This window comes from Sphingomonas sp. P3_C5 (genome assembly GCF_056402635.1).
This window is the reverse complement of the sequence record NZ_JBFUHA010000003.1, coordinates 109,349-495,507: the sequence shown is the minus strand read 5'-3', so window position 1 is coordinate 495,507 and position 386,159 is coordinate 109,349. Positions and strand designations below refer to the sequence as shown.

The following is a 386,159-nucleotide window of genomic DNA, read 5'->3' as shown; positions in this document are numbered from 1 at the left end:
TCACCGACGCCGAGCTCGGCCGCCACCTCCTTGCTTTGCAGGCCATCGGCGCAACGCAAGACGATACGGCAGCGCTCCGACAGTGAGCGCGCTACCCGATGGCGCCGAACCTGCCGCTCCAAATAGCTACGCTCATCTGCCGTCAAAATCAGTGGTTCAACAGCCCGACCACGCGCCATCCCGTTCGCTCCCGTCGTTCAGACAGGATCAGTCTACAATGTAACTTACTTCAGTTCCAGGTGACTAGCGCTGCAGCCCGTGCAGCTCGCGGTGATCACCCCAGATTTTGCCCAGCAGCGCTTGCGGGCTGAACGGCTCGACAACCTTGCGCACCACGTCGGGCTTGATCGTACCGTCGGCAATCAACGCGCGAACGTCCACCAGCCGCTTGGCCAGTTCCTCAATCTGATCGGTTCCGCGCGGCACCAGATAGCCGCTCACACTGTCGAGTACGACCGGCTCCAGCTGCGGCAGGTGCAGCGCAACGACGGGCCGGCCGGAGCTCAGCATCTCCATGACGAAGCGGGGCATGCCCTCGAATTCGGAGGTCAGGATGCCGACATGCACGTCCCGCATCAACGCGGCCACCTCGGCGCTTGATTTGCTGCCATGGCAGGTCGTGATGTCGCGGATCGCGGCGAATTCGGGGAACTGCTCGACGTCCCCATCCCCGACATAATGGAACCGGACATTCCCGCTGAGCTGCTGCGCTGCGGCGACGACGGAGAACATGATGTCGGGTCGTTTGAACCTGTCCATCCGGCCCGCATAGAGAATATCGAGCGTGTCGCCCGCCTTGAGCGGTGTCGGCGCGAAGGTCTCGGTGTTCGCCCAGGTCGTCAGCGTATCGAATTTCTTCCGGAGCATCGGATAACGCCGTTTGAACATCGCGGTCAGGTCCGGGTTGACCGCGTAGAATTTCTTGCCGGTCAGTGCGGCGGCGAGATCGGCCGCGTCACGGATATACCAATATTTGCCGAGCACGCTGCTCTGCTGCTGGCCCTTGCCGCCCCAGACATGAAGCATGGGAATAACCGGCACGCCCATGGTCCAGATGATCGGCGCATATTCGGAGCGATGCACTTCGGCGGAATAATTGCCGTCGCGCAGGATTTTGCGGATTTTGCCCCAGTTCTTCATCAACAGGCGTGCAAATGTCATGGTTTCAGAACGGGTTATCGTTCCGGTATAATTGTTCACCGAGTTTTCGAGGAAATACAGCGGGAGGAATTTGACCCGCCGGCCCCGGAATTCGATTTCCGTGATTTCGCCGATTGTCAGATCGCCGATCTCATCGGCGCCGATGAACAGGATGTCCATGTCGTCGGGATGGTAGAAGATATAGTCGCGAAAATAGGTCTCGATCCCGCCGACCTTTGAGCCGCGCGGATCGGCGCTGTTGAAAAGCGCAACATTGTATCTGCCGGTTTTGTTCGAGCCATTTGTCAGCAAAGCCAAAATCCCCAATTTTGTACCTATGCCGGTCGCGCCGGCCCTATCCTCAAATGCGTCCACGTCAGCAAGTAAAAAGCCAGATTGGCGGCCTAGGTTTGGCTCGCCGAACCTCCTGCCCGCAGCCGCCGTGATTGCAGCAAATTATTGATTTCGCGAGCATAACAGAGCCCAAGTACAATAACATAGGTCACGCCACCCACCGCGATGCGCAACGCCAATCCCCATATGTCGTGATCGACCCGTACCGCCAAAACCGCCAAGGCCATCGCAGCCGCGGCCAGGCTGACACGGGCCATCGCTGACCACGGCATGATCAATCCGACACCCCGCGCCATAACAAAAGTAGCCAGCATGCTTGTGGCGGAGGTGCCGGCGAGCGCAATTGCGCCGCCGACCGGCCCCACGAGCGGCACGATGACCACCACGAGAACCACAGCAATCACGGCCTCGATTACCGCGACGGTGGCGATGGGGTGCGTTTGGCCGTCAAGCAGGAAGAACTGATTCAGGAAATGCTGGCGAAAGCAGATGAACCCGCCCGCCAGGAGGGACCAGAGCATGATCGGTCCCACGGGGCCGCTCATTTGCCGGGAGACCAGCAGGTGCAGCACATCATAGGAGATCACGGCGAGCCCGACCAGCGATGCCGCAAGGATCGCGAACAGCAGCGCACCGTTGGCGGCGATCTGGCGCCGGGCTGCATCCATGTCACCAGCATTGGCCAGTCGTACGACAAGCGGAAAAGCGGCAGCGGTCACGATCATCGTGGAGACAACCGCCGCGCGATAGCCAAGGCCAAAGCCGAGCGAGTAAACGCCCGCAGCCCCCAGCCCAAGGAAATAGCTCACAGCAATTCGGGATGCGTTCTGCGTGACCCAGGACAAAACCCCGCTCACAATCAACGGGCTACCATAGGCGGCAGCGTGACGGATCAGCTTTAGATCGGGCACCCCAAGGCCGACCCAGCTGGCGTCGCGCACCAACCCCAATGCCACGCCCGCAAGCTGCGCGATCGCGAAACCCAGAAAGATAACGAACGCACTGCTGCCGAAATGCGCAAGTAGGCCGAGGCCAATGGCCAGGCCGAGCAGGGGACCGCTCATCGATACGAACGAATACCCCAGCACATCATGCCGAGCGCGCGCGCGCTCGCCTTCGTAGAGGTTGAGCGCCCTGCCGCACGTCGAGCCGGCCAGCACCAGCCCCGTGGCGAGGGACATGTGCGGGTCGATCGCCACGGCATAGATGGTCAGGGCAATCAGGACCTGGAGGCAGAGCGACGCCGCGACGATTGCTGTAGAGGTATAGCGGAGCCGCAGTCGGTCCGCCTCGGTTTCGGAGAGCTTCATCGAAAAGCGCTGTGTGTACTGATTCCAGAAGGCGATGAACGCGATGCCGAGGAATTCCTGGATCGATATGAACAGCGTCACCACGCCGATCACTTCGGGCGAGGCCAGATGAGACCAGACGATCAACTGGGCAAACTGGCACAACGCTGGAAGCAATTGCGCCGGCAGGTAGAGCATAGTGTGCCGGAAAAGCATGGCGTCCCGATTGATCTCCGCGCAGTCGCGGCAAAATGATATTGCAGCGCAGCATAAGGTGGTTCACTATGCGAAAGCGCGACGCGGCGCTACGGCAAAGTTCGATCCGCATCCGCCCGCCGGAGCGGTTTTTGAGGCGGGACGACACACAATGCAGCCACGGAATGCAGCTGGTGTGATGGCCAGGGAATTTTGGAGCATTCAATATCTTCGCGGCCTCGCTGCGACGATGGTCGTGATCTACCATCTCGGCCAACCGCTTGCGAGGATGGGCTATTCAGGCGGCTGGCCCTCGGGCTTGTCAGCTGGCGTAGACATATTTTTCGTGATCAGCGGCTTCGTGATGTGGGTGACCACGCGCGCGCGCCCCCTCAGCACCTCGCAATTCTATATCAAACGCCTGGTCCGGATTGTGCCGCTATACTGGATCATGACCAGCGTCATGCTCGCAATCCTGCTGATTGCGCCCACCGTCATGCAAACCTCTGTCTTTCAATTGCGCCATGTCGTTGCGTCATATCTTTTCTTCCCGGTGAAGAACCCGGGCAAGGAAGCGATGGAGCCGCTCCTGTTCGCGGGATGGACGCTCAACTATGAAATGCTCTTCTACGCCATATTTGGCATCTTCCTGATGGCCCGACCGACGGTGCGGCTGTGGGGGACCATCGCCGTGCTTGCCGGTCTCGTTGCGATAGGATCCTTGGCGGGCGTACCGAAACTGTCGGCCTTCGGCTTCTACACGTCCGATATATTGCTGGAATTCGCGGCCGGTATGCTCATCGGTGAGCTGACCCTTCGTCGCGACGGAGCTGCCGTATCGGGCATCCCGATGCCGCTCGCTCTATCGCTTCTTGTGGGCGGCCTCGCGGTTCTGTTGTGGAATCCGATTCCGCCCGAACTTACGCGTGCCATTTGCTTTGGGCTTGCGAGCGTCGCCATTGTCCTTGGTGCATTGGCGATAGAGCTCCAGGGCAAACTGCCAGGGTGGCGTTTGGCCCGCCTCATCGGCGACGCGTCCTACTCGATCTACCTGTCGCAGCTGATGACGATGGCAGCGTTCTTTTTTGTGTGGAAGCGGCTGCACCTGACTGCACTGCCAGGTGCAACGCTGCTATTCTCCATACTGGACGTTCTGGTCGCGGTGACTGGCGGTATCGCCTGCTACTTCCTCGTGGAACGTCCGCTGACCGCCCTGTTTCGCCGCCGCCGCCCCGCACCAATCAGCGCTCCGATTGCGGCCTGAGCGCTTTGGAACCTTTTCCCGTTCGCTCGGCTATTACACCATCGCCGCGGTCCAGGATGGAGAAGTTTATGTACGACCAAATCGGGCGGCGGGATTTTATGGCTGCCGCGGCTGCGGCGTGCGCGGCAGGCGTGACCGTCCCCTTCTTGTCGAATGTGGGAGGCTCGGATTCGCCCCTGCCGCCGGTGTCGGGCACGTTGCGCGAGCGCGCCGATCGCAAGGGCCTGTTGTGTGGAACAGCCGTCGCTGCGGACCAGCTGGAAAATGATCCGCGGCTGCGCGCGACGCTGCTCGCCGATGCCAATGTTCTGGTCAGCGAGAACGAGTTGAAATGGGGTCGGATCCAGCCAACGCCGGATCGGCCGCTCGACTTCACGCAGGCCGAGAAAATCTACGATTTCGCCGTCAAGAACCAGATGGCGATGCGCGGCCACAATCTCGTCTGGTGGGAATCCAAGCCGCCATGGGCGGCCGAACGCGTTGCCGCGATGTCATCAAAACAGACCGGTGATTTCCTGACCAAATATATCACTGAGGTCGTCAGCCATTGGCGCGGCAGGCTGATTCAGTGGGACGTAGTCAACGAGCCGATCGGCGCCAACGATGTCATTCTCGACAAGATGTTCGGCCCCAAGCTCGGCGAGCAATATATGGATCTCGCCTTCGAAGCGACCGCCGCCGCTGATCCATCCGCCCTGCGCGTACTCAATCAGGATCTGATCGCGCAGGATTGGTCTTATGAGACGCGTCAGCGCGATTCGACGTTGCGACTCCTCGAGCGGATGATGAAGCGGGGCGCTAAAGTCCAATGCCTCGGTTTCGAGGCGCATCTGACCACCTCGTTCGGTCTTTCGGAGATCAACTGGCGCCGCTTCCTCGACGAAGTGACCGGCATGGGGTTGAAGCTCATGATCACGGAGCTCGACGTCAACGATAAGGGCACGCTCGGAGGCGTGCCCGCCCGAGACGCCCGGACCGCCGCGCTGGCAAAGGACGTGCTCGACATCATGTTCAGCTATCCGGCGTGCCTTGGCGTCGTCACCTGKGGTCCGGCGGATCGCTATAGCTGGCTGCGCAAGATGGCTGACCGGCAGCGCAAGGACGGCTCACCGCTCCGGCCGACCCCGCGAGACGACAACTACCAACCCAAGCCTCTGTGGCAGGCGATGGCGGGCGCGCTCGACCAGGCCGCCCCCAGGCCAAAGACATGAATTCGCGCTTGGCTTAACCCGCCTCACCGCTAAGGTCGGATTGTTCGCTCGGCCGAAGCTCCCGCGCCGGGACGCCGGCCAGGATCGCATCGGCGGGGAATGATTTGCTCACCACTGCATTTGCACCGATGCGGACACGATCACCAAGCGCAATGGCGCCGATCAGCTTCGCGCCCGGCCCGATATAACAATCGTCACCCAGTTGCGGAACGCCCGTCGCCTTGGCCCCGATAACGGTGCACGGATGGAGCCGGCAGCGTGCGCCTACCCGCGCCTTGTCGTTTACGACGATCGTGCCCCAGTGCACGATGCACAGACCGGGCCCAAAAACATTGGGTGGAATCGAGAAGCCCAGCCGGATGCCGGCACTTCGGGCGCGATGGCGGAAAAAGAGCGCAGTCACGCGTGATAGCGGTCCCCTGGCGCGATTGATCATGAATTCAGCGCGCCGCAACTTTCTCTGCCAGGCCAATGTCGGATATTTTATCGCGTGCCATGGTCGCCACGAGACAAGCGCCGGATCAAAGGCCCGCATGTCTTCGGCGAGATAGTGTCGATAATCAGCCTTGGTGCGGATCGTCATCAGTGGGATACCATAGCGGAGGGGTTGGACCAGATTGGCGATCAAACGCGGTGAATACCAGTTCTCGTTGATCGAAACCTGCACTCCGCACTGAACCATCGATTCCGATGCTGGCGCAACGTTAATCCGCGCAATCGTCCGAAGTACCGACTCGATTCAACCCTATCGGGCTTTGCCATGGCCCGGCCGGATTCGGTGGGCGCTCTCGCCCATAGTCGGCACAGTCGAAAAGCCGCCGCTCAGCCCAGCCTAGGCGGCCAATTTGCCAATCGTGGTTTTTAGTGTCGCCACTGATTCCGTCGGAACGAACAGAAAATTGTTGATGTAGCGCCCGGACTTGCCCGAATAGCCAACGCTCTCGATCGGCTGGTCGCGGGCTGGAGAAAACTCTTCCAGCGGACGCAATTCACCGTCCGAAAGATAGAAGCCGCTGAACCCCTTGGACGCAAGATACGCTGGTATCCTGGAAGTGGAGCCGGGATTGTGGCGCTCCTCGGTCTCGATCAGTAGGTTCGGCCTGCTCTCCAGCAGCTTGCTCGCACCCTTCAGAACGTCTTCCTCATGGCCTTCGACGTCGATTTTCAGGAAGCCCACATTCTTGAACTCATAGCTGTCGAGGGTTTTCAGCGGAACTTCGATCTCTTCGATTGTCGCGTCGGTGCCGCTTGAAAGGTCCAATCTATTAGTCGGCGCGATGGTTGCCCAGGAGTAATTGCCGCGGGGAAAGCGGATGACTGCGGCCCCTTCCGCGTCGGAAAGCGCGACATGCTCGAGGCGAATCCTGCCGCCATAGTTTCGGCGCAACCACCGCTGCATCGGGGGCAACGGCTCGAAAGCGACGACATCGCGCGTGATCTTCAGCAAATGGTGAACATACAGGCCGCGATTTGCTCCGACATCGATCGCGATTTTTCCAGCTGGCACCAGGGCGGGGAGAAGTCGGATTTCAGGTTCGCCATTCGTGTAGCGATTCAGATAGCGGGAATTTGTGATGCCAGGCGCTAGGGCATTCAAGACACGACCGATTTGCGTCTTAACCCACATAGGCTTTCCTCATGCTGGTCTACCCCCACGCAATCGGCTGCCACCCCAGACTTGTGTTCTTGCTTGGGCGCCAGTTTCCTGAGGACACATTCGGGTAGATCGAGTGGAGCGTTAACCCTGAACCCCGGCGTCACGGATTGGTTCCAGCCTTTTATGCCCCGCCTGACGACGGCGATGATATCATCTGAATCGAAGCACGGCACGACCACGCGAAGCCGCGAATCAGGCCGGGTGCCGGGTGGATTCAACCCTGTCTAGGCCTTGCTATGGTCCTGCCGGGATACGGCCGGCCCCACTACGTTGTCAGCGCAAGCGAGATACCGCCGCTCAGCCACCGGCGAGCTCCCTCACCGCAGCGCAATCGGCGCGGCGCGAAAAAGGAACTATAAAAACGTGATTCTCATAACCCTATACTTGACTGAAAAGCATAGCGACAGCTCTGCCTCGCGGCCTTGCAAGAGTCATTCACCAAGAAAAGTTGGAAAATCGCCTCGCTCGAGCCTAAATCGCCGACTCGACTGCCGGCAGTTTGAAAATGCGAGTATAGACGTCGACTCGCATAAATGCCGTCTCGCGACTCGCTCTACTTGGTGTCCGACACAGGGGATACCATCACTAGCCTTAGCAACCCGGCGCAACCGAAATTTTAGTTCTGATATACTTGCATATCGCAGCCGGTTTTCGGCAGCGAATAATGCGAGACATCAAGCCTTTCAATTCACTGCCGAATACGACTCCGCCGGACCGAGCGCCGCATCCATACGGCGCCCGCTCCGGCGATATCGTTCAGTTGGCTGGCATACCGATGCCGACCAGCGTCAGACCGGCGCGCTGCACTTCGCTCGCGGGGTAGACATTGCGCAGATCGACAAGCAACGGGCTCTTGAGAAGGCTCGCGATGCGGTTGAGGTCGAGCGCACGGAACTCGTCCCATTCCGTCACGATCACCAGCGCATCGGCGCCGTCGGCCGCGGCATAGGCGCTTTCTGAGAACTCGACGCCGGTCAGCATCTTCTCGGCCTGCTCGACGCCCTCGGGATCATAGGCCTTCACCTTGGCGCCCGCGTCCTGCAGTGCCGCGATGACCGAGAGGCTCGGCGCGTCGCGCATGTCGTCGGTATTGGGTTTGAAGGTCAGCCCAAGCACGCCCACGGTCTTGCCGCGCACGTCGCCACCCATCGCCTTGATTACCTTGCGCCCCATGGCGCGCTTCCGGGCGTCGTTGACCTGCACCGTCGCCTCGACGATGCGCAGCGGCGTCTCGTTGTCGGCCGCCGTCTTGAGCAGCGCCAGCGTGTCCTTGGGGAAGCACGAGCCGCCATAGCCCGGTCCGGCATGGAGGAACTTGCCGCCGATGCGGTTGTCGAGCCCGATGCCCTTCGACACCTGCTGGACGTCCGCGCCGACCTGCTCGCACAGGTCAGCGATCTCGTTGATGAAGGTGATCTTCACGGCCAGGAACGCGTTCGCCGCATATTTGATCAGCTCGGCCGTGCGCCGTCCGGTGAACAGGAGTGGCGCCGACTGGTTCAACGAGAGCGGGCGATAAATGTCGCGCATCACCTGCGTTGCCTCGGCATCGTCGGTCCCGACGACGACCCGGTCCGGCCGCTTGAAATCGGCGATCGCCGCGCCTTCACGCAGGAATTCGGGGTTCGAAACCACCTTGGCCCCGCTGTTCGGCGCCTTCGCCGCAATGATGCGCTCGACTTCGTCACCGGTGCCGACCGGAACCGTCGATTTGGTGACGATGACCGAGTTCTTGGTCAGCACGCCGGCAATCTCTTCTGCGGCCGCGAACACATAGGAAAGGTCGGCGTGGCCGTCGCCGCGCCGGCTCGGCGTTCCGACAGCGATGAAGACAGCGTCCGCATCCCGCACGCCTTCGGCCAGGTCGGTCGTGAAGGTCAGCCGGCCCGCGCGCACGTTCGAGGCGACCAGTTCAGCCAGGCCCGGCTCATAAATGGGCATGACATTCTGGTGCAGCAGCTCGATCTTCCGGACATCCTTGTCGACGCACACGACGTCGTGGCCGAAATCGGAGAAGCAAGCTCCCGACACCAGGCCGACATAACCCGTTCCAATCATCGCAATGCGCATACGGAAATCCCCAATCTCAAGAAGCCATCTCGTTTAAATAGACTTTGCTGCAGTGCAAGCGCTTCACGACAAAATATGTTGCACTGCGGCACGAATTTGGTTCGCGGCGCCTTTACCATTCGGCGTCAAGCGGAACGCGACGGCCCCTCGTCGACGAGGGCCGGCTGGGTCGTTGTATGACGGTCTCGCTTGATGCAGGCGTTCAGCGCGGCTGCCAGCGCGGAGGCACAGCGGCTCCAGTCATAATCGGCGCGGACACGCGCGGCTGTTTCGGTGCGAGAGGCCCGGAGCGCAACGAGGTCGCAGGCGCGCAGCCACTCGACCGTTTCCTCGACTGTGTTGGCGGCGCCCACGACCTTGCCGCAATAGGTTTCGACCATGTCCCGAACGCCCGGCAGTTCCAGCGCGATCGGCGTCGCCGAGCACGCCATCGCCTCGAGGACGATGAGTGGATAGGAATCGATACGGGACAGATGCACGAGGACGTCCGACTGGCGCAGATGATCGAGAAGCTCGGCTTCGGGCACCCTCCCCAGCACCAGCACCTGATCACCCAGATCGCGTTCCGCGATCATCGCGTGCAGCCGGTCCATCGTCGCGGCATCCCCGATTCCCGTGATCCGGGCGGTGAACGGCACTCCCATGTCGCGCAGCCGGCCGCACACCTCGACCACCATGAACGTGCCCTTCCCTTCGGAGAGCCGGCTCGAATGGATGAGCTGGAGCTCCGGAGGCATGGCCGCGGTGTCGGCGAGCGGCGCTGTCAGCACCTCGAGCGGCAGGAAGTTCCGGATCAGCGAGCGTGGAAGCAGCCGCGGCAGGCCGATCTCGACTTCCTGAGTCCAGGAAATCAGCGCCAGGCGCTCGGCGAGCCGCAAGGTGCGTTCACTGATGCGGCGCAGAAAGCGGTTGGATTGCGAGCGCCAGTTACTCCCGAGATGCGGCGTCACCATCACCCGCATGCCCAGGAGGCGGGCAGTGATGAGATAAAGGAGATCGGGAAGGTTCACATATTGCAGCCAGACGATGTCGGGCCGGTTTACACGCCGGTGCGCGGCGAGCTGCGCCAGGCCGTGGAAAAGCGCTGGCAGCCGGCGCATCGTGAGATAGGCAGTGCTCGCCGCGATGCGCTCGCTCTGCCATGCCCCGCCGGCAGCCCGCAGCGCCTCGGCCGCACGATCGCAGAACGCCTCGACGCCGCCGAGATGATCAAGCGATCCCCCGACGACCAGGACTTTCCTCGGAGCCGACGGCCCCTCCACTTTCTCTTTGCTCCCAACCAATTCGCGGCGCTCCCCCCCCGGGTTTCCGTCGCCCATAGAGCAGTCTTGCCCGGACATGATCAAGGCATGATTATGCATCGGCCGCGTCCATATCGCCCCGGCGCGAGACCAGCGCCGCGATGCGGGCAATCGCAGCACCGTCGCGCGTTTTCGCCAGCCGGGCCATGTTTGATTCAAGATGATGCGGATCGAACATAGACATCAACACCACGTCGACGCCCGATTCGACAAAGGCGAAATCGGCGAGAAACGCTTGCGCCTTTTGGCGGGAGGTTCCCGCATAGCCGCCGTCATCCATCGCGGCCGCCACATCGGCGCGGGTATCGATCTGTCGCGCGATGATGTCAGCCATGCCCTGTGCACCGAAGACGCTGTGTGTCACGATCCTTGGATCCGAAGGCAGCGCCCCCCCTGCCCGCAACCTCGCGACACCCCGCTCGAACGGGTTATTGGCGACCTGCACGACCGTGTAGAGCGGCGATGCGCCAAGTCCGGCCAGCGCGGCTTCAGGCGACGAAGCAATGGAGAATCGTTCCACCTTGCCCGCCGTCCGCAACGTGTCGAGCGCGGCGATGATCGTCAGGTCAGTCACTTCGGCAGGCGTCGCGTCGTGGAGCGCGAGCACATCGATCCGGTCGACGCCAAGGCGGATCAAGCTGGCGTCGACGCTTTGGCGGATCAGTTCCGCCGACAGCGGCTGCTTCATCGCGGCGGGGCGGCGTGCCTTGACGGCAGAGCGGAGCCCCGGCGCTATCTCGATCGCGAAGCGGAGTGCCGGGCGCAGCATGCGCTTCAACGGCGATACATGGCCCGGCAGGATTCCCACCTTGGTGCAGATCGTAATGCCGGGAAGGTCGGCACGCGCGAACTCGCCAAGCACCGCTTCAGCCGCGCCATCGCCATAGGACGGCGCGACATCGAACCAGCGAACGCCCGCCGCGTAGGCACGCCGCAACGCTTCGCCACTGGCCTTGACGGATTTGCGCGATCCCATGGACGCGCATCCCAAACCAAGCGCCGGCGATGTCATGACCCGGGGTCCCCGTCGGCCTGAGGGTGGCGTCGGGTTACGAGCTTGAAGGCAAGCACGGCCGGCTCGACAAGATAGCGGTAGCCAAGCCGCCGCGGCGAACTGGCCAGCCGGTGCGCCCATTCCAACCCCATTCGCCCCATCCAGCGCGGCGGCAGCTTCTGCACGCCGACCTGATACTCAAGATAGGCACCCGTCGGCACAAGCACCGTGGTCTTCACCCGCGACTGGATCCGCTCGATCCACTCCTCCTGGCGCGGCATGCCCATGCCGACAATGACGACATCATGGGCACGCTCGTTCATCCACTCCAGAATTGCCGTCTGTCGCGACCCAGGCGTGTCATCCGAAATGTCGAAAAAACCATCAACCCCATCGATATCGAGACCGGGGATTCGCGCCCGCAACGTCGCCAACCCTTTTTCGAGGGTTTCGGGTGTCGTGCCGACATAGCCAAACTTCCAGCCAGCCGACTGGCCGAGATGGAACAGGCGGTCATAGAAATCGAGCGACGTCACCCTTTTGTCACGCGTCAGGCGATGGCCAAACAGGTTGGCCATCATGACGATCGGCATACCGTCGATCATCACCTGCGCATCGGGCTGCTTGAGCAGCCGGGCCATGGCGGAGTTCTCAAACATGACCGCCATCGCGTGCACATTGAGGTTCGCCATGACGAGGCGACGTTTTCCTGCGACTGCCGCGGCGATCTGTTCGATCACCTCATCACCGGTCAGTGGATGGACGCGGTATCCGAGAACCCGGATCTCGCTGGGAGACGCCAGCTGCGGTGTGCTCACATAGTTCATTCCGCCGCTCCTGCGGTCGTGAGTATCGAAACCTGCGCCGGCTGCTGAAGCTCAGCTGCGAGATGATCGGCAAGGCGCAAGGCAAGCGCTATCGCGGTCAGTGTCGGGTTGGCCTGGCTCGAGGTTGGCAGGACTGACGTACTCGCGACATAGAGGTTGGATGCGTCGAAACTGCGCAAATCGCCATCGACCACACCGCTTCGCCTATCCGCACCCATGCGCGTCAGGCCGATCTGGTGCGTCCCGTGCATGGCTTGAGCAAGCACGGCCGCATGTCGCTCCGCCTTCGGCATACGAAATTCGAGCCGTCCGATGCCGCTTCGCACAAGCCACGCTTCGAGCAGGTCATGTGTCCTGACAACTGAATCGACGTCCTGCTCGCTGAAGCGCAGGTCGATCTCCAGGGAGGGAACGCCGAGGCGATCAGCGCGACCATTGAGGCAAACGCGGCTCGTCGGAGCGGGTGCGTGTTCGGAATGGTAAGACAAACCGTATCGGTTAGCCCTGTTCAACACAAAGAAACCAGGCTGGCGATATTTGCTGAAGTACCGCCTTTGCAGGAACCGTGCGGCAAAGCTAACTGCACTCGGCACGCCGGTCAGCACGTTTGCTATGTGCGCGAGAAACTGATCGGGCGTGTCGGGGATGTGACGGCGCCGGATAGCTTCGGCCGTAATGAGGCGGCCCAAAGGACCGTAGCTCAAAGCGAGGAACACCATCGACAGGATCGAACTGCGATGCCGCGGATCGGCAACCGGCGCCACCACCGGCCAGAAAGCAGCATTGAGCAACTGGTGCTCGCGCTGGGTCTCGGCACTCGGGACCAGGCGTCGCCGGACATAAGATCCGCCGTCGATCTGGAAATCGAATGCCCTGGACAGGGCGGGCGAACTGAACACGATATCGGCGATTTCGCCCAGAACATGCCCCATATAATAGCGCCCCAGCGGGCCGTCTGCGCCGCCGAATCGGTTCGCTGACTGACACTGAGCGCTAAGCAAAAGGCGCGCGGTTTCGAGCCCGCCCGAGGCGAGCACCAGAGATTTGACCGGAACCTCCACCCGCTCCCCACTGAGCGAGTGGGATACCTCCAAAACAGCAACACGGCCATTTTCGGCAAAACGGAACCCGGTAACCGTGGTCAGAGAGCGAACCTCCAGCGTCGGTTCCGAGCGGATCGCCTCTTTGTGGATGACCTGCGCACTTTGAATATTCGCCCAACGCTCAAGCGTGTCGGCCGAGAAGGTGGAATCGCCTGTCGGATTCAGCGTTGGTTCGGATTTGAAGACCGCCTCGCCCGCGCATGCCGCGCGTAACGCGGGCGCCCAATAGGGCGCGACATCTTCATAGGCGAGGGGCCAGCGCGCTGCGACGAAAGGGCGTGCTTCGAAATCCACGGGGTCGAACGGCAAGCAGCGCGCACCCCAAAGATTCGAAGTGCCGCCCAGGCGCCGAGCGACCGCAATGCTCATGTCGTCATGCCTGCTCGGGTCGGAAAGCGAAGCGTCAGACAGCGCCTGTATCGAGGCATTGCCACCGACCGACCCTGATTCGAGCACGAGAACCTTTATGCCGCGCCGCGCAAGGTCGGTCGCCAGCGCGAGCCCGACAGGGCCGCTGCCAACGACGATCACATCCGCAACCGTCTCTCTAAGGCCGGCAATGCCTTCCGTCAGCATTGGGTTCGCCCTCGCACATCACTTGGCGCCCCACGACCGCTGCGGTCGAGTGCCACTGCGTCGGGATTTTGCTGCGCTCGATCTGGAACTGACAGTGACATCGAGGATCTATTCGCCTCCCGGCAGGCTGGGGTTCTTCGGTGGAGCACTCCACACGTCACGGCTCGAGGGAGCACATGCGGCTTCGCGAAATCAGATACTTTGGGTCCGAATAAAATCGCGGACAGCGGGTCCCACGTCGGGTCGCGATAAGGCGAGCGCGATGTTCGCCTGGATGTACCCGGCTTTATCGCCGCAATCGAAGCGCTGGCCGCCAAACTTATAGGCATGGAAGGGTTGAACGCCGATCATTTTGGCCATCGCATCCGTCAGCTGGATCTCGCCTCCCGCACCTTTTTCCTGTGTCTCTAAAACCCGCATGACATCGGGCTGGAGAATGTACCGACCCGGTATCATCAGATTCGACGGCGCCGTTCCGAGAGGTGGCTTTTCAACAAGGGCTGTTACCTCGACCAAAGGGCCGGTCTGTTTGCCCGGCGATATGATCCCATAGCGATCCGTTTCGGCGCTCGGCACTTCAAAACCACAGACCAGGTTTCCGCCTACCTGATTATAAGCATCGACCATCTGTTTCATGCAGCCCGGCTGACCGATCATCAGCTCGTCCGCGAGGAAAATGGCGAACGGCTCGTCGCCCACGATGTCGCGCGCGCACCATATCGCATGGCCGAGGCCGACCGGCTCCTGCTGGCGGACATAAGCCACGGCACCGGGCTTGAGACGCGTCTGGTGGAGCAGTTCCATCGACTTGCCGCGCTGCCGCATCGTCGCCTCAAGCTCATAGGCAATGTCGAAATGGTCCTCGATCGCGGATTTGCCGCGGCCGGTCACGAAGATCATCTGCTCAATGCCGGCTTCCAGCGCCTCGTCCACCGCGTACTGGATCAGCGGACGGTCGACGACCGGCAGCATTTCCTTGGGAAGCGCCTTGGTCGCAGGCAGAAAGCGCGTGCCAAGGCCTCCAACTGGGAAAACGGCTTTGCGAAGCGGCTTAACGTTCATTCAGACACCCCTGATGCAAAAGCAGCCTAAAATAATTTGTGCAGCGCAGCAATATGAATGTGCGTGCCTGGCCGGGACAAATCTCTCTTGCGGCAGGAATTTCGGGCGAGTGGCGCGCGGCGGCTCCTGGCGCCGCGACAGATTCGACGCCTGCGATTGCGCAACGCAAGGTAAGGTTAACTCGAGGAGTTGACAGAGATAATGTTTAGCTGGACCACCAGCGGGTCAGCGCATTGTGCATATTAGCGATGGGCCGATAACTGAAGCGTCACTCGCGTCCGATGAACAGAGTGCCGTCCGGGGATGCCATTATGGGAGCACGGGTGTCGCTTTGGCTGGTTCGAGAAGTTTTCGATGCCGTTGATGTCGTTCGCTGGTCGGCGAACAGCTTCGAGTAGTTGATCTCCATTTGATTGAATTCCGACACGTCCAGAATATCATAGCTGCCCCAGGCATGAGTAGAACCCACGCTGTCGGACATGATTCTCACGGGTGATCGGAAGCAGCGTGTCCGATCGCGCATCCGAAACCCACGGCGACTGTCAATCAATCTGTCGTCACTGCCGCTGAACCGCGTTGTTGAAACGATCTCAAATTTCGCCGGCACGCGCGAATTTGGCGATGTGATCCGCGGCGCGGAAAGCCAGCGCTTCGATGGTCTGCGTCGGCTGACCGCGGCCGGACGTCACCATGCTCGAACCGTCGCAGAGGAAGAGGTTACGCACGTCGTGGGTGCGATGATATTTGTCGATCACTGACGTGGACGGATCGTTGCCCATGCGGCAGGTGCCGAGCAGGTGGACGCCGCCAGTGGCCGCGCCGACATCGCCGGCATCGATCTGCTTGGCGCCGGCCGCGTCCATGATCTCCACGGCGCGCTGGACCAGCCATTTCGCGTGCTTGATATCGTCTTCATGGTCCTTGTAGGTGACCCGCATCGCCGGCACGCCCCAGGCGTCCTTCAGCTCCGGATCGATATCGATGCGATTGGTCTCCTGCGCCAGCGACGTGCCATGCCCCGAGCAGTTCATCCAGTATGTGTAGGATTCGAGATATTCCTTGAACGCAGGGCCCCAGGTCGGCGTCCCCTCGGGCACGCTCTGGCCCCAGGTCAGCGGGCCGCCGGAGCGCGCGTCGAAGCCACCGCCACCGTAGAAGCCGCGCTTGGGATCGGAATCGTAGAAATCGTGAAGGACACGCGTGACGTTGGCGCCCTTATACTCGTTGAGCGGGTTCTCGAACCGCGCCGCCGCGCCGCCACCCTTGTTGAACATCAGATAGCGACCCACCGCCCCACTGGAATTGGCGAGGCCATCTGCGTTGGTGCCCGAATTGAGCAGCAGTTTCGGGGTCTCGGAGCCGTTGGCGCACACCACCACGGCGCGCGCGTTCTGGAACTGCTCCGTGCGGTTGCGGTCGAAGTAATGGACGCCGGTGGCACGGCCGGCGCGATTCATGCCGATGCGGAACACATAGCTTTCGGAGCGCACCTCGCAGCGGCCGGTGGCCTCCGCTTCGGGGATGACGGTCCATACGGATGACGATTTGGCCATCACCTCGCAGCCAAAACCGCCACACAAACCGCACTGCGCGCAGGGCGGGCGGCCTTTGTACATCACCGAATTGATCGCCATTGGCGCAGGATACGGGTGCAAGCCGAGCTTGCGCGCGCCGCGCTCGAACAGCACGCCGGACGATTTCACTGGCAGTGGCGGCATCGGGTAGGGCTTGCTACGCGGCGGATCGAAGGGGCTCGAGCCGGCGAGCCCCGAGACGCCGACTTCCCATTCCACCTTGGTGTAATATGGCTCGAGTTCGGCGTAGGTGATGGGCCAGTCAACTAGGCTCGCGCCCGCGATGGGTCCGAGCCGGCTGCCCTCGATGAAGTCGATCTCGTGCAGACGCCAGAAGTTGGCATTGAAGTGCGCACTGCTGCCACCGACGATGCGCGCGTACGTCAGCGGGTTCCTGCCGGCCACGCGTTGGGCCTTCTGGCTCGGATCGCTGCGGAAGGTCTGGGGATTGGTGGCCGGGTTGTTGGTAATCCCGGAAAGATTGCGGTACTTCAATTCATCGTGCTCGAAGTCTTCGGGCGCCATGCGCGGGCCCTGCTCCATCACGACGACGCTGTAGCCGGCGCGCGATAGCTCCCGCGCCATGATGCCGCCCGAGGCGCCAGAGCCTACGACGATGAAATCGACTGTTTCACTGGTCTTATATGTCTTGCGCGGCATGGGGCGGCTCCGTCAGGCGGTGTAAGGCTTGGTACCGGGATAGGGCTCGAACCCAGGGTAATCCTTGTCGTAATAGCCGAAGGGGGGCTCCCAATAATGGTTGTCCTCCACGCCGAGCAGCTTCCAGCCAAGGTTGTCGCGGTTGCCGCCATATTTCGGCAAGGCGATCAGGCCGAGCACGGTGAGTCGCCGTACCGCGGTGAAAAAGGGCGTCTTCTCGACCTCTTGCAGCCAGGCGGTCTGCTGCGCCTCGGGTGCTTCGGAGAATGGCTTGTCGGCACCATAGCGCGTGGCATAGGCGCCCGCGAATTCGGCCAGGCCCTTGCGGAAGGATGGCAGCTGCGCCGCGAAGAAACTGCCAAGCGCGTTATCGATGAAATAGATGACGCGGGCGTCCCGAGCGCCTGGCGTGGCGCCGCCGGGCACGATCCGGTTTGCGATGGCGTCGACTTCGGCCGCTTCGGCGGGGCTCAGCGTGGTGAGTGTGGTGGGCGGCGCTGTCATGTCAGCCATGTTATGGCCGGCGTGACCGGCATGGCCCGCATGCTCGGCGGCAGCCGCGATCTCCGGCCAATTCATGGCAATCCAGCTGGCGCTGGCCAGGCTACCTATAGCCGCCAGGAATTGGCGACGCTGGGGGATCGGTTGGTCCATGGGTCACTCCGAAACTGGCTTTGAACGCCACCGATTTCAGAGCACGCCATTTCCGGCCGGGGAATACGCCAAACTGCGCATAGACTGGTAAGCTGTGCGGATGGCGCCAACGGATCCACGCGGCTCCAATGATCGGCTTCATAGCCAAATTGGCGCGATTCCCAGATCATGGAAAGGAATTGGGCAAGCCCGTGGTCGCCAACTAGGGCAAACATCCCATAGTCCTGGCAACAAGGTTTGGCTGACGGGGAATGATCCCCTCTATAATGTGATGAGCAAGGCTGACAGCCTGTTCTATTTCGCGAATGGGCGGCTCACCCATTCCGACTGGCAGGAGAGGCGTACTGTCCGTCCGTCCCTAGGTCGCGGCGATCGACACGCGCCTCCACGAGGCCAGGGTTTAGCGTCTTTCCGGTTCAGGCGCTGCCGGTCGCATCTTCCGCGACATCCGTGACGATATGATCCCGAACTCGTTCGAGGCCACTTTCAGGCCTATCCCAAGGGAGCGAAACAGGCGCATCGAACATGAGGGCAGGGTCCCCGTCAGCGCATCGCCTTGACCTCGTCCGCAGTCAGCACATCTTTGTATTTGTTGCCGAAATGGGTCCGCACATGGTTGACGACGTCGGCAACCTGCTGGTCGGTCATCATGCTGCCGATCGGCGGCATGCCATTGAGACCGTGCAAGACGACATAGGCAGGATAGGTTTTGACTGCGAGCTTCTTGTTGCCGGCGAGTGCCGGGTAGGCGCCGGCACCGACGGCACCCTTGGCATCGGACATGTGGCAGGCGGTGCATACGCGCCGGTACATTTTCTCGCCGGTTGGTTCACCGAACTGACGCCCGGTGAAGGCGCCGTCCGGATCAACGCTGGGCACCGCGGGAGACGACTGGGCAACGGCGACCGTCACCGCACTAAGCGCGACGGCGGCTATGGCCATGAACGTGAAGATCTGGATTTTCATGGTCTTAGCTCGCCTGAACACGTTGATGGAGCCGTGTGATCGCGTCGATTGCGGAGGTGATGCCGCCTTCCTGCCAGCCGCCATAATAAGAGGCATGTTCACCGGCCAGCATGATCCGCCCGTCCATCGTACACAGGTTCGTGTAGTGCTTGGCGCGGCTTTCCTCAGTCCATGTGCCGAAACACCCAAGTACCCACGGTACGCGATGCCAGCCAACGGCAACACCGTTCATGAACTCCGCCCTGTATTGCGGGTGGATCTGCGAGCCCCATTCCAGCGCCCGCGCCACGCGTTCCTCCGGCGGCAGCGCGGTAAGCTCGAAGCCGGCGGCGCCGCCGGTATAGGCGCCGAGCAACACGCCCGGTCCCTTGTCACCATATCGGCTGCTTGGGTAGCTGATTGAGCCGATCGGCAAATCGGTGGCGGTGATGCCGCCATAGATTTGTTCGTCCTGCTCCCAGAAACGCCGCTTGAACTCCAGCCCGACCTTGACGCTCGTCGAATAGGGCACCGCGCGGATCGCGGCCGCCAGCTCAGGGCCGACGTTCATGTCGATCTGCGCAAGCACCGGCAGCGGGATAGTACAGATGCAATAGTCAGCGCTGGCCGTCATCCTGGCGCCGGTCTTAGTGTCGACATAGTCGACAGTAACACCCTGCTCACCCTGCTTGATCGCGGTCACCTTGCTATTGAACCGCACGAGATGGCCCATTGCCCGCTCGAAGCCCCTGCCGACCTGGATCATCCCGCCGACCGGCTGGAAGATGGTGAATTCATGATCCCACTGCAGGTTGCCGCCGATGGCGCGCCACATGCCCGACTGGAGCACCGTCTCCACCGACATCGGGTCGGAAGGGATTGGCACCGCGCTCAGGCCGCCGCCCGGTTCCTTGTCCCAGCCGCGACGGTTGCTTGAATCGCGCCCCTTCACATAGCGAAAATTCTTGTCGAGCGCGCCCCAGCTTCTGAGTGACTCGAGCAGGATCTCGCCATCTTCCTTGGCAAGCGTGTCAGTGAGCGCGCCCTTGTTTACCGCCTTGGCCAGCAATTCGCCGACATGGCCGTAGTAATCGGCCTGGATATGGCGATAGCGCTGCGGCTTGCCGCCGAACTTCTTGGTGTCGTGGACATAGGCGTTGTAGTTCACCTGCATGAACGGTTCGAGCCCGACGCCCAGTTCATGGCAGTAATGGATCAGGCCGTGATGGTGCCACGGGATGCGCCATGGACCGGGGTTGATGTAATTGCCGGGCGCGAACTGGCAGTGCTGCGTCGCGCCGCCGAGCTCGGTAAAGGTGTCGCCGCCCTGCAGCGTCCAGGATCGGCCGCCGACATGGTCGTTATATTCGAGCACCTTCACCTTGTAGCCCGCGCGACTAAGCTCCAGGGCCGCAGTCGCGCCGGCGACACCCGCACCGAGAATCAGGACCGACTTGCCCTTGGCATCGCCGCTGAGCTTGACTGGCCCCTTGAACGTCGACGCCTGGGCCTGCCCAAAGCTGTTCATCGCCATGTACATGGCCGAAGCCCCGGCGGTCTTGCCGATGAAGGCGAGAAGATCGCGCTTGCTCATCGGTGGAATGATGTTGCCTGTCATAATCCGTTTCTCATGCGCGGCGCCCCCATCTCGACCATTTCCCGAACGGCTCGACCCGGTCCCATTCCACTGGGTGCGCGTCCAGACGAGGAAATCGCCTTCATTCTTTGTACGGCCATTGGTGGTCGATCCGAGCGGTGCGTCGATACGCTATTTGGCGTATCCCCACCTTCCGGCGTCATATCCGCGCGCGTCTGGTCAGCGCTGTCACCCGGCCCTACCTCACGGAATGAGACCCGAAATTTGCGCGTAATTTTATTGCGCCATTAAATAACGTTCCGTTGGCTGGAGTGCGTCGAGTCCAGACAGAGTTTCAGAATCTTACGCTGTTCAAATCCCATTTTGATCCAGGGAACAGCAGCTATCACTTATAATAAGCCCGGCTCGTCGAGTCGGGAATCACTTCGGAGTCATTGCGGATCTGTGATATAAGATATTGTGAAACAACACTATTCTGCACAGCAGAGGTGTTTCCGCGGATCAAATGGCTCAAGCGTTTTGGACATAATCCGCGAGGATTCAACGCGCTGAATCACACGCCTTGCGTTTCGTTTCGCTGCAGTGCACAATAAACTCGTAGCGTACGGCCATGAGTCGCGCGCTGCCGGGGGTCGAAACAAGACGATGACGCATCGCGACAGGGATGGGTCCGGCGCTTCACGCGACGGTCCTTTGCATTTTTGTAGTTTGCACACGCGCTCCAATGGATTGGGCGCGCAGTGAGCGTGCACGTTCGCCGGATTCAGCCCCCGCGGCGAGTACAATTCGGCGCGCGTTTACGCGGACTGAAACTGGCGGCCGAAGGCTGGCGTCTACTGGCCCTGCCGGTGTTGATATGCTGCCTCGCGGCGACCGCCCTTGCGCTGGTCATCGGCGCCGAAAGCTCTTCTGATGGCGACACGCCACTGCATTTCGCCGCGGCCGTTGCGTTGTTAGCTATTGCTGTGGTTTCCGTCGTGGCGCATCGGTTTCGCGAGCGTGGGAAGCCAGAAGGCGCGACTGCCGAATTGGCGTTCGACGACCCCTCCCCGTTTCTGCAATTGCTGCGCGACAAGGAGTCCGCAGAGGCTGCCAATGCCGCCAAGAGCCGCCATCTGGTGAGTGTCAGCCACGAGATACTGTCACCGCTCAACGCGATATACGGTTACGCGCAGCTGGTGGAACGCGGGGACGGGGTAAGTCCCAAAGAGGCTGCCCGGGTCATCCGGAGAAGCACCGAGCATCTGACCAGCCTGGTCGAAGGCCTGCTCGATATATCGCTGGTCGAAAACGGCGTCCTTAGCCTCGAAAGCGACACCGTTCGTCTGGTCGCGTTTCTCGATCAGATAGCGAGCATGTTTCGCCCCAGCGCTATAGCCAAGGGATTGAAATTCAATTATGAATTAACGGGCAGACTGCCCGAGTCCGTTCGCATGGACCAAAAACGGGTGCGGCAGATACTGATCAACCTGCTGTCCAACGCCATCAAGTTCACCGCTGTCGGTTCGGTCACCCTGCGGGTTTCCTATGCCGCGCAAATCGCCGTATTCGAAGTCACCGACACTGGGCCGGGAATAGCACCGGAAGATCGCGATGCAGTCTTCGAGCGCTTCGAGCGCGGCGGGGATGCCAAGGCGCACGTCCAGCCGGGTTTTGGCCTGGGGCTGTCGATAACGCGGGCTCTTGTCCAGATCCTAGGCGGCAATCTGGAAATGGAGAGCGAGGTCGGCAGCGGAACCCGCTTTCGCGTGACCATGATGTTGAGCCACGTTGCCGGCCAAATGATGGAAGCGGCGCCAGCCTGTCGCGTGACCGGTTATGAAGGTCAACGTCGCTCGATCCTCGTCGTCGATGACGACATTCAGCAACTGGCGCTCATGCGCCACCTGCTCGAATCGCTCGGATTCGATATTGCGACAGCGCCGAACGGTGAAACCGCGATCGACCTGTGCAGAGCGGCGCCGTTCGACCTTGTAATTCTGGACGTTTCGATGCCGGGTCTCTCGGGTTGGGAAACCGCGGGACGCTTGAGATCGCAATGGGGATCGTCGCTGCATATCGTCATGCTCTCCGCCAATGCGCTGGAAGCTCGCCAGCCGGATGTCGGAACACGGGCGCACGACCTGTTCATCGCGAAACCGTTCGAGATCGAGGAGGTGATCGACGCGATCGGGGCGCAGCTCGATCTGCACTGGCTTCGCGACGTTCCAGATGAAAGCGCGCCACATACCGACACCGCGTCCGATCAGCCATTGATGCTGTCGGATGCCGCTCTGCTGCATGTCGCGCGCCTGGGGGACCTTCTGCGCATCGGCCACGTTCGTGGGATCGAGGCTGAAATAGAGAAGTTCGCGGCCGCGGCACCCGACGCCCAGGCCGTTGTAGCGCGCCTCTATGACTGTCTCGACCATTTCGATCTCTCCGCACTCTCCAAAATGCTGGAAAACATGTCCGATGGGCGGCTCAACTAACCACAGGGACACAGTATTGATCGTCGATGACGAGCGTGATTCGCTGCGTCTGATGACTGATGCACTTGAAGCCGCTGACATTACGGTCCTCATCGCCACCTCCGGGGCCGCAGCATTGCAATTGCTGGCACATATTCCGCCCGACCTCATCCTCATGGACGCCGTGATGCCGGATATGGACGGGTTCGAGACGACGCTGGCGATCAAGAAAAATCCGAAACTTGCGCATATTCCCATCATCTTCATGACCGGCCTGACCGCGAGCGAACATGTCGTCGAGGCGTTTGAGGTTGGCGGTGTGGATTATGTCCGCAAGCCCGCCAACATCCAGGAGCTGCTGGCCAGGGTCCGTGTGCACGTGGCGCAAGGGCGCGCCCAGCATGCAAGCGTCGCCAGCCTCGACGCGACGGGGCGCCTGATGCTGGCAACCGACACACGCGGCCGGTTTCTCTGGTGCTCGCCACTGGCTGAACGGGCGATCACGCGGATCACGCCCGGTTGGAGCAAGGATGACGTGATGTTGCCCCTCCAATTCAGAATGGCCGTTGAGCGCCTGTTGGCACGGCGCGCGATGGGGGTGAGTTCCGTCCGGATCGAGCAGCCAGTAGGAACGCTCGAACTCGTCCTGATCGCGCAGCATCGCGAGAACGAAGTGCTGATCCGCCTCAACGAACTCAATCCCGATGAACATGCGGCGCAGTTGAAGCTGCGACTGCAGATCACTGATCGGGAGGCCGAGGTCCTGCTTTGGCTAAGCTATGGAAAGTCCAGCGGCGACATCAGCGACGTTCTCAGCATCAGCCCGCGGACCGTGCAAAAGCATCTCGAGCGCATCTTCGAAAAGCTGGGCGTTGAAACTCGCTCGGCGGCGGCGGCCATGGCGATTCGCGCCATCGACCAGTGACAATACCGGGCTCGGGGCCGGGTTCGGAGCCGGCGTCGGGACTGACGGCCGGTTTTCGCCGGCCGTCATCCAGCGATTTCCCGGCCGCTATTTTCCCGGCTTTTTAGCGGCGATCGCCTCTATCTCGATCAGGAAATAAGGTCCGACGAGAGCGCCCACCTGAAAGGCCGAGCGTGCGACCGTCTCGGGATTCTCGGGCGTCTTGAAGTAGGCCTTGAAGCCTTCATTGACTCCGGCGAAATCCAGTTTGCCAAGCTTGGGGTCAGGGGCGATGAACAGGGTGAGCTTGACGAGATCGGACATGGCATAGCCTTGTTTCGCCAGAATCGCCTTGATCTTGCCAAGGACGCTGATCGTCTGGGCCTTGCTATCACCCATCTCATCAAGGCTCTTGACCTCGCTCATGGGCTTGGCGGGATCGAGGGGGGCGGGAAGCTGTCCGGACACGAAGAGCAGGTCGGTTCCAGCGCTCACCTTCGCCGCTTCAAGAATCAAGGCCGAGGGGTTGCTCGTGATCCTCGCTACCTGTGCCTCGGCTTGCGTGGCCGGTATCAGGGCAGTCACCAGGGCGGCAAGGGGCAGAATCTTCCTAAGCATGAACGTTCCTTCCGGGATAAAAACGGGTGCGCTAGCCGGCTGCCCCGGCCTTTGGCGCGAACATCAGCGCGGCCGCATCGATCGCCTCGTGCGCCGCTGCATAATCGGGCGATTCATTGTGATCGTTGAAGCCATAGGTTTCATCCGAACCGCCCGGCTGCACCACGATGCCGTCGCGACGCGCGAGGACCGAGAGATGATTATATTGAACGCCGTAGTTCACGCCGGCCTGTGGCAGCAGCCAGGCGATCTGGCCGCGCACCGGAATTACGCTCTCATCCTTGAGCAGGTCGCGTGCGCCAAAGCCGGTGCAGTTGATGATCGTCTTTTCCTTGATTTTGGAAAAATCGTCCGGACCGTGCAGATCGAGCGGCACGAAACGGCCGCCAGCAAGCTGAAAATCGCTTTCGAGCTGGTGGAAATAGTCGGCGACATTATACATCAAACTGGTCGTCTGACGGACAAACGGCGCGCGAAATGGATGCATGCCGGCCGGCACCGCCTGTTGGGTCGGCGTGAGGTCCTTCACCAACTCCTCATAGTCGACAAAATAGTCGGTGCCGCCATTCGGCATGGTTATGGGCGTATGCGGCCGTTTCTCGAAAGGCGTGTCCGACAGCGAATAGCGGTCGACCCATTCCACCGGATTACCCGGCAGCCCGAGAAAGCTCTGGTAAATGGCGAAGGAACGCCGCGCCATCCGCTCCCATTTCTCGCGAAATGCAGCGTCGGTGGCTCCCTCCATCGCGACACGGCTGTGCGGTGACCAGGTCCCTGTCGCGCGTGCCGAACGGATATCGGGGTAGCGCGCCTTGGTGTAGACAGTGACCTTCGCGCCCATGCGCTGTGCCGTGATCGCCGTCGTCATGCCAATCGCACCGGCGCCAATGACGGCGATTTCCCTGGCACCCGTCGCAAGCGCCAGCGGCACCGCCTCCGCCGCCGATCCCCAGGACAGTGAAATGCCGCTGCCGCCGTGCCCGTAGTGATGGAGGACATGCTTTGCACCGAACTGCTCCATTTCGATGCGTGGACCTGCTGCGCGAAACGGCCGGAGGCAGACGGTTACCCGAAAAACGCGATCGGGCCGCGCGATGATCGGTGTCAGCCCCGGCGACGGCACGAAGGCGCCGGCCTGTGCCAGCAATCTGCCGGGTCGCAACGCCGCAAGGCCAGCCGCCCCCACGAGCCCGCCGCGCAGAATCTCACGACGATCGACCATTTTGGTCCTCCGCAAAAGCGTTTCGCTAGGCTGTATCCTAGTCGCGGCGCGGCGAAACCTCGTACGCAAATCGGCGTATGGGCAAGGCAGGGCTTTTAAGGTGAGTTGAGCCGCGCGGCACAAAAACAGGTCCACCAAGGCACATTGGTGAACCCCATCGCCGCGAGAAAAAGAAGGCCGAGACCGCGATGTAACGATCGCTCAGACCAAAGGCCCTGAATCGAACAAGGGAGGCATGCGGAAAAATCAACCGGGGGGAATCCAATGTTACGCGTCGCCAAGATTACCTGCTTTACGCTCCTCGCTTCCACCGCGCTGTCCACAGCGCACGCTCAGACGGTGGAACCAGCCGCCCAGACCACTGATGCCGCGCCCAGTGGCGACATCATCGTCACCGGCACGCGCGCCGTCGGCACCAAGGCGGCAGATAGTGCCGCGCCGATCCAGGTTCTTGACGACTCGGCGCTGGTCCATGTCGGCCAGCCTAACCTCAACCAGGCGCTGACCCAGTTGGTGCCCTCCTTCACGGCGCAGACCCAGGGCACCGACATGGCGAGCTTCTCGCTCAGCGCCCGACTGCGCGGCGTCAGCCCCAATCACACGCTGGTGCTGGTCAACGGCAAGCGCCGGCACGGTAATTCCATTCTCCAGGTCATCAACGGCGCCTTTGGTGGTTCAGCGGCGCCCAGCATCGACCTCGTCCCGCCGGACGCGGTGGGGCATATCGAAATCCTGCAGGACGGCGCCGCCGCCCAATATGGCTCGGACGCGATCGCCGGCGTCATCAACATCATCCTCAAGAGCAACACGTCGGGCGTGTCGGCCAAGGGCACGATCGGTGAATATGGCGATGGCGAGGGCCGCACCTACAGCGCCAGCGGCAATTTCGGCCTGCCGATCGGCGAGAGCGGCTTCCTCAGCGTGACGCTGTTCCAGCGCAGCAACACCTACACCACTGTCGGCGAGGGCCAGTTCACCGCAGTCAATCTGAACGGCTCGACCAACACCTCGGTGTCGGCGGCTTTCAAGCCGGTCTACGACGCGCTCAACGCACGCAATGGCACCGCGAACATCAATGGCGGCCAGCCCAAGTCGAAGCTCTATGTGGGCTCGTACAACGCCGGTTATGATTTCGGCGGAGTCGAACTCTACTCCTTCGGCGACATTTCCTACCGTCACGGCGACGCCCTGCAGGGTTATCGCCCACCGAATCGTGTATGCGCCTCCTTCAAGGACCCGATAACCAACACCTCGGTGCCGTCCGCGCCTGAATACTGCCTGGCATCCACCGTCGCGAACGGCATGGTGCCGCATATCGAGGTCAAGCAGGACGAATTCTCGTTCACCAATGGTGTGAGAGGTGAATCCAGCGGTTGGCACTGGGATTTGTCAGCTACCTATGCCGAAGACAAGTCGAAAATCTATACGACGGGCTCGGCGAACGCCTCGCTTTTTTCGGACACCTTCAAGGCCGCGTACAGCGCGGCGCGCCTGGCGGGTGCCACCGTCCCCGCAGCGGTCATTGCGGGTCAAGCGGGCGCGTTTACCCCGACCGATTTCTATGACGGCTCGTTCAAGTTCACCCAGTTCGTCGGTACGCTTGACGTCCGCAAGGAAGTCGAGGTCGGTTTCTCGGAGCCGCTGACGTTTGCGTTCGGCGGTGAATATCGCAAGGAAACCTATGCGATCACCGCGGGTGATGCGGGTTCTCGCTATTTCGAAGGGGGCCAGTCCTTCCCCGGCTACACACCAAGCGACGCCAGCAACCTGAAGCGCAATGCCGAGTCGGGCTACGTCGATCTCATCGCCAAGCCGGTGGACGGCTGGCAGGTCGACCTTGCCGGCCGGTTCGAACACTATAGCGACTTCGGCAATACGGTGATCGGCAAAGTCACGACGCGTTATGATTTCAGCCCGGCCTTCGCGCTTCGTGCGACCGCAAGCACTGGCTTCCGTGCCCCGGCTTTGGCGGAATCGGGCTACTCGTCAACCAATGTCGGCCCGACCAGCGCGACGCTCCAGCTCGCGCCGAGCTCGCCGGGCTCGGCGGCAGCCGGCTTCGGCGCACTTAAACCTGAAAAGTCGACCAACTTCTCGGCTGGCATCGTTTTGCGTCCGGCGCGCAGGCTGGTCGTGACGCTCGATGGCTACTACATCAAGATCAAGGATCGCATCGTTTCCTCGGGCACCATCACTGGGCAGGATGCGGTTCCACCCCCAGGGGACGCGGTCAAGCGGACCAACATCATCAACGGCGTCACCGCCTATCAGCTCGTCCAGGACGCGATCGCGGCGAGCGGCAAGAATCTCGATCCCACGGTCGTGAAATCGGGCTCGCTCGCCATTCAGACCTTCACCAACGGCATCGATACGCGCACGGTGGGCATCGAACTGTCGGCGCGCTATCCGGTCGATCTGAGCTTCGGCAAACTCGATCTGACGCTCGGCGCCAATTACAATGACACCAAGGTGACCAAGAGCCGTCTCGGCGCGCTGTTCAATCTCCAGTCCGAAGCGATCATCGAGCTGGCCAGCCCCAAGTTCAAGAGCGTGTTTGGGGCGCTGTTCACCAGCGGCGGCTTCAGCGCCAACGCGCGTGCCACCTATTACAGCAAGACGACGGCACTGGTTACGCCCAACGCCTTTTCGACCACCGTTCGGCCGATCAAGGGCGATGGCACGCCAGGCTATTATGAGGGTATCGTGAAGCCTGCGGTGATCGTCGATCTCGAATTGAGCTATGACCTCACAAAGTTCATGAACGTCGCGATCGGCGCGAACAATCTGTTCAACAAGACCCCGGAAATTCCACCGCTGGTCGCCGACTATAATTCGGCCTCGCCCGCAGCAGGCTGGCTGGCTGGCCGTTCACCCTACATCAACGGCGGCTCGATCAACGCGCCGTACGGCCATGGACCATATGGCAGCAATGGCGGGTATTACTACGCTCGCGTCAGTTTCAACTTCTGATCTAGCGGGCGGCGAGCAACGGTTCGCCGCCCTTTTTCATAAAATCAATTCGCATTTGAAGGAGACGGATCAATGAAATTCAAGCTCATGCTTGGCGCCGCTATGGTGCTGCTCGCGACCGGCGCCCAGGCGAAGGACAAAGCGCCCAAACCGAAGATCGAACGCGCCGTCGCCAGCCCCACCGCGGTCATTTCCAGCAACGTCTCGATCCCGCCCGGCAGCCGCATCATTTATCTTTCCGGTTCGACCGCCTCGCCGGTCGATCCGGCCAAGCCAGAGGAATTCGGCGACACCAAAGCGCAAACGCTGAGCATCCTGACCAAGATGAAGGCGAGCCTCGAAGCCATGGGCCTCGGTATGGGCGACATAGTCAAGATGAACGTCTTCCTGGTATCCCCGACACCGGGCGGGCACATGGACTCGCCAGCCATGAACGAGGTGTTCAAGACCTTCTTCGGCACGCCCGAACAGCCCAATCGCCCGGCCCGCACCACCGTTCAGGTCGCCGCGCTTGGCCGGGCCACCACTCTGGTCGAGATCGAGGCGGTTGTCGCCAAGGCTCCCTAGCGAAGCGGTCAACAGTCGGGCGTCGCAGGCGACGCCCGACTGCTGCGCCACCTGGACCGAGGAAACAGGTGCGCAACAATATCAGAATCTCGCCGCCATGGACGGCCGGATCGGCCTCGCCGGCGAGCCTGCTCCTGTTCCGGACGCTGGATTGGGCGCGCGTTCCTGTCGTCGATCCACGCGATCGCGCACCCACACCAGAGCGCTCGGCGGATTGGCGACATGCACACAAAGAATGAAGGACGCCCGATGAAAACTTTGCGGTACCTGAGCATGCTGCCCGCGGTCGCGCTCGCGGCAGCCAGTCCCGCCGTCGCGCAAGGCGATGCGAAGAAGGGCAAGCTGGTCTTCGCCCAATGCGCGGTCTGCCACAAGATCGACAAGGCGGGAGGCAACGGGATCGGTCCCAATCTCTTCGGGGTCGTGGGGCGTCCATCGGGCAGCGCCCCGGGCTTTTCCTATTCACCGGCGCTGAGCAAGCTCAAGATAACCTGGACCGTGGAAAAGCTCGACGGATTCCTGACCCATCCGGCTGGTGCGGTACCGGGTACTCGCATGCCTTTCGCGGGCATCAAGGATCCCGCCAGCCGGCAGAACCTGATCGCCTATCTCATCGCGGCGGCCCGCTAGAGCATCGTGCGAAAAAGTGGGTACCGGTTTTTCGCAAAAACGATGCGACAACAAACAACTAGAGCAGGCGGTGCGCGTCAGATTTTACGCAGCCTGCTCTAGAAAAACAGGACCTGATCTTCAATGACGGCGTCCCACATTCTGCTGACCGGGGGTTCCGGTCGTCGCGAGATCCTTCGTCCACTGCCTTCGCGCGGCGACGCCGCAAGCCCATGGCGGGCCGCTGTCCGGACGATCGTGCTGATGCTGGCACTGTCGTCAGTATCGGCCTGCACCCGCCAGGGTGGCGATGGAGCGAAAAAGCGCCCACCGCCGCTGGTCGGTGCCGCCCCCGCCCTGTCGCATGTCTTCAGCGAGGATATCGAGACGATCGGCACCGCCCGCGCCAATGAGCAGGTGACGCTTGCCGCCAACGTCACTGAACGGGTGGACCGCCTCCTGTTCGACGACGGCATGGTCGTCCGGCGCGGACAATTGCTGGCGGTGCTGTCGCACAGCCAGGAACAGGCCTCGCTTGCCGGCGCGGAGGCCAGTGAGGTGCAGGCGCGCGCGCAGCTGAACCGCGTCGAGCGACTGAGCGAACTGGGATTTGTCACCCGGTCCATGCTTGACCAGCAAACCGCCACGCTCGGCAAGGCGCGCGCTGATGCGACATCGATTCGTGCTCAGATCAACGACCGGATGATCCGTGCTCCCTTCTCGGGCAGTGTTTCATTGCGGACGATGTCCGAAGGTTCAATCGTTACCAGCGGCACGCCGATCGTCACCATCAGCGACCTGTCCCGCATCAAGCTCGATTTCACCGTGCCGGAGACGAAGCTGAAGGCGCTGCGTACCGGCCAGACCATCAAGGCCGTCGCCGCCGCCTTTCCCGATGCTCCCCTCACCGGCACCATCTCGGTCATCGATCCGGTCATCGATCTGCAGAGCCGCGCCGCCATGGTCCGCGCCATTCTCCCCAATCCCGGCGGCAGGATCAAACCCGGCATGTTGCTCACCGTGCGGATCGAAACTGGTCAGCGGACTGGCTCAGCGGTCCCGGAAATCGCAATCGTGAGCGAAGGGGCGGACCGCTATGTCTTTGTCGTCGGCCCGGACGGCAAGGCGAAGCGGATCGTTGTTCAGACAGGTCTGCGCGACAACGGCCTTGTCGAGGTCGGCGGCCTACCCCAGGCGGCCCGGGTGATAACCGAGGGTGTCGTCAAGGTGACGGACGGCATGAAGGTGCGTCTCGCCGGCGGTAAGCGCAAACCGGCTGCGTCGTGATCCTGTCCGATCTTTCGATTCGCCGCCCGGTCGTCGCGGCGGTCATGGCGCTCCTGCTCACCATCGTCGGTGTCGTCGGTTTCCTGCGTCTGTCCGTCCGCGAATATCCCGATACGGATCCTCCAGTCGTTTCGGTGCAGACACTCTATACCGGCGCGAGCGCAAGCGTTGTGGAAAGCCGGATCACCCAGCCGCTGGAAGACCGGCTGGCTGGTGTCGAGGGGATCGAGACGATCAGTTCGACCTCCACCGACGGGCGATCCGACATCACGATCGAGTTCCGGCCCGGTCGCGACGTTGATTCCGCGGCCAATGACGTGCGCGACCGCGTCGCCGCGGGTGCGTCGCAACGGCCACCCGACGCCTTTCCACCCGAGGTGCGCAAGGTCGACTCCGACGCCCAGCCGATCATGTTCTTCGCGGTTCTCGCGCCCGACTGGGACAGCACCCGGCTTGGCGATTATGTCAATCGCGTGATTATCGACCGGTTGTCGACGATTGACGGCGTGGCGCAGATCCAGCCGCTAGGCCTCGCCCGACCTGCGATGCGGGTGTGGCTGAACACCAGCCGGCTTGCTGCCTTTCGCCTCACGCCCAAGGACATTGAATCGGCGCTGCGCAGCCAGAATGTGGAACTGCCGGCTGGGCGGATCGAGGCCAGGCAGCAAAATCTGTCCTTGCGCGTACAGCGCGGCTTTACCACTCCGGCTGATTTCAGGACACTCGTGGTCGGCCGCGGCCCCGATGGCTATCTGGTCCGGCTGGGCGATGTGGCGCGGGTCGAGGAGGGACCTGAAAATCCCTACACGCTCTACCGTTACAACGGGCAGAACGGGGTCGGCCTGGGGATCGTCCGGCAATCGGGTGCGAATACGCTCGCTGTCGCGCAGGCGGCCAAGGCGATGATGGCCGACCTCTCCAAAGAGCTGCCGCCCGGCGTGACCATCCAGATGGGCGGAGACAGTTCGCTCTTTATCGATGAGGCGATCAAGGGGGTCTGGCATACGCTGATCGAGGCGGCGCTGCTGGTCACGGCGGTGATTTACCTCTTCCTGGGCAGCGGGCGCGCGACCCTGATCCCGGCCGTAACAGTCCCGATTTGCCTGCTCGCGACCTGCGCGGTGCTGTGGGCGATGGGATATTCGATCAACCTGCTGACCCTGCTGGCACTGGTTCTGGCGATCGGGCTCGTTGTCGACGATGCGATCGTCGTCCTTGAAAATATCTATCATCGCATCGAGCAAGGTGAGGCACCGCTCTATGCCGCTTATGCCGGCACGCGTCAGGTGGGTTTCGCGGTGATCGCGACGACGCTGGTGGTCTGCGCCGTGTTCGTGCCGGTGATGTTCCTCTCCGGTCAGACGGGCCTGCTGTTTCGGGAACTGGCCGTGGCGTTGATCGCGGCGCTGGCGATCTCCGGCGTGCTTGCCCTCAGCCTCGCGCCCATGCTGTGCTCCAAGCTTCTGAAGCATTCGGAACGCGGCGGTCTGACCGGCAGGATCGATCGCCTGATGGATAGCTGCGAATCCGGCTATGGGCGTTCGCTCAACTGGTCGCTGCGCCGGCCACTTCCGGTCATCCTCGGGATTGCCGTGTTCCTCGCCTTTTCCGCCTGGGTGTTTACCAGCCTCGACGCCGAGCTTGTGCCACCAGAGGATACGGGTGTGTTTCAGATCCGCATCAATGCGCCGGAAGGGACCGGCTTCGCGCAGCTCGATCGCTATACCAAACAGGTCGAAGACATGGTTGCGCCGATGATCGGCAAAGGCGCCGTGCGGGGCACGAATTCCCGTGTTCCCGGCACCCCCGGCGTTTCCGAAGACTTCGACACCTCCAATGTCTCGGTGTTCCTGCGCCCCTGGGACGAGCGCAAGCTGAGTTCTCAGGATGTCGCCAAACGCGTCAATGCGAAGCTTCTCGACATCGCCGCGGTCAGGGGGAATGCCACAGTAAATTCCCGGCTGAGCCGGGGCCGGGGACAGCCGGTCAATTTCGTTATCGCCGGCTCCAGCTATGAGGGCCTTGCCCGGGCTCGGGACAGGCTGCTGGCGGCCGCGCGCGACAATCCCGGCCTGGTGAACGTCGATGCCGACTATGTGGAAAGCAAGCCGCAGTTGCTGATCGACGTCGATCGGCAGCGCGCCGGCGACCTGGGTGTTTCCGTCGACGATGTCAGCCAGGCGCTGCAGACGATGATGGGGTCCCGCCGCGCGTCGACCTATGTGCGCGACGGCGAGGAATATTACGTCGTCCTGCAGGCCGAAGCTGATAACCGCGACACTGAGGCGAGCCTGTCGACCGTCTATGTGCGATCGCGTGGCGGAGGGCTGATTCCGCTGTCGAGCGTGGTTCATGTGCGAGAAACGGCGACCGCGCAGGCACTCGGCCGTTTCAACAAGATGCGGGCCATCACGCTGCAGGGCGGCCTCGCGCCGGGCTATTCGCTGGGCCGGGCGCTCGCTTTTCTGGACGACAAGGCGCGTACCATGCCGGAAATCCAGGCGACAGGCTATCGCGGCGAGAGCCAGGCCTTCAAGCAGACCGGCGGATCGATCTGGCTTGCATTCGGGCTTACGATCCTGGTCATCTACCTTCTGCTCGCGGCTCAGTTTGAAAGCTTCATCCATCCGGCCGTGATCATCTCGGCAGTGCCGCTTGCCGTGGCAGGGGGTGCGCTGGGGTTGGCGCTGACCGGCACGAGCATCAATCTGTTCAGCCAGATTGGCATTGTGATGCTGGTCGGGCTTGCCGCCAAGAACGGCATCCTGATTGTCGAATATGCCAATCAGCTGCGGGACGAGGGGATCGCGCTGGAGGCGGCGATCCGGCAGGCGGCGGGGCGGCGGCTCCGTCCGATCCTGATGACCTCGATTGCGACCGTGGCGGGGGCGGTTCCCCTCGCGTTCAGCCATGGCGCCGGTGCCGGCGCGCGCTCGGCGATCGGCGTCGTCATCGTGTTTGGCGTGACCATCGCCACCGGGGTCACGCTCTATATCGTGCCGCTGCTCTATCGCTGGCTGGCGCCGTACACATCCTCTCCGCAATCGGTCGGGCGGCTGTTGCAGACGCTGATCCACGCCCGTCCCGCGGCCCCCGCAGCTATGGCCGAAGTCATGACCGAAATCGCGTGACGCGGATACGACAACGCCGGGGTGCATGGTGCACCCCGGCGTTGTTATCGCGACAGGCTGTCCCGTTCACCACCGCGCGCGCCAATGGCCTTTGCGGTGGCGAGCGCGGATCAGTTGCTGGCGAGGCTTTGGGACCCGCCTCGACGCGCGAGCGAGTATAATGTCGCGGTAGCATTGGCACCCATTTCCCGGCGGCACTGCCAGTCCGGCGACAGGTCGGCATTGATCCGGTTGCCGGGATTGCAGGCGGTTTCGATCGCTTTGGTAAGGCGCGCGCGCAGCCGCTCGAGGTTCTGAGGATTGCGGAGGTCGAGACCGGCAGTGGACACGCGAAGCTCGATAGGTTCGCGGGAGTGTTGTGCCGGCGCCAGCACGTTAATTTCAACATTGCCCACGTCCTGGGCCGTTGCGGCCATCGCGACGGAGGGTGCGGCAAGCGCACACGCCACCGCAAGTGCGGCGTTGAGGGTTTTCATGACATTCTCTCCTGTATTCCTACGGACATTATTTTGCATTTTTGTTGCTGTCAGGCCGTGCCGAAATTGCCTCCCGGTCGCGCTCCTGCAAAGCATCGTTCTCGATGCTCAACCGCTATTTAGTCCGCTGCAAGGCAGTCAACAAGTGTAACCCTGCCCTCGAGCCCCTGTCCGCGAGAAGATCACCGCCGAGGATCAGTGTGGCGCGCTCTACGCGATGGTATCCGCTACTCCCACGCGATTGTTCAAATTGGCTGTAACTAGCTTAGTTATATGTACAAAATGTCAAATAACCCATTCCGCTCTTGCGACAATAACTTAAGCCGGGTCTTTCGTTCAATTCGATGCTGAAAAGTACCGACTGCAAACCATTTTTCGACAGGATACCTCGCGGCGCCGACTTACGCCGCATCCCGGCATTCCTGTTGCTGTTCGCCCAGTCCGCCGATGCCAAGCCGGACGGTGTCGCCGGGTTTGAGATACCAGGGGGCGGGTTTCTGGCCGAGACCGACGCCCGGCGGAGTGCCCGTCGTGATGATGTCGCCCGGCTCGAGCATCATGAAGCGGGAGCAATAGGCTACAATCTCTGCAACGGTGAAGATCATCGTCGCAGTGCTGCCGTTCTGGACGCGTTTGCCGTTCACATCGAGCCAGAGCGACAGTCTTTGCGGGTCGCCAATCTCGTCGGCGGTGACAAGCCAAGGCCCGACGGGGCCAAATGTCGGAAAGCCCTTCCCCTTGTCCCATGTGGGTCCCCGCTCCTGCTGCCAATGGCGTTCGGAGACGTCGTTGACGACGCAATAGCCGGCAACATGGGCGAGCGCATCGGTCTCGGCGATGTCATGGGCATGCGCGCCGATGACGACGCCGAGCTCAACCTCCCAGTCGGTCTTTTTCGAGCCGCGCGGGATGATGATCGGGTCGTTTGCGCCTTGCAGGCAGTTCACCCATTTGTTGAACACCACAGGCTCGGCCGGGATGGGCAAGTTCGATTCAGCGGCATGGTCGGCATAGTTGAGGCCGATGGCGACGAATTTGCGGGTGCCTGCGACGGGCACGCCGTAGCGCGACCTTTCGGGCGCCAGCGGCAGACTTTCGATGGCGACCCCACGCAATCGCGCGAGACCTTCCGCAGAAAGAGCCTCGGGGCCGATATCGGTCACCACTGACGACAGATCACGGATCGCGCCGTTGGCATCGACGATGCCGGGTTTTTCCTGTCCGACCGGGCCGTAGCGGCAGAGTTTCATCTCATCGGGTCCTTTCCAAGGCGGTAAATTGGGGCTGCGCGAGCACCGATCGGTCGATCGCCGCGATCGAGGAACAGCCGGCGAGCGACATCACGACCCTGAGTTCCCGGGCCAGCATCGCAAGCAGCTGATCGACGCCCGCTTCTCCGCCTGCGGCGAGCGCCCAGAGCCATGCGCGGCCAAGCAACACGCCCTGCGCGCCAAGCGCCAGCATCCGCAGGACGTCCAATCCGGAGCGCACGCCGCCATCGGCCAATATGGTCAGCCGATCGCCGACCGCATCGGCAATTGCGGGCAGTGCTCTGGCTACGGAAAGCACGCCGTCAAGCTGACGGCCGCCATGGTTCGACACGACAATCCCTTCAGCTCCATAGTCGGCGGCCTCCCGCGCATCGATCGGATCCAGGATACCCTTCACGACAAGTGGCCCGTCCCATGCCGCGCGTAGCCAGTCGAGGTCCTTCCAGCGGATGCCGGGATCGAAATTGTCGGCCATCCACGCGATATAGTCGTCCATGCCGCTGTCGGCGCCGAGGACCGGGACGAGGTTGCCGAGCTGGTGCGGCCGGCCAAGAAGGCCGACATCCCAGGCCCAGCCCAGCTTGCCCAGTGCCTGCAGCGCGCGGCGCATGGGACCGCGCGGTCCCGACATGCCGGAGCGGAGATCGCGGTGGCGGATACCGGGCGTCGGCATGTCGACGGTGAAGACAAGCGTCTCCACGCCTTTCTCCTTCGCGAGCGCAAGCAGCTCCAGCATGAACCCGCGGTCGCGGATCACATAGAGCTGAAACCAGAGCGGCACATCCGGCGCGGCACGCCGCACTTCGCCAAGCGAGCAGATGCCGACTGTGGAAAGCGTGAATGGAACCTGATGCCGCGTGGCGGCGCGCGCGGCCTGCGCCTCTCCGCGCCGACGGAACATGCCGCCGATACCGATCGGGCCAAGCGCGACCGGTAACGGCCGATCCCGTCCAAACCAGCTGGTCGAAAGATCGATCTCGGCAACGTCCCGAAGCACACGTTGCCGGACGATCACCTCCGCCAGGTCGGCACGGTTGCTCCTCATCGTCTGTTCGTCGAGCGCGCCACCGTCCGCATAGTCGAACAGAAAGCGCGGCAATCGACGCCGGGCGACCTCGCGGAAATCATCAATCGCAGCAATCGTGGCTGGCATGGTCAGGCCATCGTCCACCCGCCGTCGATCGCGACAGCCGTGCCGGTCGTATAGGCACTCTCGTCGCTCGCGAGGTACAGAGCGAGCAGGGCTACTTCCTCGGCACTGCCGATCCGCCCCATCGGTTGGCGCGCGATGAAGGCGGTCCGGGCTTCAGCAGCATTCCCCGTCGCTGCCAGCCTGTCGTCGAGCGACGGCGATTGAACGGTCCCCGGGCAGATCGCATTGCAGCGGATGCCGTCCCCCACGAAATCGAGCGCGATCGATCGGGTCAGCCCGACCACCGCGCCCTTGGACGCGCAGTAGGCGAGGCGATTGGGCACGCCGATCATCGCGCCCGCCACCGAGGCGATGTTGACGATCGAGCCACGACCAGCCGCGATCATCGCCGGCAGCACAGCCTGCGTCATGCGGATCGTGGCGCGTACGTTCAGGTCGAACGACAGGTCGAGCCCATGATCGGTCGTGGCGAGGAGGTTGCCAGCATCGACATAGCCTGCGCAGTTCACCAATATATCGAGCGTTCCCGCCGCTCCGCCTGCGGCGGCGACAGCGGCAGGGTCGAGCAGATCGACCACGCGCGTCTCGCACTGATCGAGGGTCGCGAGCGCATCAGCCTGGATGTCGAGCGCGATCACGGCGGCGCCCTCGCGGACGAACAACTCGGCGATCGAGCGACCGATCCCTTGGGCGGCGCCCGTGACGAGCACCTTCTTGTTTGCGAGACGTGGCATTTCCATGGTTCCTGGACGGGCGGTTAGGAGTGATCGCTCTGACAATTGCCTGCCTGGCTTCAGGCCAATTCGAAGCGTTCGACGGCGCCGTTGCAGTGCCGGGCCGTGTGCCTTGTCATCGCACTGAGCGGATGGGCAGCACCAGCGCCGCCCCGAACACGACGATGATCGCCGCGAGGATGAACAGCAGGGGATAATTGTTGCCCGTGAGGCTCAGCAATAACGCCGCCAGGGCCGGGCTGAGAATTTGCGGAATGTTGATCGCGGTGGTCAGGATGCCGAGATCCTTGCCCGTCGCGTCTTCGCCTGCGGGCCGCGGCGGAAGCACACGCGTCATGAGCGCGAGATCGACCGACATGAAGGCGCCGTAGCCGAGCCCGATCAGCACGGCATAGCCGAACATGCCGGGGATGTTGCGTGAGACCAGCGGCGCGACCACGGCCAGCGCCATGATGACGCCGGCGATGAAAACGAGCGGCTTCAGCCGTCCGATCCGGTCCGAAAGCCATCCGGACAACAGGCTGGATATGATGAGCGCCACCAGCGTGACCGACGACATGCGCGCGATCATGGCATTGGCATCGGCCTGGCTGAGGCCGATATGATCCTCCAGTATGTAGAGCAGATAGGTCAGAATGGCCTGGTAGCCCATGTAGATCGAGAAGCGCCCGAAAAAGGCCCAGGCGAAATCGGGATGCTGGCGCGGGCTGATCCAGAATCCGCGCAGGAACGATCCCAGGTCGAAGGGCGGTGGTTTGCCGAAGCTGGCCGGGAGCGGAGGTTCGGGGTTAAGCAGGACGAACAGCGTGCAGGCGAACATGACCCCGCCGCCGAGTATCGCATAGGCGAGGAACAGGTGAGCCGCGAGCAACCCGCCAAAGATTGTCCCCGCGGACAGGCCCGAGGTCATCGTCGCCCCGACCACACCCGACACCATGCCGCGCTCGTCCGGCTGAAACCTGTCAGCGACGACAGCGGTGATCGGCGGCAGCATGCAGTTGAGAGTAATGGTTGCCAGCACCCAGAACGCGGTGACGCCGGCGATGGTGCCGCCATGCGGGATCAGAATCGTCGCAATGCCGCCTGCCAGGCCTCCTCCGAGGATCCAGGGAGTACGCCTTCCGAACCGGCTGCGGGTACGGTCGGAAAGTGCACCGGAGACAGGGGTTATGGTCGTGCTGAAGACCGAGGTGATCGCGAACACGATCCCGAGCGTGGTGGTTTTGTTGACCGGGTCCATGTCCTGGATCTGGTTGGGCAGCAACACGCCCAGGATCGCCGCGAACAAGGCGAAGAGAACGAAAAACACCAGGCCCAGGCTCACCACCAGCACCCATTTCCGCGTGCCCTGGATTGGGGCGGCCGCCCCGGCGGCGATGGGCTGTGCGGCGGGCGTCACGCCGCGATCCCGGTACGTGCCGGCAACGCGCCGGAGGTCGCGCGAGCCCCGGCGCTCAGCGTCAGCCCGTGACCCGGCGCTTCGCGTCCGTAAATGAGGCCATCGGCCATGACAAAGGGTTCGTCCACGAGGTGATCGAAGTTCTGGAAGCTGTATTCGAGCCACCGGACGCCAGGCAGCGCGAGCGCCATGTTTACGCCGACTTCAAGGAACGTGTTGCCCAGCGTCACCTCCACATTGGCTTCGTCGGCCAGCCAGCCGGCACGCATGACATCCGATACCTGGCCGTGCACGTTGAGCATGTCGCACGCGCGAGCCTCGAGGAGCTTCCGCTTGCCGGTCAGGTCCAGATACTCGCCAGCGTTGATCCTGCTGAGGCCGAGATGGCGAAGCATCCTCAAACCGTCGAAGTCTTCGCGGGGAATCGGATCCTCGAGCCAGTAGATCGAATGGCCGGCACGTTCGAACAGGCGGAGCGCCTGGATCGTCTCCTGCGCAGTCCAGGCCTCGTTCGCATCGATCATGACGGGCCCTTCACCGCCCGTAACCTGGCGAAGCAGGTCAAGCCGGTGCAGGTCGCGCTGCACGTCGGGATGCCCGACCTTGATCTTATATCCTCGAAAGCCGCGGTCGCGCGCATTGCCGAAGAGCTCGCTGAAGTCGTGATCGGACAGGTGAAAATCGAGGCCGCTGGCATAAACCGGAACGGAGTTTCGTTCCGCCCCGAGCATCTGCCACAGGGGCAGCCCCGCCTGCTTCGCGTGCAGGTCCCAGACCGCGTGCTGGATCGACTCCTCGAAGGGAAAGCTCAGGCGCCGCACATTGCCGCCGCGGACTCGCCGAACCGCCAGCGCCAGCGACGCGGGGTGGCGGCCTTCGAGAGTCGGCCACACTTCGGAAGCGAAGATCCGCTCGATTTCGGCCTGGGTGGGAAGCGCCACGAAGAGTGATTGCGCGAAACCGAGACCGACATTGCCATCGGCGTCGATCAGTTCGAGCGCGACCAGTTGCGTGGTCTTCGCTTGCACCTGGGAATCGCCGATCGTCCGGTCGCGGTCGAACGCCAGCTGCGTAAGGCGGTACTCGACAATTCGCGACGCCGACATTTTACGCCCTTTCTGAGATATCAACTGAGTGACCTACTATTCGAATACTGACAAGCCGGCCCTTGATGGGTTGACCGGGGGCTCAGGAGGAGCCCGCCGCCGAGCCTCGGGTGGATCGGCGGCGATGGCGCGGTTGGACAGATCGAGCCCGGCGGAGTGGAACGAGGCGCGGTGCATCCGGAGCAATGGGGCGGCGCTGGCCTGTCTCAGAACCTCACCCGAGCGCCTGCGCTGAAGCGCCGCCCTACCCGCCGATATTCCTGCGTGTTCCCGACGACGTTCGCATAGTGGAACTCGTCCGAGTTGGTCAGGTTCGTTGCGTCGGCCGTGAGGATGAAGTTCTTCGTCAGGGAGACCTGAATGCCGGCGTCGAGCTGGCCATAGCTGTCGCTGAACTCCGGCACGCCAGTCTGCGTTTGCGGCGCCACGAGATAGCGATCACGCCACGTATAGGAGGCGCGCAACTGGAGCGGGCCCTTCTCGTAAAATCCTACCACCGTGTAGGAATTCTTGGACAGGCCCTGCAGCGAATAGTGCGTCGTTGCCTTGGCGGCGTTGGCGTAGTCCGCGTCGCTGTCGGTATACGTATAACTCAGCTGGGTTCCCAGGCCGTCCAGGAAACTGGGCAGGAATTTGAAGACGGTGCGGTAGTTGAGCTCGATACCCTTCACGCTCGCCCCCTTGCCGTTGACCGGCTGGTCGATGATGAAAGTGACCTGATCGACTTGCTGGGTGCTGACCCCGCGGGTGATGAACGAGTCGATCGACTTGTAGAAGAAGGTCGCCGACAGCAGCGAGTCGGGGCTGTAATACCATTCGAGCCCCATTTCCGCCTGAGATGCCCTGAATGGCAGCAGATTGGGATTGCCGTGCGAGATGCGCTCGTTTCCAGGGTTGCTGGTGATGCTTTGCGCTGACGAAAGGTCGGTCAGGGTCGGGCGCGAGATGACGCGGGATGCGGCGGCGCGGAGGATCAGCTTGGGCGTCAGGTTGAGGCGGGCGTTTATCGACGGCAATATGTCGGTATAATGTCCGTTGAAGCTGATCGCCGTCAGGGGCGACAGAACAATGACGTTCTGGCCGGTGCCATTGGGCTTCGCGCTCAGGATCGTCTGGCCGAAGCCGCTCGAGGTGAAGTGCGTGTCTTCGATCCGTGCGCCGGCGTTGATCGCAAGCGGCATGCCTCCCAGGTCGCCTTTGAACTCGAACATCAGGTAGCCGAGCGCGACCTTCTCGCTGACTGAGGAACTGGCGGCGGGATCGACTACGATCGGTAACAGGCTGCCGCTGTGCAGAGCGGGATTGGCGGTGCTGTTCAGGCCGACCATGGCCTGGAAAAGCTTGTCCGCGTCGTAATCAACCCAGTCAGCGGTATTGCCGCCCGCGGCGCCATTGAAGAAGTTGAAATTCGTCGGCGTGAACAGGCTTGAGGGCAGCACTACATCGCTGCCGCAATAGGCGCAGGCATTCGGCTCCGTGAAGCCGGTGGTCTTCTTGGTCCGCGACGAATAGCCCACGCCGCCATAGGCAGAAATCTGGTCGCCAGCCCATGAGCCGTCGAGATGACCTTCCTTGATCGTGTCGTCGAAATTCTGCGCCTCCGCCTGCATATAGTGCGCGAGCCGATGGTTCACGTCGGTCGCGACATTGGCGTAACCAGGATTGCTGACGTCGAACCGGGCGATCGGTGACCCGGTGCGACGGTCATAGCTATAATCGATATGTTTCAGGCGGACGGTCGTGAACAAGCCGCCAGGATCACGGAGCTGGGCGCGCGACATGTCCAGGTCGAGGGCGAGCGTGAACGGCCCGTTCGACCATTTGGCGTTGAATCCGGCAACATAGGTGGTGGATTTCGCTGGCCGGTTCTCGACGATCTCGTCGACTGTGCCATCGTGGAAGCTCTCCGACATCGCCGTGCCGCCGACATGCACCGTTCGGTTCTGGCCTGCAACGAGCTCCGTCGCGTCGGCGCCGCCAACCACGACCTGGTTGACCAGCGTGCCGCTGCTGAAATCCGGAACGATGCCCGATCCGTGATAATGCTCGTCGTCGCTGGACAGCAATCCGTCCACGGTGAGGACGAGATTATCGGTCGGCTTGTATTGGATGGTGCCGTCGACGCCCCATCGCTTGCGGTGCGAGAATTCCACCTGGTTCACGAAGTTGTGATACATGTCGACGTTGCGGAAAAGCGCGACCTTGCTGGTGTCGACGCGCGGAGCGCAGGTGCCGGCGGTCACGCTGCCGACGCATGGGCCGCCCGCGGTGGAGGAGACGGAGCCGTAATAGCCATCGTCGAAGCTGCGCGGGTAGGAGCTCGCGCCGACGAAGAAATTGTCGGTCCGCTCATTCCTTTCGTCATAGGAAACCACGAACGAGGCGCCCAGCTGGCCCGAAGCGCTCTTCCACGTCATATAGGCGGCGCCCGAAGGCGTCGTGTTCCTGCCGAGTTCGTCATAATTTGCGCGCAATGACCCGCCGCCGAAGAAGCCGGTCCGCTGCTCCAGCGGGCGCAGCGTGTGGATGTCGATCGTCGCGCCAATGCTGGCGCCGTTCAGGTTGGCCTGTGGGCTCTTGAACACGTTGGCGCCGGCGATCAGCTCGGAGGGCAGCACGTCGAAGTTGAATTCACGGCCGGCACCGTCAGTGGCAATCACGCGCCCGTTCACCGTCACCGTGTTGAACTGAGGTCCCAGGCCCCGCACGGTGACGCCGTTGCCGACGCCGCGATTGTGATCGATGGTGATGCCGGGCACCCGCTGCAGGGACTCCGCGACATTCTGATCCGGCATTTTGCCGAGATCTTCGCTCGCGATCGCATCAACCGAGTTGATCGCGTTCCGCTTGATATCGATCGAGTGTCGTTGGCTGGCGCGGATGCCGGTGACGATGATTTCTTCCGAGGCGGCGCTGTCAGCTGTCTCCGAGCCGCTTGGAGCGACCTGTGCCTGAGCCCCGGAGACGAGTGAAAACGCGACGACTGCTATCGCAGTGGTGCCGTACGGGCGTGCCGAACCGACCATTATCCCTCTCCCTGATTCTCGTTGCGATATTCCAATATGCATGTTTTAAGATATGAGCAATCCCATTGTAGATTTCTATTGGAGCGAAATGCAGCGCATTCACCGAGCGAGCCCGGGCGCGGACGGGCTTTTTGGCAGATCGAGCGCCTCACGCTGGTCTCGGAACGTGCGCACATGAAGGTGTCAGCAAAGGCTTTGGCGGCAGGCCGCACGAGGCGACCGGCCGTTCGCCGCTGGCGTAACCTGGCCGCTCGCACTATGTTCATATTTCAGATTACGCTCACTCGCTCGTGAGCGTCACCGAAGACAAAAGGGAGAATTTCTTCATGCGGCTGGCGTCCGGCAAGGCTGCGAAGGGTCGCCCAAAGCTGAAAGGTGTAGCGCTGACCGAGGTTGAGGATGAGGCAAGCCTGGCCGACAAGGCCTATGCCGCGATCCTCAAAGGGCTGTTCGACAAATCCATTCCTTCAGGCGCCGAGCTTTCGCAGACCGACCTCGTCAACCTTCTCGGCACCACCGTCCAGCCGTTGCGCGACGCGCTGCGACGGCTGAAGGCGGAAGGCCTTGTCACAATTCATGCCCGGTCCTGTATCCGCTTCGTCCGGGCAGATCTCGAACTCTCCCGGTCCACATATCAATTTCGGTCCCTGATCGAGCGGGCTGGCGCGCGCACGCTGGCGGAATCGGGGAACGCCAGTGAAATCAAGACTTTAGTGGATGATCACATGGCACTCCTCGCCAAACTCGAGTCTGGCGCTTGGGATCCCGAGGTGGAAAGGGAGCTCGATGAACTGGAGGAACGCCTCCACGGCGCGCTCATATCCGCCTTGCGCAACGAGTTGATCGCCGCCACCGCCAGCCGCCTGAAAAACTATGTAACGCTGGTGCGACTGGACTGGCTCACGACCAGGCCGCTGGCGATCCGCACGATCCGCGAGCACATCGAAATACTGAATGCCTGCGCAGCCCGCGATGCCGATGCCGCCGAAGCTGCTCTCGTGTCGCACTTCCAGCTGGCCCTGAACAGATTGATTGGAATGGGTTAGGCCGTGGGCCGTAGCTGATGTCGCGATTCAACTGCATCCCTGCATCGGCCATAGAATAGGCACGGGACGTCGCAGAAGCCCGAGCTGCTCTTTCTTATCGTCGGATTTGAATGCCTTTCGCGGCGCCGCGGACCGTTCCGGGGCGCTGAATTTCCCTGTTATTCCCTGTTAATTCCCTGTTCCGGGAAGAGCGGATCGATGAGAAATTCTGTAAGATGCTTCAAAATAACAATAATTTAGAAATCTCGGCTAGGGCACCGTCAAAAAAAAGAAAAATTCCCTGTTCCGACGAGATAACAGGGAATTTGCGAGCCCTGAACGCACGCGCAAGCTCTTATATCAGTTGCGCCAGTAGATATTTCTAATCATAGCTCTCGTGGTGATGCGAGTAATGACGCGATTGCCGGCGGGCCTCAATGCTTACGATTCTGACGAGTGAGCGATATGGATCGCATGCTGTTCCTGGCCGGCAGCGCGAAGATGGTCCGCGCGGAGAAGGCAGCCCCCGCTCAGCTTTTAACGAATGCGCTATCCGATTGGCAGCAGGAGCAGATATGACAAACGAGGGCCGGGCCAAGCCCCGAATTTGCGTGACGCGCCGTTTACCGGCTCCGGTCGAGGACCGTCTCGGGCAGCTATTCGATCTCACTCTCAATTCCGATGACTGCCCGATGGACAGGGAAGCGCTGCGATCGGCGATGCTGACCTGCGATGCCCTGCTTCCCACAATCACCGACCGCATCGACGGCGATCTCGTCGCGACGCCCGGGGGCCGGGTCCGAATAGTCGCCAATTTCGGAGCCGGCACTGATCACATTGATCTGGACGCAGCCCGTGCGGCCGGTCTTGCGGTAACGAACACTCCGGACGCTCTCACCGAGGCGACGGCGGAACTCGCGATATTGCTGATGCTGATGGCGGCAAGGCGCGCCGGAGAAGGCGAGCGGGAGCTGCGCAGCAGCCGCTGGACCGGCTGGCGGCCTACGCACCTCATGGGCCAGGGATTGACAGGCCGCACACTGGGGCTGGTCGGGTTTGGGCGGATCGCCCAGCGCACTGCGTTCAAGGCGTTGGGCCTTGGCATGAAGGTCCAATACTTCGCCCGATCGCCTGTACCACCAATGATTGAGGAAGCGCTGGACGCGATACGAGCACCCAGTGTCGAGGCGCTGGCCGCCGAAGCCGATATCCTGTCGCTGCATGTGCCAGGTGGAGAGGCGACCCGGCATCTCGTCAACGGTGCCCTGCTCTCGTGCATGAAATCGACTGCTATCCTCGTCAATACGGCGCGCGGATCGGTAGTCGACGAGGCCGCGTTGGCGGATGCGTTGGCGCGTGGACGTCTGGCGGCAGTCGGACTCGACGTTTACGAGCGCGAGCCGAAAGTCCATCCCAGGCTATTGGCGAGTCCGCGCGCAGTCCTGCTGCCTCATCTCGGCAGCGCAACGGAGGAAGCTCGGACAGCCATGGGGATGCAGGCCATCGAAAATTTACAGGCCTTCCTCGCTGGAAAAGAGCCGCCGAACCGTGTCGCCTGAGCAGATCCTGCTCGCAGCTGCGGAACGGCTCTTGGAGAGCACGTTCGAACGGCCGATCGTGATGGGCCTGTGCGGTGCGCAGGGCAGCGGAAAATCGACGCTTGCGGCTGCCCTTGCCGGCCGCCTTCCCGACACGGTCGTGCTCTCGCTCGACGATTTCTATCTGACGAGGGCGCAGCGCGCATCCCTTGCGGCCGAAGTCCATCCTCTCTTCGCGACCCGTGGGCCGCCGGCTACTCATGATCTCCCGCTCGCGCTGCAGACCTTCGCTGCACTCGACCGGGGAGAGCCCGCGCCGTTGCCGCAATTCGACAAGGCCGTGGACGACCGGATCGACCCCGCCCTGTGGCCGATCGCACCCTCGCGCTGCCCGCTGATCATCTTCGAAGGCTGGTGCGTCGGCGCGATTCCGCAGCCCGAGGCGGAGCTCACGATACCGGTCAACCAGCTTGAGCGCGAGCGCGACCCAATGGGGATCTGGCGTCGCCATGCCAATGAGGCGCTGGCGGCGTACCAGCCGCTCTTTGCGAGAATGGACATGCTAGCTCTCCTGCGCGCGCCCGATTGGGAAACCGTGCTGGGGTGGCGGATCGAGCAGGAGCACGCCCTTCGCAGATCCCGCGGCGATGGCGTTCGCATAATGGACGATGCGGCCGTGACAGAGTTCGTCAGCCATTATGAGAGGCTCACTCGCCACATCCTGAATGAGATGCCGAGCCGTGCCGATCTTGTGCTGCAGCTTGCCGGAGATCGTTCGTGCGTGAATGTCCCCGCTAAAACAAAGTAAGGACTGGGCGCCCGCTGCTGGACATCGACCTGAATCGCGGCCGGGTACGATCCGGTTTCAGTTCGCTGGCACCGCGACCGGGTCGTGGCTGCCTTTCAGCAGGACGACGAGGAACTTCGCTGGCTTGGTCCGGCTCGCGTTGCGGCCGATCGTGTGCACGTCGGTGGGGCCTTCGTAGAAAGTCTGCCCCGCTCTGAGCGTGACGGTCTTGCCGCCACGCACCCCCATCACGATCGAGCCCTCGAGCACATAGACGAAAGCGTGCGCGTTGTGACGATGCACGGGATCGACGGAGCCCGGCGGATACACGACCGTAACCACCAGCGCTTCCTTGCCGGGATAGTCAGCGAGCGCTTTGGTCATCAGCTCGGTGAAGATCGCTGCGCGGGGCGCCGGCTCCGCATCGGCGGTGCCCGTGGTCAGCGACGCACTCAACGCCAACCTCGAGGTTGCCGGCCAGGAGCAATTTCGCCTCGACGAAGTCGCGATGGAGATCGCGACCGCCCACGAAGACGGCCGCCGGATCGTCGCTGACGCTCATGCCCGGTATTTCGGTGCGGAGCTCGAGGGGAGATCCCTGTTGCCGGGGCCCGATGCCCGTATCGCCTCACTTAGGTTCGACGATTGGCTACGCGATAGTCTGCGGCCGAGCTGGTCCTCAATGCCCGCAAATGAGAATTGCGGGTGCGGGCAGCAGATAATATGCTGTCGGTGTGGATGAATTTGTTTTGGTGTCCGTGGTCGCTCGTTGTGGGCCTTTGTCGCTGTCCGCCTCCGGGCCTCAGCCGCTTTTACGGCCGACAACGCGACGGAAGACCAGCAGGCCGCCCAGTCCTGCGCCGGTCGCGGCGGCAATCAGACCATACGGTGTCCGCCCATCGCTGGTAGCGGTCGCGTCTGCATCGGCCACGTCGGCTCGTCTCGCGCCGGGCGCCGCCTCGTTGCTGCCGCGCTGGATCGGGACGAATCCATCTTCAGTCAGTTCCATCATACCGAGATCGATCCCCATGCCGCGGGCACCCTTGGCGACGGCCGCGCCGATCGCCGCCAACCGGGCGCGATCCCCCTTTGCCTGCTCGACCGCGGTATCGATCAGTGCCGCCTGGACCAGCAGCGATTCAGCGAGTTCCTGTTTTGCGGCGTCGTCCGCGCCCGTGAACTTGGCTGAGGCGGTCAGCGCGCGCGCGGCCTGGCCGCGGACAGCCTCGTTCTTGGCGCGACTGGGCGTCGCGTTGCTGCCGCGGGTGGCCTGCCAGGCATTGATCCACCAGACCGTGTAGGCATCCGCGACATTGTCCACGCGCAGACCGGCCGGTGCGAGTGCGTGGCCGATCTTGTCGATGAAGTCACCCGAGGCGAACAGGCCAGCGAGATCCTTCGCGCCCGCCGGATCGACCGCGCGGGTCTTCTCGAGAAAATGCGCGAGGTTGGCGGTGCGGCGCGCCCTCGAAGGCTGGTAGCGCAGTACCATCGCATCCGGCGCAACGGCACGAGGTACGTCCGAAAACGGGCGTCCCGTCCGATGCGGGGGCGGACGTCGCACCTGTTCGCGCAATACGATACCGAGCTGGTCGGTCCCCGTAACCGACGGGATGATCGTGCTCCAGCCCATATCCTGGGCCGCCGCCGTTATCGGGCAGAGCGCGCCGACTGCCATGACCAACGCCAAAGTCCGCTTCATCCGACCCTCCTCTTTCGCAACGCAAAAAAGGGAGAGCGGGTGATACCCGCCCTCCCCGGCTTGAAAACCGCGAAGCTTACTGCTTGCGCGCCATACCGCTGAGACCTTCGCCGATCGTCTTGATGACCGTGCTGCTCGCATTCATCAGATAGGAGAATTCCTGGCCGGCGACCTGCAGATCGGTCGAAGCCTTGACCGACTTGTTGCTGCCCTGCTTGTCGAGCGCCTGCGCCATCTTGTCCATGTCCTGAACCTTCTTGTCGAGCGCCTGCGCCATGGCGTCCGCGATCGCCTGCAGCCAGCTCCCGCTGCCCTTGCTGCCACGCGACTTGCGGGCCTCGGCCATGTCCTTGCCGCTCTTGAAGGCTTCTGCGAGCTTCGTGTACATGTCGCGCGAGTCCTGCTGCGCCGAACGCTGCAATTCGCCCTGCTCCGCCGGCGACAGGCCGAACTGCTGGGCCAGATCCGACACAGCTTCCGCGATCGTTGCCGGGCCGCCGGTCGTGCCGGTCGCAGCCGAGAAGGCGTTCTGCGCCATATTGATCATGCCCTGCGGCAGGCCCAACTCCTGGCCCAACTGCTGGATCACTTCCTTTGCGATCGCCGTACCGATCGTGCGCACGGCCAGCGAGGCCCATCCGGCCGGCCCCATCGCCAGCTGCGCGAGACTGACCGGATTGACCAACGAACCCGCGATACCGCTCAAGAAACTCATGACCGTTCCTTCCAGAATTTCGCGCTCCTTCGGGGAGCGGACCGGTCGCAGCTGGCCGCCGCGACAGGGGCAAAACTGCCCCGGATCCGTGCGTCGCGCGCTCGACGATTCGTTTAGTTCGCCTAAACGATTCGCTTAGGCTCCTCCTCATTCGATCGGCAGGAACAGCAGGCCCGCGAGGCTGTTGAGCTCGCGGACGCCATCCAGCTCCAACTTTCGGATCGCGTTATTCATATGCGTGCGAACAGTGTTCTCCGTCATGTTGAGCAGGAGGGCGATGTCGCCATTCGCGCGTCCCCAACCGAGAAAGCGCAGCACCGCGGCCTCGTTGCGCGTCAGCGTCTGCAGCCCGGCGATATGCAGCAGTGGCACGCGCGCACCGGTCACGCTGAACTCGCCGATCACGATATCGCGGGCATGCGCGTCGCGACGCGTCTCGGACTCGCGCAGCCTTTCGACCAGCCTGGTCAGTTCCTCGGTATCGGTCACGCCCTCGCCGGCGAGGTCTGCAGACGCGAGCGGCGGCCGGGGGGCGGGAAACCCGCTCATTTCGGCTGGCCCACGCGCTGGAGCACCCCGCCCGCGATTTCCTCGCGCGTGCCGAGATCGGCGATAACCGCCTGAGCGAACAGGGGGAGCGTCAGGATGAGGACGAAGATCGCCGCCGCCGCCTTGATCGGCATCGACAGCGCGAACACGTTGAATTGCTGCGCGAAGCGGTTGAGAAAGCCGAGTCCGGCATCGATCACGTAGAGGACAGTGAGGACGGGCGCTGCGAAGAGGAAGGCCAGCGCGAACAGCCGACCGAACTCGCCCTCGAAGAACTGCAGCGCGCGCATATCGAGCACGATGCCGCCAGGCCCGAGCGGCCATACCAGATAGCTTCCCATCACTGTGCCGACGAGCAAGGTGAGCCCACCCGCGGTCACGAAAACCACTTCGGCGAAGCGGCCGAGCAGGATACCGGTCAGCGACGTTGTCGACCCGCTCAGCGGATCGACCAGCTGGCCGATCGTCGCCCCGACTTTTGTGTCGATGATCTCGCCCGCCGATGCCAGCGCCCACAGCACAGTGCCGAAGAACAGCCCGATGATCCCGCCTGCCGCCGCCTCCTTCAGCAGCATCTTTGCCCAGTCCATAGCAGTCAGGCTGGCTGGCGCGAAATCGGGCTGGAGCGCAAGCGCGACCAGGCCGAAGGTAACGATGATGCTGTTGCGCACGGTCGTCGGCATCGCCTCGCGCGAGAAGACAGGCACGAAAACAAAAGCAAAGGCGAAGCGCGTCGAGGCGATGCCGACAGTGAGCAGCTGATCGAGCCAGGGCATCGCCGCGAAGAGCGGCACGCCGATCCCGGGCGGCGCCGCCTCGATCATCGGCCGACTCCCGCAATATCCGAGAAGATTCCGTCGGCATAGCTGAACAACGTGCCCGCCATCAGCCCCGCGGTGATGAAAATGCTGACCACGATCGCGAAGAACTTCAGCGTATATTGCAGCGTCTGCTCTTGCAGCTGCGTCGCTGCCTGAATGATCGCGACGAGCAGCCCGACCACCGACGCGGCAATGATCGGCGGCGCCGACAGCAACAACACCAGCCACAGCGCCTGGGTGGTCAGCGCGACGACATCGTCGCTCATTTCGGCCGCCGCCTATACATAGGACAGCACCAGCCCGTGGCTGAGCTTCACCCAGCCGTCGACGAGCACGAACAGCAGGATCTTGAACGGCAGCGAGATCGTCACCGGCGACAGCATCATCATGCCCATCGCGAGCAGGATGTTGGAGATCACCATATCGATCACCAGGAACGGCAGGAAAATCAGGAACCCGATCTGGAAGGCGATCTTGAGCTCCTTCACCACGAAGGCGGGGATGACGATGACGAAGTCGCTCTCCTTGAGAAGCTGCACCTTCGCCGGATCGCCAATGCGCTGCTGGGTGCGAAGGAAGAAGGCGCGCTCGCGCGGATCGCTGTGCTTCATCAGGAACTCGCGCAGCGGCTCCTTGGCGCGATCCGCGGTCGCGAAGATATCCCCCGTGCTCTCGATCGGGTTCTCCGCCTGTTGCGGATCGCCGGGCATGGTCGGCGCCGCGGGCGCTTCGATCGCAGCGGCCGCCTGCATCTTTTCGAGCGTCGGATACATCACGAACACCGACAGGATCAGCGCGAGCCCGTTGAGGACCAAATTGGGCGGCACCTGCTGCAGACCGAGCGCATTGCGCACAAGGCTGAGCACGACCGCGATCTTGGTGAAACTGGTCACCATCACCGCAAAGAACGGCGCCAGCGCGATGAGGACGACCGTGATCAGGGCCGAGCCCGGGGTGAATTGCGCCAGGTTCATGCGTCCGCCTCCGCGGAATCGCCATCGCCCTCGATGTCCAGCGGGGGAGCGTCGCTGACATCGGCGATCGACGCCCGCTCCTCGATCAGCACCGCAAAGCGATCGCCGAGCTGGACCAGCTCGCCACGCGCGAGCATCCGGCCCGCGACGAGCAGATCGATCGGCATGCCTTCCGTCAGGGGACCCAGCGGCAACGCCATGCCGGGCCGTAACGCGGCGAGGCTGGCGGCGCTGGTCAGGCGGTCCGGCAGGCGCAGCGTCAACGGCACCGCGAAATCGCGCGGCGCCCCGGCGAGGGGTGTCTCGGTAGCCATTGGCCCTCCTTGTGGATCGAGCGTGAAATATCCCGTCGAAAGCGTGATCGCTCCCGCAAGCCTGATGTCGTCGGCGGCGCTCAGGATCGCAGAGGGCGCCGCGCCGACCAGCACCAGATCGCCAGCCGCCAGTTCTCCCGCTTCGGCGATGCCAAGGCGAGGGCCATCGACCAGAACCCGCACGATCACCGGAAGGGCCGAAGCCGGCGGCGCGAGCGTGCGAGCCCGTGCTTCCCAGCCGTCGCGACCGGCATGGTGCGGCGGCACGGCGATCAGCCCAGCCGTCCCCTCATCCTCGAACGACAGAATCACGCCTTGCGGAAGATCGGCCCCGAGCGCATCGGGCTCCAGCACAAGATCCAGCACCTGCTCGATCCGCGCGAGGACCGGATCGATCCGGTCGAGCAACGCCACCGCATCCCCGATCCGGCCTTCGTCGAGCGGTACGGCCTGGCCGCCGCACCGGAGGATCCGGAAGCGGATGCCATCCGGGCAGGCAAACCACGATGCCGCCACCGGCGTCTCCCGAACGATCGCGACATCGAACCCGGCATCGCCGATCAGCGCACATAATGTGCCGCCGAGCGCGGCCGCATCCGGGTCGAGGCGGCGCAGAGACGTCAGTCCGTCGAGCGAAAGCGCGGTCGCCATCAGGGCACCGGCCGGCCGACTTCGTCAGGCCAGCGTGCCAACAGCGTAATGCCGCCGGTGGTAACCCCGACCAGCATCGTCTCGCCCCGCGCTTCGATCAGCACGACGCGCTCGCGCTGCCCGAGCGGCATTGAACGCAGGAACCGGATCGGCGGTTCGCCCACCCCGTTCGAGGCCACCCCCAGCTGGCGATCCTGCAGCTTCTTGAGCATCCAGATGACGCCCCACGCCATGCCGAGGACCACGGCGAGCGCCACCACGACCGCCACGATCGACGACAATATGGCTCCAATTCCCATGGGGTTCGGTTCTCCTTTAATCGTCAGCCGGCGGCGGGGGCGGGCAATCGGGCGGGGCCATCCATGTCCTGCCACATCGGCGCGTCGCCGCTGCGCGCCTTGGCCGCCCACAGGATGATCGCGGCGATCGCGTCGAACATGTCCTCCGGTACGATCTCGCCAATCTCGCCGCGTGCCCATAGCGCACGCGCCGTCGTGATGTTGCGAATGATCGGCACGCCCGCGCGCTCGGCTTCGGTCCGCATCGCCGCGGCCAGCGGGCCTGCCCCCTTGGCCGCGATCACCGGGACCGGGCAACTCTCGAGATCATAGTCGAGCGCGATCGCGATGTGGGTGGGATTGACCAGCAGTGCGGCCGAGCCGCGCGTTGCGCCGATCGCATTCTGGTTCGCCCATTCCTGATGCATCTCGCGCCGCATCGACTTGATCTGCGGATCGCCCTCGTCCTCCTTGTGCTCCTGGCGAATGTCGCGCCGACTCATCTTCATCTTCTTTATGAAGCTCGCCTTGGCGTAGAGCCGATCCGCCACTGCGACGAACAGGAACACGCAGACCACCATCGCGAACATCTGCAACGTCAGCGACCAGGTCTGGCTGAGCGAGGCCATCGCCGCGGCGGGTCCGCTGGCATCGATCGGAGAGCTGCCGGCAAGGGCGATGAGCTGGGTCGAACTCGCCAATGCATTGCGGATGACGATCCATGCGATCGTGCAGATCAGGGCGACCTTAACCAGGGTCTTGGCCAGCTCGAACAATCCGTCCTTGCCGAACATCCGTTTCAGACCCTCGATCGGATTCATCTTCTCGAGCCCGAACTTCAATTTTTCCGTGGTCAGGATCGGACCAACCTGCAGGAATTCGGCGAATGTCGCGATGAGGGCGACCGGCACAAGGGTCACGAGCGAGATGCGCATGAGCGTGCCGAGCGCATCCCATCCAGCGGTCGCGGCGGCGCGTTCGAACGGCAACGTCGTCGCCCCGGCGATCGTGTCGGTCGCGAGGCGCGCAAGTTCTTTCGCGACATACCCCGAGGCGGCGAGAAAGAGAATCAGCCAGGCCAGTGTCAGCAAGCCGGCACCGAGGTCCTTGGACTTGGCGACATCCCCCTTTCTACGCGCGTCGCGCAGTTTTTTCGGCGTCGGCAGCTCGCTTTTGTCGGCACCGTCATTCTTCTGGGCCATGCGGGGGCACATTCTCCAGCGACGACTGGACTGTTCGACGCGATATTACGTCGACTATCCGATCTCGTCAGCCGGGCAGGCCTAAAAACAACGCAGTCCGTGGGGCACGACAGCGTCTTATCCACAATTCATCAATAATTCGGGACTCGTCAACACTTCGACTCAGAAATTTTACAGTTGTTACCCATCTGTTTACTGACAGCGTAGAGTGTAACGCCGATGAGTCGTGCAAAATTTACGTTGAATAGAAAAATTATCTTTCTGTTACGTGTGCAAAACGATAAAAAGGTTCCCAGTCTTTGCGTCAACTCGTCGTGTATTTGACCCGGCACATCGTGTGTGGCGAAATTTGAACTAAACTGGTGCCAATGTCTTGAAAATGCAAAAAAACTCTCGCAAACTCAGAACCGCGCACGGTTCGGGCAGGCTCCGAGCGCAGTGGGGCATCGTGAAGTCCATCGGCTGTGTTCAGCCAGTGGCCGGGAGAGCGATGCAACATGGGAACTCTGTTCAACGAGCGCGCTAGCGCCAGATTTATCTTTATCCTCGGGGCCGCAGCGCTTGGGCAGCCGGCTGCCGCAAGAGACCGCGCGCCGCCACCGCCGCCCTGCCCGCTTGCCGAGATGCTGCGTGTCGCCAGTGCAGCATCGCTCGCGGGGCTCCAGACCCTCAGCCAGTGTGCAAATATCGTCGTCGCGCCGGCCTCACCAACGGAATATGTCCCGCCGTCGAATCGCAGGATCGCACCTGAGCCTCCGCAACTCCGCCGCGTCGCGTCACCCGCCACGGCCATCGCCGATGCTGCCGACGCGCGGTCCGCCAACTTCCAAGTCGCCGCGATCGCCCCGAAGGCGCTGGAACCGGCCGAACTGACGGCCGACGCGCTCTCGCTCAGTGCCGACTCGATCCTGGCCATGCGCCCGGTCTCCTACAGCACGCCTTACGACTCGATGATCCAGCGGGTTGCCGCTCGGCAGCGGATCGATCCGCTGTTGTTGCACGCGGTGATCGCCCAGGAATCCCGCTACCACGCGGGCGCAACCAGCTCGGCCGGCGCACGCGGCCTGATGCAGTTGATGCCCGGCACCGCCCGCATGCTCAGCGTCCACGGCGCGGCGATCGTCGATGCCGAGGCCAATGTCGATGGCGGCGCGCGTCTGCTTCGCCAACTCTATGGCCGGTTCAACGATTTCTCGCTGACGCTCGCGGCCTACAACGCCGGCGAAGGCGCGGTCCGCAAATATGGCAACCGCATCCCGCCCTATGCCGAGACGCAGAATTATGTGCGCCAGGTAAGCGCTAATTATCAGCGACTCGTCGCCGAACAGGGAATGACGGGCCGCTGAATATGGCACGAGCCATTCCCTTCCAGCGCCTGCGGGCGCTGCCGATTCGAGCGGCGGACATCCTGCTGATCGGCGTCGTCGTAGCCGTCGTCATGCTGATGATCGTGCCGATGCCGCCGCTTGCGCTCGATGTCCTGATCGCAACCAACATGACGATCGGCATCCTGCTGCTGCTGAGCGCGATGTACGTCACTAAGCCGCTCGATTTCTCGACCTTCCCGACCGTACTGCTGCTGTCGACCCTGTTCCGGCTCGCGATCAGCATTTCCACCACCCGCATGATCCTGACCGAGATGAACGGCGGCGCGATCATCCAGCAATTCGGCGAGATGGTCGCCGGTGGCAACCTGATCGTTGGGCTCGTCGTGTTCCTGATCATCACGATCGTCCAGTTCATCGTCATCTCGAAGGGTGCCGAGCGAGTCGCCGAGGTGGCGGCGCGCTTCAGCCTCGACGCGATGCCAGGCAAACAGCTGTCGATCGACAGTGACCTGCGCTCCGGCATCCTGAGCAAGGACGAAGCGCGCGAAAAGCGGCGCACGCTTGAGATGGAGAGCAAGCTGCACGGCAGCCTCGACGGCGCGATGAAGTTCGTAAAGGGCGACGCGATTGCCTCGATCGTGATCGTGCTGGTCAATCTGATCGGCGGGCTCGCGATCGGCATGCTTTATCACGGCATGTCGGCGGGCGCTGCCGCCACGACCTTTTCGATCCTGACGATCGGCGACGGGCTGGTAGCACAGGTGCCCGCCTTGTTCTCGGCGATGGCCGCCGGCCTGCTCGTCACCCGCACGACCGACGAGGAACGCGACCGCGATCTTGGCCCTGCCATTTCGCGCCAGCTGCTCGGCAAGCCGCATGTGCTGCTGATCGCGGGTGGCCTCGCGATCATGCTCGGGCTGGTCCCTGGGTTCCCGACGCTCATCTTCTTCGCGCTTGCCACTGCGCTTCTCGCTGGCGGGGTGCTCGGCCATCCGACGTCGGGCCGCTGGGTCCGCCTGCGGCTGGGCTTCGTGGTGAACGATCCGGCAAGCCCGGCGGGCGAGACGATGATCGCCGCACAGGCGCTGCCCCGGCTCGATGCGCTGCGGTTGACCGTCGGCATGTCCGCGGAACAACCGGCCTTCCCGCTCCTGGCGGAAAGCGTTCGCGCCGGCATCGCCCGTTTGCAGGAACGCAGCGGCGTCGCGATCCCCGACCTGCGCATCGTTGCCGATGCTGATAGCCGGGTGCCCGAAGGAAGCTGGGTGCTGGTCGCGCATGATGCGCCACTCGGGGACGGGATTGGCGCGGGTGCCGATAGCGCGCGGCAGGTGGGCGACCATGTCGAGCGGTTGCTCGAACGCAATCTCGTCCTGTTCCTGGGACTGCAGGAAATCACCGATCAGCTCAACCGGCTCGGCGAAAGCCATCCTGAAGTGGTCAAGGAGGCGGTGCGTGCCGTGCCGACCGGCCGCATCGGAGAGGTGCTGCGGCTCCTCGCCGAAGAGAGGGTCCCACTGCGCAATTTCCGCGACGCGATCGAGGCGATCGGCGAGGTCGGCCAATATGAGCGCGAGGCCGTGCCGATGGCAGAGCGCGTTCGCATTGCGATGCGCCGCCATCTGATCGCACCAATGTGTGATCAGGGTCGGCTGCGCGTGCTGATCGTCGGCAGCAACTTGGAGGAGATCATCCGCCATACGCTGACCCCGGTCGACGGCCAGATGCGGCTGGCGATCAATCCGCACCAGATGCGCGCGCTCAACGCCCTGCTCGCCGAGCAGGTCAGCGCCAGCGGCGCTCGCGCGATCCTGACCGCACAGGATCTGCGGCGGCCGCTCCGGCTGCTGATCGCCGGCGACCTGTTCGACGTGCCGGTTATTTCGTTCAACGAGCTCAACCCCGCGGTCCCGCTGGACATCGTCGGCGAGCTCAATTCCGCCCCCGAGAGCCTGGCCGACCAGGTGCAACGCGAGTTTGCCGAATGACCCGTTTGTCGTGGCGTTCCCTGCTTATCGCCGCGTGCGCGGCACTGGTGCCGCTGCCGGCGGCGGCCGAGGCGCCGCCTTTTACCGAGAAGCCCGTGACCATCACCGCCCGCAACCAGCGCGTGGACGCGGCGATTGCCGATCTCTTCGGTCAGGCGGGGCTCAAGGTAAAGACCAGCTCGGCGATCACGGGCAAGGTCAACGGCGTGTTCGCCGGCACGCCGCGCACGATCTGGGAGCAGTTCGCCCGCGCCTTCAATCTTGTCGCTTATTATGACGGCGCTGTCGTGCGGGTCTATACCAGCGGCGAGATCCAATCGCGCAGCTTCGCGGCCGCCGATCCGGCTGGTGTCGTGCGCGACGCGCAACGTATGCGCATGATCGACGGCGCAAACTCGATCAGCGCCGCGAGCAACGCAGTGAGCGCCACCGGCGTACCGGCCTTTCTCGATCGCGTCGCGCAGATCGCCGGTACGACCAAGGCGAGTGCGGTGATGATCCCAGCATCGACCACCCCGTCGGATGCGGGAGTCATTTCGCCGCTGCTGGGTCCGGCGGCGCTCGACACCGTCGTCAGCACGCCGTTGCGCTCGCGCATCCTCGCCTCGGTCACGACCCGGTCGCCCTATGAGGTGCGCATCTTCTATCTCCGCTATGCGCGGGCTGACGACACCATCCAGAAGAGTTTCGACCGCACTGTGGTGATCCCGGGCGTCGCCTCGATCCTGCGCGGGATGATGGGTGATGGGCGGCCGTCCAACACAGTCTCGACCAGCGGCAATTTCGATCTCGAACGCCAGTCGATGCCCCGGCTCGGCGGGCGCGGCCTCAATGCCGTGGCGCCGGACGAGGCACAGCGGAGCTTCGATCAGCAGGGCACGCCGGGCCTCGACACCACCGTCGTCCGCGAGGCAGCACCGCGCGACATCAACGGGCCGCGCGTCGAGGTCGATCCGACCAACAATGCGGTGTTGATCCGCGACCGTCCCGAATCGATGACCGTCTACGAGGACATCGTGAAGGCGCTCGACGTCGAGCCGCGCGGCGTCGAGATCGAGGCGACGATCCTGGAACTCGATACCAGCCGCTTGAAGGATCTGGGCATCGACATGGGATTTCGCGACGGCGGTTTCGCGGCGCTGTTCGGGGGAACCTCGTCCAATCCGACCAGCAATTTTTCGGGGTCGAACCTGGCTGCGACCTACCTCACCGGATCGCTCAACGGCTTTGCGCTGCGCATCACCGCGCTCGAGAAGAGCGGTATCCTGCACGTCGTCTCGCGGCCCCGGCTGAGCACGCTCAACAATATCCCGGCGGTGTTCAACAATCAGGTGCAATATTATGTCCGTGTCGCCGGGGATCGCCAGGTCGATCTCTTCCCGGTCACCGCGGGCATGGTCATGCGCGTCAACCCCTCGGTGCTGTTCGACGGCGGGGAGTTGCGTACCCGCCTTGCGATCGAGATTCTCGACGGATCGCCGACTGGCCTGATCGTCGATGGCATCCCGGCGGTGAAGCAGTCGAGCATCAACACCAGCGCCGTCGTACGGCAGGGCGAGAGCCTGCTGATCGGCGGCATGACCGTCGAAACGCAATATGACTATAAATCGAAGGTTCCGGGCGTCGGCGACATCCCGATCGTCGGCCAGGCCTTCCGCAAGCGCAGCAAGGGGGCGCAGCATATCGAGCGGATCTTCCTGATCACGCCCCGCATCGTCTCGCAGGGCGCAGGCGCCGGCCGGCTGCAGCCGGCTTCCGCCCAGACTCCGATTCCCCTGGAGAATATCCAGAAGCTTGCCAGCAAGCGGAGGAAGAAGCGGTGAACGCCCCCTTCGCCCCGCCGGCCACCGGCGCCACGGTGCTGCGCGTGCTGAGCGGACGCCTCCAGGGTGCGGAGCACCGGCTGCACAGCGGCAAGTTCGTGCGCGTGGGGCACGGCTTCGACCATGACATCGTGCTGCGCGATTCCTCGACGCGCGGCCTGTCGCTCGAACTGCACCTCGGCGAAGACGTCGCGACGATCCGCGTCGTGGCCGGCCAGGCAAACCTGTTCGGCCGTCCGGTCGGCGCGGGCGAGGAAGCGACCCTGCCGGCGTTCATTCCGATGGTGCTCGGCGGGATCACTGTGGCGGTGGGCGATACCGGCTCGGAACGATGGACGGAGACAGCGCGGCTCTGCTCGATGCTCGCCCCGTGCGAGGACGTGGACGGCAATCTCGACCGTCGGCGTGCGGCGCTGGGCGAACGTTTCGCGACGCGTCTCTATCCGATGCGTGACGCGTTCTCGTTCGAACGCCGCTGGCCGCTCTATGCGATGCTGGTGGCGGGGCTGCTGCTGCTCACCGCGCTGACCGGGCCGGCGACGCGCTGGATCGGCCGGCAGCTGCACAATAGCGAAAGCGACCGGGCGATGCTCGCCGCCGCCGGCTTCGGCGGCCTGACCGTGACCGAAAGCACGACCGGGCCGGTGATCCACGGCATCGTCAAGGATGATGCGGCGCTGGGCCGCCTTCGCCAGCTGGTCGCCGGCAGCATGGCCTCGGCCGTGCTCGACGTGGACACGATGCAGGGACTCGCGGCCGCCGCCACGGACCTGCTGCGCGCGCAGGGCATTGAAGGAGAGGCGAAACCCGGCCGCGGCAATGCGCTGCTGGTCACCGCCGAGTTCCTTCCGGCCGACCGCCAGACCGAACTCGCCCGGCTGATCAAGCGCGACGTGCCCGGTATTTCGCGCGTGGTGTTCGCGGCTGACGGCAGCCGGGGCGACCGCGACCTGCAATATTTCTTCTCGGGCTCGGAATCCGGGCTCGCCACCTTCGTCGATGGCAATCCCGGCTACATCACCACCGCCGACGGCACGCGCTGGTTCGCCGGTGCACAGGTGCCGACCGGACACAAGATCATCGCCATCGGCAATGGCCGCGTCAGTTTCGAGCGCGACGGCCAGATCGAGGAACTCCTCCTGGGCCCCAGCACGCCGCCCGCCCAGGTCGAGACACACACCACCGGCGGCCGTACCGAAGGGACGCAATCATGACGAACCCGATCAACAGTGCCACGCTCGGCACGCTCGCCGCGATGGGCGGCATGGGCAATACCGAAGTCCGCGACGGCAAGAGCAATTGGTTCGAGGCCTTTGCCGATGCCTGGGGCAAGGCGCTCGATACCCAGGCCGATGTCATCACCGCCCAGTCGGACGTCGTCTCGCAAGGCGGCGACAAGCCTTCCGACATCACCCAGCTGACCGCAGAATCGATGCGGATGAGCTTCATGGCCAACAGCTCGCACAGCTCGATCGACAGCGTCTCCAAGGCGCTCGAGACCATGGCGAGGAAGAACTGACCATGAGCATCGATGCGATCGGTGCGCTTGCCGCACCCGCCGCCGGAGCGCTCGGATCGGGCGGACGCGCCTTCGATCTGCTGCCGCCGGGCGGCACGTCGGGCGCGAACCCCGCGCTCGAAGGACGCTTCCATCAGGCGCTGGAGCGCATGGGGTCAGTCGAGGGCACGGTGCCCGCCGGTCAGATCCCGCCAGCGCTAAAGGGCATGTTCAGCGCGCTCGACCAGGTCAATGTCCAGGCGCGCGCGGTCTCGCGCTATGCCGAATCCGCCGCGGCGAGCGGCGGGCAGCTGACCCCGGGAGAAATGGTCCAGCTGACCATGAAATGCTCGGAATTCATGTTCCAGGCCCAGCTCACTTCCAACATCGCCAACCGCAGTTCGGATGGCGTCCAGCAGCTGTTCAAGCAGCAATGACCGCGCCCGCACGCCGCCGGTCGTCATGGCGGGGGCGCCTCGCCGCGCCCCTGCTGTTGCTGGCGGCGCTCGGTCTCGCCGGCTGCGGCAACCAGGAGGTCTATGGCAAGCTGACCGAACCGGCGGCGAACGAGATGCTGGCGGTGCTCAGTCAGGCCGGCATCCAGGCGCGCAAGGTCGCGGGCGAGAAGGACAATTGGAGCATCACCGTCGACCAGGGCGAATTCGCCCGCGCGATCGAGACGCTGCGCGCCCATGGCCTGCCGCACGAGAATTACGAATCGCTCGGCACGGTGTTCAAGAAGGAAGGCTTCACCTCGACACCGCTCGAGGAACGCGCAAGGCTGATCTACGGCCTGTCGCAGGAACTGAGCCGCACGATCAGCGACATCGACGGCGTGGTACAGGCGCGCGTCCACCTGACCATGCCCGAGGCCGATCCGCTTTCTCGCGAGGCCAAGCCCTCGGCTGCATCGGTTTTCGTCAAATACCGCACCGGGTTCGATCTGCGCAGCCAGACCGGCGCGATCAAGGCGCTCGTCACCAACGCGATCGACGGCCTGACCTATGATCGCGTTTCGGTGGTGATGGTGCCCGCTCAGGCATTGCCGGTGATGCCAGCCGATGAAGGCATGATCTCCGTGTCGACTCTCGTGCGGACGCTCGCGGCGATCGTGGCGGCGCTGCTGCTCGCCTTTGCCGGGCGGGCCTTGTGGCGCATGCGGCGGCTGAAGCCTGGTCTGCCGGGCACGGTGCGGCCTTGAGGGGAGAGGAACGCCGGCGGCGCCACGCCCTCCTCGCGGAAACGACGGGCGATGGGCGCGGAACGCGCTTCGCCCGGCGCCGATCCGGGCAGGCCGGCCCCCGCTTCGCGGATCTGGCCAATGTGCCTGATTGGCTGGCGGAGCCGGCCGAATACCAGCATAAGGTCGCGCTGCTCGCGGCGCTGTTGCGGCATCGCCCTGCGATCGACGCTGAACTGTCAGGCCCCCGGCTGGCGGCTCTCGCAGCGGCGGTGGGTGAGGATCTGTTCGACGCTGCCTGCGAGGCCCCTGTCCCGGACACCGCCGCCGATGCGAGCCTGCCGCCACCCGAACGCCTCGCCGCCGAAGGACAGGCACTGCTGCATGCCGCACTCCCTGTTCCCTTCGCCGATCGCTTCCCCGGTGCGCGCGACGACGCGGCCGCTCGCGATCTGGTCCGGCGGGCGAGCGCGATCGCCGAGGCACTGGCATGACCTTCCATCTCGTTCATGCCGATGCGAACGGCTTGCTCGCCAGCGACAGGGCGGTGATCAAGCGTGCGGAGCGAATCGACTTCACCGATGCCGCCGCCCTGCTCGAGGCCGCTTCGGCGATCCGTGACCGTGCCTCCGCCGAGGCTGAACAAGCGCGCGCCGCCGGCCGCGCGGAAGGGCTCGCCGAGGCGAAAGTTGAGATCGAAACCCGTATCGCCGAACAGGTCGCCGGTTTCGCCGCCGCCGTGGAGCGGCATGCGGAGGCACGCCGTGCCGATGTCGCGGAGGCGGCCTATGCCGCAGTCCGCGCGATCGTCGGCGAGCTCGACGATGAATTCCTCCTCGCCCGCATCGTAGACCGCACGCTCGCCCGCCTGCCCACCGAGGGACCGGTGGCGATCGCCGTCGCGCCGGCAATGGCCACACGGCTCGGCGTACACATCGCGGCGCTGAGCCACGTCACCATCGCCGGTGATCCGGCTCTGGGCTCGACCGAATGTCATTTGCGCACCAGCGCCGGCCAGGTGATCGCCAGCCTCGACGTGCAGCTGGATAGCCTCGCGCGGCGCTGGGGGGTGGCGCCATGACCGCCCGGCTCGACACGCTTTCCCTCGTCCGCGCGCTCGATGCCGCGCCGATGTTCGAGCAACATGGCCGCATCGTCGGCGCCCTCGGCACGACCCTTCGCGTCACCGGAGTCCGTGCGCGGATCGGCGAGACGTGCGAGATCGTGGATGCCGAGACGGGCTTTGCGCTGTTTGCCGAGGTAGTCGGCCTTGCGGATGGCGGAGCGATCCTGACGCCGCTCGGCGATCTGCGCGGCCTGTCGCTCGACAGCGACGTGATCCTGCGCAGCGGCGACGATCGCACCCCTTGCGGCCCCGACATGTTCGGGCGCGTGCTCGATGCGCGGCTCCAGCCGCTGGACGGACTGGGGCCGATCCGGCGCGGCGGGGACCGGCCGATCCACGGCGCCGCACCCAATCCGATGGCGCGCCGGCCGATCGATGCAGCGATGGAGACCGGCATCCGCGCGATCGACGGTCTTTTGACGATCGGTGTTGGCCAGCGGGTCGGTATTTTCGCCAGCGCCGGCGTCGGCAAGAGCAATTTGCTCGCCAATCTCGCGCGCGGGGCGCGCTGCGACGCGATTGTCATCGCGATGATCGGCGAACGAGGCCGGGAGGTGCGCGAATTCATCGAAGAGACCCTTGGGCCGGAAGGCCTGGCCCGATCGGTGGTGATCGTCGCGACCTCCGACCGCCCGGCGATGGAGCGCGTGCGCGCCGCCCATGTCGCCACCGCCATTGCCGAGGGGCTGCGCGAAGAGGGCCGTCATGTCCTGCTCCTGATGGACAGCGTCACGCGCTTCGCGCGTGCACTGCGCGAGATCGGCCTGGCGGCCGGCGAGCCGGCGGTGCGGCGCGGTTTCCCGCCATCGGTCTTCGCCGAACTCCCGCGACTGTTCGAACGCACCGGCGCATCGGCCGAGGGCGCGATCACCGCGCTCTACACCGTGCTGCTCGAGGAGGAGGACGGTGACCCCATCGGAGAGGAGGTCCGATCCTTGCTTGACGGCCATATCGTCCTGTCACGAAAGCTTGCCGCGCGCGGCCATTATCCCGCGATCGATGTCCTCGGCAGCCTGTCGCGGCTGTTCCCGCGCCTCGCCTCACAGGCGCAGCAGCGTGCCGCCACCGGGCTGCGCGCGATGCTCGCCCGGCTGGATGAGATCGAACTGCTCGTCCAGATGGGCGAATATGAGCCAGGCCGCGACCGTCTCGCCGATCGTGCGCTGGCGGAGCGGGATTCCATCAGCGCCTTTCTGCGCCAGTCCCGCGACGATCATAGTGCTTTGGCGGAATGCATCGCGAGGCTGCGCACTTTCGAGGAGATCGACCATGGCCGCCGTTGAACAGGGCGAAAAGCTGGTGCGCATCGCCCATGTGCGCGGCCTGCGGCTTGCCCGGGCCGCGGCCGACGCGCGCGCCACCGCGGAGCAGGCAGACGACGTGGCCGAACGTGCGCGCGCGCATCACGCGGCTGCTGCGGCGGAGCGCCTGGAGGCCAGGCGTGCATTCGAGAAGACACCCGGCTGCAGCCAGGCTCGGCTCTGGCTCGACCGGACGATCGCACTGGAGGCGAGCGCAGCGGCGCAGCTTGCCGACCGATTGGCGCGGTGCGATCTGGCGCGCGACGCCCATGTCGAAGCCGTGCGTGCCGTCGGGCGCCACCAGTTGCGCAGCGACACCATCGCGGATCACCGGCGTTTGGCCATCCGGGCGCGGCAACGGGTTGCGGAAGACCGGTTGGAGGCTGATTTGCCGCCGCGCCGGCAAGCGGGCCTGGCATGACCGCCGCCCCGCCGCCGCGCCCGCAGATGGCGCCCGCAATCCGACCCGGGCGGGACAACCGGCCGGCCGAACCCCAGCCTGCGCACCAGCGCGCCTTTGCCGACGCGCTCGCGCGCAACGGCGCAAAGGCCTCCAAAAAGCCGCTTGCGGAGGACAATGGCATCCTCTCCGCGGTTGCCATGCCGCGCGACTTCGCCGCAGTGCCCGTACAGGAATCGACTGCCACCGCGGGCGACGTCGACGCGATGCTCCACGCCCATCTCGATCGGATTGCCGCGGCCATCGCGGAAGTCGCGAAGAGCGGTGCCGAGCCGCAGGTGCAGCTCTCCTTGCCGCTTGGCGCCTATCGCATCGAGGGCGCGGTGCTGGGGCGCGATCTGGCCGGGCAGATCAACGTGCTGCTGATCCCCACTGGCGCGGTGCCGCCAGCCATGGCCGCGCAGTGGAGCGAACAGCTCAACGAACGCCTGCTGAGGCGGGATATCCGGGTCGGACGGGTCGGGGTTCAGGCCCCGGCGCGGCGGCCCGTCTCCCCGGCATAGAGCGCGATCGCGCGGTGCACTTCCGTGCTGCTGTCGCGCCGCGCTGCCGCACTGCTGTTGTTGCGACCGATCGTCAGCATCAGCGAATCGATCTGGTTGTACGTCACGAAGCTGGAGATCGCGCGGGAGATCTCGCCGAGGCTGAGCGTCGTCCTGCCTGGGCCGTAGCGTCGGCCTGGTCGGGTCTGGTCCATCACGGTCTGCGTGATCGCGCGGCCATATTCGTCGCTCCACCGACCGGTCAGGTCAGTGACAATGGTCAGGCCATCGCGGGTGGCAGCGTCGATCGCTTCGCCGTCGAGGCTCTGGACCACCGCGAGATCGCCCAGCGTCTCCTGCGAGACGCCGGTGATCACCATCGCGCGGTCGGCCTGGGTGACGGTCAGCCGGTCGAGCCGGAACAGGTCGGCGATCGCGGCGTCGGCCGCGGTCTCCATGGTGATCTTGGTGCCGTTGCCGAGCTCGACGCTGGTCGTGCCCCAGAAGCGCGCGGCGTCGGCACCGTCCAGGGCGATCTGCGCTGCGCCCCACACCAGCAGCGATTCCCCCGTTGCGGCGTTGGCCACGAACACCGCCGATTGTCCCTCGTCGATCGTCAACGAATAGCCGTCGCTGAGATCGAAGACGATTCCGCCGACGGAGATCGCCTTCACCTCGAACGCCGGCGGCCCCGACACCGCCGGCAGGTCCTCCGACGGAGCGACATACAGCGCGATGTCCGTAGCGTCGGGCAATGCCGCCGTGGCGCTGGCCGGCGCGGCGATCGGATCGAGCAGCACCACGCTCGCCACCAACGGCGCCGATCCGTCCGACAGAAGGATGGCGATGCTGTCAGGTGCCGATGCCGAAGCGATCGGGTCGCTCACCAAGGGGCGTCCTCGCGCAACCGGAAGATCCCGGCATTGATCGCGGCGAGCGCATAATCCGAGTCGGTCGAACCGGCGCGGCCATCACTGTCGACCAGGTCGAAGTGCAATCCAGCGACGGCGCCGACCGCGCGGCTGCCCGGCTTGGCCGCGATCAGGGCGGCCGCCTCGGCGGCGAATTCGTGGAGCGCCCTGCTCAGCCGTCCGGCATCCGCCGGCGTGCCGCCGAGCGCGGTGGCGAGCTCCGCCGCGATCTCGCCGACACCATATGCGTCGTTCGCCGATCCGCCGGGATAGCCACCCCGCGCGTCGGGATCGACGAGGCCGAACTCCCGGCTCAGGGTCGTCGCAACGCGGTTGGCGATCCTGGTCATTGCCGACGTTGCCTGCGCGCCGGGCCCGCCGTCACCGCCGTCGATTCCCGAGAGGGAGACCCGCTCGCTGCGGCCCGTGTTGATGGGATTGATCATCGGTCAGAACTCGTCGGACGGTTGGAACATGTTGTCGTAAATAGCGCTTTCGGCCGCTCCGCGCGCTCAACGAATCGCTTAGGGCATAGTATGTCGAGATCCTGGCCGCATGCGCAGGAGCAGGACATGATCGGTGCCGTCGTCGCGACCATTCTGGCCAGCACTCCCCTGCACGGGGCGGAGCGTGCGGCGGTTCTGAACGCCGCGCGCCAGCCGGTCGTCAGTCGCCTTGGCAAACCGGTCAAGTTTCTCGTGCGGACGCTCGGTCGCGATGGCGACTGGGCCTTTCTCATTGCCGCGATGCAGGACCAGGCCGGGCGGCCGATCTCCTATGCCGGCACGGCGCTCGCCTCCGCGGAGGCGGAGGGGGCCGTTTCGAAGGATTATGTGGCGCTGCTGCGGCTTACCGGCGGGCGCTGGCGCGTGGTGGATCAGGCCGTCGGCCCGACGGATGCTGCCTGGGAGGATTGGCCGACGCGGCATGGCGCGCCGCGGGCATTGTTCCCCTGATCAGCCTCTGATCAATAGGTCCCATGCTCGTTGCCGCGCGTCCAATATTGGAAGCTGCGGTTGAGCGTGCGGGCGGAAAAGGTCACGTTGCCGCGGTTGAGCTCATAGCCCATCGCCGGCGCGCCATCGAGCGTGCCCGACCACCACCCCGAACCGCGCTTGCCGACGAACACCGTTCGGTGCCCGCCCTTGGCGCGCGCGCGCAACGTCGTCGCGCCGTCCTTTCCGACCGAGAAAGTAACCACGCAGGGCTCGGGCGCGGCGGTGTCGAACACGCAGGTCGCCAGCTCGGGCGGCGCCGCGGCGAGCACCAGCAACAAAGCGCCGATCACCGCTGGAAGATCGCGTTGGCCAGTTGCGCCCGGTGCGCCGAATCCCCGACGATATCGGCTGGCCGCTCATAATAACGGCACACGGTCGCCGCGGCATCGCCGGCGTTGTTGGCTTGGCGCAGCCTGTCGCCTGCGCCCCGTTCCGACGTGGTCAGCTCATGCTGGACGAAGCGCAGCTGCTCCTCAAAGGTCGAGCTGCGAATGTCATGGCCGGACCAGGCCTGGAAATCCGCCTGGCGCGGCCCTTCCCATTGGCCGAGCCCATAGCCGGGTCCGCCGCCATGTTGACGGATATTGGCCTCCATTCCGCTCTCGGCATCCAGGTTGGCGACGATCCCCGCCGCCTGCGCGCGGGTCCAGCCCTGGCCCTGGAAATAGGCCATGGCCTGGTCGATGCGGCCTTGGCGGCTGGCCGAGGCGGGACCGACCGGTCCGGTATCGTTCGCGGCAGCGGGGGTGCTGGCTTGTGCACTGGCCGGCGCCCGCAGGATCTTGCCACCGTTCGACAGCGCCCAGGAGAGGCTGCCATAGGACACTTGCTGGGTGCCGTCGGCATTGCGGTTGTTGGACCCGATCGTCTGGCCATTGCCGGCATAGAGCACGGTATGCGACACGCCCCCGCCCTGGATGATGACGACATCGCCGGGCCGCGCCTGCGACGCGCTCACCTCGGTCCAGCCGCGCTCGCGCAAGGTGCTGTTGAGCTGCGCAACCGAATCCGTGTGAAGGTTGCCGGGCAGTTGCCCTGCCTCGGTCAACACCGCCGACACGAAATTCGCGCAGCACACATTGGCCGGGACATTGGCGTTCATCGGCAGATTGTCGCTGCGGTCGCCCCGCAGGTCGGCGGCATTGCGGCCGAGATACTGTTTCGCGATGTCGGCTGGATTGCGTCCGCCCCCGGCCGGCGCCGGTCCGTCGACTCCATCGGCTGCACCGGTGCCGCGCGTTCCCGATCCCCCGAGCTGCAATATCTGGCCGGGCCGGATCAGGTTCGGATTGACCAGCCCATTGTCGAGCGCGAGCGTATGCCAGTCGAGGCCGAATTGCGCCGCGATGCCCGAGAGTGTCTCCCCGGCATGCACCGTATAGGTGCCGCGCGCTGCTGCGCCGCTGGGGATCGACACAGTCTGCCCGGGGAAGATCAGGTTGGGATTGGCGATCTGCGGGTTGGCCGCCCGCAACGCGGCGAGCGAGACGCCGTGCATGGCGGCGATGCCGGACAGCGTGTCGCCACGCTGAACCGGATAGCGCGAACTGTCACCGACGCTCTGTGTTTGCGGGCGTGCCGCAGTGACCGATTCGACCAATGTCGCCTCCATCGATTGTCGCAGCAGAGGTCCCACAGCGAGCGCCGGCTGTCTCTCAACGAATCGTTTAGAGCGGGCTGCGCAAAACCTGCTCCGGCGACCGGGAATGCGCTGGATCGATTCAATTGTGGCTGAGAGTGTGGGAGGGCGAGAGCGGGCGGGATGCTGTCTCGGTTCCGCTGCTCTTTGAAATGACCGTTTTAGTATCTGCCAGCCCGGCGGCGCTGCCACGCCGGCAATCCCGCTGTTATCGCCGCTGTTATTCCGCTGTTATTCCGCTGTTATCGCCGCTGTTCCCCGCTGTTATTCCGCTGTTCCCCGCTGTTCCCCGCTGTTCCCCGCTGTTATTCAATAACAGCGGGATCGCATACAAGCCATTGATAATGCATGATGAAATGGCCAGAAATCCAGCATAACAGCGGCGAAAAATAAAAGTCGCCGTTAACAGCAAGGAACAGCGGGAAATCTCGTTGTCGGATGCAAGCCCGTGGCTCGAAACAGCCTGCGCAAAATCGGTGATCCAGATTTCATGCACGGTGCTCTGGGATGCGCTCGGTTCGTCGTACGACGGGCGGAAACAAGGTTTTACAGGCTGGCCTCAGTTCGTTTTCCGCAACCGCGCCAGAACCTCCGGCGCCACGGTCATGCCCGCTTTCGCCATCGCCTGGGTCGGCCATTGGCCCGAGGCCACCATGTCACGAACGACCGCGCGATCAGGCGGCGGCCAGGCGAGACCGCTCGCTTTCGCCCGCTCGACGAGCCGCGCGCGCGCCGCCTGTATCTCCGGGCCGGTAAAGGCGATGGGCGCGGCGAGCAGTTCGTGCGCCGCCATGCTGCCGTCACCGGCCACGCTCCACAAAGTGCCGCCCTTCTCCACCAGCAACTCAGCGATGTCGGCCTGCTCCGCGTCGAGCGCCATGCGCACGCGATCGATGCCGAAATCGTCATGCCAGCGCGGGTCCGCACCATGCCGCAGCAGCGTCATCACACCGCCGATATGCGAAAAGGCGATTGCCGATCGCATCGCATCCTCGCCCCCCGGCAATCGCTGCGGATCGGGCGAGGCGCCGGCGCGCAGCAGCATCTCCGCCATGTCGGGCGTATCGGCGAGCAGGGCGAGCGTCAGCGCGTTGCCGGGTTTCACGCCGTTCGCGGGCATGCCCGCCTCGATCAGCATCGCGATGGCATCCCGGTCGCAGCGGGACACCGCCAGGGCGAGCAGATCGCCATATTGGCCGTCGGGCGGCGAGGTCGTACGCGCATCCTGCACGACCATGGTGCCGATCAGCCGCGGATCGCGGGCGAGCATGGCGCGCGCATCCTCGACCCGCCCGTCGAGAACGGCCTCGGCGAGAGCCCGTCCCGAACCGCCATTGCTCATATGGGCCAGCACCCGGGTTCGATCGGGCAGCACGACGGTATTGCGGCGGGTGAAGCAGGAAGTTTCGCTGGCCATGCCGCATCCCCCGGTCGCCACGATCGCCAGCATCATGGCGATGCCGATGCAACGATAGCGGTTCATCACCCGATCCCTAGGACGGCGCCGGACCGGCGTGAACCATCAATTTCCATGTCGTGACGGAGCTCCCCGTTACTGCGACGGCATGCTGCTCAGCACCCAATTCATGCCGTGACGGGCGACGGGATTGTCCTGATACCAGTGCGTGCCCTCGGGCCGAACCGCATCGAGCGGAATGCGGGTGCCATAGGCTTCCGGCGCGTCGGCCAGGATCGCCCCGGGCACCCCGCCGAAGATCGCCCCGAGCACGCGGTCGCCACCATCCTGCACCGCCGAGAGAATCTCGCCGCGCACGTAGAAAGCGCTGATCTCTCCAGCGCGCCCGATCCCCGCCGCGCTGCGGACCGTCTCTGCCTGGCGGATCGTCGTTGCGCTCAGGCCCGCGGCGTTGAACGTCGTCGCATCGCGCCCGCTCGCCAGTGCCGCCGCCGAGGCGAGCCCGCCGCCCAGCGAATGGCCGGTCAGCGTCACGTCCGCTTCCGAATTGCGGGCCAGCGCCTTCCCGATCAGCAATGCGCGCGCATATTGGTCGGACGGCAGGCCCACCGCCTGCTGTGCGTTGGCTTTCCAGTCGCTGCCGTCGGTCGAGCCGCGAAAGCTGACGACGTAGCGTGCCCCTTCCCCCTCGGCGACATAGACGCGTGCCCGAAAGGCGCTTTGCGCGGAGCTCAGATCCTGGCTCCGCAAACCGAGCTGCGACAGATCGGCGTCGGTCGCGACGCGATAGCCCGCCGGCGGCGCCGCCACGTCATTGTAGACATCGGCCGCCATCGCCGCGAGTTCACGTGCTGCCGGGCCACCCGCGCGGGCGATCGCTTCCGTGGGCGCTGCCTGGTTCAGCTGGATCGGTGGCGGCGATTGTTGCCACACCAGCGCTTCGCGCGCGGGAATCAGGTGCGCCTGGAATTCGCTGTTCGCCGTCTCGCGCAGCCGGGCAGCCACCGCACCGGACGGGGCGATACCGTGAATACCGCGGACCACATTGGGGGCCAGGCTGGCGGCTGTCGTCATCCGTCCGCGATCCTTTCGTCGCACCCCGCAAAGCGGGCAGGTTCGTCAGGTCGGTGCCATGCGCCGCCGCCTCTGTCGCTAGACGATTCGTTTAGGCGATCTAAGCGATCCGTTGAGTGAAGCGCCTGCCCTGTCATGCCACCTCTTCCGTCGATGGCGGCCGTCCCGGGCCGTTGCGATGGAGAAATGGCATGACGACGATTGCCACGGGCCAGACGGCCCAGTTCGCCACGAACGCCGATCTGGCGCTGCGCGGCAGTTCGCTGATGTTCGCCGCGGGCATCCTCGCCGGCGCCTCTCGACCGCTCGGTGCGGGACCCTTCGCCTTCGCGGCGCTGCCGGCTGCGTTCGCCATCCGCCTCGGCACGCTGGCACAGGGAACCAGCCTCGCCCAGCTGCAAAAGACGCCGGGCTTCACCGCGCAGGTTACTGGCCAGAGCACGGCGAAGATCGACCTCGGCGACGGCTATCGGCTCGAGATCGACGAGCGCAACAGCCAGATGACCATCTTCAACGAAAAGACTGGCGAGAACACGCGCATCTGGGGCGATCCGCATGTCGATGTGAACGGGTCGCACCAGTTCGACTTCTATGGGACCACGACTTTCGAGCTCGCCAACGGCACGAAGATCACGATCAATACGGAACCCTATGCCGCAAACCCCAATGCCTATCTCGCCAGCCAGGTCGTGGTGACGAAAGGCAGCAACGCAGTCGTCATCGACGGGATCAGCCAGAACCGGATCGGCGATCTCGCCGTTTCCGTCTCGACCAACGGCTACGCGATCGACGCTGCGCATCGCGACGGCTTCACTGTGCACGAACAGACCGGCGGCTGGCAGACAGAATTCGGCCAGACCGTGACCCAGGCGGAGGCCGACATCACGCGACCGGGCCAGATGTACGGCCCCGACAGCACAGCGTTGAGCCTCGCCGAGGCGGGCACCGCGATCGGCACCTTCCTGTTCCTCGGGAGCCTGTTCGGCGGCATCGGCTTCGACGCCTCGGCACGAGCAAGATTCGGCAATCCGGAATCCACCCGGGTGCTGCGCCAGCTGCTCCTCGCCTGAATTCTCGATCGACAGGAGAACCCCATGGTTGGCGGCGTTAACAGCATCACCGACGCGGCAAGAAGCCTCAGCAACGCCAGTGGCCTGGGCGAGGCGCTGGTCGTGGCGAATCGCACCTCTCACGGCGTCGATGTGGGCGGCCTGACCCGCGACCTTGCTGAACTGTCGCTGCGCGATCCGAAGGGCGCGGCGAACGCGATCGAGGCTGCCCGCAAGGATCTCTCGCCGGTCCAGCAGGGCGAGTTCGACCGGCTGATGCCCGACGCGATCTCGACCCGACAGCGTGCGAACAATGCCGCGCCGGGCGGGCTCACCGATGCGCAGAAGGAGCTCGCGCTCGACCTGACCCAAATGGGTCTCGACGTGGCCGGGCTGTTCGATCCGACGCCGATCTCGGACGGCGCCAACGGGGTCATCTCGCTGCTGCGCGGTGACTGGCTCGGTGCCGGCATCTCAGCCGTCAGCATGATCCCCTATCTCGGCGACGCAGCCAAGCTGGGCAAGCTCGGCAAATGGGGCGAGACGGTGATGAAGGCGGTTCAACTCGCCAAGACCGACAGCGCCTTCGCCAAGGCCGTGGGCCCGGCCCTGAGCAAGATCTCGGACGCGATCGGCGCCGCGCCCCAGGCGGTGCTTGATCGGCTTCCGCAATCCGCGCGCGACACCCTTGGCGGCATGAAGCGCGAGATCGACCAGCTTGGGGCTGTTGCAGCGAAGAAGGCGGACGACGTCGCCGCCGCTGGCGTACATAGCGCAAAGGTCGGCGACAACAGCGTCACCTGGACGCTCGATGCGAGCGGCCGGCCGACGTCAGCCTCGGCCACCCTGTCCGAACTCCAGCCCAAGGGGGCCGCGCGCGGGAGCGACGAGCTATCCGCGCAGGACAAGGTGCGCGGCCGCGGGCTCGACGACGACGATGCCGGCCACATCATCGGACACCGCTTCCTCGGCGATCAGGGCGTGCGGAACATGTTCCCGCAGAATTTCAACTTCAACCGCTCCGCCTACAAGACAATGGAGAATGAATGGGCCGCCTGGATCGACGCCGGCGGCACGGTCAAGGTCAACGTCGCGCTGAAAGGCGGCACCGCCGACCGACCCGCACAGGTCGGCGTCGTCTACGAGGTCCTGAACGCCCAAGGGAAACGGGTCTTCAAGAACAGCGAACTTTTCGATAATGCCGCGGGGCAGGTATTCGATCGTGTCTCGACCGCGGATATCCGCAAGTTGCTCGGCAAGTGAGCGGCGCCCCGGTTGCGACGTTTCTGGAGATGGTGGCGATGACCAGCGTGGCATTCGATCAGACCCGCGCCGATGCGCTGGTGAACGACATCGGCCAGATGGTGATCGCTGATGCCAATTATGCCACGCGCGACTGGACCGGCATCGCGCTGGTTATCGAGGTCGCCCAGCGCAAGCGCATGTACGGCTTCGTCTATCTCGCCGACGGCGAGTGGGAGGCCGAGACGCCCGACAGCTTCGATGTCATCGAGCGCGCGGTCGAGCTCAACGAGGTGATGGCGGGAGGAGGCAATGGCTGGACGCGCTGTCTTGTGCAAATCAGCCGCCCGGGACCGAAGGTGACGATCCGCTTCGACTACGACGATACTGGCGAATGGGTCGTGACGCCGGCCAATCACGCCGAGTTGGTCGACCGCCTCAAGCCGTGACAGTTCGCGACGATCGGCCGACACTCGAACCCGCAGGCTATCGATTTGAGTGTCAAATCGGATCACTTTAAATTCAGTATTTTACGCGAAGGGCAGCCGAGTTGATCATAGGGGCCAGATCCTGAATGAAAACAACGCAAACCTTGTAAACTCTACGAAACATGACGCAAACCTACGCTAGGCCGCTACTCCCACTCGATCGTGCCGGGCGGCTTCGAGGTGTAGTCATAGGTCACGCGGTTGATGCCCTTGACCTCGTTGACGATGCGGGTCGCCACGCGCGGGAGGAAGTCGCCGGGGAACTGGAAGGCGACCGCGGTCATGCCGTCGGTCGAGGTGACGGCGCGCAGTGCCAGGACATTGTCGTAGGTGCGGCCATCGCCCATCACGCCGACGCTCCGCACCGGCAGCAGCACCGCGAAAGCCTGCCAGATCGCGTCGTAGAGCCCGGCGTTGCGGATCTCCTCGAGATAGATCGCGTCTGCCTTGCGCAGGATATCGCAGCGCTCCTTCGTGACCTCCCCGGGGATGCGGATCGCGAGGCCCGGGCCAGGGAAGGGATGCCGGCCGACGAAAATCTCGGGCAGGCCGAGCTCGCGGCCGAGGACGCGGACTTCGTCCTTGAACAGTTCGCGGAGCGGCTCGACGAGCTTCATGTTCATCCGCTCAGGCAGGCCGCCGACATTGTGGTGGCTCTTGATCGTCACCGAGGGACCGCCGGTGAAGCTGACGCTCTCGATCACGTCGGGATAGAGGGTGCCCTGGGCGAGGAAGTCAGCGCCGCCGATCTTGCGCGCTTCCTCCTCGAACAGCTCGATGAACGCGCCGCCGATGAACTTGCGCTTGGCCTCGGGATCAGTCAGCCCGGCCAGGCCGCCGAGGAAGGCGGCCTCCGCATTCACATGGACGAGCGGGATATTGTAGCTGTTGCGGAACAGGCTGACGACCTGATCGGCCTCACCGCTCCGCATCAGGCCGTGGTCGACGAACACGCAGGTGAGCTGTTCGCCGATCGCCTCATGGATCAGCACTGCGGCCACCGCTGAATCGACGCCGCCAGACAGGCCGCAGATCACCCTGCCCTTGCCGACCTGCGCGCGGATCTCGGCGATCTTGGCGGCGCGGAATTCGGCCATGGTCCAGTCGCCGGTGAGGCCGCAGACGTGGCGGGCGAAATTGGCGATCAGCTTCGCGCCGTCCGGGGTGTGGACGACCTCGGGGTGGAACTGCATCGCGTAATAATGGCGCGCATCATCGGCGATCACCGCGAAGGGTGCGCCCTTGCTCGCGGCGACCGGGCGGAAGCCGGGGGCGAGCGCGGTCACCTTGTCGCCGTGGCTCATCCAGACCTGATGGGTTTCGCCTTCTGTCCAGAGGCCGTCGAACAGAGTGCAGCTATCGGTCACCTCGATCACCGCGCTGCCGAATTCGCCGCTGTCGCCGAGCGTCACCGTGCCGCCGAGCTGCGCCATCAGCACCTGCTGGCCGTAGCAGATGCCCATGATCGGCAGGCCGCTGTCGAGAATCGCCTGGGGGATGCGGGGGCTGCCCTGCTCGAGCACCGAGGCGGGGCTGCCCGACAGGATGATGCCCTTGGGCGCCATGCGGGCAAAGGCTTCGTCGGCGCTGTTGAACGGCGCGATCTCGCTATAGACCCCCGCTTCACGTACGCGGCGGGCGATGAGCTGAGTCACCTGGCTGCCGAAATCGACAATGAGGATCGAGTCGCTGGGCTGTGTCATGCGGCCAGATACCAGATGCGCGGCTGACGGGAAGCCCCGGTGGACAGAGGCAGGAGGGTCGATCGCTGTTCGCTCCCGGCAATGAGATGCATTGTCACCGGGATCCACCGGGATCCTCCACGAGCGCAACGCCGTGCCCGGCAGCAGCGCGGGGTGCCGCGGTTGCGCGTGTCACCCTATGGGATCGGGCGATAGACGGGGGCGTAGACAATGGCGCAGCCGTCCCGCGGGGCAGAGGTGGGCGAGGTCGTTCCGGGGAACAGCGGCCCGGGCTCCGGCTCGGGCAGAGGCTCCGGCTCGGGCGGTGGCTCCGGCTCGGGCGGTGGCTCCGGCTCGGGCGGGGGTGCTGGCCTGGCGTCCGGCTCGGGTGGTGGCTGCGGCTCTGGCGGGGGCTCCGGCGCGGCGGCCGGTGGCGGTGGCTGGCGTGAGGGTATGGCTGGCGGCTGGTGATCCGCGACGCGGGCGAGCGCCCTTTCGATCATTTCCTTGGCAGTGGGATCGCTCTTAACCTCCTCGCGGATCTGCCATTTCCTCGGCTGGCGGACGCGGAGCCAGTGCAGCGCGGCGTTGGGATCGGGCGGGAAATGGTGCGTGTAGGTGGCGTAGACCGGCTTGTCGTCGCCGGCGTGCTTGAAGACCTTGGTGCGCTCGACGCTGCACCCCACGGCGCGGGAATAGAGCGCGCGTTCGACCCGAGCATCGGCGTGCTCCTTGCCGACGACCACGGCTTCGGCGAACTCCTCATGGGTGTTGCGCCAGCGATAGATGGTCCGCACGCAGACCTCGAAATGCTCGGCGAGTTCCTCGTCGGTGGCGCCGAGTTGGCACATCCTGCGGGCTTGCTCCACGAATTCTGGTTTGTAGATCATGGCGCTGTGGATAGCGCGGGTGGGGTTGGGGTTGAATCAAGGGCGGCGGAGGCAAAATGTCAGTAGGGTTCTGACTGTTTTGGTTGGGCATGTCTTGAATAATTATTATTATAATTCAATTATATAAGGGTAATATAAGTGCACTGTCACGGAATTCGCATGGCGCTGCAATCCAGGCCATCGATTGTGCTAGGCGTTTGCGATATCTCTAAGAGGCGGCCGCCATGATCAATTATCTCGACGAATTCCCGATCCCTGCTGAGTTGCTGCCTCCGCGCCTTCTCGCGTTGCTGAAACCTGTGGGGACTGGGGGAGATCTCAGAGTTGATGTGACGACTCGTTTCGAGGTCGATCCGTACGGCCCGGGCCGCGAGTACGTCCACATGATCATGGCGCTCGATACGGATCCAGGGCCGGGGAAAGTTTCGAAATTCGATGAGACGGGGCACGGCGTGGTCTATTTCTCGCAGCCCGACGTGAACGAACTCGGACAGATCAAGGAATTCCAGCCGTCAGTTTCTGGCCTCGACTACCTTGTAGCGTCACAGGGGGGTGGGTCCTTTTATGGCTACCATTTGGCAGAAAAGGCGTGGATCGCTCTTGGTCTCACTCCGCGGGTGCTCGGCGGGGACACGCAAAAACTCGTCTACGACGACCTGTCGCTGCCCGAGTTCGGTGTCGCCGAAGGAGAGGTCTCCACCGAATACCACTATACGTCCAAGCGTAACGTGAACTGGTCTATGTCCAACGAGTATCTGCGTAGATATCTCTGGATGCGTGGAGCATATGGGGCTCGACTGTTCTTTTATCAAACACTGCTTCCGGACTGCGCCCAAATTCGGGATTTAATGCAGGGGAAACGGCACATCGCCCTAAGGCCTGAGGACAGTTGGTACGACGTCGACATCCGCGAACATAGCGGACGCCTTCTCATCCAGGTATGGGCGATGGTACACGCGGTCGCACCAGCCCTTTGCCCAACGCCCACCGCGGAAGGGCTTATTTGGCCGGGCATAGATGGAGCGATGACTCACGCGCGCGCCAATGCGCTGATCGCATCAACGCCTGTTTATCTCAACGACCGTTTTCTCGAGCGCTACGAGCAAAGCGGCTTCTTCGACACCGTTCCTACGAATGTCGAAAAAGCCTGGTTCTGCAGTCCCTCGTATCTTGGGCAATGGAGTTTCACCGACTGCATCCGGGTCGGCCGGAACATGATCCGCGTACCCATGCGCGAGCTCTACAAACCCAAGCCGGATCGTGAGATTCTTCATGCGCACGCACACGCGTTGACACCTGCAAAAGTCGCCGAGTTCGACCCAGGAGAGGAGCACATCGTCGCGAAGACAGGCCGACTTGCGTCCGAGTTGCTCAGGTTCGGAGAGGTGTTCGCTGCGATTGGGCAGAGTTTCGGAGATGACCGCGAGCCTGTCGACGTCGTCGGCATCTCGCGCACGGAAATTAATGCGAACGGTTGGCTCCACTACCCGGAATTGGTTAAGTTAGCTCAAGTCGCACCGATTGAAATGACTGAGCAGGCGTTCCTTTCGCGATGCAAGAGCATTCATGAGATCTGGCAAAAGATTCCAAACGCCTTCTTGCGCAATCTCTTGGTGGGAGCTGGGCACACTCGGGCAGACATAAAGGAACTTGGCAGCCTCAAGCTCCTCCAGGCCCTCACTAACGTCCTCGAGCGTCTCAACGGCGATGGTGAAGATCTCGATGCCTTCGGTGCAGGCGCCGATCCAGACGATCTGACGCGGCGAAACGCTTCGCTCGCCGCTCTCTTCATTAACAACAACCTCCGTATTGGCGATGCTCATGACGCAGGCGAAACGCTAGTACATCTAGAGGGCCTAGGTTTTGACATCGCCGCATTGAATCAGGGCTTCGGAAAGGCGCTCGACCACGTGTTCGACGGGACCATCTCCGCTTTCTCGCACATGAACGGACAAGCGGAAGCGATACTCGACCGTTGAGATTGATCATCGGCAAGGTCAGGCGTTGTTTTGACCGACGTAACCCGATTACAAGTGGAGCATGCCTGAACATCTCATTCCTTTTCGCGGAAAACGTTACTCTGGGTCGATCAACCAGAATCTCCTATGGCGCGACGGCAATATCTATCTGATGGACAATCATCGCGCCGCCTTATGGTGCTGGCAACAGGAGATTGACCTCTATCACACGCAGCATTCGGTACTGCACATCGATCGTCATACAGATTGCCTGGGTGCCAATCTTGCCGCTCATCTAGCTGCGATGCCCGATTTACGAGGGCTGTCCATAGAAGGCTATCTGGGCGCGACAGTCGCCTTGCAAGGCAGTAATGTACCATTGTTCCGCTGGGACAATTACCTCTCCATCCACCTTACAAGTTTTGGTGGGCGGGTCAGCGCAGTAAAGAGCGTCGATCACGGTGACGGTGACGCACCTCAGCATTCACAAACTATCCGACCCCGCGCAGACGAGGTTCCGCCGAATCTTCTCTACTGGCTGCAGAGCGGTTCAAATCTTTGGATCGTGAATGTCGATCTTGACTACTTCTTCTTTGAAGGAGCCGTTGGGCCGAGCGGAGACCCGGAATGGCTCCCAATGTTTTCCGATGCATTTATCGACACCGTTTTTCAAGAAATCAGAAAAGCAATGGATCAAAAACTGGTGGGTGTCGTCACATTGTGCCTCACCCCCACTAACTTTACTGCAGGATGGGATAAATGCCTGGAACTCAGCTCTAAAATCTTCGAGATTTTGGGCGCACGCCATCCAACGTTGTGATCGCGACCTCGCCTTCGCTGGTCTTCGGCGCTTAAGGAAAAGCTCACAACGGGACTGGCATTACGGTGGCACCGCAATCGTAGTCCTTCGACCGCTTCTCAAGTGCCCGATGGCACCGCACGCTACCCCCCTTGGTCCGCGGCGAGATGGCATTTCTTGTACTTCTTTCCGCTCCCGCAGTGGCAAGGATCGTTGCGACCCAGTCTCGGGCCCGCCAGCGGCATCGGCATGGAGGCTGGGCCTCGAGCCCGCTGAATTTCCCTTGCGATGCGGTCAAGCTTGCTGTCGAACTTCCAGGGAAACGCGACCTTCTTGCCGAATCTAACGCTGCCGTCGGTGGGCCACAGCGCTAGGCCATACCAGCTTTCCCTTCGCTGGCGGTATTTGCGGAGCATCATATGGGCTTCAAGCCGTGGCTCCGCTTCGCTGCGAGGCGCGAAGTTGGCGTGAACCGTCAAGCCGGTATCTGCGAAGCCCAGCGAGAAGTCCGATTGCCCATTGGCGCGCGCAGAAGCGAGGACGCGATCGATTCCGTCGAGCAGTTCCTTCATCGCGTTTCCGCTGAGTTGGTAGATGAGCAGCACGAGGTCGATCATCGCACCCATCGGTTCGACCTCTATCCCGTGGATGATGGCGTCGAGCTTTCGCCCCTGGGTCACGGTAAGGATGCCGTCCGGCGTCCGTTTGCCGGGCAAGCCAAAACGCCGCGCACCCATCGCGATCTCGATGTCGGCCGCGAAGTCGTCTTCTAGCGCGACGAAATCATATTCGTCGTCGAGCCACAGATTATATTTGATGTGGTAAGCGAGCAGCGTAATCTCGTGGTGGATATGGATCTTGCTGGCCGCGCGAGCGCGCAGCTCGAGATAGCTCAAGAACCGCAGGGGACGATCCAGCGTCTCGGCCATCACGTCGAGCGTGAACACGTCGATGATGAGCGGCGCCACCACGCCATCCACATCGCGCCGAACGAGGAACTGGTCCGCCTGGAATGCCAGCGCAGGATAGTGGTCAGCGACAAGGCATACCGGGAATATCTGGGATAGGGCGGGAATGGAGAGCTCGTCCCCACCGGCTGTCACGAACCGGAGCGTCGGGTCGCGCAGCGCAATCGCGCAATCAACAGCCTGGTCATAGGCGTCCTGCACCGCCGCCTTGAAGTCGCCGCGGATCTGCAGGTCGTTCCCTCGCCGCGCTTCGAGTGTCAGCCGCTTCGACTTTGCTTGGAGCACGATGGCTCGATCGCCGAACAGCACCAACACGTCGATCTCGCTGAGCCGGTCTCCCTTGCCACGCTCGATGTTCACGCCCTGGTATACGCGCGCCTCGCCAAAAACCGTGCCGAGCCGCTCGAGCGCGAACGCTTCGGTATACTGGCCGCGATGCTTGAACGCAGTTGGAGCATAGGTTTTGTCAGCGCCCAGCCAATAGAAGGGCGATTCGTACAGCGCCTCGGCCAAAGCGTTGAAATGGAAGAGCAGGAAGCGGTCACCGTCGATGGCGACGATTGGCGAGCCGTTGACCGCGTTGAAGTCGTGTAGCGCGTGGAAGCTCGGGTTGCCATGCTCCCGCGGAAGGGCGAAGGCGTTGATGCATGCCGCGATCGTCTCTGCCGGCAGCTCCGAGCGAGCCACCAAGTCGGCCACGCTGAAGACGAAGGCAGCGAGGACGCGAGGGTCCTCGATCGGCGTGGCGCCTGCCTTAAACGCGGCGCCAAGCCTCTCGCTCTGCAATTCGCCGATCGACTTGGCCACTGCGATCATGTCGCTGATTGAGGCGCCCCGGGTTGTTATCAGCCAGTCATCGTCGGCAGCATATTTCCTCGCCGCGAAATCGCAGTTCTGAAACGAAAAGGCAGCCTCACCGCCATAGAAGATCGGCTCGCGCATTGCGTCGCCGTGTTGCCAAGGGTTGACCGGCACGCCGCCTTCCAAGCCTGCCCGAATTTCCTCGAACCAAGGGCGGCTCATACTGATATGTAGCTCGGAGAGCAGCGCTTCGGCCCGCTCCGCCAGCGCTGCTGACTGTGCGGGCGGCGGGGCATCGAAGTCCGGGTCGGATCGGACCAAGAGACCGACGAGCGTGAACATCTCCGTTCGGATCAGACGGGAGCGTGAATAAAGATGCGACATGTCTTCCGCGCGGATCTCGTCTCTGTACCAAGTGAAGTTGTCCCGCGTGCAAAACCCCGCGATGACGTGAGCAAATCCAGGCTCAGCCGCCATTTTGGCCAAGTCTTCGAATATCTCCTGCTCTCGCCTTGCCGTTTCCATTCGCTGTATTTAGTCTAGAGCGCGGGCAACGGAATATACAAAAGGCGCGGCGGGTTCCGGTGGGGCTCTGCCATCACCGTGCCACGTGCGATAACCCCAAAATAGGTTGCAGCCCCGTAGTTCAGCCCCCCCGTTGCAACGCACCCAATTCCAGTCGTTCGCTCTGGCGCGGATGTTTGCTAGGGCGCGGTCGCCATGCTCAGCTTTTCACGCCCCAAGCTCGCGATCGCCATCGGCCTGCTTGTCGTGGCGGGTGTTGCCGGCGCCGTCTGGCTTCTGATCGCGCTGGGCTGGTTTGCGCCCGCGCCGACGAAGTTCGGCTGGCCCGTGAGCATCACGACCGTGGCCGGCGATGGCGTGCGCGGTCATGTCGATGGCGCATCGGCAAAGGCGCGTTTCGGGGATCCTTTTGCGGTCGCGGTCGATGCCCGGGGCGTGCTCTATGTCGCCGATGCGGGTGACACCGGCCGCATCCGCAGGATCGATCCCGATGGCAACGTTACGACCTTGCCGGGAGCGTTCGACACACCCTCCGGCCTCGCCCTCGATAGATCGGGCAATCTCTTCGTCGCCGAGACTGGCGCGAACGCGATCCGCAAGATCAGCCCTGACGGCACAGTGACGACGATCGCCGGAGATGGCGTGGCGGGCTTTGGCGACGGGCCGGCTAAACGCGCGCGGTTCAACGGGCCGATCGGGGTCGCGGTGGACGACAAGGGCCAGGTCTATGTCGCCGACAGCTATAATGACCGCATCCGCGTGATTGCTGCCGACGGCCAGGTGCGGACGCTGGCGGGGCAGGATGCGCCGGGATTTGCCGATGGGCAGGGTTCGGGCGCCGCGTTCGATACGCCGACCGGGATCGCGATCGATCGGCACGGCGTGCTGGTGGTTGCGGACTCAGGCAATGACGCTGTCCGCAGGATCGATCGGGACGGCCGGGTTTCGACGCTCGCCCATAGCGATCCACAGGATGGCGCCGGCCTGCTGCGGGGGATTGTCGGGCTGGTGCCGACCTGGGACGGGTTCGTCTATCTCGCTTCCTATGGCCGGGGGCGGATTGTCGAAATGTCTCCCTCGGGCGCTTTGCGCGTGCTCGCCGGGCCGGGATCGACGATCCAGGGCAACGCCGCGCTGCCGATGACGGGTCCGGCCGGGATCGCGATCGACCGGTCCGGTGCGCTGTATGTCGCGGATGCCTCGGCCTTTGCGATCCGCAGGCTCATGATGCGCAAAGCGGATGCCGCGCCGGTTCCTGTCGCCATCGCCGAGCCGCCTTTGCCGGCGCTGGTGAGAGCGCCGGTGTTCCCATGGCCGCTTCGACCGCAAACCGGCTGGCACGAGGTGGTCGGCGACATGGGAGAAGTGCGCGGCAATTATACCGGGGAGAGCCGCGACCACCTCCATGCCGGGCTCGATATCAGCGCCCCGCCCGGCGAGACCGTGGTCGCCTCGGCGGACGAGAGGGTGCGCGATCCGCTGCCCAACTGGGGCGTCGAGGGCCTGAGCGAAGGCCTCCGGCTCGACCAGATGACCTATATCCATATGCGCGTCGGCCGCACCGCAGCGGGCGAGCCCATCGACCCGGCACGCTTCCAGCTGATCCGCGACGCGCAGGGCCGGGTCACCAGGGTGCGGGTGAAGCGCGGCACGCGTTTTCGGGTGGGTGACGCGCTCGGCACGATCAACCGCATGGCGCATGTCCATCTGGAACTCGGGGCCCCGCGCGCCAAGATCAACGCGGCGTGGCTCAACTTTCCGGGCTTTGGCGATCATGTCGCGCCGCGTATCGACGATGTCTATCTGTTGGATCCCGCCGGCCAGCGCCTCAGGGCCGAGGAGAATGGGCGCCTGGTGCTGCCCAGGACTGCGGGTGTCGTCAGCGTCGTCGCCGATGCCTGGGACCAGGTCGACAATAATGCGCCGCGCCGGCGGCTTGGCTTGTACAAAGCCGGCTATCAGATCCTGAAAGCGGACGGCACGCCGGTGCCCGGGTTCGAACAGCCGCGCATCACGCTCGAATTCGATCGCATGCCGACATCAGCCGATGCCGCGAAGATCGCCTATGCTCCGGAGAGTGGCGACGCGGTGCATAGCGACCAGCGAACGCGGTTTCTCTATGTCGTCAGCAATATGGTGCGCGACGGCCGCGCGAGCGTGGGCGGCTGGAACCCGGCCACCCTCTCCCCAGGCGATTACACGATCCGCATCTATGCCGGGGACCGGGCGGGGAATGTCGCCTTGGCGGGACGCGACCTGCTGGTTGCGGTGCGGTGAACCCGCTTCGCTAGCCAGGCGGGCGTCATGCCTGATAGGGTGGCCCACAGACCTTACGTCCTCATCCGGGAGCGCCGATGTCCAGCATGCTTGCCGACCAGGCCCATCGACAGCGTATCGTCCTGCTGATGTGGATTGCGGTCGGGTCCGTCATCCTTTGGCAAACCGAGATCGGCAGTCTCCTGCTCTATCCTTTCACCATATTGGCGACCTGGTTTCATGAGATGGGGCACGGTGTCGCCGCCATGCTCACCGGCGCGTCGTTCGAACGTCTGCTGATCTTCCCCGATGGTTCCGGAGTCGCTCAGTCGATGGTGCCCGCCAATGCTTCCGGGCTGACACATGCCGTGATCGCAGCAAGCGGGCCATTGGGACCTGCGATCGCCGGATCGCTGCTGATCATCGCCTCGCGGACTGACAAGGCGACGCGTGTGGCGCTGGCGGTGGTGGGTCTGGCGTTGATCGTCTCGACGGTCATCTGGGTGAGGACGTTTACCGGCTGGCTGGTTCTTCCGGCATTGGGAGTCGCCATCCTCGGGCTCGCATGGCGCGGGTCGGCAGATCAGCGGCAGTTCGGTATCCAGCTCCTTGGGGTTCAGGCCTGTATCAGCGTGTGGCAGCAATTCGGATATCTGTTCAGCGCCGGAGGAAGCGTTGGCGGCGAGCTGCATCGATCCGATACGAGCGCCATCGCCGATGCCCTGCTGTTTCCCTATTGGTTCTGGGGTGCGGCGATCAGCGTGGTGATCGTGCTCATGGTGTGGTCGAGCTTCGCTATCGCTTTTCGGCGGTGATCCCTATTTCAAGTTTCTGTTCAGCGCTTGTCGGGCAGCCCCGGCCAGCGCGCAGTCCTTCCCGGTCGTCCGGCATTGTTGCTCGAGCATCTCCACAAGCCTGCGTTGCTCGCGGAGAACATACTCGTCGTGCCGGATATCTGGGGAATAGACGTTTCGCGCCGTTGGTTGGGAGGTGGCATGACCGGGCCGATTGTGCCCGGCGGGACTGAGCGGAGCGACCTGAGCAGGGCGCGGGATTGCAAAGCCGATCGCAATACCCGCGACAAGGAACGCCACCGCGATGGCGACTATTCTCGTGCGAGAGAGACGCATCATAGGCAATTCCCGGTCCTGACCCAGCCAGGCTATCACCATGGATTGAGCGGGTCGCCAACCCATCTCAAGCGTTATCGACCACATAATAGTCGAAGCAGGTGTGATCCGGGCTCGGCACCCGGCGCCCGCGGCCGATGAACACGTGGCGGGTCAGCCAGTCGTGCGGGCCGACCGGCGTGTCGAATAGGGGCACGCAGAAGAAATAGGTGTCGGGCGCGATCTTCCAGCTGGTCTCGGCGCCTTCGGCCAGGTTTTCCTGGGTCTTGCTGGCGAATTTGGCCGGAAGGCCGGCATCGTCGCGGCCATAGAGGAAGCCGCGATTGTTGATGTAGATCGGCGTGCCGTCCGATGCCTCGAGCATGTAATGCGCGTTGAGTTCGGAAGCGTTGTCGCTGCGCCCGCGCGCAAAGTCGGCGCCGCTGTGCGGGATCACCCTGCCCTGAAGCCGCGGGCCCGAAATATCACCCGAGAGCGGCGGGACGTAGAAGCGGCCGCCCATCGGCGTAGTCGGCTCGAACCTGCGGCGCTCACCGAAATAGATGCGGATGCGGAACGCGAATTCGAGGCCGATCAGCGAGATCGGCTGATAGTCTTCGCCAAGGACAGCGGTGGAATCGGTGGTCATGGAGGCTCTCCTGGGATCAGGCCGTGACGCGGTGCATGTTCTATTGCTCTAATGAGGAGCAATTGCACGTGGCACCGTGATGACAGTCGTGAGAGAACGGCGCGCACCGCTTTGGACGGTTCGCGGGTGTCGCTATGGGCGATTTCAGGCGCGGGTTGAATCGAGCGGCCGCGTTCGCGGCGGATATGTTGGACGTGTGACATAATTCGGCGCGGATTTCGGGCGCTGAAAGGACTGGTGCGAGGGGAATGTCCGGAAAACCATGCGCGCCTGTTGGATAATTATGTCATGCCCATCGGGGGGCTGTCGTAGCCGGGGCATGAGGCGAGGCAGGTGGGGATAGCGATCGTCGTCTTTCGCAGCTGTTGGGAATGTCATGAGGGGTCACTGACATTTCCTATCTGTACAGAACATTGTACATATCGTGTCGGGAGGGCGCTCACCTGCCTGCTCGGCTTTTGAACATCCGCTGCCAAGCCCGGCACCAGGGGCCGATGGTTTCGAACTATTCCTTGCGGGGCATATCATGAGATTTTATCGCAAAATGCTGATCGCCATGGTGATGGGACTGGTGAGTAGCCACGCCGCGGCCGAGCAAAAGCCTGTGGCGGCCACGCCCATCGGGTCGCCCGGCGCCTGGGCCACGGACGATGATTTTCCCGCCGCTGCCCTTGGTTTGGGCATACAGGGTACGGTGGCTTTCAAGCTCACGGTTGATGCCACGGGGAAGCCGGCGCGCTGCGAGATCACCCAGAGCAGCGGCTTTGATGTGCTGGACACAACAACGTGCGACAAGCTGATGGCCAGGGCGCTCTTCACCCCCGCAAGCGACGCCTCCGGTAAACCGGTAGCGGGCACTTATGCCAGCCGCATTCACTGGGCGCTTCCGGTGGACGAAGATCCGCCAGTGAAAATACTTCACTCCGAAACGGTGGACGAGTCGGACGGAACCAAGATCAGAAACATGCCCGGCGTGCAGCTCGAATCCGTGACGGTCACGCACGTGTCGCTCGATCCGTCGGGCGCGGTGACGACCTGCCAGTTGGAGTTCCTTATAGTCGGAACCGCTGGCCCTTCGCCGACGATAAAGTGCCCAAGCCAAATGATCGAGTCCTACTCGCAGGAATATCGCGACTACGCGCAGGGCCATGCGAGCGAAATCGAGCTCACTTCTGCCACGGTTTTCTCACCCGGCTTGCGCGCCAGCCTGCTGGAACAGCGCGCCGGCTTCGTCCAGCGCGGGCTTTATGTCTTCAGCTACACCGTCGCGCGTGATGGCAAAGTCGGCACATGCGCTATCGAGCAGCAGCGCGGCGATATGCTGCACATGCATCCCTATTGCGGACTGACGAAAATGATGACCTTTGGTCCGCCCTTGTCCACAATTGACAAGGACGGCGTTGCCAAAGGCTGGCACATCGAGCGCCTCCTGCAGAAATCAGAGCAATAGGGCGCGCTTCATACCCCGCATACCCACCACCTCATGCGACATCTCAATGCATTTCGTCGCCCAGCATCGAGGGTTCGGCAAGACCTTACAGGCGTGGAGGTCGGCTATTTTTCCAACGGGCTTATGAAGTGATTGGATTAAGTCCGCTTATCGGCGCTGCGTCTGCGCCCTTTGACGACCGGTTTGGGTCGTTTTCAGTCCGACCGCTTTCAGGAGGGAAGGATCAGGTCCGAGCGGCGGGAATTGGGTGGTTAGCCGAACGGCAGGGTTGGCGTCACCTCGCCAATAGCCGCCGGACCAATTTCAACGCTGTGCCTAGCGCAAACCCAAGAACTACCACGAACAGCACCGCGATCAGCGCGAGCCATGCGGCATCGGTGTTGGTTTGGTCGAGGGCAGCCAAATATTCGGCCGTACCGGGGTCTGCGCAATGCCCGCTCGCACAAAAGCTCCCCACAATGTTGTGGTGAACCCAAGCTCCGCCCAGCAAAGCGACCGCAATCAGCCCGATCCAAAATCGACGCGAAAAACCCATGCTTCGCAGACTGGCGCAATGGCGGCTATTGGGCAATCTCAACAGAAACTCCAGCATGCGTTTCCCGCATCGAACCCATAGCCAGACCCGATTTCAGTCTCCGCCACGCCTCCGGTAGCAGAGCGGCCAACGTGACATCCGACACCAGGAGACTGACATGAACCCTCTGCACTTCGCCACGCCACTGATGGCGGCCTTGCTCCTTTCCGCCGCGCCCGCATCAGCACGGCCGGCGGGCGATCCCGCGCCGATCGCGCTTCCCGTCGCGGCGGCCGACGGCGTCGTTCAGTTGCATAGCGCCAACGGCTTCGACGACACGGTCGCGCGGCTGAAGGCCGATGTCGCCGCCAAGGGCATCCGCTTCTTCGACGCGATCGACCAGACCAGCCTTGGCGATGGCGCGGGCCTGAAGATCCGCCGTTCGACCCTGGTGCTGTTCGGCAATCCGCCGCTCGGCGTGCAGTTCCTCCAGTCCAATCCCTATGCCGGCCTCGACTGGCCGGTGCGCATGCTGGTGATCGAGGGCATGGATGGCAGCGTGTCGGTCGCCTGGACCGATTTCGGCTTCATCGCCCGCCGCTATCGCATCACTGATCGCGCGCCGCAGCTCAAGATGGCCAGCGAGGTCGCCGCCTCGATTGCGACCGCCGCAACGACACAATGACTTCCGGCTGGGGGATCTCCGGCTGGGCGGCGCTCGGCGCGACGATCGCCCTTCTGTCCGCCGCGCTGATGGGTCTCGCCATCCAGCGCGGCGCGACCTGCATGGTCGCCGCGGTCGATGAGGTGGTGACCGCAAGGCGGGCCACGCGAGCGCTTGCGCTGGCGGAGGCTGCCCTGTGGGTCGGCGGGCTGATCGCGATCGCTCAGCTCGCAAAGGTGCTCGCCATCTTCCCGTCGCGCTATCCGGTCACCGGTTTCACGGTGCTGGGCGGCGTGCTGCTCGGGGTCGGCGCATGGATCAATCGCGCCTGTGTGTTCGGGGCGATTGCCCGGCTCGGCTCGGGCCAATGGGCCTATATCGCGACGCCGATCGGCTTCTTCCTCGGTTGCCTGATCCCGCTGCATGCGCAACCGGCGCTGTCGGGGTCGAACCATGCCGCGCCCTTCATGAACGCGGGGCTGGTCGCGATGGGCTTCGCTATTCTCGCTGTGTGGCGCCTCGCCCAGGCCGCCCGCGCGCCGGGCTTTTTCGGCCATCTCTGGCATCCGCACCGGGCGACCCTGCTGATCGCGATCACCTTCGTCACGACGATGCTGACGGTCGGGCTCTGGGCTTATACCGATGCGCTCGCCGCGCTGGCGCATGCGATGGACGCGCGGCTGACGCTCCGCCTGGCGATGGTCCTCGCGCTGCTGACGGGTGCGGTCGCCGGCGGCTGGCTCGCCGGCACGCTGCGACCCGTGCGGCCGACGCCTGGCGCGATACTGCGCTGCATTACCGGCGGCATGCTGATGGGCGTCGGCGCCATGCTGGTGCCGGGCAGCAATGACGGCCTGATCATGGTCGGCCTGCCGCTGCTGCAGCCCCATGCCTGGGTCGCGGTCTTTGTCATGACGATGTCCATCGCCGCGTCGATTGTATTGGCGCGGCATTTCCGCCGGCCGGGCGCAGCATAGGGCCCGGCCGGATCACTTCTAACCGATTCTGCTCGCCGCTGGCAGAGATCGTTGAGCAATGGTAACGAATGAGCGGCGCCAACCAGGGGAGGCGACAGCGATGGAGATGCAGCAGGTCCGGTATTTCGTGGCGCTCGCGCAGACGCTCAATTTCACGCGCGCGGCGGAGCAATGCAATGTCAGCCAGCCGGCACTGACCCGCGCCATCCAGCAGCTCGAACATGAGCTTGGCGGCCCGCTGTTCCACCGCGAGCGCAACAACACGCACCTCTCCGAGCTTGGCCGGATGATGCTGCCCTATCTCGAAACCGTCGAGGCCTCGACTCATGCCGCCAAACAGGCAGCCAGATCAGCGAAGAAGATCGAGAACGTCACCCTCACGCTCGGCGCGATGTGCACGATCGGTCCGCAATTGATCGCCGACCTGATCGTCCGCTTCCAGCGCGAACATCCCGATGTCGAGGTCAATGTGGTCGACGGCGAGGCGCAGGATATGATCGCCAGGCTCGAAAAGGGCGATCTGCATATCAGCATCGTCGGCGTTCCGGAGGAACTGCCCGAGGCGTTTCATCAGGTGCCGGTCTTCACCGAGCGCTTCGTGATCGCCCTGCCGCCCGGTCACCCCTGGGCGGCGAAGACCGCCATCCGGGTCGCCGAGCTGAATGGGGAGCCCTATGTCGGGCGGACCAATTGCGAGGTGTTCCAGACGGTGACCGAGGATTTCGCGTGCCGCGGCGTCAGCACCAGGAAGGTGTTCAGCTCACCGCGCGACGATTGGGTGCAGAACATGATCAAGGCCGGGCTCGGCTTCGGGTTCTTCCCCGAATATTGCGTCACGGATCCCGATCTGGTGATCCGCCCGCTGATCGAGCCGGAATATTCGCGGACCATCTATCTGGCGACGGTGCGGGGCCGCCCGCACTCACCCGCCATCGGCGCCTTCGTGCGCGAGGCGCGACGCCACAACTGGCCGACTCATTCCGGGCAGGACTGACAATCGGGATTGCGATCGACCAGCAGGTCGTGACAGTCCGCCAGCGCGTCGATTGCGGCGGTGATGCCGGCATGGCTCGCGGTCTGGACGAGAATCTCGACGATCTCGGCCTTGCTCCAGCCGAGGTGCAGTGCGGCGGCGACATGGACGCGCAGTTGCGCGGTCGATCGTCCCATCGCGGCATAGGCCGAAACCGCGGCGAGCTCGCGCAGCTTGAGGTCGAGCCCCGGGCGGGAGAGGATTTCGCCATAAGTGAAGCCAAGCGCGAGGCGGACGAAGTCGGGCGCGACTTCGGCGACCCGGTTGCGGCGGTCATCCTGGCCGGCGCCGGTCTGCGCCAGCACCTCGAGGCCAAGGCGGTACGGGTCGGTCACATCATGATCCTGAACTGAAAAAGGGGTGGCGCGGTGCCCGGCATCCTCGTGCGGGCACCGCGCCGGAAGGCGTCGGTCGGGGGGGAACCGGCGCCTCCATGGCGGCGTCAATCGCGGGCCTTGACGTCCGCCGAGAGCAATATGGCCGGCACCGTGCCGGTATTCTTCCACCAGTGCGAAATGCCGTCGGACTCGCTGGCGATCTCGCCGGCCTTGTGGACGATGCCGACCGAGCAGGTGCTGCGGTTCTCGGTGACTTCGCCGGTGACGACGATGATCAGCGCGGGGCGGCCGACATGGCTGTGCAGCGGCACGATCCCGCCCGGCTGGACGACCAGACGGCGCATGCGCAGATCGCGCCCGTCGACATTGATCTCCTTGCCGAGATCGACTGACCCGATCACGTCGTCGGTTACGTCCATGGGCATGGTCGGCGCGGCGGTGAGCGGGTTGGCGGCTGTCTTGCCGGCCGGGCACATGCCGGCAAAGGCGGGGGCCGAGACAAGGGCTGCGGCCGATGCGGCGAGTGCCGCGGCCAGGCGGATATTGAGCTTCATGAGTATGTCCTTCGTGATGTGAAAACCTTTGTCACGGGAGGCAGCTCAGCCGGCTGGGGTGTAGGCGACCGGAGCGGTCCGCAACCCGTGACAGCCCGAAAACTAGGCGTCGGCGGCGGACAGGGACATTCGATTGTCCGCATCGTTTCCATGCGCGAACGGCATTTCAGTCAGCGCGGCGCGGCGGGCATGTTTGGGACATATTCCTGAGGAGACTTACCGTGACCGTTCAACCCATCGCCGAGCTGAAGCCGGCTTCTTCACTCCCGCGCCCGCTCGCAGGCCGCGTGGCGATCGTCACCGGATCGACCAGCGGCATCGGGCTCGGTATCGCCCGCGCGCTTGCCGAGGCCGGCGCCGACATCGTCATCAACGGCCTGGGCGATCCGGCCGCAATCGAGGCGACCCGCGCCGCGCTGGAGGACTCCTTTGGCGTCCGCGTCGCTTATGACGGCGCCAATCTGATGGACCCGGCGGGCGCCGTCGCGATGGTCGAGAATACCGCCACCGCGTTCGGGCGGCTCGACATCCTGGTCAACAATGCCGGCATCCAGCACGTCAGCCCGATCGAGGATTTCCCGCCGGAGAAATGGGACGCGATCCTCGCGCTCAACCTTTCAGCCGCCTTCCATGCGATCCGCACAGCCTTTGGGCCGATGAAGGCTGCAGGCTGGGGCCGCATCGTCAATGTCGCCTCGGCGCACGGCCTGGTCGCGTCGCCGTTCAAGAGCGCCTATGTCGCGGCCAAGCACGGCATCGTCGGCCTGACCAAGACAGTCGCGCTCGAGGGCGCCCGCTTTGGCGTCACCTGCAACGCGATCTGCCCGGGCTATGTCTGGACGCCACTGGTCGAGAACCAGATCGGCGATACGGCGCAGGCGCGCGGGATCAGCCGCGAAGAGGTGATCGAGACCGTCCTGCTCGCCGCCCAGCCGAGCAAGCGTTTCGCCACCGTCGAGGAACTGGGCGCGCTCGCCGTGTTCCTGTGCACGGACGCTGGTCAGTCGATCACCGGCGCGGCATTGCCGGTCGATGGCGGATGGGTCGCGCAATGAGTGCCCGGCCCCATCTCGCCCGCCGCGAGCAAAGCTGCCTGCGCCCCGAGCTTGCCGCCTTCTTCGCGATCGGGTGCGGCTGCCCTGCGCCGGTGCGGCACGCCGAGCACGCCCCGCGCGGCGTGCTCGCCGAGCTCGCCAGGCACGGTCGGCCGTGACCAACCGCCCGCATGTGGTGATCGTCGGTGCCGGCTTTGGCGGCCTCGCGGCGGCGCGTGGACTCGCGCGCGCGGCGGCGGACGTCACGCTGATCGACCGGCGCAATCACCATCTCTTCCAGCCGCTCCTGTACCAGGTTGCGACCGCCGGCTTGTCGCCCGCCGACATCGCCGCGCCGATCCGCGCGATCCTGCGCAAACAGGCCAATGCCCGCGTCGTGCTCGATACCGTCACCGGCGTGGATCGCGACGAGCGGCGCGTCATTCTCGCGGAAGGGATGCCGATCCGTTACGACCGGCTGATCCTCGCGACCGGCGCGCGCCACAGCTATTTCGGCCGCAATGACTGGGCGGCGCATGCCCCCGGCATCAAGACGATCGACGACGCGACCGCGGTGCGCCGCAAGGTGCTGCTCGCGCTCGAGCGCGCCGAAAGCGAGCGCGATCCGGCGCGGCGCCAGGCGCTGCTCACCTTCGCGGTGATCGGCGGCGGTCCGACCGGCGTCGAGATGGCGGGCGCAATCGCCGAGCTCGCCCGGCGATCGGTGTCGCGCGACTTTCGCAGCATCACCCCGCATTGCTCGCGCGTCCTGCTGGTCGAGGCGGGGCCGCGATTGCTCGCCGCCTTCCCGGAAGCGCTCGCCGAGAAAGCACAGCGCGCGATCGAGGAACTCGGCGTCACGGTGCTGACCGGCACGCCGGTGTCGGCGATCGCCGACGATCATCTCCGCATCGGCACCACCCTCGTGCCGACGCATACGGTCATCTGGGCCGCCGGCGTCGAGGCATCGCCCGCCGCGGCGTGGCTCGACGCGCTCGCTGATCGCGCCGGACGCGTCATGGTTGATCCCGATCTGTCGGTGCCGGGTTATCCCGAGATCAGCGTGATCGGCGACACCGCTGCCTTTATCGATGGCACGGGCCGCACGCTCCCCGGCGTCGCGCCGGTCGCCAAGCAGCAGGGCAGCCATGTCGCGAAGATGATCGCACGCGGCCGCTCAATGCCGTTCCGCTACCGCGATTTCGGCAATCTCGCGACGATCGGCCGCCACCGCGCGGTGATCGATTTCGGCCGCCTCCAGCTCTCCGGCACGCTCGCCTGGCTGCTCTGGTGCACCGCGCACATCTTCTTCCTCGCCGGCTACCGCAACCGCCTCGCGGTCGGGAGCCACTGGCTCTGGAACTACCTCACCTTCGAACGCGGCGCCCGCCTCATCACGGGCGACGCCGCGCCCGCCATCCCAGGAGACACTGCATGACCCGATCCACTCTTCACGACGAACTGCGCAGCCACGGCCAGCAAGTGCTGGTGCTTCAGGGCGGCGGCGCGCTCGGCGCCTATCAGGTGGGCGTCTATCAGGCGCTGCACGAAGCAGGCGTCGAGCCCGACTGGGTGATCGGCACCTCGATCGGCGCGATCAACGCCGGCATCATCGCCGGCAGCAAGCCGGGCGAGCGGATGGACCGGCTGCGCGAATTCTGGCGGCGGATGGAGCATGGCCATGCCTTCGACTGGGCGTTGCCGACCCAGATCGCGGCATCCTTCCGCAACTTCGCGACGACGTGGGGCGGCCTTCCGGCATTCTTCGCGCCGAACCTGAGCGCGTTCCTCAACCCCAACGCGACGCTCGGCGCAGAGGGCGCCGGCTATTATTCAGTCGATCCGCTGCGCCAGACGCTCGCCGACCTGATCGATTTCGCCCAGGTCAATGACGGGCCGGTCCGGCTGACGGTCGGCGCCTCGCGCGTCACGTCGAGCGAAATGCATTATTTCGATTCGCGCGATACGCCGCTCGACCTGCGCCACATCATGGCCTCCGGCGCGCTGCCGCCCGCTTTCCCCGCGGTGCGGATCCACGGCGAGCTTTATTGGGACGGCGGCATCCTCTCGAACACGCCGGTCGAAGTCGTGTTCGACGACAATCCCCGGCGCGATTCGATGGTCTATGCGGTCCATATCTGGAACCCGCATGGCGCCGAGCCGGCGACGATCCAGGAGGTGCTGAACCGCCAGAAGGATGTCCAATATTCGAGCCGCGCCGGCAGTCACATCAAACGGCAGCGCCAACTCCACCGCCTGCGCCATGTCATCACTGAGCTGTCAGCGCTGGTCCCGCCCGACAAGCGCCAGTCGCCCGAGGTCGCGAGCCTCGCCGCTTATGGCTGCCCGACCCGGATGCACGTCATCCGCCTGCTCGCCCCGTCGCTCGATTGCGAGGATCACAGCAAGGACATCGATTTCAGCCCGTCGGGCATCCGCGCGCGGTGGGACGCCGGCTATGCCGATACAATGCGCACGCTCGAAGCAGCGCCGTGGCGCGGCGAGGTCGATCCGCTCGAAGGCTTTGTCCTGCACGAAGCGATGGGCGGCGAGATGGTCGAAACCTCCGCCGCGCGCGGCTGACCGGCCCGACTGTCCCAAGCCAACGCATGGAAACCATGCATTCTCGGTAGCGGACGCAAACGCGCTTTCAGGCGACTGAAGAACGGCACCGCAAGGCGCACTCATTCGAAAGGAACCCCCAAGATGAAGACCGTCAATATCGCCCTCACCGCAGCCGTGCTCAGCGCACTCGGCACCGCCGCCGCGCATGCCGGCCCGGTCGCAGCTCAGCCCGGCATGGACAAATGCTATGGCATCAGCCTCGCCGGCAAGAATGACTGCAAGGCAGGCGCCGGCACCAGCTGCGCGGGCACGTCGCACGCCGCCTATCAGGGCGATGCGTGGAAATATGTCGCCCGCGGCACCTGCGACAAGATCAAGACCCCCAAGGGCTATGGCTCGCTGACCCCGAAGCGCTGACCATGACTCATCCGACCGCTGGCGTGGCCTTCAAGCCGCAGCATTTCGACGAGGCCATGGCCGCGCCGGCGGCCGGGCTGTGGTTCGAGGTTCATGCCGAGAATTACATGGTCGCCGGCGGCCCTCGGCTGGCGATGCTCGAGGCGCTTCGGGCAGTACGGCCGCTGTCGCTGCACGGCGTCGGCCTGTCGCTTGGCGGCGCCGAGCTGCCTGACCGCGATCACCTCGCGGCGCTCAGGCGCCTGGTCGATCGCTTCGATCCGTTCCTCGTTTCCGAGCACCTCGCCTGGTCGCGGATCGGCACACGCTGCCTGCCCGACCTGCTGCCGGTGCCGCGCACCGGCGAGGCGCTGCTCTGCATCACGCGCAACGTGGATATCGTCCAGCAAGCGCTCGGGCGGCAGATCCTGATCGAGAATCCCGCGCATTACCTCCCGGTCGATGCGATGTGGAGCGAGCCCGGATTCCTGCGCGAGATCATCGTGAAAACCGGGTGTGGGTTGCTGCTCGACGTCAACAATGTCGCGGTCGCCGCCAACAATCTCGGTTATCATGCCGGCCGCTATCTGGCTGATCTGCCGCACGCGGCGATCGGCGAGATCCATATCGCCGGCCACACGCCCGATCCGGTCCATGGCGCCGGGCTGCTGATCGACAGCCATGATTGCCCGGTTTCGGAAACCGTCTGGGCATTGCTCGAAAATCTGCTGGGCCACACCGGCCCCCGCCCGGTGCTGCTCGAACGCGACGGCGACGTGCCTCCCTTCGCCGACCTCATGGCCGAGCGCGACCGCGCCGCCGCCATCCTTGCCGGAAAGGTTCCCGCTCATGTCTGATCTCGCCACCTATCAGCGCGACTTTGTCGCAACCCTCGACGGCGCTCGCGATGGCCATATCGCGCTCGCGATCTATCGCAACACTGCGATCAAGGGCGCAGTCGATGCGCTCGCCGACAATTACCCGACGATCACGGCAATCCTCGGCGAAACCGCCTTTCTCGCGCTCGCCGCCGATTTCGTCGCAATATCGCCGCCCGACAGCCCGGTCCTCGCCGGCTATGGCGCCGGGTTCGCCGACTGGCTCGAAGCCCAGCCGATCGGCCAGGCGCTGCCCTATCTCTCCGGCGTCGCCCAGATCGATCGGATGCGGACAGAATCGCACCTCGCCGCCGATGGCGTGGCGATCGATCCCGTTGCCCTCGCCGCGATGTCCGCCGAGCAATGGTCGCAGAGCGCTGCGCGTCTCCATCCCGCCACGCGCTTCGGCTGGTTCACCGTGCCGGCGCCCTCGATCTGGCTCGCCCATCTCGGCGCGCAGGAGGAAGAGATCGCACCCGAATGGCAGGCCGAAGGCATGCTGATCACCCGCCCCGGTGGCGCCGTCACCGCGCGCAGGATCGGTGCGGCTGAGCACCGCATCCTGTTCGGCCTTCGTCTCGGCGAGACGATCGGCCGCGCCGCCGCCACCGCGGCCTCGCTTTATCCGCAAGCCGACATCACCGGCGCCTTTCGCGAGATCCTCGCGAGCGGCGCGCTCTCTTCGCTCAAGAACAAGGGATTCTGACATGCTCGATACCATGGTCTCCACGACCGTCCCCGAACGGCCCCGCCTTACCGATCGCATCGCCGGCCTCGCCTCCAGGGCATTGCCGCTGTCGGGGCTGCTGCTCGTCCAGCGCCTCGGCGTGGCCGCTATCTTCTTCCAGTCGGGCCGCACCAAGGTCGATGGATGGTTCACGCTCAGCGACGGCACCTTCGAGCTGTTCCGTACTGATTATGCGCTTCCCCTGGTCCCGCCGGTCGCGGCCGCCTATGCGGCCACCGTCTCCGAGCATCTCTTCCCGATCCTGCTCGTGCTCGGCCTGTTCAGCCGTTACGCAGCGCTCGCGCTGTTCGGCATGACGATGGTCATCGAGATCTTCGTCTATCCCGATGCCTGGCCGACTCATCTCAGCTGGGCCGGGCTGATGCTGCCGATCATCGCAATGGGCGGCGGGCGTTTCGCGCTCGATCGCGTCATCGGCATCAAGTGAGGCAGCGATGAGCGGCCTCACCATCCCGATCCTGTTCGGCTCGGTCCGCCACGACCGCGCCGGCATCCGCGCCTGCCGCTGGATCATGGCAGCGCTGGTCGAGCGCGGCCATCATCCCGTGCTGGTGGATGCGGCCGAGCTCGGTCTCCCGCTGCTCGACCGGATGTACAAGGAATTCGCCCCCGGCACCGCGCCGGCACCGCTCGACGAGCTGGCGGCGCTGTACGGCCGCGCCGACGGCTTCCTCGTGGTCAGCGGCGAGTATAATCATGCCGCGCCGGCCGCGCTCAAGAACCTGCTCGACACGTTTCTCGAGGAGTATTTCTGGCGGCCGTCCGGAATCGTCTGCTATTCGGCCGGCCAGTTCGGCGGCGTCCGCGCAGCGATGCAGCTGCGGATGACGCTGGCCGAGCTCGGCATGTCGAGCGTGCCGAGCCTGATGCCGATACCGCGTATCGCCGAGGCGCTCGACGAGGGTGGTAGTGCGCAGTCGCCCGCGCTGGATGCGTCGTTGAAACGCTTCCTCGATGAGTTTCTGTGGTATTGTACGGCCCTGGCAAAACAGAGGCTGGAGGGAATTCCGCGCTAGGCGGCGATGCAGCGACCTGTGCGAACGGTCGCGGCGGAGCCGAGGGTCGGCCCTTTGCGTGTGCCGTGCCGGGATGGGGTCGATCCGCTTTCGACCAGATTGAGTCGAAAGGCGACCCGCCGGCTGAACTTCACCGCTGGCTGAGCAGCCGTTCGATCAGCCAGGCCGCCGCTGGCCCCGGCGGGGTGTCGGTGCGGTGGATCGCGTGCATCACGTAGTCGGCGGGCGGCGCGTCAGGCATGTCGAGCTGCACCAGCCGCCCCGCAGTCAGATCGTCGCGCACCATCGGTTCGGGCATGTAACCCCAGCCGATCCCGGCATTGAGCAGCATGTGCTTCGATGCCACGTCCGCCAGCCGCCATGTCCGGCTGCTCAACACCGCGATGTCCTGTCCCTCGGTCAGAGGCGACCGGTCGGTCAACACCAACTGGATATGCTCGCGCCCGGCACCCGGGGCGTTGCGCCCCGCCAGCGCCAGCGGATGGTTCGGCGCCGCGACCGGCACCAGCAGCACGGCGCCGATGGCGATCCGTTCAATGCCGTCCATCCTGTCCAGCGGCCCGCTGACGCCGATGCCGGCGCGGCCGTCCATCACCAGTTGAGTCACCGCGCCCAATGTCTCTATCGACAGGCGCAGCGACACGGTCGGCCAGGTCGCGAAGAACGCCGTCAGCGCATCGACCACGCGATCCCTGGGCAGGAACGTGTCGAGCACGACGTGCAGTTCGGATTCCAGCCCTTGCAGCAACCCCCTGGTCTTCGCGCGCAGCGCGTCGATGCCGCTCGCCAGGAGCCGCGCCTCACCCAGCACCATGCGCCCCGCATCGGTCAGTTGCGGCTTGCGGGTGGACTCGCGGTCGAACAGCCGGACGCCGAGCTGCGCCTCCAGATTGGCAATCGTGTAGCTGATGACCGAGGTCGCGCGGTTCAGCTTGCGTGCCGCGCCGGCGAAGCTGCCCGCCTCGACCACCGTCACCAGCACGCGCAGCTGGTCCAGGGTCGGCGTGCCAGGTTCGGTGCTCATGTTGCCTCCGTTGATCGCGCGACTGTCGCGCCGGTGCGTAACATATCGATATTATCGAACATAACGATCGATATTTGGCCAGTTTTGGCGAACCTAAGTCCCGCGTAATCAGCGGCACCGCAGCGTTCCACCGCCTCTCGGCACCGGACGCTTCACCTCCGTCGGAGATGACGATGACGCTTGCATCCCATACCGGTCCGGTCGAGCAGGTCGTCCTGCCCGCCACCCGCGACCTTGGCGACTTCTCGGTCCGTCGCGCCCTGCCCTCGGAGAAGCGGCGGATGGTCGGACCGTTCGTGTTCTTCGACAGCTTCGGCCCGGTCGTGCTCGGCCCGGGCCAAGGCTCCGACACGCGCCCGCATCCGCATATCGGGCTGAGCACGCTGACCTATCTGATCGAGGGCGAGCTCGAGCATCGCGACAGCGAAGGCTATGTCCAGACGATCCGCCCCGGCGAGGTCAATCTGATGACCGCCGGGCGCGGCATCGTCCATTCCGAACGCAGCGGCGCCGAAAGCCGCGCCCGTACCGAGACGATGTTCGGATTCCAGACATGGCTCGCTTTGCCGCAGGCGCTGGAGGAGAGCGATCCCGGATTCCAGCATGTCGCCGCGGGCGATATCCCGGTGCTGAGCGATACCGGTATCGAGCTGCGCCTGGTCGCGGGCAGTTTCAGCGGGATGACCGCCCCGACCCGGTTGTTCTCCGACACGCTGTACGCCGATGTCGTGCTGCAGGCGGGGCGGCGGTTCGTGATCGACAGCGGCCATATCGAACGTGCTGTCTATATCGTCGAGGGCGGGATAGCGATCGAGGGCCAGACCGGCGGCTTCGGCAAGGACCAGCTCGTCGTGTTCCGCCCCGGCGCTGAGATCGTCATCCATGCCGACGGGCCGACCCGGCTGATGCTGATGGGCGGCGAACCGCTCGACGGGCCGCGCCACATTTTCTGGAACTTCGTCTCGAGCCGGCAGGACCGCATCGACCAGGCCGTCGACGACTGGCGCTACCGCCGCTTCCCCGGCGTGCCCGGTGACGAGGCGGAGTTCATCCCGCTTCCCGAGACAGCGCCGGGCGGCGCCGCCTGATCCTCATTCCACCGGGGGCCGCGATGGTTCCCAAAGCCGAAGGACATGACATGACATCGAACCCCTGGATGATCGACCCTAACGACGCGGTATTGCTGCTGATCGACCATCAGAGCGGCCTGTTCCAACTGGTTCGCGATATGGAATACACGACGCTGCGCAATAACGTGATCACGCTTGCGAAGATGGCGGCGATCGCCAAGATTCCGACGATTACGACGGCATCCGTTCCCGATGGGCCGAATGGTCCGATCATTCCCGAGATCCATCAGAGCAACCCCGATGCGGTGCATGTGCCGCGCGTTGGGCCGATCAACGCGTGGGATCACCGTCCCTTTGTCGAAGCGATCGAAAGCACCAAGCGGAGGACATTGCTGATCGCGGGCACGCTCACGAGCATTTGCATGGCTTTCCCCGCACTCAGCGCCGTTGCCGCCGGGTACAAGGTATTCTGCATTGTGGATGCCTCGGGCAATCTGTCTCAGATGGCGACCGACATCACCGTTGCCCGGGTGACGCAGGCGGGCGCGATGCCGATCGATACATTCGCGGTGATGTCTGAGGTGATGAGCACCTGGAACCGCCCGGAAGCGATGGATTTCGCGAAGGTGATGGTCGACCATGTCGCGCCTGCCTATGGGGCGTTGATGGAGAGCCATGAGATGGCGCGGAAAAGCGTGGGATAGGCGCGGGCAGATCTTCGGGCGGGGGCGCCCGCCCCCTAACGCGCAGCAAGGTTCGTCCCGCCGACCGTCACCTGCTCAACGCCGCCTTCGCCGACGCGGCAGGTGAAATCGCGGTGATCGGTGGCGGGTGCGCGGTAGTCGTCGCGCAGGCCGAGGGTGCCGCGCACGATCCAGTCCGACGCCACCGCGTCGACGATCGTCACCTTGTCGATCTTCGAGATGCGGGCATAGCGCCTGCCCTCGCTCTCGGCCGAGGCGACACAGGCATCGACTGCGGCTTCCTCGTCGGTCCTAGCGCGCGGCGGCGCGCTGGTGGCGCCACCGGTATCGGAGCCGATCGCGGCTGGGGGCGGCGGCTGGTCGTCCGCCGCGTCGATCGGCTCGGGCGGTGGCGCTGATTCCTTGTGCTTGCCGCTCGAGAGGATCGCGAACAATCCGCCCGCGAGCAGGGCGCCGAGCAGGACGTCGCCACCATCGACATGATCATGGCCGCGGTGGCGTGGGCCGTGCCATTGCGCTTCGGCCGGCACCGAAGCGATGCTCATTGCCGCCATGGCCATTATCGCGCTCGCCTTGCCGAAGATCGTCATGTCCCGCCCCTTTCGATTCGCTATCGTATCGATACGCGCATCCGACTTTCGCAGGGATGAACCGCCGACAGCCTTGAAGGGGGTCGCGGCCCTGTGCAACAGGACGTGCTGACTTCGAGAGGGGCTTGAATGGCGGGGAGTTTGAAGGGAGGGGGGGACAAATTCCACCAGATGGCGCGCGCTGCCTTCGAGCCGATGGTCGCGGCCGCTGCGGGGGATGCGCGCAAGCTCACCGCCCTCGCCACCATGGCGCAGCGCATCGGGCTTTCGGCGCGGGTCTATCCGATTGCTCGCGAGGCGCAGGCGCTTGCCCCTGATGATCCCGATATCCAGATGCAGACGCGGGCGCTGATCGCCGGCTCTGTGCAGGGCTGGCATTTTTACATGGTCCGCGACGAGAAGCGGAACGACGACTATCAGGCGGCGATCGAGCGCGCGGTCGGGCCGGAGACACGGGTGCTCGATATCGGCTCCGGCACTGGCCTGCTGGCGATGATGGCGGCGCGCGCGGGGGCGAAATCCGTGGTGAGCTGCGAGATGAACCCGGCGATTGCCGATGCGGCGACCGATATCGTCGCGCTGAACGGTTACTCCGACCGGGTACGCGTGATTGGCAGGAAGTCGACTGAGCTCGATGCCGAGGCTGATCTGGGCGGGCGGGTCGATCTCCTCGTGTCCGAGATCATCGCCGGTAATCTCCTGTCCGAGGGCGTTTTGCCGGTGATGGCCGATGCGGTCGAACGGCTGCTGGCGCCGGGCGGGCGGATGATCCCGGAAGCGGGCCAGGTCGTGGTGTCGCTGGTCGATCTGGCGGATTTCGGGCGGCGCGCAATGGGCGACGTTTCGGGGTTCGACATGCGGCCGTTCAACCGGCTCGATGCGCCGGTGCGGAAGATGGGCACCGGCAACAAGGGCATCACGCTGCGTGGTGAGGCAGCCGATATGTTCGACTTCGATTTCACCACCGGCGGGCCGTGGCGGGACCGGCAGCGCAGTGTCGATCTCGTTGCGGATGGCGGCAGGGTGAACGGGGTGATCCAGTGGATCCGGCTGCAGATCGACGCTGAGACGGTGCATGAGAACAGGCCGGCTCCGGGGACCATGTCGAGCTGGGCGGCTCTGGCGGTGCCGTTCTCGAGATCGATCACGCCGCCGGCGGGGACGAAGATCCGGGTTCATGGCGCGCATGATGACACCAGTGTGCGGATCTGGGTGGATGAGGGGCAGTTTGAGGGGATGTAGGCTCAGCTCCTGTCGCGATTGCCGAACAGGCTCCTGGCAAAGAGGCCTGCAGGGCCAGGCCGATGCCGCGCAGGATGAGCAAGAGGATCGAGATGATGATCGAGCGAGCGCCCCAGAAGGGCGAGCGCCTATCGGCGCATAGGGAAACAACAGCTCAAGCGCGTTCGCGTGGCAATCGGCGGGAGAGCCATTCAGTCCCGCCAGGCAAAGCTGCGCCAGGCCGCCAAAACATCATCCAGCAATTCCGGGTGGTCGAAATAGGCGGCGATAAAAATATATCCGCCATCTCGCGCTGCCATATGACCGTAAAAGGAAGGCAGCCGTCCATCGTCACCGCCCTCGTCGAGGCGATAAGCGTATCTTATCAACTCTCCATCGAACTCTTCGATCTCGTCGAATGCGGCAGGCGACCGTTTATCTTTCCAGCTGTCGAGCACTGCACGCCCGTCACGCCCCGGTGCCGAGTCATAGGCATTGAGCCAGAAAGTGAGACCGCGTGGCGAATGCCAGAACACCAAAGACCCGTCCTCGGTTCTTCGCGCCATCGGAAAGGGAAGCGCGAGCGACCATTCGGATGTGAGTTGCTGGCGTCCCTCGAAAAGCGGCGGTGCACTGATCATCGCGGCAACCTAGGAGGATGCTCCCAAAAGAAAAGGCCCCGCTTGCGCAGGGCCTTTTCGAATGTCTCTAATCAGAAGGAAGATCAGGCGGCCTGATCGTAATCCTCGTCGGTCATCACCGGGCCTGAATCCTGGCCCTTGGCGGAGACGTCACGGTCGACGAACTCGATGATCGCGATCGGCGACGCGTCCGAAGCGCGGATGCCGGCCTTGATGATGCGGGTATAGCCGCCGTTGCGATCGGCATAGCGCGGGGCCAGCACGTCGAACAGCTTGACCAGCTGGGCGTCGTCGAGCAGCCGGGCATGCGCCAGGCGGCGGTTCGAAAGGCCGCCCTTCTTGGCGAGCGTGATCAGCTTCTCGACATAGGGGCGAAGCTCCTTCGCCTTGGCGGTCGTGGTGGTGATCTGCTCATGCTTGATGAGCGCTGCCGACATGTTACGGAACAGGGCAGTGCGGTGGGCCGAGGTCCGCTGAAGCTTACGGCCGCCTACGCGATGGCGCATGTATCATTCCTTCGTTCGTTAAGGGGCCGTGCGAGGTACCCCAGAGCAGGTGGTGTTGAGGGCCACCACCCATTGCCCGATGGGCGAACCGGGCCGAAGCTTCCGCCCCGGCCCGAATTCGTTACCCCATAATCTCTTGCTCAAGCTTCTTAGCCATCTCTTCGATGTTCTCAGGCGGCCAGCCGGGGATTTCCATCCCGAGACGCAGACCCATCGAAGACAGCACTTCCTTGATTTCGTTCAGCGACTTGCGGCCGAAATTCGGGGTGCGCAGCATCTCGGCTTCGGTCTTCTGGACCAGATCGCCGATATAGATGATGTTGTCGTTCTTGAGGCAGTTCGCCGAACGGACCGACAGTTCGAGCTCGTCGACCTTCTTGAGAAGGTAACGGTTGATCTGCTGGGTGTCGCTCGACGTGTCGCCGGCCGCAGACGGCGCGGCATGGCCGATCGGCGCCGACGGACGAACCGACGAATCGTCGAAGTGGACGAACAGCGCGAGCTGGTCCTGCAGGATACGACCGGCATAGCCGACTGCGTCCTCAGGGGTGATCGTGCCGTCGGTCTCGATGGTGAGCGTCAGCTTGTCGTAATCGAGCTCCTGCCCGACGCGGGTGTTCTCGACCTTGTACGACACCTGCCGCACGGGCGAGTAGAGCGCGTCGATCGGGATCAGGCCGATCGGGGCATCCGCCGGACGGTTCGCGACCGCGGCGACATAGCCCTTACCAACGTCCGCGGTGAGCTCCATGTTGAGCGTCGCGCCTTCGTCGAGATGGCAGATCACGAGATTGGGGTTCATCACTTCGATGTCGCCCGAAACCGCAATGTCGCCGGCCTTGACTTCGCCGGGGCCGGTTGCGGAAAGCTGAAGGCGCTTCGGCCCCTCGCCCTGCATGCGCAGCGCGATCTGCTTCACGTTGAGGACGATATCAGTCACGTCCTCGCGAACACCCGCCAGCGACGAGAATTCATGGAGCACGTTCTCGATCTTGATCGAGGTGACGGCGGCACCCTGGAGCGACGACAGCAATACGCGGCGCAGCGCGTTGCCGAGCGTCAGGCCGAAGCCACGCTCGAGCGGTTCAGCGACAAAGGTCGCCTTGCGCTTGGGATCGCCGCCCGGCTTCTTTTCGAGGCCATTGGGCTTCTTCAGTTCCTGCCAGTTCTTAGCATTGACGGACACGGGCTTCCCCTTGGTTTTGGGCCGAAGCGGGGGAGCTCCGACCATGATGGAATCGACCGCGCAGCGTGATCAATCGCGCGCGACCGAGACGAAGATCAGACGCGACGGCGCTTTGAAGGCCGGACGCCATTGTGCGGGATCGAGGTCACGTCGCGGATCGAAGTGATCTGGAACCCAACCGCCTGCAACGCACGAAGCGCTGATTCGCGGCCCGAACCCGGACCCTTTACTTCCACTTCGAGCGTACGGACGCCGTGCTCGGCGGCCTTCTTGCCGGCATCCTCGGCCGCGACCTGCGCCGCGTACGGGGTCGACTTGCGTGAGCCCTTGAAGCCCATCATGCCGGCCGACGACCACGAGATCGCGTTGCCCTGGGCATCGGTGATCGTGATCATGGTATTGTTGAAGCTGGCGTTCACGTGCGCGACGCCAGAGGTGATGTTCTTCCGCTCGCGGCGCTTAATGCGCTGTGGTTCGCGTGCCATGGTGAAATTCCTGACCTGTAGCTCTCGTTACGCCGTGCAGCCCTTGCGGGTTCCTGCCTCCGGCGGAGTAAATCGTCCCCCGGACGATTACTTCTTCTTACCGGCGATCGGCTTGGCCTTGCCCTTGCGAGTGCGCGCATTGGTATGCGTGCGCTGGCCACGGACCGGAAGACCCTTGCGATGGCGCAGGCCGCGATAGCAGGCCAGATCCATCAGGCGCTTGATGTTCATCGCGGTCTGGCGACGAAGATCACCCTCCACGGTGTAATCAGCGTCGATCGCTTCACGGATATGCAGCACTTCCTGATCAGTCAGGTCCTGCACGCGCGCCGTGTCGGGGATACCGAGCTTGGTGACGATTTCCTTGGCCTTGGTGTTGCCAATGCCGTGGATGTAAGTGAGCGCGATAACAACGCGCTTGTTGGTCGGGATGTTGACACCCGCAATACGAGCCATGAAATTTAGTCTCCTGCTCCACGGGGCGTGCATGGCTGCAGCCACCCCATCTCATCGCGTTGCATAACGAAACGCAAGATAACGGCGAGCGCAAACAAGCGCCGCCGGGACCCGGTGTTTCGGAATAGGTGCCAGATAGGAGCCGCGTGTTGGACTGTCAAGCGGGAGATGGCAGGCACCGAGCCATTCATATCGGATATTCCCCGCATCGCAAGCCGGCAGCTTTAAAGCCTCATTAACGATAACCCGATAACGCCTTTTGCATGACCGCCGTCGCCACCTCGACATGGGCGCGACCTGTCGCCCCGGATGCGGCGCGGCCGGGCAAGGCGATGTTCGATACCTTCAACGGCATTCGCGGCGTCGCGGCCGTGCTGATCGCCTTTCGCCACTGCACCTTCCTGTTCCCCGGCTGGGAGTTCCCGAACAGCTATATGGCGGTCGACCTGTTCTTCGTGCTCAGCGGCTTCGTCATCGCCAACGCTTATGAGCGGCGCCTCGCCGGCGGACTCTCCCCGGGCGGGTTCATGCAGATCCGCCTTGCCCGCCTCTATCCGCTCTACGCGCTCGGCCTGATGCTCGGTGTCGCCTCGGCGCTTCTGTTATGGGCGCTGGGCCAGGACGTTCAGTGGAGCGCCGGCACCCTGCTCGTATCGATCCTGCTGGGCGCCCTGATGCTGCCGACGCTCGGCGTCGGGCGAAACGAGATATTCCCGTTCAACGCGCCATCCTGGTCGCTGTTCTTCGAGCTGCTGGTCAATTATCTCTACGCCCGCACCTATCGCTTCATGACGACGCAGCGCTACGTGCTGGTGGTCGCGGTGTCCGGAATCCTGCTGTTCCGGCTGCAGGCGACGGGCAAGAGTCTAGCCGAGGGCCATAGCTGGGACTATTTCTTCGACGTCGGCGTGGCGCGCGTTCTCTATTGTTTCACCATGGGCGTGCTGCTGTTTCGCCTACCGCGCACGTCGCTGACATCGTCGTGGCTGTCGGCCGCGATCCTGGCGCTGGTCGCGGCGACGCTGATGATCCAGGCGACTGGCTCCCTTTATCAGCTGATCGCCGTCACGGTGTGGCTGCCGGCGCTGGTGCTTGTCGCCGCCAATATCGAGCCCGGCGCGAAATTCGCAATCGTCTCCCATTTTCTCGGCCGGATTTCCTATCCGCTCTACATGATCCACGCGCCTCTGGCGGTGATGGTAGCCGCCATCGTCGCCCGAATGGGGATCGTCCATATATCGCCATGGGCCGGGCTGGCGTTCCTCGCCGCCATGATCCTGCTGGCTGCCGCCGCTGACCGGTATTATGACCGGATCGTCAGGGGCTGGCTGGCCCGGCGTAGGCAACGCGCGGCCACTGAATCGGCCAAGCTGGCGGCCGCCCCTATCGGCAACGCTGCCTGAATCACGCCAGGATATTCACCGCCCGCGCCGCCACCAGCGCGATCGTCAGCAGCGAGATGGCGGATTCGGTCATCATCAGCAGCTTGGCGCGGCCCGACAGCGGTAGCGTGTCGGTCGGGGAGAACGCGGTCGCGTTGGTGAAGGACAGATAGAGATAATCGATAAAGCCCGGCGACCACGTGCAGGGCTCGCGCGGCTCGCCGATCGTCATCTGCGGATAGAGGAAATCGCATTTCTCAGTCTCGACCAGCCCGCGCGTCGCCGGCCCGCCATGGTCGATGCTCCAGAACCAGAGAGCGAAGACAATGACGTTGGTCGCCCAGATATTGAGGGCGTCGAGCAACAGGGTCTGGCCGATCTTGGTGGCACTGCCCGCGAGCAGCTCACGGACGAGCTCGATCAGGGCGCCGAAATTGATGACGGTGATCAGCGCGGTCAGGAGCAGCGCGAGGCGGCGGATCATCCGCCTTTCCCAGGCGATACGATCCCAATGATGGTCGGCGCTGGCATCGCGCGCGTTCGCCTGGGTCCAGGCGGTTGCAGCCGACAGGGGCAGCAGCAGAGCGATCTCGAGCCCGGGCGCGAGCCAGCGTGGCCCGACAGTCAGATCGTTGAACATCAGGAGCTGGAGCGCGGCGATCAACGCCACTGACCCGCGGGCGAGCCAGAAATCCCATGCGTGGGTGTGTATCGCCTTCAGCGTCCAGCTCACCGCTGCTGCCCCAAGCTCATACCGGCAGGACGATCGCCGCGATCAGCCCGGGCGCGTTGTCGCCGAGCTCGAGCCTGCCGCCATGGAGGCGCGCCACCGCTTCGATCAGCGACAGGCCAAGCCCGGCACCGGGCGTGCTGCGCGCATTGTCGAGCCGGCCGAAACGGCGCAGCGCCTGGCTGCGGTCGGCCTCGGCGATTCCGGGGCCGCGATCCTCGACCTGGATGCGGACCTCGCCTGGCTGCCCGTTCAGCCGCAGCGTCACCTCGCCGCCCTCACGGGCATGGCGGAGCGCGTTGTCGATCAGGTTGGTGATGGCCTGAGTCAGCAATTCGCGGTGCAGGACGAGCCGGCTTGGCGGGGATTCAAGCACCGCGGTGAAGCGCATGCCGGTATCTTCGGCAACCGGGGCGTAGAGTTCAGCGATCTCCTCGATCAGCGCCGACGGGTCGAGGCTGGCGAAACGATCGCGCGAGACCGATTCCGAGCGGGTGATCTCCATCAGCATCGACAGCATCCGCATCACCAGGTCCGTCTCGCTGAGCAGGCCCGCAAGAGCTGCGTCGCGTTGTACCGAATCCGGGACCAGCAGGGCCGTCTCGGTCTTTGCCCGCAACCGCGCGATCGGCGAGCGAAGATCATGAGCGAGGCTGTCGGTTACCAGCCTCAGCTCGGCCATCAGCCGCTCGACCTTGTCGAGCATTGCATTCAGCCGCGTCGCGAGCCGATCGAATGCATCGCCGCCGCCCGGCGCACTCACCACGCGGCGCGACAGATCGCCGCCCGCCACGCCCTCGATGACATCGGCGACGCGGTTGAGCCGGCGCCCGACATAGCGCGTGACGACAAGTCCGCCACCGATACCGAGGCCGAGCGACAAAGCGGTCGCGAGCAACAGCGCACGCTCGATCCCGCGCTGCTCCTGCTCCCAATCGTCGAGCAGCCGGCCACTCACCAGCCGGTAATCGCCGATCCGCCGCACTGAATAGCCCGCCTCTCTTTCGGACCAGGGCCGTGACTTGCCCAGCCGGCTGATCTTGAAAGCAAGCGTGTCGGGTGTGCCGATCGCAGCGAGGTTCGGCCCGACGCCGGCGACGCGATGCCCATCGGCATCGATGACGGCGATGATCAACGACAGATCGCCCGGCGCCCTGGCCTCGTCGATCACGCGGTGGAGCGCAGGCAATCCCCCGGTGCGCCATACAGCGACCAGTGCATCGGATTGCTCGATCGTGTCCCGGCGCAGCGCGTCGATCGCGTCATCATGGATTTGCCGCCACACAAAGGCGACGAGCACAAGATTGGAGACCAAAGCCAGCGCGATCGCGAGCAGCGCGATCCGCGCGGTGACTGAAAATCTCATCCGGCCTCGGCCGAGAGCCGATAGCCGGCGCCGCGCACGGTGTGCAGGATCGGCGCGCCGAAGCCCTCCTCGATCTTGCGCCGCAGCCGGCCGATATGGACGTCGACGACGTTCGAGCCCGGATCGAAATGATAGTTCCAGATCTTCTCGAGCATCATCGTCCGGGTGACGACCTGCCCTGCGTGGCGCGCAAGATATTCGAGCAGGTTGAACTCGCGCGCGCCGAGCGCAATCGTCCGGCCATCGCGGGTGACGGTGCGGGCGAGCAAGTCGATTTCGAGATCGCCGACGCTGAGCCGGGTCGGCTGCGAATCCGCGGCGATGCGGTCGGTACGGCGCAGCAACGCCTCAACCCGTGCCGAGAGCTCGGCAAAGGAGAAGGGCTTGACCAGATAATCGTCGGCACCGGCGCGAAGCCCGTCGACGCGGTCATCGACCGTCGCGAGCGCTGACAGGATCATCGTGGGGGTGCGGATGCCGGCGGCGCGGATTGCACCGATCATCGCGAGACCGTTGAGGCCAGGCAGCATGCGATCGGCGATGATGAGATCGAAAATGCCTTCGCTGGCGAGGAACAGCCCGTCGCGGCCATCGCCGCAGGATTCCACCGCGAAGCCAGCCTCGCTCAGCCCCTTGGCGAGATAACTGGCGGTGGCGGGGTCGTCCTCGACGATCAGGATCTTGCGGGTCATTGGCTGCATTCCGGGCGGGTTCCTCCAGCCTAAGCATTGCGCCGATATGTGGGAACCGGTTTTCGCCCAAAAACGACGCGACCACGAAATTGGCCGGCGGAAAGCGAACCTTCCGCCGGCCACAGCGCCCCCGGGAGTGCGGACGCTGATCTGTTGAAGCAAGCGACCCTGCTGCCGGGCCGATGCCATGCAGATACCGCCCGCGGGCTGCGTCTGCGATGACGGCCGCGTGAAGAGTTTGTCATGCAGGGAGTACATTCGAGCGCTTCAACCCTTCTCCCCCTGGGGGAGTTTTGCCGAGCGTCGGGTCGAAATGCCCCCCGGGCATTTCTAAAACATGCCGGGGGCATGTTTTACCCGGCGCTCGACAAAACTGGATACGGAGACTTATGAGCGAAGCGAATTAGTCGAAGTTGGATGAGGGGGATGAGGCTCGAGACACACGCCCTCACCCTCCCGTCGCTTCGCTCCTCAGCATTGGGTCGGTCATGCCCCCGGCATGACCTGAACAGCGCGGGGCGCTGTTCACCCAATGCTCCTCCCCCCTGCAGGGAGAGGGAGAAATGTCCTATTTGCCCTTGTCGGCCGGATCGGCCGGCGGCGGCGCCAGGGCGGCGGCTTTCAGCCCCGCAACCTGAAGCCCGAGCACCTCGTCGACCTTGGGCGCGAGCGTATCAGCGCCGGCACGCACATAGCCGCTCACTACATAGTCGAGCGTCAATTTGGTCGCGTTCGAGCCTTCGGGATCGAGCTTGAAGCTGAGCGTGCCAACCACTGCCTCAGCCTGGAGCGGACCGAGCGCGCTCGACAGGCGCATCATCCGCGGCGCCTCGACATAAACGATCCGCCCATGCTCGACGCTGCCCTTGCGGCCGGGCAGCCGCTCGCAGAAGCAGCCGGTCGCCTGGCCATCGAGATAGAGATTGGCGGAGTCACCCGAATAGGTGTGCTCCTTGCTCCACCAGCGTTGCGGCGCGCGGAGCGTATCCCAGACCTGCTGGATCGGCGCATCGATGGTGACTGTCTGGTGGATGACCATCGTCGTCGGGGTGGCGGAGACGACCTCAGCCGAGGACGGCGCAGCGAGCGGAAGCGCAACCGCTGCGCTCAACAAACCGAGCCATTTCATCTGCGTCCCTCCCAAAGCCGAGGGCTGCATCATATGCGCTGGAGGCGGGACGGCAAGCCGAACTGCCGCCGTCCCCTTGCGGATTACGCTTTGGAATCGAGGATCGCCTCGATCGCGCGCGCCACTTCCTCGATATCCGCCATGCCATCGATACGCGACAACAGCCCACGCGCCTCATAGATCGGCAGGATCGGCTCGGTCTTGGCCCGATATTCGGCCATGCGCGTCCGCACGGTTTCCTCATTATCGTCTTCGCGGCGGACGAAATGGGTCGAGGCACAGACGTCGCAGACGCCGGGAACCCGGGGCCTCTTGTTGCGGTCGTGATAGCCCTCGTGGCACTTGGCACAGGAGTAACGCCCGGTGACGCGATCAACCAGCGCCTCTTCGTCGACGTGGAGCTCGATGACGTGGTCAAGAGTCCGACCGCGTGCCGCGAGCAACTCGTCGAGCTGCTCGGCCTGCGCCTCGGTGCGCGGATAACCGTCAAAGATTACGCCTTTCAGCGTATCAGGCATGTCGAGCCGCTCGCCGATGATCCCCGAGACGATCTCGTCGGGCACCAGCCCGCCCACTTCCATGATCGGCTTGGCCTTGAGGCCAACCGGCGTGCCGGCATCCCTGGCCGCGCGCAGCATGTCCCCGGTGGAGAGCTGCACCATCCCGCGATCAGCCATCAGCCGACTCGCCTGGGTGCCCTTGCCCGCCCCCGGCGGACCCAGAAGAATGATATTCAAGCCCGCATTCCTCTCGGTATCGCGTCGCCCCTCTTAACGAAGACGCCCGCCCTTCAATTTAGCCTTTTTGATCAGATCGCCATATTGATGCGCAAGCAAGTGGCTCTGAATCTGCGTAACGGTATCCATCGTCACGTTGACGACGATCAACAGGCTGGTCCCGCCCAGGGTGAACGGAATCGCCAGCTCGGACGACAGCCATTCCGGCAACAGGCAGATGATCGTCAGATAGGCGGCGCCGATCACGGTGATGCGCGTCAGCACATAATCGAAATAGGTCTCGGTATTCTTGCCCGGACGGATGCCGGGGATGAACCCGCCATAGCGCTTCAGATTGTCCGCTGTCTCTTCCGGATTGAACACGACCGCGGTGTAGAAGAACGAGAAGAAGATGATGCCGGCGCCATAGAGGGCCAGATACACCAGGCTGCCGCGCGAAAGATACTGGCTGAGGGTGATGACCAAGTCGCCCCAGCGGGTGTCGGTGGTGACGTTCTTGCCCATCATCTGGATGATGGTCAGCGGCATCACCAGCAGCGAGGAGGCGAAGATCGGCGGAATCACGCCGGCGGTGTTGAGCTTCAGCGGCAGGTGGCTGCGATCCGCCTGCATGCCGCCGGTTTTCGTTTGTCGCTTCGGATACTGGATCAGGATGCGCCGCTGCGCGCGCTCCATGAAGCAGATGAACAGCACGATCGCGACGACACCGACAACGATGCCCAGGGTCTGGAACCCGCTTGTCCCGCCATTACCGGTGCGGGCACTTTCGAGCATATTGTAGATCGTTGTCGGCAGGTTCGCGACGATGCCGGCCATGATGATCAGCGACATGCCGTTGCCGATGCCGCGGCTGGTGATCTGCTCACCCACCCACATCAGGAACATGGTGCCACCGACCATGGAGATCACCGCGCCGACGCGGAACAGCATGCCCGGGTCGATCACCGCCTGGGCACCATTGGCAGCACCAAGGGCCTCGAGGCCGATCGCAATGAAATAGCCCTGGATGGCGGTCAGGCCGACCGTGCCGTAGCGGGTATATTGGTTGAGCCGCTTGCGCCCGCTCTCGCCTTCCTTCTTGATCGCCGCCAGCGTCGGCGACAGCGAGGTCGCGAGCTGCACCACGATCGAGGCAGTGATATAGGGCATCACGCCAAGCGCGATCAGGCTCATCCGCTTCAGCGAACCGCCCGAAAAGGTGTTGAAGAAATCGAGGACGCCGCCCGTTGTATCCTTGGAGAGCTGCGCCAGCGCGGTCGGGTCGATACCCGGCAGCGGCACATAGCTCAACATCCGGAAGACGATCAGCGCACCGATGGTGAACCAGAGGCGCTTTTTGAGATCGGTTGCCTGCGCGAATTTCGACAGACTGATGCCGGAGGCCATTGAGTCGGCTGCGGATGCCATATTGGTGATCGTCCCAAAAGAAACATCGGGGAAACAAAAGCGGCGGGAAACGTTTCACCGCCCCGCCGCTCATATAGGGGCCCGATCGGGCTTGACTAGCATGTTCCCCCACTCCGGCGCGATCAAACCATGAGTTTAATCGCGCTGGGTGCTGGAAACGGCCGGCTTACGCCTTGAACGAAGCCTTGTGTGCGATGCGCTCGAGGCGAGCGACGCCCTTCTTGGCCTTGGCCTTCTCGGCCGCCGGAACGACGACGAGGACATCGACCTTGCCGCCTGCCTTCTCGACTGCCTCGATCGCGCCCTTGGACGCGCCGGCAACCGTGAAGTTCAGCACTGTGGTCAGTTCACCCTTGCCGAGCAGACGGACGCCGTCCTTGCCGCCACGGGCGAGACCGGCTTCCTTCAGCGCAGCATGGTCGAGCGTTGCGCCGGCCTTGATCTTGCCTGCGTCGACTGCCTTCTGGATCGCGCCGAGATTCACCTCGGCATGGTCCTTGGCGAAGATGTTGTTGAAGCCGCGCTTCGGCAACCGCATGTGGAGCGGCATCTGGCCGCCTTCGAAGCCGGCGATGGACACGCCCTCACGGCTCTTCTGGCCCTTGATGCCACGGCCGCCGGTCTTGCCCTTGCCGGAACCGATACCACGGCCGACCCGCATCCGGGATTTACGCGCGCCCTGATTGTCGCGGAGTTCGTTCAGTTTCATTTCGTGCACTCGCTTTCGCTTTTGTCGCGCCAACCTCTCCCCGAAGGGAGAGGAGATTCATCAACCCTCGACAGATACCATGTGCGAGACCTTGCGGATCATGCCCCGAACCTCGGGGCTGTCCTGCAGTTCACGCGTCTTGTGCATCTTGTTGAGGCCGAGACCGATCAGCGTTGCGCGCTGATCCTTCTCACGGCGGATCGGCGAACCGGTCTGGGTGACCTTGATCGTGCCGCCCGCGGCTTCTTTCTTCTTCGCCATCTGTCTTACTCCGCGATCGCTGCGGCGTCAGCCTCGGCGGCCTGCGAGCCACCACGGCCAAGCAGGTCGGCGATCTTCTTGCCGCGACGCTGCGCGACCGACTTCGGGCTGACCTGTGCGGTCAGCGCCTCGAAGGTCGCACGGATCATGTTGTACGGGTTCGACGTGCCGACCGACTTGGTCACCACATCGGCCACGCCCAGGCTCTCGAAAACGGCGCGCATCGGGCCGCCCGCGATGATGCCGGTGCCCTGCGGCGCCGAACGCACGGTCACGAGACCGGCGCCGAAATGGCCCCTGCCGTCATGATGCAGCGTACGACCTTCGCGGAGCGGAACGCGGACCATTGCCTTCTTGGCAGCAGCCGTCGCCTTGGAAATGGCTTCCGGCACTTCGCGCGCCTTGCCATGACCAAAGCCAACCCGGCCCTTGCCGTCGCCGACAACGACGAGTGCTGCAAAGCCGAAGCGCTTGCCGCCCTTCACCGTCTTCGAGACGCGGTTGATGTGAACCAGCTTCTCGATCAGCTCTTCGCCGCCATCGTCGCCACCCGGGGCGCCGCGACGATTGTCACGGCCGCCGCGATTGTCACGACCGCCACGGTTCTGACCGCCGCCACCGGGGCCGCCACGGCCACGGCCGCCACGCGGACCACGGCCCTGCGGTGCGTCCTGCGGCGCGCCTTCAGCCGAGGCTTCCGTCGGGATGATTTCGTCAGCCATTCTTAAAACTCCAACCCGGCTTCACGCGCGGCATCCGCCAGCGCCTTCACCCGACCGTGATAGAGGAAGCCACCGCGATCGAAGACGACCTGAGTGACGCCCGCCTGCTTCGCCGCCTCGGCGACGCGCTTGCCGACCGCAACCGCTGCATCGATGTTCGCACCGGACGTGCCGCGCACGTCCTTTTCGAGCGTGGAAGCCGAAGCCACCGTCCGGCCCTGGGCGTCGTCGATCACCTGGGCATAGATATGCTTGCCCGAGCGATGGATCGACAACCGCGGACGGCCGGCGGCGCGGCTGCGCAGCGTGGTGCGGACGCGAAGGCGACGCTTCGCGAAGAGAGAGAGACCCTTGGTGCTCATTACTTCTTTTTCCCTTCCTTGCGGAAGATGAACTCGCCGTCATACTTGATGCCCTTGCCCTTGTACGGCTCGGGCTTGCGCCAGCGACGGATCTCCGCGGCCAATTGGCCGACCTTCTGCTTGTCGGAACCCGAAATCTCGACCGTCGTGTTGTCGGGGGTCTTCACTTCAAGACCTTCCGGCACGTCGATATTGACGTCGTGGCTGTAGCCGAGCTTCAGGTTCAGCACCTTGCCCTTGGCATCCGCACGATAGCCGACGCCGTTGATCAGCAGCTTCTTGGTGAAGCCGTCCGAAACGCCGGTGATCAGGTTCTGCACCATGGTCCGCTGCATGCCCCAAAAGGCACGTGCCTGCTTGGTGCCGTTGGCCGGCTGCACCGAAATGCCGCCATCCTCGAGCGTGTAGCTGATCTCTTCGCGCAGCTTGAGCGACAGGGTGCCCTTGGGGCCCTTCACGCTCAGCTCGCCGCCGTCGATCGAAGCGGTGACACCGCTTGGAATCGCGACCGGCTTTTTACCGATGCGGCTCATCAGAATACCTCCGCCAGCACTTCGCCGCCGACATTCTGTTCGCGCGCTTCAGCGTCGGACAGAACGCCACGTGGCGTCGAAACGATCGTGATACCCAGGCCGTTCATCACGCGCGGCAGCTCGGTGGCTCCCGAATAGACGCGACGGCCGGGCTTCGAGACGCGAGCGACATGCTTGATAGCAGGCTGGCCCTCGAAATATTTCAGCTCGATACGGATGCCCTTAGCAGGCCCCATCTCTTCTTCGCTGTAGCCGCGGATATAGCCCTCGCGCTGAAGCACGTCGAGCACGCGGGCCCGCAGCTTGGACGCAGGCGAAAGGACTGAGTCCTTGCGCGCGCGCTGGCCGTTGCGGATGCGGGTGAGCATATCACCCAGGGGATCGGTCAATGCCATCTCGTGATCCTTACCAGCTCGACTTCGTAACGCCGGGGATGAGGCCCTTGTTGGCCAGATCGCGCAGCTGAATACGGCAGAGTCGGAACTTGCGATAATAAGCGCGCGGACGGCCGGTGATCTCGCACCGGTTGCGGACGCGCGTAGGGTTCCCGTTGCGGGGGATCTGCGCCATCTTCAGGCGCGCGATCAGGCGCTCGCCATCGTCGAGGCTCTTGTCGGCAGCCATCGCCTTGAGCTTCGCGTACTGCGGAGCGTATTTCTTGACCAACGCCTTGCGACGCTCGTTCTTGTTCACAGAACTGACTTTAGCCATCTCTTACGCTGCCTTCTTTTCGGCGCCGGTCTCTTCGGCTTCGGGCGGGAACGGGAAGCCGAACAGGCGAAGCAGCTCGCGCGCTTCGTCGTCAGTCTTCGCGGTCGTGGTCACGATCACGTCCATGCCGCGCACCTTGTCGATGCGGTCATAGTTGATCTCKGGGAACACGAGCTGCTCCTTCAGACCGCAGGCATAATTGCCGCGACCGTCGAAGCTCTTGGGGTTCAGCCCGCGGAAATCGCGAACGCGGGGAAGCGCGATCGTGATGAAGCGATCGAGGAACTCGTACATGCGCTCGCGGCGAAGGGTGACCTTCACGCCGATCGGCATGCCTTCACGCAGCTTGAACTGCGCGATCGACTTCTTCGCCTTGGTGACGACCGGCTTCTGACCTGCGATCAGCTCCATCTCGCCCGCGGCCTGCTCGACCTTCTTCTTGTCCTGGGTCGCTTCGCCAACGCCCATGTTCAGGACGATCTTGTCGAGACGCGGGATCTCCATCACGTTCTTGTAACCGAACTTCTCGGTCATCGCCTTGACGATGCGATCCTCGTAGATCGCCTTCATCCGCGGCTTGTAAGCGTCAGCCACTGATCTTCTCCCCGGTCTTGACGGCCACGCGGACCTTCTTGCCGTCGACCGTCTCGAAACGGACGCGCGTCGGCTTGCCGTCGGCGGTCACATGAGCGACCTTCGAGACATGCAACGGTGCTTCCGAACGCTTCAGGCCACCCTGGGGGTCGCCCTGGCTCGGCTTGGTGTGGCGGATCGCGATATTCACGCCCGACACGATGACCTTGCCGTCCTTCGGCATGGCCTGGGTGACTTCACCGGTCCGTCCCTTGTCCTTGCCGGACAGGACGATGACGCGGTCACCCTTCTTGATCTTCGCTGCAGCCATTACAGAACCTCCGGCGCCAGGCTGATGATCTTCATGTGCTTCTTGCCGCGGAGCTCGCGCACCACTGGGCCAAAGATACGGGTGCCGATCGGCTCCTCGTTCTTGTTGACCAGCACAGCCGCATTCGAATCGAAGCGGATCACGGTGCCGTCTGCACGGCGAATGTCCTTCGCGGTCCGCACGATGACGGCGCGGTGAACGTCGCCCTTCTTCACGCGGGCACGGGGTGCGGCTTCCTTGACGCTGACGACGATGATGTCGCCTACGCCTGCGGTGCGGCGCTTGGACCCGCCAAGCACCTTGATGCACTGCACCCGCTTCGCGCCGCTGTTGTCAGCGACCTCGAGATTGGACTGCATCTGGATCATCGATCCGGTTCCTTCTCACTCTGGGGCCGATTCCGACCGGACCCCGCCTAAATTCGCGACGGATTAACCGTCGATGGTTGCCCGCTCGGGGGTCGCGTGGGTGTTGACCCGCTCGATCACCTTCCAGGTCTTCAGCTTGGAGATCGGGGCGGTCTCTTCGATCCGCACCGTTTCGCCCTGCTTGAACTCGTTCGCCTCGTCATGGGCGTGATACTTCTTCGTACGGCGGATGATCTTGCCGTAGAGCGCGTGCTTCACCTTGCGCTCAACGTTCACAACCACCGTCTTGTCGGTCTTGTCCGAGACGATCACCCCGGTCAGCACGCGCTTCGGCATGTCTCTCTTCCTTACTTGGCGTCGGCCGAGCGCACGCGCTGGCCTTGCAGGGTCTTGATACGGGCGATGTCACGACGGACCTCACGAACCCGGCTCGGCTTTTCGAGCTGGTTCGTTGCGGCCTGGAAGCGGAGGTTGAAGGCCTCCTTCTTCAGATTGCCCAGCGCTTCGTCGAGCTGGTCGTCGGTCTTCGTCTTCATGTCTTCGATAGCGCGGGCCATCATGCAACTCCCAGATGCGAGGTGTCGCCGAGACGGGCAACGACCTTCACCTTGATCGGCAGCTTCATCGCGGCGCGGCTGAACGCCATCGCGGCAACGTCGCCAGGAACACCGTCCAGCTCGAACAGGATGCGGCCGGGCTTGACCCGTGCCGCCCAATATTCGGGCGAACCCTTGCCCTTGCCCATGCGGACTTCGGCAGGCTTGGACGTGACCGGCACGTCCGGGAAAATGCGGATCCACAAACGCCCCTGGCGCTTGATGTGACGCGTGATCGCGCGGCGAGCCGCCTCGATCTGCCGCGCGGTGATCCGCTCGGGCTCCATCGCCTTCAGCCCGTAGGAGCCGAAGTTGAGCGTCGTGCCGCCTTTCGCATCACCGGAAATCCGGCCTTTGAACTGCTTGCGGAACTTGGTCTTTTTGGGTTGCAGCATTGCTATGGTTCCTTAGCGGGCCGGACGCACGCCGGAGGTTTGAGCCTCCATCATGATCCGGTCCTGCGCCATCGGGTCGTGACCCAGGATTTCGCCCTTGAAGATCCAGACCTTCACGCCGCACACGCCATAAGCGGTGTGTGCAGTCGCTTCGGCATAATCGACGTTCGCGCGCAGCGTGTGCAACGGAACCCGGCCCTCACGGTACCATTCCGACCGTGCGATCTCGGCGCCGCCGAGACGGCCGCCGCAGTTGATCCGGATGCCCTCGGCACCGAGACGCATCGCCGACTGAACCGCACGCTTCATGGCGCGGCGGAAAGCGATACGACGCTCGAGCTGATCGGCGATGCCCTGCGCGACGAGCTTGGAGTCGACCTCAGGCTTGCGGATCTCGACGATGTTCAGCGAGACGTCCGAAGAGGTCATCTTGCCGAGCGTGCGCCGCAGCTTCTCGATGTCAGCGCCCTTCTTGCCGATGATCACGCCGGGGCGCGCAGCGAAGATGGACACGCGGCACAGCTTGGCCGGACGCTCGATCACCACCTTGGAGATCGCCGCCTGGGGCAGCGTCTTCATGATGAATGCGCGGATCTTGAGATCCTCGAGCAGAAGGCGGCCATAATCGGCGCCCTCGGCATACCAGCGGCTGTCCCAGGTGCGGTTGATCTGAAGCCGAAGCCCGATCGGATTGCTCTTCTGACCCATTAGGCTTCTTCTTCTTGCTGTTCGCGAACGACGATGCGCAGGCGGCTGAACGGCTTGAGGATGCGTGTCGACTTGCCGCGGCCGCGCGTGGCGAACCGCTTCATGACGATCGACTTGCCGACCGAGGCCTCCGACACGACGAGCGCGTCGACATCGAGGTTATGGTTGTTCTCGGCATTGGCGATCGCCGAGGCGAGCACCTTGCGCGCATCGACAGCCATGCCCTTGGTCGAAAAGGCGAGGATGTTCATCGCATCGCCGGCCTTCTTGTTGCGGATCATCGCAGCGACGAGACCGAGCTTCTGGGCCGAGCCGCGAATCTGCGTGCCCACCGAGAGAGCTTCCTTCTCACCGACCTTGCGGGGGGATTTAGCCTTCGACATCAGCGCTTGCCCTTCTTGTCGGCGGCGTGGCCGGGGAAGTAGCGCGTCGGCGCGAACTCGCCGAGCTTCATCCCGACCATGTCCTCGTTGACGGACACGGGCACGAACTTGCGGCCGTTATAAACGGTGAACGTCAAGCCGACGAACTGCGGCAGGATCGTCGAGCGGCGCGACCAGGTCTTGATCGGCGCGCGCGCGTTGGTTTCCTGGGCGGTCTCTGCCTTCTTGAGCAGATGGAGGTCCACGAACGGACCTTTCCAGACTGAACGAGCCATGGCGGTTAGCCCTTCTTCTTGGCGTGACGCGACCGGATGATCATCTTGTCGGTCGACTTGTTGTGACGGGTGCGAGCACCCTTGGTCGGCTTGCCCCATGGGGTGACCGGATGACGGCCGCCCGAGGTCCGGCCTTCACCACCGCCGTGCGGATGGTCGACCGGGTTCTTGGCGACGCCGCGGGTCAGCGGGCGCTTGCCGAGCCAGCGATTGCGGCCGGCCTTGGCGAGGTTGGTGTTGCCGTTGTCCGGGTTGGACACCGCACCCACGGTCGCCATGCAGTTCGAGTGGATATAGCGCTGCTCGCCCGAATTGAGGCGAACCATCACCATGCCCTTGTCGCGACCGACGACCTGCACATAAGTGCCTGCCGAACGGGCGAGCTGGCCGCCCTTGCCGGGCTTCATCTCGACATTGTGGACGATCGTGCCAACCGGCATCTGGCCCAGTTCCATCGCATTGCCCGGCTTAACGTCGGTCTTCTTGCCGGCAACGACCTTGTCGCCAACGGCGAGGCGCTGCGGCGCGATGATGTAGGACAGCTCTTCGTCCGGATATTTGATCAGGGCGATGAAGGCGGTGCGGTTGGGATCATATTCGATCCGCTCGACCGTGCCGTCCACGTCCCACTTGCGACGCTTGAAGTCGATCAGGCGATAACGCTGCTTGTGACCGCCGGCGATACCACGCGAGGTGACATGGCCCTTGTTGTTGCGGCCACCCGTCTTGCGCTTGCCTTCGGTCAGCGCCTTGATCGGGCCGCCTTTGTGCAGAGCGCTGCGGTCGACGAGGATAAGTCCGCGTCGTGCCGGGCTGGTTGGATTATAATGCTTGAGTGCCATGTTACTGGACTCCCGTCGTCACGTCGATCGACTGGCCGTCAGCCAGGGTCACGATGGCTTTCTTCATGTCGGAGCGCGTGTAGGGCGTGCCCTTCCACTTCTTCGTCTTGCCCTTCTGGACGATCGTGTTGACCCCCAGGACCTTGACGTCGAACAGCGCCTCGACGGCCGCCTTGATTTCACGCTTGGTCGCGTCGTTCGCGACCTTGAACACCACGGCGTTCTGCTCGGAGAGCAAGGTCGCCTTTTCGGTGATGTGCGGCGCGAGGATCACGTCATAATGACGGATATCGACGCCGGCTTTCTGCTTCTTAGCCATTGAAGCGCGCCTCCAGCTTTTCGACAGCAGCGCGGGTCAGCACCAGCGTGTCATGCTTCAGAATGTCGTACACGTTGGCGCCGGCGGCAGGCATCACGTTGATCTGGCGGAGGTTGCCCGCGGCGAGCGCGAAGCTCGTCTCGACCATGTCGCCGTCGATCACCAGGGCCGTCTTGCCGAAGCCGAGCTTTGCCCATTCAGCGGTCAGCGTCTTGGTCTTGCTCTCGTTCACCGCGAGGCTGTCCATGATGACCAGCGAACCCGCCTTGGCGTGGCTGCTGAGCGCCATCTTCAGACCCAAAGTGCGGATCTTCTTGTTCAGCGACGGATTGAAGTCACGGACGCGGGCGCCGTGAGCCTTACCACCGCCGACAAAGGTCGGAGCGCGGCGATCGCCGTGGCGAGCCGTACCGCCGCCCTTCTGACGACCGAACTTCTTGCCGGTGCGGGCAACGTCAGCGCGCTCACGCGTGCCGCGTGCGGTCGCACGGCGCTTTTCGAGCTGCCAGGTGACGACGCGGTGCAGGATGTCGGCGCGCGGATCGAGGCCGAAAACCTCGTCGTTGAGATCGAGCTCCGCGGCTTTCGCCTTGGCGTCGAAGGACTGAATCTTGACCTTCATGTTCAGCCCTCCTGGCCTTCGGTCGCTTCCACGGCCTGGACGTCCTCAGCGGGCGTCTCGGCAGGAGCTGCGGTGTTGCTGTTGGCGGCGGCCTTCAGGCCGGCCGGGTAAGGCGCATCGGCGTGCCGAGCGACCTTGATCGAATCCTTGACGAGCAGCCAGCCGCCCTTCGAGCCGGGCACCGAGCCCTTGACGAAGATGAGGCCGCGCTCGGCATCGGTCGAAACGATTTCGAGATTTTGCTGGGTGCGGTTCTTGTCGCCCATGTGACCGGCCATCTTCTTGTTCTTGAAGACCTTGCCCGGATCCTGGCGCTGACCGGTCGAACCGAGCGAACGGTGCGAGACGGAAACGCCGTGAGTGGCGCGCAGACCGCCGAAGCCCCAGCGCTTCATGCCGCCCTGGAAGCCCTTGCCCTGGGTGACGCCCTGGATGTCGACGATCTGGCCGGCGACATAATGGTCAGCCGAAATCTCGGCGCCCACGTCGAGCACGGCATCGTCAGACACGCGGAACTCAGCCAGCTTCGCCTTGGGCTCAACTTCGGCCTTGCCGAAATGGCCGCGCTGCGGCTTGGCGACGTTCTTCGCCTTGGCAACGCCAGCACCAAGCTGAACGGCTACATATCCATCACGATCGGCCTCGCGAACGGCCACAACTTGCAGATTTTCCAGCTGCAGGACGGTGACGGGCACATGGCGCCCATCGTCCTGGAACAAGCGGGTCATCCCCATCTTTTTCGCGATCACGCCAGTGCGCATGACCAATGCTCCCATAACAGAGGCCCACTTCGGACAATCCCGAAGCGGGCGTGCTCAGCCCATAAAATGTAACGTGCCCCGTCCCGGGCTGGTGCCCAGCTAGCTGGGCGTGACGGGGGACGCAGACCCCGGCAAGCCGGGCGGTATCCCTATCTGGTCCCGCTTATCGCGGAACCGAATCTCTTTGCGGAGCGCAGCCCTTAGGCCAGCTTGATCTCAACATCAACACCCGCGGCAAGATCGAGCTTCATCAGCGCGTCTACCGTCTGCGGGGTCGGCTGAACGATGTCCAGCATCCGCTTGTAAGTACGAACCTCGAACTGCTCACGCGACTTCTTGTCGATGTGCGGGCCGCGGTTCACCGTGAACTTCTCGATGCGCGTCGGGAGGGGAATGGGGCCGCGGATGAGTGCGCCGGTGCGGCGCGCCGTGTCGGCGATGTCGCCGGTGGCCTGATCGAGCACACGATGATCGAATGCCTTCAGACGAATCCGAATATTCTGCGTTTCCATAACCCTACCGATGCGAAAGAGCGGGTTGCCCGAGGACAACCGAACCATTGTTCACTGAAATAGCAACCGCCCGACTCCCACAGGGAATCGGGCGGTGGCGCGTCTATATTACTTTGAGATGCCGCTGACAATCCCCGAACCGACGGTGCGGCCGCCTTCACGGATCGTGAAGCGCTGACCAACGTCCATCGCGATCGGCGCGATGAGCGTAACGCCCAGCGCGATGTTGTCGCCCGGCATCACCATCTCGGTGCCCTCGGGGAGCTGAACCGTGCCGGTGACGTCCGTGGTGCGGAAGTAGAACTGCGGACGATAGTTGGCGAAGAATGGCGTGTGACGGCCACCCTCGTCCTTCGACAGCACGTACACTTCCGACTGGAAGTCGGTGTGCGGCTTGATCGAGCCCGGCTTGCAGAGAACCTGGCCACGCTCGACCTCTTCACGGCCGACGCCGCGGATCAGCGCACCGATGTTGTCGCCGGCCTGGCCCTGATCGAGCAGCTTGCGGAACATTTCGACGCCCGTGACGGTGGTCTTGCGAACCGCCGGGTGGATGCCGACGATCTCGACTTCCTCGCCAACCTTGACGATGCCGGTCTCGACGCGGCCGGTGACGACCGTGCCGCGACCCGAGATCGAGAACACGTCTTCGATCGGCATCATGAACGGCTTGTCGAGCGGACGCTCGGGCTGCGGCAGATATTCGTCGACAGCCTGCATCAGCTTGAGAACGGCGTCATGGCCGATCTCGGGCTGCTTGTCGTCGAGCGCGCACACTGCCGAGCCACGGATGACCGGAATGTTGTCGCCGTCGAAATCATACTTCGACAGAAGCTCGCGGATTTCCATCTCGACCAGCTCGAGGATTTCCTCGTCGTCGACCAGATCGACCTTGTTCATGAACACGACCATCGTCGGCACGCCGACCTGACGTGCGAGCAGGATGTGCTCGCGGGTCTGCGGCATCGGGCCGTCAGTCGCGGACACGACCAGGATCGCGCCGTCCATCTGGGCGGCACCGGTGATCATGTTCTTCACATAATCGGCGTGGCCCGGGCAATCGACGTGCGCATAGTGGCGCGCGGTCGTCTCATACTCGACGTGTGCGGTCGAGATGGTGATGCCGCGCTCGCGCTCTTCGGGAGCCTTGTCGATGTTCGCGTAGCTGGTGAAGGTGGCGCCACCGGTCTCGGCGAGCACCTTGGTGATCGCGGCCGTCAGCGACGTCTTGCCATGGTCGACGTGACCGATGGTGCCGATGTTGAGATGCGGCTTTGTCCGCTCAAACTTTGCTTTTGCCATTTTCGCCTCTTCTTATTCAAATTCCGGGGGTCGCTGCAGAGCCGCGCGGAAGCGGCCCTTTAGCGAGTGATTTCAGATTATGCCAGCTTCGCTTTCACTTCTTCAGCGACGTTGGCGGGCACCTCGTCATAATGCGAGAACTGCATCGAGTATTGCGCCCGGCCCTGGCTGAACGAGCGGAGCTGGTTCACATAGCCGAACATGTTCGCCAGCGGCACGATCGCCTCGACGGCGGTCGCGTTGCCGCGGGTGTCGGTGCCCTGGATCTGGCCACGACGGCTGTTCAGATCGCCGATCACGTCGCCGAGATAATCCTCGGGCGTCACGACCTCGACCTTCATGATCGGCTCGAGCAGCTTGATGCCGGCCTTCTGGGCCGCTTCACGCATCGCGCCACGCGCGCAGATTTCGAACGCCAGCGCCGACGAGTCGACGTCATGATATTTGCCGTCGATCAGCTGCACTTCGAAATCGATGATCGGGAAGCCGATCAGCGATCCGGTCTCAGCCGTTTCGCGCATGCCCTTCTCGACTGAAGGAATATATTCCTTCGGGACGTTACCGCCCTTGATCTGATCCGAGAACACAAAGCCTGACCCACGCTCGCCGGGGATGACCTTGATCTTGATCTCGGCGAACTGGCCCGAACCACCCGACTGCTTCTTGTGGGTGTAGGACATTTCGATCGGCTTCGCGAGATACTCGCGATACGCCACCTGCGGCGCGCCGACATTCGCCTCGACCTTGAACTCGCGCTTCATGCGATCGACCAGGATCTCGAGATGGAGCTCGCCCATGCCCTTGATGATGGTCTGGCCGCTCTCGACGTCGGACGTCACGCGGAACGAAGGATCCTCGCGAGCGAGACGATTGAGCGCGATGCCCATCTTCTCCTGGTCGGCCTTTGTCTTCGGCTCCACAGCGACCTCGATGACGGGATCCGGGAATTCCATCCGCTCGAGGATGATCGGAGCGTTCGCCGCGCACAGCGTATCACCGGTCGTGGTGTCCTTGAGGCCCGCCAGAGCGACGATGTCGCCGGCATAGGCCACCTGGATGTCCTCGCGGTCGTTCGCATGCATCAGCAGCATGCGGCCAACCTTTTCCTTCTTGTCCTTGACCGAGTTGACCACCATCGACGCAGTCTCGAGCTTGCCCGAGTAAATGCGCGCGAAGGTCAGCGTGCCGACGAACGGATCGTTCATGATCTTGAACGCAAGCGCCGAGAAAGGCGCATCGTCGGCCGGCGGACGCGAATCCGGGGTCACGCCGTCGAGCTTCAAGCCTTCGACGTCCTTGATGTCCAGCGGCGACGGCAGATAGTCGACAACGCCGTCGAGCAAAGGCTGAACGCCCTTGTTCTTGAACGCCGAGCCGCACAGCACCGGCACGAACGAGAAGTTCAGCGTGCCCTTGCGGATCAGCTTCTTCAGCGTCGCGACATCGGGCTCATTGCCTTCGAGATAAGCCTCCATGATGTCGTCGTCCTGCTCGACGGCCATCTCGATCAGCTCGGAACGGGCGGTCGCAGCCAGATCGGCGAGATCGGCGGGAATGTCCTGATATTCGAACTTCGCGCCCAGGCTCTCTTCGAGCCAGATGATCGCGCGGTTCTCGACCAGATCGACCAGGCCCTTGAAATCGCTCTCGAGGCCGATCGGGAGATACAGCACGGCGGGACGCGCGCCGAGACGATCCTTGATCATCTGAACGCACATGTTGAAGTTCGCGCCGGTACGGTCGAGCTTGTTGATGAAGCACATCCGCGGCACGTGATACTTCTCGGCCTGACGCCAGACAGTCTCGGACTGCGGTTCAACGCCGGCAACGCCGTCGAAGCATGCGACCGCGCCATCGAGCACGCGCAGCGAACGCTCGACTTCAATCGTGAAGTCGACGTGGCCGGGGGTGTCGATGATGTTGATGCGGTGATCGTTCCAGAAGCACGTCGTGGCTGCCGACGTGATCGTGATCCCGCGCTCCTGCTCCTGCTCCATCCAGTCCATCGTGGCGGTGCCCTCATGGACTTCGCCGATCTTGTAGGACTTGCCGGTGTAGTAAAGGATACGCTCGGTCGTCGTCGTCTTGCCGGCGTCGATGTGCGCCATGATGCCGATATTGCGGTACATGTCGAGCGGATGGCTGCGGGCCATGATCGTGTTTTCCTTAGCGATGCAGGAGGCCGGGGATTGCCCGGCCTCCCACATATAGGTCGTGAGGTTCACCAGTGCCAGAGTGCCGAAACCGGCACCCCAGGCTTACCAGCGGTAATGACTGAAGGCGCGGTTCGCTTCGGCCATACGGTGCGTATCTTCGCGCTTCTTCACCGCGTTGCCGCGGTTGTTCGACGCATCGAGCAGCTCTCCCGAGAGACGTGCCGACATGGTGTTCTCCGACCGCGCACGCGCGGCGGTGATCAGCCAGCGGATCGCCAGTGCCTGGGCGCGCTCGGGGCGCACTTCGACCGGGACCTGATAGGTCGCACCGCCAACGCGGCGCGAACGGACTTCGATGCCCGGCTTCACATTGGCGAGCGCCTCGTGAAACACGCCGATCGGATCCTTCTTGGCGCGCTGCTCGACCGTTGCGAGGGCACCATAGACGATCAGCTCGGCGACGGACTTCTTGCCGTCCAGCATGACGCTGTTCATGAACTTGGAGAGAACCTCATCCCCATACTGGGGATCAGGCAGGATGACCCGCTTTTCGGGACGACGACGACGTGCCATGTGATTTCTTCCTTTAAACTTCAGCCCTTGATGATCGGCCAATCAGGCCGACCGGCTTACTTCGGACGCTTAGCGCCGTACTTGGAACGCGACTGGCGGCGATCCTTGACACCCTGTGTGTCGAGCACACCGCGGAGAACGTGATAGCGGACGCCGGGAAGATCGCGAACGCGACCGCCACGGATCAGCACAACGGAGTGCTCCTGCAGGTTATGCCCTTCGCCAGGGATGTAGCTGATGACTTCGCGCTGGTTGGTCAGGCGGACCTTGGCAACCTTGCGCAGAGCCGAGTTCGGCTTTTTCGGAGTCGTCGTGTAGACGCGGGTGCAGACACCGCGCTTTTGCGGGTTCTGTTCCATCGCAGGGACCTTGGACTTGGCCTTCTGCGGATCGCGGCCCTTGCGGACCAGCTGGTTAATCGTCGGCATTGAAGCCTTCACCTTTCAAGTGGTTACTTTGCTGGAGCCTTTACGCTCGGGAATACAAAAAGGACCGCTAGGGGCGCTGACGCCCCCCGGGCCCTGGAATGCATCCAGCAATGTTCAAGCATGCCCGGGAGAGGACATGGTCCGTCCGGGCAGCGGCGCCTATACAGGCCGACTCGGGAGTGGTCAACAGCGCCGCACGGGGAAGTTCAGGCGGCGCCCGCGCCCCCACCCGATTGCATCGATGGCAGTGGCGATCTGCCGAGCAGGATGCGCGCATAGCGGACCAGCGGCTTCTCCACCAGCAGATGCACAGCCACGCCGAAACCGGTCGCGACCAGTACCACGATGAGGATGAGTGCGGCGCGCGGCATCCAGGGTGTCAGCCGCGCGAGTATGCCGAGGCTCCCCGACACGGCATGCGGATGGAACAGATAGATCGCATAAGAAGCACTGCCGAGCAGCTCGCCGATCCTGCGCGGCCAGCCTTCGGGGCAGCGGACATGGACCGCGTAGAACAGCAACGGCATGAACAGCAGCGAGCACCAGGCCACCCGGCCCGGCGCGGTCATGTGCCCCACCCCCCAGGAAATCGCCGCCACCGCCACGACGAATCCGATAGCGAGCAGCAGCAGCGGCTCGATCGGCGCAGCAAAGTCGCGGTGCGTCCACCGTTTCAGCCAGATGATTCCGATCAGCATCCCGGCGCCGAATTCGAGATTGCTGGGCGACGCAATCATGAGCACAGCGCCCTGCACCATCCCACGGTCATGCGGCAGCGCACCGAGCGCGATCAGGACGAGGGGCAGGGCGAGCCAGAGCCACATCAGAATGCGCCCCAGCCGCACCGTCAGCATGGCGAGCGCGAAGACCAGATAGAAGACGAGTTCCTGGCGCAATGTCCAGATATGCGGCGGCAGGATATTGCCCGGCAGCAGCAGCATCGCATGCACATAAGGCGTGAGCGGCGGCACCCCGTGCCGAAAGGCCAGCTGGAGCAGCAGATAGGAAATGATCGCCAGCCACATCAGCGGCACGATCCGCGCGAAGCGCCGCGCGAAGAAATCCCGCAGCTTCATCGCCGGTGCGAGCTCGGCGCCCTGCAGCGCGACGATCGTGATGATGAAGCCGCTGATCAGGAAGAACAAGTCGACGCCGCGCGCACCATTGCCGGTAAAGGTCCATGCCGGGGAATTGCCGAAATATTTCGAGAAGGCGGCGGTGCCCGCGGCATGATCGACAACGACAGCCAGCGCGGCGATCCCGCGAAGATACTGAACGCCGACGATTTCACTACGACGCATCAGTGCTTCCCCACCTCATCCCCGAGGGATCGCTACGCCGGACGACGCCGCGGCTCAATCCTTCATGGTGGGTCGCCTATAGCGTAACCCCGCGATATAGCGCCGCCGGTGACTCATGATCTCCTCATCATTGGCGGCGGTATCAACGGCTGCGCGATCGCGCGCGAAGCCTCGCTGCATGGCCTGAAAGTCCTGCTCGTCGAGCGCGACGATCTCGCCGGCCACACCTCCTCGGCCTCGACCAAGCTGATCCATGGCGGTCTGCGCTATCTTGAATATTACGAGTTCAAACTGGTCGCGGAAGCGCTTCGCGAGCGCGAGCGGCTCGTCCATGCCGCCCCGCACATCATCGCGCCGCTGCGCTTCGTCCTGCCGCAGGAGAATGCGGTGCGGCCCTGGTGGATGGTCCGGCTCGGCCTCGTCCTTTACGACCTGCTCGGCGGCAAGATGACCCTGCCCCGCTCGCGCGGCCTGCGGGCGACCGACACTGCCTATTCCGCGCCGCTGAAAGGCGGCAATCGCGGCTTCGTCTATTCGGACGCCTCAGTCGACGATTCGCGCCTGACCGTCCTCAACGCAGTCGACGCAGCCGCGAACGGCGCCGATATCCGGGTCGGTGTCGCCCTCGAATCGGCCCGGCGCGACGGCGAGGTCTGGCGCGCCAGGCTTTCCACCGGCGAGGAGGTTTCAGCCCGCGCGATCGTCAATGCAGCCGGACCCTGGGTCCACCGCATGCTCGACGATCTCGGCGTCAGCGCGAAGAGCGGTGTCCGGCTGGTCAAGGGCAGCCATATCCTCGTGCCCAGGCTGTATGACGGCGATCACGCCTATATCCTGCAGCTTGCCGACCGCCGGATCATCTTCGCCATTCCGTATCAGGGCGAGTTCACCGAGATCGGCACCACCGACATCCCGGTCGAAAAGCCCGAAGATGCCATCATCAGCCCGGACGAGATCTCCTATCTCTGCGAGGCGGTGAACACCCATTTCATCAAGCAGGTCACGCCTGCCGATGTCACCTCGACCTGGTCAGGCGTGCGCCCGCTCTACGACGACGGTGCGAGCGAGGCCAAGGCGGTGACGCGCGACTACGTCCTCGAACTCGACACCCAGGGCCCTGCCCTGCTCTCGATCTTCGGCGGCAAGATCACCACTGCCCGCCACCTCGCCGAAGAGGCGATCGAAAAGCTCGCCGGCCCAATGGGCTTCGCGCAGCGCCAGGTGACACGGGCGCGGGTATTCCCCGGCGGCGCGATTCCCGATTTCCCCCTCTTCTTGGCTGAAGTCCGTAAGACTTGGCCATTCCTAGGCGCCGCTCGCTCGGCGCGGATGGCGCATGCCTATGGCTCGATGCTGACCGAAATGCTCGGCGGAGTGACCGACGAGGCCGCGATGGGCGCCGATCTCGGCGGCGGGCTCACCGAAATCGAGGCGCGCTGGATGCGAGATCGCGAGTGGGCGCGCACGCCCGAGGACGTGCTGATGCGGCGTAGCAAGTTGGGCTTGCATCTGAACGGGGAAGAGCGCGCTGCTTTCGCCGAACATTGGGAGCGGATCGTCAGCGCCAAGCCCAAACGCGTGATCGTACCGACCCCCTATCCCGATTTCCAACGCCTCTACCTGTCGATGTTAGATGTCCGGCGAGGCTCGTTTCATTTCGATATGCTTCCTGCATGGCTCGACCAGCATGCACATGTCGCCGCCGACTGGTTCGCCGCTCTGCGCAGCAACATCACATCAACACGCAGATTTTCAGAGGATGAAAGTTGGGCGCTCTATGCCTTCTCGCGAGTCAACGACGCGCTCTTGCTCAACTTCCAGCCGAACATTTCCGATGCCAACGACGAGATTGAGGGCATCTCTCCTGATGCATATCGCGCATTCATGGAGAAACTTGGTTTGGATATCCTACCGGCACAACCTTCCTTCTCCCCTTTCCATCATGAGATCGTGACCGTCGAGCAAGAGAATGATCCCGCAGCTCCTGTATTGGTGTTGCGGGAGCTCTGGCCAGCGCTGATGCTTGGTCCGCTCATGATTTCGCGCGCGGGAATCGCCGTAACCGCCGGGCGCGACCACGCATGCAAGCATATCGCCGAAAACTCGACCCTGTATTGGACCTTCATGCGCCGAAACCGGCCAGTAAAAGACCTCTCCCATGGCTGGGGCCACAATTCGCAGTGGAGAACGGACTTCCGCTGCGACCTTGAGATTGACGGGACCTATGTCTTCAACGCCAAGGTGATTGCCAGGCCAGATTTCGACGACGGCGACCTGGATAACCTTACCGAGAAAGAACGGCAGGAGCTCCTAGTCAATCGCTGCTTTATAACCTGCAGCAAGCCGCATGAAGACCTTTGGCCATTCGATGATCGAATCTCGCTGCCTATGAGTGGGCAAACGATTTAGCTGAGGAAGCTCGCCAGCGCGTTCGGGTGGATCGCCCAGCCCGCAAAGCCAGCAATTCCCATCAGCAGGCCGAAACCGCCAAAGCCCCAAGCCGTGAACAGCAACCAGCGCGTCTCGGCGAGCGCCGCGACCGCCGCCAGCGACACAGCGATCGAGATGAGTGCGTCCGACATATCGAACTGGTCATCATGCACGTTGAGCGCGTCATATTGCGCGTCGTCCGCCTGTGCCTTCGCCCTGAGCACAGGCGCCTCGGCGGCATATTTTCTGGCCTCGGCATCCATCGTCGCCAGCGCGGTGTGCGCCGCCCCGGAAGGATGGTCGCCCGCGATCAGCGCCATCTCAGTGCGGGCGGTATCGACGATATGCGCCTTGGTCTTCGTCGCCTGATATTCGGACCAGGTGTCGATCGCGTCGCTCTTGGAGAGCTGCATCGCCTGGACGAGATTGTCGTCCTTGATATTGGCCACCGCCATGAACACCGACAGGGTGACGACCGTCATCGCCACCAGCCGGTTCAGGGCGCGATCCTTGCCCTCCTCGGCAAGATCCGCTTCGAGCTCCATTTTTTATTCTCTATCATGATAAAAGGGGCTCCCGGGACATTAAGGATGGTGTCCCGGCGGGCGCGGCGCAATAGCCAGATTTTGACGAAAGGGCCGCGCCCATAGTAGCGCGCCCGCATGGCCGACTTGCCTTACCCCATCCGCGTCGCTGCGCTGTACCGGTTCGCCCGCTTCGCCGACCCGGCCGCACTGCGCGCGCCGCTGCTACAGGCGTGTGAAGCGCAAGGCATCAAGGGCACGCTCCTTCTCGCGCGCGAGGGCATCAACGGCACCATCGCCGGCACGCCCGACGGCGTGGAACGCGTCCTCGCCCATATCCGCGCCCTGCCCGGCTGCGCCGACCTCGAGGTCAAGGACTCGACCGCCGAGACCATGCCGTTCCACCGCATGAAGGTCCGCCTCAAGCGCGAGATCGTGACGATGGGCGAGCCCGATATCGATCCGCTCCAGGGCGTCGGCCATTATGTCGCGCCTTCCGACTGGAACGCGCTGATCGAACAGCCCGACACGATCCTGATCGACACCCGCAATGATTATGAGGTGAAGATCGGCAGCTTCGCCGGCGCGATCGATCCGCAGACCCACAGCTTCCGCGATTTCCCGGAATGGTTCCGCGCCAATCGCGCCTCACTGCTCGAAGGTGCTGCCCAACCGAAGATCGCGATGTTCTGCACCGGCGGCATCCGCTGCGAAAAGGCCACTGCCTTCCTCAAGGCCGAAGGGCTGGACGAGGTCTACCACCTCGAAGGCGGCATCCTGAAATATCTCGAGGAAGTGCCGCCCGAACAAAGCCGCTGGGAAGGCGAATGCTTCGTCTTCGACGAACGCGTCGCGGTCACGCATGGCCTTGGCGCGGGCACCCACGCACTCTGCCGCGGCTGTCGCATGCCGGTCAGTCCCGAAGACCGTGCCTCACCGCTCTATGAGGAAGGCGTAAGCTGCCCGGCATGCCACGCGACGCGCGACGAAAGCCAACGCGCCGGCTATGCCGAGCGCCACCGCCAGGCTTTGCTCGCGAGCGCAAGCGGAAAGAACCATATCGGCGCGATCTATCCGCGCGATAGTGCAATCAAAGCTTAACCCCTGTCGTTCTACCAGCTTCTTGTCACGCTGGGGAAAGGCACGACAATGAGCAACACTCAATTACTCGTCGTCATCATCACTCTTGTCGTCGCCGGAGTGTTCCTTCTTGTCTGGCGACGCCGCGACAAGGGTATCCAGCCCTGAAGTGCAAAGTCGCGGTCGACTGATCGACCGCGAACCGCGCCTTACGCTCCCCGCCGCCTCAATAGGAGCGGCCGACCAGCACCCGCTCAACCGCGGGCGCGCCGGTAAACACGCACACCCCGTCGACCGCCGCCGCGTCCATCGGCGCATTGCGGATCGTCAGCTTCAGTGCCTTGAGTCGCTCGCCCACGGCATCGAGCTCGGCGGCCGTCGGCTTCGACCATTGCACCTCGACCCAGCCCGGATTCTTTACGCCCTCAGCGAACGCCCGCTCGATCCCCGCGAAATCGGTCACATCGCGTGCGATATTCGCCTCGAGCCGCCCGCGCGCTTCCGCATGGAGGCTTGACTGCACGCTCTCCAACATACCGGTGACCTCACCAAGGAATTCGCCCTGAGGCACCACCTTGCTGTCGAGCTTGCCGTCCTCGCGGTACAGCCGGTCGCGCCGGATCACCGACACATTGCCGCCGGCCACATCGCGGCCGCCCACCTCGATGATGATCGGCGCGCCCTTCTTCACCCAGCCCCAGCGCTTGGTCGCCGCCTTGGCTGGCTTCAGATCGAGCAACGCCCGCACCGGCTCGCCGAGCGCTGACAGCGACGCGAGCTGCTGCTGCAGCGTCCTGCAATACTCGACGATGGCCGCATCCTCCGGCTGGTCGCGCAGCATCGGCACGATCACGACCTGCCAAGGCGCGATCCGCGGCGGCACGCGCAGGCCATCGTCATCGCCATGCACCATGATGACGCCGCCGATCATCCGGGTCGAAACCCCCCAGCTCGTCGTATTGGCAAGTTCGAGCTCGCCCGCCGCGTTCTGGAAGCGGATGTTCTGCGCATGCGCGAAGTTGGTGCCGAGGAAGTGCGAGGTGCCCGCCTGGAGCGCCTTCCCATCCTGCATCATCGCCTCGATCGAATAGGTCGCGACCGCGCCGGGGAAACGCTCATTTTCCGGCTTCTCGCCGGCGACCACCGGCAGCGCGAGGCAATCCTCGGCAAAGCTGCGATAGACTTCGAGCATCTTGAGCGTCTCTTCGCGCGCCTCTTCGGCAGAAGCGTGCGCGGTATGCCCTTCCTGCCACAGGAACTCGCTGGTGCGCAGGAACATGCGGGTGCGCATCTCCCAGCGCACGACATTGGCCCATTGGTTGATCAGCACCGGCAGATCGCGCCACGACTGGATCCAGCGCGCAAAGGCAGTGCCGATCACCGTCTCCGACGTCGGCCGCACTACCAGTGGCTCTTCCAGCTTCGCAGTCGGATCGGGCATCAACCCGCCCTTGCCGTCGCTCACCAGCCGGTGATGCGTGACGACCGCCATCTCCTTGGCAAACCCTTCGACATGCTCAGCCTCCTTCTCGAAATAGGAGAGCGGGATGAACAAGGGGAAATAGCAATTCTCATGGCCGGTCGCCTTGATCCGGTCATCGAGCAGTCGCTGGATGCGCTCCCAGATGCCGTAACCCCATGGCCTGATCACCATGCAGCCGCGCACGCCGGATTCCTCGGCAAGATCGGCTTCCGAAATGACGGACTGGTACCAGGCGGAAAAATCGGCCTCGCGGGTGACGGGGAGTGCGTGTTTGATCATGGCCGCGGCGGATAGCGGGAAAGGCGAGCAGGATCAAAGGGGCGTTCGATCTTGCTTGCGGAATCCCATCGCCGCGAACTAGCGTGACGTCGGGGGAAAGTGTTTATGTCCTATATCAGTCGCGAAAATGCTTATCGCGGAGGCGCCGCGGTCGGCCTGACCGGCCTCGTGGCGGTGGCGTTCGGCCGCGCTGCTATCGGACTTGTCATGCCGGTCTTCGGCCTGGGCCCCGCGCCCTCGACGGTTGAGATTCACCGGCAGTTGATCGCGGACCCTGTCTCAGGCCCAATCGTACAGACAATCAACGAGAAATTTCCGACAGAACTCGGCCGGATCGAGCACCAGGTGCAGTCGCGTATGCGCACCTATGACGACTATAACGCGATCGCCAAGGCGGTGCGGACTGAGTTCTCCGGCCTTTATCGGCAACACCTGCCTGATCTGGCGCAGGCGCCGCACGCGAACCTGACCGAGGTAGCCGCCGCGCGGCTCGACCTGATCAATGAACTGCACGCAGATTCGCCAAGCCTTTGCGCTGCGTTCGGTGCAGGTAAGGTCAGCCCCTCGGAACTGCCTGAAGGCCGGCCACGCGAGTTGCTGATTGCGCTGTCCCAGGCTGAATGGCGTGGCATGGCGGCCGGTCGCGACACACCGGCGGGCCGACGGGTCGGCCCCCTCTCGCCGACCGATGCGAAGGCGCTCGTCGCCGCGATGAGCAAGGACGGCACCTCCAGATTGGAGATGGAGACCTTTGCGCGCGGCCAGATCAACGACGCGGGTGTCGATATCGCCTGCGGCGCCACATATCACGCACTTCGCGCTGTCAGCACTTTGCCGGAAGCGCAGCGCGACCGGGTGGTAGCGGCCATGATCGCACCCCAGGCCAGCTGAGGTCCGGCTGAAAAATTCGACGACAGCTCCTTAAAGCGCGGGGGCCTCCCCCCGATCCGCTCCCTCGATCGATACCGGCACCTCAAAAAACTTTTTGCAATTGCTCCCAAGGAAATCCCGGCCCTGCGCGTCCCAGTCACATGCGGATCAATGAAACCGCTGTCATCTGGGAGAATTGCATGCCCCGTTTTCACAATCGGTCGCTCATCGGATTTACCGGCCTCGCGCTGCTTTGCCCTGCCCCACTGCTCGCGCAGGACAAGGCCCCGGTTGGGGCTCCAACCGAGGAGGCCAGCGGCCAAGGCGACGTCGCCGTCACCATCTACAATAACGACCTCGCCTTGATCCAGGATGTGCGCACCCTGGACATTGCCAGGGGCCGGAGCCGGATCGAATTTCCGGACGTGTCCAGCCGGATCCGCCCCGAAACGCTCAGCTTCGCTGCCGCGGGCGCCGCGATCGCTGAACAGAATTTCGATTTCGATCTGCTCAGCCCAGACAGCCTGATGCAAAAGGCCATCGGCCAGACAATCACCCTCGTCCGCACCAATCCTGCCACGGGCACGGAAACCCGCGAACGGGCGACCGTGCTTTCGACAGCCGGTGGAGTCGTCGTCCGGATCGGGGACCATATCGAAGTGCTGCGCGACGACGGCTTGCCGGTTCGCGCGATCTTCGACCGCGTGCCCCCGAATCTGAGGGCGCGGCCGACCCTTTCGGTGACGGTGCAGAGCGACCGGGCCGGATCGCGCCCGGCCTCGATCCGCTATCTTACCCCGGGCATGGGATGGAACGCCGATTACGTCGCGCTTTATGACGAGACGAAGGGCGTGATCGACATGCAGGGCTGGGTCACGCTCACCAACCAGACGGGCACCAGTTTCGTGAATGCCGCTACCGTGCTGGTCGCGGGCAGCCCCATGGTCACCAGCGGCAACGGCGATGCCGGTCCCTACAACCAATATAACCGCCGACCAGTGCAATCCGGCATGGTGAGGGCGGGCACTGAGAAGACCAATCGCGACCAGCTGGGCGATTATTATCTCTACCCGATTGCCGGGCGCACGACGATCGCCAACGCCCAGACCAAGCAGGTGGGTTTCCTCGATGTTGCGGGCGTGGCAGCACGCAAAGTCTATGGCCGCACCATCGACTGGATGCAGAATGACCCGGCGCCGGTCAATGTAGCGAGCCAGATCGCCTTTTCGACGTCTCGCGCTGGAGGCCTGGGCGATGCCTTGCCCGCCGGCACCGTCCGTTTCTATCAGCGCGACAGCAAAGGTACGCCGCAGTTCATCGGCGAGAACCGGATCGGGCATACCCCGACCGGAAGCGACATGCTGCTGACCACCGGCGACGCCTTCGACATCCTCGTCCAGGCCAATGTGGTGAAGCACGAGGCGATCACCAGTGCGGAATGGCAAACCACGGAACGCTATCGCGTGATCCGCAACGGCGTCACCGTCTCACAGGTCGATGTCGATCGACCCCGGACCTTTTATCGCACGACGATGCACTACAAGCTAACCAACGCCAAGTCGCAGCCGGTGACCGTGAGTCTGGTCCAGGCCGGGCTGGATCGGGGCTGGTGGAGCCTCGACTACCGCGTCGTCAGCGAAACCGTAAGCGGCGAGCAGGTCAATTCCGACCGGCGCAAATGGGAGGTCCCGGTGCCAGCCAATGGCGCCACCGATCTGACCGTCGTCTTCGACAGCCGGTACTGATCCGATGGCCCGGCTGATCCTGCTCATCCTGGCGCTGCTGCCGGCGCCCCTCCTCGCGCGCGAGACCGTCTCCGCTTCATCCCCTCAGGACCTGTCGGTCACCGTCTATCGCGATCCTGGTCGCGCGGAGGGGCCCCTGTCTCCCACCTCGCTGAATGGATTCGCCATGATCAGCGAGACACGCACCGTCACCTTGCCCGCCGGCCCATCGACGATCCGCTTCGAAGGCGTCGCGGAGGGTATGGTCGCGGTCACTGCGATCGTCACCGGCTTGCCCGGCGGAGTGATCGAGAAGAACCGCAATAGCGCTTTGCTCTCCCCGGCTGCCCTGGTCGACGGCAGCCTGGGCAATCGCGTCACCATCAGCCGGACCAATCCGGCAACCGGTCTGGCGCGATCCGAAACGGCCATCGTCCGCACCCGCGCCGATGGCGGGCTTGTCCTTCAGACCAGCGAAGGTTTCGAGGCAGTTCGCTGCGCCGGCTTGCCGGAGAAGCTGCTGTTCGACCGGGTGCCCACGGGGCTTTCAGCCAATCCGGTCTTCTCGATCGATACCAATACCCCAAAGGGCGGCAGCTACCGGATCACCCTGACCTATCTGGCGGCAGGGTTTGACTGGCAGGCCAATTATCTGGCGACGCTGGAGAAAGGCCCGGCCCCCGAGAAGCAAAAGCTCCGGCTGCTTGCCTGGCTCACCATTGCCAATGACAATGGCCAGAGTTTCCCCGACGCGACACTGTTGGCGGTCGCCGGGACGATCAATGTCGAGCGCAATTTTCACTCCCTGTCGGGTCCGCTCGACGCGAAGCCGCTCCGGCTGACCTGCTATCCCCTGGGAAGCACAGCGCGTGGGACGGAGGCGGAGCCGGTAGTTTGGGCCCAGTTTTCCGCAGGTCTCGCAGATACGAGCCAGGACAAGGACATCGTCGTGACGGGCTACATGATGCGCGCCGAAGCGGCGCCCGCTCCTCCTCCTCCGCCTGCCATGAAGGCCCGCGAAGAGGCGTTGGGTGACGTGAAGCTCTACCGCGTCCCCGAGCACGTCACAGTGGCGTCGCAATCGCTGAAACAGGTAGCTTTTCTCGATCAGCCCAAGGTCAATGGCACGCTCTTTCACCGGGGCGCATGCTGGCCCGAAAGAGACCAGAGCGGCGATGACGAGTCCACGCCCGTCACCCTGTGGCTGAGAACGCGCAACGATGCGGCGCATGGGCTGGGCCTGGCGATGCCGTCCGGCAAACTGGCGGTGTTCGAACCGACCTCGGCCGGCGAAATGCTGCTCGGCGAGCAATCGATCCGCGACTATGCCTCAGGCCAGAAGGTGGAGCTTGCGCTGGCGAACTCCAGCAGCGTCTATCTCGCCTGCGGACGCGAAGCCGAAGATGCGGACCTGACGGATGGCCTTTGGCACAGCCTCCACGCGCTTGTGACCAACGCCAATGGCCATGCGATCACGCTCGAGATCAATCTTGGCGATAGCGCGGGATGGGCAGTGCGCAAACTGTCGGGCCAGCACAGGGTCGAGGATGGCCGGCACATCATGACCGTCACTGTGCCGGCAAACAGCAGCCGGGTGCTGGGATGGGATATCCGTAATACAGGATAGGAAAAGAAGACTGGCGACGGATGACCTTTTCGGGACGTTGTCTCCAAAGCTCCGCGGATCGTGGCAGCACCGTGCCTGGCAGGACTCGCGCGAGCCCCGCCTCCGCTCTTTCACCGAATGTCTGCCACTGGCCGTTTGCTGCCGGTCGGCTTTCCGGCGCGAACCCCGCCGAAGCGGCCCTTCGTTCACGTTGCGGGCTCGCGGTATCGAATAGCCCGTCGCGACACTGCTTTGTCCGCGCTTGGCACAGCAGCCTGTCCGCTCGACAGCGCCGAAGACCTGGAAGCCGCCGATCCGTTCCGACTCCAAATCTAAACATGGGGCCTGCGGAAATTTACAAAAGAAATTGTTGGCGCGATCAGCGGACGTCCGCGATCGCCGAGATCACCCGTTCCCATGCGGTCACATTCTGCTCGAGCGAGGCGGGATCGACGCGTGAAAGCACATCATTGGGTGTATGGTGCACGTCGAAGAGCTGTGTCGCGTCCTGATGAAGCCTCAGAAGCGGCGCTCCGGCAGCAGCCAGCACGCCGATCTCGGCGACACCCGCGCCTGGATTCCCTGCGTCAACCCGAATGCCGAGCGACCGCAAGTTCTGGCGTACCCTGTCGAGGGCTTCAGGCGAGATGGTCGGCGGCAACGTAACTCTCATCACCCGGCCGCCGCCCCAGTCGCTCTCTGCTACGACCAAGGCGCGCTTTACGTCGGCTGTGTGGCGCTCGGTAAAAGCGCGGGCACCGACAAAGTCGCGCATGGCACCGGGTTGGCTCACCTCTTCGGCACCGAACCAAACAAGCCGGATCGTGTGCCGCGGGGCCTTGCCTGATTGCAGGACGCGAGTCGCTGCGGCCGTGACGGCAGCAATCCCGAAACCATCATCGATAGCTCCGGTCCCCTGTTCCCAGCTATCGATATGGGCACCAATGATGATGGGCGCAGCATTGGGATCGCTCCCGGGGATCGTGCCCACCACGTTTTGCGAAGTGCCAGCGCCGGCCCACGCCGCCGTGGATTCCAAGCGCATGCGAACCGGACCCAGCGAGGCTGCGCGCTCAATTTGATCCGCCGCGGCCGGCGAAAGCGCAAAGGCGGGGAATGGGCGCGGCAAAATTGCGCTGGACCCACTGTTTGCCACATTATCGTGATGGGTTCCCAATGACCGGATGACGAAGCCAATCGCGCCTCTTGCCAAGGCTTCGCCGGGACCACGCGCGCGCGCCGGAGCCGCGGCAATGTAACCACCGCCGTCGATCGCACGGCGGACAGGTGCGAGAATGGCGACAATGCGCCCGCGAACGTCCGCCGGATCGCTTTTCAGGAACGCGTCGTAGCTCTTGAACAGCGCCACCGGGGCCTCGACGGGTGGTCCTGCCACCAATCCGCCCAGAGGGGTCGCGACAAGCCGCTGGACAACGTTGCCGCGTAGTTCGATCCGCGTCTCACCCGGGCTCCAGCGCAGCAAGGGAAAGCGTTCGATCGCGACATCCTGGAAACCGAGCGCCTTCATCTTGTCGCTGCCCCACTTCGCCGCCGCTGCCTCCGCAGCCGACCCGGCGGGACGAGGGCCGAACTTGGTGGTGAGATCGCGCACCAAATCATATGCCAAACTATCTGCCTGAATGGCCGGCGCGGACGCGGTGTCGACTTGCTGTCCAACGGCGACCGTGGGGACGGATGCCAGCATCGAAATTGCCAGCAGGAGCGAGAATTGCCCGTGCATGTCATTCCTCCTTCCAGGATTCACCACACATTAGGGCACGGGAACGGTATCAATGAAGCCGGCCGGCACTGATCGGTGCCATCCGTGCAATGGATGGCATGGGGCTGATAGATCCTAAACTCAGCTCCGCTCGACCGTGCCGGCCGCGGCAAAGAGCTGCTCGCGCAGCCAGCGATGCCCTGCGTCCTCCTGGTGCCGCGGATGCCAATAGGCGCTGATCGCGACAGGTTTCAGGGTAACCGGCGGCGCGAAGAGATCGAGTGATGCGTCAAAACGGCGAAGCATGCGTGTGGGCAGCGTGCACAGCAGATCGCTGCCGGCGACAATTGTCGGCGCCACTGCGTAGCTCTGAACCGACATTGCGACGAGGCGCGTACGGCCGATCGCGTCCAGGGCTCTGTCGATGACGCCGGCGAACGGATCGCCCGCGGATGAGACGAGGAGATGCGCGTGGCTGCAAAAATCTTCCAGGTCCATCGGCGCCGTTCCGCGGGGATGACCCTTGCGCTGAGCGGTCGCAAAGGCATCATCGAACAGCGATCGCCCAATCCAGGCATTGTCCGCTTCGGTCGCGCCACCCACGAAAATGTCGACCTCACCGCTTTCCAGCAGGGCCGGTATCTGCTTGCGGTCAGGTACTGCCAATCTCAGCCGCAGACCGGGCGCGGCAGCGCGCACGCGCTGCACGAGACCAGGACCCAGCATGATTGCCGGATTTTCCTGCAACGCCAGCGTGAACACGCGGCGGCTGCTCGTCGGATCGAAGGTTGCGGGCTCGATGATCGCACCGATCTGCCGCAGCACCTCTGCAACCATCGGGATCAGCGCTTCTGCCCGGGGTGTTGGGACGACGCCACGTCCATTAGGAGCCGGAACGAACAGACGATCGCCGAGCAAGCCGCGCAGCCGGGTCAATCGGGCCGAGAGCGCCGGTTGGCTGATCCCCAACCGTACTGCCGCGTGCGTGACGTTGCGGTCCTGCAGCAATGCGTCGAGTGCCACCAGCAGATCGATGTCCATCCGCGCTATTGGATTCATGCCCGCCTCGTTCGTGATCCGGCTGATGATCAACGAGATACTACACAGGCGTGGCGCAGAGCGAAGCATGGATGAACAAAATCACCGACGACCAGACGGTGATTTTGTCCGAAGTTTGGAAGGGTAAGTCCTAGTTGCCATCGCGATTGGTGTAGGTCACCGGCACCCAATCATAGCCGCCTTTGCCGTCAGCCCGGATATGACCGATGCCGGGAAATGGCAGGTGTGGGACAGCGATGAGATCGCCATGCGCGGCAAATCCGGCGAATGCATGCTTGCGCACGTCCGCTGCACGCTTCTCGTCCTGGTCATAGACGATGGTCACATCCGGATCAGGAAACTGCACTGCCGCGACGTGGATGGTGTCGCCGATGAATATGACGTGCTCGCCCTTGCTGGTCAGCGTGTAAAAGGCCGCCCCCGGGGTATGCCCCGGATGGACGGTGGCGCTGATGCCCGGCAGAATCTCCTCCGTGCCGGAAAAAGTCTTGAGCTTGCCCGCATCAAGATAGGGTTTCAGCGTGTTCTGCGCGATATCGAAATAGCTCTTGTCATAACCGGTGCGCACCTGGTTCGCGCGGTCAAAGAAGAAATCGACGTCAGGCTTGCCGACGTAGACAGCAGCGTTCACGAACACGCGCCGTCCGCCCTTCACCAACCCGCCCGAGTGGTCCGAATGGGCGTGGGTGATGAGGATGTCGGTTATCTGCTCGGGCCGAAAGCCCATGGCCGCCATGCTGTCGATCAGCTTGCCGCCATTGCCGGGGCCGAATAATTCGCCCGAACCGGTGTCGACGAGGATGAGATGCCCCGGCATTTCCACCAGGAACGCGTTGATCGATGCCTCGACCGGATTGGCCTGGAAGTTGCGCGCGAGCAGTTCGTCGATGTTTTGCCGCGTCGTATGGCGCAGGAGTGTGTAAAGGTTCTGTGGAACGCTGCCGTCGGTCAGCGACGTAACTCGAACACCACCCACACGAATGCTGTAGCCGCCCGGCTGCTGCAAAACGACGTGCTGCGGGCCAGGTATTTGGGCCGGCGAGGGCATGCTCGTAAGCGAAGCTGTGGCAACCAGCATGGCGGCTGCCGCGCGGCTTAAAAAGGCGTATTTCATCGGACAGTCCTTTCGGTGGAATGCCGACACTATGGCTACCTACCTGCCATGCGTGGAGGGCACGGCTGTCGATGCCATCCATTCATGTCGTGGATGGCTCGATGTGGCTTTCAACCCGTGAAAACGATACTGCCGCTTCCAAATGCAGATTTAATGCAAAAATTGACTGTCTTCACCCGGAGCAAATATCGCGTAACTCGCCTGAACGGATGGCAGCTTTCAGGATCGAGAAATCCTGCGGCGAACGGCTGAGATTAGGCGCATAGCAGTCGATTAAGCAGCCTTGATTCAAAAACTCCGCGGATCGTTGCAACACCGCGCCTGGCAGGATTCGCGCGAGCCCCGCCTCCGCTCTTTGACATGACTGGTAATATGACACGTCAGCCCACCGCTGTTCCGGCCGCAAACACCGCTGTTCCACCGCTGTTATTTCCAACTTTCACCGCTGTTATTCAATAACAGCAAAATACCAGTCAAGCATCTGAAACCAAACCATAAATCCACGCGAAAAATCCAACATAACAGCGGAAGAAAAAATTTTCGCGAAGAACAGCGGATAACAGCGGTGGCATTGGATCCGAATCGAGGCTCGTCCGGGCGAGAATTGTTCGGATTTCTGGCCCAGCCCCTCCCTTGAAAGGGCGCGGCGGACGGAGGATAGGCGGCGTCGTGACCGTCCACGCTCCCGATCATATCCTCCCCGCCGTCGCGCTCCGCCTGTTGTCGGTTGTGTTCCTCGCGACGATGAGCGCGCTCATCAAGCTCGCCGAGACCCATGGCGCGCATTTCGCGGAGATCATCTTCTTCCGTCAGGCCGCCAGCCTGCCGCTGGTCACGGCATGGATCGCGGCCGGGCCGGGGCTGCGCTCGGTCGCGACGAAGCGGATCGGCGCGCACATCACGCGGACGGTCGTTGGCCTAACGAGCATGGCCTGCCTGTTCGGGGCGCTGATGATCCTGCCGCTCGCCGAAGCCACGACCTTCCAGTTCACCGTGCCGATCTTCGCAACCATCCTCGGCGCGCTGTTCCTGAAGGAGCCGACCGGCTGGCATCGCTGGGGCGCGGTGCTGGCCGGGTTCGTCGGCGTGGTGATCGTCGCGCGACCGGGCACCGGACATATCCCGCTGAGCGGCGCGGCGCTCGGCCTGGCCGCGGCAACGCTGACTGCGACCGTGTCGATCCTCCTCCGCCAGATCGGCAAAACCGAGGGCGCCGCAACAACCGTGTTCTGGTTCTCGATCCTGTCGGTGCCGCCGCTCGGGCTGCTTTACGCCTTTCACCTTGCCCCGCACCCGCCGTTGGTCTGGGCGATGCTGGTGGCGATCGGCATGGTCGGGGGCGCTGGGCAGCTCGCGCTCACCGGCGCGCTCAAGCTCGGCCCGGTCTCTCTGGTCGTGCCGATGGATTATTCGAGCCTGTTATGGGCGACGCTGTACGGTTGGCTCTTGTTCGGCGCGCTGCCGGGCGTGACGACCTGGATCGGTGCGCCGGTCATCATCGGCAGCGGGCTTTACATCGTCTGGCGCGAGCATCTCCGCCGCCGCATCGAAACCGAGCAGGCGATCGTCTGATCTCAGACCCGGCGGAACACCAGAGTGAGGTTGTTCGCGGGCATCTCCACCACCCGGTCGAGTGCGAAACCCAGCGCCGCATCGCGGACCGCCTCGACACTGCGCAGCCCCCAGCGCGGATCGCGAGACCTCAGCGACTCATCGAACGCAGCATTGCTCGGCGCCAGCGGCACATCGGTCTGCTGAAACGGGCCGTAGAGGATCAATGGCGCGCCGCGCGGCAATATCCGAGCCGCGCCCGCGACCAACCCGAGCGTCGCTTCCCAAGGGCTGATATGGACCATGTTGATGCACAGCACCGCATCGGCGCGCTCGATCGGCCAGTCGGCGGACGCAGCATCCAGATCGAGCGGCGGCAGAACATTGGCCAGTCCCTCGCACCACGCCGCGATTGACGCCCGGCCACTCGCATCGGGGTCGCTCGGCTGCCAGGTCTGGCCCGGCAGTTCGCGGGCAAAATGGGCGACATGCTCGCCGCTGCCGCTCGCAATCTCGAGGACCAGGCCTTTGACCGTCAGTTCCTCGACCAGCACCGCGGCGATCGCCTCGCGGTTGCGGAGCGTCGCTGGCGCATGCTTGCGGACATCGCCCCGGTCCTCAGCGACGTTCCAGGGCGTGGGATCAGCCATCAGGCGCGCGCCGCGCGTGCTTCTTCGAGCAGCCGTTTGGCGCGAAGGTACATTTCCACGCGCGTCATAGTGAACAGGCCGAGCGCCAGCGCCGCCAGGGCGTCGGTCAGAACGGCCAGCTGCAAATGGAATGCGGTGCCGCCCGCCTGCGCTGCGAACTTTACCGCGAACAGCCCGATCAGGAACAGCACCGCGGTCATCGATCCTTTCTGGTTGAGGGCGTGAGTCTCGGGGTCGACATGGATCTGCATGGTCTTGCCGCGCTGCCATCCGATCGCGGCGCCGATCAGCAGGGTCGCGGCGCAGATCGCCCATCCGACAGGTGACGGCGGCCCCTTCATGAACAGCGCGGCCACGATCACGAGATACACGGCCGGGACGATCCAAAGCCGCTCGATCTTGAGCGGCCGCATCTGGGTCATGCGCCGCGCCCGAAGTGTCAGTACGACTGCGGCAATCGCCAGCGGGATGGCATATTGAAGCCAGCCATCGGGCTGCCCGGTGTGAATCTGCATGCGTTCCCTCCGATCAGATCGAACTGTTATAGCAGGCTAACGCACTCCAGCTCCAGACCTATTCGGCAGCCTTGGCCAGCTCGGGATCCTTCCACACCAGCACCGGCTTGCGCGCAGCGAGCGTCTCGTCGAGCCGGCTTCGCGGCGCGAAGTGCGGCGCTGACTTCAGCGCGACATCGCCCGCCTTGGCCCGCTCCGCCACCGACCGCAGCGCGCCGATGAACTGATCGAGCGCTGCCTTGCTCTCGGTCTCGGTTGGTTCGACCAGCATTGCGCCGTGCACCACCAGCGGGAAGTACATCGTCATCGGGTGATAGCCCTCGTCGATCAGCCCCTTGGCGACATCGATCGTCGAGAAGCCCTCGGCGAGGTTCGAGTCCGAGAACAAAGCCTCGTGCATGCACGGCCCCGACGCCCCGAACGGCGCATCGAGCGTGCTGTCGAGCGAGCGCAGGATATAGTTCGCGTTGAGCACCGCGTCCTCGGCGACCTGACGCAGGCCGTCGGCACCGTGGCTGAGGATATAAGTCAGCGCCCGGGTGAACATCCCCATCTGCCCCTGGAAGGCGACCATGCGGCCGAAGCTGCCCGCGTGATGCTCCTCGGCGGTTTCTTCCTCGACGAGACGGAAGCCATCCGCCGTCTTCTCGACGAACGGCAGCGGCGCATAGGGTGCGAGCGCTTCGGAGAACACCACCGGACCCGAACCCGGCCCGCCGCCGCCATGCGGGGTGGAGAAGGTCTTGTGCAGGTTGATGTGCATCGCATCGATGCCGAGATCGCCCGGCCGCACCCGGCCGACGATCGCGTTGAAGTTGGCGCCGTCGCAATAGACCAGGCCGCCCGCCGCGTGGACCGCGTCCGAGATCGCCCTCATGTCGCGCTCGAACAGGCCACACGTATTGGGGTTGGTGATCATCACGCCTGCCACGTCCGGCCCGAGTCGGGCGGTCAGCGCCGTGAGATTGACCCGACCTTCGGCGGTGGCGGGAATGTCCTCGACTGAATAGCCCGCAAACGCTGCCGTCGCCGGGTTGGTGCCATGCGCGCTCTCGGGCACGAGAATCACCTTGCGATGGCCTTCGCCACGCGCTTCAAGCGCGGCGCGGATCGCGAGGATGCCGCACAGCTCGCCATGCGCGCCCGCCTTGGGGCTCATCGCCACCGAGTGCATGCCCGTCAACGTGACGAGCCAGTGCGCGAGCTGGTGGATCACTTCGAGCGCACCTTGGACCGTGTCGACCGGCGCGAGCGGGTGGATATCGGCAAAGCCCGGCAGCCGCGCCATCTTCTCGTTGAGCCGCGGGTTATGCTTCATCGTGCACGAACCGAGTGGGAACAGCCCAAGGTCGATTGCGTAATTCTGCCGCGACAGGCGGGTATAGTGGCGAACGGCTTCGGGCTCCGACAGGCCGGGCAGCCCGATCGTCGCGGCGCGGTCCAGCCCGCCGAGATAGGATCGCGCGGGCATTTCAGTGGTGTGCTCGACCGGCGTGCCGGTGAAGTCGACGCCGGTGGTCTCGGTGTCGCCGATCTCGAAGATCAGCGGTTCTTCGAGCATCAGGGCCTTGTTGCCGGTAAAGGTCGGCGCGGTCGCGGCACCCGCTTCCGGACGCTCCGGGCGCCAGCCGCTTGCGTTGATCGTCATGCCAGTGCCTCCTCGAGCGCGTCGGCCAAGGCCGCGACATCCTGTGCGGTGGTCGTCTCCGTCACCGCGACCACCAGGCCGTTGGCGAGCGACTCCTCGCCCGGATAGAGCCGCCCGAGCGACACGCCGGCCAGGATCCCGTTGTCGGCGAGCGACCGCACGATCGGGCGAGCCTCTTGCGACAGGCGCAAGGTGAACTCGTTGAAGAAGCTGGTGTTGATCAGCTCAACCCCCGGCACCATCGCCAGCCGCTCGGTGGCGGCGGCCGCGGCACCATGATTGACCATCGCCAGCTCGCGGAGGCCCTTCTCACCGAGCAGCGTCATGTGGACCGAGAAGGCCAGGGCGCAGAGGCCGGAGTTGGTGCAGATGTTCGACGTCGCCTTCTCGCGGCGGATATGCTGCTCGCGGGTGGAGAGCGTCAGCACGAAACCGCGCCGGCCATCGGCATCGAGCGTCTCGCCGCAAAGCCTGCCGGGCATCTGCCGGACATATTTCTCCTTGCAGCCGAACAGCCCGACATAAGGCCCTCCGAACTGCAGCCCCACGCCGATCGACTGGCCCTCGCCGACCACGATATCGGCATCCATCTCGCCCGGCGACTTCAGCGCGCCCAGCGCGACCGGCTCGGTGACCACGGCCACGAGCAGGGCCTTCTTCGCGTGACACGCTGCCGCCAATGGCGCGAGATCGGCAATGCGGCCGAGGATGTCGGGATACTGGACGACCACGCAGGACGTGTCGGTATCGATCGCGGCGATCAGCGCGTCCACATCGGTCTCGGCCGAGAGCGTCGGCGCGCTGGTCTCGAGTTGATCGCCGGTGAACTTCGCCATCGTCTTCGCGACCGACACATAATGCGGGTGCAGGCCGGAGGAGAGGATCGCCTTGCCCCGCTTGGTGACGCGCCGCGCCATGCCGATCGCCTCCCAGCAGGCGGTTGAACCGTCATACATCGAGGCATTGGCGACATCGGTACCAAGCAGCCGGGCGACCTGGGTCTGGAACTCGAACAGCATCTGCAGCGTGCCCTGCGCGATCTCGGGCTGGTACGGCGTATAGGCGGTCAGGAACTCGCCGCGCTGAATGAGATGATCGACCGAGGCCGGCACATGATGCCGGTACGCGCCGCAGCCGAGGAAGAAGGGACCATCGCCCGCTGCGATGTTCTTGCGCGCAAGGGCCGACATATGGCGCTCGACCGCCAGCTCGCTGGCGTGGAGTGGGAGACCGTGGATTGGGCCGTCGAGGCGGGCGATTTCGGGCACATCAACGAACAGATCATCGATCGAGTCCGCGCCGATGACGGCGAGCATCGCCTGACGATCGGTATTGGTAAGAGGAAGGTAGCGCATCAAGGCCTTCTCATTTGCTGTTGGCAGGCGCGCCTTCGGACTTTTTCCAGGCGCGGATGTCGGTCGGGTTGATACCATAGGAGCGGTCGGTGCCGCCCCGGCCGTCGCAGCTATCCTTTGCGATGGCGCCGCTGATGACGACATAACTGTGCCTTAACGGCCCCGCTTTCCGGTCGAACGCCTCCTCCCAACCGACGCCCACGGGCCAGAGGGCATTCACGCGAGACCATGCTTCGGCGTGTTTCGCAGGGCTTTGGTGCCCGCGTGCGTTGTTGAACGCACTGACGAAGTCAGCCCAACGGGCCTCGTCGACAGCCAGGAAGCACTCATAGCCCGCGCATTCGCCCAGATAGCCAGCCAGCTGCACCTGCTTCCCTTTGAATGCGTCGCATTGGGCCAGCAACGTGTCGACGGTCACCAGCGGCAGGGCGGCAGTGTATCCAGCCGCAGGTAGCGCCAGCATCGCGCTGAGGGCGAGCCCGAGCCTCAAAGCTTCGCGACGAACGCTGCGTAGGCGGCTTCGTCCATCAGACCCTTGAGCTCTTCCGGATCGCTGAGCGTCAGTTTGAAGAACCAGCCATCGCTCTCGGGTTCCTCGTTCACCAGTCCCGGATTGTCACCGAGCGCGGCATTGCCTTCAAGGACGGTGCCCGAGACGGGCGAATAGACGTCCGACGCTGCCTTGACCGATTCGACCACTGCGGCCTCATCGCCCTTGGCGACTTCCTTGCCCGCTTCGGGCACCTCGACGAACACGATGTCGCCGAGCTGGCTCTGTGCATATTCACTGATGCCGACGGTGCCGATATCGCCATCGACATCGACCCATTCATGATCTTCGGTGAAGTAACGGCTCATCTTATTTGCCTCCTGCTCGTATGTAGCGGTGTGGAACGAATGGCATCGCGGTGACGGTCGCCTGATGGACCTTGCCGCGCTGCGCGATCTGGATGACGGTGCCGGGTGCGGCCATTGCGAGCGGCACATAGGCCATGGCGATGGGTGCGCCGACGCTCGGGGCGAAGCCGCCGGAGGTCACCTTGCCGACCTCCGAGCCATCGGCATCCAGCACCGCGGCCCCCTCGCGGACCGGCTGGCGGCCTTCGATCATCAGGCCGACGCGCTTCGTCACCGGGCCCTGCTCGCGCTCCATCAGGATACGCTCGGCGCCCGGGAAATTTCCCTCCTCGCGGCGCCGCTTCGACAGCGCGAAACCGAGATCCGCCATCACGGGAGTCGTCTCGGTGTCCAGGTCATGACCGTAGAGCGGCAGCCCTGCCTCGAGGCGCAGCGAGTCGCGCGCGCCGAGGCCGATCGGCTTCACCTCGGTCTCGGCGCACAGCAGATCGGCGATCCGCTCCGCCTCGGTCGCATCGAACGAGAGCTCGAAGCCGTCCTCGCCGGTATAGCCCGAGCGGCTGATCCAGCATTCGGCGCCCGCCAGCTCGAACGGGCCGCCCATCATGAAGGTCAGCGCCTCGAGCGGGTATCTGCCGGTGACGTGCCGCTTGAGCACTTCGAACGCCTTCGGCCCCTGGAGCGCGAGCAACACGCGCTCGTCGAGCTGGTTGAGGGTGATCTCGTCAGGCAGCTCCATCCGCAGGTGCGCGATGTCGTCATATTTCACCGCGCCGTTGACGACCATGTAGATGCTTTCCGGCCAGCGGCTGAGCATCAGATCGTCGAGGATGCCGCCATTCTCATCCAGCAGCAGCGAATAGCGCATCTTGCCGAGCGCCAGGCTTTTCACATCCGCGGGCAGCAGCGCCTCGAGCGCCTCGTCCAGCCCTTCGCCGGAGAGGACGATCTGGCCCATATGGCTGACGTCGAACAGGCCGGCCGATTCGCGCACCCAGAGATGCTCGGCCATGATGCCTTCATACTGGACGGGCATATGATAGCCGGCGAACTCGACCATCCGGCCGCCGCGCGCACGATGCCAGCCGTCGAGCGGCAGGGTCTGAATCTCGATTTCGGGGCCGTCTAAATCGCTCAATGCCGGTCTCCGCCAAAGGTGTCACGGCGATCGGCAGCGCCGATAGCGCCGCCTGTCGCCGCCCCCTCTGTCACGGGAACCTGAGAGCTTTCACCGCTCGCCCCCGCAATGATGCGAAACGAGCCGGCTTACCCCTTCGGTGGGCCGCACGAACGCCGTGCAAGCCGCTTTCCAGAGTGTCGATAGGCCCGCGCGGTCCGGTGTGCCTGAGAGATTCCGGGGCGGTTGCTCCTTCGGCGCCCCGGATCAAGTCCGGGGTCTCTCCCGCGCGTGCCCATGGAAGTTTCCCCCCATCGACGCAGCCCGTGTGACGCGGCGCAGCATGGGAGTCAATCGCTCCGAGTATAGTAAATTTTGCAGTCGTATGCGTTACATACGGACTGACTATTGATCAGCGCGTCGCGTTATACTTCAGCTGTTCGTCAGTGAGCTGGAAGCCGACCAGCGCTTCGAAGGTCGCGCGGAGCACTGCCTGGCGAACATCCGGACGCGTCAGCGGATCGACCGCTGCGTCCTGACCGCCAGCCCTGCGCTTCTCGGTCAACTTCCTGCGGACCTCAGGGGAGAGAGTCGCGGCGGCGCGCGCAATCGTGCTGGTTGCCTGGCCGGTCGCGCTGGCGCGGTCCTGGCCAGCGTTGAAATGCACCACGACATGGCCGACGCTCTTAGCGACAACAGCGGTGCCGCCGCGCACGACGCTGATGAAATAGGGGAAGTCGACATCGCGCGGTGCAGCGGTGTTGGTGCGGCGCGCGCGAATCTCGAAGTTCACCGTGGTGACGATATCGTTGGTCGCGTCACTGCAGCTGCCCCGGACATTGGTCATGTCGGCGACCACGTCGATCGCTGCCGCTTCACGGCTCGCGGGCGGGTCGAACAAGGTTATATCGCCCGTTGCGGCGGGGACGCCCACCGCCGGGCAAGCCGAGCGGATTGCTGTGATTCCCCCGGTTTCGTCGAATTCGCCGGTGCTGGCGCAACCACCCATCAGCAGCATCATTATCGCGGGAACGGCAATTTTCCGGGCTGTCACGGGCACACGCACCTTATCACAAGGGAAGGGGCCGCCGCGCAACACGCACCGGCCCCGGAACACTTACCACCATAGGAAGCGCCTTTCGCGGGCGCAAGCAATCGCGTAGAGGCTCGTGCCGATGACCGACCTTTCCAAACCCGCCCTCGCCCTGATGATCGCCGCGCCGCGTGGCTTTTGCGCAGGCGTCGATCGAGCGATTCAGATCGTCGAACTCGCGATCGGCAAATATGGCGCGCCGGTCTATGTGCGCCACGAAATCGTCCACAATAAATTCGTCGTCGATGCCCTGCGCGCCAAGGGCGCGATCTTCGTCGAGAGCCTCGACGAAGTGCCGGACGGCGTGCCGGTGGTCTTCTCGGCACACGGCGTGCCCAAGGCAGTCCCGGCCAAGGCGGCCGAGCGCGGCCTTGCCTATCTCGATGCGACCTGCCCGCTCGTCTCGAAGGTGCACCGCCAGGCAGAGCGGCTGGTCGCGGCGGGGCGGCATATCGTCTTTATCGGCCATGCCGGGCATCCCGAGGTCATCGGAACCTTCGGCCAGGTACCCGAAGGATCGATGTCGCTGGTCGAGACGCTCGCCGATGCGATGGCGTTCGAACCGGAAGATCGCGACAATCTGGCGTTCCTTACCCAGACGACGCTCTCGGTCGATGATACCGCTGAAATCGTCGCAGCGCTGCAAGAGCGTTTTCCCGAAATCCAGGCGCCGCGCGGCGAGGACATCTGCTACGCGACCTCGAATCGCCAGGCCGCGGTCAAGGCGATCGCCAAGGCATGCGACGCGATGCTGGTGATCGGCGCGACCAATTCCTCGAATTCGCTCCGCCTCGTCGAAGTCGCGCAGCGCGAAGGCACACCCGCCCGGCTGATCCAGCGCGCCGACGACCTTGATTTCGCTTTCCTCGAAGGCGTCCGCACGCTTGGCATCACCGCCGGCGCCTCCGCTCCGGAGATCCTGGTGCGCGAGCTCGTCGACAGGCTCGCCGCGCGATTCGAAGTCAGCGAGACTGAAGTCGAGACGACGCGTGAGACGATCACGTTCAAGCTGCCGCGCGACCTCGAAGTCGCAGCTTAACCTCCATGGCAGTCTATACCCAGGTATCGGCGGAAGCGCTGACCCGCTTCCTGGCGGGCTTCGATCATGGCGAACTGCTGTCCGCCAAAGGCATCGCCGAGGGCGTCGAGAACAGCAACTACCTGGTCGATACGACCAGCGGCCGCTTCATCCTGACGCTCTACGAGAAGCGGGTGGACGCCGGCGACCTGCCCTTTTTCCTCGCGATGCTCGATCACCTCGCGGAACGTGGCAACCTCGTCCCGCGCGCGCTGCCGGATCGCAAGGGCGTTGCAATCCACCAGCTCGAAGGCCGGCCCGCCTGCCTGATCGAGTTCCTCGCCGGGGTATCGGTGTCGCACCCGACCACAGCCCAGGCGCACGCAGCGGGCGCGGCAATGGGTCGCATGCACGACGCACTCGCCGACTTCACGCCTGTCCGCGAAAACTCGATGGGCGCTGACACCTGGCGGCCGCTGTTCGAGCGCTGCGGTCGCGAGCTCGATGGCATAGCTCCGGGCTTGTACGACGAGGTCGGCTTCGCGCTCGATCGGGTGCTGGCGGCGTGGCCAGCTCATCTGCCGACCGGCACCATCCATGCCGACCTGTTCCCCGACAATGTGCTGATGCTGGGCGACACAGTGTCAGGCCTGATCGACTTCTACTTCGCCTGTACCGACATCCGGGCCTATGATCTCGCGATCATGCACGGCGCATGGTCATTCGATGCGACCGGTTCCGAGGTTTATCCCGAGCTGGGGCGAGCGCTGATCGGGGGCTATGACGCGGCATTCGGCCTTGGCGGTTTGGAACGGGCCGAGCTCAATCATCTCGCACAAGGCGCCTGTGTCCGCTTCCTGCTCTCGCGCGCATGGGACTGGCTCAACACGCCCGCCKACGCGATGGTGACCCGCAAGGACCCGCTCGCCTATCTGCGCCGTCTGAAAATCTATGAGACTCAAGGGGCGGCATTGTTCGGATGAGCGACGTGACGGCGGAACTTTCGAAAGTCGAGATCGCGACCGACGGCGCCTGCAAGGGTAATCCAGGACCCGGCGGCTGGGGCGTAATCATCAGATCCGGCACGCGCGAACGCGAGCTTTCGGGTGGCGAACCGCTCACCACCAACAACCGGATGGAGCTGATGGCGGCGATCGAGGGGCTGAACGCACTCAAGCGCCCCTGCCGTGTGACACTGTCCACCGACAGCCGCTATGTCATGGACGGCCTGACCAAATGGATCAAAGGCTGGCAGAAGAATGGCTGGAAAACCGCTGCGAAACAGCCGGTCAAGAACGCCGATCTGTGGCAGGCACTGCTCGCCGCCGCCAAGCCGCATCGGATCGAGTGGCTCTGGGTGAAGGGCCATGCCGGCCATCCCGACAATGAGCGCGCTGACAAGCTCGCCAGCGATGCTGCGGTTGCGGCGAGCCGCGCGCGCTAGCGGCGGAGATTTCCCTGTTCCGGCTCCGATAACAGGGAATTTTCTTTTTTTCTTATAGAGCGCTCTAAATGTTTTACTGACTTTTCAGTGACCTGAGTAAAATACTCCTCATTCGGGCGCTCCGGAACAGGGAAATAACAGGGAAATAACAGGGAAATAACAGGGAAATAACAGGGAATTTGCGCGCGCAGCCGCGCCGCAAGCGATCATTAACAAACCAACGATGAGAAGGAGCGGGCCGGGCTTCTGAGCGTCCCCTAGGCACCCTGTAAGCCATCCCGCGATGCGGTTGAATCGCGCCTTCGCGATCACCTTCTTCCCCTCTCCTTTCAGGAGAAGGGTAAGCTGCGTAGCAGCGCGGGGTGAGGTTGAGCGCGCGATGGCTCTTGCTGATCACCCTCACCCTTCCCATCGCTACGCGATGGGCCCCTTCCCTCTCCCGCTGGGAGAGGGAGAAGGAACTGCAGAGCGACCTTCCGGTTCGCTACTACAGCCTCACTCGGTCGGTGCGTCCGGGCCGTTCTTCTTGACTGAATCGATCGCGTTCTGCGCGCCGGCTTTGCTCGAATAGCCCTCGGTCCAGAAGATGATCTCGCTGTTGTATTTGAACTTGGCGACATATTCGCCGGCCTTGTTCTGCTCGATCACGAATTTATGCGCCATGATAACTCTCCCAAAGTTGCGCATCCGGAATAGTCGTTCCGGAAGCGTCACGCCATCCGAAAACGGCCGGGCGCATAGGGTGTGGGATCAATCGTGGCCGCGATCGGCTCGGGCGAGCGGCCGAGCAAAAGCGCCGCGGCGAGCGCGGCTCCGGCCGGTGCCGTCTGGATGCCGAAGCCCCCCTGGCCCGCGCACCAGAAAAAACCCTGGGCGGTGGGATCGAAGCCATAAACGGGTAGCCGATCAGGCGCGAAGCTCCTCAGGCCGGCCCAGCGCCGCTCCACCGCAGCAACCCGCCAATCGACGACCTGCTCGAATCGATCCACCGCGATTGCGACATCGAGCTCCTCGGGCTGCGCATCATAGGGATCGACCGGCGTCTCGTCATGCGGGCTCAACCACAGCCGCCCGCCCGCCTCGGGCTTGAAATAGAAGGTGCCGGCGATGTCGGAGACATGCGGCAGGGTCGCCGCCGCTGCCGGATCGGTCCGGAGCTGGACCATGGTGCGCCGATAAGGCTGGATACCGATGGGGGCGACGCCTGCCTTCAGGGCGATCGCATCGGCCCAGGCGCCGGCGGCGTTGACGAGGATCGACGCGCTGAACGTACCGGCACCAGTCTCGAGATGCCAGCCACCAGGCGCACGATTCGCGGCGTGCAACGGAGCATTGACGATCAGGTCAGCCCCGGACCTTCGTGCCTGCGCCAGATAATGGGCGTGGAGCGCGGCGACATCGATATAAGTGCTGCTCGCCTCCATGACCCCGAGGGTCCAGCCGTCGCGCAGACCCGGCACCAGCGTGGCGGGATCGACGGGATCGAGCGCGATCCCGGTGCCATCAAATTCTGCAAGAAAGGCATCGATTGCCGCCGCATCGCTCGCGCGGCCGATATGGAGCGAGCCAAGCGGATCGAGGAAGCCGCCGGCATGGAGCGAGGGACCCGATGCGGTGGTCAGCGGCTGGACACCCGGCCCGCCATAGGTTTCGGACCAGAACGCGGCCGAGCGTCCGGTTGCGTGATAGCCCGGCGCATCTTCGGCCTCGATCAGAAGCACGGACGCGTGCGGCGCCATAGCTGCGGCAAGGCTCGCTCCCGCCATCCCCGCACCGACAATCGCGACGTCATGGCGTTTCAAGAGCGAGCCCTCGCAGCCCTTGTTGCGGCTGCCCTCATTTTGGTTGGGCACGCGAGGCGAGGAAGATATCGATCTCGCCGATCGCACGGTTCCGCACTGCGTCAGCCTCGCGAAGCACTTCGTGGGCCGATTCGGAGCCGAAACGAACCACACGAACGTCGGGCAGTTTCGCCGCTACCTGCGATGCGGCCCGGGGGTTCACCAGCTTGTCGGACTCGGCGATGACCATCAGGACGGGCACGCTCATCGTCCGGAGCCGCGGATCATCGCGCAGGCGACGCGTCGACTGGAATGCCTGCATCAGCCAGTTCCAGCTCGGCGGACCCAGCAGGAGTTCGGGCTTGGCCGACTGCCAGTAGATCTCGTCCTCATAACGGGTGAGGTCATGGGTCAGCAGCGCCTGGCGCGTGGTGGTCGTCGCCGGCCGCTCATTGGTCTTCCATGCCGGCCGCGCGGAATTGCCGACCCCACCCAGTACATTGGCGAGCCGTTCACCCCAACGCGCGCCAAGCGGGCTGTGGAGGCCGAGCATCGGCGCGATCAGAACCGCGGCGTCAGGCTTCGCGACGCCTTCAGTCAGCGCGCGCAGGACCAGATGGCCGCCCATCGAATGCCCCATCACGACGCGGGGCCCCGTCGCCTCCGCCGCCCAAGCCGCCCAGAACGCCTCGAAATCGCTGATGAAGATATCGAAATTGTCGACATGGCCGACATGGGGATCGGGCGAGAGCCGCCCCGATCCGCCCTGCCCGCGCCAGTCGAACGCAGTGATCGACCAGCCCTGGCCGTGCCAGTGTGCGAGCGCCTCCAGATACTTCTCGAAAATGTCTCCGCGCCCTCCCTGGAACAGGATGCTGCCGCGAGACTGACCTTCCGCCGGCCAGTCGAAACGCCGCAGCGACCAACCATCGGGCGCGGTCCAATGCGAGATACGGGCACTTGCCGGAATCGCGCGGCGATACAGTTGAGGGGAGACCATTTACTCTGGTTACTTTTTAGAAAGCCATTCCGTCTAGGGAAATTGCTGATGGGTGGGGCTACTCTCAATGCTTTGATGCTTGGCGCTTTGGTGCTGCTTCTCGTCTCCGCGGGAATCGAGGATGCGCGCACTCGCGAGATCGCGAACTGGAAGAACGCAACGATCGCCCTGCTCGCCCCTCTGTGGTGGTGGTGGAACGGGTTTCTCGTCTGGCCCGATCTGGGAATTCATCTCGCCATAGCAGCCGGCGTGTTCGTCCTTTTCCTGATTCCATACTATGTCGGCTGGATGGGCGGCGGCGACGTCAAGATGATCGGGGCGCTCGCTCTCTGGTTCCCGCTCCAGGGTCTTCTCTGGATGCTGATCATGATGTCGCTGCTCGGCGGCGCGCTCACCGTGCTGATTGCCATCGAGCGCATTGTGCGGCGGAGGGCCGCTCTCCGCACGTCGGTCGTACTGATCGGCATCAATCTCGCCTACCGCTTCTCCACCATGCACCGGGAGGTCAAACAGCGGCGGGCCCTGCACGCGCTCGTGCTGCGCCAGGCCCGGGAGGCCGGGAACAGCCACGCTCCGCTGACCAAGGGAATCGAAATTCCGTACGGCGTGGCGATCGCAATCGCAGCCTTAATTTCGTTACCTGAACCGTTTCTTAACCACTTCCTGTGAATGCTTAACGCGGGTTCAATTGTACCGCGCCCGAAAGGCCTGAAACGTCATGGATAGTCGCAAGATCATTCTTCTAGTGGGCGCATTGATCGTTGCGGCGATCACTGCCTTCATGGCTCGCAGCTTGATTGTCGGCGGATCCGCGCCGCAGGCGGCCGCGGCTCCCATCGATGGGCCCGAGGTGCTTGTCGCCACGCGCGCCCTGCCGGTCGGCACCATCCTCGACGCCACGGCGCTGAAGTTTCAGCCCTGGCCCAAGGAACTGGTCGACAACGCCTATTACATCAAGACCACCACTGACCTGAAGACGCTTCAGGGTACCGTGGTTCGCAACGCGATCACCGCTGGCCAGCCGGTCACGCAGGGCGCGCTGGTGAAGCCGGGCGACCGTGGCTTCCTCGCGGCAGCGCTCGGCCCGGGCATGCGCGCCGTGACGGTGCCCGTGTCAGCGCAGACCGGCGTCGCCGGCTTCGTCTTCCCGGGCGATCGGATCGATCTGGTGCTGACCCAGTCAGTGCCGGGCGGCGGCGACGGGCCCCCGCTCAAGGTCGCCGAGACGATCCTGCGCAATCTGCGCGTGCTTGCGACTGACCAGCGCACCGACAATACGACTGGCGAAGACGGCAAGACTGTCGTGCGGACCTTCTCGAACGTCACGCTGGAAGCAACGCCAAAGATCGCCGAGCAGATTGCTGTTGCACAGACCCTCGGGTCCATCTCGCTCTCGCTCCGCTCGATCGCCGACAATAACAGCGAGCTCGAGCAGGCTATCGCCAGTGGCGCTGTCAAGGTGCCCGAGGGCAATGATCCCAAGGCCGAGAAGGCGATGATGCTCAAGGTCGCCAATCAGCCGACCACCGGCGGCTCAACCGTCGCGACTGGCGCTGACGTCTCGAAGTTCCAGCGCAGCACTGTACCCAGCAAGCCGGTAAACACGACGATGGGCGCCTATGCCCAGGGCGGATCTGGTGGCTACCCAGGTTCAACGACCGACAAACGCCCCATCGTCCGCGTCGCTCGCGGAAATGCGATGACCGAGGTTCCGATCGGGCTGAAGGCGCCCGATGGCGTTGGCCTCGAGGGGAAGAAGTAAGATGCTCGCCAGGACCTTCTTGCACCGCGCGGGCGCGGCAACAGTGGCCACGGCTCTGGTCGCCGCCCCAATGACGGCAAGCGCCGCACCATCCAAATCACGCCACGCCGCCAGGCGCGTCGGGACCCGCATCAAGGCCCCGACCGACACCCAGGGGCCGGCTCGTGATCTCTGGCTCGCCGGCGGCGCCCAACGCGAAGCCACAGGCGAATCCAAGGGCTACCCAGGTGCAACGGTGGACACACGTCCCATCGTTCGCGTCGCCCGGGGGAGTGAGATGATCGAGGTTCCGATCGGGAAGAAGGTGACCAATGTTGTTACCGTCGGAGGGAAGAATTAAGATGCGTATCAGGACTTTCCTGCACCGCTCGGTTGCAGCGACAGTGGCTACGGCTCTGGTCGCAACCCCGATGGCGGCAAGCGCCGCCCCATCCAAATCGCGCCACGTCGCCAATCGCGTCGGAACCCGCGTTATGGCCCGGGTCGGCTCGCTTCCACCCGGCACCCAGCGGCCGACCCGCGAAGTGCTGCTCTCCGTCGGCCAGGGTGAGCTGATCACGCTGCCTGCCGATGTGGCTGATGTGTGGACATCCAATCCGGCGGCGGCTGACGTCTATGTCAGCAGCAGGCGTCAGATCCACCTGTTCGGCAAGGATTTCGGCGAAGCAACGCTATTCGCGACGAGCAAAAGCGGCGCGGTCATCTATGCGGCCAATATCCGGGTCAGCCAGAACCTGACCTCGATCGATCGCATGATGAAGCTCGCGATGCCGGACAACGACGTCAAGGTCGTCACCACCGGTCAGATCGCGGTACTGACCGGCACGGTCGCGACGCCCGATGAGAGCGCTCAGGCGATGAGGATCGCAACCGCGCTGCTCAATCCTGGCGTCAACGTCAGCGACCCGGCCGCGATGCTGAAGATCGTGGTCTTCAATCGCCTCAAGACGGCGACCCCGCTCCAGGTGAATTTGCAAGTCAAGTTCGCCGAGGTCAGCCGCAGCTTCATGAAGACCGTCGGTAACAATCTGCTGACGCGCGACCAGACCGGCGGCTTCAATTTCGGCGTATCGACGGGCAGCCGCGTCCCTGGATCGATCGCGTCGGTCAGTACCTCGGGGCTCCCGGTGCTCGACGCATCGTCCAAGTTCGGATTTCCGGCCGGCACGATCAGCCTGCCCTATGATCCGAGGACCGGCAACTTCGTCTATCCGGGTACCGGCACCGCCAGCACCTTCACCAAGGGATCGCAGTTCACGACTCTTGGCCTTGCCGGGCATTTCCTGGGGCTCGATCTGCTGAGCGCCATCGATATCGGCGAAACCAACGGTCAGGTCACCACCCTGGCCAGCCCGAACCTGACGGCTTTGTCGGGCGAGACGGGCACCTTCCTCGCCGGCGGTGAAATCCCGATCCCGATCAGCCAGGGCCTCGGCGCGGTTTCGGTCGAGTACAAGCAATATGGCGTCAGCCTTGCCTATACGCCGACCGTCCTGGCCGATGGCCGCATCTCGCTCCGCGTGCGGCCCGAGGTCTCGCAGCTCTCTTCGGCGGGCGCGGTGACGATCAACGGCACGACCATTCCGGCGCTGACGACGCGCCGGGCCGAGACGACCGTCGAACTCGGCTCGGGCCAGAGCTTCATGATTGGCGGCCTGCTGCAAAACGACCATCTGAACTCGATCGACAAGGCTCCTGGCCTGGGCGATGTGCCGGTGCTCGGCGCGCTGTTCCGCTCGAACGAGTTCCAGCGCCATGAGACCGAGCTGGTCATCGTCATCACGCCGTATCTGGTGAAGCCGGTCAACGCGAACGACATCGTTCTGCCGACCGACGGCTACAAGGCACCGACCGACATCGACCGGATCCTGCTGGGCAAGCTTGGCGGCGGCACGACCGGCGGCGATCGCCCCAAGCCGACCATGGCGCCACCCGTCAATGCCGGGCCGGCATTCGGGGACGCTGCACCGATCTCCGGGGCGACCGGCCCCGCACTCGGCGCCACGACTCCGATGCTCCCGGCTCCGGTTCCGGACCAGGCGCCCGTTCGCCGCGAAGTATCGGACCAGAAAGCACCGCCGCCCGAACAGAAAAGCAAAAAAGGCAAGGCCGTCGCCATGCCCGGCTTCAGTTCCAATTGACCGCCGCTGTCGAGGGACAATCCATGCTCAAGCGTACTATCCTCCTCGCCTCCGCTCTCGCCCCGGCCTTGTTGCTCGGCGCCTGTGGCGGCACTCTCAACCGCGGTGTCGACTCGGTGCATCAGCCGGTCGTGACCAGAACCGATTACACGTTTGACGTAAGCACCAATGGCAACCACCTCGCCGCCGGCGAGGAACGAAGGCTGGCCGGCTGGATGGCGTCGCTGCGGCTCGGCTATGGCGACCGCGTCGCGATCGACGACCCCCATCCTTATGGCGGCGGCGTGCATGACAGCGTCGCGGCTGAGGTCGCCCGTTACGGGCTGCTCCTGTCGGACGAGGCGCCGGTGACCGGCGCGCCTTTGCCTCCCGGCACGGCCCGTATCGTCATCAGCCGCATGAAGGCGACGGTACCGGGTTGCCCTGATTACACCCGCCAGAACAAGCCCGAGTTCAACAGCAACAGCTCGTCCAATTACGGCTGTGCGACCAACTCCAATCTGGCCGCGATGGTCGCCAACCCAGCCGATCTCGTTCGAGGTCAGCCGGGTGTCGAGTCCAACGACAATATCTCGTCGGGCAAGGCGATCGATACCTATCGCAGCGCGACGCCGACCGGCGCCGGTGGTCTGAAATCCGATGGCACGGGAGCCAAATAAATGAACGCCCCCTTCTCTGGCGGACGCGTTGGCCAACGCGAGCCCTTCGTTGCCTTTGTCTGCGACGAAACCACTGCCGAAATCGTCCGCCCCGTTGCGGTCGAAATGGGCTGGATGCCTGAAAAGGTGAACAAGGGCGGGCTGCGCAACGCAGTCCAGTCCCTGTCGGTTTCCGCGAGCCCGCAGATCCTGTTCGTCGATCTCTCGGAATCGGGCGATCCACTGAACGACATCAACGCGCTCGCCGAGGTCTGCGAGCCGGGCACGGTCGTGATCGCGGCCGGCCAGGTCAATGATGTCCGGCTTTACCGTGACCTCGTCGTGAGCGGCATTCAGGACTATCTGCTCAAGCCGCTGACCCCGGATATGCTGCGCGAGGCCTTCACCAATGCCCAGTCGATCCTCAACGCGCCGAAATCCACCGACGGTGGTGCCGTCGAGCGGCCGCATTGCTCGACCGCGATCATCGGCGCGCGCGGCGGTGTCGGCGCGTCGACCATTGCCACCTCGGTCGCCTGGATCCTGAGCGAAAAGGGCGGCCGGACAACCGCGCTGCTCGATCTCGACGTGCATTTCGGCACTGGTGCGCTCGCGCTCGACCTCGAGCCCGGCCGCGGCCTGACGGACGCAATCGAGAATCCGAGCCGTATCGACGGCCTGTTCATCGAACGCGCGATGGTGAAGTCGAGCGAGATGCTCTCGGTGCTTTCCGCCGAGGCGCCGATCAACTCGCCGGTGCTCACTGACGGCAGCGCTTTCTTCCAGCTTCAGGAAGAAATGCGGGCGGCGTTCGAGTGCACGATCGTCGATCTGCCGCGTAACATGCTGGTCCAGCACCCGCATCTGATCACCGACATCCAGATCGCGGTGATCGTGACCGAGCTGACGCTCGCCGCGGCGCGCGATTCGATCCGCCTGCTCTCCTGGCTCAAGTCGAACGCACCGCAAACCCAGGTGTTCGTCGTCGCCAACAAGCTCCATGCCTCAGGGCAGCTCGAGATCAACCGCAAGGATTTCGAGGGCTCGATCGAGCGGAAGATCGATTATGTCATTCCCTTCGACCAGAAACTGGGCGCGCAGGCGGCCAAGCTCGGCAAGCCTCTTGCCGAGGCAGGCAAGGGATCGAAGACGGTCGCGCCGCTGGTCGATCTTGCGACCATGCTGATGGGCGTTGGCGATTCGCCGGAGGGTGCTGCGGCCATCGGGACGAAGAAGGGGGCCGACAAGGGCGGCTCGCTGATGGGGAAATTCTCCGATCTCAAATCGATGATGCAGAAGAAAGCGCCCAAGAAATAAGCGCGAATGGAACACCGACCGGCGAATTTTGGGGGGCGCGTAAACCGCCCGTCAACCAAACGGAGCGTTTGATACAGCAATGCCATTGATGCCGATCATCGCGCTGGGCGCAGGAGCCATAATCATCCTGATGCTGATGGCCTTTGCCTTTTCCGGGCCATCGCCGGAGCGCGCGCGCATCCGGCGGATGAGCTCGGTGCGGGCGCGGCACAGCGCGTCTGCGGGCGCGGCGGTCGAAGCGCAGATGCGCCGGATCACCGCGAACCAGGGCAACAGGATGGACGCGGCGGCTTTGCGCTTCCTGCCCCGCCCCGCTCTGCTCAAGAAGCGTCTCGCGATGACCGGCAAGACCTGGACGCCCGGCCAATATGGCATGGCATCGGTCGGCATCCTGACGATCGTCGGGCTGCTGCTGTCGCTGAAGGGGCTGCCGATTCTGTTATCGCTGCTGATCGGCGTGATCCTCGGCTTCGGCATTCCGCACCTGACGGTCGGCTTTTTCATCAAGCGCCGGCTCGCCAAGTTCAATGCGAAATTCCCGGACGCGATCGAACTGCTCGTCCGCGGCCTTCGCTCCGGTCTCCCGATCAGCGAAACGATTCAGGTCGTCGGCCAGGAAGTCGATGGGCCGGTGGGCGTCGAGTTCCGTTCGATCACCGACAAGATGAAGATCGGCCGCACAATGGATGCCGCGCTGCAGGAGACTGCAGACCGGCTCGGCACGCCTGAATTCCAGTTCTTCGTCATCACCATCGCCATCCAGCGCGAGACCGGCGGCAATCTGGCGGAAACGCTCGCCAACCTTGCCAATGTGCTGCGCATGCGCGGGCAGATGAAGCTCAAGATCAAGGCGATGTCGTCCGAATCCAAGGCCTCGGCCTATATCATCGGATCGCTGCCGTTCATCGTGTTCGTCATGATCTGGATGATCAACGGCACCTATATGCAGACCTTCTTCGTCGACCAGCGCCTGATGGTGGCAGGCGGCGGCGGCCTGGTCTGGATGGCAATCGGCGGTGGCATCATGGCCAAGATGATCAATTTCGAAATCTGAACGCTGAAATCTGAATACCAACATCTGAACACGGGGCGGTAGCGAAGTTCATGGGCGAAGGCGGACCAAAGATCCTCGGGGTCGACGTGATGTGGGTGGCGACGCTCCTGTCGGGCGTTGCCGCGTTCGCCGTGCTGCTCGCCGTCTATGCGGCGACCACGGTGCGCGACCCGATGGCGAAGCGCGTCAAGGCGTTGAACGAACGCCGCGAGCAGCTCAAGGCGGGCATCACCGCCTCGACCAAGCGCCGCGCCAAGCTCGTCACCAAGAATGAGACGACGGACCGGATCAAAGCGCTCCTGTCCTCGATGAAGGTGCTTCAGGAGAGCCAGGTCAAGGCCGCGCAGATCAAGCTGATGCAGGCCGGTATCCGCTCCAAGGAATATGCGGTTGCGGTCATCTTCGGCCGGCTGGTGCTGCCGATCGTGTTCGGCGGCCTGATGGTCTACCTCGTCTACGGCACCGATATGTTCGCGACCTACAGCCCGATCAAGCGCTACGGCATCGTCGCGATGACCTTCATCCTGAGCTACAAGGCTCCGGACATCTTCCTCAAGAACAAGATCACCAAAAGGTCGAATCTGATCCGCAAGGGCTTGCCCGACGCACTCGACCTGCTCGTGATCTGTGCCGAAGCGGGACTGACAGTCGATGCCGCCTTCCAGCGCGTCGCGCGCGAACTGGGCAAGGCCTATCCCGAACTCGGCGACGAATTCACCCTCACCGCGATCGAGCTTGGCTTCCTGTCCGAGCGGCGGCAGGCGTTCGAGAACCTCGCATCGCGGGTCAAGCTCGATGCGCTGAAGGGTGTCGTCACGACCATGGTGCAGACCGAAAAATACGGTACGCCGCTGGCTTCGGCACTGCGCGTGCTCTCGGCCGAGTTCCGCAACGAACGCATGATGCGCGCGGAGGAGAAGGCCGCGCGGCTGCCGGCGATCATGACCGTGCCGCTGATCCTGTTCATCCTGCCCGTTCTGTTCGTGGTCATTCTCGGCCCGGCGGCGTGCTCGATCTCGGATGCCTTCAAGCACGGCGTGTAAGACTTTATCGGATGCTTGCTACGGAGCGCGGTTGACGGCAGGATCGTTAACGCACCGTAACCATCCGTAAGGGCGCCCCATGCTGTTCAGCACTCCGTCGCAATTCGTGGTACTTGGCCTGCTCTTCTTCATCGGCCTGATCTTCGCCTTCGTCATCCATCCGGGTGGTCGCAAGTGGAAGAAGCTCTATCAGGAAGAGGTCGAAGAGAACGCGTCCTATCGCAACGATGCCGATAACGAGATCCGTGCGGCCAAGCGGCGCATCGCCGATCTCGAGCGGGAGATCGCCGAATTGCAGGCGCAGCTGATCGCACCGGCTGCGGTGATCGCTGAGCCCGAGCCCGTGGTCGCTGAGCCCCTGGTAGCTGAGCCCCCGGTCGCTGAGCCTGAGCCAGTGATTGCACCGCCGCTTGTCGCGGTTGCGCCTGTGGCGGCGGAGCTAGTAGTCGAAACGGTGCCAGCAGCGGCGATCGAACCCGAGCCGGTCCCGGCGCCGGCTGCGACCGCCCCGCCTGAGCCCGTCATCGCGCCGGTCGTCGAAGCTGCGCCGATCGCTGAGATCGTCGAGCCGGCGCCGGAAGTCGCGGCCGAGCCGCCGCCGCCCGTCCCCGACAAGGCCTGGCTGGGCGCTGCCGGCTATAACGACCTCACCCAGATCCGCGGCATCGATAGCGGGTTGAACAACCGCCTTTTCGGCCTTGGCGTGACTCGTTTCGCCGATATCGAAAAGCTGTCGGCGCAGGACGAGATGGCGCTCGAACAGCGCCTGAACGTCCCCGCCGGGTTCATCGCGCGCGAGCAATGGCGCGATCAGGCCGCGCTGTTGCGCGCAGGTAATTTCGCTGAGCATAGCGCGCGCTTCGGTTCAGTCGGGGCGATCGCCTGAGGCCTCGCGACCGGCTTATGCGGCGCGGCAGGTGGTCGCGCGGCGCTCCTTGTCGATCGCCGGAAAGCGCGCGGGAAGGTCGATCAGGATGCGGACCAGCGCGATGCCGCGCGTTCCGTCGACCCGCACAGCCTCATAGCCGGTCGGCGCCGTCTGGCCCGGGGCCACGACGGCGAGCTTGAACGGCTGGTAATCCGCCTTCTGCCCGTTGCGCACGAGCGCCACATTGGTGTGCGCATCGAAGATCGACAGCGACCAATAGGGCGCCGGCACCGGCACCGCCTCGATCAGCAGCGGCCCCTGTGTCAGGTCGAACGGGCAGGACGAATAGGCGATATCCGGACTGGGCCTGACGATCGTCCGGGATGTCGCGGTCGCGAGCGGTGCGTGGGTGAACTGGTTAATGCCACCCACTGCCGAAATGCGCTGCACCGCGACCCCCATCAGCACATCGGGCGTGGCAACCATCGTCGTATGCCAAGCTAATATGCCGAGCACACCGCCCAGGATCGCCGGCCCGATCCAGTGGCGGATCATGCGCAATCCTCCCGCGTGATGGTCGGAAGCTGGTCCACAGTGAAATTGCCCTTGCCGCCGTCGTCAGGAAGATAGGCGCGCAAGGTCAGTTCGAAGCGCGACACCTTGCCGGTCGGAAGCCAATGGTCGGGCTGCTGGTCGGGCGCGATCGTGACGCTCCAGTGCGCCTGTTCCGATGAGGGCAGGCCGGCACTGCCGACTGAATAGATACCGGGCTGATTGGCAACGAGATAGCCTTGCGGGTCGTAGAGCGTCAGGCTCCACCATTTGGTGGGCAGGCCGCTCCCGACGACCCGGTAGCGGCAGCGGCCTTCCAGCGGGTGGCCGGCGCTATCGACGGCGGCATTATAATAACGCGCCTCGGTAGCCGGCAATGCGAGCAGGCCACGCAATGCCACGACGGCGCGCGTATAGGCGCTGGCCTCGGCGGAGCCATAGTCCTTGCCGGTGGTCCACGCGCCGATCTTCTGCGCGGACCCAAGCGCGCCGATGCGGATGCTCCACGCCGCCCCGCCGGCGCCGATCAGCACGCTGAGGACTCCGCAGATCAGGTAGCGCATCCAGGGTCTCATGCCGCTACTTTAACCATTCGCGCGAGGCGAAGTCGAGAAGCTGTCTCAGCCCTGCGCCGCGAGCGCCGCCTGTGCCGCCGCCAGCCGCGCGATCGGCACGCGGTAGGGCGAGGCCGAGACATAATCGAGGCCGATCTTCTCGCAGAAGGAGATGCTCGCCGGATCCCCGCCATGCTCGCCGCAGATGCCGAGCTTGATCTCGGGGCGGGTCGCCCTGCCCCGCTCCGCCGCCATCTCGATCAGCTGGCCGACGCCCTCGATATCGAGACTGACGAACGGATCCCGCGCGTAGATGCCGCGCTCGACATAGGTGGTCAGGAAGCGCGCGGCATCGTCGCGGCTGACGCCGAGCGTCGTCTGAGTCAGGTCGTTGGTGCCGAATGAGAAGAACGCGCCGACCTCGGCGATCTCCCCTGCCATCAGCGCTGCGCGCGGCAACTCGATCATCGTTCCAACCAGATATTCGATGGTCTTGCCCTTGTCCGCGAATACGGCGGCCGCCGCCTTGTCGACGACGATCTTCATCAGCTCGAGCTCGCGGCGGGTGGCGACCAGCGGGATCATGACCTCGGGGATCGGCGCCGAGCCCGATTTCTCGGCAACGACGATCGCCGCCTCGAAGATCGCGCGGGCCTGCATTTCATAGATTTCGGGGTACGTGACGCCAAGACGGCACCCGCGATGGCCGAGCATCGGGTTGAACTCATGGAGCTCGGCGGCGCGTCGCTTGAGGATGGTGACATCGACCCCGGCCGCGGCCGCGACCTCGGCGAATTCTTCCTCCTCATGCGGCAGGAACTCATGCAGCGGCGGATCGAGCAGGCGGATGGTGACCGGCAGGCCGGCCATCACCTCGAACAGCTGAATGAAATCGGCACGCTGTTCCGGCAGCAGCTTTTCGAGCGCAAACCGCCTGCCCGCCTCATCTTCGGCGAGGATCATCTGACGGACCGCGGTGATGCGCGCCGCGTCGAAGAACATATGCTCGGTCCGGCACAGGCCAATACCCTCGGCGCCGAACTCGCGCGCGACCTTTGCGTCGAGCGGCGTCTCGGCATTGGCGCGGACCTTGAGGCGGCGCACACCGTCTGCCCAGACCATCAGCGTGCCGAAATCCCCCGCCAGCTCGGGCTGAACGGTCGGCACCGATCCCATCATCACTTCGCCGGTCGAGCCGTCGATCGTGACCACATCGCCCTCGCGCACCTCGCGACCGCCGACGCGCATCACGCCGGCCTTGGCATCGATCGCCAGCGTTCCGGCGCCCGAAACGCAGGGCCGCCCCATGCCGCGCGCGACCACCGCCGCATGGCTGGTCATGCCGCCACGCGCGGTCAGGATTCCCTTCGCCGCATGCATGCCGTGGATGTCCTCAGGCGAAGTCTCGACGCGGATCAGGATCACGCTGTCGCCGGCGGCGGCGCGCTTCTCGGCTGTGTCGCTGTCGAACACCGCCGCCCCCGATGCGGCGCCCGGGCTGGCGGGCAAACCTTTGGTCAGCACATCCCGCACTGCGTTGGGATCGAGCGTCGGGTGAAGCAGCTGATCGAGCGCTGCCGGATCGACGCGAGCGACGGCTTCCTCGCGCGTGATCAGCCCCTCTTCCGCCATATCGACCGCGATCTTCAGCGCCGCCTTGGCGGTACGCTTGCCCGATCGGGTCTGGAGCATCCAGAGCTTGCCCTGCTGCACCGTGAACTCGATGTCCTGCATGTCGCGGTAATGGTTCTCGAGCAGGTCGAACACCTTGGCGAGTTCAGTGAACACCACCGGCATCGCCTCTTCCATCGAGGCGGGCTTGGCGCCAGCGGCTTCGCGCGAGGCTTTGGTCAGATATTGCGGCGTGCGGATGCCGGCGACGACGTCCTCGCCCTGCGCGTTGATCAGGAACTCGCCATAATAGGCCCGGTCGCCCTTGGCGGGATCGCGGGTGAAGGCGACGCCCGTTGCCGACGTGTCGCCCATATTGCCGAACACCATCGCCTGGATGTTGACCGCAGTGCCCCAGCTCGCCGGGATATCGTTGAGCCGGCGATAGACCTTGGCCCGCTCCGACTGCCACGAGCCGAACACAGCGCCGACCGCGCCCCAGAGCTGGTCATGCACGTCCTGCGGGAAGGGCTTGCCCCATTGCGCCTCGACCAGACCCTTATACTCAGCGACCAGCGCCTGCAGATCCTCGGCGGTGAGATCGGTATCGAGGAAATAGCCGCGATCTTCCTTCGCGATATCAAGCGCATCTTCGAAGCCGCTATGGTCGAGTTCGAGCACGACATCCGAATACATCTGGATGAAGCGGCGATAGCTGTCCCAGGCGAACCGCGCATCGCCGGAAGTGGCGGCAAGGCCTTGCACTGTCTCGTCATTGAGGCCGAGATTGAGGACGGTATCCATCATCCCCGGCATCGAAGCGCGTGCGCCGGAACGGACCGAGACGAGCAGAGGATCGGCCGCATCGCCGAACTTTTTTCCAGTCACGCTCTCGATATGCGCGATGCCAGTCGCGACTTCGTCCCGCAGGCCCTGCGGGAACTGACCGCCCTCGTCATAATAGACGGCACAAAACTCAGTCGAAATGGTGAAGCCCGGGGGCACCGGCAGGCCGATCGAGGCCATCTCGGCGAGGTTCGCACCCTTGCCGCCCAGCAGGTTGCGATCGCCCCTGCCCCCATCCGAAACGCCGCCACCGAAGCGGTACACATAGTGCGTCATTCTCGAGTCCTTTGGCGTCAGTCCTGTTTTCGCTGGGGAGGCGAGGTAGCAATCAGATGCGGGCCAAACGCGTGGTCGTCAGCCCTCGATCCTGGAGAAATCGGCAACCGCATGAACCGCATCCCGAACCCGCGCGAGCAGCGCGAGACGCGCTTCGCGTTTGGCGGGGTCAGGGTCGTTGACGGTCACGTCGTCGAAGAAACGGTCGATCGGCGCGCGGAGGGTGGCGAGCGCTGCCATGGCGGCTTCGAAATCCTCCCTTTCCACAGCAGCGTGGGCGCGGGGAATGGCATGATCAAGCGCGAGGATGAGCGCGGCTTCGGCGGGTTCCGGGGTGTAAGCCAGCGTTGCCCCCGCGGAGGCTGGCGCCGTTGAGTTTGTGGCGGCCGGTTCGCCCAACAATACAGCAGCCCCGATCTCCGCCGGCGCAACGAATCCTTCCTTCTTCAAGATGTTGGCAGCGCGCTTGTAGCCGACCAGCAGATTGGAACCATCTTCCGTGTCGACAAAGTCCTGGAGCGCGTGGACGCGGTCAAGAAGGCGGACGAGGTCGTCCTCGCCGCCGAGGGCGAATACCGCGTCGATCAGGTCGTGACGAACGCCGGCTTCGCGTTGCTGGACCTTGAGGCGGTCAGCAAAGAAGGGGATCACGTCGTCAAGATTGCCGCGAAATATCCCGGCCCTTTTACCAAAGGCGAGTAACGAATCCAGCGAGATTCGGAGCTGATTGCCAAGAAGCAGCGCAATGACGCCCAGCGCTGCGCGGCGAAGCGCGAACGGATCCTTCGAACCCGTCGGTTTCTCGTCAATACCAAAAAAAGCAGTGATCGTATCGAGCTTGTCGGCGAGGCAAACGGCGATCGTAACGGGCGCGTTCGGCGTCTCATCGCCTTGACCGACGGGTTTGTAGTGATCGCGCACCGCGTCAGCGACCGCATTGTCCTCACCTTGAACGCGGGCGTAGTAGCCGCCCATCACCCCTTGGAGTTCAGGGAATTCGCCAACCATTCCAGTGACGAGATCAGCCTTAGCGAGGCGCGCGGCACGTTCGGCTTGTGCCGCCAGCGTTGCAACTTCATCCGCACCCGTCTTGCGAGCGCGATCCAGAGCATCGGAAGAAATAATCCGCTCGTGAACCATCCACCGTGCCATCTTGGCAAGATGTTCTTCCTTGCCTTCGACAACTTCTCCGATCAGCCAGCGCGCCAGCTTGGCGACGCGGTTGACCTTATCCGCAACCGTGCCAAGCTTCTCGTGAAACACGATCCGGTCGAGCTTCTTCGCCTGCTCCTCGAGCGGAACCTTCAGGTCCTGCTCCCAGAAGAATTTCGCATCCGACAGCCGCGCCGCGAGCACCTTGCGATTGCCCTCGATGATCTTCTCGCCGCCGTCGACCGCGTCGATATTGGCGGTGCAGACGAACGCATTGGCGAGCTTGCCGTCCGCATCCTGGCACACGAAATATTTCTGGTTCACCCGTGCAGTAAGCTGGATCACCTCGKGCGGCACATCCAGGAACGCCTCATCAAAACGGCCGAGCAACGGCATCGGCCATTCGGTGAGGCCGGCATTCTCGACCAGCAATCCCTCGTCGCGCACCAGCGTCAGGCCGGCCTTGGACGCAACCATGGTCGCGCCCAAAGCGATGATCGATTTGCGCTCGTCCTGATCGACGATGACATGGCACGCCCGCAGCTTCTCGGCATAATCCGAAGCGCTGCCGATGGTGATGATGCCGGGATGGTGGAAGCGATGGCCAAGCGTCGCGGCGCCTGAGGTGATCCCGGCGATCTCGAACGCCACGACAGTGTCGCCAAGCAACGCTACGATGCCCTGCAGAGGGCGCACCCAGCGCAAGCTTTCGGTCGAGGCCGAGGCATCGCCCCAGCGCATCGATTTGGGCCAGGGGAAAGCCCGGATGATCGCGGGGATCGCTTCGGCGAGCACCTCGGCGGTGGCGCGGCCGGGCTTTTGGGTGACCGCGAAGAGGACCTTGTTGCCCTTGCCGTCGTCGCGTTCCTCGAGCTGGTCGCGGGTCAGGCCGGTCGAGCGGAGGAAGCCTTCGAGTGCCTGGGCCGGCGCGTCGGCGCGCGGGCCCTTGCGTTCTTCGCTCGTCGCTTCGGTTTCGAGCGGCAGGTCGCGGGCGATGAGGGCAAGGCGGCGCGGAGTCGAGAAGGTGACGATCGCCTCGGCGCGCAGGCCCGCCTTGTCGAGCTCGGCCGTGAACAGGCGAGCAAGATCATCGCGCGCCTTCTCCTGCATGCGCGCGGGGATCTCTTCCGAGCGGAGTTCGAGAAGGAAGTCGGTCACCAGTTCCTCCCCGGAACGGGGAGGGGGACCATGCGCAGCATGGTGGAGGGGCTTGGAGCGCGGGCGGCTGCATACCGAGTATCGTCGCGAATTGAGATGGGGAGCTCCGGAGCAAGCACGTCGCGCTCCAAGCCCCACCACCGCTCTACGAGCGGTCCCCCTCCCCGTTCCGGGGAGGATTTAAGGGAGGATTTAAGAAGCGCCCTCACGCCGCCCACCCGTTCTTGTCCATCCACGCCTGGCAGCTGCCCTTCGCCAGATCGCGCACCCGGCCCATATAAGCCTGGCGCTCGGCCACCGAGATTACCCCCCGCGCCTGCAGCAGGTTGAAGACATGGCTCGCCTTGATCGCCTGCTCATAAGCCGGGATCGGCAGCTTCGCCTCCAGGCAATTCTCGCACTCGGCAGTCGCCTTGCGGAACAGGTCGAACAGCGCCTCGGTGTTCGCCACCTCGAAGTTCCAGGTCGATTGCTCGATCTCATTCTCGAGGAACACGTCGCCGTATGTCACGCCGGTATCGTTATAAGCGAGATCGTAGATGCTGTCCTTGTTCTGCAGATACAGCGCCAGCCGCTCCAGCCCATAGGTCAGCTCGCCGGCGACCGGCTTGCAGTCGAAGCCGCCCATCTGCTGGAAATAGGTGAACTGAGTCACCTCCATGCCGTCGCACCAGACTTCCCAGCCCAATCCCCAGGCGCCGAGCGTCGGGCTCTCCCAGTCATCCTCGACGAAGCGGATGTCGTGCTGGGTGAAATCGATGCCGATCGCGGCGAGCGAACCCAGATACAGCTCCTGCAGGTCAGGCGGGCTCGGCTTCAGGATCACCTGATACTGATAATAATGCTGCAACCGATTCGGATTCTCGCCGTAGCGGCCGTCCGTTGGTCGCCGGCAGGGCTGGACGAAGGCCGCATTCCATGGCTCGGGGCCGAGCGCGCGCAGAGTCGTTGCGGTGTGAAACGTGCCCGCGCCCATCTCCATGTCATAGGGCTGGAGGATCAGGCAGCCGCGCTCGCTCCAATAATCATGGAGTTTCAGAATCATGCGCTGGAAGCTCAGCGGCTCGGTCACGATCGCGTAAAAACCCTTCGCAGTTGCGGCAATTCGACGCGCGTCGCTTTGGCGCATGCCCCGAAAGGGGTCAACCACACCAATTGACGGGTGGCACGCTTTCCGCTGTGTTAACCATTATGGCCCGGAGTCGAACTGCGCGGCCGCGGGGGCGCGGGATTCAGGTACGGCGCGGCGCGTTGGGGCTCGCTTTCGCGACTCTGTTCTGCACAGGTGCCGGTCTTGGTGCAGCGCCAGCACCCCGTATTGCCTATCGATCGATCCCCGAAACGCCGCTGGTCACATGGCGTGGACACCGGATCGGCCCGCGCATCGCTTACCCCACCCTGCCGGCTGACCTTCGGATCGCGCCGATCGATTTCGCGCTCGACGGCGACGCGACGGATATCCCCTCCGCCGAGGAGCTGGAGGCAGCCGACTCCCGCATCGCGGTCGCGCAATTCTCACAAAATTACCGTCCGCATCCGGCGATCTGGAAGATCGCCAGCGGCAGATCGACACTCTATCTGTTCGGCACCATCCACATCCTGCCGCCGGGCTTCCAGTGGCGCAGCGAGACGCTTGACCGGATCGTGGCGGGCGCCGATGCCCTCATTGTCGAATCGGTCGGCAGCGAGGCCGATCCGCTGATGAACAGCGCCCCCTCCCCCACACTGCCTCCGCTTGCCCGGCGTGTGTCGCCGGATCACCGCGCCGCACTCAAACATTTCACGGATGCGCTGGCGCCCGAAGCGGTCGCTGCGCTCGATGGAATGCAGACCTGGATCGCGGCGATCGCGGTTGGCTATGTCCGCGATTTCCGCGCGGGTGAAATCCCCGGCCCGGGTGCCGATAGCTGGCTCGAGGAACGTTTCCGCCAGGCGGGCAAGCCGGTGGTGCCGATCGAGAGCGGCAATCAGGTGATGGCGACGGTCAGCGCCATTCCCGAGGCCGAGCAGCGCCGCATGCTCGATCTCGCGCTGGATTCCCCGCAAAGGTCGCGCGCCGAGCTGCGCGCGCCGATGCACGCCTGGGCAAAGGGGGAAGTCGGCAGCGATTCGGCGCTCACCGTCGACATGGTCGGGTCGAGCGGCACGGAGGCGCTGTCAGCGCCGCTCCTCACTGACCGCAACCGCGCCTGGGCCGACAGCCTCGCGCGGCGGCTGCACACACCCGGCACGGCATTGTTCGCGGCTGGCGTCGGGCATTTTGTCGGGCCGGGCTCGCTGCTCGATCTGCTTCGTCAACGTGGCATCAAGGTGAAGCGGGTAGAGTGAGGCCGCGATTGCCGATAAGCACGCGCAACTTTCTCTCAGGAACCCTTTCTCCATGAAGACTTTCGCCAAGTTGATCGCGCCGCTGGCGCTGCTGCTCACGGCCCCCGCCTGCGCGCAAACCGCGCCCGTCACGGTCGTGCGCCAGGCCGCCCCGGCTTTGTGGGTGGTCAAGGATGCGGACACCACAATCTACCTGTTCGGCACGATCCATGTGCTGCGGCCCGGCACCACCTGGTTCGACAAGGGCGTGAAAAAGGCGTTCGATTCCTCGAACCAGGTCGTGCTCGAGATGGTGATGCCCGACGTCGAGACGATGCAGGCGATCGTCAAGCAGAAGGGCTATGCGCATGACAACATAGCGCTCACTGCTCGCCTGACTGGGGAAAAGCGCGCCGCTTATGAAAAGGCGATGGCCAATCTCGGCCTGCCCGCGACCGCTTTCGACAACCTCGAGCCATGGTTCGCGGCCGTGAACCTGGAACTGCTGCCGCTCCAGAAGTTGGGCTATGATGTCACCAACGGCCCCGAGCAGATCATCACCAAGGCCGCGGCCGCTGGCGGCAAGCCGGTGGTCGGGCTCGAGACGGCGGAGCAGCAGCTCGGCTTTTTCGACGGCCTGTCGATGCCGGCCCAGGTCGCCTTCCTGTCAGCGACGGTCGATGAAGCCCCGACGATCGGCACCAAGATCGAGACGATGGTCGATCAATGGGCAGTGGGGGATACCACAGAGCTCGCCAAGATCCTGAATGACGATGTCGCCGATTCTCCCGAGCTGGAAAAGGTCCTGCTGATCGATCGCAACAAGCATTGGGCGGATTGGATCGACGCACGAATGAAGCAGCCGGGCGTGGTGTTCATGGCAGTCGGCGCAGGGCATCTGGCGGGCAAGAACAGCGTGCTGGTGCAACTCGAGGCGCATCACCTGAAAGCGGAGCGGGTGAAGTACTGACTTCCTTCTCCCCCGGGGGGAGAAGGATACGAAGACTTGGGAGCGAAGCGACCTAGTCGAAGTTGGATGAAGGGGCTGAGGCTCGAGACACACGCCCTCACCCTCCCGTCGCTTCGCTCCTCCTTCCCTCTCCCCAAAATGGGAGAGGGAGATAGTTGCCTTTCCCCCGCCCCTCCCCTATAGCGCCCCGCTTCCGGCCAGGGTCATCCCTGGAGGCCTGGCCGGGATTTTGAACCAGCATATCGGAGACTGTAATGAGCGAACAGCTTACGCTCGCAGCCGAGACGCGTGGACAGGTTGGCAAGGGAGCCTCCCGTTCGCTTCGTCGTGAAGGCCGCGTACCCGCCGTGATCTACGGCAACAAGCAAGATCCCGCCTCGATCCATGTCGAGGAAAAGGCGCTGATGCGCGCCCTGATGACGGGCCATTTCATGAATTCGGTCGTGATGATCGAAGTGGACGGCAAGTCCGTGCGCACCCTGCCCAAGGATGTTGCGTTCGACGCCGTGACCGATCGCCCGGTCCATGCCGATTTCCTGCGCATTTCCGAGCACGCGACCGTGCACGTCAATGTGCCGGTCGTCTTCACCGATGAGGAGCTCTCCAAGGGCATCAAGCGCGGCGGCGTTCTCAACGTCGTTCGCCATGAGCTGGAGCTGATCTGCGACGCAGCCGAGATCCCCGACGAGATCACCATCTCGCTCAAGGGCACCGATGTCGGCGATTCGATCCACATCTCGCAGGTGAAGCTGCCCAAGGGCGCCAAGTCGGCGATCGACGACCGCGATTTCACCATCGCAACGCTGATCGCGCCGTCGGCGCTCAAGTCCGAGACGCTCGAACAGGTTGCTGAAGAAGCCGCTGCCGCCGAGGCCGCGCATGAAGAGCATGTCGCCGAGGTTGAAGCTGAGGCCGCTGCTGAAGCCGCGCCCGAGGGTGAAGCTTCGGAAGGCTGAGCCTGACGAACCGCTCCGCGAGGGGCGACAGATACGGGGGCAGGAAAGCATTGCGCTTCCCTGCCCCTTTTCTTTGCTTAAAGGGACTTCATGCAACTCTGGGTCGGCCTTGGTAATCCCGGCGCGCAATATGCGCTGCAGCGGCACAATGTCGGCTTCATGGCGGTCGATACGATCGCCGAGATCCATGATTTCGGGCCGGTGAAAAAGGCGTTCCAGGGCTGGACCCAGGAAGGCCGGATTGGGCCTGAGAAAATCCTGCTGCTCAAGCCCGCCACCTTCATGAACGAGAGTGGCCGCTCCGTCGGCGAAGCGATGCGCTTCTACAAGCTCGATGTCGGCGATGTGACCGTCTTCCATGACGAGCTCGATCTCGCGCCGTTCAAGGTGAAGGTGAAGACCGGCGGCGGCACGGCCGGCCACAACGGCCTGCGCTCGACCGAGGCGCATATCGGCAATGAATTCCGCCGGGTGCGGATCGGGATCGGGCATCCCGGCCACAAGGACAAGGTCAGCCCCTATGTGCTCGGCAATTACGCAAAGGCCGAGATGGATCCGCTGGCCGATCTGCTCGGCGCTGTCGCGGCCGAGGCGCGCTGGCTGGCCGAGGGCAATGACGGTCGCTTCATGAGCGATGTCGCGCTCAGATTGGGTGAGACGAAATGACGACGCGCAGCTTTTTCGCGACCCGACTCTACGAGGGTAGCCTCGATGACAGTGATTTCGTCGCCGAGCTCGACCATGGCTGCCGCACGCTCGCTGAGGATGACCGCGCCGGTCGCACCTGGTCCAAGGCGCATGGCTATCGCGGCTATACCTCCTACGCCTCGCTCGACGACCTGCCGCACCGTGATCCAGTGATTGGTGAGCTGGTGCGTCGGCTGGGCAAGCATGTCGCCGCCTTTGCCAGGGACTGCGCCTTCGATCTTGGCGGGCGCAAACTGAAGCTCGACAGCCTGTGGGTGAACATCCTGAAGCCAGGCGGCACGCATTCCGGGCACATCCATCCGCACAGCGTGATTTCGGGCACTGTCTATGTCGCGGTGCCTCCAGGCTCGGGGGCGCTGAAGTTCGAGGATCCCCGTCTCGCGATGATGATGGCCGCCCCGACCCGACGTGACGATGCGCCCGAGGATTTGCGCAGCTTCGTCTATGCCGACCCGACAACCGGCAGCATATTGCTCTGGGAAAGCTGGCTGCGGCACGAAGTGATGCCCAACGCGGCCAAGGAAGAGCGGATCAGCATCAGCTTCAACTATCGCTGACCATCACGCAGTTCAGAATTTGAGGCCGACCACCATGTTGACGACCGGGTTTGTGATCGATGTCCGGTCATTGCCGACACTGGTTGCGCGAAGCTCCCGAAAGGCGCGCGGCATGCCGGGATTCACCCGCCCGAGCAGCGTACCACCCTCGATGCCTAGCATCACGCCGCCACCCAGTATCTGGGTGTAGCCGAAGGTCGCGGCCGGGGTGAACCGCTTGAAACCACGCACGCCCATGCCGGTATTGGGGCCCCTCGGCACATAGAGCAGCCCGTGAGTGGTGCGCTCGGCATCGCGCGCAAAGTTGGTTCGGCTGTAGAAACGCAGGCCGCCCGAGAAGTGAAAGCCCTGCCCGGCGAGCGGATAGAAATCCATCATCGAGCTGGCGAAGCGCTGGCGCAGATTGTTGTCGGGATCGAGCAGGATGTCAGCCACCGGGCGCGGCGCGAATTCGATGCGAAGATGAAAATCCGGCGTGAGCGCGAGCCCCGGATAGGGCATTGCTGGAGAGCCAGTCAGGCGCAGCGCAGGCAATATGCCGTGAAGCGGCAACGCCTGTTGCGCCCATGCCGGAGCCGCGGCGATACACCCCGTCAGTACAGCGACCACCAGCGCCGTGCGCATCAGCCATCCCCCAAAACCGCAGGCGGGCCCCCTCGCATGCCGTCATTTCCATGACCGCGCCGAACCGCCGAACCCGCACAGATTTTGCGGTTAATTTTTTACCATGGAGCTCGCGCACCGCCGATAGCGGGACGCGGTGCTGGCATATCGCGGGCGAACGCCCTATCGCGCGTCTCCAATCGGCCGGGTAACCTCGGCGTCATCATCTACAAGGTATCATCATGGGTTTCCGCTGCGGTATCGTCGGCCTGCCGAATGTCGGCAAATCGACGTTGTTCAACGCTCTCACCGAGACGGCCGCCGCGCAGGCGGCGAACTATCCATTCTGCACGATCGAGCCGAATGTCGGCAATGTCGCGGTGCCCGACAAGCGCCTCGACCAGCTCGCCGCGATCGCCGGCTCGGCCAAGATCATCGAAACCCAGCTCGGCTTTGTCGATATCGCCGGCCTCGTCCGCGGCGCGTCGAAGGGCGAAGGCCTCGGCAACCAGTTCCTCGGGAACATCCGCGAGGTGGACGCGATCGTCCATGTCCTGCGCTGCTTCGAGAATGGCGATGTCACTCATGTCGAGGGCAAGGTCGATCCGATCGCCGATGCCGAGACGGTCGAGACCGAGCTGATGCTCTCCGACCTCGAAAGCCTCGAGAAGCGCGTGCCCAATTTCGCGAAGAAAGCGGCGCAGGGCGACAAGGAAGCGAAGATCGCCGTCTCGGTGCTCGGCCAGGCGCTCGAGCTTCTCCGTGAGGGCAAGCCCGCCCGCCTGACCAAGCCGAAGGACGAGGAGGAGGCCCGCGTCTTCTCGCAGGCGCAGCTCCTCACCTCCAAGCCGGTTCTCTATGTCTGCAACGTCGATGAGGGCGATGCGGCGCATGGCAATGCCCTGTCGGCGCGCGTGTTCGAAAAGGCGAAGGCCGAAGGCGCCGAGGCGGTGGTCGTCTCCGCCGCCATCGAGGCCGAGATCGCCACCATGGCCCCCGAAGAGCGAGGCGAATTTTTGGCCGAGCTCGGGCTGGAAGAAACCGGCCTCGCCCGGGTGATCACCGCCGGCTACAAGCTGCTCCACTTGCTCACCTTCTTCACCGTCGGGCCCAAGGAAGCGCGTGCCTGGACAGTCCATGTCGGCGCCCGGGCACCCCAGGCGGCTGGCGAGATCCACACCGATTTCGAACGCGGCTTCATCCGAGCCGAGACGATCGCCTTCGACGATTATGTCGCACTGAAGGGCGAAGCCGGCGCGCGCGACGCGGGCAAGCTGCGGTCCGAGGGCAAGGACTATGTCGTCCAGGACGGCGACGTGATGCTGTTCCGCTTCAACGTCTGAGGACACTTACCCGCTGTTCGCCACGCCATCGCTCGGGCATTAGGCGAGGCGCGAATCCTTCCGTCACCCCGGGCTTGTTCCGGGGTCCATCAAGCGGCAGGCGCCGGAGTTCGAGATGAGCCACCCCGCCAAGCCGCATGATGGATGCCGGAACGCGTCCGGCATGACGATGTGGGCGATGGCGCTCGCCCTTTTAGCCCTCTCAGTCGGTGCCGCCGCACCGTGCCTGGCGTCACCCGCCCAGGCCAGCCCGGCGCCCGCGGAAATACGGGCGCCGATCACCATCCTCGTCTCGATCGACGGCTTTCGCGCCGATTATCTGGATCGCGGCGTCACCCCCAACCTTTCAACGCTCGCGGCAGGCGGCGTGCATGCGGCGATGCGGCCGAGCTTCCCGTCAAAGACCTTCCCCAACCACTGGACGCTGGTCACCGGCCTCAGGCCCGATCGCACCGGCATCGTCGCCAACATGATGGAGGATGGCGCCCGCCCGGACGAGGTCTTCAAGATGGAGACTGACGATCCCTTCTGGTGGAATGCCGCCGAACCCCTGTGGGTGACGGCGGAGAAAGCGGGCATCCGCAGCGCCACCCTGTTCTGGCCAGGATCGAACGTGGCATGGGGCGGGACGAAAGCCGCGAAATGGCCGTACGACGTCGCCGGCGGCACCCGCCCCGAGGACTGGCAGCAGTTCAGCATGGCCGTGAACAACACCCAGCGCGTCAACGGCGTGCTCGACTGGGCGCGCCGCCCGGCGGCGATCCGGCCGAAATTCGTGACGCTCTATTTCGACACCGTCGATAGCGCCGGCCACACTTACGGCCCCGACGATCCGAGAACCACCCAGGCAGTCGGCGAAATCGACGCAACGATCGGCCAGCTCGTCCAGGGCCTGAAGGACATGGGCCAGCCGGCCAATCTGGTGATCGTCGCCGATCACGGCATGGCGACGATCAGCAAGGCGCGCACCATTGTCCTGGACCGGATCGCCAACCCCGCCGATTACCGCGTGGTCGAGGCGACCACCTACGTGTCGCTTGCCCCCGTGCCCGGCCATGAGGCAGCGCTCGCGGCGGCACTGCGCAAGCCGCACGATCACCTCACCTGCTGGCCCAAAGCGGAAATCCCTGCGCGTTTCCATTACGGCACCAACCCGCGCATCCCGCCCTGGTTCTGCCTGGCGGAAACCGGCTGGCTGGTGGTGAAGACCGCGAGCGCGAAGGTCGATGACAAGGGCAACCATGGCTACGACCCCATGGCGCGGGAAATGGCCGCCCTTTTCATCGCCAACGGCCCGGCGATCAGGCCGGCCGGCAAGCTCCCGCCCTTCGATAATGTCGACATAGCGCCGCTGATGCGCAATCTGATCGGCTTGCCGCCGGGCACCGGCCTTGACGGCGACGACACGCCTTTCCGCGATATATTGGTGAAATGACGGGATCTGTGATGCAATATTTCGAAGATATCGAAGTCGGTACGAAATCCAGTTTCGGGCATTACGAAGTCACCCGCGAGGAGGTGATCGCCTTCGCCTCGAAATATGATCCCCAGCCCTTCCACCTCTCGGACGAGGCCGCGGCCGCCACGCATTTCGGCCGGCTCTCAGCCAGCGGTTGGCACACCTGCGCGATGACCATGTCGATGGTCGTCGCCAATCTCGATGCGCACAGCCAGGCCGGCCTCGGCTCACCCGGCATCGACGAGCTGCGTTGGCTCAAGCCGGTCTATCCCGGCGACACCCTGCGCTGCGAAACCGAACTGCTCGATAAACGCGCGTCGCAGAGCCGCCCCGAAATGGGCAGCTTCCGCAGCAGGATGACCGTGTTCAACCAGCACGACGTGCCGGTGATGACCTTCCTGTCGATCGGCCTGATCCGGACGCGGCCCGTCCAGCCCTAGCGCCGGTGATGATCGCCCCAGTGCGAACGTCCATCGCCTCCTCGCGACCCACCATAGTCGCGCCAGACCGGCCGCGTCTCCCGGCCGCGCCAGGCACCTGAACGGCCCTGCCAATAGCCACGCTGCTGGTCGTTCCAGCGGTGGCGGCGATGGTTGCGATCATAGACGTAATAGCCGGTGCCGGGGTAATAATAGTCGCCGTACCAGCCCCAATAGGGGTCGGCACTAAAGCCGCCATAATAGGGATCCCACCCGCCGCTGTTATAGCCGACCGAGACGCCGCTATAATAGCCGTCCTCGGCGCAGGCGGAGAGGCCAAGGCCGGCCGCAAGCGCTACGCCGGCAAGCATCAATCGAGATTTGGACATGGTACGCACTCCCTGTGCAGGGACGTCGCTAACGATTACTGGTCAGCGACGTTGAGTGCATAAACAACGGTGAAATGCCCCGGAGGTTCCGCGAGCGAGCCCACCCCCGCGCCCGAACCCGGTGCCGATATCCGCGCGGCATCGCCTGTGCTAGGCCCCGCCTCACCCCCTATCCGGATGCCCTTGAACCTATGCTGAGCCAGCCCGAACAGGCCCTGCTGAACCTGGAACAGGCGCGGGACTTGCGGGCATCCGGCACCTCCTATCGCGACATCCGCCGCCGCCTCGATCTCACCACCAGCCAGCTCAGCCATATCCGCCGCGCGCTCAAGCGCGAAAAGGCGTCGCGCACGCGGCTGCGCTCGACCAACGTCAGGGCGACCGACCGCGACCTGCCGGTCGGCCAGTCGATCCTCCCCATCGGCTTGCGGTGCCTGCTGAACGCATCGGGCTACCGCACCCTCGGCGATCTCGCTGATCGGCTCGCCGACCCCGACCTGCCCGGCCTGGAGACCCTGCCGGGTATCGGCCCCCACCGCGCACGCCTGGTGAAGACCCTGCTCGACCATTTCGACCTGCTCCCCGGCCGAAGCGACCTACAGGCCGAGATCGAGCGCCTCTTTCCCGAATTCGGTGACACGCCTTCGGCCGGGAAAATAGGTGACGAGTCCAGGTAAGATAGCGCTGAACGCCCGTCAGGGAAACCGGTTCGAGGGAGGATCGCAGGTTTCAGCCTCTCAGGCATCCCCTATAAAGCAAGCTCTGCAGAGATCGGCGGCACCTCAGGCGGCAGCTCGAGACCGGCGCCCGAAGGATACAGCAATGGGCTCCGCTATGGGAGGCGCCCGCTCGCCCAGCCGCTCCAGGCGTTGCGCCTGCGCAACCGCTTGTCCCCTGCGCCGCGCGCCGATCATATGGCATAGCGCCCCAAGCGCGAGACAGGCCGTCGCAAACCATTTCATGAAGACATAGGCCGCAAGCCGCCACGCGGAATGCGGCGCGCCGCCGCTCAGGGCCGGCGCGATCCCTGCAACGGGCCGGCCAACGGCAGCGCCATGCTCGACCATGAACCCGATCAAGGCGCGATCATCCGGTGCAGGCTGCCAGGCTCCGGTCAGGCCGGCGAGGTGCCTGCCCATCCGCGCCGCATCGCCGTCCATATAAGCTTGTTGCGCCAGCACGAAACGGGCCTGGTCCGCCAGCGGCTGCGGCAAGCGTTCGGGGAAGATGCGATAGGCAGCCACCGGTGGCCGAAAGGTGCCGTCATCATGGGCTACCGGCGCACCGTCATGATCGACCAGGATTCCGGTCCGCGCAGCCGGCAGTACCTGCTCCTCGGGCACCTGCCACGAGGCGAAGAACGCCCAGATAAAAGGCGAAAACGGCACCGATACCAGCAGGATCGCGATGCGCACGCCACGGGAGGCGATCACCCGTTTGAGCAACTGGTAGAAGCCCACGAACATCGGGAGCACGCAGGCGATGATCCAGCTCATCGGCTGAAGCGAGAGCTGCCACGGCAGCACTGCCTTCACGCCGGCGCCTTGTTGCCGCAGCCAGGAAAAGAGCGGTTCGGGCACTGACAGATAGGGATCGGTTCCCCAAGGCCCCGCCGGGTCGGGCCAGGCGAGCGGCATCAGTGTGCCAAGCAGGCAGAAGCCCGCGATTATAAGCCATTTGCCAGCGAGGCAGAACCGGGCGCCCCGTGCAGCCAGTGCCGCGATCCGCCCGGAAAGGTCGCTCACTCGGCGGAAGCGGGAATCCTGCCCGCCAGACCGGAGGCCATTTCGTGGCGAAGCTCAGCCAGATCGGCCAGCGCCGCCTTGCGCTGTTCCGCGCCCTCCTGATGGGCCGCGCGCACATCGATCAGCGTCTTCACGACATTGTCGTGCACCGTGCGCAACGTCTCGACGTCGATCACGAGGCGCTGATTGGCCTTGGCCGTCGCAACCGTATTCTCATGCAATATCTCGGAATTGCGCTTCATGAAATAATTGGTCGCATCGTCGATATTATTGGCGAGCGTTACCGCATCGCGCTGCTCGTTAAGCGCCAGCGCGAGCACGAAAGTCCGCTTCCAGGCTGGGAGCGTCAGCCGCTGGATGGTCTGGAATTTCTCGAGCAGCACGACATTGTTCGCCTGCATCATCCGGATCATCGGCAGGGTCTGCAGCGCGCTATGCTGAAGTACGGAGAGGTCGCCGATCCGCTTCGACAGCGCCTCCCGGCTGCCCTCCAGCGCGCTGATCACCTCGACCGCCGCGAGATCGCCTGGCCCCTTTCGCAGTGCCGCGATCTCCTCGTCGAGTGAGTCGATGCGCACTTCAGCGGCGCGGACATGGACGGCGAGCACATGATGTTCCTCCGCCACGCCGTCGTACATCGTCGCAAGCGACTCCGCCCGGGTATGGAGCCGGGACAGCGTGCCCTCGATATTCTGGACGAGCTTGTCGACCTGTTCCTCGAGCGAGGCGAAGCGGGAGACCGCCTTTTCCTTGGTCAGCACGAACTGCTTGACAAGCCCGCCGATGATCGGCGCGCGCGCCCATTTGCTGTCGAACGAGGACAGGTCGAAGGATTGGGCAGCGGCCACGATCTCACTTAGCTTGCCGCCCATATCGTCGAGGTCGCCGGTGCGCGCCTGGCTGAGCAGCTGGTCCGCATAGCCGCTGGTCGTCTTGCCGATTTCCTGGCCGAACCCGGCCACCGCGAGCGGCGAACGAACGTCGATCGTCGCGGCGAGCGCCTGCGCTTCGGCATCGTCGACCTGCGGCGTCAGGAGCCGGGTCGACGCATCGAGCGGCAGCGCGGTACCGATTTGAGCGGGGAGATTCATGAATCGCATGTCCTTCGGGGAGCCATCGCGCCTTCGAATCGCGCGTGAATGGTGCGGAGCTGGGAAAGCAGGCCTGACGGATCTTCGCTCCCGGCAGTTCCCTGCGCGACAGCGAGCGCGTGATGCTGCCACACCGGGAACAACAGCTGCTCGATGTCGGTGAAGCGGTCGAGAAGGCCCGAAAGATGATCGATCGCCATCACCATCTGAGCGCGCGTAAGGCGGTTGGAGGCGTGCAGCGCCTCGAGATTGCCGAGCCGGCGATGAAGCCGCGCCACGACAGGGTCATCTGCGGCCGCGCCGCGCAGAAAATCGGACGTTGCGTCCGCCAGCGCCTGTTGTGCTTCATGGGCGGCGTCCAGCCGGGGTAGATCAGCGCGCATCGCTGCCTGGGCGCGGCGCGCGCCGGTGGCTTCTTTCGTCACCCGCCGCATCGTGGCACCAAGGCTGTGCGCCGCGACTTCGAGCTCGATCCGTGCTTCGAGATCGGCGCCAGTGAACCGGCTCCACCATCCCTGCCGCCTTGCCACCCGGTCGATGTCGATCCGTTTGAGCGTCTCGACCATCTCGGTCATCGCCTCGGCGAGCGATCGCGCAGGCGTCCCCGACAACAGGCTCTGGTCGGGCTCGAATGGGACATGGGCCGAATCGAAGCGCACCAGCGCCTCCTCGGAGCCCGGGCTGGTGCCCGCGAACAGCGAAGCCATTACCTCCGCGTTTGGGGATGCGGCAGCGGGTTCGGGCAGCGAGGAAACCATAACTGTCCTTATCCTGCCAGCTCTTAAGGCGCAGTTACCCCGGCGGCGGTGCGGTTGCGGCGTGAAGGGGCCTGCAGCGCTTCGAGCTTCGCCCGTTGCGCTTCGATCCGGCCATGGCTCCAGCGCAGGATCAGCCCGATCACCAGACAGGAAAGCCCGCTCCACAGCATGATCTGCAGCAGCACCCGCGCGCGCCCGATCCAGGTCAGGACCGCATTCCAATATGTCGCGCGCGCCATGACCACCGCGCGATCGGCGGCCGGCACCGGCGCCATTCCCGCGGCAGCGCCCATCGCCACCAGCCGACGCGCGAAATCATTTCGCGCAGGCAAATCGGTCGGCGGCATTGCCAAGGCGATCGGCAGCAGGCGCCGCAAGGTCGGCAGGTCGCCTCTCGCATATGCCTGGCCGGCAAGCGCGAAACGCAACCCCTCAACATCGTCACGATCGCGCAGCTCCGGTCCATCCTGCTCCAGATCTTCGATCACCGCCACCTGGTTGCCCGAGGAGACAGTCAAGCGACGCGTTCCGCCACCGCTCGCAGGCAGCGTCGGATGTTCCCCGGCTTTCAGCCGCGCGATCAGGCCGGGCTGACGTGCCTCGATCGCGGCCGTCAGGCGCTCGAAATTCGCTGGGGTGAGCGTCGCGGGATAGACCGCCCCCGTCTCCGCCCCGGCGCAGGCGATGCCCAGCACGAGCGCTACAAGGCCAAAGCCAACCCCGATCCGCGACAGGGCGCCTCGGTTCAGCCACGCCCGCAGAAAGGCGATAATGCTGATGGTCGCCAGCGATCCGATCAGGCTCCACAACCCGAACAATGTCGAGGGCCCGCCCCAGATCCTGCGCTCGTCGATCCGTTGAATATGCTCGGACCAGAGCAGGAACGATGTCCGGCTGGTCAGCAGGATCGAAGGGCGTGCCGCGCCGTCCGCCGACGGATCGTAAAAGACCATCATGCACAGCCACAACAGGCTGGTGCCGATCAGCAGGACCTTGGCCAGCATGATGAACAGATTCCGCCGCGCGGCCAGCTTATCAATGCCGGCCGCGCTCATGCCCTCCGTGCTCATGCCCCCGCCCTCATGCCATCGCCCGCGCGCGACGTCCGGTCGCCGTCAGTTCCTCGATCGTCGCAAGGCGGCGGCGTACCACCCGCAGGACCCGCCAGATGGCGGCAGCCAGGCAGATCGCCAGCAGGCACAGGCCAAGCGCGCCGCGTTCGCCCCAATATTGCCCGGCGGGGGTGAGGCATCCGAATTTGAAGCATGCAGACGAAACGGTCGGCGCATGTCCCTGGAGGAATTGCAGCCGATAGGCGCCCTCGATCGGCGACGCGATATCGAAGCTCGTCAGGCCGGCGGACAGGCGCGCCGCGTCTGCCCGGTCCCCTTCGGCATAGGCGATCTCCGCCAGCATATAGCGGCGCCAGGGCAGCGTCTCCCGGAGCCAGCCCGGATTAGCCGGCCCGGTGACGCCCAGCGCGGCTCGCGCCGCCGGCACGCTCACCGCAACCGGCGGATAGGGCTGCATGATTGTCGGGATCGGCCCGGCATAGGAAATCAGCACCATCCAGCCGATGGCGATATAGGCAACCCGCTTCCGCCGCTTGATCAATGCCCAGATGAAGAAGCCTGCCGCGCCGAGCACTGAGGTCTGGATCACGGAGGAAAGGATCTGCCCGACACGGCCGATGCCCCGATCGACCACATAAGGTTCGCCGGGTGCAAGCGCGGCTTGATGGGCCATCAGCAGATTCGGGCCGTCCCCCGCGACATGGACGTCGAACACGCCCGAAACCGGATCGTGCAACAGCACCGCGACAATGGCGAACAGGATCACGGCGCAGAGTACAGCAATCAGCGCGCCCCTGATCCGCCCGGCGCGCGCCGCCAGTTCTTCCCGATTTGTCGACTTGGCCATGGCACTGGGAATGAACTGAAAAAGTGAAGATTGGCTTGCATGCCATCAAAAGCACCGAGCGCGGTTGCGGCCCTTTACGCCTATCGGCATTTTGGGCAGAGTTCGCGCGACAGATGCGCAAGGTAGCGGTTAACTGCCCGCATCATCTGGTTTTTGGGGAGGTCAAATAGATGGTCGGCGCATCGATCCGAACAGGTCGCGGAGATCGACCATGCCTTTGACCCCGCACTCCACGCGCCGGGCTTTCCTGGGCACCGCGGCCGGAGCGTCGGCACTTCTTCTGGCGGAAAATACGAGCGCGCGATCGTCGGCCGGCGGCTGGGCGATCCCCGCCGGTTTCGAAGCCGATCTGGCTCTCCTGAAGGACGCCGCCTGCGTTCCGGGTCTTAGCGCCGTGCTGCTCCGTCGCGGCAAAGTCGCGTGGACCCACGCCACCGGCGTCACCAAGGCCGGGACCAGCCAGATGGTCGATCAGGACACGCTGTTCGAGGCCGCCTCGATCAGCAAGGCGGTGTTCGCCTATATCGCCCTGCAGCTTGCCGACCAGGGCGTGCTCGACCTCGACAAGCCGCTCGCAAGCTATTTCCGCCCCGATTATCTCCGCGCGGACCCCGCTCTCGCCGTCATCACGTCGCGCCACGTGCTGACTCACACATCAGGCCTCCCCAACTGGGGCGAGGACGCCAAGCCCGAATCCTTCCACTCCCAGTTTCCGCCCGGCACGTATTTCAGCTATTCCGGCGAAGGTATTTTCTGGCTGCAGCTGGTGGCCGAGCATCTCACCGGCGAAGGCCTGGACGCACTGGCCCGCCGCCTGCTGTTCGAACCCGCCGGCATGAAGCGCAGCACCTTCGCCGCCTATACCGAAGAAACCAACGTCGCCTGGGGCCATGTCGGCGGCCGGGTGGCGAAGGGCCAGGGATGGCGCGATGTGTCCGGTTTTGTCAGCCCCCTCGCGCAGAAGTGGAACAAGCCCGTACGGGACTGGACGCAAGCCGACTGGATACGCGCCGGCGGCACCGCCGATCCCAAGTCGCCCCCGCCAAAGCGGGTCCGCTTCGCCAATGCGGCATCGAGCCTTTTGACCAGCGCGCCCGATCTCGCGCGCTTCGCCAGGCTGTTGACGCCCCGGCCAGATCACGCACCCTGGGAGATCAAGGAGACCACCCGCGCCGCAATGACGGCGCCGACCGTCGCCGTGCGCAAAGGCGTTCCGCACTGGTGGGGCTTGGGCGTCGAGGTCGAGAACGGCACCCATGGTCGCCGCGTCGGCCATGAGGGCAATAATGACGGCCGCTGCGCCGCCTATTGCGCCACCGAGCCGGCCACCGGCGACGCGCTGGTGATCCTGACCAATGACGGTGCCGGCTTCGGCGTTTACCAGCGGATGGTGCGCGCCATCACCGGGCGCGATCAATATTCCTTCATCGCCAATGAAAACCCTCCGCTCCCCGCTTGAGGGCGCCCTGATGGCGCTGGGCCTGTCGCTGTCCTCACCGGCAGCCGCGCAGGATACACCTGCCTCGCGCATCGAGGCGGTCGAAGGGGCGCATGCCCCCGTCACCGGAGAGGCGAAGGGCGGCAAACCCGAAACCCTCGTCGAGGCCATGCAGCGCCTGCACGTACCGGGGCTGAGCATCGCGGTCGTCCGGGATTTCCAGATCGAATGGGCAAAGGGCTATGGCACAGCCGACGTCGCGACTGGCGCAGCGGTGGATGAAAACACCCGCTTCCAGGCAGCCTCGATCAGCAAGCCCGTCACCGCGATGGCCGCCGTGCAGCTGGCCCAGGAAAAGCGCCTCGATCTCGACCAGGATGTGAACAGCCAGCTGCGCGGGTGGAAACTGGTGCGCCCCCAGGGAGCGGATTGGCCGCCGGTCACCCCGCGCAGCCTGTTCAGCCACACCTCCGGTGCCGCTGACGGTTTCGGTTTCCCTGGCTACGCGCCGGACGCTGCGCTGCCCAGCTTCGAGCAGGAAATCGAAGGCCGCGCACCTTCCAATCTGGGTCCCGTCCTGTTTGACCAGCCCCCTTACAAAGCGTCTCGCTATTCGGGCGGCGGTCTGCTGATCATGCAGAAACTCCTGTCGGATGTAGCGGGCCAGCCGTTCGAAACTCTCATGCAGCGGCTGGTGCTGCGGCCACTCGGCATGGTGCACAGCAGCTTCGACGGGCCGGAGCGCGATGAGTCAGGCTATGCCCGCGCCCATGACGCAACCGGCAAGCGGATGGGGGCCCCTTGGCATTTATATCCGGAGAAAGCCGCGGCCGGCCTCTGGACTACGCCCGGCGACCTGGCCCGCTTTGCGATCGAACTCGAACGCGGCGGCACAAACCAAAAGGGCAAGGTCCTGCACCCCGATTTCGCGCGTCAGATGCTCGCGCCTGTGGGTGTCGGCGATTTCGCGGTGGGCCTCCGGATCATCCGCAAGGGTGAAGAATGGTATTTCTTCCACGGCGGAAGCAACTGGGGCTTCGAATCCGCGATCGTCGGCCATTTGCGCAAAGGCTATGGCGTCGTGGTGATGACCAACGCCCAAGGCAGTGGCGCGGATCTGATCCAAGAGGTCCAGGCCAGGGTTTTCGCTGCATATCATTGGGACGCCAAGTAGACGCCGCCACGGGGGCCCCGATGAACCCGTCAGCCCATGGTGACGTAGCGCTGAACCGTTTCGCCAATGGTCGCGACGATAAGATCGGCCGGCATGGCGACCACCGGCGGCAGGCGCAGCACATAACGGGCCAGCGCAAGCCCCAGAACCTGCGTCGCCACCAGCCCGGCACGAACGGGAGCGGTCTCGGGCGGACCGGCCCGCAGGATCGCGGGCAAAACCTGTGCCTGGAAAATCTCGCGAAGTCGATTGGCGGCCTCCTCGTTGGACGCAGCGGATCGCAACAGCACCGGCAGGCCGCCGCCCGCCTGCTCGCCTTCCCATTGCTCGAGAAAGTGGCGCACCAGTGCCTCCCCGATCTTGCCCGAGTCGACGCCGCTGAGATCGGGCAGGTGCAGATCGGGCTTCGCGACCAGCGCGAACAGCGCATCCTTGCTGCCGAAATAACGGATGATCATCGACGGATCGATGTCCGCGCGCGCGCCGATATCGCGCACCGTGGTGCGCTCGAACCCATTGGAAATGAACAATTCCCTGGCGGCATTCTGGATCGCCTCGCGGGTCCGGATCGACTTGGGCGTGGCGCGGCGTGGCTTGGTCATGCGCATTATTTGCCAACGTGTGTTGACAAATGCAAGGCGTGATTTTAAGTCAACACTTGTTGGCAAATTATGGAGATACACGATGTTGCCGTCCGATACGCAAGTTCTGATTGTTGGAGCCGGCCCGACCGGCCTCGCCCTCGCCGCCCGCCTGCAAAAGGCCGGCGTGGACCATCTGCTGGTCGATGCGCTGCAGGGCGCGCAAAACACCTCGCGCGCCGCCGTGGTGCACGCCCACACCCTCGAGATGCTGAAGACGATCGATGTCGTCGATGCGATGGAAGCGCACGGGATCGAGGTGTCGCATTTCACCGTCCGCGACCGCGACCAGGCACTGCTCGACCTCAGCTTCGACCAGATTCCCTCGGCCTTTCGCCACCTGCTGATGCTCCCGCAATCCTCGACTGAAGTGCTGCTCGAGGCGCGGCTGGTCGAGCTTGGCGGCGCCGTCCACCGCAGCGTCGAGGCGCTGGGCGCCACCGCCACGCGTGACGGCGCCACTGTCAGCGTTCGCACCACGGACGGCGAGCAGGCGATCCACGCACGCTATGTCGTCGCCGCGGACGGGATGCACAGCGTCATCCGGGAAGCAGCTGGCATCAGCTTCCGCGGCGAAGCTTATGGCGAGTCCCTCGTGCTCGCCGATGTGCGGATGGACTGGCCGTTCGGGACGCGAGAGGTCTCGCTTTTCTTCTCCCCGGCGGGGCTGGTAGTGATCGCGCCGCTGCCGGACGGATCGTACCGCGTCGTCGCGACGCTCGACGAAGCGCCGGAAAAGCCAGGCATCGACGACATCCAGAAGCTGCTCGACGCGCGTGGACCGACCGGAGGCGTGCGCGTGACGGAGATCGGCTGGGCATCGCGGTTCCGCGTCCATCACCGGCTCGCCGACACCTATCGCAAGGGCCCGTTCCTGCTGATGGGCGATGCAGCGCATGTGCACAGTCCGGCCGGCGGTCAGGGCATGAACACCGGGCTGGTCGACGCGATCGTGCTCGGCGAGGCGCTGATCCGCGTCGTGCGCAATGGCGAGGCAGACACCGTCCTCGACGATTATGCGCTGACCCGGCGACCGGCCGCCGCTGACGTGCTGGCGCTTGCGAGCAGGCTCACGCGGATCGCCACCGTGCGTTCGGTCCTGTTGCGTCGAATGCGCAACCTGGCGCTGCGCTTCCTCAATCGCATCCCGCCGTTCAAGCGCAGGATGGCGCTGGGCTTTTCGGGCATCGGGCGGGCGCGGTACAGCATCCTGCCGCGGAAGGTCGAGCAGGTCTCGCCCTTTACGGCCAGCAAGCTGGCTCGCCCTGTCGCCCAGCTTGCGGCATGAGCGGCGACATGTCTGTTCGTACGATACAGCGGTGCATCGCGACGGTATTCCTCATCCTCGGAGGCTGGTGTCTCGTGTCACCAGCCTCAGTCCTGCTCCTCACGATCACGCCCGAATATCGTACGGACAGCACGCTGGTCCGGGTCCTGATCGGCGCGTTCGGAGCACAGGCCCTGCTGGCGGGGCTGTTCGTGGCCTTTGCCCGCTTCGAGCGCGTCACTTTTCTGGCGTTCGGTCTCGCGCTGCTGCCCTTCTTCCTGTTCGACTATTGGGCCTATGCGGTCGTGCCGATCCTCACGCCGCTGGGGCTGCTCGACGTGGCGGGCAACGTGACGATGCTCGGCCTTTGCGTGATCGGATATCGAGCTGCCGGGCGATCAGAGGCTTAGCCGGCCGGGCCTCGCCGCGAGGCGCTGCCCCGCGGGCTCCCCGGCGATTCACTTCATCATATGGTCGAAGTCCGGGTTCGCATTGCCGACACAGGCCTTCTGCGCCGCCTCGGTCGCGGCACGCTGATCGAGCACCCGGCGCATGACATCCTGGCCATATGGCTGGATCGACAGCTCTGACGCACTGTATTTCATGGCGTAGCCGGTAAGCTCCATATTGGTCATCGAACGCAGCTTTTGGGCGACATCCTCCAGATCCTGGTGGTCCTCGCAGTGGAAATCTCCCGCGACGCAGCTGCACCGTTTGGTTTCGCTGTGAATGCCCAGCGCTCGGCCCACCCGCACTACCCGCGCCACACTGGCCCCTCGTACGCGCGATCCCGGTGCATAGGAGCTGACGATCACAGTCGACACCTTATCGGGCGACTCGATGTTCCAATCGACTGCTTCATAAGAGGTCAGCCAGAGCACAACCGATTTCCCGGTGCGCGGCAGTGTGACATTGACGCTCGTATCCTTGGACGCACTCTCATACAGCCCAACATAATATAGTTTTGAAGGAATTTTTCCTCCACCAGAGATGTACTCCGAGACTTGGCTTTCCTCTATCGTATCTACGGCATCGTCTACTGTTACTTTATATTCCACCGTGTGCCAGTTGTTGATGAATTCCACTTCCATGACGTGCTCGCCACTGGAAAATTCGTGACTGAACGTCTTGCTGCTATTGCTTTCGTCAAACACGATCTCGCCGTCGATGAGGATACGAGATTTGGCCCAGCTCTGGCTGACGCTGATCTGCTTTGTCACGGGCGAGGAGAATTTTAGCTTGCCGACCCAATAGGCCCCAAATTGGGGAGAGTTGATCCGATGGAAATCGGCCCAGGCGTATTTAATCGCGATGCTCTCCACATTTTCCTGGAACACGGCTGTGCCCGGATTGTCGCGACTAAAATAAAAGGCCTTGAACCCGTTGTTCGGGATCGCGCCGCTCGGATCGAGCTGTTTGCCCCAGCTGCTGTGTATTTTCTCGGGCTCCATCGTCTCACCCATATCGTGATATTGCGGCGGGGAGTCGATGACACCTTTGAACAACCCGGACGCCATTGGCGCGATCAATATGGCCAGGAACAATATTATCACCCAGCGCCACATAGTCCGGTCCTTTGATGCTATGGGCAGCAATAGTTTCCGCAGGTCGCCAATCGGTTAAAGTGTTGGACTGGCTGAAGGCGTGTTACGCGCGAAGCATTTCGCGCGCATGATGGCATTTCGGACCATCAGAGCGAACGGCCAGTCCCTTCCCGGCAGAAAAAATTGGAGCGAGCGCCCCCGATTGCTGTACCAGTCCGGCATGGACCGTCAGCTCGTGATCATCTGCTTGCTCACGGCAGGCATCAATCTGATCGGCACTCTTGCCTATGCCGCGCGTATCGCCGGCGTGCGCACTGGCCGCATCGCGATGAGCTTCGCGCTGTTCAACATGCTCGTGCTCGTAAGCCGGACATCCAACAGCTTTCTCGGTCCAGTCCTCGCGAAACGGATCGAGACCCGCATTGCCGATGGCGGCGGATCGTCGCTCACCCATGATTTTCGCCTGGTGCTCAGCAGCGCAACGCTTGCGGTCTTCATCGGCATCCTGCTCGTGCCGAGCGGCCAACGTCTTTTTGCAAGGGCGATCGGGTATTTCCAGCAACACCGGTCAATGGGACGGATGCTGCTGCGCACCGCCACCCCGGCAGGACTCACCGCAATGCGGCAGTCGCTACGCTTGCCGAGCTCGTCACATTTTCGCGACTTGATCCTTCCGCGTGGCGTTGGCTGGGGCGTTTTGACGGCCAATGTGCTTGCCCAGTCGCTGATCACCGTTGGGGTCCTTGCCTCGCTCTATGCGGGCTATTTGAATCCTGAATTTCGCGTGACCGCGTCGCAGCTGTCAGCCGTGATCAATGGATTTGCGACCATCCTGCTGTTCGCACTTATCGATCCGCAGCTCTCGGTCATGACGGATGACGTCGTCGAGGGTCGTGTCGATGCAGCTCTCTTCCGCCGCACGATCATATGGGTTTCGCTGAGCCGCCTGCTCGGCACCGTGCTGGCCCAGATATTCTTCGTGCCGGCCGCGATGCTCATTGCAATGATCGCCTCTCGGGTTTGAGAGACTGGCGCTGAACCCACCGCTACTTCGGCCCGAAATGTTGCACTTCACTTGCCCACCTGCAGCGATATCTCGGCTAGATTGGTTGAAGGTTTCAACGCTTGGCGTGGTATTCCGCCATTCTTTCAAGCGCCGCGCTAGCGAGAGGGCAGCCCCAAGCTCCTTCATCTCCAAACGTACCAAGCTCCTCTCCCACCTGTGACAGTCGCGCCCCAATGCTATTGACGTCAGTGGCCATGGCCGCGAAGCCATCGAACTTGATGGGAGCAACTGCTGCGATTCCTTCCAGAACCCGCTGGCCGATTTCAAGCGCTGACGCACAGCGACGAGGCGCGAGCGATGTAAGGGGTGTCTGCGAGATCGGCAGCTATTCTTCCCAGTTGCTGTCATCCTCGGCTATGTCGAGGAAAAGCTCAGCGCGGGCTGCGAGTATGGGAGCAAGGTCCCTTTCCTGGTCGGGATTGCGCAAGCTCCAGCCAACTGCCGATTGGCCATCAGCCCATCGCGCCGCCGCGTCTCGCCAACGCGAGCCGATGTCTCGAAGAGCCTGGCGTGGATGCCGCTCGCCTTCACACGGGGTATAATCTGTTGGGAAATCTCCCGAAACCACCCACCAGCCGACCCAGTTGGGTCGCTCCACGCTCTCCACGGCCCAGATCGAAATGATCGGTGCCCGGTGCCATGCAGGCCACTCGCCAACGCTCGGCGCCTCAAAACCTTGTTCGGACAAATAGGCGAGCACCTTCTGGCGCTGGGCAACGCACCAGTGGTCGTCCTCTTCATCGGATAGCTCGTCAGACATTTGGAGAAGGTCGCATAGCGCGGAGGCATCCACAATCCGTGCAACGGCAACAACCGGCGGTCTCGGTTACAGTGCGTTTGAGAGACCTCGCGCTGACGCACGGCTGCTTCTCCGGCGGATCCCGCTCGGCAGCGGCGCAGATCGGAACGGCAAAGAGTGAGTGGAATGCGGACATTAGTCTGCTAGCCAGTAGCGATTGGTAAATATCATTCTCGAACTGCAAAAAATGGATCAAGAGGTACGCGCTCAGTGCGCCCGAATAGTCGATAAACTCGGAGCGGCCAGAGTGGCGGATCGATCACTCTCGGTATTCGGTGCCGACGCGCATGAATATGAGATTGGGCCGACGGTATCCGGGGAGCGGATAAGGGCGTTTGAGACCGACCACGGGATCAAGCTGCCGGAACATTACGCCGCATTCTTGAATTTGGTTGGAAATGGATCTCCGCGCGCGAAAGACAAATCCGCTGCCGGGCCATTCTATGGGATCTATCCGCTCGGCTTTGGAATCGATGACTTCGTATATGAGGGGCGCGGCCACCTGAAGGAGCTCGCGTTCATTAAGCCTGACATGACTCAGTCTGAATGGGATGAAGCGACCAAGCTCCTTGCCGATGAAGAAATTCCAGATGATGAGTATACCAATGAACTGACGCGCGTTTTCGGCGGGTTGCTGCCAATCGGGCACCAAGGATGCCAAAGCTATCATGCGCTCATCCTCCACGGTCAGAACGCCGGCAAAGTGGTTAACATTGATACCGAACCATTCCGTCCAGTATTTTGTTATGAGAATAACTTCCTTGATTGGTACGAGAGGTGGCTCGACGAAATCGTCTCAGGATCCTTGCTGAAAGACGGACCAACCTGGTTTGGCTATACGATGGGCGGAGACGATAAATATCTTCTCGACGTATATCGCCGATCAGAAAGTAAGTCTGAAAAGCTGGCCGCTCTCGACGGTTTTGGGAAATTGATTTCGATTTGTGCCGACAGTGCTCTCGAGGTTTCCAAGATCGCACAGTCTGATGATCAGGAATTGCGTCGCCGCGCCACCTTGATCCTTGCCGAGTTTGATCATGCCAATGCGCGCTTGCCATTGGAGGAGTTGCTCAAAGGGCCCTCGGAGGATCAACTCACCGCCTGCAAGGCAATTCATCGGTACGCCAAGACATATGCCGGCGAATGGGTTGATTGGGTCGGACCAATTGCGACCAAGACCAGTGACACCGAACTGTTCAGGTTCGCAAGTTACGTCCTGGAATCCTCCGGGATGGATTGTACCAGCTATCTCCTGCCGGCAGCATCGCATCACAATGAAGGCATACGTCAGCAAGCCATTTATGCGATTGGAAGGGGCCCAAAGAATCCTCAAGCGATAGAGGCCATCTTGATAGCTCTTAGTGACGAGTCTCCCTCAGTCGTCCATGCTGCGTTGCAAGCTCATGAGGAGCCATTCGATCACCGATTTTTCGAGGCATATGTGTCAATAATCGACCGGTTTGAAATCGATGAGCACCATGTGTTGACGAATTTGAACCATCGCCTGCGTGCAATTGGCTACGACAGTCAGGCCGCATTCGTTTCCGATTTCAAAGCTGGCAGGGTTCGGAAGCGGGGGTTTTGGACACGCATCTTTCGCTAATGTTGCCCGATAAGGGACGTGCGCGGCTGGCCCAGACGCTGGCTGCCCCCTTGTGATTGGGCATAACCCATCCCGCCCCAGCCACGCCGAACTCAAAAGTCGCCGTCATCCCGCCCCCTCCCCCACATCCCGAACCACCACCATCCCCGTCGTCGAATCCACGACGATGTCATCCTCATAAGAAGGCCCCGCCGCCGCCCAATCCTCAGCATCCTCCGCGTCCTCCCAGTCATGCTCAAGGTCCTCGCGCTCAAGCGCGTTGTAGAGTGCGATCTGCGCCCTCTTCTGCTGTGCCTCGGCCGCCTGGACGAGCTGCGTCCAGCGATGCTGCGCGGTCTGGTTGCCGCTCACCGCCGCCGCTGCCATCGCGCGGAACACGGCACGGTGAGTCGATAGCGTGACCTCCTCATCGCCCTGGGTCACCGTCATCGGGCGATACGCCTCCTCCAGGATCATCGCCCGGGTCGGCTCATCCGCGCCGGGCAGGCGATCGCCCGGAGCGCCCGTCCCCCGCCGTGGCGGCCGGCCTGCTGGATTGCCCGACTGACCTTTCTGAAAGCGATGCTCTGCCGGCGGTTGGCCATATCCCTTCGCGCCGTCCGTTGCGGATGATGCGGCCGCATCCAGTGGCTCGCGGGTCGATTCAACCTGATGTTCGGTCATGGCATGGCTCCGGTCATGATTGGTCCCGCCACCCTCAAAGCCGATTTCGCCGATAGGTTGAATCAAACCCTCGCCGCCGCACGCGCGCAAATTCCCTGTTCCGCGGCGGAAATTCCCTGTTCCGTGCCGCAGATTTCCCTGTTCCGTTCAGGTCGGGAAAACCCACAAAACCTCAATCGATTGTTTTCACGCCAGAATTCCCGGGAAGCGCAACCCGCCCAGCTCGAAAAAAAGAAAAAATTCCCTGTTCCGGCGCAGGAACAGGGAAATTCCGCCACCGCCGCCCGACGCGAGAACGCTGACACCGGCGCTCCGCCACAATCGGAATCGCATCCCGCTTCATACCAACCGATCTATGCCGAACAGGCCCGCAAGCTCTGCGCCCATGGCCTCAGCGAAACCGATGTCGCCGATTTCCTGAATGTCACGCGCGCCACGCTCAACTACTGGCGCCGCCTTCACCCGGACTTCGCCGCCGCTCTCGCCAAAGGCAAGGCAGCCGCGGACAACCGCGTCGAACTCTCGCTCTATCAGCGCGCCTGCGGCTATGATCGCCAGGTCGAGAAGATCTTCACCCCGGCCCGCGCCGACGTGCCGATCCGTGTCGTGATCCGCGAGCGGGTCCCCGCCGATCCGCGTGCGGCGCTCGCCTGGCTCCGCATCCGTCGCCCTGAGCAATGGGGAAGCCCGCGCGAACAGGCCCGCGCCCGCCGCGAGCGATCAGCGCAGCCGCCCGAAGCGACAGCCTCAATGCCCCTCGAACGCCACCAGCGAGGTAACCTCGATCCCGTCCGCGCGCAGCGCATCCGCCCCGCCAAGGTCAGGCAGGTCGACCAGGAACTGCGCCTGGGTCACCACCGCACCCGCCTTGCGGAGCAGCCGGACGGCAGCCCGCGCAGTGCCGCCGGTCGCAATCAGATCGTCGATCAGAAGGACATTGGCGCCCGGCGCGCAGGCATCCGCATGCATTGCAATCCGGTCAGTGCCATATTCGAGCGCATAATCCTCGGCGATGGTCGCGCCCGGCAGCTTGCCGTCCTTGCGGATCAGCAGCACGCCGGCGTTCAGCGGCACGGCAAGCGCGGCTGCGAACAGGAAGCCACGTGCCTCGATCCCCGCGACAAGGTCGATCGGCCCGGTCGTCGCCGCCGCCATCCGCTCGACCGACTGGGCGAGGCCATTGGCATCGAGCAGCAGGGTCGTGATGTCGCGAAACATGATCCCCGGCTTCGGAAAGTCGGGGATCGTCCGGATCAGCGCCTTCAGATCATCATTGGCGGACGTCGCCTGTCTCTCAGTGCTTAACGTCGCGCCAGACATTCTGATATGCTCCCCATGCCAGGAAGCAGAAGATCAGCAGGAAGAGTCCAGCCGCGAAGCCCGCCGTATGGCGCGTTTCGAGGTTGGGCTCAGCCGTCCAAACCAGGAACGCGGTGACGTCCTTGGCCATCTGGTCGACGGTCGGCTTGGTGCCGTCGAGATACTCGACCTGGCCGTCCTGGGTCAGGGGCGGCGGCATCGCGATGTTGAGGTTCGGGAAGTAGGGATTGTAGAACAGCCCGTCGGGGGTCTTCGCATCCGGGAACTTCTTCAGCAACTCGGCTGGCTGCACGGCATAGCCGGTCAGCAGCGAGTGGACATAGGCCGGCCCCTCTTCGCGCGCCTTGGTGATCAGCGAGAGATCAGGCGGCGAGCCACTGCCCGGATAATAGACCTTTGGGAAATGGTCCGAGGGAATGTTCGGCCGCTCGGCGCGATCGCCCGACTTCTCGTCGAAGGTCGGCTGCTTGGTGCCCCAGTCGGCGGCGATCTTCTTCACCTGGGCATCGCTGTAACCGAGCTGGCTCAGGTCGCGGAATGCGACATGGCCGAGCGAATGGCAGTTCGAGCAGACTTCCTTGTAGACCTTGAAGCCACGCTGGAGCTGCTGCTTTTCGAACTTGCCGAAAACGCCGTTCGAGGAAAGCTCGACTTCCTTGGGCTTCAGGTGGAACTCGTCGACAGCCGTCTTGGCGGCCGGATCGGTGATCTGCCCCTGTACCGTCCAGAAGAGAGCCCAGCCGAGAACGACGACGAACGCCGCTCCGACCAGCATTGCGAGATTGCGGACCATGTTTTGTATTGCCCCTTATTCGGCCGCAAGCGCGGTCTGCGCCGGAGAGGTTCCGCCATGCTTCGACAGCACTGCCTCGGTGATCGAGTTGGGCAGCGGCTGCGGACGCTCAGCGCGCGAGATGATCGGAATGATGATCAGGAAGTGCGCGAAATAATAACCCGCGCAGATCTGGCTCAGGATGACATAGGTCGGCGTCGCCGGCGAACCGCCGCACCAGCCCAGGATCAGCACGTCGACGACCAGGATCCAGAAGAAGGTACGATAGACCGGCCGGAAATTGGCCGAGCGCACCGGCGAGCTGTCGAGCCATGGCAGGAAGAACAGCAGCAGGATCGAGCCGAACATCGCCAGAACGCCCCACAGCTTCGCCGGCAGGATGAAGTCCGAGGTGAAGGCGCGCAGGATCGCGTAGAAGGGCCAGAAATACCATTCGGGCACGATATGCGCCGGCGTCGAGAGCGAATTGGCCGGGATGTAATTGTCCGGATGGCCAAGCGCGTTCGGGAAGAAGAACACCAGCGCGACGAACAACAGCAGGAATACGCCGAGTCCGAAGCCGTCCTTCGCGGTGTAATAGGGGTGGAACGGCACCGTGTCCTGCTCGCCCTTGACCTCGACCCCGGTCGGGTTGCTCGAACCCGGAATGTGCAGCGCCCAGATGTGCAGGACGATGACGGCCGCGATCACGAAGGGCAGCAGATAATGGAGCGAGAAGAAGCGGTTGAGCGCTGCCTCGCCCGGCGCATAGCCGCCGAGCAGCCAGACGCGGATCGTCTCGCCCACGCCGGGGATCGCCGAGAAGAAGCCGGTGATCACCTGCGCGCCCCAGAAGCTCATCTGACCCCAGGGAAGGACATAGCCCATGAAGGCGGTCGCCATCATCAGCAGGAAGATGACCACGCCGAGCAGCCACACCATCTCGCGCGGCGCCTTGTACGAGCCATAGAACAGCCCGCGGAAGATATGGATGTACACCACGATGAAGAACATCGAGGCGCCGTTGGCGTGCGCATAGCGCAGGAACCAGCCGCCATTCACGTCGCGCATGATGTGCTCGACCGAGTCGAATGCGCCCGCGCCGGTCGCGCCGTAATGCATCGCGAGAACGATACCGGTGATGATCTGGATGCCGAGCGCGGCACCGGCGAGTACGCCGAAGTTCCAGAAATAATTGAGGTTGCGCGGCACCGGATAGCCGGCGCCCACCGCATTATAGACGAAACGCGGAAGCGGCAGCCGTTCGTCCATCCACTTCATCAGAGGATTTGTCGGCGCGTAATGCTTGGCCCAGGGGAAGCTCATATTCTAGGTTCCTCAGCCGACCGTGACGGCGGTGTCAGAAGTGAATTTGTAATCCGGAACCGCGAGGTTCTTCGGCGCCGGGCCTTTGCGGATACGGGCTGCGGTATCATAGGCCGAACCGTGGCACGGGCAGAAATAGCCGCCGAACGGCCCGCGATTCTCGCCTTCGCCAGCGCCCAGCGGCACGCAGCCGAGATGGGTACAGACGCCGAGCGTGATCAGCCAGTTCGCATGGCCCGGCTTGGTGCGCTCGGCGAGTGTCTGCGGATCGCGCAGTTCGCTGATGGGAACCGCCTCGGCTTCCGAGACTTCTTTCGGGGTGAGGTTGCGGACGAACAGCGGCTGGCCACGGAATTTGGTCTTCACCGCCTGGCCCGGCGCGATCTTCGACAGGTCGACCTCAGTGGTCGACTCGGCGAGCACGTCTGCGGAAGGGCTCATCTGGTTGATCAGCGGCAGCACGACGACGCCGGCACCGACGCCGATCCAGGCTACAGCCGCGATATTGATGAAATCGCGCCGGCGAGGATCGTCGACCTCCTCGTGGAACGGGGCCGGGTCTTCCCCGGGTGGTACGGCGGTATCAACAATTGCCATTCACTTGCCCTTGCACATCTTATCAGGCCCTGCACTTCGCATAGGAGCGCCCGGCCTGGCGTTTGCGAAAAGATGCGCGCGCCCCGGCCGATGCTCCGTCCCCACGGAGTTGGCGGCCTGATAGACGCGGGGGACGGGCTTTGCCAACAGCATTTTAGCCCTGTTGTTATGCCTGTTGTTGCGGGGGCGTCCCAAGGCCTATGCGCGAGCTATGCGCATCGCCCTTTACCAACCCGATATCGCGGGGAATGTCGGCACAATCCTGCGGCTTGCAGCCTGTCTCGGCGCAGGCGTCGATCTCATCGAGCCGATGGGATTCGCCTGGGGAGACCGCGCGCTGGCGCGCGCCGGGATGGATTATGCCGGCGCGGTCGAGGTGACGCGCCATGCCGACTGGACGGCGTTCGAGGCGCAGGTCGCTGGGCGACTCGTGCTGCTGACGACGCGGGGCGGGACGAGGCTCGACCAGGCGGTTTTTCGTGCCGACGATGTGCTGCTGCTCGGCAGCGAGGGCAGCGGCGTGCCGCCCGAAGTGCATGCCCGTGCCGATCTCGCGGTGCGAATCCCGCTTCGCCCTGCGTTCCGGTCCTTGAATGTCGCGGTCGCGGCGGGCATCGCGCTGGCCGAAGCATTGCGGCAGACCGGAGGACTCCCCGAGTGATCGAGCTGGACGAAGAACAATCCACCGCCAGGATCTGGTTCGAAAGCCTGCGCGACATGATCTGCGCCGAGTTCGAGTCGATCGAGCGCGAGGCCGGATCGGACGCCCGATTCGACTATATCCCCTGGGATCGCAATGATCCCGATGGCTCACCCGGTGGTGGTGGCGTCCGCGGCGTGATGAAGGGGAAGATATTCGAAAAGGTCGGCGTCAACGTCTCCACCGTCGGCGGCGCGCTCGAGGGCGATTTCGCCAGGACGATCCACGGTGCCGCCGAGGATCCGACCTTCTGCGCGACCGGGATCAGCCTCGTAGCGCATATGGCGAATCCGCATGTGCCCGCCGTGCATATGAACACCCGCTTCCTCACGACGACCAAGCGCTGGTTCGGCGGCGGCGCCGACCTGAACCCGCCGCTGCCGGTCGCCGAGGATACCGAGGATTTCCACGCCACGTTGAAGGCGGCCTGCGACGCGCATGATCCGGCGCATTATCCGCGCTTCAGGAAATGGGCGGATGATTATTTCTACATCCCCCACCGCAAGGTCCATCGCGGCGTCGGCGGCATCTTCTACGATCATCTCGAGGGCGATTTCGCCGCGAACTTCGCCTTCACCCAGAACGTTGGCCGCGCCTTTCTCGACACCTATCCGCGCATCGTCCGCCGTCGCATGGCTGAGCCCTTCACCGACGCGGATATCGCGATTCAAAGATCGTGGCGCGGGCGCTATGCCGAATTCAACCTGGTCTACGATCGCGGCACTTTGTTCGGGCTCAAGACCGGCGGCAATATCGACGCGATCCTGATGAGCCTGCCCCCGGTGGCAAATTGGGACTGACGCCCGTTCCCGCAAACGAGGTGGCAACGATCGTCACCACGCTCGAGATGCGCCAGCGCCCGCCGCTGCGCCCCTTGCCGGCGTCGCGTCTGCGGCTCCTCGCCTGGCACCAGCCGGCGGCGGAAAAATATCGCGCGCTGTTCCGGCGGATCGGTTCACCATGGCTGTGGTTCTCGCGGCTTGTGATGGACGAGGCAACGCTGGTGGGAATCATCCACCATCCCGCCGTCGAGATCTTCGCCGCGGTCGATCCGGCGGGGGTCGAGGTCGGCATACTCGAACTCGATTTCCGTGTGCCGGGCGAATGCGAGCTCGCCTATTTCGGCCTGATCCCCGAGCTCGCCGGCCAGGGCCATGGCCGCTGGCTGATGGCCGAGGCGCTGGGTCGCAGCTGGCGCAAGGGCATCGAGCGGGTCTGGGTGCACACCTGCACGCTCGATCACCCCTCGGCGCTCGGCTTCTACCGCGCCTCGGGCTTCACCGCGATTGCCCGCACCATCGAGACCTTCCCCGATCCGCGCACGATCGGCATCCTGCCGGCCGACGCGGCGCCTCAGATCCCTTTGCTGGCCGCCAGCCTGCGGTAAAGCGCCACTTCGATCAGGATCGCCGCGAGCGCACCCGCCGTCATCCCCGCCGCGGAGCCGAAATGAAGCATGGCAGCAACGAACGGATTCGCCATCGGCGCACCATCCAGTGTCTTTCCAAGAGCGTCGAAAGGCAAGGCGAGCATTCGACCGCCGAACAGCGTGATGCAGGCAAAGCCGGCGAGAATCATGCCATGGCCGCTCGACAGCTTCATGCTCCGTCCAAGTGCGGCGAGCACGCCGCCAGACCTGTTCGCGACAAGCGCCGGCGTGGCGAGCATCAGCCGGCCCAGCGCATAGATGCCAGGCAGGACGAGGAGGATCAGCCCGATATCGACCGGCACCGAGATGAGCAGCACCACGAGTATGTAGCGCGGCAACAGGGTCAGCGCATTGATCAGCCCCACCCGCACATTGGGCCGGCGCGTATCCAGGTACAGCGTGAAGATCAGCAGCGTCCCGAACAGCAGGGCAAGTGACAGCACGATCATCGTCCCGCTATAGTTCGCCACCCAGGCTTGATACGTCACGAACCAGCTTTTGAACGCAGCCGGATCCCCGCCGAAACCTGCCGCCTCCGGCGCCTCCGGGATCAGCAGTTTTGACGCGAACTCAGGCAGGAACAGGAAAAGCCCCGCCACAGCGAGCAGCAGCTCGCGGTCGCGCTTCCACATCTGCCAGGCATCGGCGAAGACAGCCGCCACATCGAATGTCATGCCGATTCGACGATCGCCCCGCGCGCGTCGCGGACCGCCAGATAGAGCTTTGCGGTAAAGGCGGCCGCGAGCACGGAAAAGCCGGTGACCACAATGCTGACCAGGATCGAGGTCAGCACCGTCGCCACCGTCACTGGCCCGTCGCCGCCCGCGATCAACCCAAGGACCGATCCGAAGACGAGCTTGGCCGCGATGACCGATACGGCGGACACAATGAGATAGAGGAGGAGCACGCCGAGGATTCTCCACTGGACCGGCCGCGTAAGCTTGAACGAGCGGGCGAACACGCCGAGCCCGCGCCGCTCCATGATCATGGTCGGCACCACCAGCGCGAGCCGCGCCGAGAACCAGATCAGCGCGCAGCTGGCGAGCGGCATATACAACAGCAAAAAGCCCGCGACGCTGGGGGGCACCGCAGGCTCCGCGCTGGTCATCGCTGCCTGGAAGTCGAATCCGGCCGCAGCAAGGGCAATGACGACGGGAATCATGAGAGCGATCACTGCCGCACCGATCGCGAGCGTGACACCAATGATCGGCAGCAACCGCCGGTTGGCGGTCGCGATCGCGCTTCCCCGACCAGCCGCGGCATCGAGCGCCAGCGCCATGATCGCGACTTTGCCCCAAAGCGACACCAGCGAAAGGCAGATCGAAGCGAGTTTTATGCTCACTGTCGCCGTGGCGCCAAGCGCGCCCAACGGCTCTATGCTTTGCGAGATCGCGGAAGGGATGAAGATGGCGCACAGCGCCAGAGGAAAGATCGCGGCGAGGTTATCGCTCAGGAACTCGGTCGCACGATCCCATATAGTCCCCATGCTTACCATGATCGTTCCCGCCATTCCTGCGCCACCGGGCGCGACCCGGCTGATAGCGCAGCTTTTTGGCCCGCGCCAATGCTTGTGTCATCCCGCGCGCTGACGCAATGGAACCCCGATGGACTTTTCTCCCGACGAGATCGAGTGGCGCGTCGAGCCGGTGCCGATCGCTTATGAGGAAGCGGTCGCTGCAATGGAAGCGCGCGCTGCCGCGGTCGCGGCCGGCGAAGCGCACGAGCTTGTCTGGCTGCTCGAACATCCGCCCGTCTATACCGGCGGCACCAGCGCCGATCCGGCCGAGTTGCGCGATCCGCGCTTCCCGGTTGTCAAGACCGGGCGGGGCGGCCGTTATACCTATCATGGCCCCGGTCAGCGGATCGGGTATCTCGTGCTCGATCTGAATAAGCGCGGGCGTGACATCCGGCACTTCGTCCACGCGCTCGAGGGCTGGGTGATCGATGCGCTCGCCAGGATCGACATAACTGCGTTCCGCGCACCCGGCCGGATCGGCATCTGGACCATGGTGGCCAACCCCGGCAGCCCTCCCGCAGAAGCCAAGATCGGTGCGATCGGGGTGCGCGTGCGGCGGTGGGTGACGCTCCACGGCTTCTCGGTGAACCTCGCGCCGGACCTGTCCCATTTTGGTGGGATCGTTCCCTGCGGCCTCGCGGACTTCGGGGTCACCAGTGCGGAAGCGCTTGGCAAGCCAGCAGATATTGCAACCTTTGACGCTGCACTTGCGTTTGCGTTCCCTGCGTTCCTCAACTCTCTTTCTTGCCCCCCGCAAAACGAGGCTTGAGGGGCGCCCGTTATCAGACTAATGTCCACCACGGTTTGGGTATTAAGGTCTCAAGGCCGTCCAGATCCACTAATCTAGGGAGCTTTCCAATGCGTGCATTCATTTCCAAGGTCGTAGCCGGTTCGATGATCGCGGGCGCGGCGCTGATGATCTCGGCTTGCCAGCCCAAGACCGAGACGACCAACGAGACGACCGTCACCGAGATGGGCAACGAGACCACCGAGACGGTTAGCGACAACATGACCGCGCCCGATGCCACGATGGCGGACAGCAATGTGATGGCGAACGACACCACGGTCGTAACGAACACCACGACGACCACGAACACGCATTGATCGCCTATATCGGGTTTGATCGCGTGATCTGATCGTGTCGGGGCCGTCCGGGAGACCGGGCGGCCCTTTCGATTCAGTCTGCCGTGTTTTCGATTCAAATCATCGAAAAACATCGCCATAAGCATGGGCGTGGCTTCTGGAAGGCGCTGCGAAAGCGTTGGGCAGATAACCGAAAAGCCGTAACCATGGCTGTGCGTTGGAAGAGGGTGTTGAGATAGTGCTGCGTTTCATTCTGGCATTTGCCACCGCTGCGGCGGCGATATCCGCATCTCCCGCCTCAGCTCAGTTCTTCCTCATCCAGGCTGACATGAGCGGTGAAGCTGTCCATGGCGGCGAGCCTGGGCTTGGCATGGAACTGCCGGGCGCCACCGACACCGAACTCCGCGCGGCTCTGGTCTGGAACATGCGGGCGGCACTCAATGTCGCTGCGCTGCAGTGCCAGTTCGAGGAGAGCCTGCTCACCCAGCCCAATTACAACGCCATCCTGTTCAACCATGGCGACGAGCTCAAAAAATCCTACGACGTGCTGACCAAATATTTCATGCGCAGCAACAAGACCCCCAAGGAGGCGCAGATTGCGCTCGACCAGTTCGGTACGCGCACCTATTCGAGCTTCACGACCGTCGCCGCGCAATATGGCTTCTGCCAGACTGCGGCCGGTATCATGCACGATGCGATTTTCGCGCCACGCGGCTCCTTCTACAAGATCGCCGAGAACCGGACCCGCGAGCTGCGCAAGAGCCTCATTCCGATGTATGAGCAGCATCACCCCCGCGGACTTCTCTACGCGCGACAGGGCGGTATGTTGCCACGCTTCGACGATATCTGCTGGGACAAGAAGGGCTTCTGGAACCCGAAGAAATGCGGCGTCTTTGAGCTGAGGCTCGGCTCTTAACGCAGCCCGAGAGCCTTGTGCGCCTGTAGCGTCAGGCGCCATTTCGGGCGCTCGAGCGCGAACGCCACGGCCGCGGCCTGATTTTCCGCTGCCGCCGCATCGTCCATCGGCTGGACCAGGAAGTGGGTGAAGGCCCAGCTCTCAATCAGTCCAATATCCGTGCCGGCCTGCGGCCACACCAGCTTCAGCTCGTCACCGGATCGCTGCACGACCTCGCTCCCCGCCTTGGGGCTGACGCACACCCAGTCGATGCCTGGATGTGCCGCAATCGTGCCATTCGTCTCGATCGCGATGGTGAACCCCGTGGCGTGAAGCGCATCGACCAGCGCGTCATCCACCTGCAGCATCGGCTCGCCGCCCGTCAGAACGACGAAGCGCGCCGTCTCGCCGACGCCCCAATGATCAGCGGCGGCGGCGGCAAGCGCAGCGGCATCAGCGAACTTCCCGCCACCCCCGCCGTCGGTGCCGACGAAATCGGTATCGCAAAAACGGCAGACCGCCGTTGCGCGGTCCTGTTCCCGGCCCGACCAGAGATTGCAGCCGGCAAAGCGAACGAACACCGCGCGGCGCCCGGCATTCACCCCCTCGCCCTGCAGCGTGAGGAACATCTCTTTCACTGCATAGGTCATGGCCGCAGCCTCAAGCCCGCACTGCGTAGCTGGTCGGATCGGGTAGCCCCGCTTCCTCGAACCCCCGCATGCGGATTCGGCAGCTGTCGCACTCCCCGCAATGCAGACCGCCCGGGGCCGGATCATAACAGGACCAGCTGAGCGCTGCGTTAAGCCCGAGCCGATCGGCCTCGCGGACGATGTCCGCCTTCGTCATATCCTGCAGCGGCGCGTGGATACGGAACGGCGCACCCTCTACGCCCGCCTTGGTCGCAAGCTCGGCGAGCCCCTCGAATGCGGCAATGAATTCAGGCCGGCAATCGGGATAGCCCGAATAGTCGAGCGCATTCACGCCGATATACAGATCGCGAGCGCCTGCCGCCTCGGCCCAGCCGAGCGCGAGGCTGAGGAAGATGGTGTTGCGCGCGGGCACATAGGTGACCGGAATACCCTCCCCCAAGCCCTCTTTCGGCACGGCGATATCAGCGGTCAGCGCCGAGCCGCCAAAGGCCGAGAGATCGAGCGGCAGCACGATGTGGCGCTCGGCACCCAACAAGGCAGCGATGCGGCGCGCGGCAGCGAGCTCGAGCCGGTGACGCTGGTTGTAATCGATCGAGAGCGCGAGCAGGCGGTGCCCGTCCTCACGCGCGCGCGCCGCCGCCACCATCGAATCGAGGCCGCCCGACACAAGGGCGACCGCAAGGGTCGTTTCAGTTGTCATGAGCAGCTTCAATTAAGGGCTGGCCGCGAGAATCGCAATTGCTGGCGGACGCCGGAAAAAGAACGGGCCGCCCTAGGGCGGCCCAGTGATGCTCATTGGAGCAATAAGGGAGAAACCGTGCCCATGAACGACACGAGATTCTGCTAGCACAGACAAGGTAAATAAAAGTTTAATGCGTGGCCATCACCTTGGCGCCACAGGCGCCGATGCGGCGCCCTTCATAGTCCAGATCGAAGGGCGCTCCGCCCGCGATGCCCTGGGTCTGGAGGCGGAGAAGCCGCGGCGTCTCCATCGAAATGGTGGTGCGGCCATGGCCGGCGCCCGGGCAGGTATAATGAATGGTTGCTGTCTCCGGCGTATCGGCGATCACGAAGCGCGAGCATTGCGCGCCGCTATGGCCGAGCTGAAGCAGCACATCCGGATCCGTGACGCAAAGCGAGCGCGCGATCGCGGTCGCACCTGGCTCCTTGAGCTGCCATTGGCCGGTCTCGATATGCGTCAGCGCGGCCAGCTGCGGCGCATGCGCGGGCGCTGCTGCGCTCAGGCTGCCGATCAGCAGCAAACCTAAGAGCGCAGCACGCCCTGGATGTCGGCTATTCTTCATTGCAAACCCCGCTCGCGAACCGCGCCCTGTGGGCGTCAAGCAAGCGACCCGCAGTTAATCTGGCGTGGGTCGACCTTATTTTCAATAACGTTCAGGAAACGTAATGATCCGCGACCGGAACGGGAAACTTTGTTGCGCAAAACGCACAATCGACCACGATCATGCCGTTCTCGTCAGCCATGGCGCGCTGTTCCTCCGGCGCGAACTTCGCCAGGACCGACGCGATATAGTCGGGCGAGCAGCGGCAACCCCGCGCGAGCGGCACCTCGGGCAGCAGGCGAACCTCGTCTTCCTCGTTGAACAGGCGCCAGATCAGCGATTCGAGCGGCAGGGCCGCATCCGCCAGTTCGTCCGCACCCATGGTTCCGCCGAGGATCGCAACATGCTCCCATTCCGGATGATCGAGCCTCGTATGAATCCGGTCGCGGCCATCCTCACCCTCCGGCAGATGCTGGAGGAACAGCCCGCCCGCGATATGACGGCCCGAGACATCGCGCGCGAGGCCGAGGCGGACCAGCGTCGGGATCTGCTCCGACTGGACGAAATAGCTCTCGGCCGCATCAGCGAGCGTGGCCCCGTCGAGCGGGACGATGCCCTGATAGCGCTCATGCGTCGCTGCCTGATCGAAGGTGATGGCGAGATAGCCCGTGCCGAACAGTGCGAACAGCGTCGGGTCAGCGGGCGCCGCGGCGAGAGCTTCCTCGTCATACTGGATATAGCCGCGCAGCTCGCCGCCGCGATAATCGCAGACGAGCAGCTTCACGACGCCATTCTCGGTCTGGGTCTGCAGCGTGAGCTGGCCACCGGCATCCTTCAGCGTCGAGCCGATCAGCGCGGTCAGCGTCAGCGCTTCAGCGAGCAGCGCCTCGATCGGCGGCGGATAGGCGTGCGCGGCGAGGATCTTGTCGAGCACCGGACCAAGCCGCACGACCCGGCCACGGGCATGGCGCGCGGGGATGGTGAAACCGAGCGCACGGTCGAGATCGGGTTGGTCGGTCACGGCTGTTCCTTGTCATCCCCGCGCAAGCGGGGACCCAGCTCGATCGGCTGGTGATGGGTCCCCGCTTGCGCGGGGATGACATAAGATAGGACTGGTGGGCGTTACCGCAACTCAGCCGATCTGCCCGAAGCACCAGCGCAGGATCGATTTCTGCGCGTGGAGGCGGTTCTCGGCCTCTTGCCAGATCAGCGACTGCAGGCCGTCGATCACAGCCGAGGCGACTTCCTCATCGCGGTGCGCGGGCAGGCAATGGAGGAACTTCGCGTCGGGCTTGGCCGCCGCCATCAGCGCCTCGGTCACCTGATAGGGCATCATCGCCGCAAGCTTGGTCTCGGCATGGAGCTGGCCCATCGAGATCCAGGTGTCGGTGACGACCACATCAGCGCCCTCGACTGCCTCGCGCGGATCGCTGACGACGCGTGCGCGGCCGCTGGCGCGGGTGATCATCTCTTCCTCGGGCTGGAAACCTTGGGGGCAGGCAGCGACGACATCGAACTGCATCAGGCTCGCCGCCTCGACGATCGAGGCGAGGACGTTGTTGCCGTCGCCCAGCCAGGCGACCTTGAGCCCGGGCAGCGGCTTGCCGCTCTCGATGATGGTCAGCAGATCAGCGACGATCTGGCAGGGATGCGAGGCATCCGTCAGGCCGTTGATGACCGGCACCGAGGCATGAGCCGCCATTTCCTCGACCTTGGCATGATCGTCAGTGCGGATCATGATCGCGTCGCAATAGCCAGAGATCACCCGCGCCGTATCCGCAACCGTCTCGCCGCGGCCGAGCTGGGTGGTGCCTGCATCGAGCACGATCGAGGTGCCGCCGAGCTGGCGGATCGCCATGTCGAACGAGACCCTGGTTCGGGTCGAGTTCTTCTCGAAGATCATCGCCAGCGTGTGGCCGGCGAGCGGCGCGTCGGCATCCGCCCTGCCCTTGGGCCAACCCTGCCGCGCCGCTTTGCGATCGAGCGCGTCGGCCAGCATCACGGCGATGCCATCGGCGCCCGCATCGGACAGATCGAGAAAGTGGCGTATGCTCACGTCAGTCATCGGAGGCGGGCACATAGACCCGTGCCGCCTCGCTCAGCTTCTCGATGCACTCCGCGATATGGCTCTCGTCGATCACCAGGGGCGGCAGGATGCGGACGACATTCTCACCCGCCGCGACCGTCAGCAAACCGTGATTGTCGCGGCAATGCGCCACGAAGCGGCGGCTGTCGGACTTCAGCTTGATGCCGAGCATCAGGCCCTTGCCGCGGACGCTGTCGAACAGATGATCATGGTTGGGCATCATCTGCTCGAGCCCCGAACGAAGCCGTTCGCCCATCGCGGTGACATTCTCGAGGAAGCCGGGTTCGAGCAGCACATCGAGCACCGCTTCGCCGGCCGCCATCGCAAGCGGGTTGCCGCCATAGGTCGAGCCATGGGTGCCGATCACCATGCCCTTGGCCGCCTCTTCAGTCGCAAGGCACGCGCCAAGCGGGAAGCCGCCGCCGATGCCCTTGGCGACGGCTGCGATGTCGGGCGTCAGGCCATAATGCTCATGCGCAAGCATCTTGCCGGTCCGGCCATAGCCGGCCTGGACCTCGTCGAGCACCAGCAACAGGCCGTGCTCGTCGCACGCCTTGCGGAGGCCCTGGAGGAACTCGTCGGTCGCGGCGCGGATGCCGCCCTCGCCCTGGATCGGCTCGACCAGGAAGCCCGCGGTATTGTCATCGACCAGCGCGAGCGCGCCTTCGAGATCGTTGAACTGCGCATAGGCGAAGCCCGGCAGCAGTGGCTCGAAGCCATCCCGCATCTTCGGCTGGTTGGTCGCGCTGATCGTACCGAGCGTACGGCCATGGAATGCCGTGTCGAAGGTGATCAGCGTGTGCCGCTGCGGATTGCCATCGGCGTAGTGATAGCGCCGCGCCGTCTTGATCGCGCACTCGACCGCCTCGGCACCCGAGTTGGTGAAGAAGACGGTGTCGGCAAAGGTCGCCTCGATCAGCCGCTGGGCGAAATGCTCACCCTGTGGCGAGCCATAGAGGTTCGACACATGCATCAGCGTCGCCGCCTGGTCGGCGATCGCCTTGACCAGCTTCGGGTGGCCGTGGCCGAGCGCGTTGACGGCGATGCCGCTGGCGAAATCTAGATAGCGCTCGCCGCGCTCGCCGATCAGATAGCAGCCCTCGCCTCGCACAGGCCGTACCCCGCTGCGGGGATAGACGGGCATGAGCGGGGTGATTGGCACGGGGCTGTTCCTCAAACAAAAAAGGCAGCCCGTACTGGGCCGCCGGAGCGCGCATTTACTTGGGGAGGTGGGGGAGCGTCAACACCGTGTGGAATCGGGATCATTTCGGCCGCATCGGGCCCGCGCGGAGCGGGCACCTGAACTGCGTACCAAATTCCCTGTTATCGTGCCGGAACAGGGAATTTTTTCTTTTTTCTCGAGAGATCATCAGGAACATTCTTTTCGTTTACAGGCACTTAATCGAATTAATGCTCGCGCCGCGGCCTCGGAACAGGGAATAACAGGGAAATAACAGGGAATTTTGCCGCTCAAGCCGCCAGCAAGAGCAGTGCAAAACATTCGGCTACCGACGATGAGAATGAGCGGCTCGGGCTTCTGAGTGTCCCGTCGCGCCATAATGCACGGCCCGCGATGTGGTTGAATCGAGGTCAGCGCGCTGGACGGGAAGTTCGTTCAATTATCTACGTCACCCCGGACTTGTTCCGGGGTCCATCGGTCCGCATACACAACGCCTGCACATCCTGCGGAAACATGGATGCCGGAACAAGTCCGGCATGACGCATTGGGTTGAACGAATTTCGGCTCTCACGCCTAAGGACGAGCCGCAGGCGCCTGCGCTTCGACGATCCTGCGGTTCCACGCCTCAGCCACCCCACGCGCCCGGCCATAGTCCGACAGGCAGGACATATAGTTGGGATGGAATTCGAGCGGCTTTTGCAGATTGTCGATCGCGGTCCATTCAGCGCAGGTCTTGCCGTTGAAGACATGCGCGTCCGGATCCTCCGCCCCCGGCGGCAGGCCCTCGTTGCTGATAAAGGCCATGCTGAGCCCGCCATGGGCGATGCCGTAATTCTCGGCGCTCGCCACAGAGAAGCGGTAGACCTGGTTCTCGAGCAGCGACACGGCGCGGGCGCCGGCCGTCAGTGACGACCATTTCACGACCGGCTTGCCCTGATCCAGCCATGGCCCGCTATACAGCACGCCGTTGACGATCACCGTCACCTGCGTGTTCTTCGCGACATTGTTGCCAAGCGCCTCTTCGAGCTGTTGCAGGAAGACGCCGAACCGCGCGCCGCCGTCCATATACATGTTGGTGCGGGTCGCCCCGCCCTCAGCGATCGCCAGCGAGACCGGATAGGCCGATGGCGGCACCGAGGACGATGCGACCAACGCCTGGACGTAGCAATCCTGGAGCGCGCCAGTCTTGCCTGTCCAGGCAGGAGTGTCGACGCGCGAGGCAAGCTCGGTCATGTCGATCGCATAGCCCTGGCCATCGTCGAGATTGACGACGCCGACATAGAGTTTGCGGTTGGCCGCATTCTCCAGCGCAAGCTCGTGCAGCGTCTCAGGCGTCAGCAGCGCCTTCAACCGGGCTTCGAGCGGGCCGAAGGTGGCGAGCGCACCCTTGCTGAGGCCGCCAAGGATTCCACCCGATGCGGGCGTCGCAATGTCGCCTTCCTTCGCGATCGAATAGGCGAGCGCGAGATCGCCGGTGTTGGACACACCCGGCTTGATGGTGGCGGCGAGCGGGCCGTCGACCCAGCTATAGGTCCTGTCCTTGGGCGCCGGGCTGTTGGCGAGGAACAGGAAGGTGCTGAGCAGCGAGCCGGTGCTGATGCCGGTGACGACATCATATTTCGGGACCTCCTTCATCCCGTAAAAGAAGCCAGCGCCGAATGCGCCGTGCTGGCTGCCGCCGCTCAGGACGAGGAATTGCGGCGGCGGTGGCGCGGGCAGGCGTTCCGTTGTCACGCCGCCGGTGCGTGGCGGGGCGGGATGGCTGGCGAGCGCTCTGGCAAGCTCGGCCGCGAAATCATTTCGGCCTGACGGGGTTTTGCTGGCCCCCAGCATCACCTGCGGGTGGCCGGAATCGACTCGCAGCGGCAGCGCGCGATAGGCGCAGGCGGCGTTGGCCGGGGGACGGGGCTGCAGACAGCCGCCGAGCGCGAGCCCCAACAGCGCAATGCCGATACTCGTCCGGATCCGACCCATTTTCCCTCTCCTGACCGAAAGCCAGGGGCAGGATAAGCGGTGGGCGAGCGCCCGCAATCGGAGACGCAGCCGGAATCGTCGCAATCCGGGCGACGGAGACCGCCCCGATCACCGTGTGGCAATGCGCCCCGTGCGGTGTACCATCTTCATCGGAGCTCGGAGGCAAGCCATGAAACGGATGTCAGTGAAGATCGCCAGCGTGGCCGTGGCGGCGCTTCTACTTTTCATCTGCTTTGAGGTTTTTGCCGTCGCCCGAGCCCGGGCGCGAACGCCGGAGATCATATCCGAAACCGCGCGGCGCAACTTGAAGCTCGGGCATGTCGGTGGGCGCCGGCTGAAGATGCTGCTGCGAGTGGAGGACCCGGGTTTCTTCGCGCATCACGGAGTGGACTGGTCCACGCCGGGTCAGGGCATGACGACGCTCACCCAGGCTCTCGTCAAGCGTCTCTATTTCGACGGCGGCTTCAAACCCGGATTCGCCAAGATCGAGCAGAGCCTGATCGCCCGCTTCGTGTTCGACCCCGCTGTGAGCAAACGCGACCAGCTCGAGATATTCCTGAATCGGGCAAGCTTCGGCAATTTCCACGGCAAGCCGGTAATCGGCTTCGAAGCTGCGGCCCAGACTTATTACGGGATCCCCTTCGCGAAGCTCGACGACCGGCAATTCCTCAGCCTGGTCGCCATGCTGAGAGGCCCCAATGCGCTCGATCCGGTGCGCCATCCGCGGGAAAATGCCGAACGCGTGGCCAGGATCGAAGCTATGCTCGCAGGAAAATGCACTCCGCTGGGTCTGCGTGACGACGCCTATCGGGATTGCTGAGCGGCCCTCAGCTCTTGGTCTTCCATCCGGAGCGCAGCAGCGCGTAGCAGAACACGCCCAGCGCCACGTCCAGCACCAGAATGACCACCCCGCCCAGCAACACTGGCGAATCGGCGGTGCCAAGAAAGCCGTAGCGGAAGCCCGAGATGACGTAGAAGAACGGGTTCACATGGCTGAAGGCGCGGAAGGCTGGGGCCAGCTTGTCGACTGAATAGAAGGTGCCCGACAGCAGGGTGAGCGGCGCGATGAAGAAATTCTGCACGGCGGCAGCATGATCGAACTTCTCGGCCCAGATCGAGGTCAGGATGCCGAACAGCGCAAGCATGGTGGAGCCGAAAAGGCCGAACCAGAGGATCGCGAACGGGTGGACCGGCGCGATATGCACGCCGGGCCAGAGCAGCATCGCGAGCAGGACAGCGGCGCCGACGCAGAAGGCGCGGGTCACCGCGCCGCCGATCATCGCCGCCAGCAGCTCGGTGATCGAGAGGGGCGGCATCAGATAATCGACGATCGTCCCCTGGATCTTGCCGACCAGCAGCGAGAAGCTCGCATTGGCATAGGCATTCTGGAGCATGCCCATCACGATCAGGCCGGGCGCGATGAAATCGGCAAAGGGAATATCGACGCCGCCGACATGAACCGGGCGCTTTCCGCCGGTCGCGACGGTAAAAATCACGAGAAATAGCAAGGTTGTGATCGCCGGCGCCCATATCGTCTGCAGCTGCACCTTGAAGAAACGGCGCACCTCCTTGATATAGAGCGTTCGAAGACCGCCCCAATTGACGTTCCGAATCACGGGGACGCCGGGGGCGTTCACAACCGCCGACTGGATTTCGCCGATTGGGGGCTGGCTGCTCATCGCTGACGCGCTAATAGCTGCCGCCGCCGCCTGCAACCCGGCACGAGACGAATAGGGAATTTGAATGTCCTGGACCGACGAGCGTATCGATACGCTGAGGAAGATGTGGGAAGCTGGCCAGACGGCGAGCCAGATCGCCGAAGAGCTTGGTGGCGTGAGCCGCAATGCCGTGATCGGCAAGGCACATCGTCTGGGCCTGCAATCCCGCCCGTCGCCGGTGAAGCCGAACGAGCCCGATGCCGCCAAGGCAGCAGCAGCCGAGCCGAAGCCGGCGCCCGCCCCGATTGCGAGGGAGCCCGAGCGCGCACCCCCGCCCCCACCGATCGCCGCCGCGCCGATCGTCGAAGCCGATGACGATGAAGACGAGGTCGAGGACGATAGCGATGTCGCCGCGGCGCCCCCTGCCCCGCCGCAGCCGATCATGCGCTCGGTCGGCCCGGGTGGCTTTCTTCGCCAGGCCCCTGGCGAGCAGCAGGCGCCGATCACGCCCGCACCGCCGCGTCGCCTCGTGCCGGCCAAGCCTTCGGCCGACATGGCCGGCAAGACCACTTTGCTCGATCTCAACGACAAGATCTGCAAATGGCCGCTCGGCCATCCCGGCGAGCCCGATTTCCATTTCTGCGGTGACAAGGTGAACCCGGGCTTCCCTTATTGCGTGGCGCATTGCGGCCATGCCTATCAGGCGCAGCTCCCGCGCCGCGATCGCCGCCCCCCGCCACCGCTGCCGTTCGGCGGTCCGCGGGTTCGCTGATCCTATAGGCGCATCCCCATCCAGATCACCGCCTCAGTAGAGGCGGCGACTATTGGATCGAGGATCATCGACCAGATCGTGCCGCGTCCGAGCCGAGCCTCGGACGCGTCGTGATGCGCCTGCTCGTCACCGATGACATTGCGCAATGCCGTAACGGCCCGCGGATCGACGCCGTCGAGCTCAGCGACCTGTTCGTGCATGTGCCGCAGCACGACCGTCTCGATCGCCCGGGTCGTCCCGGCGATCGCGTTGCGGCCGAGCAGTCCAGTGACGGCGCCGAGCACGAAGCCGCCCAGGCCGCAGGCGAGAAAGCTGCGGCACCGCGCCCGGCCCCTGCGCGAGAGCTCAGCCCCGAAGATCGCGCGGTGGCGGCGCTCATGCTCCAGGAAGCCGGTGAGTTCAGTGATCATGTCCGGCGCAGTCCAACGCGCCATCCAGCGTTGCGCCCGGTAAATGCAGATCGCACCATGCTCACCGGCATGATCCACCTTCATGACCCGATCGCCGAGGGTTTCGCCAAATGCGAGTCGTGCCACCAGGCTCATGGGCGTCACCCTATCCCAACCCATACGGGCCGCAATGCTCCAACCCTTGCACCTTCGGTCTGCGGGTTCGGCAGCGCTCAGCCGCCCGGTGACACGGCCGGGGTCAGCGCTTCGGGGTAGAGATCGTACAGGCCATTGGCTTCGCCGATGGCAGGTGGCGCCCCGAACACTGCGAGCATGCCGGCAGGCTTGCCGAATGGATCGGCGATTGCGACGAAGCGCAGCGGGAAGTGCCGAACGACGCCGTTTGCGCATTTGATCGGCGCGTTCGCTACGGGCTGTTCCGTATCGATCTGCTCACGCGCCATCGCGGCGCGAAAGCCGATCCAGTGCCGCTCATGGTGGGTTGGCACGATCAGGAAATCCATCGGGCGGCCAACCACGTCGGCAGCAACATAGCCGAAAAGCGCTTCGGCACGGTCGTTCCAGAACTACACCGTCCCGTCATGGTCTACGAGCATCATGGCGACGGTGTTGGCGGTGTCGGTCATTGTACGAGTTCCGTCAGGGGCGATTTCTGGCCGATAACCCGGTGGAGGTTTGGCGCGGAAGTGCTGCGCTCGCAAAAGCACTCAATCGACACGCATGGGCTCCATTCCGCACCAATGGACGCTTTCCGTCGATTGGTGATGCGAAGGTTGCTTGGGACAGATGCGCGTTGCGTGGCCACTTGCCCTCTCCCGCTTGGGGAGAGGGAAGAGGGAGCGAAGCGACGGGAGGGTGAGGGGCATGTGTCTCGAGCCTCAGCCTCCTCATCCAACTTCGACTAATTCGCTTCGCTCGTAAGTCTCCGTATCCTTCTCCCCCGAGGGGAGAAGGATTGTTGCGCTCGTGACTCTCTGGACCGTATAGCAGGGTATGGCCGAAGACCTTTTCGCGAACTCACCCAAGAACAGCACCGATTACGACGCCTCCTCGATCGAGGTGCTGGAGGGGCTCGAGCCCGTCCGGCGGCGGCCGGGCATGTATGTTGGCGGGACCGACGAGCGCGCGCTGCATCATCTCGCTGCCGAAGTGCTCGACAATGCGATGGACGAAGCCGTCGCCGGGCATGCCAGCCGGATCGAGGTGACGCTCGAGGTGGGCAACCGGCTGACGATCGTCGATAATGGCCGCGGCATGCCGGTCGACCCGCATCCGAAGTTCCCAGACAAGTCAGCGCTCGAAGTGATCATGTCGATGCTGCATTCGGGCGGCAAGTTCGAGGGCAAGGCCTATGCCACGGCAGGCGGCCTTCACGGTGTCGGCGTGAGCGTCGTCAATGCGCTGTCGTCCGAGACGACCGTCGAAGTCGCGCGCAACCGCGAGCTGTACCGGCAGCGCTTCTCGCGCGGCGTTACGCTGGGCCCGCTCGAATCGCTCGGCGGCACGCCCAACCGACGCGGCACATCGGTCAGCTTCGTGCCCGACGACCAGATCTTCGGGCCCGAGCTGCATTTCAAGCCGGCCCGACTCTACAAGCTGGCGCGCTCCAAGGCCTATCTGTTCGCCGGCGTCGAGATCCGCTGGAAATGCGCGCCCGAGCTGATCAGCGACGATACGCCGCCCGAGGCGGTGTTCCAGTTCCCCGGCGGGCTTGCCGACCATCTGCGCGAGCAGATCAACGGCCGCGAATGCGCGACCGCGGATTTCTTCACCGGGAGCCAGGAGTTCGCTGACGGCAAGGGCCGGGTCGAATGGGCTGTGGCCTGGCCGCTGTGGAGCGATGGGTCGTACAGCTGGTATTGCAACACCATCCCGACGCCCGATGGCGGCACGCACGAGGCCGGGCTCCGCGCCGCGCTGACGAAGGGCATTCGCGGCTTTGGCGAGCTGATCAACCAGAAAAAGGCGAAGGAGATCGCGTCCGAGGATCTGATGACCGGCAGCGAGCTGATGCTCTCGGTTTTCATCCGCGATCCGCAATTCCAGAGCCAGACCAAGGACCGGCTGACCTCGCCCGAGGCAGCCGTGCTGGTCGAAAAGGCGGTGCGCGACCATTTCGACCATTTCCTCAGCAACAATATGGAGCGCGGCAAGGCGCTGCTCGGCTATGTGCTCGAGCGGATGGACGAGCGCCTGCGCCGCAAGCAGGAGCGCGAGGTCAAGCGCAAGACCGCCACCAGCGCGCGCAAGCTGCGGTTGCCCGGCAAGCTGACCGATTGTTCGGCTGACGACCCGGCGGGCACCGAGATCTTCATCGTCGAGGGCGATTCGGCCGGCGGATCGGCCAAGCAGGCGCGCGACCGCAAGACCCAGGCGATCCTCCCGATACGCGGCAAGATCCTGAACGTGGCCTCGGCAACCTCGGCGAAGATCATGGCGAATCTGGAGATTGCCGACCTGATCCAGGCGCTTGGCTGCGGCACGCGGAAGGACTGTATTCCCGACAATCTGCGGTATGAGCGGATCGTCATCATGACGGACGCCGATGTCGACGGCGCGCATATCGCGACGCTGCTGATGACCTTCTTCTTCCAGGAAATGCCCGAACTCGTCCGGCGCGGGCATCTCTATCTCGCCCAGCCGCCGCTTTACCGGCTGACTGCGGGAACGAAGAGCCTGTACGCGATGGACGATGCCCACCGCGCCGAGATCGAGGCGAAGGAGTTCAAGGGCAAGAAGGTCGATGTCGCGCGCTTCAAGGGGCTTGGCGAGATGAACCCGATGCAGCTGCGCGAAACCACGATGGACCCGAAGACCCGCAGCATGCTCCGCATCACTTTGCCCCAGGAATATGAGGAGCGCGCGGTGGTGAAGGATCTGGTCGACCGGCTGATGGGCAACAACCCGGCCCACCGTTTTGCCTTCATCCAGGAAAATGCGGCTCGGATGGACGAAGCGGCGATCGACGCCTGATTGTCCGCTTCAGCCGCGCATGCGGGCCTGGTGGTAGCGGGTGCGCAGGACGATCGCGGCGACCATGTTGAACGCGCCGAGCACGAGGGCGGCGATCGGCACGAACTCCGGCAAGTCCGGCCACCACAACCGGCGCACCACCGCAAGCGCGACACCGAGCAGCGCGAAGCTGACCCCGGTATAGCGGATCGGCCGGGCGACGCCTTGGAGCTCACGACGATAGGCGACGCGCTCGGCGGGATCGCTGAGGTTCGGCGGCGCGGTCATGGCTTCCACTCCTCGGCGAGCAGGCCCCAGATCAGGCTGTCGCGAATGCCGATATGGGTTGCCCATTCGTTGCGCAGCCGGCCTTCGAGCTTGAAGCCGAGGCTTTCCAGCAGCCGGTTCGAGCCGACATTCTCAGGATCGGTGTCGGCGAAGACGCGGCGCTGGCCGCGTGCGAACAACAGGGTGATGAGCGCCGACACGGCTTCGCGTGCGATGCCGCTGCCCCAGGCCGCGCGTTCGAGCATATAGCCGATCTCGGTGACTCCGCCTTGCCGCTTCTCGCCAGCGGAGAGAAAGCCGATCGCGCGATCGTCGTCGTGCCGAGTGATCGCCCAGGCATCCCAGCCGCTCCATTTCTCGCTGGGCGTGAAATAGGCGCGCACCTCCTCGACCGAAGTGAAGGGGGCGCGCGACCACCAGGTCATCAGTTCGGCGTCCGCGAGCGTTGGATAGAGCGATTCAGCATCGTCGAGCGTGCGCGGGCGGAGCCGCAGGCGCTCGGTCTCGATGACCGGGACTTCGCTCACGCCGTCAGCGCGTCGACCAGCGCCTTCACCTTCTTCTGCCGCCATTGCGGGAGTGGCGCGACCAGCCAATAGCCGAGCGCCGAGGGCCGCGCCTCGCCGATCCGGACGACACGGCCCGAAGCGATATCGGCGGCGGCGAGCAACTCGGGCACGGTCGCGCGGCCGAGGCCCTCAGCCGCAGCATCGAGCGCGAGGCCGGCGTCGCCGACCCGGACCAGCGAGACAGCATCGTCGTTGAGGCAACCGGGCCAGGAGATTCGCGTGTCGATCCCGCCGCCCGGGCGTTCGACGGTGACCATCCCCTCGGATTCGAGCGCCTCGCCTTCATGCTCGCCCGGGCCATTGCCCCAGCGGATTGCGAGATCGAGATTGGCCTCGGTGAAGTCGACATCCTCGTCGGCCGAAACCAGCGCGAAGCGGAGTTCGCCGTCGCCCCGCGCGATTTCGGCAAGGCGTGGCATCAGCCATTTCTCGGTGAGGTCGCGCGGTGCCGCGATGGTGAGCGATTTGGAGGTCTGGCCCGCCTGCATCGCGCGGACCGCCTCCTCGAACTGGAGGAAGCCCTGGCGGAGCGCCGCCAGGCCGGCCTCGCCTTCAGGGGTGAGTTCGAGGCCCTTGGTGGTGCGGCGGAACAGCACGACCCCGAGGGTGTCCTCGAGCGCGCGGATCTGCTGGCCGACMGCAGCCGGGGTGACGGCGAGTTCGTCGGCGGCGCGGGTGAAGGAGAGATGGCGGGCTGCGGCGTCGAGGACGCGCATGCCGTTCAGGGGGAGGTGCGTGCGTTTCATCTTGTCTCCCCTCCCGCCTGCGGGAGGGGGATTAAGAAAGCGAGCGTCCTCATGCCCCCACCGCCGGGGCGATCAGGGCGAATTTGGGGATGTCGACGTCGAAGGTCGAGCCGTCCTCGGCGAGCATGTGATAGCTGCCCTGCATCGAGCCGGTCGGTGTCGCGAGCGGGCAGCCCGAGACATAATCGAAGCTCGCGCCGGGCAGGATCAGCGGTTGCTCGCCGACCACACCCTCGCCTTCGACTGAGTGGCGCGCGCCGCGACCATCAGTGATGATCCAGTGGCGCGTGAGCAGCTGGACCGACATCGGCCCCTCATTCTCGAGCCGGACATGATAGGCCCAGAACCAGCGGCCGCGCTGCGGCTCGGACTGCTCGGGCAGATAGCTGACCGACACGCGCACGATCACGCCGCGCGTCTCGGCCGAATTGGGGAAGAGCGCCTTCACAACCCGACCGCGCGCAGGGCGCCATCGAGATCCTCGATCACGTCCTGCGGGTCCTCGAGCCCGACATTGAGGCGCAGCATGCCCTCGGTCACACCCATCTCCAGCCGTTTCTCTTCCGCCACGCCCGAATGGGTCGTCGAGGCGGGGTGAGTCATCAGCGAACGGGAATCGCCGATATTGTTGGAGATGTCGATGAGTTCGAGCGCATCGAGAAGCCCGTGCGCCTGCTCGCGCCCCTCGACCTCGAAGGCGAAGATCGGGCCGCACGCATCCATCTGGGCCATGGCGAGATTGTGCTGCGGGTGGCTGGGCAGCCCGGGATGGAGGATGCGCGGCACGCGAGCCTCGAGGAAGGTACCGACCTTTACGCTGTTCTCGCTCTGGCGACGGATGCGCAGATCGAGCGTCTCCATTCCCTTCAGCACCACCCAGGCATTGAACGCGCTCAGCGTCGGCCCGGTATTGCGGGTGAAGGGCAGCAGCGTGTTGGTGATGAAATCCTCGCTGCCGCACACGGCACCCGCAAGCACCCGGCCCTGCCCGTCCATCATTTTGGTGGCTGAATACGCAGTGACATCTGCGCCGAATTCCATCGGCCGCTGCAGCGCGGGCGTGGCGAAGGCGTTGTCGACCACGCTGGTGATGCCGCGCGCACGGGCGATATCGCAGACTGCCTTCAGATCGACCACATCCATGGTCGGGTTGGCGGGGGTTTCGAAGAAGAAGACCTTTGTATTGTCGCGCGCCGCGTCTTCGAATTGCTGCGGGTCTCGGGCATCGACGATTGTCACGCCGATGCCGAATTTCGGCAGCAGCGTATCGGTCAGCCAGCGGCAAGAGCCAAAGGCGGCGCGGCCGGCGACGATATGGTCGCCGGTCTGGAGCTGGCAGAGCAGCACCGCGGTCATCGCCGCCATGCCGGTCGTCATGGTGCGGCACGCCTCGGCGCCTTCGAGCAGGGCGATACGCTCCTCGAGCATCTGCACCGTCGGGTTCTGGAGGCGCGAATAGGTCATGCCGACCTGGTCGCCCGAAAAGCGCGCGGCTGCATCGCCGGCACAATCATAGGCATAGCCAGAGGTGAGGAAGATCGCCTCCGACGTCTCGCCCCATTCGGAGCGCGCGGTTCCGCCACGCACGGCCTGGGTTGCGGGCCGCCAGTTGCGGGTGATCGATCGGTCCTGTCCGGTGCGTCGCTTCATGCGGAACGCTTTGCCGGGACGGGTTGGCCCGCGTCAATGCTTTCCGGCCTTCTCGCCTTGAAAGCGCGGCGATGAAGTGGGAATGGCGCTTCATGACCGACACGGCCTCCCGCCCCTATCGCGCTGCTGCGATCATCGGTCTGGCTGCGCAGGCGCTGTTCACGCTGCGCCTTGCGACGCCGCACAAGCTGGTGTTCGACGAGGTCCATTATGTCCCCGCGGCGCGGGTGCTGCTGCGACTCCAGGGGCCGGTCAATATCGAGCATCCCTTGCTCGGCAAGGAGCTGATCGCCCTTGGCGTGATGCTGTTCGGCGACAACAGCTTCGGCTGGCGGATCATGTCGACCTTTGCGGGCACGGCGACCGTGCTCGGCATCTTCGCGATCCTGTGGATGCTGTTCAGGCGCGTTCGTACCGCGACAATGGGGGCGCTGTTCGTGCTACTGAACATCACCGTCTTCATCCAGGCGCGGATCGCGATGCTCGATGGCTTCATGGCGGCATTCGTCGTGACCGGGATCGCCGCGTTGCTCTGGGCGATGCGCAGTCCGCCGGGCAGGGCCTGGCCGCGCTGGCTGCTCGGCAGCCTGCTGCTGGGGTTCGGTGTTGCCTGCAAATGGGTGGCCGCGCCATATATCGCCTATGCCGCTATCGCCTTTGTCGCGATCCGCCTCCGCAATGCGCGGTTGCGGGGCCGCTCGGTTTACGCGGCGCTCAACCCCGGCAACCAGCTTTATTGGCCGGGCATGCCGGCGATCCACGCGCTGCTGGCGCTTGGTGCGGTCAGCATCGCCGCCTATTGCGTGACCTTCCTGCCGGCCTTCTTCTATGCGGTCGATCCGCTGACGCTCAACGGCCTCGCCCGCTTCCAGATGCGGATGTACGAAGCGCAGACGCAGATCCTGCCGCACCACACCTATGAATCCGGCTGGCGGACCTGGCCGCTGATGATCCGCCCGATCTGGTATCTCTACGAGCCGGTCGATGGCGCGGTGCGCGGAGTGCTGATGATCGGCAACCCGGCGATCTTCTGGGGCGGGCTGATCGCGATTGCGACATGCCTTTATGCCTGGGTGCGCGAGGGATCGGCCAGGCTGCTGGCGGTCGTGCTGCTGTGGGCGGGTTCGTACGCGATGTGGATCGTGATTCCGAAATCGATCGGCTTCTTCTATTATTATTACCTGCCGAGCATCTTCCTCGCCCTGCCCCTGGCCGCCGCGTTCGACCGGTTTGGCTCAGGCAGGTACAGGAACCTTGATTATGGCTTCCTCGCCCTCACCTTTTGCCTGTTCGTCTATTTTTACCCGATCATCTCGAGCGTTGCGCTCAACGATCCGCAAGATTTCCGCTACTGGATGTGGTTCTCGACCTGGCCGTGAATAATCTGGAGAGCTCGAACCCATGACCCTGCGCAGCCTGTACCCGCCGCTCGAACCCTATGAGGCCGGCATGCTCGACGTCGGCGACGGCCACAGCATCTATTATGAGCGGAGCGGTACGCCGGGCGCGAAGCCTGCGGTGTTCCTGCATGGCGGCCCCGGTGGCGGGATCGCGCCGGACCATCGGCGGCTGTTCGACCCCGGCCTTTACGATGTGCTGCTGTTCGATCAGCGCGGGTGCGGGCGGTCGACGCCGCACGCCAGCCTCGAGGCGAACACGACATGGCACCTCGTCGCGGATATCGAGCGGCTTCGCGAGCTTGCCGGCGTAGAGCGCTGGTTGGTGTTCGGCGGCTCCTGGGGATCGACCCTTGCGCTGGCTTATGCGGAGACTCACCCGGAGCGGGTCAGCGAGCTTGTGCTGCGCGGCATCTATACCTGCACACAGCCGGAGCTCGACTGGTTCTACCAGTTCGGCGTGTCGGAGATGTTCCCCGATAAATGGGAGCGATTCGTCGCGCCGATTCCCGAGGCTGAGCGCAGCGATATGCTCGCCGCCTATCACCGCCGGCTGACCGGCGACGATCCGGAAGCGCAGGTCGCCGCCGCGCGTATTTGGAGCCTGTATGAAGGCGAGACGGTCACGCTGCTGCCAAATCCCGATCTGTCGGTACAGCATGACGACGGCCATTTCGCGCTCGCCTTCGCGCGGCTCGAAACGCATTATTTCGTCAATGCCTGCTGGCTGGAACCTGGCCAGCTGCTCCGCGATGCCGACCGGCTGCGGTCAATCCCCGGCACGATCGTGCACGGGCGTTACGATATGCCCTGCCCGGCACGCTATGCCTATGCGCTACACAAGGCCTGGCCCGAGGCGGATTTCCACCTGATCGAAGGCGCGGGCCACTCTTATTCGGAGCCAGGGATCCTCGATCGCTTGATTCGGGCTACCGATCATTATGCGGGCAAGGACTGAGCAGGTCGTTTGCGATGGGTTTTCCATCCGTGATGACCTATGCACAAGCGGCGCGGTCGCACTCTCGGCATCAGGCGGAGCAACCATGAACAAATGCTCTCTCGCGATGGCGGCAGGCGCGATGGTCCTCGCGTCGATCTGGGGAGGATCGCTGTCGGCGACGACCCCACCAGACGGCGGAACGATCTCGATCGAGGCCAGGACTGCCGACGGGGATCCCGACCCCTCATTGCCTGCCTTCGTAAATGCCGCGGGGGAAGCGCTTTTTGCCAAGGGCTTTACGATCCTTCAGGACCATGGCCACGCCGCCTATGTCGCTGAGCTGACCCTGAGCCGGGTCGATGTCGGCATCGGCTCGGCGAAGGTCGTTGCCGGGAGCTCATCCGTCGCGCCGAGTGTTTCGGGCAGCGTCGGCGGGGGCATCACTGTCCCTCTTTCGACCGGCAAATCCAGGCTCGTCGCACTTCAGCGCATCAGGCTGGAAATGCGCATTCGCAAGCGAGGCGAGGAAAGCTTCGTCTGGGACGCCGCAGCCGTGACAGTGCGGGCGGCCGGCACGAAGAAGGGGGCGGACGAAAAGGTCGCCTCGGACCTGAGCGAAGCAGTCTTCCGCAGCTATCCTGCCAAGGCCGTGGGCCTTATCGGCGTGCCTTGACGAGTTAAGATTGGCCACCCGGCGGTTGTTGGGGCGGCGAGCCATCAGCCATCCAGTGCCCAGCGAAACCGCCCGGTCAGCGTGTAATCGAACAACGCCATTTGCTCGTGCACGCCGGCGCCAACATTCTCAATTACGCAGCCAGGCCTGCCGCCCGGCCGCCGATCCGAGACGATGCCGGTGTGCGGGATCGTCCCGCCGATAAGGCAGGTATAGATATCGCCCGGCTGCCACCCATTCGGGTCTCGCGGCAGCGGCAGGTGGGCGCCCTGGCGGGAGAAGAAAACGGCCAGGTTCGGCACCCGTCGATGGTCGATATTCGCATCCGGGCGCTTCAGGCCCCAGCGACGCGGATAGGCGGCGAAGGCGTGCTGCATATCGGCATGGACGAGCGCCTGGAGATCGAGGCCGAACGCGTCCCGATACGCGCGGATCAGTACGTCAGTGCAGACGCCCCGGTCGCGCGGCACGTCGCCGCCTGGATAGCGGAGCTGGGTATAGTTTCGATCATAGCCAGTGGTGATGCCGACCTGGCGCCGCGCCGTGGCAACAAGGGTCGCCGCTGTACGCCTAGGCTGGGCGGGAGACGCCGCCGCGCCGGCCGGAACGGCAAGGAGCGCGGCAAGCATGGTGCGACGGGTGAGCTGCATCGTGGAGGCATAGCAGCCGGGCCGGCAGCAGGCGACAAAAAGGCAGCGGCGGCTCCAACCCGGCCCATTGGAACCCGGCTCCGCGTCAACGCCATGCCCTTCCCTGACTGCCGACCCGTTAACCCGCCGCTAGGCTCGATGGGCTATCATCGGCGCCGCAGGAATATATCATCGTTACGGAGCAAGGTGGGGGAATGGAATCGCGGCTTCTTACGAGCCACAGCGGCACGATCGCCGCGCTGGCCCGCCGGAGCGCGCGCGCGATCGCCAATGCCTGGTTCGAGGCGCTGCTCGTCGTCATGCTGATTCTGACCGTCGCGGCGATTGTGTTCGAGGATCGACTTCTCGTGTCGACCACGCGCTTCACGCCCGCGAGCGTTTCATCCTACACCCGCCTTCCGATCGCCGATCACGACATTGGCGGCAATTCGACGGCGCACGAAGACGGGCCGCTCCGCTGGAGTTGCGATCTCCGCCCGGGCAACCCCTATCCCTATTGCGGATACGAACTGTTCTTCGATGGCAACAAGGGCGTGCACGGCCTCGACCTCACCAATCTTCGGTCGCTCGAAGTGGCCTTGCTGTACCGCGGCACGGCAACGTCCTTTCGCGTTCACCTAAAGAATTTCGACCCGCGCTACAGCCGCAGCGCCAATGACGACACGCCCAAATTCCTTCGCGTCGAATTCTCGACTGAGCCTGGCAAGCTTCAGCATGTCGTGTTCAAGGCAGCGGATTTTGGCGTTGCGGACTGGTGGCTGCGCAAGTGGCGGGTGCCGCCGGAACTGAGCCACCCCGAATTCAACAACATCACCTCGATGAATCTGGAGACGGGAACGGAGGCGCGGCCCGGTCATCACGAATTCGAGATTCGCGAGATCGTGTTGCGCAAGACGCTGCTGACTGAGGCGCAATGGCTACAGGCTATCCTCGGAATATGGGTCCTGCTGATCGGCGCCTACCTCGCCCACCGCTTCGCCACCATGCAGCGCGAGGTCGAGCAGCGGCGAGCAATGCACGCGATCGTTCTGCGCCAAGCCGAGGAAGCCGGGGACGCGGCCCGCCATGATCCGCTGACCAGGATCTTCAACCGTCGCGGCATCTTCGAGCGATATGATGAGCTGTCGGCGGGCACCCCGGTGCCGCTCGGCGTCATTCTGATCGATATCGACCGGTTCAAGATGCTGAACGACAGTTTCGGGCACAATTACGGTGATGAGGTTCTTTCCAGCATCGCCGCGCTGATCCGCCGCAATGCGCGCGGCGGCGATACGATCGGTCGATGGGGCGGCGAGGAATTTCTGGTCCTCTGCCCTGGCATCGATGCGGAAGGGACCGTGCTCATCGCCGAGAATATCAGGCGCCGGATCGAGCATTTCCATTTCGGCGACTGCGAGCGAGTGACTGCAAGCTTCGGCGTCCATTGGTGCCCCGCACCGGGCCCACATCTGAACGAGCTGGTTTCGCTGGCTGATGTCGCGCTCTACACGGCCAAGGCGGAAGGCAGGAACCGTACCCTCCGGTTCCGCCCGGGCATGGCAAAAGCTGCCTGATCGCGCGATGCTGCCCGTGAAGGCGACGGGCGCGTCGCTTACATCACCAGGCGGGCGAGGCCTCGTCTGTTAATGCCGGTCGAACCTAGTAGCGCCCCCAGGTGAAGCGCGACGACAGCGCGTAATTCCACACCGCGCCGAGCACGACGCCGGCGAGCGCGGAGACCTCCCATGGGTCGGCGCGATTGTACATGAAGGCTGCGACACCGATATTCGCCAGCGCGCTTGGCGAGCAGACGATGCAGAACGAGACCCAGCCGTCGAGCAATTGACGCGCGCCCTTCAGCCGCGTGTCGCGATAGGTCAGCGCATTGTTGAGGAAGAAGTTGAAGGTCATGGCGGCGATCGTCGCCATGATGGTCGAGGCCGTGAAGCCGATGCCGATCGCCTTGAACAATGCCAGCAGCACCGCGAAATGCACGCCTGCGCCAAGCGCCCCGATCACCGAGAACATCACGAAGCGGACCGGCACGAAATTGCCGAACATCCGGTCATAGATCGCGATCAGATACTCCATCGCCACGACATGATCGAGCTTGCTCTCGCCTTCGGTGCGCACCCGGAAGGTGTACGCCATTTCGATGAAATGGAGCGGCTTCGGGCTGCCGGTCATGATGTCGAGCAGGATCTTGAACCCGATCGCGGCGAGATGTGGTGCAAGATCGCGGACAATCCCGGTGCGGATCATGAAGAAGCCGCTCATCGGATCATTGAGATCAGCCTTCAGGATTCGCCGTGAAAGCCTTGTCGCGAGTGCCGATTTGGCGACGCGGTCATGATCCCAATCGCCGGTGCCGCCGCCATCGACGAAGCGCGAACCAATGACGAGATCGAGCGTCGGATCATTGTGCAGCGCGTCGAGCATCTTGGGCAGGATCGTCTCGTCATGCTGGAGATCGCCGTCGATCACCGCGACGATCGGCGCTGCCGTCGCGCACATGCCCTCGATGCAGGCAGAGGAAAGGCCGCGCCGGCCGATGCGCTGGATGACGCGGACTCGCGGATCAGTCCGGGCGATTGCCCGTGCCGCATCGGCGGTGCCGTCCGGGCTGTTGTCGTCTACGAAGATCGCTTCCCAGGCGCGACCGGCGAGCGCGTGGTCGAGCTTGGCGATAATGATAGGCACGTTGCCGACCTCGTTGAAGGTCGGGATGACCACCGCAAGGTCGAGCAAAGGGCCCGTCACGCCCCCACTCACGCCAGCGCCGCCAGCACCGCGTCGCCCATATCGCGCGTCGAGTGCGTGCCGCCGAGATCAGCGGTGCGCACGCCCTTGCCGATCGCGGCGCTGACCGCCGCCTCGATCCGGTCGGCCGGCTCGGGCATGTCGAGCGAGTGGCGCAGCATCATCGCCACCGACAGGATCATCGCGCAGGGGTTTGCCTTACCCTGGCCCGCGATATCGGGCGCGCTGCCATGGATAGGCTCGTACAGGCCGAGCGTGCTGCGCCAGTCGCTGAGCGAGGCCGAGGCGAGCATACCGATCGAGCCGACGCACATGCTCGCCTGATCGGACAAGATGTCGCCGAACAGATTGCCGGTGACGATCACGTCGAACTGCCCGGGGTTTCGCACGAGCTGCATCGCGGCGTTATCGACATACATGTGCGTCAGGGCGATGTCCGGATATTGCACCGCGGTTTCGATCACCACATCGCGCCACAATTGCGAGGTCTCGAGGACGTTCGCCTTGTCGACCGAGCAGAGCTTGCCGCGCCGCCGCCGCGCCGCCTCGAAGCCGGCGACGGCGATGCGGCGCACCTCGGCCTCGTTATAGCTCATGATGTCATAGCCTTCGCGAAGGCCCGTGGCAGTGGTGCGCATGCCCTTTTCGCCGAAATAGACATCGCCATTGAGCTCGCGGAGGATCAGCAGGTCGATCGCCGAGGCGACTTCCGGGCGAAGCGCGGAGGCGTCCTCGAGACCGGGGAAGAGCTTGGCCGGGCGCAGGTTCGCGAACAGCGACAGCTCCTTGCGCAGGCCGAGGATCGCCTGTTCGGGCCGCAGACTGCGTTCGAGCGCGTCGCACGACGGATCGCCGACCGCACCGAACAGGATGGCATCGGCGCGCTTTGCCAGAGCAAGCGTCTCGGGGGGAAGCGGATGGCCGGTCGCATGATAGGCGGTGCCGCCGACCAGCCCTTCCTCGAAGCTGAAGCCGAGATCGAGAGCATCGAGCACGCGGCGCGCCTCAGCGGTGACTTCTGGGCCGATGCCGTCTCCGGCCAGGATTGCGATCAGTGCCAAGTGAGGATTCCCCGCGTGCGTCAATTCGAATGGATCGCGCCTTGCCTCACTCACGCCGCCTCACGCAACCGCCCTTTTCAGACGATCGACCAGCCGCGCGCGGGCGGCGAGGGTTTCGGCGCGCCGATCAGTGAGGATATCGCTCTCAAGCGCCTCGCCTGTGATGCGCAGGGCGAGGAGGATATCCACCCAGGCGGCCTCGCCGCCGAGCCGCAGTACATCAGGCAGGCGATCGGGCTCGAGACCATAGCCGAGCTCGGCGAGCAGCAGCAGCTCGTAGCGCGCGAGCGCGACTGCCCAGCCACGCGCGGCGGGCGCCGCCTCGATCGCGCCGATGACGCCTTCCAGTGCAGCATGGATGTGCGGATATGGCTGCGCCTCGGGGAGCGCGGTCGCGGCAAGCGCTGTCACCCATTCAAGCGCGGCGGCCGGCAGTGGCTCGGCGAAGAGGGGGGCGCGGCTGCGGATCAGCTCGACGGTGAGGCCGGCGAGCTGATCGTCAGTCCGCGCGCGCCATTCGCCGAGGACGAGGTTCGCGGGCTGCAGGATCGGCCGGATCTGGCGCGAACGCCCACCGCGGACGTAACCCGCCTGCAGCCCATGGTCGGCGGTTAGCGCGCGCACGATCGCGCCATGTTCGCCATGCTGGCGAACCGAGACGATCAGGGCTTCTGCGCGGAGGTGCATGGTGGAACTGTAGCTCTTCTACCCTTGCGATTGAAGCAAACTGCCTATCCCGCTTGGGGGAGACTCAGCGGCGGACCTTCTTCGCCAGCTTTTCCAATCCGAGCTTCCGCGTCGACCGCTTCGCAAGTGCCGCCGCTCCATCGAATGTGCCGAGCGCCATCGTCGTCAGCCGATTGGCGAGGCTGGCACGCAGCAAGAGCATGTCGATGCAGGGGACGCCGTGGGTAGCGAACTGGCGTTTGTGCTGGCCGTCGCCTTCAGTGAAGTCGAAGCGCTTCAGGCCGGTGTCGAACAGATCGCGCATCGCCTCCATCTGCAGCACGCCGCCGGGCGAGAGGTCAGAAAAGGCTGGGTCGTGGCCGACATGCTCATAGCGCGCGACGCCGGCGTAGATCGGGCAATAGAGATAGGCGGCGGGTTCGCCGGCGATGTAGAGCAGCCAGCCGCGCGCCATGCCGACGGCCGCCTTCAGATACATGTCGTCGAGGAAAGTGGCGTCGTCGGGCAGACCGCCACCGAGCAGGCGTTCCTGATAGGTGCGCAGCGAGATCCGGCGCGCTGCGTCGTGGAAGATGGTCATCTCGTCGGGCGTGCGGAAGCTGCGGACATCGAGGTGCCCACCCGACACCGCCGCGACCCTGCGCGCCTTGCGCCTCAGCCCGGTACGCGTGTTCGACGACATCGCCTGGAGCCAGGCATCATGGCTGATGGTGAGATCGACATAATGGCGGGTGTAGCGCTGGCGGACAAAGGCGATCATCCCGCCGCCGGCAAGCGCCATCGCATCGCGGCGATCCTCGGGGAGCGAGGTGATCTGATAGCCGTGCGCGGCGCGGTCCAGCGGCGGGAGTAGCGGCAACTGACCTCCGAGCGCCTCGTCGAGCGACAGCGGCACGCGGACGAGCTGGCGCTGGATCGAGGCCAGCGTGCGTGCCCCGATCTGGAAGCGGAGCGGCAGCGGCACTGCGGTCACGCGGCGCGTTCCTCCACCATGTTCGACCAGAGCTGCTCGGCCTGGCGCCAGCGGGTGCGCAGCGCATTGGGGGCGAGCGGCGCGTCGGACTGGCCGAGCCGTAGCGCCGGGAGATCGGCGAAGTGCAAAGTGGGGAGTGTCGAGGCGCATTCCTGGAGCAGTTCGCACAGTGCCTCGAAGCGGCGGACATGGACTGCGTTGGGCCGCGTGCCGGCACGATTAGCGAGCTCGAAGCCATGGCTGACGATCGTCACCGCGGCGTGGTTCGCATAGACCGCATGTTCGAGCGCTGCCTGCATCTCGCCGGCTGACAGCGCGCAGATCTGGAAGTTGCGCAACGCCCCCGGCCGATCCTCGATCAGCGTAACCGGCACTTCGATCAGCCCCTCGCGCAGCACCGGCGCGATGTGGGTTGCAGGCAGCCCGATCCTGCTGTCCGGCTCGGCGCCATTGTGGCTGCTGTCATAGGCGAAACCCAGCCCGGAAAGGGCGCGGAGCGTGTCGCCGTTCGCGCCGTAGCTGCCGGCGCGGAAGGCGATCGGGCGCGGTGCGCCGGCGGCGATCAGCAGGTCAGTCGCGCCGGCGATCAGGTCGTGCTGCTCCTGGAGCGAATAATCGACCAGCTCGAAGCGGCCATGGCTGCCGCCATGGTCGTCCGCCTTCGCTCCGGTCCAATTGGGATGGAGGTGGAGCTGAACCTCCTGACCGGCATCAAGGATCGTCTCGACGACACGGCGCGTCGGATCGAGGCCGAAGACGAGCGCCGGCATTGGATCGACAAAGAAGCAGGCCTTGAGGTCGTGGCGGCGCAGCATCTCGAGCTGGTAGGAAATTCCAACACCGGCCGGCTCGAACGACCGATCATATATCTCCGTACGATCGAGCCCATCGGCGTGGTGGCGCCACATCAGCTCGGTATCGATGGTGAGGAAAACCGGGGTGGTCATAGCCGGACAGGCCTAACCCTTGTTGGTGAAAATTCTCCCAACATGCCCCCCGGGCCCTCACGTCGCGCCGTCTCCTCTCAAGGCTTGATGCCGTATTTGGCGTAGCTCTGGTCGATCTGCGGCGACATCATGCGTGCCGCGGCGAGATCGCCCTCGGCTGCCTTGGCATCGCCCATCCGTTTGCGGATGACGCCGCGCATATACATGCTGGCCGGCAATTGCGGATTGAGGTCCAGCGCAGCGTTCAGATCGGCCAGCGCGTCATCGAAGCGGTTGAGACGGAAATAGACCATCGCCCGGCTGTCCATCGCGCCTTCGGGTGAATCGCTCAGCTCGATCGACTTGGTACAATCCTTCAGCGCCGTATCGAGCATGACGCCGAGCGTACCCTTCAGCCAGCACCGGCTGTTGAGCAGATTGGCATTGCCGGGCGTCGACGCGATCGCCGCGTCGATGGTGGTGAGCGCGCCGTCCTTGTCGCCGGCCTGGCCGAGGATCTCCGCCTTGGCCGAGAGGAAATCGGGCTTGTCCTTGCCGCCCTCGTCAATCCGCGTGTCGAGCAGGGTGAGCGCCTGATCCTGCTTGCCATTATCGGCATAGAGCGACGCCAGCTGGCGGATCGCGTTGCCGGATGCCGGATCGATCTTCCGCGCGGCGAGGACGTCCGCCATTGCCTTGTCCTTGTCGCCGACATCGGCATAGAGCCGCGCGCGCCACAAAAAGCTGTCGACGCTCGGATCGACCGCGATCGCATGGGTCATATCTTCGATCGCCCGGCCGCGCTCATAGATGCGTTCGTAGAACCAGGCCCGGGTAGTGAACGACTCCGCCTTGTCGGGCTCGGCAGCAATGCGCTGGGCGAACATCGCGAGGATCGGCTCGAAGCGATGCGCCTTCTTGCCTGCCTCGACCACCTGCCAGGGCGCCGGATAGGCGGCCGGCGCGGTCACCCGCAACAGATGCTGCTTCGCCTGATCGATCCGCTGCCGCTCGGCGCCAATATCGGCAACCGCGATTTCAGTGCCGGTCGAGAGCATCCGCGCATCCGTCGTGACCCAGCCATTGGCGAGCGTTGCGGCCTGCTCCAGCTTCGCGCCAGCCAGCGTGTCGGACAGCTTCGTATTGCCCTCTAGCGCGAACCCGCTGCCATTGTCGGGCAGATGCACTTTGGTACGGATCGAAACGAAATGCGCATCGTCGGTTGCCACCGGGATGCTGCGCCAGGCCGGTCGAGTCCGATCTGGCTCGAAATTGATCTGCGCGACGGCGCGATCGATCGTACCGCGGTAGAGCTCGTTTTCCTTCTTCCATTCGGGAAAGCTGAGGCCGGTGACGCTCAGCGACGCGGTGCCGGCGACCTCGTCGAAAGCCAGCGTTCGCGTGACGATGACCGGCGAATCGAGATAGGAGCCGCTCATTTTCAGCGCCATCTCGGTCAGCTCTTCCTTGCTGGCCTGGGCTGCTCCCGCATGAACCAGTTCCGCAAGCGGCCCGCGCATCGTGACGGAGAGCCGGAAGGGCGCCGGGAAATTGATTCCGGCCGTTTCATCAAGTTCGACATCGGCGGCGAGCTCGGGCCGGCCGCTCGGGCGTGTCACGATCGGCATGAGTCCGGCGCCGGCAACCCGCAGCGGCAGCACCTGATGGAAGGGCGGCGTATCGTGAATGTCGGCAAGGCGCGCGCCGCCACTGGTGCCGTCGAGCCACAGCGATTCGCCGCCGATCGTCGCGCGGACGAGGACGTGATCGAAGGCGCCCGGGCTGGGGAGGCGGTCCTGAAGCAGATCGCCGAGCTGGCTGCTCGCGAGCACCGGCTCGGCGTCGATCCCCATTGCGTGCAGGATGGAGAGCAGTAGCAAGGTCTTGGCCTTGCAGTCGCCATAGCGCAGCGTCCAGGTCTCGGTCGGAGTCTGCGGAACGTAATTGCCCGTATCCATCCCCTTGAACAGGTAGCGGACCTTGTCCTGTACGAGCTGCAGCGCGAGCGCGGCGCGCTTCATCGGATCGGTTTCGGCAGCTGTGATCTTCGCGACCTCGGCCGCCAGCGGACTGCCCGGCGCGATCAGCCCATCCGTGGCGAAGAGCGGGGCCATGATCTTCGAGATGCCGTTCCAGCTATCGAAACTGGTCGCCTCGATCAGCGGCTGCCGCTTGAAGCGTGCCGGCGCGTCGGCGGGCATCTCAGGCTGCTTCGCGAGCGGCAGGGTCAGGGTCAGCTCGCGATAGCCGCCCGCGGTGACGATCTGGGGCTGGGCATCGGCGGGATTGACGCGCCAGTGGATGTCGCTGCTCTCCGGCCAGATCAGCCGGGTCCGCGCGAACTGGACACGGAGCGGCGCTGCGCTGAGCCCAGCAAAGGTCTGCACATTGCCCTTGAGCGTCGGATCCTTCTGCGTGACCGAGAAGCTGAGCCGCAGCAGATCACCCACGCGCAGGCCCTCGACGGCGAGAGTCGCGGTGAGCAGGCCGTTGAGCTGACGCTGCTCGAGCTGCTCCTCGCGGCGCAGGACGGTGAAACGCTGCCCTGCCGCGATCAGATCGATATGTTCGGCGCCGCGGATGATCTCGGCGCGGTGGATGGTGAGATCGCCCTTGTCGGGCTGCCAGGGCAGCTTGATCGTCCCAGCGCTATCGAGGATCTGGGTGGTGGCGATGCGAACGACGCTCTCGCCATAGCTGGTAACCTCGCCGTCCTTAAGCCGCTGCTGGTTGTCGACCACGAGCAGGACAGGCGCGTCGTCCTTGATCGTCAACGGATCGACCGCGGGGGCCGGCTTCACCCAATCGGGCACCGGGGCGTAGATCGGCTTGTCGCCGGCATGGGCAGCACCGCCGGCCACAAGCAGCGTCGTAAACAAAATCGGCCGAAACATGCTCTTATCCCCCTGATACGCACCCAAGTCTAGCGTAGCCCCGCGCCGCGGCAAGCCAGCCGCTGAAGGATTTTTGGTTCACAAACCGTGACACTCACCAGCCTAGCGTCCGTGGTAGAAATCATAGACCTGCTGGGCGACCGCGGCCGACACGCCGGGCGCTTTCTGCAGGTCCTCGAGGCTGGCATTTCGGACGGCGCGGCCAGTGCCGAAATGCATCAGCAGCGCCTTTTTGCGCGCGGGGCCAATGCCCGGAACCTCGTCGAGCGGTGAGGCGCCGATCGCCTTGGCGCGCTTCGCCCGGTGCGCGCCGATCGCGAAGCGGTGGACCTCGTCGCGTAGCCGCTGGAGGTAGAACAATACCGGCGCGTTGACCGGGAGCGTCAGCTCGCGCCCGTCCATGAGGTGGAAGACCTCACGCCCCTCCCGGCCATGGTCGGGCCCCTTGGCGACGCCGACGAGGCAGACATCCTCGATCCCCATGTCCTCGAGCACGGCCTTGGCCGCGTTCAGCTGGCCGCGACCGCCGTCGATCAGCACCAGATCGGGCCAGTCGCCGGCATCTCGGTCCGGGTCCTCGGCGAGGGCACGGGCGAAGCGGCGGCTGAACACTTCGCGCATCATCGCGAAATCGTCGCCGGGGACGGTGTCGGCATTCTTGATGTTGAACTTGCGATACTGGCCCTTGCGGAAGCCCTCGGGCCCCGCGACCACCATTGCGCCGAGCGCATTGGTGCCCTGGATATGGCTGTTGTCGTAGACCTCGATCCGATCGGGCGGCTCCGGCAACTCGAACAGATCGGCGACCTCGCGCAGCAGCTTGGCTTGAGTGGTGCTCTCGGCGAGCCGGCGGTCGAGCGCTTCCTCGGCGTTACGCTTCGCCTGATCGAGCAGGCGGCGGCGGGTGCCGCGCTGCGGGACCGAGAGCGAGACCTTGAAGCCGACGGCATTGCCGAGCGCCTCACCGAGCAGCGCCGCCTCTTCGAGTTCGCGGTCGACGAAGATCGTGCGGGGCGGCGGCACCTCCTCGTAGAACTGGACGAGGAAGCTCGACAGCACTTCGCCCTCGGGCACGTCATTGGTGTGCGCCGGGAAGAAGCTGCGATGGCCCCAATTCTGGCCGCCGCGGATGAAGAAGGCCTGGATACCCATCACGCCATTCTTGTTGGCGAGCGCGAAGATGTCGGCATCCCCCACCCCTTCGGCGTTGATCGCCTGGCTGCCCTGGATGAAGGTGAGCGCCTTCAGCCGGTCGCGGATGATCGCGGCGAGTTCGAAGTCCATCGCCTCGGCCGCCGCCTGCATCTGGCCGCCGAGCTTGGTCTGCACCTCTGTCGATTTGCCGGCGAGGAACGCCTTCGCATCGGCGATCAGCTCGGCATAGTCGGGCTGGGAGATGCGGCCCACACAGGGCGCCGAGCAGCGCTTGATCTGATAGAGCAGGCACGGCCGGTCGCGGGTCTTGAAGAAGCCGTCAGTGCAGCTCCTGAGCAGGAACAGCTTCTGCAGCGCGTTGAGAGTGTTGTTGACCGAGCCCGCGCTGGCGAAGGGGCCGTAATAATTACCCTTGGCGCGCCGCGCGCCGCGATGCTTCTGGATGCGGGGAAAGTCGTGATCGGCGCGGAGCAGGATGAAGGGGAAGCTTTTGTCGTCGCGGAGCAGGACGTTATAGGCGGGGCGGTAGCGCTTGATCAGCTGCGCCTCGAGCAGCAGCGCCTCAGCCTCGTTATTGGTCGTCACGATCGTCATCGAGCGGGTCTGCGCGACCATGCGCTGGAGCCGCTTGGGCAGGCGGTCGACCTGGGTGTAGTTGTTGACCCGGCTCTTCAGCGCGCGGGCCTTGCCGACATAGAGCACGTCGCCGCGCGCATCCTGCATGCGATAGACGCCGGGGCGCGCCGGCAAGGTCTTCAGCACATTGCGGATCGCCGCCACGCCCGCTTCGAGATCGGGCGCGTCAGTGCCGCGGACGGTGAAGGTGGCCTTTTCCTCGTTGAAGCGGTCAGGGGTGTTCGGGGACGACATGGTTTCTTCAGTTAGGACTCCGGCGCGCGCGCAACAACGGCTATGTGTCGCACAAACAGGAGAGCGTCATGGAAATCAGGGGCAAGACCGCACTCGTGACCGGAGGCACCGACGGCATCGGTATCGAGATTGCGCGGCATCTCAAGGCGGGTGGCGCGACCGTGATCGTGGCCGGGCGCAACCCCGCGCGGCTGGAGGCGGCCAAGAGCGAGGGGTTCGAGCCGATTGCCGCCGATCTTTCGGACGTTGCGGGATGCGACGCGCTGGTCGCCGCCCTGGCGGGACGGCCGATCGATATCCTGGTCAACAATGCCGGCATGGGTGCCGAGTATGACGTGAATGCTCCGATCGATCTTGGCGAGGTGGATCGCTGCATCTTCCTCAACCTCAACGCGCCGATCCGGCTGATCACCGGGCTGCTCGACATGCTGCGTGCGCGGCCCGAGGCGATGATCGTCAATGTGACGTCCGGGCTGGCGATCGCGCCCAATGCCGGCAGTCCGGTCTATTGCGGGACCAAGGCCGGGCTCAGGAGCTTTACCATGGCGTTGCGGGCGCAACTCTCGGGCACGAAAGTCCATGTGCTGGAGGCGCTGCCGCCGGTGGTGGAAACGCAGATGACGGCGGGCAACAATCACAAGAAAATGCCTGCGCCTGAGTGCGGGCGGCAAATTGTCGCGGCCATTGCGGGCAACCGGAACCAGGCCAATGTCGGCATGACTGCCCTGCTCAACGCCGTTCACAACATATCGCCCCCGATCGCGCGGCAAGTGATGTTGCGTTACTGATATTTGGGCGCGGTTTGAATCAAGGCGGAGCGGGTGCCTTACTTCCCCTCTCCTTTCAGGAGAGGGGCAAGCTGCGCAGCAGCGCGGGGTGAGGTTGAGGGCGAGACGCTCACGTCAGTCACCCTCACCCTTCCCACCGCTTCGCGGCGGGCCCCTTCCCTCTCCCGATGGGAGAGGGAGAAGTAGCGCGGCTTTACTTGATTGCGGCGAGATCGACCTTCGCCTTGGCGAGCGCCTCTTCCGTGATCGCGCCCTGCGACATCGGCTGCACGGCCGCCAGCGACATGCCCTTGAACTCTTCATAAGCGGGATGAGTCAGCATGCCGGGGAAGTCGGCGTCGAGCACTGCCTTGCCGGCGGGATCGGCCGCGATCGCCTCGATCGGCGTGTCGAGCGTGAACTTCGCGGCGGTGGCGGCAGCGTCCGGAGTGGCGGCAGGTGCCGGTGCCGGTGCCGGCGCAGGTGCGGGAGCCGTCTGGGCGAAGGCAGGAGCTGCCGACAGGGCGAGGGCGATGGAGAAAGCGACGAACTTCATGGAAGGCCTCTTCGATGGTGCGAACGACGCGAATCGCCGGTGCACGCGACGCTTAACGCGAAATCGAAGGGCTTGAAATGGGCGGCGCCGTATTGGTGCAATAAAACACCATGACCGACCGGAAACGCCGAGGCCTCCGCCTCAGTTGAGGCGGCCGAGCCCCGCGATGGTCCGGTCGATCAGAGGCTTGTCGGCCGTAGCGTCATGCTTGTCGGCGATGATCGTCGCGGCGGCGCGGGCGGCGGCGTCAGCGGCCTTGGCGCGGACTTCAGCGATCGCCGTGCGCTCTGCGGCAGCGATCTTGTCTTCGGCCATTTTCTGACGGCGCGAGACGAGCTCGGCGCTGTCGCTCTCGGCCTTGGCGAGCATCTGCTTCGCTTCGGCCTCGGCATGGGCGACGATCGCGGCGGCGTCGCCGGCGCTGGCCGCGTTGCGGGCCTTGGCCTGAGCAAGCAGCGCCTCGGCTTCAGCGCGGAGGCGCGAGGCTTCGTCGAGCTGAATGCGGATCGACGCGATTTTGGCGTCGAGCATCCCGGCGATCATCGCCGGGACCTTCTTCCACAGGATGATGCCGATCACCGCCAGCATCGACAATGCGACGAAGCCCGGCGCGGCGATGCCGAACGCCGACGGCTCATGGTGGAGCTCTGTCGTGCCGGTCGCCGCCGTCAGTGATTGCGGTTGCGCGTCAGCCATGCGCCAGTTCCACCTTAACTTGCTTCTCGATGCCGGCACGATCCACCGCCACGCCCGAAAGCCTGGCGACGATTTCCTGCACGGCATCCACGGTCGCTGTCTCGATCTCGGCCAGCGCCTTTTGCTTCGAATCGCCAATCCGGACGGTGGCGGCAGCGAGCTGTTCGGCCATTGCCGCGTCGCCCGCCTTCACCTTCGCCTCGGCATTGACCGTCGCCTTGGCCTTGGCCTCGCCGACCGCGCGCAAAGCCTCGGACCGGGCTGAGTCCAGCCCGGTCTGATATTCGCGCTCGGACTGCTCGGCGCTGGCCCGCGCCGCCTCCGCCGCGGCGAGGTCTCCGCTGATGCGGGCGTTACGATCATCGATCGTCCGCTCGATCTTCGGGACCATCGCCTTGCCGATCCCGAAATAGATGAGCGCGAACACGATCGCGAGCCAGAACAGCTGCGACGCGTAGATTTCACCGATTTGGGATAGCTGTGGCATCGGAGACTCAGTGTGCCTTGACGACGAAGAGGATGAGGATCGCGACGACGAAAGCGATCAGGCCGAGAAGCTCGGAAGCCGCGAAGCCGATGAACAGGCGGCCCTGCTGGCCGTCTGCAGCGCCGGGATTGCGCAGCGCGCCTTCGAGGAACGAGCCGAACACGTTGCCCACGCCGAGCGCGGCCAGGCCGACGCCGATCGCCGCGAGGCCCGCACCGATATACATTGCACCAAGATCAGTCATGATAAGCTCCCTAGTAATCCAATTAGCGGTAATTCGAGTGACTTAGTGCAGGTGCACCGCGTCGTTGAGGTAAAGCGAGGTCAGCAGCGCGAAGACATAGGCCTGGATCGCGCACACCAGCAACTCAAGCGCGCTGACGCCGACGATCATCACGAAGCTGAGCAGGCTGACGAGCCAGCCGAGCGGACCGCCGGCATTGAGGCCCTGGACGACGAAGCTGCCGAACACCTCAAGCAGGATGTGCCCGGCGGTCATCGCGACGAACAGTCGGAGACCAAGGCTGAACGGGCGGACCATGAAGGACACGAACTCGACCGGGATGATGACGGGCATCAGCCAACCGGGCGCACCGTGCGGCACGAACAGCGAGAAGAAGTGGAGGCCGTGGCGCCAGAAGCCGACCGCGAGCACGATGCCGAACGACAGGAAGGCGAGCACGGCAGTGACGGTGATGTGGCTGGTCACCGCGAAGGTGTGGAGATGCGGCACGATCGCGATCGGCATCACGCCGACCAGGTTGGCGAACAGGATGAACATGAAGATCGAGAAGATATAGGGCGCGAACTTCTTGCCCTCCGGGCCGATATTCACGCGCATCATATCGTCGATAAAGCCGACCGCCGATTCAGCCGCGATCTGCCAGCGGCCGGGGATCAGCTGGCGCTTCAGCCCGCCTGCCATGAACAAGGCGAGCAGGACGAACACGACAACCATGAACAGCGCCGAGTTGGTGAACGACACGTCATAGCCGCCCAGCACGATATGATGGCCGAACACGGGCTCGACCTGGAATTGCTCCATCGGGTTGATATCACCAGCCACTGGTCGTGCTACCCTTGTTCAGCGTTGTTGGAAGCGACGCTCATTCCGCGCGCTCCTTCGAAATCTTGTAGATGTCCCGCCCAGCGCCAAGGATGGCGAGGACGAGGAGGATCAGCAGCAGCCAATGGCCGGTACCGAGCCAGTGATCGAGTAACGCACCGATCAATGCACCGCCGAGCGGCATGCCGATGAGATCGGCGAGTACCCGAGACCCCTGGCCATAGCCCTTGGCGGGCTTTGGTGCGCTGCCACCGGTCCGCGCCTCTTCGACCGCACGTGCCCTGGCAATGCGGCCTTCAAGGTCATCGTTCTGGCGGTCGTCGGCCAACGCGAAAGCATCCTGATAAGAAAACGCCGCCGGGCTTGCGCACGGCGACGAGGAACATGGGGCCACGCCCCCGTTGCGGCGCCCGTTTAGAAAAGGGGGGTGGCTGAGTCAACCTGCTGAACTGACAGTGCCCGAGCAAGGGTGCGGACGTGGCCGGAGGGATGCGGAAAGCGGGCTCTGGCGAGGTGAGATTCGGCACCGGCGAGCCTGGTGACTAGCCATATTTGGCGCGGGCCCGTGCCTTGTCGGGAACATAGAAGGGTGCCGGGACTTTCGCCTTTGGCCGGAATGGGATCACCGGCGGCTGGTGATCGGCGACGCGGGCGAGCGCTCTCTCAATCATCTCCTTGGCGGTCGGATCGCTCCGCTCCTCCTCGCGGATACGCCATTTGCGTGGCTGGCGGACGCGCAGCCACTGCAGCGCCGCGTTGGGATCGGGTGCGAGCTGGTGCTTGTAGGTGGCATAGACCGGATCGGGGTCGCCGGCATGCTTGAAGACCTTGGTGCGCTCGACGCTGCAGCCCACGGCGCGGGCGTAAAGCGAGCGTTCCACGCGGGCATCGGCGTGCTCCTTGCCGCAGACGACCGCCTTGGCGAACTCTTCATGGGCATTGCGCCAGCGATAGATGGTGCGGACGCACACCTCGAAATGCTCGGCGAGCTCTTCATCGGTGGCGCCCAGGCGGCAGAGTTCAGCTGCCTGCTCAGCATATTCGGGTTGGTAGATCATGGCAGCGGAATAGCGCGGGTGTGGCAGGGTTTGAATCAACCTGGCTGGGGCGCGGTCGATCGCGGAGAGCGTGTTGGGAATGTCAGGAGGGTTCTGACTTTTCCATCGAATGAGCAAAAGAATATAAAGCATATATATCAAATACTTAATACAATGATACGCAATCGGCAGCGGTCCAGTCGCGATTATGTGGGCTTCGATCCTGACCCGCCAGGGCTACCAGATTCACTCATATTTGCGGTCACCCTTCTTCCCCTCTCCTTTTAGGAGAGGGGCAAGCTGCGCAGCAGCGCGGGGTGAGGTTGAGTGGGAGACGCTCATGCTGGTCACCCTCACCCTTCCCGTCACTTCGTGACGGGCCCCTTCCCTCTCCCGCTGGGAGAGGGAGAAGCCGAGCTCCGCCCCAGATGTGTGAACGTGGTAGCCCTGGCGGGGGAGGATTTGGGAATAGCCGACGACGTCAAATCGCTGGAATGCAGCGCGCGTTTGCAATCGACATCGCCACGAAAAAGTTTGGCATCAGAACTGCGTCGATGGAGGAAGTGAACATAGTTTCGCGGCGGGCGTGAAATGGAGCAGGCTCAGCTTGCCGGCACGCCACCGATAATAGCTCGCCCCCGCCCGTTTCGGATTTTCGTTGGGGAGGCCGATCACGACCAGAAGGCGACTGTTCCGACGATAATTCAGGGTGGCCACTTCCATAGCGCCGGTGTCGACAAGCAGCGCTGCGGCACTCCGGAGCTCTGGCGGCAGGTAGATTTTCCCGGTCTGGGCATCGGCGATCGCGACGCATATCGTGGCCGCGCCGCAGCCAATCCGAATGATCGTGTATTGACCAGCGAAGTCGGGGCCGCTCCTGGCGGCTTCCCGGATGACCGTACGATAGAGATGGGCCCGACCGGTCCGGACATCCGCCGCGACCGGCCTCATTTTATGAGCCGCAACCGCGTAGTCGCCAAATACCTTGTCAGACAGCAACGAGGGGAATGGAGCCGGACAGTGGAGTGGGGACGATTGCGACTGCGCCTCGGAAGCAAGCGCAATCGCGAAAAGCGCCAAAACCACCGACAAACGCAATGTCGCCTCCTATCTGCGCCGAAAACTATGATGCGAGGGGATGGCCAGCAGAGCAAGCGCCACTTTGGATCCGGTTCAGGTGATCACGCCGCTGCGCCTGATCGGGTTCTGCCGCTCCAGCGCGATGCGCTTGGCGATTTCGCGGTTCAGTTCCGTCGGGTGCTCGGCGAAGTCGCGCGGGGTCGTGCCCGTGAAATATTTGATTTCGCGGATCACATGCGACTGATCGTAAAAGCCCTCGACCAGCAGGTCATCGAGATCCGGATCGCCATGCGTCATCGCCACCGCCGCGCGCAGCGCCCGATATTTGCGGGCAAGCTCCTTGGGCGGAGACCCGAAATAGCGTTTGCAGCCGCGCTGGACCTGACGCAGCGACAGGCCGGTCCGTTCGACAAGATCGGTGAGGTCGGGCGCGGTGGATCCGGCTAGCCACTCGTTCACCCGAGTCACGAACGCCTGATAAGCCGGCTTCTGCCGCATCATCAGCTTGACCAGCATCTCCTCGAAGATCGCGATCCGCGCATCGAAATCCTGCGTGGCGCGCAGTTTCTCGTAAACCTGGACGACGATATCGCCGAAAAGATCCTTGGCATCGAACACGCGGTTCGCCGCCGCCGAGGCATCCATCGGCACCAAGGCGGCCCAGCCATGCGGCATGAGACCGACGCCGATCGCCTCGGCCTTGCCCTCGCAACTCGGGATCGAACATCCGGTGGTGGGGCCGAGGATATAGATGTCCGGCATCGCCTGTTCGGTTCCGTCGACAAAGCGATAGCGGGCGTTGCGGCCATGCAGAATGAAGCGGAACTGCGCATAATCAGCGCGGTCGACCGCCTCGAAGCGTTCATCGCTTTGTTGGAAATGGTAGAAAAACGAGAAGTGATCGGCCAGCCCGGCAGAGGGCTGACGGAAGTCCAGCTTCAGATTCGACATGTGGCGACCCAGTCGATGATTTTCTTATACGCGATCGCTACGGGATTTTGCCTCTAATCACAAATATTATAAATGAGACTGGCATTACAAATGAGACTGGACCGTCGCCGTTAACGGCGCTGCGCAATGGGAAAGCTGTCAGCGGATCTCAGTAGATCGGCACGATCCTGAGCATGGGCTCGGGCCGCGGTGCGCCCGGGTGGAGCGATGGCGTGACCGTTCCCCATTTCAGCCCCTGTTCCGTCATCACGGCGAACCGCGCCTGGGCTTCCTCGCGCACCTTCTTCGAGGTGAAACGGTAGGATGGCGGCGCCTTGGTGCCGGCAGAGGCGGCGGCATGGGCGTCAGCATAGGAGACGGTGATCGGCGGCCCGGCACCGATCGCGAATTCGACCGCGAACTTCTCGCTCGTCGCGGCGACATTGCGCCAGCGCACCCAATAATGATTGTTGAAATCGAATTTGGTGGCGAGCTCGACGCCAGCGAGCGTGCCCTTTGCCGCAATCGAATTAAGGATCGCCTGGTCCATGTCGAGGTTCAGGCCGCCTTCCTTGCTGGTGAGCGGCACATGGACAATGCGATCGCGGTGGCCGGGCGCGCGGGCCTGCAGCAGATCGCGCCAGTTCTGCATGGTGCCGATGATTGCGAACAGGAAGCTTGCGACCTCACTCAGGGCAAAGCGGTTTGCGAAATCGACATAGCGGCGCTGCCATGCGCGGTTATTCTCATTGGGCAGATAGACCTGATCGGCGCCGCCATCGCTTGTCTTCGAATAGACGAGATTGATCGCGAAGGTCGGCCAGCGCGGCAGCGGACCATCGAACAGATGGAGCGGGAAGTTGCTGCTGATGCCGCCATCGGAAAACCAGCAGATGCGGAAGGGCACATCGGCACCATCCACAGGGGTGGCGGCGCCGCCGACCGTCAGGGACTCGGCCTGCGCTGGCGGCTGCGTTTCCGCCGGTGCGGCACCGAGGGCTGCCCTGGCGCGTTTCGCGGCGCTGTAGTCGGCCTCGTAGAGCGGGATGGCGCTGATCAGAATCGGGAAGCTCAGGCTCATCCGTGCTGCCACGACGACCGGCAGCGCTCCATCAGCAGGCAGACGGTAATACATGCGGCCGTCGACGGTGCGTGGCGAGGGATCCGCCTTCACCATCCACTCGACGACGGGTTCCGGAAACAGCCGATCGAAATCCTCGCGCAGGAACCAGAATTGGCCATTGTCGAAGGGGAGGCTGCGTGGTTCGCTGTGCGAGAGGCCGGTGGCGATCATCTGCAGGCTGATCGCGTGCCGGCTTGCCGGCTCATCGGGATAGCGCTCCGCTTCCCACAGATCGCTGAACAGCAGCGGCCGGTCGAGCGGAAGGCCGCCCAGCGACTGAATGATGCTGTGCAGCCAGTCCGTCAGGCCGGGTTGTGGCTTGCCGAACCGCCGCCTCTGCCCGAGGCCGGTGCACAGACCCATTTGGTTGCGGCGAATGGCCCGTGCGAGGCGCATCGCGCCGCAGATCGCTGCGGCCGCCAGTGAGCAGAAGACCGCGGGCAGCAGCGCGGACACCATCCCCGCAGCCCCGCCGATCCACCAGCCAAGGCCGAGAAAGACGATCAACGCGAGGGCCAGTTCGAGGCCGGCGGTTGCGGCGATGCCAAGCGTGACGACCGCGATTTTTCCGAGAAGGCCGCGATCCGCGGTGAGCCGGACCATCATGCGGTATGCTGATCTGGCGCCCCGGCTGGGCTGGAACAGGCTGTAGATGAAGCCCTGATGGGTCAGTTGCGCGGCGACCTTGGCGAGCCCTGCCATGCCGGCATCGGCCGCCATGGTCGCATCGAGCCTTGGCTTGCGCCTTTCGCCGAGCGCGGCCGCTGCGGTCGCGACGGCAGCGATCGCGCCGGCTGAGGTCCCGCCGATATTCTTGAAGCGGTAGCGTTTTGCGAGGGCGAGGACGGCGTTGGGATAGACGAGCCCGCTGGTGATGCCGCCCTTCATCACCAGATCGCAATATTCGGCTGATTGCTCGGTCATGATGATCTTCCCTGCCATTAACCGCCCTTCGGCGGTGACAGCCCGTTCTTTGGAGAATTGCCCGCCAACGAGCCAGAGATAGCGCGCATTTGGCGGCAGTTCCCCTGCCCGCCCGGCCCGCGCCCTCCGAACGATGATACGGTGCCGCCAACTAAAACGACTCTTCCGGAGAGGCCCGATGATCAGGAACGGCAAGGATATCGCGAACGGCACCGTCGTCGAGACGCAAGTGTGCATCATCGGCTCGGGCCCGGCCGGCATAACCGCAGCCTGGTATCTGCAAAAGGCCGGGCTGAAGGTGACGTTGATCGAAGGGAGCCGCGATTTCCGCAGCCAGGAGATGGAGGCGAGCTGGCCGGACAAGACCCTGCTCTACAACGGCACCGCCGATGGCTTGTTCGCGGCCAACGAGCCCCAGTTCCTGATCCAACCTTATAGCGGGCAGTCCAACAGCGCCTGGGAACGCGAGCGAATCTATGGCGGCACATCGGCGCATTGGGGCGGGCAATCGCGACCGCTCGATCCGATCACGTTCCAGGAGCGGCCGGGCTTTCCCGGCTGGCCGATCAACCGCGCCGACCTCGACCCTTATTATGCGCAGGCGGCGGAATTCTGCAAACTCCACGGCAATGATTTCAGCGCCGAATATTGGGCGAGTGTCCTTGGGGCCGAGGTGCCGCATCTCCCCGGCTTCGATACCGAGATGTACCAGTATCTCGGCCAGAGCTACCTGGATTTCTCCACCCGGACCTTTGACGGCATCACGATCGGGGAGAGTTCAGTCGATGTGATCCTGAACGCGAGCCTGCTCACTATCGATCATGCCGAGGGCGCGGTCGGCTCACTCTGCGTGGCCAGCATGGATGATCAGACGCCGCCGCAAAAGGCGACTCAGTTCATCATCCAGGCCAATGTCTTCGTGCTGGCATGCGGCGCGGTGGGGAACGCGCACCAGCTCCTGCTTTCCAACGCCGGCAACGAGCATGACCAGGTCGGGCGCTATTTCATGTGCCATCCGCTTTCGGCCAATGGCGTCATCTCGATCTGGAAGCCCTATCTCAATGACGCCCAGGACAGGCTGATGGGCGGCAATACGCTGGTCGGCGCCCGGCCGGAGCGATGGGAAGACGCGAATGGCGTGAAGTGCTCGGGCAGATTTTCGCCCAGCGCCGATCAGCAGCTGGCGCTGGGCATCGGCAGTTGCTGGTTCTGGGGCGGTGGCGGACAATATTATTTCGAGATGGCGCCGAACCCGGATAGCCGCGTGACGCTTGCCGACACGCTGGACCCGGTCTTTGGACAGCCGCAGACCCATATCACCTGGGCGCTCAGCGACCGCGACGAGGCGACCTACACGCAATCGACCCAGCTGTTCCAGACCGCCGTCAACGGCCTGGGCGGCGAGGTTTACTTCCCGTCCTGGGCGAATGTGAAACGCCAGCTGATCGTCAACGGCCACCATATCGGCACGACGCGGATGTCGGCCGACCCCGCCCAGGGCGTGGTCGACGCGAACCTCAAGGTGCATTCGCTCGACAATCTCTATGTCGCCGGATCATCGGTGTTCGCGTCGACCGGGATCTCCAACCCGACCTTCACGATCATCACGCTCTCGATCCGGCTTGCCCAGCATCTGATCGGGGTGCTCGGCAAATAGCGGCGGGCGAGCCTTAAACCGCGCGATCCACCAGTCGCGTGTAGAGGTGCCAGCTTGCGTAGCCGAGCACCGGCAGCGCGACGGCGAGGCCGATGAACAGCGGGATACAGGCGAGCGCGAGCAGGACCGCGACGATCAGGCCCCAGGTCGCGACCTCGACGGGATTGCGCCGCGCGGCGCGAAGTGAGGTCTGGACCGCTAGAGCGAGATCGACCGGGCGATCCACCAGCAGCGGGAAGGAGACCAGGGTCGTCACCAGCGTGATCGCGGCGAAGGCGAAGCCGGCGAGGTTGCCGAACAGGATCAGCGCCCAGCCCTCGGGCGTGGTGAAGAGCTGGCTGACGAACGTCCCGGGATCGGCGGGCTGAAGCGTGCCGAGCGTTGCCTGGTAGATCGCCCAGGCAACCCCAACCCAGGCGAGGAAAAGCAAGCAGAGAAAGATGCCGAGCGAGGCGATCTGCGCACCCGATTGGCCTCGGAATGGATCGAGGAAGTGCGACCAGTTCCCGTCCTGGCCCTCCTCGCGGCGGCGGGCGAGCTCATAGAAACCGACCGCGACAATCGGGCCGAGCAGCGACAGGCCGGCGATCAGCGGGAGCAGCAACGGGAACAGCCCTTCGCCGAGCGTCACTGCCGCGACGACGAGCATCAGGACCGGATAGAGGACGATGAGGAGGACGATGTCGCCGCGTTTCTCGAGGAAATCCGACCAGCCTTCGCGCAATGCCCAGGACAGATCGGCGCGACTGATCTCGCGGACGATCGGCGGCTCGAGCGACGACTCGACGGCGGTGGTGGGCGCGGGGGCGGGGGCGATGGCAACCATGGCGAGCCTCTCCTTGCGAGGCAGAGCGGGCCGCCGCCCGTCTCGCGTTTCCGGTTGTCTTAGTGGCCCTTGATGCGGCCACTCGGCCGTCTGCGAATATACGCTTTTACGGAGCGAATAAAAAGCCAGGAGAGCGCGCTTAAGCGTTAGCCCGCCCTCACGCCGCCTTCAGACGCAACGCGGATCGCGCTCGGGCGCCGCCGCCGTGCGGGTCTTCCATTCACCGGCCGGCGTCTGGTATTTCTCGCCGGGCGCTGTCTTCAGGATGAGATTGCAGCCGCTGGTGAACGCCATCTGCTCGACCGTCGCGCCCGCCGCGGCGCTCTGGGTGTATTTGGCCTTCCGCTGAATGTTGATGCTGTTGACCAGCGCGCGCAGCTCAGGCGTCCCCGCGCCCACCACGCCGAGATAGCCATCGGGCAGCTCGCCGATCTGGCCGGCGCTGCGCGCTGCCTGATAGGCCGGGTCGCGCTGCGCAACGGCAGCGGTCGACAGGCCTGCAAGCACGAGGCCGGTAGCGGCAATCAGGAGTTTGGAACTGGTTTTCATCAGAAAATATCCGGGTTCTGCTGGATCAACGTCTTCGCCTCGCCATCGAGCCGATAGACAACCTCCTGCGTCACATTGATGTTGAGATTGATCACGATTGGCTTGTCGGGCGCGGTGACATTCACGCAACCACCGGTTGCTGATGCGGCACCCAGGGCCATGATCGGGAACAGTCTTTTCATCAGGTAACTCGTCGGTCTCCACTTGCGCTTCGTCAATCCTGTTTCTGTCATGGCACTTTCCTGCTTTCGGGGGGCTGAATGGGCGCCGAGGAGGATGGCGCAACCGGAGCTGGGGGTTTGGCGCGCTTCTTCTGCTCCTCCATCAGGGCGGGGAGATTGCGCGCGATCAGGCGCTTGGGGTCGTAAAAGGATTGCGCGCTGTCGATCAGGCCGCGGAAGGGCGCCTTGATCCGCAGGTTGAAGACGAGCGGGAGCTTCTGCAGCCGGTCGAAGATGAAGTTGCGCTTCGCCCCTGCCCCCTGCCCGATTCCCGCAAAATGGACCTCAGTGATCACCTCGCCTGCCAGCGGGCCGTTCATGATGATCTCGAGATCGCGGTAGCGGAGCGACTTCAGCGCCTGAAAAGCGAAATTGCCCCAGAAGCCGACATCCTTCTGGCTGACCTCGCCGACATAAGCGATCGTGCCGCCGCCTGGCCGGACGACGAGATGGCCATTCTCGATCCGTCCGCCCGATTCGTTGAAGATCATCGGCAAGGTGCCGTCGAACACGCCGGTCGCGTTCAGATTCTTGAAGTCGAATTGCTGCAAGAACTGGCCGGCGTCCATGCCGGTCACGCGGAAGGTCATCAGGCGCTCCCGGCTCTGGCCGAAATCGAGCAGGGTCGGCTCAAGCACCAGCGTCCCGCCCGCGAAGGGCCAGCGCCCCTCCTCGACCTGAATGCGGGTCCCCGCGAGCAGCTGATAGCGGATCGTGCCGTCATTGACCGCGACGCCCGGATTGACCGTTTTGACGGTTGCTACCTGGCCGGGCGCTGTCTCGAGATTGAGGAGATCGGTGAAGCGCACCTCGCCGGCGATGCCGGTGACGGGACCAAAGGCGGCGGCAAGATCGGTGCCGGGTGTGCGGAAGACGCCGTTGCTCGTCACGCCTTGCGGGTTCCAGGCGATATGGCCTTCGCCGGACACCGTTCCGGCGACGTTCGCGATCACGCCGAAGGTCAGGCGAGTCAGCTCCTCGGGCTGGAAATGCGTGTCGAAGGTGATGCCCGGGATAGTCAGATCGGAATGGCCGGTGCCTTTGCCGAGATCGTGGACGATCGCGAGATCAGCGATGGCGATGCCCTTGGCCGGCTGGACCAGCTTGCCTGTCGTACTGATCCTGCCGTCGGCGAGGGTGAGCAAGACATTCTGCGCGGCGAGCGGCTTGAAGCGCGGTTCGGCAGCGGCGTCGGCGACCTGGAGCGCACCGGTCACATCCAGCTTGCCGCCGCGTAAGGCCCATGTTCCGTCGGCTGCGGAGAGGAGCAGCGGGACATTGGCGATCTGGCCGCCGCCGCCGGCGAAACGGCCTGCGATTGCGCCGTTGGCCAAGCGGCCGTCCAGGGTGGCGAAATCCAGACGGGTGACGCGTTCCGGGGCTCCGATGCGGACCCCCAGGCCTGAAACCGCGAAGCTTGTGCCGGCGAGGTGCAGATCGGCACCGTTCAAGGCAATGGCGATCGGAGTGGATCCCAGCGCGCCGCTCAGCCGCGTCGCACCGATCCGGGCGCCGCCACCGAGCCTGCCCTGTTCGAGCCGGACCAGTGCGCCTTGGTTGGGGCAAAGCGTGATCTGCGCCGGATTGAGGGCGAGACCAGAGACGGCGAGCCGATCAAAGGACAGCGGCGCGCAGGCGCGGTTGACCTGGAGCCGGGAATGGCCGTCCCACAAGGCGGTCACCGGCAAGGTGAGGTTCTCGACGTGACCATCGCCGAGCGGGCCTGACAGGGTGACCCGGGTCGCGAAACGCGTGAGGCCGCCGGGTGTCGCGGTGAAGGTAACTGGCGTCAGCGCGAGCCGCGCACCGTCAGCGGCGTAGGGCTGGATGGTGGCGACGCCGGTGACCGGCGCGCCGGGGGCACCTTGTTTGAGGTCGATCCTGGCCTCGGGCAGGCCGCCACCGCCAGTCGTCAGCACGCTGTCGATCCGTAATCCGGGGCCGGGCCATCCGTAGGAAATGCCATTGCCGCCGGTCAGCGACACAGCCGCACCGGTCGACGCCTTCAACGACGCGGAGGCGATCGAGAGTGCGCCGCCGCCGTTCCCGAGCCTGGCCGTGAGATCTGAGTCGGTTTCGAATGATCGACCCGCAAGCGTCAGCGATCCCGTCAGCTTTCGCATCAACGGTGCCAGCGGGGTGCCGGCGGCGCTGTTTGCATAGACGGCGAGGCGGTTGAGCGCGGCGCCATCGATACGCGTGCCCGAGCTGTGCAGCTTACCGGTGAAAACACTGTCATTGCCGGCAAGCCGGACCGTGCCGGCCAAGCGCATGGCGGATGCGTTGAGGCCGGGCCCGCTCACCCCACCCGATCGCAGGTCGATATCCCCCGACGTTTCCCGCGCCGAACCGGTGAAGTGTATGAGCCCGCCGATGTCGCGCGCGCTTCCTCGCGGATGCCAGACCTCAGCGAGGCCGAGGCGAAGCTGCCCGGTCCAGCGGTCCAGCGCTGCGGACAAAGCGACCTTCACATCGGCACCACCGCCCCGCGCCTGGGTTTCGCCGCAAGTCAGCGCTGCGAGCTGTGCCGGGCCCTCGATCGTCGGCGCGCCCTTGTCGATGCGGATCGCCATGGCGCCGCCCACGCGATCGGTGACGCAACCGCCAAGATCGAGCCGGTCTGACACGGCCGCGAGCCGGCCGCGGAAACCATCATTCAGCTGCCCCTTCCCGCTCAGCTTCAGCCCGACCACGCCTTGCGGCGCAACCAGTCGAATCCGGGCGTCCTCGATGTCGGCGTAGAATGCCGGCAGCGTGAACGGCTTGCCCGATGGGGGAGGCAGCAGCCGGTCGATCGCGCCTAGCGAGAGTTTCCCGCCGATCAGCCGCGCGTTCATCCGCACATGCCCGACGCGGAGCGATTTGATGCCAGCGCCGGAGAAGCCAACGCCCAGCCTCAGCTCCACCCAGTCGGCGACGAGATCGGGATGGGCCGGGTCTCCGATCGCCACGTCCCTCAGCAACTGATGATCGAAACCGAGTTCCGCGATCCTGTAGCGCGCCGGCACGCCGTGGCTGGCGAGGGTCTTGTCGATGTAATTGGCGGCGATCGGCTTGCGCTGCGTCCACAACACGATCAGCGCGACGAGCAGGATCAGCGCCACGCCGAGTATGATCGCGCGCAGGCGCTGCCATCGCCGCGAGCCGCGACGTTTACCCGGCGCTTCGCTTTCTTCCGCCGTCACGCCGCTCGTCACTCCCGATTGCGGCACCGGGGCACGCTTGTTTCAGCATAGGGCGCCGGTTCGCGCGCGCAATTGCGCGTCGCTGCCCCAGGCTTTAATCCCCGAACAACGATGAGCGTTCCCGAACCAGACCATAGCGGCCACCGGGCGCGCCTGCGCAAGCGCCTGGCCGAGCAGGGCGGCGATGGGCTGCTCGACCATGAACTGATCGAATATCTGCTCGCGCTTGCCATTCCGCGGCGCGACACCAAGCCGCTGGCCAAGGCGTTGCTTGCCGAATTCGGTGGGATCGGCGGGTTGCTGAGCGCGGATGGCGAGGCGCTGGCGCGGATGCCGGGCATGGGGGAGACGTCGGTCGCCGCGCTCAAGATCGCGCATGCCGCGGCGCTCCGCCTGTTGCGTGCCGAGGTCGCTGAGCGGCCGGTGCTAGGCAATTGGCAGGCGCTGCTCGATTATTTGCGCGCCGACATGGCACATCATGCGATCGAGCGGGTGCGCGTGCTTCATCTCAACACGCGCAACATGCTGATCCGCGACGAGTTGATGAGCGAGGGATCGATCGACGAAGCGGCATTCTATGTGCGCGAGGTGATCCGACGCGCGATCGATCTCGGGTCGGCAGCGGTGATCCTCGTCCATAACCATCCGAGCGGAGACCCGACGCCCAGTCGTGCCGATATCGAAGTGACGCGGAACATGGCCGAGGCCGGGAAGAGGATGGGGATCGCCGTCCATGATCACATCATCATGGGCACGAGCGGCCATTCCAGCCTCAGGGCTTTGGGGCTGATGTAAAAGGCGAACGGCCGCCGGACCCAAAAGTCCGACGGCCGCCCCGGAGGAACCGTGGTTCCGCCAATCAGTTCAGGCGCCCTGAGACAGGAAGCCGGTGAGCTCGGTTTTAGAGAGCGACTTGCTCTTGTCCTTGTCGGCGCTGGCAAAAGCCTGACTGACCCATGCCTTGGTCGCCGGGCTGTCCGGCTTGGTCGAAGGATCGCTCTTTTCCTTGAGTGCGATCATCCATGAGCCGAATTCCGACTGGTTGAGCGTGCCGTTCTTGTCCTTGTCATAGGTCGGGAATTCAGTGTTCACGACCTGCGCGATCTGAGCGGCGCCCGAGACAGGCGCGGCCGCTGCCTGCTGCGCGGGCTGCGCCGTCGGATCAGCTGGCACCTGCTGGGTGGCCGCCTGCGCATCCTGCGCCGGGGCAGGGCTGGCCGGTGTCGCTGCCATCGGATCGGCCGGAGTCACTGTCTGCGGCTGGGCGGTATCGGCCGGAGTCGCGGGGACAGGTGCCGCTTGTGGCACAGTCTGCGCAGGGGCGACCTGAGTTGTCGGCGCGGTTGGTGTATCAGCTGGCTTGCTCTGTGCCAGAGCAGGTGCCGAAATCGTCATCGCACCTGCAAGAAGAACATATTTCAACATGATTTCTCTCCGTGATTGTGTATCAGGGTTACTGAAAGCCGGGCTACCCCGTCTTCATTGTACCTCCCTGCTTCAACACCTCGTCACTCGAGATAGTTCAAATCTTAGCGATTTGAAGGTTCGCCTCGTCCCTGCTAACGCCCAGCTCGTCGCGACTCCGTTGGTGATTCACGACGAACAGAAACGAAAATTTTCAGGAACAGTTGCAATGGTGCCACGCTACTCGCGTCCCGACATGGTCGCCCTCTGGACGCCGGAGGCACGATTCCGGATCTGGTTCGAGATCGAGGCGCATGCCACCGACGCGCTCGCCGAGCTTGGCGTGGTGCCGAAGGAAGCCGCAAAGGCGATCTGGGAGAAGGGCGCGTTCGAGGTCGACCGGATCGACGAGATCGAGCGCGAGACCAAGCATGACGTGATCGCCTTCCTCACCAATGTCGCTGAACATGTCGGACCCGAGGCGCGCTTCATGCACCAGGGGATGACGTCGTCGGATGTGCTCGACACCTGTCTTGCGGTACAGCTGGCGCGGGCTTCGGACATATTGATCGCCGATATAGATGCGCTTCTGCTGGTGTTGAAGCGACGTGCCTATGAGCACAAGCTGACCCCGACGATCGGCCGCAGCCATGGCATCCATGCCGAGCCGGTGACATTCGGATTGAAGCTCGCCCAGGCCTATGCCGAGTTCGACCGCAACCGCGCGCGGCTGGTCGCGGCGCGCGCCGATGTCGCGACCTGCGCTATTTCAGGCGCGGTCGGGACGTTCGCCAATATCGATCCTTTCGTCGAGGCGCATGTTGCCGAGAAGCTCGGCCTCACCATCGAGCCGGTCTCGACTCAGGTGATCCCGCGCGACCGGCATGCCATGTTCTTCGCGACACTCGGCGTGATCGCCAGCTCGATCGAACGGCTCGCGATCGAGATCCGGCATCTGCAGCGGACCGAGGTGCTCGAGGCGGAGGAGTATTTCTCGCCGGGGCAGAAGGGCTCGTCGGCAATGCCGCACAAGCGCAACCCGGTGCTGACCGAGAACCTCACCGGCCTTGCCCGCATGGTGCGCGGCTATGTGACGCCGGCGCTCGAGAATGTCGCGCTATGGCATGAGCGCGACATCAGCCACTCGTCGGTCGAGCGCTATATCGGGCCGGACGCGACGATCACGCTCGACTTCGCGCTCGCGCGGCTGACGGGCGTGATGGACAAGCTCGTCGTCTATCCCGAGCGGATGGCGAAGAACCTCAACAAGATGGGCGGCCTGGTCCATTCGCAGCGCGTGCTGCTGGCGCTGACCCAGGCGGGGGTGAGCCGCGAGGACGCCTATCGCCTCGTCCAGCGCAACGCGATGAAGGTGTGGGAGTCGGATGGCGCGCTGTCGCTGCAGGAACTGCTCAAGGCCGATCCCGAGGTGACCGCGGCGCTGTCGACGGCGGAGATCGATGACAAGTTCGACCTTGGTTATCACCTGAAGCATGTCGATACGATCTTCGCGCGGGTGTTCGGGTGATCCTTGCCGCCTGGGCCGCCGCAATCGCGTTGTCCCAGGCATCGCCGCTGATCGTCGATGGCTATCGTCCGGTGCGATGTGCCGCGCATATGCCGTATGCCGGACCGCCACGGCGCGACCCGCCGGTGCTGCCCGCAACCTTCGCGGCCGGCAACGCGCCGCTTCCGGTTGCGACGGCGAAGCGGCTCGACGCAGCGTTTGACCGGATCCTGTCCGCGACCGGGGCTCAGGCGATCTCGGTGACGGTCGTGACCTCGGACGGGAGCTGGAGCAGGGAACGCGCGCCGGCGGACCGGCCGGCTTTGTATTGGGCGAGCGCGGGCAAGACCTTCATCGCTGTCGCCATCCTCCAGCTGGTCGAGGAGAAGCGGCTCTCGCTCGACGCGGTGATCGAGGATTTCGTGCCGGGGGTACCCAATGGGCGGGCGATCACGATCCGCGATCTGCTGCAGCACACCAGCGGGCTCTACAGCGCCAATGAGGATGCCGCGGCGCGCAAGGCGCCACGATGGCGGTCGGCAGCGGAGAGTGTCGCCATCGCCGCGCGGCACGGCGCGATGTTCTGCCCCGGCGCGGCCTGGCGCTATTCCAATACGGGCTATGACCTGCTCGGCATGGTGATCGAGAAGGTCGATGGGCGGGATTATCGCAGCGCCATCGAGAACCGGATTGTCCGGCCGCTGGGGCTCAGCACGCTGAAGGTGCCGGGGCCGGGCGACGCCGAAGACGGTGTTGCGCCGCCGATCACTGCGCAGGCCGGCACGGGGCCTGCCATCAAGCCCGGATGGCCTGGGGCCGCAGGGCCGATCGCTGGTAGCGCAAAGAACATGTCGGGTTTCTGGGCCGCCCTGCTTGGCGGCAAGCTGCTGAAGCCCGCCACGGTCTCGGAAATGTTCGGGACGCTGTATCCGATGTTCGATGCTGGCCAATATTATGGCTTGGGCGTGATGGTGATCGACGTGCCAAGCTCGCCTGCCCAGACTTGGATCGGGCATTTTGGCGGCGCGCCCGGCGCGAATGCGGTTGTGGCCTATGCGATCGAGCGACGCGCGTTTGTCGCCGTAGCGCTCACCGGTGATGGATCCGCCGCTGCGGCAGCGAACGCGCTGCTCCATGCGCTGGATGAGGTGCCGCAACGCTGATCATTACGCTTGCGATTGCGTTTGCTGCAACTGCGAAGGCGCGCAACAATATTGCTTAACCGCGTAACAATATCCATATCGCCGCTGCCGGACTTCTCCGGCATCGGAGACCCAACCATGCGTGTTCTGGAAACCGTGATGAGCTGCGTCGCAGCGCTCACGGCCTTCGCGCTGGTGGTCGAGGTTGTGAACCTCTGATCCATCGGCCACCCGCCCCTTGCATAAAGGGGCGGACAGGCCGGCGGGATTGGATCAGACCGACCAGTCCAGCCCGTCCATGACGTAGGGCGCAAAATAAAAATCCCGAATCTCGGCAATTTGCCCGTCACGCCAGTCGATCAGAATGACGTAACTCGGCTGAGCCTGCTCCGCCCCATGCCGGTGCACAAGCAGCGCCGGCCGGCCTTCAGCGGCACCGACAGTGAGACGCAAATCGGCATAATTCGCATAGCGGGTGAAATAGACCGAAACGTCGGCGGCCCCGGACAACCGGTCGCGGTTCACGAGATCCAACTTTACATCCGCCGCGAGCATCGCCCTCAGCGCATCCCAATCATGCGCGTTGAAGCGTTCAGCATAGGCACGCAGTCGGTGTCGGTCAGCCGTGGGCAATGACGGCGCCGGATTCTCCGACATAGCCAGCGCACGCAACCGCGCTCGCCCGCGGTGCAGCGCAGCCTTCACGGCCGGCACGGTCATGCCCAGGACAGCAGCTGTCTCTGCGAGCGAATGACCGAGCACATCCATCAGGATGACGCACGAGCGCTGCGCCGGCGCTACATGAAGGAAGGTGCCGAGGTTCGCCTCGACGGCTAAACGCCGATCCGCATCGCTGCTCGATTGCCCGACATCCTGCACCCTGGCGTCGCGCGCCTCCTGGCGGCGGCGGCGGCGTAGCGCATCCAATGCGGCATTGTGCGTGATACGGAACAGCCAAGCCTCGCCCTGGGCAATATGCGCGCCTGCCTTCAGCGCTTCGGCGGCCCTGACCATGGCATCCTGTACGACATCTTCTCCGTCGAACACGGAGCCCATCATGCGCGCGGCATAGCGGTGCAGCTGAGGCCGCATCGTCGCCATCCAATCAACCGGGGCGTCCGCCACTCTCCTGCCTCCTCTATGAAACGCCCGTAAGACGCCGCGAGTACAGCAAAGGATTCGGTGTGAAACTTTTTTGCGGCGAGAGAATCCTTTGGCCGATCCATGCCGTCATGCCCTCCGACGCGCCGATGCGTCGACGAAAGGACGAGACAATGGAACTCACGATGAAAGACGGACTGGTTTCGGCATTCCGCTGGGCGCCGCCCTTCGCCCAGGGCCTGGTGCGCGATATGCGCGTGCGCTGGGCGTTGCGCGAGGCCGGCCTGTCCTACGGGGTCGACTTCGTGGAATTCGGCGAACATAAATCGCCGGAATTCCTGGCCCGGCAACCGTTCGGGCAGATCCCGACGTTCAAGGCGGACGGAATGGAATTGTTCGAATCCGGTGCCATCCTCTACGCGATCGGCCTCAAAAACGAGGTGCTCCTTCCCGCAAATGAGCGCCAGAGGATCAACACGATCGCCTGGATGTTCGCCGCGCTCAATACTGTCGAGCCGCCCATCAACCAGCTTGTGGTCGCTGACCGTGTCCAGCACGACGCCGAGTGGGATCGCCTGTTCCGCCCGAGAGCGGTTGCGGCGGTCAACGAACGCCTCACCCGGCTGGACACATGGCTGGGTGGTCGCGACTATCTGGTCGATCGCTTCACCGTCGCCGACATCCTGATGGCGACGAGCCTGCGCCTGATCCGGCATACCGACATCGTCGCCGGTCATCCCGCGGTCGCCAGCTACCTCAAGCGCTGCGAGGCGCGGCCGGCATTCCGGGAGGCGCTCGACGAGCAGATGCAGGGATTTGCCGAAAATGCGCCCGTCGAGACCCAGGCGGAGGCTGTGAACGCGTAGTCCAAAGGGGCCGCGCGCCGGTGATCCTCCGCGCGGCTCCTAGCCCCAGGCGCCCTTTACCTTTTTGAAGAAACCGGCTGTCTGCGGGTTTTGCTCGCCGGTTTCGGTTGCGCGGAATTGCTCGAGAAGTTCGCGCTGCTTCGCGCTGAGCTTGGTCGGCGTTTCCACCTCGATCCGGACGACGAGATCGCCGCGGCCGCGGCCCTGCAGCACCGGCATGCCCGCACCGCGCTGGCGAAGCTCGCGGCCTGACTGGACGCCGGCCGGGATCTTGATCGCATGACGCTCGCCGTCCGGGCTCGGGATGGTGATCTCACCGCCCAGTGCCGCCGTGGTGAAGCTGATCGGGGCGCGGGCGAACAGCGTGGTGCCCTCGCGCTCGAACAAGGCGTGTCGCGCGACATGGAGGAAGATGTAGAGATCGCCCGGAGGCGCGCCGCGCATCCCCGCCTCGCCCTCACCGGTCAGGCGGACGCGCGTGCCCTCATCGACGCCGGGGGGGATGTTGACGGTGAGCGTCTTGGTCTTTTCGACCCGGCCTTCGCCGCGACAATCGCCGCATGGATCGGCAATGACCTGGCCGGCGCCGTGGCAGATCGGGCAGGTCCGCTCGACCACGAAGAAGCCCTGTTGCGCACGGACCTTGCCATGGCCGGCACAGGTGCCGCAGGATTTTGCATTGGTACCCGGGGTCGCGCCCGTGCCCTTGCAGGTATCGCAGGCGGCCGACACATCGACCGTCACTTCAGTGGATTTGCCGCGGAATGCGTCTTCGAGCGTGATCTCCATGTCGTAGCGCAGATCGGCGCCGCGGCGCGGTCCGCGCGAGGCACGCTGGCCGCCGCCCATGAACTCGCCGAAGATATTCTCGAAAATGTCGCTGAAGCCGCCGAAATCCTGCGCGCCGCCGCCAGCACCCGCGCCGTTCCTGAAGGCGGCGTGGCCGTATCGATCATAGGCCGCACGCTTTTGCGGGTCCTTGAGGCAGTCATAGGCCTCGCTGATCGCTTTGAAGCGCGATTCGCTATCCTTGCACCCGTCATTCTTGTCCGGGTGATACTTCATCGCGAGCTTGCGATAGGACGCCTTGAGCGTCGCCTCGTCAGCGGTACGCTCGCATTCAAGCAGTTCGTAAAAATCAACTTCGGTCGTCATCTCGGGCCCCCGCCCCCTGTCCCGTCACCCCCATGAACGCGGGGGTCTCGCTGCTCTTCTCGCCTATAAGGACTAGAAAATGAAGCGGGATTCCCACTTCCGCGGGAATGACGGGCAGGACACATTCAGATTATGCCTTGGTATCGTCGACTTCCGAGAATTCGGCGTCGACCACATCCTCGGCGGGTGCCTCGGGAGCGGCTTCGCCGGCAGGCGAGGCTTCAGACGCCGCCTGCTTCTCGTAGATCGCCTGGCCGAGCTTCATCGCGACCTGGGCAAGGGCCTCGGCCTTTGCCTTCATGTCCTCGGGATCGCCGCCCTCGACTGCTGTCTTGGCAGCCGCGACCGCAGCTTCGATCTCGCCCTTCAGGCTGGCATCGACCTTGTCGCCATTCTCGGCAAGCTGGCGCTCGGTGGTGTGGATCAGGCTTTCGGCGTTGTTCTTCGCCTCGGCCGCCGCACGGCGCTTCTTGTCTTCCTCAGCGAACTGCTCGGCATCGCGGACCATCTGATCGATGTCGCGATCCGACAGACCACCCGAGGCCTGGATGCGGATCTGCTGCTCCTTGCCGGTGCCCTTGTCCTTGGCGGACACGTTGACGATACCGTTGGCGTCGATGTCGAACGTGACCTCGATCTGCGGCACGCCGCGCGGCGCCGACGGAATACCGACCAGATCGAACTGGCCGAGCATCTTGTTGTCGGCCGCCATTTCACGCTCGCCCTGGAAGACCCGGATCGTCACCGCCTGCTGATTGTCGTCAGCCGTCGAATAGACCTGGCTCTTCTTGGTCGGGATCGTGGTGTTGCGATCGATCATACGGGTGAACACGCCGCCCAGAGTCTCGATGCCCAGCGACAAGGGAGTCACGTCGAGCAGCAGCACGTCCTTGACGTCGCCCTGCAGCACGCCGGCCTGGATCGCGGCGCCCATGGCGACGACCTCATCGGGGTTGACGCCCGAATGCGGTTCCTTGCCGAAAAACTCCTTCACGACCTGGCGAACCTTGGGCATGCGCGTCATGCCGCCAACCAGGACGACCTCGGCGATGTCGGCTGCCTTGATGCCGGCATCGGCCAGCGCCTTGCGGCACGGCTCGAGCGTGCGCTGGATCAGATCGTCGACCAGCCGCTCCAGATCGGCGCGGGTGATCGTCTTGACCAGATGCTTCGGGCCGTTCTGATCGGCGGTGATGAAGGGCAGGTTGACCTCGGTCGTCGCAGCGGACGACAGCTCGATCTTCGCCTTTTCGGCGCCTTCCTTCAGGCGCTGCAGGGCGAGCTTGTCCTTGGTGAGATCAATGCCCTCGGCCTTGCGGAAATCTTCCGCGAGGAAGCGCAGCAGCTTGTCGTCGAAATCCTCGCCGCCGAGGAAGGTGTCGCCGTTCGTGGCCTTCACCTCGAACACGCCGTCACCGATCTCGAGGATCGAGATGTCGAAGGTGCCGCCGCCAAGGTCATAGACTGCAATCACCTTGCCGTCCTGCTTGTCGAGGCCGTATGCCAGCGCCGCCGCGGTCGGCTCGTTAATGATGCGGAGCACCTCGAGGCCGGCAATCTGGCCGGCGTCCTTGGTCGCCTGGCGCTGTGCGTCGTTGAAATAGGCCGGAACCGTGATGACTGCCTGAGTGACAGTCTCGCCGAGATAAGCCTCAGCGGTTTCCTTCATCTTCTGGAGCGTGAAGGCGCTGATCTGCGACGGCGAATAATCCTTGCCACCCGCCTGAACCCATGCGTCGCCATTCTGGCCCTTGACGATATGGTACGGAACCAGCTCGGTGTCCTTCTTGGTGATCGGATCGTCGAAGCGACGGCCGATCAGGCGCTTCACCGCGAACACCGTATTTTCCGGATTGGTCACCGCCTGGCGCTTGGCGGGCTGGCCGACCAGTCGCTCGCCATCCTTGGCAAATGCGACGATCGACGGCGTGGTACGTGCGCCCTCAACATTCTCGATCACCTTGGGCTTGCCGCCTTCCATCACAGAAACGCAGCTGTTCGTCGTACCCAGATCGATTCCAATAACTTTAGCCATGGTCCTCTTCGGCCCCCGTCTTCTAAAAAATTGCCTCTCGACTGCGCCCCCGGCTGGGCGACGCAGCACACTAACCCCGGCGATATAGGGGGGCTTTCGCTTGCCGCAAGATTTTCGACTGCCTAGGATCGAGACTCATTTCCCAAAGCGAGAGAATATGATGCGTATCCTGGCCTTTCTCGCTGTGCTGCTGACGCTAACCGGCTGCCAGGCAAAGGCGATTTATGTGAGCGATGGCTATGTGCGGCTTTCCGCCGTGCCGAAGCGCCCCGCCGTCGCCTATTTCACGCTGCATGGCGGCCAGGTCGACACGACGCTGGTTTCGGTGACGACTGAGGGCGCGATTCGCGCCGAGCTCCACGAATCGATGCAGCACGGTAATATGGCATCGATGAAACCGCTCGATCACGTCGCGCTGCCGGCTTCGTCGAAGATCGTGTTCGCGCCAGGCGGCAAGCATGTGATGCTGTATGACATGAACCCCACCATCGTGCCGGGCCGGACCGTGCCCCTGGTCTTCACCTTCGCTGATGGCCTGCGCATCCAATATAGCGCGCCGGTGATCGCGGCGGGCGATCCGGCGAAATAAGGCTGGCCGACATGGACCGCGCGCTCACCGACGGCGAGATCGCGCTCGCCCGATCGGTGTTCGGCGGGGCGATCGATTATGCGCGGGTGCGGGTCGCGCTGCGCAAATGGGCGTTCTTCCAGCCGCGCGACACAGTGATGGCGCCGACGGGCTCGATCCATTTCCACCCGCGCGGCACGCGATATCGCGAGGATTTCGCGGCGGGCAATCTCGATGACCAGGGGCTGTTCATCCATGAGATGGTCCATGTCTGGCAGCATCAGAAGGGCATCTTCCTGCCGATCGTGCGACACCCCTTTTGCCGGTACGATTATGCGATCCGACCGGGACTGGCGCTGCATCGCTACGGCATTGAACAGCAGGCCGAGATCGTGCGGCATGCCTTTTTGCTGCGGCACGGCGCTGCGGTGATCGGGGCGCCGGATCTGGCGCGATATGAGAGCATATTGCCCTTCGGGACGTAGATCATGAGCTGCATAAGCGGGGCTGCTCCGAGGATTGGATCGGGGCGGCGTGTTGGAAATGTCATGAGGATCGCTGACATTTTTCGACTAGGGATGGCCTAGCAGGCTTATAATTTTCCTTTATAAATCAATATATTAGTTATATGAAGACCACCCGTGCCGAACTTGTTCCGGCATCCGTCCATCCGCTCGCGATGACAGGACTTGTTGCACGATGGACCCCGGAACAAGTCCGGGGTGACGGTGAAATTCCGGTTGCGACTTTTCACAAAGGTGGCCGGAAAGGCCCGCCAACGTGACCGCTGGCGAGTTCAGCGCTTTTCTGGCAGCCTGAGCTCATGACGAAGACGGCCATCCTCTATGCCGTGGCACTCGCGCTCGCGGCGACCGCGCTGCAATGGCTGCAATATTCCTATGCGGTGCGACTCTTCTCCACGGACATCTATATCGGGGTGCTCGCGCTCGGCTTTATCAGCCTTGGGCTATGGGCCGGCACGAAGCTGACGCCGCGGCCGGCGACTGCCAATTTCGAGCGCAACGACGCGGCGATCCGATCGCTCGGGCTTACCACGCGCGAATGCGAGATCCTGGGGCTGCTCGCCTCGGGGCAGTCCAACAAGGAGATGGCGCGGGCGCTGGGCATCTCGCCCAACACGATCAAGACCCATGTCGCGCGAGTCTATGAAAAGCTCGAGGTGCAGCGCCGCATCCAGGCAATCGAGAAGGCGCGCTGGCTGCAGCTGATCGAGTAGTAATGCGGATGATTCTCCCGAAATCACCCGTTCGGGCGATGGCGCGAGGCGCTACGGTGGCCTTATCCCCGGCGTACCTCAACAGCCGAAGGAGTTGCCGACAATGAACCCGACCATGCGATATGCCGCCACCTATGGATTGCTGTCCGGGACGGCGACGTGCGCCGTCCTGATCGCCGGCTTCACGCTTCAGGACCATCTGAGCGCCGTCCATCAGCTATGGTTCGGCTATCTTGTGATGCTGGTCATCCTGACTTTCATCTTTGTCGGGGTGAAGCGCTATCGCGATGTCGAGCGGGGCGGCGTCATCAAGTTCCTGCCCGCCTTTGGGCTTGGCCTCGCCATCGCAGCGGCTGCGGGCCTGGCGTATGCGCTGCTATGGGAAGTCTATCTGGCAGCCACACATTATAGCTTCATGGACAATTATATTGCCGGGATCATTCGTCACGCCAAGGCTGCGGGGCTGACCGGAGAGGCGCTGGCGCGCAAAGTGGCTGAGCTCGAAACCATGCGGGCGCAATATGCCAATCCGCTGTTCAGGTTCCCGATGACGTTCCTGGAGATTTTTCCGGTCGGCTTTGGTGTCGCGGCGCTTTCGGCATTGTCGCTTCAGTTTCCGAAGTTCCTGCCCGCGCGGCGCTGATCAGCTCCCGCAGCCGCCGCACCCTCCTCCGCCGCATCCGCCGCCGCCGCATCCGCCGCTGCTGCCGCCGCCACTGCGGCTATCGCCGAATGAACTCCCGCTATCGCCCGAACTCCCGCTGCCTGCCGAGCTCGCGGTGCGCAGGAGATGGAAATCCGACCAGCCCGAGCCGACCAGTATCACTGTGCCGAACAAGGCGACCGCGAGATCCGTCTCGGAGCTGGTTGGCGCCAGCTTCAGCCTTTCAGCGCTCGTTCTCGCATCGTCGAGTGCAGCAAGGCCGCCCCGGGTCCGGCGCTCGACGGAAAACCAGCGGATCGCCGCCAGGATTGCGGTGGCGAACAGGAAGAGCATCAGAAAGCCAACGGGGCGGTTCCGCGTTATGCCAACCGTGAGTTTGATCATCCCGAAGGCCAGGAGCAGGAAATAGGGCGAGGTCTGCCAGAAGCGCATCTGCTGGATGAGTCCGGCATCCATCATCAATCCGTCAGCGACCAGCCTGCGGCCGATCGGCTCGGCCTGCGGCCTGAGCGTGCGGGCGATCTTCGACCAGCTCAGTTCGCCGGGAAGGGCGAGGACGCTGCGCTCAGCCGCAGTCCGCCCGGCATCGCGTGATTGGGCGTAGAAGCCCTTCTTGCCGATCATGACGAGCGCGCGGGTTGCGAGCAGCCCCGCCACCACCGCATCGGCAAAGCGGGCCGCGCCACCGGCGAGAACAGCGAGCTCGCCGGCATCGGTGACTCGGCGCGCATAGCCGTTGGGGCGGAGCCAGCGCGGGATGAGCAAGCCGGCGATGATCGCGATGCCGAACAGGATGCCATAGAGTTGGAGAAAGGGTCCGCCGGCCAGATCAAAGGGTCCAAGCGACATGATGTGCTCCTCTACCAGAACAGGACATGGGCGAAAGCGCCAATTCCCACGGCGGCGACTGCCAGCAGAAGCAGCAGGCGCAATGTGGTTTTGCGAATGATGATGGCGTCGCGCGGGTGGACGCGGCGCGCTTTGGGGTCCTCGATCAGGCGCCGCGCGGCGCCGGGCCAGATATCGGCCGGTGCCATCTCGCCAAAAACCTGTTCGTAAAGTTTGAGGGTCTCGGCATATTGCTCGAAATAGCGATGCCGCTCGGCGCCACCACCCGCTGTCGGGCCGTGATGGAGTTGGCGGCCGAGGATCTCGGGACAGAAGCGCTCCCAATAATCCCGGCTATAGGTGAGGTGGAGGTGCCAGGCCTGGTCGACAGCGTCGGAGGGCGTGACCTCATGGTCACCGGTCACGGCGAGGAAGCAGAAGCGCTTATACTCCTCGATGACGCGCGCCGCGTAGATGGAGCTCCAGCCATTCTCGCGGGCGAGCCGTGCGGCGAAGGGCAAGACCGCGTCGTCGGGGCCGATGGTGTAATGGGAAAGCGCGGCCCAGACCGGGTGGTCGCTATGGGTTCGAGGTAGACGACTCGTCTCGCTCATCTCATTTCCTACTAACACAGTAGGTATTACAATTTTATGACTGCGATGACATAAACCTGACGGCTATATTACGTCATGCCGGACCTATCGCCTCCGCGTGAGTTTCGCACGTTGCTCGCGCCGCCCGGTGGACCCCGGAACACGTCCGGGGTGACGGATATGGTTTCTACGCGGCGCCCCAGAGCCCAGCAGGCACCATGATCTTCCCGCCGTGGTAAAGTCCGGCCGCGTGGGGGTCGTCGAGGAGGAACCAGGGGCCGTCGAGATCGACGATGTCGCAGGCCTGGCCAAGGACGAATGCCGGGGCGGTGGACAGGCTGGCGCCGGCCATGTTGCCGACCATGACCTTCAGCCCGAGCCGGCGGGCCTGATCGGCCATCATCAGCGCCTCGGTGAGGCCGCCGCATTTGTCGAGCTTGATGTTGATTACCTGGAAGCGGTTGCGTTGTTGGTCGAGCTCGGTGAGATCGAGCACGCTTTCATCGGCCGCGACCGGGATCGGCGAGTGCCAGCCATCGAGCAGTGCCTCGGCGCCTCGGCGGATCGGCTGTTCGAGCAGCGACACCTTTTGGTCAACCAGCATCGCGACGAGCCCGTCGAGATCGTCGCCGTCATAGCCCTGATTGGCGTCGACGCCGAGCCACACATCCGGCCGCACACCCCGGACAGCTCTCACCCGCTCGGCATCGGCGGCGAGGTCTCCCTCAAGCTTGAGTTTGATCGCCTTGACGACAGGAAGCGCAGTGAGACGGCGCAGAATCTCGGCCGGATCGTCGGCCGGAAGGGTGAAAGTCGTGACCAGCGGCTTTGGCGGTCCGACCCCGGCGAGCTGCCAGACCGGCACGCCGGCCCGCAGCGATTCGAGCTCCCACAATGCACAATCGAGGGCATTGCGCGCGCCGCCGGGCGGCAACAGGGCGCGCAGTGTCTCGCGACTGATCCCCGCTTCTATCGCATCGCGGCAGCGCTCGATCTCGGCTTCCATATGGGCGGGATCATCGCCCAGATAATAGACGCCGGCCGCCTCGCCACGACCGGTGAGCGCGCCGTCGGACACGGCGGCGATCACCGCAGGCATCGCCTCGAACAGATAGCCCGAAATCCGGAAAGGTTCGCGCATCAGCATCGCATCGCGGCGATAGGTGAGCGTCAGCGGAGCGAGTGCGGCGGTCGTCATCCGCCATCACATCACACGGATTGTTTCACGTTTCAATATAAGAAACATCGTTTCCCGATTCGTCGGGCGAAACCAGGTTCCAGCTGCGGCCGGCCGATTGCGCGAAACGCTGCATGCCGGGGCCGGCACACACCGAGATGACCCGGCACGACTCCTCGCCGATCCAGACATAGCCGTGCGCCATGCCGCTATCGAAATAGACCGAGTCCCCGGCGGCAAGCGGGAGCGGCGCGTAGAGATCAGAGTGAAGCTCCATCGTGCCCGATATGACGTAGAGATATTCTTCGCCCGAATGGCGGACGAGGCCGCCAAGCTCATCGATGCTGCGCGCCTTCACCTCGATGATGATCGGCACCATCATTTTGCCGAGCAGATCGGCCGCTGGATAATGATGAGTGTGGCGCTCCGAGGCGGCGAGCCATTTTCCGGCGCGCGAGACACTGCGGCGGCCAAGCGCGGCCGGCGGCTGTTCCTGTGGCGAGGCGGTGCCCGTAACCAGACTGCCAAGGTCAACGCCAAGGCCCTGGGCGAGGCGGACCAGCTTGTCATAGGTCATCGCCATCTTGCCGTTTTCGAGCTTGGATAGCGTCGAGAAAGGCATGTCGATCCTGGCGGCGAGCGCTCGCAGCGTGAGCCCCTGCTCGATTCGCGCGGCGCGGAGCGCGATGCCCGGGTGCTGAGTGTTGGTTGGTTTTGCCATGGTCCCTCTCACCATAAGGCTAGCGCAAAGCGTCGCCGGTGGAAACTGCCGTCGCCGTTTAAGAAAACAGTTGCCATAAATGAAACATACGTCATGATGCCGTGGCATTTTCAGAGGATGGAGCGATGGCGATCGCGTTTCGATCAAAGGCGTTGTGGCTGGTTTCGACGGCAATGGCCGTATGGACGCCGGCGGCCCAGGCCCAGCAATCGGACAGGGGACCTTCAGCCAGCGCGCCGCAAGCCGGCGGCGATGACCGTTATGATGACGACATCGTGGTGACCGCCCAGAAGCGGACGCAAAATCTGATCGATGTGCCGCAATCCATCTCGGTCGTTCCCGGCAAAATGCTCGAGCAGCGCCACGCAACCAGCCTGGTCGATTATGCCGCGCTCGTTCCGGGCCTCAGCATCCAGCAGCAGAATGCGGGTGAGAGCCGGATTATCCTGCGCGGCATCAACACCGGCGGCGCCAGCCCCACCGTCGCCGTCTATATCGACGACACCCCGTTCGGATCGAGCACGAGCCAGACCAACGCAGCGCATCTCGCCGGTGACATCGATCCATTCGACGTCGAGCGGATCGAGGTGCTGCGCGGCCCGCAAGGCACGCTGTACGGCGCGAACTCGCTTGGTGGACTGCTCAAATATGTGACGGCAGCACCGAAGTTCGACCGCGTCTCGATCCGGGGCCAGGCGGGTGTCGAAACCGTCGATGGCGGCGGCACTGGCTGGTCTGGCAACGGCGTGGTCAATGTGCCGCTCGGCGATACACTCGCGATCCGCGCCAGCGGCTTCTACCGCGAGACGCCAGGCTATATCGACAGCGTCGGCATTCGCGCCAAGGACATCAATCATTCAGCGAGCTATGGCGGCCGTACCTCGTTGTTGTTCAAGCCGAGCGACAAGTTTTCGGTTCGGCTGACGGCGATCGCGCAGAATATTCGCGCCCATGGCCGCGACACGATCGACGCCGAGCCGGCAACGCTCACGCCGATCACCGCCGATCCCTTTACCGGCGCGTCAGGAAAGGGCCTGCTCCGCTACCAGACGCTGGCTGAGGGCAATCGGGTGGACTACCGGCTCTATTCGGGCACGGTTGAATATGATTTCGGCCCTGCCACCCTGACCTCAGTCACCAGCTATGCCACGTTACGCCAGCACGAGGACATCGACGCAACGCCGCTGCTGGGCGATATCAGCCCTTTCTACGGCGCGGCCACGCCCTATGGCACTGACGAGCCCTCCAACATCAGCCAGAAGAAATTCGCCCAGGAAATCCGGCTGACCTCGGCCAAGTCGGACAGCTTCGAATGGCTGATCGGCGGCTATTACACGCGCGAGCCCGGTCAGATCTATCAGCTCTACCGGCCGTTCGATCCGGCAACCGGCGCGTTCCTGCCCGAGGCGGGCACCATTCCGCAGGATCTGCTGGGGCCGGGCGCACCCGCTGCGCCCTTCCCCTTCACCCATTTCCTGACCGCCCAGCTCGATTCGACCTATAAGGAATTCGCAGGCTTTGGCAGCGCGACATGGCATTTGACCCACGCTTTCGATATCACCGGCGGCGTCCGCTACAGTCACAATGAGCAGCGCACGACCCAGAGCCTAGGCGGCGGGTTCGTCGTGGTGCAGGGCGCCGATGGAACCCTGATCGGGAAGTCGTCCGAGGGCGTGTGGACCTGGTCGGTTTCGCCGCGCTACGAGATCAACGAGCGGGTTGCCGTTTATGCCCGCGTCGCCAAGGGCTATCGGCCGGGTGGTCCCAATGTCGTGCCGCCGGGTGCGCCGGCCGACTATCCCGCGCAGTTCAGGGCCGATACGCTGATCAGCTACGAGACCGGCGTGCGCGCTGAAACCGCTGACCGCACGTTCGGCATCGATGCCTCGGTCTATTATCTCGACTGGAAAGACACCCAGATCACGACCACCTTCCAGACCTCGATCGGCCCGGTGACGGCTGACGGCAATGGCGAAGGCGCAAAGAGCTATGGCGGCGAAGTGACCGCGACGCTCCGCCCGGTCCATGGTTTCGTCGTGATGGGCTCCGTGGCTTACAACCACACCGAGCTGAAGGGGAACATCCTGGTCGGCGGATCGAACGGCGACCAGCTTCCTTATGCCCCGCACTGGAACGCAAGCGTTTCGGCTGACTATGACTGGGCGCTGAGCGGGAGGGTCAACGCTTTTGTCGGCGCCTCAATCACTGCGGTGAGCGACCGCCCGGCTGATTTCGACGCGGCGTATCAGGCGACGTTCGGCCACCGCCTTATCCTGGACGGCTACGCGACCGTCGATCTGCGGGCGGGAATCGAAATGAAACCTTTCACGCTCAGCATATACGCCAGGAACCTCTCCAATTCAGGCGGCCAGACCTATGCGGGGCCCTATGGCGGCAGTTATGCCGGCTTGATCGACGTTGCGATGATCCGGCCACGCACGATTGGCCTCACAGCAGGATTTGAATTCTGATGCGCACCGGATTGATCCAAGCCGCCTCGCACCTGTTCAGGCTCGCCCTGCCCTCGCTGCTGCTGGTCGCCGTGCCGATCACGGCACAGGCGCCTCCGCTCAATCCGGCCAAGCCGCTTGCCTCGGCGCAGCGTGACGCCGCGCCATCGACAGCGCTGCCCCCCACGCCCGGCGCGCCCGACCTCACCAAGGCGGATACCGACGCCTGGCTCGACGGGTTCATGCCCTATGGCCTCGAAACCGGCGACATCGCCGGCGCTGTCGTAGTGGTCGTCAAGGACGGCAAGGTGCTGACCCAGCGCGGCTATGGCTATTCGGACGTGAAGGCGCAAAAGCCGGTCGACCCCGACAACACGCTGTTCCGCCCCGGCTCGATCTCGAAGCTCTTCACCTGGACCGCGGTGATGCAGCAGGTCCAGGCCGGCAAGCTCGACCTAGACCGCGACGTGAACGACTATCTCGATTTCAAGATTCCGCCCGCCTGGGGCAAGCCAATCACGCTGCGCAACCTGATGACCCATACGGCCGGGTTCGAGGAGACAGCGAAATATCTGATCGCAGTGAACCCGGCGGACAATCGGCCGCTCGAGGCGGCGCTGAAGCGGTCGGTGCCGGCGCGGATTTATGCGCCCGGCAGCATGGCCTCCTATTCGAATTATGGCGCGTCAGTCGCGGGGTATCTCGTTCAGCGCGTGTCGGGCGAGCCGTTCGAGACTTATGTCCAGCGCCACATCTTCGCGCCGCTCGGCATGGCGCATTCGAGCTTCGTCCAGCCCTTGCCGGCCGGACTCGGGCCGCTCCTTTCCAAGGGCTATATGACCGCCTCGGGCGAGCCCCAGGCTTATGAGATCATCCCGATGTCGCCGGCCGGCGCGCTGTCGGCCAGCGGGGCCGACATGGCGAAGTTCATGATCGCGCATCTCTCAGCGAACAATCCCCTGCTCGACGCGAAGACGGCGAAGCTGATGTACGCGACCGCCAATACGCCGATTCCGGGGATGCCCGGCATGGCGCTCGGCTTCTATCATGAAGACCGCAACGGGCTGAACATCATCGGCCATGGCGGCGACACCGACTGGTTCCATTCCGACCTGCATCTCTATCTCGACAAGGGCGTCGGGCTGTACATGTCGTTCAACAGCGGGGGTAAGGAAGGCGCCGCCCATGTCCTGCGCCAGCGGGTGTTCGACGACTTCACCAAGCGATATTTCCCGGACAATGCGGCGGCGCTGCCGACCCTCGCCACCGCCGCCGAACATGGGCGCCTCATGACGGGGAATTATGTCAGCAGCCGGGGCTCGACCACCAACTGGCTGCGCATCGCCAATCTCATCGGCCAAGCCGTTGTCACGGTGAATGACGACAACACGATCACCGTTTCGGCGCTGACCAATCCTGCCGGCGTGCCGAAGCGCTGGCGCGAGGTGGCGCCGTGGCAGTGGCAGGAAGTCGGCGGCGACGACCGGCTCGGCGCGGTCGTGAAGGACGGCAAGGTGACGGCGTTCGCGCCGGCCGGCTATGCGCCGATCTTCCTGTTCGTGCCGGCGAGCACGGGCATGAATGCCGGCTGGATCATTCCCACCATGCTGGCTGCGCTGGCGGTGATGCTGATCGCGGCGCTTGGCTGGCCGATCGTCGCGCTGACCCGGTGGCACTACAAATATCGCTCGACCATTACCGGCCGTCCGCTGATGCTGCACCGCGCGACCCGGCTCACCGCCTGGCTCATGTTGATCATTGCCGCCGGATGGGTGGGCATGATCACGGCACTGAGCACCGATGTCGCCTATTTCGACGGCAGGCTCGATATCTGGATGCGACTGGTACAATTGCTGTCGCTCGCCGCCATTGTCGGGACTGCGTTGGCGTTCTGGAATGTCTGGACGATCGCGACCGGCCCTGAAAGAAGGCGACTGGCGACGGTCTGGGCGGTTGTCATCGCCGTATCTGCGCTGTTCCTGGTCTGGGTAATGTTCGACATGCGAACGCTGACGCTCAGCCTGAATTTCTAGGGCATGAGCGCCGCTGATCTGGCCGTGCCCGACAGGGCGGTGCCCGGGGCGTCCAGAACCCTGTTCGGCCATCCGCCCGGGCTGACCGTGCTGTTCATGACCCAGATGTGGGCCGAGTTCTCGTATTTCGGGCTGCAGGCGCTGCTGGTCTATTACATGACCCAGCATCTCGGCTTCAGCCAGGCGCGGTCGTCGGTGATCTACGGCGCTTATGGCGCGGCTGCGTTCTTCAGCCCCTTTTTCGGCGGTATCATAGCCGATCGGTGGCTGGGGCGGACGCGCAGCGTGGTGATTGGCGGGCTGATGATGATGGCCGGCCATTTCGCGATGGCGTTCGAGGCACTGCTGTTTCCGGCGCTGGCGCTGGTCGCGATCGGCAACGGCCTGTTCATGCCGCCGCTCGCGGTGCAGGTCGGCGATCTCTACGCCGAGGACGATCCCCGCCAGGCCCAGGCGTTCAGCGCTTATTATATGGGGATCAACCTTGGCGGGCTGCTCGCGCCTCTGGTGTGCGGCACGCTCGGCGAGCTTTATGGATGGCATTGGGGCTTTGGCGCGGCGGGCGTGGGCATGCTCGCCGGCGTCGTGATCTATCTCCGCTTCAGGCACCTGTTGCCCAGCGATCCGCAGACCAGCGCGCAGACCCTGCCCGGCGCGCGCGTTGCTTTCACCGTGCTCGACTGGAGCAATGTGCGGCTGCTGATCGCAATCATTGCGGTCGTGGTGCTGTTCCGCATCGGCTATGAGCAGAGCGGCAACGTCATCGCCCTGTGGGTCGAGCATCAGACCGACCGCGGCGTCGATCTGCTCGGCACGCATCTCGAAATCCCGGCGACCTGGTTCCAGTCGATCAACCCGCTGCTGATCATCATCCTGACGCCGTTTCTGATGCGCTATTGGGCCAGGCACGCCGAGCGCCACGGCCCGGCTAATCTGCTGGCGCGGATGAGCCTTGGCTGCGTCGTCGCCAGCCTGTCTATGGTGGTGATGGTCGTCGCGGCGGCGTTGAACGCGCGCACCGGGCAGCCGGTCGGCGCGATGTGGGTGACCGCCTATTTCGTGCTGCTGACGATCGGCGAACTGCTGGTCATTCCGGTCGGGCTCACCCTGGTCGGCGCGCTCTCGCCGGTGCAGATCGCCGCGATGGCGATGGGCGGCTGGTATATCGCCAAGTTCCTCGGCAGCCTTCTCGCCGGCGCGATGGGCGCTTATTGGGGCGTGATCCCGGCTACGATGTTCTTCGGCCTCGGCGCCTCGTCGGTTCTGGTCGCGGCGATCTTCTTGCTTGTCCTGAGCCGCATGAGGCCGGTCCGGCTCGGCTGAGCTCAGGCCGGCTCGTGCGCGCGTTGCTGCACGATGCCGTCAGCGAGCTTGGCGGTGACTTCGGCGAGATGATCGAAGCGCGCTTCGTAGCGGGCCATTCCCTGGCTCAGCGAGCGGAGCTCCGCCTCGAGGCCGTGGAGTTCGGCTTCGGGCAGCATCACCTCGATCCTGTCCCAGCGCGACCAGCCATCCTGCGGCGTCATGCCGAGCATCTGGCCGCGCCTGGTGGCGACCGCCGAGGTGATCCGCGAGGTGGCGCTGCCGGGTGCGTGCACGGTGACGTGCGCGACCGGTTCGAGGAGATAGGGCGCGGCCGCGGCCAGCGCATCGGCCATGGCGATCCGGCCCGCGGTGCGGAAGGCGAGCTCCGAGCTGTCCACACTGTGGAAACTGCCATCGACCAGCGCGACCGCGACATCCACGACTTGGAAACCGAAGGGTCCGCTCATCATTGCGTCGCGCACGCCCTGCTCGACCGCCGGGATCCATTGCTTGGGAATTGCGCCGCCGACGATCCGGTCCTCGAAGCGGAAACCCTCGCCGCGTGCCAAGGGCCTGATCTCGATGACCACATCGCCGAACTGGCCGTGGCCGCCGGATTGCTTCTTGTGCCGGCCGTGCTGGCTCGCCGGTTTTCGGATGGTTTCCTTGTAAGAGACGACCGGGCGCTTCGACGACACCGCCACGCCGTAGCGGCGCTTCAGCCGTTCGATCGCGACCGAGAGATGCTCGTCGTTGAGACCGTGGAGCAATGTCTCGCGCGTGGTCTCGTTCGGCCCCCAGCTGAGGCCTGGATCCTCCTCGACCAGCCGGTTGAGCGCGACCGACAGGCGGACCTCGTCCTTGTGATCCTTGACCGCGATCGCCAGCGCGCAATTGGCGACCGGCGCGGCACGGCTCGGGGCCGCGGCCGGCGCCCGTCCGTTCGTGCCGACCCGACTGCCTGCCCGCACTGCCTCGGCCTTGGCGATGCCGATCACATCGCCCGGCTCAGCCCGCGCGATTTTCGTGGTGGCGGCGCCCTGAAGCGAGAACATCGTCCCGGCGCGGGCGTGATTGCCCTCGTCATCGACCAGCTCCGCGCCTTCCGCAAGCGGCTCGCCGAAAACCCGCGCGAGCGCGAGCCGGCCGACCGTGCTGCCATGGGATATCTTGAAGATTTCGGCCACCGGACCGTTGATGCCGAGGCGTTCGGCGGTCTGCGCCGCCGTCGGCGTGTCGTGGCGCAGCATCTTGAGCAGGCGGCGGATACCGAAGCCGTTGAGCGCCGAACCGAACAGCACCGGCACGACCAGCCCCGCCGCGGTCTCGCGCGCGATATCGCCGAAGATGGTGTCGAGGCTCGGCACCTCGTCGGTCAGCAGTTGTTCAAGCAGGACGTCGTCGTGATCGGCAAGCTGTTCGAGCATGTGGAACCGCGCGGCGGCTTCGTCGTCGCGGAGGTGCGGTGCGATCGGCACCTGGAGCGAGCGCTTGCCCGGCTGGTAATGATAGGCACGCTCAAGCGCGAGGTCGACAAAGCCGGCGACGCGTTCGCCGGCACGGATCGGGATCTGCCGCGCGACAAGGGCAGCGGCACTCATCGGCTGGAGCGCGGCCAGCAGATCCTCGATACTGCCGCGCGCCTGATCGATCTTGTTGACGAACAGGGCATGGGGCAGACCCATCGCCTCGAGATGGCGCAGGATGGGCTCGACCAAAGGCGCGCGCACCGGATCGGGATCGATCACGACGAGCGCGAGATCGGACGCGGCCACCGCCTGTTCGGCATCGGCCGCGAAACCCGCGGAGCCCGGCGCATCGACCAGCACATAGCGTTCGCCGACCCATTCGAAGCGCATCAGATTGAGTTCTGTCGAACCGCCGCGCGCCCGGGCTTCGGGGCTGGCATCGCCGACGCTGCTTCCCGCATCGACGGCGCCAAGTCTCGGGATAGCACCCGCAGCGAACAACAAGGCTTCAGCGAGACTGGTCTTGCCCGTGCCAGCCGGCCCGACAAGCGCGACGGCTCTGGCGCCGTGACGGATATCTTCCATCCTGTCCTCCTCCTGCCCACCGCTCCTTGACGAAGCCGTTCGCGGGAAAGAGCGAGGATCGGCCCATAAAAGCGGGAACGCAAGGGTCGTTATCGAAACCCCGGCTCGCTATCGCCCAACAGGCCTCAGGCAGCGATATCCCGTCGTTCCGCCTCCGCCGTTGCGAGCGAAAGCTTCGCGACCGCGCCCATGCCCGGGCCTTCGCTCTCGAGCTTGAGCGAGCCATGCATCGCCGCCATCGAATTGGCGCACCAGTGCAGGCCAAGCCCGCCCGATTTGTCCTTGCGGGTCGAAAAGCCGCGCTGGAACAGGGTCGGCGCCCGATCGGCGGCGAAACCCTCGCCGTCATCGCGGATCGCGATGCAGGTCCGGCCGTTCACCTCCTCCACCGAGACGGCGATGCAGCCGCCGCCGGTGCCATAGCCCTTGATCGCCTCGGCTGCGTTGGCGAAGAGATTGCCGATCACCTGGCTGAGGATGACCCGGCTGCCCATCACCAGATGCGGCCGCGCGGGGAAGGTGAAGGCAATCGAGAGTTCGCCGGAATAGCGCGCGATCGTCGCATTCTTGGCGATGATCTCGGTCACATCGCATATCTCGAGCTCGGGCCGGTCATGCGCCGCCTGTTGCTGCTCGCCGATGATCTCGAGCACGAAGTGCATCGCCTCGCGGCCGATCTGGAGCTGGCGGCGACGCTCCTTGCGATCCTTGGCTTCAGCTTCGACCGCTGCCGCGACAAAGGTGATCAGCTTTTCGCGCCGGCCCTGCGGCAGATCGTCCTTCGCCAGCTCGGCAAGCGCCCGGTCGAGCGTGGCGCGGTCGATCGGCGGCGGCTGGGCGATGCCCTGGCTGAGGATCGTGCTGATCGGATTGAGGGCGTTCCGCACATTGTGCATCACAGCGACCGCGCTTTCGCTGCGACCATGGGCGAAGCTCTGCACCTCGAGCTGCTCGCGCAGATCCTTGAGCTGGCGGAGCATCGCGGTGAAGCTGCGTCCGAGCGAGCCGATCTCGTCCTGGCGTTCCTCATCGGCGGGCGGGCCGAGCGAGCCCGAGCTTCGGACGGCCTGCATATGGTTCTCGACGCGGCGCAACGGCTTCAGCACGAGCCGGGTGATCATTCCGCTCAGCACGATAAGCACGATGACGAGGAGGAGGGTCGATCCGGCGATCGCGAGGATCAGCATGCGCTTGCCGAGCAATGATATGTCGCGCGGTACGGTATAAACCGCGTTGGCGACGGCATGCCCGTTGGGGCCGAGGACCGGCACCGCGATGAGCATCGTCTCCTGGCCCGGCGTGATCCGGCTAGTGTCGGACACATTGGCAAGATTGAGACCGGCGCTGAGCTGGAGCAGCCCGGACAATTGCCGTGGGGTGATCCGGCGGGCCATCAGCACATAGCCGCGTGGGCTGCCGCTCCCGTCGCTGCGGCGGACCTGGGCGACGCCGAGAGCGGCCACATCCTGCCCGAGTCGAACGAAGAAACTGCCCGAATTGCGGGCTCCCACCACCTTCTTCAGATCGATGCGCTGGATTTGTGCGATCAGCAGGGCGCGCATCGCCGAATTGTCAGCGCGTCCGTCGCGCCAGCGGGCGATGACGACGCGGCCGTCATTGCCGATATAGGCCATGCCGTTGACGTCGAGATTTTCCATCGCGAGCGGCGAAAAGGATTCCTGCTCGAAGGCGGGCGTCTGGTGCGCCATATAGTCGTAGCTCGCGTTCCAATCGCCATAATCGCGCACCGCGCTTTCGACCTTGGAGGCATATTCGCCGAGCGCGGCGCGAGTCCGCTCGACATGTGCGTCGACCGATTTCACCTCGAGCTGATTGAAGCTGGGGATGATGACGCTGGCGAGCAGCAGCATGATCGCGACCGAACCGACCACACCGACCCCGGTCAGGATCAGGACGAGCTTGGCGCCGAGCGACGAAGGGTTGCGCAACACCTCCAGCCGGCGGGCGGCGGAGCGGAACATGGGCCGACTCCGCGACCGCACCATCAGCCCAGTGTCCCGTTACCCATTTCCGGCTCGAGATAAACAAGCTCTTCGGAAGGATCGCTGACGAAACGCATTGCGGCAATCTCGCGCGCCTCGTCCGGGTTGATCGGGCGCGAGAAGTAAAAGCCCTGGAAATGCGAGGCACCGGCCAGATGCAGCGCCTGGACCTGAGATTCGGCCTCCACACCCTCGGCGACCACTTCGAGCCCCAGCGCACGGCCGAGATGGACGATCGACTGGACGATCGCCGCACTTTCGCGCTCGCGGCCCATGCCATCGATGAAGCTGCGATCGATCTTCAGGCAATCGAGCGCGAATTTGCGGATATTATAGAGGCTGGAATAGCCGGTGCCAAAATCGTCAAGCGCGATGCGGAAGCCCATCTGGCGCAGCTTGTAGAGCGTCTCCGCGGCGCGGTCGGCATCGTCGAACAGGGCGGTTTCGGTGATTTCGATCTGGACCCGGCTTGGCTCCACCCCCGCGCGCTGGATGCATTCGAGGATATGGGCGACGAAATTCTGACGGCGGAACTGGCGGGGCGAGAAATTGACCGAGACATATTGCCCGGGCCATTCCTGCAGCTCCTTCAGCGCTTCGAACAGGACCCAATCTCCCAGCTCGTGGATCAGGTTCGATTCCTCGGCGATGGGAATGAACATGGTCGGCGGAACCGGGCCGAATTCTTCGGTTTCCCAGCGCAGCAGCGCTTCGAAACCGACGACCTCAAGGCCATGGCGAGCGATGATCGGCTGATAGACGAGACTGAGCTCGCCCCGTTCGATCGACTTGCCCAGCCCGCCCTCGATACGGCGGCGGAAACGAATCGATTCGTCCATGCTCTCGTCGAATACGCGAACGACGCCGCGGCCACTCTGCTTGGCGTCATTGAGCGCGAGATCGGCGCGGCGAAGCAGATCGACCGGATCGCTCTCGTCTTCGCCGTCGACATAGACGAAGCCGGCGGAAGCGGCGCCCTGGACTGAATGGCCGAACAGCTTGAAACTGACGGCGCATGCCTTGATGACCCGTTCGCACGCCATGCCGGCGGCTTCCTCGCCGGGCGAATCGAACAACAGGCCGAACTCGTCGCCGCCGAGCCGTGCGACCATGCCGCCCTCGGGCACGTTATCCTGGAGGATCGCGCAGATCTGGCGGAGCATGTCGTCGCCGGCGACATGGCCAAGCGTATCGTTGACCAGCTTGAATCGATCGAGATCGACCAGCGCGGTGGCAAAGCCGACCGAGCCGCGCGCCTTTTCGGCGAGCGCTTGCTGGAAGGCACGACGGTTGGGCGCCTCAGTCAGCGAATCATGGTTGGCGGCGTGGATCGCCTTGCTCTCGTTCGCGGCGAGCTCGAGGCCCTGTTCCTCGAGGATCACGATCTTCTCGGCGAGCGCGGAGCGTGCTTCAGCGAGTTCGCGATCGACCTCCCAGCGGTGCGCGAGCGCCATCGCCATCTGGCTTACCTCGGCGACCTCGAACGGCTTGGCGATGTAGAAGATCTTGTCGGCGGGGCCGGCTGTCTTGCTGATCTCGATCGGCGAGAAATCGGAATAGCCGGTGACGATCACCAGATTGATATTGGGGTCGAGTGCGCGGATTCGGGTGGCGGTCTCCTTGCCGTCGATGCCCGGCGGCATGCGCACATCGATAAAGGCGACCGCATAGGGATCGCCGGCGCGGACCGCCTGCTCGATCAGCGAGACCGCGTCGAGGCCCTGCATCGCGTGGGTGAGAACGAGGTTCCTGGTCGACGGGGCGGGCGCCGGGGCGCTTTCGTCGCCGAACAGCTCGGCCGCCATAGCGTCGAGGGCATCGGTATCGGCCGCACCTGCCGGCGCGAAGCTGCGCCGGTAGGAATCGTGCATGGCCGGTTCGTCATCGACGATCAGAATCCGCATCGCAGCACTGTCCCTTGATACCCTATGCGGGCGCTTTGTGCCCTTCACACGACGTAACCAGACGCAGTTAAAGCGCCGTTAACGCTGTTATAGGGGTTTATCGCAGAGCGCGGACACCAAGCACGATCGCGCCGAGCGGCCCGGCATTGTTGCCGAGCGCGGCCGGGACGACATAGGCTTCGACCGGATCGAGGCTGGGGGCGGTGCCATAGCCACCAAGGCTGGCGATCAATTTCGTCCGAATCCGCGGGAAGAGATGCGGGATGCCCGTCATCACCCCGCCGCCCATCACGATCCGGCGCGGAATGCCGGTCAGCACCAGGGTGTGGAGGAGCTGCGCAAGCGCATGGGCGACGCCGTCCCAGGCAGGATCGTCCGCACCAAGCGTCTCGGCGCCCTGCCCCGTCCGCGCCCTGATCGCAGTGCCGGAGGCGAGGCCTTCGAGGCAGTCGCCGTGGAAGGAACAGGAGCCCCGCCATTCATCGCCCGCCAGCCTGACCGGCCGGATATGACCAAGCTCGGGATGAGTCATGCCGGTGGTCGGCTCGCCGCCGAGCACGAGCCCGACGCCGATGCCGGTGCCGACAGTGACATAGGCATGGTGGTCCACGCCCTGCGCCGCGCCCCAGCGCCCCTCGCCGAGCGCGGCACCCGCGACATCGCTGTTGAAGCCGGTCGGCACCCCGGCAAATGCGGCGAGCCGGCGACCGACATCGGTATTCGACCAGCCCTGTTTGGTCGTCGCGGTGATGAAGCCGTAGTCACTGGCCCCACGATCGAGCGAGACGGGGCCGAAGCTCGCAATGCCGAGCGCGGCGAAGCCCGACCAGCGACCAAGCACCGCCTCGATCGCGGCCAGTGTCTCCCCCGGCTGCGTGGTCGGAATGCGGACCTCGTCGCGAATATCCTCCGGCCCAGTCGCGAGAATGCAGACGCATTTGGTGCCGCCGAGTTCGATTCCGGCGATAAGGGGAGAATTCGTCATCGCCGCGCTATCCGCCGCGGGGAGAAGTTCTGTCAATCGTGCCTTCATGTGATGACCGGCACATTCTTGCGACAAATTGCGTTTAGGGAGCCCTCATCAAGAGGGTTGGAGTGATTATGCGGCGTATCGGCATCTTCGTGTTTCTGTTGACGAGCACTGCTCCCGTGGCGGCCATTGCCCAGAGCGCCCCGGCGCCTGCGCCCGGTTCCGCGCAAACATCCCCGGCCGGACCAGCCAAACCTCGCCCCGCGCCGCAACCCGCGGATGAGGGCAATTCCGACGAGCCCGACATCATCGTCACGGGTTCGCGCAACCTGCCCGGCTCGGTGGTCGGCGATATCCAACCAGAGCAGCAGCTGGGGCCGGCGGACATCCGCTCCTACGGGGTCAGCTCGATCTCCGACCTGCTCAACGAACTGGTCCCACAGACCACCAGCGGGCGCGGCAGCGGCGGCGCGCCGGTCGTGCTGCTCAACGGCAAACGCATTTCGGGCTTCAACGAGATCCGCGACATCCCGACCGAGGCGATCGCCCGGGTTGACATCCTGCCCGAGGAAGTCGCGCTGAAATATGGCTACCGCGCCGACCAGAAGGTCGTGAACATCGTGCTGCGCCGTCGCTTCCGCGCGACCACGGTCGAGTTGGCCGACAAGGTGCCGACGGCGGGCGGGCGCAACAATGCGCAAGGCGAGTTCGACCTGCTCAAGATCCGCGGTGACGGGCGCTTCAACCTGCACGCGGAGTATCAGGCGAACTCAGCGTTGACCGAGAATGAGCGGGATATCCTCCCACAGACCGACCCGAGGCAGATCGAGACGATCGACCAGCGCCCCTATCGCACGCTGCTCTCGTCGAGCCGCGATTTCAGCACCAATGCCGTCTATGCGCGCAGTATCCTTGGCGGCGTTTCCGCGACGGTGAACGGCAAGATCGAGGCGACCGACAGCATCGGCCTCAACGGTTTGCCGGGCGTTTCGCTGACGGTGCCTGCGGGCAATCCGTTCACGACCTCGCCCACCGGCGAGACGGTCGACCGGATACCGGGCGGATATCTCCCGCTGCGCCAACGCAACTCGGCGTTGAACTATCATCTCGGCACCACGCTCAACGGCAATATGGGCAAATGGCGCTGGTCAGTGACGGGCAATTACGACCGGGTCGATTCTGAAACCTTCACCGATACCGGCCTCGATGCTTCCGCCTTCCAGACGCGAATCAACGCCGGTGACCCGAGCGCCGATCCGCGCGGCAGCCTGGCCAATGCCGGGATCGCTTCGAAGCAGGGCAACCGTGCCTTTTCCACCTCGAACAATGCGGGCGTCGATCTTCTACTTAGTGGCCCGGTCCTCAACCTTCCGGCCGGTGCGCTCTATACGAGCGTGCGCGTCGGCGGCGATATCAGCGACCTGAGCAGCAAATCCTATCGCGACGTGCTCACCCAGGCGAGCATCAAGCGCAATACGGTGAACGGCCAGATCAATGTCGATGTGCCGATCACCAGCCGGAACAAGCATTTCCTCGACGCGATCGGATCGCTGTCGCTGAACTTCAACCTGGCCGAGGACCATCTCTCCGATTTCGGCACGCTGCAGACGATCGGCTATGGCGCGAACTGGTCGCCGATCGAGGCGATCCGAATCATCGCATCCGCGACCAACCAGGATGTCGCGCCGAGCGCGACACAGCTCGGCAACCCGACGATCACTACGCCCAACGTCCGCGTGTTCGATTACATCCGCGGCGAGACAGCGACAGTGACGACGGTTTCGGGCGGCAATCCCGACCTGATCGCGGACAGGACCCATGTGCGCAAACTCGGGCTGACGGTGAAGCCCTGGGCGACGAAGGACATCAACTTCACCGCCAATTACGTGTCGAACCGTACCGACAATCCCATCGCAGGCTTCCCGACGCCGACCGCGGCGATCGAAGCAGCGTTCCCCGGCCGCTTCACCCGCGATTCGAACAATATGCTGACCAGGATCGACCAGCGGCCGATCAATTTCGCCGAGAGCGAGAGCTCGCAGCTGCGCTGGGGCATCAATTTCTCGGTGCCGCTGAAATCGAAGATCCAGAAGCAGTTCGAGGCCTTCCGTGCCGGCAAGGGACCTAACCCGCTCGAGGGGATTCAGCTCCCGCGTGGCTTCCGCGGGCCTGATGGCGGGCAAGGCGGTGAAGGCGGTCGGCGGGGCGGCGGGGCCCCCGGCGGGAACGGCGGCGCGCCGCAGGAAGGCGCTGCCACCAACGGCGGGAACCCCGGCGGCGCCCCCGGTGACGGCGGCGGTCGCGGTTTCGGCGGGCGCGGCTTCGGGGGCGGCGGTTTCGGTGGTGGCGGACGGGGCGGCTTTGGCGGTCGCGGCGCGGGCGGCGGTCGGCTGCAATTCGCGGTCTATCACACCTGGCATTTCACTGACACGGTGCTGGTCCAGCAGGGCGGGCCGCGGCTCGATCTGCTCAACGGCGACGCGATTGGCGGCAGCGGCGGGCAGCCGCGCCATGAGGTCGAGGTGCAGGGGGGCTATAGCAATAATGGCCTGGGTTTCCGGCTTTCCGGCAATTACCGCAGCGGCACGCGGGTGAATGGCGGCACACCCGGCAACCCCCAACCGCTCGATTTCTCCGGCCTCGGCACCGCCGATATTCGGCTGTTCGCCGATCTCAGCCAAAGGCTGGATCTGCTGAAGAAACATCCCTGGATGCGCGGCGTGCGCATCTCGCTCGCCTTCACCAATATCCTCGACAGCAAACAGCGGGTGACGGATTCTGCGGGCGGGACTCCGATCAGTTACCAGCCGGATTATCTCGATCCGATGGGCAGGGCAGTGCGGCTGAGCATTCGGAAGCTGTTTTTTTGAGAGCGGCGGAGTGCATGGTCCTGTGTGAACCGGATCTGCTCACCGCCTGCTCGCCCGCGCGTTCTCCTGAACAAAGACCTCTTCGCAAACATTGCTTTCCGGCGCACCCTCGCAGTTCGTGAACCTTTTCCGTCTTTCCACGACTAGAGTGGAGAAACGGAGCGAATCTTGGCCAAAACCCCCGATACCGAAAGCCGGCTGCGCGACGAACTGCTGGTGGTGCGTTGCCAGTTGGGCGAGCGCCAGGCGTTCGAAGAACTCGTACGGATATGGTCTGGGCCGCTGTTGCGGCACGTCCGGCGCGTTGCCGGCGCCGACATGGCCGAAGACCTGGCACAGGAAGTGTGGTTGCGGGCGCTGCGCGGGATAGCGCGGCTGCGCGACGGCGCCAGGCTGGGGCCATGGCTCTTCGGTGTCGCGCACCAATTCCTGATGGATCGCCTCAGGGTTCGCTATGCGGAACGCGAGGCGCTGGACGAAGTCCCGGATGAGCCGGATGCAGAGACGCTCGAATCCTCCGAATCGCTCTTCGCGCTTCTAGAAACCCAACTCGGCGCTCTTCCCGTAGTGGAGCGCGAGACGCTGACGCTCTTCTACCTGGAGGAGCTATCGCTTGTTCAGATCGGCGAGATTCAGACTGTGCCGATGGGGACGGTGAAGTCGCGCCTGTTCAGGGCGCGCGGAATGTTGCGCCAGTCAATGCTGGAAGGAGCATGTGATGGATATTGAAAATAGGTCGACAATGGCGGTGAGCTCTCTGTCGGAGGTCTCGTTCCGCTCCCGAATGGGGCATCTCGCGCTGCTTCTCGGGGCGACCGGCGGGAGCGTCGTGTTGAGCTCGCTGCTGGCTACGGAGGACGGACTTCCCCTGCGCACCACCGTAGCACTTGGGATATTGCTGTTGATCAACCTCAGCTGGATGGCATTTGCTACCTGGGTGCTGACGGCGCGCCGGGCAATGTTGTTCAATCACCGGGTGGTTGCGGGCCGGATTGCCGTCGCCGCGGCTATAGCGTTCACAGCGGGGGCGGCTGTTCTCGCCGCAACCATGCGAAACGCGGCCAGTTACGCCGCCACCGGCTCGGGCCTTGTCCTGCTTGCGATCGCGATTGCCCTGTTGATGCGGGCGAAGCGGGATTTCCGGGCGCTTCAGCTGCGCCGCGCTGAACTCGAGGCCCGGCTCGTGGAGATTGCTTGATGATCTGCGCCGAGCATTGGCGTCGCTCGCGCTGCTTTCCAGTGGTAAGCTCCCGGTGATGATTAGCCGGGTAAAGCGGCGGCTCGGCGTTCAGTTTGTCGGATTTGTCAGATTTTGCCTTTGACCTTGGCTCGGCTTTGCCTTCTGGTCATGGGATCAATGGGGCTGCGCAATGCGCGTAAGGAGACAAGAGATGGTTCGCACATATTGGAGTCGGCTGGGGGCCGCTGCGGTTGCCACGATGGTGGCCATGGCACCCGCTGGCGTGCGGGCCCAATCGGAGCCGGGCGCCAGTTCGGATATCGTGGTTACCTCGGTCCGGTCAAAGCTCAGCAACTGGCGTCAGGCGGAGACACGCCACATCGTGCTGCTGAGCGACGGCGATGAGAAAGAGGTCGCGCGCCTGGCCCGCAATCTCGAATGGCTGCATTATGTGCTGTCAGGGCTGATGGGCAAGAGCGCGGCCGAGGACGACGATCTGGTCCCGATCCACGTCACGCTGATCGGCGATGTCGCGGAATTCAACGACATGAATCTGCGCAACCTTCGCTGGCAGCAAGGGCCGTTTAACGACCTTTTCCAGATCGGTCGCTATTATGATCCGCGCGAGGATGGCGCAGTGATGGCTAACACTCGCGTCGATCAGCGCGTCGTGATCGAGCGTACAACGGTGAATGCCCAATCAGTGAGTGGCCTGCTCAGTTCAATGGCCTCGGTAACCGCAGATGCAAGTATCCAGGGTGGGCTACAGAGCGCAATCGGCACGCTCGCGCTCGCCGGGATGCAGGGGCCTGACGGTGGCGACCTGACTTTCGGCGAAAAGGCGATTCAAATGACCGCCGAGAACCTGCTTTATGCCGGCTATGCCCAGCACTATCTGCTCACCTATCATCCCGCCGCATACCCGCGCTGGTATCTCGACGGGTTGGGCCAGGTTTTCTCGACCTTCGCGGTCACCGGCGACAATCAGATCGAGTTCGGCCGTGCGCCAAAGGGCGTGCAGGCAGTGATCGACGAATTCGGCGCCTATCCGATCAAGGACGTGCTGAATGAGGCCTATCTGGCACAGAAGCCGGGCGGCACGCGCTGGACGCCGATGCACGCATGGATGCTCACCCACTTCCTGTTCTTTTCGGACACGCGGCGGCCGCAGCTCAGCCAGTATCTGCTTGCGCGCGCGCGCGGTGAGGGTCCCGAGAAGGCGGCGGCGGTTTTCGGCGATCCGGCGCAGCTCGGGCGAGACCTCAGGGCCTATTTCGCCGCGCGCAAGCCTTATTACAAAGTCACGTATGCCAAAGCGGATATCGAGCAGCCGATAGTGCGTCGGCTCCGCGAAAGCGAGGCGGCGTTCGTCAAGGGCCGGCTCGAATTGGGTGCGCGTGTGATGATACCGCCGGCGCCGCCGGCCGATGCTGATCCTGCAACCGCCAAACTCATGACGAAGGCGCGCGACGAAGCACTCAGCGACCGTGCGCGCTGGCTTGATCGACTGCGGAGTGCTGCCACCAAATGGTCGGGCGAGCTTGGCGCGCAGTTGCTGCTTGCCGAGGCCGAATGCCGCAGCGGCAATGCCGCCGGGGCCATGGTCGCCGTTCGCCGCGCCGAGGCGCTCGCACCGGCCGATCCGCACGTCCTGGTGTGGAAGGGCACAGCAATGATCCTGCAGGCCGATGCGCTGACCGGGGCCGAGCGGAGCAATATGGTGGCTGCAGGCCGCAAGTTGATCCTCGCGGCAAACAAGGCGGATAACGAAGCGGTCGAGCCATTGCTGGCCTATTATCGCAGCTTTGCCGCCACCGGCGAAGCGCCCGGCGCGCACGCCATAGAGGCACTACAACGCGCGTGGGAGGAAGTGCCGGCGGCCCCCGAGACGCGGCTCGCACTCGCTCAGGCGGTGGCCGCCGAAGGGCCACCAGCGATCGCGCAGGCGATCATCCTGCCGGTAGCTGCGGGCCCATACGACTCGCCCGAGCGGCCGGCGGCCCAAGCGCTGCTGAGCAGCATCCGCAATCGTGCGTCGGCGGGATCCGGGGGCGGGGCGAGGTGAGCCTCGCTTCACACGTCTGAGGGTTTTCTCCTCACGACCCGGTAAGGGCTCACACCTTCGCGGCCTGATTCAGCTCCCTGCCTCGTTCCCGGCGCCGCCGTTATTCCACCGTCACCGACTTGGCGAGGTTGCGCGGCTGGTCGACGTCGGTGCCCTTGGCCACAGCGACGTGATAGGCGAGCAACTGCACCGGCACCGCATAGACGAGCGGCGCGATCAGCGGATGGACCTTGGGCATCTCGATCGTCGCGATCGTGTTCTCACCGGCCTGGGCGATGCCGTCGGCATCCGAGATCAGCACGACCTGAGCGCCGCGCGCCTGGGCTTCCTGCATGTTGCTCACGGTCTTGTCGAACAGCGGGCCTGAGGGAGCGATCACGATCAAGGGCACCTGATCATCGATCAGCGCGATCGGCCCGTGCTTCATCTCGCCCGAGGCATAGCCCTCGGCATGGATATAGCTGATTTCCTTGAGCTTCAGCGCCCCTTCGAGCGCCATCGGATAATCGGGCCCGCGGCCAAGATAGAGCACGTCTCGCGCCGCCGCGATCTTTGGCGCTATCGCTTCGATCTCCTCGTCATGGCTGAGCGCGTGACTCATCGCCTCCGGCACAGCGCGCAGATGGGCGACGATCTCGCGCTCCATCTCATGGTTGAGCTTACCCTTGGCGCGAGCGAGGTTGATCGACAGCGCAGCCATCACCGCGAGCTGGCAGGTGAAGGCCTTGGTCGAGGCGACGCCGATCTCAGGGCCGGCATGAGTCGGCAGGAGGAGGTCGACCTCGCGCGCCATCGAGCTGGTCGGCACGTTGATGATGCCGGCCGTGGTGAGGCCCGCCGCCTTCATGTGGCGCAGTGCTGCGAGCGTGTCGGCGGTCTCGCCCGACTGCGAAATAACGATACCGAGCATGTTCGGGGTGAGAACCGGGTCGCGGTAGCGGAACTCCGAGGCGACATCGACCTCGACCTGGATTCGCGCGAACTGCTCGATCCAGTATTTGCCGATCATCCCGACATAGGAAGCAGTGCCGCAGGCGACGATCGCGACACGCTCGACCGAACCGAGATCGAACTCCATATCCGGCAGCGCGACCATTTCTTCCAGCGGCCGGAGATAGGAGCGGAGCGTCTGGGCGACGACCACCGGCTGCTCATAGATCTCCTTGAGCATGAAGTGGCGGTGATTGCCCTTGTCCATCAGCTGACCCGAGGCGCCCGAATTGACGATCGGGCGGCTGACCGGTTCATTGTCCCTGTCGTAAACCTGGACGCCGTCACGCTTGATGACGGCCCAATCGCCCTCTTCGAGATAGGCGATGCGCTGAGTCATCGGTGCGAGTGCGAGTGCGTCCGAGCCGAGATAATTCTCGCCGTCGCCATAGCCGACCGTCAGCGGCGCGCCGAGGCGGGCGCCGATCAGCAGATCTGGCTCGGACTTGAACATCACGCCGAGCGCGAAGGCGCCGTGCAGGCGCGGCAGGACATTGGCGACCGCTTCCTTCGGTGCGAAACCGCGGCCGAGCTCGCGGTCGATCAAATGCGCGACGACTTCGGTATCGGTCTGGCTTTTGAACTGGCGGCCCTCGGCGATCAGCTCGTCCCGCAAGGGTTTGAAATTCTCGATGATGCCGTTGTGGACCAGCACCACGTCGCCGACGATGTGCGGATGGGCATTGTCCTCGGTCGGCGCGCCGTGCGTAGCCCAGCGGGTATGCGCGATGCCGCTGTTGCCGGGCAGCGGATCCTCGGCGAGGCGGGCGGCCAGATTGAGGAGCTTGCCCGGCGCGCGGCGTCGATCGAATTCACCTTCGTGCACGGTGCAGATGCCAGCGGAATCATAGCCGCGATATTCGAGCCGCTTCAGGCCATCGAGCAACCGCTCCGCGACCGGGCCCTTGCCGAGAATTCCAACGATACCGCACATGCATTCGTCTCCGTGGCCTCGTGGCCCGTTATTTCTTCGCCGCAGCTTTCTTCGCTGCCATCACGTCACGGAAGCGCTTCGCGCGACCGGCCCGTGCCTCCTGCTTGCCGCGGGCGACCGCCAGGGCGTCGGCCTCGACATCCGCGGTGATCACGCTGCCAGCACCGACGATCGCGCCGGCGCCGATCGAGACAGGCGCGACCAGCGCGCTGTTCGAGCCGATAAAGGCGCCCGCTCCGATCACGGTCTTGTACTTGAAATAGCCGTCATAATTGCAGGTGATCGTGCCGGCGCCAATATTGGCCCCCGCCCCCACTTCGGCATCGCCGAGATAAGTAAGGTGATTGGCCTTCGCGCCCGGGCCGAGCACCGCCTTCTTCATCTCGACGAAATTGCCGATCTTAGACTTCTCGCCCATCACCGCGCCCGGCCGGAGCCGCGCGAACGGGCCTACTTCGGCCTTGGCGCCGACTGTCGCGCCCTCGATATGGCTGAAAGCGTGTATCACGGCGCCGTCGCCGATCGTCACACCGGGGCCGAAGAACACATCGGGCTCGATCACGACATCGCGACCGAGCTTCGTGTCATAGGCGAACCATACGGTCTCGGGCGCGATCAGCGTGGCGCCATCGGCCATCGCCTGCGCCCGGCGGACCTGCTGCCAGCTCGCTTCCACAGCCGCCAGTTCTCCACGGCTGTTCACGCCAGCGACCTCGGCAGCATCCGTCTCGATCACCGCCGATACGCGGCCATCCTCGGCCGCCAGCATGACGATATCGGGGAGATAATATTCGCCCGCCGCATTCTCGTTGCCGACCATCGCCAGCAGCGCGAACAGATCCTCGCCGCGCACCGCCATCAGGCCCGAATTGCACAGTGTCTCCGCGCGCTCCTCGGGCGCGGCGTCCTTATACTCGACCATCTTGACGATATGGCCGTCGCTATCGGCGATCACCCGGCCATAAGCGCCGGGATCAGCCGGCCGGAAACCGAGCACGACCGTGGCGGGATTGTCGGTGCCGTGGAGGCGATCGAGCATCCGCGCCATCGTCGCGGTCGTCACCAGCGGCACGTCGCCGTAAAGGATCAGGATATCGCCAGCGAAATCGCCGATCGCTTCCTGCGCCTGGGCAACCGCATGGCCAGTGCCGAGCTGATCGGCCTGGAGCGCGGTCACCACGCCGAGCGGCGCCACCGCGGCCCCGACCTGCTCGCGCCCAGCGCCCGTCACCACAACCACGCGCGCCGGCTGCAGCGCCTCGACGCTTGCGATCAGATGCAGCAGCATCGGATGCCCGGCGATCGGGTGAAGCACTTTGTGCAGATCGGATTTCATGCGCGTGCCCTTGCCGGCGGCAAGGATGATCGCGGCTACAGGACGGGTCATTGGGCCTCCACGCGGCGGCCCTGCCATGATTGGCTTGCCAATTCCATAGCCGCGCTGGCAGGCGCGTACAGATGACGAAGTTTTCATTCGATATTGTCGGTTTCGACCTCGACGGAACCCTGCTCGACACCAGCGGTGACCTGACCACGGCGGTGAATCATGCGCTGGCTGATGCGGGGCGACGGCCACTCACCGTTGAAGAGGTGAAGCCGATGATCGGCGGCGGCGCGAAGCATATGCTGTCGCTCACCATGGCCGCGACCGGTGGCTGCAGCGACGAGGAGCTCACGCGGCTCTACAAGCTGATGCTGGCGTACTACGAGGCGCACATCGCGATCGAGACCAAGCCCTTTCCCGGTATGATCGAGGCACTGGATGCGCTGACAGCGAGAGGCGCCAGGCTGGCTGTCGTCACCAACAAATTCGAAAGCTTCGCACAGAAGCTGTTGGTGGAACTCGGCCTGCGTGACCGGTTCGATGCGCTGATCGGCGGCGATACGATGGGAAAGGGCTTCGCCAAGCCGCACCGCGCGCCGATCGACGAGATGATCCGCCGCTGCGGCGGCGGCAGCGCGGCGTTCATCGGCGATTCGATTTATGACATCATGGCGGCGAAGAATGCCGGCATCCCGAACATCGCGGTCAGCTTCGGTTTCCTGATGCAGCCGGTGGAGGAGCTGGGGGCCGATATCGTGATCGACAGCTATGAGGAGCTGATCCCGGCGCTGGAGGGGATCGGGTGCCGGACCTGAGCGACGCCTTCCAACAAGGCCGTTGGCTGTTCCTGGCTGTTATTTTCGCAAAATTTTTTGCTGGCTGTTATGTTGGAATCTGATCAGTGATTCACTGCCTGATTTCATATAGTTACAAGCTGCTGGCTGTTATTGAATAACAGCCAGGAAACAGCCAGGAAACAGCCAGTGGGCTGGCTGTTCCGCAGGATAACAGCCAGCGCCAGTCACGGATATGTTTTGACAATAAAAAAGAGCGCGGCGGAGGCCAAAGTTTCCGTCCTGTTGCGGAGTGCCACTCTTTGCTGTCGCGTTGAATCGAGGATGCCCTGCACCCAAGCGACAATCCGTCCTAATTGATGATCAGCGCGTTGGAATTGATGTTGTACCCGACAAGCTCCGCCTTCTCGCCGGCGATTTTGTAGACGAAGGTCTCGGCCGCGTCGCCCCGCTCGTAGGTGGTGGCATAGTTCAGCGTGACGAAATGACCGCCGGTATTGACCTGATCGTTCCAGCCCTTCTGCTCAGCCTTCTTCACCGTGCCGAGCTTGCGGTGAACCGCAGCGAGCAGGTCGGTGAGCTTGGACTCGGCTGCCGCGCCCTTCATTTCGGAGGCCGATTCCTGATAGATTTGCGCATTCTGGCCCGCATCGAGCATGGTATGGAACCGCGCCACGGCCTTTTCCGCCACCGGGACATCGGTGCCTGGCGAACAGCCTGCCAGAGCACAGAACAGCAGCGCGGCACCCAAACTTCTCATCATTGTTTGCCCCTTACCAAGCGAGAACCAGCCTAGCTGCTGGGGTCTGCATGACAAGCACCCAGGAACAAACCTCACCAGGTGCGTTTGCTGACAAGGCTGAAAAGCTGGTTCCCCGTCAAGGATTCGAACCTCGGTTGCCGACGCCAAAAGCCGGTGTCCTGCCGCTAGACGAACGGGGAATGGCACCAGCGGCAGGAGTCGAACCTGCTGACTTTGGTTTTGGAGGCCAAGCCGCGCCCGCGCGCTCGCTGATGTGGTTCGCCGGGCAGGGATCGAACCTGCCATATGCTGATTAACAGTCAGCCCCGTCCACCGTGTTCGGCTCCGGCGATCAAAAGTAATGAGATGAAAGTAATGGTGGCAATGGTTGGGATCGAACCAACGACCTCGCCCTTATGAGGGGCTTGCTCTACCTCTAAGCTACACTGCCAGAATGCGGTGCAGCCGAACGGGCTTCACCAATTTCGGGTGAGGTGCATTCGTTGGAGGGAGCGTATCTGTCGCATGGCGGAGCCTTTAGCCTGAGTTGACCGCGATGGCAACGGGGGTGGCCGGCATCGGCGCGATAATCGGCTTTTCAGGCCTTGCGCCACTTGGTCCATAAATGCCGGGCAAGCATGGCGGGCGGCATGCGCAGCCAGTGCGAGCGGACGTAGAAACCCAGCCGAGTGGCGGGGCGCGTGGCCCTGCCCCATCCGTCCCGGGCGGTCAGACGGCGGAGATAGAGGCGGTCGGCGGGATTCAGCGTCGCACCGTCGCCATAGAGCGCCGCCGCCAGCCGAAGCGCCCGAGCGACCTGCGCACCGAGCCCGTGATGCGCGGCGCGATCGTCGAGCCCGCGAGTGCCGAATTGCTCGACCATGCATTGCACGTCCCACAGGTTGCGCATGCCGCCGGCGAGATCGCCATCAGCGAAGAGATGCGCGGCGGCGTGGACCAGCATGTCGTTCGGCGAGAGTGCGAACAGGCCGGGCGCCACCTCGACGCTGGCGGCGAGCAGCGACGCCGCATCGGGTGTGACCCGCGCGGTCAGCGGCAGGATGGTATGGTGGACGTCGATCATCCGGTCACGCTCGCGGTGGATCAGCGGCGGGAGCTCGTGCATCCACTGCCGGTAATAGGCATCGTCATAGGGATCGGGCTTTACCCATTCCCAGCCCGCCTCGAGCAATGCCGCCTCGACCGCATCGAGCCTGGCGCGCGGAACGAGGATATCTAGATCGCCGATCGACCGCCCCTCCCCCGCCCTCAAGCGCGCCGCGACAAAGGCCGTGCCCTTGAGCAACACGAGCGGCACACCGAGCGGAGCCAGCGCACGGCGGGCAGCCTCGGCCTCCCACAAGGCGGCAATACGGCCGTGCTCCGCCGAGGCGCGCGCGTCGGCAAGGATGCGCGCAACCGTTTCCGGCAGCCGCAGCCCCTCGAGGCGACAGGCCAGCGTGCCGATCATCTGCTCGGCCCGCGCCATCGCAATCAACGCGGTCCAGCCTTCGCTGTCGAGCGCAAGCGTGTTGGCGGGGGTGCGGAGCGCACGGGCGAGCAGCCAGCCGTCTTTTACAGCGCCGCCCATAGAGCCTCCACCTGGACTATCGCGCTGTCGGTATCGGGATAGTCGATCGCCCGCGCGGGCACGGTCTTCACGATCCGGGTCAGTGCGTCGAAACCGCGTTCGCCGAGTGCCACATAATTGGTCGAGGCCTGGGTCAGCCGGACGAACACCTCGCTCGGCAGCACATCGCGCTCGGCCTGCTCGAAGCCGAAGCGCGGAAACAGGATCAACGCCGGCTTGGCTGGCTTGTCCATCGCGGCGATCGCGCCCGCGTCGGGGACGAGATGACGGATATCGCCCTTGGGCGTGCCAGCCAGCAAAGGCCCGTATCGGCCTTCCGGTACTGCGGCCTCCACCACGCCGATCGCCTCATTCTTCAGGCTCACCAGCCGGGGGAAAGCGTGAATCGCTCCAGTCTGGGGATCCACCAAAGCGAACTCGTCGCCCATCAGCCGCCAGCCGCGCGCGCCGAGCAGGGCGGCAAGCGTTGATTTGCCAGCGCCCGAGATGCCGGTCATCAGCAGCGCCCGCCCGTCACGCTCGGCGACGGAAGCATGGAGCAACAGGTAACGGCGCTGACCGAGCGCCATCTGGAGGTTCATCCCCATTTCGGCAGCGAGCAGCCCTTGCGCGAGCGGCAGGGGCGCCGCCTCGGGCAGGACGAAATCGCCGCCGATCATCACCGCCGGTCGCACGAAACGCCGCCATGGCCGCGCGGCGAACAGGCGCACATTGAAGTCCGGCACCCCGTCGCGCGGCGCGGGATAATCGGCGTAGAGCGATTCGAGCTGCGCTATCGGCGCGCGCCAGTCCGAGCCGATGCGGAAACCGACCGGCCCGATCCTGACTGAGAAGACATGCCTCATCCGGTCGAGACCAGCCCCGCGGCGACCAGCTCGTCGAGGCGTGCGGCGAGCGCCGCGTCATCGAGATCGCCCAGCTCATACTCGCTGGCCAATGTCTCGCGGAGAGCAGTAAAGGTCATGCCAGCCTCGCCGAGCGTTGCCAGGATTTCAGGCGCCGGCGCGGTGATCAGATGCGTGATGCCCGAGCTGCGATGATAAACGGCCATGAAGCTGTCGAGGTGGGCGATGCGCAAATCCTCGGGCCGCGCCATGCGGTACAGGCGATCGGGCATCCGGACGCGGCCTCAGCCGCGTGGCATCTGCAGCGAGGCGAAGCAGGTGAAGCCGCTCGTCCCCGATTGCAGGCGGCGGATATAGTTGGTGTAGGCGCGGCTCTGCTCATAGCTCGTGCCCGGCAATTGCCCGCCACCAAGCGCAATCCGCACATCCTCGCCCTTGAACGCCTTGCCCGCGGGCGCGAAGGCGCCGTGCGTGCCGGCTGGCACCAGCGACCCGTCAGCGGCAATATAATTGCCCGCCCGGCCCGGATCGGGCACTGGAATTTCGCAGGTGACGACGGAAGCGGCCGTCTGCGCGAGTGCCGGGCGGATCGAAACGATTGCGCTCGCACCTACCGCGCCGAGCATCAGCGCGCGGCGGCTGGTAGTGCCTTTCGGCGGATCATTTTGTGTGTCGTCGCTCATGATATGCCCTTTATCGTCATGGTCCTTTCACATTCGCAAATCACTGGCAAGCAAGGCTGGCGAGGTTGGCGACGAATGAGTAGGCGACACCATATGGAAGACTCGCTGGCACAATCGGCTCCGGCTTTCGAGGCACCCGCTGCACTTGATGCCGGAGAGGTGATCGAGGGCATTGTCGAGCCCGTGCTGATCGTGACCGAGGGCCGGGTCAGCCATGCCAATGCCGCCGCGCGGAAATTGCTCGGCAGCTATATCCTCGGCGAGGACGTGCGACTCGCGATTCGCCATCCCGCAGCGGTCGATACGCTGACTCATGACATGGCGCCCGACCGCGAAGGCCCGATCGATCTGGTCGGGCTGGGCGGACTCGATCAGCATTGGCAAATGCATGTCTGCCGCGCGAAGGGCGGTGAGCGAGTCGTCCATCTGATCGACCGCACCGGCCAGGATGCGGCCGAGCGGATGCGAGTCGATTTCGTCGCCAATGCCAGCCACGAACTGCGCACCCCCCTCGCCTCCATCCTCGGCTATATCGAAACGCTGGCCGACGAAGCGGGTGCCGACGAGCGGATCCGCGGCCGGTTCCTGAAGATCATGCTTGACGAATCGCTGCGGATGCAGCGGCTGGTCGAGGATCTGATTTCGCTCAGCCGAATCGAGGCGGAGAAATATCGACCGCCGGACGGCGAGGTCGATCTGGCCAGCCTGCTTGCGGAGGTTCGCGGCGAACTCGCCGGCAGTGACGTACGACTCGATCTTGGTGTGGGGGTGCCGCCAATCTCGGGCGACCGGGCGCAATTGAGCCAGATGCTTCACAATCTGGTCGGTAATGCGGTCAAATATGGCCGCGCCGGCGCGCCGGTAGCGGTGCGGCTATGGTGCGATCAGGCGGGCGTGGTGCGGATCAGCGTTGCCGATGAGGGTGATGGCATCCCCCCCGAGCATATCCCGCGGCTTACCGAGCGCTTCTACCGGGTCGATGACGGGCGCAGCCGCGCGGCGGGCGGCACCGGCCTCGGCCTCGCTATTGTCAAACATATCGTCGAACGGCATCGCGGGCGGCTCGAGATCGCAAGTATCGTCGGCAAGGGAACAACGGTAACGGTGATGTTGCCCGCGCATGGAAATGCCGCGCATGGTGGTCTTGTCATCAAACGGTAACGCCAGTGCCACACAGGCCTCGGCATGCCCGGACTCACCATCGTGCCAGCGTTTGCCAACAGGGACCCAAGCGAACAGCCTGGCGGCGGCACAATGTCGGCGTTCCGGGCAGGAATACGGAACCCAGCAGTGAACGAATATCGTCCAGACAGCTTCGACGCGGACATCGGTGAATTGCGCGGCCTGATCGCGCAGATGGGCGGCCTCGCCGAACGCGCGATCGCCGGCGCGATCGAGGCGCTGCAGCGTCACGATCTGGTCGGGGCGCAGCGGATCGTCGCTGAAGACAAAAAGATCGATGCGCTCGAGAAACAGGTCGAGCAGCTCGCCGTCCAGATCATTGCGCAGCGCGCGCCGGTCGATGGCGATCTGCGCGAAGTCGTGGCGGCGCTGAAGATCGCCGGCGTGGTCGAGCGGATCGGCGATTATGCCAAGAACATCGCCAAGCGCGTGCCTGCGATCGACGGCCATCGCGAAATAGAGCCACTTGCGGTTCTGCCGGCCATGGCACGGCTTGCCGCCGAGATGGTGCATGACGTGCTCGATGCCTTCGCCGCGCGCGATGCCGAAGCGGCTGTCGATGTCTGCGAGCGCGACCGGGCGGTCGACGATTATTACAACAGCCTGTTCCGGGTGCTGGTGACGCACATGATGGAAAACCCGCGCACCATCGGTCAGGTCGCGCACCTCATGTTCGTCGCCAAACATCTCGAACGGGTGGGCGACCACGCCACCAACGTGGCGGAGATGGTCTATTATGCAGCGACCGGCACGCACATGGCCGAGCGCGACCGCGGTGCACTCGCACCCAATTGAGGGAATTGCCGCATGGCTCGGGCGAAGATGTTGCTGGTGGAAGACGACGCGGCGCTCGCCGAGTTGCTGGTCTATCATTTCAAGCGCGAGGATTTCGAGGTCAAGCAGACGCCCGATGGCGAGGAGGCCCTGCTGCTCGCCAAGGAACAGGCCCCCGATATCGTCCTGCTCGACTGGATGGTGGAAGGACTGTCAGGAATCGAGGTCTGCCGCCGACTGCGCCGCATGCCCGAAACGCAGAATGTGCCGATCATCATGCTGACCGCACGCGGCGAGGAAGAGGACCGCGTCCGCGGGCTCGAAACTGGCGCTGACGATTATGTGACCAAGCCCTTTTCGCCGCGCGAACTCGTCGCCCGGGTCGGCGCGGTGCTGCGTCGGGTGCGGCCGGCACTGGCGGGCGAGCAGCTTAGTTATGCCGATATCGAGATGGATACGGTCGGCCACAAAGTACGGCGCTCTGGCGAGGTGGTACCGCTCGGCCCCACCGAATTCCGCCTGCTCAAGCATTTCCTCGAGCATCCCGGCTGGGTCTTTTCGCGCGAGCGGCTGCTCGATGCGGTGTGGGGACATGATTCCGACATCGAATCGCGTACCGTCGATGTGCATATCCGGCGGCTGCGCAAGGCGATCAACGGCACCGACAAGCCCGACATCATCCGCACCGTCCGCTCGGCCGGCTACGCGCTCGACACCGGCGCCTGAGGCGAGCTTCGAATCGCCTCCGCAACGGGGGAGCATTACCGGTATCGATGCGTTTCACCTGCGCGCAGCAATCGTCTGCGCATAAAAAGCAGGAGAGCTTCATGAAGATCATCCTCCTCGCGGCGCTTGCCGCCACCACGCCGGCGATGGCGCAGGACATGCCGGCACAGGCAACAACGACAACCAACGCCTCAACAACGGTACCGGCCGATCCGGTCGGCGGCTATCAGCCGTCTCATCCCGCGATCATGGGCACGCTGCCGCCCGGCGTGAAACCGGTCTATGTGCAGGCGCCTTCGCCGGACGAGGCCTATCCCGCCCCACCGCCGCTCGCGCATTATCCGATCTGCAAGCCCGGCCAGTTCGACAAATGCCTGGAGCGTAATTCGCCAAAGTGAGGATCGGGCGAGCGCTGGAGCGCTTGCCGCCGGCCGCTCTTGCCATCACTGAATGATGGCCTAGGAAGCGCTCCATAATCTTTCAGGAGCGCCTCGCATGATCATCAGTTTCAAGGACCGCGTTGCGATCGTCACCGGCGCCGGCGGCGGCCTTGGCCGCGCTTATGCGCTCGAGCTGGCGAAGCGCGGCGCAAAGGTCGTCGTCAACGATCTCGGCGGCGCGCGGGATGGAACCGGCCATTCGGATGCGGCGCTCCAGGTCGTGGAAGAGATCAAGGCTGCGGGCGGCGAGGCAATGTCCGATGGCGGCAGCGTCACCGAATACCAGCATATGGTCGAGCTGGTCGCAAAGACGAAAGAGAAATGGGGCGGCGTCCATGTCCTGATCAACAACGCCGGCGTGCTGCGCGACAAGAGTTTCGCCAAGATGGAGCCGGCGGATTTCCGGTTCGTGGTGGATGTCCATCTGATCGGATCGGCCAACGTCACCAAGGCGGTGTGGGAGACGATGCGCGAACAGAATTACGGCCGCATCCTGATGACCGCATCCTCGACCGGATTGTACGGCAATTTCGGCCAGGCCAATTACGGCGCGGCCAAGCTCGGCCTCGCCGGGCTGACCAAGACGCTCTATCTCGAAGGTGCGAAGAACAACATCAAGGTCAATACGATCGCACCGGTCGCCGGCACGCGGATGACCGAGGACTTGTTCCCGCCCGAGGCATTCCAGGCTTTCTCGCCCGACAAGGTCGTGCCAGCCGCACTGTTCCTGGTATCTGAGGACGCGCCGACCAACGCCATTGTCGGGGCGGGCGCAGGGGTGTTCCAGGCGGCCTATGTCACGCTGACTCAGGGCAAGCTGCTGACCGGTGAGGCCTTGAGCCCCGAAGGCGTCGCGGCGAGTTGGGCCGAGATCACTGACCGCACGGGCGAGATCACGCCGCAATCGGGCGCCGAGCAATCCATGCTGATCTTCAAGAAGCTGCAGGGCGGATGAGCATCTCGCCAACGCACTGAAAACCCAGCTGTGTTGGTGTATTGTAATGGCAATACACTTATGGTACTTCTTCTGTAACAAACAGGAGGAATGCCATGTACAGCGAAAGCGACATTGATGGCGCAGTGGCGGCGGGGGCAATCACGGCCCAGGCCGCGGCAGCGCTTCGCAACCACATTGCAGTGAGCCAATCGGCCCCTGCGGTCGACGAGGAGCATTTCAGGCTCCTGACCGGCTTCAACGACATCTTCGTCTCGATCGCGGTGGGGCTCGTGCTGGTCGCCGTCGCCTGGATCGGCAAATCAGTGGCGACACCGCTCGCAGGGGGCTCKGTGGCGATCGTTTCCTGGGCACTCGCTGAATATTTCACCCGGCAGCGGCGCATGGCACTGCCGAGCATCCTTCTGCTGCTCGCCTTTGCCGGCGGTGTCGGGGCGACCCTGGTCGGCGTGCTGGTCGACCTCGATCCAGACTTCTCGGAGCAGACCAACGCCATTATCGGCGCGGGTATCGGCCTTGTCACGGCAGGCGCGGCCTGGCTGCACTGGAAGCGCTTCATGGTGCCGATCACGGTGGCCGCCGGCGCAGTCGCGCTGGTCGGCGTTGCCGTCGCGCTGACGCTCGCCGCAGCGCCTGCCGCCAAGGACCATATCTATCCGATCCTGCTCGTCAGCGGCGCGCTCGTCTTCGCCTTGGCTATGTGGTGGGACATGTCGGATCGCGAGCGCCGCACCCGCCGGTCGGACGTAGCCTTCTGGCTGCACCTCGCCGCCGCTCCGCTGATCGCGCATCCGATATTCCAGATGCTCGGCATCTTCGGGCAGGATATCGGCGTCACCACAGCGCTGATCGTCTTCGCGCTCTACCTGGTGTTTGGCTTCGTGGCCCTCGCGGTGGATCGCCGCGCGCTGCTCGTCTCGAGCCTCGCCTATGTGCTGTACGCGATGTATTCGCTGTTCCACTCGGCGGGCGCGGTCGAGCTGGCCTGGGCTTTCACCGCGCTGGCGATCGGCTCGGCATTGCTGACGCTCTCGGCCTTCTGGCACCCGATGCGTCGCATCGTGGTCAACACTCTTGGCAATCTCGGCAACCGGCTGCCTCCGGTCGGGACCCTCGTCCCCGCCTGATTGTCACGTAGGGCCCGCGCGAGTGGGCCGCTTGCCCCCGGCAGCCTAGCGGTCGCCGGGGGCTTTTTTTATTGGGTGTTTGCGTCGGCAAGGGCCGCAGCCGACAACTATTCGCCAACCAGCTTCATCAGCCGGCGCTCGATCGGCGCGAGTACCGGCGCAAGCTCATGCCCGCGCTTCAGAATGATCCCCGCCTCGTTGACGAGCGACCACATGCCCTGGCGGTTGCGCAAGGCCGGATTCTTCTCGATCCGGAATTCGGGCCGCTCGGCCGCGCGACGAAAGGCGGCGAACACCGCCACGTCGCGGGTAAACTCGATCGCGTAGTCGCGCCAATGCCCGGCCGAGACCATCCGGCCATAAAGATCGAGGATACGAGTGAGTTCGAGGCGTTCGAAGCCGACCTGGCTCGGTCGGCCCTGGCCAAAAGGGAATGGCGTGATGGTACCCATCAGGCCCCTGCCGGGAGGCCGTCACGCACGATCGCGCAGATCCCCATGATTCTCGGCGAGAAGGGCGTCGAGACGCTTGCGCATCGTCTCCAGCTCGCAGCGGAGCAGCTCGACCTTCTGGGTCTGCGGATCGAACATCTCGCTGCACGGCGTTCCGTAGGCAAGGAAGCCGGTCTGCTTCTGCCCGCCCTCGACCATCGTCGCGCGCGCCGGGATGCCGACCATCACCGCGCCCTCCGGCACGTCGCGGGTGACGACCGCATTGGCCCCGATCCGCGATGCCTTGCCGACGGTGATCGGCCCCAGCACCTGCGCGCCGGAACCGATGATCGCACCATCGAGAATGGTTGGATGGCGCTTGCCGGCGACGCCGTTATCGGGGCTGGTGCCGCCGAGAGTGACGCACTGGTAGATCGTGACATTGTCGCCGATCTGCGCTGTCTCGCCGATCACGACAAAGCCATGATCGATGAAGAAATTGCGCCCGATCGTTGCACCCGGATGGATGTCGATGGCCGTCCAGGCGCGCGAGAAATGGTTCACCAGCCGGGCGAGGAAATAAAATCTCGCCTTGTACAGCCGGTGCGCCACGCGGTGCCAGGCGAGCGCCCACACCCCTGGATAGGTAAGAATTTCAAGCCTGGATCGTGGCGCGGGATCGCGCGCCTTGATCGAATCGAGATAGGCGAACATCCGCTCCATCATCTCGCGTCCCCTTTGTAGCGCCCGTATTTAGGCGCTCATTCGAGCGAATTAAAGGACCAGCTTGTCGCTAACTTCTCGGGCACAAACCCTATCCAGCTTGTAGGATTTAACTTATCGGGCGATTTCGGCTCGTAATCAGTCGCGGAGAGGTCTTTGATGTTCGACGTTTCGCTCGCGACTTTCGAGGCGATGCTGCCCTTCATCGCTGTCGGGTTTGCTGCGCAGATGGTCGATGGCGCACTCGGCATGGCGTTCGGCGTCATCAACAACACTTTGCTGGTCAGCATCCTCGGTCTGCCGCCCGCGCTTGCCTCGGCCAGCGTGCATGCGGTCGAGACCTTCACCACAGCCGCGTCCGGGATCAGTCATGTCTATCACCGCAATGTGAACTGGAAGCTTTTCCGCAGGCTCGTCATTCCCGGGATGATCGGCGGCGCTCTGGGCGCTTATGTGCTGAGCAATATCGACGCTTCGGTCGCGAAGCCGTTCGTCATGGCTTATCTCGCATCGATCGGCCTTTACCTGCTGTACCGTGCCTGGCGCGGGAAGGTCGAGCCGCGCGAACCGAAGATCATCGAGCCGTTGGGACTGGTCGGCGGGTTCCTCGATGCCGCCGGTGGTGGCGGCTGGGGCCCGGTCGTAACCTCGAACCTGCTGGTCCAGGGCGCCAGCCCGCGCACGACGATCGGCACCGTCAACACGTCGGAATTCTTCCTGACCACGACGATCTCGGCGACGTTCATCGGAACGATGGGGTTTGCGGCGTTCACGCTGCAGACCGTCGGCCTGCTGATCGGCGGCCTGATCGCAGCTCCGTTTGGGGGGCTCCTCGCCAAACGCGTACCGGCCCGGCTGCTGATGGCGATGGTCGGCGTACTGCTGACGGTGACCAGCGCTTACACGATCTGGTCGGCGCTCTCGAAATAAAGCCCCCGTCTTCTTACTCCCCTCCCGCAAGCGGGAGCGGGATTTAGTTCACCGCCGCATGCACGGTCGCGACCGCCTTCATCACCGCGCCGATCCGCACCGCTGTCTGAATCGCTTCGGCTGTCGCGCCCGCCTTTTTCAGCACAGTCTCGTGCGCATCGATGCACATGCCGCAGCCATTCATCGCGCTGACGGCGAGGCTGAACAGCTCGAAATCGACCTTGTCGATGCCCGGCGCGCCGATCACGTTCATGCGCAGCTTGGCCGGCATGTTGCGATATTCCTGATTCCCGGCGAGATGGGTGAACCGGTAATAGACATTGTTCATCGCCATCACCGCAGCAGCCGCGCGTGCCGCGTTGGCAGCTTCAGGCGAGAGCTTCTCGGCGACTTCAGCCTCGGTCACGTCGACCAGAGGCTTGTAGCCGGTGGCGTGCGCGCAGGTGAGGAGCAGGCCGAACTTCTGCTGATCGGGCAGATGCTGCTCGTTGAGCAGCGAGCCGACATTCAGCCGGATATCCTTGGCGAAATCGGGCAAGGTGCCCGCGAAGTCTTTCAGAGACATAAGAATCCTTCTTCCTCCCCTCCTGCCTTCTCCCCTCCCGCTTGCGGGAGGGGTCGGGGGAGGGCCTGTGAGATAGAAAAGGGCGCGCCGCTTGTGCGGACACGCCCTCCCAGTGGTTGCACCCGGAGGGTCGAAATGCCCCCCGGGCATTTCTCAATCATGCCGGGGGCATGATTGACCCATCCGGGTCCAACCACTCCCCTCCCGCAAGCGGGAGGGGAATAAGTAGCGCTTACGCAGCAACCTTCAGGACGTCGTCGCCCTTGTTCCAGTTGCACGGGCAAAGCTCGTCGGTCTGCAGCGCGTCGAGGACGCGGAGCGTCTCGGCCGGGTTGCGGCCGACGTTCAGGCCGTTGACCTGCACCGCCTGGATGACATTGTCGGGATCGATGATGAAGGTCGCGCGGTAGGCGACATGCGCGTCCTTATCGAGGATGCCGAGCTTCGACGCGAGAACCGCGCCATTGTCAGCGAGCCACGGGAAGTCGGCAGCCGCGAGATCTGGATCCGACTTGCGCCAGGCGAGGTGAACATGGCTGGTGTCGGTCGAGGCACCGATCAGCACGGCATCGCGATCTGCGAAATCGTCCTTGAGCGCGGCATAGCCGACGATCTCGGTCGGGCAGACGAAGGTGAAGTCCTTCGGCCAGTAGAACAAAACCTTCCACTTGCCCGGGAAGGCATCCTGGCTGAGCGTCTCGCCGGCCGGGAGCGCATCGACGCCTTGCTGAACGGGAACGGTGAAATCGGGGAGCGTGTCGCCGACAGTGAGCATTTTTGGGCCTCCTCAAGAATTGGGTCGGCCGATCGGACATCCTCGCAGGCGCGGCGATTGATTCGCCGTCTGTGCTGCGCCGCATATAGAGCTGGCTTTTAATCGATCCAACAGGTTATTTAGGCGATGTTGATCGAGTGAGACGATTATGGCTACCTATCTGCCGACATTGAAGCAGCTGCAATATCTGGTCGCGCTGAAGGACCATGGTCATTTCGGGCGAGCGGCCGATGCGTGCTTTGTGACCCAATCAACGCTGTCGGCCGGAATCCGCGAACTCGAGACGTTGATCGGGGTGACTCTCGTCGAGCGAACCCGCCGCGTCGTCCGGTTCACGCCGCTCGGCGACCGTATCGCCGACAAGGCACGCCGCGTTCTGCGTGAGGCGGAAGAACTGGGCGATCTCGCGCGCGCCGCTGGCCGGCCGCTCTCGGGCGAGATGCGCATGAGCGTGATCCCAACGATCGCCCCCTTCATGCTGCCCCACATCCTGCCCCGGCTGCGGCGCGATTATCCCGACCTCAAATTGTTCCTGCGCGAGGAGCCAAGCGCAGCCGCCTGTGAGGGCCTGCACAATGGCCGCACCGACTGCGTGCTGCTCGCTTTGCCTTATGGCTGCGGCGATGTTTCTTCGCAGTTCCTGTTCGAGGACCGGCTGTTCGTCGCCGGCCCCGAAGCCGAGATCGGCGACGCATCAAGGGCGATCAAGGCCGCCGATATCGACGAGACGCGGTTGTTGCTGCTCGAGGACGGGCATTGCCTGAAGGACCATGCGCTCGCTGCGTGCAACCGGCCCGAGCTGCGCGCCGAGGCGACGATGCTCGGCACCTCGCTCCACACCATCGTCCAGATGGTCGATAACGGCCTGGGCGTGACGATGTTGCCCGAGATGGCGCTGAAGGCAGGTATCCTCGATCATACCGGCCTGACCGCCCGACCGCTCGACGCCGCAAATCCGGCACGGCGGATCGCACTGGTCTGGCGCCGCGCATCTCCGCGCGAAAAGGATTTCCACCTGCTCGCCAAGGTCCTTGCCGAAGCGCAGTGATGGTTCGGAAGCCGTTCAGGCTTTGAACCCTACCGTGAAAGCTGCGTTTTTGGAAAATCCATGTCGATCACGGAGTGACTGATGAAGCTTTCCCGTACCTTTTTCCTAACCACCGCTGCCAGCCTGCTCGCCATGACCGCCTCCGCCATTGAGGCGCAAGCACCTCAGGCAACGCCGGCCACTACCGCCCCCACTAACGCCGCACCCAACCCACCAGTCGGCGGCGCTGTCCTGGACGCCGCCAAGCCGATCGGTACCAACCTTGCCGCGGCGCCCAATCTCACGACACTCGTCAACGTCACAAAGGCCGCCGATCTGATCTCGACCTTGTCCGGGCCCGGCCCATATACCGTGTTCGCACCAACCAACGAGGCGTTCGGCCGCCTTGCGCCAGGCAATCTCGACAATCTCATGAAGCCGGCGAACAAGGCGGCTTTGGCCAAGGTGCTGACCTATCACGTCGTGCCGGGCACCATCACGCTTTACGATCTGAGCGAGCGCATCAAGGCCGGTGGCGGCACCGCCACGTTGACGACGGTCGAGGGCGAGCCGATCACCGTGACCAATCCGGGCGGCGCTTTTCTGCTGACCGACGTCAACGGCAACAAGAGCTATATCGAGACGCCGGACGTTCACCAGTCGAACGGCATCGTCCATGTCGTCAACGGCGTGCTGATCCCAAAGCTCGGTTAGTCGTCGCGGCTCCACCGCGCGGCGGCGACCGTGTCACTGTCGCGCGGCTCAACCCAGCTTGCCTGATCGCCCCGGGTTTCGCGCTTCCAGAACGGAGCCTCGGTCTTGAGGCGGTCGATGAGATAGGCGCAGGATTCGAGCGCAGCGGCACGGTGGGCGGCAGCCGTGCCGACGAACACGACCAGATCGCCTGGATGCATCACCCCGACGCGGTGGGTGATGATGGCTGCGTCCAGGCTCCAGCGTCCCGCCGCTTCGTCCGCCAGGGTGCGGAGCGCAGCCTCGGTCGCGCCTGGATAATGTTCGAGCTCGAGCGCGCTGACACCGTCATCGGCGCGGACTACGCCGGTGAAGGTTGCGATCCCCCCAACGCCCGGACCCGCAAGGAGGCCGATTTCAGCCGCGACGTCGAGTGGCTCGCTCTGGACCGAAACGCGAATCATCCCCCGGTTACCGGCGGGAAGATCGCGACCTCGCGCGCGCGGCCCAGCGGCGCATCGAGCGGCACGAAGACCTGATCGACCGCGGCCCGCAACCGGGCGCGATCGGCAAAGGCGCGGGCATGGCCTTCGCTTCGGGTCGCCAGCCAGTCGACAAGATCGCTGACGCTGGCCAGGCCTTTGGGCGGATCGAGGGTTTCGCTCCCGGTGCCGATCGCCTCGCGCACCCAGGAGAAATAGAGCAGGTCGATCGCCACCAGCTCAATCCATATGCTTCAGGCCGACGCGCAGATAATCCCAGCCGGTGACGAGCGTCAGCGCCGCCGCACCCCAGAGCGCGGCGATGCTCGCGGTCTGCAGCCAGGGCCAGGCCGGCACCGCACCGGCGAGGATCAGCCCGCCCAGTGAGACCAGCTGGAGCGTCGTCTTCCATTTGGCGAGCTGCGATACCGGCACCGACACCTGGAGCTGCGCCATGAACTCGCGCAGGCCAGAAACGGCGATCTCGCGCAGCAGGATGATCATGCTGGCGATCAGGCTCAGCCCGGAAATGTCGTGCGTGGCGACCAGCATCAGGATGACCGCCGCGACCATGATCTTGTCTGCGATCGGGTCGAGAAAAATGCCGAGCTTCGACACCGCACCCTGGGCGCGCGCCAGATAACCGTCGAAATAATCGGTGATGCCCATCAGACAATACAGCGCGAAGGCTATCGCATAGCCGGTCGGCCAATGCGGCCACCATAATGTCCAGACCAGGAGCGGTACCGCGAAAATCCGCGACAGGGTGAGCAGATTGGGAAGTGTCAACATGGCGCATCCATCCCTAGACGGCCCCGGCGTGCGGCGAAAGCCCGGCTGGAACAAGCGCCTTGCTGGCGGGGGCGCCCCTCGTCTATGCGGGGCGCCACGTTTTTAGCGGCAACTGGGACCTAATCAAAATCATGCATGGTGCGCTCGGGCTATTGAAGGAGCGCCGATTCCTGCCGCTTTTCGCCACCCAGTTCCTGGGGGCATTCAACGACAACCTGTTCAAACAGATGATGGTGCTGTTCGTCACCTATCATGTGCTGCACGACAGGCAGGCCGAACAGGGCTTCAGCTCGATCGCGACCGGCTTCAGCCTCGTGCCCTTCTTCCTCCTCTCCGCGCTGGCGGGACAGCTCGCCGACACCAACGACAAGACGAAGATCATCCGCATCGTGAAGTCAGCGGAGATCGCGATCATGGTGGTGGGCGGGCTCGGCCTGATCCTTGCGCGGGCGGGGCATACCCATATCGGCATCGGCATCATGCTGTTCGCGGTGCTGTGCCTCGGCATCCACTCGACCTTTTTCGGCCCGATCAAATACGCGATCCTGCCGCAGCACCTTCACGGCGATGAAGTGCTCGGCGGCACCGGGATGGTGGAGGCATCGACCTATCTCGCCATCCTGCTCGGCACCATCGCGGCGGGATGGCTGTCGATTGACCAGGCGCTGATCCTCACCTTCGCGGTCGCCATCATTGGCCGGATTATCGCAGGACGGGTGCCGCCGGCGCCGCGCGAGGGCGCCGAACTGGAGATCAACTATAACCCGATCACCGCGTCCTGGCGGCTGGTCAGCGCGACGATGCACATCCCGCGCCTGTTCCTCGCCATTCTCGCCATCAGCTTTTTCTGGATGATCGGGACGGTGCTGATCGTGCTGTTCCCACCCCTGATCAAGAACGCGCTGGCCGCCGATCCGCGGGTGTACAGCACGCTCACCGCGATGTTCTCGATCGGCATCGCGATCGGCTCGGTGGCGATCAACGCGCTGCTCAAGGGGAAGACCTCCGCCAAATACGCGCCCGCCGCGGTGATCACGATGGGCGCCCTGATCGTGGTCTTCTCGCTGCTGGTGCGCACCTGGGACATGCCGGCGGACCCGCATCATCTTTACGGGATGCTCGAGTTCTTCACCCTGCCCCGCGCCGTCCCGCTGGTGCTGGTGCTGATGGGGATCGCCATCACCGGCGGCATCTTCGTCGTGCCGCTCTATGCCTTCCTGACCACGACCGTCACCAGGGACCAGACCGCACGCACCGTGGCCGCCAACAATATCGTGAATTCAGGCGCGATGGTGCTGGGCGCGCTGGGCGTGGCCGGGATCTCGGCACTAGGCATGTCGCCCGAGAATGTGCTGTTCCTGGTCGCGGGCATGTGCGTCGCCTCGGCGTGGCTTGCCCAGAAGCTGCACCTCGCCTGCGATTAGGGCGCCTACCCGCGACCTTCAGAAGATGCCCGACCTTTAGAAAATGAAGGTGTAGATGCAGATGAAGAAGGCGGTGAAGCTCATCGCGAACAGCTTGAGATCCTGATCGTCGTTGCGTCGCCTTCTTTCGATGGCCCCCTTGACGGCCATGGTGTGACGGAAGGGGTGGCGGGTGGCTGGAGCCACGAGGGCGAACAGGCGTTGCATGCCAACAGTTAACGCGCTGTTTACGATTCAGGCCAGCAAAGAGTGCAGTTAACGGGCGTCCAATTGCGGGACTCCCACAGCGCCGATTTCCATGGAACAAAAACCGGGGTGCTGCATCGGCCACGGCGAACAAGGTGCTTCTCTCAGCGCTCGTGTCAGCTAGACAGGGGCGATGAGCTGTCATGATTTCGATACCGCCCTGCTCCGCCGCCCCGGCCGCTCGGTCGTCAATGGCCTGACCGCGGGCAACGGCCCCGCCCCGACCTATGAAGGGGTTCTCGCCGAGCATCAGCATTATGCCGAGGCGCTCGCCGAGGCCGGCGTGACGGTGGAGATGCTCGATCCGCTCGAGGCTTTTCCCGATTCGGTGTTCGTCGAGGACCCGGCTCTGGTCTTTACCGAGGGCGCTGTGCTGTTGCGGCCGGGCGCGCCGACGCGCGCGGCGGAGGCCGAGCATCTCGCGCCCGCGCTCAGGCGGCACTTCGCGGTGGTCGAGACGCTCGCCGCCGGCCATGCCGATGGCGGCGACGTGATGGTGACGCCTGACCTGGTGCTGATCGGGCTCTCGGGCCGCACTGACCGCGAGGGCGCGAACAGCCTGGTGGCGGCACTCGACCGGCTCGGCCGGGCCGCGCGGGTGATCGAGCCGCCCAAGGGCGCACTGCACCTGAAGACGGCCGGGAGCCTGATCGACGACGAGACGGTGCTGACGACGCCGGCCGGCGCCGCGAGCGGGCGCTTCGACCGCTTCCGGGTGATCGTCACCGAGCCGGGCGAGGAAGGCGCCGCCAATGCGCTCCGGGTCAATGCCCGGCTGCTGGTCGCCGGCCAGTATCGCCGCACGGTGGACCGGCTTGCGAAGGAATATGACGTGATCGCGGTTTCCACCGACCATATCAGCCGGATCGATGCCGGGCTGTCGTGCATGTCGCTGCGCTGGAAGGCGCGGGGCTGAGTGCCGTCCAATTCATACATGGTGTGGGCGCCCTTCTTCCCCTCTCCTTTTCAGGAGAGGGGCAAGCTGCGTAGCAGCGCGGGGTGAGGTTGAGGGCGAGACGGTCGTGCCGGTCACCCTCACCCTTCCCGTGCTTCGCACGGGCCCCTTCCCTCTCCCGATGGGAGAGGGAGAAAAGCGGCTCACAGGTTGAGGAGTGCAGGGTCTCCTCCTTGTGCGGCGATGTTGACCGAGACCGCGCGCTCCAGGGCGTAGCGGAGGAGGGCGTGGGGGCCGCCGGCCTTGGGGCCGGTGCCGGACAGGCCCTCGCCGCCGAAGGGTTGGACGCCGACCACTGCGCCGATGATCGAGCGGTTCACATAGACATTGCCGGCGGGGACAAGCGCGCTGACTTCGTCGGCGAAGCGGTCGATACGGCTGTGGACGCCGAGCGTCAGGCCGTAGCCGCGTGCGGCGAGCTTGCCTGCGATCTTGCGGAGATCGGCCGGATCATAGCGATAGATGTGGAGGATCGGGCCGAACACCTCGCGTTCGAGGAAATCCGGGCTCGGCACCTCGGCGATGATGGGGCCGAAGAAGCTGCCCCTGGCGGCGAGCGGGCCGGGTTCGAGGCGGGCGAGGATCTTCGCTTCGCGCTCCAGCCGGCCGACATGATCGACCAGGGCGGCGCGCGCTTCCTCGTCGATGACCGGGCCGATATCGGTAGCCGGATCGGAAGGATCGCCCAGCACCTGCGCCTCCAGCGCGCCGACGAGGGTGGCGATGATGTCGTCGGCGGTGTCGTTAGGGAGATAGAGAAGGCGGAGGGCCGAGCAGCGCTGGCCGGCCGAGCCGAAGGCCGATTGGATCACGTCGTCGACGACCTGCTCGCGGAGTGCGGTCGAGTCGACGAACATGCCGTTCAGGCCACCGGTCTCGGCGATGAAGGGCAGGATCGGGCCGGGGCGATCGGCGAGCGCTCGGTTGATCGCGCGGGCGGTGTCAGTGCCCCCGGTAAAGGCGACGCCGTCGATGCCCGGATGCGAGACCAGGGCCGCGCCGACCACTGCGCCGTCGCCGGGCAGCAGCGCGAGCAGGGCCGGATCGAGCCCCGCGCGGTGGAAGAGGCGGACTGCCTCGGCGGCGATCAGTGGGGTCTGCTCAGCGGGCTTGGCGAGGACGGCGTTGCCGGCGGCCAGCGCGGCGGCGATCTGGCCGGTGAAGATCGCCAGCGGGAAGTTCCAGGGCGAGATGCAGGCAAAGGTACCGCGGCCGTGCAGCGAGAGCTGGTTGACCTCGCCGACCGGGCCGTCAAGCACATCGGGCGCGGCGAACTGGCGCTCGGCCAGCATGGCGTAGTAGCGGCAGAAATCGACTGCCTCGCGGACCTCGGCGACGCCGTCGTCCAGCGTCTTGCCGGCTTCGCGCGACAGGAGCGCGACGAGGCGGTCCGTCTCGCCTTCGAGCGCATCGGCCATGGCCCGCAGCACTTTGGCGCGGCCGGTACCGGTGAGTGCATTCCAGCGCGGCTGGGCCTTGCGGGCGAGCTTGGCGGCTGAATCGATATCGGCGACAGTGGCGCTGCCGACTTCGCCTACCATCTGCTTGCGATCGGCCGGGTTGGTCACCGCGACCGCTGGCCGGGCGACGAGCTTGCCGCCGACGATCGGCCCGGCGCGGAGCTTCTCGGCACGCACCGCGATGAGCGCCTCAGCCGCAGTCGCCCGCGCCGACTCCATCGCATAATCGCGCCCGATCGAGTTCAGCCGGGCCGACCCGTACAGCGCGCGGGGGAGCGGGATGCGGGCATGGGCGCGCGGGTGCGCCTCGACGATCGCGACCGGATCTCGCACCACATCCTCGGCGGGGATGGTCTCATCGAGCAGGGCGTGGACGAAGCCGGTATTGGCGCCGTTCTCGAGCAGGCGGCGGACGAGATAGGGCAGCAGCTCCTCATGCCCGCCGACCGGGGCATAGGCGCGTAAGGTAATGTCGCCATAGTGCTCGGCGACGCCGGCATAGAGCGCCTCGCCCATGCCGTGGAGCCGCTGATGCTCGATCCGGACGCCGGCGGCATCGGCCATGCGGCGGACCGCGGCGACGGTATGGGCATTGTGGCTGGCGAATTGCGGATAGAGCGACGGCGCCGCATCGATCAACGCCTTGGCGCAGACGATATAGGACAGATCGGTCGCCGCCTTGGTGGTGTAGACCGGATAATCGGGCAGGCCGGCGACCTGGGCGCGCTTGATCTCGCTGTCCCAATAGGCGCCCTTGACCAGCCGGACCATGATCCGCCGCCCGGACTCCTGCGCGAGGCGGGCGAGGCCGGCGATGACCAGAGGGGCGCGCTTCTGATAGGCCTGCACGACCACGCCGAGGCCGGTCCAGGCGCCGAGTTCGGGCTCGCGCACGAGGCGGTCGACCAGCTCGAGCGAAGGGACGAGGCGGTCGGCCTCCTCGGCATCGATCGCGAAGTTGAGATCATGGCGGGCGGCGATCAGCGCGAGGCGCTTGATGCGCGGATAAAGCTCATCCCAAACCCGATCCGGCTGCACCGCCTCATAGCGCGGGCAGAGCGCGGAGAGCTTGACCGAGACGCCGTGCCCGCGCTCCGGCCCCATGCCGCCGGCCGCCGCACCGACTGCCTCGATCGCATCGGCATAGATGCGCTCATAGCGCTCGGCATCGGCTTCGGTGCGCGCGCCCTCGCCCAGCATATCGAACGAGCAGAGCGTGTCCTCGCGCGCGGCGCGGGCGAGCGCCGCCTCGATGGTGCGGCCGAGCACGAACTGCTCGCCCATCATCTTGACCGCGGCGCCGACCGCCTGGCGGATCACCGGCTCGCCGATCCGGGTGGCGATGCGCTTGATATAGCCGCCCAGATCCTTCTTCGCCGCCTCGTCGGCGTCGACCAGCTTGCCGGTGAGCAACAGGCCCCAGGTGGAGGCGTTGACGAACAGGCTGTCCGAGCGGCCGATATGTGCGGCCCAGTCAGCCGAGCCGATCTTCTCGGCGATCAGCCGGTCCCGCGTTTCGGGATCGGGGGTGCGCAGCAGCGCCTCGGCGAGGCACATCAGCGCGAGCCCCTCGCGCGTGCCGAGCGAGAATTGCTTGAGGAAATCCTCGACCACGCCCTGCTTGCCCGCAGCCGTCCGCGCCGACACGACCAGGGCGGCCGCCTCCTTCACCACAGCCTTGCGATCCGCCGCCGACAAGGGCTGGCGCGCGAGCAGACCCGCGATCGCGGCGGTCTCGTCCTGATATTTGACGTCGTCGATCATGTCCCAGGGCGAGCGCGGCATCGGGATTCCTTTGGAAGCGGGTGTTGGATTGAATGATTTACGTCAATACGCCTGTTTCTGCTGAATGTGCTTCGTGATATCGCGACCTTTTCCGAAGAAAGAAGAGATATGGCAGCCCGGACTGTGGAAGCTTCGGTGGACGCGGTGGACCTGCGCATCCTGCGGCTGTTGCAGGAGGATGGGCGGATGACGAACCAGGAGCTGGCGAGCCGCGCCGGCCTGTCGCCCGCCGCCTGTTTCGACCGGGTGAAGCGGCTTCGGGCGAGCGGGGTGATCCTCGGCTATACCGCCTTGCTCGATCCGGCGAAGCTCAGGCGCGCCTTGCTGATCTTTGTCGAAGTGGTGCTCGATCGCACCACCGACGATGTGTTCACGGCGTTCGCGGCCAGGGTGACGGACATTCCCGAGGTGCTCGAATGCCATATGGTCGCGGGCGGATTCGACTATCTGCTGAAGGTGCGGGTGGCGGACATGGCCGCCTATCGCGGCTTCCTCGGCGATATCCTGACGAGCATCCCGGGCGTGCGTGAAACGCGGACCTATGCGGTGCTCGAAGAGGTGAAGGCCACCACAAGATTGCCGATTTAGGGAGGCTCAGGCGGCTGTTCGGCGCCGAGTCGCGGGCCTCAATCAGAGCGATTGGCTGGCTGTTACTGGGTGTTCCGCGCGGAAAAATTTTGCTGGCTGTTATGTTGGATTTTTCTGCTGAATTTTCGACGCGTTTTCAAATGGCTGCGCGAGGGCTGGCTGTTATTGAATAACAGCCAGGTAACAGCCAGCTTAACAGCCAGCATGCTGGCTGTTTTGCCGCGGAACAGCCAGCGCCGCCCTGTGCATATATTCAAGACTGAGAAAGAGCGGGGCGGAACTTTGGGGAAAGCTCCGTCCGATCCTCACCTTGCCATGGGGAGCCCTCGGTTTGAATCGAGGAGCCGCGTGAAATCGCCGATTGAGCGCGCCGGCGCCGGCTTTGGTTTGCCAGATCGCAGAGATACCTGCGCCGTCACCGATATCCCTAAATCCGTCGCAACAAGCGGACCGCCAGCGCCACAATCACCGCGCCAAGGATGGACGCAAGGATCGACCCGGTCAGCCCACCGCCAAGCGGGATCCCGAGGCGCGGGAAAAGCCATCCGCCGAGGACCGACCCGAGAATGCCGATCAAGGCATCCACGACAAAACCGAACCCGCCACCCTGGACCACCAGGCCGGCGAGCCAGCCGATGATGGCGCCGATCACGATCCAGATGATGAAGGCCAGCAACGCGCTCTCATGGATTGTGGTGTGCATGCTGCTCTCCGAATTCGCCCCTGGCGTGAGACGGTTCCGAGGGGATTCAGTTCCGTCGTTCGGTTGGCGGGTCTCGGGTGAGATTTCAGGACATCGCGGCTGTCTGCCTGCGCGAAGCATCGACCTCCCAAAATTGAGGGGTTGTTGCACGTGTCACCAAACCGAACCGGGCCGGCTGCATCGGCAATCGCACGCGCCACCTTGACGGCCCGGCGCGCGCTCGACCATCCCGTTTCGTCGAAAACGGAGTTGGTTCAGCCGCATGCTCACAATCATCCGTGCCGAAGATCCGCTGACCCGCGCGCGGCGGCTCGCCGATCGCGGCTATGCCTTGCTTCGCTTTTTGGGTTTTCTCGCGGCGGCCGTTGCGCTGACGATCGTGGGGGCGATCGTGCTAACGCTGGCCTTCGACCCCCAGATCGACCCCGACGGCCCGTCGCTCTGGCCTCTGGTGGTGTCGGAAGCCGTTCTGGCGTTGTTGGGCACCGTCCTGCCCGCGGTGCTTCTCGGTCTTCTAACCCGCGAACCGCTGATCCGGTTCGGCTGGGGCTGGCCGCCAAAAGCGCGCCAGGTGCTTGTCGGCGCCGCGGCCGGCTTCTCCATGATGAGTCTGCTGATCGTGTCGATCGCTGTGCTTGGCGCAGTACATGTTCATGCGCCATCGCTGCCGGCGGGCACCGTTGCCGGCTATGGCGCCGGCTACGCGCTGCTCTTCGCCCTGGTGGCAATCGCCGAGGAAGGCTTGCTCCGGGGATATGCGCTGATCCAGCTCAGCCGCGCGATTTCCTTCTGGCCCGCGGCAATCATCACCAGCCTGATCTTCGCCGCCTTGCATCTCGGCAACCAGGACGAGTCCACCACCGGGGTGGTCCAGGTGGGGCTGTTCGGCCTGCTGATGGCGTTCAGCGTCCGGAAGACGGGCGGCCTCTGGTTCGCTCTGGGCGTTCATGCCTCCTGGGACTTCACCCAGACCTTCATCTTCGGCGTGCCCGACAGCGGCATGAAGAGCGCCGGGTCCCTCCTGACGTCCAGTTTCGACGGCCCGACATGGCTGACCGGCGGATCGGTCGGGCCGGAAGGCAGCTTCATGGTCCTACTGCCGCTTGCGTTGCTGGGCGTCTGGATCAGCGCTATCCGCGTGCAGGCCCCGGAAGGTGAAAGTTCGTCGCCTGATTGAAGCAACGCTGTTCAAGCCCGGGCCAGCCTAGGTCAGGTAGGCATGGACGGTCGAGGATAGTAGATAAATGCATCGTCACCGGAACCCGGATCCAAGGAGTGGGCTGTCACTCGAAGGTCCGACGGTATCTCGTATCCAGGCTACGATTTTGCTCGCGCTTGTCTTCGGATCGTCGAGCGTCGTGTCCACAAGATGCCGATAGTCCGCACCCTCATCGAAAAGGGCGCGGCCAATCATCATCCTCTCAACAAGCGCCGGGTCGCGGAGCTTTTTACTGACGCGGCGCTCGGGCTGGGCGACTCTTCGCGCGCGTTCGCCCGGCTCACATTCCAGCGTTATTGCCACGAGCGGGACGCCTCGTTGCGCCGCGAGGTCGCGAACGGCGACCCAGTGTTGTTCCGCGAAGCCAGTTAGTCCCCCAGTCGCGTTGACGCTCGTGAAGATGAGGGGCGTACCGGGGGGCAGAGCAAGTGCGCATCGAAAAGCCACATCCCTGAGCGCGCGCACGGCTTCATAATATGCCTCAGTCGGATAATCGGTAAGGGCTATGGCGATGTTCAGCAGCGAGTGATTGTCGAGGAGCCGCGCACCGAGAAGTTCGGCCAATTCCAGGCCGATCGTGAGTTTGCCGACACCGGGCCATCCGTTGAGATTTATAATCACGCATTGCTTTGACGCTGTCTGCGGACCCTGTGCAAGGGGCGCGCTGGCGACACATGTATCGCGCCTCGAAATAGCGGATTGTACACGCCGCCGAATTCCCTGCCGCCAGGCGCCAATTGCCGTTCGAGCCGGCGCAGGTCACAGTAGGGCAATGCTGAAACCGCTTCTCGCCGCCGCGCTGTCACTCCTACCCGGCATCACCCAAGCGCAGGACCGCGCGCTACCACCCGTAAGCTACCCGGTAATCGCTGCTGCTGGGCCAGATACGAAGGCCTTCGTGCCCAAAGGCTGGACGCTGGAGCAGCAACAGGCGGGCGATCTCAACGGCGATGGCCTCAGCGATCTCGCCCTCGCGTTCCACCAGCGGGACCCGCGCAACATCATCCCCAACCCGGGCGGGTTTTGTGGCGATACGCTCGACACCAATCCTCGCATTCTGGCGATCGTGCTGGCGCAGCCCGGCGGCGGGTACCGGCTGGCGATGCAGAACCACAGCCTCGTGCCGCGCCGTGACAATCCGTGCGCCGAGGACTGGTTCTCCGCCGATAGCGTTATCGATGGCGGGATCGAGATCAAGCGCGGCGCACTCCAGGTCAGGCTCAGCCTTTTCATGAGCGCCGGCGGTTGGGATATGGGCTACAGCGTCTTCACGTTCCGCTGGCAGCAGGGCGCGCTGCGCCTGATCGGCTTCGACTCCAACGACACCAAGCGCAACAGCGGCGAGGTGCAGACGCTCAGCATCAACTATCTCACCCGCCAGGTCCGCACTGGCCTTGGTTCGATCGAGAATGATCAGGAGAAGGTGCGCTGGTCGATGCTGCCGACCCGCGCGTTGCTGACGATCGACCAGGTCGGCGACGGGATGACGTTCAATCCCGAGCGCCGGTGATACGGGTGACGATCCCTTGTCCTCATGCCAGGTGAGGCATCATCACCCGCCCCATGCGCCGTCGGCGCGAGCATCGGCATCAAAAGGACCGCCGCATCTTGAACGTGACCGCCGGCCCAAGGCTCAAGCTGCGGTCGTCGCGATACAGCAATGGATCACTGCCGCGCGGTCCGTCGTAAAAGTCGATCAGGCGGCGATAGCGGCGGCCGAGGAGGTCGCTCGCTTCGACCCTGAACGACAGGTTCGGCTTCGGATTATAGTCGATAAAGACGGTCAGCAGGGCACTGGCCCGCTCGGCGTCCACCTCGTTGAAGCGGTAGGTGTCGGTGTGCCAGCCGCTGTCCAGCGTGACGCCCCAGGCCGCTTTGAGGCGGGGAAGGTCCTGGTGGAAATCGGCAGTGAGCGTAAAGGGCTTGCTGGCCGATACGTGCCGCTCGCGGCCGGTCGTCGGATCGGTCACCGAGGAATGGCGGTAGGTCGCGCTCAGCTTGAGTTCGCTCTTGCTCAGCAATCGGCCGAGCGGGATCGTCGTGTCGATTGAGACCAGATCCTCGCTGCCCGAGCCAATGTTTCCTGGCGCGTCGAACGACGCCCTGGCAGCGCCCGGTGCGCGCACCGGGACGCGGTCGATCACGTCGCGGAGCCAGCTGTGCCGATAGGTGAGCGACAGGTTGAAGCGCGAGGACGTGCGCAGATCATAAGCGGCTTCCACCAGCCAGGCGCTGTCCGGCCGAAGCGCTGTATTGCCTGCGGAGACCACGCCCTTGTCGAGGCTGGCGGCGGCGATGAAATTGGCGAAATCGAGCTGGCCGGCGGTGCGCTCGGCACGGAGCCGGATCTGGTGGCCCTTTGCCGGAGTCCAGGTGAAATGGAGGTTCGGCTTCAGGAAGGTGTAGCTGTTGCGCTGATCAACTTCGGATTCGGCGCTGATCCTCGAGGCTTCGATATGCATGCCGGCCTGCACTTCGAGTTTGGGCGAGGCCTGCCAAGTCGCGAGGAGGCCGGCTTCGCCGCGCGTTTCGGTGACGTGCGCATCGCCATTGGGGAGCGGGATCGCGAAGGCGTTGAAGGCAAGCGCGCTGCTTGTGTCGAGGCTGTTGAAAGCGCCTTCCAGATCAAGCGCCAGGGTCAGCGCCTTGGCTGCGTGGTAGCGCATCTGGACCCTGCCGAGGACTTCGGCGGTGCGATCATCCTCGTCGAAGGAGAGGCGCGCGCCGGGTGCCTGGGATAGGGACTTGTAGCTCTTTCGCCCCAATCTGCCGGAGACTGTGGTTTCAGTGTCCAGCCGGCTGCCGAAGGACCGCGTGAGGTGCGCGCCGATTTCGCCGGCCGCCTGGCCGCCGGCGACACCGCCGAGATCCTCGTCGAGCGTGGTGGTGACGGGCGTGGGGAAGAAGGCGCGGTCTTCCTGGTGATCGCGATAGTCAGTCCAGGTGACCGTGCCGTTCAGCCGGAGCTGTCCGCCGAGCGCCGGCAGCTCGCCCGCCGCCTGGGCATAGCCGGTCGTGCCGCCGGCCGCCGCTTTGACGCGGGCCTGTTCGATCAGGCCGCCATCAGGGCCGATGCGCGAGCGATGACCATCGCCCTTGTTGACTTCGACATAGCGGGACACCGAGGCGCTGAACGACAGGCTGTGACCGTCCCCCGAGGTGCGCGAACGCTCGATCGTGATGCCGGGCGTGACGCGGCCGTCGAGATAGATGCCGCTGCTCAGCGTGACCGCCGCACTGCCCCCGGCGGCGACGCGGCGGATGATGTTGGCGACGACCGGCTGGCCGAGCATATCGATGCCGGGCGCGCCGCCGCGGATCAGCTCGATGCGGTCGACCTGCGATGCGGGGATGCGATCGAGCACATCCTCGAGCTTGAAGGTCTTGTCGGCAATGCGCTTGCCGTCGATCACGACGTTACCGGCGGATTCAGCCATGCCGCGCAGGGTCGGATCGCCGGGCTGAAAGGTGAAGCCCGGCAGGCGCCGGACCATATCGAGCGCGCTATTGGGGTGGAAGCGCTCGAAATAGCTTGCCGGATATTTGTCCGGTGCGGCGGCTTCGCTCGCCTGCTGCGCCATGGATTGCTGCGCGCCGCCGGCGGCCAGTGCCGCGGCGACCAGGCTGGTCATTCGGAAAGTCCACATGTGTCAGCGCCTCTGCCGTTGGGATGGGCGAGGCTGTGGCAAGTCGGGCTATGGGCGTCCTGTGGGATGGGTGATGGTTGGCCGATGTTTTTCTCAAAGGCCGGGATTGAGCCCTTGCTGATCGATCGCGCCGAGCCGACGGAAGGCCGCAGCGGCGCTGGATTGGTCGGTCCCGCGCAGGCACCACAGGGGCACGCCTTTCGCCGCGAAGGCATTCCAGTCGAGCTTCGGCCATTCGAGGCGGGTCTCGCGCGACACCTGGCGCGCCGCATCCTGATCGCCCAGCGCGGCTGCTGCGGCGGCCAGGGTGATCCCCGACCAGGTCATCCGGACGATCTGTCGCGATTGTTCGGCTGCCTGCCTGGCCGCGGCATAGTCGCCGCGCGCCAGATGGAGATCGCCGATGTGCGACAACAGGACCCAGCGGACGGGGTTTTCTGGCGAGATCCGCGTAAGCGCCTGTTCGAGGCCGGCAAGCGCGGCGGGCGCGCCCGGGGTGCATTGGCCGGCGATGAATTGCCGGTCGAGGGTTGCGGTGGGATGATCGGGCTGGATCGCAATGACACGGTCGAGCGCGGCGATCGCGCCGGGGCGGTCGCCGACCAGCCGATAATAGGTGGCGAGTTCGTAGAGCACGCCGGAATCATAGGGCGCCAGCGCGCGCGCCTGCTCGGCGTGCTGGCCGGCTTCGCGGAGGAGCGCGGTGCCGTCGATGTTTGAGGTGAACATGGCGCGGTATGCGAGGGCGCTTGCGAGCGAGGCATGGGCTGGGGCGTAGCCGGGATCGAGTTCGAGCGCCCGACGCTGCGGCCAGAAGGAATCGGCGGTGTGCGGGCGCAGGAAGACTTCGTCGCTGCCCGGTACCCAGGTCGCGAGCAGGGTCAGCTCCCAGGGTTTCAGGTCCTGGCTCGGCTTTTTGCGGATCGTCGCCTTGGCGGCCGCGAGCAGCCGGTTGTCGAGCTCGGCGGCGATCGTACCCGGCAGATCGTCGGCCGGTCCCGCGTCCAGTGGGCGGTCGAAACTGCCCGACCACAAGGTGACATGAGTCGCGGCATCGTCGAGCGTCACTGTCACCCGCAGCTTTTCGCCAGAGCGCTGCATCGTGCCGTGGATTGCATAAAGATAATCGCTCGCCGCCGGCTTCGCATCGGTTCTCGTCACCCGAAGCAGACTGACCCGCGACAGGGACGCGGCTATGCGCTCGGCGAGCAGCTTACCGCGACCGTCCAGGCCGTTGCCGATCGAATCGAATGGAGACAGGGTGACGAAGATCGCGTCATCGGAAGCGCGCGCCGGGGCGAGGGTGCGCCAGAGCGCAATTGCGCCGACCAGAAGCGTCAACGCCAGCACTAGGCCGATCAGGATCCTCGGCTTCGGGCGCACGATGGGGGTTGCCGGATCGGCGTTGGGCTTGAGTGGATCCCGGTCGAACCGCACCGGGGCGATCAGCCGATAGCCGCGTTTGGGAACCGTCTCGATCAGCCAGGGTGGCGAGCGGGTGTCGCCGAACACCTTGCGCAAGCGCGATATCGCGCGCGTGAGGCTTTCATCGGCGCCAAAGGCCCGGCCCCAGACTGCATCGATGATCGCCGGGCGCGACACCACTGCGCCGCCGCTCGCCGCGAGGTGGCACAGAACGTCCATGATCCGCGGCTCGAGCGATTGTTGCTCACCGCCTGAATCGACGAGGTTGCGGCTTGGGTCGACCAGAAAGCTCGCAATGTGGAACGGCGCATGCGCAACCGTTGAAGATCGGGCGAGGATATTGTCGTCCATGGCTATTTTTGAACCTGACGCGCGCCCGCGGTCCACAAGTTTCTCGTGTCGGGACTCCGAGCGGCCGATGAACAGGGCTGGGCGATCCGGTGGCGTCCGCGCCCCAGTCGCGTCTCTGATCAGCCCACCAGCGGCGCCGAGAAGAGCGGCCCACGCGCCATGGAGCGGGCGAAATGCATGGCGAGCGTCGCGTCACCGCCCTTGGCAAAACTCTCCATGCCGCATTCGCTCCACAAATGCTCGCGCACCGCATCAGGCGCGGACTCCGGCGTGGCGACTGGAGATGATGTCAGAAGCTCATCCAGTCTTTCGTCATCGGCGGCGGCATCGCCGCTGAGTTGCCCGATGCGGGTCATCAGGCAGCGCATCGCCACCGGCGAGGTTCCCGCATCGCGCAGGCAGGTCATCAACAGGCCGTCCATGACGTCCGCACGGTGACGCGCCGTGCCATTGAAGATGCCGAACACGAATGTACCGCTGTCATCGACATTGGCGAGTGTCACCAGCTGATGCTGCAGCGGCAGCGCCCAGCCGGTGAAGCGTACGTCGAACACGCCGGCTCTGAAGCCGAGCATGCCCGTCGATGTACGCCGCAGCATGATGTGATCGTGGATGAATTCACCCGGAAGTTCCGATGCGAGGCGCGTGGTTCGCCAGAACCCCTCATAGTCGTTCGAACGCGCGCCGGTGTTGGCCATTGCCTCGGCGAAGATCTGGGGTGCGATCCAGTCGATCTCGTTCGGCGACCTCGCGGTGCGTTCGGACAAGGAAACACCGAAGCGCTCCGCCAGCGCCGCCGGCGACTTGTCCCAATCGTGCATGGTGAACCCGGCCGAGCGAGCGGCAATCGCTTCGGTCAGCCTGGCGAGGTTGTGCGCTGAAGGGCGCACCGTCCCGGCGCACCACCGGCCGACAAGGGATTTGTCGACGCCGACCTCTACCGCAAGCCGCCCCCTGCTGATCGTCAATGCCTTGAGCACGACGCTGAGCTTTGCCGTAAAGTCGTCGGAGTCCGCCATGGCCAACAGATTGTTACGAAATCGATCCAGATGCAACGTTGCACCCGCTGCGTGCAACCGTTGCATCGGTCGCTGCAACCGTTGCACCGGTCAGTGCGTGCCGATGTACCTGTTGAGGGTCGTGGCTCCCGAATAGGGCGCCCACCGGGAGAAGGGGAGATCAGGGACTATCGGAGAGTATTGATGACGACCATGGCGCATCCCTCACGCGAGGTGAGACATCTGGCCCTCACCCGCCCCCGTCCACCCAAGCCGGGTCGATCGCTGATTCGATGCAGCCATACCAGCCAAGCCCCTGATAGGTTTCGTAACCCGGTGTGCTGGCGAAGGCGATGATGCGGTTGCCTTCGCGGTACCACCCGCGCTCCCGCCCTTCGGTGTCGAGCCTGAAGCGCTCGCTCAGCAGCCCGCGCCGGTCCGACGCCGCGAGCACGCGGTGGTCTGCGCCGAGCAGCATCACCCGGCACATCCCGCGCTCCTCGTCCGAAAGCCCGACGCCCTCGACGATCGCGGCGGCCTGGGGCGCCCAATCGAAGAAGATGCCCATCGCGCCGATCCGCGCGCCGTCACTCCGTCCGCCGGCGCGGATCGCGGTCGAATAGCTGGCGACCGCCGCCGAACCGAGCAGCGGCTTGGTGGTGATGTCGCACACCGCGAAATCATCCCCGCTTTGCGCCGCCATGCCGCGCTGAAACCATTCGCACTGCGAGACGTCGGCGCCGATCACCCCGCGATAGATATCGGGGCGGCCGTGCGCGATGACCTTGCCGTTCGCATCGGCGATCCAGAGATCGAGATAGACAGTGTAGGAGCGCAGGATCGTCGCCAGCCGCTCCTGGGCGCGGGCGGCGGTTTCCGGGCCCGGCGCGGCAAGGGCCTCGAGCATTGCTGCGTCAGTCGCCCACCAGCGCACGTCGCAGGACCGCTCGTACAGGTTGCGATCGATGATCTCGACTGCGTTGCGTGCCAGATCGGCGAGGCGTTCGCCGCGGAATTCGAACTGCATCTCGGATCCGGCGCGTTTCAGCATGTCGATATTGGTCGCGACCGCTTCGCGCAGCTCGTTGACAATGCCGCGGATATCGCCCGCGACGGAACTCATTTCCTGCGCGACGATCGCAAAGGCCGAGCCGCCATCGCCGGCGCGCGCCGCTTCCAGCCGGGCATTGAGCGCGAGGACTCCCGTCCGGCGCATCACGCCGTCGATCAGGCCGACCTTTTCTTCGGTTACGCGCGAAACTTCATAGGCAAGCTTCAAAACGGCGTCGGCCACACAAATCCCCCTGGATGGATTGTTCTTCCTCTCCAGGAGCCGGTTCGCTCGATACCGTTACGGTGTCGTCACTATCGCGTCGAATTGCATATGGAGTGTTAACAGCGGCTTGGGGCTGAACGAAAAACGCCCCGGCCGTTTCCGACCGGGGCGCTTGCTTGCCAAGCTGGAAAGCAGATCAGTGCGAGGGGATCACTGGCAGCGTGAACGCGGTGTCGTTGGTGTTACCGTCGACGCGGTTGTTGCCGTAGCTGAAGATCGACGCGCCGCCGGCGATGCTGAGCGCATCGAGATTGCCGGTGATTGTCGTGGTGCCGACCCGTGCAACGGATGCGGCGCCCTTCGCCATGATGCCTGTCGCGACGTTGCCGGAGACGATCGAATCCGTGAGCATCAGGGTCGCCGGAGCGCCGGCAACCGACCGCAGGGTGATGCCGGAACCGGTGTTCGATATCTGGATGTTCTTGATCACGACGGCGGCGGCGGTGCCGGCGCCCGCCTGGGTGTCGATCCGCAAGCCGGCATTGAGGCTGTTGACGATCTGCACATTGGTGAGCGTCGCCTGGACGCTGACGCCGACCTGCGGGGCCACCACGATGCCGCCCGAAAGAACGTTGGAGGCAATGCCGCTTTCGGAGATGGAGACATTGTCGACGGTCAGGGTAGCATTCGCGGAGGGTGTGAAGTTGATGGCGTAGCTGTTCCGGAACCCGCGCATCTTCGAGTTGCGCACCGTGAGCGACGCGCCGTTGGCGAACCAGATGGCTGAGTTCGCTGCGACCCCGGTCTGGCCGAGGCCTTCGAAGTCGATGCCGCTGATCTGCACGACAGCGCCGGCGCCGTTGACGATGATCGCGTTGGTCGCGGCGACGAGAATGCCGGATTCGTTGCTGTCGCAGATGATCGAGATGGATTTGGTGATGGTGACCGCGCCGAAGCCGCCCGGATCGAGGCAGTTGATCTCGCCGCCGGCAGCCGTTTTCGGGAGGGCGCCCTGGAAGGTCTTGCACGGCGCGGTGCGACTGCACGGATTGGCATCGTCACCGACGCCCGAAATCCAGGTCCGCGTTGCCTGTGCGGCAGCCGGTGCGCTGTAAAGCATGCCAGTCGTCAGTGCCGCGGCGGCAATCAACACCGCCCGTTTCAGTATTTGGATCATCATAGGTCCCCCCTAGGATTGCCGACGCTAGCCGGCGGCGGGACGCCTTTACTCTATTTCCCGATTTGACGGCGAACGGAATCTTTGCCCCGACGGCGCGTATCCCGCTCCGGTACAGGCGCGGTCGCGACAAGGCCTTTGATCCGCACCTTCATTATCCCGCGAGCGGCAGTCAGTCTTTTGAAACGCCTCTCATTGTAAGGAGCGACCTGAACCGGGAGGGACAGATGCAATTTCCGAACGAACTCCAGTCGGCGATCGTGTTCGACCAGCGAATCACATCGCTCGACCAGATGGTCGATGCTTTCACGAAGATGGAGGAGGAACGATCGGGCGGGCGCTTCAATAGGGTCGAGGCGAAGCCGGGCATCTTCTATCGTCTCTTCGGCGGCGGCGGCAGCGACGATCTGATGATCACGCTTGAATATATGGACAGGCCCGCGAACGAGGCAGTCTTCGAGCAGCCGCTCTCCTCGGTGGTGACCGGCACCTACTGCCCCGATGCGCGCGCGCGCATCCAGAAGGGCCGCTCGCACATCTTGGTCAACGTCTCGCACGGCGTGCTCGGCGATGCGCTGGAGGATTCGGAGATGGCGGCGATGCTCGAGGAAATCGGGATGCCGCGCGAGGGCGCCTCCTTGCCGCAGTTCAAAACGCGGCTCCAGGCGCTCGCGCAGATCACGCGCATCATCTGCGATGTCGCGCCGGCCGAGCTCATCCACTGGACCCAGAGCAACCTGCTTTTCCCGCCCGAGATATTCAGCACGCTGGCCGGCGCAGGCGCACCTGGCCCGCTGCACATCCACCCCTTCCTGTTCGGCAAATCCGGGGGTGCCGGCGGAAGGCCCGAAGCCGGGATCCGGACCTTCGGCGCCCGCCACTTCATCGGCCGCGAAGTGCTGATCGAGCCGAGCGTGATCGATTGGAGCGCCAATTTCGAGACGATCCTCGCATTCCTGCGGCTCGCGACGCACGACAAGGGCTATATCATCCCGGACGGCGACACTTTCGGGCCTGAGGACGGCAGCCTCTCCTACCGCGTTATCCATCACGACGCGACGGAGGGCGATGTTCCGCTCTACGAGCTGGTGCCGCTCATGCACCGCGCGCAGGGTTTCCAGTCGCCTGACTTTGTGCCGCGCGACCGGGCGTTCGATGACCGCAACCCGCCGACCGACCTGATGCCTCCCGAGCAGGAAGCCCAGCAGGAGCTGACGGACGAATGGCGTGAGAAGCGGGCTCTCGCTGAAGGCGCCGGTGGGCGATTCGAGGTTCGTGCCCGCGGCGACGACGCACCGCCGCCGGCAGCCCGGCCAGCGCCTCCGCCACCGCCCGCGCCAGCGACCAGATCACTCTTCCGCCAAAAGATGTTCGGCCGGAAAGACAGTGAGGAATAGGGCTCTACCCCGGCTCCCTACAGTGAGGCCCAGGAGCGGCGGGATTCAGGAAAAAGGGAAGAATGGTGGAGCCGTGGGGGATCGAACCCCAGACCTCTGCAATGCCATCGCAGCGCTCTCCCAGCTGAGCTACGGCCCCATCTCGCGGGTCTGGAATTTCCCGCGAAGGCGTCGCCCCTAGCGAGGCGATGCGCCCTTGGCAAGCGGCTCTAAAGCCGTTCGCCGATAAAACTTGCCCGAGCGCAGCGGCCAGGCCGGCGCGCTCGGGCGATCACATCAATGTTCGTCGTCGTCCGTCGGCGTCTCGACGCCCAGATCGTCATCGCCGCCGAGATCGACCTCGTCGTCGGGCGAGGGCTCCTCGTCTTCACCGGTGTCGATATCCTCGTCTTCGCCGACCAGATCATCGTCCTTCTTGATGAGCTCGGGCTTGGGAGCGTCGAACGGCAGGGGCTGTTTCGACTTCAGAATGGGCTCGGGCTCCCATGCCTGACCGCATGCGATGCAGGTGACGGGATCGTCCTTGCCAAGATCATAGAAGCGCGTTGCGCATTTCGGACACGACCGTTTCGTGCCCCATTCCGGCTTGACCATGTGCCGATTCGACCTTTCGAAAAAATGGGAGTTTTGCGAGTGTGACCCGCAAAGTGGGGCGCGCCTTGCCATAGCGCAAGCGCACTGTCAAAAGCCCGCGCCAATGGCCCACCCCCTCCCCCTCTCCCGCGAAATCCGTCCCTCCGGCCCGCTTGGCGGCACCGTTGCCGTGCCCGGCGACAAGTCGATCAGCCACCGTGCGCTGATGTTTTCGGCGCTGGCCGTCGGCGAAAGCCGGATCGAGGGGCTGCTCGAAGGCGAGGATGTGCTCGCCACCGCCGCCGCATTGCGCGCGATGGGCGCTGATATCGAGCGCGGGGCAGACGATGTGTGGCGCGTGCACGGTGTCGGCGTCGGCGGGCTGCTCCAGCCCGGGCAGGCGCTCGACATGGGCAATTCGGGCACCTCGACGCGGCTGCTGATGGGGCTCGTCTCGAGCCACGCGATCACCGCGACATTCATCGGCGACGCCTCGCTCTCGAAGCGGCCGATGGCGCGGGTGATCGAGCCGCTGTCGATGATGGGCGCTGACATCACCTCAAGCCCCGGCGGGCGGTTGCCGCTGATGGTGCGCGGGCTCTGCCCGGCGATACCGATCGAATATACGCTGCCGGTCGCCTCGGCGCAGGTGAAGTCGGCGGTGCTGCTCGCGGGGCTCAACACGCCGGGCATCACCCGCGTGATCGAGCCGATCGCGACCCGCGATCATAGCGAGCGGATGCTGAGAGGCTTTGGCGCCGAGCTGAGCGTGGAGGTCACCAACCAGGGCCGGATCATCTCGCTCACCGGCGAGGCCGAGCTGAAGCCGCAATCGATCATCGTGCCGGGCGATCCCTCGTCAGCCGCGTTCCTCGTGGTCGCCGCGTCGATCGTGCCCGGCTCCGACGTGGTGGTGGCGAATGTCGGCCTGAACCCGACCCGCGCCGGGCTGTTCGAAGTGCTGAGGATGATGGGCGCCGACATCACCGAGGAAAATCCGCGGATCGTCGGCGGCGAGCCAGTCGCCGATCTGCGCGTCCGCCATGCCACGCTCCGGGCCGTCGATGTGCCCCATCACCTCGCGCCGAGCATGATCGACGAATATCCGGTGCTGTTCGTGGCCGCCGCCTTTGCCGAAGGGCGCACCGTCGCGCGGGGCGCACATGAGCTGCGCGTCAAGGAATCCGACCGGATCGTCGCGATGGCACAAGCGCTGGGCGCGTGCGGCGTACACACCGAGGAATTCGAGGACGGGCTTGCCATCCAAGGCTCGGGCGGCGAGCCTATCCGCGGTGGCGGAACGATCGCCTCGCAGCTCGATCACCGCATTGCGATGAGCATGGTGGTGGCGGGGCTCGCCGCGAAAACCGCGCTGACTATCGACGATGTCTCGCCAATCGCTACATCTTATCCCAATTTCTTCGAAACGCTTGACGTGCTTGGGAGATGAGGCGCTTGGTACCAGAATGATCATCGCCGTCGACGGACCAGCAGCATCGGGCAAAGGCACGATCGCACGCGCGCTCGCCAAACATTATCGCCTGCCACACCTCGACACCGGATTGCTGTACCGCGCCGTCGCCGCGAATGTGGAGCGGCTCGAGCTCGACCCCAGTATCGAGGCCGACTGCGTCGCCGCCTGCGATTTCGACGAGATGCTGCTGGAAAACCCGATCCTGCGCACGGACGAGATCGGGAAGCTCGCCTCCGTCGTCTCCGTTCACCCGCTGGTGCGCGCCGCCCTGCTCCACCGCCAGCGCAGGTTCGCGCATCAGCCGGGCGGTGCGGTGCTCGACGGCCGCGATATCGGCACGGTGATCGCGCCTGACGCCGATGCGAAACTGTTCATCCGGGCCACGCCCAATATCCGCGCCAAGCGCCGCCATGCCGAGCTCCGCGCGCGCGGCTCGACCGTGAGCCTGGACCGGGTCCTGCTCGATATCCGCGCCCGCGATCTGCGCGACTCAACTCGCGGTACCGCGCCGATGCAACCGGCTGACGATGCCGCCTTGCTGGATACCAGCTTTCTCTCTATAGACGCCGCCATCCAGCGGGCGATTACGCTCGTGGAGGCTCGGACAGCGGCAAAGGTGGCGACACCCTAGCCCGGCGAGGCGCGAAGCGGAAACGGCGACCCCTTTTCAACGAAGGGACTTGGCCGACCCGCTTACGCGCCCTTTTCGCTTTCGTCGGCAGCTTTTCACGAGGGCAATTGTCGTTGGACGTCGCGATCGGCAATCGGCCGCCGCGGCAGCATTGGCCAAGACCGCCGGAGACAACCGGCTGGCCGGAAACTGAACTAGGATACAGATACTTTATGGCCACTTCGGCAAACCCAACACGCGACGATTTCGCGGCCCTCCTCAACGAAACGCTCGGCGATGCCGACAGCTTCGAAGGGCGCGTCGTCAAGGGCACCGTCACTGCGATCGAGAATGATCTCGCCGTGATCGATGTCGGCCTCAAGTCCGAAGGCCGCGTTCCGCTTCGCGAATTCGCGATGCCCGGCCAGAAGGCCGATCTCAAGGTTGGCGACGAAGTCGAAGTCTATGTCGACCGCGTCGAGAACGTCCACGGCGAAGCGATGCTATCGCGCGACCGCGCCCGCCGCGAAGCTGCCTGGGACAAGCTTGAAACCGAATTCTCCAAGACCGCTCGTGTCGAGGGTGTCATCTTCGGCCGCGTCAAGGGCGGCTTCACCGTCGACCTGAACGGCGCCGTTGCCTTCCTGCCGGGTTCGCAGGTCGATATCCGCCCGGTCCGCGACGTGACCCCGCTGATGGACATCCCGCAGCCCTTCCAGATCCTGAAGATGGACCGCAAGCGCGGCAACATCGTCGTTTCGCGCCGCGCGATCCTCGAAGAGACCCGCGCAGAGCAGCGTTCGGGCCTGATCCTGTCGCTGGCCGAGGGCCAGGTGATCGACGGCGTCGTCAAGAACATCACTGATTATGGTGCGTTCGTTGATCTCGGCGGCATCGACGGCCTGCTGCACGTGACTGATCTCAGCTACAAGCGCGTCGGCCACCCGAGCGAAGTTCTGAACATCGGCGACACCGTCCGCGTCCAGATCATCCGCATCAACAAGGACACGCAGCGTATCTCGCTCGGCATGAAGCAGCTCGAGAGCGATCCGTGGGAAGGTGCCGCGGTCAAGTATCCGGTCGGCGCCAAGCTGTCGGGCCGCGTGACCAACATCACTGAATATGGTGCGTTCGTCGAGCTCGAGCCGGGCATCGAAGGCCTGGTCCATGTCTCGGAGATGAGCTGGACCAAGAAGAACGTCCATCCGGGCAAGATCGTCTCGACCAGCCAGGAAGTCGACGTCGTCGTGCTCGAGGTCGATCCCGACAAGCGCCGCATCTCGCTTGGGCTCAAGCAGGCCCAGGCCAATCCGTGGGAGGCCTTTGCCGAGGCGCATCCGGTCGGCTCGACCGTTGAAGGCGAAGTCAAGAACGCGACTGAGTTCGGCCTGTTCATCGGCCTCGACAATGACGTCGACGGCATGGTCCATATGTCCGACATCGCCTGGGGCGTGTCTGGCGAGGACGCGCTCAACCTGCACCGCAAGGGCGAGATGGTTTCGGCCGTCGTGCTCGATATCGATGCCGAGAAGGAGCGTATCTCGCTTGGCATGAAGCAGCTCGAGCGCGGTGCTCCGGCAGTCGGCGGCGCGGCTGAAGGCGGCGCGGTTGCTGCCCGCAGCAGCGGCGGCGGCAGCCTCAACAAGAATGCGATCGTCACCGTGACGGTGCTCGAAGTCCGCGACGCGGGCCTCGAAGTACAGGTCGGCGACGACGGCGCGACCGGCTTCATCAAGCGCACCGATCTCGGTCGCGACCGTGACGAGCAGCGCCCCGAGCGCTTCCAGGTCGGCCAGAAGTTCGATGCGATGGTCACCGGCTTCGATCGCTCGAAAAAGCCCACCTTCTCGATCAAGGCGATGCAGATCTCCGAAGAGAAGCAGGCTGTCGCGCAATATGGTTCGTCCGATTCGGGCGCATCGCTTGGCGACATTCTCGGCGAAGCGCTCAAGGCGCGCAGCGGCGAAGCCAAGAAGTAAGGGTGACCCATTATGGGCAGGGGAAAGGCTATTCCCCTGCCCTTAATGGCTATTTTTTGCGATTTTCCGTCGTTTCGGTCCTATCGTGCGACCCTGAGTTAATGTAGATAAAGGTCCGGGGCGGTCGTTATTTCACGGGTGGGAGCAAAAAACCGTGGGTGAAAACCGCTAACCGACAATCGGTTTGAGGGAGTCGATGGCGCTATGATCCGTTCCGAACTCGTAGAGACACTCGCAGCGCAAAACCCCGATCTGGCCATGCGCGACGTCGAAGCGATCGTGACGACCTTCTTCGACGAAATCTCCAAGCGCCTCGCAAGCGGCGGGCGTGTCGAGCTCCGCGGCTTCGGTGCCTTTTCGACCCGCGCCCGCGATGCCCGTACCGGCCGCAACCCGCGCACCGGCGAAGTGGTCGAAGTCGACGCCAAGCGCGTCCCCTATTTCAAGCCCGGCAAGGAAATGCGCCAGCGTTTGAACGTCTGACGCCAGGCTTTCCCTGACTAACGGGCTTGACGCCCGTCCGTCCATGCGCTTCGCAGGATCTGCGCGGACGTGGCGAAATTGGTAGACGCACGGGACTTAAAAGCAGAAAATCTGCTTGATTTTTCGTGTGTTTGTAGTACTTTAAAGGCCATAGAACGCTAGCACACTCCTAGCGCATTTAGCGCAGTGAGAGGGCGCTACATATGGCTGAAGCGGTTCATGAAATCCTCGGCGGCAAGGTGCAGCTCTTTCGCCGCCCGAGAAGCAATTACTGGCAATGCCGCGCCAGCGTTGGCGGCGCGCAACTTCGGCACAGCACCAAGACGGCGAGCCTTGCACAGGCCAAGGACGTGGCGGAGGACTGGTTCCTTACACTGAAGGGCAAAGCCGCTCGCGGCGAACTTCATTCTGGTCCGACATTCGCTGACGCGGCCAAGCGGTTCATGACCGAGTTCAAAGTCATCACAGCAGGGCAGCGCAGCCCTCGATATGTGCAACGCCATCAAGAGCGACTCGACCTCTACCTCCTTCCCTTCTTCGGAACGAAGGCCATCAACCAGATCACGTCTGGCTTGATCCAAGATTATCGAATCGATCGAATCACGAAAGGTGGCACCGATCGAATCACTGGCGAGCGCAACGGCAAGGCCCCGTCGCGCAGCACAATGCATCAAGAGATCGTCTGCCTACGACAGGTTTTGAAATGCGCGAATCGGCACGGCTGGCTGCCCGCCATGCCGATTATGAGTGATCCTTACCGGGCATCTTCAAAGGTCTCACATCGCGCCTGGTTCTCTCCCGATGAGTACAAGCGACTTTACGAAGCGACGCGCGAGCGGGCGAAGCACCCTAAAAAAGAGCGCTGGCGTACAGCCTGCGAAGACCTCCACGACTACGTGCTTTTCATGGGCAACACGGGCCTGAGGCCCGATGAGGCGAAGCGCCTTCAAGTCGAGGACGTACAGATCGTCGAGGACGGACCCGGACGGCAGCGCATTCTCCACATAGCGGTGCGCGGCAAGCGTGGCACCGGCTGGGCTAAGTCAATGCCCGGCGCCGTGATGCCGTTCCTCCGCATGAAGAAGCGGCACGACCGCGAGCCTCACGACCTCTTATTCCCAACCATCCAACGAGAACTCTTCAACACTATCTTGGATGAACTTGGCCTAAAGCAGGACCGCGAGGGCAGCCCTCGCACGACCTACAGCCTGCGGCACACCTACATTTCCATGCGCCTTCTTGAAGGCGCAGACATTTATCAAATCGCAAAAAACTGTCGCACCAGCGTCGAGATGATCGAGACATTTTACGCCTCGCACATCAAGGACATGATTGACGCCGAAGCTGTGAACGTCCGCAAGCCACCCAAGCGGCGTGAATAGCTGCGGATAGATGATAGATGGTCCTTGGCGCGGATTCCGCAGCCGACTATAGCTGCCGTCGGCTGTGCGGGCGTGGCGAAATTGGTAGACGCACCGGACTTAGACGACTTGAGTGCTCACGGGGAAACCCGCGATGTAGAACTGCTCAAATTCGGGGAACCCTGTAAAATGGCAATCCCGAGCCAAGCCCGGCGGCTTATGGCCACCGGGAAGGTGTAGAGACTAGACGGGCAGCACCTACCCCTCGCGTTCGCGGGGCATGGTGAAGGGATAGTCCAGACCACAAACGCCCTCGCGGGCGGCGGCGAAAGCCGTAGCTGGTAAGAAAATCCGTAGGGCCGCAAGGCCTGTGGGGGTTCGAGTCCCCCCGCCCGCACCAGCCATGAAGTGAACACGCCTGGCGGAAGGGCAGCGCGCGGCGGGTACCCGCCAGCGTCCAAGCGAAATGATCCAGGAACCAGGATCATGTTGGTCATCGGCGGAACGAACGTGCAGCGACCATCGCATTCAAAAGCGGTTAACAGCTACGGCTTCTGTTTTAGATTGATACACTGTGGGAGAATCTTAAGGTTTAATACCTAGGGAGAGAGCCAGTCTAAGATTGGCGAGGGTTCGAAATGTCGTTCGTCTCCCTGTGGGGCACCGGCTCCGCAATCGGAACTTTTCTCGCATCGTCGGCAAATGCGGCAATCGCCGCGGACAATCGCCAGTACGATCGGGTCCAGAAAGCGAGCGAAGCGGAATCGGCCTTCTTCTCCAGAATGTGCGCGCACGAAGAAGCAATTCGCCACGCACTGAATCCTATCGACGCCCATATCGGCTATCAAAACCTGATGGAGTTTCTTGAGTGCGGATCGTCGCATTTGATTACGGGACGAATCACCGTCGGGGCGCGAGAGCGCGTAAGAAAATACATTGCCCAAGAACTCATCTACGTCGACAGAACTTGGTCAGAGGATGAGAAGCGAAAGCTGCTCTACGCAGGCGAGCGCTCGTATCCGGCGATACAGCAGTTCTGGCATAGGAACCGCGAGCTCATACAGCAGATGGAGGACGAGTTGGTCGGCAACGGGCAAGGCCGCGTCCAATGGCGGGCGCCGATCAGCGCAGCGGCTGCGCCTCGACAATCGCATGAGCAATCGCTTTTGCACCGCTGGCCGGAGCCTGAAGTAGAAGGATAGGTGCCACAGTGTCCGGCCCTTGAACCGCGCGGCTATTCGGCCATTCAAGCAATCGTTGATACCAATGACGACCGAGAGGCGCGCAATGCCGCGCACGAAAGTTTGAAGGCGGCGCTGCGTTGCGATTTGGGTGTGACGCGCCGATAGCCGCGCCTATTTGACGCAGCTATTGAGATCGCTGCGCGCCGTCATTTCGCCTCATCGCTCGCATGGTCGTAGCTCTGATTATAAGCTTCAACCTGCTCTGGCGTATCGTTTTCAAGTTTGTCATCGGGATCATGCGTCCCGGCATTCCCGTCGTCTTCGCCAGCGCGTGATGCGCGATCAATGTCCGCAAGGTCGGAAGCGGATGGGGTCTCTTTATCGCCACCGTTCATGAGACTTACTCCTCGTGGCACCAACGCCACCGATAGAGAACGCGAGAACCAGCCTAAAGATGCAGGCTTTGCGGAGTTTGATCTCCCCCCATCCACCGCAGCACCAACCCACGGTTTCTTGATGGATGAGCGTTTAGGGCAGGCCCGCCGAGGGTAAACCCAGCTCGCTTCCGCGCTACGCTTGTGCAGCTCCGCTCCCTTCGGGCGCTGGCGCGGGGTGTGACCCTCGGCTCGTTGGCCTGCCCCCTTTTGCTCCCCATGAAGCCGCAGGATGGTCCGGCGGCGGACACCAAGGAGCAAAACATGACCACGCAAACCAAAACTTCCAGCACCAAGCCGACTCACCGCCTCTACATTGTCACCGGCGAGGGCAAATCCGCCTTCTGGCAGCCGATCGGGGCCGCCTGGCGCAACCGCGACGGCAAAGGTTTCTCGATCAACTGCGATGCGCTGCCGATCAAAGGTCAGATCGTTATGCGCGAGATCACCGAAAAACCTGCCAATGCCGAGGCCCGATAGTCTCGGCACCCCTCGGTGCGGCGCCTGCCGCACCGAGGGCGCGATTTATTTCGGAGTTGTGAGGCCTGTCTTACGCCGAGCCTTGGCAGGCGGGGCAAGATCGACGGTAGCCGCCGACACTGCCTTCTTCCGGCCGAGCCCGATCTTGAGCGCGAGTTGCTTGCGCCGCTCCGCGTAGGCTGGCGCCGTCATCGGGTAATCCGCCGGCAGGTTATAGCGCGCGCGATATTCGGCAGGCGTGAGGCCTTGCGTCGTCAGATGGCGCTTGAGCAGCGAGTAAGGCTTACCGTCGATCATCGAGATGATCTTGTCCGGACTGGAGAGGCTTTTGCGGATCGTCACCGCCGGGGTGAACTCGGGTTCCGGCGCCAGAACCGGCACGCCCAGCGCCTCCAGGGCAGAATAGACCGAACCGATGACGCCGCCGATCTCTCCCGTGCCGACCCGGTTATTCGCCACAAAATTGGCAGTAATCATAGCCGTGAGCGCAGTAAGGGAGGAGGTGTCTGTCATAGTTACATCCAAAATGGTGGTTTCTTCAAAGCGAGGGCATGCCAGACCGCGACGGCTGGGGCAATTGCCTCACCCGCGCGCGAAAATTGCGGCCCCTACGGGGGCCGCCGGATCGCGTTAATCAGTTGTGCAATGGCGGCGATCAACGCTGCAAAAGCGTCGATCAGCAGCGTCAGTTCGTGCAGTTGGTTCATGAGTTCCTCCTGTTCCCCGCGCTGAATTGCACGATGGAGGAGGCACCTCGACGGACGGCATTAGCCGGATGGGCACAGGCCGTTTGCGCCGCTCAGGCGGGATAGGGCTGCACGCGAGGAAGCCCATCGCCTTGCCCACCGGCACCGTCTGTCATGACCGAACATCCAGCGCCCAATCAGCGCCGGGGAAATGGAACCCGTGAAACGACCTGATCGGCTTAGCTGCGCCGACCGTCCTTTTCCTTGGCGACGCCCTTGAACGGCTGACCGCCGCTCTTCTGATCCATGAACCGGCCCGATCCGGCATCGCGCTTCACAAAATTACCGTTGGGGGCCTTAAACTGTGTCCGATCATCGACCGATCCAACTCGAAACCCATTGCCTGTATTCTTCGCCACGGCTGACTCCTTTGTGCCGTGGCCGAGATGGGAAGTATCGCCTGCGTAACAAGAGGCGCAGAAACCCTTCGCATCTAGAAATTAGGGTTTTGTTAACCATTTTTTAGGGATTGCTGTGCTATCCTGCGCCTAGGTTCACCCACGCACGCACGAGATATCCATAACGGCCAAAATGACAGTTGAGAGTGGTCAAGCGGCCCCGCCGCTTGACCCGCAGGCTAGCCTGCGCACCGAATTGGTTGGCCAAATCGCCAGCGCTGAATTGGCGCTGGAGGCCGCGATTGCCGAGCTAGGGCGCGACGGCAGCAACAGCAGCCTGGTCGCCGCCAGCCGCACCCAACTCACCTCACTGATAGGCCTACGCCGGCAGATCGGCACCGCCTCTAGCACTGCACTCGCCGACATTCGGGCCGAAGTCGCCGCCGCCGTCGGTGCGGCCAGCGCCCTGGCGCAGCAGGCAACCGCGAGTGCCTCAGGCGCTGGCGCGCCGGACGCTGCCACGCGCGCCCGTGCTGCCCGCAAAACCATCGAGACGGTCGGTCACGATCTATTCGATCGCCACGTACTCGACGATCACCTGCAATTCGCCTCCGCCGAGGACGAAGCCGCCTACCGCAAGCGCGAGGAAGAGCGCCGGAAGGCCTACGAAGCCGAATTGGAGAAGCACACCGCGAAAGGCGATCACAGCGCCCTCGCAATCGAGCAGGCCCAATTGGACGACGCCAAAGCCCACGGCGCTGGCGACAGCGCAGAATTTGCCCAATTGCAGGCGCAGGTGCGGCAGGCGAAATCGGGCCTACAAGAGCCTGCACCAGCGGCGGGGACTTCGACGGCAACCCCCAATGGCGCTACGTCACCGGCACCGGCTGCATCGGGTGGCAGTCTCGACGATGTGCTGGCAGCTCTTAACGCAGCAGGTGTGACCTCGACCACCGACGTGGCCAGTAACACTGGCCCCGGATCGGCCGTCGCCCGACAACCGGCGCGCAGTCAAAACGCGACGACTGGTAAGGTGTGATCACTCGAGCAGCTTGAGGCGGCGGCAGAAGGCGCGGTTTTCGCTCATCGAATCAGGCTTCTCGCGTGCCTCTACGCCGAGAACAGTGGTCATGTTGAAGAGATCATCGGTAAGGCGCTTATCGCTGTAGCTCTGCGCCTTGGCCATCTTGCGTGCAGCATCGAGCGCTCGCGCGTGGCCCGCTTCGTCTTTGTCGTTCGCGGCCACGACGACGCAAACCAGCGTCAGCGTATATGCGCGCTCCTTGGGGTCCATTGCGGCTGACTGTGCGGCCGCCGACCCGGACTGCACGCCCATTGAAAGGGTGGCCGCAATCCCAACTGAGAACAGCGTCTGACGAAGGCCCCCGAGCATCGAATTTCCTCCCTACGATCAGGAGGAAAAATGCCACTCTGCAACATTATGGGCAATTTTGTTGCATTGAGATTCGTTTAAATACAGTGACTTGTTGACCGGAGTGGTGTGTGGGCTTGGGCCATCTCAACGTCGATAGCGTACCACCGCGATGAAGGCCGCTAGCGCCGGTGATTGCTGCCGCCGACTTGGATAGTAGAGATGATAACCGGAGAACGGCGGGCACCAATCTGCCAACACTTGCACGAGTTTCCCAGCATCAAGCTCTACCTGTAAGTAGTCCTTCGGCAGGTAGCACAGACCAAGGCCAGCCGCGGCGGCCTGACGGACCAGCGCGATGTCGTTGACGACGAACTGCCCGTCAACTCGCACGTTCACGGCACGACCATCCCTCTCAAGGTCCCAGACGGATACTCCGCCCTTCGCCTGATGGCGAAGATTGATGCAGTTATGGCCGGCAAGTTCGTCGGGCGTGCGCGGCGCTCCGTGCTCCGCAAAATACGCTGGCGACCCGGCGACCGCCATCTGCATGTCCGGACCAATGCGCACGGCTACCATATCTTGCGCCAAGGTCTCACCGAGGCGAACGCCAGCATCGAACCGCTCGGCAACGATGTCCACGAAACCGTTGTCGACCGTCAGCTCTATCGTCAGGTCCGGGTAGACAGGCAGAAGTTTGGCCAATGCGGGTAGCAAGATGGACTCTGCGGGCTGATCGCCCGTGGTGATGCGCAGGGTCCCTGCGGGCTTGTCGCGCAGCTCGGTGAGCCCTTCGATTTCTACTGACACTTGGTCGAAGTGTGGGCCGACCCGCTCTAATAGGCGTTCCCCTGGCTCCGTGGTTGATACGCTGCGGCTGGTGCGGGTGAGAAGACGCACGCCAAGCCGCTCCTCCAACTTTCGGATCGTGTGGCTCAGGGCAGACGGCGAGACGCCGAGCTTTGCGGCTGCTCGCGTGAAGCTGCGTTCCCTCGCGACTGCAAGGAACGCGACCAAGTCGGCCATGTTTTCGCGGTTCATCATTGAATTTTGATCACAGGTGCATGCGAATCATAGCGTCTAATCAGCACGATGCCCAAGCACTAAATCTCGAACATGGAAAACGCCCAAAGTCCCATCGAAAGAGCTGAACTCGCCGTCGCCACCGCCCGCGTGGGCGGATGGCCAGCGGTTTTTGCGCTTACGCTCTGTGTTTCGACGCTGATCGCGTCGGAATTCATGCCGGTCAGCTTGCTCACTCCGATCGCCTCCAACCTGCAGGTTAGCGAAGGCCAGGCAGGACAGGCGATCGCCGTGTCTGGCGTCTTCGCCGTGCTAACGAGCTTGTTCATCGCCTCCGCGACGCGGGGGCTCGATCGCCGCACGCTCCTACTGTTGCTCACCGGTCTGATGATTGCGTCCGGAGCTATCGTAGCTTTCGCGCCAACCTATCCAATTTTCATGATCGGCCGCGCGTTGCTCGGCGTGGTGATCGGTGGATTTTGGTCAATGTCGACCGCGACTGTGATGCGGCTGGTTCCTGAAGACGCCGTGCCGCGCGCGCTGGCACTCCTCAATGGCGGCAATGCCTTGGCAACAACGATTGCTGCGCCGCTTGGCAGTTTCCTCGGCCAATATATCGGCTGGCGGGGCGCGTTCTTCTGCGTCGTCCCACTTGCCGCTGTGACGCTCACCTGGGAGTATTTCAGCCTGCCCAGCATGCCTAGCCGCGAACGTGCGAGCGGCGTGGCTGCGTTCAAGGTTCTTCGCCACCCGCAGGTTCCACTCGGCATGCTCGCCGTCGCCCTGTTCTTCATGGGGCAGTTCGCACTTTTTACCTATCTTCGGCCGTTCCTTGAGACGGTCACTGCCGTGGATGTGACTACGCTTTCGCTGATGCTGCTCGGCCTTGGCCTCGGTGGCCTTGCCGGAACGTACGCGATCGGGCTCGCGCTGAAGCGGACGTTATACGGGCTGTTAATTGCGATGCCGCTCGCGATGGCCTTGATTGCCGGAGCGCTGATTGTGCTTGGCTCTTCCCCTGCCAGTGTCGCGGTACTGCTCGTCGGTTGGGGCCTGATTGGTACCGCCGCCCCCGTGGCCTGGTGGACTTGGGTTAGCCGAGCGCTTCCTGATCAAGCCGAGGCAGGCGGCGGCCTGATGGTAGCGGTGATCCAACTTGCGATCACACTCGGCGCCGCCTTCGGTGGAATGCTGTTCGACGGCTGGGGCTATCAGGCCACGTTCGTCGCGAGCGCCGCGCTGCTGGTTTCGTCCGCGCTGAGCGCGGGTCTGGCGTCGCGCAGATCGCGCCGTGCGGTGGAAGCCGCTGCGCACCTCACCGCCACCACCGCGACATTCTGAAATTGGAGAGACTCTTGCAACGCCCTTCCACCACCCGAAACGCGCTGAGCCGACGCAACCTCATTCGCCGCGGCATGCTCGCCGCCGCAATGATCGCAGTCGTCGGCACCAAGCCCGTTGCCGCGCAAATCAGCTCACTGAAAGGAACAACCATGAACCTGACCCAAGAGTGGGACAAAACCTTCCCGAAGAGCGACAAGGTCGACCATCAGAAGGTGACCTTCACTAACCGCTACGGCATCACGCTCGTCGCCGACCTCTACTTACCTAAGAGCCGCGGCGATCGCCCGCTGCCGGCGATCGCGATTGGCGGGCCGTTCGGTGCGGTGAAGGAACAATCCTCGGGTCTCTACGCACAGACGATGGCCGAGCGCGGCTTCGTCACGCTGGCCTTCGACCCCTCATACACAGGCGAAAGCGGCGGCACGCCACGCAACGTGGCCTCGCCCGACATCAACACCGAGGATTTCAGCGCTGCCGTCGATTATCTAGGCCTGCATAAGGCAGTGGACCGCGAGCGCATCGGCGTTCTCGGTATTTGCGGCTGGGGCGGCATGGCGCTGAATGCCGTCGCCGCTGACAAGCGGGTGAAAGCAGTCGCGGTTAGTACGATGTACGACATGACCCGGCTCATGTCGAAGGGCTACAACGACAGCGTAACGCCCGAGCAGCGAACGCAGACCCTCGAGCAACTCAGCCGACAGCGCTGGGATGACGCGGCCAAGGGCACGCCTGCCTACGGTCCGCCCATGAACGAGCTCAAGGGCGGCGAGGCGCAGTTCCTCATCGACTATCACGACTATTACAAGACGCCCCGCGGCTTCCACGCGAGGTCCGTGAACTCGAATGGTTCGTGGACGATCACCAACCCGCTGTCGTTCATGAACATGCCGATCCTCACCTACATCAAGGAAATTTCGCCCCGGCCGATCCTGTTCGTCCACGGCGAGAACGCCCACTCCCGCTATTTCAGCGAGACGGCGTTTGCGGCAGCTGCCGAGCCGAAGGAACTCGTCATCGTTTCCGGTGCCAACCACACGGACCTGTACGACCGCGTGGACGTAATACCCTTCGACAAGTTCACCACCTTCTTCCGCCAGCATCTGGCGGGAGGCTAGCGATGAAACTTCTCGCCACATTACCACTCGCACTCGCGGCGCTAGTGACCGCGACTGCGGTCTCAGCCCAGGAAGGAAGAACAATGGAGATCAACCGCAAGACAGATATGAAGACCGTGGACGGCCCAGCCGAGTACTTTACCGGCAAAGTCACCATCACCGGCCAGTTCCAGCGCCCCGATCCGTCACGCGTTAGCGGCGCGATCGTCCACTTCGAGCCCGGTGCGCGAACCGCATGGCATACGCATCCGGCCGGCCAGACGCTGATCGTCACTGAGGGCATCGGCTGGACGCAGATCGAAGGGGGGCCGAAGGTCGAGTTCCACGCGGGCGACATCCTGTGGTGTCCGGCCGAGCACAAGCATTGGCACGGCGCGACCCAGCATCAGGCAATGACCCATGTCGCCATTCAGGAGTCGGTGAACGGCTCGCCGGTGACCTGGATGGAAAAGGTCACCGAGGAGCAATATCTCGCTCCGCTTGGAAAGGACTGATCCCATGCCGCACGTGATCGTGAAGCTTTGGCCTGGGAAGACGCAGGCGCAGAAGCAGGCGCTTTCGGACGCCATAGTGCGCGATGTCGCAAATACCCTCGGCTACGGCGACGAGTCCGTCTCGGTCGGTTTCGAGGAAGTGTCGTCGTCCGATTGGTCCACCAAGGTCTACGGCCCCGACATTCAGGACCGGTGGGCCACGCTCACCAAGCAACCCGGCTATGGCCCAGGGCCGAAGAGATAAAAACGGAAAGGTTCGCATCATGATTTTAGACGAGGTTTTCACCCTAACAAATGGGGTGCACATCCCGAAGCTCGGCTTCGGTACCTGGATGATTCAGGACAACGACGCTGCCCGCGCGGTGCGCGATGCGATCGACATCGGCTATCGCCACATCGACACTGCGCAGGCCTATGCCAACGAACGCGGCGTCGGCGAAGGCGTGCGCAGCAGCGTCGTTCCGCGTGACCAGGTCTTCGTCACGAGCAAGCTTGCTGCAGAGAGCAAGAGCTATGCCGACGCCAGCCAGCTCGTCGACGGATCGCTGCAGGCGCTGGGGCTCGATCACATCGACCTCATGCTCATCCACAGCCCGCAGCCCTGGGCGGAGTTCCGGGAGGCCGACCGCTATTTCGAGGGCAATGCCGAGGCATGGCGCGCGCTCGAGGACGCGCACCATGCCGGCAAGCTTCGCGCCATCGGTGTGTCCAACTTCGAGAGGGCCGACATCGAAAACCTGCTCCGGACCTGCGGCGTTGCACCGATGGTGAACCAAGTGCTGGCGCATGTAGGGAATACGCCGTTCGATCTGATTGATTACTGTCGATCGAAGGACATTCTCGTCGAGGCTTATTCGCCGGTTGCCCATGGCGCGGTGCTCGGGGAAGCGGGCTTGCGGGAGATGGCCGATCAATATGCCGTGAGCGTTCCGCAGCTCTGCATTCGTTATTGTCTTCAGCTGGGTCTGCTGCCGCTGCCTAAGACTGTCAACGCAGCTCACATGCGCGACAACGCCGCTGTCGACTTCGTTATCTCCGACGCGGATATGGACGTGTTGCGGAGCGCACAAGACGGCGCTGACTATGGCGCGGCGAGGATGTTTCCCGTGTTCGGCAAAAAGCGTCAGATCGAACCAGCGGCCGGAGAAAACTGAGGCATAAACCCGACTAATGATTCTCCGGTCAGGTCGGGTTTTGTGACTAGCGCCGCGCTTGTGCTCGCCCCGTATCGAGAATTTATTCGTGCAACCCTATTGCCCATAATGTTGCATAGGAGTTCCGCATGCCCTTCGCGCCGCTCGCGCATTGGCAGATCTACGACGATATCGGCCGCCGAAAGTATTTAAGCGAAGCCGAACGGCTCCGCTTTATCGACGCGGCGGAACGCCTGCCGCGTGACCGGAAGGCGCTTTGCCTGGTCCTGGCCTATACCGGCTGTCGCGTGTCGGAAGCACTGAGCCTCACCCACCACCAGATCGACGCCGAGCGGCACAGGCTCCTCTTCCGCACGCTCAAGCGTCGTCGGCTGGTCTATCGAGAGGTCCCGATCCCCGAGCCACTGTGCGCGTTGTTGCTGGCGCTTCAGTGCCATCCCGATGGGCGCCTATGGCGAATGCACCGCGTGACAGCGTGGCGCTTAGTGCGTGAGGTGATGACTCCTATTCAAATTTCGGGACCGATGTCATGCCCCCGCGGCCTCCGCCACGGGTTCGGCATGCACGCTGCGCAATGCGAAATATTGCCCAATGTGATCCAGCGTTGGATGGGCCATGCCTCGCCTCACACGACCGCGATCTATCTTGATGCGGTCGGCGTTGAGGAGCGGCAGTTAGCAGAGCGCATGTGGTGATTAACAGCCAGTTTCAGGAAGTTAGAAATTGTCATGAAAATGTAACACAAAAACGAATTGCAATAGTTTATCCTTACAATTGCGAAAACAAATCTTATGAGGAGAAAACTATGCCATTATCGGCCGATGAGAAAAATGCGTACGCGAAGCCGGGGCATTTCTGAACGAGGCTTCGCAAGAGCTAAAATTCACTGACGGGGGCTATTTTCCTCCACCTGTACTTGAGAGATATGGGAGTATGCTTGGACAGATCGCGGCGCAACGGTTTAACGATTGCATGAAAATTGCTCACGATACGCCGCATCCTAAGCCAACGCCGGGTAGAAAGTAGCTCGAGCTATTCGGATTGATTCGTTTGCAACGCACATATAGCTTGCCCAACTTCGTGGGGAGGGGTGAGCGATGGGCGTGGAGGCAGCACAGAGTGTGCCCCATTGGGCCTACCTTTTGGGACCTCTCGTTACGCTTTTAGCCGCTTCCATAGCGGCATCCTTCGCCTGGGTTTCGTTGCGCACCAATTCAGCTGTGAACGTACGAAACAAGCGCATGGACGTCATCATGCACTGTAACTTGAGGTACGATGCGCTGTACGAGGTCCGTAGAATTATAGAAACGAATTATAAAGAACGCCCCACCAGAGGGACGACCGAGAGAGAAAAATTCGATCATGATGTGAAAGTGTACGTTCGTAGGTATTGGGGACTAAAAAGCGATCAATTGGACTATTGGCTGGCTGGGTATGTGGACCCTGAAACAATTTCGAGCTGGCTAATGTCGACTGTAGATTTACTTTCAAAATCTGAGAGCGTTATAGATTTAAGGGATTATCTCGATGAATTAGAGACCCACAAAACGGTCAACGAAAGATTGGTTGAAGTGGTATTTTTTCTAACGCGTATTTCCCAGATAAAGAATGGAAAAAATGCGGCAGATCAGAGGAATGAATGCTATGCATTGATTTTTCACTATCTGCGAATTTTGGAAAGGGAAGAGAGTTCGCTTATTTATAGACTTAGTGAAAATAGATTTAGTAGGTTCAAGCTTCCAGAATTCTCGCGAATGGCCAACGATAAAATTGCTGATCACTATGATTATTATAGTGTACAGCATCAGTTCGTTGATATTTGGAATCACAATAATAAGAAAAAAAGATCATTGGTCACCAAAATAATCTCAGTTATCACTGGAGAAAATTTAGACACAAAGGACAGAATTAACAAATTTATATCTGATCGTCACCCCTATATAAAATATATAACTCCATCTAATAACCCCTAACGCTCCGCAGGCGCGTGTCTATTGATGCGATCCCGTCGTTCCGTAAATCAATGATCGCTTCCAGCGATGAGCGGCTGAAGCCGTCCATCATCCTCTTGTGAAACTCCCCCGCGATCTCGAACTGCCCGGCGGCGATGAGCAGGTTGATGCTCTCAAAGGTGCGCTCCTTGAGCGATTCGTTGCGGGCGAAGTCGGTTATCATGGCGGCTTCGATCTCGCGTGAGGCGGCATCGATCCTGGCTCGTTCCAGTTCGTAGTGGTTGCCGATCACTGCGAGGTCGCGCTTTTCGCTGGCGGCGAGCTTGCCGAGTTCGAGCGCGCTGCCGATTAGCCCGACATAGGCGGTGAAGTGATCGAGGCCGGGCGGTAGGGTGAACTGGCCGGTGGCTTCGCTACCGCGCTGGCGCGCCGCTGCGAGCAGTGCCGGGAGGTTGCTGCCGGGTTCCTGGTCCATCAATTTCCTGCCCTGCGTTCAACGAGCATCTTGCCTTCCGCGGCGGCGAAGCGAAGCCGCAGATCCTTTTCGCGAACCGCATTGTCGGCGGCGAGCGCGGGCGGGATGTTGTCGGCAACGGGTGCGCCGAGGCTGGCACTCAATGCCGCCAATTGATCCAGCACACTCAGTGCCCAATCATATTGCGGCAGCAGCCGGGTTCCGATGAGGGCGCGGAGCCGGCCCGCATCGCCGCGCATCTCCGCCGCCATCGCCGCGACCTCGCCTTCGGCCTCCTTCAATTGCCGCAGCCGCTTGCTGTGATGGATGAGCGCGAAGACGCCTGCGGCAACCGTTACCGCCAGCGCCGCCTGCCACGACGCGCCGCCAGTGGCGGCTTTGCCCCAAGCCTGGCCGAGGCCGCGCCCATATTGCGGTTTCAGCTTGCGCGGCGTCTCGATCGCGATAATTTTCGCGTCGCCGGCGAGGCGCGCGCTGATCTCGGCTTTCAGCTTGCCGGGGTCGATGCCGCGCTGGCGCATGATCGGCTCGGCTTCTTTCATGCCCTGCGCCAGCCGCGTGCGCGCGGCGTCGATCAGCGCGGCGCAGGCATTGTAGGTCTCGCCCGCCATGCGCCAGCTTTGGCGGTTGAGCGCGTCGCCCCGCTTCAGCAGCGCCTCCAGCGCCGTGATATCGCGGCGCGACCATGCGCGCTCGACCGCGTCGTTCGCCGCATCGAAGAACGCCAATTGGCTCAGCGTCTCGATTGCGCTAACCAGTTCCGCGCGACGCCGCACCAACGTGGCGACCGGCACCGGCACAGCGGTGACTGGCAACAGCCCTTTGCCGGGTTTGGCGGACGCGGGCAGCAGCGCCATGAGCAGCCTGTCGCCGCGCAAATGGAGCAGCAGCACATAGGCCGCGATCAGCCCCGCCAGTTCGCCCAGGATCGGCGCGACGAAATGCGGGATTGCAATCGCGATGCCCATCATGAGCATCAACGCGATGTGCAGGACGACCGCGCCCTCGGTGTTCGGCCCCGGCGCGAGTCGTGCCGCGCGATGTGCCTGCACGACGCAGCATAGCAGCGCTATCGCGCAGCTCGCGCCGGAGAAGGTGAACCACACCACCACGCAATAGAATGCGGCGAGCCCTGCAAAGCGCGCGGCCTCGAACGCGCCGTAGCCCAGTTCATGCTCAGCGAGCATCGCGGTGCTGGTCGCGTTCATCGGTCGATGCCCGGCGCTTCGCATTCAGGGCCGCGATCTGCTGCAGTCGCCTCGCCCGGCACACGCGGTGCCCAAAGCTCCTCGAACGAACGCGTCGCGCCGTACAGGCTTTGCTCGGGCGTCTCCGCGATAGTGCGTCCCATCGCGCCGGGCGCCTCGCTGCGCCCGAACCAGCCCTCGTCGATCAGCTTGCTTCGCGCATCGGCGATCGCGTCGCCGACGCCGCTGAGCAATGTATCCCAAAATCCGTTCGCCACTCGAATCCTCCTTCACAGAAGATGGAGGAACGTAACCGTCTCATTACTGCACGATCAACGCATTATTGACGGCTTGCGAGTCCCGCAAAAGAACAGGACGATAGATACATAGTTGAACGACGCGAGTGATTCAGCAGTGACTCGATTTATATCCGATCTGGATGCAAATTTACTGCGTCTGTCGAATGAGGACTACTTCTCGTTGGCCGACGCATGCCAAGGCGTTCATGTCTTCGGCGGCGTTGGCAGCGGTAAGACCAGCGGCTCCGGCGCGGCATTGGCTGGCGCTTATCTGCGCGCCGGGTTCGGCGGGCTGATCCTCGCCGCCAAGCCCGACGAGGTCGAGCTATGGTTGCGCTACGCGCAACAACATGGCCGAAGCAATTCGGTCATGCTGTTCGGCGAACGCGGCGGCGGGTTCAACTTCATCAGCTACGAGCTTGCCCGCCAGGGTGCGCAAGGTCTGGGCAGCGTCATTGAGTGCCTGATGCGGATCTTGGAGGCCGCGCGCCTCGCCAAGGCCGATTCCAGCGGCGCGGGTAACAATTTCTGGGAAGACACGACCCGCCAGTTGCTGCGCAACACCATCCCGATCCTCTATGCCGCGACCGGCGACGTGCGCGTGCCCGACATCATCCGCTTCGTGAGCTCCGCGCCGACCGGTCAGGGTCAGTTGCATGATGCTGCTTGGCAGCAGCAATCCTTCATGTTCCACGCACTCGCCGCGGCGCGACGCAACCCCGTGCGCCCGCTGCCGCCGGGCGATTTTGAGCTCTGCGCCAACTACTGGCGCGATGAGTACGCCCAGCTCGACGGCAAGACGCGCGGCAACATCGCGATCAGCTTGTCGACCGCGCTCGACCGCTTCCAGCGCGGGCGGTTGCAGACTGCGTTCTGCGGTGCGACGACGCTCGTGCCGGAACTGACCTTCCACGGCGCGCTTATCATCATGGATATGTCTGCGCTGACGTGGAACGAAGACGGCGTGATCGGCCAGCAATTGATGAAATTCATGTGGCAGCGCGCGGTGCTGGCGCGCAATGCGCTGCCGCCTGATCAGCGCGAGCGCCCTGTATTTTTATGGGCGGATGAGAGTCAGTATTTTTGCAACTCGTTCGACGCCGACTATCAAGCAGCCTGCCGTTCGAGCCGTGCCTGCACGGTCTATTTAACGCAATCGCTGCCGACCTACTACGCCCGCATGGGCGGCATGGACGCCAAGCACAAAGCCGACATGCTGCTCGCGGGGTTTCAAACAAAAATCTTCCACAGCAACGCCGATCCGGAGACGAATCGGTGGGCAGCTGACACGATCGGCCGCTCGCTGCAACGCCGCTTCAATGCGAGCGACGGCGGCTCGTCCGGCCGCTCGATGGGCATGAATGACGGCGAGAATGTTGGCTGGGGCAGCAACACCGGCAGCAGCGTTTCCTACAGCAATGGCCAGCGGAATTATTCGTTCAACTCCGGCAGCAGCCGCAATGCCGGGGAAAGCTGGGGCCGCAATACCGGCCTCAACCACGGCACCAGCTACAGCAACGGCTATAGCGAGACGATGGATTACGAGATCGAGCCCGCGACGTTCGCGCGTTCGCTACTCACGGGCGGACGCGTCAATAAGGGCTGTGTCACCGGGTTATGGTTTCAAGCAGGTAAGCAGTTCCGCGCGTCGGGCAGCAACTACCTGCATGTGAGTTTCGCACAATGAGGCGTCCGCCCATTGGCGCGATGGTGCTCGGCCATCCCTGGACGGCGCTGCCTGTATGGGCATGCATTTTCGTCACCGGCTATCGCACCTGGAACGGTCTGCAGGATGCGACCGGCCTCATCGTCTTCATCGTCATCGGCGCGCTCTGCGGCAAAGCCTCGCAGACCCGCGACGCCTATCTCGGCTGGAAGCGCGAGTGGGAAGCGATGAACGGCACCACGCCGCAGCAACGCTATCAAGCGACGTTTCTGCGCACCGTCGCGGCAATCCTCATCTGGTCGTTTTGCGCGTTCATGGCTGCCGCCGTGATGTCGCGCCCCGACGATCGCCCAATGGCGATCCTGTTCTGGCTCGGCTCGCTGGTTTACGCGATTGTGCGCGTCGCCAAATGGCGGCGCACCCGACGCCCGCGCGCCCGCGCCGCAAAGCAGGTGCCGGTTACGGTCTGCCTGCGCAGACCTCAACAAGCACCGACAGTCGCGCAAGCCTATGTCGCACTGCCGGAATATTGCCGGGAGCTGTTGCTACCCCGCTAGAACAGAGATTTTATCATTCAATCGTTGGCGAGCGGTTGCACCGGACGCTAAGGTGAGCGTAAAGTACAAGCAGTGCACAACTGTAGAGACCGGATATATGACCGATATATTGTGGGTAGCGGGACGATATCAGCTAGGCAATAATCCTGGCCTGTTTCAGGATGCGACCTACATCGGTCAAACGCTGGCACTCCCCTTTAGAAAAACGTGGGTCGATCCAGCAGCAACATCCATTTCGGTTCTAATTTGTACAACGGATGTGGAAACTTGGGGGGCATGGCAAGGCCATCAGGTTTTTATCAACGATACAGAAATTGGACGATTGAAGGACCCTAACGACACCGTTGGGCCAGTGGAGCGGTTCGATCTGGCTATCACTCCTGCGCAATTGGATAAAGCGCTGGACGGACGAACCAATTTTTTACTGCGGATTGTTCTTGATGTTCAGCCGGGCAGTCCTGGTCTGTCAGACGATTTCATCATCACGCGTATCGGCAGCAGCGGTAATTTTGCTGCGACACTCGGCTGGACTTAATTTAGCACGCGAGAGCTTAGCGCTCGAGATTCGCCCGTCTCGGACGTTTTCGTTTGCATGATGCTCACCCACCCCGCGCACGAAAATTGGGAGCCGGCTCCGGCCGCACCACCGCGATGCTGGTAATAACCGGCTCACCGCGCGGCGGTGATGGCCAGACCTGCGGCGCATATTGCTGGATGAATGTCACCTGCCGCCGCGCCAGCTTCTTGCGCAATTCGCGCAAGCGCTGGCCTTCGATCACCACGATGCAGTCCGGCAGGAACAGCTTGATCTGCTCCTCGCCGACATAGCCGATCTGCATCAGGAACCGATATTGGAACTCGATCCCTTCGGCGATCTGCGTTCCGTCCACCCAGCGCTGCACATCGCAGCACTCGTTGGTCCCTGCGGGCATGAACCCGTAAGGGCGGTAAGGGCCGCTGCCGGCGACCTCGCCTTGCGGCTCGGACGGCAGCACCTCGGCCCGGCCGGTGCGTTGCACGAACGAGGGCCGCGCCGCTGGCCCTCCACCAAATACCTCGTTGAAATCGTCAGTGCTCAAGGGGAACCTCCGGGATGTCGGGTGGTGGGTCGCGGCGGAACTGCGCCGCGAAGCTCTCGGCCATGTCCGAGAGTCGCATCATAAACCCGGCCACCGCCGCCGGATCGCGCTGCTTGTACTGGCCGAGTTCGTCATAAAGCGCGGTGCGCTTTTTGACCGACACCCACTGCGTCACCCGCTCGCGGATATAGCCGTATGCCCGCTCGATATGCCGAGCGATGCCAAGGTTGGGTTGCGCGGGCCGCGCAATCCCTTGGGCCTCCAGCGTGCGGTGGTCGATCCGCGAGCCCGACCCGGCGCGCTCCAGCGCCCGGTTGGCATGCTCCGCCCAGGCCGCGCGCCAGACATTGACGTTGCGCCTGGCCTCGGCCGCCTCGAGCGCCTCCTTGTCGGCAGGCAGGCCCGTATTGTTGAACCGCTTGCGCGCTTCCGCCACCTCTCGAGCAACTTCCTCGGTTTCGTTCCAATCCCGCTCCTTGGTCCGCGAGAACCCCGTCTCGGTGGACGGGTCCAACCGGCGCAAGCTCAGCAGCACATGGGCGTGCGGTTGCAACTCGCCGTCCGCCGCGTGGGGCTCGTGGATGCCAATATCGGCAATCATGCCCTGGCCGGTAAAATGCTCCCGCACGAACGACCGGACCAACTCGACAGCCTCGGCCCGATCCAGCTCGCGCGGCAGGGTAATCTCGACCTCGCGGGCGAACTGCGCATCGACACGCTTCTCCGCCCGTTCGACCGTGTTCCATAAGGTCTGGCGGTCGAACACCCAGGCCGGGATAGTGCCCTCTTGGGGAGCAAGGATTTCGGCGTGGATAACGTCCGGCTTCTCATAGTCGAACCACTTGCCCTGTGCCATGTCATAGAGGCGCGCGCCCGAGCGATAGGAAGCCGCCGCAATCGCCGAGCGGCGGGTCGCGCCACCCGGAAGTGCGGCGCGACCGAGGGAGCGAGAATGTACTTTCAGGCGCAGGTGATAGATCGCCATGCCACGCCCCGAAGCACGCGAAACACATAAGAAGAACAGCAACAGTAGGTAGAGCTAAGCCGCATGGGTGCACTTATACATTGCAAGCAATGTGCACCGAAGAAGTGTTAGTAAGTAGGTTGTTCTGTTATGGGATTATGCTCGCTTAAGTTGCAAAGCGGCAACAGCACAAGGGGCGTGGCGAGGGGTTCCAATGCCACCCCTGTGACCCGCATTTGTCCGGCTCGCAGCATGACGCCGCTCGCCGGAGCGGGGACGGCCCCGCGCTCCGGTCAGGGGTAAAGCGTCACCCCCGACACCCGACGCTGATACAAGTCGACGCTACATACTACGGCCATTCCGGACTCAATGTCAGTCGCGCTATCCGACGATCCGAGTACGGCCCAGGCAACGGGGTGTCGCGCGCGCAGGGCAATCCGCGACCACTTTAGCGAGATATTTCGCCGTCAATATTTTGCGAGCCGACACGCTCTTTCGCCCACAGCAATGCATCGAGAGCCGCAGATTGCGCGGCGTCAATCGATGGGTGCAGCCGCTTGCCTTCCTGTCGCTGCCCGGTCCCGCGATGCAAAATCGCTACTTTCCAGGCATTCCCTTCATCGTCGGGATGGATGGTGAGATTATAGCCCTCTGAGTTGAGATAAAAATCTCCAACGCCGGAAGAACGCCATTTGCGCCGCCCCCAACTCAAACGCCGTCGTGCGATTGCTTTCAGTCGCCGCTCTCGCTGTTTCGGAACGACGTAGTCTTCTTCCATATGCTCCGCGCAGATGCAGCCAACCGCGAGAATTTCGGCGAAGTCGGGATGCTCCATATAATGGACGAAGCGAATATCGACGCTTTCGCACATTTGGCAGACCTCAAGCGGTGTCCCCAAGTCCTCGACCCCACCGCAAGTCCAGCCCTTGTGCGGAACGCCTGCGTCCGACCATTTTCCTCGCGATGTATGCCTTTGAGCTACGTCCATCGACAAAGCGCCTCTCCCGCAGCGAGGCAGTCTCCTAATCGGTGTAAAACACCTTCGCGCTGCTCGATCCCTTCATGAGCTCGATCGAATGCTCACAGTCGGAGCGCTTAACGTAACTTTCGCTGCTGCGCGAAATCGCTTTGCCATTGCTAGCGTAGTAAATCCAATACCAGTACCCGCTATTGTCCTTGCGTTCCCAATAGCAGGGGTAAGTGACGTCGGCCATAAATCCTCCCAAAAATGGAGGGCACGTCGCATACGGCGTGCCCCTAGCTGCTAGTCCTCACGAACGGTGGTGTTCGGGCTGCGCTTGCCGTGTGCGGTGGTGACGTAGCGGCCACTGATCGCGCTGCGATAGTGCGGCCCCGAACTGCTGCTCGGCCCCGGACTTTCATGTACCGTCGTACGCGGCTGAGATTTACCCTGGCCGGGCGTCACATACTGACCGCTCACCGCGCTGCGGTAGGGGCCGTTCCCACTTTTACCCTTCGTCATCGTACTAACTCCTTTTGGGCAAAGTTCGCCCTTGCCATACAGAAGATATGGTTATCACGAGTTCGGTTGTCAAGTAGGTTGAATCAGGTTATCACCGAACGTGACAGAACCAAAGGAGATTCAATGGCATCGGCGCTCGGTCAAAAGGTTCGGGAGCTTCGAATGGCGCGGGGTCTGACGCTTGAACAGCTAGCGCAGGCAACGGACAGCTCGAAAAGTTATATGTGGGAAATCGAGAATAAGGACGTCGCCCGGCCATCGGGTGAAAAGCTCAATCGCATTGCGGCGGCGCTCGGCGTGACGCCCGAGTACCTGGCAGACGCAAAGCAGACAGAGGCGACGCAGGATGTCGAGGATGTTGCGTTCTACCGGAAATACCAGGTCGCAGATCCCGGCGTGAAGGAGAAGCTTAAGCGTATTTTGGACGTGTTGGACGATTGATGCGCGACCCCACGACACCGTGCGCTTGGGGCATTTTCCTGAGCCGGATGTGGGGTCCGCGATTCCCAGTAAAGGTGGAGCAGATCGCGCTCGAATATTCGAAGCGCTACGCCGACCCCATTCACAAAGTGGCGGGAGCGGACATCGACACGTTCGAGGGCGCCCTCATGCCGCTGACGAATAAAGGCGGGTGGGCCATTCTCTATAACCCGACCATTGCGTCGCCAGGACGCATCAATTTCACTTTCGCCCATGAACTGGGGCACTATCTGGTTCACCGGCTGCAAAACCCCGCCGGCTTCGAATGCGGCCAGACGGACGTGCTCGGCGAGGCAAGAGCTGCGCATCGCCGGCTGATCGAACAGCAGGCGGAACAGTTCGCCTCGTACCTCCTGATGCCGCTGGATGACTTCCGCGCCCAAATCGGCCGCAATCCAATGAGCCTGGAGATGCTTCGTCATTGGGCTGATCGGTACGATGTGTCGCTCACTGCGGCCGCATTGAAGTGGCTAGAGAGTACATCGGTCTGTGCTACCGTGGTCGTCGCGACGAATGGCTACGTCTTATGGTGCCGACGCAGCGCTTCGGCGAAAAGAACGGGAATCTTCTTCCCTCAGGGAATGGAGCTCCCGATCGGCTCAGTCGCCGCCGAAGGCCATCTCAATACCGATCCTGCCGGAGTCACGTTAGCGCCCGGAGTGTGGTCGCCCGATAGATCCGTTCGAGAGATGGCGATTTTTGCCGACCGGTATGAAATGACGATTTCGCTGCTGGTGTTCGAGGACACGGGCGCCATGCCATCGGGGTGGGAGGACGAGGAGGTTGAAGATACCTTCGACCGATTTACCCGTATTTAGCCCCCCGCCCTAGCTGTCTTCGATTGCCCAATAGTGCCCCTTTGCAGCGGCAGGTTCGAGATTTCTTAAGCCGTAGACAAATTCTCTGTCACCGACCTCTTTAATGGCAAGAGGATACCGTCCATCGGTCTTTATAAAATCTGCAGGGTTATCCGTAAGAAATTCCAACCCGCCGCCTGACGCTGGCCCGCTGAGCTGGAAATTTAATAGAAACCGCCAAATCGCAAACGCATCAACAAATTGCAGCCGAAACCTTCCGAGAGCAGCGACAATCAATTCCTGCGGCAGCAATGTTCCCGCTGCGATCATCTGCGGAGAGAGGTTCAGCGCAGCAGCAATTGTGTCCGGTTCCTTGAGTCTGAAGACGCAAGCCACAATATCTGACACATTCATTAGCGGGGCATCGCGGCTTTTGAGGCCATAATTTGCGACATTAAGGAACCCTCGCGCGCTCGCGTATGTCACAGGTTCAAACCGCAGCACCTTGCTGATAGCAGCTCGCCCCGCCCGAACCGGTCCTATTTCTGCGGTATTAGAGAGCGATCCGAGATAGGCACGATTCAGATGCGCCTGCGAGCAATGCTCAAGCGCTGAGGGAATAAAGAAAAGAGCCTTCCCCTCCAGCGTGAGCCGCTCATCGAGCGCCGGCACAAACACGTCAGCCCATTCGCGCACTACGTCCACCAACCCGTTGCCAGCCCTCGCGTGAGGCTCGCCGTAAATTTCAGCACATGCCACAAATCTCATGTAACATCAAGTAGCATCTAGTAGCATCATATAGCTTTAACCGCACGCGAGCCGAAGCGATTGAACGGCGCATGATGTGATCGGTCGCCAGTCGATAAAAGTACCAGCGACAACTAGTTAGTGACGGACGCGAGAGTACAGGCGTCGCTGGCGCGTTTAGCGGGCACAATGGAGACGTCTTATGTCCAGCTTTCTAAACGGACTCATAGTTCTCGGCACGGTTATCGGAGCGATCGTTGCCCTGGCCGGCGCAGCTATAACGCAGATGGCATATCTGAGTTCGCGCTCGCAATAACATTTAAATTTAGATCCGCCTACTCGAGGCTCTCTCTGCTAACGCGGGGCAGCTTTCGAAGCGGGTGGAGTTTGGGCTTTGGCCGCTGCAGCACGCTTTTCGGCCTTGGCTATCGCGTCTTTCGCGACCGCGTTTCGGTACCGCGCCGCTCCGTCGTAGAAACCTTTAAAGGCGATCGCCGCTAAAACCGGTAGCGTAACGAGCATTGCGAGTCTGCTCATATTCGCAATCGCCAGAGTCCATTGCTTGCGCATGCGCGGTCGCCACGCCCAGCCCCGTAAGGGCTCTTCCGCCTCGATTGGAATCTCGCCCTTTTTCATGCGCCCGATTCCCAACCACAAGAAGAAAAGAAATATCCCAGACCACATCGTCGCAGGAGCGCCATGTTCATGCGCCGGCCACAGGTAGCCCCACCAAACATACGTCAAAATCATGCCTAAATAGTATGGCGCTAGAAATGCCATTAACACGAAATCGGCGACTTCCTGAAATCCTTCAATAGACTTTGTAAAACTTCTAATTTGTTCCGTTTGATAGCGCTGGTAGAGTGTCCTCACATCCTTATTCAAACGCTCGTGACGCGTGCAAAGCATTTCTATATAGCTGAACGCACTCCGATGCTTTGAATCGACGAATCTTGGGTAAGGCTGATATCCACCAACCGATTCTACGCCCAAATCTTCCACGATCTTGTTGAACGTTCTAATATAATTTCTCGATTGATCGATTCTGTAGGCAACGCCACCCGGAACTGTTCTATCAGCTTCCCTTATTCGGCGACGGATATTTTCCAAATCCTTGCTTAGTGATTTGACAGTCTTGCGCGGAGTAGTCACATGCTGTTGAGCTTCCCGATCGAACGCAAGCTGCACTATAATCTCCGCCTCACGCAAGAGCGAAAAGGCCTCGTGAAGCTTATCGATATCTTGCAGCGATGAAATTCGCAGAGTGCCAATCTCGTTAATCTTGGCAACAAGGCGCCCAATAGCCCAGCCGCCCATACCAGTGGTGTAAATTCCATAATAGAGGGGGATCGAATCTGCATCAGTCAAACCCGTTGGCTGAGCGCCTAGGGCAGTTATATAGAGGGCTGAGCCATCGAAAATCGTTGCGGTAAATTCGTGATCGATTAGGTCCGCGTCTTTGATCGGTGCGGTCATTAGAGGCCAAAGAATTCGCGCCCTCCCTCGCCAATGCGCGTCAGGGTTACTAATGTCGGGTGCATCACGGGGCCTGTCCGGACTGGAGCGATACCAAAACGGCTCCTGGAAAGGGTAGAACGCTGGATCTTTTGTTTCATCAATCGCATCACCCAGAACAACACCGCGAAAATCGACGAAACGTTGGCCAACGTGACTTAATGGCGCCTCGGGCGTGAACAGGATATTGTCAAAAAAATTCGACCACACCAGATGGAAGCAGGTTTCTGCTGTTTCCGAGAGATCGTGGCGTTCGATCGTAATATCATCCGCATCACACGCATCGACAAGATTTTGAAATATTTTGAGCTGATCTAGCAAGTTTTGGCCATTCGCTTCCGACGACTTGAAATCCCGCCCGGTATCTGGGGCAAGATCCAATAAATTTGTAATGTTTAAGCTTTCGACATCGAGTTCAATACGGATTGTCGCATGAAATACCCACCAGTCGAATTCAAAGATGACGAGGCGCTGGTCGAGACTCCAGGGGCCGTTGATCCCTTGCGGCGACGAAAAATTGCGCACGCCTCGCGGCAGGCCGTCTTGCTTGTCTGAGGCGTTCTTTAGCTTTCGCCCCAGGCAGGCTATCGTCTCTTCCGCAAGCGCCAGGCGCTCTCGTGTGGCCTGAATGATGAAGCCGGAGTCTGGCGTTTCAGTTGCCGACGCGCGCTCTATTGGGTTCCAGTAGGCCAAATGGCGAATAAGCAGAGGATGGCGAACGCGCGGGCTAGGCCTCCGCTGCGGATAGGTAATTGTCGGAGAAACTTCCCTACCCGGCAGATCCATAGCACCACCCCCATTTCGCGTGGTGGTGCATCACTGAGCAGTGTAAATACAAGGCCCTAATTGCTGGCCGCCCAAATCTATATTCGAATCGGACCCTTTTCACCGGCGAACAGCGAGATTACTCTCTGCCGTTGGTCTTCTGTATGGCAGCTGCCATTGCTGTTGCCATCAAGATGGCCTCCCTCACCCGCTGACTGGGCATGTGATTCTTACTGGCCACATACCCCGCCAATTCTCCGGCTTGCTCACAACGTGTAATTGCAGCTTGATCGTCAGATTTGTTCATTTAGCTCTCCTTTGATGTAAGAAGGATAGCGGAATAGCTCTCCTTAGATACGGGAAGGATAGCGCAGGGCACGACATTAGTGTGTGACAATTTGATGACAATTCGCGCAGCATTGGCTCACGACTTCAATATATTGTAATCGTGAGCTGAACTTAAAGACGAAATAACGCGAATATGCGTTCCAAACCGATAGTTGATGCGTCTGGCTCCGTCTCAGGCTATATCGTCAAGACCTTCGTTATCAAACACCCTTACACTAAAACACATTTGCCAGAAAACACGGTACATTTTACTACATACATTCCAAGGTCGTATCTTCCGATCATGCGCATGAGCTTTGTTTCGTTCGTGGCTAAGCAGCCCAGACTAAGACGGATGGCGAACGAGCTGTTTCGGCAGGGCATCATCCGCGTTGGAGATGTACTCCAGCTTTCGGCCCTGGATGTCGCAACCCGCACCACTGCAACACCTAGAGAGATGGACTGCCTTGAGCGATTTCTGGCCGAAGGCGAATTGCCCTTGCATATGGATGCCAAAATTCTCGGGTGGAATGAAATCAAGCCTTCGGCGGATCAGATAGGTCGTTGACCGGTTGCGGCTTCAAGCGCTTGCCGAGCAGCCCACGCATAAGCCTTTTGGCGTCGCGCCCCGCATCGACGGCGGATGACCACAGCACCCTGGTGATAATGGTGACGATGGTTATGGCGCCGACCTGAGCCAGCTCCGGTTGAGCCAGAAATGTGTGCAGGCAGTCAGCCATGCAGGTAGCTGGCTTGAATGTATCCCAGAGCGGCACGCCGAGAAGCAACTCAACGCAACGAAACATCGTTCGATTTGTCGCGGGTTCCATAACGATACTCCCATGTGTGGAAGATCACGTCTGACGAACTCGGGAAAATGGAACAATTCAGGAACAGACTTCACGAGGCATCGTGCGAGCGAAAGACCCTCGCATAGAATTCAATATGCCATTTTAGCGTGTAGCCAAGTACTTACCCGACACTCAGCGAAATTGAGATTGCGCGACGCAGACAGTCACCTTTGCACGCATTGGGACCGTTACGTGTTGATCTGAGGTGATCGTTATACAATGTTCTTACGATTCGGGGTCGGTACAGCCTAACCGGCCTCCCGATAGATTTATCGGCCGTGACATATCCCGGCCGGGCTCGGAGTTTCCGCAGCGGCCCCACTCAGAGCCGCGACAAGTGTTCGGGCCCCTGCGGCTCGTCGGAGGGGCCGAATCCACGTTGTTTTCAACCTCAAGTGCCAGCAGCGCTCCGAGAACAAGTAGTTGCAAATCAAAGTAAAAAGGTGAAGCCTGTCGATGTCGCTTGGCCTTAGGAGTCTGCGTCCGTGTAAGTAGGTGTAATATGGCCTGCGAAGGCCAAAAAACGCCTGAATGTGCGCAGAATTGGGTTGACATCGCAGCCTTCCAAAGGTGGCGAATTCGTGCGATAGGCCGTGAGTTAACCACGGCGGATTGCTATGACAGGGGCGGCCAGCGCAAACTTCGATCGCCACCCGCCCGATCCGCCTGTGCGGCCGGTCGAATACGAAGCGCTGTTAAGCGAACCGATCATTGACCACCCCGGAAGTGCGGAGTGCTACGCGGGTTGGGAACACCACCACGGCAACAAAATGCGCTTTTATGTCGGTGGCTGGGCCTGGTTCACCAAAGTTAGCGGCTTGCATCGGCCTTCCGATATGGTCCCGCATGGAGAGCTGGCTGTGGAAATCGCCGGGACCGCAACCAACTGGCTGCGCATGCCCGGCCCTCGAGGCATTTGGGCGCAATGCGGATTGCCCCAGTTTCGCTTCGTTCCCGCAGTGAAAGCACTGTATTTTCAAAAGGCGGCGCTGATCTTGCTGGCATGCGAATTGGCGCTTCAGGATTTGGCAAATCGGGGCCTCCTGCCCGACGGAGTGAGCCCGCTCGACGTGTACGTTCACATGGCGATTATCCCGGCATGTTGGCACATTGATGATTTCGACAAGTCTGCCCTTGATCAGATCAATAAGCTCCCGGACGTGAAGAAAAATCTTCGCGAAACGGCAAAGCAGAGCCGTCGCAATTTTATCGACAACCTGCCGTCGGGTTACACGGTAACGCTGCGAACAGCGGTGGCAGTGAAGTCATTTTGCGATGAGCACGTGCCGTCGCTTCAACTTGGGGCGGTAAACGCCAAGCCAGTGGCGCCGCTTGGGACTCGGCATGCCTCCGACACGGAAACAGTAGAAGTCGAACTTTTCCGCGAATAAAGCGGGCGGATCCTCAAGCGGCCACTGGCACCCTTCCCACGATTCCAATCTGCCATATGACAAGTCGCCCGAATTTTCCTCACAGGGTCAGGGTCCATTGGAGCGAAATCGCTGGCGTCCGGGCTCATCTGCGCGGAGGCTCATATGATCGATACGTCATCATTGATGAAGGGAATTAGAGATGTAGCGTGGGCTCAGTCTACACGCTCTCGGTTTTCCATAGTGACATAATCCCGGAGGAGGATGATGGAGCCCGGGCCCTCATCTAGTAGCGCTTGGCCATAGCCAAGGGCATCGCACAGTGCTTCGGCGTGGGTAAGATGCCACGATCCTACAAGTACTTTGCTGATCCAGCGAAACTGAGGCATACTCAAAACTCCAGCGTTGTTTAGGCGGGAGCGCACATACTGTCTCTCAGGCGTCAGAAGCCAACAAAGGCTGACGATATGAGTTCAGCGATTGGGCAAGGAGATAGTTCCATTCAGGCCTCCCGCTTCTTGTAAGGATCGCGCAAAGCGATCGGTGACGCTAGCGGCCATCGCAGGCGTAACGCGCAGCGTCTTATGGATGCGGACGAAATACGTATCGCAGTAATGACTTTGCGTTGGCTGCGGCCCGCGCTCTAGGCGCTACGCGCCCGGAGCCTGTAGTCTCCGCCAACGGTGACGATCGCTAACGCGGGCTAAGGGGCCAGCCCCTGGCGCGCTTCGGAGAGGCTTCCGCCCAGCTTCCTCCGCTTCGCTGCGTGCAGCCGGTTCCCCGCATGGATCGCGGTGGCAACCTTGTAGTTTTTTGAGGCTCTTGTTGCCATCATGTTCCGTGATAGAACTCGGTAATATGCGCACCCGGAACATCACGATTGAGGGACTTGCTCCGGCACGAGCGGTAGTCAAACCCAAGATTGTTGACGTGATCGACCTCGACACGGGCGCTGACCTAAGCGCGGTTCGTTTTATTGAAGGCCACCGCCACCAAGCCCTAATAAATGTGCGCAACACGGTGCTGGAGCGGATGCAGGATGAAAAGCCGCACTTCGTTTGTTCGCTGTGCACCACCCCAGTGTATTTGGTCGCCACCCCGGAAAAGGATTTCTTCTTTCGGCATCGCATCGAGGACGGTTCTTGTCCGGCCCAAACCCGCCATCCGCTGACTGAGGAGGAAATCCGGCAACGGAAATACTACGGCCTGCGCGAAAGTGCTCCGCACAAGCGCATCAAGGAGTTGATCGAGCGGAGCCTGCAAGTTGATCCCGCCTACAGTGCCATCGCGCAGGAAAAGACTTGGCGCAGCCTCCATGATCCCGCCGCCTATCGACGCCCCGACGTGCAGGCGGATTCAGCGCTCGGCAAGCTCGCCTTCGAGGTGCAGCTTTCAACGACCTTCCTAAGCGTCGTGGTCGGTAGGCGGATATTCTACCGCGACGAAGGCGCATTGCTGGTGTGGATATTCGGCAGTTTTGATCCTGCCTATCGTCGCCTCATGACGGACGACGTGCTGTTCCCCAATAACTCCAACCTTTTTGTGGTGGACGAGGAGACGGCAGCAATCTCCCAGGCACGGGGGAAGTTTCACCTGCGCTGTCACTACCGCATACCGCGACGCGAGGGGAATATCCTCGCCGATGAGTGGCGTGAAGACATTGTTGCGTTCGATGAGGTGACGCAGGATCGATCGGCGCAACGTGCCTACTTCTTCGACTATGAAGGCGAAGAATCCGCTCTGAATGAACGCATCCTTACCGAAGCCACGCAGGCGAAGGCCGAGATTGAACGGATCGATCGCGCCGATTTTTTCGAGTTCTGGTGCCAGCATGGCCGAGGCTTCAGCCACACAGCCGAAAATCGAGCGAACTGGTTCCAGCTTCGCGAACGGATGATGCGGCACGGCATTGCGATGCCGGATTTCCCCGACAACGAGGGCGAGATCCGGGCAATGGTAAGTTCGCTCTATAGTGCGCGCGAAGGCCGTCCGATCGGCTGGAATTACAGCAAGCTGGTACAGGTCGGTCACCTGCTGGCGGAGAGCCATCCGCGTTTGCTATTGGCGTTCGGTCATGCGGTAAAAATCTACGCGCGGTCTGCACAGATGGCGGACGAAGACGCCAAGGGAAAATGGGCATCAAGGATGAAGCCGGTTAGTGCCGCGATGCGCGACTATGACCTCACCTACATGCCGGAGCCCGATCTATTGCCGTTGATGACCTTCCTGTTTCCCGAAGTCGCGGAAAAGGTGCGAAGCTATCTCCAGCGGCCGGCGGTGGCGGCATAGGCTGGTAATCAATGTTTCCGGGCGTCGTCGGCACCAATGGCGAAGCATGGATCATATTTGCTGAGGGAAGCGAGACGATCATTGATCATGCATTTACGTCAGCTTGAGCACCGCCTGGCGATCGTTGCGGAAACCTTGCGTGAGGTGTTCCCGCAGGATTTCCACAAACGCTGCACCTACGCCTCCTTCGGCATATTGGCCTTGTTGCGTGATGCAGGCGAAGAGGCTTCCGTTGTCGGAGGCGATCTCCTGGCCTTCATCCTGCCCCGCGATGGCAAGAATCCAAGCATGAAAGGCTTTGGCAACGTTGAGGGAGAATGTTCGCATTTCTGGGTCCAGACCCCTGAGCGCTTGATCGATTTAGGCACGCATTTCTTACCCGAGGATGCGAATGTTCCAGTGGCGAAAATGCCGGCGGTCGCTTGGGAGATTTCGGCGGGCTTCCCAAATTATCTCCGCTATCGCGAGCGTGGGCGTTTCGCGCAGCATACGGAAATGGACGGCGATCATATGGTCGCGGAAAAGGGGAAGGCCTTTGTCGAACGCTGCCATACGCGCCTAGCCAATCAGACAGCGCAGTTGAAATTCCCCACATGGGTTGTGACTGGGCGACCCTCGGTAGCCATCGCCGCCAAGCGCGGCGACCGCTGGGCGATCGGCGCGGAAAAATTCGATGGCTGGGTCGATCCCCGATCTATCCCTTTTTGAATGGCGAGTGGTTGAGCGGAGAGGGCTGCAAGGCGAGCGCGTGGTTCCCTGCTGCTGTCCCGAGCCGTCTACTTAACTTAGCACCGGGACGATCAAGGCCATGCAATTTTATCCGTTTATCACGGATAAAATGACACTTCTATAAAATATGGATTGACAATCCTGCAAAATATGCCTATTATATCCGTCATGAGTGTACAAAGAACGCAAAAGTTAAAGTTTGTGCTGGACCATGTGCCTCCGGGCTTTTTGGTCGATGCGCGATGGTTGGCGGCCCATGGTGTGACGACCAGCTCGGTTTACGACTACCAGCAGCGTGGCTGGCTCGAACATGTCGCGCGCGGCGTCTACCGCCGCCCCTTCGCCACGTCAGAAACCAAGAATGCGACTGAATGGAAAGTCGCCGTTCTCTCCGCTCAATGGATCATGGGTCATGATTTCCATGTCGGAGCCACGACCGCCCTCGGGCTGCAAGGGCACTCCCATTACCTCTCACTGGGGCGGGAGCCGCACGTCTATCTGTTCGGCAATGTTCCCACCTGGCTTCCCAAGCTCAGTCTGAACGCAACGATACGCGCGCGGCGACGCCAGCTTTTCGGCAGCACCATGCTCGGTGTCGAAAATAGCGATTTCAATCCGTCCGGCGCAGATACGACGAGCCCATGGAGTTGGCCTCTCAAGGTTTCAACGCCGGAGCGCGCTATCTTGGAGGCGCTGAACGAGCTGCCCGAGCAAGAGAGTTTCGACACGCTCGACAAGATCTTTGAGGGCCTCGCGAACCTCCGGCCGCGCGGCCTGATGGAACTGCTGACCGCGTGTAAGAGCGTCAAGGTCAAACGGCTCTTTTTCCTGTTTGCCGATCGCTACAACCACGCGTGGCTGCCCCGTCTCGATCGCGCAGCGATTGATTTTGGCAGCGGCCCGCGATCGCTCGTCGAGGGCGGTAAACTCAATTCCGCCTATCAGCTGATGGTGCCGCCCGAGTTCGCCCAGGCGCCGAAGCGGGAGCCCAGCGATGGCGCGTGAACGTTACGCCGCGCAGGTCCAGCTCCTCGTTCGCGCGCTTCCGATTGCTGCACGCGAAGAAGCCTTCGCGCTGAAAGGCGGCACGGCGATCAATCTGTTCTATCGCGATATGCCCCGCCTGTCGGTCGATATCGACCTGACCTACCTTCCCTTGGAGCCCCGCGATGTGGCGCTCCCGAATATCGACGCCGCGTTCGAGCGCATTCCGGAAGGCCTCACTCGGGGCATTCCGGGTGCGCAAGCGCGGCGCATTGCAGGCGGAGGGGGTGGAGACACTCGCCTCTCCCTGCGCCTTGGCAGTGACGAGGTGAAGATCGAAGTCTCGCCGGTCACGCGCGGGACGATTTTCGCTCCGCGCCGAATGACGGTCACCGAGCGCGTCGAAGAGGCGTTCGGTTTTGCTGAGATGCCCGTCGTTGCGTTCGAGGATCTCTTCGCCGGCAAGCTATGCGCCGCCGTTGATCGCCAGCATCCGCGCGATCTCTACGACGTGAAGTTGCTCTACGACAACGAAGGGCTGACCGACCCGCTCTTCACGGCCTTTCTCGTGTATGTCGCTTGCTCGAGCCGCCCACTTCACGAAATGCTCAGTCCCAACCTGCTCGCGCTGGACCGACCCTTCGCGCAGGAATTCGAAGGCATGACCAACACGCCGGTCTCACTCGACGTGCTAATCGCTACGCGTGCCAAGCTACTCGCGGATCTTCAGTCACGGCTCGATACGAACGCTGCCCGCTTTCTGCTATCGATCCACGATGGTGTGCCCGATTTCGCAGCCATCGGCCTTCCTGCGGCCGAAGCCCTGCCTGCAATTCAGTGGAAGCTGCTCAACCTGCGCAAGCTCTCCCAAGCTGACCCGCGGAAGCACAGCCAACAACGAACGGCGCTGGAGAAGCTGTTCGCCTAAGCATCTTTCAACTGGGTGGCATTTACCAGCGAGATGAAAAGTCACCGTATTGCGGCGTTGCCTTCGGCCCGCGCTCTAGGCGTCACGCGCCCGGAGCCTGTAGTCTCCGCCAACGGTTACGATCGCTAACGCGGGCTAAGGGGCCAGCCCCTGGCGCGCTTCGAAGAGGCTTCCGCCCAGCTTCCTCCGCTTGCGCTCCGTGCAGCCGGTTCCCCGCGAAGCCTCTTGCTCCGCTTACCTCCCCCGATCTCGCCGATGGGCAGGGTTTCAGCACACGCAGAAACCCAACACCCATGGAGGAAGCAATGGGAGTTCAGTTCACCACCACCACCGAAACCGACCAGCCCCGTATCTACGTGGCGTGCCTCGCAGCCTACAATAACGGCCGACTGCATGGCGCTTGGATCGATGCCGCGCGGGACGCGTGGGAGCTGTGGGACGATATCCGGGCCATGCTGCAGGCATCGCCGGTGGCGGGCGCGGAGGAATACGCCATCCACGATTACGAGGGGTTTGGTGGGGTCCGCATCGCCGAGGGCGAGGGCATCGACCGCGTGACGGAGATTGCGGCATTCATTGTGGAGCATGGCGCGCTGGGCGCAGCGGTACTGGATCATTGCGACGATGATTTAGCGGAGGCGCGGGAGGCAGTCGCCGAGCGCTATCTGGGCATGCACGCGAGCCTTGCCGATTACGTGCAGGAGCTGACCGAGGAATGCATGAGTATCCCCGACCGGTTGCGCGGCTACATCGATTGGCAGGCCATGGCGCACGACGCGGAGCTAAGCGGCGATCTCTTCACCATCGAAACCGGGTACGAGGAAGTGCACGTATTCGCCGGATGAGGCGCGCTGCCGAAGCGGCGCAGTCTTTTAGGAGTGCGGACCGTCTGACGTTAGCCCAAGCCCGTGAGCGGCTGCCGGGGCAACCCTGATCGTGACGATAGGCGTAGCACCGTTCCAGCTATGCGCGACGCCGGTTACTTGTTGCCAACCTCCTGGCCCGGTCGCCACATACTCGCCGACGACGGGCACGCGGATAAATGGCGCATTAGGACTGAGCACATGACCATTCGCATCTTGAATAGTTACCACGTCCATCGATTATTCCTTCTCGCATCCCAACTGCGGCTTGAGACTATGGACTTCCCAGTCGATTCGGCAATCTATCGCATCCACAATGGTCCGATCGGCTTCCACGCGTCTTACGGGATCGTCATCCGGCACCGCCTGGGTATGCACGCGAGGCTTTAGGGCTATAGGCCTTCAAGCAATCAGGAGGAAACTTTGGGCATCTTGCAGGAGGCATTCGAAAAGGAGATCGCCAAGCTCCCCAATGCCATGCTCTTGAAGATGGTTTCGGCAAAGCTCGCCGCGTTGGGACTAAACCAACCTGAATTGGCGACAAAAATCACAGACCATATTTTGAATCGACGCGACGGAATCCTCGAATGGCAGTCGGATGACACCCCTGGAATCAAGTCGGACGTCCCAACCGAAATCAAGCTGACCTTCGATGATGATGACTTGCGTCAGATCGATGAGAAGGTCGAGCACCTTACGGCAAACCTGCCCGACATCGTCGAAGGATTCACGAAGAAAGTGGGTCATGACCTGCTCGCCAACTTTCGCGACCAATGGGCCGAGGCCGTTCCCAAGGAAACCGACGAGATCGGTCGATTTAGAGCGAGATTGCAAGATCGCTGGGGCGATGGCCTCGGCGGATTGCGATTGCTCCTAGAGTTGTCACGTGACCTCGGGTCCGAATTCCATGAGCGGCATCTTCGATCAAAATTGAAGGCCAACCACGCACGCAACGAGGCTCTTTTCCGCCTCCATCTGCGCGCCCTGCAGATCACCTCTGAAATCCTTACCCTCATGGAAAACGGATACCCCGATGGGGCTTCGGCCAGGTGGCGGACACTTTTTGAAGTTTCGACGGTCGCTACCCTAATCGCAGATGGCGGTGACCCGGTGGCTGAGCGCTACCTCGCCCATACAATCATCGACCGGAAGAAGATGTTGAACGAGTATCAGGATCGTGCATCTGAGCCAGGTGGATCAGCCGTACCTGCCCGCGAAGCGAAGGCCATCACGAAGGAATACGAGGCAGCACTTCGCAAGTTTGGGAAGCCTTTCCGCGAAACCAACGGTTGGGCGGCGGGCCATTTCGGCCTCCAAACGAATCCGACATTTGCGCATCTACAGGAGGCGGCAGGCCGCGCTGCCATGCGCGCCGAGTACCGACTCGCCAGCTTCGGCATCCATGCCGGACCGAGCGCTTTCGAGCGCAAGTTTCTTTCATTCTACGAGAGCTTGCAGATTGCTGGGGCGACAAACGCGGGCTTGGAAGAGCCTGGTATCAACACCGCCAACTGCCTGATGCAGATTACCGCGCTGATGATCGGCGAGCCCTGGGACATCGACCGGCTCGCGCACATGCAGGCCCTCCTTCGTCTTCGCGTTGAAATTTGCTCTGCATTCGAAGCCGCTGCCCGGCAACTGGAACGGGACGAACAAAAAGGCCTGAAAAGAGCTATCCGCGATTCCAGCCGCAGGGCAGCCAAACGAAAAATTAACGCACTTCGTTAGCTCACTATCGGAAATTGAGGAACAATTTTCCTTTATTTATAATATGTTAAGCTATTTACTAACGGGACTTAAAATCCCTCGCCCTCTGGGTGTGCGGGTTCGAGTCCCGCCGTCCGCACCAGGACCTGTTCGGACGCGGCGAAATTGGTAGACGCACCGGACTTAGCCAAACTTGAGCGTTCTAGGGGAAACCGAAAATAGGAACCGGCCCTTCCACGTCAGAGTACCGGAACGGTCGTCGTGGCATCGTTTCCCGCGTTCATGAATGCCTAGCGCGCCGGAGCCGTGGCTCCGACGCGCGAACACATGACGTAAGGATTGGTCAAGCGAATCGCCGTTGTTGCCCGCTTGCGGCGATGCCACGATCCGAACATAGCCGCTGCCCCGCGCTGAAACTCGCTACGGAACCACGAAGCGCGGCGGTGGCCCTGAATGGATCACGGTTCGTAGCCCATGCCGTTGCCGGTATCGGGATCGAGCACCAGTGGAACATCGAACAGCCCACCCGCCGATCCGGGCAGGGCGCACTTAGCCAGAAGATGTACATTCATTGCATAGTGGAGTTCGAGCGGTGATTTGATCGGAGCCCCTTGCTCGTCGACAAACCAATTCTCCAGCACGAGCACGTCTCGCTCGAACCAGTCCTTCACGTCAGGATTGAGGAAGCAATTGTTAAGTGCCCTTCTGGTGGCAGGCGTCTTCACACCGCGTGCGCTCCATTCGGCGAACTGGATCAGATTGTCCTTGTCGAACATCATCGGCGCGCCACCGGGATCGGTAAAGAAGACAATCAGGTGCTGGCTACCGAAGGTGAAGCCCTCGAAATTTACCTCTTCTCGGATCGGCGCCGTCACCCAGGTCCCGTTCCGCTCGACAGCCCAGAATTCGTCCATCGCAAACCGACGAAGATCGGCGGGCATGTCGAAATAGGCGTGCTTCGCAACGACGCCAGCTTGGTCCCACTTCAGATAAACAAGGCATACATACTGTGGGTCGAAATCCTCTGGGCAGGCGCCATATGGATAGCGACGGCCATCGGGGCCGGTGCTGATGCCTGCGACTTCATAGGGTGTGAATATTCCCATCTATGAGCTTCCTTTCCTGAGCGGCGAGGATCAGCAGCCGCGATAAAACACCATCGTCCGTCTCTCACCCAATCGCTCGCGCAGAGGCGGAAGGGTAAACGCGGGAGACTCAATTGCGAGTCCTCCAAGGCTTGTGAGCTGGGTCTCTCCGCTTAGGGATTCTCTATGCCGCCGCCCATGTTACCTGTGTCGGGATCGATGATCACCGGGAGTACGATGGGCGAAAGATCCCCCGCTACAAGCGTGGCCACAATATTCATCGAGTGCCAATGAGCCGACTTATCCTTTATTTCCTGCACTCCATTTAACTCGTCATAATAGTGGAAATAATTTTTCATATATAATATTTTTTGCGCACATGGCCCGTGCGGCCCTGGGTTAACTCCTTTAATATCCTGCACCTTTGCATCAAAAAAACTTCCATTTTTCTCTGCATTATCTTTACTAATAAGCTGATTTCCAAAAAAAACAGGAAAATCTTTATATAGAGACACATTTTTCATGTAAATTATCAAATGATGTGGCGCATTAAAATTTAATTTCCCAAAATTTGCATAACTTCTTTCTTTAATAATACACTGTGGCTGTTTGACTTCATTGCCATTAAAGTAATTTATTACGTTAGCAATATTTACCTGATTCGCATCGAAATCGTTTGTCCCACCAGCGATCGAGGTGCAGTGCGCAGATCTTACATTAAGTACCGTGGTCGCATTATCGCCGAATTCCAGATCGAAATGAAATATAGCCACATAAAGAGGCGCAAACGGCTGTGCGGGGCCTGGCATAGGTTGAGTGCCGTCCGGGTTTTGCTTCGCTCCAAGTCCGGGATGCGGTTTTTGGGGGTCAAGCCCAAACAATGGAACATTATTTGTGGCGCTGCTCGCTCTGATACCCGCAGGCTCTATCTTCTGGAATCCTATGAACGGAGATTTCTCTCCGAGCACGCTAAGCCCGGATTTTTTCTCGGCGGCGCAGGGATCGATTACGTTGTCGCCTTGACTTAAACTGCCGACGCCCCTGCCACAGCCGGCTACTGCCAATCCCAAACCCGAAGCTAAGATCAAATTCCTACGATCGACCTTTTCCACCTTTGCTCTCCTTTTTGCCCCACATACCCTCGCGTATTTTCTCCGCACGCCGCTTGGCCGCCTCCCCCGGTGCACCAAGCAACGTCTCGATCTGATCAGCCCGCGCCATGGTCTTGGCATACTTCTCGCCGGCCCCGCGCAATGCGCGAGCCAGCAATAGTTGAAGCCGGAATTCCGTCTCGAGAAACTGGAGATCATTGCTGTCTCCGAACACCGCGCGATGGCGCGCAAGCGAGGCCCGCAACAAGGAGACCGCCTTTTGCGGCTCGTTGAGCGCTAGCCACGCATCCGCCTTGCCGCTGTCAGACCAGCTTCGGCGTACGTTAAAGTCCGCGTTGCGCGGATCGGCCACGAGCACTTCATCCATCAACGTCGCTTCCGCATCACGCGTGGCGATTGCGGCGCGCGGATCATGCTTTGCCATCTGGGCTCGCGCCATCCAGCCTAAGCGGTTGGCGAGATCGGCTTGCATGGTTCGATAGGCAATCCGCTCGCTGGGCCCGCGCGCCGCATCCGATCGCGCTACGACTGTCTTCTGCGCGTTGAGAGCGGCTCGCTCAAAGACGATCGATTGGGCGCAATCGCGAAGCGCTGCGTCCACATCATGATCGTCGGCGAGGTTGAGTTCGCAAAGATCACCGGTCGAGTACCCCCGCTCCAGTTGGCTGCGAACGCTCCCCGGTTCAAGCATCGCGAGTTCCCGGGCCAAGCGTTCATACGCCTGCCAATGCCGCATCGTGGCACTCCGGTCACGTTTCTGTTGCCAGACGATAAGCCCCATCCAAAACTCGCTCTGGGCGTGGGCGTATAACGCGGCGGGGTCTTTCGGATGCCGGGCGAGAATCGCTCGCGTACTCACATAGGCTCTCGAGATTTGGTCAGCGGCGCCCGCGAGTGCTCCTCTGCGCATCTCGTCCTCGCCGAGACCCTGCAGCACTTGGGACTTTAGGCGCAGGCCGCCATCATCGAGTTTGGTCGGATCCCCCTGATCGTCGAAATATTTCAACGCTCGCTCATTGACCGACCCCATGATCTCAAGGTTGCCAACAGCTCTGAGCCGTGTGCGCAAGTCAGTGAGCATGAAATCCACAAGCCCCTCCGCATCGGCGCGCCGATGTTCCGCTTCGACACGCTGGTGTTCCGCCTCGGCCTGAGCGCGTCGCGCGACCACCAGCAACGCACTCATGATTACCACCAGCACCGCCGCCCCCAGCGTGACGGCCGTCACGCGGCGGATCTGGCGTTGCGCATCGCGTTGCACCAGCGCATCGAACGGAATGCCCGTGAGGCCGGCGACAATCTTGAGAAAGGCGAGCCGCTTGCCGTCGCCCTCGCGCCGGAAGTCCGCCGCCAGCGGTTCGACGCCTTCGATGCGCAGCGCCTCTGGCAGTGCTGCCTCAGGCTCACCTCGGGCCAGCGCGACGAGCACCGGCCCACTTGGATGAAGCTCCCGGAATAGCCGGATCTCCAGTGCCACCCAACGTGACCCTGCCGCATCCGGCGAAGCCACCACAACCAACGCCGACGAAGCAGCAATCGCCTCGCGCACCGCGGCCGACAGATCCTCCGCCGCCGAAAGATCAGCCCGGTCGCGAAAAATCGGGCCGATCCGCCCCGGCGTCTGTCCCGGCAGCGGCGCGACCTTGTCGGCAAGCCGCTTCGGCAACCGATACGCCTCGAGCCGCCGCTGCAGCCGCGCGGCAAAGGCCGCGTCGGCGTGGCAATAGCTCACAAACGCCCGAAAGGGTCTGGCCGAGTCCATGATCTGCCCCCCTGATATTCCCCATCAGGAGGATGGACCGCTCGCGCGTATCTCCAAGCGGAACTGCGACCGATTCGGCGCTATTGCCTTGAGGCGCACCGCCACCGAAACATACGGCGAGGAACCTGAATTCGGCCGCCTCGACACACGGCCTCAGCCTAGGAAGCCGCCCCGCCCTGTCGTTGCGCCATCTCGACGCCCCGCTGATCCGGCCAGCGCGCCTCCTCGGTTTGCGTCCAGATCCGACGCATCGTCGCGCGCGGCGTGCCCAGGCCAAGTCGGTCCGTTGCCGCCCGCCAGCGGCCAGCCTCATCGACAACCCGCGCAATCGCCGCGCTCGGCGGCAAGTCCGCGCCCCAGCTTTCGATCGAAAAGGCGTTGGTCAGCGCAAGCGACAGTGTCGCGATGCCGAGCGTGATCGCCGTCCAGCCCAGCGCCGGCTCCCGGTCGCCAGACGCGCCGGGGAGATCGACGGGAAACTCCTGTGCCGCAGACATGCCTTCCTCCTAGAAGCGGTAATAGATGAACGGGGCGACGCCCTCGAAGCGCATCGCATCAATGACGAGGATCAGCGCGGCGAGGCCGACACCCATCAGCGGCGCCGGGAACCGCCGGACCCGCACGGCGACATCCGCCATCCAGTGCTCGGGCGCCGCGTGCATCGCCAGGCCGAAGCCGATGAGCAGCACGATCAGCGGCGAGGCGGTAAAGGCGGAAGGGCCTGAGAATGGGTCGGCGATCCCGCCGAGATAGGTCATCGCATCGGCAAAGCTCGGCGCCCGGAAGAAGATCCAGCCCAACACCACGACATGGAAGGTGAGGATCACCTTCGCCCAGGCCGGCAGCACCGGCCAGCGTTTCGGCGCAACATCGGCCCAGAGCCGCTCCGCCGCCAGCACCCCGCCATGAAGCCCGCCCCAGATCACGAAAGTCCAGTTCGCGCCGTGCCACAGGCCGCCGAGCAACATGGTCAGCATCAGGTTGCGATAGGTCGCGAGCTTTCCGAACCGGCTGCCGCCGAGCGCTTCGATATAGAGATAGTCGCGCAGCCACTGCGACAGAGTCATGTGCCAGCGCCGCCAGAATTCCTGCAGCGACTGAGCGCGATAGGGCTGGTTGAAATTGCGCGGGAAGCGATAGCCGAGCAGCGCCGCCAGCCCGATCGCCATATCGGTATAGGCCGAGAAATCGCAGTAGATCTGCACCGCATAGCCGTAAGCCGCAAACACCAGGTCGAGCGATGAATGCGAAGCCGGATCAGCGAACACCGGATCGACGAAGGTCACCGCGAGCTCGGACGCGATCACTGTCTTCTTGAACAGTCCCCAGACGATCAGCAGCAGCCCCATCGAGACCATAGATCGGTCGAGCTTCGGCCGGGCCTGGAATTGCGGCACGAGATCGGCGGCGCGAACGATCGGCCCGGCGACGAGGTGCGGGAAGAACGACATCAGCAACAATATGTCGAGCAGCCGCGCCGGCAAGACCCGCCCGCGATAGACGTCGACGACGTAGCTGATGCCCTGGAAGGTGAAGAAGGAAATGCCGATCGGCAGGATCACCCTGAGCACCGGCAGATCGCGCTCGAAGCCGATCGCGGCCAGCGTCGCCCCGACCTGTTCAGTGAAGAAATCGAAATATTTGAAGAAGCCGAGAATGACGAGGTTGATCGCCACCCCGCACAGCAGCAGCGCCTTGCGGCGATCGGTGAAGCGTTCGCTCGCGATCCCCTGCGCCACCGCCCAATTCATCAGCGCGGACGCAATCAACAGCGGCACGAACCGCCAGTCCCACGCCCCGTAAAAGATCCAGCTCGCGACCAGCAGCAGGATCTTGCGCCATTCGTTTGAGCGAGCGGACCAGACAGCGGCAAAGGTGATGAGGAAGAAAACGCCGAAGGTGAGCGTCGGAAACAACATCGTTTAATCCGCGAGCGCGGCTCCCTGGTCGAGGTCGGCCTGGAGTCGATGTGCGATCTCCAGCCCGCCCGCGGTGTTGAAATGAACATAGTCGCCGCGCATCAGCGGCGTGTCGCGCTGGACCCAGTTCCGCGCTGTGCAAGGCCCGCCCATCTCCGCCTGCCAGTCCCACCAGGCGAGCCCCAGTTCGCCCGCGATGCGGTGCTGGATGCTGCGCACAGCGGCCAATGCCGGCGGCGCGAACAGCGGAGGACGAGCGGCAGCGCCGGATTGGGTCGGCTCGCATTCCACGGCAACTCCCGGCGCGTTGGTACGCAGCGCCGGCTGCCGGCTCAGCGCATCGGGCGCGCCGAGCATCAGCATCGGCACGTCGCCCGACAGGCGGCGCAGCCGCGCAATCTGCAGGCGCAGGATCGCCTCATAGGCGACAGGGTCGAAACGTGGCGCGAAGCCCTCGTTGGTCCCGAAGGCGAGGACGATAAGGTCCGGCTTGTACGCCTTCAGCTCCTCCGCGAGCACCGCATCGTCGGTACGAGCGAAGTGCGCGAGCTGCGAGCCGACTACGCCCAGGTTGGAAAGCGCGATGCCGCCATCGTCGCGGAAAACCGCCCAGGAGGTGATCGTCAGGCCAGCCGCATCGGCGGTGATCGCGACTGAGTTTCGCGGCGCCGCGGAACGGATCGTCAGGCATTTCGGCACGGTGGAGGGTGCGGTGAAATCGAGCCGGCCCTGCTCCTCGCCATCGAACCGCACCGTTGCCCCGCCCGCCTCCGGCCCGGCGATCGCGCAAAGCGTGAGACGGTCGAAGCCCATCCCCGGGTCTGCGTTCAACGCCATACCGGCGCCGCGCATCGTCGAGGTCAGGCTGAAGCCCGACAGGCCAAGCGGCGCACGGGGCTCATGCGCCGCTTTCCCGAAGGTCCCGCTGATCGACCAGCCGGGCGACATCGAAGCGGTCACGCCGTGGGTGATATAACCGTCATAGGGCCGCCCGGGCGGCAGAACTCCGCGTCCACCGCCGCCGTACCGCCCTTGAAGCACGGCGCGCCACGCACCCGTCATCGCATCGCCCGCGGTGTGGCTGTCACCGATCTGGAGGATGTGCAGAGGCGGGCTCCCCGGCGCCTCCTTCGCCGCTGCCAGCTTCGCGAAATAGGGCGCGAGCGCGTCGAAATTGCAGACCGGATCGGTGCAGGACGCGGCCGTTGCCGGCCCGGCAAAGGCGACGAGCGCCAACGCGGCGTATTTCATGACGCAGTCGCCGCCGGAGCAGGCGTCGCACCCGCGGCCACCGCTCGCGCGGCATCGGTGTAGTTGCGGATGCGATCGGCAAGGCCGTGCGTGATCCAAAGATAGCCGGCCATCGACATATGAATGCCGTCGGGTGCCCGGATCAGCGTGCGTTTGCCCGATTTCGGATCGTCCAGATAGGCAGCGAACTGGCCGTGCGCATCCGAGGCGATCGGTCGCGTGTCGATGAACGGCACGCCGAGCTTCGTCACCCGCTCCGCATAGAAATTGTTGATCGCAGTCACATCGCTGTCGAGTGATTCCTTGCCCATGCGCGGCAGCCCGACCCAATAAACCATGGCATGGTGGCTCCGCATCAGCGCGACGTAGCGGTCGATCCGTCCGCCCACTTCCTGCTGCCAGAGCGGCCCCATGAACTTGGCATATTTGCCCTCGGGCGTGATGATCCCCTGCGCGTCATTGGCGCCGAAGGAGATGATCGCGATGTCGAGCGGCGCGGTGCCGAGCTGCTCAGCGGCATGGCTCTCGAGGTTCAGGCTCTTATACCGCGTAAAGCCGGTCGCCGGCTGGCTGAACTTGACGACATCATAGCCGGCCTTGCTCGGCAGCTGATGCGCCATGCCCCACCACACACCGTCGCCGAAACTGTCGCCGAACACGCCGACGCGAACCCGGCCGCCGGCAGCGATCGTCTTTTCGAGCTGGCCGAATGGCCCGGCATATTGCCGCATCATCGCGGCCTCACCCACGCTCGGGGCCTGTGCCGAGCCGGACAGTGTTGGCACCGGCACCGAAGCTGCGCCAGCGGATGTGCCGGGGTTCGCCTGGAATGCCAGGCCGATCGCTCCGCCGACGACCGTGCCGAGCAGCAGCACGGCGGTTCGATCGAGTATCAGGCGCAACGGACTCCGTTCGATCCCGCGATCCGCCGCGGTATCCATGATCGGGAGCAGTTCATTTCGTGCTTCGGAGGCGACAGGCACTTGCGATGGATCGGACGACACGGTGTTTGTACTTTCTTCGGCGGCTCTTGTTTATCTCTGTTCTGATGGATGCGCGCTCCTTGCCGAGTCTGTCGAGAGTAAATATGCGATTTGATGAATTTTACGGGGAAAATACGGTTTTGTACGGCTTTTTGCTAAAACAGAATTCCTATTTATACTTTTACACAAATACACATTCGTACGCTATATTTCAATTTTAGCATATATTCCGAATATATAGGTGAATTGGGAAGTATAGATTTAGCAGTAAATGACGAAAGAACATGTATCGAGACCTGTAAAATGTTCTTTCGCAATAATGGTGCGATGATATGGAATATGGTCAGACAAGCCTGACGATTCCCGGTGCCCAGACCTGTTCTTCATCAGCGCGAATTCGGGGATTCAGGCATTATCCACAGGGCTCCCAGCCCAATAAGCGGAAGAGCGCGCTGCAAAGCCGTGGCCCGGAACGAGAGGGGCGCGTACCGTCCATACAGTCTACCGAAATTATCCAACACGCCGCCCGCCCCGCCATTCGGCCGACAGTGGCGGCCTCAGCGACAAGGCGATAGGAACCGCGTGGTGACCTTCCGCATGCCCCTTCCAGCTCGTCCCGCCATGATCCGCACCGCGCTCCTCGCGCTGCTGCTCACGGGCTGCGGTTCTCATCGACGAGCCCCGCATCAGGGCCTCGTTCGCCTGTCCGACGACGAGGTGAAGGCCCTCGATCCGCAGAAGATCTCTGATCTCACCTCGCTCCGCGTCGCGGAAGACCAGTTCGAGGGATTGACCCGGCACCGCGGCGACGGCCGGGTCGAGCTCGGCCTCGCCAGCAAGATGGCATGCAACACAGCCGGGCTAGCCTGTCGCGCCGCGCTGAAACCGGGGCTGCGTTTTTCGGACGGAACACCGATCAGTGCGCAGACCTTTGTGCAGGGATTTGCCCGCCTCCGCGATCCAATGACGAAGGCACCCAATGCAAAGCTGTTCGAGGGCATCGAGAGCATCGCCGCCGAAAGCCCGAACACAGTCCTTATCACCCTGCGCCGCCCCCTCCCCTGGCTCGCCGACCTGCTCGCCCAGCCCGCGCTCGCCGCCCTGCCGATGCATCGCATCGCCGCCGCCGGAGACCGCTGGACCAGCGACCGCCCGCTCGTCACCTCGGGCGCCTATCGGCTCACCGGCTGGCGGCTCGGCGACCGGCTGACGCTCGCGCGCAACCCCGCGTGGCACGATCCCCCCGCGCCGACACCGCTGATCGTCTGGCAGGCCGCCGAGGACAAGCTCGCCGCACTCCGCCGCTTTCGTGCCCATGAAGCTGATACGGTAAGCGACATCCCGCCCGCCCGGCTCGAATGGGCACGGGCGCATCTCCCCGGCGCGGTCCGGGTCGCGCCCTATGCCGGCACCTATTATCTCGCCTTCAACACCCGCAAACCGCCGTTCGATAACGCCCGCCTGCGCCGCGCTCTCTCGATGGCGATCGATCGCAACTGGATCGCGACCCGGCTGATGGGCAGCGGCGAAAGCGGCGCGCTCGGGCTGGTGCCGCCGGTGCTGGGCGGGCGCGATCCGGATGTGTTCGCCACACCCGACCGGCCGGCCGCGATCCGCCGCCTGCTCGCCGAGGCCGGCTATGGCCCCGCCCATCCGCTCGTCTTCGATGTGCGCTTCAACAGCGGCGGCGACCATCGCCGGATCGCGGTCGCGCTCGCCGCAATGTGGGCGCCTTACGGCGTCGAGGCGCGGCTGCTCAACAGCGAGGCGACATTGCATTTCGCCGCGCTGCGGCTGAGGGATTTCGAGCTCGCCCGATCGGGCTGGATCGCCGATGTCCCCGCGCCCGAGAATTTCCTGGCGGTGCATCTGAGCGGCGCCGGCGCGGTCAATTATTCGGGATTCGCCGACCCTGCCTATGACCAGCTGGTCGCCCGGGCGCTCGATACCGCGGCACCGCCACAACGCACGCGCCTTCTCCAGGCGGCCGAGGAGCGCATGCTCAAAGCCGCACCCATCCTGCCGATCTATCATTATGTCAGCCGGTCCCTGGTGGCGCCCGACCTCGCGGGATGGCAGGATAACCCGATGAACATCCATCCCAGCCGCCTGCTGTACCGGACCAAGAGGTGAAATGGGCCGCACTCATCGTCGCGTCGCTGCTGGCGCTGGCCGGCTGCGATCGCCGGTCCGATCAGGGCGCCGTGGTCGTCAGCGCGATCGGCGCCGCCCCCAAACTCGCTGACTCCTCGCTGGGGCCCGTCGATCTGCCGTCTCGCTTGCTGACGAACGCAACATCCCAGGGCCTGGTCCGCTTCGATGCATCCGGCCAGATCGAGCCCGGCATCGCCGAGCGCTGGACGGTGATCGACAAAGGCATGAGCTATATCTTCCGCCTGCGCGACGCTGAATGGAGCAATGGCCGGCCAGTCACCTCAGGCGAAGTCGTGGCGGTGTTGCGCCGACAGATCGCCCCGAGATCGCGCAACCCCCTGCTCCCCTTTCTGAGCGCGATCGACGAGATCGTCGAGATGACGCCCGAGGTCATCGAGGTGCGCCTCAAACACCCGCGCCCCGATTTGCTCAAGCTGTTCGCCCAGCCTGAAATGGCGGTGTTCCGAACCCGCCCGCCGGGCGGCAGCGGCCCGTTCCGGATCATCGGCACCGCGCGCGACAGCTTCATACTCGGCCCGGCTGCCGACCCGGATCGCTCACCCGACGACGACAGCGCCAAGCCGGGGCCCGAGGCGAATGTCCAGCTGATCGGCGAGCGCGCATCGTTGGCGATCGCGCGGTTCGTCGCGCGCAAGTCGGATCTCGTCAGCGGCGGCACCTTCGCGGACTGGCCGCTAATCAAATTCGCCGGCGTCGCGCCAGCCAACCAGAAGATCGATCCCGCCGCCGGGCTGTTCGGCCTTGCCATCGCCAACCGCGACGGTTTCCTCGGCGATCCCGATAACCGCGCCGCCGTGGCGCGCACGATCGATCGGCAGGCGATCACTGGCGCCTTCACCAATTTATGGGCCGCCACCAATCAGCTTCTCCCCGAACAGCTCGATTCCGTATCGCCGCCCGCGACTGCGTCGTGGCTCACGCCGCTCGGGCCCAGCGACCTCACACCCGCTGCTCGTGTAGCCGCCTGGCGCAAGATCCATGAGGGGCCGCTGGTCCTCCGCATCGCTCTGCCGACGGGCCCCGGCGCGACCCTCCTTTACGGCTTCGTCGCCACAGGGCTGCGCAACATCGGCATCGAGCCGGTGCGGGTCACCATCAACGATGAGGCCGATCTGCGCCTCGTCGATGCCGTGGCACCCTATGACAGCGCCCGCTGGTACCTCGCGACCGCATGCCAGCCCTGCGGCACCGATGCCCAAACCGCGCTCGAGGCAGCGCGGGAGGCGCCCGACACGGCATCGCGCGCGCGCCATATCGCCGAAGCCGACGCGGCGCTCGCCGCCGATATCTCCTATATTCCGATCGCCCGGCCGCTGCGCTGGTCGCTCGTCGCGCTGCGATTGACCGAGTGGCAGGGGAACTCCCGGGCATGGCACCCGTTGAATCATCTGCGCGGCGACACCAGATGAGGTAACATGGCTAACCAAACGACCCGCATCACCCCTGATCCGCTCGACAAGCTCGTAACCAGCCTGACTGGCCGCGATGTCGAATCCGTGCGCAAGCGGATCGAGGCGATGGAGCGCCTGCTCGAGGGCCTGTTCACCATTCCGGGTACCAACCAGAAGGTCGGGCTCGACGTGATCCTGGATCTCATTCCCTTTGGCGGCGATGCGATCGGTTCGCTGCTCGGCGCCTGGATCGTGTGGGAGGCGCGCAATCTCGGCATGTCGAAAATGCAGATCGCGCGCATGTCGGGCAATGTCGGGCTCGATTTCCTGCTCGGGCTCGTTCCGGTCGTCGGTGCGATCCCGGACTTCTTCTTCCGCTCGAACACGCGCAACCTGAAGATCATCAAGCGCCACCTCGACAAGCAGCACCCGGCGTCAGCGATCATCGACCAGCGCTGATCGGGGGCTTTGATAGCTGTACCTCGCAAGATGCGCGGTGCGTCGGCCCCTTCCGTCATGCCGGACTTGTTCCGGTCCGGGGTGACGGAAAACGGCGTTCTGAATCAAGATTTCGTCAAGCGCGGCCCACGCCAGATCTTCACCGACGCCTTCCCGTCGAGCCCGCCCGACCCCGCGGCGCACCGCGCATAGGCGAATTTCTTGTCGAGGCAGAGCCAGAGTTCATCGAGCCAGCCCTGCTTGTTCGCCGTCACCCGGATCGCATTGGCGGGCAGCCCGGGATTGGCAGCCGACATCGCCGCGGCGAAGCCGCTCGCGGTCAGCGGCTTGCGCGAAAGCGCGTCCATGTCCGGATAGCGCAGCTTCGCATAGAGTCCGGTCGAGCGGCCGAAATACGCGGCCGGCGTCGTGCCCATGCAGGTGCCGTGCTTGGCCCATTCATGCTGGAGCAGCTGCGCCGACGGCGTCGAGCAGAGATGCTGCTTGATCAGCGGCTGCGGCAGCAATGCCGCCGAGGTGCAATATTGCGGCCATTCCTTGCCCACTCCGTCCGGCCACAGGCCATGCAGCGTGAAACCGAAACGGTTGCCGCTGCCGCATTCCAGCTTCGCGAACGGCTTGCGCGCATTGGTGTGGCAATATTGCGGGGCCCAGGTGACAGCCAGCGTGTAGCCGCCGATGGGAAGAACACGTTGTGGCTCGCTCGCCGTGGCCTCTTCAATATGCGGACGCGGCACATTGCCGGGGATATCGCATTTATAGGTCTGCGCCTGCGCAATGCCGGGCACGGCCAGCAGCAGCGCCCCAACAAGTTTCGCATTTTTCATGCCTGCCCCTTCGACGATGTCCGAGTCTTTCAGGGGCGTTTTATTCCCTTTTTGTTCTCACGCAAGCCCTGTCATTTCGCCGCGGAGAAATCCAGCCCGATATCGGCGGCCGGCGCGGACTGGGTAAGCCTACCGACGCTGATATAGGTCACGCCGGTCTCGGCAATTGCGCGGATCGTCTCGAGCCGGACGCCACCGGACGCCTCCGTCGGCACGCGCCCGCCGACCAGCGTTACCGCACCGCGCAGCATCGGCGGATCCATATTGTCGAGCAGCAGATGAGTCGCCCCCGCCGCCAGTGCCGGCTCGATCTGGTCAGTCGAATCCACTTCGACGATGATCTGCGCAATCCCGGCCTGTTTGGCGCGGCGCACCGCCTCGCCGATGTCGCCGGCGACCGCGACATGATTGTCCTTGATCATCGCCGCATCCCACAGCCCCATGCGATGATTGGTCGCCCCGCCCATCCGCGTCGCATATTTCTCCAGCACGCGAAGGCCCGGAAGCGTCTTGCGCGTGTCGAGCAGGGTCGCGCCCGTGCCGAGGAGCTTGTCGGCATAAGTCCGGGCAAGCGTCGCGATCCCCGACAGATGCTGTATTGTGTTGAGCGCTGAGCGTTCAGCCGTGAGCATGGCCCGCGCGCTGCCCTCCAGCCGCATCAGGTCGGTTCCGGCCGCAACCCGTCCGCCATCCTCGACCAACCGCTCGATCCGCACTTCCGGATCGAGCGCCCGGAAGAACGCTTCGGCAATCGGCAACCCCGCGACCACGATCGCATCGCGGCTGTCCATCACCCCGGTGAAACGGGCGTCCGCCGGAATGACGGCTGTCGAGGTGATATCCCCCGCGTCGCCGAGGTCCTCGGCAAGCGTGGCGGCGACAAAGGCCTCGAGATCAAAATTCTCGAGCGCGAAATTCTGGCTGGGCATAGGCTCGACGACTCCCGATCGAACGCGCTTTTGCACGACCAAAGCGCGCCAGCAACCCGATCAGGGAATGGTAACGTGATAAGAATCGGCATGCACCTTGGCGCATTTGCCGATCATGCTCCAGTCGGGCAGGTCATCGGTCGTCCAGACATACATGCAGCTGCCCAGCTCGTCCTCGATCTTGTCGCCAAGCGCCTTGCGCGCCTTTTCGAATCGGACGACGCCCTGGGTACCATTCGCCTTGCAGAGCTCCTGCGCGGCTTTGTCGTTCGGGGATTCGCCGGCACATTGGCGTGCGATTTCAGCGCTGTGATCAGCACCGACAGGCGGCAAGTCAGCGCCGCCCATGAGCAGTAATAACCCCAGCAGCATCCCAACCTCCATCCTTGTCCGATGGAGGCTGACAGTAACGAGCGATATCAACAACCGCGAATATAGGTCCGGGTATTATAAGGCCTGGGCGACCGCACCGATCCCCACCCGATATTGCCCGGGAAAGATCGACTGCCGATCAATCCCCGGTCACCTTGAGCGGCCCGAGATCGCCCATCCCCACCGTGCCCGACGCCATCGCCATCATCGCATCGAGACTCTTCTTGGCCTTGAGCCGCAGCCCTTCCTCGATCTCGATGCGCGGCTTCAGGTCGCGCAGCGCGATGTAGAGCTTCTCCATCGTGTTGAGCGCCATGTAAGGGCAGATATTGCAGTTGCAGTTGCCGTCAGCACCGGGCGCGCCGATGAAATTCTTCGTGGGCGCGGCTTTGCGCATCTGGTGGATGATGTGCGGTTCGGTGGCAACGATCAGCGTGTCGCCGGGCATCGTGTCGGCGAAAGCCAGGATGCCGCTGGTCGATCCCACATAATCGGCATGGTCGAGGATATAGGGCGGGCATTCGGGATGCGCCGCGATCGGCGCGCCCGGATATTGCAGCTGGAGCTTCAGCAGCTCGGTCTCGCTGAACGCCTCATGGACGATGCACACGCCCGGCCAGAGCAGCATCTCGCGCCCGGTCTTGCGCGCGAGATAGCCGCCCAGATTCTTGTCTGGCCCGAAGATGATCTTCTGGTCGAGCGGGATCTGGCTCAGGATCTTCTCGGCCGAGGAGCTGGTGACGATCACGTCGCTCAGCGCCTTCACCTCGGTCGAGCAGTTGATATAGGTCAGCGCGATGTGATCGGGATGCGCTTCGCGGAAAGCGGCGAACTGGTCCGGTGGACAGCTGTCCTCCAGGCTGCACCCGGCATTCATGTCGGGCAGCACGACGATCTTGTCGGGGCTCAGGATCTTCGCCGTCTCGGCCATGAAGCGCACGCCGCAAAAGGCGATGACATCGGCGTCGGTCGCCTGCGCCTTGCGGCTCAAGTCGAGGCTGTCGCCGACGAAATCGGCAAGGTCCTGGATCTCGGGCTTCTGATAATAATGCGCGAGGATGACTGCGTTGCGTTCCTTGCGCAGCCGATCGATCTCGGCCCGCAGATCGAGGCCGGTGAGCGTGCCGCCAATGCCGTTGCGTGCGTCCATGATTACTTCCTGTTTCCCAATACCTGGTCGAGCGAGCGGGACGTATCCCATACCGCATTATTGTCCTTCGGCTCGTCGGCGAAGCGCACCTTCACTGTCACGTCCATTCCTGCCGCCGTCAGCGGCATCGCGAAGCTGCGTTCAACCGCCCGGCGGGTCGCGTCGCGGGCGAGATTCATCGGCATCGGTTCGTGCGCCTGGCGGACAAGCTCCCGCTGTCCGGCGCTGCGATTGGCCTGCTGGAGCTTCGCATCGGCGTCAGTGAAGGTCGAGAGTATCCCGCTATCGCCATATTCGCGCATCTGGGTCAGGTCGATCTGCGGTTGCGACACCTCGATCGGCGGCAGCGTCACGCCGAGCGTGCGCGTACCCGCATCCCACGTCACGTCCTTCTGCTGCAGCTTGCCGAGATCGACCTCATAATTGACCATCCCCGGCATGATCAGCGTCTTCTTCGTGCTCAGCCCGAATTGCGACTGAGTCGAGGTGGTGACTGAAACGAACCGCGCCGCAAAGGCCGAGAGCCGGTTCTGCTCGCGCAGTCCTTGCAGGCTCGCGCTGGCGATCGTCACTGGATCGGGGCTCTTCATCTTGCCGCTGACATAATAGCCGAGCGCCCAGAAGCCGCCCGCGATGAACAGGGCGATCAACGCAAGCGCGCCGGCGAACTTGCCGAGGAAGCGCATCACAGGATCCTCCAGTCGTCGCGCAGGGCGTCCCCCAGTGCGATGACCATTCCCCGGTCGCGCAGATCGATCAGATGGGCAAGCACCGATCGCTCGGCAGCAGGGAAAAGCCGCGGATCGATGCCGACATACATCGCCGTGACCATCACCGGAATCGGGCGCGGCGCATCGCGCAGCAACCGCAGGATCTGCCCTTCGCGCTGCTTGCGATGCCCCATCATGCCGCGCACCAGCCGGCGCGGATTTTCGACCGGATCGCCATGCGCCGGATAATAGATGCGATCGTCGCGCTGCATCAGCTTGTCGAGGCTCGCCATATAAGCAGCCATATCGCCATCCGGCGGGGAGACGATGGTCGTCGACCAGCCCATCACATGATCGCCTGAGAATAGCGCATTCGCCTCAGGCAACGCGAAACACAGATGGTTTGAGGTGTGGCCCGGTGTCGCGACCGCGGTGAGCGTCCAACCATCGCCCGAAACCGACTCGCCATCGGCGAGCACCCGATCCGGCACATAATCACCATCGAACGAAGCATCGGCGCGTGGTCCGAGATCCTCGAGCGCAAGCGCGTTGCAGCCGACAATCGGCGCACCGGTCGCCGCCTTCAGCGCGCGCGAGGCGGGGCTGTGGTCGCGGTGGGTATGGGTAATGATGATCGCGGTGACCGGCCGATCGCCGATCGCCCGCAGCAGCGCTCCGACATGGCGGATATCGTCGGGCCCGGGGTCGATCACCGCCAGGTCAGTCGTCCCGACAAGATGGGTCTGCGTCCCGGTATTGGTGAAGGCCGAAGGATTGGGCGCGAGGATGCGCGCGACAAGCGGTTCGAGCTGCTCAGCCACGCCGGGTAGTTGCTCGCTCATGCGGGGCAGATGGCGGCTCGGACCGTTAAAGGCAAGAGAAGCGTTGGGGTGGGGGACCCAATTACGGTCCGAGTGACTCCCCCACCCCTAACCCCTCCGCGGAAGTGGAGGGGCTATGATACGTCAGTTCACCTTGGCGAGATCCTGTTCGAGCTCCTTGATCGACTGGTCGATCGCCAGGACAGCCTCCTTGCGCGCTTCCTCGCCCATCCTCGTATCGGACCGCATGCGCTCCTGAGCGCTACGCAAGCCGGCCAGCGCCGAACGATAGGCGTTGCGCTCGATATCCTTGGCGTTCGCGGCCATCGCCGCACCCTCGCGCGCTACCCGCTCGATCCGGTTGGTGCAGATGATGATCACCCGCTTGCCGTGCCGTTTCTCGTTGAGCACCATCTGATGGCGCTCGCCGTCACCGGGGCAATTCTTCGAGCTGATCTCGGGAACCTCGGGAATCGGTGGCACCCCTTCGAAATCCTCGTTGGTGACCTTGCCGTCCCTGTCGCGATGAATGATCCGGACGACCCTGCGATGCGCCACCTTGCCGTCGGCCGATACGGCGGTGATGTCGCTATCCACATCGGGACCGATCGGCGGCAGCGGCGCCATTGCCTCAGGCGGCGCGGGCGGGGCCGGTGGCGCCTCGGCCTGCACCCTGGGGGCAACCGGCACTGGCGCGGCCATCGGCGCTACCGCCGCAACGGGCGCCGCGGCGGCGACAGCCACCGGCAAGGCGAGGTGATCGAGCGAGGCGATATCCACCCCCGTCACAGTCTGGACGCTCGAGCGGACGCGCTCGGCCGCCTGGGTTCCAGAAGCGGTGGCGGCAAGCCCGCCAACGGTCAGCAGGGCAAGCGCAGCGCTGCCGCTGAACAGCCGCAGGCGAGATGTCTTGTTGGTGGTCAGCATTCTCAGTCTCCCCTTCAGATCTTCTATGGTGTGGAGGTGGCAGGCGGCCGACACAGCGCCACCATGCGCCGCCTTGACGATCGCGCAGGCATAGGTGTGTCGCAGCATCGGGTTCTGCCCGGCCAGGACGCGGGCATCGTTGGCGATTTCCTGGTCAGCGCGGAAAGCGCGGAAGGCACGCCAGGCGATCGGATTGAACCAGTGCAGCGCGAGCACGACCAGCGCGATCCAGTTGGCGATCAGATCGCCCCGCGCATGATGACCAAGCTCATGCGCCAGCGCGAGGTTGCGCTCATCGGCATCATAGCGCTCGCTGAAATCGCGTGGGAAAGCGACGTAGCGGCGCCATATCCCGAAGGCGAGCGGCCCCGATGCGGCGCTGGTCTCGATCAGCCGCACCCCGCCCTCGATCCTCGCCTCGCGCGCCGTCTGGTCGAGCATCCGGCGGCAGAAGCGGGCATGAACGAAGCTGTGCCAGCCGATAAATGCCGCCGCCCCCACCACCCAGAGCGAGACCAGGATCGGGCCAAGCGAGGGATGTTGGACGGCAGGTGCGGCGACATCCCCGCCGAGCGGTTCGATCACGTAGATCGTGATCTGCTCGCTCGCGCGGACCACCGGCGCGACTGCGATCTCGCGCCAGGACTGGGGAAGCGGGGGCAGCAACATGCGGAGCGCTGGCAGCGCCCACAGTGCATAGGCGATGTCGGGTCCGAAGCTGCGGCGAACCACGCCGCGCAGGCAGAGTACCGCGACCATCAGGACGGTTGAGGCGATCAGCGCCTCGATCGCCCATGGGATAAAGCCCGCGGCGCTCATGATTTGAGGCCTTTGAGCAAAGCCTCGATCTCGGCGATATCTTCATTGCTGAGCGCATCGCGCTCGGCGAGATGCGCGACCAGCGGCGTGAGCTTGCCGCCGAACAACCGGTCCATCAGCCGCCGCGATTCGCCCTCGACATAATCATCGCGCGCAACCAGCGGCCGATAGAGATAGCGGCGGCCATCTTCCTCATGTCCGATGATATTCTTGGCGAGCAACCGGCCGAGCAATGTCTTGACCGTATTGGCCGACCAGTCGCGCCCGGGCGGGATCCGCTCGGCGACGTCGGTGGCGCTGAGCGGGGCTTCGTCCCACAGCACTTCCATCACGGCATGTTCGGCATCGCTGATTCGTTCGGCCACAATCTGCTCCCGTAAAGCGTCGCGCTGACTACGCTTGTAATCGACTTGATTACATCTGTAGTCAATAGGCTGAACCGCCGATGAATGACGGCCGCGCTCGACACCGCCGGGCCGCACCGGCAAGCTGCCCGAAACGCGCAGGAGAGTGAAATGAACCAGCTCACGACCATCGCCGCCGGATTGCACTTTCCCGAAGGCCCGGTCGCGATGCCGGACGGCAGCGTGATCCTGGTCGAAATCGCCGCGGGTCGGATCACCCGCGTGAAACCGGACGGCGCGAAAGAGACCGTCGCCGAGCCCGGCGGCGGCCCGAACGGCCTTGCGATGGGGCCGGACGGCAAGCTCTATTGCTGCAACAATGGCGGCTTCGGCTGGATCGATACCGGCGCCTTGCTGATCCCCCACAACACCGCATCGAACTACACGACCGGACGGATCGAGCGGATCGATATCGCGACCGGCGCCGTCGAGACGCTCTACACCGAGGCCTGGAACGCGCCGCTCAGGGGCCCGAACGACATCGTCTTCGATGCGCATGGCGGCTTCTGGTTCACCGACTATGGCAAGACCCGCGAGCGGGCGCGCGACGTGACCGGCGTGTTCTATGCAAAAGCCGATGGCTCGGAATGCCGCGAGATCATCTTCCCCCTGGAAAACCCCAATGGCATCGGCCTCTCGCCCGATGGCAATACGCTCTATGTGGCTGAAACCTACACCTGCAAATTATGGGCCTTCGATCTCGAAGCGCCGGGCCAGGTCGCGGCCTCGCCCGGCCTTTCCGGCGGCGGCGGACGCTTCCTCTATTCGCCCGGCGGCTATACCTATTTCGACTCGCTCGGTGTCGACAGCGCCGGCAATATCTGCGTCGCGACCATCGGCCAAAGCGGGATCAGCGTGATCTCGCCGGCTGGCGAACTTGTCGAGTTCGTGCCGACGCCCGACCCGTTCACCACCAATATCTGCTGGGGCGGCGAGGATCTGCGAACTGCGTACATCACGCTCTCCGGCACCGGGCAGCTGGTGAGCATGCCATGGCCGCGGCCGGGGCTGAAACTGGTCCATTGAGGGGAGAACCGCGTTGATCCGCCACCATGAGAAGCATCTCGTCCAGCGCATCGGCTGGCTGCGCGCATCGGTGCTCGGGGCGAATGACGGCATCGTATCGACCGCGAGCCTGATCGTCGGCGTCGCCGCCGCCCAATCGAGCCGCTCGGCGATCCTGCTGACCGGTATCGCCGGACTTGTCGCGGGCGCGATGTCGATGGCGGCGGGCGAATATGTTTCGGTCAGCTCGCAATCCGATACCGAGAATGCCGATCGTGCCCGCGAAACGCGCGAGCTCGAAGAGGAGCCCGAATCCGAACGGCGCGAACTCGCCGCGATCTACCGCCAGCGTGGCCTCGATCCGGCGTTGGCGCTGCAGGTCGCCGATCAGCTGATGGCGCATGACGCGCTCGGCGCCCATATGCGCGATGAGCTCGGCATCAACGAGATGCTGGTCGCGCGGCCGGTACAGGCGGCGCTCAGCTCGGCGGCGAGCTTCGCTGCGGGCGCGATTTCGCCGGTGCTGATGGCACTTGTCTTCACCGGCAGCCAGCTCATCACCGCGGTGACGATCGCGTCGCTCGGCCTGCTGGCAGCACTCGGCGCCATCGGCGCGCACGCCGGCGGCGCGAACATGGGACGCGCCGCTCTGCGCGTCGCTTTCTGGGGCGCACTGGCGATGGGCGCGACGGCGCTGATCGGCAAGCTTGCCGGCACCCAGCTCTAGAAGACGACGCCAATCAGCGCGTGCGTTCGGTGCAACCCTGCATGCATGCGCCGCGCGATTGACCCGAGCCTGTGGCAATG

Annotated in this window: 392 protein-coding genes, 4 tRNA genes, 3 pseudogenes and 2 riboswitches; of the genes and pseudogenes, 163 read left to right on the top strand and 236 right to left on the bottom strand. The window is 63.7% G+C overall.

The genetic code is table 11. The annotated features are described in order from the left end of the window. The 3 genes and pseudogenes from AC1DVS_RS11335 to AC1DVS_RS11325 form a co-directional block, all read right to left on the bottom strand. Positions 1 to 179: pseudogene (locus AC1DVS_RS11335) on the bottom strand (IS630 family transposase); the annotation flags it as partial. A gap of 64 nt (positions 180 to 243) precedes the next feature. Next, a complete protein-coding gene (locus AC1DVS_RS11330; RefSeq protein WP_478023000.1) occupies positions 244 to 1,452 on the bottom strand; it encodes a glycosyltransferase family 4 protein in 1,209 nt (402 codons plus the stop codon). Between the two features lie 92 nt (positions 1,453 to 1,544). After that, complete coding sequence (locus tag AC1DVS_RS11325; protein WP_478022998.1) at positions 1,545 to 2,981, bottom strand: lipopolysaccharide biosynthesis protein; 1,437 nt, start codon at positions 2,979 to 2,981, stop codon at positions 1,545 to 1,547. 16 nt (positions 2,982 to 2,997) lie between these two features. Here AC1DVS_RS11325 and AC1DVS_RS11320 point away from each other — a divergent pair, with 16 nt between their 5' ends. Together AC1DVS_RS11320 and AC1DVS_RS11315 are read left to right on the top strand one after the other, a co-directional pair. Next, the gene (locus AC1DVS_RS11320) at positions 2,998 to 4,242 is read left to right on the top strand and encodes an acyltransferase family protein (protein WP_478022996.1); all 1,245 of its coding nucleotides are present in this window, start codon (positions 2,998 to 3,000) and stop codon (positions 4,240 to 4,242) included. 68 nt (positions 4,243 to 4,310) lie between these two features. Next, on the top strand, positions 4,311 to 5,453 hold the full coding sequence (locus AC1DVS_RS11315; protein ID WP_478022994.1) for an endo-1,4-beta-xylanase: 1,143 nt from the start codon (positions 4,311 to 4,313) through the stop codon (positions 5,451 to 5,453). Positions 5,454 to 5,466: 13 nt separating this feature from the next. On the opposite strand, the gene AC1DVS_RS11310 is transcribed toward AC1DVS_RS11315, so the two are convergent. From AC1DVS_RS11310 to AC1DVS_RS11250, 13 genes are all read right to left on the bottom strand, one after another. Next, entirely contained in the window at positions 5,467 to 6,135 is a 669-nt protein-coding gene (locus tag AC1DVS_RS11310) for a serine O-acetyltransferase (protein WP_478022992.1), read from the bottom strand. Between the two features lie 150 nt (positions 6,136 to 6,285). After that, complete coding sequence (locus AC1DVS_RS11305; RefSeq protein ID WP_478022990.1) at positions 6,286 to 7,080, bottom strand: FkbM family methyltransferase; 795 nt, start codon at positions 7,078 to 7,080, stop codon at positions 6,286 to 6,288. A 786-nt stretch (positions 7,081 to 7,866) separates the two neighbouring features. After that, entirely contained in the window at positions 7,867 to 9,180 is a 1,314-nt protein-coding gene (locus AC1DVS_RS11300; RefSeq protein WP_478022988.1) for a UDP-glucose dehydrogenase family protein, read from the bottom strand. 125 nt (positions 9,181 to 9,305) lie between these two features. After that, positions 9,306 to 10,463, bottom strand: coding sequence for a glycosyltransferase family 4 protein (locus AC1DVS_RS11295; RefSeq protein WP_478022986.1), 1,158 nt, complete (start codon positions 10,461 to 10,463; stop codon positions 9,306 to 9,308). Between the two features lie 70 nt (positions 10,464 to 10,533). Further along, positions 10,534 to 11,493: an aldo/keto reductase gene (locus AC1DVS_RS11290; protein ID WP_478022984.1), complete on the bottom strand. Its 960-nt coding sequence runs from the start codon at positions 11,491 to 11,493 to the stop codon at positions 10,534 to 10,536. Continuing rightward, positions 11,490 to 12,302, bottom strand: coding sequence for a WecB/TagA/CpsF family glycosyltransferase (locus AC1DVS_RS11285; RefSeq protein WP_478022982.1), 813 nt, complete (start codon positions 12,300 to 12,302; stop codon positions 11,490 to 11,492). The genes AC1DVS_RS11290 and AC1DVS_RS11285 overlap by 4 nt, the downstream gene beginning before the upstream one ends. Continuing rightward, a complete protein-coding gene (locus AC1DVS_RS11280) occupies positions 12,299 to 13,936 on the bottom strand; it encodes a GMC oxidoreductase (protein WP_478022980.1) in 1,638 nt (545 codons plus the stop codon). Before AC1DVS_RS11280 ends, AC1DVS_RS11285 begins: the two co-directional genes overlap by 4 nt. A 237-nt stretch (positions 13,937 to 14,173) precedes the next feature. Further along, complete coding sequence (gene galU, locus AC1DVS_RS11275; protein ID WP_478022979.1) at positions 14,174 to 15,043, bottom strand: UTP--glucose-1-phosphate uridylyltransferase GalU; 870 nt, start codon at positions 15,041 to 15,043, stop codon at positions 14,174 to 14,176. Positions 15,044 to 15,311: 268 nt separating this feature from the next. Further along, entirely contained in the window at positions 15,312 to 15,524 is a 213-nt protein-coding gene (locus AC1DVS_RS11270; protein WP_478022977.1) for a hypothetical protein, read from the bottom strand. Positions 15,525 to 15,633: 109 nt separating this feature from the next. Further along, entirely contained in the window at positions 15,634 to 17,277 is a 1,644-nt protein-coding gene (locus AC1DVS_RS11265; RefSeq protein ID WP_478022976.1) for a GMC family oxidoreductase, read from the bottom strand. A gap of 12 nt (positions 17,278 to 17,289) precedes the next feature. Beyond that, positions 17,290 to 17,931 carry a gluconate 2-dehydrogenase subunit 3 family protein gene (locus tag AC1DVS_RS11260; protein ID WP_478022974.1) on the bottom strand — a complete coding sequence of 214 codons (642 nt, stop codon included), beginning with the start codon at positions 17,929 to 17,931 and terminating at the stop codon, positions 17,290 to 17,292. A gap of 543 nt (positions 17,932 to 18,474) precedes the next feature. Beyond that, on the bottom strand, positions 18,475 to 18,897 hold the full coding sequence (locus AC1DVS_RS11255; RefSeq protein ID WP_478022972.1) for a c-type cytochrome: 423 nt from the start codon (positions 18,895 to 18,897) through the stop codon (positions 18,475 to 18,477). 4 nt (positions 18,898 to 18,901) lie between these two features. Continuing rightward, on the bottom strand, positions 18,902 to 20,470 hold the full coding sequence (locus AC1DVS_RS11250; RefSeq protein WP_478022971.1) for a flavin monoamine oxidase family protein: 1,569 nt from the start codon (positions 20,468 to 20,470) through the stop codon (positions 18,902 to 18,904). 743 nt (positions 20,471 to 21,213) lie between these two features. Between AC1DVS_RS11250 and AC1DVS_RS11245 the strand changes: the two genes are divergently transcribed. Both AC1DVS_RS11245 and AC1DVS_RS11240 read left to right on the top strand, forming a co-directional pair. Beyond that, positions 21,214 to 22,944, top strand: a complete 1,731-nt coding sequence (locus AC1DVS_RS11245) for an ATP-binding response regulator (RefSeq protein ID WP_478022969.1) — start codon at positions 21,214 to 21,216, stop codon at positions 22,942 to 22,944. Positions 22,945 to 22,960: 16 nt separating this feature from the next. Next, the gene (locus AC1DVS_RS11240) at positions 22,961 to 23,848 is read left to right on the top strand and encodes a response regulator (RefSeq protein ID WP_478022967.1); all 888 of its coding nucleotides are present in this window, start codon (positions 22,961 to 22,963) and stop codon (positions 23,846 to 23,848) included. Between the two features lie 87 nt (positions 23,849 to 23,935). Here the strand turns inward: AC1DVS_RS11240 and AC1DVS_RS11235 are convergent, their stop codons facing one another. Both AC1DVS_RS11235 and AC1DVS_RS11230 read right to left on the bottom strand, forming a co-directional pair. Beyond that, positions 23,936 to 24,412 carry a Rid family hydrolase gene (locus tag AC1DVS_RS11235; RefSeq protein WP_478022965.1) on the bottom strand — a complete coding sequence of 159 codons (477 nt, stop codon included), beginning with the start codon at positions 24,410 to 24,412 and terminating at the stop codon, positions 23,936 to 23,938. A 64-nt stretch (positions 24,413 to 24,476) separates the two neighbouring features. Further along, on the bottom strand, positions 24,477 to 25,667 hold the full coding sequence (locus AC1DVS_RS11230) for an FAD-dependent oxidoreductase (RefSeq protein WP_478022963.1): 1,191 nt from the start codon (positions 25,665 to 25,667) through the stop codon (positions 24,477 to 24,479). A gap of 264 nt (positions 25,668 to 25,931) precedes the next feature. Here AC1DVS_RS11230 and AC1DVS_RS11225 point away from each other — a divergent pair, with 264 nt between their 5' ends. The 5 genes from AC1DVS_RS11225 to AC1DVS_RS11205 all read left to right on the top strand — a co-directional run bounded on the left by AC1DVS_RS11225 (position 25,932) and on the right by AC1DVS_RS11205 (position 34,231). Next, positions 25,932 to 28,637: a TonB-dependent receptor plug domain-containing protein gene (locus tag AC1DVS_RS11225; RefSeq protein ID WP_478022961.1), complete on the top strand. Its 2,706-nt coding sequence runs from the start codon at positions 25,932 to 25,934 to the stop codon at positions 28,635 to 28,637. 72 nt (positions 28,638 to 28,709) lie between these two features. Beyond that, a complete protein-coding gene (locus AC1DVS_RS11220; protein ID WP_478022959.1) occupies positions 28,710 to 29,204 on the top strand; it encodes a Rid family hydrolase in 495 nt (164 codons plus the stop codon). 249 nt (positions 29,205 to 29,453) lie between these two features. After that, positions 29,454 to 29,834, top strand: coding sequence for a c-type cytochrome (locus AC1DVS_RS11215; protein WP_478022957.1), 381 nt, complete (start codon positions 29,454 to 29,456; stop codon positions 29,832 to 29,834). A gap of 123 nt (positions 29,835 to 29,957) precedes the next feature. Next, positions 29,958 to 31,100 (top strand): efflux RND transporter periplasmic adaptor subunit, encoded by a 1,143-nt coding sequence (locus tag AC1DVS_RS11210; RefSeq protein WP_478022955.1) that lies wholly within the window; start codon positions 29,958 to 29,960, stop codon positions 31,098 to 31,100. Continuing rightward, positions 31,097 to 34,231, top strand: a complete 3,135-nt coding sequence (locus AC1DVS_RS11205) for an efflux RND transporter permease subunit (protein ID WP_478022953.1) — start codon at positions 31,097 to 31,099, stop codon at positions 34,229 to 34,231. The genes AC1DVS_RS11210 and AC1DVS_RS11205 overlap by 4 nt, the downstream gene beginning before the upstream one ends. A 110-nt stretch (positions 34,232 to 34,341) precedes the next feature. Here AC1DVS_RS11205 and AC1DVS_RS11200 read toward each other — a convergent pair whose 3' ends face one another. The 7 genes from AC1DVS_RS11200 to AC1DVS_RS11170 all read right to left on the bottom strand — a co-directional run bounded on the left by AC1DVS_RS11200 (position 34,342) and on the right by AC1DVS_RS11170 (position 43,396). Next, positions 34,342 to 34,707, bottom strand: a complete 366-nt coding sequence (locus AC1DVS_RS11200; RefSeq protein WP_478022951.1) for a UrcA family protein — start codon at positions 34,705 to 34,707, stop codon at positions 34,342 to 34,344. Between the two features lie 401 nt (positions 34,708 to 35,108). After that, positions 35,109 to 35,957 carry a fumarylacetoacetate hydrolase family protein gene (locus AC1DVS_RS11195; RefSeq protein WP_478022949.1) on the bottom strand — a complete coding sequence of 283 codons (849 nt, stop codon included), beginning with the start codon at positions 35,955 to 35,957 and terminating at the stop codon, positions 35,109 to 35,111. A 1-nt stretch (position 35,958) separates the two neighbouring features. Continuing rightward, positions 35,959 to 37,131 (bottom strand): L-lactate dehydrogenase, encoded by a 1,173-nt coding sequence (locus AC1DVS_RS11190; protein ID WP_478022947.1) that lies wholly within the window; start codon positions 37,129 to 37,131, stop codon positions 35,959 to 35,961. A gap of 2 nt (positions 37,132 to 37,133) precedes the next feature. Then, positions 37,134 to 37,865: an SDR family oxidoreductase gene (locus AC1DVS_RS11185; RefSeq protein ID WP_478022945.1), complete on the bottom strand. Its 732-nt coding sequence runs from the start codon at positions 37,863 to 37,865 to the stop codon at positions 37,134 to 37,136. Positions 37,866 to 37,980: 115 nt separating this feature from the next. Continuing rightward, positions 37,981 to 39,264, bottom strand: coding sequence for an MFS transporter (locus tag AC1DVS_RS11180; protein WP_478022943.1), 1,284 nt, complete (start codon positions 39,262 to 39,264; stop codon positions 37,981 to 37,983). Beyond that, positions 39,261 to 40,370, bottom strand: coding sequence for an enolase C-terminal domain-like protein (locus tag AC1DVS_RS11175; RefSeq protein ID WP_478022941.1), 1,110 nt, complete (start codon positions 40,368 to 40,370; stop codon positions 39,261 to 39,263). The genes AC1DVS_RS11180 and AC1DVS_RS11175 overlap by 4 nt, the downstream gene beginning before the upstream one ends. A gap of 206 nt (positions 40,371 to 40,576) precedes the next feature. Next, positions 40,577 to 43,396 carry a TonB-dependent receptor gene (locus tag AC1DVS_RS11170; protein WP_478022939.1) on the bottom strand — a complete coding sequence of 940 codons (2,820 nt, stop codon included), beginning with the start codon at positions 43,394 to 43,396 and terminating at the stop codon, positions 40,577 to 40,579. Between the two features lie 290 nt (positions 43,397 to 43,686). Here AC1DVS_RS11170 and AC1DVS_RS11165 point away from each other — a divergent pair, with 290 nt between their 5' ends. The 4 genes from AC1DVS_RS11165 (at position 43,687) to AC1DVS_RS11150 (ending at position 46,767) form a co-directional block, all read left to right on the top strand. Further along, positions 43,687 to 44,442, top strand: a complete 756-nt coding sequence (locus AC1DVS_RS11165) for a GntR family transcriptional regulator (RefSeq protein WP_478022937.1) — start codon at positions 43,687 to 43,689, stop codon at positions 44,440 to 44,442. A 435-nt stretch (positions 44,443 to 44,877) separates the two neighbouring features. After that, positions 44,878 to 45,000 carry a hypothetical protein gene (locus tag AC1DVS_RS11160; protein WP_478022935.1) on the top strand — a complete coding sequence of 41 codons (123 nt, stop codon included), beginning with the start codon at positions 44,878 to 44,880 and terminating at the stop codon, positions 44,998 to 45,000. Continuing rightward, positions 44,997 to 45,980 (top strand): 2-hydroxyacid dehydrogenase, encoded by a 984-nt coding sequence (locus AC1DVS_RS11155; protein WP_478022934.1) that lies wholly within the window; start codon positions 44,997 to 44,999, stop codon positions 45,978 to 45,980. Before AC1DVS_RS11160 ends, AC1DVS_RS11155 begins: the two co-directional genes overlap by 4 nt. Then, a complete protein-coding gene (locus tag AC1DVS_RS11150; protein ID WP_478022932.1) occupies positions 45,970 to 46,767 on the top strand; it encodes an AAA family ATPase in 798 nt (265 codons plus the stop codon). The genes AC1DVS_RS11155 and AC1DVS_RS11150 overlap by 11 nt, the downstream gene beginning before the upstream one ends. Positions 46,768 to 46,824: 57 nt before the next feature. On the opposite strand, the gene AC1DVS_RS11145 is transcribed toward AC1DVS_RS11150, so the two are convergent. From AC1DVS_RS11145 to AC1DVS_RS11100, 10 genes are all read right to left on the bottom strand, one after another. Then, positions 46,825 to 47,202, bottom strand: coding sequence for a cupin domain-containing protein (locus AC1DVS_RS11145; protein WP_478022931.1), 378 nt, complete (start codon positions 47,200 to 47,202; stop codon positions 46,825 to 46,827). Positions 47,203 to 47,548: 346 nt separating this feature from the next. Then, positions 47,549 to 48,448, bottom strand: a complete 900-nt coding sequence (locus AC1DVS_RS11140) for a DUF6683 family protein (RefSeq protein ID WP_478022929.1) — start codon at positions 48,446 to 48,448, stop codon at positions 47,549 to 47,551. A 76-nt stretch (positions 48,449 to 48,524) separates the two neighbouring features. Beyond that, positions 48,525 to 49,163, bottom strand: a complete 639-nt coding sequence (locus AC1DVS_RS11135; protein ID WP_478022927.1) for a hypothetical protein — start codon at positions 49,161 to 49,163, stop codon at positions 48,525 to 48,527. A gap of 147 nt (positions 49,164 to 49,310) precedes the next feature. After that, positions 49,311 to 49,712, bottom strand: coding sequence for a helix-turn-helix domain-containing protein (locus AC1DVS_RS11130; RefSeq protein WP_478022926.1), 402 nt, complete (start codon positions 49,710 to 49,712; stop codon positions 49,311 to 49,313). Continuing rightward, complete coding sequence (gene sctT, locus AC1DVS_RS11125) at positions 49,709 to 50,536, bottom strand: type III secretion system export apparatus subunit SctT (RefSeq protein ID WP_478022924.1); 828 nt, start codon at positions 50,534 to 50,536, stop codon at positions 49,709 to 49,711. The genes AC1DVS_RS11130 and sctT overlap by 4 nt, the downstream gene beginning before the upstream one ends. Next, positions 50,533 to 50,799, bottom strand: a complete 267-nt coding sequence (sctS, locus tag AC1DVS_RS11120) for a type III secretion system export apparatus subunit SctS (RefSeq protein ID WP_478022922.1) — start codon at positions 50,797 to 50,799, stop codon at positions 50,533 to 50,535. Before sctS ends, sctT begins: the two co-directional genes overlap by 4 nt. 12 nt (positions 50,800 to 50,811) lie before the next feature. After that, entirely contained in the window at positions 50,812 to 51,507 is a 696-nt protein-coding gene (gene sctR / locus AC1DVS_RS11115) for a type III secretion system export apparatus subunit SctR (protein ID WP_478022920.1), read from the bottom strand. Next, on the bottom strand, positions 51,504 to 52,472 hold the full coding sequence (locus AC1DVS_RS11110; protein ID WP_478022918.1) for a FliM/FliN family flagellar motor switch protein: 969 nt from the start codon (positions 52,470 to 52,472) through the stop codon (positions 51,504 to 51,506). Before AC1DVS_RS11110 ends, sctR begins: the two co-directional genes overlap by 4 nt. Then, a complete protein-coding gene (gene fliO, locus AC1DVS_RS11105) occupies positions 52,472 to 52,771 on the bottom strand; it encodes a flagellar biosynthetic protein FliO (protein ID WP_478022916.1) in 300 nt (99 codons plus the stop codon). The genes AC1DVS_RS11110 and fliO overlap by 1 nt, the downstream gene beginning before the upstream one ends. A 23-nt stretch (positions 52,772 to 52,794) precedes the next feature. After that, a complete protein-coding gene (locus AC1DVS_RS11100; RefSeq protein WP_478022914.1) occupies positions 52,795 to 53,952 on the bottom strand; it encodes an EscU/YscU/HrcU family type III secretion system export apparatus switch protein in 1,158 nt (385 codons plus the stop codon). 497 nt (positions 53,953 to 54,449) lie between these two features. Here AC1DVS_RS11100 and AC1DVS_RS11095 point away from each other — a divergent pair, with 497 nt between their 5' ends. From AC1DVS_RS11095 to AC1DVS_RS11040, 12 genes are all read left to right on the top strand, one after another. Beyond that, positions 54,450 to 55,298, top strand: a complete 849-nt coding sequence (locus AC1DVS_RS11095) for a lytic transglycosylase domain-containing protein (protein ID WP_478022912.1) — start codon at positions 54,450 to 54,452, stop codon at positions 55,296 to 55,298. Positions 55,299 to 55,300: 2 nt separating this feature from the next. Continuing rightward, the gene (locus tag AC1DVS_RS11090; RefSeq protein ID WP_478022910.1) at positions 55,301 to 57,268 is read left to right on the top strand and encodes an FHIPEP family type III secretion protein; all 1,968 of its coding nucleotides are present in this window, start codon (positions 55,301 to 55,303) and stop codon (positions 57,266 to 57,268) included. After that, the gene (gene sctC, locus AC1DVS_RS11085; RefSeq protein WP_478022908.1) at positions 57,265 to 59,091 is read left to right on the top strand and encodes a type III secretion system outer membrane ring subunit SctC; all 1,827 of its coding nucleotides are present in this window, start codon (positions 57,265 to 57,267) and stop codon (positions 59,089 to 59,091) included. The genes AC1DVS_RS11090 and sctC overlap by 4 nt, the downstream gene beginning before the upstream one ends. Further along, positions 59,088 to 60,305: a SctD/MshK family protein gene (locus AC1DVS_RS11080; protein WP_478022906.1), complete on the top strand. Its 1,218-nt coding sequence runs from the start codon at positions 59,088 to 59,090 to the stop codon at positions 60,303 to 60,305. The genes sctC and AC1DVS_RS11080 overlap by 4 nt, the downstream gene beginning before the upstream one ends. Beyond that, on the top strand, positions 60,302 to 60,610 hold the full coding sequence (locus AC1DVS_RS11075) for a hypothetical protein (RefSeq protein WP_478022904.1): 309 nt from the start codon (positions 60,302 to 60,304) through the stop codon (positions 60,608 to 60,610). The genes AC1DVS_RS11080 and AC1DVS_RS11075 overlap by 4 nt, the downstream gene beginning before the upstream one ends. A 2-nt stretch (positions 60,611 to 60,612) precedes the next feature. Next, positions 60,613 to 61,026, top strand: coding sequence for a hypothetical protein (locus AC1DVS_RS11070; RefSeq protein WP_478022902.1), 414 nt, complete (start codon positions 60,613 to 60,615; stop codon positions 61,024 to 61,026). Then, positions 61,023 to 61,790: a type III secretion system inner membrane ring lipoprotein SctJ gene (gene sctJ / locus AC1DVS_RS11065; protein ID WP_478022901.1), complete on the top strand. Its 768-nt coding sequence runs from the start codon at positions 61,023 to 61,025 to the stop codon at positions 61,788 to 61,790. Before AC1DVS_RS11070 ends, sctJ begins: the two co-directional genes overlap by 4 nt. 122 nt (positions 61,791 to 61,912) lie before the next feature. Beyond that, positions 61,913 to 62,263, top strand: a complete 351-nt coding sequence (locus AC1DVS_RS11060) for a hypothetical protein (protein WP_478022900.1) — start codon at positions 61,913 to 61,915, stop codon at positions 62,261 to 62,263. Next, positions 62,260 to 62,850: a FliH/SctL family protein gene (locus tag AC1DVS_RS11055; protein ID WP_478022898.1), complete on the top strand. Its 591-nt coding sequence runs from the start codon at positions 62,260 to 62,262 to the stop codon at positions 62,848 to 62,850. Before AC1DVS_RS11060 ends, AC1DVS_RS11055 begins: the two co-directional genes overlap by 4 nt. Continuing rightward, entirely contained in the window at positions 62,847 to 64,178 is a 1,332-nt protein-coding gene (locus AC1DVS_RS11050) for a FliI/YscN family ATPase (RefSeq protein WP_478022897.1), read from the top strand. Before AC1DVS_RS11055 ends, AC1DVS_RS11050 begins: the two co-directional genes overlap by 4 nt. After that, positions 64,165 to 64,617: a hypothetical protein gene (locus tag AC1DVS_RS11045; protein ID WP_478022896.1), complete on the top strand. Its 453-nt coding sequence runs from the start codon at positions 64,165 to 64,167 to the stop codon at positions 64,615 to 64,617. Before AC1DVS_RS11050 ends, AC1DVS_RS11045 begins: the two co-directional genes overlap by 14 nt. Next, complete coding sequence (locus AC1DVS_RS11040) at positions 64,614 to 65,159, top strand: hypothetical protein (RefSeq protein WP_478022894.1); 546 nt, start codon at positions 64,614 to 64,616, stop codon at positions 65,157 to 65,159. The genes AC1DVS_RS11045 and AC1DVS_RS11040 overlap by 4 nt, the downstream gene beginning before the upstream one ends. Here the strand turns inward: AC1DVS_RS11040 and AC1DVS_RS11035 are convergent. Next, positions 65,123 to 66,025, bottom strand: a complete 903-nt coding sequence (locus AC1DVS_RS11035; protein WP_478022892.1) for a DUF1521 domain-containing protein — start codon at positions 66,023 to 66,025, stop codon at positions 65,123 to 65,125. The two genes, AC1DVS_RS11040 and AC1DVS_RS11035, sit on opposite strands and share 37 nt — an antisense overlap. Then, on the bottom strand, positions 66,022 to 66,495 hold the full coding sequence (locus AC1DVS_RS11030) for a hypothetical protein (protein WP_478022890.1): 474 nt from the start codon (positions 66,493 to 66,495) through the stop codon (positions 66,022 to 66,024). Before AC1DVS_RS11030 ends, AC1DVS_RS11035 begins: the two co-directional genes overlap by 4 nt. Positions 66,496 to 66,621: 126 nt before the next feature. On the opposite strand from AC1DVS_RS11030, the gene AC1DVS_RS11025 reads away from it, so the two are divergent. Continuing rightward, positions 66,622 to 67,005, top strand: coding sequence for a hypothetical protein (locus tag AC1DVS_RS11025; RefSeq protein ID WP_478022889.1), 384 nt, complete (start codon positions 66,622 to 66,624; stop codon positions 67,003 to 67,005). Between the two features lie 11 nt (positions 67,006 to 67,016). On the opposite strand, the gene AC1DVS_RS11020 is transcribed toward AC1DVS_RS11025, so the two are convergent. The 5 genes from AC1DVS_RS11020 to AC1DVS_RS11000 form a co-directional block, all read right to left on the bottom strand. Then, complete coding sequence (locus AC1DVS_RS11020) at positions 67,017 to 67,337, bottom strand: hypothetical protein (protein ID WP_478022887.1); 321 nt, start codon at positions 67,335 to 67,337, stop codon at positions 67,017 to 67,019. After that, on the bottom strand, positions 67,334 to 68,647 hold the full coding sequence (locus AC1DVS_RS11015; RefSeq protein WP_478022885.1) for a phage tail tip lysozyme: 1,314 nt from the start codon (positions 68,645 to 68,647) through the stop codon (positions 67,334 to 67,336). Before AC1DVS_RS11015 ends, AC1DVS_RS11020 begins: the two co-directional genes overlap by 4 nt. A gap of 259 nt (positions 68,648 to 68,906) precedes the next feature. After that, positions 68,907 to 69,182: a hypothetical protein gene (locus AC1DVS_RS11010; protein WP_478022883.1), complete on the bottom strand. Its 276-nt coding sequence runs from the start codon at positions 69,180 to 69,182 to the stop codon at positions 68,907 to 68,909. Positions 69,183 to 69,245: 63 nt separating this feature from the next. After that, the gene (locus AC1DVS_RS11005; RefSeq protein WP_478022881.1) at positions 69,246 to 70,169 is read right to left on the bottom strand and encodes an ankyrin repeat domain-containing protein; all 924 of its coding nucleotides are present in this window, start codon (positions 70,167 to 70,169) and stop codon (positions 69,246 to 69,248) included. A 69-nt stretch (positions 70,170 to 70,238) separates the two neighbouring features. After that, positions 70,239 to 71,177: a Tle-like phospholipase domain-containing protein gene (locus AC1DVS_RS11000; protein WP_478022879.1), complete on the bottom strand. Its 939-nt coding sequence runs from the start codon at positions 71,175 to 71,177 to the stop codon at positions 70,239 to 70,241. A 191-nt stretch (positions 71,178 to 71,368) separates the two neighbouring features. Here AC1DVS_RS11000 and AC1DVS_RS10995 point away from each other — a divergent pair, with 191 nt between their 5' ends. The 3 genes from AC1DVS_RS10995 to AC1DVS_RS10985 are packed head-to-tail and all read left to right on the top strand — an operon-like array spanning position 71,369 to position 73,917. After that, positions 71,369 to 72,247 (top strand): DUF1521 domain-containing protein, encoded by an 879-nt coding sequence (locus tag AC1DVS_RS10995; protein ID WP_478022877.1) that lies wholly within the window; start codon positions 71,369 to 71,371, stop codon positions 72,245 to 72,247. A gap of 24 nt (positions 72,248 to 72,271) precedes the next feature. Further along, positions 72,272 to 73,489: a DNA/RNA non-specific endonuclease gene (locus AC1DVS_RS10990; protein ID WP_478022875.1), complete on the top strand. Its 1,218-nt coding sequence runs from the start codon at positions 72,272 to 72,274 to the stop codon at positions 73,487 to 73,489. Continuing rightward, a complete protein-coding gene (locus AC1DVS_RS10985) occupies positions 73,486 to 73,917 on the top strand; it encodes a hypothetical protein (RefSeq protein WP_478022873.1) in 432 nt (143 codons plus the stop codon). The genes AC1DVS_RS10990 and AC1DVS_RS10985 overlap by 4 nt, the downstream gene beginning before the upstream one ends. 185 nt (positions 73,918 to 74,102) lie before the next feature. On the opposite strand, the gene guaA is transcribed toward AC1DVS_RS10985, so the two are convergent. Further along, on the bottom strand, positions 74,103 to 75,659 hold the full coding sequence (guaA, locus tag AC1DVS_RS10980; RefSeq protein ID WP_478022871.1) for a glutamine-hydrolyzing GMP synthase: 1,557 nt from the start codon (positions 75,657 to 75,659) through the stop codon (positions 74,103 to 74,105). 176 nt (positions 75,660 to 75,835) lie between these two features. Beyond that, complete coding sequence (locus AC1DVS_RS10975) at positions 75,836 to 76,528, bottom strand: hypothetical protein (protein ID WP_478022869.1); 693 nt, start codon at positions 76,526 to 76,528, stop codon at positions 75,836 to 75,838. A 224-nt stretch (positions 76,529 to 76,752) separates the two neighbouring features. Between AC1DVS_RS10975 and AC1DVS_RS10970 the strand changes: the two genes are divergently transcribed. Together AC1DVS_RS10970 and AC1DVS_RS10965 are read left to right on the top strand one after the other, a co-directional pair. After that, on the top strand, positions 76,753 to 78,507 hold the full coding sequence (locus AC1DVS_RS10970) for a hypothetical protein (protein WP_478022867.1): 1,755 nt from the start codon (positions 76,753 to 76,755) through the stop codon (positions 78,505 to 78,507). Positions 78,508 to 78,568: 61 nt separating this feature from the next. After that, entirely contained in the window at positions 78,569 to 79,306 is a 738-nt protein-coding gene (locus AC1DVS_RS10965; protein ID WP_478022865.1) for a peptide arginase family protein, read from the top strand. 122 nt (positions 79,307 to 79,428) lie between these two features. Here the strand turns inward: AC1DVS_RS10965 and AC1DVS_RS10960 are convergent, their stop codons facing one another. Further along, positions 79,429 to 81,579, bottom strand: coding sequence for an SEC-C metal-binding domain-containing protein (locus AC1DVS_RS10960; RefSeq protein ID WP_478022863.1), 2,151 nt, complete (start codon positions 81,577 to 81,579; stop codon positions 79,429 to 79,431). A 195-nt stretch (positions 81,580 to 81,774) separates the two neighbouring features. Between AC1DVS_RS10960 and AC1DVS_RS10955 the strand changes: the two genes are divergently transcribed. Both AC1DVS_RS10955 and AC1DVS_RS10950 read left to right on the top strand, forming a co-directional pair. Next, positions 81,775 to 83,856 carry a hypothetical protein gene (locus tag AC1DVS_RS10955; RefSeq protein ID WP_478022861.1) on the top strand — a complete coding sequence of 694 codons (2,082 nt, stop codon included), beginning with the start codon at positions 81,775 to 81,777 and terminating at the stop codon, positions 83,854 to 83,856. 77 nt (positions 83,857 to 83,933) lie between these two features. Beyond that, positions 83,934 to 84,650: a M50 family metallopeptidase gene (locus AC1DVS_RS10950; RefSeq protein WP_478022859.1), complete on the top strand. Its 717-nt coding sequence runs from the start codon at positions 83,934 to 83,936 to the stop codon at positions 84,648 to 84,650. Positions 84,651 to 85,032: 382 nt separating this feature from the next. On the opposite strand, the gene AC1DVS_RS10945 is transcribed toward AC1DVS_RS10950, so the two are convergent. Beyond that, positions 85,033 to 85,593, bottom strand: coding sequence for a DUF3237 domain-containing protein (locus AC1DVS_RS10945; protein ID WP_478022857.1), 561 nt, complete (start codon positions 85,591 to 85,593; stop codon positions 85,033 to 85,035). Positions 85,594 to 86,119: 526 nt separating this feature from the next. Here AC1DVS_RS10945 and AC1DVS_RS10940 point away from each other — a divergent pair. Further along, positions 86,120 to 87,043: an energy transducer TonB gene (locus AC1DVS_RS10940; RefSeq protein WP_478022855.1), complete on the top strand. Its 924-nt coding sequence runs from the start codon at positions 86,120 to 86,122 to the stop codon at positions 87,041 to 87,043. 274 nt (positions 87,044 to 87,317) lie between these two features. On the opposite strand, the gene AC1DVS_RS10935 is transcribed toward AC1DVS_RS10940, so the two are convergent. Beyond that, the gene (locus AC1DVS_RS10935) at positions 87,318 to 87,578 is read right to left on the bottom strand and encodes a hypothetical protein (RefSeq protein WP_478022853.1); all 261 of its coding nucleotides are present in this window, start codon (positions 87,576 to 87,578) and stop codon (positions 87,318 to 87,320) included. A gap of 157 nt (positions 87,579 to 87,735) precedes the next feature. Here AC1DVS_RS10935 and AC1DVS_RS10930 point away from each other — a divergent pair, with 157 nt between their 5' ends. From AC1DVS_RS10930 to AC1DVS_RS10920, 3 genes are all read left to right on the top strand, one after another. Continuing rightward, the gene (locus AC1DVS_RS10930) at positions 87,736 to 88,242 is read left to right on the top strand and encodes a DUF302 domain-containing protein (RefSeq protein WP_478022851.1); all 507 of its coding nucleotides are present in this window, start codon (positions 87,736 to 87,738) and stop codon (positions 88,240 to 88,242) included. Then, positions 88,239 to 89,198, top strand: a complete 960-nt coding sequence (locus tag AC1DVS_RS10925; protein WP_478022849.1) for a YeeE/YedE thiosulfate transporter family protein — start codon at positions 88,239 to 88,241, stop codon at positions 89,196 to 89,198. Before AC1DVS_RS10930 ends, AC1DVS_RS10925 begins: the two co-directional genes overlap by 4 nt. A 100-nt stretch (positions 89,199 to 89,298) precedes the next feature. After that, positions 89,299 to 90,192 carry a LysR family transcriptional regulator gene (locus AC1DVS_RS10920; protein ID WP_478022847.1) on the top strand — a complete coding sequence of 298 codons (894 nt, stop codon included), beginning with the start codon at positions 89,299 to 89,301 and terminating at the stop codon, positions 90,190 to 90,192. Here AC1DVS_RS10920 and AC1DVS_RS10915 read toward each other — a convergent pair. Then, positions 90,174 to 90,566 (bottom strand): carboxymuconolactone decarboxylase family protein, encoded by a 393-nt coding sequence (locus AC1DVS_RS10915; RefSeq protein WP_478022845.1) that lies wholly within the window; start codon positions 90,564 to 90,566, stop codon positions 90,174 to 90,176. The genes AC1DVS_RS10920 and AC1DVS_RS10915 overlap by 19 nt on opposite strands. A gap of 107 nt (positions 90,567 to 90,673) precedes the next feature. Next, positions 90,674 to 91,123 (bottom strand): cupin domain-containing protein, encoded by a 450-nt coding sequence (locus AC1DVS_RS10910; RefSeq protein ID WP_478022844.1) that lies wholly within the window; start codon positions 91,121 to 91,123, stop codon positions 90,674 to 90,676. A gap of 221 nt (positions 91,124 to 91,344) precedes the next feature. Here AC1DVS_RS10910 and AC1DVS_RS10905 point away from each other — a divergent pair, with 221 nt between their 5' ends. The 9 genes from AC1DVS_RS10905 (at position 91,345) to AC1DVS_RS10865 (ending at position 97,760) form a co-directional block, all read left to right on the top strand. Continuing rightward, the gene (locus AC1DVS_RS10905) at positions 91,345 to 92,178 is read left to right on the top strand and encodes a 3-hydroxybutyrate dehydrogenase (RefSeq protein ID WP_478022842.1); all 834 of its coding nucleotides are present in this window, start codon (positions 91,345 to 91,347) and stop codon (positions 92,176 to 92,178) included. Next, a complete protein-coding gene (locus AC1DVS_RS10900; protein ID WP_478022841.1) occupies positions 92,175 to 92,336 on the top strand; it encodes a hypothetical protein in 162 nt (53 codons plus the stop codon). The genes AC1DVS_RS10905 and AC1DVS_RS10900 overlap by 4 nt, the downstream gene beginning before the upstream one ends. Beyond that, positions 92,333 to 93,595, top strand: coding sequence for an NAD(P)/FAD-dependent oxidoreductase (locus AC1DVS_RS10895; protein WP_478022839.1), 1,263 nt, complete (start codon positions 92,333 to 92,335; stop codon positions 93,593 to 93,595). The genes AC1DVS_RS10900 and AC1DVS_RS10895 overlap by 4 nt, the downstream gene beginning before the upstream one ends. Then, complete coding sequence (locus tag AC1DVS_RS10890) at positions 93,592 to 94,740, top strand: patatin-like phospholipase family protein (RefSeq protein WP_478022837.1); 1,149 nt, start codon at positions 93,592 to 93,594, stop codon at positions 94,738 to 94,740. The genes AC1DVS_RS10895 and AC1DVS_RS10890 overlap by 4 nt, the downstream gene beginning before the upstream one ends. A gap of 123 nt (positions 94,741 to 94,863) precedes the next feature. Continuing rightward, positions 94,864 to 95,139: a BufA1 family periplasmic bufferin-type metallophore gene (locus tag AC1DVS_RS10885; RefSeq protein ID WP_478022835.1), complete on the top strand. Its 276-nt coding sequence runs from the start codon at positions 94,864 to 94,866 to the stop codon at positions 95,137 to 95,139. A gap of 2 nt (positions 95,140 to 95,141) precedes the next feature. Beyond that, entirely contained in the window at positions 95,142 to 95,975 is an 834-nt protein-coding gene (bufB, locus tag AC1DVS_RS10880; RefSeq protein ID WP_478022833.1) for an MNIO family bufferin maturase, read from the top strand. Next, positions 95,968 to 96,702 (top strand): HvfC/BufC family peptide modification chaperone, encoded by a 735-nt coding sequence (locus tag AC1DVS_RS10875; RefSeq protein ID WP_478022831.1) that lies wholly within the window; start codon positions 95,968 to 95,970, stop codon positions 96,700 to 96,702. Before bufB ends, AC1DVS_RS10875 begins: the two co-directional genes overlap by 8 nt. A 1-nt stretch (position 96,703) precedes the next feature. Further along, positions 96,704 to 97,171 carry a DoxX family protein gene (locus AC1DVS_RS10870; RefSeq protein ID WP_478022830.1) on the top strand — a complete coding sequence of 156 codons (468 nt, stop codon included), beginning with the start codon at positions 96,704 to 96,706 and terminating at the stop codon, positions 97,169 to 97,171. 7 nt (positions 97,172 to 97,178) lie between these two features. Next, positions 97,179 to 97,760: an NADPH-dependent FMN reductase gene (locus AC1DVS_RS10865; protein ID WP_478022828.1), complete on the top strand. Its 582-nt coding sequence runs from the start codon at positions 97,179 to 97,181 to the stop codon at positions 97,758 to 97,760. A 130-nt stretch (positions 97,761 to 97,890) separates the two neighbouring features. Here the strand turns inward: AC1DVS_RS10865 and AC1DVS_RS10860 are convergent, their stop codons facing one another. After that, entirely contained in the window at positions 97,891 to 98,784 is an 894-nt protein-coding gene (locus AC1DVS_RS10860) for a LysR family transcriptional regulator (protein WP_478022827.1), read from the bottom strand. Between the two features lie 173 nt (positions 98,785 to 98,957). On the opposite strand from AC1DVS_RS10860, the gene AC1DVS_RS10855 reads away from it, so the two are divergent. Together AC1DVS_RS10855 and AC1DVS_RS10850 are read left to right on the top strand one after the other, a co-directional pair. Continuing rightward, positions 98,958 to 99,872: a pirin family protein gene (locus tag AC1DVS_RS10855; RefSeq protein ID WP_478022825.1), complete on the top strand. Its 915-nt coding sequence runs from the start codon at positions 98,958 to 98,960 to the stop codon at positions 99,870 to 99,872. A 50-nt stretch (positions 99,873 to 99,922) separates the two neighbouring features. Then, a complete protein-coding gene (locus AC1DVS_RS10850) occupies positions 99,923 to 100,558 on the top strand; it encodes an isochorismatase family protein (RefSeq protein ID WP_478022824.1) in 636 nt (211 codons plus the stop codon). A gap of 35 nt (positions 100,559 to 100,593) precedes the next feature. Here AC1DVS_RS10850 and AC1DVS_RS10845 read toward each other — a convergent pair whose 3' ends face one another. Continuing rightward, positions 100,594 to 101,148 carry a hypothetical protein gene (locus AC1DVS_RS10845; protein ID WP_478022822.1) on the bottom strand — a complete coding sequence of 185 codons (555 nt, stop codon included), beginning with the start codon at positions 101,146 to 101,148 and terminating at the stop codon, positions 100,594 to 100,596. Positions 101,149 to 101,277: 129 nt separating this feature from the next. Here AC1DVS_RS10845 and AC1DVS_RS10840 point away from each other — a divergent pair, with 129 nt between their 5' ends. Then, a complete protein-coding gene (locus AC1DVS_RS10840) occupies positions 101,278 to 102,390 on the top strand; it encodes a 50S ribosomal protein L11 methyltransferase (protein ID WP_478022821.1) in 1,113 nt (370 codons plus the stop codon). Positions 102,391 to 102,581: 191 nt separating this feature from the next. Here the strand turns inward: AC1DVS_RS10840 and AC1DVS_RS10835 are convergent, their stop codons facing one another. From AC1DVS_RS10835 to rpsM, 5 genes are all read right to left on the bottom strand, one after another. Continuing rightward, positions 102,582 to 103,010 (bottom strand): hypothetical protein, encoded by a 429-nt coding sequence (locus AC1DVS_RS10835; protein ID WP_478022819.1) that lies wholly within the window; start codon positions 103,008 to 103,010, stop codon positions 102,582 to 102,584. 83 nt (positions 103,011 to 103,093) lie between these two features. Continuing rightward, entirely contained in the window at positions 103,094 to 103,516 is a 423-nt protein-coding gene (gene rplQ, locus AC1DVS_RS10830) for a 50S ribosomal protein L17 (protein ID WP_478022818.1), read from the bottom strand. A 121-nt stretch (positions 103,517 to 103,637) separates the two neighbouring features. Beyond that, on the bottom strand, positions 103,638 to 104,702 hold the full coding sequence (locus tag AC1DVS_RS10825) for a DNA-directed RNA polymerase subunit alpha (protein WP_478022816.1): 1,065 nt from the start codon (positions 104,700 to 104,702) through the stop codon (positions 103,638 to 103,640). Between the two features lie 95 nt (positions 104,703 to 104,797). Then, on the bottom strand, positions 104,798 to 105,187 hold the full coding sequence (rpsK, locus tag AC1DVS_RS10820; RefSeq protein WP_034161671.1) for a 30S ribosomal protein S11: 390 nt from the start codon (positions 105,185 to 105,187) through the stop codon (positions 104,798 to 104,800). Between the two features lie 87 nt (positions 105,188 to 105,274). Then, positions 105,275 to 105,643, bottom strand: a complete 369-nt coding sequence (rpsM, locus tag AC1DVS_RS10815) for a 30S ribosomal protein S13 (protein WP_478022815.1) — start codon at positions 105,641 to 105,643, stop codon at positions 105,275 to 105,277. A 263-nt stretch (positions 105,644 to 105,906) separates the two neighbouring features. Between rpsM and AC1DVS_RS10810 the strand changes: the two genes are divergently transcribed. Next, entirely contained in the window at positions 105,907 to 107,046 is a 1,140-nt protein-coding gene (locus AC1DVS_RS10810; RefSeq protein WP_478022813.1) for an acyltransferase family protein, read from the top strand. Between the two features lies 1 nt (position 107,047). Here the strand turns inward: AC1DVS_RS10810 and AC1DVS_RS10805 are convergent, their stop codons facing one another. From AC1DVS_RS10805 to AC1DVS_RS10650, 32 genes are all read right to left on the bottom strand, one after another. Next, positions 107,048 to 107,758 (bottom strand): hypothetical protein, encoded by a 711-nt coding sequence (locus tag AC1DVS_RS10805; RefSeq protein ID WP_478022812.1) that lies wholly within the window; start codon positions 107,756 to 107,758, stop codon positions 107,048 to 107,050. Positions 107,759 to 107,774: 16 nt separating this feature from the next. Next, positions 107,775 to 109,121, bottom strand: coding sequence for a sensor histidine kinase (locus tag AC1DVS_RS10800; RefSeq protein ID WP_478022810.1), 1,347 nt, complete (start codon positions 109,119 to 109,121; stop codon positions 107,775 to 107,777). Then, complete coding sequence (locus AC1DVS_RS10795; protein ID WP_478022808.1) at positions 109,118 to 109,813, bottom strand: winged helix-turn-helix domain-containing protein; 696 nt, start codon at positions 109,811 to 109,813, stop codon at positions 109,118 to 109,120. The genes AC1DVS_RS10800 and AC1DVS_RS10795 overlap by 4 nt, the downstream gene beginning before the upstream one ends. A 568-nt stretch (positions 109,814 to 110,381) precedes the next feature. Further along, the gene (locus tag AC1DVS_RS10790) at positions 110,382 to 110,942 is read right to left on the bottom strand and encodes an SRPBCC family protein (RefSeq protein ID WP_478022806.1); all 561 of its coding nucleotides are present in this window, start codon (positions 110,940 to 110,942) and stop codon (positions 110,382 to 110,384) included. A gap of 83 nt (positions 110,943 to 111,025) precedes the next feature. After that, positions 111,026 to 111,679, bottom strand: coding sequence for an adenylate kinase (locus tag AC1DVS_RS10785; RefSeq protein ID WP_478022804.1), 654 nt, complete (start codon positions 111,677 to 111,679; stop codon positions 111,026 to 111,028). A gap of 33 nt (positions 111,680 to 111,712) precedes the next feature. Then, on the bottom strand, positions 111,713 to 113,086 hold the full coding sequence (gene secY / locus AC1DVS_RS10780; protein WP_478022803.1) for a preprotein translocase subunit SecY: 1,374 nt from the start codon (positions 113,084 to 113,086) through the stop codon (positions 111,713 to 111,715). A gap of 166 nt (positions 113,087 to 113,252) precedes the next feature. After that, positions 113,253 to 113,795 (bottom strand): 50S ribosomal protein L15, encoded by a 543-nt coding sequence (gene rplO, locus AC1DVS_RS10775; protein WP_478022801.1) that lies wholly within the window; start codon positions 113,793 to 113,795, stop codon positions 113,253 to 113,255. Positions 113,796 to 113,855: 60 nt separating this feature from the next. Beyond that, on the bottom strand, positions 113,856 to 114,056 hold the full coding sequence (rpmD, locus tag AC1DVS_RS10770; protein ID WP_478022799.1) for a 50S ribosomal protein L30: 201 nt from the start codon (positions 114,054 to 114,056) through the stop codon (positions 113,856 to 113,858). A 5-nt stretch (positions 114,057 to 114,061) separates the two neighbouring features. Next, entirely contained in the window at positions 114,062 to 114,778 is a 717-nt protein-coding gene (gene rpsE / locus AC1DVS_RS10765) for a 30S ribosomal protein S5 (protein ID WP_478022798.1), read from the bottom strand. Positions 114,779 to 114,780: 2 nt separating this feature from the next. Next, entirely contained in the window at positions 114,781 to 115,140 is a 360-nt protein-coding gene (gene rplR / locus AC1DVS_RS10760; protein WP_343890844.1) for a 50S ribosomal protein L18, read from the bottom strand. Further along, positions 115,140 to 115,673, bottom strand: coding sequence for a 50S ribosomal protein L6 (gene rplF / locus AC1DVS_RS10755; RefSeq protein ID WP_478022796.1), 534 nt, complete (start codon positions 115,671 to 115,673; stop codon positions 115,140 to 115,142). Before rplF ends, rplR begins: the two co-directional genes overlap by 1 nt. Further along, positions 115,673 to 116,068, bottom strand: a complete 396-nt coding sequence (rpsH, locus tag AC1DVS_RS10750) for a 30S ribosomal protein S8 (protein WP_272626176.1) — start codon at positions 116,066 to 116,068, stop codon at positions 115,673 to 115,675. Before rpsH ends, rplF begins: the two co-directional genes overlap by 1 nt. A gap of 10 nt (positions 116,069 to 116,078) precedes the next feature. Next, positions 116,079 to 116,384, bottom strand: coding sequence for a 30S ribosomal protein S14 (gene rpsN, locus AC1DVS_RS10745; RefSeq protein ID WP_478022795.1), 306 nt, complete (start codon positions 116,382 to 116,384; stop codon positions 116,079 to 116,081). 3 nt (positions 116,385 to 116,387) lie between these two features. Beyond that, positions 116,388 to 116,978 carry a 50S ribosomal protein L5 gene (gene rplE, locus AC1DVS_RS10740; protein ID WP_478022793.1) on the bottom strand — a complete coding sequence of 197 codons (591 nt, stop codon included), beginning with the start codon at positions 116,976 to 116,978 and terminating at the stop codon, positions 116,388 to 116,390. Continuing rightward, positions 116,971 to 117,288, bottom strand: coding sequence for a 50S ribosomal protein L24 (gene rplX / locus AC1DVS_RS10735; protein WP_478022792.1), 318 nt, complete (start codon positions 117,286 to 117,288; stop codon positions 116,971 to 116,973). Before rplX ends, rplE begins: the two co-directional genes overlap by 8 nt. After that, a complete protein-coding gene (rplN, locus tag AC1DVS_RS10730) occupies positions 117,288 to 117,656 on the bottom strand; it encodes a 50S ribosomal protein L14 (RefSeq protein ID WP_343890840.1) in 369 nt (122 codons plus the stop codon). The genes rplX and rplN overlap by 1 nt, the downstream gene beginning before the upstream one ends. A gap of 63 nt (positions 117,657 to 117,719) precedes the next feature. After that, entirely contained in the window at positions 117,720 to 117,992 is a 273-nt protein-coding gene (gene rpsQ, locus AC1DVS_RS10725; protein ID WP_478022790.1) for a 30S ribosomal protein S17, read from the bottom strand. Between the two features lie 11 nt (positions 117,993 to 118,003). After that, positions 118,004 to 118,213: a 50S ribosomal protein L29 gene (gene rpmC / locus AC1DVS_RS10720; RefSeq protein ID WP_478022788.1), complete on the bottom strand. Its 210-nt coding sequence runs from the start codon at positions 118,211 to 118,213 to the stop codon at positions 118,004 to 118,006. After that, a complete protein-coding gene (gene rplP, locus AC1DVS_RS10715) occupies positions 118,213 to 118,647 on the bottom strand; it encodes a 50S ribosomal protein L16 (RefSeq protein ID WP_343890837.1) in 435 nt (144 codons plus the stop codon). Before rplP ends, rpmC begins: the two co-directional genes overlap by 1 nt. Positions 118,648 to 118,659: 12 nt before the next feature. Then, the gene (gene rpsC / locus AC1DVS_RS10710) at positions 118,660 to 119,355 is read right to left on the bottom strand and encodes a 30S ribosomal protein S3 (RefSeq protein ID WP_478022786.1); all 696 of its coding nucleotides are present in this window, start codon (positions 119,353 to 119,355) and stop codon (positions 118,660 to 118,662) included. Further along, a complete protein-coding gene (gene rplV / locus AC1DVS_RS10705) occupies positions 119,355 to 119,738 on the bottom strand; it encodes a 50S ribosomal protein L22 (RefSeq protein ID WP_478022784.1) in 384 nt (127 codons plus the stop codon). The genes rpsC and rplV overlap by 1 nt, the downstream gene beginning before the upstream one ends. Beyond that, positions 119,738 to 120,013, bottom strand: coding sequence for a 30S ribosomal protein S19 (rpsS, locus tag AC1DVS_RS10700; RefSeq protein ID WP_034161646.1), 276 nt, complete (start codon positions 120,011 to 120,013; stop codon positions 119,738 to 119,740). The genes rplV and rpsS overlap by 1 nt, the downstream gene beginning before the upstream one ends. 5 nt (positions 120,014 to 120,018) lie before the next feature. Next, positions 120,019 to 120,855 carry a 50S ribosomal protein L2 gene (gene rplB, locus AC1DVS_RS10695; RefSeq protein ID WP_478022782.1) on the bottom strand — a complete coding sequence of 279 codons (837 nt, stop codon included), beginning with the start codon at positions 120,853 to 120,855 and terminating at the stop codon, positions 120,019 to 120,021. Between the two features lies 1 nt (position 120,856). After that, complete coding sequence (locus tag AC1DVS_RS10690) at positions 120,857 to 121,174, bottom strand: 50S ribosomal protein L23 (RefSeq protein ID WP_478022780.1); 318 nt, start codon at positions 121,172 to 121,174, stop codon at positions 120,857 to 120,859. Further along, the gene (gene rplD, locus AC1DVS_RS10685) at positions 121,167 to 121,796 is read right to left on the bottom strand and encodes a 50S ribosomal protein L4 (protein ID WP_478022778.1); all 630 of its coding nucleotides are present in this window, start codon (positions 121,794 to 121,796) and stop codon (positions 121,167 to 121,169) included. Before rplD ends, AC1DVS_RS10690 begins: the two co-directional genes overlap by 8 nt. A 2-nt stretch (positions 121,797 to 121,798) precedes the next feature. Beyond that, complete coding sequence (gene rplC, locus AC1DVS_RS10680; RefSeq protein WP_478022776.1) at positions 121,799 to 122,557, bottom strand: 50S ribosomal protein L3; 759 nt, start codon at positions 122,555 to 122,557, stop codon at positions 121,799 to 121,801. A gap of 200 nt (positions 122,558 to 122,757) precedes the next feature. Next, positions 122,758 to 123,069 carry a 30S ribosomal protein S10 gene (gene rpsJ, locus AC1DVS_RS10675; RefSeq protein ID WP_034161642.1) on the bottom strand — a complete coding sequence of 104 codons (312 nt, stop codon included), beginning with the start codon at positions 123,067 to 123,069 and terminating at the stop codon, positions 122,758 to 122,760. 108 nt (positions 123,070 to 123,177) lie between these two features. Beyond that, positions 123,178 to 124,371 carry an elongation factor Tu gene (tuf, locus tag AC1DVS_RS10670; protein ID WP_478022774.1) on the bottom strand — a complete coding sequence of 398 codons (1,194 nt, stop codon included), beginning with the start codon at positions 124,369 to 124,371 and terminating at the stop codon, positions 123,178 to 123,180. Between the two features lie 77 nt (positions 124,372 to 124,448). Then, positions 124,449 to 126,524 carry an elongation factor G gene (gene fusA, locus AC1DVS_RS10665; RefSeq protein ID WP_478022772.1) on the bottom strand — a complete coding sequence of 692 codons (2,076 nt, stop codon included), beginning with the start codon at positions 126,522 to 126,524 and terminating at the stop codon, positions 124,449 to 124,451. A 105-nt stretch (positions 126,525 to 126,629) separates the two neighbouring features. Then, a complete protein-coding gene (gene rpsG / locus AC1DVS_RS10660) occupies positions 126,630 to 127,100 on the bottom strand; it encodes a 30S ribosomal protein S7 (protein WP_478022770.1) in 471 nt (156 codons plus the stop codon). A 56-nt stretch (positions 127,101 to 127,156) separates the two neighbouring features. Next, positions 127,157 to 127,528 carry a 30S ribosomal protein S12 gene (rpsL, locus tag AC1DVS_RS10655; protein WP_019516007.1) on the bottom strand — a complete coding sequence of 124 codons (372 nt, stop codon included), beginning with the start codon at positions 127,526 to 127,528 and terminating at the stop codon, positions 127,157 to 127,159. Positions 127,529 to 127,734: 206 nt separating this feature from the next. Further along, positions 127,735 to 128,829 carry an acyltransferase family protein gene (locus AC1DVS_RS10650; protein WP_478022768.1) on the bottom strand — a complete coding sequence of 365 codons (1,095 nt, stop codon included), beginning with the start codon at positions 128,827 to 128,829 and terminating at the stop codon, positions 127,735 to 127,737. Between the two features lie 108 nt (positions 128,830 to 128,937). On the opposite strand from AC1DVS_RS10650, the pseudogene glpD reads away from it, so the two are divergent. Next, positions 128,938 to 130,386: pseudogene (glpD, locus tag AC1DVS_RS10645) on the top strand (glycerol-3-phosphate dehydrogenase); the annotation flags it as partial. 848 nt (positions 130,387 to 131,234) lie between these two features. Here glpD and AC1DVS_RS10640 read toward each other — a convergent pair. After that, entirely contained in the window at positions 131,235 to 131,804 is a 570-nt protein-coding gene (locus AC1DVS_RS10640) for a DUF4337 family protein (protein ID WP_478022767.1), read from the bottom strand. A gap of 117 nt (positions 131,805 to 131,921) precedes the next feature. Between AC1DVS_RS10640 and trhO the strand changes: the two genes are divergently transcribed. Beyond that, positions 131,922 to 132,884: an oxygen-dependent tRNA uridine(34) hydroxylase TrhO gene (trhO, locus tag AC1DVS_RS10635; protein ID WP_478022765.1), complete on the top strand. Its 963-nt coding sequence runs from the start codon at positions 131,922 to 131,924 to the stop codon at positions 132,882 to 132,884. A gap of 205 nt (positions 132,885 to 133,089) precedes the next feature. On the opposite strand, the gene proS is transcribed toward trhO, so the two are convergent. Beyond that, on the bottom strand, positions 133,090 to 134,625 hold the full coding sequence (gene proS / locus AC1DVS_RS10630) for a proline--tRNA ligase (protein ID WP_478022763.1): 1,536 nt from the start codon (positions 134,623 to 134,625) through the stop codon (positions 133,090 to 133,092). Between the two features lie 105 nt (positions 134,626 to 134,730). Here proS and AC1DVS_RS10625 point away from each other — a divergent pair, with 105 nt between their 5' ends. The 3 genes from AC1DVS_RS10625 (at position 134,731) to AC1DVS_RS10615 (ending at position 138,846) form a co-directional block, all read left to right on the top strand. Next, positions 134,731 to 135,516, top strand: a complete 786-nt coding sequence (locus AC1DVS_RS10625) for a hypothetical protein (RefSeq protein ID WP_478022761.1) — start codon at positions 134,731 to 134,733, stop codon at positions 135,514 to 135,516. A gap of 179 nt (positions 135,517 to 135,695) precedes the next feature. Then, the gene (locus AC1DVS_RS10620; RefSeq protein ID WP_478022759.1) at positions 135,696 to 137,240 is read left to right on the top strand and encodes a DUF4139 domain-containing protein; all 1,545 of its coding nucleotides are present in this window, start codon (positions 135,696 to 135,698) and stop codon (positions 137,238 to 137,240) included. 4 nt (positions 137,241 to 137,244) lie between these two features. Further along, positions 137,245 to 138,846, top strand: coding sequence for a DUF4139 domain-containing protein (locus tag AC1DVS_RS10615; protein WP_478022757.1), 1,602 nt, complete (start codon positions 137,245 to 137,247; stop codon positions 138,844 to 138,846). 358 nt (positions 138,847 to 139,204) lie between these two features. On the opposite strand, the gene AC1DVS_RS10610 is transcribed toward AC1DVS_RS10615, so the two are convergent. The 3 genes from AC1DVS_RS10610 to AC1DVS_RS10600 form a co-directional block, all read right to left on the bottom strand. Further along, positions 139,205 to 140,566, bottom strand: coding sequence for a M20/M25/M40 family metallo-hydrolase (locus AC1DVS_RS10610; RefSeq protein WP_478022756.1), 1,362 nt, complete (start codon positions 140,564 to 140,566; stop codon positions 139,205 to 139,207). A gap of 120 nt (positions 140,567 to 140,686) precedes the next feature. After that, a complete protein-coding gene (locus tag AC1DVS_RS10605) occupies positions 140,687 to 141,604 on the bottom strand; it encodes a LysR family transcriptional regulator (protein WP_478022754.1) in 918 nt (305 codons plus the stop codon). Between the two features lie 130 nt (positions 141,605 to 141,734). Next, a complete protein-coding gene (locus AC1DVS_RS10600; protein ID WP_478022752.1) occupies positions 141,735 to 142,718 on the bottom strand; it encodes an MBL fold metallo-hydrolase in 984 nt (327 codons plus the stop codon). A gap of 669 nt (positions 142,719 to 143,387) precedes the next feature. Here AC1DVS_RS10600 and AC1DVS_RS10595 point away from each other — a divergent pair. Continuing rightward, on the top strand, positions 143,388 to 144,290 hold the full coding sequence (locus AC1DVS_RS10595) for a DMT family transporter (protein WP_478022750.1): 903 nt from the start codon (positions 143,388 to 143,390) through the stop codon (positions 144,288 to 144,290). Positions 144,291 to 144,292: 2 nt separating this feature from the next. On the opposite strand, the gene AC1DVS_RS10590 is transcribed toward AC1DVS_RS10595, so the two are convergent. The 8 genes from AC1DVS_RS10590 to AC1DVS_RS10555 form a co-directional block, all read right to left on the bottom strand. Next, on the bottom strand, positions 144,293 to 144,919 hold the full coding sequence (locus tag AC1DVS_RS10590; protein WP_478022748.1) for a DUF938 domain-containing protein: 627 nt from the start codon (positions 144,917 to 144,919) through the stop codon (positions 144,293 to 144,295). Then, positions 144,919 to 145,434: a CcdC protein domain-containing protein gene (locus AC1DVS_RS10585; RefSeq protein WP_478022746.1), complete on the bottom strand. Its 516-nt coding sequence runs from the start codon at positions 145,432 to 145,434 to the stop codon at positions 144,919 to 144,921. The genes AC1DVS_RS10590 and AC1DVS_RS10585 overlap by 1 nt, the downstream gene beginning before the upstream one ends. A 58-nt stretch (positions 145,435 to 145,492) precedes the next feature. After that, on the bottom strand, positions 145,493 to 147,082 hold the full coding sequence (gene gcvPB, locus AC1DVS_RS10580; protein WP_478022744.1) for an aminomethyl-transferring glycine dehydrogenase subunit GcvPB: 1,590 nt from the start codon (positions 147,080 to 147,082) through the stop codon (positions 145,493 to 145,495). Then, positions 147,079 to 148,437 (bottom strand): aminomethyl-transferring glycine dehydrogenase subunit GcvPA, encoded by a 1,359-nt coding sequence (gcvPA, locus tag AC1DVS_RS10575; RefSeq protein WP_478022742.1) that lies wholly within the window; start codon positions 148,435 to 148,437, stop codon positions 147,079 to 147,081. Before gcvPA ends, gcvPB begins: the two co-directional genes overlap by 4 nt. 10 nt (positions 148,438 to 148,447) lie before the next feature. After that, entirely contained in the window at positions 148,448 to 148,927 is a 480-nt protein-coding gene (locus AC1DVS_RS10570) for a hypothetical protein (RefSeq protein ID WP_478022740.1), read from the bottom strand. Continuing rightward, on the bottom strand, positions 148,924 to 149,295 hold the full coding sequence (gene gcvH, locus AC1DVS_RS10565; RefSeq protein WP_478022738.1) for a glycine cleavage system protein GcvH: 372 nt from the start codon (positions 149,293 to 149,295) through the stop codon (positions 148,924 to 148,926). The genes AC1DVS_RS10570 and gcvH overlap by 4 nt, the downstream gene beginning before the upstream one ends. Before the next feature lies 1 nt (position 149,296). Beyond that, a complete protein-coding gene (gcvT, locus tag AC1DVS_RS10560) occupies positions 149,297 to 150,433 on the bottom strand; it encodes a glycine cleavage system aminomethyltransferase GcvT (protein ID WP_478022737.1) in 1,137 nt (378 codons plus the stop codon). Positions 150,434 to 150,490: 57 nt separating this feature from the next. Next, a riboswitch (glycine riboswitch) is annotated at positions 150,491 to 150,616 on the bottom strand. Beyond that, positions 150,617 to 150,710, bottom strand: a riboswitch (glycine riboswitch). Between the two features lie 114 nt (positions 150,711 to 150,824). Beyond that, a complete protein-coding gene (locus AC1DVS_RS10555; RefSeq protein WP_478022735.1) occupies positions 150,825 to 151,433 on the bottom strand; it encodes a hypothetical protein in 609 nt (202 codons plus the stop codon). A gap of 154 nt (positions 151,434 to 151,587) precedes the next feature. On the opposite strand from AC1DVS_RS10555, the gene ispH reads away from it, so the two are divergent. From ispH to rnhA, 3 genes are read left to right on the top strand one after another with little or no spacing between them, the layout of a single operon-like run. Next, the gene (gene ispH / locus AC1DVS_RS10550; protein ID WP_478022733.1) at positions 151,588 to 152,544 is read left to right on the top strand and encodes a 4-hydroxy-3-methylbut-2-enyl diphosphate reductase; all 957 of its coding nucleotides are present in this window, start codon (positions 151,588 to 151,590) and stop codon (positions 152,542 to 152,544) included. Between the two features lie 5 nt (positions 152,545 to 152,549). After that, the gene (gene thrB, locus AC1DVS_RS10545) at positions 152,550 to 153,506 is read left to right on the top strand and encodes a homoserine kinase (protein WP_478022732.1); all 957 of its coding nucleotides are present in this window, start codon (positions 152,550 to 152,552) and stop codon (positions 153,504 to 153,506) included. Continuing rightward, positions 153,503 to 153,967 carry a ribonuclease HI gene (rnhA, locus tag AC1DVS_RS10540; protein WP_478022730.1) on the top strand — a complete coding sequence of 155 codons (465 nt, stop codon included), beginning with the start codon at positions 153,503 to 153,505 and terminating at the stop codon, positions 153,965 to 153,967. The genes thrB and rnhA overlap by 4 nt, the downstream gene beginning before the upstream one ends. A 495-nt stretch (positions 153,968 to 154,462) precedes the next feature. Here the strand turns inward: rnhA and AC1DVS_RS10535 are convergent, their stop codons facing one another. The 3 genes from AC1DVS_RS10535 to AC1DVS_RS10525 all read right to left on the bottom strand — a co-directional run bounded on the left by AC1DVS_RS10535 (position 154,463) and on the right by AC1DVS_RS10525 (position 156,748). Then, positions 154,463 to 154,630, bottom strand: coding sequence for a YegP family protein (locus AC1DVS_RS10535; RefSeq protein WP_478022728.1), 168 nt, complete (start codon positions 154,628 to 154,630; stop codon positions 154,463 to 154,465). A gap of 47 nt (positions 154,631 to 154,677) precedes the next feature. Then, positions 154,678 to 155,733 carry an NAD(P)/FAD-dependent oxidoreductase gene (locus AC1DVS_RS10530; protein ID WP_478023027.1) on the bottom strand — a complete coding sequence of 352 codons (1,056 nt, stop codon included), beginning with the start codon at positions 155,731 to 155,733 and terminating at the stop codon, positions 154,678 to 154,680. A gap of 70 nt (positions 155,734 to 155,803) precedes the next feature. After that, entirely contained in the window at positions 155,804 to 156,748 is a 945-nt protein-coding gene (locus AC1DVS_RS10525) for an alpha/beta fold hydrolase (protein WP_478022726.1), read from the bottom strand. A gap of 90 nt (positions 156,749 to 156,838) precedes the next feature. Between AC1DVS_RS10525 and AC1DVS_RS10520 the strand changes: the two genes are divergently transcribed. The 9 genes from AC1DVS_RS10520 to AC1DVS_RS10480 all read left to right on the top strand — a co-directional run bounded on the left by AC1DVS_RS10520 (position 156,839) and on the right by AC1DVS_RS10480 (position 165,589). Then, the gene (locus AC1DVS_RS10520; RefSeq protein WP_478022724.1) at positions 156,839 to 157,417 is read left to right on the top strand and encodes an A24 family peptidase; all 579 of its coding nucleotides are present in this window, start codon (positions 156,839 to 156,841) and stop codon (positions 157,415 to 157,417) included. 49 nt (positions 157,418 to 157,466) lie between these two features. Continuing rightward, on the top strand, positions 157,467 to 158,510 hold the full coding sequence (gene cpaB, locus AC1DVS_RS10515; RefSeq protein WP_478022723.1) for a Flp pilus assembly protein CpaB: 1,044 nt from the start codon (positions 157,467 to 157,469) through the stop codon (positions 158,508 to 158,510). Between the two features lies 1 nt (position 158,511). Continuing rightward, positions 158,512 to 158,850 (top strand): hypothetical protein, encoded by a 339-nt coding sequence (locus AC1DVS_RS10510; protein ID WP_478022721.1) that lies wholly within the window; start codon positions 158,512 to 158,514, stop codon positions 158,848 to 158,850. Between the two features lies 1 nt (position 158,851). Further along, entirely contained in the window at positions 158,852 to 160,651 is a 1,800-nt protein-coding gene (locus AC1DVS_RS10505; RefSeq protein ID WP_478022719.1) for a type II and III secretion system protein family protein, read from the top strand. 23 nt (positions 160,652 to 160,674) lie between these two features. Beyond that, the gene (locus tag AC1DVS_RS10500; protein WP_478022717.1) at positions 160,675 to 161,310 is read left to right on the top strand and encodes a CpaD family pilus assembly protein; all 636 of its coding nucleotides are present in this window, start codon (positions 160,675 to 160,677) and stop codon (positions 161,308 to 161,310) included. Then, complete coding sequence (locus AC1DVS_RS10495) at positions 161,311 to 162,606, top strand: CpaE/TadZ family protein (RefSeq protein ID WP_478022716.1); 1,296 nt, start codon at positions 161,311 to 161,313, stop codon at positions 162,604 to 162,606. Positions 162,607 to 162,685: 79 nt separating this feature from the next. Next, positions 162,686 to 163,660 (top strand): type II secretion system F family protein, encoded by a 975-nt coding sequence (locus AC1DVS_RS10490; RefSeq protein ID WP_478022714.1) that lies wholly within the window; start codon positions 162,686 to 162,688, stop codon positions 163,658 to 163,660. Positions 163,661 to 163,710: 50 nt separating this feature from the next. Then, positions 163,711 to 164,703 carry a type II secretion system F family protein gene (locus AC1DVS_RS10485; protein WP_478022713.1) on the top strand — a complete coding sequence of 331 codons (993 nt, stop codon included), beginning with the start codon at positions 163,711 to 163,713 and terminating at the stop codon, positions 164,701 to 164,703. Between the two features lie 79 nt (positions 164,704 to 164,782). Beyond that, positions 164,783 to 165,589: a hypothetical protein gene (locus AC1DVS_RS10480; protein ID WP_478022711.1), complete on the top strand. Its 807-nt coding sequence runs from the start codon at positions 164,783 to 164,785 to the stop codon at positions 165,587 to 165,589. A gap of 15 nt (positions 165,590 to 165,604) precedes the next feature. Here the strand turns inward: AC1DVS_RS10480 and AC1DVS_RS10475 are convergent, their stop codons facing one another. The 5 genes from AC1DVS_RS10475 to AC1DVS_RS10455 all read right to left on the bottom strand — a co-directional run bounded on the left by AC1DVS_RS10475 (position 165,605) and on the right by AC1DVS_RS10455 (position 172,795). Then, positions 165,605 to 166,126 carry a DUF1254 domain-containing protein gene (locus tag AC1DVS_RS10475; RefSeq protein ID WP_478022709.1) on the bottom strand — a complete coding sequence of 174 codons (522 nt, stop codon included), beginning with the start codon at positions 166,124 to 166,126 and terminating at the stop codon, positions 165,605 to 165,607. Then, positions 166,123 to 166,686, bottom strand: a complete 564-nt coding sequence (locus tag AC1DVS_RS10470; RefSeq protein ID WP_478022707.1) for a DUF1214 domain-containing protein — start codon at positions 166,684 to 166,686, stop codon at positions 166,123 to 166,125. The genes AC1DVS_RS10475 and AC1DVS_RS10470 overlap by 4 nt, the downstream gene beginning before the upstream one ends. A gap of 57 nt (positions 166,687 to 166,743) precedes the next feature. Further along, on the bottom strand, positions 166,744 to 169,410 hold the full coding sequence (ppdK, locus tag AC1DVS_RS10465) for a pyruvate, phosphate dikinase (RefSeq protein WP_478022705.1): 2,667 nt from the start codon (positions 169,408 to 169,410) through the stop codon (positions 166,744 to 166,746). 78 nt (positions 169,411 to 169,488) lie between these two features. Next, positions 169,489 to 171,720, bottom strand: coding sequence for a glycine--tRNA ligase subunit beta (glyS, locus tag AC1DVS_RS10460; RefSeq protein ID WP_478022703.1), 2,232 nt, complete (start codon positions 171,718 to 171,720; stop codon positions 169,489 to 169,491). Positions 171,721 to 171,925: 205 nt separating this feature from the next. Continuing rightward, positions 171,926 to 172,795: a glycine--tRNA ligase subunit alpha gene (locus AC1DVS_RS10455; protein WP_478023025.1), complete on the bottom strand. Its 870-nt coding sequence runs from the start codon at positions 172,793 to 172,795 to the stop codon at positions 171,926 to 171,928. A gap of 176 nt (positions 172,796 to 172,971) precedes the next feature. On the opposite strand from AC1DVS_RS10455, the gene AC1DVS_RS10450 reads away from it, so the two are divergent. The 5 genes from AC1DVS_RS10450 to AC1DVS_RS10430 all read left to right on the top strand — a co-directional run bounded on the left by AC1DVS_RS10450 (position 172,972) and on the right by AC1DVS_RS10430 (position 177,218). After that, the gene (locus tag AC1DVS_RS10450; RefSeq protein ID WP_478022701.1) at positions 172,972 to 174,048 is read left to right on the top strand and encodes a TraB/GumN family protein; all 1,077 of its coding nucleotides are present in this window, start codon (positions 172,972 to 172,974) and stop codon (positions 174,046 to 174,048) included. A gap of 52 nt (positions 174,049 to 174,100) precedes the next feature. Next, positions 174,101 to 174,997 carry a TraB/GumN family protein gene (locus tag AC1DVS_RS10445; RefSeq protein ID WP_478022699.1) on the top strand — a complete coding sequence of 299 codons (897 nt, stop codon included), beginning with the start codon at positions 174,101 to 174,103 and terminating at the stop codon, positions 174,995 to 174,997. A gap of 254 nt (positions 174,998 to 175,251) precedes the next feature. Continuing rightward, the gene (locus AC1DVS_RS10440; RefSeq protein ID WP_478022697.1) at positions 175,252 to 175,953 is read left to right on the top strand and encodes a 50S ribosomal protein L25/general stress protein Ctc; all 702 of its coding nucleotides are present in this window, start codon (positions 175,252 to 175,254) and stop codon (positions 175,951 to 175,953) included. Positions 175,954 to 176,043: 90 nt separating this feature from the next. After that, the gene (gene pth / locus AC1DVS_RS10435; protein WP_478022696.1) at positions 176,044 to 176,619 is read left to right on the top strand and encodes an aminoacyl-tRNA hydrolase; all 576 of its coding nucleotides are present in this window, start codon (positions 176,044 to 176,046) and stop codon (positions 176,617 to 176,619) included. Further along, positions 176,616 to 177,218, top strand: a complete 603-nt coding sequence (locus AC1DVS_RS10430) for a TIGR02466 family protein (protein WP_478022694.1) — start codon at positions 176,616 to 176,618, stop codon at positions 177,216 to 177,218. The genes pth and AC1DVS_RS10430 overlap by 4 nt, the downstream gene beginning before the upstream one ends. A 12-nt stretch (positions 177,219 to 177,230) precedes the next feature. Here the strand turns inward: AC1DVS_RS10430 and AC1DVS_RS10425 are convergent, their stop codons facing one another. Next, complete coding sequence (locus AC1DVS_RS10425) at positions 177,231 to 177,842, bottom strand: hypothetical protein (protein ID WP_478022692.1); 612 nt, start codon at positions 177,840 to 177,842, stop codon at positions 177,231 to 177,233. A 221-nt stretch (positions 177,843 to 178,063) separates the two neighbouring features. Here AC1DVS_RS10425 and ychF point away from each other — a divergent pair, with 221 nt between their 5' ends. The 3 genes from ychF (at position 178,064) to AC1DVS_RS10410 (ending at position 181,063) form a co-directional block, all read left to right on the top strand. After that, entirely contained in the window at positions 178,064 to 179,164 is a 1,101-nt protein-coding gene (gene ychF / locus AC1DVS_RS10420) for a redox-regulated ATPase YchF (protein WP_478022691.1), read from the top strand. A 163-nt stretch (positions 179,165 to 179,327) separates the two neighbouring features. Beyond that, positions 179,328 to 180,599, top strand: a complete 1,272-nt coding sequence (locus AC1DVS_RS10415) for an alkaline phosphatase family protein (RefSeq protein ID WP_478023023.1) — start codon at positions 179,328 to 179,330, stop codon at positions 180,597 to 180,599. Positions 180,600 to 180,610: 11 nt separating this feature from the next. Continuing rightward, positions 180,611 to 181,063 (top strand): MaoC family dehydratase, encoded by a 453-nt coding sequence (locus tag AC1DVS_RS10410; RefSeq protein ID WP_478022689.1) that lies wholly within the window; start codon positions 180,611 to 180,613, stop codon positions 181,061 to 181,063. Here the strand turns inward: AC1DVS_RS10410 and AC1DVS_RS10405 are convergent. Continuing rightward, positions 181,060 to 181,431: a hypothetical protein gene (locus AC1DVS_RS10405; RefSeq protein WP_478022687.1), complete on the bottom strand. Its 372-nt coding sequence runs from the start codon at positions 181,429 to 181,431 to the stop codon at positions 181,060 to 181,062. The two genes, AC1DVS_RS10410 and AC1DVS_RS10405, sit on opposite strands and share 4 nt — an antisense overlap. 191 nt (positions 181,432 to 181,622) lie before the next feature. Here AC1DVS_RS10405 and AC1DVS_RS10400 point away from each other — a divergent pair, with 191 nt between their 5' ends. Next, positions 181,623 to 182,108, top strand: coding sequence for a hypothetical protein (locus AC1DVS_RS10400; RefSeq protein ID WP_478022685.1), 486 nt, complete (start codon positions 181,623 to 181,625; stop codon positions 182,106 to 182,108). 105 nt (positions 182,109 to 182,213) lie between these two features. Here the strand turns inward: AC1DVS_RS10400 and AC1DVS_RS10395 are convergent, their stop codons facing one another. The 5 genes from AC1DVS_RS10395 to AC1DVS_RS10375 all read right to left on the bottom strand — a co-directional run bounded on the left by AC1DVS_RS10395 (position 182,214) and on the right by AC1DVS_RS10375 (position 186,945). Next, positions 182,214 to 183,176 carry a hypothetical protein gene (locus AC1DVS_RS10395; RefSeq protein ID WP_478022683.1) on the bottom strand — a complete coding sequence of 321 codons (963 nt, stop codon included), beginning with the start codon at positions 183,174 to 183,176 and terminating at the stop codon, positions 182,214 to 182,216. Further along, on the bottom strand, positions 183,173 to 184,267 hold the full coding sequence (locus AC1DVS_RS10390) for a toxic anion resistance protein (RefSeq protein ID WP_478022681.1): 1,095 nt from the start codon (positions 184,265 to 184,267) through the stop codon (positions 183,173 to 183,175). Before AC1DVS_RS10390 ends, AC1DVS_RS10395 begins: the two co-directional genes overlap by 4 nt. Further along, positions 184,264 to 184,974 (bottom strand): hypothetical protein, encoded by a 711-nt coding sequence (locus AC1DVS_RS10385; protein WP_478022679.1) that lies wholly within the window; start codon positions 184,972 to 184,974, stop codon positions 184,264 to 184,266. The genes AC1DVS_RS10390 and AC1DVS_RS10385 overlap by 4 nt, the downstream gene beginning before the upstream one ends. 74 nt (positions 184,975 to 185,048) lie before the next feature. After that, a complete protein-coding gene (locus AC1DVS_RS10380; protein WP_478022677.1) occupies positions 185,049 to 186,095 on the bottom strand; it encodes a hypothetical protein in 1,047 nt (348 codons plus the stop codon). A 10-nt stretch (positions 186,096 to 186,105) separates the two neighbouring features. Beyond that, a complete protein-coding gene (locus AC1DVS_RS10375) occupies positions 186,106 to 186,945 on the bottom strand; it encodes a hypothetical protein (RefSeq protein WP_478022675.1) in 840 nt (279 codons plus the stop codon). 211 nt (positions 186,946 to 187,156) lie between these two features. Here AC1DVS_RS10375 and AC1DVS_RS10370 point away from each other — a divergent pair, with 211 nt between their 5' ends. Beyond that, positions 187,157 to 188,404, top strand: coding sequence for a serine hydrolase domain-containing protein (locus AC1DVS_RS10370; protein WP_478022674.1), 1,248 nt, complete (start codon positions 187,157 to 187,159; stop codon positions 188,402 to 188,404). Continuing rightward, positions 188,379 to 189,557, top strand: a complete 1,179-nt coding sequence (locus AC1DVS_RS10365) for a serine hydrolase domain-containing protein (RefSeq protein WP_478022672.1) — start codon at positions 188,379 to 188,381, stop codon at positions 189,555 to 189,557. Before AC1DVS_RS10370 ends, AC1DVS_RS10365 begins: the two co-directional genes overlap by 26 nt. A 29-nt stretch (positions 189,558 to 189,586) precedes the next feature. Here the strand turns inward: AC1DVS_RS10365 and AC1DVS_RS10360 are convergent, their stop codons facing one another. Next, positions 189,587 to 190,159, bottom strand: a complete 573-nt coding sequence (locus tag AC1DVS_RS10360; protein WP_478022670.1) for a TetR/AcrR family transcriptional regulator — start codon at positions 190,157 to 190,159, stop codon at positions 189,587 to 189,589. Positions 190,160 to 190,241: 82 nt separating this feature from the next. On the opposite strand from AC1DVS_RS10360, the gene AC1DVS_RS10355 reads away from it, so the two are divergent. Further along, positions 190,242 to 191,486 carry an FAD-dependent monooxygenase gene (locus AC1DVS_RS10355; protein WP_478022668.1) on the top strand — a complete coding sequence of 415 codons (1,245 nt, stop codon included), beginning with the start codon at positions 190,242 to 190,244 and terminating at the stop codon, positions 191,484 to 191,486. Positions 191,487 to 191,494: 8 nt separating this feature from the next. Next, complete coding sequence (locus AC1DVS_RS10350; RefSeq protein ID WP_478022666.1) at positions 191,495 to 191,875, top strand: hypothetical protein; 381 nt, start codon at positions 191,495 to 191,497, stop codon at positions 191,873 to 191,875. A gap of 48 nt (positions 191,876 to 191,923) precedes the next feature. Here AC1DVS_RS10350 and AC1DVS_RS10345 read toward each other — a convergent pair whose 3' ends face one another. Continuing rightward, positions 191,924 to 193,030 carry a hypothetical protein gene (locus tag AC1DVS_RS10345; RefSeq protein WP_478022664.1) on the bottom strand — a complete coding sequence of 369 codons (1,107 nt, stop codon included), beginning with the start codon at positions 193,028 to 193,030 and terminating at the stop codon, positions 191,924 to 191,926. A gap of 199 nt (positions 193,031 to 193,229) precedes the next feature. Here AC1DVS_RS10345 and AC1DVS_RS10340 point away from each other — a divergent pair, with 199 nt between their 5' ends. Then, positions 193,230 to 194,033, top strand: a complete 804-nt coding sequence (locus AC1DVS_RS10340) for a lipid II flippase Amj family protein (RefSeq protein WP_478022663.1) — start codon at positions 193,230 to 193,232, stop codon at positions 194,031 to 194,033. A gap of 367 nt (positions 194,034 to 194,400) precedes the next feature. On the opposite strand, the gene AC1DVS_RS10335 is transcribed toward AC1DVS_RS10340, so the two are convergent. Next, positions 194,401 to 194,835: a DUF4826 family protein gene (locus tag AC1DVS_RS10335; RefSeq protein WP_478022661.1), complete on the bottom strand. Its 435-nt coding sequence runs from the start codon at positions 194,833 to 194,835 to the stop codon at positions 194,401 to 194,403. Between the two features lie 196 nt (positions 194,836 to 195,031). Between AC1DVS_RS10335 and AC1DVS_RS10330 the strand changes: the two genes are divergently transcribed. Further along, a complete protein-coding gene (locus AC1DVS_RS10330; protein ID WP_478022659.1) occupies positions 195,032 to 196,477 on the top strand; it encodes an SMI1/KNR4 family protein in 1,446 nt (481 codons plus the stop codon). Between the two features lie 105 nt (positions 196,478 to 196,582). On the opposite strand, the gene AC1DVS_RS10325 is transcribed toward AC1DVS_RS10330, so the two are convergent. From AC1DVS_RS10325 to petA, 6 genes are all read right to left on the bottom strand, one after another. Next, on the bottom strand, positions 196,583 to 197,140 hold the full coding sequence (locus AC1DVS_RS10325) for a DUF5681 domain-containing protein (protein WP_478022658.1): 558 nt from the start codon (positions 197,138 to 197,140) through the stop codon (positions 196,583 to 196,585). Positions 197,141 to 197,479: 339 nt separating this feature from the next. Further along, complete coding sequence (locus AC1DVS_RS10320) at positions 197,480 to 197,818, bottom strand: hypothetical protein (RefSeq protein WP_478022656.1); 339 nt, start codon at positions 197,816 to 197,818, stop codon at positions 197,480 to 197,482. A 69-nt stretch (positions 197,819 to 197,887) separates the two neighbouring features. After that, on the bottom strand, positions 197,888 to 198,460 hold the full coding sequence (locus AC1DVS_RS10315) for an adenine phosphoribosyltransferase (protein WP_478022654.1): 573 nt from the start codon (positions 198,458 to 198,460) through the stop codon (positions 197,888 to 197,890). After that, on the bottom strand, positions 198,435 to 199,253 hold the full coding sequence (locus AC1DVS_RS10310) for a cytochrome c1 (protein ID WP_478022652.1): 819 nt from the start codon (positions 199,251 to 199,253) through the stop codon (positions 198,435 to 198,437). The genes AC1DVS_RS10315 and AC1DVS_RS10310 overlap by 26 nt, the downstream gene beginning before the upstream one ends. A gap of 15 nt (positions 199,254 to 199,268) precedes the next feature. Further along, a complete protein-coding gene (locus tag AC1DVS_RS10305; protein ID WP_478022650.1) occupies positions 199,269 to 200,558 on the bottom strand; it encodes a cytochrome b in 1,290 nt (429 codons plus the stop codon). A 12-nt stretch (positions 200,559 to 200,570) separates the two neighbouring features. Next, the gene (gene petA / locus AC1DVS_RS10300; protein WP_478022648.1) at positions 200,571 to 201,155 is read right to left on the bottom strand and encodes a ubiquinol-cytochrome c reductase iron-sulfur subunit; all 585 of its coding nucleotides are present in this window, start codon (positions 201,153 to 201,155) and stop codon (positions 200,571 to 200,573) included. 211 nt (positions 201,156 to 201,366) lie between these two features. Here petA and AC1DVS_RS10295 point away from each other — a divergent pair, with 211 nt between their 5' ends. From AC1DVS_RS10295 to AC1DVS_RS10285, 3 genes are read left to right on the top strand one after another with little or no spacing between them, the layout of a single operon-like run. Further along, on the top strand, positions 201,367 to 201,816 hold the full coding sequence (locus tag AC1DVS_RS10295) for a tRNA (cytidine(34)-2'-O)-methyltransferase (RefSeq protein WP_478022647.1): 450 nt from the start codon (positions 201,367 to 201,369) through the stop codon (positions 201,814 to 201,816). A gap of 56 nt (positions 201,817 to 201,872) precedes the next feature. After that, positions 201,873 to 202,655, top strand: coding sequence for an oxygen-dependent coproporphyrinogen oxidase (hemF, locus tag AC1DVS_RS10290; protein WP_478023021.1), 783 nt, complete (start codon positions 201,873 to 201,875; stop codon positions 202,653 to 202,655). Beyond that, positions 202,646 to 203,242, top strand: a complete 597-nt coding sequence (locus AC1DVS_RS10285) for a GNAT family N-acetyltransferase (RefSeq protein WP_478022645.1) — start codon at positions 202,646 to 202,648, stop codon at positions 203,240 to 203,242. The genes hemF and AC1DVS_RS10285 overlap by 10 nt, the downstream gene beginning before the upstream one ends. On the opposite strand, the gene AC1DVS_RS10280 is transcribed toward AC1DVS_RS10285, so the two are convergent. Both AC1DVS_RS10280 and AC1DVS_RS10275 read right to left on the bottom strand, forming a co-directional pair. Continuing rightward, positions 203,209 to 203,958 carry a hypothetical protein gene (locus tag AC1DVS_RS10280; RefSeq protein ID WP_478022643.1) on the bottom strand — a complete coding sequence of 250 codons (750 nt, stop codon included), beginning with the start codon at positions 203,956 to 203,958 and terminating at the stop codon, positions 203,209 to 203,211. The two genes, AC1DVS_RS10285 and AC1DVS_RS10280, sit on opposite strands and share 34 nt — an antisense overlap. After that, a complete protein-coding gene (locus AC1DVS_RS10275) occupies positions 203,955 to 204,770 on the bottom strand; it encodes a hypothetical protein (RefSeq protein ID WP_478022641.1) in 816 nt (271 codons plus the stop codon). Before AC1DVS_RS10275 ends, AC1DVS_RS10280 begins: the two co-directional genes overlap by 4 nt. Positions 204,771 to 204,888: 118 nt before the next feature. Here AC1DVS_RS10275 and lipB point away from each other — a divergent pair, with 118 nt between their 5' ends. From lipB to AC1DVS_RS10260, 3 genes are all read left to right on the top strand, one after another. Then, on the top strand, positions 204,889 to 205,569 hold the full coding sequence (gene lipB / locus AC1DVS_RS10270) for a lipoyl(octanoyl) transferase LipB (RefSeq protein ID WP_478022639.1): 681 nt from the start codon (positions 204,889 to 204,891) through the stop codon (positions 205,567 to 205,569). An 89-nt stretch (positions 205,570 to 205,658) separates the two neighbouring features. Then, entirely contained in the window at positions 205,659 to 205,904 is a 246-nt protein-coding gene (locus tag AC1DVS_RS10265; protein WP_478022637.1) for a hypothetical protein, read from the top strand. Positions 205,905 to 206,121: 217 nt separating this feature from the next. After that, the gene (locus tag AC1DVS_RS10260) at positions 206,122 to 206,799 is read left to right on the top strand and encodes a hypothetical protein (protein ID WP_478022635.1); all 678 of its coding nucleotides are present in this window, start codon (positions 206,122 to 206,124) and stop codon (positions 206,797 to 206,799) included. On the opposite strand, the gene queE is transcribed toward AC1DVS_RS10260, so the two are convergent. The 7 genes from queE to AC1DVS_RS10225 all read right to left on the bottom strand — a co-directional run bounded on the left by queE (position 206,796) and on the right by AC1DVS_RS10225 (position 213,951). Further along, positions 206,796 to 207,428 carry a 7-carboxy-7-deazaguanine synthase gene (queE, locus tag AC1DVS_RS10255; RefSeq protein ID WP_478022633.1) on the bottom strand — a complete coding sequence of 211 codons (633 nt, stop codon included), beginning with the start codon at positions 207,426 to 207,428 and terminating at the stop codon, positions 206,796 to 206,798. The two genes, AC1DVS_RS10260 and queE, sit on opposite strands and share 4 nt — an antisense overlap. 10 nt (positions 207,429 to 207,438) lie before the next feature. After that, a complete protein-coding gene (gene queC / locus AC1DVS_RS10250; protein WP_478022631.1) occupies positions 207,439 to 208,128 on the bottom strand; it encodes a 7-cyano-7-deazaguanine synthase QueC in 690 nt (229 codons plus the stop codon). A gap of 169 nt (positions 208,129 to 208,297) precedes the next feature. Further along, positions 208,298 to 208,732, bottom strand: coding sequence for a DUF3617 domain-containing protein (locus AC1DVS_RS10245; RefSeq protein WP_478022629.1), 435 nt, complete (start codon positions 208,730 to 208,732; stop codon positions 208,298 to 208,300). A 91-nt stretch (positions 208,733 to 208,823) separates the two neighbouring features. After that, a complete protein-coding gene (hslO, locus tag AC1DVS_RS10240) occupies positions 208,824 to 209,732 on the bottom strand; it encodes an Hsp33 family molecular chaperone HslO (protein WP_478022627.1) in 909 nt (302 codons plus the stop codon). Positions 209,733 to 209,843: 111 nt separating this feature from the next. Next, entirely contained in the window at positions 209,844 to 210,776 is a 933-nt protein-coding gene (gene argF, locus AC1DVS_RS10235; protein WP_478022625.1) for an ornithine carbamoyltransferase, read from the bottom strand. Beyond that, complete coding sequence (locus AC1DVS_RS10230; RefSeq protein ID WP_478023019.1) at positions 210,769 to 211,941, bottom strand: acetylornithine transaminase; 1,173 nt, start codon at positions 211,939 to 211,941, stop codon at positions 210,769 to 210,771. Before AC1DVS_RS10230 ends, argF begins: the two co-directional genes overlap by 8 nt. Positions 211,942 to 212,550: 609 nt before the next feature. Then, positions 212,551 to 213,951 carry a patatin-like phospholipase family protein gene (locus AC1DVS_RS10225; RefSeq protein WP_478022623.1) on the bottom strand — a complete coding sequence of 467 codons (1,401 nt, stop codon included), beginning with the start codon at positions 213,949 to 213,951 and terminating at the stop codon, positions 212,551 to 212,553. Between the two features lie 169 nt (positions 213,952 to 214,120). On the opposite strand from AC1DVS_RS10225, the gene AC1DVS_RS10220 reads away from it, so the two are divergent. Next, positions 214,121 to 214,771 carry a transglycosylase domain-containing protein gene (locus AC1DVS_RS10220; RefSeq protein WP_478022621.1) on the top strand — a complete coding sequence of 217 codons (651 nt, stop codon included), beginning with the start codon at positions 214,121 to 214,123 and terminating at the stop codon, positions 214,769 to 214,771. A gap of 7 nt (positions 214,772 to 214,778) precedes the next feature. Here AC1DVS_RS10220 and AC1DVS_RS10215 read toward each other — a convergent pair whose 3' ends face one another. After that, on the bottom strand, positions 214,779 to 215,630 hold the full coding sequence (locus AC1DVS_RS10215; RefSeq protein ID WP_478022619.1) for an ABC transporter permease: 852 nt from the start codon (positions 215,628 to 215,630) through the stop codon (positions 214,779 to 214,781). A 64-nt stretch (positions 215,631 to 215,694) separates the two neighbouring features. Here AC1DVS_RS10215 and AC1DVS_RS10210 point away from each other — a divergent pair, with 64 nt between their 5' ends. Further along, positions 215,695 to 216,381 carry a GcrA family cell cycle regulator gene (locus AC1DVS_RS10210; protein WP_478022617.1) on the top strand — a complete coding sequence of 229 codons (687 nt, stop codon included), beginning with the start codon at positions 215,695 to 215,697 and terminating at the stop codon, positions 216,379 to 216,381. 2 nt (positions 216,382 to 216,383) lie between these two features. On the opposite strand, the gene AC1DVS_RS10205 is transcribed toward AC1DVS_RS10210, so the two are convergent. Together AC1DVS_RS10205 and AC1DVS_RS10200 are read right to left on the bottom strand one after the other, a co-directional pair. Beyond that, complete coding sequence (locus AC1DVS_RS10205) at positions 216,384 to 216,926, bottom strand: demethoxyubiquinone hydroxylase family protein (RefSeq protein ID WP_478022615.1); 543 nt, start codon at positions 216,924 to 216,926, stop codon at positions 216,384 to 216,386. Between the two features lie 77 nt (positions 216,927 to 217,003). Next, a pseudogene (locus AC1DVS_RS10200) lies at positions 217,004 to 217,342 on the bottom strand (hypothetical protein); the annotation flags it as partial. 442 nt (positions 217,343 to 217,784) lie between these two features. Between AC1DVS_RS10200 and parE the strand changes: the two are divergent. Further along, positions 217,785 to 219,764 carry a DNA topoisomerase IV subunit B gene (parE, locus tag AC1DVS_RS10195; RefSeq protein ID WP_478022613.1) on the top strand — a complete coding sequence of 660 codons (1,980 nt, stop codon included), beginning with the start codon at positions 217,785 to 217,787 and terminating at the stop codon, positions 219,762 to 219,764. A gap of 9 nt (positions 219,765 to 219,773) precedes the next feature. On the opposite strand, the gene AC1DVS_RS10190 is transcribed toward parE, so the two are convergent. Genes AC1DVS_RS10190 through AC1DVS_RS10170 form a run of 5 tightly spaced genes read right to left on the bottom strand, consistent with a single transcriptional unit; the run spans position 219,774 to position 222,996 of the window. Further along, the gene (locus AC1DVS_RS10190; protein ID WP_478022611.1) at positions 219,774 to 220,031 is read right to left on the bottom strand and encodes a hypothetical protein; all 258 of its coding nucleotides are present in this window, start codon (positions 220,029 to 220,031) and stop codon (positions 219,774 to 219,776) included. Beyond that, positions 220,028 to 220,603 (bottom strand): GNAT family N-acetyltransferase, encoded by a 576-nt coding sequence (locus AC1DVS_RS10185; protein ID WP_478022610.1) that lies wholly within the window; start codon positions 220,601 to 220,603, stop codon positions 220,028 to 220,030. The genes AC1DVS_RS10190 and AC1DVS_RS10185 overlap by 4 nt, the downstream gene beginning before the upstream one ends. Beyond that, a complete protein-coding gene (locus AC1DVS_RS10180) occupies positions 220,555 to 221,346 on the bottom strand; it encodes a LysR family transcriptional regulator (protein WP_478022608.1) in 792 nt (263 codons plus the stop codon). Before AC1DVS_RS10180 ends, AC1DVS_RS10185 begins: the two co-directional genes overlap by 49 nt. Positions 221,347 to 221,395: 49 nt before the next feature. After that, positions 221,396 to 221,794, bottom strand: coding sequence for a Co2+/Mg2+ efflux protein ApaG (gene apaG, locus AC1DVS_RS10175; protein WP_478022607.1), 399 nt, complete (start codon positions 221,792 to 221,794; stop codon positions 221,396 to 221,398). Then, entirely contained in the window at positions 221,791 to 222,996 is a 1,206-nt protein-coding gene (locus AC1DVS_RS10170) for a trans-sulfuration enzyme family protein (protein WP_478022605.1), read from the bottom strand. Before AC1DVS_RS10170 ends, apaG begins: the two co-directional genes overlap by 4 nt. Before the next feature lie 92 nt (positions 222,997 to 223,088). Between AC1DVS_RS10170 and AC1DVS_RS10165 the strand changes: the two genes are divergently transcribed. The 3 genes from AC1DVS_RS10165 (at position 223,089) to AC1DVS_RS10155 (ending at position 226,006) form a co-directional block, all read left to right on the top strand. Beyond that, positions 223,089 to 224,375 (top strand): phospholipid carrier-dependent glycosyltransferase, encoded by a 1,287-nt coding sequence (locus AC1DVS_RS10165; protein ID WP_478022604.1) that lies wholly within the window; start codon positions 223,089 to 223,091, stop codon positions 224,373 to 224,375. 22 nt (positions 224,376 to 224,397) lie between these two features. Next, the gene (gene pip, locus AC1DVS_RS10160; protein WP_478022602.1) at positions 224,398 to 225,351 is read left to right on the top strand and encodes a prolyl aminopeptidase; all 954 of its coding nucleotides are present in this window, start codon (positions 224,398 to 224,400) and stop codon (positions 225,349 to 225,351) included. A gap of 85 nt (positions 225,352 to 225,436) precedes the next feature. Then, complete coding sequence (locus AC1DVS_RS10155; protein ID WP_478022600.1) at positions 225,437 to 226,006, top strand: hypothetical protein; 570 nt, start codon at positions 225,437 to 225,439, stop codon at positions 226,004 to 226,006. A gap of 44 nt (positions 226,007 to 226,050) precedes the next feature. Here AC1DVS_RS10155 and AC1DVS_RS10150 read toward each other — a convergent pair whose 3' ends face one another. Further along, positions 226,051 to 226,656 carry a DUF1287 domain-containing protein gene (locus AC1DVS_RS10150; RefSeq protein ID WP_478022599.1) on the bottom strand — a complete coding sequence of 202 codons (606 nt, stop codon included), beginning with the start codon at positions 226,654 to 226,656 and terminating at the stop codon, positions 226,051 to 226,053. A gap of 194 nt (positions 226,657 to 226,850) precedes the next feature. Between AC1DVS_RS10150 and AC1DVS_RS10145 the strand changes: the two genes are divergently transcribed. Continuing rightward, positions 226,851 to 228,209: a GGDEF domain-containing protein gene (locus AC1DVS_RS10145; protein ID WP_478022597.1), complete on the top strand. Its 1,359-nt coding sequence runs from the start codon at positions 226,851 to 226,853 to the stop codon at positions 228,207 to 228,209. Between the two features lie 85 nt (positions 228,210 to 228,294). On the opposite strand, the gene AC1DVS_RS10140 is transcribed toward AC1DVS_RS10145, so the two are convergent. From AC1DVS_RS10140 to uvrC, 7 genes are all read right to left on the bottom strand, one after another. After that, positions 228,295 to 229,395, bottom strand: a complete 1,101-nt coding sequence (locus tag AC1DVS_RS10140) for a glycosyltransferase family 2 protein (RefSeq protein WP_478022595.1) — start codon at positions 229,393 to 229,395, stop codon at positions 228,295 to 228,297. A gap of 8 nt (positions 229,396 to 229,403) precedes the next feature. Then, entirely contained in the window at positions 229,404 to 230,456 is a 1,053-nt protein-coding gene (gene leuB, locus AC1DVS_RS10135; protein ID WP_478022593.1) for a 3-isopropylmalate dehydrogenase, read from the bottom strand. A gap of 60 nt (positions 230,457 to 230,516) precedes the next feature. After that, positions 230,517 to 231,143 carry a DNA repair protein RecO gene (gene recO, locus AC1DVS_RS10130; RefSeq protein WP_478022591.1) on the bottom strand — a complete coding sequence of 209 codons (627 nt, stop codon included), beginning with the start codon at positions 231,141 to 231,143 and terminating at the stop codon, positions 230,517 to 230,519. Positions 231,144 to 231,207: 64 nt separating this feature from the next. After that, complete coding sequence (locus tag AC1DVS_RS10125) at positions 231,208 to 232,116, bottom strand: GNAT family N-acetyltransferase (protein ID WP_478022589.1); 909 nt, start codon at positions 232,114 to 232,116, stop codon at positions 231,208 to 231,210. Next, positions 232,113 to 233,063: a polysaccharide deacetylase family protein gene (locus AC1DVS_RS10120; protein ID WP_478022587.1), complete on the bottom strand. Its 951-nt coding sequence runs from the start codon at positions 233,061 to 233,063 to the stop codon at positions 232,113 to 232,115. The genes AC1DVS_RS10125 and AC1DVS_RS10120 overlap by 4 nt, the downstream gene beginning before the upstream one ends. Positions 233,064 to 233,140: 77 nt before the next feature. Beyond that, positions 233,141 to 235,936: a DUF3857 domain-containing protein gene (locus tag AC1DVS_RS10115; protein ID WP_478022585.1), complete on the bottom strand. Its 2,796-nt coding sequence runs from the start codon at positions 235,934 to 235,936 to the stop codon at positions 233,141 to 233,143. Between the two features lie 102 nt (positions 235,937 to 236,038). Beyond that, entirely contained in the window at positions 236,039 to 237,961 is a 1,923-nt protein-coding gene (uvrC, locus tag AC1DVS_RS10110; protein ID WP_478022583.1) for an excinuclease ABC subunit UvrC, read from the bottom strand. Between the two features lie 68 nt (positions 237,962 to 238,029). Here uvrC and AC1DVS_RS10105 point away from each other — a divergent pair, with 68 nt between their 5' ends. Continuing rightward, positions 238,030 to 238,749, top strand: coding sequence for an SDR family oxidoreductase (locus tag AC1DVS_RS10105; RefSeq protein WP_478022581.1), 720 nt, complete (start codon positions 238,030 to 238,032; stop codon positions 238,747 to 238,749). A 193-nt stretch (positions 238,750 to 238,942) separates the two neighbouring features. Here the strand turns inward: AC1DVS_RS10105 and AC1DVS_RS10100 are convergent, their stop codons facing one another. The 10 genes from AC1DVS_RS10100 to AC1DVS_RS10055 form a co-directional block, all read right to left on the bottom strand. Further along, a complete protein-coding gene (locus AC1DVS_RS10100) occupies positions 238,943 to 239,284 on the bottom strand; it encodes a hypothetical protein (RefSeq protein ID WP_478022579.1) in 342 nt (113 codons plus the stop codon). Between the two features lie 141 nt (positions 239,285 to 239,425). After that, positions 239,426 to 239,980, bottom strand: a complete 555-nt coding sequence (locus AC1DVS_RS10095) for a F0F1 ATP synthase subunit B family protein (protein ID WP_478022577.1) — start codon at positions 239,978 to 239,980, stop codon at positions 239,426 to 239,428. Continuing rightward, positions 239,973 to 240,467, bottom strand: coding sequence for a F0F1 ATP synthase subunit B family protein (locus tag AC1DVS_RS10090; RefSeq protein WP_478022576.1), 495 nt, complete (start codon positions 240,465 to 240,467; stop codon positions 239,973 to 239,975). Before AC1DVS_RS10090 ends, AC1DVS_RS10095 begins: the two co-directional genes overlap by 8 nt. Before the next feature lie 7 nt (positions 240,468 to 240,474). Then, positions 240,475 to 240,693: a F0F1 ATP synthase subunit C gene (locus AC1DVS_RS10085; protein WP_478023018.1), complete on the bottom strand. Its 219-nt coding sequence runs from the start codon at positions 240,691 to 240,693 to the stop codon at positions 240,475 to 240,477. Positions 240,694 to 240,753: 60 nt separating this feature from the next. Further along, positions 240,754 to 241,512: a F0F1 ATP synthase subunit A gene (locus AC1DVS_RS10080; protein WP_478023016.1), complete on the bottom strand. Its 759-nt coding sequence runs from the start codon at positions 241,510 to 241,512 to the stop codon at positions 240,754 to 240,756. 61 nt (positions 241,513 to 241,573) lie between these two features. Further along, the gene (locus AC1DVS_RS10075; protein WP_478022574.1) at positions 241,574 to 241,861 is read right to left on the bottom strand and encodes an AtpZ/AtpI family protein; all 288 of its coding nucleotides are present in this window, start codon (positions 241,859 to 241,861) and stop codon (positions 241,574 to 241,576) included. 214 nt (positions 241,862 to 242,075) lie between these two features. Beyond that, complete coding sequence (locus AC1DVS_RS10070; protein ID WP_478022572.1) at positions 242,076 to 242,591, bottom strand: helix-turn-helix domain-containing protein; 516 nt, start codon at positions 242,589 to 242,591, stop codon at positions 242,076 to 242,078. Between the two features lie 519 nt (positions 242,592 to 243,110). Continuing rightward, on the bottom strand, positions 243,111 to 243,521 hold the full coding sequence (locus tag AC1DVS_RS10065; protein ID WP_478022570.1) for a hypothetical protein: 411 nt from the start codon (positions 243,519 to 243,521) through the stop codon (positions 243,111 to 243,113). A gap of 222 nt (positions 243,522 to 243,743) precedes the next feature. After that, positions 243,744 to 244,601: a helix-turn-helix domain-containing protein gene (locus AC1DVS_RS10060; protein WP_478022568.1), complete on the bottom strand. Its 858-nt coding sequence runs from the start codon at positions 244,599 to 244,601 to the stop codon at positions 243,744 to 243,746. A 148-nt stretch (positions 244,602 to 244,749) separates the two neighbouring features. Further along, positions 244,750 to 246,627: a patatin-like phospholipase family protein gene (locus AC1DVS_RS10055; RefSeq protein WP_478022566.1), complete on the bottom strand. Its 1,878-nt coding sequence runs from the start codon at positions 246,625 to 246,627 to the stop codon at positions 244,750 to 244,752. Between the two features lie 178 nt (positions 246,628 to 246,805). Here AC1DVS_RS10055 and AC1DVS_RS10050 point away from each other — a divergent pair, with 178 nt between their 5' ends. Next, positions 246,806 to 248,284, top strand: coding sequence for an FAD-dependent oxidoreductase (locus tag AC1DVS_RS10050; protein WP_478022564.1), 1,479 nt, complete (start codon positions 246,806 to 246,808; stop codon positions 248,282 to 248,284). A gap of 13 nt (positions 248,285 to 248,297) precedes the next feature. Here the strand turns inward: AC1DVS_RS10050 and AC1DVS_RS10045 are convergent, their stop codons facing one another. The 4 genes from AC1DVS_RS10045 to AC1DVS_RS10030 form a co-directional block, all read right to left on the bottom strand. Beyond that, a complete protein-coding gene (locus AC1DVS_RS10045) occupies positions 248,298 to 249,110 on the bottom strand; it encodes a DUF2189 domain-containing protein (RefSeq protein WP_478022562.1) in 813 nt (270 codons plus the stop codon). Between the two features lie 168 nt (positions 249,111 to 249,278). Further along, positions 249,279 to 249,659: a YdbL family probable chaperone protein gene (locus AC1DVS_RS10040; RefSeq protein ID WP_478022560.1), complete on the bottom strand. Its 381-nt coding sequence runs from the start codon at positions 249,657 to 249,659 to the stop codon at positions 249,279 to 249,281. Then, on the bottom strand, positions 249,659 to 249,841 hold the full coding sequence (locus tag AC1DVS_RS10035) for a YnbE family lipoprotein (RefSeq protein WP_343890729.1): 183 nt from the start codon (positions 249,839 to 249,841) through the stop codon (positions 249,659 to 249,661). The genes AC1DVS_RS10040 and AC1DVS_RS10035 overlap by 1 nt, the downstream gene beginning before the upstream one ends. A 47-nt stretch (positions 249,842 to 249,888) precedes the next feature. After that, on the bottom strand, positions 249,889 to 253,065 hold the full coding sequence (locus AC1DVS_RS10030) for an intermembrane phospholipid transport protein YdbH family protein (RefSeq protein WP_478022558.1): 3,177 nt from the start codon (positions 253,063 to 253,065) through the stop codon (positions 249,889 to 249,891). A gap of 111 nt (positions 253,066 to 253,176) precedes the next feature. On the opposite strand from AC1DVS_RS10030, the gene radC reads away from it, so the two are divergent. Next, entirely contained in the window at positions 253,177 to 253,860 is a 684-nt protein-coding gene (gene radC / locus AC1DVS_RS10025) for a RadC family protein (RefSeq protein ID WP_478022556.1), read from the top strand. A 69-nt stretch (positions 253,861 to 253,929) separates the two neighbouring features. Here the strand turns inward: radC and AC1DVS_RS10020 are convergent, their stop codons facing one another. Next, complete coding sequence (locus AC1DVS_RS10020; RefSeq protein ID WP_478022555.1) at positions 253,930 to 254,490, bottom strand: EF-hand domain-containing protein; 561 nt, start codon at positions 254,488 to 254,490, stop codon at positions 253,930 to 253,932. A gap of 208 nt (positions 254,491 to 254,698) precedes the next feature. Here AC1DVS_RS10020 and purB point away from each other — a divergent pair, with 208 nt between their 5' ends. Genes purB through AC1DVS_RS10005 form a run of 3 tightly spaced genes read left to right on the top strand, consistent with a single transcriptional unit; the run spans position 254,699 to position 257,337 of the window. Next, positions 254,699 to 255,997 carry an adenylosuccinate lyase gene (gene purB / locus AC1DVS_RS10015; protein WP_478022553.1) on the top strand — a complete coding sequence of 433 codons (1,299 nt, stop codon included), beginning with the start codon at positions 254,699 to 254,701 and terminating at the stop codon, positions 255,995 to 255,997. Further along, positions 255,994 to 257,139: a serine hydrolase domain-containing protein gene (locus tag AC1DVS_RS10010; protein WP_478022551.1), complete on the top strand. Its 1,146-nt coding sequence runs from the start codon at positions 255,994 to 255,996 to the stop codon at positions 257,137 to 257,139. Before purB ends, AC1DVS_RS10010 begins: the two co-directional genes overlap by 4 nt. Before the next feature lie 51 nt (positions 257,140 to 257,190). Continuing rightward, complete coding sequence (locus AC1DVS_RS10005) at positions 257,191 to 257,337, top strand: hypothetical protein (protein ID WP_478022549.1); 147 nt, start codon at positions 257,191 to 257,193, stop codon at positions 257,335 to 257,337. Between the two features lie 54 nt (positions 257,338 to 257,391). On the opposite strand, the gene AC1DVS_RS10000 is transcribed toward AC1DVS_RS10005, so the two are convergent. Continuing rightward, on the bottom strand, positions 257,392 to 258,243 hold the full coding sequence (locus AC1DVS_RS10000) for a sigma-70 family RNA polymerase sigma factor (protein WP_478022547.1): 852 nt from the start codon (positions 258,241 to 258,243) through the stop codon (positions 257,392 to 257,394). Positions 258,244 to 258,392: 149 nt separating this feature from the next. On the opposite strand from AC1DVS_RS10000, the gene AC1DVS_RS09995 reads away from it, so the two are divergent. Next, a complete protein-coding gene (locus tag AC1DVS_RS09995) occupies positions 258,393 to 259,085 on the top strand; it encodes a glutathione S-transferase family protein (RefSeq protein ID WP_478022545.1) in 693 nt (230 codons plus the stop codon). Between the two features lie 39 nt (positions 259,086 to 259,124). On the opposite strand, the gene dnaJ is transcribed toward AC1DVS_RS09995, so the two are convergent. Both dnaJ and dnaK read right to left on the bottom strand, forming a co-directional pair. Beyond that, a complete protein-coding gene (dnaJ, locus tag AC1DVS_RS09990; RefSeq protein ID WP_478022543.1) occupies positions 259,125 to 260,240 on the bottom strand; it encodes a molecular chaperone DnaJ in 1,116 nt (371 codons plus the stop codon). Positions 260,241 to 260,370: 130 nt separating this feature from the next. After that, positions 260,371 to 262,275 (bottom strand): molecular chaperone DnaK, encoded by a 1,905-nt coding sequence (dnaK, locus tag AC1DVS_RS09985; RefSeq protein ID WP_478022541.1) that lies wholly within the window; start codon positions 262,273 to 262,275, stop codon positions 260,371 to 260,373. Between the two features lie 157 nt (positions 262,276 to 262,432). Between dnaK and AC1DVS_RS09980 the strand changes: the two genes are divergently transcribed. The 4 genes from AC1DVS_RS09980 (at position 262,433) to AC1DVS_RS09965 (ending at position 264,723) form a co-directional block, all read left to right on the top strand. Beyond that, a complete protein-coding gene (locus AC1DVS_RS09980) occupies positions 262,433 to 262,864 on the top strand; it encodes a copper chaperone PCu(A)C (protein WP_478022539.1) in 432 nt (143 codons plus the stop codon). Positions 262,865 to 262,875: 11 nt separating this feature from the next. Continuing rightward, positions 262,876 to 263,328, top strand: coding sequence for a vgr related protein (locus AC1DVS_RS09975; protein WP_478022537.1), 453 nt, complete (start codon positions 262,876 to 262,878; stop codon positions 263,326 to 263,328). A 338-nt stretch (positions 263,329 to 263,666) separates the two neighbouring features. Then, positions 263,667 to 264,080 (top strand): response regulator transcription factor, encoded by a 414-nt coding sequence (locus AC1DVS_RS09970; RefSeq protein WP_478022536.1) that lies wholly within the window; start codon positions 263,667 to 263,669, stop codon positions 264,078 to 264,080. A 103-nt stretch (positions 264,081 to 264,183) separates the two neighbouring features. Further along, complete coding sequence (locus AC1DVS_RS09965; RefSeq protein ID WP_478022534.1) at positions 264,184 to 264,723, top strand: DUF4199 domain-containing protein; 540 nt, start codon at positions 264,184 to 264,186, stop codon at positions 264,721 to 264,723. Here the strand turns inward: AC1DVS_RS09965 and AC1DVS_RS09960 are convergent, their stop codons facing one another. The 4 genes from AC1DVS_RS09960 to AC1DVS_RS09945 form a co-directional block, all read right to left on the bottom strand. Then, a complete protein-coding gene (locus AC1DVS_RS09960) occupies positions 264,724 to 265,593 on the bottom strand; it encodes a TIGR04222 domain-containing membrane protein (protein WP_478022533.1) in 870 nt (289 codons plus the stop codon). A gap of 11 nt (positions 265,594 to 265,604) precedes the next feature. Next, positions 265,605 to 266,186 carry a glycine-rich domain-containing protein gene (locus AC1DVS_RS09955; protein WP_478022531.1) on the bottom strand — a complete coding sequence of 194 codons (582 nt, stop codon included), beginning with the start codon at positions 266,184 to 266,186 and terminating at the stop codon, positions 265,605 to 265,607. A gap of 166 nt (positions 266,187 to 266,352) precedes the next feature. After that, a complete protein-coding gene (locus tag AC1DVS_RS09950) occupies positions 266,353 to 267,363 on the bottom strand; it encodes a dipeptide epimerase (protein ID WP_478022530.1) in 1,011 nt (336 codons plus the stop codon). 25 nt (positions 267,364 to 267,388) lie between these two features. Next, complete coding sequence (locus AC1DVS_RS09945) at positions 267,389 to 268,063, bottom strand: helix-turn-helix domain-containing protein (RefSeq protein ID WP_478022528.1); 675 nt, start codon at positions 268,061 to 268,063, stop codon at positions 267,389 to 267,391. 125 nt (positions 268,064 to 268,188) lie between these two features. On the opposite strand from AC1DVS_RS09945, the gene AC1DVS_RS09940 reads away from it, so the two are divergent. The 3 genes from AC1DVS_RS09940 to AC1DVS_RS09930 are packed head-to-tail and all read left to right on the top strand — an operon-like array spanning position 268,189 to position 273,869. Continuing rightward, entirely contained in the window at positions 268,189 to 270,534 is a 2,346-nt protein-coding gene (locus AC1DVS_RS09940) for a TonB-dependent receptor (RefSeq protein WP_478022526.1), read from the top strand. Continuing rightward, positions 270,534 to 272,546, top strand: coding sequence for a serine hydrolase domain-containing protein (locus AC1DVS_RS09935; protein ID WP_478022524.1), 2,013 nt, complete (start codon positions 270,534 to 270,536; stop codon positions 272,544 to 272,546). Before AC1DVS_RS09940 ends, AC1DVS_RS09935 begins: the two co-directional genes overlap by 1 nt. Before the next feature lie 3 nt (positions 272,547 to 272,549). After that, positions 272,550 to 273,869 (top strand): peptide MFS transporter, encoded by a 1,320-nt coding sequence (locus AC1DVS_RS09930; protein WP_478022522.1) that lies wholly within the window; start codon positions 272,550 to 272,552, stop codon positions 273,867 to 273,869. Between the two features lie 2 nt (positions 273,870 to 273,871). Here AC1DVS_RS09930 and AC1DVS_RS09925 read toward each other — a convergent pair whose 3' ends face one another. The 4 genes from AC1DVS_RS09925 to AC1DVS_RS09910 form a co-directional block, all read right to left on the bottom strand. Beyond that, complete coding sequence (locus tag AC1DVS_RS09925) at positions 273,872 to 275,905, bottom strand: elongation factor G (protein ID WP_478022520.1); 2,034 nt, start codon at positions 275,903 to 275,905, stop codon at positions 273,872 to 273,874. A 125-nt stretch (positions 275,906 to 276,030) separates the two neighbouring features. Continuing rightward, on the bottom strand, positions 276,031 to 277,887 hold the full coding sequence (locus AC1DVS_RS09920; protein ID WP_478022519.1) for a CHASE4 domain-containing protein: 1,857 nt from the start codon (positions 277,885 to 277,887) through the stop codon (positions 276,031 to 276,033). Between the two features lie 23 nt (positions 277,888 to 277,910). After that, positions 277,911 to 279,812 carry a putative bifunctional diguanylate cyclase/phosphodiesterase gene (locus tag AC1DVS_RS09915; RefSeq protein WP_478022518.1) on the bottom strand — a complete coding sequence of 634 codons (1,902 nt, stop codon included), beginning with the start codon at positions 279,810 to 279,812 and terminating at the stop codon, positions 277,911 to 277,913. Positions 279,813 to 279,909: 97 nt separating this feature from the next. After that, positions 279,910 to 280,797 carry an ROK family protein gene (locus tag AC1DVS_RS09910; protein ID WP_478022516.1) on the bottom strand — a complete coding sequence of 296 codons (888 nt, stop codon included), beginning with the start codon at positions 280,795 to 280,797 and terminating at the stop codon, positions 279,910 to 279,912. Positions 280,798 to 280,913: 116 nt separating this feature from the next. Here AC1DVS_RS09910 and AC1DVS_RS09905 point away from each other — a divergent pair, with 116 nt between their 5' ends. From AC1DVS_RS09905 to AC1DVS_RS09890, 4 genes are all read left to right on the top strand, one after another. Next, positions 280,914 to 283,652: a TonB-dependent receptor gene (locus tag AC1DVS_RS09905; RefSeq protein WP_478022514.1), complete on the top strand. Its 2,739-nt coding sequence runs from the start codon at positions 280,914 to 280,916 to the stop codon at positions 283,650 to 283,652. Between the two features lie 168 nt (positions 283,653 to 283,820). Next, a complete protein-coding gene (locus tag AC1DVS_RS09900; protein WP_478022512.1) occupies positions 283,821 to 284,381 on the top strand; it encodes an RNA polymerase sigma factor in 561 nt (186 codons plus the stop codon). After that, on the top strand, positions 284,371 to 284,850 hold the full coding sequence (locus AC1DVS_RS09895) for a hypothetical protein (RefSeq protein WP_478022510.1): 480 nt from the start codon (positions 284,371 to 284,373) through the stop codon (positions 284,848 to 284,850). Before AC1DVS_RS09900 ends, AC1DVS_RS09895 begins: the two co-directional genes overlap by 11 nt. 193 nt (positions 284,851 to 285,043) lie before the next feature. After that, positions 285,044 to 286,897: a tetratricopeptide repeat protein gene (locus AC1DVS_RS09890; protein WP_478022508.1), complete on the top strand. Its 1,854-nt coding sequence runs from the start codon at positions 285,044 to 285,046 to the stop codon at positions 286,895 to 286,897. Between the two features lie 100 nt (positions 286,898 to 286,997). On the opposite strand, the gene glmS is transcribed toward AC1DVS_RS09890, so the two are convergent. Beyond that, complete coding sequence (gene glmS, locus AC1DVS_RS09885) at positions 286,998 to 288,821, bottom strand: glutamine--fructose-6-phosphate transaminase (isomerizing) (protein WP_478022506.1); 1,824 nt, start codon at positions 288,819 to 288,821, stop codon at positions 286,998 to 287,000. Between the two features lie 28 nt (positions 288,822 to 288,849). Then, a complete protein-coding gene (gene glmU / locus AC1DVS_RS09880; RefSeq protein ID WP_478022504.1) occupies positions 288,850 to 290,208 on the bottom strand; it encodes a bifunctional UDP-N-acetylglucosamine diphosphorylase/glucosamine-1-phosphate N-acetyltransferase GlmU in 1,359 nt (452 codons plus the stop codon). A gap of 71 nt (positions 290,209 to 290,279) precedes the next feature. On the opposite strand from glmU, the gene AC1DVS_RS09875 reads away from it, so the two are divergent. Next, positions 290,280 to 290,960 (top strand): HAD-IA family hydrolase, encoded by a 681-nt coding sequence (locus tag AC1DVS_RS09875; RefSeq protein WP_478022502.1) that lies wholly within the window; start codon positions 290,280 to 290,282, stop codon positions 290,958 to 290,960. A 331-nt stretch (positions 290,961 to 291,291) separates the two neighbouring features. On the opposite strand, the gene AC1DVS_RS09870 is transcribed toward AC1DVS_RS09875, so the two are convergent. From AC1DVS_RS09870 to AC1DVS_RS09835, 8 genes are all read right to left on the bottom strand, one after another. Then, positions 291,292 to 291,702 (bottom strand): DUF4019 domain-containing protein, encoded by a 411-nt coding sequence (locus AC1DVS_RS09870; RefSeq protein WP_478022500.1) that lies wholly within the window; start codon positions 291,700 to 291,702, stop codon positions 291,292 to 291,294. A gap of 105 nt (positions 291,703 to 291,807) precedes the next feature. Beyond that, positions 291,808 to 291,881: transfer RNA gene (locus AC1DVS_RS09865), tRNA-Gln, on the bottom strand. Positions 291,882 to 291,956: 75 nt separating this feature from the next. Then, positions 291,957 to 292,033, bottom strand: a tRNA-Asn gene (locus AC1DVS_RS09860). A gap of 24 nt (positions 292,034 to 292,057) precedes the next feature. Further along, positions 292,058 to 292,132 (bottom strand) — tRNA-Met (locus AC1DVS_RS09855). A 147-nt stretch (positions 292,133 to 292,279) separates the two neighbouring features. Then, entirely contained in the window at positions 292,280 to 293,272 is a 993-nt protein-coding gene (locus AC1DVS_RS09850) for a nucleotidyltransferase domain-containing protein (protein ID WP_478022498.1), read from the bottom strand. Further along, entirely contained in the window at positions 293,257 to 294,117 is an 861-nt protein-coding gene (locus AC1DVS_RS09845; RefSeq protein ID WP_478022496.1) for an HprK-related kinase A, read from the bottom strand. The genes AC1DVS_RS09850 and AC1DVS_RS09845 overlap by 16 nt, the downstream gene beginning before the upstream one ends. Beyond that, positions 294,114 to 294,389, bottom strand: coding sequence for an HPr-rel-A system PqqD family peptide chaperone (locus AC1DVS_RS09840; protein ID WP_478022494.1), 276 nt, complete (start codon positions 294,387 to 294,389; stop codon positions 294,114 to 294,116). Before AC1DVS_RS09840 ends, AC1DVS_RS09845 begins: the two co-directional genes overlap by 4 nt. Before the next feature lie 12 nt (positions 294,390 to 294,401). Then, complete coding sequence (locus AC1DVS_RS09835) at positions 294,402 to 294,800, bottom strand: hypothetical protein (protein WP_478022492.1); 399 nt, start codon at positions 294,798 to 294,800, stop codon at positions 294,402 to 294,404. 93 nt (positions 294,801 to 294,893) lie between these two features. Here AC1DVS_RS09835 and AC1DVS_RS09830 point away from each other — a divergent pair, with 93 nt between their 5' ends. The 6 genes from AC1DVS_RS09830 to AC1DVS_RS09805 all read left to right on the top strand — a co-directional run bounded on the left by AC1DVS_RS09830 (position 294,894) and on the right by AC1DVS_RS09805 (position 300,004). Next, positions 294,894 to 295,961 (top strand): ATP-binding protein, encoded by a 1,068-nt coding sequence (locus tag AC1DVS_RS09830; protein WP_478022490.1) that lies wholly within the window; start codon positions 294,894 to 294,896, stop codon positions 295,959 to 295,961. A gap of 129 nt (positions 295,962 to 296,090) precedes the next feature. Beyond that, on the top strand, positions 296,091 to 296,777 hold the full coding sequence (phoU, locus tag AC1DVS_RS09825; RefSeq protein WP_478022488.1) for a phosphate signaling complex protein PhoU: 687 nt from the start codon (positions 296,091 to 296,093) through the stop codon (positions 296,775 to 296,777). A 12-nt stretch (positions 296,778 to 296,789) separates the two neighbouring features. Next, complete coding sequence (phoB, locus tag AC1DVS_RS09820; RefSeq protein ID WP_478022486.1) at positions 296,790 to 297,482, top strand: phosphate regulon transcriptional regulator PhoB; 693 nt, start codon at positions 296,790 to 296,792, stop codon at positions 297,480 to 297,482. 101 nt (positions 297,483 to 297,583) lie between these two features. Beyond that, positions 297,584 to 297,880: a hypothetical protein gene (locus AC1DVS_RS09815; RefSeq protein WP_478022484.1), complete on the top strand. Its 297-nt coding sequence runs from the start codon at positions 297,584 to 297,586 to the stop codon at positions 297,878 to 297,880. Between the two features lie 97 nt (positions 297,881 to 297,977). Continuing rightward, positions 297,978 to 298,877: an SDR family NAD(P)-dependent oxidoreductase gene (locus tag AC1DVS_RS09810; protein WP_478022482.1), complete on the top strand. Its 900-nt coding sequence runs from the start codon at positions 297,978 to 297,980 to the stop codon at positions 298,875 to 298,877. Positions 298,878 to 298,972: 95 nt separating this feature from the next. After that, positions 298,973 to 300,004, top strand: a complete 1,032-nt coding sequence (locus AC1DVS_RS09805; RefSeq protein WP_478022480.1) for a hypothetical protein — start codon at positions 298,973 to 298,975, stop codon at positions 300,002 to 300,004. A 107-nt stretch (positions 300,005 to 300,111) separates the two neighbouring features. On the opposite strand, the gene AC1DVS_RS09800 is transcribed toward AC1DVS_RS09805, so the two are convergent. Both AC1DVS_RS09800 and epsC read right to left on the bottom strand, forming a co-directional pair. Then, a complete protein-coding gene (locus tag AC1DVS_RS09800; protein WP_478022478.1) occupies positions 300,112 to 300,456 on the bottom strand; it encodes a DUF2794 domain-containing protein in 345 nt (114 codons plus the stop codon). A 21-nt stretch (positions 300,457 to 300,477) separates the two neighbouring features. Continuing rightward, the gene (gene epsC, locus AC1DVS_RS09795; protein ID WP_478022476.1) at positions 300,478 to 301,161 is read right to left on the bottom strand and encodes a serine O-acetyltransferase EpsC; all 684 of its coding nucleotides are present in this window, start codon (positions 301,159 to 301,161) and stop codon (positions 300,478 to 300,480) included. 156 nt (positions 301,162 to 301,317) lie between these two features. Here epsC and AC1DVS_RS09790 point away from each other — a divergent pair, with 156 nt between their 5' ends. Beyond that, positions 301,318 to 302,088, top strand: a complete 771-nt coding sequence (locus tag AC1DVS_RS09790; protein ID WP_478022474.1) for a sulfite exporter TauE/SafE family protein — start codon at positions 301,318 to 301,320, stop codon at positions 302,086 to 302,088. Positions 302,089 to 302,131: 43 nt separating this feature from the next. On the opposite strand, the gene ahpD is transcribed toward AC1DVS_RS09790, so the two are convergent. Next, positions 302,132 to 302,653 (bottom strand): alkylhydroperoxidase, AhpD family, encoded by a 522-nt coding sequence (gene ahpD, locus AC1DVS_RS09785; protein WP_478022472.1) that lies wholly within the window; start codon positions 302,651 to 302,653, stop codon positions 302,132 to 302,134. Positions 302,654 to 302,885: 232 nt separating this feature from the next. Continuing rightward, positions 302,886 to 303,428: a peroxiredoxin gene (locus AC1DVS_RS09780; protein WP_478022470.1), complete on the bottom strand. Its 543-nt coding sequence runs from the start codon at positions 303,426 to 303,428 to the stop codon at positions 302,886 to 302,888. Between the two features lie 148 nt (positions 303,429 to 303,576). Between AC1DVS_RS09780 and AC1DVS_RS09775 the strand changes: the two genes are divergently transcribed. Beyond that, positions 303,577 to 304,476 carry a hydrogen peroxide-inducible genes activator gene (locus AC1DVS_RS09775; RefSeq protein WP_478022468.1) on the top strand — a complete coding sequence of 300 codons (900 nt, stop codon included), beginning with the start codon at positions 303,577 to 303,579 and terminating at the stop codon, positions 304,474 to 304,476. An 81-nt stretch (positions 304,477 to 304,557) separates the two neighbouring features. Then, the gene (locus AC1DVS_RS09770) at positions 304,558 to 305,169 is read left to right on the top strand and encodes a fasciclin domain-containing protein (RefSeq protein WP_478022467.1); all 612 of its coding nucleotides are present in this window, start codon (positions 304,558 to 304,560) and stop codon (positions 305,167 to 305,169) included. Here AC1DVS_RS09770 and AC1DVS_RS09765 read toward each other — a convergent pair. From AC1DVS_RS09765 to pgsA, 3 genes are read right to left on the bottom strand one after another with little or no spacing between them, the layout of a single operon-like run. Next, positions 305,166 to 305,612 carry a molybdenum cofactor biosynthesis protein MoaE gene (locus AC1DVS_RS09765; RefSeq protein ID WP_478022465.1) on the bottom strand — a complete coding sequence of 149 codons (447 nt, stop codon included), beginning with the start codon at positions 305,610 to 305,612 and terminating at the stop codon, positions 305,166 to 305,168. The two genes, AC1DVS_RS09770 and AC1DVS_RS09765, sit on opposite strands and share 4 nt — an antisense overlap. After that, the gene (gene moaD, locus AC1DVS_RS09760) at positions 305,609 to 305,866 is read right to left on the bottom strand and encodes a molybdopterin converting factor subunit 1 (protein ID WP_478022464.1); all 258 of its coding nucleotides are present in this window, start codon (positions 305,864 to 305,866) and stop codon (positions 305,609 to 305,611) included. The genes AC1DVS_RS09765 and moaD overlap by 4 nt, the downstream gene beginning before the upstream one ends. 4 nt (positions 305,867 to 305,870) lie before the next feature. After that, positions 305,871 to 306,422, bottom strand: coding sequence for a CDP-diacylglycerol--glycerol-3-phosphate 3-phosphatidyltransferase (gene pgsA, locus AC1DVS_RS09755; protein WP_478022462.1), 552 nt, complete (start codon positions 306,420 to 306,422; stop codon positions 305,871 to 305,873). A gap of 131 nt (positions 306,423 to 306,553) precedes the next feature. Between pgsA and AC1DVS_RS09750 the strand changes: the two genes are divergently transcribed. Beyond that, entirely contained in the window at positions 306,554 to 307,846 is a 1,293-nt protein-coding gene (locus AC1DVS_RS09750; protein ID WP_478022461.1) for an MFS transporter, read from the top strand. 36 nt (positions 307,847 to 307,882) lie between these two features. On the opposite strand, the gene AC1DVS_RS09745 is transcribed toward AC1DVS_RS09750, so the two are convergent. Beyond that, positions 307,883 to 308,053: a hypothetical protein gene (locus AC1DVS_RS09745; protein WP_478022459.1), complete on the bottom strand. Its 171-nt coding sequence runs from the start codon at positions 308,051 to 308,053 to the stop codon at positions 307,883 to 307,885. 172 nt (positions 308,054 to 308,225) lie between these two features. Here AC1DVS_RS09745 and AC1DVS_RS09740 point away from each other — a divergent pair, with 172 nt between their 5' ends. After that, positions 308,226 to 309,008: a dimethylarginine dimethylaminohydrolase family protein gene (locus AC1DVS_RS09740; protein WP_478022457.1), complete on the top strand. Its 783-nt coding sequence runs from the start codon at positions 308,226 to 308,228 to the stop codon at positions 309,006 to 309,008. A 182-nt stretch (positions 309,009 to 309,190) separates the two neighbouring features. Here AC1DVS_RS09740 and putA read toward each other — a convergent pair whose 3' ends face one another. Then, the gene (gene putA / locus AC1DVS_RS09735) at positions 309,191 to 312,292 is read right to left on the bottom strand and encodes a bifunctional proline dehydrogenase/L-glutamate gamma-semialdehyde dehydrogenase PutA (protein WP_478022456.1); all 3,102 of its coding nucleotides are present in this window, start codon (positions 312,290 to 312,292) and stop codon (positions 309,191 to 309,193) included. 108 nt (positions 312,293 to 312,400) lie between these two features. On the opposite strand from putA, the gene AC1DVS_RS09730 reads away from it, so the two are divergent. After that, positions 312,401 to 312,880: an Lrp/AsnC ligand binding domain-containing protein gene (locus tag AC1DVS_RS09730; protein WP_478022454.1), complete on the top strand. Its 480-nt coding sequence runs from the start codon at positions 312,401 to 312,403 to the stop codon at positions 312,878 to 312,880. Between the two features lie 427 nt (positions 312,881 to 313,307). On the opposite strand, the gene AC1DVS_RS09725 is transcribed toward AC1DVS_RS09730, so the two are convergent. Continuing rightward, positions 313,308 to 313,583 (bottom strand): GlsB/YeaQ/YmgE family stress response membrane protein, encoded by a 276-nt coding sequence (locus AC1DVS_RS09725; RefSeq protein ID WP_478022452.1) that lies wholly within the window; start codon positions 313,581 to 313,583, stop codon positions 313,308 to 313,310. Between the two features lie 262 nt (positions 313,584 to 313,845). On the opposite strand from AC1DVS_RS09725, the gene AC1DVS_RS09720 reads away from it, so the two are divergent. Next, positions 313,846 to 314,760 carry a lysostaphin resistance A-like protein gene (locus AC1DVS_RS09720; protein ID WP_478022450.1) on the top strand — a complete coding sequence of 305 codons (915 nt, stop codon included), beginning with the start codon at positions 313,846 to 313,848 and terminating at the stop codon, positions 314,758 to 314,760. 75 nt (positions 314,761 to 314,835) lie between these two features. Here the strand turns inward: AC1DVS_RS09720 and AC1DVS_RS09715 are convergent, their stop codons facing one another. Continuing rightward, a complete protein-coding gene (locus AC1DVS_RS09715) occupies positions 314,836 to 315,423 on the bottom strand; it encodes a P-loop nucleotide/nucleoside kinase family protein (RefSeq protein WP_478022448.1) in 588 nt (195 codons plus the stop codon). 151 nt (positions 315,424 to 315,574) lie between these two features. On the opposite strand from AC1DVS_RS09715, the gene AC1DVS_RS09710 reads away from it, so the two are divergent. Beyond that, positions 315,575 to 316,312, top strand: a complete 738-nt coding sequence (locus AC1DVS_RS09710) for a hypothetical protein (RefSeq protein WP_478022446.1) — start codon at positions 315,575 to 315,577, stop codon at positions 316,310 to 316,312. A 79-nt stretch (positions 316,313 to 316,391) separates the two neighbouring features. Here AC1DVS_RS09710 and AC1DVS_RS09705 read toward each other — a convergent pair whose 3' ends face one another. The 5 genes from AC1DVS_RS09705 to AC1DVS_RS09685 all read right to left on the bottom strand — a co-directional run bounded on the left by AC1DVS_RS09705 (position 316,392) and on the right by AC1DVS_RS09685 (position 323,679). Continuing rightward, positions 316,392 to 318,449: a TonB-dependent receptor plug domain-containing protein gene (locus AC1DVS_RS09705; RefSeq protein WP_478022444.1), complete on the bottom strand. Its 2,058-nt coding sequence runs from the start codon at positions 318,447 to 318,449 to the stop codon at positions 316,392 to 316,394. A gap of 93 nt (positions 318,450 to 318,542) precedes the next feature. Then, entirely contained in the window at positions 318,543 to 320,225 is a 1,683-nt protein-coding gene (locus AC1DVS_RS09700) for a winged helix-turn-helix domain-containing protein (RefSeq protein WP_478022442.1), read from the bottom strand. 119 nt (positions 320,226 to 320,344) lie between these two features. Next, a complete protein-coding gene (locus AC1DVS_RS09695) occupies positions 320,345 to 321,244 on the bottom strand; it encodes a helix-turn-helix domain-containing protein (RefSeq protein ID WP_478022440.1) in 900 nt (299 codons plus the stop codon). A 229-nt stretch (positions 321,245 to 321,473) separates the two neighbouring features. After that, positions 321,474 to 322,517, bottom strand: a complete 1,044-nt coding sequence (locus AC1DVS_RS09690; RefSeq protein ID WP_478022438.1) for a methyl-accepting chemotaxis protein — start codon at positions 322,515 to 322,517, stop codon at positions 321,474 to 321,476. 178 nt (positions 322,518 to 322,695) lie between these two features. Continuing rightward, positions 322,696 to 323,679: a right-handed parallel beta-helix repeat-containing protein gene (locus AC1DVS_RS09685; protein ID WP_478022436.1), complete on the bottom strand. Its 984-nt coding sequence runs from the start codon at positions 323,677 to 323,679 to the stop codon at positions 322,696 to 322,698. 224 nt (positions 323,680 to 323,903) lie between these two features. Between AC1DVS_RS09685 and AC1DVS_RS09680 the strand changes: the two genes are divergently transcribed. After that, positions 323,904 to 325,073 (top strand): hypothetical protein, encoded by a 1,170-nt coding sequence (locus AC1DVS_RS09680; protein WP_478022434.1) that lies wholly within the window; start codon positions 323,904 to 323,906, stop codon positions 325,071 to 325,073. A 63-nt stretch (positions 325,074 to 325,136) separates the two neighbouring features. Here AC1DVS_RS09680 and AC1DVS_RS09675 read toward each other — a convergent pair. Both AC1DVS_RS09675 and AC1DVS_RS09670 read right to left on the bottom strand, forming a co-directional pair. Next, a tRNA-Ala gene (locus AC1DVS_RS09675) sits at positions 325,137 to 325,212 on the bottom strand. 137 nt (positions 325,213 to 325,349) lie between these two features. Continuing rightward, complete coding sequence (locus AC1DVS_RS09670) at positions 325,350 to 325,667, bottom strand: TIGR02300 family protein (RefSeq protein WP_478022432.1); 318 nt, start codon at positions 325,665 to 325,667, stop codon at positions 325,350 to 325,352. A gap of 103 nt (positions 325,668 to 325,770) precedes the next feature. On the opposite strand from AC1DVS_RS09670, the gene aroA reads away from it, so the two are divergent. From aroA to AC1DVS_RS09640, 6 genes are all read left to right on the top strand, one after another. Then, positions 325,771 to 327,096 carry a 3-phosphoshikimate 1-carboxyvinyltransferase gene (gene aroA, locus AC1DVS_RS09665; protein WP_478022430.1) on the top strand — a complete coding sequence of 442 codons (1,326 nt, stop codon included), beginning with the start codon at positions 325,771 to 325,773 and terminating at the stop codon, positions 327,094 to 327,096. Between the two features lie 16 nt (positions 327,097 to 327,112). Next, on the top strand, positions 327,113 to 327,751 hold the full coding sequence (gene cmk, locus AC1DVS_RS09660) for a (d)CMP kinase (RefSeq protein WP_478022428.1): 639 nt from the start codon (positions 327,113 to 327,115) through the stop codon (positions 327,749 to 327,751). Between the two features lie 212 nt (positions 327,752 to 327,963). Next, on the top strand, positions 327,964 to 329,709 hold the full coding sequence (gene rpsA / locus AC1DVS_RS09655; RefSeq protein ID WP_478022426.1) for a 30S ribosomal protein S1: 1,746 nt from the start codon (positions 327,964 to 327,966) through the stop codon (positions 329,707 to 329,709). Between the two features lie 204 nt (positions 329,710 to 329,913). Then, positions 329,914 to 330,192, top strand: a complete 279-nt coding sequence (locus tag AC1DVS_RS09650) for an integration host factor subunit beta (RefSeq protein ID WP_478022424.1) — start codon at positions 329,914 to 329,916, stop codon at positions 330,190 to 330,192. A 203-nt stretch (positions 330,193 to 330,395) separates the two neighbouring features. Continuing rightward, positions 330,396 to 331,574: a tyrosine-type recombinase/integrase gene (locus AC1DVS_RS09645; protein WP_478022422.1), complete on the top strand. Its 1,179-nt coding sequence runs from the start codon at positions 330,396 to 330,398 to the stop codon at positions 331,572 to 331,574. A gap of 617 nt (positions 331,575 to 332,191) precedes the next feature. Then, on the top strand, positions 332,192 to 332,755 hold the full coding sequence (locus tag AC1DVS_RS09640) for a hypothetical protein (RefSeq protein WP_478022420.1): 564 nt from the start codon (positions 332,192 to 332,194) through the stop codon (positions 332,753 to 332,755). A 188-nt stretch (positions 332,756 to 332,943) separates the two neighbouring features. Here AC1DVS_RS09640 and AC1DVS_RS09635 read toward each other — a convergent pair whose 3' ends face one another. After that, positions 332,944 to 333,132: a hypothetical protein gene (locus AC1DVS_RS09635; RefSeq protein ID WP_478022418.1), complete on the bottom strand. Its 189-nt coding sequence runs from the start codon at positions 333,130 to 333,132 to the stop codon at positions 332,944 to 332,946. Between the two features lie 258 nt (positions 333,133 to 333,390). On the opposite strand from AC1DVS_RS09635, the gene AC1DVS_RS09630 reads away from it, so the two are divergent. After that, on the top strand, positions 333,391 to 333,651 hold the full coding sequence (locus tag AC1DVS_RS09630) for a hypothetical protein (RefSeq protein WP_478022416.1): 261 nt from the start codon (positions 333,391 to 333,393) through the stop codon (positions 333,649 to 333,651). A 45-nt stretch (positions 333,652 to 333,696) separates the two neighbouring features. Here the strand turns inward: AC1DVS_RS09630 and AC1DVS_RS09625 are convergent, their stop codons facing one another. Further along, complete coding sequence (locus AC1DVS_RS09625; protein ID WP_478022414.1) at positions 333,697 to 334,164, bottom strand: Ros/MucR family transcriptional regulator; 468 nt, start codon at positions 334,162 to 334,164, stop codon at positions 333,697 to 333,699. Positions 334,165 to 334,576: 412 nt separating this feature from the next. After that, on the bottom strand, positions 334,577 to 334,756 hold the full coding sequence (locus tag AC1DVS_RS09620) for a hypothetical protein (RefSeq protein ID WP_478022412.1): 180 nt from the start codon (positions 334,754 to 334,756) through the stop codon (positions 334,577 to 334,579). Between the two features lie 235 nt (positions 334,757 to 334,991). Here AC1DVS_RS09620 and AC1DVS_RS09615 point away from each other — a divergent pair, with 235 nt between their 5' ends. Then, on the top strand, positions 334,992 to 335,774 hold the full coding sequence (locus AC1DVS_RS09615; protein ID WP_478022410.1) for a hypothetical protein: 783 nt from the start codon (positions 334,992 to 334,994) through the stop codon (positions 335,772 to 335,774). Here the strand turns inward: AC1DVS_RS09615 and AC1DVS_RS09610 are convergent, their stop codons facing one another. Continuing rightward, positions 335,775 to 336,071, bottom strand: a complete 297-nt coding sequence (locus AC1DVS_RS09610; protein WP_478022408.1) for a hypothetical protein — start codon at positions 336,069 to 336,071, stop codon at positions 335,775 to 335,777. Positions 336,072 to 336,254: 183 nt separating this feature from the next. Then, entirely contained in the window at positions 336,255 to 337,148 is an 894-nt protein-coding gene (locus AC1DVS_RS09605) for a LysR family transcriptional regulator (RefSeq protein ID WP_478023014.1), read from the bottom strand. A 75-nt stretch (positions 337,149 to 337,223) separates the two neighbouring features. Here AC1DVS_RS09605 and AC1DVS_RS09600 point away from each other — a divergent pair, with 75 nt between their 5' ends. The 7 genes from AC1DVS_RS09600 to AC1DVS_RS09570 all read left to right on the top strand — a co-directional run bounded on the left by AC1DVS_RS09600 (position 337,224) and on the right by AC1DVS_RS09570 (position 343,210). Continuing rightward, the gene (locus AC1DVS_RS09600; protein WP_478022406.1) at positions 337,224 to 338,471 is read left to right on the top strand and encodes an MFS transporter; all 1,248 of its coding nucleotides are present in this window, start codon (positions 337,224 to 337,226) and stop codon (positions 338,469 to 338,471) included. An 89-nt stretch (positions 338,472 to 338,560) separates the two neighbouring features. Continuing rightward, positions 338,561 to 339,589 (top strand): alpha/beta hydrolase, encoded by a 1,029-nt coding sequence (locus tag AC1DVS_RS09595; RefSeq protein ID WP_478022404.1) that lies wholly within the window; start codon positions 338,561 to 338,563, stop codon positions 339,587 to 339,589. A 2-nt stretch (positions 339,590 to 339,591) separates the two neighbouring features. Then, positions 339,592 to 340,083: a (R)-mandelonitrile lyase gene (locus AC1DVS_RS09590; RefSeq protein ID WP_478022402.1), complete on the top strand. Its 492-nt coding sequence runs from the start codon at positions 339,592 to 339,594 to the stop codon at positions 340,081 to 340,083. Between the two features lie 4 nt (positions 340,084 to 340,087). Beyond that, positions 340,088 to 340,327: a tautomerase family protein gene (locus tag AC1DVS_RS09585; protein ID WP_478022400.1), complete on the top strand. Its 240-nt coding sequence runs from the start codon at positions 340,088 to 340,090 to the stop codon at positions 340,325 to 340,327. Between the two features lie 19 nt (positions 340,328 to 340,346). After that, complete coding sequence (locus tag AC1DVS_RS09580; protein WP_478022398.1) at positions 340,347 to 341,237, top strand: aldo/keto reductase; 891 nt, start codon at positions 340,347 to 340,349, stop codon at positions 341,235 to 341,237. Positions 341,238 to 341,365: 128 nt separating this feature from the next. After that, a complete protein-coding gene (locus AC1DVS_RS09575) occupies positions 341,366 to 341,932 on the top strand; it encodes a tyrosine-type recombinase/integrase (protein WP_478022396.1) in 567 nt (188 codons plus the stop codon). Positions 341,933 to 342,340: 408 nt separating this feature from the next. Continuing rightward, complete coding sequence (locus AC1DVS_RS09570) at positions 342,341 to 343,210, top strand: hypothetical protein (RefSeq protein ID WP_478022394.1); 870 nt, start codon at positions 342,341 to 342,343, stop codon at positions 343,208 to 343,210. On the opposite strand, the gene AC1DVS_RS09565 is transcribed toward AC1DVS_RS09570, so the two are convergent. The 3 genes from AC1DVS_RS09565 to AC1DVS_RS09555 are packed head-to-tail and all read right to left on the bottom strand — an operon-like array spanning position 343,197 to position 345,129. Further along, positions 343,197 to 343,664, bottom strand: a complete 468-nt coding sequence (locus AC1DVS_RS09565) for a hypothetical protein (protein WP_478022392.1) — start codon at positions 343,662 to 343,664, stop codon at positions 343,197 to 343,199. The genes AC1DVS_RS09570 and AC1DVS_RS09565 overlap by 14 nt on opposite strands. After that, the gene (locus AC1DVS_RS09560) at positions 343,664 to 344,872 is read right to left on the bottom strand and encodes a hypothetical protein (RefSeq protein WP_478022390.1); all 1,209 of its coding nucleotides are present in this window, start codon (positions 344,870 to 344,872) and stop codon (positions 343,664 to 343,666) included. The genes AC1DVS_RS09565 and AC1DVS_RS09560 overlap by 1 nt, the downstream gene beginning before the upstream one ends. After that, a complete protein-coding gene (locus AC1DVS_RS09555; protein ID WP_478022388.1) occupies positions 344,869 to 345,129 on the bottom strand; it encodes a hypothetical protein in 261 nt (86 codons plus the stop codon). Before AC1DVS_RS09555 ends, AC1DVS_RS09560 begins: the two co-directional genes overlap by 4 nt. Positions 345,130 to 345,241: 112 nt before the next feature. On the opposite strand from AC1DVS_RS09555, the gene AC1DVS_RS09550 reads away from it, so the two are divergent. The 3 genes from AC1DVS_RS09550 to AC1DVS_RS09540 all read left to right on the top strand — a co-directional run bounded on the left by AC1DVS_RS09550 (position 345,242) and on the right by AC1DVS_RS09540 (position 347,908). Continuing rightward, entirely contained in the window at positions 345,242 to 346,837 is a 1,596-nt protein-coding gene (locus tag AC1DVS_RS09550) for a type IV secretory system conjugative DNA transfer family protein (RefSeq protein WP_478022386.1), read from the top strand. Beyond that, positions 346,834 to 347,373, top strand: a complete 540-nt coding sequence (locus tag AC1DVS_RS09545; protein WP_478022385.1) for a hypothetical protein — start codon at positions 346,834 to 346,836, stop codon at positions 347,371 to 347,373. Before AC1DVS_RS09550 ends, AC1DVS_RS09545 begins: the two co-directional genes overlap by 4 nt. Before the next feature lie 97 nt (positions 347,374 to 347,470). Then, positions 347,471 to 347,908 (top strand): hypothetical protein, encoded by a 438-nt coding sequence (locus AC1DVS_RS09540; RefSeq protein WP_478022383.1) that lies wholly within the window; start codon positions 347,471 to 347,473, stop codon positions 347,906 to 347,908. A 64-nt stretch (positions 347,909 to 347,972) separates the two neighbouring features. Here the strand turns inward: AC1DVS_RS09540 and AC1DVS_RS09535 are convergent, their stop codons facing one another. The 5 genes from AC1DVS_RS09535 to AC1DVS_RS09515 all read right to left on the bottom strand — a co-directional run bounded on the left by AC1DVS_RS09535 (position 347,973) and on the right by AC1DVS_RS09515 (position 350,899). After that, positions 347,973 to 348,452 (bottom strand): hypothetical protein, encoded by a 480-nt coding sequence (locus tag AC1DVS_RS09535; protein WP_478022381.1) that lies wholly within the window; start codon positions 348,450 to 348,452, stop codon positions 347,973 to 347,975. Then, on the bottom strand, positions 348,442 to 349,437 hold the full coding sequence (gene mobQ / locus AC1DVS_RS09530) for a MobQ family relaxase (protein WP_478022379.1): 996 nt from the start codon (positions 349,435 to 349,437) through the stop codon (positions 348,442 to 348,444). The genes AC1DVS_RS09535 and mobQ overlap by 11 nt, the downstream gene beginning before the upstream one ends. Before the next feature lie 427 nt (positions 349,438 to 349,864). Continuing rightward, the gene (locus AC1DVS_RS09525; protein ID WP_478022377.1) at positions 349,865 to 350,287 is read right to left on the bottom strand and encodes a hypothetical protein; all 423 of its coding nucleotides are present in this window, start codon (positions 350,285 to 350,287) and stop codon (positions 349,865 to 349,867) included. 151 nt (positions 350,288 to 350,438) lie between these two features. Beyond that, entirely contained in the window at positions 350,439 to 350,630 is a 192-nt protein-coding gene (locus AC1DVS_RS09520) for a DUF1508 domain-containing protein (RefSeq protein ID WP_478022376.1), read from the bottom strand. Between the two features lie 50 nt (positions 350,631 to 350,680). Beyond that, on the bottom strand, positions 350,681 to 350,899 hold the full coding sequence (locus AC1DVS_RS09515) for a hypothetical protein (RefSeq protein ID WP_478022374.1): 219 nt from the start codon (positions 350,897 to 350,899) through the stop codon (positions 350,681 to 350,683). Positions 350,900 to 351,022: 123 nt separating this feature from the next. Between AC1DVS_RS09515 and AC1DVS_RS09510 the strand changes: the two genes are divergently transcribed. Then, positions 351,023 to 351,340 (top strand): helix-turn-helix domain-containing protein, encoded by a 318-nt coding sequence (locus AC1DVS_RS09510; RefSeq protein WP_478022373.1) that lies wholly within the window; start codon positions 351,023 to 351,025, stop codon positions 351,338 to 351,340. Positions 351,341 to 351,414: 74 nt separating this feature from the next. Continuing rightward, positions 351,415 to 352,197, top strand: coding sequence for an ImmA/IrrE family metallo-endopeptidase (locus AC1DVS_RS09505; RefSeq protein ID WP_478022371.1), 783 nt, complete (start codon positions 351,415 to 351,417; stop codon positions 352,195 to 352,197). A gap of 9 nt (positions 352,198 to 352,206) precedes the next feature. On the opposite strand, the gene AC1DVS_RS09500 is transcribed toward AC1DVS_RS09505, so the two are convergent. From AC1DVS_RS09500 to AC1DVS_RS09490, 3 genes are all read right to left on the bottom strand, one after another. Beyond that, entirely contained in the window at positions 352,207 to 352,881 is a 675-nt protein-coding gene (locus AC1DVS_RS09500; RefSeq protein ID WP_478022369.1) for a hypothetical protein, read from the bottom strand. A 396-nt stretch (positions 352,882 to 353,277) separates the two neighbouring features. After that, positions 353,278 to 355,224: a DUF3422 family protein gene (locus tag AC1DVS_RS09495; RefSeq protein ID WP_478022367.1), complete on the bottom strand. Its 1,947-nt coding sequence runs from the start codon at positions 355,222 to 355,224 to the stop codon at positions 353,278 to 353,280. Positions 355,225 to 355,342: 118 nt separating this feature from the next. Next, entirely contained in the window at positions 355,343 to 355,510 is a 168-nt protein-coding gene (locus AC1DVS_RS09490) for a hypothetical protein (protein ID WP_478022365.1), read from the bottom strand. A gap of 174 nt (positions 355,511 to 355,684) precedes the next feature. Here AC1DVS_RS09490 and AC1DVS_RS09485 point away from each other — a divergent pair, with 174 nt between their 5' ends. Beyond that, entirely contained in the window at positions 355,685 to 356,098 is a 414-nt protein-coding gene (locus AC1DVS_RS09485) for a hypothetical protein (protein ID WP_478022363.1), read from the top strand. Here the strand turns inward: AC1DVS_RS09485 and AC1DVS_RS09480 are convergent. Then, the gene (locus tag AC1DVS_RS09480; protein ID WP_478022361.1) at positions 356,067 to 356,360 is read right to left on the bottom strand and encodes a hypothetical protein; all 294 of its coding nucleotides are present in this window, start codon (positions 356,358 to 356,360) and stop codon (positions 356,067 to 356,069) included. The genes AC1DVS_RS09485 and AC1DVS_RS09480 overlap by 32 nt on opposite strands. 638 nt (positions 356,361 to 356,998) lie before the next feature. On the opposite strand from AC1DVS_RS09480, the gene AC1DVS_RS09475 reads away from it, so the two are divergent. The 7 genes from AC1DVS_RS09475 (at position 356,999) to AC1DVS_RS09445 (ending at position 365,272) form a co-directional block, all read left to right on the top strand. Beyond that, positions 356,999 to 357,772, top strand: a complete 774-nt coding sequence (locus AC1DVS_RS09475) for a hypothetical protein (protein WP_478022359.1) — start codon at positions 356,999 to 357,001, stop codon at positions 357,770 to 357,772. Between the two features lie 909 nt (positions 357,773 to 358,681). Next, the gene (locus AC1DVS_RS09470; RefSeq protein ID WP_478022357.1) at positions 358,682 to 360,040 is read left to right on the top strand and encodes a DUF6035 family protein; all 1,359 of its coding nucleotides are present in this window, start codon (positions 358,682 to 358,684) and stop codon (positions 360,038 to 360,040) included. 81 nt (positions 360,041 to 360,121) lie between these two features. Then, the gene (locus AC1DVS_RS09465) at positions 360,122 to 360,748 is read left to right on the top strand and encodes a hypothetical protein (protein ID WP_478022355.1); all 627 of its coding nucleotides are present in this window, start codon (positions 360,122 to 360,124) and stop codon (positions 360,746 to 360,748) included. A gap of 189 nt (positions 360,749 to 360,937) precedes the next feature. Next, positions 360,938 to 361,774, top strand: coding sequence for a type IV toxin-antitoxin system AbiEi family antitoxin domain-containing protein (locus AC1DVS_RS09460; protein WP_478022353.1), 837 nt, complete (start codon positions 360,938 to 360,940; stop codon positions 361,772 to 361,774). Continuing rightward, entirely contained in the window at positions 361,764 to 362,681 is a 918-nt protein-coding gene (locus AC1DVS_RS09455; RefSeq protein WP_478022351.1) for a nucleotidyl transferase AbiEii/AbiGii toxin family protein, read from the top strand. Before AC1DVS_RS09460 ends, AC1DVS_RS09455 begins: the two co-directional genes overlap by 11 nt. A gap of 305 nt (positions 362,682 to 362,986) precedes the next feature. Continuing rightward, positions 362,987 to 363,526 carry an antirestriction protein ArdA gene (locus AC1DVS_RS09450; RefSeq protein WP_478022350.1) on the top strand — a complete coding sequence of 180 codons (540 nt, stop codon included), beginning with the start codon at positions 362,987 to 362,989 and terminating at the stop codon, positions 363,524 to 363,526. 441 nt (positions 363,527 to 363,967) lie between these two features. Further along, positions 363,968 to 365,272, top strand: coding sequence for a DUF5677 domain-containing protein (locus AC1DVS_RS09445; protein WP_478022348.1), 1,305 nt, complete (start codon positions 363,968 to 363,970; stop codon positions 365,270 to 365,272). A gap of 437 nt (positions 365,273 to 365,709) precedes the next feature. Here AC1DVS_RS09445 and AC1DVS_RS09440 read toward each other — a convergent pair whose 3' ends face one another. From AC1DVS_RS09440 to AC1DVS_RS09410, 7 genes are all read right to left on the bottom strand, one after another. Further along, positions 365,710 to 366,357 carry a hypothetical protein gene (locus AC1DVS_RS09440; RefSeq protein WP_478022346.1) on the bottom strand — a complete coding sequence of 216 codons (648 nt, stop codon included), beginning with the start codon at positions 366,355 to 366,357 and terminating at the stop codon, positions 365,710 to 365,712. Positions 366,358 to 366,509: 152 nt separating this feature from the next. Beyond that, the gene (locus AC1DVS_RS09435; RefSeq protein WP_478022344.1) at positions 366,510 to 367,448 is read right to left on the bottom strand and encodes a hypothetical protein; all 939 of its coding nucleotides are present in this window, start codon (positions 367,446 to 367,448) and stop codon (positions 366,510 to 366,512) included. Next, positions 367,429 to 369,210 carry a TIR domain-containing protein gene (locus AC1DVS_RS09430; RefSeq protein ID WP_478022342.1) on the bottom strand — a complete coding sequence of 594 codons (1,782 nt, stop codon included), beginning with the start codon at positions 369,208 to 369,210 and terminating at the stop codon, positions 367,429 to 367,431. The genes AC1DVS_RS09435 and AC1DVS_RS09430 overlap by 20 nt, the downstream gene beginning before the upstream one ends. Before the next feature lie 158 nt (positions 369,211 to 369,368). After that, positions 369,369 to 369,707, bottom strand: a complete 339-nt coding sequence (locus AC1DVS_RS09425; protein WP_478022340.1) for a hypothetical protein — start codon at positions 369,705 to 369,707, stop codon at positions 369,369 to 369,371. A 9-nt stretch (positions 369,708 to 369,716) separates the two neighbouring features. Continuing rightward, positions 369,717 to 371,129, bottom strand: a complete 1,413-nt coding sequence (locus AC1DVS_RS09420) for an MBOAT family O-acyltransferase (RefSeq protein ID WP_478022338.1) — start codon at positions 371,127 to 371,129, stop codon at positions 369,717 to 369,719. A 3-nt stretch (positions 371,130 to 371,132) separates the two neighbouring features. After that, complete coding sequence (locus AC1DVS_RS09415; RefSeq protein WP_478022337.1) at positions 371,133 to 372,380, bottom strand: GDSL-type esterase/lipase family protein; 1,248 nt, start codon at positions 372,378 to 372,380, stop codon at positions 371,133 to 371,135. Beyond that, on the bottom strand, positions 372,377 to 373,321 hold the full coding sequence (locus AC1DVS_RS09410) for an SGNH/GDSL hydrolase family protein (RefSeq protein ID WP_478022335.1): 945 nt from the start codon (positions 373,319 to 373,321) through the stop codon (positions 372,377 to 372,379). Before AC1DVS_RS09410 ends, AC1DVS_RS09415 begins: the two co-directional genes overlap by 4 nt. A gap of 663 nt (positions 373,322 to 373,984) precedes the next feature. Between AC1DVS_RS09410 and AC1DVS_RS09405 the strand changes: the two genes are divergently transcribed. Genes AC1DVS_RS09405 through AC1DVS_RS09395 form a run of 3 tightly spaced genes read left to right on the top strand, consistent with a single transcriptional unit; the run spans position 373,985 to position 377,388 of the window. After that, the gene (locus AC1DVS_RS09405) at positions 373,985 to 375,496 is read left to right on the top strand and encodes a peptide ABC transporter substrate-binding protein (RefSeq protein ID WP_478022333.1); all 1,512 of its coding nucleotides are present in this window, start codon (positions 373,985 to 373,987) and stop codon (positions 375,494 to 375,496) included. Then, entirely contained in the window at positions 375,493 to 376,947 is a 1,455-nt protein-coding gene (locus AC1DVS_RS09400) for an ABC transporter substrate-binding protein (protein WP_478022331.1), read from the top strand. Before AC1DVS_RS09405 ends, AC1DVS_RS09400 begins: the two co-directional genes overlap by 4 nt. A 6-nt stretch (positions 376,948 to 376,953) precedes the next feature. Then, positions 376,954 to 377,388: a DUF4112 domain-containing protein gene (locus tag AC1DVS_RS09395; RefSeq protein ID WP_478022329.1), complete on the top strand. Its 435-nt coding sequence runs from the start codon at positions 376,954 to 376,956 to the stop codon at positions 377,386 to 377,388. Between the two features lie 104 nt (positions 377,389 to 377,492). Here AC1DVS_RS09395 and AC1DVS_RS09390 read toward each other — a convergent pair whose 3' ends face one another. The 8 genes from AC1DVS_RS09390 to AC1DVS_RS09355 form a co-directional block, all read right to left on the bottom strand. Then, on the bottom strand, positions 377,493 to 378,215 hold the full coding sequence (locus tag AC1DVS_RS09390; RefSeq protein ID WP_478022328.1) for a ribonuclease T2 family protein: 723 nt from the start codon (positions 378,213 to 378,215) through the stop codon (positions 377,493 to 377,495). A 71-nt stretch (positions 378,216 to 378,286) separates the two neighbouring features. Next, positions 378,287 to 379,144: a carboxylating nicotinate-nucleotide diphosphorylase gene (gene nadC, locus AC1DVS_RS09385; protein WP_478022326.1), complete on the bottom strand. Its 858-nt coding sequence runs from the start codon at positions 379,142 to 379,144 to the stop codon at positions 378,287 to 378,289. Positions 379,145 to 379,204: 60 nt separating this feature from the next. Then, a complete protein-coding gene (locus tag AC1DVS_RS09380; RefSeq protein ID WP_478022324.1) occupies positions 379,205 to 379,516 on the bottom strand; it encodes a hypothetical protein in 312 nt (103 codons plus the stop codon). Between the two features lie 139 nt (positions 379,517 to 379,655). Beyond that, positions 379,656 to 380,666, bottom strand: a complete 1,011-nt coding sequence (nadA, locus tag AC1DVS_RS09375) for a quinolinate synthase NadA (protein ID WP_478022322.1) — start codon at positions 380,664 to 380,666, stop codon at positions 379,656 to 379,658. Positions 380,667 to 380,668: 2 nt separating this feature from the next. After that, entirely contained in the window at positions 380,669 to 381,352 is a 684-nt protein-coding gene (locus tag AC1DVS_RS09370; RefSeq protein ID WP_478023012.1) for a DUF4230 domain-containing protein, read from the bottom strand. After that, complete coding sequence (locus AC1DVS_RS09365) at positions 381,352 to 382,218, bottom strand: MBL fold metallo-hydrolase (RefSeq protein ID WP_478022320.1); 867 nt, start codon at positions 382,216 to 382,218, stop codon at positions 381,352 to 381,354. Before AC1DVS_RS09365 ends, AC1DVS_RS09370 begins: the two co-directional genes overlap by 1 nt. A 123-nt stretch (positions 382,219 to 382,341) precedes the next feature. Then, the gene (locus AC1DVS_RS09360) at positions 382,342 to 383,943 is read right to left on the bottom strand and encodes a M56 family metallopeptidase (protein WP_478022318.1); all 1,602 of its coding nucleotides are present in this window, start codon (positions 383,941 to 383,943) and stop codon (positions 382,342 to 382,344) included. Continuing rightward, positions 383,940 to 384,308, bottom strand: a complete 369-nt coding sequence (locus tag AC1DVS_RS09355) for a BlaI/MecI/CopY family transcriptional regulator (protein ID WP_478022316.1) — start codon at positions 384,306 to 384,308, stop codon at positions 383,940 to 383,942. The genes AC1DVS_RS09360 and AC1DVS_RS09355 overlap by 4 nt, the downstream gene beginning before the upstream one ends. 150 nt (positions 384,309 to 384,458) lie before the next feature. On the opposite strand from AC1DVS_RS09355, the gene AC1DVS_RS09350 reads away from it, so the two are divergent. Both AC1DVS_RS09350 and AC1DVS_RS09345 read left to right on the top strand, forming a co-directional pair. After that, complete coding sequence (locus AC1DVS_RS09350) at positions 384,459 to 385,373, top strand: SMP-30/gluconolactonase/LRE family protein (protein WP_478022314.1); 915 nt, start codon at positions 384,459 to 384,461, stop codon at positions 385,371 to 385,373. A 13-nt stretch (positions 385,374 to 385,386) separates the two neighbouring features. Beyond that, positions 385,387 to 386,079, top strand: coding sequence for a VIT1/CCC1 transporter family protein (locus AC1DVS_RS09345; RefSeq protein WP_478022312.1), 693 nt, complete (start codon positions 385,387 to 385,389; stop codon positions 386,077 to 386,079). The last annotated feature ends 80 nt before the right edge of the window (positions 386,080 to 386,159 follow it).

Coding starts and splice junctions, on each gene's coding strand:
- AC1DVS_RS11325 (WP_478022998.1), bottom strand. CDS start 2,981: ATGCTCTACCTGCCGGCGCAATTGCTTCCAGCGTTGTGCCAGTTTGCC.
- AC1DVS_RS11320 (WP_478022996.1), top strand. CDS start 2,998: ATGGCGTCCCGATTGATCTCCGCGCAGTCGCGGCAAAATGATATTGCA.
- AC1DVS_RS11310 (WP_478022992.1), bottom strand. CDS start 6,135: ATGGTTCAGTGCGGAGTGCAGGTTTCGATCAACGAGAACTGGTATTCA.
- AC1DVS_RS11305 (WP_478022990.1), bottom strand. CDS start 7,080: ATGTGGGTTAAGACGCAAATCGGTCGTGTCTTGAATGCCCTAGCGCCT.
- AC1DVS_RS11300 (WP_478022988.1), bottom strand. CDS start 9,180: ATGCGCATTGCGATGATTGGAACGGGTTATGTCGGCCTGGTGTCGGGA.
- AC1DVS_RS11290 (WP_478022984.1), bottom strand. CDS start 11,493: ATGACATCGCCGGCGCTTGGTTTGGGATGCGCGTCCATGGGATCGCGC.
- AC1DVS_RS11285 (WP_478022982.1), bottom strand. CDS start 12,302: ATGAACTATGTGAGCACACCGCAGCTGGCGTCTCCCAGCGAGATCCGG.
- galU (WP_478022979.1), bottom strand. CDS start 15,043: ATGAACGTTAAGCCGCTTCGCAAAGCCGTTTTCCCAGTTGGAGGCCTT.
- AC1DVS_RS11270 (WP_478022977.1), bottom strand. CDS start 15,524: ATGTCCGACAGCGTGGGTTCTACTCATGCCTGGGGCAGCTATGATATT.
- AC1DVS_RS11265 (WP_478022976.1), bottom strand. CDS start 17,277: ATGCCGCGCAAGACATATAAGACCAGTGAAACAGTCGATTTCATCGTC.
- AC1DVS_RS11260 (WP_478022974.1), bottom strand. CDS start 17,931: ATGGACCAACCGATCCCCCAGCGTCGCCAATTCCTGGCGGCTATAGGT.
- AC1DVS_RS11255 (WP_478022972.1), bottom strand. CDS start 18,897: ATGAAAATCCAGATCTTCACGTTCATGGCCATAGCCGCCGTCGCGCTT.
- AC1DVS_RS11250 (WP_478022971.1), bottom strand. CDS start 20,470: ATGAGCAAGCGCGATCTTCTCGCCTTCATCGGCAAGACCGCCGGGGCT.
- AC1DVS_RS11230 (WP_478022963.1), bottom strand. CDS start 25,667: ATGGTCGATCGTCGTGAGATTCTGCGCGGCGGGCTCGTGGGGGCGGCT.
- AC1DVS_RS11225 (WP_478022961.1), top strand. CDS start 25,932: ATGTTACGCGTCGCCAAGATTACCTGCTTTACGCTCCTCGCTTCCACC.
- AC1DVS_RS11220 (WP_478022959.1), top strand. CDS start 28,710: ATGAAATTCAAGCTCATGCTTGGCGCCGCTATGGTGCTGCTCGCGACC.
- AC1DVS_RS11215 (WP_478022957.1), top strand. CDS start 29,454: ATGAAAACTTTGCGGTACCTGAGCATGCTGCCCGCGGTCGCGCTCGCG.
- AC1DVS_RS11210 (WP_478022955.1), top strand. CDS start 29,958: ATGACGGCGTCCCACATTCTGCTGACCGGGGGTTCCGGTCGTCGCGAG.
- AC1DVS_RS11200 (WP_478022951.1), bottom strand. CDS start 34,707: ATGAAAACCCTCAACGCCGCACTTGCGGTGGCGTGTGCGCTTGCCGCA.
- AC1DVS_RS11195 (WP_478022949.1), bottom strand. CDS start 35,957: ATGAAACTCTGCCGCTACGGCCCGGTCGGACAGGAAAAACCCGGCATC.
- AC1DVS_RS11190 (WP_478022947.1), bottom strand. CDS start 37,131: ATGCCAGCCACGATTGCTGCGATTGATGATTTCCGCGAGGTCGCCCGG.
- AC1DVS_RS11185 (WP_478022945.1), bottom strand. CDS start 37,865: ATGCCACGTCTCGCAAACAAGAAGGTGCTCGTCACGGGCGCCGCCCAA.
- AC1DVS_RS11175 (WP_478022941.1), bottom strand. CDS start 40,370: ATGTCGGCGTCGCGAATTGTCGAGTACCGCCTTACGCAGCTGGCGTTC.
- AC1DVS_RS11170 (WP_478022939.1), bottom strand. CDS start 43,396: ATGGTCGGTTCGGCACGCCCGTACGGCACCACTGCGATAGCAGTCGTC.
- AC1DVS_RS11155 (WP_478022934.1), top strand. CDS start 44,997: ATGACAAACGAGGGCCGGGCCAAGCCCCGAATTTGCGTGACGCGCCGT.
- AC1DVS_RS11140 (WP_478022929.1), bottom strand. CDS start 48,448: ATGAAGCGGACTTTGGCGTTGGTCATGGCAGTCGGCGCGCTCTGCCCG.
- AC1DVS_RS11135 (WP_478022927.1), bottom strand. CDS start 49,163: ATGAGTTTCTTGAGCGGTATCGCGGGTTCGTTGGTCAATCCGGTCAGT.
- AC1DVS_RS11130 (WP_478022926.1), bottom strand. CDS start 49,712: ATGAGCGGGTTTCCCGCCCCCCGGCCGCCGCTCGCGTCTGCAGACCTC.
- sctT (WP_478022924.1), bottom strand. CDS start 50,536: ATGATCGAGGCGGCGCCGCCCGGGATCGGCGTGCCGCTCTTCGCGGCG.
- sctS (WP_478022922.1), bottom strand. CDS start 50,799: ATGAGCGACGATGTCGTCGCGCTGACCACCCAGGCGCTGTGGCTGGTG.
- sctR (WP_478022920.1), bottom strand. CDS start 51,507: ATGAACCTGGCGCAATTCACCCCGGGCTCGGCCCTGATCACGGTCGTC.
- AC1DVS_RS11110 (WP_478022918.1), bottom strand. CDS start 52,472: ATGGCGACCGCGCTTTCGCTCGACGGACTGACGTCTCTGCGCCGCCTC.
- fliO (WP_478022916.1), bottom strand. CDS start 52,771: ATGGGAATTGGAGCCATATTGTCGTCGATCGTGGCGGTCGTGGTGGCG.
- AC1DVS_RS11100 (WP_478022914.1), bottom strand. CDS start 53,952: ATGGCCCAGAAGAATGACGGTGCCGACAAAAGCGAGCTGCCGACGCCG.
- AC1DVS_RS11095 (WP_478022912.1), top strand. CDS start 54,450: ATGGGAACTCTGTTCAACGAGCGCGCTAGCGCCAGATTTATCTTTATC.
- AC1DVS_RS11090 (WP_478022910.1), top strand. CDS start 55,301: ATGGCACGAGCCATTCCCTTCCAGCGCCTGCGGGCGCTGCCGATTCGA.
- sctC (WP_478022908.1), top strand. CDS start 57,265: ATGACCCGTTTGTCGTGGCGTTCCCTGCTTATCGCCGCGTGCGCGGCA.
- AC1DVS_RS11075 (WP_478022904.1), top strand. CDS start 60,302: ATGACGAACCCGATCAACAGTGCCACGCTCGGCACGCTCGCCGCGATG.
- AC1DVS_RS11070 (WP_478022902.1), top strand. CDS start 60,613: ATGAGCATCGATGCGATCGGTGCGCTTGCCGCACCCGCCGCCGGAGCG.
- sctJ (WP_478022901.1), top strand. CDS start 61,023: ATGACCGCGCCCGCACGCCGCCGGTCGTCATGGCGGGGGCGCCTCGCC.
- AC1DVS_RS11055 (WP_478022898.1), top strand. CDS start 62,260: ATGACCTTCCATCTCGTTCATGCCGATGCGAACGGCTTGCTCGCCAGC.
- AC1DVS_RS11050 (WP_478022897.1), top strand. CDS start 62,847: ATGACCGCCCGGCTCGACACGCTTTCCCTCGTCCGCGCGCTCGATGCC.
- AC1DVS_RS11045 (WP_478022896.1), top strand. CDS start 64,165: ATGGCCGCCGTTGAACAGGGCGAAAAGCTGGTGCGCATCGCCCATGTG.
- AC1DVS_RS11040 (WP_478022894.1), top strand. CDS start 64,614: ATGACCGCCGCCCCGCCGCCGCGCCCGCAGATGGCGCCCGCAATCCGA.
- AC1DVS_RS11030 (WP_478022890.1), bottom strand. CDS start 66,495: ATGATCAATCCCATCAACACGGGCCGCAGCGAGCGGGTCTCCCTCTCG.
- AC1DVS_RS11025 (WP_478022889.1), top strand. CDS start 66,622: ATGATCGGTGCCGTCGTCGCGACCATTCTGGCCAGCACTCCCCTGCAC.
- AC1DVS_RS11005 (WP_478022881.1), bottom strand. CDS start 70,169: ATGAACCGCTATCGTTGCATCGGCATCGCCATGATGCTGGCGATCGTG.
- AC1DVS_RS11000 (WP_478022879.1), bottom strand. CDS start 71,177: ATGACGACAGCCGCCAGCCTGGCCCCCAATGTGGTCCGCGGTATTCAC.
- AC1DVS_RS10995 (WP_478022877.1), top strand. CDS start 71,369: ATGACGACGATTGCCACGGGCCAGACGGCCCAGTTCGCCACGAACGCC.
- AC1DVS_RS10990 (WP_478022875.1), top strand. CDS start 72,272: ATGGTTGGCGGCGTTAACAGCATCACCGACGCGGCAAGAAGCCTCAGC.
- guaA (WP_478022871.1), bottom strand. CDS start 75,659: ATGACACAGCCCAGCGACTCGATCCTCATTGTCGATTTCGGCAGCCAG.
- AC1DVS_RS10975 (WP_478022869.1), bottom strand. CDS start 76,528: ATGATCTACAAACCAGAATTCGTGGAGCAAGCCCGCAGGATGTGCCAA.
- AC1DVS_RS10970 (WP_478022867.1), top strand. CDS start 76,753: ATGATCAATTATCTCGACGAATTCCCGATCCCTGCTGAGTTGCTGCCT.
- AC1DVS_RS10965 (WP_478022865.1), top strand. CDS start 78,569: ATGCCTGAACATCTCATTCCTTTTCGCGGAAAACGTTACTCTGGGTCG.
- AC1DVS_RS10960 (WP_478022863.1), bottom strand. CDS start 81,579: ATGGAAACGGCAAGGCGAGAGCAGGAGATATTCGAAGACTTGGCCAAA.
- AC1DVS_RS10955 (WP_478022861.1), top strand. CDS start 81,775: ATGCTCAGCTTTTCACGCCCCAAGCTCGCGATCGCCATCGGCCTGCTT.
- AC1DVS_RS10950 (WP_478022859.1), top strand. CDS start 83,934: ATGTCCAGCATGCTTGCCGACCAGGCCCATCGACAGCGTATCGTCCTG.
- AC1DVS_RS10945 (WP_478022857.1), bottom strand. CDS start 85,593: ATGACCACCGATTCCACCGCTGTCCTTGGCGAAGACTATCAGCCGATC.
- AC1DVS_RS10940 (WP_478022855.1), top strand. CDS start 86,120: ATGAGATTTTATCGCAAAATGCTGATCGCCATGGTGATGGGACTGGTG.
- AC1DVS_RS10935 (WP_478022853.1), bottom strand. CDS start 87,578: ATGGGTTTTTCGCGTCGATTTTGGATCGGGCTGATTGCGGTCGCTTTG.
- AC1DVS_RS10930 (WP_478022851.1), top strand. CDS start 87,736: ATGAACCCTCTGCACTTCGCCACGCCACTGATGGCGGCCTTGCTCCTT.
- AC1DVS_RS10925 (WP_478022849.1), top strand. CDS start 88,239: ATGACTTCCGGCTGGGGGATCTCCGGCTGGGCGGCGCTCGGCGCGACG.
- AC1DVS_RS10920 (WP_478022847.1), top strand. CDS start 89,299: ATGGAGATGCAGCAGGTCCGGTATTTCGTGGCGCTCGCGCAGACGCTC.
- AC1DVS_RS10910 (WP_478022844.1), bottom strand. CDS start 91,123: ATGAAGCTCAATATCCGCCTGGCCGCGGCACTCGCCGCATCGGCCGCA.
- AC1DVS_RS10900 (WP_478022841.1), top strand. CDS start 92,175: ATGAGTGCCCGGCCCCATCTCGCCCGCCGCGAGCAAAGCTGCCTGCGC.
- AC1DVS_RS10890 (WP_478022837.1), top strand. CDS start 93,592: ATGACCCGATCCACTCTTCACGACGAACTGCGCAGCCACGGCCAGCAA.
- AC1DVS_RS10885 (WP_478022835.1), top strand. CDS start 94,864: ATGAAGACCGTCAATATCGCCCTCACCGCAGCCGTGCTCAGCGCACTC.
- bufB (WP_478022833.1), top strand. CDS start 95,142: ATGACTCATCCGACCGCTGGCGTGGCCTTCAAGCCGCAGCATTTCGAC.
- AC1DVS_RS10875 (WP_478022831.1), top strand. CDS start 95,968: ATGTCTGATCTCGCCACCTATCAGCGCGACTTTGTCGCAACCCTCGAC.
- AC1DVS_RS10870 (WP_478022830.1), top strand. CDS start 96,704: ATGCTCGATACCATGGTCTCCACGACCGTCCCCGAACGGCCCCGCCTT.
- AC1DVS_RS10865 (WP_478022828.1), top strand. CDS start 97,179: ATGAGCGGCCTCACCATCCCGATCCTGTTCGGCTCGGTCCGCCACGAC.
- AC1DVS_RS10860 (WP_478022827.1), bottom strand. CDS start 98,784: ATGAGCACCGAACCTGGCACGCCGACCCTGGACCAGCTGCGCGTGCTG.
- AC1DVS_RS10855 (WP_478022825.1), top strand. CDS start 98,958: ATGACGCTTGCATCCCATACCGGTCCGGTCGAGCAGGTCGTCCTGCCC.
- AC1DVS_RS10850 (WP_478022824.1), top strand. CDS start 99,923: ATGACATCGAACCCCTGGATGATCGACCCTAACGACGCGGTATTGCTG.
- AC1DVS_RS10845 (WP_478022822.1), bottom strand. CDS start 101,148: ATGACGATCTTCGGCAAGGCGAGCGCGATAATGGCCATGGCGGCAATG.
- AC1DVS_RS10840 (WP_478022821.1), top strand. CDS start 101,278: ATGGCGGGGAGTTTGAAGGGAGGGGGGGACAAATTCCACCAGATGGCG.
- AC1DVS_RS10835 (WP_478022819.1), bottom strand. CDS start 103,010: ATGATCAGTGCACCGCCGCTTTTCGAGGGACGCCAGCAACTCACATCC.
- rplQ (WP_478022818.1), bottom strand. CDS start 103,516: ATGCGCCATCGCGTAGGCGGCCGTAAGCTTCAGCGGACCTCGGCCCAC.
- rpsK (WP_034161671.1), bottom strand. CDS start 105,187: ATGGCACGCGAACCACAGCGCATTAAGCGCCGCGAGCGGAAGAACATC.
- rpsM (WP_478022815.1), bottom strand. CDS start 105,643: ATGGCTCGTATTGCGGGTGTCAACATCCCGACCAACAAGCGCGTTGTT.
- AC1DVS_RS10810 (WP_478022813.1), top strand. CDS start 105,907: ATGACCGCCGTCGCCACCTCGACATGGGCGCGACCTGTCGCCCCGGAT.
- AC1DVS_RS10800 (WP_478022810.1), bottom strand. CDS start 109,121: ATGAGATTTTCAGTCACCGCGCGGATCGCGCTGCTCGCGATCGCGCTG.
- AC1DVS_RS10795 (WP_478022808.1), bottom strand. CDS start 109,813: ATGACCCGCAAGATCCTGATCGTCGAGGACGACCCCGCCACCGCCAGT.
- AC1DVS_RS10790 (WP_478022806.1), bottom strand. CDS start 110,942: ATGAAATGGCTCGGTTTGTTGAGCGCAGCGGTTGCGCTTCCGCTCGCT.
- secY (WP_478022803.1), bottom strand. CDS start 113,086: ATGGCATCCGCAGCCGACTCAATGGCCTCCGGCATCAGTCTGTCGAAA.
- rplO (WP_478022801.1), bottom strand. CDS start 113,795: ATGAAACTGAACGAACTCCGCGACAATCAGGGCGCGCGTAAATCCCGG.
- rpmD (WP_478022799.1), bottom strand. CDS start 114,056: ATGGCGAAGAAGAAAGAAGCCGCGGGCGGCACGATCAAGGTCACCCAG.
- rpsE (WP_478022798.1), bottom strand. CDS start 114,778: ATGGCTGACGAAATCATCCCGACGGAAGCCTCGGCTGAAGGCGCGCCG.
- rplR (WP_343890844.1), bottom strand. CDS start 115,140: ATGAGCACCAAGGGTCTCTCTCTCTTCGCGAAGCGTCGCCTTCGCGTC.
- rplF (WP_478022796.1), bottom strand. CDS start 115,673: ATGAGCCGCATCGGTAAAAAGCCGGTCGCGATTCCAAGCGGTGTCACC.
- rpsH (WP_272626176.1), bottom strand. CDS start 116,068: ATGGCATTGACCGATCCCCTGGGTGATATGCTCACCCGCATCCGCAAC.
- rpsN (WP_478022795.1), bottom strand. CDS start 116,384: ATGGCTAAAGTCAGTTCTGTGAACAAGAACGAGCGTCGCAAGGCGTTG.
- rplX (WP_478022792.1), bottom strand. CDS start 117,288: ATGGCTGCAGCGAAGATCAAGAAGGGTGACCGCGTCATCGTCCTGTCC.
- rplN (WP_343890840.1), bottom strand. CDS start 117,656: ATGATCCAGATGCAGTCCAATCTCGAGGTCGCTGACAACAGCGGCGCG.
- rpsQ (WP_478022790.1), bottom strand. CDS start 117,992: ATGCCGAAGCGCGTGCTGACCGGGGTGATCGTCTCGGACAAGACCGAC.
- rpmC (WP_478022788.1), bottom strand. CDS start 118,213: ATGGCCCGCGCTATCGAAGACATGAAGACGAAGACCGACGACCAGCTC.
- rplP (WP_343890837.1), bottom strand. CDS start 118,647: ATGCTGCAACCCAAAAAGACCAAGTTCCGCAAGCAGTTCAAAGGCCGG.
- rpsC (WP_478022786.1), bottom strand. CDS start 119,355: ATGGGTCAGAAGAGCAATCCGATCGGGCTTCGGCTTCAGATCAACCGC.
- rplV (WP_478022784.1), bottom strand. CDS start 119,738: ATGTCGAAGGCTAAATCCCCCCGCAAGGTCGGTGAGAAGGAAGCTCTC.
- rpsS (WP_034161646.1), bottom strand. CDS start 120,013: ATGGCTCGTTCAGTCTGGAAAGGTCCGTTCGTGGACCTCCATCTGCTC.
- rplB (WP_478022782.1), bottom strand. CDS start 120,855: ATGGCACTCAAGCATTATAATCCAACCAGCCCGGCACGACGCGGACTT.
- AC1DVS_RS10690 (WP_478022780.1), bottom strand. CDS start 121,174: ATGGCTAAGAAGCAGAAAGCCGGCGTCGATATCCGTCATTATGACGTG.
- rplD (WP_478022778.1), bottom strand. CDS start 121,796: ATGAAGGTCAAGATTCAGTCCTTCGACGCCAAGGCGAAAGCCGCGGAG.
- rplC (WP_478022776.1), bottom strand. CDS start 122,557: ATGCGCACTGGCGTGATCGCGAAAAAGATGGGGATGACCCGCTTGTTC.
- rpsJ (WP_034161642.1), bottom strand. CDS start 123,069: ATGGAAACGCAGAATATTCGGATTCGTCTGAAGGCATTCGATCATCGT.
- tuf (WP_478022774.1), bottom strand. CDS start 124,371: ATGGCAAAAGCAAAGTTTGAGCGGACAAAGCCGCATCTCAACATCGGC.
- fusA (WP_478022772.1), bottom strand. CDS start 126,524: ATGGCCCGCAGCCATCCGCTCGACATGTACCGCAATATCGGCATCATG.
- rpsG (WP_478022770.1), bottom strand. CDS start 127,100: ATGGCACGTCGTCGTCGTCCCGAAAAGCGGGTCATCCTGCCTGATCCC.
- rpsL (WP_019516007.1), bottom strand. CDS start 127,528: ATGCCGACGATTAACCAGCTGGTCCGCAAGGGCCGCGATCCGCAGAAG.
- AC1DVS_RS10650 (WP_478022768.1), bottom strand. CDS start 128,829: ATGCGTCGTAGTGAAATCGTCGGCGTTCAGTATCTTCGCGGGATCGCC.
- AC1DVS_RS10640 (WP_478022767.1), bottom strand. CDS start 131,804: ATGGAGCTCGAAGCGGATCTTGCCGAGGAGGGCAAGGATCGCGCCCTG.
- trhO (WP_478022765.1), top strand. CDS start 131,922: ATGGCCGACTTGCCTTACCCCATCCGCGTCGCTGCGCTGTACCGGTTC.
- proS (WP_478022763.1), bottom strand. CDS start 134,625: ATGATCAAACACGCACTCCCCGTCACCCGCGAGGCCGATTTTTCCGCC.
- AC1DVS_RS10625 (WP_478022761.1), top strand. CDS start 134,731: ATGTCCTATATCAGTCGCGAAAATGCTTATCGCGGAGGCGCCGCGGTC.
- AC1DVS_RS10620 (WP_478022759.1), top strand. CDS start 135,696: ATGCCCCGTTTTCACAATCGGTCGCTCATCGGATTTACCGGCCTCGCG.
- AC1DVS_RS10615 (WP_478022757.1), top strand. CDS start 137,245: ATGGCCCGGCTGATCCTGCTCATCCTGGCGCTGCTGCCGGCGCCCCTC.
- AC1DVS_RS10610 (WP_478022756.1), bottom strand. CDS start 140,566: ATGCACGGGCAATTCTCGCTCCTGCTGGCAATTTCGATGCTGGCATCC.
- AC1DVS_RS10605 (WP_478022754.1), bottom strand. CDS start 141,604: ATGAATCCAATAGCGCGGATGGACATCGATCTGCTGGTGGCACTCGAC.
- AC1DVS_RS10600 (WP_478022752.1), bottom strand. CDS start 142,718: ATGAAATACGCCTTTTTAAGCCGCGCGGCAGCCGCCATGCTGGTTGCC.
- AC1DVS_RS10590 (WP_478022748.1), bottom strand. CDS start 144,919: ATGGCTGATCCCACGCCCTGGAACGTCGCTGAGGACCGGGGCGATGTC.
- AC1DVS_RS10585 (WP_478022746.1), bottom strand. CDS start 145,434: ATGCAGATTCACACCGGGCAGCCCGATGGCTGGCTTCAATATGCCATC.
- gcvPB (WP_478022744.1), bottom strand. CDS start 147,082: ATGACGATCAACGCAAGCGGCTGGCGCCCGGAGCGTCCGGAAGCGGGT.
- gcvPA (WP_478022742.1), bottom strand. CDS start 148,437: ATGCGCTACCTTCCTCTTACCAATACCGATCGTCAGGCGATGCTCGCC.
- gcvH (WP_478022738.1), bottom strand. CDS start 149,295: ATGAGCCGTTACTTCACCGAAGATCATGAATGGGTCGATGTCGATGGC.
- AC1DVS_RS10555 (WP_478022735.1), bottom strand. CDS start 151,433: ATGATGCTGCTGATGGGTGGTTGCGCCAGCACCGGCGAATTCGACGAA.
- ispH (WP_478022733.1), top strand. CDS start 151,588: ATGACCGACCTTTCCAAACCCGCCCTCGCCCTGATGATCGCCGCGCCG.
- rnhA (WP_478022730.1), top strand. CDS start 153,503: ATGAGCGACGTGACGGCGGAACTTTCGAAAGTCGAGATCGCGACCGAC.
- AC1DVS_RS10535 (WP_478022728.1), bottom strand. CDS start 154,630: ATGGCGCATAAATTCGTGATCGAGCAGAACAAGGCCGGCGAATATGTC.
- AC1DVS_RS10530 (WP_478023027.1), bottom strand. CDS start 155,733: ATGGCGGGAGCGAGCCTTGCCGCAGCTATGGCGCCGCACGCGTCCGTG.
- AC1DVS_RS10525 (WP_478022726.1), bottom strand. CDS start 156,748: ATGGTCTCCCCTCAACTGTATCGCCGCGCGATTCCGGCAAGTGCCCGT.
- cpaB (WP_478022723.1), top strand. CDS start 157,467: ATGGATAGTCGCAAGATCATTCTTCTAGTGGGCGCATTGATCGTTGCG.
- AC1DVS_RS10510 (WP_478022721.1), top strand. CDS start 158,512: ATGCTCGCCAGGACCTTCTTGCACCGCGCGGGCGCGGCAACAGTGGCC.
- AC1DVS_RS10505 (WP_478022719.1), top strand. CDS start 158,852: ATGCGTATCAGGACTTTCCTGCACCGCTCGGTTGCAGCGACAGTGGCT.
- AC1DVS_RS10500 (WP_478022717.1), top strand. CDS start 160,675: ATGCTCAAGCGTACTATCCTCCTCGCCTCCGCTCTCGCCCCGGCCTTG.
- AC1DVS_RS10495 (WP_478022716.1), top strand. CDS start 161,311: ATGAACGCCCCCTTCTCTGGCGGACGCGTTGGCCAACGCGAGCCCTTC.
- AC1DVS_RS10490 (WP_478022714.1), top strand. CDS start 162,686: ATGCCATTGATGCCGATCATCGCGCTGGGCGCAGGAGCCATAATCATC.
- AC1DVS_RS10485 (WP_478022713.1), top strand. CDS start 163,711: ATGGGCGAAGGCGGACCAAAGATCCTCGGGGTCGACGTGATGTGGGTG.
- AC1DVS_RS10480 (WP_478022711.1), top strand. CDS start 164,783: ATGCTGTTCAGCACTCCGTCGCAATTCGTGGTACTTGGCCTGCTCTTC.
- AC1DVS_RS10475 (WP_478022709.1), bottom strand. CDS start 166,126: ATGATCCGCCACTGGATCGGGCCGGCGATCCTGGGCGGTGTGCTCGGC.
- AC1DVS_RS10470 (WP_478022707.1), bottom strand. CDS start 166,686: ATGCGCTACCTGATCTGCGGAGTCCTCAGCGTGCTGATCGGCGCCGGC.
- ppdK (WP_478022705.1), bottom strand. CDS start 169,410: ATGACGCACTATGTGTACCGCTTCGGTGGCGGCGTTTCGGATGGGGGC.
- AC1DVS_RS10445 (WP_478022699.1), top strand. CDS start 174,101: ATGAAGACTTTCGCCAAGTTGATCGCGCCGCTGGCGCTGCTGCTCACG.
- AC1DVS_RS10440 (WP_478022697.1), top strand. CDS start 175,252: ATGAGCGAACAGCTTACGCTCGCAGCCGAGACGCGTGGACAGGTTGGC.
- pth (WP_478022696.1), top strand. CDS start 176,044: ATGCAACTCTGGGTCGGCCTTGGTAATCCCGGCGCGCAATATGCGCTG.
- AC1DVS_RS10430 (WP_478022694.1), top strand. CDS start 176,616: ATGACGACGCGCAGCTTTTTCGCGACCCGACTCTACGAGGGTAGCCTC.
- AC1DVS_RS10425 (WP_478022692.1), bottom strand. CDS start 177,842: ATGCGCACGGCGCTGGTGGTCGCTGTACTGACGGGGTGTATCGCCGCG.
- ychF (WP_478022691.1), top strand. CDS start 178,064: ATGGGTTTCCGCTGCGGTATCGTCGGCCTGCCGAATGTCGGCAAATCG.
- AC1DVS_RS10415 (WP_478023023.1), top strand. CDS start 179,328: ATGACGATGTGGGCGATGGCGCTCGCCCTTTTAGCCCTCTCAGTCGGT.
- AC1DVS_RS10410 (WP_478022689.1), top strand. CDS start 180,611: ATGCAATATTTCGAAGATATCGAAGTCGGTACGAAATCCAGTTTCGGG.
- AC1DVS_RS10405 (WP_478022687.1), bottom strand. CDS start 181,431: ATGTCCAAATCTCGATTGATGCTTGCCGGCGTAGCGCTTGCGGCCGGC.
- AC1DVS_RS10400 (WP_478022685.1), top strand. CDS start 181,623: ATGCTGAGCCAGCCCGAACAGGCCCTGCTGAACCTGGAACAGGCGCGG.
- AC1DVS_RS10390 (WP_478022681.1), bottom strand. CDS start 184,267: ATGAATCTCCCCGCTCAAATCGGTACCGCGCTGCCGCTCGATGCGTCG.
- AC1DVS_RS10385 (WP_478022679.1), bottom strand. CDS start 184,974: ATGGCTTCGCTGTTCGCGGGCACCAGCCCGGGCTCCGAGGAGGCGCTG.
- AC1DVS_RS10380 (WP_478022677.1), bottom strand. CDS start 186,095: ATGAGCACGGAGGGCATGAGCGCGGCCGGCATTGATAAGCTGGCCGCG.
- AC1DVS_RS10375 (WP_478022675.1), bottom strand. CDS start 186,945: ATGGCCAAGTCGACAAATCGGGAAGAACTGGCGGCGCGCGCCGGGCGG.
- AC1DVS_RS10370 (WP_478022674.1), top strand. CDS start 187,157: ATGCCTTTGACCCCGCACTCCACGCGCCGGGCTTTCCTGGGCACCGCG.
- AC1DVS_RS10365 (WP_478022672.1), top strand. CDS start 188,379: ATGAAAACCCTCCGCTCCCCGCTTGAGGGCGCCCTGATGGCGCTGGGC.
- AC1DVS_RS10360 (WP_478022670.1), bottom strand. CDS start 190,159: ATGACCAAGCCACGCCGCGCCACGCCCAAGTCGATCCGGACCCGCGAG.
- AC1DVS_RS10355 (WP_478022668.1), top strand. CDS start 190,242: ATGTTGCCGTCCGATACGCAAGTTCTGATTGTTGGAGCCGGCCCGACC.
- AC1DVS_RS10350 (WP_478022666.1), top strand. CDS start 191,495: ATGTCTGTTCGTACGATACAGCGGTGCATCGCGACGGTATTCCTCATC.
- AC1DVS_RS10345 (WP_478022664.1), bottom strand. CDS start 193,030: ATGTGGCGCTGGGTGATAATATTGTTCCTGGCCATATTGATCGCGCCA.
- AC1DVS_RS10340 (WP_478022663.1), top strand. CDS start 193,230: ATGGACCGTCAGCTCGTGATCATCTGCTTGCTCACGGCAGGCATCAAT.
- AC1DVS_RS10335 (WP_478022661.1), bottom strand. CDS start 194,835: ATGTCTGACGAGCTATCCGATGAAGAGGACGACCACTGGTGCGTTGCC.
- AC1DVS_RS10325 (WP_478022658.1), bottom strand. CDS start 197,140: ATGACCGAACATCAGGTTGAATCGACCCGCGAGCCACTGGATGCGGCC.
- AC1DVS_RS10315 (WP_478022654.1), bottom strand. CDS start 198,460: ATGTCTGGCGCGACGTTAAGCACTGAGAGACAGGCGACGTCCGCCAAT.
- AC1DVS_RS10310 (WP_478022652.1), bottom strand. CDS start 199,253: ATGGTCCGCAATCTCGCAATGCTGGTCGGAGCGGCGTTCGTCGTCGTT.
- AC1DVS_RS10305 (WP_478022650.1), bottom strand. CDS start 200,558: ATGAGCTTCCCCTGGGCCAAGCATTACGCGCCGACAAATCCTCTGATG.
- petA (WP_478022648.1), bottom strand. CDS start 201,155: ATGGCAATTGTTGATACCGCCGTACCACCCGGGGAAGACCCGGCCCCG.
- AC1DVS_RS10295 (WP_478022647.1), top strand. CDS start 201,367: ATGCGCATCGCCCTTTACCAACCCGATATCGCGGGGAATGTCGGCACA.
- hemF (WP_478023021.1), top strand. CDS start 201,873: ATGATCTGCGCCGAGTTCGAGTCGATCGAGCGCGAGGCCGGATCGGAC.
- AC1DVS_RS10280 (WP_478022643.1), bottom strand. CDS start 203,958: ATGACATTCGATGTGGCGGCTGTCTTCGCCGATGCCTGGCAGATGTGG.
- AC1DVS_RS10275 (WP_478022641.1), bottom strand. CDS start 204,770: ATGGGGACTATATGGGATCGTGCGACCGAGTTCCTGAGCGATAACCTC.
- lipB (WP_478022639.1), top strand. CDS start 204,889: ATGGACTTTTCTCCCGACGAGATCGAGTGGCGCGTCGAGCCGGTGCCG.
- AC1DVS_RS10265 (WP_478022637.1), top strand. CDS start 205,659: ATGCGTGCATTCATTTCCAAGGTCGTAGCCGGTTCGATGATCGCGGGC.
- queE (WP_478022633.1), bottom strand. CDS start 207,428: ATGACCTATGCAGTGAAAGAGATGTTCCTCACGCTGCAGGGCGAGGGG.
- queC (WP_478022631.1), bottom strand. CDS start 208,128: ATGACAACTGAAACGACCCTTGCGGTCGCCCTTGTGTCGGGCGGCCTC.
- AC1DVS_RS10245 (WP_478022629.1), bottom strand. CDS start 208,732: ATGAAGAATAGCCGACATCCAGGGCGTGCTGCGCTCTTAGGTTTGCTG.
- argF (WP_478022625.1), bottom strand. CDS start 210,776: ATGACTGACGTGAGCATACGCCACTTTCTCGATCTGTCCGATGCGGGC.
- AC1DVS_RS10230 (WP_478023019.1), bottom strand. CDS start 211,941: ATGCCCGTCTATCCCCGCAGCGGGGTACGGCCTGTGCGAGGCGAGGGC.
- AC1DVS_RS10225 (WP_478022623.1), bottom strand. CDS start 213,951: ATGGGTCGGATCCGGACGAGTATCGGCATTGCGCTGTTGGGGCTCGCG.
- AC1DVS_RS10220 (WP_478022621.1), top strand. CDS start 214,121: ATGAAACGGATGTCAGTGAAGATCGCCAGCGTGGCCGTGGCGGCGCTT.
- AC1DVS_RS10215 (WP_478022619.1), bottom strand. CDS start 215,630: ATGAGCAGCCAGCCCCCAATCGGCGAAATCCAGTCGGCGGTTGTGAAC.
- AC1DVS_RS10210 (WP_478022617.1), top strand. CDS start 215,695: ATGTCCTGGACCGACGAGCGTATCGATACGCTGAGGAAGATGTGGGAA.
- AC1DVS_RS10205 (WP_478022615.1), bottom strand. CDS start 216,926: ATGAGCCTGGTGGCACGACTCGCATTTGGCGAAACCCTCGGCGATCGG.
- parE (WP_478022613.1), top strand. CDS start 217,785: ATGGCCGAAGACCTTTTCGCGAACTCACCCAAGAACAGCACCGATTAC.
- AC1DVS_RS10190 (WP_478022611.1), bottom strand. CDS start 220,031: ATGACCGCGCCGCCGAACCTCAGCGATCCCGCCGAGCGCGTCGCCTAT.
- AC1DVS_RS10185 (WP_478022610.1), bottom strand. CDS start 220,603: ATGGCGGCAGAAGAAGGTGAAGGCGCTGGTCGACGCGCTGACGGCGTG.
- AC1DVS_RS10170 (WP_478022605.1), bottom strand. CDS start 222,996: ATGAAGCGACGCACCGGACAGGACCGATCGATCACCCGCAACTGGCGG.
- AC1DVS_RS10165 (WP_478022604.1), top strand. CDS start 223,089: ATGACCGACACGGCCTCCCGCCCCTATCGCGCTGCTGCGATCATCGGT.
- pip (WP_478022602.1), top strand. CDS start 224,398: ATGACCCTGCGCAGCCTGTACCCGCCGCTCGAACCCTATGAGGCCGGC.
- AC1DVS_RS10155 (WP_478022600.1), top strand. CDS start 225,437: ATGAACAAATGCTCTCTCGCGATGGCGGCAGGCGCGATGGTCCTCGCG.
- AC1DVS_RS10150 (WP_478022599.1), bottom strand. CDS start 226,656: ATGCAGCTCACCCGTCGCACCATGCTTGCCGCGCTCCTTGCCGTTCCG.
- AC1DVS_RS10145 (WP_478022597.1), top strand. CDS start 226,851: ATGGAATCGCGGCTTCTTACGAGCCACAGCGGCACGATCGCCGCGCTG.
- recO (WP_478022591.1), bottom strand. CDS start 231,143: ATGCACCTCCGCGCAGAAGCCCTGATCGTCTCGGTTCGCCAGCATGGC.
- AC1DVS_RS10120 (WP_478022587.1), bottom strand. CDS start 233,063: ATGACCACCCCGGTTTTCCTCACCATCGATACCGAGCTGATGTGGCGC.
- AC1DVS_RS10115 (WP_478022585.1), bottom strand. CDS start 235,936: ATGTTTCGGCCGATTTTGTTTACGACGCTGCTTGTGGCCGGCGGTGCT.
- uvrC (WP_478022583.1), bottom strand. CDS start 237,961: ATGTCGTCCCCGAACACCCCTGACCGCTTCAACGAGGAAAAGGCCACC.
- AC1DVS_RS10105 (WP_478022581.1), top strand. CDS start 238,030: ATGGAAATCAGGGGCAAGACCGCACTCGTGACCGGAGGCACCGACGGC.
- AC1DVS_RS10100 (WP_478022579.1), bottom strand. CDS start 239,284: ATGAAGTTCGTCGCTTTCTCCATCGCCCTCGCCCTGTCGGCAGCTCCT.
- AC1DVS_RS10095 (WP_478022577.1), bottom strand. CDS start 239,980: ATGGCTGACGCGCAACCGCAATCACTGACGGCGGCGACCGGCACGACA.
- AC1DVS_RS10090 (WP_478022576.1), bottom strand. CDS start 240,467: ATGCCACAGCTATCCCAAATCGGTGAAATCTACGCGTCGCAGCTGTTC.
- AC1DVS_RS10085 (WP_478023018.1), bottom strand. CDS start 240,693: ATGTATATCGGTGCGGGCCTCGCGGCGATCGGCGTCGGCCTGGCCGCG.
- AC1DVS_RS10080 (WP_478023016.1), bottom strand. CDS start 241,512: ATGGAGCAATTCCAGGTCGAGCCCGTGTTCGGCCATCATATCGTGCTG.
- AC1DVS_RS10070 (WP_478022572.1), bottom strand. CDS start 242,591: ATGATCTACCAACCCGAATATGCTGAGCAGGCAGCTGAACTCTGCCGC.
- AC1DVS_RS10065 (WP_478022570.1), bottom strand. CDS start 243,521: ATGAGGCCGGTCGCGGCGGATGTCCGGACCGGTCGGGCCCATCTCTAT.
- AC1DVS_RS10060 (WP_478022568.1), bottom strand. CDS start 244,601: ATGTCGAATCTGAAGCTGGACTTCCGTCAGCCCTCTGCCGGGCTGGCC.
- AC1DVS_RS10055 (WP_478022566.1), bottom strand. CDS start 246,627: ATGACCGAGCAATCAGCCGAATATTGCGATCTGGTGATGAAGGGCGGC.
- AC1DVS_RS10050 (WP_478022564.1), top strand. CDS start 246,806: ATGATCAGGAACGGCAAGGATATCGCGAACGGCACCGTCGTCGAGACG.
- AC1DVS_RS10045 (WP_478022562.1), bottom strand. CDS start 249,110: ATGGTTGCCATCGCCCCCGCCCCCGCGCCCACCACCGCCGTCGAGTCG.
- AC1DVS_RS10040 (WP_478022560.1), bottom strand. CDS start 249,659: ATGAAAACCAGTTCCAAACTCCTGATTGCCGCTACCGGCCTCGTGCTT.
- AC1DVS_RS10035 (WP_343890729.1), bottom strand. CDS start 249,841: ATGAAAAGACTGTTCCCGATCATGGCCCTGGGTGCCGCATCAGCAACC.
- radC (WP_478022556.1), top strand. CDS start 253,177: ATGAGCGTTCCCGAACCAGACCATAGCGGCCACCGGGCGCGCCTGCGC.
- AC1DVS_RS10020 (WP_478022555.1), bottom strand. CDS start 254,490: ATGTTGAAATATGTTCTTCTTGCAGGTGCGATGACGATTTCGGCACCT.
- purB (WP_478022553.1), top strand. CDS start 254,699: ATGGTGCCACGCTACTCGCGTCCCGACATGGTCGCCCTCTGGACGCCG.
- AC1DVS_RS09995 (WP_478022545.1), top strand. CDS start 258,393: ATGGAACTCACGATGAAAGACGGACTGGTTTCGGCATTCCGCTGGGCG.
- dnaJ (WP_478022543.1), bottom strand. CDS start 260,240: ATGACGACCGAAGTTGATTTTTACGAACTGCTTGAATGCGAGCGTACC.
- dnaK (WP_478022541.1), bottom strand. CDS start 262,275: ATGGCTAAAGTTATTGGAATCGATCTGGGTACGACGAACAGCTGCGTT.
- AC1DVS_RS09980 (WP_478022539.1), top strand. CDS start 262,433: ATGATGCGTATCCTGGCCTTTCTCGCTGTGCTGCTGACGCTAACCGGC.
- AC1DVS_RS09975 (WP_478022537.1), top strand. CDS start 262,876: ATGGACCGCGCGCTCACCGACGGCGAGATCGCGCTCGCCCGATCGGTG.
- AC1DVS_RS09970 (WP_478022536.1), top strand. CDS start 263,667: ATGACGAAGACGGCCATCCTCTATGCCGTGGCACTCGCGCTCGCGGCG.
- AC1DVS_RS09965 (WP_478022534.1), top strand. CDS start 264,184: ATGAACCCGACCATGCGATATGCCGCCACCTATGGATTGCTGTCCGGG.
- AC1DVS_RS09960 (WP_478022533.1), bottom strand. CDS start 265,593: ATGTCGCTTGGACCCTTTGATCTGGCCGGCGGACCCTTTCTCCAACTC.
- AC1DVS_RS09955 (WP_478022531.1), bottom strand. CDS start 266,186: ATGAGCGAGACGAGTCGTCTACCTCGAACCCATAGCGACCACCCGGTC.
- AC1DVS_RS09950 (WP_478022530.1), bottom strand. CDS start 267,363: ATGACGACCGCCGCACTCGCTCCGCTGACGCTCACCTATCGCCGCGAT.
- AC1DVS_RS09945 (WP_478022528.1), bottom strand. CDS start 268,063: ATGGCAAAACCAACCAACACTCAGCACCCGGGCATCGCGCTCCGCGCC.
- AC1DVS_RS09940 (WP_478022526.1), top strand. CDS start 268,189: ATGGCGATCGCGTTTCGATCAAAGGCGTTGTGGCTGGTTTCGACGGCA.
- AC1DVS_RS09935 (WP_478022524.1), top strand. CDS start 270,534: ATGCGCACCGGATTGATCCAAGCCGCCTCGCACCTGTTCAGGCTCGCC.
- AC1DVS_RS09930 (WP_478022522.1), top strand. CDS start 272,550: ATGAGCGCCGCTGATCTGGCCGTGCCCGACAGGGCGGTGCCCGGGGCG.
- AC1DVS_RS09925 (WP_478022520.1), bottom strand. CDS start 275,905: ATGGAAGATATCCGTCACGGCGCCAGAGCCGTCGCGCTTGTCGGGCCG.
- AC1DVS_RS09920 (WP_478022519.1), bottom strand. CDS start 277,887: ATGTTCCGCTCCGCCGCCCGCCGGCTGGAGGTGTTGCGCAACCCTTCG.
- AC1DVS_RS09915 (WP_478022518.1), bottom strand. CDS start 279,812: ATGCGGATTCTGATCGTCGATGACGAACCGGCCATGCACGATTCCTAC.
- AC1DVS_RS09910 (WP_478022516.1), bottom strand. CDS start 280,797: ATGACGAATTCTCCCCTTATCGCCGGAATCGAACTCGGCGGCACCAAA.
- AC1DVS_RS09905 (WP_478022514.1), top strand. CDS start 280,914: ATGCGGCGTATCGGCATCTTCGTGTTTCTGTTGACGAGCACTGCTCCC.
- AC1DVS_RS09895 (WP_478022510.1), top strand. CDS start 284,371: ATGGATATTGAAAATAGGTCGACAATGGCGGTGAGCTCTCTGTCGGAG.
- AC1DVS_RS09890 (WP_478022508.1), top strand. CDS start 285,044: ATGGTTCGCACATATTGGAGTCGGCTGGGGGCCGCTGCGGTTGCCACG.
- glmS (WP_478022506.1), bottom strand. CDS start 288,821: ATGTGCGGTATCGTTGGAATTCTCGGCAAGGGCCCGGTCGCGGAGCGG.
- glmU (WP_478022504.1), bottom strand. CDS start 290,208: ATGACCCGTCCTGTAGCCGCGATCATCCTTGCCGCCGGCAAGGGCACG.
- AC1DVS_RS09875 (WP_478022502.1), top strand. CDS start 290,280: ATGACGAAGTTTTCATTCGATATTGTCGGTTTCGACCTCGACGGAACC.
- AC1DVS_RS09870 (WP_478022500.1), bottom strand. CDS start 291,702: ATGATGAGAAGTTTGGGTGCCGCGCTGCTGTTCTGTGCTCTGGCAGGC.
- AC1DVS_RS09850 (WP_478022498.1), bottom strand. CDS start 293,272: ATGGGCGGCGCTGTAAAAGACGGCTGGCTGCTCGCCCGTGCGCTCCGC.
- AC1DVS_RS09845 (WP_478022496.1), bottom strand. CDS start 294,117: ATGAGGCATGTCTTCTCAGTCAGGATCGGGCCGGTCGGTTTCCGCATC.
- AC1DVS_RS09840 (WP_478022494.1), bottom strand. CDS start 294,389: ATGCCCGATCGCCTGTACCGCATGGCGCGGCCCGAGGATTTGCGCATC.
- AC1DVS_RS09835 (WP_478022492.1), bottom strand. CDS start 294,800: ATGAGCGACGACACACAAAATGATCCGCCGAAAGGCACTACCAGCCGC.
- AC1DVS_RS09830 (WP_478022490.1), top strand. CDS start 294,894: ATGGAAGACTCGCTGGCACAATCGGCTCCGGCTTTCGAGGCACCCGCT.
- phoB (WP_478022486.1), top strand. CDS start 296,790: ATGGCTCGGGCGAAGATGTTGCTGGTGGAAGACGACGCGGCGCTCGCC.
- AC1DVS_RS09815 (WP_478022484.1), top strand. CDS start 297,584: ATGAAGATCATCCTCCTCGCGGCGCTTGCCGCCACCACGCCGGCGATG.
- AC1DVS_RS09810 (WP_478022482.1), top strand. CDS start 297,978: ATGATCATCAGTTTCAAGGACCGCGTTGCGATCGTCACCGGCGCCGGC.
- AC1DVS_RS09800 (WP_478022478.1), bottom strand. CDS start 300,456: ATGGGTACCATCACGCCATTCCCTTTTGGCCAGGGCCGACCGAGCCAG.
- epsC (WP_478022476.1), bottom strand. CDS start 301,161: ATGATGGAGCGGATGTTCGCCTATCTCGATTCGATCAAGGCGCGCGAT.
- AC1DVS_RS09790 (WP_478022474.1), top strand. CDS start 301,318: ATGTTCGACGTTTCGCTCGCGACTTTCGAGGCGATGCTGCCCTTCATC.
- ahpD (WP_478022472.1), bottom strand. CDS start 302,653: ATGTCTCTGAAAGACTTCGCGGGCACCTTGCCCGATTTCGCCAAGGAT.
- AC1DVS_RS09780 (WP_478022470.1), bottom strand. CDS start 303,428: ATGCTCACTGTCGGCGACACGCTCCCCGATTTCACCGTTCCCGTTCAG.
- AC1DVS_RS09775 (WP_478022468.1), top strand. CDS start 303,577: ATGGCTACCTATCTGCCGACATTGAAGCAGCTGCAATATCTGGTCGCG.
- AC1DVS_RS09770 (WP_478022467.1), top strand. CDS start 304,558: ATGAAGCTTTCCCGTACCTTTTTCCTAACCACCGCTGCCAGCCTGCTC.
- AC1DVS_RS09765 (WP_478022465.1), bottom strand. CDS start 305,612: ATGATTCGCGTTTCGGTCCAGAGCGAGCCACTCGACGTCGCGGCTGAA.
- pgsA (WP_478022462.1), bottom strand. CDS start 306,422: ATGTTGACACTTCCCAATCTGCTCACCCTGTCGCGGATTTTCGCGGTA.
- AC1DVS_RS09750 (WP_478022461.1), top strand. CDS start 306,554: ATGCATGGTGCGCTCGGGCTATTGAAGGAGCGCCGATTCCTGCCGCTT.
- AC1DVS_RS09745 (WP_478022459.1), bottom strand. CDS start 308,053: ATGCAACGCCTGTTCGCCCTCGTGGCTCCAGCCACCCGCCACCCCTTC.
- AC1DVS_RS09740 (WP_478022457.1), top strand. CDS start 308,226: ATGAGCTGTCATGATTTCGATACCGCCCTGCTCCGCCGCCCCGGCCGC.
- putA (WP_478022456.1), bottom strand. CDS start 312,292: ATGCCGCGCTCGCCCTGGGACATGATCGACGACGTCAAATATCAGGAC.
- AC1DVS_RS09730 (WP_478022454.1), top strand. CDS start 312,401: ATGGCAGCCCGGACTGTGGAAGCTTCGGTGGACGCGGTGGACCTGCGC.
- AC1DVS_RS09725 (WP_478022452.1), bottom strand. CDS start 313,583: ATGCACACCACAATCCATGAGAGCGCGTTGCTGGCCTTCATCATCTGG.
- AC1DVS_RS09720 (WP_478022450.1), top strand. CDS start 313,846: ATGCTCACAATCATCCGTGCCGAAGATCCGCTGACCCGCGCGCGGCGG.
- AC1DVS_RS09710 (WP_478022446.1), top strand. CDS start 315,575: ATGCTGAAACCGCTTCTCGCCGCCGCGCTGTCACTCCTACCCGGCATC.
- AC1DVS_RS09705 (WP_478022444.1), bottom strand. CDS start 318,449: ATGTGGACTTTCCGAATGACCAGCCTGGTCGCCGCGGCACTGGCCGCC.
- AC1DVS_RS09700 (WP_478022442.1), bottom strand. CDS start 320,225: ATGGACGACAATATCCTCGCCCGATCTTCAACGGTTGCGCATGCGCCG.
- AC1DVS_RS09695 (WP_478022440.1), bottom strand. CDS start 321,244: ATGGCGGACTCCGACGACTTTACGGCAAAGCTCAGCGTCGTGCTCAAG.
- AC1DVS_RS09685 (WP_478022436.1), bottom strand. CDS start 323,679: ATGATGATCCAAATACTGAAACGGGCGGTGTTGATTGCCGCCGCGGCA.
- AC1DVS_RS09680 (WP_478022434.1), top strand. CDS start 323,904: ATGCAATTTCCGAACGAACTCCAGTCGGCGATCGTGTTCGACCAGCGA.
- AC1DVS_RS09670 (WP_478022432.1), bottom strand. CDS start 325,667: ATGGTCAAGCCGGAATGGGGCACGAAACGGTCGTGTCCGAAATGCGCA.
- aroA (WP_478022430.1), top strand. CDS start 325,771: ATGGCCCACCCCCTCCCCCTCTCCCGCGAAATCCGTCCCTCCGGCCCG.
- cmk (WP_478022428.1), top strand. CDS start 327,113: ATGATCATCGCCGTCGACGGACCAGCAGCATCGGGCAAAGGCACGATC.
- rpsA (WP_478022426.1), top strand. CDS start 327,964: ATGGCCACTTCGGCAAACCCAACACGCGACGATTTCGCGGCCCTCCTC.
- AC1DVS_RS09650 (WP_478022424.1), top strand. CDS start 329,914: ATGATCCGTTCCGAACTCGTAGAGACACTCGCAGCGCAAAACCCCGAT.
- AC1DVS_RS09645 (WP_478022422.1), top strand. CDS start 330,396: ATGGCTGAAGCGGTTCATGAAATCCTCGGCGGCAAGGTGCAGCTCTTT.
- AC1DVS_RS09640 (WP_478022420.1), top strand. CDS start 332,192: ATGTCGTTCGTCTCCCTGTGGGGCACCGGCTCCGCAATCGGAACTTTT.
- AC1DVS_RS09635 (WP_478022418.1), bottom strand. CDS start 333,132: ATGAACGGTGGCGATAAAGAGACCCCATCCGCTTCCGACCTTGCGGAC.
- AC1DVS_RS09630 (WP_478022416.1), top strand. CDS start 333,391: ATGAAGCCGCAGGATGGTCCGGCGGCGGACACCAAGGAGCAAAACATG.
- AC1DVS_RS09625 (WP_478022414.1), bottom strand. CDS start 334,164: ATGACAGACACCTCCTCCCTTACTGCGCTCACGGCTATGATTACTGCC.
- AC1DVS_RS09610 (WP_478022408.1), bottom strand. CDS start 336,071: ATGGGCGTGCAGTCCGGGTCGGCGGCCGCACAGTCAGCCGCAATGGAC.
- AC1DVS_RS09605 (WP_478023014.1), bottom strand. CDS start 337,148: ATGAACCGCGAAAACATGGCCGACTTGGTCGCGTTCCTTGCAGTCGCG.
- AC1DVS_RS09600 (WP_478022406.1), top strand. CDS start 337,224: ATGGAAAACGCCCAAAGTCCCATCGAAAGAGCTGAACTCGCCGTCGCC.
- AC1DVS_RS09595 (WP_478022404.1), top strand. CDS start 338,561: ATGATCGCAGTCGTCGGCACCAAGCCCGTTGCCGCGCAAATCAGCTCA.
- AC1DVS_RS09590 (WP_478022402.1), top strand. CDS start 339,592: ATGAAACTTCTCGCCACATTACCACTCGCACTCGCGGCGCTAGTGACC.
- AC1DVS_RS09585 (WP_478022400.1), top strand. CDS start 340,088: ATGCCGCACGTGATCGTGAAGCTTTGGCCTGGGAAGACGCAGGCGCAG.
- AC1DVS_RS09580 (WP_478022398.1), top strand. CDS start 340,347: ATGATTTTAGACGAGGTTTTCACCCTAACAAATGGGGTGCACATCCCG.
- AC1DVS_RS09575 (WP_478022396.1), top strand. CDS start 341,366: ATGCCCTTCGCGCCGCTCGCGCATTGGCAGATCTACGACGATATCGGC.
- AC1DVS_RS09565 (WP_478022392.1), bottom strand. CDS start 343,664: ATGGACCAGGAACCCGGCAGCAACCTCCCGGCACTGCTCGCAGCGGCG.
- AC1DVS_RS09560 (WP_478022390.1), bottom strand. CDS start 344,872: ATGAACGCGACCAGCACCGCGATGCTCGCTGAGCATGAACTGGGCTAC.
- AC1DVS_RS09545 (WP_478022385.1), top strand. CDS start 346,834: ATGAGGCGTCCGCCCATTGGCGCGATGGTGCTCGGCCATCCCTGGACG.
- AC1DVS_RS09540 (WP_478022383.1), top strand. CDS start 347,471: ATGACCGATATATTGTGGGTAGCGGGACGATATCAGCTAGGCAATAAT.
- mobQ (WP_478022379.1), bottom strand. CDS start 349,437: ATGGCGATCTATCACCTGCGCCTGAAAGTACATTCTCGCTCCCTCGGT.
- AC1DVS_RS09525 (WP_478022377.1), bottom strand. CDS start 350,287: ATGTGCGAAAGCGTCGATATTCGCTTCGTCCATTATATGGAGCATCCC.
- AC1DVS_RS09520 (WP_478022376.1), bottom strand. CDS start 350,630: ATGGCCGACGTCACTTACCCCTGCTATTGGGAACGCAAGGACAATAGC.
- AC1DVS_RS09515 (WP_478022374.1), bottom strand. CDS start 350,899: ATGACGAAGGGTAAAAGTGGGAACGGCCCCTACCGCAGCGCGGTGAGC.
- AC1DVS_RS09510 (WP_478022373.1), top strand. CDS start 351,023: ATGGCATCGGCGCTCGGTCAAAAGGTTCGGGAGCTTCGAATGGCGCGG.
- AC1DVS_RS09495 (WP_478022367.1), bottom strand. CDS start 355,224: ATGGATCTGCCGGGTAGGGAAGTTTCTCCGACAATTACCTATCCGCAG.
- AC1DVS_RS09490 (WP_478022365.1), bottom strand. CDS start 355,510: ATGAACAAATCTGACGATCAAGCTGCAATTACACGTTGTGAGCAAGCC.
- AC1DVS_RS09485 (WP_478022363.1), top strand. CDS start 355,685: ATGCGTTCCAAACCGATAGTTGATGCGTCTGGCTCCGTCTCAGGCTAT.
- AC1DVS_RS09480 (WP_478022361.1), bottom strand. CDS start 356,360: ATGGAACCCGCGACAAATCGAACGATGTTTCGTTGCGTTGAGTTGCTT.
- AC1DVS_RS09475 (WP_478022359.1), top strand. CDS start 356,999: ATGACAGGGGCGGCCAGCGCAAACTTCGATCGCCACCCGCCCGATCCG.
- AC1DVS_RS09460 (WP_478022353.1), top strand. CDS start 360,938: ATGAGTGTACAAAGAACGCAAAAGTTAAAGTTTGTGCTGGACCATGTG.
- AC1DVS_RS09455 (WP_478022351.1), top strand. CDS start 361,764: ATGGCGCGTGAACGTTACGCCGCGCAGGTCCAGCTCCTCGTTCGCGCG.
- AC1DVS_RS09450 (WP_478022350.1), top strand. CDS start 362,987: ATGGGAGTTCAGTTCACCACCACCACCGAAACCGACCAGCCCCGTATC.
- AC1DVS_RS09440 (WP_478022346.1), bottom strand. CDS start 366,357: ATGGGAATATTCACACCCTATGAAGTCGCAGGCATCAGCACCGGCCCC.
- AC1DVS_RS09430 (WP_478022342.1), bottom strand. CDS start 369,210: ATGGACTCGGCCAGACCCTTTCGGGCGTTTGTGAGCTATTGCCACGCC.
- AC1DVS_RS09425 (WP_478022340.1), bottom strand. CDS start 369,707: ATGTCTGCGGCACAGGAGTTTCCCGTCGATCTCCCCGGCGCGTCTGGC.
- AC1DVS_RS09420 (WP_478022338.1), bottom strand. CDS start 371,129: ATGTTGTTTCCGACGCTCACCTTCGGCGTTTTCTTCCTCATCACCTTT.
- AC1DVS_RS09415 (WP_478022337.1), bottom strand. CDS start 372,380: ATGAAATACGCCGCGTTGGCGCTCGTCGCCTTTGCCGGGCCGGCAACG.
- AC1DVS_RS09410 (WP_478022335.1), bottom strand. CDS start 373,321: ATGGATACCGCGGCGGATCGCGGGATCGAACGGAGTCCGTTGCGCCTG.
- AC1DVS_RS09405 (WP_478022333.1), top strand. CDS start 373,985: ATGATCCGCACCGCGCTCCTCGCGCTGCTGCTCACGGGCTGCGGTTCT.
- AC1DVS_RS09395 (WP_478022329.1), top strand. CDS start 376,954: ATGGCTAACCAAACGACCCGCATCACCCCTGATCCGCTCGACAAGCTC.
- AC1DVS_RS09390 (WP_478022328.1), bottom strand. CDS start 378,215: ATGAAAAATGCGAAACTTGTTGGGGCGCTGCTGCTGGCCGTGCCCGGC.
- nadC (WP_478022326.1), bottom strand. CDS start 379,144: ATGCCCAGCCAGAATTTCGCGCTCGAGAATTTTGATCTCGAGGCCTTT.
- AC1DVS_RS09380 (WP_478022324.1), bottom strand. CDS start 379,516: ATGCTGCTGGGGTTATTACTGCTCATGGGCGGCGCTGACTTGCCGCCT.
- nadA (WP_478022322.1), bottom strand. CDS start 380,666: ATGGACGCACGCAACGGCATTGGCGGCACGCTCACCGGCCTCGATCTG.
- AC1DVS_RS09370 (WP_478023012.1), bottom strand. CDS start 381,352: ATGCGCTTCCTCGGCAAGTTCGCCGGCGCGCTTGCGTTGATCGCCCTG.
- AC1DVS_RS09365 (WP_478022320.1), bottom strand. CDS start 382,218: ATGAGCGAGCAACTACCCGGCGTGGCTGAGCAGCTCGAACCGCTTGTC.
- AC1DVS_RS09360 (WP_478022318.1), bottom strand. CDS start 383,943: ATGAGCGCCGCGGGCTTTATCCCATGGGCGATCGAGGCGCTGATCGCC.
- AC1DVS_RS09350 (WP_478022314.1), top strand. CDS start 384,459: ATGAACCAGCTCACGACCATCGCCGCCGGATTGCACTTTCCCGAAGGC.